Source organism: Streptomyces cyaneus (assembly GCF_004028635.1).
GTDB lineage: Bacteria > Actinomycetota > Actinomycetes > Streptomycetales > Streptomycetaceae > Streptomyces > Streptomyces cyaneus.
The window spans coordinates 343,983-801,969 of record NZ_ML138678.1; the positions used below are offsets into that span (position 1 = coordinate 343,983).

Here is a 457,987-nt window from a genome sequence, read left to right on the forward strand (position 1 = left end):
AGGGCGGTCTGCACCTCTTCCTCGCTGAAGCGGGCGATCGGCAGGATCTTCGAGGCGTGGACGATGGCCGAGTCCAGGCCCGCCTTGACACACTCGTCGAGGAAGACGGAGTTGAGCAGGATGCGGGCGGCCGGGTTGAGGCCGAAGGAGATGTTGGACAGGCCCAGGGTGGTCTGCACATCCGGGTGGCGGCGCTTGAGTTCGCGGATCGCCTCGATGGTGGCGATGCCGTCTCCCCGGGACTCCTCCTGGCCGGTGCAGATGGTGAAGGTCAGGGTGTCGATGAGGATGTCCGACTCGAGGATGCCCCAGTTCGTCGTGAGGTCCTCGATGAGCCGCTCGGCGATCTCGACCTTCTTCTCCGGGGTGCGGGCCTGGCCCTCCTCGTCGATGGTCAGCGCGATCAGGGCGGCGCCGTGCTCCTGGGCCAGCTTGGTGACCTTGGCGAAGCGGGACTCGGGGCCGTCGCCGTCCTCGTAGTTGACGGAGTTGATGACCGCACGGCCGCCGAGCTTCTCCAGGCCGGCCTGGATGACGTCGACCTCGGTGGAGTCCAGCACGATCGGCAGCGTGGAGGCGGTGGCGAAGCGGCCGGCCAGCTCCTCCATGTCGGCGACGCCGTCGCGGCCGACGTAGTCCACGCAGAGGTCCAGCATGTGGGCGCCCTCGCGGATCTGCTCGCGGGCCATCTCCACGCAGTCGTCCCAGCGGGCCGCCAGCATGGCCTCGCGGAACTTCTTCGAGCCGTTGGCGTTGGTGCGCTCGCCGATGGCCAGGTAGGAGGTGTCCTGGCGGAACGGCACCGTCTGGTAGAGGGAGGCGGCGCCGGGCTCGGGCTGCGGCCGGCGCTCCACGGGCGTGGCTTCCCGGACTCGCTCGACGAGCTGGCGCAGGTGCTCGGGGGTGGTGCCGCAGCAGCCGCCGATGAGGTTCAACCCGTAGTCCCGTACGAAGGTCTCCTGGGCGTCGGCCAGGCCCTCGGGGTCGAGCGGGAAGTGGGCGCCGTCCTTGGTGAGGATCGGCAGTCCGGCGTTGGGCATGCACAGCAGCGGGGTGCGCGAGTGCCGGGCCAGGTAGCGCAGGTGCTCGCTCATCTCGGCGGGGCCGGTCGAGCAGTTCAGGCCGATCATGTCGATGCCGAGCGGCTCCAGCGCGGTCAGCGCGGCGCCGATCTCGGAGCCCAGCAGCATGGTGCCGGTCGTCTCGAAGGCCATCGAGACCAGCAGCGGCACATCGGTGCCGGTCGCCTCCATGGCGCGCCGGGCGCCCAGGATCGACGACTTCGTCTGCAGCAGGTCCTGTGTGGTCTCCACGATCAGGGCGTCCGCGCCGCCGGCGAGCAGGCCCTCGGCGTTCGCCTGGAAGCCGTCGCGCAGCGTGCCGTAGCCGATGTGGCCGAGGGTCGGCAGCTTCGTACCGGGACCGATGGAGCCGAGCACCCACCGCTGGCGGCCGTCGCGGGCGCCGAACGCGTCGGCGGTCTCTCGGGCGATACGGGCGCCCGATTCGGACAGCTCGTAGACCCGGTCGGCGATGTCGTACTCGGCCATGGCCGAGTGGTTGGCGCCGAAGGTGTTGGTCTCGACGCAGTCCACGCCCGCTTCGAAGTACTCCTCGTGGACGGAGCGGACGATGTCGGGCCGGGTGAGGTTGAGGATCTCGTTGCAGCCCTCGAGGTTCTCGAAGTCGTCGAGGGTGGGTTCCTGGGCCTGCAACATGGTGCCCATCGCTCCGTCGGCGACCACCACACGGGTGGCGAGCGCCTCTCGGAGAGCGGACACACGGGTCCGGCTGTCGGCGGAAGGGGTCGGTGGCAACGAGGCCATGAAGGGGCTCCCTGGAGTGCGACGGCTGTCGGCTTTGCGCCCTTGTGGAACCGTCCCGCACAGGGCGCACGCCGCCAGGGTAGCCGGGACCGCCACCAAATGGTCAGGGCGTCCACGGGGCGGGACGAGGATGACGGCGGGGCCGATTCCCGGATACGGGTGACGCAACAGAAGGGGACGGATGCCGACCGACCATTAGCGGGAGGTCGGCATGGACTAGTAGTGTTCGACATTGCCGAACAGCGGCAGCGACGTCGCATGGTCGACGCTCGAAGGGGACGGAGGCAGTACGGCGATGGCACGGAACATCCAGTCGCTCGAACGGGCGGCCGCGATGCTGCGGCTCCTCGCAGGTGGTGAGCGGCGGCTCGGCCTGTCGGACATCGCCTCGTCACTGGGCCTCGCCAAGGGCACCGCCCATGGGATTCTGCGCACCCTCCAGCAGGAGGGCTTCGTCGAGCAGGACGACGCCTCCGGGCGCTACCAGTTGGGCGCCGAGCTGCTGCGCCTGGGCACCACCTATCTGGACGTGCACGAGCTGCGCGCGCGTGCCCTGGTGTGGACGGACGACCTGGCCCGCTCCAGCGGGGAAAGCGTCTACCTGGGCGTTCTGCACCAACAGGGCGTGCTGATCGTCCACCACGTCTTCCGGCCCGACGACAGCAGGCAAGTGCTGGAGATCGGGGCCATGCAGCCACTGCACTCCACGGCTTTGGGCAAGGTCCTGTCGGCGTACGACCCGGTCGCGCACAGCGAGGTGATCGAGGCCGACCGCAAGGCCTTCACGGACAAGACCGTGTCCGACCTGGACGCCTTCGAGCACATCCTCGACATGACACGCGCGCGTGGCTACGCGGCCGACGTCGAGGAGACCTGGGAGGGCGTCGCCTCCGTTGCCGCCGCCATCCACGACCGGCGCCGCATGCCCGTCGGGTCGGTCGGCATCACGGGCGCCGTGGAGCGGCTGTGCCGGGACGGCGAGCTGCGTCCGGAGCTCATCGCGGCGGTGCGGGACTGCGCCCGCGCGGTGTCGCGGGATCTGGGCGCCGGGCGGTTCTGAGCACCGCGCCGGACAAGAGCTGACAAACGGGACGCCATAGGGCATTCCGTTCTTCGGCGTATCCGGATACAGCAGACTAAATCACCCGGAAGGAACGCCACGTGTCCCCTACGTGGCAGTACGCATCCGACCCGGCAGTGTCGATAAATCAACACAACCGATAACGATCGAGCATTCGATAACAGGGCTCTTGACGCACGCCTTACGCCGGGACAAGACTCCCGTCCATCGGTCGGCATTGTCGAACACCTACCGGCAATACGCGCTAGAGTGTGACAACGCCAAGGGCCGGCATCGCTCTCACCCCCGAGGGCAGCTCGAACTCCCGGAGGGACCCGGGGTTCGGTCCCCTGGACGAAGGACAAAGGAGTCGCGGGTGTCCAGCTCCGACATCTTCATCGGCGAGACCATCGGTACCGCCATACTCATCCTGCTCGGCGGCGGCGTCTGCGCCGCTGTCACGCTGAAGGCCTCCAAGGCTCGTAACGCCGGCTGGCTCGCCATCACCTTCGGGTGGGGCTTCGCGGTGCTCACGGCGGTCTACACCTCGGCGCCGCTGTCCGGCGCCCACCTGAACCCGGCCGTGACGGTCGCGCTCGCGATCAAGGACAACGCCTGGAGCGACGTTCCGACGTACCTCGCCGGACAGTTCCTCGGCGCCGCGATCGGTGCGGCCCTGGTCTGGGTCGCCTACTACGGCCAGTTCCACGCCCACCTCACCGACAAGGAGATCGTCGGCGGTCCGGGCGCGCAGGCCACGGCGGCCAAGGCCGTCGAGGCCCAGGAGAAGGGCGCCGGCCCGGTCCTGGGCGTCTTCTCCACCGGTCCCGAGATCCGGAACGTGGTGCAGAACCTGCTCACGGAGATCATCGGCACCGTCGTGCTGGTGCTCGCCATCCTCACGCAGGGCCTCAACAACAACGGCGACGGCCTCGGCCCGCTGGGCGCTCTGATCGTCGCGCTCGTCGTCGTCTCGATCGGTCTGTCCCTCGGCGGCCCGACCGGCTATGCGATCAACCCGGCCCGTGACCTCGGTCCGCGTATCGTGCACGCCCTTCTGCCCCTGCCCAACAAGGGCGGCTCCGACTGGGGCTACGCCTGGATCCCGGTGGTCGGTCCGCTGATCGGCGCGGCGATCGCTGCAGGCATCTACAACGTCGCATTTGCTTAGGAGTACCGAGCTTCACCCGTTCGAGTGAGAAGCACCGAAACTCTCAGCACGCGCCGTACGTAAAGCCCCATAACCACGGAACTTCCAGGAGCTAACAGTGACCGACGCGCACACCGCCGGCCCCTTCATCGCAGCCATCGACCAGGGCACGACCTCTTCCCGCTGCATCGTCTTCGACCGCGACGGCCGTATCGTCTCCGTCGACCAGAAGGAGCACGAGCAGATCTTCCCGAAGCCGGGCTGGGTCGAGCACAACGCCAACGAGATCTGGACCAACGTCCAGGAAGTCGTCGCCGGAGCCGTCCAGAAGGCCGGCATCACCCGCGACGACATCAAGGCCATCGGCATCACCAACCAGCGCGAGACCACCGTGCTGTGGGACAAGAACACCGGTGAGCCCGTCCACAACGCCATCGTCTGGCAGGACACCCGCACCGACGCGCTCTGCAAGGAGCTCGGCCGCAATGTCGGCCAGGACCGTTTCCGCCGCGAGACCGGCCTGCCCCTGGCCTCCTACTTCGCCGGTCCCAAGGCCCGCTGGCTGCTGGACAACGTCGAGGGCCTCAAGGAGCGCGCCGAGGCCGGCGACATCCTCTTCGGCACCATGGACACCTGGGTCATCTGGAACCTGACCGGCGGTGTCAACGGCGGCAAGCACGTCACCGACGTCACCAACGCGTCCCGCACCATGCTGATGAACCTGCACACCATGGAGTGGGACGACAAGATCGCCGAGTCGATCGGCGTGCCGCTGCAGATCCTGCCCGAGATCCGCTCCTCCGCGGAGGTCTACGGCGAGGTCACCGGCGGCAAGCTGGGCGACCTGCTCGGCGGCATCCCGGTCGCCTCCGCGCTCGGCGACCAGCAGGCGGCCCTGTTCGGCCAGACCTGTTTCTCCGAGGGCGAGGTCAAGTCGACGTACGGCACCGGCACCTTCATGGTGATGAACACCGGTGAAAAGATCATCAACTCCTACGCGGGCCTGCTGACCACGGTCGGCTACAAGATCGGCGAGGAGCCGACGGTCTACGCCCTCGAGGGCTCGATCGCCGTCACCGGTTCCCTGGTGCAGTGGATGCGCGACCAGATGGGCCTGATCTCCACCGCCGCCGAGATCGAGACGCTCGCGCTCTCGGTCGAGGACAACGGCGGGGCCTACTTCGTGCCGGCCTTCTCCGGCCTGTTCGCCCCGCACTGGCGCTCCGACGCCCGCGGTGTGATCGCCGGCCTGACCCGGTACGTCACCAAGGCGCACCTCGCGCGTGCCGTCCTGGAGGCCACCGCCTGGCAGACCCGGGAGATCGCCGACGCCATGGTCAAGGACTCCGGCGACGAGCTGGTGGCCCTCAAGGTCGACGGTGGCATGACCGCCAACAACCTGCTGATGCAGACGCTCTCCGACGTCCTGGACGCCCCCGTGGTGCGCCCGATGGTCGCCGAGACCACCTGCCTCGGCGCCGCCTACGCCGCCGGTCTCGCCGTCGGCTTCTGGAACAGCACCGACGACCTGCGCGCCAACTGGCGCCGGGCCGCCGAGTGGACCCCCCGCATGGACGCGGAGACCCGCGACCGTGAGTACAAGAACTGGCTCAAGGCCGTCGAGCGGACCATGGGCTGGCTCGAGGACGACGACGAGAGCTGACGAGAGCCGACGAAGGCTCTGACGCGAGCTCTGATGAGGAGTAAGAACCCGAAATGACCAGTCAGTCCACCCTGCAGTCCGTGCCTGCCCTCGGTACGCGCCCGGCCTCCGGCTCCAACCCGAGCCGCGCCGAGACCCGGGAGCAGCTCGCCAAGGCGTCGTACGACCTTCTCGTGATCGGCGGCGGCATCCTGGGCATCTCCACCGCCTGGCACGCCGCGCAGTCCGGCCTCAGGGTGGCTCTGGTCGACGCCGGCGACTTCGCCGGCGCCACCTCGTCCGCCTCCTCCAAGCTGCTCCACGGCGGTCTGCGCTACCTGCAGACCGGCGCGGTGAAGCTGGTGGCGGAGAACCACTTCGAGCGCCGTGCGGTCTCCCGCCAGGTGGCACCTCACCTGGCGAACCCGCTCACGTTCTACCTCCCCGTGTACAAGGGCGGGCCGCACGGCGCTGCGAAGCTCGGAGCGGGCGTCTTCGCCTACTCCGCACTGTCCGCGTTCGGTGACGGCGTCGGACACCTGCTGTCGCCGGCCAAGGCCGCGCAGGACGTGCCCGAGCTGCGCACCGACAACCTCAAGGCCGTGGCCGTGTACGGCGACGACCAGATGAACGACGCGCGCATGGCGCTGATGACGGTCCGCGCGGCCGTCGAGGCGGGTGCCATGGTGCTCAACCACGCCGAGGTCACCGGCCTGCGCTTCACCCAGGGCCGGGTGACCGGCGCGGAGCTGCGCGACCGTCTCTCCGGCGACGAGTTCGGTGTGAGCGCCCGCCTGGTGCTCAACGCGACCGGCCCGTGGGTCGACCACCTGCGCAAGATGGAGGACCCGAATGCAGCGCCGTCGATCCGCCTGTCGAAGGGCGCGCATCTGGTCCTGAAGCGGACGTCGCCGTGGAAGGCGGCCCTCGCGACCCCGATCGACAAGTACCGCATCACCTTCGCCCTGCCCTGGGAGGACATGCTCCTGCTCGGCACCACGGACGAGGAGTTCGAGGGCGACCCGGCGGACGTCGCGGTCAACGACAAGGACATAGCCCAGATCCTGGACGAGGCCGCGTTCTCCATCCGGGACCAGCAGCTGGACCGCGACCTCATCACGTACGCCTTCGCGGGTCTGCGCGTGCTGCCGGGCGGCCCCGGTGACACGGCGAAGGCCAAGCGCGAGACGGTCGTGACCGAGGGCAAGGGCGGCATGCTGTCCGTCGCGGGCGGCAAGTGGACGACCTTCCGGCACATCGGCCGTACGGTCATGCAGAAGCTTCAGGCGCTGCCGGGCCACCCGCTGGGCGACGACTTCGAGCCGATCGCCTCGCTGCCGAAGAAGCTGCCGCTGCCGGGTATCGCCAACCCGCGCGCGGTCGCCCACCGTCTGCTGACCGACCGCCCGGCGCCCGGCCCGCGCATGGCGGCCGACACCGCCAAGCACCTGGCCACGCACTACGGTTCGCTGGCCTTCGACATCGCCCGCATCGCGAATGAGAACCCGGAGCTGGGCGAGCGCGTCCACCCGGACGCCCCGGAGATCTGGGCCCAGGTCGTCTACGCCCGCGACAACGAGTGGGCCGAGACGCAGGACGACGTGCTGCGCCGCCGTACGACGCTGACGATCCGGGGTCTGGCCACGGACGACGTCCGGGCGAAGGTCCAGGACCTGCTCGACAAGAAGTGAGCCTCGCAGGCGCCGTGGGAGATTCCCGCCGGATGAGGCTCCCACGGCGCCGGGTTCGGCCACTCCCCTGACCGGGCCGGACCGCACGAGGGCGGCCCCATCCGCACCGGGGCCGGCCAACATCGGAAGGGGCGGCTCCATGCCGACGGAGCCGCCCCTTTCGCATGCCCTGCCGGGGGCGTACCTGACGTGCGCTCAGGTCAGCGACTCCACGACCGCCCGTACGGCGTCGACGTCCGACAGCTCTTCGCGGCGCACGATCAGTTCACGCCCCAGCAGCAGGGCCCGCCGGGACGCCGGTACCGGGTCCGGCAGGGTCGTCAGGTCCGTCAGATGGGCGAAGCCGATGATGCGACGGACGATCTCCGTGCCGGCGTAGCCGAGGGACTCGGTCCACACGCGGCGCAGGAAGCGGTCCACGTACGCGTCGTCGAAGAAGGCGTCGAGGCGGGTCGGCCACAGCCGACGGAACTCCGCTTCGAAGGCCTCCCAGGAGAGGCGGAGTTGGTCCGCGTGGTCGGACAGCGTGCCGAGCGCCCGCGCCCGCTCCTGCGAGACCAGCGCGTTCGCCCAGTACAGGCCCAGGTCGTAGCCGACGGGGCCCACGAAGGAGAACTCGGGGTCGAAGACCCGTACCACGTGCGCGCTTTCGCGCTCGCCGACCATGATGCTGCCGGTGTGCAGGTCGCCGTGGAGGAGGGCCTGGGCGCTGGTCATGAAGGTGTGGCGGAGGTCGGCGACCTCGGTGCGCAGCCGGGTGTCGGCGCGGAACTCCGCCGCCAGGTCGTCCAGTCCCTCGTGCCAGTGGTTGTGCTCGTGCTCGATGTACGGCTCGGACAGGACCACGTCCTCGGTGATCTTGCAGAGCTCGGGGCTGACCGAGGCGGCGATCAGGGCCTTGCGTTCGGCGGACGGCATGCCGAAGTCGCTGGTCGCGAAGGAGAGCTGGGCGACGAACTCGCCGCTGCGGGCGGAGGTGTGCGGGCCGTACGGTTCGCCCTCGTTCAGGCGGGTGCGCAGGACCTCGAGGTCCGACATGTCCTCCATGACGAGGGCGTAGTTCTCGGGGTCGTAGCCGTGGATCGCCGGGATCTTGTCGGGGGCGACCTTCGCCACCTGGTCGTAGGCGCGGGCCTCGGCGTCGGCGCGCTCGGGGCTCATCGGCCAGGAGGGGCCCGCGACCCGGACCCAGGGCAGGGCCTGCTTGACGGCGAGGCTGCGGGTGCCGTCGCCGGACGAGGCGAGGAACACGCGGTTCATGTTGCCGTCCGACACCTCGCGCACACGGATGTCGGTCCCGTCGCCCCAGTGGCCGCGCTCGCGCAGGTAGCCGGGGATGTCGTCGGTCTCCAGGATGCGATAGCCCATCGTACGAACTCCTCGAACTTCCTTATGTGCTGCGGCGCTTGGACAGGGTGAAGCTGAAGACCAGGGCGAGGATGAGGACCGCGCCCTCGACGACGTCCTGGGTGTAGTACGGCAGGCCCTTGATGGTCAGGCCGGTGGTGATGATGCCGATCAGGACGGCGCCGAGGGCCGTGCCCCAGACGTTGGGCCGACCGCGCCCCAGCACCGACGTGCCGACGAGGGCGACCGCGACCGCCTCCAGCAGCTGCGAGGTGCCCGCCGACACATCGCCCTGGCCGATACGGGACGCCAGGATCAGGCCGCCGATCGAGGCGAGGACGCCGGAGAGGACGTAGGCCAGGGCCCGGTACGCCCCTACACGGATACCGGCCAGCCTGGACGCCTCGGGGTTGGCGCCGATGGCGTACAGGACGCGGCCCCAGCGGGTGCGGGCGAGGAAGACCCAGGCGCCGATCGTCAGCGCGCCGAAGATCAGGACCGAGATCGGGACACCGAGGATCGTGCCGCGGTCGATGCGCAGGAAGCCGTCGGTGAACTTGCCGGGGGCCGTGGTGCCGTCGTCCAGTGTCATGCCGGGGGTGATGGACTGGCCGTCGACCAGGATGAGCTTGCTGCCCTGGATCACGAACATGGTGCCGAGGGTGGCGAGCATGTCCGGGATCTTCAGTACGACGATCAGAAGCGCGTTGAGCAGGCCCGCGAGCGCGCCCGCCGCCAGGACCGCGACGATCGCGACCGCGCCGATCTGGTTGTGGACGACCATCGTCTGGGCGGCGACCGAGACCCCGAGGCCCGCGACCGCGCCGACGGACATGTCCATTCCGCCGACGGCCATGGTGAGGGTGACCCCGAGGCCGAGGATCGCGGCGACGGAGACGTAGCGGAGGGTGTCGAGGAGGGTCGCCGACTCGCGGAAGGAGCCCTCGCTCAGCGCGAAGTACAGGAACAGCGCGACGGTGACGAAGATGAAGCCGTACTTGATGACGGCGTTCTGGACGCGTACGGCGGTGGAGGTCGCGGGCGGGATCGCCGCCTGCGTGGGGACTTCCGTGCTCTGGGTGGTGGTCATGGCGTAGTTCCTCAGGGAGCCGGGGTCACACGGACGCCGAGATGGTCTGGATGACGCGGTCGCGTTCCGCGTCCTCGCCGTAGGCGTCGAGGTGGATCTCACCGGCGGCCAGCACGACGACCCGGTCGGCGACCTCCAGCACCTCGTCGACGTCGGCGGACAGGACGAGTACGGCGGCCCCCTCGGCGGCCAGCGCCCGGGCGCGGCGGCCGATGTCACGGCGGGCGCCGATGTCCACACCCCGGAAGGGTTCGTCCAGGATGAGGACGCGTGGGGTGCGGGCGAGCCAGCGGCCGACGACGACCTTCTGCTGGTTGCCGCCGGACAGCTCCTCGACGGTGCTGTGCTCGTCGCGGGCGACGACGCCGAGGGCCTCGATGGTGTCGCGGCCGAGGGCGTCCTCCTTGGGGGTGTTCACCAAGCCGAGCCGGGACAGCGACTTCAGGAACGGAAGCGAGATGTTCTGGGCCAGCGACCAGCCGGGGACGAGCGCGTCGGCGTGCCGGTCCTCGGGGACCAGGTGGACGCCGGCCCGGATGGCGTCGGAGGGGCGGCGGGGCTCGTACCGCTTGCCGTCGAGTTCGACCGTGCCGGTCGTGAAGGGCTCGGCGCCGAACAGGCCGCGGGCCAGCTCGGTCTTGCCGGCGCCCAACAGGCCCACCACGCCGGTGACTTCACCGGCGCGGAGGTCGAGGTCCAGGGGCGTGCGGCCCTCGAAGAGCCGTACGCCGCGCAACGACAACACCACATCCCCGGACGCCCCTTCCCGGATCGGGCGGGCCGTCGTCGCCTCCTGTGCCTGGGCCAGCATCGCGCGCAGGGCGCTGTCCCAGTCGAAGGGCTTGGCCTGGTCCTCGGTGAGACGGCCGTCCCGCAGGACGACCAGGCGGTCGGCGAGTGCGTCGATCTCGCCGAGGCGGTGGGAGACGTAGAGGACCGCGATGCCGTCGTCGCGCATCTTCTCGACGAGCGTGAAGAGGCGTTCGGCCTCGGCGGCGGAGAGGGCCGAGGTCGGTTCGTCGAGGATCAGCAGGCGGGGGCGGGTGGCCAGGGCGCGGGCGAGGATCAGCAACTGGCGGTCGGAGATGCCGAGTTCGGTGACGTCCCGGCGGAGCAGGGAGTCGCTCCAGTCCAGGCCCAGGCCCGCCTGGATCTCGCGGGCGCGGGCCAGCAGTCGGCCGCCGTTCAGGAACGGGTTGCCGCGCGCCTGCGCCAGTTCCTCGAAGACCAGGTTCTCCGCGACGGAGAGGCCGGGCACGATGCCCTCGCCGATGCGCTGGTGCACGGTCTGGATGCCCAACTGGCGGGCGGCCAGCGGGGAGTGGAGGGTGGCGGGTTCTCCTGCGACCCGCACCTCTCCCCCGTGGTCGGTGTGCACGCCGGACAGGATCTTGATGAGCGTGGACTTGCCGGCACCGTTCGCGCCGAGCAGCGCGACCACGCTGCCCGGGGCGATGTCGAGGGTGACGGAGGCGAGCACCGTCTTGCCGCCGAAGGCCATGCTGACGTCGGTCAGAGCGACGGCAGGAACCTCAGTGGGCGACATTGGAGATCCAGTCGGCGGTCGAGACCTGCGACAGGTTCAGCGCGGGCAGCGCCTCCCGCAGCTGGTCCATGTTCTCGATCTTCTTCTCGCGCAGGAAGTCCTGGGTGATGGCGACGGCCGGGAACTCCACCGAGGGCTTGTTCAGCTGTCCGGCCAACTCAAGGGCGGTCGTACGGACGACGGCGGCACCGACGGCGGACGGGTCGGTGCCCGCCGTGGCGACCCACGGGCTGCCGTCGGCGGTCATGTTCTGGATGTCGGCGTTGGACACGTCCGCGCCGAAGACCTTCACCTTGTCCTGGAGCTTCTTGTTCTGGACGGCGAGGACGGTGCCCTTGGCGAGTTCGTCGTACGGGGCGAAGACGCCGGTGACGTCGGAGTGCTGGGTGAGCGCGGCGGAGACGAGGGGCACGTTGTCCGTCGCCGTGGAGTCGGTCACCTTGCCGACCTTGAACTGCTGCTTCCAGCCCTGCGCGGCGACCTCCTTCGCCCAGACGGTGTTCCGCTTGTCGAGGGCGGCATATCCGGCCACGTTGACATAGCCGACCTTGGCGCCCTTGCCGACCTCCTTGGCCATCACGTCGAGGACGGCTTGGGCCATGCTCGCGTCGTTCTGCTTGGTGCTGACCACGCCCTTGGTGGAGGTCTCGACGTCGTAGACGACGACCTTGATGCCCTTCTTCACGGCCTTGTCGATCTCCGGCTGGATGGTGGCCGGAAATCCATGGTCGACGATGATGGCCTGCGCGCCGGAGTTGATGGCCGAGGACAGGTCGGTGGCCTGTTTGGCGTTGTCGGCCTGGGCGTCGTACACGGTCAGGTCGATGCCGAGGGCCTTGGCCTGCGCCTTGGCGCCGTTGCCCCACTGCTCGAAGTAGTCGCCGGCGCCGCTCTGCCGGACCAGGGCGACCTTGACGGTGCCCTCGCTGAAGGGGGCGGGCTTCGCACCGGTGGCGGCCGCGACCGAGGCGGCGGTGTTGCCGGAGGTCTTGGAGGCGTCCGTGGACTGCGAGCAGCCCGCGAGGAGCAGAGCCGAGACGGAGGCGAGGGAGAGCGCGGCGAGGGGCAGACGGACACGGGACATGACGGAGCTCCAAGTGCAGGGAAAGGGCGGGGAGTTGCGCGACCCGGAGCCGGGGGGACGATCGCGCCTGAGGCCATTGCACGGCTACCACCGACCGTTGCACGGCTGGGCGAGTGCGGCAGCCCGCGGAACGCGGGCGCGCGGGAGCTCCGGGTGAGGTCAGCGACAGCTGGCTGTGGTCGACCGGAGCAAGTCCACGTACAGCCGCCGCACGAGCAGCAGCGTCTTCATACGGAGATCATGGGAACGATTTCAGCCATGCGTCAAAGCGATGGAAGCGGTTTCTCATCACGTGAGACAACGACTACGTCACACCCGGTTGACGTCTCGCCGGAGTCCTGCCGGAGTTACGATCACCGAACCGGCACCCGAACCGGCACAGTGAGGCCCTGATGACGACACCCCGCGCGACAGCGATGTGCATGCCCTGCATGCGGTGCTGTCCTGGCGCGATGTGTCGCGGCTGACCGGCACCGACCGGCTTTCCCGCCCGCTGCGCCCTTCCTCACCTCCCCCTCCGGGTGCTTGTCTCGGTACCCGGACTTCCCTTCCAGTTCCAGGAGTTGCCCCATGACCCTGCTGACGACCTGGCCCGAGTCCGGACCGGAGACCCTGATCCGCCGCACCTCGGACCCCGCCGAAATCGCCGAGGCGCTGAAGCCGCTGGGCGTGCGCTACGAACAGTGGCCGATCCGCGAGGACGTCCCGTTCGACGCCGACAGCGACACCGTGTTCGCCGCGTACGGCCCCGAGATCGACCGGCTCAACGCCGAGGAGGGCTTCACCACCGTCGACGTCCTGGGCCTGCACCCCAGCGACGACCCGGAGTTCCCGGTGAAGGCGAAGGCGGCGCGCGAGAAGTTCCTCCAGGAGCACACGCACGACGACGATGACGAGGTGCGCTTCTTCGTCTCCGGCTCCGGCATCTTCTACCTCCATGTGAACGGCGAGGTGCACGCCGTCTTCTGCGAGAAGGGCGACCTGCTGGGCGTGCCGCGTGGCACGACGCACTGGTTCGACATGGGCACGAAGCCGTCCTTCACCGCGATCCGCTTCTTCCACGAGGAGGACGGCTGGATCGGCAACTTCACCGGTTCCACCATCGCCGCCCGCTTCCCGGACTACGACACGATCGCGGCCGGTTACGAGGCCGACAGGGCCGCCGCGTGAGCGTGCGGGACCTGCGGTTCGACGTGGACGCCGTGGTGCTCGACATCGAGGGCACCACGAGCGCCACCGGGTTCGTCGTCGACGTGCTGTATCCGTACTCGCGCTCGCGGTTCGGCGCGCTGCTCGCCGAGCGCGGCGACGACCCGGAGGTGGCGCGGGCGCTCGCGCAGGTGCGGGAGCTGACCGGCGATCCGCAGGCCGACGCCACCGCCGTCGAGAAGAGCCTCAACGCCTGGCTGGACGAGGACCGCAAGGCGACCCCGCTGAAGACCCTCCAGGGCATCATCTGGGCCGAGGGATTCGCGCGCGGTGACCTCGTGTCGCACTTCTACGACGACGTCGTACCGCGGCTGCGCGCATGGCACGCGGCGGGCGTACGGCTGTACGTCTACTCGTCGGGGTCGGTGGCGGCCCAGCGGGCGTGGTTCACGAACAGCCCGGAGGGCGACCTGACCTCGCTCGTCTCCGGTCTGTACGACACCGAGAACGCGGGCCCCAAGCAGGAGCCGCAGTCGTACCGCCGGATCGCCGGGTCGACCGGCATCGCGCCGGACCGTCTCCTCTTCCTCTCCGACCGCCCCGGCGAGCTGGACGCGGCCCGCGCGGCCGGCTGGCACGCGGTCGGCATCCGGCGGCCCGGGGAGCCGTACTACGAGCAGGGCGTCGGCGACCACGCGCAGGCGGGGACGTTCGACGAGATCACCATCACCACTTCCGGGAGCAGCACGTGACCACCGAGATCAGCCAACTCGACCTGGAGGAGGCGGGCGCGGTCCTGGCCGCCGAGTCCGCCCGGTTCGCGTCCTTCGGCTGGATGCGGGGCACCTCCGGCAACCTGTCCGTGGTGCTGTCCCGTGACCCGCTGCGGCTCGCGGTCACGGCCAGCGGCCACGACAAGGGTGAACTGACGCCCGCGGACGTGGTGCTGGTCGACGGGCAGGGCGCTGCGGTCAACGGCGGCAAGCCGTCCGCCGAGGCCGAACTGCACGCGCGCGTGGCCGCGCTGACCGGGGCCGGGGCCGTGGTCCACGTCCACACGGTCGCGTCCGTGGCGATGGGCCGCCGCGAGCCCGGCGGCATCGTCTTCAAGGACCTGGAGATGCTCAAGGGCGTCGGCCAGAGCGCCCACGACGTCGAGGTGACCCTGCCGGTCATCGCCAACAGCCAGGACATGAAGGTCCTCGGCGACCGCCTGGAGGCGGCACGCGACTCCCGTATGCCCGCGGTGGTCGTGGCCGGACACGGGCTGTACGTCTGGGGCGACAACCCGCGCCAGGCCCGGCACCACACCGAAGTGGTGGAGTGGCTGCTGGAGCTGGAGCTCGCCCAGCGGTGACCCGTACGGCGGTCAGGGCGCCGTCGGGGGCAGCAGCGCCTCGCCGAGTCGCCGCCAGTGCGGCATCGCGGTGCCGCCCGGTTCGGTGCCGATCACTTGCACGGCGACGTGGTCGGCACCCGCTGTGACGTGGGCGCGGAGCTTGTCCACCACCGTGTCCACGTCGCCCCAGAACACGAGGTCGTCCACGATGCGGTCGCTGCCGCCGTGCCCGATCTCCTCGTCCGAGTAGCCGAGGCGGCGGAACTTGGCGACGTTGTAAGGGGTGTTGAGGTACGGCTGCAGGTGCTCGCGCGCCGTCGCGCGGGCCTTGTCGGGGTCCGGCTCCAGGAGCACGGCGTGCTCGACGCCCAGGAACGCGTCGGGGCCGAGGATCTCCCGGGCCTGGGCGGTGTGGGCCGTGTTGACGTGGTAAGTGTGGGCGCCGGCGGAGCGGTCCCGGGCCAGGGCGATCATCTTGGGGCCGTACGCGGCCAGGATCCGGCGTACCGGGGTCTGTGGTGCGGGGTTGGGTGACTCCTTCGCGAGCGCGTCCAGTTCGTCGAGGTACTCGGCCATCGCCGCAAGCGGCTTGACGCCCGGCCGTGCGCCGCCGAATCCCAGGCCGAGCACATGCCGCCCGGGGTAGGCGTCGGCCAGCAGGGCACTCGCGGCGTGTGTCGCCGCCGCCTCGCGCGACCAGATCCGTGCGATGCCGTTGACGACGTGCAGCCGCTCGGTGCAGGAGAGCAGATAGCCGGCCTGGGTGAGCGCCTCACGCCCGCCCACCTCGGGGAACCACACCGTCCGCCACCCTTGCTGTGCCAACTCCTGTACCGAGTCGCGTAACTGCGCGGCCGGCTGGTGCTCGAAGTCGAAGGTGTAGATGCCGAAGGTTCCGAGGTTCATCATGCATCGAAATATCGCAGATTCTCGATATGAAATGCAACAGGCGGGCTCGGAGGGCAAGTTCTCGCTGCTAGAGAGTCCGGCCGAGCCGGGCGACCAACTCGGCGATGCGCCCCTCGTCCCGTTTGTAGTGGGTCCACTTGCCCACCCGCGTCGCCCGCACCAGGCCGGCCCGCTGCAGTTCGGCCATGTACGCCGACACCGTCGACTGGGCCAGCCCGGCCTTGGCCTGGATGTGGCTGACACAGACCCCCACCTCGGCGGGGTCCGCGATCGCCTCGTACTGCGAGAAGTGCCGCTCGGGCTCGCGCAGCCACACCAGCAGCTGCAGCCGCACCGGGTTGGCCAGCGCCTTCAGCGCGCCGACCAGATCCGCATCCGGCGAGGTCGCAGTGTCGGTCATGGGTTCGGAGTATAGGTCGGCGCCGCGGCCCGGGGACGTCAGCGCAGCCGCTCCCCCGGCAGCTCCCCCGCCGACACCTCCAGCACGCCACGCTCGGTGACCAGTCCCGTCACCAGGCGCCCCGGGGTGACGTCGAACGCCGGGTTGTGGCCGCGCGACCCGGCCGGAGCCGTGCGTACGCCGCCCCACTCCAGCACCTCGTCCTCGCCCCGGAGTTCGATGTGGATGTCGTCGCCGGTCTTCGTGGCCAGGTCGACGGTCGTCGTGGGCGCCGCCACCAGGAACGGGATCCCGGCGTCCGCGCAGGCCAGGGCGACACCCACGGTGCCGACCTTGTTCGCGGTGTCGCCGTTCGCGGCGATGCGGTCGGCGCCGACGATCGCCGCGTCGACCTCGCCGCGCAGGATGGTGCCGGCGGCGGCGCCGTCGGCCTGGACGTAGTGCGGGATGCCCTCCTGGACCAACTCCCAGGCGGTCAGGCGGGATCCCTGGAGCAGCGGGCGCGTCTCATCGGCGTACACGACCTCCAGCCGCCCGCGCGCGTGCAGTTCACGGATGACGCCGAGTGCCGTGCCCCATCCGGCCGTGGCGAGCGCGCCGGTGTTGCAGTGGGTGAGGATGCGCAACGGCCGGTCCGCGCCGACGCGTTCGAGCAGCCAGTCGGCGCCGTGCGCACCCATGGCACGGTTCGCCTCGACGTCCTCGCGCTGTACGGCGGCGGCCTCCTCCAGCACCGCGTCGAGGCCCTCGGGCAGCCGGGCCGTGACCCGGTCGACGCAGACCATGAGGTTGACCGCGGTGGGCCGGGCCTCACGGATGCGGGCGACGGCCGTGAGGATCTCACCGTCCGTCCAGCCCTCCCGCTCACCCTGGAGCAGCGCGAGCGCGACGCCGTAGGCTCCCGCGGCGCCGATCGCAGGCGCGCCGCGCACGACGAGGCGCCGGATCGCGTCGACGAGGGTGTCCACGTCACGCACGTCCATCGTCTCGGTGCGGTGCGGGAGCACGGTCTGGTCGATCAGCGCAAGGCTGGTTCCGGTCCAGTGGACGGCACGCAATTCCTCGGACATGGGCCGCACTTCCTGGGACATAAGTGGACACTCCTACTGCTCCTGTGGGTGTCCGTCACCGTACATGACCTTGAGGAACCACAGTTCGAGACAGCCGAGCACATGTCCGAACATCAGGTGTACAGTCCAGCCACCCGCGCAGCCCGCAGGCCGAGACGAGGAGGACGAGTGCTGCTCACCAAGCGCCGCTTCCTGGACTTCGGCCGCTGTGCCGGCGACTGCTGTCCCCGCTGAGCCGCCCCCACCTCAGCCCCTATCGCGTCGCCCCCTCTTCACCTCACGCGTTCACCGCCGAGCGCGAACCTTGCCGTCCCCCGGAAGGCTTCCCCGGAAGGTCCCTCATGCCCCGCAGACTCCGCCGTTCCCTGCAACTCGCCGCCACCACCGCACTCGTGGTCACGACGGCCACCGCCTGCAACGCCGCCGCGAAGAAGGACGCCTCCGACAGTGCGAGCGGCGGCAGCGGAAAGTCCTTCACGCTCGTCACCCCCGACGCCGTCGGGCAGAACGAGTTCCTGAAGCTCGCCGTCAGCGGCATCAAGGACGCGGCGAAGCAGCACGACGGGTCGCAGAAGGTCTACGAGTCCACGGACACCGCCTCCCAGCAGCAGAACGTCCAGGCCGCCGTCGACGCCGAGCCGGATGTCATCGTGCTGGTCGGCTTCGAGTTCGCCGACATCGTCGCCCAGCAGGCCGAGAAGAACCCCGAGCAGCAGTTCCTTATCGTCGACGCCTGCACGACGAAGACGTACAAGAACGTCAGCTGCGCGGTCTTCCGCGAGCACGAGGGTGTCTTCCTCGCGGGTGCCGAGGCCGGTCTGCTCAGCAAGTCGGGCAAGGTCGGCGCGGTCGACGTCCTCGACACACCCCAGTTCCGGCGCTACAGCGACCCGTTCGCGGCCGGTGCCAAGAAGGTCGCCGCCAAGACGGAGACGTCCACGCGTTTCGTCGGCGGACAGTCCCCGTTCGACGACTCGGCCCGCGCCAAGGAGCAGGCGAACACCCTGCTCTCCAAGGGCTACGACCAGATCATGGCGGCCGCCGCGGCCGGCAACTACGGCGTCTTCGAGGCGGCGAAGGCCAAGGGCGCGTACGCGTACGGCGTCGACGTCAACCAGTGCCTCTCGGCGCCCGGCACGGTCGTCGACAACGTGATCAAGCGCACGGACGTCGCCGTGGAGAAGGGCATCGAGGCGGTCCTCACCGGCAAGACGGGCACGACCGTCTCGTACGGTCTGAAGGAGGGCGGCATCAGCCTGACCGGCCTGGAGGACGGCGTGGACTCGTCGAAGTGCGTGATCGCCGAGCACAAGGACGTCCTGAAGCAGGTGGAGGCGCTGCGCGACCAGATCGTGGCCGGGAAGCTGACGGTCGATGACCCCGCCGCAAGCTGACGTCGACGGGGGCGCCGGTCCGGCCGACGTCGCCGTCGAGCTCCGGGGCATCACCAAGCGGTTCCCCGGCACGCTCGCCAACGACGCCGTCGACCTGACCGTCCGCCGAGGCGAGATCCACGCGCTCATGGGCGAGAACGGCGCGGGCAAGTCGACGCTCATGTCGGTGCTTTACGGCATGGAGCGCGCCGACGCCGGAACGGTCCGGATCGACGGACGGGACACGGACTTCGCCAGCCCCGCCGACGCCATGGCCGCCGGGCTCGGCATGGTGCACCAGAGCTTCAAGCTGTTCGACTCGCTGACCGTCGCCGAGAACGTCGTGTACGCCGCCGAGCCGCGCCGCTTCGGCCTGGTGGACCGCGCCGCCGCCCGCCGCCGAGTGCGTGAACTCGCCGAGCAGCACGGCCTGTTCGTCGACCCGGACGCCCGGGTCGGGGACCTGCCGGTCGGCCTGCGACAGCGCGTGGAGATCCTCAAGCTGCTGCACCGGGGTGCCCGTACGCTCATCCTCGACGAGCCGACCGCCGTGCTGACGCCGGCCGAGGCGGACGCGCTGTTCGCGGTGCTCAAGTCGCTGGCCGCCGAGGGCCGTACGGTGATCCTTGTCACGCACAAGCTGCGCGAGGTGCTGGAGGGCAGCGACCACGTGACCGTCCTGCGGGACGGGCGGGTCGTGGCCCGGCTGGTCACCGCGAAGACCTCCGCCGACGCGATCGCCGCCGCGATGACCGGGCGTGCGGTCCAGCTGGACCGTATCCACGCCCCCGGCACCCCGGGCGAGGTTGTCCTCGACACGACGGGTCTGTCCACCGACGCCGTGCACGACATCACGCTCTCGGTCCGCGCGGGCGAGATCGTCGGCATCGCCGGTGTCGCCGGCAACGGTCAGAGCGAGCTGATCGAGGCGCTGGCCGGACTGCGGCCGGTCACCGCCGGGCGAGTGACACTCAAGGACGACGACATCACCCACGCCTCGGCCACCGAACGCCGTCTCAAGGGCCTGGCGTACGTCCCCGAGGACCGGCACGCGGTCGGTACGGCCCCGGCGGCGTCCGTGGCGGACAACCTCGCGATGGGACACCACCGTACGTCCCTGTCGCACCGCGGCCTGCTGCCGCCGACGTCCGTCCGGGCGCACGCACGGCGGCTGATCGAGCGCTTCGGCATCAAGGCGTCCACGCCCGACGTGCCGGCCTCCGCCCTGTCCGGCGGCAACCTCCAAAAGCTGCTGATCGGCCGCGAACTCGCCCATGACGCCCCGCTGTTGCTCGTCGAGCAGCCCACGCGCGGCGTCGACATCGGCGCGATCCAGAACATCCACGACCAGCTGATCGCCTACCGCGACGCCGGTCACGCCGTACTCCTCGTCTCGGCCGAGCTGAGCGAGATCCGGGGGCTCGCGGACCGGGTGCTGGTGATGTACGAGGGCCGGATCACGGCGACGTACGACAAGACCGAGGCGGACGAACGGACGCTGGGGCTCGCGATGGCGGGCGGGACGAGCGCACGAGTGGAAGCCGCCGACTGACATGAATCCAGCACGCATCACCGGAGCCCTGCGCTCCCCCGTCACCTTCTCCGTGCTCGCGGGCGTCGTCATCGGCGCGCTCTTCCTCGTCGGCACCGGAGCGGACCCGATCACAGCCTACGAGGCGGTCCTGACCGGCGCGCTCGGCGCCGACGGCATCGGCTCGACCCTGACCACGACCACCAGCGTGCTCGGCATGGGCCTCGCCCTGGCGATCCCGCTGCGCGCCCGGCTGATCAACCTGGGCGGCGACGGACAGATGGTGCTCGGCGGCATCACCGCGGCCGTGACCGGCCTGTACGCGCCGCTGCCGGCGCCCCTGACCGTCGTCCTCGCCCTGGTCGCGGGCATGGTGGCCGGCGCCGCCTACGCGGCCCTCGCCGCCCTGTGCGAGAACCACCTCGGCGTCCCGCTGCTGGTCAGCAGCCTGCTGCTGAGCTACCCGGCGGTGTCGCTGGCCTCCTACCTGGCCCGCTACCCGCTCAAGGAGCCCGGCTCCAGCCTCCCCCAGACCCGGGCGATACCCGACGGCGTGGCACTGCCCGCGTTCGGCGACTCGACCGTGACCGTCGGGCTGGTGCTCGTCGCCCTCGCGGCGGCCGCGTACTGGTTCACGGATCGGCGCACCGCCATCGGGTACGAGATACGCATGACCGGCCTCAACGCGCGCTTCTCGGCCTACGCCGGTGTCGAACGCCGGGGCCTGACCCTGAAGTTGATGTCCGTCTCGGGCGCGCTCGCCGGACTGGTCGGCGCAATCGGGGTGCTGAGCTTCCCGTACCGCTTCGTCGACGGCTCGCTCACCGCTCCGGGCTACACCTGGACGGGCCTCACGGCCGCGCTGCTGGCGATGGCGGCCCCGGTCGGCACGGTGATCTCCTCCTTCTTCTTCGCGGTCCTCCAAGTCGGCGGGCTCGCGATGGAGCGGACGACCGAGGTGCCGCGCGAGCTGACGCAGGTGCTCCAGGCGATCGTGATCGTGTTCCTGGCGGCCCGGCTGCGCTTCCCCGGCCGCCGGCTCAACCGCCGTAAGGAGGCGGTGTGATGTTCCTCGACTCCGATCTGCTGCTGTCGGCGCTGCGCGCGCTCACCCCGATCCTGCTGGCGGCTCTCGGCGGAGCGATCTGTGAGCGGGCGGGCGTGTTCAACATCGGCCTCGAAGGCATGATGCTGATGGGCTGCTTCACGGCGGTGGCCACCAGCTGGTTCACCGGCAGCGCCTGGCTCGGCGTGCTGGCGGCGGCGCTCGCGGCAGGCGCGTACTCGCTGATCCTGGCCGTGGGCGCGGTGACGCTGCGCGGGGACGCGGTCGTTCTGGGCGTGGCCATGAACCTCCTGGCCGTCGGCCTGACCGGCTTCCTGCTGCGTACGGTCTTCGGCGTACAGGGGACTTTCGACGACCCGTCACTCGCCGGGCTCCCGCTGGTCGGTGGCTTCACCCCGCTCACGTATCTGTCGTGGGCGGCGGTCGCGGTGGCCGCGGTGCTGCTGTCCCGGCACGTGTGGGGGCTCAGGCTCCGCGGGGTCGGCGAGGCTCCGGACGCGGCGGCGACGCTCGGGGTGAGCCCGGTCAAGTACAAGTACGGGGCGATCCTGACCTCCGGTGTCCTGTGCGGGCTGGCAGGCGCCCAACTCGCCCTCGGCAACGTCACCTTGTTCACCGAGAACATGACCGCCGGCCGCGGCTGGATCGCCGTCGTCGCCGTCATGCTCGGCCGCGCGGCCCCGGTCGGCGTCCTGCTCGCCGCCCTGCTGTTCGGCCTCGCCGAGGCGGCGGGCTTCCGCCTCCAGGGCCTCGGCCTGCCCCAGCAGGCGACCGACGCCGCGCCGTACGTCGTCACGCTCGGCGCCCTGTTCCTCACGACGGCCCGCCGCCGTCGCCGTATCCGCCCCTCCGGAGCCGCTTCATGACCCAGGACCAGCCTCAGGATCTCCTTCCCGTCACCCGCATACCCCGCACCGGGCTCCCGGCCCACGCGGTCGTCGTCGGCGACCCGGCCCGTGCGACCGCCGTCGCCGCCCTGCTCGACGGTGCCGAGGAGGTGTCGTACCACCGCGAATACCGTGTGTTCAGCGGGAGTTGGAAGGGCGTGCCGGTCACGGTCGCCTCGCACGGAGTGGGCGGTCCCGGTGCGATCCTGCTGTTCCAGGAGCTGGCGGACGCGGGGGTCCGCACGATCCTGCGGTTCGGTACGGCGGGTGCGATGAAGCCCGGTATCGGCGACGGCGATCTCGTCATCGCCGAGGCGGCCGTACGGGACGACGGGGTGACCCAGCAGCTGCTGCCGCCCGAGTACCCGGCGGTCTCGGCGCCCGAGGCGGTCCTCGCGCTCCAGCGCGCGGCCCGCGAGACCGGCGCGCCGCACCACCGGGGCATCGTCTGGACCCGGGCGGCCTTCCAGCCCGGGCTCATCCCCCTCTTCTCGTACGACGGTGCCGGGCTCGCGGCGATCGAGATGGAGCTGTCGGCGCTGCTGGTCACCGCCTCGCTGCGGGGGATCGTCGCGGGCGGCCTGCTCGTGGTCGACGGGGCGAACGCGGACGAGCTGGTGGACGAGGAGGGAACCAGCGTCTACGACCCGCACCGGGACGTCGTCGCGGCCGGTGTGGAGCGGGGCGCGGTGGTCTCTCTGGAGGCGCTGCGGCTGCTCGCCGAAGAGAGCCCGGAGGGGGCTGCGGCGTGAGTGTGATCGATCTGCTGGTCCACGGCGGTGACGTCCTGACCGTCGACGACGCCGGAACCGTCGTACGGGACGGGGCGGTTGCCGTCCACGAGGGTGAGATCGTCGCCGTCGGCCCCGCCGAGGAGCTGGGTACGCGGTTCACGGCGGCGGAGTGCCTTGACGCCGCGGGCTGTCTCGTCCTCCCCGGCCTGATCAACACCCACACCCACCTCGCGATGACCCTGCTGCGCGGTCGCGCCGACGACGTCACCCTCCAGGGCTTCCTGGAGCGGGTGCTGCGGTGGGAGGCCGAGCTGCTGACGCCGAAGAACGTGGCGGCGGCGGTGCGGGTGGCGGTGGCCGAGAGCGTACGGGCCGGGGTGACGTCGGCGCTGGACATGTACTGGTTCCACGAGGCGGCCGAGCGGGCGGCCCGCGAGTCGGGCTGGCGGCTGCTGACCGGGCCCACCTTCATGGACGTACCGGAGCCACCGGACCGGCTCGCGTACGAGGACCGGATGGACTGGGCCCGCCGGGATCTGGAGGCACGCGGTCCGGCGCGGGGCGGCCGCCGTCCCGTCGTCTTCGCGCACTCCACCTACACCCTCTCCCCCGACCAGCTCACCGAAATAGCCGCCCTGGCAAGGGAGTTCGGGGCGCTACTGCACATCCACGCCGCCGAGAACGCGACCGAGGTCGCCACCGTCGAGGTGCGCTACGGCAAGCGGCCGGTGGAACTGCTCGACTCCCTCGGGCTGCTCGGACCCGACCTGCTGCTCGCCCACGCCGTGGAGCTCACCGGGCCGGAGATCGCGGCGCTGGCCCGCACGGGCACGTCCGTCGCCCACTGTCCGGTGTCGAACCTGAAGCTGGGCTGCGGCATCGCGCCGGTGCCCCGGCTGCTGAGCGCAGGGGTGACCGTCGGGCTGGGCACGGACGGGGCCGTCAGTTCCAACACCCTGGACGTGCTGGGCGCGGTGCGGCAGGCGGCGCTGGTGCACAAGGCGGGCGGCGACCCCACGGCGGTAGGCGCCGAGCGGGCCGTACGCATGGCGACGATCGAGGGGGCGCGGGCACTGGGGCTCGGGGAACAGCTGGGCTCGCTGGAGAGGGGCAAGCGGGCCGACCTGATCGTGCTCGACCTGAGCGCGCCACACCTGCGTCCGCTGCACGATCCGTGGTCCACGCTGGCGTACGCGGCGCACTCGGCGGACGTGCGGGACACGGTCGTCGACGGGCGCGTGCTGATGCGGGACCGGGTGCTGACGACGCTGGACGAAGAGACGGTGATCGCCGACCTGGAGGCGCTCGTCTGAACAGGCCCCATAATGTGACCTGAGACATCGGATGTCTTGCATGACATTCTGCGCGACGTCCTGAACGACAGGGAGGCCGGCCATGGCAGTCACCGACGAGGCGATCGAGAAGATCAAGGGCATGATCGTCTCCGGCGCGCTGCGCCCCGGCGACCGACTCCCCAAGGAGAGCGAACTGGCCGCCGGCCTCGGACTCTCCCGCAACTCCCTGCGGGAGGCCGTGCGGGCCCTGTCGCTGATCCGGATCCTGGACGTACGGCAGGGCGACGGTACGTACGTCACGAGCCTGGACCCGCAACTCCTGCTGGAGGCGCTGAGCTTCGTCGTCGACTTCCACCGCGACGACACCGTGCTGGAGTTCCTCGCCGTGCGCCGCATCCTGGAGCCGGCCGCCACGGCGATGGCCGCGTCGCGGATCAGCGAGCAGCAACTGGACGCGCTGGCCAACCAGTTGGACAAGCTCGGCAACGCTCCGTCGGTGGAGGAGCTCGTCGCCAGTGACCTGGAGTTCCACCGGGGCATCGTGCAGAGCTCGGGGAACTCGGTGCTGTGCTCGCTCCTCGACGGTCTGTCGGGACCGACGACCCGGGCGCGGATCTGGCGGGGGCTGACGCAGGAGGACGCGGTGAGCCGGACCCTGCACGAGCACCGGGCGATCCTGGCGGCGCTGCGGGACCGCGACGCGGAGGCGGCTCGGTCGTGGGCGACGGTGCATATCGCGAGCGTGGAGCAGTGGTTGCGGTCGACGCTGTGACCTAGGGCCCTAGCGGTCGGCTCCGGCGAGATGGTGCTGCAGTTCGATGTGGCGGAACTGGTACACGGCGCCGGTGCGGCGCAGGACGCCTCGGTCGTGGGCGTCGGCGAGGAAGGCCATGAGGTCGTACGGGAGTTTCGCGCGCAGGGCGAGGTAGCAGCGGGCGACGGCGTACTGGCTCCAGGCGGCCTGGCGGATGCCGATGGCCAGGGCGGTGAGCACGGCGGGTACCAGGCCGACGATGTAGAGCCACACGAACTCGCCGGTGGCGGACCCGCCCCACACCCGCGTCGAGCCCCAGAGTCTGACGCACCAGCCTTGAGTGCCGATCACCGCAGTGCCGAGCAGCGCCGCGGTGAGGACGCAGGTGCCCAGGGTGCGACGGTCGTTGGTCAGGAGTGTCTGGCCGTCGGTCGACGTTTGGAGGTCGATCGGCACCGCTCGCAGACCGTGCACGAGCAGACAGGCGACCGCGTACACCGCGGCCACCTGCTCGGCGGCCCACAGCGCTTCGAGCGGTTCGGCGGGGGCGATGTATTCACGGTCGGCCCCTCCGGACAGGACATCTGCCAGCAGGCCCTCGAGCAGGACACCGCTGCCGAGCACCGTCCCGGCCAGCAGCCCCCGGACGGTGCCCCGTGAGCTCCAGCGCCACCGGACCCGGGCGACGGGACCGCCGGGGCCCTCGACCACGCCGTCCGCTCCGAAGGCAGCGGCGATCCCCCCGTAGACGAGTGCGTTGACCGTGCCGCAGGCGTTGTGGAACGCCAGCACATAGAGGGCCGCGGCCACGACTCCCGTCAGGATCGCCTGCCGGTTCCAGTCCGCCGGCCGACGCAGATGCGGCCGGACGCCGTAGGCGAAGCCTGCGAGCATGACGCCCGCCAACGCCAGCACACCACCGTCGGCGAGGCGATTCGCCACGAAGGCGACAGCGAGATCGTCCGTGACCGCCGAGCACAACAGCGTGATCGTCACGCCCGCCGCGAGGCCGCACACCAGCCCTGCGCACATCCCCGCCGCCACTACCCCGAGGCCGCCCCGCTCCTCCCAGTAGGGGATGAACAGCGGGTTGGGCGCGAAGTGTTGCCCCAGCTCCATGGCGACACCCTCGACGAGCCACGCCAGGGATCCCAGCAGCACCCCGGCCAGCACCTGGGGCAACGCGCCCGGCACCACATGCCGCAGCTTCCACCACGCCATCTCCGCCGCCCCGTCGATCCCCCGCTCCATGTGCCGCGCCAGAAACCGCAGCGCACCCCTCGCCTGCGCCACCGTCCACCGACAGGGCCGCCGCGGATGCGGCCGGTACGCGGCGTCCACGAACGCGTCGAGCAGATGCCGCTCCACCGCCGTCCGCGTCGGACACCGCAGCAGCTCACCGGGGTCCGGGAGCCTCCCGTCCCCCTCCCCCGGCCGAGGGTTGTACACGCTGCGCGCCAGCGACACCATCAGCGGACTCGTCAGCGCCGACGCCACCGGCGCGTCCGTCCCCAGCACGGCGACCACCGGCTCCCACCGCGCCGCCTCGGGAGTTCCCGGACCGCCCGCGTCGCGCAGCAGATACTCGGCGACGACCCGGGCACCCAGCGGTTCGAGCTCGATCCCCGCCATGCCCGTCAACCGCACCGGCACCCCTGTCCGCGGCCGCAGCGCCGCCCGGTACTCCGCGGGCCGGCTCGACAGCACCAGCCCGCAGCCGTACGGCAACGCCTCACCGATCCGGTGCAGCGCCGGCGCGCTCACCGCGGCCGGCAGTTCGTCGAACCCGTCCAGCACCGGCAGCACCAGCCGCCGCTCCAGCAGCATCCCGGCGAGGGTGATCTCCCCGTACTCGCCCGGCGCTGCCGCACCGAGCTCGGCGTGGTCCTGGATCAGCTTCCGCTCCATCCAGCCCCGAAGATCCACGGCCGTCGGATCCCAGGAGGCCAGCGGGAACAGTACGGGCACCGGATCGCCCTCCGCACGGCCCTCGATCAGCGCCAGCACGAGCCGCACGAGCAGCAGTGTCTTGCCGGAACCGGGGTCTCCCAGCACCAGCAGCCGACGGTCGGGCACGCGCTGCGCGAAGACCGCGCCGATCTCTCCGTCCCGCCCGGCGAGGCCCGCCGTAACCTCGGCCAGGTCGGGATCGGCACCCCGCCAGGCGACCGGCAGCGGATACGGATCCGCCAGCCGCCGCACCTGCGCCTCCGCCTCCCATTGCCGTCGTACGGCAGCGGCGAGCCGGTCCGCGACGACGCCGGGGTCCGTCGCCCCGGACGCCGCCTCGATCCGGTCCGCCCGGTAAGCGCTCCAGGCCAGATACGTCCCTGCCCCGGTCGGCAGCAGCGCCGCGACCACGGCCGCGGGATCCTGGACGTACAGGGCGGCCACCAGCGCCCCCAGGGCTCCCGTGCCGAACAGGGCCAGGTACACGAGCCCGACCCGCCGTACCCGGGAACCGGGCGCAACTCCGCTCACCCGACGAACAGTTCCGCACCGGCAGGGCACCCGGCGGCCGATCCGCCGACCTCCACACGAGTGGGTGATACCGCCCGACCTGCCCCGCCGCTCGGCATTCGTCGGACATCGGATCTCTAGCGGGTGTTCCGGGGTGGCGAACGGGGCAGTGATCCGTTCACTCCCCCGTGCAAGGGGGCTGCGGGCGCCCCCGCCGCACGCCGTAAGGTTGGGTGGTCAAGCGAGGGCACGTCGGAAGGAGGCACTGGGTGATCGAGCTCGAGGGGGTTCCCGAGCTGATCGACCCGGTCATGGTGGCCGCGTTCGAGGGCTGGAACGATGCCGGCGACGCCGCCTCCACCGCGGTCGCGCATCTGGACAGGGAGTGGAAGGGCGAGGTGTTCGCGGCGCTGGACGCCGAGGACTACTACGACTTCCAGGTCAACCGCCCCACGGTGTGGATGGACGCCGGGGTGAGGAAGATCACTTGGCCGACGACAAGGTTGTCGGTGGTCCGCGTCGGCGGCGAGAAGCCACGTGATCTCGTACTCGTCCGAGGTATCGAACCGTCCATGCGGTGGCGCTCGTTCTGCAACGAACTGCTCGGCTTCGCGCACGAGCTGGGCGTGGAGCTGGTGGTCATCCTGGGCGCTCTGCTCGGCGACACCCCGCACACGCGTCCGGTCCCGATCAGCGGCACCACGTCCGACTCGGACCTGGCCCGCCGGATGGATCTGGAGGAGACCAAGTACGAGGGCCCGACGGGCATCGTCGGCGTCCTCCAGGAGGCCTGCACGCACGCCGGCGTCCCGGCGGTGTCGCTGTGGGCCGCCGTACCGCACTACGTCTCGCAGCCGCCCAACCCGAAGGCGACGCTGGCCCTCCTCAACCGCCTGGAGGACCTGATCGACGTACGCATCCCGCTGGGCGAACTGCCCGAGGATGCGCGCGCCTGGCAGGTCGGCGTGGACCAGTTGGCCGCCGAGGACAGCGAGGTCGCCGAGTACGTGCAGTCGTTGGAGGAGGCCCGGGACACCGCGGAGCTGCCGGAGGCGTCGGGCGAGGCGATCGCCCGCGAGTTCGAGCGGTATCTGCGCAGACGGGACGGCGGTGGCCCGTCGGCCGGCGGGCACGCCACGGCGGACGGCGGGGAGGCCGGCCCCTTCCTGAGGGACAACCCGAGCGGCCGTGCGAAGCCGCCCAAGCCGCCGAAGCCGAGCGGCACGGACGACGACGAGTCGTCGGAGGAGTGACGTCGCAGGAGTGAGGACGAGGGCGGTGCGCCGGACGCACCGCCCTCGTCCGTCCCGCGGGGACGGGGCTCGTCAGGCCGGCACGGAGATCACGTCGTACGTCGTCTCCGGTGTCGGTGTCGTGGTGAAGCGCGCGTTGGGCAGGTAGAGGCGGCCCCTGTACGCGGCCACCGTGGTCGGCACGTCGAAGAGCGGGTCGGTGATGCGGCGTTGGAAGACGCCGCTGCGGCCGTCGGCGGCCAGCTCGAACACGTCGATGGCGTTCTGCCGGTTCTGTACGACGTACAGGGTCCGGCCGATCAGCAGCAGGCCGTCGCCGTTGGTGAGCGGGGCCGCGTCGCCGAGGTCGACGAGCTCGGTGACGCCGGTCCGCGGGTTCACGCGGTGCAGGCCGCCGATCCCGGACTGCACCACCAGAAGCGCCTTGCCGTCGGGGGTGCGGGTGATGCCGTTGGCGTTGACGACCTCGCCGGGGACCTGGCTCCAGTCGCCGCTCAGGGTGATCGTCACGACGTCGTCCGCGTCCGGCAGTTCGCCGTGCCGGCCGAGCGGCAGGGCGTACAGGGCGGGCTGGAAGGAGTCGGTGAACCAGGCCGTGCGCGGGGTCAGGAACACGTCGTTGGCGAAGGTCGGGGTCGCCGTGGTGAGGACGTACGAGGCGAGGATCGCGCCGGTGCGGGCGTCCACGACGCGGGCGCCCTGGCCGCGTCCGGCGACGAACAGGCGTCCGCGGTCGTCGAGTTTGAGGCCGACCGAGGGCGTGCCCGGGCCGGTGGAGATGATGCCGCCCTCGCCGGTGCGCAGGTCGGCGCGGTAGATCGAGCCGTCGCCGAGCGAGCCGAGGTAGGCGTACGGTCCGCCGCCGGTGGTGATGCCCTCCGGGCGGAAGCCGTTCGGGAGGTGGATCACGGCGGGCCGGGTCTTTCCGGCCGCTGCCGCGGCGGTGCCGGCGGACCCGACGAGTACGGCCCCGGCGGTGGCGGCGCCGGCCGTGAGGAGTCTGCGGCGGGTGGGACGAGGTGCGAAGGAGCGGTGTTCGGAGGCCACTGTGCGTCCTTCCGCGGACGGGACCGGCCAACAGCTGGTCCAACGGTCAACTGACTCGTCCACCCCATCACACGCCGACCGCCTCCGCAGCCGTAGACAGCCTCTCGACAGCGACTGGACACATCTGGCCCGTATGTGGCGTGACATCTCTTTCAGGCCGGATTGCACAGGTTGCCCAATTCAACTTACTTAAAACTGACTTGGCGAAATAAGTCTGGACGTACCGGGTCGGGAGTGCTTGGTTGAGCTGCGAAGGCGCGCCGCACCACCCGCACTTGGTACCCCCCGCAGGAACCGAAGGGAGCGGCAGACGATGACCGACCAGGCACAGCCGGCGCAGGGCCCGGGAGCGTCCGGGCCGGGGCCCGACGGAGCGGGATTCACCTATCGAGGAGCCGAGCAGGAACTGATCGTCGTCGCCCGCCCGGAGGCCAGGCTGCGCGCCCAGGCCGAGGGCGTCCGATCGGTGGCGGGCGCCGACATGTCGGCCCTCAACATGTTCCTCAGTGACGAACAGCTCGCGCTGGAGCCGCTGTTCGGCAGCGAGGAGCGACTTCAGCAGGCCCCCGGCGCCGAGGACGTGCCCGACCTCGCGCTGTTCTACCGGGTGCGCGGCGGGGAGAGCCGCGCCGAGGAGCTGCGGGCGCGCATCGCCGCGCTGCCGGGGATCGACTCGGCGTATGTGAAACCGGGCGCGGTGCCGGCCTCCCTCGGGCGGGTCGGGCAGCTCGGGGAGGACAGCGGGCGCCTGAAGGAGGGCGCGCCGGTCACGCCCGACTACAGCGGCCGGCAGGGCTATCTGCGGCCCGCACCGGAGGGCGTCGACGCGCACTGGGCCTGGCAGCGGCCCGGCGGCACCGGTCAGGGCGTGACCGTGATCGACGTGGAGGGCTCCTGGCAACTGGGCCACGAGGACCTGGCGGCCAAGCTGGCCGGCGTCGTCGTCGGCACCCCGCTGACCGACCTCGCCTGGCGCAACCACGGCACCGCCGTGATCGGTGTGATCGGCGGTGACCGGGGCGAGTTCGGCATCACCGGCATCGTGCCGGACACGGTGACCGCGGCCGCGTCCTTCCAGGGCATCGGCACGGCGGCCGCCATCCACGCGGCGGCGGACCGGCTCGGCCCCGGCGACATCGTGCTGATCGAACTGCATCGCCCCGGCCCCCGGTTCGAGTACGCCGACCGTGACGACCAGCGCGGCTACATCGCGCTCGAGTGGTGGCCGGACGACCTCGCCGCCGTCCGCTACGCCACCGCCAAGGGCGTCCTGGTGGTGGCGGCCGCGGGCAACGGCGCCGAGTCGCTCGACGACGCGGTCTACGAGCGTCGCCCGGACGGCTTCCCGGAGACGTGGCGCAACCCGTTCAACCCGTCCAACCCGTCCTCCGGCGCCGTCCTGGTCGGCGCGGGCGCCCCGCCGCCCGGCACGCACGGCCGCGACCACGGCCCGGACCGCTCACGGCTCGCGTTCTCCAACTACGGCGCCCGCGTGGACGCCCAGGGCTGGGGGCGCGAGGTCACGACCACCGGCGGCTTCTGGGACAAGCCCGGCGATCTGCAGGGCGGGCCCGAGGAGATCGCCTGGTACACCGACACGTTCTCGGGGACGTCGTCCGCCTCCCCGGTCGTGGTCGGCGCGCTGGCCGCGCTGCAGGGAATGCTCAAGGCAGCCGGCCAGCAGCCGATGTCCCCCGAGCGTGCGCGTGCCGTGCTGCGGGCGACAGGTTCCCCGCAGCAGGACGCGCCGGGCCGGCCCGTCTCCCAGCGGATCGGCAACCGGCCCGACATCAAGGCGGCGGTGACCCATCTGGTGCCGCAGGCGGTCGGCTCGGGCAAGGCCGAGCGGTACTGGGACGAGCTGCTGCCGTATCCCCGTGAACTTCCGCCCAGGCTCCGGCTGTTCGTGGCCGGCGAGTGGCGCAACCTCAATCATCCGTCCCCGGAGATCCGCCAGGCGGTCCACACCGCCTTCGCGGGGGGACGGCCCGATGTCCGAGTGTGGTTCTCGGACGACGAGATCGTCGGCCTGGTCATCACCGGCTGACGCAGCCCATCACATCAAGGGAAGGTGACACCCGAATGAGCACCACCCCGCAGATGAGTCACATGGGACAACAGCAGGGCCAGCAGTTCCCGAGCACATCGCCGTACCAGCAGCAGCCGTTCGGGCAGCAGCAGGGTTACGGCCAGCAGCACCAGCAGCAGCCGTACGGCATGGGCACGAGCGGCTCGCTGGAGCAGCTCCAGCAGCTGGGCCAGCAGCAGCCGTTCCAGCAGCTGCTTCAGCAGCTGGGCCAGCAGCAGTTCGGCGGCCAGCAGCAGGACCAGCAGGCGCAGCAGAACGAGCAGCAGATGCAGCAGCAGTTGCAGCAGGTCGCGCTGGCGGCGGTGCAGCAGGTCGCCCAGCAGGTCCAGGCGCAGGCTCTGGCCTCCGGTGTGGCGAACGGCTTCATCGACATCGTCCACCCGCTCCAGGGGCAGCCGCATCAGATCTTCCTGCGCATCAACAACCAGTTCCGGGTCCTCAACAACCCGAACCCGCAGATCCACCAGCAGATCCAACAGGCGTTCGCGTTCGGCCACCAGGTGATCGGCATCTGGGACACCCAGTCGCCGAGCGTGCTGCGCAGCGTCCGGATCCAGCGACTCTGACGGGCACCTGAACGAACGGATCGGGGCGCTTTCTCCCGTCGGGAGGAAGCGCCCCTCTGTCGGTCTCGGATCCCTACAGGGCCACGCCCAGCAGCGCGTCCACGGCGCGCGACACGACACCGGGGGCGCCGATGTCCGTGCCGCCGCTCTCCTCCTGTGCGGTGCCCCAGCGGTCGACCGCCACGAGCGCGGCCGGGGCGTCCAGGTCGTTCGCGAGGGCCTCGCGGATCTCCTCGACGAGCGCCTCGGCGGGCGGCCCGTCGGGCCGGGACACGGCGGCACGCCAACGGTCGAGGCGGGCGAGGGCGTCCTGGAGCACCTGGTCGGTCCACTCCCAGTCGGCCCGGTAGTGGTGGGCGAGGAGGGCGAGACGGATGGCGGCGGGGTCGACGCCCTCGCGCCGCAGCTGCGACACGAAGACCAGGTTCCCCTTGGACTTGGACATCTTCTCGCCGTGCAGCGCGACCATGCCGGCGTGGACGTACGCCTTGGCCATGGGGAACTCGCCGGTCAGCACCTGGGCGTGCGAGGCGCCCATCTCGTGGTGCGGGAAGGCGAGGTCGGAGCCGCCGCCCTGGACGTCGAATCCCATGCCGAGGTGGTCGAGGGCGATGGCGACGCACTCGATGTGCCAGCCGGGCCGGCCGCGTCCGAGCGAGCCGCCGTCCCAGCTGGGCTCGCCCTCGCGGGCGGCCATCCACAGCATCGGGTCGAGCGGGTTCTTCTTGCCCGGACGCTCCGGGTCACCGCCGCGCTCGGCGGACAGCAGTCGCATCGCGGCTGCGTCGAGGCCCGACACCTTGCCGAAGTCGGGGTCGGACTCGACGGAGAAGTAGATGTCGCCCTCGAGCTCGTACGCGGCGCCGGCGTCCCTCAGGCGCTCGACGAGCGGCACGATGCCGGGTATGGCCTCCACGGCGCCGATGTAGTGCTGCGGGGGCAGCATGCGCAGGGCGGTCATGTCCTCGCGGAAGAGGGCGGTCTCCTTCTCGGCGAGGGCGACCCAGTCGATGTTGTCGCGCGCCGCCCGCTCCAGCAGCGGATCGTCGACGTCGGTGACGTTCTGGACGTAGTGAACCTGCCGCTTGGTGTCGAGCCACACGCGCTGCACGAGGTCGAACGCGTTGTAGGTCGCCGCGTGACCCAGGTGGGTCGCGTCGTACGGGGTGATGCCGCAGACGTAGATACGGGCGACGGGACCGGGGTCGAGGGTGACCAGACCGCCGGTCGCGGTGTCGTGGATCCTCAGGTCGCGGCCCTGACCAGGCAGGGCGGGGACCTCAGAAGCGGGCCAGGCATACATGTCATGAGCCTAACCGGACGGATGTTCCGCATACGAACCGGACCGGGCCGGATGGCCGGTAAGGCCTTCTTGCGCGATACCGGCCATTGTGCTGCGGGACGGGTGCCCGCTGCGGGACGGGAGTCCGCTGCTAGACGGGCGGCCAGGGGATGGCCGGCCACTCCCCGCCCGGTTCCGGATGCTTCCCGGAGGTCAGAAGCGCCTCGACACGCGCGCGCGTGGCCTCGACCTCGGCGGCGGTGATCAGCCCGGCCAGGCGCACGGCCAGGTCACCGCCCTCCTTCAGCCCCTCCTTCAGGGCGCCGAGCACCTCGACCGCCTCCCCGGTGAGCGGCTCCCCGGCCCAGCCCCACAGCAGCGTCCGCAGCTTGTTCTCGACGTTGAAGGTGACGCCGTGGTCGATGCCGTAGAGGTGACCGCCCTCCGTGGGCAGCAGGTGCCCGCCCTTGCGGTCGGCGTTGTTGATCACGGCGTCCAGCACGGCCATCCGCCGCAGCCGCTCGTCGTCGGCGTGCACCAGCAGGGCGGTCCTGCCCTCGCCGACCTGGGCGAGGCCGACCGCCTTCCAGCCGGGCTCGGGCTCCTCGCCGTCCACCAGGGCGAGCAGCTCGGCCTCGGGCGTCACCTCGATCCACAGCTGGACCATGCCCTCGCCGTACGGCCCGTCCCGCAGCACGGTGGGCGGTACCAGCCCCCAGCCCGTCGCCTCGGAGATCTCGTACGCGGCGACCTCGCGCTGCGCGAGCGTCCCGTCGGGGAAGTCCCACAGCGGCCGCTCACCGGCGACCGGCTTGTACACGCAGGACGCCTCCTGCCCCTCGTACGCGACCGTGCAGAACAGCGCCGCGTTGGACGCCTCGCGGATGCGTCCGCGCACGGTCAGCTCGCCCTCGACGAGCAGGTCCACCGGCGTCACGCTCCGCGGCGGTATCCGTTCTGGCGCGGACATACATGTCCTTCCGGGTCGAGCGGGAGGCTGCACAGCGGACACGGCGGCCGCCCGGCGTTGACGACGTCCAGGGCGCGCTTGGCGAAGGCCCTGGCCTGCGCGCCGGTGAGCCGGACCCGCAGCATCGGGGGCCCGTTCTCCTCGTCCTGCAGCAGCCGCTCCTCCGCCTCGGCGAGGTCCTCCTCGGAGTCGGCGTCGAGCTCGACGAGGGCCTGCGCCTCGACGATCATGCGCTGCTCCTCGCCGTCCCAGGCCAGCGCCATGGTGCCGACGCGGAACTCCTCCTCGATGGGGGTGTCCAGCGGGTCGGCGTCGGAAATCTCGGCGGGCGCCACGGCGGGGACGGCGGCGCTGCCGCCACTACGCCGTACGACCTCGTCGAGCAGCTCGTCCATGCGCTCGGCAAGGGCGGCGACCTGGGTCTTCTCCAGGGCCACGCTGGTCACCCGGGAGCCTGCGGTGGCCTGGAGGAAGAACGTACGGCGTCCGGGAAGCCCGACCGTACCGGCCACGAAGCGGTCCGGGGGGTCGTAGAGGAACACCTGACGGGACACGTCCTGTCTCCATTGGAATCGTGAGTACGGCGAAAATCGTGAGTACGGCGAATCGTGAGTACTGCGAAATCGTGAGTACGAGCGCTACTTCGACCGCTTCACCCTACTGCGCCGGACGATCACGGTGCGCCCGCGCCGCCCCCGACCGTCGCGTCGCCGGCCGGCGGTTCCTCGCGGGGGGCGAGGGACGCGAAATCACCGGTGTCCCCGAGGCGTACGAGGAACGGCCTCAGGCGTGTGTAACGGATCGCGGTGATGGAACACGGTTCAACGGAAATCCTCTGGAAGAGGTCGAGATGAAGACCGAGTGCGTCCGCGACGAGGGACTTGATGATGTCGCCGTGCGAGCACATCAGATACACGGCGTCGCCACCGTGATCGCGCTCCACGCGCGCGTTCCACTCGCGTACGGCCTCGGCGGCGCGGGTCTGCATCGCCCGCATCGACTCCCCGCCGGGGAACGCGGCCGCCGACGGGTGCGCCTGGACAACCTCCATCAGCGGCTCGTCCGCCAGCTCGGCGAGTTTGCGGCCGGACCAGTCGCCGTAGTGGCACTCCCCGATCCGCTCGTCGGTGTGGGCGCGCAGGCCGGGGCGGGCCTCGAGCAGCGGCGCGATCGTCTCCTGACAGCGCTGCAGGGGGCTGCTGACGACCTCGGAGATCGGCAGCTCGGCGAGCCTGCCGGGCAGGGCGGCGGCCTGCGCGGCGCCGCGCTCGTCCAGGGCGACGCCGGGCGTCCACCCGGCGAGCAGTCCCTCGGTGTTGGCGGTGGAACGTCCGTGCCGGACCAGGATCAGCGTGGGCATGCGGCCCAGCGTAGGCGTACGACGGGGTGCGTTTGCCGCCGGACGGCGGGAGAATACGCTCCGTGATCGTCGACTGCGCCATCTATCGCGACGGGCGCCGGACGCAGGGGCCGGACGACTTCTCCGACGCCCTGGATCTGTGCCGCCTGCAGGACGACGCGTTCGTCTGGATCGGCTTGTACGAGCCCACGGAGAAGGAGTTCGACAAGGTCACGGAGGAGTTCGGGCTGCACCCGCTGGCCGTGGAGGACGCCCTGAACGCCCACCAGCGGCCCAAGCTCGAGGTGTACGACGACTCGCTGTTCATGGTCCTCAAGCCGGTCGGGTACGAGGCGAAGAGCGACATCGTCTCCTCCGGCGAGGTCATGGTCTTCATCGGCGACTCGTTCGTGGTGACCGTCCGGCATGGCGAGGAGGCGCCTTTGGGGGTCGTACGGCAGCGCCTCGAACACGAGCCGGAGATGCTCCGGCACGGTCCCACGGCGGTGCTGTACACGATCGCCGACGCCGTGGTCGACCACTATGTGGAGGTGGCGGGCGAGCTGGGCACCGACCTGGAGGAGCTGGAGGCGGAGGTGTTCTCGCCGACCGGGGGCGGCTCCCGGCACACGGCGTCCCGCATCTACGCCTTCAAGCGGCAGATCCTGGAGTTCAGGAGGGCCACCGGCCCGCTGGCGCAGCCCCTGTCCCGGCTCGCGGGCACGGGCATGTTGGGCGCGCGCGTGCCCTTCGTGCACGACAAGGCGCAGCCCTTCTTCCGCGACGTGAGCGACCACCTCACGCGCGTGAACGAGTCCGTGGAGGGCCTGGACCGGCTCGTCTCCGACGTCCTGTCGGCGCATCTGGCGCAGATGAGCGTCCGGCAGAACGACGACATGCGGAAGATCTCCGCATGGGCGGCCATGGCCGCGATCCCCACGATGATCGCGGGCATCTACGGCATGAACTTCGACCACATGCCGGAGATGCGCTGGCTGTGGTCGTATCCGGCGCTGATCCTCGGCATGGCCGCCCTGGAGGTCATGCTGTACCGGCTGTTCAAGCGCCGGGGCTGGTTGTAGGCGGGTTCTTCGGGCTCAGGCGAACTCGGGGGCCGAGGTGGCGGGTCCGCCGAGCGCGTCGCGCCGCTCGGGCATCTTCAGGGACACCATCCGCCGCCAGCCCACGACCCGCTCCCAGGCGTACACGGCGTGGATGCCGGCCGCGAGCACGGTCGCCTTCGCCCTCGGCCAGCCGAGGATGCGCCCCATGTGGTCCATGACCGCGAGGCTGACGTCCCGGTAGATCCGGATCTCCGCGAGGGCGCACTCGCGCAGCGTCCGCTGGATGGCCCGGCCGTGTCCCTGGGCCGCGAAGCGCAGCAACTCCTCGTGGCAGTAGGCGAGGTGGTTGTCCTCGTCGTGGGAGATCATCCTGACCGCGCGGCCGAGGTCGGGGTGGTCGGCGAAGTGTTTGCGCAGCAACTCCATCTGCTCCGAGGCGCGCTGCTCGGTGACCCTGCTGTGCGACAGGTAGGTGACGATGTCCTGGACGGTGAGCGCTTCGTCGCTCTTGAGCTTGTCGTGGGCGAGACCGATGCCGTGGTTCTCCAGGAGCATCGTGTAGTCGGTCTCGGGCGGGACGGGCACCGGTTCCAGGCCGCGCTTCTTCATCAGGGCGTTGAAGATCCGCCCGTGCTTGTCCTCGTCCGCCCCGTGCCGGGTGATCTTGGGTGCGAGAGGGCGCTCGCTCTCCGGGACGAGCGCGGCGATGCGGGCGTTCTCCCAGCCGCCCTGCGACTCCCCGCTGGCCGCGATGGAGCAGAACAGGCGGAAGGACTCGTCGTTGTCGAGGATCTCCTGGAACAGACTCTTGGCCGAAAGCATCGTTGGACACCTCTCTGCAGGGCGCAGGACGCCGGACTCCGCAGGATTCCGCAAAGAACGAGTCAAATGCGGTGAGAGAGGCACTGCAACAGCTGTGTCGGACAACTCAGCCAAAAGAATGACCAGCCGGGCCGCGACGGGGGCGTAACCGTGCGGCCACGCGCGCGTTGTTCTGCGTGACGGCCGTGGCGGGGAAGACCCCCGAGCCCCCACCACGGCCGCAGAAAATCCCTCTCGGGTGCCCCCTCGTCAGGCCAGGCCGGCGCGCTCCAGGGCCTCGGTGCCGGCGCGGAGCGAGGCGATCCGCTCGTCGAGCGTGAAGCCCGCGGGAGCGAGGGAGAGGGTGGTGACCCCGGCCGCGGCATAGGCCTCCATCCGGTCCGCGATGCGGTCGACGGAACCCAGCAGCGTGGTCTTGTCGATCAGGTCGTGCGGTACGGCGGCCGCGGCGCCCTGCTTGTCGCCGGAGAGGTACTTGGACTGGATCTCGGCGGCTTCCTTCTCGTAGCCCATGCGCTGGGCGAGCTGGTTGTAGAAGTTCTGCTTGGGGCTGCCCATGCCGCCGACGTACAGGGCGGTGTAGGGGCGGAAGGTGTCGGCCAGCGTGGCCACGTCCTTGTCGTCGCCCACGGCGAGCGGCAGGGTCGGGCAGACGTCGAACCCGTCGAGGGTCTTGCCGGCCTTCTCACGCCCGGCGCGCAGGTACTTGATCGTGGTGTCCTCCAGGTGCTCGGCGGAGGGGAAGATCACCAGGGCGCCGTCGGCGATCTCGCCGGTCTGCTCGAGGTTCTTCGGGCCGATGGCGGCGATGTACAGCGGGATGTGCTCGCGCTGCGGGTGCACGGTCAGCTTGATCGGCTTGCCGGGGCCGCCGGGCAGCGGCAGCGTCCAGTGCTGCCCCTCGTACGACAGGCGCTCGCGCGTCATGGCCTTGCGGACGATCTCGACGTACTCACGCGTGCGTGCCAGCGGCTTGTCGAACTTGACGCCGTACCAGCCCTCGGAGACCTGCGGCCCGGAGACGCCGAGGCCGAGGCGGAAGCGGCCGCCGGACAGCGAGTCCAGGGTCGCGGCGGTCATGGCGGTCATCGCCGGCTGGCGGGCCGGGATCTGGAAGATCGCGGAGCCGACGTCGATGCGCTCGGTCTGGGCGGCGACCCAGGAGAGCACGGTGGCCGCGTCCGAGCCGTACGCCTCGGCGGCCCAGCACACGGCGTATCCCAGCCGGTCGGCCTCCTGGGCGACGGCGAGATTGTCCGCGTCCATTCCGGCACCCCAGTAGCCGAGGTTGATCCCGAGCTGCATGGCGGATTCCCCTTACCGATCAGTAACGTCCCTTGTCGGGCCGACCTTAGCGCGGCGGGCCGCTCGCGGGGAGGCCGGTGTGGCGGGCGTCGCCCGGCCGGCCGTCGGCGCCCTCGGTGACCGTCCTGGAAACTGGTCATCCACAGGCCCCCACATGGCAGGTTCTGGCCAGTAATCTCGGCGTTCATGGAGCAGAGGCATCTCGGCCGCACCGGCCTGCGCGTGTCCCGGATCGGGCTCGGCACCCTCACCTGGGGCAGGGACACCGACGAGCACGACGCCGCGGACGTCCTGAAGACGTTCTGGGAGGCGGGCGGCACCCTCGTCGACACGGCGGACGTGTACGGCGACGGAGAGGCCGAGTATCTGCTCGGACGGCTCATAGAAGGGCTGGTCCCGCGCCGGGACCTGGTCATCTCGACGAAGGCGGGCAGCGTGCCCGACCCCGACCGCCGCTTCGACGGCTCGCGCGGCCATCTGCTCTCCGCGCTGGACGCCTCGCTGACCCGGCTCGGCACGGACTACGTCGACGTCTGGCACATCCACGCCTTCGACCCGGAGACCCCGCTGGAGGAGACCCTCCAGGCCCTCGACCTGGCCGTCAGCAGCGGCCGCGCCCGCTATGCGGGTGTCTCCAACTTCTGCGGCTGGCAGCTCGCCAAGGCGGCGACCTGGCAGCTCGCGGCGCCGGGCATACGGACTCGGCTGGCGAGCACGCAGCTGGAGTACTCGCTGCTCCAGCGCGGCGTGGAACGCGAGGTGCTGCCGGCCGCGCTCGATCTCGGCATCGGCCTGCTGCCTTCCTCCCCGCTCGGCCGAGGCGTCCTGACGGCCAAGTACCGCAACTCCACTCCCCCCGACTCACGCGGCGCCTCGGAACATCTGGCGCCCTTCGTCGCGCCGTACCTCGACGACACGGCGAGCCGGATCGTGGACGCCGTGCAGACGGCGGCCGACGGGCTGGCGGTGACCCCGCTCCAGGTCGCCCTCGCCTGGGTCCGCGACCGGCCCGGCGTGACCGCGCCCGTCATAGGCGCGCGCAACGCACAGCAGCTCACGGCGGCGTTGTCAGTGGAGGCCCTTAGTCTTCCTGACGAGATCTGCCGGGCGCTCGACGACGTGTCGGCGCCCGTGCACCGCTATCCCGATCACGACTGGAGCACGCTGTGAGCACGGAGCCGCCCGAGACCACGGAGGACACGGAGCCGGGGACGCCGGGGGCCACGCCGGAGGGCGGGGGGCCGACGGCCGGGAGTGCCGGGAGCGCCGGGGAAGAGCCGGCCGGAGGGGCCGGGGCCGCCGAAGGCGACGGGGGCGAGAACGCGGCCCAGGCCGCCGCGGCCGATGACGGCGACGGCGACGGCGACGGCGACGGCGACACCAAGGCGCAGATGTCGGAGGCCGAGGCCGAGCTGGCCGCTCAGCGGGTCGAGCGGGAGCGGATCGAGCGGCGGAAGGCCGAGAAGAAGGCCGTCGAGAGCGGGGCCAAGCTCAGCGGGACGGCCGCCGATCTGCTCGCCGCCGTACGGGCCGTGGAGAGCGGTGCGAAGCCGGCGGCCACCGTGTTCAGTGAGCCGGAGCCACCGCGCCGCCCCGCCCCGGAGCCGGTACGCCGGCCGCAGCCCGTGGTGGCCGAGGCGCCCGCGGGGCCCGCTGCGCAGACCGTCGAATCCGTGCGCCGCGTACTGAACGAAGGCGGTGCGCCCGAGGCCCTCGCCCCGCAGGTCGCCGCGGCCCTCGGTGAGGGGGCGGACGACCAACTGCGGGCGGATCCCTGGCAGTTGCTGCGCGTCGGCGGCGTACGGCCGGAGCAGGCCGACGGGTTCGCGCGGGCGCTGCTCGGCGCGGAGTGCGGACCGGACGACGAGCGGCGTGGCCGGGCGGTCACCGTCTGGCTCCTTGAGCAGGCGGCCCTGGCCGGGCACACGGCCCTGGAGATGCCCACACTCACCGCCGCGCTGGCCCAGCGGGCTGTGCCGGACGCCGATACGGCCGTGCAGGACACCCTGGCCGAGGGCGAGGCCCTGGTCTTCCAGGACGCCTTGGACGAGCCCGGCGCCCCGGCCCGGCGGGACGACGAGCTGGAGGAGGGCGAGGAGAGGCCCGTCCGTGTCCTCGTCGGCCTGGAGCGGTACGCCCTCGCGGAGGAGAGCCTCGCCGACGGACTGGCCCGCCTGATCAACTCGGTGCCGAAGCAGGACGGTTCGGCCGAGGAATGGGAACGGGCCGCGGCTTCCGCGGGCTCCGCCGCCGACCTGGTCCGCGCGGTCGCCGCGCACGGCCTGGTCCTCCACACCGGCGGGGAGGCGTCCCTGACCGAACCGGCGGCACTGCTGCACACGGCGCAGGCTCTGGGACTGCGGGCCTGGGCGGCCGCACACGGCCCGGTCGGCAGGGGGCGCTTCTCGGCGCTGCTGAGCGGGTCGGGCCTGCCTGACGACCCCGCACAGGCGAAGTCCGCGCCCGGTGTCGCCACCGTGGCCGGTCTGCTCTCCGGTGCCGAGGGGCCCGGTCGGGACGCGGACGGGGCGTTCGACCTCGATCTGCTCGTCGTGCTGGACGCGCCGCAGTTGGACGTCGAGACAGCGGCCCTGCTCACGGAGTCGCTGCCGGACGGGGCCCGGCTGGTGCTGGCCGGAGATCCTGCGGTGTTGTGGTCGGCGGGCCCCGGGCGGGTGTTCGCCGATCTGCTTTCGGCGCGGATCTGCCCGCAGATCGCCTCGCGGCGACCGGATCCCGGCCCGCTGGGCGAGCTGGTGTCCGGTATCGGCATCGGCGAGCTGAACCAGGTCGAGGCGCCCGGCAAGGAGGTCGTGATCGTGCCGGTGCGGGACGCGGGCGAGGCCGTGCACCGTACCGTGCAGCTCGTCGCGGACTCGGTACCGCGCGCGATCGGCGTCCCGACCGAAAAGACCCAGGTGATCACGCCGGGTCATGGCGGGGCGGCCGGCACCCGCGCGCTCAACGCCGCGCTCAAGGAACGGCTCAACCCCGGTCCCGGCCGCTTCGGCGGCTTCGACCCCGGTGACCGCATCGCCTACTCCCCCGCGCCGGGCCGTACGGTGCCCGGCCAGGTCGTGAAGGCCGACGCCGAGGGGCTGCACCTGACCTGTGCGGGCGAGGCCGTCGTCGTACCGAAGGAACGGGTGGAGCAGTCCGTACGGCACGGCTGGGCCCTGACCGCACACCAGGCGGCCGGCACCCGCTGGCCGGCGGTGGTCGTGGTCCTCCCGGGCGACGCGGCACAAGCCCTGAGCCGCCCCTGGGTCTACACGGCCTTCAGCCGCGCCGACCGCCACCTCTCCGTGGTCCACGGCGCGGAACAGGCCCTGCCCCGAGCGGTCGCCGAAATCCCGGCCAAGCCCCGCACGACCCGCCTGCCGGCGTTGCTGGCGACGCAGCTGACAACGACCGACTGATCCCGCTCGCTGCCGACCACCAACCCCGGCCCGGGCCCTCACCCCCCGGGCCCCCGTCAAACACAGCGGCGGCGGTCACGGAAGCCCTCGCTCCCATGACCGCCGCCCTCCGACAGCCGTCGCCTGCGCTCAGCGGTCCGAGTCCAGTGGCTCCAGGTCCTCGTCCTCGTCCAGCTCCGTGTCGAGGTCGTCCTCGATGTCGTCGGCGTCCTCGTCGTCCTGGTCCGCCTCGTCGACGTCGTCCAGCTCGTCGTCGAACACCGTGCTGACGTCGAAGCGGCAGACCACCCGCTGGGGATCGACCCCCTCGAAGGGCGCCTCCAGCCATTCGCCGGGGACGGCCTGCTCGTCCGAGGCGGTGACCCAGAGCGTGGAGTCGCCCTCCTCCAGGCCGAACTCCTTGTGCCGGGAGGCGATCTCGTCCGGCTCGAACTCGCCGAACAGGATGCCCAGCGCCCCGTGCGCCGTGCCGGAGGCATCAGCGTCCGCGCCGTCGTCGTAGTCCGCCGCCTCGATCCGCTGGGCCTGGGCCAGCAGCCGCTGCGGCTCCACCACGGAGTAGTCGCGGCGGATCAGCACGCTCACCGCGTTCGGTTCCTCGGGGCCCGTGTACGGCGGCAGCGCGTCCTCCGTACCGGGGATCTCGAAGGGCGTGACCTCGTCATAGCGGTCGTAGAGCAGCTCGTCGTAGACCTCGGCGGCTGCGGCCAGCTGGTTGAACGCCTCGTAGACGGCCGGGTCGTCCTCACCCGACCGGCGTTCGACCGCTGCCAGGTGGCGGTCCAGCGCGGTCTTGACCGCCTCGGCGGCGGCGCGTACCTCGGCAGCGGTGGGCTGCACAGCATCAGACATAGTGCAGACGCTATCCGTACCGGGCCCCAGCCCGCACAATAGATGCGATGCCGGAATACGAATTTGTCGACGTGTACGTACCGCGCGGGGTCTCCCGCAAGGACGCCACACGCCTGCTGACGGACCATGCCGAGTACGGACACTGGGAGTTGGACCGCCTGAGCCTGCTGCGCGACGGCAGCCGCAGGGTGCGGCTGCGCCGCCGGATCATCCGCCAGGTGCGGGCCACGTGGTGAGCTGAGGCGACAGAAGACAGCGAGACAGGGACAGCAGGAGAAACAACGACGGATCGGGCCCCGCCGAGGCGGGGCCCGATCCGTTCGTGCCGGACGGCTACGACCTACGCCGAGGCCCGTGCCTTGCGGTACAGCACCGTGCCCGCGAGCAGCGCCCCCGCGCCGACCGGCAGGACGAGGCCCATCGGCAGATCACTGCCGGTGTGGGCGAGCTCGGCCTCACCCTGGGGCTGGGTGACGGACTGGCCGCCCGGCTGGTTCCCGTGCGAGGAGCCACCGCCCGGCGTCTCGCCGCCCGTGCTGGGCGGCGTGCTCGGGGTGCCGGGGTGGGTGGGCTCGTCCGGGTTCTCCGGGCTCCCGGGGTTTCCGGGGTTCCCCGGGTTGCCCGGCTGCTCGGGGTTACCGGGGTTGCCCGGCTGCTCGGGGTTACCGGGGTTGCCGGGGTTGCCGGGGTTGCCCGGCGGGGTGTGGCCTGAGCCACCGCCGCCGTTGGCGCAGTCGTTGCCCTCGACGGAGTTGCCGATGCCGATGACGTCGACGCTGTTGCCGCACACGTTGACCGGCACATCGATCGGCGCCTCGACGTGGTTGCCGGAGCCGATGCCGGGCGAGTCACTGGCGTGCCCACCCGTCGACGCCCCTGAGCCGCCACCGGAGTCCCCGTGGCCGGCGGAGGCGCCGCCCTGGTTGCTGCAGCTGTTGCCGCTCGCCGGGTTGAGCACCCCGACGACGTTGACCGTGTTGCCACACACGTTGACCGGCACGTGCACCGGCGCCTGCACCGTGTTGCCCGACAGCACGCCGGGCGAGTTCGAGCTGGTGCCGTTCGCACCCGAGCCGGTTGCGTGGGCGGCGCCGCCCGCGGCGGCGATGACGCCGGTCGCGGCCGCCACGGTCATCAGGCCCTTGCGGGTGACCTGTCGCATTTGCTGAATACCTGCCTTCGACCTTGTTCCGAAAGGACGACGTCGGAAATTCGACCGACGTTCCGAAAAGGCCGGTCGGCCCCGGAGCGCATGGCACGCGCTCCGGGGCCGACGGGCTCAGCCCCTGTCACTTCACGGGGCGAGGCACAACGTCACTTGTTGATGCAGGTGTTGCCGAAGGCGGGGTTCAGCAGCCCGATCACCGAGATCGTGTTGCCGCAGACGTTCACGGGGACGTGAACCGGCGCCTGAACAACATTGCCGGACAGGATGCCCGGGGAGTGCACGGCGGCACCCTGAGCACCAGCGTCGGCGACGGCGAGGCCCGCGCCCGCGAGAACCAGGCCACCAGTGGCAGCCGCAGCGGCGACGACCTTCTTGATCATTATTCCTCCTTGTTGGCAATGCGATCACAAGTAGCTGATCGCATCACCTGTAACGAGGAGGAACTAATAGGGCTACGACCTTATGAGCGCGTTCACTCCCCCCAGCCATATCCCGTACGTCTGGCCGAATACTGAAGTGTCGTTTCAGTGGCCCAATTCAGGACGCATCGATGAACCGGTCGAGCACCCGGACCCCGAACTTCAGCCCGTCCACCGGTACCCGCTCGTCGACACCGTGGAACATGCCCGCGAAGTCCAGCTCCGGCGGCAGCTTCAGCGGAGCGAAGCCGAAGCCCCGGATGCCCAGGTCGTCGAAGGACTTGGCGTCGGTGCCGCCGGAGAGCATGTAGGGGATCGCCTTCGCGGCCGGGTCCTCGGCGACCAGCGCGGACTGCATGGCGTCCACGAGCGCGCCGTCGAAGCCCGTCTCGACGGCCTTGTCGGCGTGCACGTCCTCGCGCTTGACCTTGGGCCCGAGGATCTTGTCGAGGTCGGCGAGGAACTCCTCCTCGAAGCCGGGCAGGAACCGGCCGTCGACGTGCGCGGTCGCCTCACCGGGGATGACGTTGACCTTGTAGCCCGCGCCGAGCTGTGTGGGGTTGGCCGTGTTGCTGAGGGTCGCGCCGATGAGCTTGGCGATGCCGCCGAGCTTGGCGAGGGTGCCCTCCATGTTCTCCGGGTCGAGCTCGGTGCCGAGCGCGTCACCGAGCTCGTCGAGGAAGGCCCGGGTCGTCTTGGTGACCCGCACGGGGAACTTGTGCCGGCCCAGCCGCGCAACCGCCTCCGACAGCTCCGTGATGGCGTTGTCCCGGTGGATCATCGAGCCGTGTCCGGCCGTGCCGGCCACGGTCAGCTTCATCCAGTGCATGCCCTTCTCGGCCGTCTGGATCAGATAGAGCCGCCGCTGCTCACTCACCGTGAACGAGAACCCGCCCACCTCGCTGATCGCCTCGGTCACGCCCTCGAAGAGGTCCGGGTGCTTGTCGACGAGGAACCGGGCGCCGAACTTGCCGCCGGCCTCCTCGTCGGCAAGGAACGCGAGCACGATGTCCCGCGGCGGCCGACGCCCGCTGCGCAGCCGGTCGCGGACCACCGCCAGGGTCATCGCGTCCATGTCCTTCATGTCGACGGCCCCGCGCCCCCACACGCATCCGTCCGCGACCTCACCGGAGAAGGGGTGGTGGGTCCAGTCGTCCGCGTTGGCCGGTACGACGTCGGTGTGGCCGTGGATGAGCAGCGCGGGCCTGGAGCGGTCCTCGCCCTCGATGCGGGCCACCGTGGAGGCGCGTCCGGGGTGCGACTCGAAGATCTTCGGCTCGAGGCCCACCTCGGCGAGCTTCTCGGCGACGTACTCGGCCGCCTTGCGCTCACCGGGACCCGAGTGGTCGCCGTAGTTGCTGGTGTCGATCTGGATCAGCTCGCGGCAGAGGTCCACGACCTCGTCCTCGCCGGTGACGCCCCTGGCCGTGTCCGTCTCGCTCACGCTGCTTCCTCCCGCGTTGTTACTGCTGGTGGTCCCCCTCATCCTCCCCCTCCCGCAGGCTGCGCCCAAGACCGGCCGCGACCCGTCACACGCCGTTCACGCCGCGACGGGGGGTGATCGGACCGCCCTCGAAAGCCTGGTAATGTTTCCTCTGTCGCCGCGGGGGAAACCCCGCACGACAGACACCTTGTCCGGGTGGCGGAATGGCAGACGCGCTAGCTTGAGGTGCTAGTGCCCTTTATCGGGCGTGGGGGTTCAAGTCCCCCCTCGGACACGCGAAATGGCGAGGGCCGTGACCGTGAGGTCACGGCCCTCAGCCGTGTGTGGGGGAAGTCTCGTCCGGTCGAAGATCACCAGGTCAGCGCCTGTTCCGACGGCGCCCCGCCGCCCCGAACGGCTGCTCCGAGTGGCGTATCGAAGTGCCCGAACCTAGCGTCGTACTAAAATTTCCGGCTTGTTACGGAGCTGGAGCCGGACAACCCCAGGCAGACCTGCGGGCCCGCCAGCGCCCCGGAGGCTTCCGGGATCGAGACGCGAGGACCGGATGGCAGCCATACAGGAGAGCAGTGCTCTCGGCCTGCTCGGCGAAGAGATCGGTACAGGGCTCGGCGCGGAGATCCAGCAGCGGTTCGGTGACACGGCACGTTTCTCCGGGGGGCCGGCGGCTTCCCCACGCACCCTTGTCGACGTTTTCGAGGCCTCCGTACGGTCTTTCCCGGATGAGCCGGCTCTGGACGACGGCACGACCAGCCTGACCTACCGTGGGCTGGCCGTCGAGGTGGAGCGGCTGCGGCGGGGGCTCGCGGCCGCCGGGGTCGGGCTCGGTGACCGGGTGGGGGTGCGGGTGCCGTCCGGGACCAATGACCTCTACGTCGCGATCCTCGCCGTGCTCGCGGCCGGGGCCGCATACGTCCCCGTGGACGCCGAGGACCCGGACGAGCGGGCCGAGTTGGTGTTCGGGGAGGCGGACGTACGGGCCGTCGTGGGGGCCGGGCACGAGTTGACCGTCACCGGTCGCAGCGAGGTTCCGGCCGCCCGTCCCGGTGTCGAGCACGACGCGTGGATCATCTTCACCTCCGGCTCGACCGGGAAGCCGAAGGGCGTCGCCGTCTCTCACCGCAGTGCCGCCGCGTTCGTGGACGCCGAGGCCGCGCTGTTCCTCACCGAGGAGCCGATCGGGCCCGGGGACCGGGTCATGGCGGGGCTGTCGGTCGCGTTCGACGCGTCCTGCGAGGAGATGTGGCTGGCGTGGCGGTACGGGGCCTGTCTGGTGCCGGTGCCGCGTTCGCAGGTCAGGAGCGGGGCCGATCTCGGACCGTGGCTGGTCGAGCAGGAGATCACCGTCGTGTCGACGGTGCCGACGCTGGCCGCGCTCTGGGAGCCCGAGGCCCTGGGCGACGTACGCCTGCTGATCTTCGGTGGCGAGGCCTGTCCGCCCGAGCTGGCGCAGCGGCTGGTCACCGAGGGGCGCGAGGTGTGGAACACGTACGGGCCGACCGAGGCGACCGTCGTGGCCTGTGCCTCGCTGATGAGCGGGGAGGAGCCGATCCGGATCGGGCTGCCGCTGGACGGCTGGGAACTGGCCGTCGTCGACGAGGCCGGGGAGCCTGTGCCGATGGGTGGCAGCGGGCAGTTGGTGATCGGCGGGGTCGGGCTGGCTCGGTATCTCGACGCCGAGAAGGACGCGGAGAAGTACGCCCCGCTGGACTCCCTGGGCTGGGAGCGGGCGTACCGCAGTGGTGACCTCGTCAAGGCGGAGCCCGAGGGGCTGGTCTTTCTCGGGCGGGCCGACGAGCAGATCAAGCTCGGCGGGCGGCGGATCGAGCTCGGTGAGGTGGATGCCGCCCTCCAGGCGCTGCCGGGTGTGGCGGGTGCGGCCGCCGCCGTGCGGACCGCTCGCAGTGGTAATCAGCTGCTCGTCGGCTACGCCGTCACGCAGGACGGTTGGGATCACGCCGTCGCCGTCGAGAAGCTGCGGGCCGAACTGCCCGCCGCGCTGGTGCCGCTGCTCGCGCCGGTCGACGAGCTGCCGACCCGTACCTCGGGCAAGGTGGACCGTAACGCGCTGCCCTGGCCGCTGGAGGGGCTCGAAACCGGTGGTCCGGCCGAGGAGTTGTACGGCACCGAGGCCTGGCTGGCCGAGCAGTGGAGCGAGGTGCTCGGCATCCCGGTGTCGAGCGCGCGGGTCGACTTCTTCGCGATCGGCGGCAGCAGTCTGGCCGCGGCGCAGCTGACGACACGGCTGCGTACCCGCTATCCGAGCGCGGCCGTCCTGGACATCTACCAGCAGCCGGTGCTGCGGAAGCTGGCCCGGCGGCTGGAGGAGTCCGCGCAGGACGACGGGGCGGAGCGGGTCGTCGCGCCGGTGCCGAGGCGCGCGCAGGTGGTGCAACTCCTGCTCCTCGTTCCGTTGTTCACGCTGCTCGGGCTGCGCTGGACGGTCGCTCTGGCCGCGCTCGGGAATCTGCTGCCCGCCTACCCGTGGCTGCCCACGGCGCCCTGGTGGCTCGTCGCGGTCGGGGCCCTCGTGCTGTTCAGCCCGCCGGGGCGGCTCGCGCTGGCCGCCGGAGGCGCGCGGCTGCTGCTCAGGGACGTGAAGCCCGGGCGGTACGCGCGCGGTGGCAGTGTGCATCTGCGGCTGTGGGCCGCCGAGCGGCTGGCCGAGTTCAGCGGGGCGACCTCGCTGACCGGGGCGTGGCTGGAGCGGTACGCGCGGGCGCTGGGCGCCAAGGTCGGGCCCGATGTCGACCTGCACTCGCTGCCGCCGGTCACCGGGCTGCTCAAGCTGGGGCGGGGCGCGGCTGTCGAGTCCGAGGTGGATCTGTCCGGGTACTGGCTGGACGGGGACCGGCTGGAGATCGGCGCGGTGAAGGTGGGCGCGCATGCCGTTGTCGGCACGCGCAGCATGCTCTTCCCCGGTGCCCGGGTGGGCAAGCGGGCCGAGGTGGCGCCCGGTTCGGCGGTCACGGGGCAGATTCCCACCGGTCAGCGGTGGGCGGGCGCGCCGGCGGTCAAGCTGGGCAAGGCCAAGCGCAACTGGCCCAAGGAGCGGCCGCGGCGCGGGACGTACTGGCGTGTGATGTACGGCCTCACCGGCTTCGCGCTGACCGCGCTTCCCGTGCTGGCCGGGACGGCCGCGTTCGTCGTGGCCCGGGTGTTCTTCACGCCGGACGCGCCCCTGGCGGGCGCCGCGCTGGCCCTCGTACCGGCGACGCTCGCCTTCGGGCTGGCGTACGCCGTCATGCTCCTGATCGCGGTACGGCTGCTGAGCCTCGGTCTGCGCGAGGGCACGCACCCGACGCACAGCCGGGTCGGCTGGCAGGCCTGGACGGTCACGCAGCTGATGGACCGCTCGCGCGAGACGCTGTTCCCGCTGTACGCCGGGCTGGTCACGCCGGTGTGGCTGCGGCTGCTCGGGATGCGGATCGGGCGGGGCGCCGAGGTGTCGACCGTGCTGGCGCTGCCGAGCCTGACCACGGTCGGCGAGGGCGCGTTCCTGGCCGACGACACGCTGACCGCGCCGTACGAGCTCGGTGGTGGCTGGATGCGGATCGGGCGGGCGGAGATCGGGCGGCGGGCCTTCCTCGGGAACTCGGGGATGACCGCGCCGGGGCGGACCGTGCCGGACGGCGGGCTGGTCGGTGTGCTGTCGGCGACGCCGAAGAAGGCCAAGAAGGGCACCTCGTATCTGGGGCTGCCGCCGGTGAAGCTGCCGCGTGCCGCGGCCGACGGCGATCAGAGCCTGACGTACGACCCGCCGGCCCGGCTGCTGTGGGCGCGCGGGCTGGTGGAGCTGTGCCGGATCGTGCCGGTGTTCTGCTCGGCGGGGCTGGCGGTGCTGACGATCGCCGCGCTGTGCGCGCTGGGCGTCTGGGCGCCGCTGCTGTCGGGGCTGGTGCTGCTGGGTGCCGGGGCCGTGGCAGGGCTCGTGTCCATCCTCGCGAAGTGGCTGCTGGTGGGGCGGCATCACAGCGGTGAGCATCCGCTGTGGTCCTCCTTCGTGTGGCGCAACGAGCTGGCGGACACCTTCGTCGAGGTGCTCGCCGTGCCGTGGCTGGCGGGTTCGGTGCCGGGTACGCCGGTGATGACGGCGTGGCTGCGCGGGCTCGGTGCGCGGATCGGCAAGGGCGTGTGGGTGGACAGCTACTGGCTGCCGGAGACGGATCTGGTGACGTTGGAGGACGCGGCCACCGTGAACCGGGGCTGTGTGCTGCAGACGCACCTCTTCCACGACCGGATCTTGCGGACGGATACTGTGGTCCTCCGTGAGGGCGCGACGCTGGGTCCTGGCGGGATCGTCCTGCCCGGCAGCGCGATCGGGGCCCGTACGACGCTGGGTCCCGCCTCGCTCGTCATGGCCGCGGAGTCCGTCCCCGACGACACCCGTTGGCTCGGCAATCCGATCGAGGCATGGCGTCCCTGATGCCGGCCCACTCGGAGCCGGAGAGCGGTGGGCCGGCGGGGAGTGGCAGCAGTACGGCGCAGGGAGCACAGACGGCAGTGGCAGTTCAGCAGACGGCGGGCGCGGACCCGTACTTCCCGGAGCACGGCGACCCCCGCTACCGGGTGCACCGGTACGAGCTCGCACTGGACTACCGCCCGGGCCCGAACCGGCTGTCGGGGACGGCCCGGATCAACGCCATCGCGGGACGGGCACCGCTCGCCGAGTTCGTGCTGAACCTGGGCGACTTCAAGATCGGGCGGGTCCGGGTCGACGGACGGCAGCCGCACTACACGCACCGTGGCGGGCGGCTGCGCGTGCGCCCCGCCAAGCCGGTCCGCGCCGGGGCGGCCTTCACGGTCGAGGTGCACTGGTCGGGCAACCCCAAGCCGGTGAACAGCCCCTGGGGCGGGCTCGGCTGGGAGGAGCTGGAGGACGGCGCGCTGGTGGCGAGCCAGCCGATCGGGGCGCCGTCCTGGTACCCGTGCAACGACCGGCCCGCGGACAAGGCGTCGTACCAGATCTCGATCACCACGCCGTCGGCGTACGCGGTGGTGGCGGGCGGGCGCCTGCTGACCCGTACGACGAAGGCGTCCACGACCACCTGGGTCTACGAGCAGTCGGCGCCGACGTCCAGCTATCTGGTCGGGCTGTCGATCGGCAAGTACCAGACGGTCCTGCTGGGCGACCCGGGCCTGGGCGGGGTACCGCAGCACGGGCACATTCCGGCGCATCTGCTGCCGGAGTTCTCCCGGGACTTCGCGCGCCAGCCGCAGATGATGGAGCTCTTCCAGGAGCTGTTCGGGCCCTACCCCTTCGACGAGTACGCGGTCGTCGTGACGGAGGAAGAACTCGATGTCCCGGTCGAGGCCCAGGGGTTGTCGCTGTTCGGCGCCAACCACGTGGACGGGGCCCGGGGTTCGGAGCGGCTGGTCGCGCACGAGCTGGCGCATCAGTGGTTCGGCAACAGCGTGTCCATCGCCGACTGGCGGCACATCTGGCTGAACGAGGGGTTCGCGAAGTACGCGGAGTGGCTGTGGTCGGAGCGGTCGGGTGGGCGCACGGCGCAGCAACTCGCCGCTGCCGCACACCGGTTGCTGGTGTCTCTGCCGCAGGATCTGCGGCTGGCGGATCCAGGTCGTAAGTCGATGTTCGACGACCGGTTGTACGAGCGCGGAGGCCTCGTCCTGCACGCGGTGCGCTGCGCGCTGGGCGACATCGCCTTCTTCCGCATGCTGCGCGCCTGGGGACAGCTGCACCGGGGCGGCACGGTGACGACGGCCGCCTTCGCCTCGCACGTGGCCCGCTTCGCGACCGAGCCGGTGGACGAGCTGTTCGAGGCGTGGGTGTACGGGGCGGCGCTGCCGCCGTTGCCCGGGGCCCCGACGCGGGCGGCGGGCTAGCACAATGGCGGGCATGACGACGCGTTCCTGCCCGTGCGGGCTGCCCAAGGCGTACGACGACTGCTGCGGCCGGTATCACTCCGGAACGGCTGCCGCGCCCACCGCCGAGGCGCTCATGCGGTCGCGGTACAGCGCGTTCGTGAAGGGCGACGAGGCGTATCTCCTGCGCACCTGGCACCCGCGGACCCGGCCGCCGCGGCTCGACCTCGATCCGGGGATGCGGTGGACGGGGCTGGAGATCCTCGCGGCGGGAGACGGCACGGCGTTCCACACGACCGGCACCGTGGAGTTCCGGGCGTCCTACCGGGGCGGGTCGCTGCATGAGCTGAGCCGGTTCGAGCGGGTCGATGGGGCGTGGGTGTATGTGGACGGGGAGTTCCTGAGCTAGCGCTTCTACGGCGCCAGGATGTCCAGCTCCTGGAGGGCGCCCACCGTGATCTCGCGGGTCAGGTGCTCCGCGCGCACCGCGTCGCCCGCGCGGACCGCCTCCGCGACCTGGACGTGCAGGGTGACCGCCGCGGGGTCGGGGTCCTCGAACATGACCTCGTGGTGGGTGCGGCCCGCGAGGACCTCGGCGACGACGTCGCCCAGGCGGGCGAACATCTCGTTGCCGGAGGCGTTGAGGATGACGCGGTGGAAGGCGACGTCGTGGATGAGGTAGCCCTCCAGCTGATGGCCGCGGGAGTGGGCGACCATGCCGAGGGCGCACTCGGTGAGTTCGGCGCACTGGTCGGCGGTGGCGTACTTGGCCGCCAGGCCCGCCGCGACCGGCTCGATCGCCGAGCGCAGGACGGTGAGTGAGCGCAGCTGCTGGGGGCGGTCGGCGCCGGCCAGCCGCCAGCGGATGACCTGCGGGTCGTAGACGTTCCACTCGGCCTTGGGACGGACCGTCACGCCTACGCGGCGGCGGGACTCCACCAGGTGCATGGACTCCAGCACACGGACCGCCTCCCGCATCACCGAGCGCGACACGTCGAAGCGCTGGGCCAGCTCGTCCGTGCGCAGGACACTGCCCGGCGGGTACTCGCCCGCGGCGATCGCGGGGCCGAGGGATTCCAGTACATGGCCGTGCAGCCCCCGGCCCGGTGTGCTCATGCACTCAGCGTACGGGGCAGATCACGGGATCAAAAAGTCAGACTTATTTGTCACAGACTCTTGAATTCGTCGTACCTAATGGGTTTCAGTGTGGCCGACGTCGGATGTCGACGTCGGATGTCGAGGAAGACAGCGAGGCAGTGATGCGTACCCCCCACGTCGTCGTCGTGATGGGCGTCGCCGGCACGGGCAAGACCACGATCGGTCCTCTGCTCGCCGCCCGGCTGGGCGCCCCGTACGCCGAGGGCGACGACTTCCACCCGCAGGCCAACATCGCCAAGATGTCGGCCGGCACCCCGCTCGACGACGCGGACAGGTGGCCGTGGCTGGACGCCATCGGTGCCTGGGCGCACGGACGGGCCGGGCTCGGCGGGGTGGTCAGCTGCTCGGCGCTGAAGCGGTCGTACCGTGACCGGCTCAGGGCCGCGGCGCCCGGGGTGGTGTTCGTGCACCTCACGGGCGACCGGGAGGTCATCGAGGACCGGATGGCGCACCGGCAGGGGCACTTCATGCCGACCGCGCTGCTCGACTCCCAGTTCGCCACGCTCCAGCCGCTCCAGGCCGACGAGGCCGGAGTCGCCGTGGACGTCGCCGGGAGCCCCGAGGAGATCACCGAGCGTGCCACCGAGGCGCTGAGCGAACTTCCCGGCTGACACCGGCGACACCGGTCGCACCCACCGGTGAACACCGGCGGAACCTGCCGGCGAACACCGGCGGAGCCCGCCGGCGAACACCGGGCAGCACCACCGATACACCCCCGTAGCACCCCCCACGCGTCCCCCATCCCCGTACCTGCAAGGGAACCCCCGTGACCAGACTCAGCGTCGAGATGCTGGCAGCGGACACCGTCGAGCCCATCACCTCGGCCGGCCACGCTCAGCTGGGCATCGCCGTCCTGGCGGGCATCGCCGTCATCGTCCTGCTCATCACCAAGTTCAAGCTCCACGCGTTCCTGTCGCTGACCCTCGGAACGCTCGTCCTCGGCGCGATCGCCGGCGCGCCGCTCGACAAGGCCATCGCCAGCTTCACCACCGGCCTCGGCACCACGGTCGCCGGCGTGGGCGTGCTGATCGCCCTCGGCGCAATTCTCGGCAAGATGCTCGCCGACTCCGGCGGCGCCGACCAGATCGTCGACACCATCCTCGCCAAGGCGGGCGGCCGTTCGATGCCGTGGGCGATGGTGCTGATCGCCTCCGTGATCGGTCTGCCGCTGTTCTTCGAGGTCGGCGTCGTGCTGCTGATCCCGGTCGTGCTGATGGTCGCCAAGCGCGGCAACTACTCGCTGATGCGCATCGGCATCCCGGCCCTCGCCGGTCTGTCCGTGATGCACGGCCTGGTCCCGCCGCACCCCGGCCCGCTGGTCGCGATCGACGCGGTCGGCGCCGACCTCGGTGTCACGCTGGCGCTCGGCGTCCTCGTCGCCATACCGACCGTGATCATCGCCGGTCCGCTGTTCTCGCGCTACGCCGCCCGCTGGGTGGACGTCCCGGCCCCGGACCGGATGCTCCCGCAGCGTCCCTCCGAGGAATCCGACGAACTGGGCAAGCGCAAGCTCCCCGGCTTCGGGCCCACGCTGATCACGATCCTCCTCCCGGTCGTCCTGATGCTCTCCAAGGCGCTGGTCGACATCGTGATCGACGACCCGGCCAACACCGTCCAGCGCGTCTTCGACGTCATCGGCTCCCCGATGATCGCGCTGCTCGCCGCCGTGCTCCTGGGCATCTTCACGCTGCTCGCGCCCGCCGGGTTCGGCAAGGAGCGCATCTCGCCGCTGGTCGAGAAGGGGCTCGCGCCCATCGCGGGCATCCTGCTCATCGTCGGTGCGGGCGGCGGCTTCAAGCAGACGCTGATCGACACCGGCGTGGGCCAGATGGTCCTGGACATCTCCGAGGACTGGTCGATCCCGGCACTGCTGCTGGCCTGGCTGATCGCGGTGGCCATCCGCCTCGCGACGGGTTCGGCGACGGTGGCGACGGTCTCGGCGGCCGGCCTGGTCGCCCCGCTCGCGGCCGACATGTCGACGACCCACGCGGCCCTGCTGGTCCTGGCCATCGGCGCCGGCTCGCTCTTCTTCAGCCATGTCAACGACGCCGGATTCTGGCTGGTGAAGGAGTACTTCGGCCTGAACGTCGGGCAGACCATCAAGACCTGGTCCGTCATGGAGACGATCATCTCGGTCGTCGCCGGTGGTGTGGTCCTGCTGTTGTCCTTGGTCATCTAGCGGTCATCCAGCGCCTTTTCAGTACGACTTCAGGAGTACGACGATGACGGCTCACCCCCTCTTCGACATCGGCGGCCGCACGGCCCTGGTCACCGGCTCCAGCCGGGGCATCGGCCTCGCGCTCGCCCGCGGCCTGGCTCAGGCCGGCTGCACGGTGGTCCTCAACGGACGGGACGGCGAACGCCTCACCAAGGCCGCCGCCGAACTGCCCGGCGACGTCCACACGGCCGCGTTCGACGTGACCGACGGCCCGTCGGTGGCCGCCGGGATCGCGGACGTCGAGGAGCGGGTGGGCCCGCTCGACATCCTGGTCAACAACGCGGGCATGCAACTGCGCGCGCCCTTGCTGGAGTTCACGGACTCCGACTGGCACCGGATCCTGAACACCAACCTCACCAGCGCGTTCCTGGTCGGCCGGGAGGCCGCCCGGCGGATGACGGAACGCGGCCACGGAAAGATCATCAACATCTGCTCGCTGCAGAGCGAGGTCGTCCGCCCCGGCATCGCCCCCTACGCCGCCACCAAGGGCGCGCTGAAGATGCTCACCAAGGGCATGTGCGCGGACTGGGGCCCGCACGGCGTCCAGGTCAACGGCCTGGGGCCCGGCTACATCGAGACCGAGCTCACCCAACCTCTGGTCGAGGACGATGAGTTCAGCGCCTGGGTGCGGCGACGCACCCCGGCCGGGCGCTGGGGGCGTACGGAGGACCTGGTGGGCGGGGTGCTGTTCCTCGCCTCTCCGGCCGCGGACTTCGTCAGCGGGCAGGTGCTGTACGTCGACGGCGGCATGACGAGCGTGCTGTGAAGGAGGCTTCGGGGATGCTCGGTTGTGTGATCCACGGTCAGGACGACCTCCGGGTCGAGGAGCTGCCGGTGCCGGTCCCCGGGGCGGGGCAGGCGCTGGTGGCCGTGCGGTACGGCGGGGTCTGCGGCTCCGACCTGCACTACTGGCGGCACGGCGGGGTAGGCGACTTCCGGCTCAAGGAGCCGATGGTGCTCGGGCACGAGGTGGTCGGGACGGTCGTTTCGTACGGTGACGGGGCATCGGGTCCGGCCACCGGTACGGCCGTCGCGGTCCACCCGGCCACTCCCTGCTCGGTCTGCCCCGAGTGCGCGGACCGGCGGCGCAACGTCTGCCGGGACACCCGCTACCTCGGCAGCGCGGCGCGCTTCCCGCATGTGCAGGGCGGGTTCGCGGCCCAAGTGGTCGTGCCCGCAGACCAGTTGAGGCCGCTCCCGGTTGGGCTCGACCTGCGGCGGGCGGCGCTCGCCGAGCCGCTGTCCGTCGCACTGCACGCGGTGCGGCGGGCCGGGGAGGTGGCCGGGAGGCATGTCCTCGTCGCCGGTGCCGGGCCCATCGGGTGCCTGGTGGTCGCGGCGGCGAAGGCGGCCGGGGCGGAGCGGGTCACGGTGACGGATCTGCTGCCGACGGCGCTGGAGTACGCGCGGATCGCCGGCGCCGACAGCCTCGTACGGGCCGATGATCCGGACGATGCCGGGTGGCGGCGGCTTTCCGAGGTGGATGTGGCGGTCGAGGCGTCGGGGGTCGCCGCGGGGCTGGACACGTGTCTGCGGCTGGTGCGGCGCGGGGGCGTCGTGGTGCAGCTCGGGATGCTGCCGCCGGGGCTGAGTCCGTTCGCGGGGAACCTCGTCGTGAGCCGGGAGATCGAGCTGCGGGGGGCGTTCCGCTTCGACGGGGAGTTCGACGCGGCGCTGGAACTGCTCGCCGCCGAGGGCTCGTTCGACGGTCTGGTCAGCGCGGTGGTGCCGGTGCGGGAGGCCGAGTCGGCGTTCGCGCTCGCCGCGGACCGGAGCCGGTCGTGCAAGGTGCTGCTGGACTTCGGGGGCTGAACAGCCCGGGTCGCGCAGGGGTTCCGCTTCGTGGGATCGCCATGTCCCAGTGCCTGAACTCACTCTGCCGATCAGATGAAGCGGCTTCCCCAAGGGCGCCCTCGGCCCGATGATGAGGTGACCCTTGGCGGCTGCCGCAGCCGTCGGGGGCGAGAAATCGGGGGGCGTCATGGCGGTTTCCCTCGGGATGCGTATCTCGGGGCTGCTCGTTGCGGGGGCGGTGGCGGTTGCCGCCGCGGCCTTCACGAGTGACGGGGGTGTCACTGCGGACGGCAGGGGCGGCGGGGGCACGATCGTCACCGCCGGGCCTTCCGACGGCACGCGGAAGCTGCCGACCGGTCCGCCGAGCAGCTCCCCTCCCCCGGTAAAGCAGTCGCCGGACGGCCACTTCGGCGTGCCCGCGGTCACCGGCACGCCCCGCGCTTCCAAGGGCGGAACGGTGCGCGAGAGTGCGAGCCCCTCCACCCCCAGCCCCTCCATGAGCCACAAGCTCCTCGAAATCCCCGCCTGGCTCCCGCCCGGCCCCGACTCGCCGAACGTCGACGGCACGGCGGACCCGGCGAGCGTGTACGACCTGCTCCGCTCCCCCACCGAGTGCCGGGCCGCGCTGAACGTGATCCCGCGGACGCCGGACGATGCGGAGTGGACGGTGCTACGTGGCCTGGCCACCGCCTGCCTGGCCGTGCAGGGACAGGGCGGCGACTGGAAGCAGGCCGTTCGGGACCATGCCGCTCCGGCGGGCGAGGCCGACACCTGCAAGGGCCGGGCCGCGCATGCCGTCCTGGGCTCTCTGCTCGACTTCCATCGGCGGCATCCCGGCGCCACCGTGCGGCTGAAGCCCTCGTCGAGCGGCACTCCCGCAGCCTGCGGCTACCGGATCGCCGGGGTGGACACGGGCGGTGATGCCGAGGCACGGCCGGGCGACACGATCGGGATCGAGCTGGCGGGCACCTACTTCGACCCTGCCGAACTGCTGCGGGACGCGAGCGTGGTCATCGGGGGCCGGCAGGCACCCGGGGTGCCCGTCCTGAAGTCGGCGTCGGGCGACCGGCTGGTGCTGTCCGTCGTCGTACCGGTCCTGGAGCCGGGCCCGGCCGACGTGGCCGTCCGGTACGCCGGCACCGAGGTGCGCCTGCCGGCCGCCTTCACCGTCGCCGCTGCCGACGTGGTCCCTGAGCCGAGCGTGGACACGGGTACGACGGACGGATCGGCGTCGACGCTCAGTGCGTCGGTCCCCTCGATCGGCGATTCACCCGAACCGTCGGCCGCCTCACGGACGCCACAGTGGATGCTCCCGCTCGGCCCACTCCCGGCTCACCGAGCCGGTCCGCATGCCCCGGCGGGCCTCCGGATCCCCTAGTGCCATGCCGATGTGGCCGGCGAGGACGATGCCGATGGTCAGGGCCAGCCAGTCGTGGACGAACGTCGCGCTGGTGCGCCACACCAGGGGCGTGAGGTGGGTGAACCACATCATCAGGCCGGTGCCGAGCATCACCAGCATCGCCCCGGCGATCCAGGCCGCGTAGATCTTCTGCCCGGCGTTGAACTTGCCCGCAGGACGCGACGCGGCCCGCTTGTCACGGCGGAACGCGGCGCGCAGCCACACCCGGTCGTGCGAGCCGAAGCGGTTGAGGAAGCCCAGGTCGGCGCGGAACGCACGGGAGGCGAGACCGGCCAGTACCGGCACGGGCAGGGCGAGACCGGCCCACTCGTGGATACGGACCACCAGCTCGCGGCGCCCGACGAGTTCGGCCAGCTGCGGGACGTAGAGGCAGGCCGCCGTCACCACGCACACGCCCATCAGCGCGGCCGTCGTGCGGTGCACCCAGCGGGCGGCCGGGGTGAACCGCCGGACGCGGGTGGACCGGCCGGGGGCGTCAACTCGTAGGCTCATCGTCGCGTCCGTTCGAGCGGCCGACCCAGGCGTCGACGTCGTAGCCCCGTTCCTCCCAGTAGCCCGGCCGCACGTCCTTGGTGACGGTGATGCCGGAGAGCCACTTGGCGGACTTGTAGAAGTACATGGGGGCCACATAGAGGCGGACCGGGCCGCCGTGGCTGTGGCCCAGGTCCTTGTCCTGCATGCGCAGGGCGACCAGGACGTCCGCGCGGCGGGCCTGGTCGAGGGTGAGGCTCTCCGTGTAGGTGCCGTCGAAGCAGGTGAAGCGCACCGCCCCGGCCCCCTGGCGCACCCCGGCGGCGTCGAGGAGCCGGGACAGACGCACACCTTCGAACGGGGTGTCGGGGACCCTCCAGCCGGTGACGCACTGGACGTCACGCACCATCCGGGTCTGCGGCAGGGCGCGCAGGTCGGCGAGCGTGTAGGTGCGGGGGTGGTCGACCAGGCCGTCGACCGTGAGGCGGTAGGTGGTGGCGTTCTTGTGGGGTACGGAGGAGGCGACGGAGTAGTAGCGGAAACCGCCGCCGTTGGGGAGCAGGCCCGTCAGGCCGGTGGGGTCCTTGTCGGAGGCGCTCGCGAGGAAGGACTCCAGGCCGCGCTGCAGCGTGGGCGCGGTGGCCACACCGAGGGCACCGAGGCCGAGGGTGCCGAGGAAGACGCGGCGGCCGATGGGCTTGCCCTTCTCCTCGCCCTTCTCCTCGTCCTTCGCTGGGGAGGCTTCGGGCTGTTCGGGGTTCACCTGTCCATTCGAACACCCGCGACCCGGGCGGGACCAGGAATCGCGGGTGCTCGTCAGAGTTCCGTAACCACTTCTTACGGGATCCTCAGGAGTGGCCCATTGCTACGACGGCTCCATCCGCTACGACGCCTCCGTCGCCGCCTTCTCCAGCTGGAACGCCTCGTTGCCGAGCCCGATGCGGGCGTGCTTCTCGGGGGCGCGGGAGCGCAGGAGCAGCCCCTGGGCCAGGCCGACGGCCAGGGCGAGGGCGATGACGGCGGGAAGCGCCCAGCTCAGGGACGAGCCCGGGCCCGCCCCGATCAGGACATCGAAGTCCTTGACGGTGTAGACGACGATGAAGGCCAGCGCGAGGACGGCGAGCGCGGCGGCGGCCAGCCGCCAGAACTGGGCGGCGACTGCGCCGCGGCGCACGAAGAAGACGATGACCGAGACCGAGGCGGCGGCCATCAGGGCGGCGACGCCCAGCGCGCCGAGGCTGCCCATCCAGGTGAACAGGTGCAGGACCGGGGCGGTCGGGTCGCCGGCCGGCTTGTCGTCGGTGAACGCGAAGACGGCGACGACCACGAGTGAGATCACGGTCTGCAGCAGCGAACCCGTGCCGGGGGCGCCGCTCGCGCCGCTGGTGCGGCCGAATCCGGCGGGCAGCAGGCCCTCGCGGCCCATGGCGAAGGCGTAACGGGCGACGACGTTGTGGAAGCTCAGCATCGCCGCGAACATGCCGGTCACGAACAGCACGTGCAGGGTGTCGGTGAAGCCGGCGCCGAGCAGGTCCTCGGTGAGGAAGAACAGCAGCCCGGCGCTCTGCTCCTGCGCGGTGCCGACGATCGCCGAAGGTCCGGCGGCGACGGTGTACGCCCAGCAGCTGATCGTGTAGAAGACGGCTATGCCACCGATGGCCAGGAACATCACGCGCGGCACGAGGACGTGCGGGCGGCTGGTCTCCTCGGCGTAGACGGGGGCCTGCTCGAAGCCGAGGAAGGCTGCGACGCAGAAGCACAGGGCGGTGCCGATGCCCGCGCCGGTGAGGGTGTCGGGGTTGAAGGCGTGCAGCGACAGCCCCTCCTTGCCTGGGTCGGCGATCGCGGCGACGTCGAAGATGACCACGAGGGCGACCTCGATGATCAGCAGAACGCCGAGCACGCGCGCGTTGAGGTCGATCTTCAGCCAGCCGAGGGCACCGACGAGGAGCACGGCCAGGAGCGCCGGTATCCACCAGGCGACCTCGGTGTCGAGGTAGGTGGCGAACAGCCCGGAGACCTCGAAGCCGAAGATGCCGTAGATGCCGACCTGGAGTGCGTTGTAGGCGACGAGCGCGACCATCGCGGCACCGGCGCCGGCGGTGCCGCCGAGGCCGCGGGAGATGTACGCGTAGAAGGCACCGGCATTGTGGACGTGCCTGCTCATCTCGGCGTACCCGACGCTGAAGAGGGCGAGGACGAGGCCGAGGATCACGAAGAGCAGCGGCTGTCCGAGAACGCCCATCACCCCGAAGGTCGTGGGCATGACACCCGCGACGACCATCAGGGGTGCCGTTGCGGCGAGCACGGACAGCAGCAGGCCCGTCGTGCCCAGCCGGTCGGCGCGCAGGGCTCGGTCCTGCCCCTTGAACGTACTGATGCCGCCGCCGTCCGCGGTGGCTGTGCTGGTGCTGGAACTGCCCGTGGTCATCGGGGGACCGTCCTTTGTCGGGTGGGGTGCTGGGGGTCGGGGCGGGGCGGGTCGGTGGTGTTACGTCGGGTCGGAACTGTTGCGTCGAGTCGAAGCTGTTGCGTCGGGTCGGAGCTGTTGCGTCGGGTCGATACTGAGGCGTCGCACCGGCATCGTTTCGTCCCGTCGGTCCTGTCGCGTCGCACCGGCACCGTCCCGTCGGATCGGAGCCGTTGCGTCGCGTCGGTACCGTCACGCCGATGCCGTTGCGTCGCCTCGGCGCCGCCGTCACGTCGAATCGGAGCTGTCACGTCAGGTCAGTGCTCCTACGCCGTGCCGAGCGCGTTGGCGCGGGCGGCGCGGAAGGCGGGGTACGGATCGTGGTCCGGGTACGCCCAGGGCGACGGGGTGGCGTGCTCACCGATGCGGTGGAACAGGGCGGCCGCCTCGGCGCTCCGGCCCTCGCAGACCTTGGCGTGGGCGAGAAAGTTCAGGTCGATGAGGCGGCGCGGGTGGCCTTCTTGTTCCCACTCCAGCCACCAGTCGAAGGCGGCCCGCATCACCTGCCGGGCCCGACGTCCGGTCCAGTGCCCGGAGGCGGCCGTATCGCGGGGCTCGTGTCCCGCCGCCGCGAGGACGCGGTAGCGCTCGGTGTGGGCGATGACCGGGAGGATGGCGAGCGGGGAGTCGGCGGGGGCCTGCTCGGCGGCAGCGTTGGCGAAGTCGTAGACCTCGTGGAGCGGGTCGGGGCCGGCACCGGGGTGGCGCTCGGCGAGCCGGGCGACCATCAGGTGGTGGGCGTGGTGGTGGTCGGCGTACCGGGCGCGGACCTCGGCGAAGACGCGGCGCACCTCCTCCTCGGCGCCCAAGGCGCTCTCCAGCATGAGCAGGCCGAGCCAGGGGGTGGGGTCGGCGGGCGCGAGTGCGGCGGCGGCGTGGCAGGACTCGCGGGCGCGGACCGGTTTCTCCTTGCCGCGCAGGGCGCGCCGGACCAGGGCGAGGGCGAGCAGGACGGCGGCGTCGACGGAGTCGGGTTCGGCGAGCAGCCAGTCGCGGGTCCAGGGGGCGCAGTACGGCTCCCGGGCGAGGACGGTGACGCGGTGTCCTCTGCGGTCCCAGTCGTCGCCGGTCCGGCTGAGCAGGGAGCGGACCGTCTGCCACCTGCCCTGGGCCAGTGCGGTGCGGGCCGCGGCGAGCTCGGCGTCATCGAGGGCCGCGTCGAAGGTGTGCGCTGCGCGCTTTCGGCCGCGGCCGAGGGGTGGCGGAGGTGGGGGCACCGTTTTGGGTTCTGTCGGGGGGGGAAGTGTGGACAGTCATCAACCGATCACTCACAGCAAATCCGCAGCCAACGGTTCGCGTCAAGGGCCACTGCTGCGTTACACGCGTCAAGTTCCGTTACTGGTGAGGTAGTTGTGACTAGACTTCCGCCCGTAATGCCCGATTTGTTCGAAGTATGTGGCGTACGTCATGGCGCCGCCGCCGACAGCATCGGAGGATTGCGGGACGCGCACGCCGGGCTCGGGGCCGCTACAGTCGGCCCTTACGCATCCCGTCCGCCCGGCAGGATTCGAGGTACGCAGCGTGTCGCTTCAAATTCTGATACTCGCCGTGAGCGCTGCTTGCTGTCTTGGCTTCGGCTTCGTACTGCAGCAGAACGCGGCCCAGAAGGCGCCACTGAGCGACTTCCTTTCCCCCCGGATCCTGCTCGATCTGATGAAGGTGCCGCGCTGGCTGGGCGGTATCGGGCTCATGGTGGTCGGCATGGCGCTGGGCGCGATGGCACTGGGCCAGGGCGAGATCTCCCTGGTGGAGCCCCTGCTGGCGACGAACCTGCTGTTCGCGCTCATGCTCTCCCGCCGTCAGACCAAGCAGCCACTGGGCCGCCAGGGCTGGACGGGCCTCGGCCTGCTCGCGGGTGGAGTGACCGCGTTCATCGTCGCCGGACAGCCACACGGCGGAACGGCGCCCAGCAACCCGCTCCGGCACTGGCTGATCATCGGCGTCATGGTCGGGCTGGCCCTGCTGCTCACGACGTACGCCAAGCGCTCGCGACTCAGCTCCGGTCCGGCACTGCTGGCGACGGCCGCCGGCCTGCTGTACGGCGTGCAGGACGCGCTGACGCGGGTGACCGGCCAGCGTTTCGCCGAGGGCGGCATGGCGGAGGTGCTGACCGGCTGGCAGCCGTACGCCGTGGTGGCGCTCGGCCTCACCGGGCTGATCCTGGTCCAGAGCGCGTTCGAGACGGCGTCCCTGCGCATGTCCCTGCCCGCCCTGACCGCCGCCCAGCCCCTGGCCGGCATCGCCTGCGGCGTCGGCTTCCTCGGCGACCGTCTCCGCACGGACGCGGGGGCACTGGCGTGGGAGGCGGCCGGACTCGCGGGCATCGTGGTGGGCATCATCCTCCTCGGCATGCACCCGGCGATGCCGTGCGGGACGAAGCAGCCGGAACGGACGCCGGCGCTGCAGACGGCGGGGTGACGGGGCGCCGGCGCGCGGCGCTGCGGCGCGGGCTGCGGGCTGCGGGCTGCGGGCTCGGGACGTGGGTCCATACGGGCTGATGCGGCGGGCAGGTTGCGCACATCAGGGCTGGTCAGGGCGATTGCGGGCGGTTGCCCGTCAGCGCAGGTGGGGGCAGGGTCAGCCCGGCCCCTCCTTGGACGCCCCCCTTCGGATGAGCCCTGCTTGGATGGGCCCATGAGTGCTGCTGACGAGATTCTCGACATCGTCGACGAACACGACCAGGTCATCGGACAGTCCCCACGCGGCGAGGCCTACGCCAAGGGGCTGCGCCATCGCTCCGTCTTCATCGAAGCCCGGGACGCCCAGGGCCGCCTCTTCGTGCACCGCCGTACGCCCACCAAGTTGGTGTTCCCCTCGCGGTACGACATGTTCGTCGGCGGGGTGGTCGGCGCCGGTGAGTCCTACGACGTTGCCGCCCTGCGCGAGGCCGAGGAGGAACTCGGCGTGAGCGGCCTTCCCCGACCGGCGTTCCTGTTCAAGTTCCTGTACGACGACGGCGCCGGGCAGACCTGGTGGTCGGCGGTGTACGAGGTGCGCTGCGAGCTGCCCGTGAGCCCACAGGTGGAGGAGGTCGCCTGGCACGACTTCCTGCCCGAGGCCGAGGTGGAGCGACGGCTGACGGAGTGGGCGTGGGTGCCGGACGGGCTGGCGGCCTACGAGCGGCTCAAGGCCTACCGAGCGAGCGGCGGAGCGACCGGCTGATCGACGGCCGGAGCGATCTGCAGATCCAGCCCCGAACCGTAGCGGGCGGCACTGACAACGCCCGCCGGCAGCCGCCCGGATAGGGTCGTGCATGTGATCGAGTTTGTACGAAACGCCCGGCTGTGGTTCGCGCCGCAGCAGATCCGGCGGGAGGGCGGCACCCCCGACTACCGGTTCTCGCTGGCGAACGAGCGCACCTTCCTGGCCTGGCTGCGTACCGCGCTCGCGCTCATCGGCGGCGGCTTCGCGGTGGACCAGTTCCTGCCGGACCTGCGCTGGGGCTGGCGCGTCGGGCTGGCGCTCGCACTGCTCGCGGCCGGCGTGCTGTGCTCGTTGCGCGCGGTCAACCACTGGGTGCGCTGCGAACGGGCGATGCGCCGGGGCGAGGACCTGCCGGTGTCGCGGTTCCCGGCGGTGCTGAGCATCGTGGTCGCGATCGTGGCCGTCGCGATGGTCGTCGTCGTACTCGTGGGGTGGGAAGGGTGAGCAACGGGGCGGTCGCGGAGCCGGTGCGGGATCCAGGGTTGCAGCCCGAGCGGACGCGCCTGGCGTGGCGCCGTACGACGCTGTCCGGCACCGTGGCCGCCGTACTCGCCATGAAGACCGCCCTGCACGGCCGGGTCTCGGTGGTCGGCATCGTCGTCTGCGCCCTTTGTTTCGGGCTGTGGCTGGGCTTCCTGGCCCTCGCGCACCGCCGCATCCGCGTCCTCGCCGCCTCTGCCGAACCCACGGCACTCGCCCCTCGGCATGCCACGGCGACGGTCCTGTTCACGGTGGCCCTGGCTGCGTGCGGTGCCGCCCTCGTCTTCTGAGGCGAGCTGGGGCCTTTGAGGCCGTGGGGCCTCTGGGGCTCTGGCGCTCTGGCACTCTGGCGCTACCTGATCACTCCGCCGCCTGCCACAGCCCCTCCGGCGCCACCGCCTCCTCCGTCTCCCAGTCCACCGTCACCACGATCTTGCCCCGCGTACGGCCCTCCTGGTTGAGCCGGTGGGCGTCCGCCGCCCGCTCCAGCGGGAACGTCTCCGAGACATGCACGGACACCACCCCCTCCTCCGCCAGCTCGGACAGCCGCAGCAGGTCCTCCGCGTCGGGGCGGACGAAGTAGTAGCGGCCGCCGTAGTCGAAGACGTCCGGGTCGGCGATCGACATCAGGCGGCCCTCGGGGGCCAGGAGGTTGGCCGACGCCTTCAGCGCATCGCCGCCGACCGTGTCGAAGGCCGCGTCCACGCCTTCGGGCGCCAGCCCGCGCACTCGTTCGGTCAGGCCGTCGCCGTACTCGACCGGCTCGCCACCGAGACGGCGTACGAAGTCGTGGTTGTGCCCGCTCGCCGTACCGATGACCCGGGCGCCCAGATGGCGGGCGAGCTGGACGGCGATGGAACCCACCCCACCGGCCGCGGCGTGCACGAGGACGGTCTCGCCGCGCTTGACCTGGAGCACCTTGATCAGCCCTTGATACGCCGTCAGCCCCACCAGGGGCAGGCCGGCGGCCTCCTCCCAGGTGAGGTTGCGGGGCTTGCGCGCGAGAGTGCGGAGCGGGGCCGCGACGTACTCGGCGAAGGTGCCGCGGGAGAGGAGGTCCTCGCGGACGTAGCCGATGACCTCGTCACCGACGCCGAACTCCGTGACGGACACGCCCGGTTGGACCACGACACCCGACACGTCCCATCCCGGAACCACCGGGAAGGCCGGCTCCAGCATCCGGTCCAGGTAGCCCTCGCGGCACTTCCAGTCGACCGGGTTGACCGCCGCCGCCCGCACCTTGACCAGCACCGAGTCGGGGCCGACCTTCGGGTCGCGCACCTCTCCGTATTCGAGCACCTCGGGGCCGCCGTAGCGTGTGTAGCTGATGCCCTTCATGGGTTCGACCCTCTGCGCTCACAGGACGCCACGCAAGCCCGAATGATCCGATATGCGCCGTTCGCGTGGCAGCCTGTCCGTCGTCACGACCCGCACCAGAGAAGGCGAGCACCATGACCACCCTCCATGTGGAACACCCTGCCCACACGCACACCCACGGCGCCGACTGCGGCCACACCGCGGTACCGCACGGCGACCACACCGACTATGCGCACGACGGTCACCTGCACCGCGAGCACAGCGGCCACTGGGACGAGTGCGAGTCGGACGGGCACGTCGCGCACGAGGGCCACACCCATCAGCACGGCGCCGACTGCGGGCACGAGAGCGTCCTGCACGGTGACCACGTCGACTACCTCCACGACGGCCACCGGCACGCCGCCCACGAAGGCCACTGGGACGACCACTGAACTCGGCGTACTGGCCGAGAAGACACCACAGACGGCTCCCCGGCGCACCGCGCGGGGAGCTGTCGGCCTATCGTGGCTCCGATCACGTTCAGCTCCCCCACTGGACTACATACCGACTGGTCGGCATCATGAGTCAGGTCCCGTTCATCTGCCTGTAGGAGCTACGTATGAGCCCCGACCATCCGCCCGGTCTCGATCTCGACCGGCTGCGCGGCCTGCTCGAGCGCGAGCACCCCGGTCTGGCGCAGGGTCCGCTGACCGGCCGGCTGATCGAGGGCGGACGGTCGAACCTCACCTACGCGGTCTCCGACGGAACCTCCAAGTGGGTCCTACGACGTCCCCCGCTCGGCCATGTCCTCGCCACCGCGCACGACATGAAGCGCGAGCACCGTGTCATCAGCGCGCTGCATCCGACGAACGTCCCGGTGCCGCGGCCGGTGGTGCTGTGCGAGGACGAGGAGGTGCTCGGGGCGCCGTTCTACGTCATGGAGTTCGTCGAGGGCACCCCGTACCGCACCGCCGACCAGCTGGCGCCGCTCGGCCCGGAGCGCACCCGGGGCGCGGTGCTGGCCCTGGTGGACACGCTCGTGGAGCTGCACGCGGTGGATCCGGCGGAGGTGGGGCTCGCGGACTTCGGTCGCCCCGAGGGTTTCCTGGACCGGCAACTGCGCCGCTGGGGCAAGCAGTTGGACGCCTCCCGCAACCGCGACCTGGCCGGCATCGACGAGCTGCACGCGACTCTCGGACGGCAGCTGCCCGCCTCCCCCGCCCCGGCCGTCGTCCACGGCGACTACCGGCTCGACAACGTGCTCATCGGTGAGGACGACCGGATCAAGGCGATCCTCGACTGGGAGATGTCCACGCTCGGCGATCCGCTGACCGACCTGGGCCTGCTGGTGATGTACAGCATGCCGCTGGGCATGGCGAACTCCCCGGTCTCCACGACCGCCGAGGCCCCCGGGCATCCCGCGCCCGGCGAGCTGATCGAGCGGTACGCGGCGCGCTCGGGGCGCGATGTCTCCGCGGTCTCCTGGTACACGGCGTTCGCCTGGTTCAAGCTCGCCGTGATCCTGGAGGGCATCCACTACCGCTACACCCTGGGCCAGACGGTCGGCCGCGGCTTCGACCGCATCGGCGACCTGGTCCCCGTGTTCATCGAGCACGGTCTGACCACTCTTCAAGAAGGCATCCAGGAAGGCTGACGCACATGGACTTCGCGTTCGACGCACGCACCGAGGAGCTGCGTGGCAAGCTGCTGGCCTTCATGGACGAGTACGTCTATCCGGCCGAGGCCGTGGCGGAGGAGCAGCGCGCCCAGCTGGCCTCGCCGTGGGACACCCCGGCCGTGGTCGAGGAGCTCAAGGCCGAGGCGCGCAGGCAGGGCCTGTGGAACCTCTTCCTCCCCGACGCCGAGTACGGCGCCGGGCTGACCAACCTCCAGTACGCCCCGCTCGCCGAGATCACCGGCCGCTCCCCGCAGCTCGCGCCCACCGCGCTGAACTGCGCGGCGCCGGACACCGGCAACATGGAGGTGCTCAGCCAGTTCGGGGACGAGCAGCAGAAGAAGCAGTGGCTGGAGCCACTCCTTGCCGGTGAGATCCGCTCGGCGTTCGCGATGACCGAGCCGGAGGTGGCCTCCTCGGACGCCACCAACATCACCACGTACATCGAGCGGGACGGCGACGAGTACGTCATCACCGGCCGCAAGTGGTACATCTCCGGGGCGATGAACCCGGACTGCAAGATCTTCATCGTGATGGGCAAGACGGACCCGGACGGCGACGACATCCGCCGCCAGCAGTCCATGGTCCTCGTCCCCCGCGACACCCCGGGCGTCACCATCAAGCGCGCGATGCAGGTCTTCGGCTACGGGGACCACTACCACGGCGGTCACGCCGAGGTGATCTTCGACCACGCGCGTGTGCCGGTGTCCAACCTGATCGGCGAGGAGGGCGGCGGTTTCGCCATCGCCCAGGCGCGGCTCGGTCCGGGCCGTATCCACCACTGCATGCGGCTGATCGGCATGGCGGAGCGGGCGATCGAGCTGATGTGCCGCAGGGCCGTGTCCCGTACGGCCTTCGGCAAGGCGCTGGCCCAGCAGGGCGTGGTGCACAACTGGATCGCCGACGCGCGCGTGACGGTCGAGCAGCTGCGGCTGCTGGTGCTGAAGACGGCCTGGCTGATGGACACCGTCGGCAACCGGGGCGCCCACACGGAGATCCAGTCCATCAAGATCGCCACCCCGCGTGCGGTCGTCGACATCATCGACCGGGCGATCCAGCTGCACGGCGCGGGCGGCGTCAGCCAGGACTTCCCGCTGGCCGAGCTGTACGCCGGCGCGCGGACGCTGATGATCGCCGACGGTCCGGACGAGGTGCACCAGCGGTCGTTGGCGCGGCGGGAGTTGAAGAAGTACGTGTGACTCCGCGGGGCGGCGAGGGGGTTTTCGCCCCCGCCGCCCCTACCCGTCCCGTCCTTGAAGGGGCTCCGCCCCTTCGACCCCGCCAGGGGGCTCTGCCCCCTGGACCCCCGCTCCTCAAACGCCGGAGGGGCTGAGTTTTTTCAGCCCGTCCGGCGTTTGAGGACGAGGCCCCTTCAGGGCCGAAGCGGGGGTCTGGGGGCGGCAGCCCCCAGGGACGGGAAGGGTAGGGGCGGCGGGGGCGAAAAAACCCTCTGCGGTGCTGTTACAGCTCGCGTACCGCGCGGGCCACCCTCGTCGCCGCTCTCGCCCTCGGTCCGCTGTCCGGCGTCCGTCTTCGTGGATGCACCGTATTCGCCAGCAGCACAAGAAACGTGTCCGTCGCCGGATCCAGCACCAGCGACGTCCCCGTGAACCCGGTGTGCCCGGCCGCCCCCCGCCCGGCCAGCTCCCCCATGAACCACGGCTGGTCGACCGCGAAGCCCAGCCCCGGTGGGGTCAGGAGCAGCTCCACGAAGTCCGGGCCGAGGAAGCGGGCGGGGCCGTAGGCACCACCGGAGAGCAGGGCGCGGCAGAAGACCGCGAGGTCGCGCCCCGTGGAGAACAGGCCCGCGTGGCCAGCGACACCCCCGAGCGCCCACGCGTTCTCGTCGTGGACGGCCCCCCGCAGCATCCCCCGGTCCGCCTTGCCCCACGGCCGCCGCTGGTCCTCGGTCGCCGCCGCCCCGGGGCACGGGCCGAAGTGGGTCGCCGTCATGCCGAGGGGACGGGTGATGCCGTCGTGGATCAGGACGTCGAGGGTGCGGCTGGTGATGCGTTCCAGCACATGCTGCAGCAGCAACAGGTTCAGGTCGGAGTAGCAGTATGTGCCGGGGACCCCTACGGGGACTTCCGCCCTCAGCTTCTCCAGGCGCTCGGCGTCATCGGCGCAGTCGTACAGCGGGAGTTCGGGGCGCAGCCCCGAGGTGTGGGTGAGCAGTTGACGCACCGTGACGTCGTGCCGGGCGGCCCCGCGGAAGTCCGGCAGATACGCCCCGACCCGCGCGTCGATGCCGAGCGTGCCGCGCTCGATCTGCTGCACCGCGGCGACCGCGGTGAAAAGCTTGGTGAGGGAGGCCAGGTCGAAGGGGGTGTCCGTGGTCATCGGGACCTGCGCCTCGGGCGGCAGTTCCACCCCGGCGTCCTTCTCCTCGTCGTAGGAGGCGTACCGCACCGCCCAGCCCGCCGCCTCCTCGACGGCGAGGTACGGCCCCCGCCCGACGACCAGCACGGTCCCGGCTGCCCAGGGGCGCGGGCCGGTGGTGAGGTCGCGGACCTCGTGGACGAGGTGACGGATCTCCTCGGGGTCGAGTCCGGCCCTTTCCGGCGTGTCCCCGCGCAGTCTCGGCGCGCTCAGTTCTCTGCTCCCTCCGCGACCGCACGTCCATCCGCACGTCCGTTCCAAGGACGGCACATTCCCATGAAGCAGGCCAGCGCCACCAGTGCTGCGGCCAGTTGGACGACGGCCATCGGGACGGCGGTGTCCTCCCCCGCGATGCCCACGAGGGGCGAGGCGACGGCGCCGATGAGGAAGGAGGACGTGCCGAGGAGCGCGGAGGCGGACCCGGCGGCGTTCTTGGTGCGCAGGAGGGCGAGGGCCTGGGTGTTGGGGAGGGTGACGCCCATCGCCGACATCAGCACGAAGAGTGCGGCGGCCACGGGGGTCAGTCCGACCTCGCCGAAGGCGCCGAGCGACATCAGCAGCAGCGCGGTCGCCGCCAGGATGACGATCGCCAGGCCCACGCCCAGCACCCGGTCCAGGCTGACCCGCCCGACCAGCACCTTGCCGTTGATCTGGCCGACGACCACAAGGCCGACCGAGTTCAGCCCGAACAGCAGGCTGAAGGTCTGCGGCGAGGCCCCGTAGATCTCCTGGATCACGAACGGCGACGCCGATATGTACGCGAACAGCGCCGCGAAGGCGAACCCGCCGGCCAGCGTGTACCCGGCGAACGCGCGATCGGCGAGCAGACCGCGCATGGCACGCAGGGCCTCGCCGACCCCGCCACTGTGCCGGTCCTCGGACGGCAGGGTCTCGGGGAGCTTGCGCCAGACGACGCCGGCGAGCAGCACCCCGACCGCCGTGAGCACGACGAACACGCCCCGCCAGTCCGTCACCCGCAGGATCTGGCCGCCGATGAGCGGCGCCACGATCGGGGCGACGCCCGAGATCAGCATGAGGGTGGAGAAGAAGCGGGCCATCTCCACGCCGTCGTAGAGGTCGCGTACGACCGCCCGCGCGATCACTATCGCCGCCGCGCCCGCAAGACCCTGCGCCAGCCGGAAGGCGACCAGGAACTCGACGGTGGGCGCGAGCGCGCAGAGCGCGGTGGCGACGACGTACACGGCGAGGCCCGCCAGCAGCGGGCGTCTGCGGCCCCATCGGTCGCTCATCGGGCCCACCACCAGCTGCCCGAGCGCCATGCCGGCCAGGCATGCGGTGAGCGTGAGCTGCACGGTCGCGGCCGGCGCGTGCAGGGAGCGGGTGACCTCCGGGAGCGCGGGGAGGTACATGTCCATCGCCAGCGGGGGCGTGGCGGTGAGGCCGCCGAGGACGAGGGTGACGAGGAGACCGGTGCGGCGGAGGGAGCGGCCGGGCGGTTGCGTGGTGGTCGTCGGTACGGCTGTCCGCGACACGTCCTGTGTCGGCCCTCCACGGTCGGCCATGCGCCCCTCCCTCTCCGAGTGATCCGCCCTCTATGCTCTCAGCTCGTACAGAGTGCCGAGGGTCGCATGAGCGAGGGGTGGGGCCGCGATGGCGGAGCAGAGCGTGCGGTGGGGGATCCTGGCGACCGGCGGGATCGCGGCCGCGTTCACGGCTGATCTGGTGGATCTGCCCGAGGCCGAGGTGGTGGCTGTGGCCTCGCGGTCCCAGGACTCCGCGGACGCGTTCGCCGAGCGCTTCGGGATACCTCGGGCGTACGGCGACTGGAACGCGTTCGCCGACGACGGCGACATCGATGTCGTGTACGTCGCCACCCCGCACTCGGCACACCGCGCGGCCGCCGGGCTCTGTCTGGAGGCCGGGCACAACGTGCTGTGCGAGAAGGCGTTCACACTGAACGCGCGGCAGGCCGGGGAACTGGTCGCGCTGGCGAAGGCGCGCGGCAGCTTCCTGATGGAAGCGATGTGGATGTACTGCAACCCGCTGATCCGGCGGCTCAAAGCGCTGGTGGACGACGGCGCGATCGGCGAAGTGCGCCATGTCCAGGCCGACTTCGGGCTGGCCGGTCCCTTCCCGCCCGCGCACCGGCTGCGCGACCCGGCGCAGGGCGGCGGCGCGCTGCTGGACCTCGGCGTCTACCCGGTCTCCTTCGCCCAGCTGCTGCTCGGGGAGCCGTCGGACGTCGCGGCGCGCGCGACACTGTCCGCGGAGGGCGTCGACCTGCAGACGGGCGCCCTGCTCTCCTGGGACAACGGCGCCCTCGCCTCCCTGCACTGCTCCATCGTCGGCGGCACGGCGACCGCGGCGTCGGTCACCGGCTCACAGGGCCGTATCGACGTGCCGTACGGCTTCTTCTTCCCGGACCGCTTCGTCCTGCACCGCGACGGCCGTGACCCCGAAGAGTTCACGGCCGACCCGGCGGACGGGCCGCGCAACAGCCTGCGGCACGAGGCGGCCGAGGTGATGCGGGCCCTGCGCGCCGGCGAGACCGAGTCGCCGCTGGTCCCGCTCGACGGCACGCTCGCCGTGATGCGGACGCTCGACGCCGTCCGGGACCGCATCGGCGTCCGCTACCCGGGCGAGGCCCCTGAAGAGGACCGAGCGCCCGCACTCACGCCTGCGTGAGCCCCGGCTCCCCCACCTCCGTGACGAACGACGCGGCCGTCGTGACCGGCGCCCCGGGCGTGGTCACGTACGGCACCGTCTTGAAGTCGGCCCGCGCCCGCTGCTCCCCCAGCGCGACGGTCACATAGCCGCGCCGTCCGTTGTAGAACTTCATGTGCGGGTTGGCCTTCATGTACGTGTCCCAGTTGGCGGGCTTGTCGATGCCGTCCCGGCCGCTGGCGACCGACGTGGCCACGATCTCCGTGCCGAGCGTGGCGGAGTCGGGGTCGTCGAAGTCGTCCTTGATGTCGAAGCCGTAGCCGACGTGGACGTCACCGGTGAGCACCATCAGGTTCTCGATGCCGGCGGACTTGGCCCCGTCCAGCACGCGGCGGCGGGAGGCGCGGTAGCCGTCCCAGGCGTCCATCGACACCCGTGACGGAGTGGTGAGGTCGAACTTTCGCTGGGAGAAGGTGACCTGCTGCGGCACGACGTTCCACAGCGCCGTCGACGAGCGCCACCCGTCCAGCAGCCACCGCTCCTGCGTCGCACCGGTCATCGTGCGCGCCGGGTCGTCGACCTCCGGGCCGGGGATCTGGGAGCCGTCGCCGTACGCCTGGTTGGTGCGGTACTGCCGGGTGTCCAGCACGTCGAACTGCGCGAGCCGACCCCAGTGCAGGCGCCGGTAGAGCTGCATGTCGGGGCCCGTGGGCTGCTGCGGGCTGCGCAGGGGCTGGTTCTCCCAGTAGGCGCGGTAGGCGGCGGCCCGGCGCAGCAGGAACTCCTCCGGCGGGACGCTGTTCTCTGGGGTGTCGCCGGCGTAGTTGTTCTCGGTCTCGTGGTCGTCCCAGGTGACGACGAAGGGGTGCGCGGCGTGCGCGGCCCTGAGGTCGGGGTCGGACTTGAAGAGGGCGTAGCGCAGGCGGTAGTCCTCCAGGGTCACCGTCTCGCGGTTGAAGAGCGCGGGGAGCGTGCGGTCGGTGTAGTTGCGGTAGCCGCCGACGGAGTTGACCGGGTACTCGTACAGGTAGTCGCCGAGGTGGAAGACGACGTCCACGTCGTCCTGCGCGACATGGCGGTACGGCGTGAAATAGCCGTCGGCGTACGCCTGGCAGGAGACGGCGGCGAGGGTCAGCGAGCTCGCCTGGGCGGTGGCGAGGGGGGCCGTGCGGGTGCGGCCGGTCTCGCTGATCCAGGTGCCGGTGCGGAAGCGGTAGTAGTACACGCGGTCCGCGTCGAGCCGGCTGACCTGGACGTGCACCGTGTGGTGGAACTCGGGGTGTGCGGTGGCGGTGCCGCGTCTGACGATCCGGCTGAACCGCTCGTCGTGCGCCAGCTCCCAGTGCACGGTGACCCGTTCGGCGGGCAGTCCGCCGTCGGGCTGGTACGGGGCGGGGGCCAGGCGGGTCCACAGCAGGACGGAGCCGGGCCGCGGGTCGCCGGAGGCGACGCCGAGGGTGAAGGGGTCGTCGTCGATCCGGCGTACGTCGAGCTCGGCGGCGCTCGCCGCGCCCGCGACCGGCAGGTTCACTGCGAAGGCGAGCGCGGCGGCCGCGCCGGTGACGGTCAGGAAGCTGCGGCGGCCGATGTGGCGAGCGGCGGCGCGCAGTTCGGGGGCGTGCTGGGGCGCGTGTCTGGTGATGGTCATCCGGTCCTCCCCTGCCTGATGGATGCATGAGGCATTGGAGTGGCCGGGGACGACACTCGCTTGGCGCGTACACAACACCCGGATGGCGGATGAATGAGTTCCGGATGGCGGACCCTGACGTACCCTGCGACCCCATGAACGACAGGCAAACGGAGACGAGGACGGACGCGAGGATCGCCATGGTGACCGGCGCGGGCTCCGGCATCGGCCGCGCGGTCGCGGTGGAACTGCTGCGCGCGGGCTGGTCGGTGGCGCTCGCGGGGCGGCGCGTCGAGACGCTGGAGGAGACGGCGGGGCTGGTGCCCGGCGGCGCCGCTCTCGCCGTACGGACGGACGTGTCACGGCAGGAGGACGTGGCCGCGCTGTTCGCCGCCACCGTGGAGCGGTTCGGGCGGGTGGACCTGCTGTTCAACAACGCGGGGACGTTCGGGCCGGGCGGGGTGCCGGTGGAGGAGCTGTCGTACGACGCCTGGCGGCACGTGGTGGACACCAACCTCAACGGGGCGTTCCTGTGCGCGCAGGCGGCGTACCGGCAGATGAAGGAGCAGGACCCGCAGGGCGGCCGGATCATCAACAACGGATCCATCTCGGCACACACGCCCCGCCCGCACTCCGTCGCCTACACGGCCACCAAGCACGCGCTGACCGGCCTGACCAAGTCGCTGTCGCTGGACGGGCGGCCCTACGGCATCGCCGTCGGCCAGATCGACATCGGCAACGCCGCGACCGACATGACCGCGCGCATGCAGACGGGCGCCCTGCAGGCCGACGGCTCGGTGGTGCCCGAGCCCGTGATGGACGTCGCCGACGTGGCACGGACCGTGCGGCACATGGCGGAGCTGCCACTGGAGGCGAACGTGCAGTTCGCGACGGTGCTGGCGACGGCGATGCCGTACGTGGGGCGCGGCTGAAGGTCCCCCGACCCCCTCGCCGCCTCCACAAGCTGCACAAACGGAATATGAAATTCCGACACATCGGGGCCGGTCGGCGGCATATGCTCAACTCGTTCTACATCAGAGCTTCACATATGGAACACAGAGCTTCCGCAGACCACTCCGAGGGGGGAGGCGGCAGCCGTTCCACGATCACCGGGTGGGGGTGGACCTCGCGTGGGACCGCGAGGTGCGCACCGGTGCGTGGAACGGCTGCCGCACAATTCCGGTCCCTGCAGCGGTGGCGCTCAGCGCCCGAGGATCCGGTCGACCTCGGCGACCTGCTCCGCACTGAGCGGCCCCTTCGCCAGCGCGCCCGCGTTCTGCTCGGCCTGGGCGACGGAACGGAAGCCCGGGATCGGCACGGCGTGCGGGCTGCGGGCCCACAGCCAGGCGAGGGCGCCCTGGCCGAGGGTGCGGCCGTCGCTGGTGAGGATGTCCTTCAGCGCGTCGACTCGGGCGACCCATTCCGGGTCGGCGCCGGACCCGTCCTCGAAGCCCTGCAGCCACTGCGGCGGCCGGCTGCGGATGTCCCCGGCCTCCAGGGCCTGCCCGGTCCTGCGCTTGCCGGTCAGCAGGCCCATCGCCAGCGGGCTGCGGTTGATGGCGGCCAGCTCCAGCTCCGCGCACAGCGCGAACATCTCGGGCGCGTCCTGGAGCACGTTGGCCATGTGCTGGACGGCCGCACAGTGCTCCCCTTGCGCAAAGACGGCGGCGCGGGCCGGGTCGTCGGTGCTCCAGGCGTAGGCGCGGATGAGCCCCTCGCGCACGAACTCCTCGCAGGCGTCACGGAGTTCGGCGGCGCGCTCCGGGTCGGCGTCGGAGAGGTGCAGCTGGTAGAGGTCGATGTGGTCGGTGTCCAGGCGCTTCAGCGAGGCGGTCAGCGCGCGGCGGGCGTACTGCACGCTGTCGTCGGCGCCGGTGAGGGTGCGGGTCTCCTCGTCGAAGACGTTGCCCCACTTGGTGGCGACGACGACATCGGCGCGGCGCTTGCCGAGGGCGCGGCCGAGGACGCGTTCGCTGTGGCCGGCACCGTAGGTGTCCGCGGTGTCGAAGAAGGTGACGCCCAGGTCGAGGGCGCGCCGGATCGCCCGTATCGACTCCTCGTCGTCGACCTTGCCCCAGCCGAGGGGCTGCCCGTCGACGGACTCCCACTCACCGCCGATGGCCCAGCATCCGAAGCCGAGAGCGCTTACCCCGATGCCGGTACGTCCCAAAGTCCGCTTGGTCTCCATGACGCAGGACGTTAGGAGCTGGAGTGCACACGAAGGCAAGCCCCGAGGGGTTTTCCCGCGGTCGGCGGTGCCGTGGGGCTATGCCTGCCCGGTCTCGAAACGGGAGATCCTGCCGTCGTCCTCGACCTCGAAGTGCCACCGGGTGCGCATCTCGCCCCAGGTGTCGTTGCGGTAGTGGGTGATGAGGTCGCGGCCGTGGTTGGACTCGTTGTCGACCTCCATGTGGCCGTTGGAGGAGAAGATCTCCCGGTCGATCCAGTCGGCGAGGTCGCGGTCGGTGCCGTCGTCCGCCATGGTCGCGCCGGGCGCGAGGATGTTCAGGAAGCCCTCGCGGTCGTGGGCGTTGACGGCGGTGACGAAGGCGCGGACTGCGGGGTCGCTGAGTTTGGACGTCTGAATCGTCATACCGGTCAGCCTCACATCGGCCCCGCCGACCCGCCACCCGAACGGCCGCGCGGGCAGGCCGACCGGGTGTCGTCGGTGCGACGGTGGATACGCGGGAGGGGGGGAGGGACTCCAAGGGTCCCCTTCCCGCTGTCTGTTCCTGCGGTCTGTTCCTGCTGTGTGTTCCTGCTGTCTGTTCCTGCGGTCTGTTCCTGCTGTGTGTCCCTGCTGTCTGTTCCTCTCTGTCTGTTCCTCTCTGTCTGTTCCGGGAGTCACTGTGAGTGCTTACGACCGACGTGATCTGGGCCTGCTGCTGCTCCGGCTGGGGGCCGGCGGAGTGCTGGCCGCGCACGGTACGCAGAAGCTGTTCGGCTGGTTCGGCGGGCACGGCATCGAGGGGACCGGCCAGTTCATGGAGTCGGTCGGCTACAAGCCGGGCAAGGCGAGCGCGACGGCGGCGGGCCTCGCGGAGACCGGCGGCGGCACGCTGCTGGCGCTGGGGCTCGCGACGCCCGGGGCGGGTGCGGCGGCGGCCGGTGCGATGGCGGGGGCGTCCGCGGTGCACGCCCCGAACGGCTTCTTCAACCAGGAGGGCGGCTACGAGTACGCGGCCACCCTCGCCCTGGCCGCGACCGGCCTCGCGATCGCGGGCCCCGGCCGGCTCTCCCTCGACCACGCGCTCGGCCATGTCCTCGACCGCGGCTGGATGGTTCCTACGGCACTGGCGGCGACGGCCGCGGTGACGGCGCTGGTGGTGGGGGTGCGCAACAAGAGGCTGGACAGGGCGGAGAAGGAGGAGGGGGCGGGGGCGGGACTCTTCGACGAACAGGAGGCGCTGTTCGGGGAGTAGGGTTCACCGCCGCCCGCCGAACTCCCAGTCATGGACCTCGATGTCGGCATACCGGTCCGGGGTCAGCACGGCGCGTGCCGTGTCCGGGTCCGGGGCTCGGAGCAGCACGGCCGTACCCAGCCAGGCGGCGCCGTCGTCGGACAGCAGGGGGCCGTACGCGATCAGTTCGTCCCGCTCGGTGGGCACGGCGAGGTCGGCGGGCTCTCCCGCGCCGAGGCCGAGCACCAGGTACCGGTTGCCGCCGGTCCGGCCACCGGGGAAGTCCCACATGGTGCGCCCCAGCAGATTGCGCCACCGGCGCAGCAGCACGTCCCGGTACACGCCCGCCTGGTAGTTGGGCTCGTCGAAGGCGAACGCGCGGGCGGCGGCGGGATCGGGCAGGTCGACGATGTGCACACTGCCGGTGGGCGTCTCACCGTCGTCGGCGAAGGTGGGGCCGCGGGCGATCAGCTCCTTCGTGTACCGGTCCATGTAGGACCAGTGCTCTTCCAGCAGTTCCTCGCGCGAGGTGACCGAGCCGGGCCGATCGCGGTGGTAGCAGAAGTACTCCATGCCACCAGAGCCTCCCCGACGTACGGCGGCATCTCAACGGACTTTCCCGGCCCCGGGTGGCCCTGTGCCAAGCTGCCCGCATGACTGATCAGGCCGCCCCTTCCGGCACCTCCGCCGACCTGTGGGCATCCATCGACGACCTGTGGACCTGGCTCGACACCAACCAGCCGGTCGACGGCAAGGACGGCATGCTGCTGCGCATGCTGAAGCTGTCGGAGGAGGTCGGCGAGGTCGCCGAGGCGGTGATCGGGGCGACCGGTCAGAACCCGCGCAAGGGTGTCACCCACAGCTGGGAGGACGTGCAGGGCGAGTTGTGCGACGTGGTGATCACCGCACTCGTCGCCCTGCGCACACTGACCCCCGACACCCGTGAGGTCTTCACCCGGCATCTGGCCCGGGTGAGGGAGCGCTCGCTGGGTCCGGCGTCCTGACCGGCTCCAGCCTCAGCACGGTCCCCTCCCCGTTCGCCGACAGCAGCAGCGAGCCGTCCGGTCCGGCCGCCAGGCCCGCGAACCGGCGGGCCATGCCCGGCATCCCGTTCGCGAAGAGGGCGGGCTCCGTACGCGGTACGACCCCCGGTGGCGGCCCGACCGGCAGGTCCTCGGCGTCGGTGCGGCTCTCGCCCGTCGTCAGGGACACCGCCCGCAGCCTGCGCCGCCCGGTCTCCACCGTGAACAACTCGTCGCCCAGGACCGCGAGCCCCTGCGGCGCGTAGAGCCCGTCCACCACGACCGTCGGCGGCCCGTCCGCCTCCAGCCGCAGCACCGCGCCGAGCCGCTCGTCGCTGACGTAACAGCGGCCCTCGGCGTCGAAGGCCACGTCCACGGGCCGGTCGAGGCCGTCGGCGAGCACGGTGAGGGCGTCGGCCTCGTCGACGGCCACGACCCGCCCCGCGTCCGACTCGGCGACGACGAGTGAGCCGTCCGGCGCGACCGTGATGCCGAGCGGCCGCCGCAGTCCGCCGGCCCGTTCCCGGGTGGCCCCGGACCCGGGGTCGTACGTCTGGATCTGCCCGAACTGCGAGGTGAGGTGCAGGAGTTCGCCGTCGGACACGATGCCGTGCGAGAAGTGCAGCAGGGAGTGGGTGGTGACGCCGCCCTCCGGAGAGGGTTCGGGGCGCGCGACCCGGTAGTGGTCGGCGGCGTACACCCTGCCGCCCAGGTCGATCGTCACGCCGTACGGTCCGTCGAGGCCGCGCGGGACGATCTCGCGGGTGCGTCCGTCGGGATGCATCTCGGTGACGCCGCCGCTGGAGTAGCTGGAGACGAACATGCGGTTCTCGGCGTCGAAGGCCGCGTTGTCCAGCCCGACGACGCCGCTGGTGACAAGGGTCCGCGAGCCGCTGCCGTGCAGGTCGATGCGGGTGACGATGCCCTCCGGGCCCCGGGACAGCACATGCAGCACCCCGCCCCGGTCGAACCGCACGGCGACCGGCTGATGGACATCGTCCGCGACCACCTCGGGCGCGCCCCCGTCCGGCGGGATCCGCCAGACCTGGCCGGTGAGCATGGGGTTCTCGCCGCTCATCATGTGCGGGTAGTACAGGTAGCCGTCCGGGCCGCGCTGCATCGCGTTGCCGAGGGCGAGCCCCTCGGCGAGGACCACGGGGTCACGCCCGTCCCGGTCGTCGGGGAAGAGCTCCATCAGACGGCCGTCGGGCTTCATCTCGTTCACGAACAGCCGGTCGCCGATGCAGGTGATGCCGTTGGGGTTGTCCACGTCGCCCGAGACCAGCGTGTACTTCCCCTGCGGGCTGCGCCGCCACACCCGCCCCGGCACCAGGTCGGCGATGTACATCGAGCCGTCGGCCCCGAAGGCGAGGTCGTCCGGCGACTGCACGGGGCTGTCCATCGGTACGACCACCTCGACGTCCCCGGTGGCCGGGTCGACGGCGCTGATCTGCCCGGCGAGGAACTGGGCGACGTACAGCCGCCCGTCGGGCCCGAACGCGACGCCGTTGGAACCCCACAGCCGGCTAGGCGGGTTGAGCCGCTCGATGGTCCAACGTGCGCTGGCGGCATTCCGCCTGCCGGTCACGTCGTACCTGCTCGGTTCGCTCGGTTCGCTCGGTTCGCTCGGTTTCATCGCGGCGCTCACCCCTCGTTCTCCACCAGCACCTCACGCATGCCGCCTTCGGACCGCCAGCGCCGCAGCAGCTCGTGGAAGGCGACCGGCCCGTCGCCGTACGACTCGCTGCGCTCCCTCGGGCTGCCCTCGTTGTTGTAGTAGCCGGGGGTGCACTCGGCCTGGAACTTGTAGAGGTCGGCCGCCTTCTGGCGGATCGTCGCCACCCAGGCGTCCTGCGCCTCGGCGGTCGGCTCGACGTACCGCGCCTGCCGCTTGCGGGCCTGCGCGACGACCTCGGCGACATGCGAGGCCTGTTCGTCGAGGATGTGGACGAAGTTGACGGAGGCGGCGTTCTGCATCGAGCCGAGCAGGAAGAGGTTGGGGAAGCCGCGGGTGGTGAAGCCGTGCAGGGTCTTGAGGCCCTTGGTCATCCAGGTCTCCAGCAGGCCGACGCCGCCCCGCCCGTACACCGGGAGCTTCCCGGACAGCACGCCCGACCTGCCGACGTCGAACCCGGTCGCGAAGATGATGCAGTCGACCTCGTACTCCACGCCGCCCACCACGACGGCCTTCTCGGTGATCCGCTCGACGCCGTGGGTGTCGGCGGTGTCGACGAGGGTGACGTTGGACCGGTTGAAGGTCTGCAGGTAGGTGTCGCTGAACGTGGGCCGCTTGCACATGTAGCGGTACCAGGGCTTGAGCTTCTCGGCGGTCGCCGGGTCCTCGACGATCGTCTCGACTCGGGAGCGCAGCTCGTTCATCTTCTGGAAGTCGGCGATCTCGTAGGCGAGTTCGCGCTCCTCGGCCGGAACGTCCGCGTAGGAGTTGGTCGGGATGAGCTTCTCCTGGAGTCGGGCGCTGGACGTCCAGGCGTCGTTCACCAGGTCCTCGTCCTGCCGGACGCCGGTGACGACCTTGAGGAAGTTCTCCATGCGGAGCCGCTGCCACCCGGGCTTCAGCGATTTCGCCCACTCCGGGTCGGTGGGCCGGTTGCCGCGTACGTCGACGGAGGACGGGGTGCGCTGGAAGACGTACACCTGCGCCGCGTCGGCCCCGAGGTGCGGCACGACCTGGATGGCGGTGGCGCCGGTGCCGATGAGGGCGACGCGCTTGTCGGCGAGTCCGGTCAGGCCGCCGCTCGCGTCACCGCCGGTGTAGGCGTAGTCCCAGCGGCTGGTGTGGAAGGTGTGCCCGCGAAAGGTCTCGATGCCGGGGATGCCGGGGAGTTTGGCCTGGCTGAGGGTGCCGCTGGAGACGACGACGTACCGTGCCCGCATCTCGTCGCCGCGATCGGTGCGGACGATCCACTCCGACTGCTCCTCGTCCCAGCGCAGTTCGGTTACCCGGGTCTGGAAGCAGGCGTGGTCGTAGAGGCCGAAGTGCCGGGCGATGGCCTGGGCGTGCTGCCGGATCTCCTCGCCCGGCGCGTACTTCCACCGCGGGACGTAGCCGAGCTCTTCGAGCAGCGGCAGATAGATGTACGACTCGATGTCGCAGTGGATGCCCGGGTACCGGTTCCAGTACCAGGTGCCGCCGAAGTCCCCGCCCTGCTCGATGACCCGGATCTCCTCAACACCCGCCTGCCGCAGCCGCGCCCCGGCGAGCAGCCCGCCGAAGCCACCGCCGACGACCACGGCCTCGACCCGGTCGTGCAACGGCTCCCGCGTGAACTCCGCTTCGGCGTACGGGTCCTGGTCGTCCACGCCGGACTCGCCGGTGAGATGCCGGTACTGAGCGCTGCCGTCGGGGCGGATCCGGCGCTCGCGCTCGGCGCGGTACTTGGCGCGCAGGGCTTCGGGGTCGAAGTCCAGGTCCTTCACGCCGTTGGTCAGGTCCTGCGGCTCGGGCATGGAAGCGCTCTCCTCGGTCGTGGGGGGCGGCCGCGGAGGGCCGGGACAGGGGAAGTCGAGGGCCAGTCAAGCGAACCCGTCTGACAGCTCCCAGACAGATCCCGGACACATGGTCGATGTGATCCAGGCCATAACTTGATCCAGGCCATGACTGGCTTACGGCCGTGTCGCCCGGCCCAGCCAGTAGCCGAAGCCCCGCCGGGTGTGGATCAGCGCCGCCTGCTCGCCGTTCACCTTGCGGCGCAGCCGTGAGACGAGCCGCTCGACCGCGCCGTCGGTGGGCGGGTCGTCCCAGACGTGCCGTCCGATCTGCTCCTTGGACAGCACGCGTTCGGCGTTCACCAGCAGGTGGCGCAGCAGGCGGTACTCCGCGGGCGTGAGCTCGATGGTGCGCTCACCGCGCCGCGCCCGGCGGGTGGCGTGGTCCAGCACGAGGTCGCCGTAGCGCAGCGCGCCGTCCCATCCGGCGGGCTCGGTGCTACGCACCAACTGCCTTGCCCGGGCGAGGACTTCTGCCACTCGGCCCGACGCCGCCCTGCCCCCCTGCCCGTCGGCGCCGGGGCCGCCCCCGGGGAGACTGCCCAGGAACTCTCCGCTCCCGGTGAGCAGCAGCACGGCCGGGCGGTCGGGGGCGAGGAGACGGCGACTGTGCCTGAGCGCGTCGGTGTCCGGCAGCGTGACATCGAGGATCACCAGATCGAACCGGCGCTCGGTGAGCCGGACGGTGGCCTCGGTGGCACGGTCCACCGCGACGGTCCGGTAGCCGGCGAGTTCCAGCATCGCGCAGAGCGGCTCGGAGGTGCGGGGATCACCGGCGACGAGCAGGACATCCGGTACCGCGTCGGTCGACGGCGGCTTCGGCATACGGTCACTTTACTCAGGTCTGCCTCGCATCATCCGCGCCGGTCACGTCGGCCGACCTGCTTTTCTGCCCTCGCCGCGTCACGTCCAGGGCGTGGCGACGAGCCGGATGCGTGCGTCGCGGCCGACGAGGGGTGCGGCCGTGGTCGGCAGTTCGATGTGCGCGACCCAGCGCTCGGGGGTGGGGTCCTCGTCGACCCGGGGCTCTCCGGCGACGTGGTGGTCGCGGATGGCACCTTCGATGTCCGAGTTCCAGGCGGCCCAGATGCCGGGGCCGGCCTCCGGTGTGCCCACGTCGATGACGAGGGTGTCGGCGAAGTCGGCGGTCTGCTCAAGATGGTCGCCGAGATGGAGGATGCCGTGCCGCTCGCGCAGGGAGATGAGCCGCAGTTGGAGGATGAACCGCATCGGCTCGCCCGTGGACTGCCTCAGGCCGCTGTTGAGGAAGGTCGTCGCCAGCGACACCGACGCCTCCTGCCCGTCCGGGACCGCGTCGAGCTGGATCGGGCACCAGTGGGCGGCGAGCCTCTCGTGCATCACCACGGGCAACCCGCGCACCGACAGCCGGGCCTCGGCCTGCCATACGACGTCCCCGTCCCCGTCGTCGGACAGCCGGTAGTCGACCAGCGATGCCTCGATCCTGGTGTCCCCGAAGAGAAACCGCCGCAGGTTCTGGTACCCCTCCTCGGAGTTGACCATCCCGTAGCGCCCGCTGTGGCTGCGGTGCACGAAGGCCCGGTGGGCGCCCGGCACATACGCCCGCTCGAGCTGCACGAGCCCGTCGCTGCGCGGCCCGACGGCGGCCGAGGACAGCCCGAGGGCGACGTCGTAGTCCGCCGGGTCGGTCCCCACTAGACAGAAGACCCGCTCGACGGGGAGCGTCCCCGGCCCGGTGGGCATCACGCGGGCGTCCCAGTCGCCGGGCGGGCCGTCGGGGTCCAGGCGGTCCTGCGGGGTGAGGTACTCGTACATCCGCCGGGGGCCGAAGATGTCGGCGCCCTGGATGCCGAGCTTGTCCCGGATCCGCTCCGCCCATCCGCCCCCGACGTCGAAGGTGATGCCGCCGTGCGGGGTGCCGTAGGTGAAGAACTTCGCGACGCAGTCGGCGGCGGCGCGGCCCCGCTCGGGCAGGATCTTCTGCAACAGGCACCGGCAGATGAGCCCGCCCATGGAGTGGGCCACGAGGATGACGGCGGGCGCGCCGGTCTTCTCACGCAGCCGGTCGATGAGGCCCAGCAGGTCGGCGGCGGCGTTCTCCAGCTGGTACTCCTCGGGGCTGCCGCCCCAGGTGGTCGCCGAGCGGTCGTAGAAGCGGTGGATCCAGATGGAGTGGGCGGGAACCTCCGCATGTTCGGCGAGGTAGGCCTCCTGGTCTCCCTTCACCAGCAGTTCGTAGCCCTCCTCCCGCAGCAGGCGCAGCAGCGGGCCCTCGAACTGGTGGAAGCGCGGCTCGTTGTGCGCGCCTACGCGGACGTGCACGGAGCCTTCGTTGAAGCCGTAGAAGGGGTCGTCCACGGCCTTGTCGATCCCTCGGGTCCCGCCGGCATACCCCCGGACGTAGACGATGGGCAGTCTGCGATTGTCGTCCACGCCATGCCTCCAGAACGCCGGGGTCCACCCCTCCTGAGTAGAGCAAGTCCGCAAGCCCGGCCTCCGGTAGTAGCCCGGAACGGTGACGCCACGGCTGGGCGGGCTTGTAGGGGGTCAGCCGGGGCGGCTTGTAGGGGGTCCGTCGTGGCGACCCGTCGGGGTCCGCTGCGGCGGCCTGTACGGGTCCGCGGGAACGGCCCGACCCAAGCCCGCGAGAGCCGCCAGCCCAGAACCCACCGGAGGCAGCCAGCCCACAACCCACCGCAGGTGCCCCGTGCAGAACCCGCCGCAGGCAGCCCGCCCACAACCCACCGCAGGTGCCCCGTGCAGAGCCCACCGCAGGTGACCCGCCCAAAACCCACCGCAGGCAGCCCGCCCACAACCCGCAGCAGGTGACCCGCCCAGAACCCACCGCAGGCACCCCCCGCCGAAGCCGCCGCAGGCACCCCCCGCCGAAGCCCTGCGACGGACCCACCCCTCTCCCCCGTAGAGCAGACGACGGACAGACGTCTGCAGGGAGGGGAACAGAACGTGGCAGGGCAGGGAGTCAGAGCCGGCAGAGGTACGGCGGTCGCGGTGGCGGCGATGGTCGTGCTGACCGCGTCACAGGCGCCGGGGGCGGTTCCGGCGCGGGCCTCGGCGCCGGCACCGGGGCGGGCGCCCGCTGAGCACGGCCCGAGCGTGTCCGGCGACACCCGGTACCGCACCGCGCTGCCGCCGCTGCGGACCGGGAAGCGCGCCGGCGCCGGGGCACCGGCGGAGACGGCCGCGGCGCTGCCGGCGAGCGTGTTCGCCGCCTACCGGCGGGCCGAGGAGCGGCTCGCGCGCGAGGCGCCCGGCTGCCGGCTGCGGTGGCAGTTGCTGGCGGCGATCGGGCAGGTGGAGTCCGGGCAGGCGCGGGGCGGCCGGGTGACGTCGGACGGTACGACCGTCACGCCTATCCTGGGCCCACGGCTGGACGGCGTGGCCTTCGCCCTGATCCGGGACACCGACGGCGGCGCCCACGACGGGGACACGGCGTACGACCGCGCGGTCGGGCCGATGCAGTTCATCCCGTCGACCTGGGCCCGCTGGGGCGCGGACGGCAACGGCGACGGGCGTACGGACCCGAGCAACGTCTTCGACGCGGCCCTCGCCGCCGGGCGCTACCTGTGCGCGGGCGGGCGGGATCTGTCCGTCCCGGCCGAGCTGGACCGGGCGATCCTCGGCTACAACCACTCGACGGCGTATCTGCGCACGGTCAGGGCCTGGTACGCGTACTTCCTGGAGGGGCACCGGGTGGTGCCGGACAGCTCCACCGGCTCCTCGGCCCGCCCCGAACCCTCACGGTCACCCGGGAAGCCGGACGACGACTCCTCACCGGCTCCCGCCCCCCGGCGTCCGACCACCACCCCGCCCCGCACGCCGTCGACCCCCGCCTCCCCCTCCCCCACCCCGTCCCGCCCGGCCACCGACCCCGAGGAGACGGAGGAGCCGCAACTCCCCCTCCCCACCCCGGACATCGAGCTCCCCGGCGACGACCTGCCGGCCGGCGACGGTCCGCTGACCAGTAACAGCGCGGACTCGATGACCGCCACCCCCTCCACAACCGCCGATACTCGGCGGTAATGTCGCGCACCGCCGAACGGCACGAGATCGGCGGGTGAGCGCGAAGGGGCCCTCATGGCGACGGACATGCCTGCGGAGACGGATGCGGCCGACGAGCGTTGGCAGCGCATGTGGAGCCACCGTGAGCAGCTGCTCAGGGTGGCCCGGCGCAGGTCGATGAGTGCGGAGGACGCCGAGGACGCGGTGCACGAGGCCATGCTGCGCGCCGCCGAGCGCCCCGACCTGGACGACGAGCGGCTCGCCGCATGGCTGACGACGGTGACGATGCGGCTGTGCGTCGACCGCTACCGGCAGGTGAACCGCGAGGCAGAGGTGCGCACCAGCCCGACGCTCATCGCCCCCGGCCCCGTGCCCGTCGAGGAGGCGGTGTGCGACCGGGCCGAGGCGAAGTGGCTGGCGGTGCGCAGTGGTGAGCTGCCGGCGCGGCAGGCCGAGGCGCTGTGGCTGAAGTCGGAGGACCTCGACGTCGGGCAGGTCGCCGTCAAGATGGGGCTCAGTTACCGGACCGTCGAGTCGCTGCTGGCCCGGGCCAGGCGGACGCTGCGGCAGTCGCTGGCCGCCACGCTCGGGTTCGCGTTGTTCCTGATCGGGTGGGGTCGGCCGCGCGGCGGTGGAAAGGTGCACGCCGTGGCGGTGGCTTCGACGGCGGCGACGCTGGCGGTGGCGGGGTTCGTGCTGCCGTACGCGCTCGACGGCAGCGGGGACGGGGGCGGCTCGGCGCCTCGGCCCGCCGTCGCCTCGCCGGACGGCTCGGAGGCGCTGCGGGGCGACGACAGTGGTGCGGGTGCGGACCGTACGCCTCGGGGGAACACGCCCACAGCGACATCGGGCGAACGGAGGGCCCCGGAGTCCCCGGCGGGCGAACCGTTCCTCCCGTTGTCCGTGCCGTCACTGCCGGAGGTGCCGGACGCCCCGGAGGTCCCGGTGTCCCCGCTGCCGGTGCTGTCCGCACCGGAGGTCCCGCTGTCCCCCGAGGTGCCGGACGTGCCGGAACTGCCCGAGGTCCCCGACCTTCCGGCGGTGCCCTCCGTCGATCCGACGGACACGGTGGCGGTCCCGGACGTCTCCGCCGCCCTGCCGTCCGCCTCGCTGCCCGCACCGACGGCAAGCGCACTGCCGTAGCCCCGCCAGGGCGACCGCAAACCCACCCGGCAACCCGCCCGGCAACCGACCCAAAAAGCCCGCCACCCCAGCGCACCACCGATCCGACGGACACGACGGCAACCCCGGACATCTCCGCCACCGCACCGTCGCGCACCGCGCCCTCCTCGCTCCCCTGCCGAGAGCGGACGCACTGCCGTAGCCGCGCACACGCGACCGTAAGCCACCTCGAATCACCCGCCCGAAACCCGCCCGAAAAAAATCCGCCACGAAAACGACGGACGCCCGCCCCCTCCCCGTAGAGCAGATGTCAGAGCCGCTGTAGCTGCTCCACGGGCCGAAGGGTGGACCGGATGGGTGTCGAGATCTGTGTGGAAGGGCTGACCAAGTCCTTCGGTCACCAGGTCATCTGGCAGGACGTCTCACTGACGCTGCCCGCCGGGGAGGTCTCGGTCATGCTCGGCCCCTCGGGCACGGGCAAGTCGGTGTTCCTCAAGACGCTCGTCGGACTGCTGAAGCCGGAGCGTGGCTCGATCACGATCCAGGGCCGGGACATCACGAAACTGCGCGAGCACGACCTGTACGAGGTGCGCAAGCTCTTCGGCGTGCTGTTCCAGGACGGCGCGCTGTTCGGCTCGATGAACCTGTACGACAACATCGCCTTCCCCCTGCGCGAGCACACCCGTAAGTCCGAGAGCGAGATCCGGCGCATCGTGCTGGAGAAGATGGACATGGTCGGGCTGATCGGCGCCGAGGGGAAGCTGCCCGGCGAGATCTCCGGCGGGATGCGCAAGCGGGCGGGGCTCGCCCGGGCCCTGGTGCTCGATCCGGAGATCATCCTCTTCGACGAACCCGACTCGGGCCTCGACCCGGTCCGCGTGGCCTACCTCAACCAGCTCATCGTCGACCTGAACGCCCAGATCGACGCGACCTTCCTGATCGTCACCCACGACATCGCCTCGGCCCGCCAGGTCCCGGACAACATCGGGCTGCTGTTCCGCCGCGAGCTGGTCATGTTCGGGCCCCGCGAGGAGCTGCTGACCAGCGACGAGCCCGTCGTACGGCAGTTCCTGAACGGCCGTATGCAGGGCCCGATCGGCATGGCGGAGGAGAAGGACGCCGCCCAGGTCGAGCAGGAGCTGGCCGCCCTGGGCGACGAGGGCAAGGGCACACGATCTCCCGGCAGTCAGGCTCTGACTCCCCGCCTGCTGCCGGGTCCAGGTATCCCGCGGCCACCCCGCTGGGAGGCGATCGCCCGGCGGGAGGCGGAGCTCAGGCACCGGAAGGTGGTGGCGGACGTATGAGACTGTCGCCCACCGGAGCCCTGCGGCAATCGGGGAGCCTGTTCGCGATGGCGCTGGACGTCGTCCGGACGATTCCCCGTCGGCCGTTCCAGGCGCGGGAGTTCATCCAGCAGGCGTGGTTCGTCGCGAGTGTCACCATCCTGCCGACGGCTCTCGTCTCCATCCCCTTCGGCGCGGTCATCGCGCTGCAGATCGGCAGCCTGACCCGGCAGCTCGGCGCCCAGTCCTTCTCGGGCGCGGCCTCCGTGCTCGCCGTACTGCGCGAGGCCTCGCCGATCGTCACCGCGCTGCTCATCGCGGGCGCCGGCGGCACGGCGATCTGCGCGGACCTCGGGGCGCGGAAGATCCGGGACGAGATCGACGCGATGCAGGTACTCGGCATCGACCCGATCCACCGCCTCGTCGTGCCGCGCGTGCTGGCGTCGATGGTGGTGGCGGTGCTGCTCAACGGCCTGGTGTCGGTGGTCGGCGTGGCGGGCGGCTACTTCTTCAACGTCGTCCTGCAGAACGGCACCCCCGGCGCCTACCTCGCCTCCTTCACCACCCTCGCCCAGCTCTCCGACCTGTGGGCGGCCGAGGTCAAGGCACTCGTCTTCGGTGCGATCTCCGGGATCGTCGCCTCGTACAAGGGGCTCACGGCGAAGGGCGGACCGAAGGGTGTGGGCGACGCGGTGAACCAGTCGGTGGTGATCACCTTCATGTTGCTGTTCGTGACGAACTTCGTGATGACCGCGGTGTACTTCCAGGTCGTCCCGCAGAGGGGTTAAAGGGTTCAACCGATGAGACTTCTCGATCGCCCTCTGCGCTCACTCGAGGCACTGGGCACCCAACTCTCCTTCTACGGCCGCTCGTTGGCGTGGACCGGCCGCACCCTGCGCCGCTACAAGAAGGAGATCCTGCGACTGCTCGCCGAGGTGAGCTTCGGCCGGGGCGCGCTCGCGGTGGTGGGCGGCACGGTCGGCGTGATCGCCTTCCTGTCCTTCTTCACCGGCACCGAGGTCGGCCTCCAGGGCTACGCGGCCCTCAACCAGCTCGGCACCTCCAACTTCGTGGCGTTCCTCTCGGCGTACTTCAACACCCGCGAGATCGCCCCGCTGGTGGCCGGACTCGCGCTCTCGGCGACCGTCGGCGCCGGGTTCACGGCCCAGCTGGGCGCGATGCGGATCAGCGAGGAGACCGACGCGCTGGAAGTCATGGGCGTGCCCTCGCTGCCGTTCCTGGTGACGACGAGGATGATCGCCGGGTTCGTCGCGGTGATCCCGCTGTACGTGATCGGCCTGCTGTCCTCGTACCTGGCCGCCCGCACGATCACCACCGGCTACTACGGCCAGTCGGCCGGCACCTACGACCACTACTTCCAGCAGTACCTGCCACCGGTGGACGTGCTGTGGTCCTTCGGCAAGGTGCTCGTCTTCGCCGTCCTGATCATCCTCGTCCACTGCTTCTACGGCTACTACGCGAGCGGCGGCCCGGCGGGCGTCGGCGTGGCGGTGGGCCGGGCGGTGCGGACCTCGATCGTGGCGATCAACGTCCTCGACTTCTTCCTGTCGCTCGCGATCTGGGGCGCCAACACGACCGTACGGATAGCGGGGTGAGCCGCCGGATGCGGGTCCGAATGCGGACGCGGGTACTGAGACTGCGGTTGTACGGCATCGTCTTCATCGCCGTACTCGCCCTGCTGCTGGGGCTGTCGGTCGCGGTCTATCAGCAGGCGTTCACGCCGGTCGTGCGGATCACCCTGGAGGCCGACAGCCTCGGCAACCAGCTCGATCCGCGGGCCGACGTCAAGCTGCGCGGGCTGCTGGTCGGCGAGGTGCGCGAGGTGCGGGCGGACGGGACGAAGGCGACGCTGGACATCGCGCTGAAGCCGGAGCACGTCGCGTACATCCCGTCCGACGTGCACGCACGCCTGCTGCCCAAGACACTGTTCGGCGAGAAGTACGTCGACCTGGTGCCGCCCGCCGGCGCCGGGGCCTCGTCCGCCCGCCCGATCCGCGCCGGGGACGTCATCACCCAGGACCGCACCCGGGTCGGCATCGAGGTGCAGCAGCTCATGAACGACCTGCTGCCCCTGCTGCGAACCGTGCAGCCCGGCAAGCTCAACGCCACCCTCTCCGCCTTCGCCACCGCCCTCGACGGCCGCGGCGACCGGATCGGCGACAACCTCACGCGCCTGGAGGCCTACCTGCGCCGCCTCAACCCCCATCTGCCGTCCCTCACCGAGGACATCGCCCGCTTCGCCGAGGTCGCCGAGGTGTACGGCGACGCGGCGCCCGACCTGATGGAGATCCTGCGCAACACCGTCACCACGAGCCGCACGATCGTCGACCAGAAGGACAGGCTGGCGGCCGCGTTGAAGACCACGACGACCGTCGCGGGCACCGCCGAGGACTTCCTCGACGACAACGGCGGCCGGCTGATCACCCTGGGCCGGGTCTCCCGCCCGACCCTGGAGCTGTTCGCCCGCTACTCCCCCGAGTACCCGTGCCTGCTGGCCGGTCTGGTCCGGCAGGAGAAGGCCTCGGAGGAGGCGTTCCGGGGCGGCAAGATGCACATCACGCTGGAGGTCGTACGGCCGCAGGGAGCCTACGAACCGGGCGAGGAGCCGCGCTACGGCGAGCGGTCGGGGCCGAACTGCCGTGATCTGCCGCATCCGCCGGTACCGGCGCCCGGGGCGCACCTCGACGACGGCTCCAAGTCCGGCGGTTCGGCTGCGGGCGGCCCGCTCGGGGTCTCCGCGACCCGGGCCGAGCAGCGGGCGGTCGGCTCGCTGGTGGCCCCGGTCCTGGGCGTGCCCGCCGACGAGGTGCCGCCGGTCACGACGCTGCTGTTCGGACCGCTGGCGCGCGGGACGGCGGTGAGTGTGGCATGAGTCGTACGACAGCCAAGGGCGCCCGGCAGACCGCCGCCCCACTGATCAAGTTCAGCCTCTTCGCGCTGGTGACGATCCTGGCGACGGCCCTGCTCGCGGCCACCATCGTGAACATCTCCTTCAGCCCGAAGGACACCTACCGCGCGGTCTTCAGCGACGTCACGGGCCTGGAGAAGGGCGACGACATCCGCGTCGCCGGGGTGCGGGTCGGTGAGGTCGAGGGCATCCGGATCAAGGACCGGACGCTGGCCGAGGTCACCTTCACGGTCAGCCAGGACCGGCCGCTGCTCACCGGCACGGGCGCGGTCATCCGGTACCGCAACCTGGTCGGGCAGCGATACGTCGCGCTGACCGAGGGCGCGGGCGCCGGGACCCGGTTGCGCCCCGGCGCGACGATCCCGCTCTCGCGCACCCAGCCCGCCCTGGATCTCAACGCCCTGCTGAACGGCTTCAAGCCGCTGTTCGCCGCGCTCAGCCCGAAGGACGTCAACCAGCTCGCCACCGAGATCATTCGCACGCTCCAGGGCGAGGGCGGCACCGTGAACAGCCTGCTCGTGCACACGGCGTCGCTCACCTCGACGCTGGCCGGCCGCGACAAGCTGATCGGCTCGGTGATCGACAACCTCAACACCGTGCTGGGAACGCTGGACAAGCGCGGCGCTCGCTTCTCCGGCCTCCTCAAGCAGCTGCGCCGCGTCATCTCCGGCCTCTCCGCCGACCGCAAGCCCATCGGACAGTCGCTGGTGAGCATCGGCGACCTGACGGAGGCCACCTCGGGCCTGCTGAAGGACGCACGCCCGCCGCTGAAGGACGACATCGCCGAGCTGACCGAGCTCACCGGAACGCTGAACGACAACGAGAAAACCGTGGAGGGCGTGCTGAAGCGGCTGCCGAACAAGCTCAACGAGCTGACCGGGACGGCGTCCTACGGCTCGTGGTTCAACTTCTACCTGTGCGACTTCGACGGCCGGATCGTGCTGCCGAAGACGAAGTCGACGTCACAGCAGGTACTCACGCCCGATCTGCACGTGGCGAGGGCGAGGTGCGGGGCATGAGCCGCAAGAACCGTCCGGAGCCGATGTTCAAGGTCCGTGTGGAGCCACCGAAGCTGCCGCGGATACCTCTGCCGAAGGTACGGCTCCTGCCGCGCCGCAAGCCCCGCCGCCAACCGCTGATCAGGGTGCGGGTCGAGCCGCCCCGCATACGGCTCCCCCGCATCCGCCGCCCGCACCTCTCCCCGTTCCGCGAGCGCAATCCTGTCGTCATCGGCGCGGTCGGCCTCACCGTGCTCGCGCTGCTGACGGTGGCCGCCTTCAACGCGGACCGCCTCCCGGTGATCGGCGACGGCGAGACGTACAGCGCGGCCTTCGCGGAGGCGGGCGGGCTCAAGCCCGGTGACGAGGTGCGGATCGCCGGAGTCAAGGTGGGCAAGGTGGAGGAGGTCGACCTGGACGGCGACCACGTCAAGGTCACCTTCAAGATCAAGGGCGAGCCGGGCTTCGGCACCGAGACCGGCGCGTCGATCCGCATCAAGACGATCCTCGGCGCGAAGTACCTCGCCCTGCACCCCAAGGGCAAGGGCCAGTTGGCGCCCGGCAGCGAGATACCGCTCAAGCGCACGGTCCCGGCGTACGACGTCGTCCAGGCCTTCAGCGACCTCACCACCACGACGGAGAAGGTCGACACCGACCGAGTGGCGAAGGCCATGGACACCATCTCCACCACCTTCGAGGACTCCCCCTCGGAGGTACGGGCGTCGATCAAGGGCCTGTCGCAGATCTCCCGGACGGTGGCCTCCCGCGACAAGGCGCTGCGCGAACTCCTCGACCACGCGAACGGCGTCACGGACGTACTTGCCGACCGGTCGTCGGACTTCACCACCCTGGTCAAGGACGGCGACAAGCTGTTCAAGGAGATCAGCAGGCGGCGCGAGGCGATCCACAGACTGCTGAAGAGCTCCGCCGCGCTCGGCATCCAGCTCTCCGGCCTGGTCCAGGACAACGACAAGGAGATCGGGCCCGCGCTCGAGGGCCTGAACCGTGTGGTGGAGATGCTCGAACGGAACCAATCCAGCCTGGACAGGAGCATCAAGCTCATGGCTCCTTATGTGCGGCTCTTCACCAACACCCTCGGCAACGGCCGCTGGTTCGACTCCTACGTCCAGAACCTGGTCGCCGCTCCGGTGGTGCCGCGGACGGGAGGGCCGGCACAGTGAACATCCCCGTCAAGGTGAGAAAGCGGCTGGCCCTGTTCACCGCGCTGTCCCTCCTCGCCGCGCTCACCTACGTCCTGTGGCCGCGCCCCGAGCCCGTCCGCGTCACGGCGTACTTCCCGCGCACCGTCGGCATCTACCCCGGCTCGGACGTGCGCGTCCTCGGCGTCCGGATCGGCGAGGTCAAGGAGATCACGCCGGAGGGCGGCCGAGTGCGGGTGGAGCTGGAGTACGAGGCCGACCGCAAGGTCCCCGCGGACGCGCAGGCGGCCGTCATCAACTCCTCGGTGGTCAGCGACCGTTACGTACAGCTGCTGCCGGTGTACCGGGGCGACGGTCCGGTGCTGCGGACCGGGGACGAGATCCCCGAGTCGCGCACGGCCGTACCCGTCGAACTGGACCGGGTCTTCGACAGCCTGCACACCACGGCCGAGGCGCTCGGCCCCGAGGGCGCCAACAAGGACGGCTCGCTGTCCCGGCTGCTCGGGGTGAGCGCGGAGAACCTGGACGGCCAGGGCAAGAACCTCCACCAGACGGTCGAGGACCTCTCCAAGGCGGTCACGACCCTGTCCGACGGCCGCACGGACCTGTTCGGCACGATCCGCAACCTCCAGGTCTTCACGGCGGCACTGGCGGCCGACGACAAGAGCGTGCGGTCGTTCAACAGCAGCCTCGCGCAGGTGGCCGATCAACTGGCGGGCGAGCGCAAGGACTTGGCGGCGGCGCTGAAGAACCTCGGGACGGCGCTGGGCGACGTGTCGGCCTTCGTGAAGAAGAACAAGAAGTCGCTGACCTCGAACGTGGAGGGTCTCAGCAAGGTGACCAAGGTGCTCGTCACCCAACGGGCGGCGCTGGAGGAGTTGTTGGAGGTGGCCCCGACAGGCATGTCGAACCTGAACAACGCCTACAACCCTGCCGCCGGCACCCTCGACACCCGCAACAACGCCGACCAGGCGCAGGACCCGGCGTCGCTGCTGTGCTCGGTGCTCAGGACGACCGGCGACGAGGGCGGCAAGAACCCCGACTGCGCGGAGCTGAGGGAACTGTTCGACTCGCTGCCTCAGGTGCCGGAGGCGCCGCAGGGCACCGCGGTCACGGGCACGGTGGACCGGACGCTCGGCGGAATCCTGGGGGCGAGCGCATGAGCAGGCTGCGTAAGGGCGGGGCCGGGGCGATGGCCTGGGCGGCGGTCGGTTCGCTGCTGCTGACCGGCTGCGAGTTCAACGGCTGGTACGACGTCCAGCTGCCCGGCGGAGCCGCCTCGGACGGCGACGCGTACCACGTCACCGTCGAGTTCCGGGACGTCCTCGACCTGGTGCCGCAGTCGGCGGTGAAGGTCAACAACGTCACGGTGGGGGCGGTCGAGAAGGTGGAGCTGGACGGCTGGCACGCGCGCGTGCGGCTGCGGGTCGCCGACTCGGTGAAGTTGCCGGCCAACGCGATCGCCGAGCTACGCCAGACCAGCATGCTCGGCGAGAAGTACGTGGCGCTGTCGAAGCCGCCGGGCACGGCCCCGGTCGGCCGCCTCGGCGACGGCGATGTGATCCCGCTGTCCCGCAGCGGCCGCAACCCGGAGATCGAGGAGGTGCTGTCCGCGCTGTCGGCCCTGCTCAACGGCGGCGGCGTGGCCCAGCTGAAGACGATCACCGTGGAGCTGAACAAGGCGCTGGAGGGCCGGGAGAACCGGGTCAAGTCGCTGTTGAAGGAGCTCGACACGTTCCTGGGCGGCTTGGACAAGCAGAAGCAGGACATCGTCCGGGCACTGAAGGCCGTGGACCGCCTCGCCAAGCGCCTCGGCAAGGAGAAGGAGACCATCGCGGAGGCCGTCGACACGATGCCACCGGCCCTCAAGGTCCTGGCCGACCAGCGACGCGACCTCACGAGGATGCTCACCGCGCTGTCGAAGCTGGGCAGGACGGGCACCAAGGTGGTCAACGCCTCGCACGACGACACGGTCGCCAACCTGAAGCAGCTGCGCCCGATCCTGCAACAGCTCAACAAGGCGGGCGACGACCTGCCCAACTCCCTCGAACTGCTGACGACCTACCCCTTCCCACGCAACGCGGTGGACGCGATCAAGGGGGACTACGTCAACCTCCACATCACCGCGGACCTCGATCTGGCGGGGATCTACGGCAACTTGACGGACGAGCCGGGTGACGGCCAGGGCGGCAACGAGGAGCCCCCGGGCCCCGAGCTCCCCGAGACCCCAGACCTCCCGGACGTACCGGATCTGCCGAAGGTGCCGGACGTCCCGGGCGTGCCGACGCCCACGGCGTTGCCGAACGGACCGGCCGCGCCGTCTCCTTCGGCCCCGTCCGGGGGCGGCGGAGACCTGCTGTGCCCGCCGGTGTGCAACGCCGCCTGGGCGGCTGCGGGCGACTGGCCCGAGGGGATCAACCTCGAACTCGCCGAGCTGATGCTGAAGGGGGTCCAGCCGTGATCACCCGTACGGTCAAGGTCCAACTGCTGGCCTTCGCCACCATCACCGCCGTAGGTGTGTCGTACGTAGGCGCGGAGTACACCGGCCTGGTGGACGAAGTCCTGGACCGCGGCTACACCGTCCGCGCGGACTTCCCCGACTCCGGGGGCGTGTTCCCCGGCGCCGAGGTGACGTATCGCGGGGTGCCGGTGGGCAAGGTCGGCGCGCTGCACCTGACGGGCAAGAACGGGGTCTCGATCGCCCTCGACATCGAGGACGGGGCGCCTCGCATCCCCGCGGACACGCTGGCGGTGGTGGCGAACCGCTCGGCGGTGGGCGAGCAATACGTCGACCTGCAGCCGCGCACGTCCCACGGCCCGTACTTGCTGGACGGCAGCGACATCCCGCGTCGGAACACCCGGGTACCGCTGCCGACGACCGACCTGGTCCTCAGCCTGGACCGCCTGGTCAACTCCGTCGGCAAGAAGGACCTCCGGGTGACGATCGACGAACTGGGCCAGGCCTTCTCCGGAACCGGCCCGAACCTGAGCCGCCTGGTGGACTCGGGAAACGAGCTGGTCGAGTCGGCATCGGACGCCCTGCCGGAGACGATCGCGTTGATCGAGGACTCCAGGAAGGTCCTGAAGACCCAGGCGGACCAGGGCTCGTCGATCAAGTCGTTCGCGAGCGACCTGGCAGCCCTCTCGGCCCAGTTGAAGGCGAGCGACGGTGACCTGCGCAAGCTGATCGGCAACGCGAGGCCGGCCGCACAGGAAGTGAACTCCCTCCTGAAGTCGGTCGCCCCGGAGCTGTCGGTCCTGCTGGCCAACCTGATCAGCGGCGGCCAGGTGACCCTGGCCCGCCTGCCCGGCGTGGAACAGGCCCTGGTCACCTTCCCGGTGATGGTGGCGGGCAGCTACACGGTCATCCCCGGCGACGGCACCACCCACTTCGGCATGGTCGTTAACGCCGACGACCCCCCGGCCTGCACCCAGGGCTACGGCACGACGCGCCGCGACCCCGCCGACACGAGCACACGCGAGGCGAACACGAACGCCCGCTGCACGCTGCCGCGCGGGAGCGAGTCGTCGGTACGGGGCGCGCAGAACGCCCCGGGTGCGTCGCGCTCGTACGGCGGCGCGAACCAGGCGACGTACGCCTCGCCGTACGTCACCCCCTACGACCCGGAGACCGGCACCACCACCGGCCCGGACGGCAGGAACGTCGAGATCGGCTCGACGGGCGGCCAGCGGGCCGTGTTCGGAAAGGAGTCGTGGCAATGGCTGCTAGTTGGCCCGATGGCATGAGAAGCATCGTGACCTCCAGGGCAATGACGGCGGGACTGATCGCGGCGACGATCCTCACCACAGCACTGACGATCTGGCTGACCCTGGGCTTGCTCGAACAACGCGAGGCGGATGAGCACCGCCAGGACATCCTGGCCGCAGCCCGCCAGTCAGCCCTGAACTTCACCTCGCTCGACTACCGCCACTACGACCGCGACAGCGCGAACGTCCTGGCAGCCGCGACCGGCGACTTCAAGAAGCAGTTCGCGGCACAGACGGACCAGTTGACGGACTTGGTGGCCCAGAACAAGTCGGTCTCCGAAGGCCAGGTCCTGGAGGCCGGCATCGTCCGCTCCGACGAGAACTCGGCCCGCGTCCTGGTGGTCGCCGACAGCAAGGTGACCAACACGGCGGTCCCCCAGGGAGAGGCGCGCACGTACCGCCTGCAGCTGGACCTGGTCCACCGGGACGGCCGCTGGCTGACGTCGAACGTCGAGTTCGTCGGCTGACAGGCACAGGCACGAGTAAGGAGTACGACCATGCCGAAGACGACCACAGGCCGCGCCCCTGGCCCTGGCACCCGGCGCACCATGACGGCGGCCGCCCGGGCAGCGGCCAAGCGAGCGGAACGCGGCCACCACGAACCGGCTCAGGAGTCCACCGTCGCCGTCGCCGGCCGCACCGTACTCATCGACGCCCCGAAGGACGGCTGGCAGGACCCACCCGAGCCGTCACTGGAGCCGTTCGAGGAGGACACACCAACAGAGGCCGGGAACCGCCCCCGCCGACGCCGACTGCTCACCGCGGTGCTGCTCGGCACCCTCTTGGTGGCCGCCCTGATAGCAGTCGCCGTACTGGGCCGGCAGTACCAGGACGGCCGCCAGGCGGAGAACGCCCGAGCCGAAGCACTCGCGGCCGCCCGCAAGGCGGCCCCAGCCGTCCTGTCGTACGACTACCGCCACTTGGACAAGGACTTCGCGGCGGCCCGCACCCACCTGACGGGCGACTTCAGCGCCGAGTATGTGAAGACCACGAAGACGGTGGTCGCCCCGACGGCCACGAAGTACCGGGGCGTGGTGAAGGCAACGGTCGCCGCCCCCGCCTCCGGCGAATCCCCGGCGACCTCAGTCGTCTCGGCCACCCCGGACAAGGTCGTGGTCCTGCTGTTCGTCAACCAGGTCACCGAGAGCACGCAGGTCTCGGGGGCGCGGGTGGATCTGAACCGGGTGCGGATGACGATGACGCGGACGGACGAGGGGTGGAAGGTGAGCGGGGTGGACGCGCTCTGAGGTCCTCTTCGCCAGAGGGCCGAGGGCTGGGAAGCGCGGCCTGGCGCATGACGGATCGTCAGTACTGGATCTCGATGGCGCGGCCCACCGCGTCCACCTCAGAGACCTCGGGAATCCGGGTCGCGATGCCCAGCGCGATCCGGTGTGCCGACCAGGCCGCCGCGGCGGCGTCGAGAACATCGTCCACGGGAATGCGATCCGCCTCGCCGAGCTCGTCCGGCAGCGTGAGCCCGGCTGCGGCCAGCAGGCCACGGCGCGCGTTCTGGCCACGCCAGGTCTTCTTGGCGTAGGCCAGCGGCACGCCACCGGCCAGGGCACGGAAGGACACCTCGGGGTGAACCTCATGGATCCGCTCGTCGGCAAGCCAGCACGCCCGAGCCTCGAGAAGCTTCGGAGCCAGCGCCCACGCCTGCCGGCTCAGCCTGCGACCGGTGAGTGCATGACATCGATCGCCGGCCGCCACATAGTCCGGCTCCCCCCACGCCGGCCGCGGAGCCACGAGGAAAACACTGCTGCGCCGCACTCGCAGCAGCGCCCTCGCCTCAAGATCCGCGGCCCGCCAGCCCTTCTCGACGAGGCCGAGCGGCATGTCCACCGCGATGGTCTCCACCCCGGGGGCACACTCGATCAACGCATCGAGCCGGACATCGACCAGGCTGCCCGAGTACGCGCCGTCCCTCAGCCTGATCCCCACCCACCCCTGCTTGCCACAGGCATCGATCCCCAGGACGTCCATGCCGCCTCGCCTCTCACGCAAGATCGGAGAAACTCATAGTAGGCAGAGGCAGGAGAGCGGCGAGGGCAGAGGCGTTCGGGCCCTGCGCAGGGGACATCCGGATCCTGGACTGCTGCCAGGCCAGAGCCCGGGAGGCAGACGGGTCGTGCTATACACCGGGGACATCTCCGCGGCGCTAGGACCTGTGTAAACATGCATAGTGGCGCCCTCCATGGCTATGTGACGGCACTCTGGAGCGCTACGGGTCTGATAGAGACTCGGGCCTGTACCGGGTTGCGTCCCCAACCCAGAACGGCCCGCCCGCGGTCAGGCAACGGCCGACCCCGACGATCCGGACGGCGGTCCGTCCTGCCTGAGCAGATCTGTGGCTCGGTGGGCGGTCTCGTCCGCATCGGTCGGGAGGAATCGGCTGGCCCTGCCGCTCCACGTGACGATGAGCTCGTCACGGGCGCGAGTGGCGGCAACGAACACCAAGGAACGGGCCTTTTGCTCCTCCTGCTTGTAGCGGTCGGGATTCGTGACCCTGTACTGCTCGATGCGCTGGTGCGGCACCTGCCCCTCGCCGACCGAGGTCAGGAACACTCGCTGGAATTCGAGCCCCTTGAAACGGTGCATGGTCCCGATGCGCACCGCGTCAGTGTCGGACCGCACCCCGTCCTTTCCGAGTTCCACGGCCGGCAGGTGGAACTCCTTGATGAAAACATTGGCGAACTCTCCGACTGAGTCTCTGTCGGGGACGCTGACAGCCATTGCCGAGTACGGCGTCCCGTGGCTGTCGTGGCGTTCCCTGATGAGGGTGGCCACGGCACGCATCTCGGTGAGCCGGTCGGGGGCACGCCAGAACTGGGGGGCGAGTCCGGTCAGCACGGACCGATAGCCGTCGAGGGAGTCGGTGCCGACGTCGAGGTCGTCGAAGGAGGCTCCCTCGATCAGGCGGTTGGCGCTGCTCAGGATCTGCCGGGTGGTGCGGTAGTTGAGGGTGAGGCGGCGGGAGGCGCGGCCCCGGATCTCGATGCCCTGGTGGCCGAGGACGACCCGGCTGCCGTAGATGCGCTGGTGGGCGTCCCCGACGAGGAAGATGTCGTTCGGTCCTTTGCCGACCATGGCGCGCAGCATCCGCCAGTGGGAGGCGGACAGGTCCTGTGCCTCGTCGACCACGATGTGCTGGTAGCGGGGCTTGAGCCACATGCCGCTGCCCGCCTCGCGATGAACGAGGTCGCGGCCGCCCTGTTCGTCCTTGTAGCGGGCCTGTTCCTCGATACGGGCCATGCGCTGCAGTTCGAGGTCGGCGGCTTGGTCGGCGATGAGCGCGTACGTCGTCCGACGCGGCGCCGTGGCCAGGTGGGCCTTGTATGCCTCTGCCAGCTGCCACACCTCGTGCTTCTGAGCGTTGCTGAGACGCCCCCGTCCCGATCGGCCGACGCGCCGGTAGGCCTCCCACGAGCCGCACCGGTTCGCGAGGATCACATGCTTGAACTCGCTGTCCAGGAAGTCGGCGTCGTACTCCAGACCTGTCTCGGCGCGCACGACGTGCCACAGGTTCATGGCCGCGTCGTCGTCCAGCGGCCGTCCCACGTCCAGGCGGGACTCCTGGACGATCTCGCGGGCGAGAGCGTCGACGGACTTGACGTCGACGCGGCGCAGCAGTTCGTCGCCGCCCAGCAGCCGCAGCCGCTCCTTGAGGTCCAAGGCGAGGTTGGTGTTGTAGGTGGTGAGCAGCACTGGGCGGGTATGGCCCGGTGGCAGTCGGTCGACGAGGTGGCGTACGCGGTGCAGGGCGACGACCGTCTTGCCGGTGCCGGGGCCGCCCGTCACCTTCGCCGAGCCTTTGAAGTCACCGGTGGCGAGGCGCTGTTGCTCGGGGTGGAGGAACAGTCGCCAGGCGTCGAAGCTGCGGCCCAGCGCGCCGAGGACGGCGTCGTCATCGGTCTCCGCCTGGGAGACGGGGCGCTTGGCCGCCCGCGCCCAGTCATGGGGGTTGACGTCGTCTTCGGGACGCCATTCATCGGTGATGTGCCGCTGAACGTCCGCGGGGTCGACGCGGTCACGCAGGGCCAGCAGGACATCGCGGGTGAGCTCGGGGAGGTTGTGGGCGAGGAGCTTCGCGAACTGCTCGTCCGTGGTGACCTTTCGGATGGCCGGCAGCAGGGAGTGGACCACGCCGAGGCCGAGCAGAGTCCGGTCGTCGTAGGCGGCGAAGAGCGGGGTGGCCCGATCCGGCAGGGCGACGACGTTCTCGCTGACCTCGCTCTGGTCGACGACCTCGACGGCGCCCGAGACGGGGTTGATCTCCACGGTGAGGCGGGAGAGTTCGTCGCGGGCGCGTGCTCCGTCCCGGACCGCGAGGACCCGCATCTCGTCCCCGCCATCGGTCGACAGGAGGAGCACCATGCAGTTGGTGTCGGGGTGCGCGAGATACAGGTCTCCGTTGTCGCCCGCCTTACGCAGGAAGGCCAGGCGCAGGGCTCGGTTGTTGCGGTCGGTACGGAGCCGGTGGACGAAGTCCCCCACCGCATCCGCCACAGCCCCGCCCCGGCGCTCCAGATCGCCGTATGCCTGCCGGTTCATCCGGACCCGTGTCCTGGCCCGGCCCCCCGGACGGTCCGCCCCGTAACTCATCCCGCGCCCCCCTCCTCGCCCAGCAGACTGGCGAGTTCCTCCACCCCCCAGCCCTCCGGCGCGCGCACCTGCCAACCGGCCGCCGCGCACTGGGCCATGTAATCCGTGTCCTCGGCGTCCTCGGCCAGGACAATTCCGATCTTAGGGCCGGGCCAGGCGAGTTCGACCGTGCGTGACACGCCCTCGACGTCCCAGTTCGCATTGCCCGCCGAGACGTCTCCGCGATCGGCCAGGGCCTCGGCGAGGCCGGCGACCTCCGGGTCACCCCATTTCGTCAATTCGCCGAGGACGAGTTCCCAGGCGGTGCGCTCCAACGGAGTCATGTCGTCCACCGGTTCGGAGGTCTCGGCGGGTACCGGTTCCTCCTCCTGGGGCCGGTCGTCGGGCAGGGCGAGCCCCGTCCCCGGGGCGTCGTCGCGCAGCGCCGCCAGCAGCCCGCTGACTGGTCCGGCCGTGGCGGCGAGCAGCGCGGCGTCGAAGGTGTCGAGTGTGGTGCGGGCCAGGGCGAGGCCGTCGGCCTGCCCGGTGCCCGTGGGGTCGAGGAACTGGATGATGTTGCCCCAGCACAGCCACGCCTTCCACCGCCGACGGTGGTCGTCCCGGTCCCCCTCGACCGCCTCGGGCCGGTCGTCGAGGACGGCGAGGGCGCTCCACCGCAGCCCCTTGCCGTCCGAGCGCCGGACTCCGGCGAGGACGAGTGGCAGGCCGGAGCCGTCCTGGAAGGACAGCAGCTTGAGTCCCTGCCCCGAGACGGCCGGGGTGGGCTCACTGCGCACGGCCGCCTGGATCCAGCCGACGGCGGTGACCGGGTCCGCGTCGACGAGATCCCGCCTCCGCTGTGCGGCGGGCGCGCTGACAGCGAGCGTCGCCAACTGCTGCCATTTGTTCAGCCGGGGATCGCGCAGGAATCCGAGCAGCGAGGGGATCGCTCCGGCGAACAGGAGCGCGTCGATCTCGGCGGGGTCGCGTCGTGCGTTCCGCCATTGCTCACGAACCATCGCGCCGGGGCCCGCGACCGAGGTCACGTCGTACGGCGGCCAGGCGGCATCGGCCGCGCGGCCCGCGATGACGGCGTCGAGCGGGTCGGCCGGGGCGTCCGGGTCCCGTACCGCCTCGCCCTTCAAGGTACGGTCCCAGGTAGCCACGTCGTCCCAGGTGATCTGCCAGACGAGTATCCCGTCGGCGCGCAACCGGGCCCGCTTGGCCGCATCGGCGGCGATCCGGTTGGTGCGGGACGAGGCGTGCCAGCGGTACCCGTCCAGATACACGGCGATGGGAAGCGGCGGTGCCCCATCACTGGTGGTGTCTCCGGCGACCGGCCGGAACAGCAGGTCCGGGCGGGTGCGGTAGCCGTGCAGGTCCTTCTGGGCGACGACCTCCCAGTGGACGGGGCTTCCGTCGGGCCGGGCGAGGGTGAACTGTTTGCCGTCCCGCCCGGTGGGTGTCGAGGCGTGACCCGCCTCGACCGCGTTGCCCGGGATCGCGAGCCAGCGGTCGAGGCATTCGATGAACCGACGCTCCAAGTCGCTCTCCGCCTGGTCGGCGAAGCGCAGTTCGGCGTCGGCCGCGTCCTTGCGGACGTCCCATCCGCTGCTGCCGTCGGCGCCCAGCAGGTTGTCCAGCATCCACAGGGCTTCTTGCCGGTCGAGGTCCTTGTAGTCCCGTTCTGGGGCATAGCCGAGCAGGCAGCGGTGGCAGGCCCGACGCGGGGTGTCCTTGCAGGGGCAGTCCCGCAACTCGCGCTGGGCGGCGGCGAGTACGGCTCGGAACTCCTCGCCGTCGCGGTCCACGAGGCGCTGGAGATAGCCGGTGCCACCGGGTAGTGCGTCGTAGAGGACGAGGTAGTTGCGGGTGAGGTCCGTCTCCCGGTCGGGCTCGGTGGCGGGAGCGGAGCGGATGTGGGCCGGGTCGCCGCCGTAACGCTGGGCCAGACCGAGGTGGAGGGCTGCCGAGAAAGAGGCGAGGCGCTCCGGCACGTTCAGTGTGGCGGCCGGGAGCAGGATGCGCAGGGCTTCCGTGCGGTGCTCGGTGGCGGTGATGACCTGCACGTCCTCCGGCTTGGCCTGCTTGTCGCGGCGCCGGGTGATGCACCACGGCCGGTGGTGGGCGAGTTCGGCCCGGCCGAGCAGGGACTGGCTGAGCGTGTCCTGAGCGGGTCCATGGCCCAACTCGCGGTCGGTGGCGCCGCCGCACCGCGGGCACACGGTGAACCCGGTGATGGCCACTTCGGTTCCGGCGAAGTAGGTGTCGTTGCGCCTGCCGTGGCGGCTCTTGCCGAGGTTGAAGCGGCGGATGACCGCCTCGCGGACGTGGTCCACGCCGAAGGTGGTCTTCTGGTGCCGCCAGGTCTGCTTGACGTCGGCCGGGTCGATGTCGACGGCGGTGACGGTCGTGTACTGAGTCCGCGTGCGGCTTTCGTGGTCGTCGACGATGCGTGCGTCGTCCCGTTTGTCGTGGGCGGTGACCTTGCGCGGGACCACCACGCGGAACAGGGCCGTGCGCCCGCCGATTCCGGGGCCGCCGCAGCGGGGGCAGGGTGTGGTGTCCTCCTCGGCACGGTCGCCGGTGCGCACGTGACCGCACTCCTTGCAGACCCGCCAGGTCTGGAGCCCGACGGGTGTGCCGTCGGGTGAGTCCTGGCGGACGGGGCCGAGTTCGATGCCGTCGACGACGTGCCGGTAGCCACGGACGTAGTAGGCGTTGCCCGGGGCGAGTTCGGTGAGGGCTGCCTCGGCGGGCCGGTCGTAGGTCCGCGGGTCGTTGCTCCAGCGGGACTTGGGTGTCTCGCCCGCGTCCGCCTTACCGGCCGCACGTGCCTTCCGCGCCGGCTGCTTGTAACTGAGCTGGGCTTCCAGGCGTACGCCGTCCTCGACGAGGCTGTAGTTGGGCAGCAGTCCGTGTTCGACGAGGAAGCCCTGGGCGTCCGACAGAGCCATCTGCTGGAGGATCTTGGAGACGCCGGCCGCTTCACGGTTCAGGTTGCGCTTCTCGCGGGCCTCGTCGTCCACGGCTTCCTGGAGCGAGTCGGCCGCTTCGTTGATGAGACCGCGGCGGCGGACGAGTTCGGCACGCTCCTCCTCCCAGGCTTCCCTGGCGCGGTCCAGTTCGTCGGCCAGCTTGTGCTCGGCGTAGCGGCGCAGCGTCTTGCGGGCGTCGCGGGAGACACCGGAGCCGGGGACCCCGTCGATCTCGGGGAACAGGCTCAGGAACTCGTCCGCGAGGTCCACTCGTCCCTTCGTCGCGTCGCGGAACGTCTTCAGCCACCCCTCGCGGCCGACCAGTTGGGTCACCCGGTCCGGCAGGGGGATGACCCCCTCCAGGGCGCCCCGGGCCGCCCGATCGATCAGGAACGCGGTGTACTGGCGGCACAGCAGTTCGCCCGCGGACAGGAAGCAGCCGGGGGGCAGGACGGGGCCCGCGATGAGGTGCTGCGGTTCGGCGAGGTGGTAGAGCGCGCGGGGGCTGGTGTCGGCCAGGGTGACCATGAAGGCGTTGCCGGTGGCGCGGCCCGCGCGGCCGACCCGCTGGACGTAGCCCGCGGTGGACGGTGGCAGCGAGGCGAGGATGACCGCCTCCAACTGGCCGATGTCGATGCCGAGTTCGAGGGTCGGTGTGCAGGAGAGGACGTTCGGGTCGGTGTGCTGGAGTCCCCGCCGGAAGCCCTTCTCGACTTCCTCGCGCTCCCTGCGCTTCAGGACACCGGTGTGCTCGGCCGCGACGACGCTGTAGGGCTCGGCCTCCCGGTACAGGCGCCGGTAGTAGTCGGAGCGGTAGTCACGGGCCGCGCGCCCGCCCACCTCCTCCGAAGGCCGGGCGAGGGCACCCTCGCAGCGCTTGAGCGGGCAGCGCGTGCCCTGCCAGACGGAGGCCCGCTCGGGCGGGACGGTCTGGGTCCAGCCGCACTCCGGGCAGGTGAGGGCGGCGAGCGCGGTCTGGTCGTCGTCGAGCGGGCGTACCCGGATGTGTCCGGGGGTCAGCCCGTACACGCCGTGGCCCTGCTGCTTGTCGGCCTGGTTGGTCCGCCGTCGGGCCAGGGCGCCGATGTCGTCGCGGGCCAGTTCCTGGAAGAGTTCCGCCAGGTACGCTCCCGCCGTCTCCCGGTCGAGGTCGAGGCACCGCCTGGTGAAGTCGGCGTACCAGCTGTCCCTGGTGTCGACCCGTTCGAAGTCGGTACGACCGCTGCCGGCGCCGACGAGGACGAACGCCGGGGCCTCGAACTCATGACGGAAGCCGAACGAGGGCATGCCCGGGGGGCGGCCAGTGGAGACCCAGTGCCGGTTGCGGCCCTCCTCGTCTATGAACTCGTCCAGCCAGCGGTGGTGGATGCCGCCGATCTGGCGAACGTGTTCGAGGAGGCCGCGTACGTACCCCTCGAAGTACCGCAGCCGCTGCGCACTGCCCTCGGCCGGAACGACCCCCTCGTCGCTCTGCTCCGCGCCTGCCGCCAACGGCAGTTGCCTGGCCCGCTGCCTCTCCAGGTGCACGCGGTACAGGGCTTCCGCCGCCTTGGCCGCCGCCTCTGGGTCGGGCAGGTGGACCTCGGCGGCGATCGTGCGGGTGAGCTCCAGGGTGCGGCCCAGGCGGGAGTAGAGGCCGAACTCCAGCAGGGTGTTGAAGGCGAGGCGCTCGCCGACGAGTTCCCAGGTGGCCTCCGGGATGCCCTTCTTGCCGGCGAGCAGCCGCTTGACCCGGTCCACGTCGTGCAGGTCGGGTGGCACGACGGAAGCGAGGAGCCGCTGCCCGGGAATCGCGGCTCGGCCGACCATGGAGGAGATGAGTTCGTTGAGCGGGACACCGTCGGCCGCGAACTCCGGTTCAGCCGCGGCACGTTCGGTCAGCTGCTCGTGGATGAGGGAGCGCAGGGAGAACTTCCAGGAACGGCTGGCCACGAATCCGGCCCGGTGAGCCGCGTCCTGCACGGAGTCGTTGAAGATCAGCGTCTTGCGCCGGTCACGCTTGTGCTCGTCCTCGCTCGGCAGCTCACCGCCGGTGAACAGCTGGGTGACGACGACGGAGGCGAGCGGGGCTACACCGGCACCGAGGAAGCGGATGCCCTGGGCCTGGCCGCAGGCGGGGCAGCGGTCCTGCTTGGCGTAGTCGCTCTGTTCCTGGTTGTCGAACCAGGCCCACACATAGACGCCGTTCTCCGGTGCTGGGGCGATCCGGTCCCCGTCGAGCAGGACCTCGTCCGGGTCGAGCCTGCGCAGCGCCTTGCCGTTGTCCTCCAGGACCAGCAGGGTGGCATCGTGCGCGGCGCCCCGGCGGGCGCGGCGGGCCGCCCGGCGCGCGAGGATGGCCCGGGCCTGCTCGGCCGCCTCCGCCGGGGTGGCCTCGATCATCGCCCGGACCCGCCCCTTGGCGGCCCCGCCTGCCACGCTGGCGCGGTAGATCTCGTCCGGCGCGTGCACCAGGTTCTGCGGGTTGCGGTCGGGGCAGATCGCCGACCAGCCGGAGCGCCCGCAGTGCCGGCAGTAGGCGGCGGGCAACCGCCCGGACCGCTGGACCTGCCGCCGCCGCTCGACCTGCGCGGCCACGCTCAGAGCCCGCCGCTCGGCCTCCGCGCGGCCGGACTCGGCACCGACGGCACCCTCGGTCCCACCGCCCCCGGTAAGGGCGGCCTGGTCGGCGTCCGACCAGGAGAACACCGGCCGGGGCGCGACGAACCGCAGCACGCGCGAGAGCGACCGCAGCCACAGGTGCGTCTCGACGAGCAGCAGCGGCCGGTCCTTGTCGGCGGGCGCCTTCGGGTCGCGGGCCACCGAAATGAGGGCGACGAAGCGGGCCAGGGCGGTGGCGGCGGTCTCCGGGTCCTGCTCGGCCGCCGCACGCCACGCCGAGGAGTCGGGGAACCCCTGGAGAGCCGCGACCGCCGTCAGGGGTGCGTCCTTCGAGCGCAGCAGCGCATGGGTGAGGGGGTGGGCCAGCAGCCGTCGCCCCAGCTCGCGCGGATCGGCGGTGTCGCATCCGACGGTCGCCTGGGCTACGGCGTCGAGGCCGCCAGGGGTCCGCGCCGGGTCGGGCAGAGCGGCGAGTTCCTCGGGCGACGGCAGCGGCATGGAGTGGTCGACGCCGGACAGGAACTCCTCGACGTCCCGCCGGTCCTCCCCCACCACCGCGTCGTCGGGGAAGCGCGTCCCGAACACCTGGGAGGCCACATTCAGCATGGCGCGGGGCCCGCCCGCCGCGCTCCCGGAGCCAAGGGTCGCGGAGGTCGCCACGGGGCAGATGCCCCCGAGCGGCCGCCCTTCCTCGGCCGCCCCCACCACGGCCGCGAGCCGCCGCAGCAGCATCGCGACGTCCGTGCCCTGCGCGCCGTCGTACGTGTGGAACTCGTCGATCACGACGTACGCGAGGTCGGCGTCCCGCCACAGGGAGGCGTCCTGCTGCCGCTGGAGCAGCAGGTCCAGCATCTTGTAGTTGGTGATCAGGATGTCCGGCGGGTTGCGGCGGATCTCGGCCCGGTCGACCATGACCCGCTTGTACGGCGTGCTCCCCCGCGACGATGCCTCACCGATGTACAGCCCGGCCGTGACCTCCCGCAAGCGGCCGTCCTCCAACTGGTCGCCGAGACGGTCCGCCTGGTCGCCGGCAAGCGCGTTCATCGGATACAGCAGGATCGCCTTGATGCCCGGCTTCCCGGCCTCCCTCTCCCGCCGGCAGTGATCGAGTACGGGGATGAGGAAGGACTCCGTCTTACCCGACCCGGTGCCGGTGGTGACGAGCGTGGGCTGAGGCGGGTGCCCGTCCTTGCTGCTGAGCCGGGCGAACGCCTCCGCCTGATGAGCGTACGGCGGCGGGAAGTCCGCCGGATACCAGTCCAGATGCCGCTGCCAGCCGTCCTCGGCGGGCCGGAAGGGCCGCCGGATCCGCAGATACGGCCCCCGGAAGAGCCCGTCGGCCGGGTCGGTGAGGAAGTCCTCCAGGGCCTCCTGGGTGTCGGGCTCGGCCAGCGCGAACGTCGTGGTCAGATACTCGACCGTCGTGTCGCGCAGTGTCTGCGCCGCGAGTGTGGGTCGCATGACGTGCCCCGGCCCCCTGTCTACCGATGTCGCCCCGATGATCGGAATCGATCACGTTCCACTCTACGAGGAGGGACTGACAGAGCGCCGGGAGATGCGCACCAAGATGCACACCCATTTCCGTACCGAAATCTGTACAGAATTCTGTCCCGATTCTGGGTACAGTGAGGTTATGCGTGTACCTGAGATCGTCACCGTGAGCGACGCCCGCAGCGGACTGTCGCGGATACTGGCCGAGCTGGCCGAGGCCGGCCCGGAGGCGGAGCCGGTGCTGATCGGCGCCCACCGCAAGGCGCAGGGTGTGCTCCTCTCGATCGAGGCGTACGAGACCCTGACGGGCCGCGCGGCCCGCAGGGAAGCCGTCGACTCCGCCACGGGCTCCCTCGCCGCCGAGGGCCTTCGGCCGACCGCCGCATCCGATCAGGACGCCGAGGCCTACGTGCGCGGCATACTGTCGGCCGAGGAGATGGTCGACCGCGCCCTGGCCCGGCACCACCCCAAGACTCGCCGGGAAGCGGGATGAACGACCCCTACGTCCTGCCGAACGGTGTGCTGCACAACCGCCTCGGCATCACCGATGCCGCCGCGCTCGCCGCCGCCGAGGCCGACATCACGCGCGCCCGGCTTCTCCAGGTCGACGAACACGCTCCGCCCGGGGAGTTCGACCTGGCGCACTTATGCCGTTTCCACGCAGCGATCTTCGGCGATCTCTACGACTGGGCAGGCGAACTGCGCACGGTGGACATCTCGAAGGACACGCCGTTCTGCCCGGTCCAGAACCTCGCCGCCTACGCAGCAGAGGTATTCGGTCGACTCGCAGCCGCCGACCACCTGCGCGGTCTGGCCCGCGGCGACTTCGTCCGCGCGGCCGCCGAACTCTACGGCGACATCAACGCGTTGCATCCTTTCCGCGAGGGCAACGGCCGTGCCCAGCGTGCCTTCCTTGCCGAACTGAGCAGACGGGCGGGCTGGTTGGTCAACTGGACCTCACTGTCTCCTGAGGAGAACCGGGAAGCGTCGATCAAAAGCTTCCGGGGCGACAACCAGCCGTTGGAGCGGATGCTGGACCGGCTGGTCAGTCACGAGCCAGGCTGACAAGGGCGGACGGGCCTGCGAGCGCGTACTCCGCCCAGACCGTCTTGCCCGGACCGTCGGGACGCGGGTGCCAGTCCCAGCGGGTGGCCAGGTGGGATACGAGGTGGAGGCCGTGGCCCGATTCGGCGTCCGCGCGGGCGGTGTCCGGGGCAGCAGGGTGCGGGAGGCGTTCCGTACGGGTGTCGGTGACCTCGACGCGGACGGTGCGGACGTCGGGCTTCGCGTGCAGCCGGAAGTAGAAGTCACGGCCGGGTACGTGGCCGTGCTGGACAGCGTTCGCGGTGAGCTCGGCGACGATCAGGGTGATGTCGTCATGGGACGTGCTGCCGTATGGGATGCCCCAGGCGTCGAGCCGTACCTGTGCCAGGCGGCGGGCCAGGCGGGCTCCGCGCGGGGAGGACGTGAAGCGCATCTTGAAGGTGTGGCCGGGGTGTTCGGCGGGGGTGATGTCGATGTGCCGGGTGGGCGTGGGGAGTTGGGTGGGGTCGGTGGCGCTGGTCGGGTTGTTCATCATGCCGTCAACGATTCGCCTGGTCGCGTAGCGTTACCAGAGGTGACGCACCGACGCGGGCGGGTGTACGCGCGGTGTACGTACCTGTACGAGGCGCGCGGCGTGACGACGTTCCCGATAGGAGCGTTGCCCGGGGAAGCGGTGGTCTGTGACTGGGCGGGTGGACATGGCGACGGAGGCGGAGGCCCTCACGGGCGGGGACGGCGAAGGGGTCGTCAGCCTCGGGGACGGGTGGGCGAGCGACGACGGTTCGGGTGGCCGGGCGGCGGACAAGGCCGGGCAGGGGGTGGTCACCGCGTTCGGGCAGACGATGAAGATGCTGCGGGTGCGGGCCGGTCTGGACCGCGAGCAGTTCGGGAGGCAGATCGGCTACTCGGCGGCGACGGTCGCGTCGTACGAACAGGGGAGGAGGATTCCGTCGCCACGGACGATTGATCGGGCGGATGAGGTGGTGGGGGCGGACGGGTTGTTGAGTGTGTGGAAGGAGCAGGTGGAGCGGGCTCAGTTTCCGGTGTTCTTTCAGGGGATGGCGCAGCTGGAGAAGGAGTGCATTGAGCTGCTTATGTATGCCGCGCACGTGGTCAACGGCCTGCTTCAGACCGAGGAGTACATGAGGGCCCTGCTCGCCATGCGCCGTCCGCCCTTGGATCAGGAGACCATCGAGCAGCGGGTAGCCGCACGGCTCGCTCGGCAGGACATCTTCGACCGGCGCCCCACGCCGCTGTTGAGTTTTGTGATGGATGAGGCGGTGCTGCGGCACCGGTACGGCGGTAAGGACGTACTGCGGGGGCAGTTGGAGCAACTCCTCCTGATCGGCCAGAAGCGAAACGTCGAGATCCAGGTCATGCCGCTGGAGTGCGATGACAACGCGGGTGTGAACGGGCCGTTCACGGTCGTCACGCGCAAGGATGGCAAGAAGTTCGTGTACGCCGAGAACCACGCGAGCAGCAGCCTTGATACCGACCCAGAACAGACGGTTCTCGCCGCCGCCCGCTATGGGATCATCCGATCACAGGCTCTCACTCCGCGAGAGTCGTTGGAGTTCATCGAAGGGTTGTTGGGATCGCTATGAACAACGCTGAGTCCTCGACCGTCGCATCCGGCCTCGCCTGGTTCAAGAGCAGCTACAGCGGAACCGAGGGCGGGCAGTGCGTAGAGGTAGCGGCCGGTACGGCCGCTGTGCACGTCCGGGACTCCAAGGCCGTCGTCGGACCCGTACTCACGGTGTCGCGTGAGGCGTGGGCCGGGTTCGTCGGGTCGGCCGCGTTGGAGTCGGGCGTCTGAGGCACGTACGAACGCGAGAGCCCTGCCAGTTCCTCTCGGGGGACGGCAGGGCTCTCGTGTGTACGGCGCCCGGTCAGTTCGCCTCGCGCAGGCGGCGGCTGAACTCCTCGTGCGCGGCCCGCATTTCGTCCTTGCGGTGCGCTCGGTAAAGGGGGTCCGCGTAACCGTCCGGGACGTTGGCCTCTTCCGGGAAGGCCTCGGGTGAACTCAGCTGCTTCCAGGCCTCCTTGGGCTGGCCGTACCCGTACTGCTGGTGCGCCTTCGCGATACGCCGGCCGTTCGCGTCGAACCACATGTTCTCCTCGTACTGCTGGAGTACGGGGAACCTGGCGTCGTACATCGCCACCAGTTCCTCGGCGCTGATGCCGAGCCAGACGGCGACGAGGGCGTCGATCTCGACGAGAGCCGCGCGGCGGCTGAACTCCGTCCGGAGGGGCGTGTCACGGGTCCAGGTGGGGCCGATGCCCTGGGTGAGCGGGGGTGTGCCCTTCGGCCAGCGTTTGGATGCGGCCCAGGTGTCCTGCTGCCAAGTGTCGTCGTAGAGCTCCTCCCATAGGGGGGCGTAGGCGTTGGTCTGGCAGTTGAGGCGGAGGGTGCGGAGGAGGAGGGCCGACTCCAGCGGGTGGTTGGGTGTGGGCGCGGGCATGACCCTGGCCTCGCCCTTTTGGAGGTCGCCGCGACCGGTGGCCCGCAGGAAGTAGTCCAGTGGCAAGGACGCCCAGAAGCCCGCCATCAGCACGGTCTCTCGGTCCGTCTCCAGCGCGGCGCTGTGCACCATGTGGATGTGGGTGGGCCCCGGCGGGACAAGCGCCGCGAAGAGGCTGCGCTCGGTGTTGGAGGCGATCTGCCGACGCCACGCCACCCGATAGAACTCCGAGTACGGCCGCATGCTCGCCGCACGCAGCAGCACAGCGACAGCCTTGTCCAGGTCGCCTTCCTCCAGCTCGGGATCGGCTGCCTTGACATCCACCTCCGCAGCCGCGACCGCTGCCGGATCACCACAGAGTTGAGCCAGCCGGTCGTGGTCCACCCAGCTGTCTTGCTTGTCGATGAACCGCGAACGTGAGCCTGCCGAGCGGTAGTTCGTGCGTGGCACCGCATCCACCGCCAGGTTCAAGTGGTCCCAGCCCTCGAAATCACGCATTCCTTTCGAGCCACCCTCGGGCGGCTGCTTATAAAACGGCGTCGCAACGCCGATAAACGAACTCTGAAGAATGACGTCCTGCCAGCCTTCGACTGGACCGGGATTCCAGCTGAAGTAACCCGATGTACGGTCGTTCTTCTCGTGGAACCCAGGGCTGATATCCGGAGTTTCAGCCAGCCGGTGTGGCCACTTTGCGAGCGCGGCGATGGCCGACTCCTCGGCGATGGTGACGGGGAACAGGAGCTTGGTCTCCGCCAACGGAGGTGGCTCCTCTCCGCCCGCCAACTTCTGCCATTGCGTGAGCGTGTGCTGGTCCACCGTGACGACACGGCTTCGATGCGGACGCAAGTCCCAATTTTCACGGTACTTGATGCCCGGCACCTCCCCCTCACCGTCATGACGAATGGAATGACTAAGCACCAGCGGATGGAAGAGCCAACTCATGTGCTCGAAGCTGATCTCACGTGAACTGCCGTACACGTTGACGCTGAAGTGCGTGGTGTGACCGACGGGTGGAGCGAATAGGTGCTTGGCATTCACGAAGTCTGCATGAAGCCGCAAATGCCGATAGGCAGATGCCCGGAGGAGTCCTTCCTTTGCCCCTGTGAAATGCGTGGACGGGTGAATGAGCCCCACCGTGCCTCGCTCGCCAACCGCCCGCCACCCCAGCAACATGAACGCCCGGTACAGATCCGGCTGCGTCCCCACCAGCTCCGGATGCGTATCCACGGACGCGAGGAATCCGGACATCCCCGCATGGCCCGCCAGCTCGTCCAAAAACGTCGACCGAACCTCGGGCCACCCCATCACCTCGGCCTTGCGCTCGACCCAAGCCTCGTTGCTCGGCTTCTCGGCCAGCTCGAACCACGGCTCGAACTCCGCGAGGACCCCGCTCTCCCTCCACTCCTGTTTCACCCACGGCGGATTCCCCACCATCAAGTCGAACCCGCCCTCCGCGAAAACGTGGGCGAAGTCCAACTCCCAATGGAAGAAGCCCCGTTCCTCGGCGATCCGGGTCACCGTCCCGTACCACGGGAACGTATGCCCAAGGTCCGCCGACCGGGCCCAGCCCAGTCCGTCGATCATCCGGCGGTCGAGTTCCCGCTCCTTCTCATCCAGTTCCTCCAGGCTCCGGACGCCCTCGAAGGACACGATGGAGGCCTGCTTGCCCTCCTTCACGTCCACATCGACGTTGCCGACGAGGGCCTCGGCGAACTCGATCCAGTCGTCGAGGGACTTGAGCGCGACTCGCCGGTCGTCGTGGCCCTTCCTCAAGGCGGTGAGGTCCTCGCCGTGCGGGGCGTAGTGGAACCGGTCCGAGCCGTCCAGCAGCCCGATCTCCTCCAGCGGCCAGAACCACAGCGCACACCAGGCGTTCATGAGCTGCTTCAGCCGCCAGTAGGGGGTGCCCTTCTTGTGCAGCGCGGCAAGGACCGCGTCCCGGTCCAAGGGCGCGGGGCCCTCCGGTACGTCCGGCGGAATCTCGGCGCCCCAGACGTCCACATGCCGGGCGATCTCCTGCTCGGAGAGCTTCAGCCGCATGACGACGAGGTCCCACAGGTACTCGACCCGCCGGGCGAGGTTGATCAGCCGTCCGGTCTGCGTCGGCTTGCCGGGCTCCCAGTCGGTGTCCTCGTCCTTGGCCGCCGTACTCGGCTTGTTGGCAGCGCGACCGGCGTCACCACGCGTGTCGCTCTCCGCCGAGGCGAAGTCGAACGACAGCGGCTCCCAGATCTCCAGCCCGAGATCGAGCGCGCCCTGCCCCAGCTTGGCGTCCTTCTCGGCGATCTGCTCCCGCGTCGGCGCCGGCTTGGTCTTCGGGGCGGTGTCCCGCTTGGGGCCGCCCTTCGGGTTGCGTCGCATGGCCGAGCGCCACTTGCGCATCGCGTCGACGAGTTCAGGCTCCAGCCAGTCGACGACGACTCCGTCGACGACGGCCTTCACCGTCTCCTGTGGTGTGCCCTTGTTCAGGGTCCGCAGGCCGACCTTCTCGAAGACCGAGCCCCACCCCATCGCGGGCAGCAGGAACTGGTGCACCTCCCAGGTCTTCAGCTTCTCGCCGAGCGGCACGTGCCGGGGTTTCTGCGGGTCCTTGGAGACCAGCCAGCCGCCCTTGCTGAGGCTCTTGCCCGGATACACCTTGCGGGCCGCGCCGATCAGCGAGTTGCCCCGGTGCAGGTGAAGGCCGTACCAAGGCGCCTTCATGCCCCGGTACATGGTGTTCAGCCACAGCGAGATCTCGGCGAGCTCGACGGCCGTATGGTTGAGGTCGACGCCGTACGCGTTGTGCAGGGCGATGTACGCCTTCACCTTCTGCAGTTCGCGCTGATAGTCCTCGGGGTCGATGTCGACGCCGCGCTCACGCTGGGCGAGCCGCAGATACAGCTGGGCGAGCTGGTTGACGGCCTCGTTGAGGAACGCGCCGGAGCCCAGGGCCGGTTCGCACACGCGCCAGCGCAGGACGTCCGCGGCGTCGACCCCGGCGTTCTCCGGCACCTTGGGATCGACCTCGCCCTTCTCGTCGAGGCGGAAGCGCAGGGTCTGCTCGACGGTGGCCTGGGTGAGAGATTCGGGCGTGTAGTAGGAGGCGCTGGTCTGACGGTCGCGGCCAGCGAGACGGTAGACGTACGAGCCGACCTTGTGGGGGACCGGGACACGCTGGTTGGTCTCCGGGTTCAGCTCCGTGCCGACGAACACGCTGTCGTCGGGGCCGTCCGGGTAGCGGCCCGAGGCGACCTGGCTCGCCCGGATCAGCCAGGAACCGCCGCTGGGATCGCCGCCCTTGGCGACCTCGTACAGCGGCTCGTCGGCGATGAAACCGGTGTACGACATCAGGCCCTCGTACACCGCGCCGAGGTGGTTGATACTGAGGTTGGCGTACGAGATGAAGCCGCCCCGGCCGCCCCGGCCCCGGCCCTCCACCACCGTCAGATTGCGCAGCACCTGGTGCAGGACCTTGTTGCGCAGCCGGAGGTCCAGCCGGCGGGCGGGGTCGGCGACAGTGCCGTCGGGGGCGATGTCGTCGGGGTGTGTGATCTTCTGGTCGACGAGCTTTATCGACTTCGGGTCGAAGAGCCGGGACTTCAGGGCCTCGATGCGGACGCCCTCGTAGCCGTCGTCTTCGGACAGCACGGCCTCCTCGGCGGCCGGGGTGGGCGGGGCCTCGCGGGAGGTGACCGTGTCCGCCACGGGGTGCCCGGTGAAGACCTTCTTGAACAGCAGGGCCAGGGAATCGTGGAAGTGGTGGCGGTCCCGGGAGGCGCTGGACAGCTTCTCCTGGACCACCAGCTCGCGTAGTCGGGCCACGCTGTACCCCTCGACGTACTCCTCGCTCTTCATCGGGAGGATGTCCAGCTCTGGGCGGGCCTCGGCGTAGAGGAGGAAGAGGATGCGGTAGAGGTAGCGCAGCGACTCCTTGGTGAGGACACGCGGGAGTGCGTTCGGGTCGGCGAGCGTGTCCGGGAGCCATTCGGGGAGGTCGTCGGGCTGGACGCCCTTGTCGCGGGCGAGTTCCAGGACCTCGTTGGCGATGAGCTGGACGGACTTCTTCAGGCCCTCGCGCAGGTCGTTGGTCACGCCGACGGAGTGGTCGCGGGACTCCGACACCAGGCGGGCGATGTCGTCGTCGCCGCCGTCCTCGGCCGGGCGGAGGGACGGGGCGCCGAACAGGGCGGCGATCACTTCGAGTTCGCCCGCGCTCGCGCCCTTGACGCCCTTGCGGGGCAGGGCTACCTCCAGGCTGACCGCGAGATGGCGTCCGCGCGCGTAGTTCTCACGGTCCGCGAGGACCAACACCCCGCCGAACAAGAGCAGTGCGTAACGCGGGGCGGCCGGGTCGGCGAGCAACCAGGCCGCGAGGTCCGTGATAGTGGTGAGGGTCTTGCCGGAGGCGACCCGGACGGGGGCGGGCAGGCGGTTGGCCGAGCCGTCGGCGCGGGTGCCGGCGATGTCGTCGGCGAAACCGCCGGTCAGGACGGCAACGCCCGGCTCGTGGTGGGCCACGGGCACGGCCACGGGACCGGCCGCGCCGTGCACGGTGAGGTGGCCGGGGTTCGGGGTGAAGCCGAGGGCGCGCAGGACGCGGTTGTGCCAGGCGTCCAGGCCCGCACGCCACACCTCATCCGGGCTGTCGCCGTACACGCGGGTCCCGGCCCTCGGCTGGAAGACGGGCGGCTCCTCCGCGCCGGTGTGGGCCTTGAGCGCCTCGGCCGCCGCCTGCTGGGCGACAACGGCCTCCTGGTCCGGCAGGACGTTGAACTTCTCGGCCTCGCCACCCACGGTGAGTCGTACGTCGAGGTAGGGCCCGGTGAGGTCGCGCAGCCCCTGCCGAGGCGTGGGACGGCCGTGGCGCTCCTCGGTCGCCCACTCCTTCAGACGGCCCGACTTGAGCTGCTTGGGCAGGATCTCGTCCAGGTAGAAGGACGGGAAGTACTCGCCCTCGTTGATCAGCGCGTCGAACTTCACGCTTGCCGCTCCTGCCGGATCGCTTCAGACGTAAGGGAGGTGATATGGGAGGTGATGGGGGTGACGACGGTCATGAGCTCGGCTCCAGAACCGCCAGGACCCGCACCATCGGGGCGCCGGTCGTACGCAGCCTGACCGCCGCTTTCTCCAGGTTCTCCGCGGCCCGCTCGCGAGCGGTACGTCCGCCGCTGAAGCCGGGCAGGGGCTGCTCCAGCCAGTGGCCGACCTTCTTCTCGTAGTCGCGCAGCGGACCGTTCACGTGGTCCTCCACCTCGGTCCTACGACGGCCCATCTCGCGGCGCGTGGCGAGCACGGCCTCCGGCACGTGCTGCTGGAGTGCCGTCGGGTCGCCCTGCGCGAAGTGGTCCGGCATGTTCGGCCCCAGGCCGAGGTCGGCGAGAAGCTGACGCGTCAACTCCCGTACGCGGGGCTCCTCTCCCGGCCGCCCCAGGCGGTCGACGGCCAGCCAGGCCACGACCGTCGGGCGGCCGTCCTGGTTGGACCACACGCCCTGGGTGAGGAAGACCGGCTCCGGCACGCGGGCGTGGTCCACCTGGATCACGGGTGCCTGCTGGCGTCCGAGCTGGACCAGCACCTTGTCGGTGATCCACTCCAACACCGGGTGTAGTTCGCCCACGTAGTGGGCGTCCGGCCACAGCGACGGGGAGTCGGCGTCCTCCCGGGCCCGGCGCAGGGAGTCGGCCGCGTCGTCCCGGCTGAAGGTGAGCTTCATACGTCGGGTGATGCCGTGGTCCCGGAGGTAGCCGGTGGGCAGGACGTCGAGGCGGTCGGCGAGGTCCTCCGGGGTGTCGAAGCTGAGGTCGGTGCCGCTGACGGTGGTGTCCAGGCGGAACGCCTCCAGGTCGGCGAGCTCCTCCAGGCCGGCGAGGACGTAGTCGCGGCGGTCTGTGAACAGGCGCAGCTCCTCGACGACGTGGAGGGGGGCGTGGGCGCCGGAGTCGGAGTCGGCCGCCGAAGTTCCGGCGGCGGGCGCTTCGGAGGGCTCCGGGGCATCGTCGAACTCGAACCCGGCGTCCGCCTCGAAGTCCTCGTCGAAGTCGAAGCCGGCTGCGAACTCCGAGTCGTCGTAAGGATCGCCGCCCGCGCCGAACTCGGCGTTCAGCTGCTGGGCGAGAGGGAGCCCGCCGTCGTTGAGGGAGTCCAGGGAGTCCAGAGCGTCGACTGGCACGGACTGGAGGTCATCCACGGCCTGCTCGGGCGCCTCCCCCTTGAACAGCGCCTCCATCACGCGCTTCTCCTCCAGCGCGCCGTCATTCTCCTTTGTCGCCGCCTCCACGGCACCGAGGATCGCGTGCACCTTCTCCTCGCGGGCGAGGACCTTCTCGGCGATGTCCGTGTCGTCCAGCGCGCCCTCGACGGCCGACCGGAGGATCAGCGCGCGGAACTCCGGCGGCCTGGTCTGCCCGTACCGGTCGATACGGCCGTTGCGCTGTTCCACCCGGATCAGGCTCCAGGGCAGGTCCCAGTGAATGAGGTGATGGCATTGGCGGTGCAGGTTGACGCCTTCGGAAGCGCCGTCGCCCGTCAGCAGCAGTCGTACGTCACTGCCTGCGCGGGCGAACTCGTCGACGTACTCCATCTGCATCTTGTCGGAGATGCCGGAGCCGCTGTACATGACCTTGACGGCGGCCTTGGCGTCGTCCGCGTCCTTCCAGCCGAGCAGCGGCGGGAGAACCGCGCCCAGCCAGTCGAGGGTCTCACGGCGCTCGGAGAAAACGACGGCGCGGACGGAACTGCCCGCCTTCACGCCGATCCGGGCCAGCTCCTCGACCAGGCCCGCCAGCTTGGACGTGGCGGTGAGGCCGTCGGCTCCGGCGGCGGCGCGCTCGATCGAGCGGGCCAGCTCCATGAGACGCAGGAGGGAGGCTGTCTCGGGGGTGGTCGCCTCCACGGACGGCGGCTCGTCGGTGATCTTGTGCTGCTGGGGGAGTTGGTGTCCGGTCCTCGCAAGCCGCTGCCGGACCGTGGCGAACAGGGCGCGATGCGAGGACAGGAAGGACTTGAGCAAGACGTACGGGAAGAGATGGTCTTCGGTCCCCACCTGCTGGTCGGGGTGCGCCAGCCAGTGCTCGGCGAGCTCCTGGAAGACCCGCTCCTCCAGGTCGTTGGCCTGGCAGGACACGGGGCGGGAGCCGCCTCGCGGTGCCCAGTGGTCCTTGAGCTGGGCTGCCACCTCGGCGCTGACCTTGGTCCGGCGCAGCATCAGGTGTTCCAGCTCCGCCGCCTTCGGGTTGCTCGGATCCTTGACAGCCATGGGGTCAAGGAGGCGGATCAGGCCGGTGAAGGCGGGCATGTTGCCGTTGTGCGGGGTCGCGCTGGCCAGGATCAGCGCGTCGGTGCGTTCGGCGAGCAGGTCCGCGAGGGCGCGGCGGTCGCTGCCCTGGTTGATGAGGTTGTGGGACTCGTCGATGACCACGGCGTCCCAGTGGAGGTGCTCCAGCCACGGACGGTAGCGCTTGGGATTCTTGAGCGTGTCCATGGAGATGATCACGCGCTTGTAGTACGTGAACGGGTTGCGGCCCGCCGGGATCTTCCGCTCGATACGGGCGATGCCCGCGCTGTCCAGCCGGACCAGCGGGAGCGAGAAACGGGTCCACATCTCGTGCTGGAACTGTTCGAGGACGGGCGCGGGTGTCACGACGAGGATGCGCTCGCCCCGGCCGCGCCGGATCAGTTCGCCGAGCAGGACACCGATCTCCAGCGTCTTGCCGAGACCCACGACGTCGCCGATCAGCAGCCGGGGGCGCAACGGGTTCGCCAAGGCCTTGGCGGCGGGCCTCAGCTGGTAGTCCATCCGGTCGAGGAGGAAACCGTCGGTCAGCGCCAGACGCCGTTCCCGCTGGGGCAGTGCGGTCTTGCGCAGGACCGCTTCCACGAAGAGGCGGCTACGGCGGAAGTGCGGAGAGCTGTCGGGGACGAGCCGGGTGTCCTCGGGGCGCAGGATGCGGGGCTCGTCCATCGTGGGGGCGAGGAAGCGGGCTTGCTGGCCGCGGACCAGGTCGGAGGCGCCGACGGCCTCGATCAGGTACTCGCCGGGGCGTACCTGCTTGCTGTTGCGGACCATCCATTCCTCGTCCCGCACCTCGATGACGGTGCCGGGGGGCGGGGGGCCGTCGGGTGCGGGCATGGAGGGTCCTTTCCGGTTGGGCGGGGTGGTGTTGAGGGTAGCGCCGCGGGGGTTGAGCGGTGAGGGCATCCGCAGGTCCGTTGTGGCTGGTCGCGCCCGTACGCGGCGGATCCGCATACGACGCGGCCCCGCGCCTCCGGGAGGTGACGGTACCCCTTGCCTACAGGTTCCCTCGGCGCGCGTAGCGCCTACGCAGGTCGGTCGCCACCTTCTGTGCGGCTCGCGGTGGCGCCTGTGGGGTCTCGGGCTGCGGCTCCTCCTCCGGGGCGCGCGGGGGCGGGAGGGGGTAGCTGGTGGGGGTCGGATGGGGGGCCACCAGCGTCGGTACATAGACCGCCGGCTCGGGGGCGGCGGGGTCGATCTCCTCCGCCATCGGCTCGGGGGCGGGGTCGACCTCGTCCACCGCCAGCTCGATCTCGTCCGTGTAGATGACCCCGTAGAACCCGGGGTCGACGTCCGGCAGGTCCGCGTCGACCGCTTGCCTGGCCAGCTCCCGGACCTCCGGATCGACCTGGTCGGCGAAAGCCTCGGGGGGCAGCTCCGGAGTCAGAGCCGCGGCCTCGACGAGCTCCTTGAGCTGCTGTGCCGCCAGGCCAGGGGGCAGGTCGGCGTCGGCGAGCAGGGTGAGCAGGCTGTCCTCCACCGCGTCGAGATCCGGTCGCTGCGACGGCGTGCTGACCAGGGTCTTGGCCAGCAGAGGGAGGAAGGGCACGTCGACGCCGTCCCACTTGGGCTCCGACGCCGACGGTCCGAACGGATATGGTGACCTGCCGGTCAGGGCGAAGAACAGCGTGGCTCCGAGCGCGTACACATCGGCGGGCCTGCTGGCGTGCTTGGCATCCTTGTACTGCTCGAGCGGCATGTAGGAGCGGGTGCCCATCCTGGTGCCGGTCTTCGTGAGCGCCTGGCTGGACGACCGCTCGATCAGGACTGCGAGCCCGAAGTCCAGTACGACCGGCCCGTCCGGCCCCAGGACGACGTTGTCCGGCTTCAGGTCGCGGTGGAGCAGGTTCGCGCCGTGGATCGCGCGCAGGGCGTCCACCAGAGCCAGACCGAGGGCCGCGTACGGGCCGATACCGAGAGTGCCGGACTCCTTGACCATCGTGTGCAAAGAGGGTCCCGCGATGTAGTCCATCGCGAACCATGGCCGGTCGGCGGCCGGATCCTCCTCGAACGCGATCAGTGCCGGGACCCGGTCACTGACCACGGCCCGCACCGCATCGATCTCCCTGCCGAACCGCTCGCGGTACTGCGGCTCGCCGTCCAACAGCTTCGGCTGGATCAGCTTGACCACGACGAGCCGTGGCTCCTCGACCGCGTCGCCGTCGGGCTCGATCAGGTTGTAGGCCGCGGCCAGTTCGCCCGAGAGGCCGTCCAGGGGGATTCTTCGCGCCAGGTAGGCCACGCCCATGCCTCCCTCACCGAGGCGGGCCAGCAGTTCGAACGGCCCCACCACACGCGGGTCGGTATTGGTGTCCAGCGGCTTCATCGGCGCTCTCATACCCCCGTCCTCTCGTCCCGGCCTGCATATCGGCCGCTCTGCCTGCGATCAGTTTACGAGCTGTGCTCGGGCACGGATCGGTGATCGGGACCCATCACGTGAAACAGGTCAAGTGGCCTCTTTTCTAAGGAAGTTGACCATCGCTGCTATAAGGTCACTCCCACCTGATCACGCACCGTGTGCGCACGGTGCTCGGAGTACTCACGGGGAGGCGCGGCATGCGGGCCTGGGTGGTGCGGGCAGGCGAGAAGGGGGAGCGGGAACGGGCCGCTCTGGAGGAAGGCCTTCTCCTCACCGGATGGGACAGGCTCAAAACGGGCGATCTCTCCGGAACCGCAACGCGTGACGACATCAAGGCCGCGTTGGCCGCCGCCTATCCCGACGAGGGCCCGTACACGATCGGCAACTGGACCGGCCAGCTCTACCGCTTCGCCCACGATATGCAGCGTGGCGACCTGGTGGTCCTCCCCCTGAGGTCGGGGCTGGTTGCCATCGGCCGAGTGACCGGCGACTACGAGTACCGCGCGGACGCCCCCGACGGACATCGCCACATCCGCCGCGCGGAGTGGCTCATCACCGACATAGACCGGCAGACCATCCAGTCCGACCTCCTGGACAGCATGGGTTCCCTGCTCACCGTCTTCGAACTCAGCCGATTCGGCGCGGCGGAACGCGTAGCCGCCCTGGCCGTGGGCGAGTCCGACCCCGGGCGCCCGGACGCCGACGAGGTAGCCGCCGCCCTCACCGAGCCCGCGAAGCTGTACGAGGAAGTCCGCAGCCGGAGCGCCGATCAGCCGCTGACGCTGTCCATCCGGGACTTCCTCGCCGTCTGGGGTGCTCAGCGCCGCTATCCGGCAGCGATCGAACAGATCAAGAACGACCTGGCGGCGCGAGGTTTGGTCACCGTGCCGCCCTTCACCGAGGGCACGCTGGACAGCCAGATCGCCGTGCTGGCGGGTGGCGCCGAGCCCGACGAGTCGGGCGCGAGTGCGGTGACCAAGCTCTCCAGCAGCACCGACCCGTCTGCCGCCGTCCAGATCGCCGCGCACGCCGCCGGCCTCCTGCCGGACGAGGATGCCCAGACCGACACCATCGCGTACCGGGTGAGCAACCTCGACTCGGCGAACCGCATGCCCGAATCCGTCCGCGTCGGCGACAGCCTCGGAACCGCCATGACGATCATGGTGCTGCGCGGTTACAGCCAGATCCCCGTCCTCGACCCGGACGGACGGCTGCGCGGAGTCGTCAGCTGGGAGTCGATCGGGCGTGCGCGCATGGCCGACCCGGCCGCCGATCTCCAGGCCGCGACGGTGCGAGGACAGGAGGCGGACCGCTCTGACGACCTGCTCGACTGGATCGGGGCCATCCAGCAGTCCGGATTCGTCCTCGTCCGCGATCACGACCACAAGGTGTGCGGTCTGATCACGGCCTCAGACCTGACAGTGCAGTTCGGCACACGTGTACGGCCCTTCGTTCTCGTGGAGGAGATCGAGCAGCGGCTGCGCCGCGTGGTCGACCGGCGCATTCCGCTCGACCGCATCAGGGCAGTCGTTCCTCGGGGACGCGCCTCCCGGGTGAGTTCCGCCGCCAACCTGACTTTCGGAGCGTACGGACACCTGCTCAAGATCCCCGAGAACTGGGCCGCGCTGGGGTGGGCCATCGACCAGGAGTACTTCCTGACCGCGCTCGAGGAGTGCCGGAACTTCCGCAACAGCCTGATGCATTTCAGCCCCGACCCCATCACCGACGAGCAGTTGCTTCCCGCACAGGGGCTGCTGGAACTGCTGCGCTCAGTGGATCCGCAGGTCTGACCACTCACGCGATTCCGCCGGTTCTCCGACCGCTCACTGCTCCCGGATGATTGGCCTCGCCCTGTGTTGGGCAGACTTTTGGGGCCGCAGTTCGTACGACGCCAGCATGATCGACGCTGTAAGCGCCGGCGTGCTCTCAGTTCTAGGCCGAGCGGCGTCGGCAGACGAGTCGGGCTGTACGCCGGGTTCTGTCGCCCGGTCGCCTCGCGGCGGCCGGGGAGACGGCCATCCATCTACGACCGGCGTTGCCGCCGGCCTCCTGCGGTCTACCCGCGGACTCGGGCGGGCAGCCCTCGAACGTCCGCGCAGGGCCACCTTTTACAGCGGCCCCTTTTGACCTTGCTCCGGGTGGGGTTTACCTAGCTGCCCAGGTCACCCTGGGCACTGGTGGTCTCTTACACCACCGTTTCACCCTTACCCAGTGCCGAAGCGCTGGGCGGTTTGCTTTCTGTGGCACTGTCCCGCGGGTCACCCCGGGTGGCCGTTAGCCACCACCTTGCCCTGTGGAGCCCGGACGTTCCTCGGGAAGCCCCCTGAGGGACTCCACGCGGCCGTCCGCCCGGCTCGTCTGCCGTGTCGACCATGTTACCGGGCTGCGGGGTGCGGCCGTCGCCAGTACCGATCCGGTGAGGATCAGCGCGAAGGCGGCCAGGATCTCGGGCGTCAGCGGTTCGTCCAGGAACACGGCCCCCGCCGCCACCGCCACCGCCGGATTGACGTATGTGAAGACCGTGGCCCGCGTCGGGCCCACCTCCCTGATCAGCTCCAGGAAGGCCACGAAGGCCACCGCCGTGCAGATCACGCCCAGGGCGGCCAGGGCCGTCAGGACCTCGGCCGACGGCACCGCAGCAGGCCGGGTCAGCAGCGCCGCGGGGGCGTAGACCAGGGCCGCCAGTGTCAGGCAAGCGGCCGTGAGCTGCAGGGACGGGATGTCCCGAAGCCACCGTGCCGCTATCAGCGGAGCCGTCGCGTAGCCCAGTACCGTCAGCAGGACCTCCGCCAGTGAGCGGGCGTCGCCGCCCGTCAGGTGCGGGACCGTGAGGGTCGCTACGCCGGCCAGGCCCAGGGTGAGGCCGGTCAGTCGGCGGATGCCCAGGTGCTCCGTGGCGCCGAAGAAGCGGGCCAGGGCGACGCCGACTATCGGTACGCCCGCGATCAGGAGGCCGGCCGTGGAGCTGGACAGGTGGCGTTCGGCGTCGGTCAGGGTCCACCAGGGGCCGATGATCTCTATGCACGCGAAGGCCAGCATCGGCCGCCAGTGCCGTCGTATCGTCCGGGGGAAGCCTCCTTGCCGGATCGCGAACGGCAGCAGAAGTACAGCTCCCAGCGCGCACCTCGTGAACACCACCACCGACGGCGAGACCGCCTCCACCGCCACCTTGATCATCAGATAGGGGATGCCCCAGACCACGCCCATCAGGGCGAACAGGAACCAGCCACGTGCACTCATACGGCGACTCTCGGCCGCGTTACCCCCTGCTGTCTTGAACGCTGTTGCGGTACGCCGCCGGGGTCACCCCGAGCACCCGGCGGAACCAGCGGGTGAGGTGCGCCTGGTCCGCGAAGCCCACCAGAGCGGCGACCTCGGCCGGTCGTAGGCCGGATTCCAGGAGGCCGCGTGCCCGGGTCACCCGGTACTGGGCGAGCCAGGCGTACGGCGGTACCCCCATCGCCGTACGGAAGGCTCGCAGGAGCTGGTAGCGGGACAGGTCCAGGTCGCAGGCCAGGGCCGTGAGGGAGGGTGGGGCCGTCAGTTCGTCGGCGAGGCGGTCGCGTACGGCGTGCGCGATGTGGGCGGCGCCGGGGAGCGTGTCGCTCGTCGGGCGGGCCGTGGAGTGGTGGCGGGCGAGGGCCGTCAGGAGCCACGGTATGCGGGACTCGGCCTCAAGAGGGTCGGGGCAGGCTGCGAGTTCGGTGTGCGTGATGCGTAGCGCGGTGGCCAGTTCGGGGTCGTCGAGGAGGGGCTCGCGGAAGTGCGGGACCGTGGTGCCGACGGTGCCGTCGGTCAGCAGCGGCGTCGTGGCGTACAGGGCTCGGTAGGCGTAGCCCCCGGACGCGGCCGGACCGCCTGTGTGCATCTCGCCCGGTGCCAGTACGACGATGGAGCCCGGGGCGGGTCGGATGCGGGCGCCCCGGTAGTCGATGATCTCGCTGCCGCCGACGCAGACGCCGATCGTGAACTCGTCATGGGCGTGCGGGGCGTAGACGTGCCGGTCGAATCGGGCGGTCAGTAGATCGAGCGGGGGGCCTCCTCGGCCGAGCCTCGCCCTGGTCCACAGCGCCTGCTCACCCATTGCGCACCCCCGTCGGTCCCTCTGGCAGTGCAACACAGGGAGCCTCAGAGAAAGTCCGCCGTGTCCAGCTGGAAGGAGAAGGGCTTGGGCAGAGCGAGCGGTTTGCCGAAGGCGGCGGCGCGAAGCTCTTGGTAGTCACCCGACTCCGGGTCGCTGAACAGCGTGGTCCACGAGGCCTCGCGGTCGACGAGCAGGTACAGCGGGATGCCGCCGCGGGCGTAGCAGCGGCGCTTGATCTCACGATCGACCTGTGGCCTGCGGGACGTCACCTCCAGCACCATGGAGACTCCCTCACAGGGCATCCATGGGTCGGCACCTCGGAAGAGCCGCGGCTCCTCGGGGACGAATGTGCCATCCGGAATCACGTGGTCCTGCGGGTGACCCTCCGCGCTCTTCAGCTTCAGGCCCTTGTTGCCGGAGAACTGCGTGTCAGTCGTGGATCCCCTGTACATCTGGCCCACGATCCGGCTGATGCAATGCTCGTGGTGCCCGTCCGGCACCGGGGTCACAACGAGTTCCCCCTCGATGAGCTCCGCCCGAAGCCCCTCCGGAGTGTCGAGGTCGACAAACCAGTCGAGCAGGAGCTTCTGCGTGATCGGATCCTGTGCCACCGCGGTGTTGCCCTCTCTTCTTCGTTCGCTCGCCAGGTTGAGGGATCCCTGCGTCTCCTCGCCTGCGATCGCGATCCGTTCCCCCGAAGGTGGTCGCTTGACCCTGCCGCAACGTCAGCGTTTCTACTGATCCCATGCGGATCGGAGAACTCGCCGCCGCCGTCGGCGTCACCACGCGGACCGTGCGGCACTACCACCATCAGGGGCTGCTGCCCGAGCCGGAGCGGCGCCCGAACGGGTATCGGGACTACACGCTGCGGCATGCCGTCGTGCTGGCGCGGATCCGGCGGCTGACCGAGTTGGGGCTGGGGCTCGCGGAGGTGCGGGACGTGCTCGCCGAGGATGCCGGGAAGGATCTCGTGGAGGTGCTCACCGAGCTCGATGAGGATCTTGCCCGGCAGGAGGCTGCCGTCCGGGAGCGGCGGGCTCGGCTGCGGGCCTTGCTGGAGACGGAGGGCGGACTGCCCTCCGAAGGGCCCGTGTCGCCTCAACTGGCCGCCCTGTTCCAGGACATGGCGCATGTCGTCGCCGACTCCCCCATGGCCGCCAAGGACCGCGAGATGCTCGCGTTGATCGAGACCACGGCGGGTCCCGAGGGGCGGGAGCAGCTCCTGGGTGCGTTGGAGGGCGCGCTCGCCCGGCCGGGTGGGCAGGAACGGGCCCTTGCCGCCTACGCCCTGCTCGACGAACTCGCCGACGCCGACCCCGGCGATCCGCGCGTCGACGAGGCCGCCCGTGCCCTCGCCGACTGCCTGCCCCGCGACCTGTTCCCGGAGCCGCTGGAGGTCGACCCCGACAACAGCTTCCTGCGCGCCTTCTACGCCGACTTCGCCCCGGCACAGGCGGAGGCCATCCGCCGAACCCTGCGGATGCTCGTGGAAGGGAGTGAGCCGTGATGCGGACCGGGCTCGTCCTCGCCCGGCACGAGCTGCGGCTGCTCGTCAGCCTCGCGCTGTGGGTGGCCCGGCGGCGCCATGGGACCCGCGACGGTGGCACCGCCTTCGGGTACGCGCGCGGGCAGGGGCCGGTGATGTTCGGGTTCGCGTTCGTGTGCGTCGTGGAGTCGATCACCATGGCCGTGCTGCTGCGGGACTATCCGGCCGTGCACCGGGTGGTGTTCATGCTGGACGTGTACACCATCGTGCTGGTCGTCGGGATGCACGCCGCCTCCGTCGTACGACCGCATGTGCTCGACGCCGACGCCGGCTCCGGCTCCGGCTCCCTGCGTATCCGGCGGGCCGCGCACGTCGATCTGCGCATACCGTTGGAGAAGGTCGAAAGCGTGCGGCGCGAGTTGCGCACCACCCATGAGCGGGCCGAGGGTGAGCTCGATGTCGCCATCGGGGCGCAGACCTCAGTGACGCTCCAACTCACCGAGCCCGTCGCTCACTTCACCTTCCTCGGCCGTCGCCGGGACGTCCGCCTCGTCCGCTTCCACGCCGACGACGCCGACAGCCTCGTAAAGGCAATCACACTGGCGCGAAGCGGACCTTCGGCGCTCCCGTCGCCGCTGCCGGATCAGCCTGGGTGAGGCGGGCCCTGAGCCGCTCCCCCAGCGGCAGCCGTTCCCCGTCCGCGGCCTCGATCCTGCCGATGACCGCCGGGGACTCCAACTGCACCACTCCGACGGCGGGTCGACGCTCGTCCACGTCCACCACCCAGCCGTCGAACACCTCCCCCACCCGGTCCTTCAGCAGCGCCGCCTCCACGATGTCCACGCACTCCCGCTCCACCCTGCCCGCGCGCCGGGTGCCCTCGGCCATCCGGGCGGGCAGCTCGTCGAGGGCGGCCAGCACCCAGTCGGGCACCGCCTGACCGGCGACAGCGGCCAGGCAGATCTCGGCGGCGTACCGGTCGGCGAGGCGGCGCAGCGGGGCCGTGCAGTGGGCGTAGGGGGCGGCCACCGCGGAGTGGGTGGTGATGGCGGGCAGGTTCCCGTCCCGGAAGACCGTGTATCCGGCGCCGCGCAGCAGCGTCGTGCACTCCTGGAGGAAGGCCGCGTGGGGTGGGCGGTGCGGGTCGAGGGAGCGGACCAGTTCGGCGTACGAGACGTGGTGCGGCCAGTCGATGTGCAGGGCGTGGGCGGTACGGCGGAGGCGGCCGACCGCGCCGTCGGGGGCGGCGGGGAGGGTGCGCAGGATGCCGGTGCCTGCTGCCAGCATCAGGTCGGCTGCGGCCATCCCGGTCAGCAGGGAGATCTGGGCGTTCCAGCCGTCGGCGGGGTGGGGTGCACGGTAGGCGAGCTCGTACGTCTCGTATGGCTTGGATGGCTTGGATGTCTCGGATGTGCGGTCGCGATCGCGGGTGCGCTCTACGATCTCCTGCTCGGGCACGTTGAGCGAGATCCCGCCCCGCTCCACCTCCAGCCGCTCCCGCAGCTCCCCGATCTCCTTCAGCAGCGCCAGCGGCTCCTCGGCGGTTCCACCGTCGATCTGCTTCTGTACGCCGTCGTAGTCCAGCTTGGCCCGGCTGCGGACCAGGGCACGGCGGATGTCGACGGCGGACGTACGGCCCTCCTCGTCGAGGTCGATCGTCCACAGCACGGCCGGGCGGACCTGGTCCGGGAGCAGGCTCGCCGCGCCCTCGCTGAGCAGCGTCGGGTGCAGGGGGACCTTCTCGTCGGGGAAGTAGAGGGTCGTCACCCGGCGGTGCGTCTCCCGGTCCAGGGAGCCCGACGGTACGACGAAGGCGGCGACGTCCGCGATGGCGTACCGGACGCGGTAGCCGGTGCCCTGCCGGGACAGGTGCATCGCCTGGTCGAGGTCGGTGGAGGTGGGTGGGTCGATGGTGAAGAAGGGGACGTCGGTGGCGTCGTAGAGGTCGCGGGGAGGGAGGACCGGGGTCTTCGCGGCCCGCTCGGCCTCGGCGAGCACCTCAGCGGGGAAGTTCCCGGAGACACCGAGTTCGGTACGCAGGGCGGTGAGGGCGGCCCGGAGGGGGGCCTCGGGGGCGCCGGTCACTCGGATGTGGCGGCGGGGCATGAGTCGAGCGTAGGGCGAGGGTGCCCGGGTGGCACGCCGTACGCTGTGGCGGAGTTCGAGTGAAGGAGTACGTGTGCTTGTCCTGCTGCCGCCTTCCGAAGGCAAGGCCTCGTCCGGTCGGGGTGCGCCGCTGAAGCTGGAGTCGTTGTCCTTGCCGGGGCTGAGCGAGGCGCGGGAGGCCGTGCTGAGCGAGCTGGTCGAGCTGTGCAGCGGTGACGAGGGCAAGGCGCGGGACGTACTCGGGTTGAGCGAGGGGCTGCGCGGCGAGGTCGGCAAGAACGCCGAGCTGCGCACGGCCGGGGCGCGGCCCGCCGGGGAGATCTACACCGGCGTGCTGTACGACGCCCTCGACCTGGCGTCGCTGGACACGGCGGCGAAGAAGCGGGCGACTCGGTCGCTGCTCGTCTTCTCGGGGCTGTGGGGTGCGGTGCGCGTGAACGACCGCATCCCCTCCTACCGCTGCTCGATGGGCGTGAAGCTGCCCGCCCTCGGCGCGCTCGGCGCGTACTGGCGGGCGCCGATGGCGGACGTGCTGCCCGAGGCGGCCGGGGACGGGCTGGTGCTGGATCTGCGGTCGTCGGCGTACGCGGCGGCATGGAAGCCGAAGGGCGAGGTGGCCGGGCGAACGGCGACGGTACGGGTGCTGCATGCGCCGACCCGGAAGGTCGTCAGCCACTTCAACAAGGCGACGAAGGGGCGGATCGTACGGAGCCTGCTGACGGCAGGGGCGGCTCCCGGCGGGCCTGCCGAGCTGGTCGAGGCGCTGCGGGACCTCGGGTACGAGGTGGAGGTGGAGGCGCCGGCCAAGGCCGGGAAGCCGTGGACGCTGGATGTGCTGGTGGCGGAGATCCACTGACGCACGCCCCGCCCCGCCCCACCCACCTCACTCCAGCCCTCCTGGCTATTGCAGCATGCGCAATGCTCTTTGCGCATGCTGCTTGCGGTGGGCAGGATGACGCCATGACCTCAGTCCTGGATCTCGCGCCCGTCGTCCCCGTGGTCGTGGTCGACGACCCCTTGGACGCCGTTCCTCTGGCCCGGGCGCTGGTCGCGGGCGGGCTGCCCGCGATCGAGGTGACGTTGCGGACGCCGGCCGGCCTGGCGGCGATCCGGGAGATCGCGGACGCCGTGCCGGACGCGGTGGTCGGGGCCGGCACGGTGATTACGCCGGAGCAGGTGGCGGAGGCGGTCGCGGCGGGGGCGCGTTTTCTGGTCAGCCCCGGCTGGACGGACGTACTGCTGGATGCGATGCGCGCATCCGGGGTGCCGTTCCTGCCCGGGGTGTCCACCACGTCGGAGGTCGTGGCACTCCTCGAGCGCGGGGTGCGGGAGATGAAGTTCTTCCCGGCGGAGGCGGCGGGCGGTACGGCCTATCTCAAGTCGTTGTACGGGCCGTTGCCGCAGGCCCGGTTCTGCCCCACGGGCGGGATCGGTCCGGCGTCGGCCCCCGACTATCTCGCCCTGCCCAACGTCGGGTGCGTGGGCGGGAGTTGGATGCTTCCGGCGGACGCGGTCGCGGCGCGGGACTGGGGGCGGATCGAGGCGCTGGCGCGGGAGGCGGCCGGGCTCAAGGGGCCAGCCGGGCTCAAGGGCTCAGGCGCGCAGGTGTGACGTGTCGTTGAAGAGCCGTACGCTCGCGTTGCCGTCGGCGTAGTACGCCACCGCCGAGAGGGAGGCCGCCGAGAGTTCCATGCGGAACAGGGACTCGGGCGGGGCGCCCAGGGCGAGGCGTACGAACGTCTTGATCGGGGTGACGTGCGTGACGAGGAGGACCGTGCGGCCCGCGTACGCCGCGATCAGCTTGTCGCGGGTGGCGGCGATGCGGGTGGCGGTCGCCGCGAAGCTCTCGCCGTCGCCGGTGGGGCGGGCCTCCGGGTCGGCCAGCCAGGCGGTGAGGTCGTCCGGGTAGCGCTCGCGGACCTCGCCGAAGGTGAGCCCCTCCCAGGCGCCGAAGTCGGTCTCGCGCAGGCCGTCGTCGATGCTCACGTCGAGGCCGAGGCGGGCGGCGACGATGCCGGCGGTCTCCCGGGTACGGGTGAGGGGCGAGGCGACGATGTGCTGGATGGTGCCGCGCCGGGCGAGGGCGGCGCCGACGCGCTCGGCCTGCTCCCGGCCGACGTCGGAGAGGGACGGATCGGTACCGCCGCTGCCGGAGAACCGCTTCTGGGGGGTGAGGGGGGTTTCCCCGTGCCGGAGCAGCACGAAGGTGGCGGGCGCCCCCATGTCGGCGGGAGCCCAGCCGGAGGAAGGCGCGGCGACGGTGCGGGCGGCCCGGACATCGGCCTCGGCCTTGGCGTCTTCCGGCGGGCCGGAGGGCTCAGGCTCCCCGGCAGTCGACCCCGTCACCTCAGCCACCTCAGCCACGTCAGCCACCTCAGTCACGGCACTCGCAGCCCTCGCAGCCCTCGCGTCAGCCGCCTCCAGCTCCGCCACGGAAGCCGCCGCCGACCACTGCTCCCCCCGCTTCCCGGCGTCCATCGCCTCGTTGGCCAGCCGGTCCGCGTGCTTGTTCTGCTCCCGGGGGATCCACTCGTACGTCACCTGCGTCGCCGGCAGGACCCGTGCCGCCTCGAACGCCAGCGGCTTCATGTCCGGGTGCTTGATCTTCCAGCGGCCCGACATCTGCTCGATGACCAGCTTGGAGTCCATACGGACGTGGACCGTGGCCGTCGGGTCCAGCTCGCGCGCGGCGCGCAGGCCGGCGAGCAGGCCACGGTACTCGGCGACGTTGTTCGTGGCGATGCCGATGTACTCGGCCGCCTCGGCCAGCGTCTGCCCCGTGGCCGCGTCGACGACCACGGCACCGTAGCCCGCGGGCCCCGGGTTGCCCCGTGACCCGCCGTCGGCCTCGACGATGAACTCCCGCACGACCAGAACCCCTTAACCCCTCAGACCCTCAAAGCCTCAGACCTTCAAAGCCTCAGACCCTCAGCCGAAGCCCCTCAGTGCGAGGCGCCTTACAGACCCGACTCGGCCGTACGCACCAGAATCCGGCGGCAGTTCTCGCACCGCACCACCGTGTTCGGCGCCGCCGCGCGGATCTCGCTCAGCTCGGTGATGGCGAGCTCCTGGCGGCAGCCCTGGCAGGTGCGCTGGTACAGCCTGGCCGCGCCGACGCCGCCCTGCTGCTGGCGCAGCTTGTCGTAGAGCTTCAGCAGGTCCGCGGGGACGGCGGCCGCGATGACCTCGCGCTCCTTCGTCACCGACGCCACCTCGCCGTCGATCTCCTCGAACGCGGCGTCCCGGCGGGCGGTCGCGTCGTCGACCTTCCCCTGAACGGCACCGACCCGCTCGGTCAGCTCGGCGACCCGCTCCTGCGCGGACTCGCGGCGCTCCATGACCTCCAGGACGATGTCCTCCAGGTCGCCCTGGCGCTTGGCGAGGGAGGCGATCTCGTGCTGGAGGTTCTCCAGGTCCTTCGGGGAGGTGATGGCTCCGGAGTCCAGGCGCTGCTGGTCGCGGGCGGCGCGCTGGCGCACCTGGTCCACGTCCTGCTCGGCCTTGGTCTGCTCGCGGGCGCAGTCGCTCTCCTCGGTCTGCGCGGCCACGAGCAGGTCACGCAGCTGCGTGTGGTCCTTGGTCAGCGTCTCGATCTCGGCGTGCTCCGGCAGCGACTTCCGCTTGTGCGCGAGCTGCTGGAGGCGGACGTCGAGGGCCTGGACGTCGAGGAGGCGGATCTGGTCGGCGGGCTCGGCGTTCAGTTGGGGGCTCCAGATGTGTCCGTGGTGGTGGACGCCGCGTGGGCGGTCCAGGGGTCGGTGACCGTCTTCGAGACGTGGACGCGCAGGTCCCATCCCTTGCGGTCGGAGATCTCGTCGAGCTGGGCGGCGGCCAGCTCGCACCAGGGCCATTCGGTGGCCCAGTGCGCCGCGTCGAGCAGCGCGAGAGGACTGTGGGCGAGGGCCTCGGACGCCGGGTGGTGGCGGAGGTCCGCGGTGAGGAAGGCATCGACGCCGGCGGCGCGTACCTGGTCGAAGAGGCTGTCGCCGGAACCGCCGCTGACGGCGATCGTGCGGACCGTCGCCTCCGGGTCGCCGGCCACGCGGATGCCCTGCGCGGTGGCGGGCAGCCGCTCGGCGGCGCGGGCGGCGAGATCGCGGACGGTCAGGGGGTGGTCGAGCTCGCAGACGCGGCCCAGACCCCGGCGGCCCTCGGGGTCGGTCGGGTCCGGCACCAGCGGTCGTACGACACGTAGATCCAGGGCGCCGGCCAGTGCGTCGCTGACTCCCGGGTCGGCCGTGTCCGCGTTGGTGTGCGCGACGTGCAGCGCGATGTCGTTCTTGATCAGCGTGTGGACGACCCGGCCCTTGAAGGTGGAGGCCGCCACGGTCGTCGTACCGCGAAGGTAGAGCGGGTGGTGGGTGACCAGCAGGTCGGCGCCCAGCTTCACCGCCTCGTCCACGATCTCCTGGACCGGGTCGACGGCGAACAGGACCCTGGAGACCTCCTGGTCGGGGTCGCCCACGACGGTGCCGACCGCGTCCCAGGACTCGGCCCGCTCGGCGGGCCACAGGTTCTCCAGCGCGGTGATGACTTCAGACAGACGGGGCACGAAGCAAAGGCTACCCGGCTGCACCGGTGCCGGAGCCGGTGGATCACCACTCCCCCGAACACCTCCGGCCGCATCGGGCGGTCCCCGGCCCGGCCCAGCACAGTCACCTCCGTTTCCTCAGGCGAATCGGTCTTCGGCCACCCCTTTGTGTGAAAGGGGAACCCCGCCGATCCCACGTCTGTGCGTGCGAAAACTAGCTTCGTCACTGGAGGTGACCGGACCATGACGGCCTGTGCGATCGAGCCCGCGGCGGAGCATGAGGACGACGAAGTGCCTCGGGCGGTATGCACCATCACGGCGGACGGTTCCTACGCAGCCCGCCTCGCGCTGAACGGCGACTGCTGGTTCCCGGAGCGCTGGACCCTCGACGGCCCCGAGCCCTACGCCGTGCCGCTGCCCTCCCACCAGCCGGAGGAACCCGGCACCGAGGTGCAGCCCATGGGCGACGGGCGGGTCCTCATCCGCCGCCCCACCGACGGACGGCACGTCTTCTCGCTGCTGTATCCGACCGGGCCCGGCACCGGTGAGCTGCTGCTGGGCGCGGTCCAGTGCCCGGACGAGGGGACCCGGCTGCGAATGCTGCCTCCCGCGCCGGGCGGCGACAAGGCGTACGCCCTCGCCGTGGGCCGGCGTTCCAGCGCGGTGTGGCTGGTGGCGGGGGGCGCCTTCGGGCCCGAGCACCTCGCGGAGATCCCGGGGCGCTGCTCGGGCGGGGTGTGGCTGGACCGGGGCGGGCGGATACTGGCGCTCGACCGGGAGTCCGGGGGCCGTACGAAGGCCGTCGTGGTCGATCTGGAGCGGGGCGGCGAGGTGTCGCCGCTGCTGCAGATCACGGCGGACAGCGACGACCGGTTGCTGCTCGCCGACCCGGACAGCGGGCTGTTGCTGATCCGCTCGGACGCTCCCTCGCCGGGGCAGGAACGGTTGGGCTGGGGGGTGCTGGGCAGCACGCTGCCGGTGCGCTTCCCGGAGTGCCTGCGGGTGCCCGACTGCACGGTGACGCCGTTCGCGATCCAGCCGGGGCAGGTGCTGACGCCGGAGAGCTGCGGGGTGGCGCTGCGCATCGACGGGCCGGTCGGGAGCTGGGTGGGTGTGTGGCGGCCCGCCGAGCGTCAGGTACGTCATCTCGCGGCGCCCGAGGGATGGTTGGCGGGGGCCGGGTTGTGGACGCGGGACGGGGTGCTGCAACTGCCGTACGCCACGCGGGAGGTACGGTGCGGGGTGGCTCGTACGGAGTTGCCACCACTGGAGGAAAGACCGGAAGCAGAACCGCAGTCGCCGTCTTCCATGCCGGTGGAAAAGGAGCCTCCGGGTCCTGTCGCAGCCCGCCCCGTGCCCTTGCAGCAAGCGCCGTTGGGCGGTCTTGTAACGAAGTAGTGGCGGTTGGCGTGGCCGTCTGGATTCGGCCCGTGGTCGTCCGGTTAAACTCGCCCGGCTGTAAGAAAGATCATGTTGACGGGGTGAGTTTTCCGATGAGCAACGCCAGCACGACCCAGCCGGGGCCGGCCGACGTTCACGACGTTCAGAAGGCCTCCGGCCACGGCAGGCACCGGGGCCCGGTGTCGTCCCACGACAGCGAGACGGCTCCCCGCGGCCGTCACCGCAAGCCGGCCGAGGAAACCGAAACGGCAGCCTGACAAGTCGGCGCCAGCCTGACGCCGCGCGCCGCAACGGCATACGGCCCTGTTCCTCCCTGAGGAGCAGGGCCGTTGCCGTATCTACCCGCGGGCCGGCCTCGACCCCCCGCGACCTATCCGCGTTTCAGCGCCAGGACCTCCGCCGCCCCGAAGGTCTCCTCCGCCGGCCGCTCCGCGTAGTGCGGGGTGAGCAGCGCATCGAGCTCGTCGTGCGTGAAAGCCTCCTGCTTGCTGTCGAACTTCGCGGCGACCCGCGGCCGTTCGACGATCGCCACCATGCCGCCGTGTACGACGAGCAGCTGGCCGTTGATCCGGGCGGCGGCCGGTGCGGCCAAGTAGCCGACGAGCGGGGCGACATGCTCGGGGGCCAGCGGGTCCAGGCCGTCCGCCGGCCGGCCGAGGCCTGCGAAGACGTCCTCGGTCATACGGGTCCGGGCGCGCGGGCAGATGGCGTTCGCCGTCACGCCGTACTTGGCGAGGGCGAGGGCGGTGGAGGTGGTGAGCCCGACGATTCCGCCCTTCGCGGCCGCATAGTTGGGCTGTCCGGCGGACCCCGCGAGGAACGCCTCCGACGAGGTGTTCACGACCCGCCCGTACACCGGCCCGCCCGCCGCCTTGGACCGCTCGCGCCAGTGCGCGGCGGCGAAGCGGATGGTGTTGAAGTGGCCCTTGAGGTGGACCCGGATCACCGAGTCCCACTCCTCCTCCGCCATGGAGAAGACCATGCGGTCGCGCAGGATGCCCGCGTTGTTGACCAGGATGTCCAGCTTGCCGAACTCGGCGATCGCCAACTCGACGAGTTCCTGGGCATGTTGGAAGTCGGCGACGTCACCGGTGTGGGCGAGCGCCCGGCCGCCCGCCTTCCGTATCTCGGCGGCGACCTCCTCGGCGGGCCCGGTGGAGGCCTCGCCCGAGCCGTCCCGGCCGGGCTGCCCGTAGTCGTTGACGACGACGGCGGCGCCGAGCCGGGCGAGTTCGAGCGCCTCGGCCCGGCCGAGACCTCGCCCGGCGCCGGTGACGATGGCGGACAGTCCCTCGAGTGGCAGTGACATCAACGTCCCTTCGCAGGCGGTGGGTTCAGATCTCGATGCACGTACGCAGTGCAGTGCCCGTCCGCATCTGGTCCAGGGCCTCGTTGATGTCGGAGAGCGGCACGCGGTGGGTGATCAGGCCGGCGAGGTCGATCCGGCCTGCGCGCCAGAGCGCGATCGTCCGCTCGTAGGAGCGCAGGACGTCTCCGCCGCCGTACATGGACGGCAGGATCCGCTTCTCGTCGAAGAACAGCTCGAACATGTTGAGCTGGAGGAAGTCGTCCATCGCTCCGGCGCCGACGACGACGAGCGTGCCGCCGCGCCTGGTGTTCTCGTAGGCCGTGCGGGCGGTGGCGGACTTGCCGACGACCTCGAAGACGTAGTCGAAGCCTTCGCCGGCGGTGACCTGTTGCTTGGCGTCGGCCAGCTCGTCCGGTGAAACCGCCTTCGTTGCACCGAACTTGAGCGCGGACTCGCGGCGCGAGGCGACCGGGTCGACGGCGACGATCTCGGCGGCCCCCTTGAGCCGGGCGCCCTGGATCGCGGAGATGCCGACGCCGCCGCAGCCGATGACGGCGACGGACGAACCCGCCTCCACGTCCGCGGTGTTGAGTGCGGCGCCGAGCCCCGTGGTCACCCCGCAGCCGATGAGGGCGGCGATGTCGAAGGGCACGTCGTCGGGGATCGGCACCGCGCATCCGGCGTCGACGACGACTTCCTCGGCGAAGGTGCCGGTGCCGGCGAAGCCGAAGACGTCCCCGGCGGGGCGCTTGAAGTTGGGGGTGCCGGCGTTCATGAAACCTGCCAGGCACAGCTCGGTCTGGCCGCGCTTGCAGGCGGGGCAGGCGCCGCAGGCGGGGAGCCAGCAGACGACGACCCGGTCGCCGGGCTTCAGGTTCCGCACGCCTTCCCCGACCTCGACGATCTCGCCCGCACCCTCATGACCGGGCACGAACGGGCCCGGCTGCGGAAGCACCCCCGCCATCGCGGACAGATCCGAATGACACAGCCCGGTCGCCCGCACCCGGACCCTCACCTTGCCGGGCCCGAAGCCCACCGCCTCGACGTCGTCGAGGACCTCGAGCTTGTCCTGACCGATCTCGTGCAGTACGGCTGCTCGCATGGTGCGGCTCCCCTCGTACGGCGTTCTGGACTCAGGTGTGTTCGACGATGGTGTCGGCGAGGACGGGCGCGTCGTCCCGCTCGATGGCGCTCACGGCGACCCTTGTGGACTCCGGCGTGTGCCACATGCGGATCCGCAGGGTCTCCCCCGGATACACGACCCCGGCGAACCGGGTGACGTACGACCGCACCCGGGTCACGTCCCCGCCGAGCAGCGTGTCCACGACCGCCTTGAGCGTCATGCCGTATGTGCACAGCCCGTGCAGGATGGGCCGCTCGAACCCGGCGACCTTGGCGAACTCGGGGTCGGCGTGCAGGGGGTTCCAGTCGCCGGAGAGGCGGTAGAGCAGGGCCTGGTCCTCGCGGACGGGCCGCTCGACGACCCGGTCGGGCTCACCGACGGGCGGTTCGAGGCGGGCGGACGGGCCCCGGTCTCCTCCCCAGCCTCCTTCTCCCCTTACGAAGATCTGGGCGTCGTTGGTCCACAACGGGCCGTCGGCGTCGGCGACTTCGGTGCGCATGACGAGGACGGCCGCCTTGCCCTTGTCGTAGACGGCGGCGATGCGGCCGGTGGCGGTCGCGGTGCCCTCGGCCGGGATGGGCCGGTGGATCGTCAGCGTCTGCCCGCCGTGCAGGACGCGGGCGAGGTCGACCTCGATGCCGGGCATGGACAGGCTGCTGATCACGCCGGGCGAGCCGGAGCCCGCGACGGTGGCGAAGCTCGGCAGGACGTGCAGCCGGGACTCCAGGGTGTAGCGCAGTTCGTCGGGGTCGGTCGCCGGGGTGCCGGCTCCGATACCGAGGTGGTAGAGCTGCACGTCCTTGGAGTTCCAGGTGATCTCACCCGTCCGGGGCTCTGCTGCAACGGCCTTGGCCGCGTCGATGGGCATGGGGCTCCTGAAGGCTCGCTCTTGGATCGGAGACCTCGGTACGGCCGTCCGCACCGTCGGCCGCACCGAGGTCGTCACGGGCCGTTCTAGAACGCGTTCCAGTCCGGCGCCCCCTGTATAGCCGAGCGCCCTGCACTTGTGAAGGCTCCTGACGCTCCATCAGGTCCGGTTCACCGGTTCGACGTGCCGCACCTTCCGCCCTGCCGAATCGCCGACGAGGGCCCTCGCCGCGCAGGAGGGCCGTTCCTCGACCTCACCCACTCGCGACCGGAGGCCGGCGAGTCCCGTAACGAGTTCGAGCCACATTCACCGGCCCCCTTACCGATTCGCATGCCGTTCACAGCAGTCGGCCAAGTCTTCAACCGTCGCTATCCAGTCATCATCCAGTCATCAACTCCCTTGCCAGCAGGCCTCGTTGTATGCCTCGGCGGTAGAATGGCCGGGCTCGGTCCACAAGTACCGACGAGCCAGGACGACGTGCAGGGGGATGCACATGAACACCTTGGGCCACGCCGGTTCCACCGCGTGGTTACCCCGGGTTCGCTCCCTGAGCGACTTCCCGCGGATACGGCCTCAATGCGTGAACATCGGCCGTCCGGGTGGCGCGTGCACTTACTCCCACGGGATCCGGATGCCGATGTTCTGACAGAACTCGGAAGGATCGTCGTTGTCTGCTCCGTCGCCGGTGTGCAATCACCGGGTCTTCGTCGTTGTCATCGTTGCCCTGTTGTCGGTCATCGCGGGCATCATCGTCGGAATCCTCATGAGTGCCGGGGGCGCCGGGCTGCCCACGGCACTCATCGCAGGAGGCGGCGGCTTCGTCTCCTCCGTGACCGTGAGTTTGCTCATCACGAACGCCGTCGGTCTGACGTGATCGCGACGGGTGGCGCCACTCCAAGAACCGGTTCCGCCGAAGTCGCGCCACCCTGCTCGTGACAAGCGCGTTCCACTCACGCGCGTTCCTCTTACGCTGGCCTCGTGAACGAGATGCCCCGGGACCACCGGCCTGCCAAGTCCATCAGGGTCCTGCTCGCCGAGGACCCGGGCATGACGCACGGGGCACTCGCCTTACTGCTCGGGATGGAGCCGGACATCAAGGTCGTGGCGCAGGTGTCGGCCGGGGACGCGATCGTGGACGCCGCCCTCGTCCACCGCCCGGACGTCGCCCTTCTCGACATCGAGCTGCCGGGCCTCAGCGGGCTGGACGCCGCGGCCGAGCTGCGCGACCAGGTTCCCGACTGCCGGGTGCTGATCCTGACGACCTTCGGCCGCCCCGGCCATCTGCGCCGGGCCATGGAGGCGGGAGCCGCCGGTTTCCTGGTGAAGGACGGCCCCGTGGAGGAACTGGCGGTCGCGATCCGCCGCGTCCTGACCGGCGAGACGGTGATCGACACGGCTCTCGCCGCGGCCGCCCTCAGCGCCGGCCCCAACCCGCTCACCGCCCACGAGTGCGACGTCCTCAACGCCGCGGTGGACGGCGTAACGGTCGCCGACATCGCCGGCAAGCTCCACCTCTCCGAGTCCACGGTCCGCGACCACCTCTCCTCCGCCATCGGCAAGACCGGCACCCGCAACCGGACGGAGGCGCTGCGGGAGGCACGGCAGCGGGGGTGGCTGTAGCCGCGGCCTCCCAGGTCGCCCGCCCGCTCTCTACTGGATCACCTCCGCCGCCCTGTTGGCAGCCCCCTTCGGCCCCACGCACACGAACCACTTCAGCGGAGAACCCGCGGCCGCCTTGGGCAGGTCCACGCTGCTGGTGCCGTCCGACCAGGTGCACTTGACCTGCTGAGCCGTTTTGGCGACACGGCCGACGGCGAGCCGGTTGGGGCCCAAGGTGCCTCCCTTCGTCAGTGGCAGCGCGCCGAACACGATGTCCTTGCCCGCCATGTGGTCCCACTTCTCGACCGTGTCGAAGACCAGGACCCGGGGGCGGCTGGTGCCGTAGTGGAGGCTCACGAAGTACGACGTCCTGCCGACGACCTCGGAGAGCTCCGGCTGTGCCGGGGCCTCGATGCCGTACTCCGTCATCGCGGCCAGTTGCTTGCGCGCCTCCGCCTTGTCCCGCGGTGGTCCCCACACGGAGATGACGACGCGCCAGTCCTCGCCCTCGTCGGTCCCCCGCGACAGCTCGGTCTGCTGCGGCTCGTACACATGCCGCTCCTCGCCCATCGGCGCCTGCGTCGCCACCCGCACCCCCCGCCCACCGTCCCCGCCGGGCAGCCCGGCCACCGCCAGGGAGCCCGCCGAGCCCACCAGCGCCAGGGCCGTAACGGTCGCCACCGCCCAGCGGCGGGCCTTGCGGCGGCGGCCGCCGCGGAGCACCGCGTCGTAGGGGGCTATGCCGATCTCGACCCCGTCCGCGGCGTCGGCCAGCAGGAGGGCGATGTCCGTGTGGGTCGTGTCGTGGCTGGTCATGCCGTGGTTCGTCTCCCGGTCCGCGCTCATCACTTACGCCCTCCCTGCGTCACCATCTCGGCCAGTCCCGGTATGGCGCGGAGTTTCGCGATCCCCTTGGCCGCATTGCTCTTCACCGCGCCGACGGAGCAGCCCATCGCCTCCGCCGTCTGCGTCTCGGTCAGGTCCTCCCAGTACCGCAGGACCACCGCCTCCCGCTGCCGTGGCGGCAGTTGGGCGAGCGCCGACAGCAGGGCGCTGCGGTCCTCGGCCTGGGCGATGCGGTCACCGGTGTCCGCCACCTCGCGCACCAGGCCGGAGTCGTCCTTCGGCGCGAGGAACTCCCTGAGCCTTCTGCGGTGTTTGCGTGCATGCGCGTTGATCATCACGCGCCGTACATAGGCCTCCGGGTCGTCGGCCGAGCCGACGCGACGCCAGGCCACGTAGGCCTGTTCGAGCGTCGACTGGACCAGGTCCTCCGCGGCATGCTGCTCCCCCGTGAGGAGAAATGCCGTACGCATCAGCCGCGGCCAGCGGCCGATGACAAAGCTCTGGAACTCCGAGTCCCGAGCCGCCTTGCGATCCCCCATGGGCACCTCCTAGATATTCAAAGGAGTCCATGAGCCGCCCGGACCGTTGCCTCAGGACGCGGACGTTTTTCTCGGCAGCCACACCAAGATCAGCGCCGTCCCCGCCAAGAGCACCACCGCCGACGTACGGAACACCAGCGCGTATCCCTCGGTCAGCGCCTGCGGCGTCTCAGCCAGCGCCCCCGGCGTCCCGCTCCCCGCCGACCGCGCCGCCGCGATCGCCGACATGACCGCGAGCCCCAGCGAACCGCCCATCGTGCGCGAGGTGTTGACCAGCCCCGACACCAGCCCGGCCTCACCCGGCTGCGCCCCGGACGTGGCCAGCGCCGCGAGGGGGGTAGCCCCCAGACCCGCGCCCAGCATCATCAAAATCCCCGGCACCATGATCGAGGTCACATACGCGCCGTGCACGCTCAGCATCGACTGCCAGCCGAAGCCGACGGCGGCGACGACCGTGCCCAGCGCCGCCACGTTGCGCGCGCCCACCGCCGGCATCAGCCGCGGCGCGAGCTTGGAGCCGATGAGCACGGCCAGCGAGCTCGGCACCAGTGCCAGTCCGGCCTCCAGCGGGGTGTAGCCGAGCACGTTCTGCACGTACAGCGTCATGAAGAACCACATGCAGAACATCGCCGACCCGCACAGGAACATCGCCACGTTCGCCGACGACACCGCCCGCACCCGGAACAGCCCGAGCGGCATCAGCGGAGCCGCCGTACGCGACTCCACCACGAGGAAGACGCCGATCAGCGCCAGGCCGGCCAGCAGCGGCACCACCGTGGCCGTCGCCGTCCAGCCCTCGGCCTCCGTCTGCGAAATGCCGTACGCCAGCGTCGCGAGCCCGGACGTCACCAGTACCGCCCCCGGCAGATCCAGCCGCCGCCCGCCCCGGGCCCGGCTCTCCGCGAGCCAGCGCACGGCGCCGGCCAGCACCACCGCGCCCACCGGCACGTTGATCAGCAGCACCCACCGCCACGACAGCACATCCACCAGCACCCCTCCGACGAGCCCGCCCGCCGCACCACCCCCCGCACCCACGGCGGTCCAGGTGCCGATGGCCCGCGCACGCGCCGCCCCCTCCGGCACCGCCGCCGTCACGATCGTCAGCGTCGAGGGCGCCAGCACCGCGGCGCCCAGCCCCTGCACGGCCCGCGCGAGAAGCAGCTGCCAGTCCTGCTGGGCCAGCCCGCCGGCCAGCGAGGCCAGGGTGAACAGGCCGAGCCCGACGAGGAACATCCGCTTACGGCCGTAGAGGTCCCCGGCCCGCCCGCCGAGCAGCATGAACCCCGCGAAGGCGATGGCGTACGCGTTCACCACCCACTGCAGGCCCTGGGCGCTCAGCCCCAGATCGGCCCGCATCGACGGCAGTGCCACGTTCACGACGGACACGTCGAGCACGACCAGGAACTGCCCGGCGCACGCGAGCGCCACCACCAGCCAGGTGGGCGGCGCGGTACGGCGGGACGTGGGGGTGGTGGCGTCAGCGGCTCCGAGCATGACTGTCATGCTCTCAACGACCGACGCTCCTGGCATCGGGAATTCGGACCAGGCCAGTCCGCTGTCGACCTAGGCCCGTTCCCCTAGGCCCGTTCCCTCGGCCCGTTCCCCAAGAGAAAGTCAAGAAATCGTTAGCTGGCCAAAGCATCGGAATAGTTGCCCGGGCAGACGGAGTTCGGGGTACACATGACACGAACGACGAACGAACAGCCCACCGGCAGAGCGACCACCGGCGCCTCCGGCGCCCTCGTCCCGGTCCTCGCCTTCGCGGGCATCGTTGTCGCGGTGATGCAGACCCTGCTCGTCCCGGTCATCAAGGACCTGCCGCAGCTGCTGAGCACCGCGCCCAGCAACGCCACCTGGGTCCTGACCTCCACGCTGCTCTCGGGCGCCGTCGCCACCCCGATCATGGGCCGGCTCGGTGACCTCTACGGCAAGCGGCGCATGCTGATAGCCAGCCTGTCCGTGATGGTGATCGGCGCGCTGGTCAGCGCCTTCACCAGCACCCTCCTCCCCATGATCGTCGGCCGTACCCTCCAGGGCTTCGCGATGGGCGCGATCCCCCTCGGCATCGGCCTCATGCGCGACATGCTGCCCCGCGAGCGGCTCGGCTCGGCGATGGCCCTGATGAGCTCCTCGATCGGCGTCGGCGGCGGACTCGCGCTGCCCGCCGCGGCCCTGGTCGCCCAGCACGCCGACTGGCACGCCCTCTTCTACGGCGCCGCCGGCCTCGGCGCCCTCGCCATCGCCCTCACCCTCCTCGCCGTACCGGAGTCCAAGGTCCGCGCGGAAGGCTCCTTCGACGCCCTCGGAGCCCTCGGCCTCTCCGCCGGCCTGGTCCTCTTCCTCCTCCCGATCACCAAGGGCAGCGACTGGGGCTGGACGTCGGGCAGCACGCTCGGCATGTTCGCCGCGTCGGCCGCCGTCCTCGTCCTGTGGGGCGTCTACGAGCTGCGCGCCCAGGCCCCTCTGGTCGACCTGCGCACCACGGCCCGCCCGGCCGTCCTCTTCACCAACCTCGCGTCGATCATGGTCGGCGTCTCGTTCTACGTCGTCTCGCTCGTCCTCCCCCAGCTCCTCCAGCTGCCGAAGGCGACGGGCTACGGACTCGGCCAGTCGATGGTTGTGGCGGGCCTGCTGGTGGCCCCGCTCGGCCTGACGATGATGTTCACCGCACCGGTCTACGCCCGCCTCTCGGCGAAGTACGGCCCCAAGACCACCCTGATCCTCGGCCTGCTGATCATCGCCATCGGCTACGGCGCCGGCCTCGGCCTGATGAGCGCCCCCTGGCAGAGCCTCGTCATCTCGGTGGTCCTCGGCGCCGGTATCGGCCTGGCCTACTCCTCCCTGCCCGCCCTGATCGTCGGCGCGGTCCCGGCCTCGGAGACGGGCGCGGCGAACGGCCTCAACACGCTGATGCGTTCCATCGGTACGTCCGTGTCGAGCGCCGTCATCGGCATGGTGCTGGCCAACACCGCGAACAACGTCGGCGGCGTCGAGATCCCCACCATGCACGGCTTCCGCGTCTCCTTCCTGATCGCAACGGCCGCAGTCGCCGTAGGCCTCCTGCTCGCCCTCTTCCTCCCCAAGCAGCGCCCGGCCTCCACCCACCCGCAGCTGCGCGCCAGCAGCGAGGAGGACGCCAACCTGCAGCGCGCCGAAGAGGCACTGCGCGGCTTCCGCGGCCGCGTCCTGGACGCCTCGGGCACTCCGGTGGCCCGCGCCAAGGTCACCCTGATCGACCGCCGGGGCCGCCAGGCGGGCGCCACCCTCTCGTCGGAGGACGGCAGCTACACCCTCGCCGTCCCCGCCCAGGGCGCCTACGTCCTGGCCGCCCGAGCCGACGGCCACGCCCCGCTCGCCTCGTCGGCCACGCACACGGGCGACGACAGCCCGGTCGACCTGGACCTGTCGCTGCCGGGGAAGACGGTCAGCGCCTGAGACGGCCTGCGAAGGCCTGAGATCCACACCACCCGCACCCCCTGTCGCTTCACCGGCAGGGGGTGCGGCAGCATGGGCGCCCACACCCCCGTACGACTGGAAGGACCGACCCTCATGGCCCCGGCCCCCAAGCCCGAGATCCTGGCCGCGTTCGAGGCGGCAAAGGGCTTCATGCCCATGGGCGAGGGGCTCGCGCTCTACGCGGCGGCCGTCGAGGCCGGCCGCCTCGGCCTCCCCCTGCTGGAGGTCGGCACCTACTGCGGCCGCTCCACGATCCTCCTCGCCGACGCCGCCCGCCAGGCCGGGGTGACGGCCCTCACGGTCGACCACCACCGCGGCAGCGAGGAGCAGCAGCCGGGCTGGGAGTACCACGACCCGGAGACGGTCGACCCCGAGATCGGCCTGATGGACACCCTGCCGACGTTCCGCCGCACGCTGCACAAGGCGCGCCTGGAGGAGCACGTGATCGCCCTGGTCGGCCGCTCCCCGCAGGTCGCGAAGGTCTGGGGTACCCCCCTCGGCCTGGTCTTCATCGACGGCGGCCACACCGACGAGCACGCGAACGCCGACTACGACGGCTGGGCCCCGCATGTCGCCGAGGGCGGCCTGCTCGTCATCCACGACGTCTTCCCGGACCCGGAGGACGAGTTCACCGGCCAGGCGCCCTACCGGGTCTATCTCCGGGCACTTGAGTCCGGGGCGTTCACCGAGGTGTCGGTCACGGACTCGCTGCGCGTACTGAAGCGGACGGGGTCAGGGGCCTGAACTCCGGCGCCACTCGACCGTGCCTTCCCGGCACCGGGCGTGGTCGGCCCGTATGGTGGCAGGCGTGTCGTACGTAGGTCCGGACTTCGATCCTCCACAGCCCCGCCGCAACCGCCGCCGAGCCCTGACCGTCGCGGCCGCCGCCCTCGTGCCGGGAGCCCTGCTCGGCTGGGTGATGTACGAGGCGGTGGGCGGCCCCGGCGACGGAGGCGCGTCGGGCAACGCGGCCGTACGGCCGTCCAAGGCGCCGGCGGACACGGGACCGACGATCTCCGCCACGAACGACGACAAGCCACCGGGCCCGACCCCCACTCCCACCGCCGACTCCGGCGCCCTCAAGGGCAAGGTCGTCGTCGTCGACCCGGGCCACAACCCCAACAACTTCCAGCACACGGCCGAAATCAACCGCAAGGTGAACATCGGCACGAACTGGAAGGAATGCGACACGACGGGGACATCCACCAACGACGGTTACACCGAGGCCGAGTTCACGCTCGACGTCGCCCACCGGCTGCGCACACTGCTGCAGAAGCAGGGCGCCACGGTCAAGTTCACCCAGGACGGCGACCGTTCCTGGGGCCCCTGCGTCGACGAGCGCGCCGAGATCGGCAACAAGGCGCACGCCGACGCCGTCGTCTCCATCCATGCGGACGGCGCCAGCGCCGGCCAACGGGGCTTCCACGTCATCCTCCCGGCCAAGGTGAACGCGGGCGCCGCGAACACCGGCCCCATCGTCACCTCCTCCCGCGCCCTCGGCGAGCGCATCGCGGGCTCCTTCGTCCGCGCAACGGGCAGCGCGCCCTCCAACTACGTCGGCGACGGCACCGGACTCGTCACGCGTAAGGATCTTGGCGGTCTCAATCTGTCAACGGTTCCCAAGGTGTTCATCGAGTGCGGCAACATGCGCGATACCAAGGACGCGGCGCAGCTCACCAGTGGCGCTTGGCGACAGAAGGCGGCGCGAGGGATCTCTGAGGGAATCGTGAGTTTCCTGCGCGGGTAGTCATCGGCGGGCTGATCCCGGCGGACACCCTCGTCGGTCGGACGATAAGGTCGTCTTTACGATGAGGGGCCACCCCCGCGCTTCACACCGGGGCCTTACGGCGACATGGTGACAGCGACGCCTCCAGCGATGCCGATGTTGAGACGACTGACGAAGGACCTAAGGTGAATATCCGCTCCCTCACTCGAGGCGACGGCGTGGTGATCGGAGCAGCGGTATTGCTGTTCATCGCGTCGCTTCTCGATGTTGCCAGTTGCGACGGCAGTTACTGCGAAGGTGTCGACATCCCGAACGCCTGGAGCAACCTCGGCCTCGGGCTCGGCACATACATGGCTGGCGTGATCGGCGGCGCGCTCATCGCGGTGGCTCGCCTGCTCCCCCAGCCCCGCAAGGTCGCGGGCCTCGACCTGGGAACGGTCGGCGTCGTCCTGACGATCGCGGCCGCTTGGTCCCTGCTGTGGTGGACCATTGACGCGGAGGGCGCCGGCGCCGGCATCATCCTCGGCCTGATCGCCGCCCTCGTCCTCGCCGCCGGTGCCATCGCCTCCCCCCTGGTCCCCGCCCTCCAGGCCCCCCTCCTCCCGGCCCCCCGCCCTGCCGCCCCCCAGCCCTACGGCGGTCAGCCGCAGGGTGGTTACGGCTACCCGGGTGCCCAGCAGCCGCAGCCCGGGCAGCCGTACGGTGGGCAGCCGCAGCCTGGGCAGCCCTTCGGTGGGCAGCCGCAAGCGCCCCAGGCTCCGCAGCAGCCGCAGGCACCCGCCGCGGACTTCTCGCCGTTCTGGTTCGCCGTACCCGTGGCGCGGCCCCTGTTCGCGGAGGACGGTTCGCCGACCCCGATCGCCGAGCTCGCGCCGGGCACCTGGTACCTGGCCGTCGAGCAGCGCGGTGCGGCCCTGGTCGCGCAGACGCAGGACGGGCGCCGTGGCGTGCTGCAGGACACGTCGGGCATCCAGCGCGGCTGAACCACAAAACCCGTACGACGGCCCCTCACCCTTCCCGGTGAGGGGCCGTCGTCGTACAGTCGCAAGCCTCCACACAGAGCTGACACATCGTCAGGAACCCGTCAGGAGGCAGACATGCGGCTCGGGCTCGCACTCGGCTACTGGGGTCGCGGCCCCTCCGTGGACCATGTGCCCCTCGCCCAGGAGGCCGAGCGGCTCGGCTACGACTCCGTGTGGACCGCCGAGTCCTGGGGTTCCGACGCCTTCACCCCGCTCACCTGGATCGCCGCGCAGACCTCAAGGATCAAGCTCGGTACGGCGGTTGCGCAGATGGCCGCCCGCTCCCCGACCACGACCGCCATGCACGCCCTCACCCTCGACCACCTCTCCGGCGGGCGCATGATGCTCGGGCTCGGGTTGTCGGGGCCGCAGGTGGTGGAGGGGTGGTACGGGCGGCCGTTCCCCCGCTCGCCGCTGACCGCCACGCGCGAGTACGTCGATGTCGTACGGCAGGTCTTCAAGCGCCAAGCCCCCGTCGAGCTCGACGGACGGTTCCACTCCCACCCGTACCGCGGTCCGGACGCCACCGGCATCGGCAAGGCGCTGAAGCCGATCACGCATCCTCTGCGCGCCGACCTCCCGGTTCTCCTCGGCGCCGAGGGGCCGAAGAACGTCGCGCAGACCGTCCGGATCGCCGACGGCTGGCTGCCGTTGTACTGGTCGCCGAGCAGGCCCGACGTCTACGGGGACGCGGTGCGCGACCTTCCGCCGGGCTTCCTCGTCGCCCCCATGGCCCGGGTCCAGGTCTGCGACGACGTCGCCGAAGGGCTGGTCCCGGTCAAGGTGATGCTCGGCTTCTACATCGGCGGCATGGGGCACGCGGCCCGCAACTTCCATGCCGATCTGATGGCGCGGATGGGGTACGAGGAGGAGGCGCGGCGGATTCAGGAGCTGTTCCTGAGCGGCCGGAGGCAGGAAGCCGTCCTCGCCGTCCCCGATGCCTTCGCCGACGAGATCTCCCTCGTCGGGCCGCGTGAACGCATCGCCGAGCGGCTGGAGTTGTGGCGGAAGGGGCCGGTGACCGATCTGCTGGCGCTGGCGCCGGATCCGCACAGCCTGCGGGTGCTCGCCGAGCTCAACTCATGACGCGTGACCGCCGGCTGGGAGGACACCGTCACCAGAAGATCGCCAGCGCCTCCAGCGTCGCCTCCCGCGTGTCCTCGCGCCAGCCCGTCATCTTGCCGAGGCAGCGGGCCGTGAAGGTGCCGGTGGGGATCGAGCGGCGGGCGTTGCCCGAGGCCACGACGCGTATGTAGACGGGGGGTTGCTGGTCGGCGTACTCCGCGCGTAGGACGAAGCCCTCCGTCGCGTCCGGGACCCGGGTGAACTCCGCCCGCACCGAGACGAACTCCCCTATCCGGCTCAGGTGTACCTCACGGTCGTCGCCGAGGCGGTCGGCGAGGGCACGGTTGGGGACGACCGTCAGTGTGGGCAGGTCGGCGTGGACGATGACGTCGGCGCGTTCGAAGGCGTCGATGAGCATGCCGATGACGTTGATCGGCTTGTCCTTGCGGACGAACTTGCGGAACGTCTCCTGGCTGACGTCGCGCTTCGCGCGGAACAGCCAGGCCAAGAGGCGGGTCCAGATGCCGACGCTCGTGTCGACCTTCGTCCGCAGCTCCACCGCCTCCTCCAGCGCCGACCGGTAGTTGCCGATCTCGTAGAGGTCCATCACGGACTGCTCGTCCAGGTACAGGCAGATGCTGTACGCCGACTGCCAGCGGCGCATCCGGCGGCGCCGTTCGCGGGACTGGCGTACCAGGACCACCGCGAGGACCGCCGTGCCGAGGGCCGTCGCCAGCCAGACCGTCATCCACGGCCACCACATGCTCCACCACAGTGCGTCAGTGACAGCCACGGATCTCCTTGAACGCCTTGGAAAGGGACGAGTGGGCGGCGTCCACCATCCGCCCGCCCGTCTGCGCCGCCGCGCGCCGCAGTTCGCCCGCGTCGGCCTCGCCGAAGTGGACGGGGTAGGTGGGGACGCCCGTGCGTACGGCGGCGGGCAGCGCCTTGTGGTGGCGTACGAACTCCTCGTAGGTGAGGCCCGCGTTGTTCTCGCCGTCCGTCATCAGGACGAGGGAGACGGAGCGGTCCGGCTCAGCGGCCAGTTCGCGGGCGGCGGTGCGGTAACCGTGGTCCAGGGCGGACCATACGGCGGTGGCGTCGCCGTAGCCGCCTCGGGCGACCGTGTCGGCCAGTGTCTTCAGGTCCTTCGGGCCGGTCACGGTGACCGTCTTCTCCTCCAGGACGCGGCCGCCGAAACGGAGCACCGTCAGGCGCTCACCGCGGTAGAAGCGGGTGAACTTGCCGGACGCCGTGGAGTCCGCGCCGCTCAGGTCGGCGAAGGCCTCGCGCAACCCCGTCATGCGGTCACCGCGCATCGAGCCCGAGAAGTCGAGCAGGAAGACGACCTGGTCGGCCGCGCGTCGGTTCGGGTCGCCGTAGTCCGCCAACAGGGCTTCTATGACGGTGAGTCGGTCGGGGAAGTACAGCGCGTTGCCCACCGGCTCGCGCAGCTGCTGCTCCCGGGTGACCGTCGTGCTCACCGGGCGGCGCAGGGCGCGCTGCATGATCTTCTGCTGCGTCGAGTCGCGCTGGAGCCACTCGGTGACCTCGTCGTAGGCGGCACGGCGGGAGGGGTCGAGGAGCAGCAGGGGGAAGTCCGCGAGGACCATGCCGTCCTCGGGGCGGACGACCTCCAGCGGGTCGTCGAGGCGGTCGGTGGCGTTGAGGGCGAGCAGGTCGGACTCGTAGGTGATGAGGGCGTTGGCCCGGTCCTGGTGGTCGACGTACGAGTCGACGAGGGCGGGCCCCGTTTCCGCGGTGAGGGTCTGGCCGGAGCGGAAGCCGCGCAGCCGGTCGCAGGAGACGTCTTCCGGGCGCAGCGTGCCGCCCGTGCCGGCTGCGGCGGTGGCGACGCCGACCAGGGCGGCGAGCCCGCTGGCGGAGTGCCGGGGGTCTGCCATCCCGAAGCGGACCGTGCCGGTCGCGGCGGCGTCGGCGATGTCCGCCCAGGTGAGCCGGCCGCCGGGCACCCCGGCGCGGAGCTTGCGTGCCACGTCCGGGGCGAGGCCGACGACCACCGGGGACGTCATGGTCGCGGTGCGCTGCAACCCCCGTACCGCGCTCTCGGCGGTGAGCCGCAGATAGCGGTCGGAGGACAGCCAGGCGAGGTCGTAGCGGTCGCGGTCCGGGGCCTTCGTCTCGGCGTCGGACCGGACGTCCAGTCGGAGGTCGACGCCGGTCGCCTCCTTCAACTCGCCCAGCAGGGGGGTGAGTACGGCCAGGTCGGGGCTCGCGAGGACGCGCAGCCGTACGGGCTCGTCGGTGTCGTCGCCCGAGCATGCGGTGAGTACGGCGGTCACGAGCGCCAGACAGAGAACGAGACGGAGCGCCAACCCGCTTGCTCTGCCGCTCACTTGACGTCGCCCTTGCGTTCCGGGCAGTCGCCGACCGTCTTGATCATCTGCTCCAGGAGGGGCAGCGGGGGCAGGACCGCCCGGGTGTCGTTGGCGGAGGTGGTGGGCACGGGGATGTGCCGTTCGGTGAGGAACTCGATGAGTTCGTCACCGGCGGTGTTGCCGCTCGTGCCGCTGTTGGTGTTGCGGGCGCGGAAGCCCAGTTCCATGGCGCGGTGCTGGAGTTCGGGGTCCTCGCTGACCAGTTCGCCGAGCCGGGCCCCGTCGCCGGTCAGCGCGACGAGCTGGGGTTCGGTGACGAAGCGCGTCGACGGGTAGAGCAGGACGCGCTCGTCGTCCGTGCCGCCCTTCTGGGCCTGGTGGCGGATCTGGTGGGAGAGGAACTGGTGCTCGTAGATCACCGAGATCGGGGCGATGCTCTGGCCGTCGGGGGACAGATACGTTTCCGCCCGCTCGGAGCCCGGCAGGCCCTGTTCGACGAGGAGGGGCTTGATCTCCTGGGCGACCGCCGCGGCCTCCGTCTCGTCGTTCGGGGCGTCGTTCTTGTTCTCGACGAAGGCGACCAGGCCGAGGTAGGTGCCGGCGGAGTTGGATTCGCAGATGTCGGAGGTCTGGGCGAGGATCTTGTTGGAGTTGTGGACACCTTGCCGTTCGATGCCGATGTCGTTCCAGCGTCTGCCCTCCCGGGTGAGCTTCACGAACGCGGTCATGTCGAGCGTGTAGTACATCGGTCGGCCGCCCGGGACCTGCTGCGGTTTCGCGACGCCGTGGTCGCTGAGCGCCTCGGCGTAGTTCCGGTACGTGGCCAGCACGATGGGGCTGACGAACGGGCGGTACAGGAGCGCCGGGCGGTTCGCCTCGGCGCGCTCGCGGCTGATCAGGTCGGCGGCGGGCTGGCCGGAGGGGAAGACGACGTCGTACCCCTCGAAGTCCTGGTTGGCGATCTCGCGGGAGCCCATGCTCGTGATGTGCACACGGAAGCCGTGCTTCATCAGGAGCCGCTCGACCTCGGGGTCCTGGAAGAAGTCCCGCTTCGAGGCCATCTTCGCCTCTATGGTGACCACCTGCCGCAGCGGCAACAGCAGGTTCCCGCCGGCCACGAGGAGAACCAGGCCGATGACGGGGACGGGTAGCGCCAGCGCCAGCGCTCTGCGCAGACGGCGGCGCGGGGGTCTGGAGACGGTTAAGCGGGGCTCTTCAGTGGCGGGTCGGGCGGGTCTGTTCGCGGGCACCTGCGTTCTCCCCCCGTGGCTGGGGCAGGATCGTCGGTGATCACGATGTACCCCGAACGACCGTACGGGGAACGCGGGTTGAACGTCGCAAACCGTTCGGGTTCCGGGCAGGGGGTTTCAGTCAGGCCGCCAGGGCTACCCGAGGGGCATGTCCCCTCGATATCGCAACGGTTCCAACCAGGCCGGAACGGTCATAGCGATCGTCGCCGACATCATGGCCCTCATCCTGGGCCTGTGGATCCTGATGTACCTGCTGGACGCCAACCGCGCCAACGCCTTCGTCCAGTTCATCCATGACGCGGCCCGCTGGCTGGCGGGCTGGTCCCATGACCTGTTCACGTTCGACGAGGCGTGGGCGCGGGTGGTGGCCGGGTACGGGCTCGCAGCGGTGGTCTACCTGTTCGTGGGCCACGCGATCGCCAATCGCGTACATCGCCACTGACGCCCTGAGGGGCGCGGGGAACTGCGCGATCAACCACAGACAACCCGCACCCGCCAGACGACAAAGACATCCGAGCTCTCAGGCGCAGCAGTCCGGGTCCAGCCCCGTCGGCAGGCGATCCCCGCCGAACACCGCACACGTCGCCTCATGCCCGCCCAGCGCCGCGACGGCCAGCAACAGCGACCCCGCGGTCCAAGTCGTCAGCTCCTGCGGCCAGATGGCGTCGTCGTCGAAGACGTACCCCGTCCAGTACAGGCCGCTCTCCGCATCCCGCAGGTGCTGGATGGACTGGAGGATCTCCAGCGCCCGGTCCGACTCTCCCATCGCCCACAGGGCCAGGGCGAGTTCGGCGGACTCGCCGCCCGTCACCCACGGGTTGGGCACGACGCACCGCACCCCGAGCCCGGGGACGACGAAGCGGTCCCAGCCTTCCTCCATACGGGACTTGGCCTCGGCGCCCGTCAACGCGCCGCCCAGCACCGGGTAGTACCAGTCCATCGAGTAGCGGTCCTTGTCCAGGAACCGCTCCGGGTGCCGGCGAATCGCGTGCCGCAGCGCACCCGCGGCCAACTCCCAGTCCGGCTGCGGCTCTTCCCGCTGCTCGGCGATGGCCAGCGCGCACCGCAGTGCGTGGTGGATCGAGGAGGAGCCGGTCAGCAGGGCGTCCTGCGTCGCGGTGCCGTCGTCGTCGCGTCGCCAGCCGATCTGTCCGCCCGGCTGCTGCAGCTGGAGGACGCACTCGATCGCCGCGTAGACGGACGGCCACATGCGGTCCAGGAACGTGTCGTCGCCGGTGGAGAGGTAGTGGTGCCAGACGCCTACGGCTATGTAGGCGACGAAGTTGGTCTCGCGGCCGGTGTCGGTGACGTCGTCGAAGGCGCCGTCCGCGTAGGCGGCGTACCAGGAGCCGTCCTCGTTCTGGTGGGTCGCCAGCCAGGTGTACGCCCGCTCGGCGGCCTCGTGCTCACCGGCCGTGTCCAGCGCCATTGCCGCCTCGACGTGGTCCCACGGGTCGAGGTGGTGCCCGCGGAACCACGGGATGGCTCCGTCCTCCCGCTGCACGGCGAGGATGCCTGCGACGGTCGCGGCGGCCTGCTCGGCGGTGAGGACCCCGGGCAGGACGAGGTGTTCTGTCCGGGGAGTGGTCACGAGGTGGCCACCTGAGGCAGGTGGGGCTTGGTCGCGTACGCCACGAAGCTCTTGCCGATCAGCGGGTTCAGCGCCTGTTCGGCGACCCGGGTGGCCAGCGGTTTCTTCATGATGTCCCAGACCAGCAGCTTGTGGTACGCCCGCACCGGCAGGGCCTTGTCGTTGTCGACGCCGAACGCGCACTTCAGCCACCAGTAGGGCGAGTGGAGGGCGTGGGCGTGGTGGGTGCCGTAGGGCTTGAGGCCGGCCTCGCGGATCTTCGCGAGCAGCTCGTCGGCCTTGTAGATGCGGATGTGGCCGCCCTCGACCTCGTGGTAGGCGTCGGACAGTGCCCAGCAGACCTTCTCGGGGCCGTAGCGCGGGACGGTGATGGCGATACGGCCGCCGGGCTTGAGCACCCGGACCATCTCGGCGAGTACGCCCTTGTCGTCCGGGATGTGCTCCATGACCTCGGAGATGATCACGACGTCGAAGGACTCGTCGGGGAAGGGCAGCGCCAGCGCGTTGCCCTCCATGGCCGTGGCGGTCGCGCCCTCGGGTGCCTCGCCCGCCTCCTTCATCGCCGCGAACCACTTCGCGACCTCGCGGATCTCCTCACCGTTCTGGTCCAGCGCGACGACCTGGGCGCCGCGCCGGTAACACTCGAACGCGTGCCGGCCGGCACCGCAGCCGAGGTCCAGGACGCGGTCGCCCGGGGCGAGCGGGAACCGGGAGAAGTCGACGGTCAGCACGGGGGCCTGCTTTCGCGATCGGAACGGTTGGAGGGGCGGGTGTCGGTGGTGCTGGTGGTGCTCGTGGTGCTGGTGGTGTGGACGGGGAGGGCCGTCATGGGGCGACCTCAGTGACGCGGGCGGCGTCGCCGGCCTTCGCGGCCTCGGTTACGCGTACGGCGTCGCCGTCCTCGCCCACCGCGCGCTGCCCGGTCCCCGACCCTCGCGGGGTATCGGCCACCCTCGCCGGTACGGCGTGTGCGTAGGCGGCGGAGCCGCGTGGGGCGCCGCCCGCGGAGTGGGCTATGGCCTCGCGGTACCGGGCCACCGTCCCCTCGGCGGCCTTCGCCCAGGTGAAGTTCCGCAGGACCCGCTCGCGTCCGGCCGCCCCCAGGCGGTCCCGCAGTTCCGCGTCGCCCAACAGGCGGCCCAGCCCGGCGGCCAGCGCCCCGGGGTCTCCCGGCGGTACCGCCAGGCACGTCTCGCCGTCCCGCCCGGCGACCTCCGGGATCGCCCCGCCGGTCGTGGCGACCAGCGGCGTGCCCGTGGCCATGGCCTCGGCGGCCGGCAGGGAGAAGCCCTCGTACAGCGAGGGCACACAGGCGACCTGCGCCGAGCGCACCAGGTCGACGAGTTCCGCGTCGGAGATGCCCTTGACGAACTCGACGGCGCCTTCGAGGCCGTACCGCTCGATCGCCTGCGCGACCGGCCCCTCCTCGGGCCGCTTGCCGACGACGACGAGATGGGCGTCGGGGTGCTCGGTGCGGACCTTGGCGAGCGCCTCGACGAGGAAGACCAGGCCCTTGAGGGGGACGTCGGCACTGGAGGTCGTGACGATCCGGCCGGGGATCTGCCGTACCGACGGATCCGGCGAGAAGAGGTCGGTGTCCGCGCCGATGTGGACGACGTGGATGCGGTCCTGGCGTACGCCGAGGTGGTCGACGATCTCCGCGCGGGACGTGCCCGACACGGTCAGCACGGAGGGCAGGCGGCGTGCGACGCGCTTCTGCATGCGGGTGAAGGCGTACCACCGGCGTACGGACATCCGTCGCTGCCAGCCCTGAGCCGCGTCCAGCTCCAGCTGCCGGTCCACGGTGATGGGGTGGTGGATGGTGGTGACGAGTGGGGCGCCGACCTCGCCCAGCAATCCGTATCCCAGGGTCTGGTTGTCGTGCACGACGTCGAACTCGCCGCGCCGGGCGCGCAGATGGCGGCGGGCGCGCAGCGAGAAGGTCAGCGGCTCGGGGAAGCCGCCGGTCCACATGGTCGCCACTTCCAGCGCGTCGATCCAGTCGCGGTACTCGTCGCGCTTCGGGGTGCGGAAGGGGTCGGGCTGGCGGTAGAGGTCGAGGCTGGGGAGCTCGGTGAGGGTCAGGCGGCCCGCGTAGTCAGCGCCCTCGTCGAGGACGGGGTAGGGCTGGGAGCCGATGACCTCGACGCGGTGGCCGAGGCGGGCCAGCTCGCGGGAGAGGTGCCGTACGTAGACGCCCTGGCCGCCGCAGAACGGGTTCCCTTTATAGGTGAGGAGCGCGATGTCGAGCGGTCGCTCGCCGTCGGCGGCAGGGTCCTGTGGAGACCCGGCCTCCCTGGCCTCAGCGGTCACTCTGGGCCCCCTTCTCCCTGCACTGTCCCGCGAGATTACGCCGGGACGCTAATCTAGAACAAGTTTCAGACTTGATCGTTCAAGAGGCTCTGAATCTACCGGCAGGTAGCGCCGCTGTGAGCGATGGATCAGGTGATTCACGCCACGGCCGACGCCCTGGCATGCTCTGTCCGGTCACTCACCCTCACCGACTGTCACGGAACGGGATCCATGCCTGCGGAAGCCAGTAGCGCAAGCCCTGCCTCACCGCCCCTCACCGAGCGGCAGGAGGCCCGTCGGCGGCGCATCCTGCACGCCAGCGCGCAGCTCGCCAGCCGGGGTGGTTTCGACGCCGTACAGATGCGGGAGGTCGCGGAGTCCTCGCAGGTGGCGCTCGGCACGCTGTACCGGTACTTCCCGTCCAAGGTGCATCTGCTGGTCGCCACGATGCAGGACCAGCTGGAGCACATGCACGGCACGCTGCGGAAGAAGCCGCCGCAGGGGGAGACGGCGGCGGAGCGGGTGGCGGAGACCCTGATGCGCGCGTTCCGTGCCCTGCAGCGCGAGCCGCACCTGGCCGACGCCATGGTCCGGGCCCTGACCTTCGCCGACCGCAGCGTCTCGCCCGAGGTCGACCAGGTCTCCCGGCAGACCACGGTGATCATCCTGGACGCCATGGGCCTGGAGAACCCGACGCCCGAGCAGCTCTCCGCCGTCCGTGTCATCGAGCACACCTGGCACTCGGCGCTGATCACCTGGCTGTCGGGCCGCGCCTCGATCGCCCAGGTGAAGATCGACATCGAGACGGTGTGCAGGCTGATCGACCTGACGGCGCCGCAGGCGCGGGCTTAGGCGGCGGCTGGGCGGCCGGGCACACCAAGGACCTGCCCAGGCACACGAAGAACCTGCCCAGACACACGAAGGACCTACGAGACGGGTTCCCTTCGCCGGTATTACCCGGATCAGGTGATGGGGGTCGCCTTCCGGTCTTCCGACCTCTCGGTCTTCCGACTTTCCGGCCTCTCAGCCCGGACCGTCGACGTCGGCCCCAGCGGAAGCCGTCTGCCTCCAGCCAGAGTCGGCTACTCCGGTTCGAACTCCCTCACTCGTCCCGTAGGCCAGTACCAGAATATAACCACCGAAGCAATATAGAACACCCTAAAGGGGAGATTTTTTCGCCCGGTGGTGGGCATGGCATGGCTGCTACCGCCTCCTGCGGAGACGCAAGGTGTCCAGGAGCTGGGCAAGCACCTTGAGGGCCGCCTGGCGTCGGGCCGGCTTGCGGGACCAGACCGCGGGGAGGACGACACCGACGTAGACCGCGGTGAAGACGAGCACGGTGAGCACGACGGGCAGTGGCGTCTGGGGCAGCTGGAACGGCATGGTGCGTCCTTTGGGAGCGATGGTCGACGGCTTGCGCCGTGATCGTCGCCCGCCACGGCCGCCCCACGGCCAGGTCCCGACTGCCGCCGAACTCCCGGCGGAAGACGCAGGTCACGCCGTACGCTTCGGTGGTATCCGCCGAACCGTACCGAAGGGGCTGGGAGTTGGCCGCACCACCGGCGGGTCCCGTCGCGGACTTCTGCGCCGAACTGCGCCGCCTCGTGCGCGCCTGCGATGTGCCGCAGGCCGAGATCGCGCAAGCGCTCGGGCGCGGCACCAGCTCGGTCTCGGAGCTGCTCAACGGCCGACGGCGCAAGGCCCCGGACTGGGAGGCCGTCCGACGGATCGTGGCCCTGTGCGCGCGACGGCATGCGCCACCGGCCCGGCCACCCGCGGGAGTGCGCATCGACGAGGGGTGGTGGCGCAGCCGGCACGCCGAGCTGGAGCGCACCGTGGAACGCACGCGGACGACGCCCTCGCCGGAGCCGGAGCCGGAGCCGGAGCCGGAGCCGGAGCCGGAGCCGGAGCCGGACGGTCACCGATCCCCCGCCCTGTCCCCCGTTGCTCCCGCCCCCGCCTCCTCGCCCGGGCTCGACGCGGCCGACTGCATGGGCATGGGGACGGAAAAGGCCGTGTATCTGCTGGCCGACGGTCGCCCGGAGCTGATGTACGAGTGGGACCGCCTCCTGCATCCGCTGTACGGGAACGAGCGGCCGCCCTACGTCCTGGACGCCCTGCTGGACGGCTTCCCCCAGCGGGTGCGCGCAGCGCACGGTCTCTCGCGCAGTGCCCTGCTCTGGGCGGCCCAAGTGGTGCTCGCGGCGGCGCTGATCCAGTGCGCGGATCGCCTGTCCCAGCTGGGGGCGCTGGACTTCGTCCGGCTCCTGACCCGCGGCGCGCTGCAGGCCTCCGAGCCGCCGGAAGGCCTCTCTCCGCCAGGATGTGCGCCACCGTTACCGCCCAGCAGGCCGGCCTCCGACGCACCCGCGCGACGGGCCCGGTACGACCACTGCGTGTGGCTGGTCGGCCAACTGTCCGCGTCCTGCCCCGAGTTCGCGCTGACGACCGCCCCGCTGGGAACCGTCGTGCGGGACACGGCCGACGGCCCGGGCGGGACCGGTCTGGCGGGCCTGGAAACGCTCCTGACCGAGTACGCGGGCCGGGACAAGCCCTCCGCGGCCGGCCGCGCCCGGCTGCGTGACCCGATCGCCTCGCTCGAATCGTCCGGCCCCCAGCTGCCGAGCCTGGCGCGGGGATACGTCAACCCGCGTTTCCGGGTGGCCGACCAGGAGCGGCAGGACGGCTTCGAGCACGGCGTCGCCTCGAACAAGTGGGTCGCCTCGGACAAGTGGTGGGAGCAGCAGCCCTCGTACGACACGATCGAGCACTTCTTCGCCGCGTACCTGCTGGGCCTGCCCGCCCTGCTCGCGCCCCTCGTGGTGCTCGGCCACCCCGGCGCCGGCAAGTCACTGCTGACGAAACTCCTGACGGCCCGGCTGCCGGCCGACGAGTTCCGCCCTCTGCGGGTGGAGCTGCGGTACACGCCGGCGGAGGCGGACGTGCAGACGCAGCTGGAGCACGCTCTGCGGCAGGCGACGGGGCGGTCGGTGAGCTGGCCGGACTGGTCCGAGGCGGAGCCCGGGGTGATCCCGGTCGTGCTGCTCGACGGATTCGACGAGCTGCTGCAGGCGGGCGCCCAGCGGCTGGACTCGGCACGACAGTGGGGGTACCTGCGCGAGGTCGAACGCTTCCAGGAGCGTGAGGCGGAGCTCGGCCGCCCCCTGGTCGTGATCGTGACCAGTCGCACGGTGGTCGCCGACCGTGCGGACATCCCCCGCAACAGCCAGGTGCTGCGGCTGGAGCCGTTCGGGGAGCAGGAGATCGAGCGGTGGCTGGCCATCTGGAACACCGCGAACGCGGACTACCTGGACCGCAACGGCCTACGGCCGCTGGCACCGCAGGCCGTCCTGCCGCACCGGGAACTCGCGGCCCAGCCCCTGCTGCTGCTCATGCTCGCGCTGTACGACTCGGTCGGCAACGCGCTGCACCGGCGGCACGACGAGGACATCAGCCGCACCCAGCTGTACGAACGGCTGCTCACCGAGTTCGTCCGCCGACAGATCGACAAGGACGGCCCGCTGCCTCCGGCACAGGTGGGCGCCGCCGTCGAACGTGAGCTGCACCGTCTGTCGGTGATCGCCCTCGGCATGTTCCACCGTGGCGCGCAGGCGATCAGCGCCGAGGAGGCGGATCAGGACCTGCGGGCACTCGGCGCCCCGGCGGACCGCGGCTGCGGGTTGTTGTTCGGACGGTTCTTCTTCGTGCACGAGGCCCAGGCCGTCGTCACGGAGGAACGCCTGCGCAGCTACGAGTTCCTGCACGCGACGTTCGGTGAGCATCTGGCCGCGCGGCTGATCGAACGGACGCTACGGGGCCTCGACGGCCAAGCCCCTCCGGACGACGGCGAGTTGTACGCCCTGCTGTCGTTCACTCCGCTCACCGACCGGGCGCAACTCGTGCAGAACCTGCGGGACATGCTTGCGGCGTGGCCGGATCGGCCGTCGGCCGAACTGGTGGAGCCGCTCATCGGACTGTTCCGGGCGGCCGCTTGGGGCCCTGAGGGCCGTACGAATGTGGGGTACGTCCCGGTCCGGCAGACGCGGACCTACCGGGACGCGGTGTACGAGGCCAACCTGCTGCTGATCACGGTGCTCGCCGCGGGCAAGGTGCACGCGTCCCAACTCATCGGTCCCGAAGGCGACTTGGTCGCCGGATGGCGACGGCACGCGATGGCATGGCAGGCGCAGATGTCCACGGAGTCGTGGGACCTGCTGTGCTCGACGCTGAGCCTCGACCGCTGTCTGCGCCCCGCTCCGGACGAGCCCGCCGGACAAGCCCCTGACCTGGTCATCAGCACGGACTTCGAACCGCTCGGCCAGCACGAGCTCGGCTGGCCGCGCCTGTCGATGACCTCCACGACATCCTCCGCGGGCGATGCCGCGTCCGTGATCAGGCGGGTCATGTTCACGGCGGACGGCGACGCGGAGCTGCTCCTGCACACCAGCTATCCGTTCCTGGTCCAGCTGCCCAGCGCCGTGGCCTGGAACCAGCAGGACTCCCGAACCGCGGCTCAGGCTCTCGTCGCCCTGCTCATCAGGGACATGGAGGACCCTCTGACGATTCCTGACCTGTACGTCACATGCCTGGACCAGGCGGTCTCGCTGGATCCTCTCGAGAGAATCACTCTTCTTGAGGCACTACTGCGCCAGCTGGTCCACGACGCCCCCGCGATGCCCGACGAGGCCCTGGCCCCCGTCCTGTCCACCCTGTACCTGACTCTGAGCAGGATCACGGGCCTCACCACCCCGGCGATGAATCAACTGGTTCTACGCTGCCTCCGCGACGCCCTGGAGCGCGGAAGCCCCACCCTGGCCGAGGCGCTCAACTCCTTCCGCGTGTTCTTCGTCGAGCCCGATACTTACCGCATCCCCGGGCAGACCCGGAGGTTCCCGCTCCACGACCTGCGGGACCTGGTCCGGCTGAGCCACTCCACCCACACCTGGCAATGGGCAGGCTCACTACGCGGCGACGCCGTGGCCCGTTACCTCGACAGCGCCCTCGCCGATCTCGATCTCCGGCAGGTCGCCGCAACCCACGCCTCGGTCCTCATCGACCTCCTCCGCCTCGCCACCGAACTCGACCTCCGCGACTGGCTCTCCGCCCATGCCGCCGAGATTCTCGAAGCGCTGCCCGCCGCAGCCTTCGGTCTCCTGCGCCCCTCGGACCTGCGCCCGTTGCGGGCCGCGCTGCCGAAGGGTGCGTACGAGGCCGAGTTCAAGGAGGTGGAGTGGACCTGGCGCGGCCCAGAACCGGCATCACTCTGACGACCGCCCCTACTCCTCCGGCGGGAACACCGGCTCCCCGCTCCCCAGCATCGTGATCACGATCGCCTCCACCGGGCAGCTCTCCGCCGCCGCCAGGATCTTCTCGTTCGCGTCGGTCTCCGGGTCGGCCGGATGGGACTGCCGGCCGGTGTCGAGGTGGAAGCCGTCGGGGGCGTGGTGGACGCACTGGGCCGAGCCGATGCACACCGACCGGTCGACCTCGACATGCCAGCGGTCGCCCATCTCCGGTCACGCCTCCCAGCCGGCCGGGAGGTGGATCATCTTGTGCTCCAGGTATTCGCTGTAGCCCTCGGGGCCGAACTCCCGCCCCAGGCCCGAGTTCTTGTAGCCGCCGAACGGGCCCAGCATGTCCAGGCTGAAGGTGTTCACCGAGTACGTGCCGGTACGGACCTGGCGGGCGACCTCGATGCCGTGCGCGGTGTCGGCCGTCCAGACGCTGCCGCTCAGGCCGTAGTCGGAGTCGTTCGCGATCTTCACGGCCTCGGACTCGTCGCCGTAGGGGAGGAGACAGATCACGGGGCCGAAGATCTCCTCGCGCGCGATCCGCATCGAGTTGTCGACGTCCCCGAAGAGCGTCGGCTCGACGTACCAGCCCTTCTCCAGGCCCGGCGGACGCCCGCCGCCCGTCAGGATCTTCGCGCCCTCCTCCTGACCGATGCGGATGTAGTCGAGGTTCCTGCGCTGCTGCCGCTCCGCCACCAGCGGGCCCACCTGGGTCGCCGCGTCCAGCGGGTCGCCGACCACCAGCGCGCCCGCCGCCGCGGCGAAGGCCTCGGCGAACTCGTCGTAGCGGGAGCGGGGCAGGAGGATGCGGGTCTGGGCCACGCACGCCTGGCCGTTGTTCATCCAGGCCGCCGGAACGACACCGGCGACGGTCGCCTCGACGTCCGCGTCCGGGAGGACCACGGCCGCCGACTTGCCGCCCAGCTCCAGCGTCACCCGGGTGAGGTTGCGGGCCGCGACCTCCATCACGCGCTTGCCCGCCGCCACCGAGCCGGTGAAGGAGACCTTGTCGATCCGCGGGTGCCCGACCAGGTACTCGCTCACCTCGCGGTCCGCGGGGAGGATGGACAGCACGCCCTCCGGCAGCCCGGCGTCCTTCGCGATCTCCGCGAGGAGATAGGCGTCCAGGGGCGACTCCGGCGACGGCTTGAGCACCACCGTGCAGCCGGTGAGCAGCGCTGGCGCGAGCTTGGCCGCGGCTACGAACTGCGGGACGTTCCAGGGGACGACGGCCGCCACGACTCCGACCGGCTCGCGCCGCACGAGGATCTTGCCGAGGACACCGTCACGTGTCTCCTCGTAGGTGAAGTTCCGCGCGACCGTGATCGCCGCGTCCCACACCATCATCGCGCCGAGCGCCTGGGCGAGGACGCTCCAGGAGTACGGGGAGCCGTTCTCGGAGGAGATCACTCGGGCGATCTCCTCGTGCCGCAGGGCGATTCCGTCCTTGATGCGGGTGACGATCTCGATCCGCTCGTCGAGCGACATACGCGGCCAGGGCCCCTCGTCGAACGCCTTCCGCGCCACCTCGACCGCCCGGTCGACGTCCGCCGGCGAGGCGTGCGGCACGCGCCCGATGACCTCCTCCGTGTGGGGCGAGATCACCTCGATCACGTCCTTGCCCAGGGGGTCGGTCAACTCCCCGCCGATGAACAGCTGTCCGTGTTCCACGAGCTCGGTCATGGCCGGCGCCTCCCCGGAGCCTTACTGGGATCCTGACTCTGACGGTCCATCAGATATCTCTGAAACTGATACCAGTTCCACTACGAGGAGTCCACGGATCGCACATCAATGACGCCTACGCTGATCAAGTCGACGGGGAGGGACGGCGGATGACGGCAGACCGTGAGCGCAGGCGCGCCTTGGCGGTGTTCGCGGCGGCCATGACGACGGCGGTGTGCGGCGCCGTATGGATGGTCTCGCAGTGGGACGGCGTCACGGACGGCAACGGGGTGTCCGTCCACCGGGAGACGAAGAGCCCCGAGGAGATCAGGGAGTACTGGACCCCGGAGCGGATACGGAACGCCAAGCCCGGGTGACTCAGGCTCCCATCGAAACTCGTTCTAGTTATAGTTGGCCCGGTGGCCGGAACGTGGCGCGGCGATTGGGGAGCCCATGGCGCAGGTGTACGACCACGGCGGCGGTGTCCGGTCCATCGAGGTCCCCATCCCTGACAACCCGCTCGGCCACACCCTGGTGTACGTCGTCGACACGGACCGCGGCCCGGTCCTCGTCGACACCGGCTGGGACGACCCGGCCTCCTGGGACACCCTCGCCGAGGGGCTCGCGGCCTGCGGCACCGCACCCGCCGAGATCCACGGCGTCGTCATCACCCACCACCACCCCGACCACCACGGCCTGTCGGGCAAGGTGCGCGAGGCCTCCGGCGCCTGGATCGCGATGCACGCGGCGGACGCGGCGATCGTACGGCGCACCCGCGCGACCCGCCCCGAGCGCTGGTTCTCCTACATGGCGGACAAGCTCACCGCGGCCGGCGCCCCGGAAGCCCATGTGTCCCCGCTCCGCGCCGCCCGCCGCCCCCGCTCCCTGCCCGGCTTCTCCCCCGCCGCACCCGACCGCGAGATCGTCCCCGGCGAGCTCCTCGACCTCCCCGGCCGCCGCCTGCGCGCGATCTGGACCCCGGGCCACACTCCCGGCCATGTCTGCCTGCACCTGGAGGAGGAGCACCCGGCCCGACTCCCGGGCCACGGCCGCCTGTTCTCCGGCGACCACCTGCTCCCCGGGATCACCCCGCACATCGGCCTGTACGAGGACCCCGACGACACCACCGTCACCGACCCCCTCGGCGACTACCTCGCCTCCCTCGAACGCGTCGGCCGCCTCGCCCCCGCCGAGATCCTCCCGGCCCACCAGCACGCGTTCACCGACGCGCCCGCCCGCGTACGGGAGTTGCTGACCCACCACGAGACCCGCCTCACCGACCTCCTGACCCTCCTCGCCGCGCCCCTCACCCCCTGGCAGCTCGCCGAGCGCATGGAGTGGAACCGGCCCTGGGACCAAATCCCCTACGGATCACGGAACATCGCGATCGCGGAGGCCGAGGCCCATCTGCGACGGCTGGTGAAGCTGGGGAGGGCGGAGGCGGTGGCGGGGAGCGAGCCTGTGGCGTACGTGGCGGTGTGAGAAGGCCGTGCTCCTCCCTCCTCACAAGGCAGTTCGCCTCGAACGGTTGGCCGGAGGTCGTCTTGTCATCGGCCCTGCCCCAAGAGCAGCATGAAGGTGTCGAGTTGGCGACGCCGCCGCCGGAATGCCCAGTACGGGACGCGACACAATTGCGGGTTAAAGGTGCTCCGGGGCGCATCACCCGAGGGGAACTGTCATGCACAGCGACGTAGTGAACCGCGCCGCCGCACACCCAGTGGGTGAAGCCCGTCAGGCCGCGAGCAGGGCGACCCGCCGTGGCCGCGCGCGTCTGACGACACTGAGCCTCCAAGATGAGCGGGGCGTCAGGCGGGCCTCGTCGATCGGCGACAACGCGCCCGCAGGATTTAATTCCTCCGTCTGAAACGGAGCGCGGACGACGTGCCGGTGCCCATGGCAGCACGGCCCTTCCGTCAGTTCGTGGTGAAGGTCCACAGCCGCTGCGACCTGGCCTGTGACCACTGTTATGTCTATCGGCACGCCGATCAGAGCTGGCGCCGTCGTCCCCGGGTGATGGCGCCGCGCATCGTCCGGGCCACCGCCGAGCGCATCGCCGAGCATGCGCGCTCGCACCGGCTGAATCGGGTCACCGTGGTACTGCACGGCGGTGAGCCCCTGCTCGCCGGACCCGAACGGCTGGCTGCCCTGGCCCGTGAGCTGCGCCGCTCGCTGGACGGCATCGCCGTACTCGACCTGCGTATGCAGACCAACGGGCTGCTCCTCGACGACGAGTTCTGCGCGCTGCTGGTACGTGAGCGCATCCATGCGGGCGTCTCGCTGGACGGGGACCGGGATTCCCACGACCGCCACCGGGTACGGGCCGACGGGTCGGGCAGTTACGACGACACGGTGCGAGCGGTGCGACTGCTCGGACAGCCCGCCCATCGTCCGGCGTTCGCGGGCCTGTTGTGCACCGTGGACGTGTCCAACGACCCGGACGCGGTGTATGGCGCGTTGGCCGAAGTACGGCCTCCGCGTGTGGACTTCCTCCTCCCCCACGCCACATGGGACCACCCGCCGGACCGTCCGCACGGCACCACGGACTACGCGGACTGGCTGATCACCGCGTACGAGCGGTGGAACGCGGACGACAGACCGTTCAGCATCCGCGTGTTCGAGTCGGTGGAGGCCGCGGCGATGGGCGAGCCCGGTTTCACCGAGGCGCTCGGGCTGGGCAGTCCCGATCTGCTGGTGATAGAGACCGACGGGGCGATCGAGCAGGCCGACTGGCTCAAGACGGTGGCCGAGGGCGCCCCGGAGACCGGCTATCACGTCCTGGTCAACAGCTTCGACGAGGCCGCCCGGCACCCCGGCTTCCAGGCTCGCGCCCTGGGCCTGGACGGACTGTCCGCGCAGTGCAGGGCATGCCCGGTGGTGAGCATCTGCGGCGGAGGGCTCTACGGGCACCGGTACAGATCCGGCAGCGGCTTCGTCAACCCTTCCGTGTACTGCGCCGACCTGCTCAAGCTCATCCAGCACATACAGTCGTCCGCCCACCCGGCACAGCCGCACGCTGTGCCGCTGCACGCCGACATCGGCGCGCTCACCGTCGGCGGCGCACCGGAGCACGCGGCCGTACTGCGCCTGTCGGAAGCCCAGTTGGACTTGCGCCGCTCGATGCTGGCCTATCTGCACCGCGCCGGCGTCGGCTCGCAGGACAGCTGGCAGGCTCTGCTGGAGCTGGACGGCCCCGCCCTCGACCTCGTGCTCGCGGACCCCGCGGTCCACGCCTGGGCGGTGAGGGCGTGTTCCGCCGACGCACGCGAGCAGACCGTGCCGGACCCCGAGTTCCTCGAGGTGCTCGCCCTGGCCGCGGCCTTCCGCGCAGGGCAACGCCTGGAGCTCACTCTCCCGGTGGGCACCCACGACATCCTGCGCCTGCCCTCGGTCGGTCGGCTACGGCTGCTGCCGAACGGGGGGTCCCTCCGGTCCAGGGAGGGGGTCCGGGTGGGCACCGACGGCGTACGCGTGTGGCGGGCCGACGGCGACGGGGCGGTCTGGGAACCCGTACAACGCCTTTCGCTCGGTGGCTTCGAGGCGAGCCTGGAGTCGAACACCCTCCGCCCGACGGGCGCGGGGGCGCTGCCCGACCTCGCGGCGGCATGGCGGCGGCCCCTCGAAGCAGCCTGGGGCCTCCTCTCACGCCGGCACCCGCACCAGGCCGCCGCCCTCGCGGCCGGGGTGAACACACTGGTGCTCCTCGACAGCGAGCCGGCGCAGGACGCCTCCCGCCCGCCCTTCGGCGCCCTGGCACTGGCACCGCCCGACACCGCACAGGACCTCGTCCTGACCCTGCTCCAGGAATGGCAGTACGCGAAGTTCGCGGCGCTGCGCGACCTGCACGACCTCGGTGGCACGGGCCAGGAGGCGGCACTGCGACAGGCGTACGCCCACCTGGCGCCGGCCCGCGCATGGCATGCCCGTCCGGGACCGGCTGCCCTGGACCGGGCGGCTCACTGGGGGGAGCGCGCGCTCGCCGCCCTGGACACCTTCGCCGCCGAGAGCGATGCCCCCACGCCCGTCGGCCTGCGCCTTGCGGCGGGCATCCGGGCGGCCGTCGGCTCGCTGATCGACGGCTCATGACGGCGGCGTACACCAGCCGCGCGCTCGCCGACGACCTCCGGGCCCTCGGACTGCGCTCGGGCGACGTCGTCCTGGTGCATTCCTCACTGCGCCGCATCGGCCCGACAGCGCAGGGGGCGGCGACCGTCGTCGAAGCACTGCGCGCCGCCGTCGGCGCCGAGGGCACCATCGTCGTACCGACGTTCACGGCGGCCAACTCCCTGTCGTCCCGCACCCACCGCGAACGCGTCCAGGGCATGACCGCCGAGGAGATCGACGCCTTCCGGCAGGCGATGCCGGGATTCGACGCGACCACCACACCCAGCACCGGAATGGGTGCCGTCGCCGAGCTGGTGCGCAGGACTCCGGGGGCCCGGCGCAGCACGCACCCGCAGACCTCGCTGGCCGCGGTGGGGCCGCTGGCCGAGGCCATCACCCGGGACCACCCGCTCGACTGCCTTCTCGGGGAGGCCTCCCCGCTGGGGCTGCTCTACCGGCTCGGGACGCGCGTCCTGTTGCTGGGCGTGGGCTTCGAGTCGTGCACGGCCTTCCACCTCGGCGAGTACCGCTCGCCCGACCCGCCCGTGCGTCGCTACGACTGCGTCGTCACCGACGGCCGGCAGGCCGACGGGCAACCCGGGCGGCGGTGGCTGTCGTTCGAGGACGTGGCCCTGGACGACCGGGACTTCGGGCGGCTGGGGGCCTGGCTGGAGCGTCAGCGCACGGACACGGGGCGTGGCGTGGTCCGGCGCGGCCGGGTGGGCGCAGGAATTGCCCGGCTCCTCCCTATGGCTCATTCGGTGGACTTGGCTGTGGAATGGTTCAAGGAGCACCGCACGGCTGGAGGGGGCAGCGCAGGTGACCGAATCCCATTTATCCGGCCGCCCGGCTGACTCTCAGGTTCCGTATTTCTTCCACAGCTACGGACAAGTGCACTCCCGCGCCGCCGGCCTGCGTGCGCCGGACAAACGGCAGGACGAGTTTCACGAGCTGCTGGGCCAGTTCGTCCTCCAGCTGACCACGCACGACGGAACGACTCCGGTCGGTTTCCTCGACAAGCGCATGCCCCTGGGCGTCGAGTGGGAGAAGGACCTGAAGGAGGCTTTGGCCACCTGCCGGGTCTTCGTGCCGGTGTATTCACCGCAGTACTTCAACAGCCGCTGGTGCGGAATGGAGTTCGACGGATTCGTCCGACGGCAGGCCGAGCACCACCGCTGCGAGCCCTACACCGTCAGCGCGATCGTCCCGGTGCTGTGGACCTCGCCGGACCGGTTCGTCCTGCCCGACGTCGTCCAGCCCTTCCAGTATCACGGCTCCGACCTCGACGAGGACTACAAGCGTCTGGGGCTGCGGGGCCTGATGGAGGCCGGGCAGTGGCGCAAATACCGGCGAACCGTGTGGCTGATCGCCGAGCGGATCGTCGACGTCGCCACGCTGGCCCGGCTCAGGCCCTGTGACGTCAACCTCTTCGACGACCTGAGCAATGTCTTCGCACCGTGCACTCAGGGGGACTCATGACGGACGCGACTCCGGCCTTCTTCCTCAGTTACGCCCGCACTCCGGGACCTCGACAGCCCGACCCCGACAGGCCGGTCTTCACCTTCTTCGAGGAGCTCAGGCAGCGGGTGGCCCGGCTGATCGGGGTGGACGCGGAGCAGGCCGGTCACGTGGACCTCCCGGACGCACCGTCCGACGCATGGCGCTCGGCGCTGGCGGCCTGCCGTGTCTTCGTTCCGCTGTACGCCCCGCGATACTTCACCGATCCGCTGTGCGGGCGCCAGTGGACCGCCTTCAAGCAGCGGGTCGGCCCGGACTACGGCCGGGCCGTGGTCCCCGTCCTGTGGATCCCGCCCACCGCCGGCACCACAGTGCCGCTGGCCGCCCTGGACATCCCCACCCATCTGCCGCACGGCGGCGGGGACGAGGAGCGGCACGCACCGGACCCCTACGCCGAGTCCGGTCTCTACCGGCTCATGGTGGTCGAGAAGGACGACCCGGACACGTATCACCAGGTCGTGGGGCGGCTGGCCGAGCGCATCGCGCGGGCCTGGGCGGACTCGCCGGCCCGTCCGGTCAGCGCCGAGCAGCTGACCGATCGCCGCGGCCTGGAGGACGCGTTCGCGCCCCAGCCGTCGAAACCCGCCCTGCGGATCACGGTCCTCGCGCCGAGCACCAGCAGGCTTCCGCCGGGGCGTGAGGCGGCCTCCTACGGACCGGACACCGAATCATGGCGGCCTTACCGCACCGCACCCGGATCACTGACCCAGCAGGCTTTCGCTCTCGCCCGCAATCTCGGCTTCGAGCCGGAACTGGTGCCGTTCGAGAAGGCCTACGAGAGCATCGCCCACGACGGCTCCTCGCGAGAACCCGTTCGGCCCTTCGCTCCCTGGGTGCTCGTGGTCGACGCGTGGGTGCTGGGTGACCTCAGGACCGCGGAGCAGGTGCAACGCATCAATGAGGCCAACCGGCCCTGGCTGGCGGTGATGGCGGTGCTGGCGGAGGACGACCCACAGACCCGGCGCGACGAGGAACGGCTGCTGGGACTGCTGGAGCAGCATCTGTCCCGGCACCGGCCCCACACAGCTCGCGGTACCGCCGCACGAGGTATCGCGAAAGCCGATGTCTTCGCCTGGCTGTTCGCGGAGTTGGCGAAGAGTTGCTATTTGCGGTATCTCGATTCCATCCAGGATGATTTCCCGCGCCCGTCGTCCGGCCCGGCGCGGAGTCACGGGGTTCGGAGGCCAACCAGTGACTGACGAGAACGACGCGGGCGCGAGTGCGGGCACTCGGACTGCGGATGCGCGGGATGCGGCCGGGGGGAAGATCGTCACCTTCTACTCGTACAAGGGCGGCACCGGTCGCACCATGTCCCTCGCCAACACCGCCTGGATCCTGGCCTCGGGGGGAAAGCGGGTGCTGGTCGTCGACTGGGACCTGGACGCGCCCGGCCTGGACCGCTTTCTGCATCCCTTCCTGGACCGCGACCGGTTACGGACCGCGCAAGGGGTCATCGACCTCTTCCTGCACTTCAACCAGACCGTGCTGGAGCAGCGCAGGCAGCCGGAGAGCCACGCGCAGGTGGAGTGGGAGACCGCCGAAGCGGCGTGGGTGGCCACTCAGGCCCGCTTCAACCACTGTGTGATCCCGGTCGACTGGGAGTTTCCCGGCGGCGGGCGGCTGGACTATGTCTCGCCCGGGACGCAGAACAAGCAGTACCTGTCGGCGTACTCGCAGTTCGACTGGATGCGCTTTTTGGACCACACCTGGCACGGTCCGGTCTTCGTCGAGGCGCTGAAGCGTGAACTCACCCAGAACTACGACTACGTCCTGATCGACAGCCGCACCGGCCTGAGCGATGTCTCCGACGTGTGCACCGTGCTGCTGCCGGACGCCCTGGTCGTCGCCTTCACACCCAGTAGCCAGGGGATGGACGGCGCACAGGCCGTGGCGCAGAAGATCGACAGTCTCTACGGGAATCGGGGCATCCGCATCATTCCGGTCCCCATGCGCGTGGAGGACGCGAACGGGGAGGCCGACCGCCTGGAGGCGGCACGGGAGCAGATGCGGGCGAAGTTCGCCGACATCGTGCGTCGCCACTGCGCGCTGGACGCCCAGGAGTACTGGGGCAAGGTGGAGATCCCCTACCGGCCCTTCTACGCCTACGAGGAATTGCTGGCGCCGTTCCGTGACGCCCCCGGCAGCCCCACCTCGATGCTCGCCGCGTGCGAACGGCTGACGGATGTCATCTCCGAGGGTGAGGTCACCGCACTGCCCCGCTTGGACGACGCGGAGCGCAAGCGGGTCCTCGCCCTGTACAAGCGGCCCAGACCGCTGGAGAACACCGACATCCATGTCAGCTTCGTGCCCGACGACCGCACCTGGGCCGACTGGATCGAGTTCACGCTCAAGTCCGTGGGCTTCCAGGTGCATCTGCTGCCCCATGGCACCCCCCATCCGTCCGAACGCGCTGTCCCCGAGCCGGCGATGAAGTCGGCCACCCGGACCCTCGCGGTGCTGTCCCACGCCTACCGGGATTCCGCGGAAGCACGCGCGGCGTGGGAGGCCACCGACGCCGTCGACGGCCTGGGCAAACGGCGCAGCCTGGTGACCGTCCGCGTGGACGACGTACGGATGAGCCCGCCGTTCTCCGATCGCGGCGCCGCGGATCTGGCCCGTTTCGGCTCCAACGAGGAGGCCGCCCGGCAAGCGCTGCTGAACGCCCTGGATGCCCCGACACAGCCGCTGTACAGCCCGGCCGCCGCAAGCGACGGCGGTCCCCGCTTCCCCGGGGCCGAGCCGTCGGTGTTCTCCATGCCGATCCGCAACCCGTCCTTCACCGGACGCGAGCGGCTGCTGGGGTCTCTGCGCGAGCGGCTGCGGGCGGGCAACCACACGGTGCTCCTGCGCGGCATGGGCGGGGTGGGCAAGACGATGCTGGCCCTGGAGTTCGCCCACCGTTTCAAGAGCGACTACGACGTCGTCTGGCACATCCAGGCCGATCAGCGAAACCTCGCGGTGGAGCAGTTCGCGGGGCTGGCAAGCCATCTGGACGTCGCCGAGCGCAAGAACCCGACGGCGACGGCGACCGGCGTCAAGGACGCGCTGCGTCTGGGCCGGCCCTACAGTCGCTGGTTGCTGATCCTCGACAACGTCGAACACGTGAACGATCTGTCCGACCTTCTGGTGAGCAACAAGTTCGGCCACGTCCTGATCACCAGTCAGCGCTCCGAGGGCTGGGAACGCTATGCGGAGATCGTCGATGTCAGCGTGTTCGAACGCGACGAGAGCGTGGCACACCTCAAGCGCAGGCTCACCGAGTGCAGCACCGAGGAGGCCGACGAAGTGGCCTCCGCCCTCGGCGATCTGCCGCTGGCCGTCGAACACGCGGCCGCCGTGCTCAAGGAGAGCGGCCTTCAGACCCACGAGTACGTCAAGCTCCTCGAGCGCCAGCCCGCCGCCGACACGGCCGGCCTGAGCCCTGACGACCGGCTGCTCGACGTCTCCAAGACCTGGAGCGTGGCCATCGGGCAGCTCAACAAGAACTTTCCGCCGGCGGTTCAACTGCTCAAACTGGCCGCCTGGTTCAGCCCGGAACCGATCTCCATGGATCTGCTGCAGAGCACGCAGATCGCACAGTCCCTCACCGGCCAGGACAGCCGGGGCGATCAGGAGTTCCGCCCGCGCGCCTTCGACAGCACGGAAATGATCGCACGCGCATTCCAGGAGCTGAGCCGGCTCTCACTGGCCACGGTGGACCGCAAGTCGCGCAGTCTCCGCGTGCACCGCCTGGTGCAGATGTCGGTGCGCCTGAACATGACGGAGACGGAGCAGGAGGCCACCCGGGACGTAGTGTTCCGCACCCTGGTGGCCGCCCGTCCCGAACAGGACGACCCCGAGGACCACAACACCTGGGACCGTTACCGCATCATCTGGCCGCACCTGGGAACTCCGTGGGCCCTGACGGCGCCCGACTACGGCATCCGCAAGCTGATCGTGGACCGGGTGCGCCAGTTGCGCCGCCGTGGCGAGCTGAAGCAGGCTTACGACCTGAGCACGCGTGTTCATCAGGGCTGGGTCGAACGCAGCGGGCCCGACGAGCGCTGGGTGCTCCACATGGGCTTCCAGATCGCCAACATCCTGCGCGCCCAGGGCAGGTACCAGGAGGCCCTGGACATGGGCATGGACGTACTGCACCGCCAGGAAGCGGTCCTGGACAGCCCGCACGATCTGCACATCCTCATGACGTCCGGCGGTGTGGCGGCCGACCTTCGAGGTCTGGGCCGGTACAGCGAGGCACTGGAACGCGACCGCCTCAACCACGAGCGGTTTCTCGAGCTGTTCGGCGAAGACCATCCGCGCAGCCTCATGGCGGCCAACAATTACGCCGTGTGTCTACGAGTGCTGGGCCAGTACACGGACGCCCTGCGGCTGGACCGCACGACGATGGACACGCGGAGCAAGATCCTGGGCGCGGAACACGCCTGGACGCGCGAATCAACCATCAGCTACGCCCGCGACCTGCTCGACTGCGGCGACTACGCCGGATCCGAGCTCCAGTTGCGGCGTACCTACAGCCAATGCCTGGCCAACGAGCAGTTCGGCCCGTCCTCTCCCACCACCATCAACGCAGGCAAGGCGCTGTCGGGCGCCCTGCGCCAGCTGGGCCGGGCACAGGATGCGGAGGAACTGACGCTCGCGGTGCTGTCCAGTCTGCCCGCCGACGAAGGGTCGGCCTCACCCAACCGGCTGCTGCTCCAGCTGAGCCTGGCCGGGGTACTGGGCGCTCAAGGCCGTACCGAGGAGGCCCTCGAACTGGCCCGCCGGGTCCTGGACGACTGTCGTCGGTTCTTCCACGACCAGCACCCCTATACGGCAGCCTGTTACGCGAACCTGGCCGTGCTGCTCTACACGGCCAACGAGGCGGCATCCTCCCTGGCGCACGCCGAGCAGGCGGCGAGGGTCTTCGCGCAGATCTTCGACGACGACCACCCGTTCACGCTGATGTGCCGGATGAACCTCGCCAACGCCCAGGCCGCACTGGGTCAGCGTGAACTGGCCCGCGCGACCTACGAGGAGGTACTGGACCGGCTCCGCGATGTCCTCGACGACGACCAGCACCCCGCCCCACTGGTCTGCGCGGCCAACCTCGCGGTGGTCCTGAACGAGCTGGGAGAGGCCGAGGCCGCCGAACGGCTGCGAGAGGAAGTGCTCGGCGCGCTCACCGCCCGGCTCGGGGCCGACCATCCCCGCGCTTCGGCCCTGCGCGAGTGGAGCCGTTCGGGCTGGGAGTTCGACCCTCACCCGGTCTGATCCGATCCGATCCGCGAGGCGCTCGCCGCCCACCGGCGAGCGCTCAGCGGTGCTCCGAACTCCGGCGGGCCCGGACGGGCCGCCGGAACCCCTACACGGCGGCCCCGAAGCGTTCGCGGGCACGGTCACGAAGCCAGGCGAGTATTTCCGGTACGGCCGGCAGCGCGGCGAAGTGGGCTGCCTCGGGTTTCAGCACGGGGGTCGCCGAGGGGATGCGGTCGGCCAGCCAACGGAAGTGGCCGACGGGCGAGAAGGTGTCGTGCTCACCGTGCCACAGCAGCAGTGGCACCTCGACGATCTTGCCCGGCTCGAAGCCCCAGTCCCGCCGGAAGGACAGCACGTCGTCGAGCCATCCGAAGGAGGAACGCACCACGCTGGTCTGGTAGTTGGCGAGGAGCAGACCTCGGATCCCGCCATGCCCCACCACGGCCTTGTCGGCCGTGGGCATCTCCGGGGTCAGCAAGCCCAACAGCGATTCAGGGTTGTCACGGATGGCATCCGCGTTGCTGGCCAAGTTGGCCTTGAGCCGGTCCAGGCATTCCACGGAACCCTCGTCGAGCGCCGCGGTAGCGGCCTCGTAGGCGATGACGTTGGATTCGGCCATCCCCTCGAACCAGTTCAGCCCCTCGGCATCGGGAGGCGCGATACTGACCAGCGCGGCGGCGCTCGCCACCCGATTCGCGAGCAGCGCGGCGCAGGCCAGCGCGTGCGGCCCGCCGCCGGAACGACCGACCACGGAGAAGTGGTCGATCTTCAGGTGGTCGGCGATGGCCTCCACGTCCGCGGCGGCGTGATCGACGGTGCGGCCCTTCAACCGGTGTGATTCCCCATATCCCGGGCGGTCGTAGGAGATGAGCCGGATGCCCAGTTTGTAGAGGTCGATGGTGCGTGGACGCGGTCCGACCCTGCTGCCCGGAGTGCCATGCAGCAAGAACACCGGGTGCCCCTTCGGGTCCCCCGACGTCTCGAAGGAGAGCAGCCTCCCACCATCGCCGCTCTCGACACTTCCCAACACCAGGTGTGCCTCCCGTCGCCAGCGCCGCGGCCGCCCGGAGCGGGACCCAGGAACCAGCATCCCGCCCGTCAGGGCGCCAGTCGACACACAAACCAGCCGTCTGTAGCGACGGACCAAGGGTTTTCCGTAAGACGCAATGTCATGGGGTGACGGTTGCGCGTCCCCGAGGGCCGCTCGCACCGACCAAACGGTAGAGGATTGCCGCCCTCCGCCGGACCATTCCAGCCATGTCAGGAGCCAATCGGCGCAAAGTGCACGTTTACTTTTGACAGCACAGTGATCACAACGGCCCAGGGCGGCGATCATGCGCGCCGTAGGTCGTACCCACATGATGGAGTCGCCCGACACGCCGCGCATCCTGACGTCGCCCGATACCGGTTCATCCGCAAGAGACAGACCGAGGCCGCGAGGGGAGTCACGCACACCCTCGTGGTGGAGCTCGGCAACACCGGTCGACCGCCATGGGCGAAATCCAGCCGAACCGCGGCCCTCGGTCCCGCCCGTTTAATACATACCCATGGAGCCACTTGACTGCCTTGAGCACCTGCTCGCCGAACGCGCCTGCGAGCGCATCGTCGTCGGCTTCGTCCACCGACTCGACCTCGGCGAACCGTCCTCCGTCGCCGAGCTGTTCACCGAGGACGGCACCTGGGAGTGGCCGGCGGGCAAGCGGGTCGTCCGGGGGCGGGACGCGTTGCGCGCGTACTTCGGCTCCCGTCCCGCCGACCGTCTCTCGCGCCGCCTGATGTCCAACATCCTCGTCACGGTGACGTCCCCCGACACCGCGACGGCGACCTCGTACTTCACGACGTACCGCGTCGACGGCCACGAGGGCGACCTGATCCCACCGGGCCCCCCGGTCCAGGTGGGCCACTACGAGGACACGTTCCACAGGTCGCCGGACGGCACCTGGCTGCTGTCCTCGCGGGTCCTCCATCTGGCCTTCGGCGGACCCACTCCGCGCCCGCCTAGGCCATGAAGGACCGGATCAACTCCTCCGCCTCACCGAGCACTTCCACCTCGCGCACGGTCATCGTCGGGTTGGCGGCGCGTCGGCGCCGGGCCTGCGTGAGGCCGTCCTCGGTGAGGTCGCCGGGGTCGGCGAGGAGGGTGGTGAGCATCGCGCGGGCGGGCGCGGCGAACTGCTCGTCGGCGAGGGCCGCCTGCGCGAGGATCATCGCGGACATGCCCCAGTCCAGACCCGGGTCGCCCTGCTCCGCGTTGGCCCAGTCGATGACACGGGGGCCGTCGGGAGTGAGCATCACGTTCTCCGGGTGGAGGTCCAGGTGGACCACGCGGCCGGGGACGGCGTGCAGTTGCCGCAGGAGGCGGGCCAGGATGCCCCCGCCCTCGCGCGCGTCGATCCGCCCGGCGACGAAGGCCTCCAGCATCGTCGGGCCGTACAGCCGCTCCATGACCAGCTCGGAGCGCGAGGAGTCGGCGATCCGTACGCGGGGCACCGGGTAGCCGTGGGCGCGCAGCCGCTCCATCAGAGCGGCCTCGGCGAGTCCGTCGGAGTAGCCCTCCCGGTCGTGGCGCAGCACCCACGCCTCGTCGATCTCGTACACGTCGGACGCGCGCCCCGAACCGAGCAGCCGCCGTCCCGCCCTCCCCGTGATCCCCATGCGCCCGAACCTATCCCCGCGCACAGCCTCCCCTCAGTCGTTCCCCTACGGGCCGGTAGAGTGACGGCGTCGTCATCACACCCGTACAGGGGGAAGCCGGTGCAAATCCGGCGCTGACCCGCAACCGTGAACCGGTCGTCGAAGGCCGGTGAGCCGGATCGCCCCGTACGGATTCGTGACCGGCTCACGTGCCCCGGCAGCCGGCCGGAGCACGGCACCGTCGAGGTATACGGAGCCGAGCCGCCCGGGGGTCTCCCCTGTGCTGCCCGGCTCCCCTTAGGGAAGGGCACCCGCCGATCATGTACGTCCGCCGCAGCGCCGCGGTCCTGGCAGCCGTCACCGTGATCGGCACGGCCGCGCCCGCCGTAGCCGCCGACCCGACCCCCTCCGCATCGCCGTCGCAGGCATTCCCCGCCGCGCTGTACGGCGGCACCGACCCCACGTACGACGGCGTCTGGCGCCAGTCCCTCGCGCTGCTCGCGCAGAACACGGTCGACGTGCAGCCGGCGACGAAGTCGGTGGACTGGCTGCTGGGCCAGCAGTGCGCGACTGGGGCCTTCGCGCCGTACCGCGCCGACACGAGTGCGGCCTGCGACGCGAAGACCCCGGTCGACACCAACAACACGGCCGCCGCCGTACAGGCGCTGGCCGCGCTCGGCGGGCACGACGCCGCGACCGGCAAGGCGGTTTCATGGCTGAAGTCGGTCCAGAACAAGGACGGCGGCTGGGGTTACGCGGCGGGCGGGGCGAGCGACGCGAACTCGACGTCGGTCGTGATCGGCGCGCTGGCCGCCGTGGGCGAGAAGCCGGCGGAGGTTGTGAAGGGCGGGAAGTCGCCGTACGACGCCCTGCTGAAGCTTGCGTTGCCGTGCGACGGCGACGGGGCGGGCGCCTTCGCCTTCCAGCCCGACAAGAAGGGCGCGCTGTCGGCCAACGCGGACGCGACGGCCGCGGCGGTGCTGGGCGCGCTGGGCAAGGGGATGCCGGTCGGGGCGGGCAAGCCGGCGAGCGCCGACTGCACCGACACCGGCGACCGCACCCCGGAGCGGGCCGCAGCGAACGGCGCCGCCTACCTCACGCAGGCACTGTCGAAGGACGGCCACCTCACGTCCGCGATGCCGGGTGCCAAGGACCAGCCCGACTACGGCAACACCGCCGACGCGGTCGTAGCACTCGCCGCGCAGGGCGGTGCCGCGGCCGCGCGCAAGCCCCTGCGGTGGCTGGAGCAGAACTCCGCCCAGTGGGCTGCCAAGAGCGGCCCCGCCGCCTACGCCCAGCTGATCTTCGCCGCCCACGCCACCGGGACCGACCCTCGCGACTTCGGCGGCACGGACCTGGTCGAGCAGCTCAACTCGACGGGCCCGGCGCCGCGGTCGGCGGCCGCGTCGGGGAGGGCCTCGGAGAAGCCCGCGGCGAAGCGGGTCGCCGACGGCGGCGGCGTCAGCGTCTGGTGGATCGTCGGCGTCGGCCTGGTCGCCGGTATCGGCATCGGGTTCCTGCTGAGCGGCCGCAACAAGGGCAAGCGACCGTGATCCGCCGCGCCGCCGCGACGCTCCTGGCCGCGCTGGTCCTCCTGACCGGCGCGGCCCCGGCCGCCCAGGCGACCGGCTACCGCTACTGGTCCTTCTGGGACCGCGACGGGGCCGGCTGGATCTACGCCACCCAGGGGCCCTCCCTCGCCCGCCCCTCCGACGGCGATGTCCAGGGCTTCCGCTTCGCGGTGAGTGCGGACTCCAAGGACGCGGCACAGCCGAGGGGTGCCGCCGCCTTCGACGTGATCTGCGCGAGGACGCCGGCGCAGGACGGCACGAAGCGGGTGGCCCTGGTCATCGACTTCGGTACGGCGGCCGACGCCCCGTCCGGCGAGACGCCCCCGGCCCGCCGTACGGCATGCGCCCGGGTGACCCCGGACGCGACAACCGCAGAGGCCCTGGCCGCGGTGGCCAAGCCCCTGCGGTACGACACGAACGCCCTGTTGTGCGCGATCTCGGGGTATCCGGAGACGGGCTGCGGGGAGCAGGTGTCGGGGGACAGGAAGCCGACGGCCGCAGAGAAGACGGCCGGCGCGAAGCAGGGTGGGGCGGACGGCGGCCCGTCGCTGGGTCTGGTCGCGGGGATCGCCGTAGTGGCCGTCCTGGGCGCGGCAGCGATCTGGCAGGCACGGCGGCGGCGGGCGTGATGGCAGGGGCACAGTTGCACCCCGGCGCCTGGTGGCTCTGGTCCCTCTCCCTCGGTACCGCGGCCACCCGCACCACCAACCCCCTCCTCCTCACCCTCCTCATAGCGACGTCCGCCTACGTCGTGGCGACCTGCCGCCCCGACGCCCCCTGGGCCCGCTCCTACACGGCCTTCGTCAAGCTCGGCCTGGCCGTCCTCCTCATCCGCCTCGTCTTCGCCGTGGCACTCGGCTCCCCCGTCCCCGGCACGCATGTGATCGTCACCCTCCCCGAACTGCCCCTCCCGCACTGGGCGCAGGGCATCCGCCTGGGCGGCAAGGTCACCGCCGAGACCCTTCTCTTCGCCCTCTACGACGGCCTGCGGCTGGCCACCCTCCTCATCTGCGTGGGCGCGGCGAACTCCCTCGCCAACCCCACCCGCCTCCTCAAGTCCCTCCCCGGCGCCCTCTACGAGATGGGCGTGGCGGTGGTCGTGGCCCTCACCTACGCCCCCCACCTGATCGCCGACGTCCAGCGTCTTCGTGCCGCCCGTCGCCTCCGTGGCCGCCCCGACAAGGGCATCCGCGGCCTCCTGCACGTCGGACTCCCGGTCCTGGAGGGCGCGTTGGAGCGCTCGGTCGCCCTCGCCGCCGCGATGGACGCCCGCGGTTACGGCCGCACCGCCGACGTCCCGCCCCGCGTCCGCCGTACGACGGCCGCGCTCACCCTCGGCGGCCTGCTCGGCGTCTGCGCCGGAACGTACGGACTGCTCACCGCCGAGGGCGGGACGTACGGCCTCCCGGTGCTCCTCTGCGGAGTCGTCGCCGCGCTGGCCGGGCTGCGCCTGGGCGGTCGCCGTTCCCTGCGCACCCGTTACCGCCCGGACCGCTGGGACGCCCGCGCCTGGCTGGTCGCCGGTTCCGGCGCGGCGGTCGCCGCCCTGCTGGCCCTGGCCGCCGCCCGCGACCCGGCGGCCCTGCACCCCGGCGTGGTCCCCCTCGTCGCCCCGGCCCTCCCCCTGTGGCCCGCGGCGGCCGTCCTCCTCGGCCTGCTCCCCGCCTTCATCAGCCCCGCACCCAGGAATCCCACCCCCCTGAATCCCGCCCTCAAGGAGCCGTCGTGATCCGCTTCGAGAACGTCTCCGTGACGTACGACGGTGCCGCCGAACCCACCGTCCAGGGCGTGGACTTCGAGGTCCCGGAGGGCGAACTGGTGCTGCTCGTCGGCCCGTCGGGAGTCGGCAAGTCCACCGTCCTCGGCGCGGTGAGCGGGCTCGTCCCGCACTTCACCGGCGGCACCCTGCGCGGCCGCGTCACGGTGGCCGGCCGCGACACCCGCACGCACAAGCCGCGCGAACTCGCCGACGTGGTGGGCACGGTGGGGCAGGATCCCCTCTCCCACTTCGTGACCGACACCGTCGAGGACGAACTGGCCTACGGCATGGAGTCCCTGGGCCTCGCCCCTGACGTCATGCGCCGCCGGGTGGAGGAAACCCTGGACCTCCTCGGCCTCACCGACCTGCGCAGCCGCTCCATCGCCACCCTCTCCGGCGGCCAGCAACAGCGCGTCGCGATCGGCTCGGTACTCACCCCGCACCCCAGCGTGCTGGTCCTCGACGAGCCCACCTCGGCCCTGGACCCCGCCGCGGCGGAAGAGGTCCTCGCGGTCCTCCAACGCCTGGTCCACGACCTCGGCACAACGGTCCTGATGGCCGAACACCGCCTGGAGCGCGTCGTCCAGTACGCCGACCAGGTCGTACTGCTGTCCTCTCCGGGCACGGCCCCGATCCTGGGCACCCCGGCAGAGATGATGGCCGTATCGCCGGTGTACCCGCCGGTCGTGGCCCTGGGCCGCCTGGCGGACTGGACCCCCCTGCCCCTGACGGTCCGGGACGCGCGGCGACGGGCGGCAGACTTGCGGGAACAGCTCAGGCAACGGGACTCAATCGCCCCTCAGGGGCGCGGGGAACTGCGCGACCAGCCACAACGAACCCGCACCCGCCAACAACCCACACCCCCCAAGCCATTGGGCGAAAAGCCCACCGACCGCCGATGGTTCAAGCGCAGGCGCACCCCCACGCAACCCCCGGCCTACGCGGCCGAAGTACAAGCCCTGGCCGTAACCCGCGACCGCACCCAGGCCCTACGCCACGTAGACCTCACCGTCACCCCCGGCGAAACCATCGCCCTCATGGGCCGCAACGGCGCCGGAAAATCCACCCTGCTCAACACCCTCGTCGGCCTGGTCAAGCCCTCTGCAGGAGCCGTCACCCTCGGCGGAGCCGTAGGCCTGGTCCCACAGGAACCCCGCGACCTCCTCTACGCCGACACGGTCGCCGCCGAGTGCACCGCCGCCGACGCCGACGCAAGCGCAGCGCCCGGCACCTGCCGCACCCTCGTCTCCGAGCTCCTCCCGGACATCTCCGACGACACCCACCCCCGCGACCTCTCCGAGGGCCAGCGCCTGACGCTCGCGCTGGCGGTCGTCCTGACCGCCCGCCCTTCGCTGCTCCTCCTAGACGAACCGACCCGGGGACTGGACTACGCCGCGAAGGCCCGCCTCGTCACGCTGCTGCGCGACCTCGCCGCCCAGGGGCACGCCATCGTCCTGGCCACGCACGACGTGGAGCTGGCCGCCGAGCTCGCGCACCGGGTCGTGCTGCTCGCCGAGGGCGAGGTGATCGCGGACGGCCCGGCAGCGGACGTAGTGGTCGCCTCGCCGTCCTTCGCCCCGCAGGTGGCCAAGATCCTCGCCCCGCAGAAGTGGCTCACGGTCGCCGAGGTGAGGGAGGCCCTCGCATGACCGGCGGCTCCACTCGCCAGGCCCGGGCCGTCCGCCTGGGACCCCGCTCCATCGCCACCCTCGTCCTGGTCAGCGCGGTCGGCGTCGCCGCGCTCGGCTGGCCCTTTCTCGCTCCGCCCACCGCACAGGTGAGCGCGCATGCCCAGGACGCCCCGTGGCTGTTCACCGGCCTGCTTCTGCTGCTGGTCGCCGTCGTCGCCGCGACGATCTCCGAGTCCGGGCTCGGCCCGAAGGCGGTGGCGATGCTGGGCGTGCTGGCGGCGACCGGCGCCGCCCTGCGCCCCCTCGGCGCCGGTACGGCCGGTATCGAGCCGATGTTCTTCCTGATGGTGCTCAGCGGCCGGGTCCTCGGCCCCGGCTTCGGCTTCGTTCTCGGCGCGGTGACGATGTTCGCGTCCGCTCTGCTCACCGGCGGGGTGGGGCCGTGGATGCCGTTCCAGATGCTGTCGATGGGCTGGTTCACGATGGGCGCCGGACTGCTGCCGGGCCCGGACCGCCTGCGCGGCCGCGGTGAGCTGCTCCTGCTGGCCGGCTACGGCTTCCTCGCCGCCTTCGTCTACGGCACGGTGATGAACATGCAGGGCTGGCCCTACCTCGACCCGGACGGCTCGCCGCTCGCCCCCGACCCGCAAGCCGGGCCTCTCGCCAATCTCGCCCGCTTCGTCGCGTACTGCCTGGCCACGTCGCTCGGCTGGGACCTCGGACGGGCGATCGTCACCGTCGTCCTCACCTTCACGCTCGGTCCGGCGATCCTCAAGGCGCTGCGCCGAGCCACGCGCCGGGCGGCCTTCGAGAGCCCGGTCACATTCGACGCTCCCACAGGGTGAGGGCCCGAGCGCGGACCGTCAGCAACCCGGTGAACCACCCCACATGACCCACATCACCTACGATCCGCCCTAGTGGGACAAATCGGATGCCATGTTCACGTCTATTTGGGTCCTGACCTGCGCATTGAGAGCCACGTCACACAAACGACCTTCACCCTACATACGACTACAACTAGCAAACAGGCTCATTGCGGACACCTTCCCGGCCTGCTTCTCTGGATGACGTCGCACGGCGCCGACGTGCCCTCAGGGCCGCGGCGCCGACGCATGCCCCCCGCCTCGCATCGCGTGGTTCCGGCATGCCCGCGGCGCACTGTCCCCGAAGAAAGGCTCCCCGTGTCCGTCGTTTCCACCTTCCGTCGCCTCTCCGCTCCGAAGAAGGCCCTCGCCGGTGCCGCCATGGCCGCCGCCACCGCCGGCACCCTGTTCGCCGCCGCGCCCGCGCAGGCCGCGACGACCGGGGCCGGCTCGGCGCAGCAGATCGCGCAGAAGATGATCTCGGACTCGGCCCAGTACCAGTGCTTCTCCAAGATCGTCGACCACGAGAGCGACTGGAACGTCAACGCCACGAACGCCTCCAGCGGCGCCTACGGCCTCGTGCAGGCCCTGCCCGGCAACAAGATGGCCTCCGCCGGCTCCGACTGGAAGACCAACCCGGCCACCCAGATCAAGTGGGGCCTGGACTACATGAAGGACCGCTACGGCAGCCCGTGCGGCGCCTGGAACTTCTGGCAGTCGAACGGCTGGTACTGAGCCGACACCGCCAGACAGAACCGAAGGCGGCGGCCCCCCGATCCCCGGGGCCGCCGCCTTCGCCGTACCCGCAGCCGCTCGGCTTCCCTCAGAGCCTGGTGACGCCTTCCTCTTCGAGGATCCCGCGTGTGTCCAGGAGCGGACGGCACCCCTTGACCTTGCTGTCGACGTACTCCCGGTGATGGGTGAGCAGGATGTAGAGGTCGGCCTCGGCCCCGGAGGGGTCCGCCACCCGCTCGACCGGCCGGCCGTCGACCCGCCAGTCCGACACATACGGGTCGTGGTAGGCCAGTTCGGCTCCCGCAGCGATCAGTTTGCGTGCCACCGACGCTGCCGGCGTCTCCCGCTCGTCGGCAATGTCGGGCTTGTACGTCACGCCCAGCAGCACCACACGTGCCCCGGCCAACGCCTTGCGGTCCTCGTTGAGCACCCTCATGCCCCGGTTGACCACGTACTCCGGCATCCGGTTGTTGATCTCCCCGGCCAGCTCCACGAAGCGGAAGGGATAGCCGAGGGTGCGGACCTTGTACGACAGGTAGTTGGGATCGATCGGGATGCAGTGCCCTCCGACCCCGGGGCCGGGGTAGAAGGCCTGGTAGCCGAAGGGCTTGGTCTTCGCCAGGGAGATCGCCTCCCACAGGTCGATGCCCAGGTCGTGGCAGAAGACCGCCATCTCGTTGACGAGCGCGATGTTGACGTGCCGGTAGGTGTTCTCCAGTAACTTCGCCATCTCGGCCTCCTTCGGGGAGGAGGCGCGGTGGACGGCGTCGATGAACCGACCGTAGAACGCGGCGGCGGCCTTGGTGCAGGTCGGGGTCAGTCCGCCGACGACCTTGGGGGTGTTCACGATCCCCCAGGTCTCGTTGCCCGGATCGACCCGCTCGGGGGAGAACGCCAGATGGAAGTCCCGGCCGGCAATCAGGCCGCTCTTCTCCAGCAGCGGCTGCACGACCTCCTCGGTGGTGCCCGGGTAGGTCGTCGACTCCAGCACCACCAGCACGCCGGGGCGCAGATGGTCGGCGATGGTCTCGGCCGCGGCGGACACGGCGGTCAGGTTGGGCCCCTGGGTCTCCGACAGCGGGGTGGGGACGCAGATGACGATGGTCTCCGCCGAGGCGAGGACCTCGGGGTCAGTGGTGGCCGTGAAGCCGAGGGCGAGCATCTCCCGCACCTCGGCGTCGGAGAGATCGTCGACATGGCTGCGGCCGGCGTCGAGGTCGGCGACGACCCGTTGGTTCACGTCCAGACCGACCACCGACAGGCCGCCCTTGACGGCGGCCTGGGCCAGCGGGAGGCCTACGTATCCCAATCCGATGACGGCCAGATCTGTCGAGCTTTCCGTTCCCTTGCTTTTCAATTGCCGTTCCCTTTCCTGCACGAGGCACACGGTGCACACGGTGCACCGGAAATGGCGTTCTCATTGCACATAGTGGAAAGTCAGCCGGGAGACAGCCGTCCTGGCGGCTTCCAGTACGTCGGCTTCTGGTGGTCCTGACGCGATGGCCAGGGCCGGTCGGTCGAAACTGCCTTTGATCCTGGACACGGTGGCGCCCGGCGGCTTGAGGATTTCCGTGCGGACCACGTGTTCCACGGCGTCGGCGGCGTCGCGCCCCGTCACCTCGGTCACCGTGGCGGCGTCACCTTCGGGTTCGTCGGCGGAGTACCACACGGCCGCCCGGTGCTTCCGGCTCGGCTCCAAATCGCTCGGATGCACGGGAATCAGTGCGCCGTGGCGAGCGACGAGTTCAATGTAGTCGATGCCCGTGGCCAGTTCCACCAGTATTCCGATTCTGTCACCTCCCATTCGGTTGTGACTCTCGACGAGTTTCGGTCCGGAAGGGCTGAGGATAAATTCGGAATGGCCGGGTCCGTCCGTGAGTCCGATATGGTCGAGGACCTCACACACGGAATTCTCGATCCGTTTCCGGTCGTTGTCGTCCAAACGCGCGGGAATCAGATGCCCCTGTTCCACCGGGCTCTCGGGCAGCTTGAACTTCTCGGTGACCGCGAGGACATGGTGGCGGCCCGCCACGGAGAACGTCTCCACGCTGAACTCGGGCCCACTGACCATCTCCTCGACCAGACATCGGCCCGTCCGATCGGCGTCGCGGGCGCGCTCGACCGCCTCGGCGAGCCGGTCCGCCTCGTGGACGAAGGTGACGGCCATGCTGGCTTCCGAGTCCAGTGGCTTGACGACGCACGGGAAGCCGACGCCGTCCAGCGAGTCCAGTGGCCGGCCGGGCTCGAGAACGGCGCTGTTCACGCGGCCGCACTCCAGGTCGGCGACCTTCAGCCGGGTCGCGTACTTGTCCCGCAGCACCCGCGTGACCGCGAGGTCCACGACGCATCGGGCGTCCAGCCCCGCGGCCAGCGCGGCGGCCACCTCGTAGTAGCTGTCGTGGTAACTGGCGACGACCTCGATGCCGGTCCCGAGATGGGGCGCGAGGTCGTTGTCGTCGACCGTGCCGGACTGCACGGCGTCGGACGAGAGAGGGACGACCTTCGCATACCCTTGGTCGTCGGCCGGGATCACTTTGTCGGCTTCGACGGCCAGGACCACTTCGTGGCCGGCGTCCATCAGTGTGCGATGGCAGGGGCGGTTGGTCCCCACTACAAGAATCTTCACAGTTGCTCCTGGGTCGACTTTCCACGGGCGGGACGCCCCCACCGGGCCACGCCGGCGAACATCAGCGCCACCGTCGCGGCCAGCAGCCAGAAACCCCGGTCGGCGTGGAGTCCCTGCATCCAGGCGAGCACGGTGAGGCCCGCCGACGCCCCGGCGGTCTCTCCGACGGCGGTCGCGATCGACACGACGCTGTAGCCCGCGGCCCGTTGGGTGGGGTCGATCTTCTCCAGCAGGCTCACGTCCACCGAGGGCACGAACATCGCCTCGGCCGTCGAGAAGACCACGACGAGCGCCACGAGCCCGATGAATCCCGGCAGGGCGCCGCCGATCAGGAACGCGACGCCGAAGGTCACGAAGGACAGCGCCATCAGCAGGTCGGCGTCGCCGCGCGTGATGCGTTCGAAGGCGTGCCCCAGGGGGACCTGGAGCACGATGATGAGCAGGGCGTTGGCCGTGAACAGCAGTCCGAGTTCGGCGCCCGCGTCCAGGCTCTCGGTGACGTAGAGCGGCAGGGCGTTGAAGAGCTGGGCGTAGAGAAACCATCCGAACGCGTTGGCCATCAGCAGGCGCCACAGGTGCGGAGTGCGGATCACCTCACGGTAGACGGCCCATCCCGGCCGCGCCGCCGCAGTGCTCTTCGGGCTGCGCAACGACCAGGCGGACACCGTTCCGGCAAGGGCGTACATCCCGCCGATCGCCATGAACAGCAGCTGCTTTCGCCCCTCGTCGATGATGAACAGGGCCACCGGGGCGGCCACCGCGCTCGCGATGTTGACGGCCACGTTGATCGTCGCGAAGGCCGTGGTCCGCGAACTGACGCCGTCGCTGGCCTCGGCGGCGACCTGCTTGCTGGCCAGGGCGTTGATCGAGACTCCGATCCCGGCCAGGAAGAGAACGGCCAGGACGGCCGCGAAGGAGGACGCCGTGGGCAGCAGCGCGAAGGCCGCGCCGGCCAGCCAGCAGCCGGCGAGGAGCGACATGCTCGGCCGCAGCCTGTCCATGAACACGGCGAGGGGGATCTTGGCGACCTTGGACGAGATGAGGAAGGTGCTGGAGCACAGGGCCACCTGGCCCGCGGTCAGCTTCTCGTCCCGCAGCGCGACGACGAGCACCGACAGAACGCCGAAGTAGCCCATGCCGACGATGCCGTAGTGCGCGACCACCATGGCCAGCCGCGTGGTGAAGCGCGGTTTCGCGGTGCCCTGCTCCACCTGAACACCGCTCACCGCTGCGGCGCCTGGTTGGTCCAGGCGCCGGGGTCGGCGCTCTCGCGGAACTCACGCTGGGGCCCCTCGCGCACGATGATGACGTCCTGGGGCCGCAGATCGATGTCCTCGGCCGTCACCAGACGGTCGGCGGACAGGATCAGGTTCAGATGGTTCGGGAGATGGCTCTCGTCGTATCCGGCGAACACGCCCAGCTTGCGGTCCCCGATCCAGAAGGTGTCGCCCCGGGTGAGCATCGCCGGGTCGAGGAACTCGATGAATCCGAGGTACGCCACATGGTCGATGCGCGCGCCCGCCACATCCGTGTCCTCGCGCGTGACGACCAGCTCGTGGATGTCTCCGGCACGGATGCAGGCCGATCCGGCGTGGGCGAGCAGCATGCCCCGGCGGACCGTCTCGTGGAACAGCAGGCGCACGACGCTGGTGCGGACCGGCAGCTTGCTCGGCATCCGCAGCCGGACGTGCTTGCGCCGGCCGCGTTCCAGCGCGTCGTGGACGATGCGGACCAGGGCGAGCTGATCCGGATGGGCGGTGTCGTCGGCCACGCCGGACACGAAGTCGTCGACGATGCCGACGTATTCGTGGGCGAGCGACGACTTGAACTCGGTGAAGCCCTCCAGCATGTCGGCCGACAGGACGCTGCCGTCCGTGAGGGTGACCTCGATGTCCTTGGCCTCTCCCGCCGTGAAGGCCCAGTCGAGTTCGACCCTGACCTCTTCGCCCGCCCCGCCTTCGAGGTCGAGCACGGCGTAGTGCTCCATGCCCTTGCGGACGTCGCCGAGGGTCACGTCCCGCAGGGTCAGTTCGCCGACGACGACCCGGGCCATGTCCAGCGCGTTGGGGCCGTTGTCGACGATGCAGCCGCCGCCGCACCGGTCGCGGTCCAGGTACCAGTCCTCGCCGCCCGTGTGCTCCCGGATGTCCTCGTGGTAGCGGACCTTGACGGAGCGGACGGCCGCGTCGCGGGTGGCGATGTCGTCGCGCAGGGACAACAGGTTCCGGTTGAACCGGCGGTGGAAGGCCGTACGCAGAAGCACGCCGTGCTCCTCGGCCTTGCGCACCAGTTCCGCGGCCTCGGCGGGGTCGAGGGTCAGGGGTTTCTCGCAGCACACGTGCAGTCCGGCGCCCAGCAGATCGGAGACCACGGGGCCGTGGACGTGGTTGGGAAGCGCCACGATCACCGCCTCGCAGTCCCGCGCGGAGATGAGGTCCGTGTGCGAGGTGTAGGTGGCGATCTGCTGGCCGGCGTACTCCTCCAGGCGCGCGGGAGACGCGTCGCAGACCGCAGTGAGCGTCACCCCGGGGAGCCGGTCGATCGCCGCGACGAACTCACGGCCGATGACACCGAGTCCGATGATGCCCAGCTTCATGCGCTTTCCTTTCCGTGCCTCTGGTTCTGCTCTCGTCGCTGGTCCCCGGACCGGACGTGTTCGGCGAAGGCGAGCGTCAGCCGCTCCATCCGCTCGGCGTACTCCTGAAGGTCCTGCAGCCGCACATGTTCGAGATCCGTATGGGCCCCGTTGCGCCCCAGGTCTCCGGGCCCGCACACCACGACGTACTCGGCGTGCTCGGCGGCCCAGATCGCATCGCAGGTGAAGGCCGATCCGTCGGCGGCGCCGTCGTGCCGTTCCAGCCCCGCGGCGGCGAGCACGCCCTCCAGCCGGGGATGGCGGTTCGCCAGCGCCGGGTAGCCGCGCTTGAGCCAGTTCAGGGTGACCACCTGCTCGTACCGGCTCGCGACCTGCCGCGCCGGGGCCGACCCCGCCAGGTCGGAGCGGAATTGCCCCGGGAGTTCCCGGAAGGCACGCTCCACCGCGGCTTCGAGGCGGGCCCGGGCCACGTCGTCGTAGTAGGCGATGTTGAGCTTGAGGGATCCGGTCCCGTAGACCCGGTTGTGGGAGGTGCCGGTGTGCAGGCCGGCGATGCAGAGCTTGGCGTTCACCTCCTCGGCGACCGGGGCCAGGGTGCGGGACAGATGGACCGCGGCGTGGCCCAGCACCAGGGTCGCGTTGGTTCCCTCGTAGGGGTGGTCGTCCGTGCTGTCCTGACCGGACACCGCGATCTGCGGGGTCATCACCGCGCTGGAGCAGTCGAGGAACCGGTTGCCGGTGGGCTCGGCCACCACCATGAGGGCGGCGTCGATCCCGGCCTGGCGCAGGGCGAACCGAGTGCCGTAGGTGCCGAGGGCTCCGCCTTCCTCGGCCGGCACGCTCATGACCAGCACGCGGATGTGCTCGCGCAGTTCGGGTCGGCGGGCGAACGCCCGGGCCACTCCCGTCATGGCGGCGATCCCGGGCCCCTTGTCGTCGACGGTCCCCCGGCCGCGCAGGAACTCGCCGTCGAGGCGCGGGGGCAGATGCGGTCCGACCGTGTCCAGGTGGAAGTTGATCACCATCGTGCGGTGAGCATCCGTCGCGTCCCCGATGCCGAGCACGACGGACGGCTGTGCCGCGAGGAAGTCGGGGCCGTACTCGTCGGCCGCGTCCGTGACGACGGCGGGGACGAGCGGGTCGTCGAGCAGGGCGAGGCCCGGGGCGAAGCGTGCCACCGTGGTGAACCCCCGCTGGGCCGCGCCCTTTTCGACCAGGTCCTGAGCGGCGGCGAAGCCGCGTGGGTCGCCTCCCTCCAGAGGGGAGACCGTGTCGACCGACAGGACGTCGACGAGCCAGTCGAGGTCTTCAGCTCGGTCCATGCCCGACTTCCCCCTCCACCGTGTTCGAGGCCGCGGCGGGGCGCACCACCTTCGCCAGCAGGTTCTCGGTCAGTTGCCCGTAGGCGAGGTACTCCGCCGGCATACGGGAGGCGTCGCCGCGCTTCTTCTGGTGCGGGACCAGGTGGAGATGGGGCTCGATGCTGTAGAGCCCCCGGTATCCGGACTCCTCGAGGAGTTCGACGCACTCCAGCACGCGGGAGTCCCCGGTGCCCGGTTCGACGAAGACCACCTCCCCGTCGACGGTCGTGCTGTCCTTCACATGGACGTGCTGGACGTGCTGGACGATCGGGGCGAGGAACTCCAGGGAGTCATAGCCGTACGAGACTCCGTTGCCGGTGTCGAACAGCAGGGTCAGATGGGGGCTGCCGACCTCGGCCAGCATTTCCAGCGACTTGTGCGGGTCGGTGGAGGCCCAGCCGTGGCAGTTCTCGTGCAGGAGGGTGATCCCCAGGTCGCTCGCCCGCGCGGCCAGGTGGGACATGCGCCGTAGCGCGGCGCGACGCCAGTCCCCCTCGGGGCGGCCGTCGTTGGGGTAGGACATGACGCGCATCCGCGTCGTGCCGTAGGTGCGCCCGATGGCCGCGTACCGGTCGAGCATGCGCGCGTCCTCGTCGAGGGGGCGCCCGACGTCGTAGGCCCAGCTGCCGATCGGGGTGTCCAGTACGGCCACGGTGATCCCGGACTCGCGCAGCCGGCGGGCGTGTTCCTCGTGCCGGTCGTCGGGGATGTCGTGCAGCGCGGTCCCGTCGATCGTGCGCAGTTCGAGGGCCCGCCAGCCGAGTTCCCGGTGGAGCCGAATCTGGTCTTCGAGGGCCTTCGCGCCTTCGTCCCCGATGCCCAGGAGTCGGCCTGTCCCGTTCTCGCCCATGGTCATGCGCCGCTCCCCTTCGCCGTGCCGGCCAGGTGCTCGATGCTCTCGGCCTCGGTGTCGTCCAGGTCCGCGAGCACGGGGATCAGCACTTCTCCGTGGTCGAGGGTGCGCACCGGGATCGAGTGCCGGGTCAGGACGGCCAGCGCGTCGGCCGACACCCGGGTCAGGACGACGCCGCCGCCTTCGTGGAGGTCGGGGGCCGGTCGTGCCCCGAAGTCCGTCCAGGCCTGAGTCAGCCGGGAGCGGAGTTCGGTGAGCCGTTTCCCACGGTCGGGTGCCGTGGGGAGTTGGGCCAGCAGGTAGCGGGCGTTGACCTCGTCGACACGGGAGTTCACACCGACGTACTCGTGGTGGAAGCGGCGCCCGACCGGCTGACCGTGGTTGCGCAGCGCACGCCAGTGCTCTTCCAGCGCCGTGTCCCGGGTGAACAGCACCGCCATGTCGCCGGCGGGGGGCAGTTCCTGGGAGCCGGACAGGTCCAGCATGATGGCGTCGAGCGGCCGGTCCGCGAGGGCTTCGACCGTCGACAGCTCCCTGACCACCACGCCGTGCCGACGGCTGTCGTCCGGCGAGCCCGCGGCCGGGAGCTCGGAGCGCGCGCAGTCGTACAGCGTCCAGCGCCCCCCGGGGCGAGGCGCGCCGGAGTCGAAGGTGAGGGCGCTGCTGCGGCGCCCGGCGGAGATCGCCGCGGCGGCCTGGCTCGGCAGGTGCGCGCCCTGGACGGCGTCGTCCGCGGCGTCCGCGCTCAGGGCGAGGAGGAGGACCGCGCCGAAGAGGCCGCTCACGCCGACCGCGCGCCACCCCGGCAGGTTCTCGACGAGCGCCTCCTCCAGCGCGCTCGTGGCCGTCTTGAGGATGTACATGTCCGACTCCGCCGTGTGCTTCAGGCACTCCTGGAGCAGATCGACGTCGAGGAGTCGGCGGCTTCCCTGAATGGCGTCGCCCATCAATTCGCCTTTGCTGAATAGAAGTCGGTGATCGCGGAGCAGACCTCGTCGACGTCTGCGTCGGTCATGTCGGGGTAGAGCGGCAGCCCGAGCGCGCGGGTGGCGGCGTACTCGGCGTTCGGGAACGACGCCCTGCGGTCGGCGGGGCCGGAGCCCGATCCGGAGCCGGAGAAGCACGGCTGGTCCGCGATCGTGCGCGGGTAGTACGCCTCGGTCTCGACACCGCGTTCGGCCAGGAAGGCGGCCAGCTCGTCGCGGTGTTCCAGCTCGGCCAGGTAGACGTACCAGACGCGGTTCTGGGGCTGCTGGGCCTCTTTCAGGCGGGGTGTGCGTACTCCTTGGACCGCCTTCAGGCGTTCGTCGTAGCGCTGCGCGAGTTCACGTCGTCGTTCGATCTCGCCGTCGAGTCGGCGGGCCTTGGCCAGGAGTACGGCCGCCTGCACCTCGTCGGCCTCGCTGCACCAGGGCGTTGCGGACACCCCCGCCACCACCTCGCGGGCCCGGTCGGCCAGCCCGAGGTCGTCGGTGACGATGACACCGCAGTCGCCTAGCCCTCCCCAGGTCTTGGTGGGGAAGAACGACAGGACGCCGCCGGCGCCGAAGCGGCCCGCGTGCAGGCCGCCCTGGGTCATGCCGATGGCCTCGGCGCTGTCCTCCAGCAGGAGCAGTCCCCGCTCGTCGCACAGGGTGCGCAGCGGCTCCATGTCGGCCATCTGGTGGAAGAGATGCACCACGAGTACGGCCGCGGTCCGTTCGGTGACGGCGGCGGCGACGGAGTCCGCGGTCAGGGCGTAGCTGTCCGGGTCGACGTCGACGAACACGGGCGTCGCGCCTGCGTGCACGACACACGACGCGGTGGCGAAGAAGCTGTAGACCGGGACGATCACCTCGTCACCGGGTCCGATGCCGGCGGCGAGCAGGAGGGCGACGAGCGCGTCGGTGCCCGAGTTGCACGCCACGGCGTGTGCCGCGCCCGTGCGGGAGGCGACCTCGTCCTCCAGTTGCCGCACCAGGGACCCGTTCGTCCGGGTGGGAGAGGACCTCAGGCCGTTCAACGCCTCGGTGAGGAAGTCCTCTTCCTCAGCCAGGGCTCGGTGTGTCGTGAAGAACCGTACGGGCATCATCTGCTCCTCGTATGCGGCGTGCCGCCGCGCGCACTGTCAAAATGAGATCCGCCGCGTCGATGTGGTGGTCGAAGGGGACGGTGGGGGACGTCAGACCCGCTCGTTCCTCGAAGGCGCCGTAGGCGTGGTCGAGGAAGGCGTCGATCGGCCGGTCGTCGTAGCGCAGTTGCGGCATGCCGTTGCGGCGCACCCGGGACCAGGGCCTGTCCCGGCTCAGCGGCAGTCCGACCTCGCACCACCTGGTCCCGGTCCCCGCCGTCAGCCGTATGTGGCGCCGGCGCTCGGCGGCGGCGAGGTCGGTGGACAGGTGGGAGACCGCCCCGTTGCGATGGCGCAGCCTGAGCCTGGCGCCGCCCGAGGACGGATCGTGCGCCGCCCATGGCGCGGGCCAGCACTCCGCCTCCTCCACCTCGTCCACCGGTCCGAGCAAGTGCCGTGCGAGCAGCGCCTGATGGGGCAGTTCGACGTCGAAGGCGGAGGTGGTCCCGCCGCGGTTGCGGGTGGAGTCGACCCGGCGGAACTTCTCCTGCGCCATGTGCAGGACCAGTCCGTCGCCGTCCGAGCCGGCGAGGGTCAGCCGGACGAAGTCCCGCGCGGTCTGTACGGCGGCGGAGTACGGCCAGACCGCCATGGGCAGGATCGTGAGGTCCGGGACCTCGGCGACCCAGTTGCCGAGCAGGTCGAGTTCCGCGCTGCTCGACGCGATCGGCTTCTCCAGCACGAACCTGCGCACCCCACGCTCGATCAGCTCGCCGAGGATCGGCACATGGGTCGGCGTGGGGGTGCAGATGTGCACGACGGCATCGGAGGGCCTGTTGCGCTCCGTGAACGCGTCGAAGTCCGGGACCCACGGGACGTCCTGCTGGGGCACCGGGTCGACGAACACCACCGGCTGGTCCGGGCGTACCCGCCGCAGTGAGCGGTGGTGCAGTTCCCGTCCCGCGACCCCGGCGCCCATGATCACGGTCGTCAGCATGAGCCGGTCAATCGCTCGTAGCGGGCGCGATAGGCGGCGTCCGCCTCCTTCATGGCGATGCTCAGCCGGGACTCCGCGGCCGGGTGGAGCGCCTTCGCCCATACGGAGGCGGGCTGTGGGGTCAGTCCGCGCAGCCGCTTGAATTCATGCGCGTTCTTGCCGAACCACACGCGCTCGACGCCGTTGCGCAGGGCGTTCTCCAGCGGGCGGTGGTACCCGAGGTTGGCGTAGATACGCGCGTCGACGGCCGTCTGCCGCCTCCCCCAGCGCAGGACATGACCGCTCGAGGCGCCGGACAGCATCATGACGAACCCGAGGAGAAGTCCACTCTCGTCGACCGCGACCTCGATGGTGCCGCCTCCCATACCGGCGAACTGTGCGAAGGCGGAGTCGGCGAACTCGGGCACCGGGTGTCCGTAGGCCGCCATGAACTCGGCGTGCATGGCGATCACGTCGGACTCGTCGCCGACCTCGAACTCCCGGACCGTGATGGCGGCTTGCTCGAACCGCTTGCGGTCGTTGGTGAAGTTCCGCCTGGGTACCCGGGGCAGTGAGGCGATCAGTTCCTCGACGGAGTCGTGCCGTCCGGTGTCGAAGTACCAGTCGGCGTCGTAGAACGCGCTCTGGAATCCCGCGTCGGCCAGCATGTCGCACAGGTCGGCGGAACTGTTCTCCACCCAGGGAACGACCACGCCGTCGAACCCGTCCGCGCGCGCCCCGTCGACCAGGTCGTCTACCAGGCGGGCCAGTTCGCCGGGATCCCCCAGCAGTCCCGAGCGGAAACGGACGGGCGTGCCCAACACCAGCCAGCGGCCGCCGACGACGTCCGCGTCCACGTCCACGTCGACGGCGTTGAGGTAGGACGGCAGATGGAAGGTCAGTGGGATCCGGTCGAGGTACTCATGGCCGAGGACCGCCGCCGACCACTCGTCCTCGCTGCGCGCGTAGATGTGTGTCTCGACCCTGCCGGCCAGCTGCGTGTCGGCGAACGACAGGAAGCCGGCGCTGTACAGCGGGTCGCCGGACAGCGACTGGAGCCGGTCGTCGCCGCCCTGCCGCAAGGGCACTCGTGCGCTGCTGCGGTCGGCCGCGGTCACGACGGTTCCCTTTCGATCTCGATCTGGAGGGATTCGATGTGGCCACGGGCCAGTTCGACGGCCGTGTCGGCGTCGTCGGCCGTGACGCGCACCCGGGCCAGCCGGCTGAGTGAGGATCGCAGCGGCTCGACCTTGTCGCCGATCTGGGCGAGCGGGCGGGCGTCGCGGACCGACTCGATGTCCTGGAGTTCGTCGAGGCCGCGGACGGTCGTCAACGTGCCTCCCTGATCGGAGCCCGCGTACCAGATGGCGGCCGCGCCCCGGTAGTGCAGCCCCTTGCGGGCCTCGTCCTCCGACCACTGCGGAGCCGGAACGGGGCTGCCCCCGGCCTGGAGCACCGTCGCCTCGTCGAGATGCCAGCCCGTGCAGTCGTGGACGAGTTCGATGATCTCGTCCCCGGCCTTGCGCAGATGGGTCTCGACGATCTCCGGGCCGGAGGGCGAGAGGATCACCTCGGTGTGGCCGATCCCGAACCCGACGCCGAGCGCCGTGAGAACGGCGTCGACGTAGGAGGCGATCTGTTCGTGGTCCGCCGCGGACAGCCGGGCCGGGATCACATGCCCGATCTCCACCTTGGTGTGGGGGTCCACGAACTTCTCGGTGACGGCCGCTATGTGGTGCCGGCCGTCGATGGTGAAGCTCTCGACGCTGAACTCGGGGCCGCTCACGAAGCCCTCCATCATGGGAGGGGTGACGGCCAGACAGGCCCCGTGCTCTCCGACGTCCGCTCCCCACCGCTCGGCGTACCGGTAGGCGGCCTCGACCTCCTGCGGGCCGTGGACGACGGTGACGCCCGCACTGCCACGGCCACCGCTCGGCTTGACCACCACCGGATAGCCCCAGGCGGCCGCCGCGGCGAGCGCCTCCTCGACGGACTGTGGCCGGGCCGAGGGGACTTGGGTGAGCCCGGCTTTCGCCAGCACCTGACGCATACGGTGCTTGTTGTTGACGAGCTCGACGAGTTCCGGGGCGTGGTAGGTGAACCCCTGGTCGGCCGCGATGGCCGCTGCCTTGTCCTGGTCGATCTCGGCCAGGGCGACGACCCGTTCGAAGGGCAGCGCCTCCTGAATGGACCGGGCGGCCTTGACCCACGCGGACACCGGCGCGTCGTCCGGCAGCACGCCCGCGAAGTCGTTCGCGCCCAGCTCCGGCACCAGCGCCAGACCGGAGGCCCGCAGCAGGGCGACCGTCGTCACCTCGGGGTGGAGGCGGCGCAGGTCGGACTGGAGTCCGCGCCCGCCCCCGACGAGCAATAGCCGTGACATGTGCAGTCTCCGATCAGAGCGTGAAGAACCTCGGCACATCGCCGGTCCAGGCCGGGTCGACGGCCCGCATGGGAGAGACGTCGTCGCGGGTGCGGACCCCGCAGGTGCGCCACTGTTCGTGCAGTGCGGCGACCGCGTCCTCGTCGACCTCGACACCGAGTCCGGGACCGGTCGGGACGGCCACGCTGCCGTTCTTGAAGGTCAGTTCCTCGCTGGGAACGATGATGTTCTCGGTCTGCCACGGCGTGTGCGTGTCGCAGGAGTAGGCGAGCGAGCGGGCCACCGCGCCGAAGTGCGTCATCGCGGCCAGGCTGATGCCCAGGTGCGTGTTGGAGTGCATCGAGAGCTTGAGGCCGAAGGTCGCGCAGAGCTGGTCGAGCTCGACGGACTTGCGCAGCCCTCCCCAGAAGTGGTGGTCCGAGAGGATCACCTGCGGGGCGCCCTCCCGCACCGCTTCCGGGATGTCGGGGAAGGAGGTGACGCACATGTTGGTGGCCAGGGGCATCGACACCCTGCGGGCGACCTCGGCCATGGCGCGCGTGCCGGACACCGGGTCCTCGAGGTATTCGAGTTCGCCGTCCAAGTGCTGGCCGACCGCGATGGCCACGTCGGCCGTCCATGCCGCGTTCGGGTCAATTCGCACCGGCAGGTCGGGAAACTCCGCACGCAGTGCTCGTACGGTTTCGATCTCCTGCGCCGGCGGAAGGACGCCGCCCTTCAGCTTGATGGACTGGAAGCCGTATTCCGACACCATCCTGCGGCACTCTTCGACCATGGCCTCGGGGGTGAGTACCTCACCCCAGGAGTCGGCCGGGTACGGCTTCTGCGGGTGTTCCGCCCACTTGTAGAAGAGATACGCGCTGTATTCGACGCGGTCGCGGCGCCGTCCGCCCAGGAGATCCGAGACCGGCCGCCCGAGGGACTTGCCCTGGAGGTCGAGACAGGGAACTTCGAAGGCCGAGAAGACTGCGGCCCTGGTCTTCACCGAGGCCGCGTTCGCCATGGGATAGCCGGCGCCGGCCGGGAGGTCCGTGGTGATCGAGTCCGCATTCGTGAGCAGTTCGTCGTCCACGATCGACTCGATGTGATTCAGATCGAATACGTCGACACCGTCGAGGCGCGGCGCGACTGCGCGCAACCAGTGGAGCATGACATCGTCGCCGTAGGTCTCACCCCAGCCGACCAGCCCGTTCGACGTGGTCACCTTGATGATGGACCGCAGGGCATGGGTCTGGTGAACGCCCTCCGAGTTGAGCAGCGGCGGGTCCTGGACCGCGATCGGGGTGATCTCGATGTCGGTAATGCGCATGCGTGTATTCCTTTCCGCTGAGGAAATTCCCAAGGGGAAAACAGACTTCACCGCAGACGACTACGCCCCGGACAGCCCTGGTCATGGGCTCGGAGCGTTACAGAATCGTCCGGAGTGTCCACGGACGTGAGAGGGCTGCGCCAAGAAACGGCTAAGAGACGGTCAACATCGCCAAAACAGCACCTGAAAATCCCCCTCCCCCGTCCACGAGGCATGTGCCTCACGGCAAAACACGAAGATGAACTTGAGACGACCAACGCTTAGGTAACGATGGTCAATCTCGTGCGCTCATGAGCGCAGATGATCTTACGTCTCTGCGACGATAAGTTAAGGGGGGAACGAGATTCAATAGCCGCCGGTTCCCGAAGCTGTCGACTCCGGCTTCAGGCGCGACTTTCGGCCTTTCTGCTCCGAAGAGCAATCGGCCGCATCCGGAAGTAACACGGATCTGAGCAGGGCGCGCATCGGGCACATGCCTCAAGGGCGGCTGAGGCGGAAGCGCTTGCTCCGGCCGACGGCCAGTCCTGACGGGGGCTCAGCCGCCCGTCGGGTGATCGGCCAGATCAAGACCCCCCTCCCCGCAGGCTGCTGGTATAAGGGGGCACCCCTGCGCCACGGCCGTGGCGCAAGTGAACGTGTCGTCTCGGGGGAGGCAGGAACGGGGCGTAGGGAAAAGGGGTGCTCCTGCCTCCCTCGGGACGGGTCAGCCGGTGCTGACCCGGAGTTCCTTCACACCGTTGATCCACGCGGAGCGCAGCCGGCGGGGGTCGCCGACCAGCCGTAGGTCGGGCAGGGCGTCGGCCACGGCGTTGAAGATGAGGTCGATCTCCAGGACCGCCAGGGACTTGCCGAGGCAGTAGTGCGGGCCGCCACCGCCGAAGCCGAGGTGGGGATTGGGGTCACGCGTGATGTCGAAGATGTCGGGATCGGCGAAGACCTCGGGGTCGTGGTTGGCGGAGGCGTAGAAGAGGCCAACCCGGTCGCCCTTCTTGATCTGCTTGCCGCCCAGCTCCGTGTCCTGCGTCGCCGTGCGCTGGAAGGAGGCCACCGGAGCGGCCCAGCGCACGATCTCCTCCGCCGCCGTCGCGGGACGCTCCCTCTTGTACAGCTCCCACTGCTCGGGGTGGGTGAGGAAGGCGTGCATGCCGTGGGTGATGGCGTTGCGGGTGGTCTCGTTGCCGGCCACGGCCAGCATCAGCACGAAGAACCCGAACTCGTCCGAGCGGAGATTGCCTTCGTCTTCCGCCGACACGAGCGTCGTGACGATGTCCTTCGCCGGGCACTCCTTCCGGTCGGCGGCCATGTTCATCGCGTACGCGATGAGTTCGGTGGCCGACTCCTGCCCGACCTCCTCCGTGATGGCGTACTCGGGATCGTCGTACGCGATCATCCTGTTGGACCAGTCGAAGATCTTGGCCCGGTCGTCCTGCGGGATGCCGATGAGCTCGGCGATGGCCTGGAGGGGCAGTTCGCAGGCGACCTCGGTGACGAAGTCGAAGGGGCCGGGGTGGGCGCGGGCGTTCGCGGCGATGGTCCGCGCCCGATTCCGCAGGCGCTCCTCCAGGGCGCGGATGGCGCGCGGGGTGAAGACGCGCTGGACGATCTGGCGGACCCGGGTGTGCTCGGGCGGGTCCATGTTCAGCAGGATCAGCCGCTGGGCGTCGATGGCATCGCGCTCTATGTGCTCGTTGAAGCGGATGATCGCGGTGTTGAGGGTGGACGAGAACAACTCCGGGTGCGTCGAGACGTACTTGACGTCCGCGTGCCGGGTCACCGCCCAATAGCCCTCGTCCTGGAACCCGGCCACGTTGCCGGCCTGCGGGATCCAGCGGACCGGTTCGGCGCGGCGCAGCTCGGCGAACTCCGGGAGGGGGACGCGGTGGTGCAGCACATCGGGGTCGGTGAAGTCGAACCCGTCGGGAAGCGCGGGACAGGGCATCGGAAGCTCCTGACGGTCCATCAGCTACGAGGGTCCCCGTGACGGTAGTAACGAGTTCTACAACAGGCAATAGCCATGAACCCCCCAATGTCCGCACGACCCTTGCGGGCATTGAACCTCCGTCAGCAAACTGCAACGCAGAACTAGAACGCGTACTAGTTCCGCAGAGCCCTCGGAGAGGATCCGCACCCATGGCTGCCGAACCCGTGATCGTCGAAGCCGTACGCACCCCCATCGGCAAGCGCGGCGGCGCGCTCGCCAACCTCCACCCCGCCTATCTCCTGGGCGAGACGTACCGCGAACTCCTGGGCCGCACGGGCATCCCCGCCGACGCCGTCGAGCAGATCGTCGGCGGCACGGTGACCCACGCCGGCGAACAGTCCATGAACCCCGCGCGCACGGCCTGGCTGACCATGGGCCTGCCGTACGAGACGGCGGCGACGACGGTCGACTGCCAGTGCGGGTCCTCGCAGCAGGCGTCGCACATGACGGCCAACATGATCGCGGCGGGTGTCATCGACGTCGGGATCAGCTGCGGCGTCGAGGCGATGTCACGGGTGCCGCTGGGGTCGGGGTCCAAGCACGGGCCCGGGAAGCCGTTCCCGGACGAGTGGAACGTCGACCTGCCCAACCAGTTCGAGGCGGCGGAACGGATCGCCCGCCATCGGGGACTGACGCGGGAGAACGTCGACTCACTGGGCCTGCTCTCCCAGGAACGGGCCGCCGCCGCCTGGGCCGAGGAGCGGTTCAAGCGGGAGACGTTCGCCGTCCAGGTCCCGACGACCGAGGAGGAGCAGCGCGCCGGGCAGGGCATGTGGCGACTGGTCGACAAGGACGAGGGCCTGCGCGACACGTCCATGGAGGCGCTGGCCGGCCTGAAGCCGGTCATGCCGACAGCCATTCATACGGCGGGCAACTCGTCGCAGATCAGCGACGGTGCGGCGGCGATCATGTGGGCCTCGAAGCGGATGGCTCGCGCCCTGAAGCTGCGACCCCGGGCGCGGATCGTGGCGCAGGCCTTGGTCGGCGCCGACCCGCACTTCCACCTCGACGGTCCGATCGACGCGACGCGGGCGGTGCTGGGGAAGGCCGGAATGTCGTTGAAGGACATCGACCTCGTCGAGATCAACGAGGCGTTCGCGTCCGTGGTGTTGAGCTGGGCGCAGGTCTTCGAGCAGGACCTGGAGAAGGTCAACGTCAACGGCGGTGGGATCGCGCTCGGGCACCCGGTGGGGGCCACCGGGGCCCGGCTGATCACGACCGCACTTCATGAACTGGAGCGGGCGGACAAGGAGTTCGCGCTGGTGACGATGTGTGCGGGGGGTGGGTTGGCCACCGGCACGATTATTCAGCGGCTGTAGCCGAGGTCCAGGTCACGAAGGTGGTGAACGCGGCGGGGTCGAGGGTGAGGGTCGGTCCCGCCGGGTTCTTGGAGTCGCGGATGGCGATGGTGGTGTGAGGGGTTTCGGCTATCTCGACGCAATCGCCACCCTGGTCACTGCTGTACGAAGACTTACGCCAGGCCAGGGCCCCGAGCGGCGCGCATTCGACGCACTGGCCGCCTTGGTCGCTGCTGTAGCTGGACTTACGCCACCGAGTCCCCATCGGGATCGCGTTGCTCTCCATAGCGTTCCTCCATCACGCGTCGGATCAGCTCCGCCGAATCCCTGAGGGAGAGGGAGGCGGCCTGAAGATGATCGTAACGGAGCGAGCAGTCCTTGACGGTGTCCGGGTTGGCGGTTGGATGCCCGCTCCCGTAGCCCTCCATATAGACGATGTCCGGATCGCTCTCGAAGCGGTAGAGGTTGAATGAGCCTGTCAGCCCCGCGTGCGCTCCGGCCGAGAACGGCAGCACCTGGATGTTGATCCGAGGATTGCGCTCGAACGACAACAGGTGGGCAAGTTGGCCGCGCATCGTCTCGCGACCGCCAATCTCCTGGTGCAGGGCGGCTTCGCTGAGAATCGCCCAGAGGACCGGTGACTTCCCCTTCTCGAAGATGCGCTGGCGAGCGAGTCGTACAGCGGTGCGGTCGTCGAGGTCCGTGTCGTCCAGCAGGCCGAGTACGGCACGCGCGTACTCGGGGGTCTGGAGCAAACCGTGCACCATGCCCATCTGGAAGGTGCAGATCTCTGTCGCCCGCGCCTCCAACTCCGCCACCTGCTGAAACCAGGCCGGAAGTTGACTACGCATCACCAGCTCATGCAGCCGGGACAGCGAGCCGCCCGTCCCCAGCGCGATGTCCACCCGCTCACTGAAGGGCAGCGTCGGCAGCTTTCGGGCCGTCTCGATCTGGCCGACCAGCGAGCCCGTGCAGTAGACGATGTCCCCGAGCTGCTTCTGCGTCAGACCCGCGGCCTCACGGTAGCGGCGTAGCTCGAAGCCGTAGTAGTCGAGGGGCGAGGCGCCCGGGTCAAGGGTGTTGATGTGGGTCACGCAGAACCCCTCTCACGCAACTCGGCCCACTTCGGGACCCGTTGTATCTGTTCCGTAGCCCAAAGTAGTTGCGCGAGGTCACGCTCGTACCGTGAACCGATACATTCCCCCCACTCCCCTGGCCCCCTTCCGTGCCCAGTACCGACTCCGCCTCACCGTCGGCGCACACTCGGCCCGGCACATCCGCGCCATCGCCCGCTCGCTGCTCGACGAGTGGGCGATGCATGAACTGGCCGACGCCGTGGAGCTGGGCGTGACCGAGCTGGTCGCCAATGTCGTACGGCATGTTCCGGACCGGCGCTGTGAGGTGGTGATCCTGCGGCAGGAGGGGGCGGTACGGGTGGAGGTGACCGATGGGTGCCGTCAACTCCCGGTGGTGTCCGCCGAGTTGTCGCTGGGGGCGGAGGGTGGGCGCGGGCTGCTTCTCCTGGACTCGGTGGCCGACAAGTGGGGTGTGGATCCCGTGTCGGGAGGGGGCAAGGCGGTGTGGTTCGAGTGCTGGTGCGGAAGCATCTGAGCGTGTCGATGCTGAGACCAGGGCAACTGTTCGACGACGTGGTGAAGGACGTGCTGAAGGACCCCGAATTCGGGGACGTCAGCGAGTCCGAGGCGCAAGCCGAGCGTGACGCCATTCTGGGGCGGACCCAGGAAGCGCAGACGGCATACCAGCACGCTGTCACCCGGGCTCGCCTGGAGTTTTGGCTGCGTCGGGGGTTGGTGGCGGCCGGCGCTCTCCCGCTGCTGATGCTGCTCACGGCGGCGGTGACAGCCGGCTGGAGCAATGTGCTGAAGGACGCTCTGGCCGATGGCCGTCCTGTTTCTGTCTGGTCCATCGCGGGTGAGACGCTCGCGGGCTTCTTGGCCTTCTTCGGGCTCGCCGCAGCGGTGGCCTTCGTGCTCTGGTGGGTCTACTACCTTCTGTCGCGCGACGCGCGGGCAGGCGTACCCGTGGCGAAGGGGCGTCAACTGCTCTTCAGCCTGGGGATCCCGTACTTCCTCTTGACACCGTTCTGCGCGGTCTTGATAGGCGTCTACCCGGCGCACATCGCCTGGCAGCTCCAGCACAACCGACCCTTGCCGGAGGACGCCGCACACAGCTGGGAATGGTTCATCCTGGGGGCGCTGGTGCTGGCCGCCCTTCCGCCGCTGTCACTGCGAAGACTCGCCTCGGCCGCGTCCAGGGAGTCGCTTTCCCTCTCCTACTTGATCGCCGTGCTCGATACACGGGAACGGAAGCAGGCGGAAGCGCAAGCCAAGGATGAATGGAGGGAGGCCGTAAAGCAGGCCCTGTTGAGCTTCGTACGGGAACTGATCAGTCAGCGCGCCGGGCGCTTGTTCTCCACGGTACTCGCCATCAGTGACGCCCCGGGGCTGAGGCAGCTTCGCGCCGACCGTGAGCATGTGGCGACGCGGGCGGACCGTCAACTGGCCATGATCAGCGCGGGCATGGAGAGCGGAAGCATTGCTCTGTCGGGCCCACGCGGGGTGGGCAAGACGCAGCTGCTGCGGAACTTCTGCAAGGTCGACAAGGGGAAGTTGAGCCTCGTCGAACCGGTACCGGTCCTCTTCGACCGGCGGGAGTTCATGCTCCACCTCTTCTACAAGCTGTGCGACCTCGTGATCAAGGAAGGTCTCGGCACGGCGCAGGAGGCCGAGCGGCACAAACGCTCGATTCGCTATCTGCAGACCCAGTCGGACGAGGCGGCTCTCAGTGCCGGATGGCGAAGCTGGAATCTGTCGGCGAAGAGGGCGTCGTCGCTCGCCGAGCAGCCACAGACGTATCCCGAGATCGTGGACGCCCTGAAGAAATTCCTCGGCGCGACGGCACTGGAGCTGCGCAAGGAGAAGAAGCCACGGCGTCTGGTGATCGGTATCGACGAACTCGACCGGATCGAGCCGGCTGTCTCCGCGCACACCTTCCTGAACGAGCTCAAGGCCGTGTTCGACATACCGAATTGCCTGTTCGTGCTGTCGGTTTCCGACGAGGCGCTGCGGGACGCCGAGTTGGCGCCGGTCGGCCGACGGGACGCGTTCGACAGCGCGATCGACGAGGTCGTCCGGGTCGAGCCCCTCGATCAGAAGCGCGCCGAGCGCCTGCTGGCCCGTCGGGTGACGAGGCTGCCGATTCCCTTCGCGGCACTGTTCTACTGTCTGTCCGGCGGCATGCCGCGCGACCTCCTGCGGACGGCCCGCGCGGCCATCGCCTACGTATCGCAGGACCAGCCGCGCTCGCTCACCTACCTGACCGGCAAACTGGTGGAACGCGAAGTCGACCGCATCGCCAACGCCGCCGGCGGCTCGGACGAGCATGCCCAACTCGCGCAGCTCTTTCGCCGGGATGTGGTCGCCGACGGCGGCCTCGCCGAACTGGGGGATCTGATCCACCAGCAGGCCGGAGCCGGCGGTGACCGCGCCCGGATGGGCGCCACGCTGGCCAACCGCGCCTACTACCTGGACACGGTGCAGAGAATCTTCACGGACGCTCTCACTCTGGAGCGATTCACCGACGCCTCCGACGAGAGCGACCCGGGCCCCTTCTCCGCCCTCGCCCGAGCCCAACGCGAGATCGGCACCGCCGACACCCTGGCCCGCTCCACGCTGCAACGCGTCCGGACGGCTTGGTCGTTGCCCGCCCTGCCGCCCGCCCCGCCTGTCTAAAGTGGGAAGACTTACGCGGCTCGGGGGAACGGGGCAGACGGGGCGATGGCGCGAATCGTCGGTGTGCACGGGGTGGGCAAGCAGCGGCTGGGCGGCAACACGCTCCTGAAGGACTGGGAACCGGCGCTCGCGGACGGCCTCGACCGGGCGGGTGGCATACGCCTGGGCCCGGGCGAGATGCGGATGGCCTTCTACGGCGACCTGTTCCGCCCTCCGGGCCACACCCTGGCCATCGGGGACCCGATGTTCACGGCCGACGACATCGACGACGAGGGTTTCGAAGGCTTCGAGGCCGAGCTGCTGCTGGAGTGGTGGACGGAGGCCGCCCGGACCGATCCGGCGGTACCACCGCCCGGTGCGACGGACACGCTGACGCGTTCACCGAGGGCCGTACAGACGGCACTACGGGTACTCCAGCACTCCCGCTTCTTCGCCGACATCTCCCTGCGGGCCCTCGTGTTCGACCTGAAGCAGGTGCGTCGCTATCTGACGGACGACGACTTGAGGGCTGCGGCGCGGGGTCGGGTGGAGGAGGCGATCGGGCCGGACACCCGGGTCGTCGTCGCGCACTCGCTGGGCTCGGTCGTGGCGTACGAGGCGCTGTGCGCACGGCCCGGCCACCAGGTGCGGGCGCTGGTGACGCTGGGCTCGCCGCTGGGGATGCGGATGGTGTACGACCGGCTCCGACCCGAACCGGGCGGCTGGCCCTCCACGTCGACGTGGACGAACGTCGTCGACGAGGGCGATGTGGTGGCGGCGGTGAAGGACCTGTCGCTGTTCTTCGGCACGGGAGTGACGGGGAAGGGAGTGGCGGGGATGGGAGTGGTGGGGAAGGTCGTCCACAACGGTTCGCACGCCCACGACGCCACCCTCTACCTCACCGCGAAGGAAACGGGCGATGCGGTCGCCGAGGGGCTGGGTACGCCATGAGCGGGAGCGACCCCCGGCGCTTTCTGATCGCGACCGCGGTCAGCCACTACCCGCACGCGCCGGAGTGGGACCGGCCGGGCCTCGTCGAAGCGCGCCGCGAGATCGTGGAGCTGTTCACCACCAAGCTCGGCTACGAGCACGTGTCCGACCTGGGCGCGAACCCGACCCAGCACCAACTACTGCGGGAGATCCGGGAATTCTGTCGCTCGCCGGAGCGGCGGCCGGACGACATCGTCGCCGTGTACCTCACCGCGCACGGTGAACTCCTGCGCGCCGAGGACGAGTACGTCCTGCTCACCTCGGACACCCGCCCCGAGGACCTGCACGACGCGCTGCAGCCGGACCTGCTGGTCCGCAAGATCCTCGCCGGGACGAAGGTGCGGCGGCTGCTGCTGATGCTCGACACCTGCTACTCCGGGCAGGGCGGCAACGAACTGCTCGCGGCGATGGCGAAGTTGAAGAGCAACTGGCGTGAGCAGGACGCGGGCCTGGCGGTGATCACGTCGACCCAGCCGTACGAACTCGCCCGGACCGGCGCCTTCCCCGAGCTGCTGTCGGAGGCGGTGACCAGCCTCGCCACCGCCGGATACACACCCGAGCTGCTGGCCCTGGACGCGGTGGTCAACGCCACGCGCAACAACCCCAAGCGCCCCGACCACCAGCGGATCGGCCTGGAGATCATCGGCCTGACCGGCGAGATCCCGCCGTTCCTGCCCAACGCCAAGCACAGCAGGCAGCTGTCCCACACCGACCTGGCCCTGCAACGGGCCGCCGAGTGGGACGAGCAGGACAAGCGGCGGGACGTGGAGTTCCGGACGCGGTTGCTGCGGCGGGCGATGGGGCACCGGGACGAGGACCGGGTGGGCTGGTGGTTCTCGGGTCGGCATCGGGCGCTGACGGACATCACGGGCTGGCTCGGTGAACTGCCCGACGATCGGCCCGCGTTGGTGGTCACCGGCGATCCCGGTTCCGGGAAGACGGCCGTGCTGGGGCTGTTGGCCGCCGTGAGCGATCCGGAGTACCGGCGGACGGTGCCGTTGTCGAGCCTGGGGTTGAGCGCGGAGCTGTTGCCGGCCCCGAGGGCGATCCGTACGGCGGTGTACGCCCAGAACCTCACCGACCAGCAGGTGCTGAACGCGCTGGCGGCTGCCTTGCGGCTGCCGCAGGCGGAAACCGTGGCGGATCTGCTGAACCACCTCAACGCCGGGCCTGAGTCCGATCGACCTCGGGTGGTGCTGATCGACGGCCTGGACGAGGCGGCCACGCCGAACGCGCTGTGCGGCCAGGTACTGCGACCGCTCATGGAGCTTGCGGGGGCCCGCTTGAGGTTGCTCCTGGGCACCCGACCTCATCTCCTGGCCGCGCTGGGCCTGGAGCGGGAGGACCAGGTCGACCTCGACTCGCCCCGGTACGCCGATCCGCAGGCCGTACTGGCTTACGCGGTCCGCAACTTGATCGACGCCCACCCCAAGTCGCCGTATCTGGACTGCGGGAACGGTCTGCGGTTCGCCGTCGCGCAGGCGGTGGCCGCGGCAGCCGGCCACTCCTTCCTCGTCGCCCGCATCACGGCCGGCACCCTGGCCGCGACGCCCACGCTGCCCGACCCCGGGGACGCCGGCTGGCGCAGGTCACTTCCGAGTGCCGCGGCCGACGCCGTGCACCGCGACCTGCACCAGCGGTTCGGTGCGGGCGCCGCGCGCATCCTGGACCTGCTGCGGCCGTTGGCGTACGCCGAGGGACAGGGGCTGCCGTGGGAGGACATCTGGGCGCCGGTCGCCTCGGGGTTGTCGGGGCGGCCGTACACGAACGAGGACCTGCACCAGCTGCGGCGGGATGCGGGGGCGTACGTGGTGGAGGCCGTCGAGGACGGGCGGTCGGTGTACCGGCTGTACCACGAGGCGATGGCGGAGTACCTGCGGCAGGGGCAGGATGCGGGGAGTGTGCACCGGGGGTTCACCGCGGCTCTGCGGCGGGCGGTGCCGTACCAGTTGGACGGGTCACCGGACTGGGGGCGGGCACATCCGTATGCGCTGCGGCATCTGGCGACGCATGCGGTCCACGCCGGGCTGCTGGACGATCTGGTGGCCGACCTCGACTACCTGGTCCACGCGAACTGCGACACGCTCGCCGTCCACCTGCTGAGGGCCGGGAGTGACGCCGCGCGACTCCATGCCGCGATCTACCTCGCGTCCGTCAAGGTCCACCGCGACCTGGGCCCGGAGGGCCGCCGCCGCGTCCTCGCGGTGGACGCCGCCCGGTGCAATGTGCCGTCCGTCCTGGAGGAGCTCAACGGCAAGGTGGCCGGGCGGGTGTGGAGGCCGTTCGCCGCCTCCGGATCGGAGGTCTCGGCCAACGTGCACAGCATCCTCCTCAGCGACGCGGACGGTGGGGGTGCCGTGGCCACTGCCGTGCTGGACGGCCGTCCGGTCGTCGTCGCCGGATCCGCCGACGGGACGGTGCGCGTCTGGGACCTCACCACCGGCCGGCCCCTCGGACAGCCGCTGTCCGGGCACACCGAGGCCGTGAGCGCCGTGGCCTGCGCGGAACTGGACCGCGCCCCCATCGCCGTCACCGGGGCGGAGGACGGGACGGTGCTCGTCTGGGACCTGACCGCCTGCCGGCCCCTGGGAGAACCACTGACCGGCCACACCAGTGGCGTGACCGCCGTGGCCTGCGCGGAACTGGACCACGGCCCCATCGCCGTCACCGCGTCCGGTGACAGGACGGTACGCGTGTGGGACCTCACCACCGGCCGGTTCCTGGGCAAGCTGGGAGAACACGCCCGCGGCGTGAGCTCGGTGGCATGCGCGGTCGTACGGGGGAAGCCGGTCGCCGTCACCTCCGACTCCGGCAACTCACTTCGGGTGTGGGACCTGGCGACGCTGCGCGAGCGGGGCCGGCTCCAGGGCGACGGAGAGATCTGGGTCCTGACGCTGGTGTGCACAGAGGTGGACGGCCGCCCGGTCGCCGTCGGATCCGCGTACGACGAGACGGTGCGCCTGTGGGATCTGGAGACGGGTGAGCTGCTGGCCCAGCGGCACGGCCCCGAGGACTGGGCGATGGCCGTCGCCTGTGCGGAGCTGCACGGACGACCGGTGGCGATCACCGCCTCCTATGACTCCACCTTCCGGATCTGGGACCTGAAATCCCACGAGCTCGTGGGGCCCCCGCTGGGAGGCCGGTTGGATCCCGTGCACTTGGCGCCGGCATCGGTGGGCGGACAACTCGTCGCCGTCACCGGCTGTTTCGACGACACCCTCCGGGTCTGGGACCTGTCCCCACGTCAGGCGGTCGGCCGACCGGTGCTCGGTCACACCAAGGACGTCCAGGCCATGGACCTCGCCGTACTGCGGGACAGACCGGTCGTCGTCACGGGCGCCGACGACCGCACGGTGCGCGTGTGGGACCTGGCCACGGGTCTGCCCGTGGGTGAACCGATGGGCGAACACACCAGCGAGGTGTGGTCGGTCGCCTGCACGCTGCTCGGCGACCGGCCGGTCGCCGTCACGAGTTGTCTCGACGACACGGTGCGGGTGTGGGACCTCGAAACGGGCCAGGCCGCGTGCCCGCCGCTCACCACCCCCGGGGACTTCGTGACTCAGCTGGCGTGCACCGTCCTGGACGGCCGCCCCGTCGTCGTCGGCGGCACCCTCGAAGCGGTGTGGGTGTGGGAACTCCCGTCGGGCCGGGCCGTCCACCCGCCTCTCAGACGGCACAGGGCGCCGGTGCGGGCGGTGGCATGCACCCTGCGGCACGGCCGCCCGGTCGCCGTCACCGGCGCGGAGGACTGGACGGTGCGGATGTGGGATCTGACCACCGGCCGTCCCATCGGGGAGCCCGAACGCGGCCTGTGGACCCGGGCCATCGCCTGCACGCTGCTCGACGACCTCCCGGTGGCGGTGATCTGCTCGCGTGACGGCTCGGTGCGGGTGTGGGACCTGGAAACGGGACTGCTGCCCTTGGGGCCGCCGATGACAGGCCATACCGATGCCGTGGTCGACGTCGCGTGCACCGTCCTGGACGGCCGCCCGGTCGCCGTCACCGCCTCCCGGGACAGCACGATCCGCGTCTGGGACCTCGACAGCTTCAGCACGGTGGAGGTCATCCAGGTCCCCGGCCCCTGCACCGCTCTCACCATCAACGGAACCGGCCTGCTGGCCTGCGCGTTCGGAAGTGACGTCGCCGTCTTCGCCCGCCGATGAACGCTTCCCCCCAATTCCACGTCTACGCTCACGTGGCCCAAGCCGAGCAACTCACCCGCGCCCCAGCCCCGCAGACGGCGCCCCCTGCCCAGAATCAGCCGCTGCGCACGTTCTGGGACCGCCACCGAGTCCCGCTCCAGGCCACGCTCCCCACCGTCCCCCTCTACGCGCTCTGGTGGGCGTTCCTCGCCACCGGGGGCGGCGACCTGGCAGCCCAGTACGCCTGGGCCGGCTTCGCGGAGCGGCACGGCGGTTCGGCCTACAACCTCTTCTGGTACGGCGGCACGCACACCGCCAACTACAGCCTGATATCGCCGTACTTGATGGCCGCGCTGGGCGTCCGCGCGGTCACCGTCGTCTCGGGGCTCGCCGCCACCTGGCTCGCGGCGGTCCTCATCACCCGCGCCAAGGGCGTCCGAAGACCCGTCGGCCCCGCCCTGCTCGCCGCCTTCGCCCTGTGGTGCAACGTGGCCTCCGGCCGCACCACCTTCGCCCTCGGCGTCGCCTTCGGACTCGCCGCCTGCCTGATGCTCACCCGTGAGCGGCGGATCGTCCTCGCCGCCGTCTACGCCGCCCTCGCGACCATGGCCAGCCCGGTGGCGGGCCTCTTCCTCGCCGTCGTCGGCGCCGCCTTCCTCGCCACCCGCGAACACGCCCGCGCCCTCGCCCTCCTCGTCCCGCCCGCCGTGACCGTCGGCGCGACGACCCTCCTCTTCCCCTTCAAGGGCGAGCAGTTGATGTTCGCGGGCCGAATATGGCCGCCGTTCTTCCTGGGCCTCGCCCTCACCTTCCTCGCCCCCCGCACCTGGCGCATCGCCCGCTGGAGCGGTGCCGTCTACGCGGCCGGGACGGTCCTGACGTACCTCGTCGCCTCGCCCATCGGCACGAACGTCGAGCGGTTCGCGGAGCTGTTCGCGCCGGCCGCGATCCTCGCCGCGTTGCTCGCCCTGCCCCGCGTCCACCGGCGCCACCCCGGCCTGCACAAGCTCCGCCGGAACCTCCTCGTCGTCGCCCTCGTCTTCTCCGTCGCCTGGGTCGGCAAGAAGACCGGCGACGACCTCTACGTCTCCACGCGGGTGCCCGCCTGGGCCGCCGAGACCCACGGAGTGGTCCGCGCCCTGGACCGCCTCGGCGCCGACCGCACCCGAGTCGAGGTCGTCCCGGCCCGCAACCACCGCGAGGCCAGCGGGCTCGCCCCGCACGTCAACATGGCCCGCGGCTGGAACCGGCAGCTCGACATGGAGCGGGCCCGCCTGTTCTACGACGGCTCCTTCTCGCCCGCCACCTACCGGGCGTGGCTGGACCGCTGGGCCGTCGGCTTCGTCGTGCTGCCCCTGGGCAGGCCCGACGGCTACGCCAAGGTCGAGGCGCAGCTCATCCGCGAACAACGGCCCGAGTGGCTGGAGCCGGTGTGGCAGGACGCCCACTGGCGGGTCTACCGCGTCCGCAACGCGGTCCCCCTCGTGACCGCCCCGGCGAGCATCGTCTCGACGTCCAGCGCCGACATCGTCGTACACATGCCGAACGCCGGAACGACAACCCTCCGCGTGGCCTACTCCCCCTGGCTCCACACCGACGGCGACGCCTGCCTCACCCAACAGGGCGAATTCACCCGCCTCACGACCAGGGCCCCCGGCGAGTACCGCATCAGCTCGGAGTACGCCGCCCCCGCACCGGAGCCGGAGGGCCACTGCTGACCACCTACGCGGTCACGCCCGCTCACACGGCCGCCCCGACATCGCCGCAAGAACGCGGCCGCCCGAAACAGCCCCTCGCCCACCCTTACCCGCCCCGCCACCGACCAGCTCGGAACCCGGCCCCTCCCAGAGCCGAAAAGCCGCTGCTGCCCTCCTCCGCCCGGGCCGCCCCGGGCACGCGGCCACCGACGCCCGCAAGCATCACGCCGACATCACCGCACGAATACGGCAGACCAGAACTAACCGCCTTACGCACAGCCCCCACCACGAACCCACACCCCGGCCGGCACCGATCAGCCCCGAGCACGACCCCTCACCGGAGCCGGAAAGCCACTGCCAACCTCCCCCGCCCGGACGGCACCGCCCAGGCACGCGGCCGCCACCCACCGCCTCCACCAGCACCCACCGACGACCGCAAGCATCACGCCGACATCACCGCACGAATACGGCAGACCAGAACTACCGCCTTACGCACAGCCCCCACCACGAACCCACACCCCGGCCGCCACCAATCAGCCCCGAGCACGCCCCCTCACCGGAGCCGGAAAGCCACTGCTGACCACCTCCGCATGCGCACCCCCGATCAGCTCGGCGTACGGTCCTTCACCGGAGTCGGGGAGTTGCTGTTGGGCTGGGCCGCCTCCGGCGGGGCCGTCCTGGCTCGTGGGCCCTGGAGCAGGTGTGTCATGGCGAAGCCCGCGGCTACGACCATCGCGCCGCCGGCCGCGTCCAGCACCCAGTGGTTGGCGGTGACGACGATCGCGGTGACCGTGAACAGGGGGTGGAGGAGGCCGAGGGCCTTCATCCACCACCTGGGGGCGAGGATGAGGATCACGAGGCCGCACCACAGGGACCAGCCGAAGTGCAGGGACGGCATCGCCGCGTACTGGTTGGTGAGTTCGGTCAGCGTGCCGTAGTCGGGCTGGGTGAAGTCCTGCGGGCCGTGGACGGTGTCGATGAAGCCGAGGCCGGGCATCAGGCGGGGCGGGGCCAGGGGGTAGAGCCAGAAGCCGAGCAGGGCGAAGACGGTGGCGAAGCCGATCGCCGAGCGGGCCCAGCGGTAGTCGACCGGGCGGCGCCAGTACAGGACGCCGAGTATGGCGAGCGGGACGCCGAAGTGGAACGACTCGTAGTAGAAGTCGAAGAAGTCGCGGAGCCAGTCGACCTTCACCACGGCGTGGTTGGCCCAGTACTCGATGTCGATGTGCAGGGCGCGTTCGATGGAGTGGATCTCCGCGCCGTGCTCCTCGGCGGTGACCCGGCCCGCCGAGTTGGAGCCGCCGGCCGCGGCGAGGCGGATCTGGGCGTACGCGTAGTAGGTGACCCGGATCAGCAACAGCTCGAAGAGCAGGTTCGGGCGGGTGATCACCCGGCGCAGGGACTGCACCAGCGGGATCTGCTGGAAGCGGGAGGGGACGGGGTCGGCGTACCGCGTCGGGATCGGCGTCTGCCAGTACGGCGACGTGCGCGACAGGAACGGCACGACGGCGGCCGTGGCGAGCGCGGCCAGGAGGACGAGGTCCGCACGGAGAGGATGGAAGACCACCTTGTCCGGCACCATCATCTTCGCGGGCAGCGTCATCACCAGGACGACGGCGACCGGCCATACGTACCGGTCGGAGGCCCGTTTGCCGACCTGCCCGACGATCGCGAGCAGTACCCACAGCAGCTGGTGCTGCCAGGCGGTGGGGGACATGACGATCGCCGCGCAGCCGGTGATCGCGACGGCGAGGAGGAGCTGTCCGTCGTGGGCGTAGCGCACGGCGCGGCGCAGCGCGAGGACGGCGACGGCGGCGCCGAGGAGCAGGAAGAGGACGATCTCCAGCGGGCCGGTCAGCCCCAGCCGCAGCAGGGCGCCGTGCAGGGACTGGTTGGCGAGGTCGTCGGCACGGCCACCGAGACCGACACCGCCCATGTGGTGCACCCAGTACGTGTACGAGTCGTGCGGCATCGCCACCACCGCGAGCACCGTGCTCGCGGCGAACGTGGCCCCCGTGGAGGCTGCGGCCCGGCGGCGGCCGGTGAACCACAGCAGCGGGGTGAACAGCAGCAGGGTCGGCTGGAGCGCGGCCGCGAGGCCGATGAGCACGCCGCTGGCCCGCTCGCCGCGCACGACGAAGCAGCCGACCAGGACGAGCAGCACCGGCATGATGCTGGTCTGGCCGAGGTAGAGGGTGTTGCGCACCGGCAGCGACAGCATGAGCAGGCTGATCGCGACGGGCGCGGCGAGCAGCGAGGTCCGTCTGCTCACCGGCTGCGGCAGGGCACGGGCGGCGACCAGGCCGAGCGCGGCGACGAGCAGCAGGGTGCCGAACGTCCAGCCCCAGCCGAGGGCCTGCTCGGCGGCGCGGGTGAGCGGCTTGAGGACGAGCCCGCCGAACGGCGTACCGGTGAACTGCGTCGAGTCGTACAGCGAGCCCTTCACATGCAGGACGCCGGCCGGGCCGACCCAGGTCTCCAGATCCGTCAGCCGCTCCCCGGACGGGGTGCTGAGGACGACGGCCAGCTGCCGTACGCCGAGAATCGTGGCGACCAGCCACAGGCCGAGGCGCGCCACGCGCAGGCGTGCCTGAACCGTGCCGACGGCCGTGGCTCCGACTGCCTCCGCCGGTCGCCCACCGTGATCCGCATTCGCCACGCCTCGCAGGCCTCCCGCCCCGGTCGTCCCACACGTCCCACGCGTAAGGAATCGTCACGAACCCTGAGAGGCCCGCACCACCCCCGGGAGAGACGCAGGCAACCCCGTCTTCACCTGACGTCTGCTCTCCTTTTGTCCGGATGACGATAGTCGGGGGCGAGTTCGCTCGCCTCCCGTGGGTCCCTCAAGTGGCGCGGAGTCGTTCACATCGCGGGACCGGCCCCCGGAACCGGATCATCCGCCGTACCGTCTGAAGCCCGGGCGTCGGCACGACGGAGGGACTTGCGGGGATGGAGGGGCTGCGCACGATGGCCGAGTTACTGCGGGAAGGGGTACGGAGGCGGGCCCGAAGCCGAGTCCTCACCCTCGTCCTGACGCTGCTCGCCCTCCAGCTCGGACAGCTCGTGTCGCCCGCGTGGGCGTGCGGCTGCGGGGCCATGGTGCCCGGTGACGCGCGGCGCGTGACGGTCGGCCGTGAGGAGTCCGTGGTCCGCTGGGACGGGACGCGGGAGCAGGTCGTGATGCGGCTGACCGTCCGCGGGGACGCCGAGCGGGTCGCGTGGATCATGCCGGTGCCGCGGCGGGCGACGGTCCGGCTCGGCGACCCGGTCCTCTTCGACGAACTGCACGACGTCACCGCCCCCGTGCACCGCGACCGGTACCACTTCTGGCCCCAGGACGGCGACTGGCCCCTGGTGACCGGCGACCGCACGGGCGGCGGCCCGCGCGGGCCCCGGTTCGGCGCCGGACGTGCACCTGCCGTGGACGTGGTCGGCCGACAGCGGCTCGGCCCCTTCGACGTGGCCCGGCTGACCGCCACCGACCCGGGCGCCCTCGACGGCTGGCTGGACAGCAACGGCTTCGCCCTGCCGCCCCGCCTGGCCGGCGCCCTGCGGCCGTACGTCCAAAAGCGCTGGGAGTACGTCGCCGTCAAACTGGCCCCCGCCACCACCGGCGAGCCGCTGACCGGCACCCTGGACCCGCTGCACCTCACCTTCCGGGCCGACGAACCGGTCTACCCGATGCGCCTGTCCCGCCTCGCCGAGACACCGCAGTCACTGGGCCTGTACGTCCTCGCCGCGCACCGTATGGAACCGGCGTCCCGCATCGGCGGCGAACGCCCCCGCGTCACCTACGCCGGCCGGGTGACGGCGAAGTCCGGCCCGCTGGCCGAGTTGGCGGCGGGCGCACCGTTCCTCACCTCGATCGGCCAGGAGTTCCCGTACCCCGACCGGATCTCCGACGACCACGTGCTGCGCCGGGCGGCGGCCGACGACACCTTCCAGCAGGTGATCCACGAGGACCGGCTGCGCACGGTGGCCGGCATCCCGGCGTGGCTGCTGACGGTGACGGGCGGCCCCGCCCTGGCCGCGGCGACGGCGGTGGTGCTGGCCGTACGGCGGTCCCGCCGCCCGAAGGCACCGGCGCCCCCGCCACCGCCACCACCGGCCCCGCCCCAGGCGCAGCCGCCTGCGCCAGTCGGCTGAATCCACGATCCTGGAATCCCGGACGGGGAACGGAAATGCCCGACAAGGGAAATCCCTGACAGGGAACGGGGCACGCGACTATATTCGTTAGGGCATCTAGTTAGCGATTCTACTTACTGCTTCTAACTAGCCATACGAAAGGCAAGGCGATGAGCGAGTCGCAGCTCTGGGACGACGTCGACGAGTATTTCTCCGCCCACCTCTCACCCGAGGACGACACCCTCCAGGCAGCCCTGCGTGACAGCGACGCGGCCGAGCTCCCGCAGATCAGCGTCACCCCGACCCAGGGCAAGTTCCTCCACCTCCTGGCCCAGATCCAGGGCGCCCGCAACATCCTGGAGATCGGCACGCTCGGCGGCTACAGCACCATCTGGCTGGCCCGCGCCCTGCCCGCCGACGGCCGCCTGATCTCCCTGGAGTACAGCGCCAAGAACGCCGAGGTCGCCACCCGCAACATCGCGCGGGCGGGCCTGGACAGGATCGTCGAGGTGCGGATCGGCCCGGCCCTGGAGTCGCTGCCCAAGCTGGCCGACGAGAACCCGGCCCCCTTCGACCTGGTCTTCATCGACGCCGACAAGGCCAACAACCCCCACTACGTCGACTGGGCCCTCAGGCTCACGAGCACCGGCAGCCTGATCGTCGTGGACAACGTGGTGCGCGGCGGCCGGGTCGCCGACCCGGACGCCACCGCACCGGACGTCCGGGGCACCCGCGCCGCCATCGAACTGATCGGCAGCCACCCGAGGTTGAGCGGCACCGCGATCCAGACGGTGGGCAGCAAGGGCTACGACGGCTTCGCACTGGCGCGGGTGCTGGCGTAAGCGGCGCGGCCCTGCCGCCAGGCCCTGGGGATCAAGCCTCGTGATAGAAGCCGACGTTGACGCTGCGCGGCGCCGTACGGTCCTGGATGACGATCTCACCGCTGCCGCCCCTCGGCAGCGGCACCGTCCCGCCGTAGGCGATCGGCTGCGCGTACTCCCCCACCGTCAGCCGCACTTCGGAGGACGGGTCGGGCTGCGAGCCGCGCAGCCAGCTCACCTGCCAGCCACCGTCGGGGCCGCACAGGAACTCCAGGTGGACCCGCGAGACGAACAGCCAGTCGTCGGGCGTCGAGAGCCGGCACACCGTCTTGTCCCGGCCCACCCGCAGCACGGCACCCGGCTCGCTGGGCGCGTCGGCCATGAGCATGCCGGCCGTGGCACCCTCGTCCGCCGCGGACACGGCGGCCATGGTGAGTTCGAGCACGTGCGTTCCTCCTGAAACGTCCTTGTACAGCGGCCGTTTTGGCCACCGACGCCGCATGATAAATCGCCCGGCACCACCGCGTCCGGCACAATGGACTCATGACCGAGCGAAAGCCTCCCGGTGTCCCGTTCGAGTCCTGGGTCGACAAGCAGATCCACGACGCGCAAAGGCGCGGCGACTTCGACAGACTGCCCGGAGCCGGCAAACCCCTGCCGAACGACCTGGAATCCCCGTACGACGAACTGTGGTGGGTCAAACGCAAGATGGCCCGCGAGGGCCTGTCCGTCCTGCCCCCGGGGCTCGCCCTGCGCAAGGAGGCGGAGGACGCGCTGACAGCGGCGTACGCGGCGCCGACGGAGCGGATCGTCCGGAAGATCATCACGGACGTGAACGTCAAGATCCGCGACATGCTGCTGAAGCCACCGCCCGGCCCTCCCTTGGGCCGCAAGCCGTACGACGTGGAAGAGGTCGTACGGGAGTGGCGGGAGCGTCGGGAGGGACGCCGGACGGCAGCTGATTCCGATGTGTCGAACGCTTCCGACGTGTCAGAGGCGTAGCAACCGTTCCGCCAGCTCGCGGTAGTCGCGCAGGGCGAGCCGGAGCTGCTCGGTGTCGGCGGTCTCGTCCGCACTCCCGCCTGCGGCCCCGCCCGTGGCCCCGTCCGTGGCCTGCCAGGACATCCGCAGGGTGCGCCGGCGCTGGGTCATGGCCTCGGTGAAGCGGCCGATGATCTCCTCGACGGCGTGATCGGCCTCCTCGACGGCGGTCCGGGGCTGATCGACGAAGTGGGACACGGCCTGCTGCACCTGCAGTTCGAGTTTGTCGCGCTCGTCGTGTGCGAGGAGCGGAGCAGTTTTCGTGACGTCCGCCATCTTCCTCAACTCCTCGCCGCGTGCCGCTTGTCGGGCACGTGCATCAGATCCTCGAATAGGGCGCGGCCCTCGATCATCGCCTCGCGCATCTCCTCCGTGTCGGGTCGCCCCTCGGGTGCGTGCGCGACCCGATGGACGTGCCGGTAGCCCTGCACATGGTCCGCGTGGTGCACGGAGAGGGCGGACAGCTGCTCCTCGTACTGCGCCCCGTCCGGGAACCCGCGGGCCCGCGCCAGCTCGGCGAGCAGCCGGTCCGCCTCGCCGACCGCCTCCTTGGGCGCGTCGACGAAGTGCTCCTGGGCCTCGGTCCAGCGGGCCTCGAACCGCTCGACCTCGGTCGCCTCCAGTGGCCGCTCCCGCAGCCCGCCGTGCCGCTCCACCCGCTGGGCGAGCTCACGCTCGGCTGCCTCGGCGTCCCCGTCGTGCCGGGCCAGGGCCCGCTCGTATTCGGGCCCGAAGCGCCGCTTCAGCCCCTTGGTGCCCCGCGTACCCCGAGCACGCAGGGCCAGGGCGGCCGCGCCGAGCACGACGACGACCGCAGCAATCACGATCAGAATGATCACGAATGTGGACATGTCTGCCGGGTTGCCCCGAGAACGCCCCTCAAACGGCCCCGAATTCGCCGCATCCCCCGTCGGCCCTGGTGTCATATTCGCTTGCGGGCCCACTGCTTCCCCCTCCGACAATGTCCGGCATGACCTGGACCGTCACCCCGGAACCCCACGACTCCCCCATCGCCACCGCCCTCTGGCGGGCGTACTACACGGAGGTCAGCGACCGCTACTACCTCCTGCACAAAGGCCACCGCACCGACCCGGCCGAGCTGGACCGCGAGATCGCCGCGCACGCTTGGGACGAACTCCAGCCGCCGAAAGGCACGTTGCTGGTGGCCCGCTACGCGGACGAGCCGGCCGGTTCAGCAGGCGTACGCCTCTTGGACGCGGACACCGCCGAACTGAAGCGGGTGTTCATCCACGAGCCGATGCGTGGCAAGGGAGGCGGCCAGGCCCTCGTACGGGCCGCCGAGGCCACGGCCCGATCCTTCGGCGCCACCCGCATGATCCTGGACACGCGCCACGACCTGACAGAGGCCCGCGCCCTGTACACCCGCCTCGGCTACGAGGAGACGCCCCCGCACAACAACGCCGTCTATGCCGAGCACTGGTTCAGCAAGGCCCTTTAGGCAACTCGCGCGTACCCCCACGGGCCCGCAGTCGCGTACGGCGGAAAGGGGACGTGCCGGGGGGTGTCCGCCCGCAGTGGCCGGCGTCAACACGCAGCACCTCTTGGCCTAAGGCGACCGCCGGTCCGAGGACGGACACCCCCCGGCGCGGCCCCGACCCACCCACCGAACCCTGGGCGCTACGCGCACCCCCACCGAACAGCAACGGGCCGCCGCAGGCATCCCGGCTCAACCACCGGAGGTACCCGGTTGCTCACGATCCGACCCGCACAGCTCCTCGTTCAGCTCCTTCACCAACTGGACCAGATCGGTAGGCCGATCCGGCCCCCACCAGTCACCCAGCAACTCGGCGAACGACTCCTCCCGCACCCGAGCCAACCGCTCGGCAACCTCCCGCCCCCTGTCCGTCAGCACAAGGTCAAGCCCTTCACGGACAGCCAACCGCCGCCCCTCCACCTGCCGAGCGGCGTCAAGAATCACAGGCAGCGGCACAGCGCTGCGCTCGGCGAGCACCGCCGGCTCCACCCAGCCGTACTTCTTGGTCCGCAGCAGCAGCCAACTGGCCGCGGGCAGCAGGTCGTACCCGGCCCGCTCGGTGATCTTCCGGTACACCTCACGCCGCCCCTCCCGCGTACCGAGCACGGACAACGCCCGGCACACCTCGTCGTACGACGACCGCTCGACGGGGTTGCTGGCCAGCGTCTCGGTCACATCGGGGGCGGTCACGGACCCCCGCAGTTTGTCCTCACGCAGTAGCCAGGCCAGCACGAACCCCACCAGCGCCACAGGAGCGGCGTACAGGAACACGTCGGTGATCGAGGTCGCGTACGCCTCCAGCGCGGCCGGCCGCAGCCCGGCCGGCAGTTCGGCGATGTCGCGCGGATCCGCCTCGAGCCCCTCCAGCGAAACACCAGCCGGAAGCTCAACCCCCCGAAACGCATCGATGAGCTTGTCATCGAGCCGATTGGCGAAGATCGTGCCGAAGATGGCGACGCCGAACGAGGCCCCGATGGACCGGAAGAACGTCGCCCCGGAGGTGGCGACGCCGAGATCCTCGTACGAGACGGCGTTCTGCACGATCAGCACCAGCACCTGCATGACCAGCCCGAGCCCCAGTCCGAAGACGAAGAAGTAGACACTCATCGCCCAGGTGGAGCTGTCCATGTCGAGCCGGTGCAGCAGCAACAAGCCGAGCGTGGTGACCCCGGTCCCGGCGATCGGGAACACCTTCCAGCGTCCGGTACGGCTGACGATCTGCCCGGATCCGGTGGACGACAGCAGCATGCCGACGACCATCGGCAGCATGTGCACCCCGGACATGGTCGGGCTGACCCCCTGCACGACCTGGAGGAACGTCGGCAGATAGGTCATCGCGCCGAACATGGCGAACCCGACGATGAAGCTGATGACAGCGGACAGCGTGAAGGTCCGCACGCGGAACAGCTTGAGCGGCAGCACTGGTTCCGCGGCCCGGCGCTCCACGGCGACGAAAGCGACGGCGAGCACAGCCCCGAGGACGGCGAGCCCGACGACCTGCGCCGACCCCCAGCCCCACGTCGTCCCCCCGAGGGACGCCACCAGCACCAGACAGGTGGCAACGGCGGCGATCAGAAACGTGCCGAGGTAGTCGATGACATGCCGCGTCGCCTTGTGCGGAATGCGCAGCACACCGGCGATGACGACGAGCGCGACGACCCCGACCGGCAGGTTGACGTAGAACACCCACCGCCAGCTCAGATGTTCGGTGAACACCCCACCCAGCAGCGGCCCCAGCACACTGCTCGCCCCGAACACGGCACCGAACAGCCCCTGATACCGCCCGCGTTCACGGGGCGGGACGAGGTCACCGACGATCGCCATGGACAGCACGATGAGCCCGCCGCCACCGAGCCCCTGCACGGCCCGGAAGGCGATGAGCTGAGCCATGTCCTGCGCCACGCCGCACAGCGCGGAACCGACGAGAAAGATCACGATCGCGATCTGGAAGAGCCGCTTGCGCCCGTACTGGTCACCGAGCTTGCCCCACAGCGGAGTCGCGGCGGTGGACGCCAGCAGATACGCGGTCACGACCCACGACAGGTGATCCAGGCCGCCGAGGTCGCTGACGATGGTCGGCAGCGCGGTCGACACGATGGTCTGGTCGAGGGCGGCGAGCAGCATGCCGAGAAGCAGCGCGCCGATGGAGACGAGGACGTTGCCGGGCACGTTCTCGTGCGTCTCGACTCCCCGCTTCGGGGGCTGCGCGTCACGCACATTTCCCGTCATACCGTGCGCGTCCCCGGCCATGAAGACCTCCCGAGCGAGTCGTTGCCCCTCCATACCCCTCCCATCGTGATCGCTGTGCCCCGTTATGGCCTGTCGAGTCCGTTTGGAAGGGGTCCTTCCGGGGGTTGGGGAGGCGGCGTGAGGAACGTCTGCATAATCTGGGGAGTTCGCGAGGGGAGGGGACGAACGCGTGACAGAGCCGAGGGGAACCGAGGGAGCGAAGGGTCCGAAGGACCTGGACGGCCCGGACAGCCCTGACAGCCCGATCAGGCCAGGCGGCCCGGATGGCCCGGACGGCCCTGATGGCCACCTTTGCCCGGAGTGCGGTGCGCCGAGAGCGGCCGACAACACCCCGTCGTGCGGCTGCGGGCAACGCGTCTCCGAGGCCCTGCGCGATGCCCGTACGGCGGAGGCGGCCGCGGCGGAGGACTTCGATCCGCTGCGCATACGCCCGTACGTCGAGCTGGAGGGCGACGGCGAAACGATGCCGCTACTGGCGGTACCGCCGACGGCACCGCCCCTCACCCCCCTGTCCCCGCCGGCGACGACACCGAGCGCACGGGACCTGAGCCTGTTCGAGCCGGACACGGCCGTGTACGAGGAAGACGACAGGGACGGGACGCGGCGCGCGAGGGCCGGCCACCGCCGTACGCGTACGGCCCTGCTGGGCGTGGGCGGAGCGCTCGTGGCCGTACTGGCGGCGGCAGGCTTGGCGAGCGGCCTGTTCACGTACGAGACGCCGTCACGGGACAAGGCACTGCCGGACGACGTACGGGCGAGCGTCCCGGTGCCGTCGACCAGCGAGGCCTCCGAGGAGCCCTCCCCGGCCGGGACGTCGGCACAGCCGGCACCTCCGCCCGCGCCCCCCTCGCCCGCGGAGAGCGAGTCCCCCTCACCGTCTCCGTCGAGGTCGAGCGCGTCCCCGACGCCATCGCGCTCGGCCGAACCGACGACGGCCCCCTCGACAGCCGAAGCCACGGACTCCCAGGAGGAATCCGCCGCCGCCCTGGCGCCAGAACCCCCGACCCTCAGCCGCGGCGACCGGGGCCCCGAGGTCACGGAACTGGAACTCCGCCTGACCCAACTCGGCCTCTACACGAGGAAGGCGAGCGGCAACTACAACGAGGGCGTCGAGGACGCGGTCAGCAGATACCAGTGGGCACGGGGAGTCCAGCCGCAGGAATACGGGGTGTACGACCTGGCGACGAGGGAGAAGCTGGAGTCGGAGACGACAGAACCGTGACGCTGCGCTAGCAGAGCCGGGGCCTGAGAGCTCGGGGCTTCACGTTCATCGGCGGCTGCGGGTCGCGTGTGGCCGGTCGCGCAGTTCCCCGCGCCCCTGGGTTGGCTGCAGTGCAGCGTCCCAAGGGGCGCGGGGAACTGCGCGAGCAACCGAACGCGACCCGCACCCGCGATCCGGCCGGAAGCCCCGAGCTCTCAGGCGAGCCCTAGGCGACGTACAGCCGAATCTCCCCACCCGCCGCAGCCTCGACCCGCACCTGCCGCAGGTCGGCCACGACCACATCCGGCCCATGAAGCCCGGCCCGCGGCCCGACCCCCACCACCCGCATCCCCGCGGAGCGCCCCGCCTCGATCCCGGCAGCCGAGTCCTCGAAGACGACGCAATCCGCCGGCGCGACCCCCAACTCGGCCGCCCCCTTCAAAAACCCCTCCGGGTCGGGCTTGCTCGCGCCCACCGACTCCGCGGTCACCCGCACCTCCGGCAGCTCCAGCCCGGCCGCGGCCATCCGCGCCGTGGACAGCGGGACGTCGGCCGACGTCACCAGCGCATGCGGCAGCCCCCGCAGCGAGGCCAGAAACTCCGGGGCCCCCGGGATCGGCACCACGCCCGCCACATCCGCCGTCTCCTCGGCGAGCATGCGCGCGTTGTCCGCGTGGTTCTGCTCCATCGGCCGCTCCGGCAGCAGCAGCGCCATCGAGGCGTACCCCTGCCGCCCGTGCACGACCTTCATCACCTCGTCCCCGTCCAGCCCGTGCCGCTCGGCCCAGCGACGCCAGATCCGTTCCACGACGGCGTCCGAGTTGACGAGGGTGCCGTCCATGTCGAGCAGGAGGGCACGGGCGGTGAGCACAGTGGGCGTGGTGGGCACGGTGGTGGCCGGCATCGGCAGCTCCAGGGCGAGGGGCACCGGGGGTACAGGGGTGGCCCCCGGGAGGGACAAGGTGGCCCCGCCCGCCGGTCAGGGAAAACGGGCGGGAACCACTTTGTTCCCCTACGGTACAAAACCGAGCCCCGATCCCGCTACCGCCTCCAGAAACCGTTCACCCACAGTTCAGCTCGGCCCGGACTCACCCGGCGATCGCCTCCCACAGGCTCCACACCCCGAGCCCCAGCATCAGCACCGCCGCGACCTTGGTGATGAGCACCAGCGGAATCCGCTTCATCAGGGCCTTTCCGCCGACGATGCCGAGCCCGGCGACCGCCCACAGCGCCAGCACCGCGCCGAGCCCGACCGACAGCGGATCGTCGTAGCGCGCCGCGAGGTTCGCCGTCATGATCTGCGTCAGATCCCCGAACTCGGCGACCAGGATGAGCATGAACCCGGCCCCGGACACCTTCCAGAAGGACTGGTTCTCCGGCTTGCGGATCTCGTCCTCGTCCTCGTCCTTCTTCATGAGCAGCACGGCCGCGCCGGCCAGGAAGAGCACACCGGTCAGCGCGTGCACGATCTGCTGCGGCAGCAGCGTCAGCACGCTGCCGGCCGCCACGGCCAGCGCGACATGCACCGCGAACGCGGCGGCGACGCCGGCGAAGACGTAGGAGGCGCGATAGCGCGTACCGAGGACGAGCCCGGCGAGCGCGGTCTTGTCGGGCAGTTCGGCAAGGAAGACGACGCCGAAGACGACCGCCGTCACGGTGAAGCTGATCAAGGTTCCTCAATCGGTCGGGCTGCCCCGCCGAGAGCATTGTGCGCATGATCACTGCGCTGCGACACCTCGGCACGGCAGCGCACTCGTCGCCCGTGCCGTACGACACAGGCGTGCACTGCTTGCCGAAGGTCTCGCTGGCCGACCCCATGAACGAGGTCTGCCTCCGGGCGCCGGCTCAGGCGAGCTGAGCAGTATGTCGACGGTCCGGCGAAGAGCTACTCCCCTTCTGCGCACACCATGATACGAGATCGTTTCGCCATAAACCTTGTTATGTCATGCACGCGTCACTAACTTCTTACCGGACGCACACCTCCCGGCAATACGGCGTGGCGAGCATTCGATCGCTCGCTCGCCAACACCCCCACCTCCCAAGGGAGTTCGCAATGTCGAAGTTCTACGCGCGTCGACGGGTCAGCATACTCGCGGCCCTCAGCGGCCTCATAGCCTCCGTCGCCCTTTTCAACGCCCCGGCCGCCTCCGCGGCGCTCCCCACGCCGGTCAGCGGCGCCACCGCCCGCAGCTACCTGGCCCAGCTCACCGTGGCCACCGAGGACCGCACCGGCTACGACCGCGACCTCTTCCCGCACTGGATCACCCAGTCCGGCACCTGCAACACCCGCGAGGTCGTCCTGAAGCGCGACGGCACGAACGTCGTCCAGGACTCCTCCTGCGCCGCGACCAGCGGCAGCTGGTACTCCGTCTACGAAGGCGCCACCTGGACCGCCGCCTCCGACCTCGACATCGACCACCTCGTCCCGCTGGCCGAGGCCTGGGACTCCGGTGCCGACAGTTGGACCACCTCCCAGCGCCAGGCCTTCGCCAACGACCTGACCCGCCCCCAGCTGATCGCCGTCACCGACAACGTCAACCAGGCCAAGGGCGACCAGGACCCCGCCACCTGGATGCCGTCGCGCACGGCCTACCGCTGCACCTACGTGCGCGCCTGGGTGCAGGTGAAGTACTACTACGACCTCTCGGTCGACTCGGCGGAGAAGTCCGCCCTGACGAACTACCTCGCGAGCTGCTGACGACTCAGCCAGGACGTACTGACGGAGTTCGGCAAACCGTGATCTGCGGAACCTCGCCGTTCCCCTCCGTCGTTCCGTACCGTACGGGGCGACGGAGGAGGGCGATCACGTGGCCGAACTGCGCCTGGGTCCACTGCTGAGGTACGCCGACGGCTCGTCCGCGACCGTCTGGGTCGAGGCGAGCCGTCCGTGCACCGCCGAGGTGCGCGGCGCGGAGGGCGCCCACGGCGAGTCCCGTACCTTCCAGATCGCCGGCCATCACTACGCCCTGATCGCCGTCACAGGCCTCACCCCGGGCACGGCACAGTCGTACGAGGTCCTCCTCGACGGCATGCGCGTGTGGCCGCTCCCCGAATCCCCCTTCCCGCCCTCCGTCATCCGCACCCCGGCCGACGGCGACCCCGTCCGCCTCGCCTTCGGCTCCTGCCGCTGGGCCGCGCCGCCGGCCGGCGAACCGGACCCGGTCGGACCGGACGCCCTGGACACGCTGGCCGCGCGGATCGCCGCCGAGCCGGACGGTGAGCGGCCGGACGTGCTGGTCCTGCTGGGCGACCAGGTGTACGCCGACGAGACCTCCAAGGCGACCAGGCGCTGGCTGGCCGCGCGCCGCGACCTGAGCGAGCCGCCGGGCGACGAGGTCGCCGACTACGAGGAGTACACCCGGCTGTACTACGAATCGTGGCTCGACCCCGAGGTGCGCTGGCTGCTGTCCACCGTGCCCAGCTGCATGATCTTCGACGACCACGACGTCATCGACGACTGGAACACCTCGGCCGCCTGGCTCGCCGACGTGCGGGAAACGAGCTGGTGGCGGGAGCGGCTGCTCAGCGGGCTGATGTCGTACTGGGTGCACCAGCACCTGGGGAATCTCACGCCGGACGAACTGGCCACCGACCCGCTCTACGCCGCCGTACGCGAAACCCCCGACGGCACCGACCTGTTGCGCTCCTTCGCCTGCGAGGCGGACGCCGATCCGGCCTCCGTCCGCTGGAGCTACCGGCGCGACTTCGGCCGGGTGCGGCTGCTGATGGTGGACACGCGGGCGGCCCGGGTGCTCGACGAGGACGCACGCTCCATGCTCGACCCGGGCGAGGAGCGGTGGCTGCGCGAGCAGGCGCTCGAAGGGCGGGGTTCGTACGACCACCTCCTCATCGGCACCTCCCTGCCCTGGCTGCTGCCGCACCTGGTGCACGACGCCGAGGCGTGGAACGCGGCCCTGTGCCGGGGCGGGCGCGGGGAGCGCTGGGCGCGGTTCGGGGAGGATCTGCGGCGGCGGGCGGATCTGGAGCACTGGGCGGCGTTCCCGTCGTCCTTCGACGCGCTGGCGGAGCTGATCGCGGAGGCCGGGTCGGGTGCGGGGGCGCCGGCGACGGTGTGCGTGCTGTCGGGGGACGTGCATCACGCGTACGTGGCCGAGCCGACCTGGCCGGCGGGGAAGGGGCCCGACGCCCGGGTCTTCCAGCTGACCTGCTCGCCCGTCCACAACGCCATTCACCTGGCGATCCGGCTCGGCTTCCGCTTCGGCTGGAGCGGGGCGGCCCGGGTGCTCGGCCGGTGGTTCGCGGGGCACGGGGGCTGTCCCCGGCCGCCGATCGACTGGCGCAGGACGGGCGGCCCGTGGTTCGGCAACCAGCTCATGACACTGACGCTGCGCGGGCGTTCGGCGCGGCTGCGGCTGGAGCAGGCGAGGGTGGTTCGCGGAGGCGGGGCGCGACTGAGGACGATTGCGGAGCCGGAACTCGCGCCGTGAGACCGTGCGCCTGAGAACTCGGGGCGTTCGGTGCGATGGCGGCTGCGGGTTGTGTGGGGTTGCTCGCGCAGTTCCCCGCGCCCCTTTAGGTCGGCTGTGCCGCAGCCCACCCAGGGGCGCGGGGAACTGCGCGACCAGCCACACATGACCCGCAGCCGCCGACGAACCCAAATCCCCCCGAACCCACCGCGGAGTCTGTGACGCTCGTGATGCATCCCACACTCACACACCCCAAGGCTCGGCCAGCCCCGCTCCCGACGGCATGATGAGCCGGACCGTCCGCTTCCATCCCCGCGGATCGCTCCAATGCGCCCCACACGCCCGGGAGTCACCCTTTTGTCTGCACCGCCCTCCGCACCGACCCCGGACTCCCCCACGGTCTCCGTCGCCCTGGTCGGCGCCGGCCCCCGCGGCACCAGCGCCCTGGAACGCCTCTGCGCCTCGGCTCCCGAACTCCTCCCGCCCGGGGTGCGTCTCACGGTCCATGTGATCGACGCGGCGCCGCCCGGCCCCGGGCGCGTGTGGCGGACCGCGCAGTCGCCCGAGCTGCTGATGAACACGGTGTCCTCGCAGGTCACGCTGTTCACCGACGACAGCGTGGACTGCTCGGGCCCGGTCCGGCCCGGCCCCAGCCTCCACGACTGGGCGGCCGGCTCACTGGGCCCGGACGAGTACCCGACCCGTGCGCACTACGGCCGGTACCTGGAGTGGGTGTTCGCGAAGGTCGTCCGCGAGGCGCCCCCGGCGATACACGTCGAGACCTGCGCGGCCCGTGCGGTACGGCTCGACGACGCGCCCGACGGCCGCCAGGTCCTCACCCTCGACGACGGCCGCACCCTGCCCGGCCTGTCCGCCGTGGTCCTGGCACAGGGACATCTACCGACGGCCGCCGACGCGACCCAGCGCCACCTCGCCGCGTACGCCGAGCGCCACGGCCTGCGCTACGTGCCGCCCGCGAACCCCGCCGACGTCGACCTCTCCCCCGTATCCCCCGGCGAACCGGTGCTGCTGCGCGGCCTGGGGCTCAATTTCTTCGACCACATGGCCCTGTTGACGACGGGGCGCGGCGGCCGCTTCGTCCACGATGGTGAGGGGCTGCGCTATCTGCCGTCCGGCAACGAGCCGCGGCTGTACGCCGGTTCGCGGCGCGGCATCCCGTACCAGGCGCGCGGCGACAACGCGAAGGGGCCGTACGGCCGCCATCTTCCGCTCGTACTGACGCCCGAGGTGATCGCCGGCTTCCGCAAGCGCGCGGAGTCGGGCGAGGCGCCGGACTTCCTCGCGGAGATATGGCCGTTGGTGGCGAAGGAGGTCGAGACGGTGTACTACACGGCGCTGATACCGCAGGCCCGGCGGCCGGAGTTCGCCGAGCGCTTCCTCGCCGTCCCGCACCGCGACCCCCAAGAGGCGTGCCTGCTCGACGAGTTCGGCGTTCCGGAGTGCGAGCGCTGGAGCTGGGACCGGGTCTCCCGCCCGTACACGGGGTGCGACGTCGCGGATCCCGGCCGGTGGCGTGCCTGGCTGCTGGCGTATCTGCGCGAGGACGCCGCACAGGCCGCCCGGGGCAATGTGCGGGGCCCGCTGAAGTCGGCCCTCGACGTGCTGCGCGACCTGCGCAACGAGCTGCGGCTGATCGTCGACCACGGCGGCCTCACCGGCACCTCGCGCCGGGACCACCTGGACCGCTGGTACACCCCGCTCAACGCCTTCCTGTCCATCGGACCGCCCCGGCGGCGCGTGGAGGAGCTGATGGCCCTGGTGGAGGCGGGCGTGGTGGAGGTGCTCGGGCCCCGGCTCGAGGTGCGGGAGGAGGACGGGGCCTGGGTGGCGCACTCGCCCGAGGTGCCGGGCTCGGCGGTCCGGGCGACGACCCTCGTCGAGGCCCGTCTGCCCGAACCCGATCTGCGCCGCACCGCCGACGACCTGCTGGCCCGGCTGCTGAAGACAGGGCAGTGCCGACCGCACACCGTCGACGGTTACGAAACGGGAGGGCTGGACGTAACACAGCGGCCGTACCGTCTGATCGACCGTCAGGGTCAGGCGCACCCGAGGCGGTTCGCGTTCGGTGTACCCACGGAGGGTGTGCACTGGGTGACGGCGGCGGGGGCTCGGCCGGGTGTGGATTCGGTCACGCTTTCGGACGCGGATGCGGTGGCCAGGGCGGCGCTACGTGCGGTTGTTTCCGGGGCTGGTGGGGATTCCGGGGCCAAGTCTTGGCCGAATGTTGAACTTGCAAGTATTGATTAGGGCTACCTACCGTGGGGGCTACCGATCAGTATCCGTCCCCACACCGTTCCTCATAGGGACGGTAGACATCAGACCGAGGGAGTCCCCCACATGACCGGACGCCTTAACAGCGCCCAGCCTTATGCCATCGGCCTGTTCCGCATAGTCATCGGCCTGCTCTTCGCCTGCCACGGCGCCAACTCGCTCTTCGGCACCTTCGGGGGCCAGACCCCGGACGCCGGCACCTGGCCCGCCTGGTACGCCGCCGTGATCGAACTCGTCGGCGGCAGCCTGGTCCTGCTCGGCCTCGGCACCCGCGCCGCGGCGTTCATCTCCTCCGGCGCCATGGCGTACGCGTACTTCAAGGTCCACCAGCCCCAGGCGCTGTGGCCCATCGAGAACAGCGGCGAAGGTGCCGCCATGTACTGCTGGTCCATGTTCCTGCTGATCTTCACGGGCTCCGGCGCGTTCGGCCTGGACCGGCTGTTCGCCAAGCGTTCCGGGGCGCAGAGCAGGACGGCGGCGGAGCAGACGCCGGTGACGGCCTGACGGCTCAGGCCCCGTGCCCCGTACGACGGCGCCCGTATCCGCGAGGCTCACGCGGATGCGGGCGCCGTTCGCTTTGCGCGTTCGGGGTGAACATGCTGTGCCGAACACACGAGCCCCCGATGAATCCGCTGTCACACCCCCGGCGTACGCTGTATGGCTGTCATAGGCCGCCCCTGCCGCACCCCCACGACGTCGCGGCACGGTCTGGCCACGGGGGACAACGGGGAGTTGCGGTGTTCGAGGGTCTCGGAGACGTGGGTTCGCTGACAGCGGGCCCATGGATCTATGTGGTGGTCGGACTGTCGGTGCTGTTGGACGTGTTCGTCCCGGTCCTGCCCAGCGGGGTCCTGGTGATCACGGCAGCGACGGCGGCGGCCGCGGGCTCGGGCGCCGCGACCGGTCAGGTCCCCGGCGACGTCCCGGACATTCTGGCCCTGACGCTCTGCGCCGCGACGGCGTCCGTCCTGGGCGACCTGGTCGCCTACCGTCTCGCCTGGCGCGGCGGCGCCCGACTGGACCGCGCGATCGCCCGCTCCCGCCGCCTGACATCGGCGCAGGAACGTCTCGGCGCGGCCCTCGCCCGGGGCGGCGGCGCCCTGGTGGTCCTGGCCCGCTTCGCCCCCGCCGGCCGCTCGGTGGTCTCGCTGGGCGCCGGCGCCACACACCGCAGCGCCCGCGACTTCCTCCCCTGGTCGGCCCTGGCAGGCATCACCTGGGCCACCTACAGCGTGGCCCTCGGCTACTTCGGCGCCCAGTGGCTGGGTGCGACATGGCTGGCGACGGCGGTGTCGGTGGCGGCACTGTTCGGCGCCGGGGCAGCGGCGACGTACGTGATGCGCCGGAAGCCGGCGTAGCCGTCACCTGGGCGCATCGAGTGGGCCCATTGGCTGGGCCCATTGGCTGGGCCCACTCACTGGGCGCGTTGACCGGGCGCATTGACTGGGCTCATCAACCAGCCCTGCGCGCCGTCGCGGCCCCCCGCACCTCCAACCCGTCGAGCAGATCGGCCGTGGCCTGCGCGATCACATCGACGGCACGGTCGAAGACCTCCTGGTTGTGCGCGGCCGGGGCCCGGAAGCCGGAGACCTTGCGCACGTACTGCAGGGCGGCGGCCCGGATCTCCTCCTCCGTCGCCTCTTCGGGCAACGCGGGCGGACGAAGCGTCTTGATACTGCGGCACATGTCCAACAGTCTCCCTCGGAGAGGGGTTCGTCTGCCATGATCACGTCGAGGCGGCCACCACAGCGGGGCCGACCGACGAGAGGAATCGCATGACGGCGAACGATCGACTCACCGTGGCGGTACTGGGCCCGGGCGGCATAGGCGGCCTGCTCGCCGCGCTGCTGTCCAGGGCCGGCCACCGCGTGATCTGCCTGGCCGGCGACGACACGGCCAAGACCCTGCGTACGACCGGAATCCACGTCCGCAGCGGTCTGTTCGGGGACTTCACGGCCGACGTCGAGACGGACACCGAGCTCCGGGAACCCGTCGACGCCTGCCTGATCGCGGTCAAGGCCACCGCCCTCGACGCGGCCCTGACCCGGGTCCCGCCCACCGCGCTGGGCGACGCGCTGGTCGTCCCCTTCCTGAACGGCGTGGAACACCCGGAGGCCCTGCGCACCCGCTACCGCCCCGACCGCGTCGCGCCGGCCGTCATCCGCGCCGAGTCGACTCGCGTCGCGCCGGGGCAGATCGAGCACGCCAGCCCCTTCGCCGAGATCGACCTCACCGGCGACCCGGTCCCCCGCGGCCACCTCGACGCCCTCGCGCAGGCCCTAGGCGCGGCCGGCCCCACCACCCGCGTCCTGGAGGACGAGACGGCGACGCTCTGGGCGAAGATGTCCTTCCTGGCGCCGTTCGCCTTGCTGACCACCCACCACGCCCTCCCCCTCGGTGACGTACGCACGCGCCACCGCGAGGAGTTGACGTCCCTCGTCGAGGAAACCGCAGCGGTCAGCCGCGCCTGCGGCGGCCCCGCCGACCCGGCCCAGGCCCTGGCCCGCTACGACGCCTTCCCGCCGGGCACCAAGTCGTCGATGCAGCGGGACGCCGAGGCGGGCCGCCCCCTCGAACTGGACGCCATCGGCGGAGCGTTGCTGCGCGCGGCGGAACGACACGGGGTACCCGCGCCGGTAACGGCCCGCCTGGTAGGGGAGTTGAAGGCCGCCGGCCACTAGCCGAAGCACTCCCGAGGCACTCTTCAGCGCGCAGGCTACTGGCCGGCCACGGTGTCCAGCGCGGGCTCGATCCGCTCCAGCACCCCCGGCCAGCCGCCACCCATACCGTCATACGCGGTCTTGCCGAGCGGCGAGTCGAGATCGAAGCCGGAGTGCTCGAGGAAGAGCCGCGTGCCGGTTCCTTCGGGTTCCAGGCGCCAGGTGATGGTGGTGTCCAGGGTGCCCGGGGCGAAGCTGTAGCGCAGCAGACGCTCCGGCTCCACCGCGAGCACCTCGCACTCCTGATGGCCCCACGGCCCCATGTCCAGGGTGAACCGGTGCCCGACTTCCGGGCGTACGTCTCCCGCGGCCCACCAACGCGCGTGCAACTCCGGGTCGGTGAGCGCGCGCCAGACGGCGTGGGGAGGGTGGGCGACGAACTGGTCGCAGTGGATGGTCTGGGGTTCCACGGTCATGGAGAGCCGTCCTTGCTGGTGCTGGTGCTGCCTGCGCCGGCACCAGTACTGGTATTGCTGCCGGTTCCGGCGCCGATGGTGATCTCGTCCAGTACGTCACTCAGGGCACCCATACGGGCGCGCCAGTAGTGCTCGAAGGGGTGCAGCCATGCGCCGACCTCGGCGAGCGGCTCGGGCTGCAGGTGGTAGTAGCGATGGCGCCCGCGGGGCTCCTCACGAACCAGTCCGGCCTTCTTCAGTACGGAGAGGTGCTCGGAAACGGCGGGACGACTGAGCGAGAACTCCCCGGCCAGGTCCCCGGCCGCACGCGCTCCCCCCATCAGCCCTTCGAGCAGTTTGCGCCGGACCGGGTTGGCCAGTGCGCTGTACACGTCGACTGGTGGCATGCCCACAGAATGCGTCGGAAGTCTCCGACGTGTCAACTTTTCCCGACACATCGACCGAGGGCCTCGATACATCCAGCACCCGTTCGCATGAACCACCCAAAGAAACTCGCACCCCAAAATCGAACAGGCGTAGCATTGCGCCGTGGCTACGCCCTATGACTTTCCGAGTGACCTCCTCGCCGGTCAGGAGGAGCTGCATCAGGTCCGGGCCGAGCTTTCGGCCCTGCTGAAGCGACTTCCCTGGTCGGTCGTGCCCCTGGACGGATTCAGCGACGACAACGGCTGGCGCAAGGTCGAGCGCCCCGCCTCCCCCGGCTGGACGGAGGACGAGCAGGCCGAGGTGGAGAAGCTCCGGCACCGCGAACACGAGCTCGCGGTGTTCGTCAGCGGCCACCGCTTCTGGTCGGACCTCGCCGGGCCGGACCGGATCGACGCCCGCACAAAGCTGAAGCACGCCCATGAGGCGCCGGCGGAGGAAGTGAACTGAAACGCAGAGGGCCCCGACCGCGAACGGCGGGGCCCTCTGCTGCTGTGGGCGCGGACGGTTTCGAACCGCCGACATCCTGCTTGTAAGGCAGGCGCTCTACCCCTGAGCTACGCACCCGAGAACGAGTCGACAGCCTACCTTGCCAGGGGCCATGTCCCGCAAACCCGTATCCCGGACTGTCCGGGAAAGTCCGGGCACAACCTGGGGTTATCCCCACCATGGATCCGGGAGCGGCCCGGATCCTGCGCCGGGTCCGGGCTCGGTACGGTCGAGGCACCGTCGTAATCCCGGGCCGCGAAGGCCGGTCCGGGGAAGTCTCAGGGGGAGATCGTCATGGCCCGTACCGTGCCCGCCCGCGCCGCCGCCGTCGCCGGGGTCGTTGCGGTGCTCCTTGCCGGGGTCACCGCGTGCGGGGCCTCCGCCGGGGATGACAAGGACCCCGAGCATCGGTCCTTCGCGCTGGAGGGAAGGACGCTGACCGTCGACTCCGACGACTCGGCGTTGGAGATCGTCGCCGCAGAGGGGAACAAGGCCGGCACGGTCGAGGTCACGCGGTGGTTCCAGGGGGCCGTCGCGATCGGCTCGGATCCAAAGGTGACCTGGGCGATGAAGGACGACCGGCTGGTGCTGCGGGAGAAGTGCTCCGGCATGATCACCAACTGCTCGGCCAAGCACCGGATCGAGGTGCCGCGCGGGGTCACCGTGAAGGTCGAGGACGGGGACGGGAGTGTGCGGGCAAGCGGGTTCCGGGATGCGTTGAGCATCCGTACCGGGGACGGGTCCGTGCGGGTCACCGACTCCAGCGGTCCACTGGACCTGAGGACCGGCGACGGCTCCATGCATGTCTCCGATGTCTCCTCGCGCCAGGTGAAGGCGCAGACCGGTGACGGCTCGGTGCGGCTCGAACTCGGCACCGTGCCGGACCTGGTGGAGACCCGCAGCAGCGACGGCTCGGTGACGATCGAGCTGCCGCGGGCCACGTACCGCGTGACGACGGAGACCGGCGACGGCTCGGTGGATGTGTCCGTGCCTCGGGACGAGACCAGCTCCCATGTGGTCTCCGCCCGTTCCGGCGATGGAAAAGTCACGGTGCGAACCGCGAACTAACCGGCCCGTGTGTTCGTCCTAAACCGGTGGGAGAATGAACCGGGCAGGGTGAATGACAGCACGGGAGAGGGATGTGACGGCGACACCTCCGCAGCCGAACTCGCCGTCAGTGCCGGGCGCGCAGGGACATCCTGCTCGGGACGACTCGCAGCCCGTACGTCGGGTTCCGTGCGGCTCGCGTCACGCCCTCCGCGACACCCTCACCCTCGTCTGCGCCCTCCCCCTCGTCGCCGTACTCGCCCTGCCCGCCGCCTTCGCCGGGGGCGGCACCCGGCGCTGGTTCGGTGGGCGGGCCGAGAGCCAGCGGGCCGAGGCGCAGGCCGCGAAGGACGATGCGGCGGCCGCGTTCTACGAGCTGGACACCGCCCAGCGGGATCTGCGGATCTCGATCGAGACGATCTCGGCCGTCGACGACTCCCCGGCCGCCCGCCGGGCGATCACCGACTTCGAGGCGCTCGGGCGGCGTATCGACGAGGCCAGCCACCAGTACATCCAGGCCGTCGACGCCCATGACCTCGACCGCGACGACCTGGAGGCCTCGGTCGCCGCCCGCGCCCGTACGGAGCTGACGCAGGCCAAGGACGAGCTGGGGCGCGTCAAGCAGGAACTGGACCGGTTCGAGGACGGGCTCGGGCCGCTGCTCGGCAAGGCCGAGACCCAACTGGCCCGGCTCGCCCCGGCCGTCGAGCGCGCCCGGCAGGGCCTGCTCGCCGCCTCGAACGCCCTGGATGCCGTACGGGGATCGGGGCTGAAGGCGGACGACCTCGCCGCCCGGCTCGCGGCCCTCGCCCCGGAGCTGACCAAGCTGAACCAGGGCGCCGGGCAGCATGGCGTCCCGCAGACGCTGGAGCGTGCCGAGCGGGTCGCGCGGGAGGCGGAAGCGGTCCGGGTGGAGGCCGAGCGGCTGCCGGAGAAGGCCGCCGAGATCGATCACCGGCTCGTGTCGCTGCGTACGCGCGCGCAGGCGCTCACCACCCGTGCCGGGCAGGTCGATCCGGTGCTGAGCGAGTTGCGGCGGCGGTTCACGGCGGCCTGCTGGCAGGACCTGCAGAGCGTCCCGGACCGGGCCGGGGAGAACGTACGGCAGGCCGAGCTGAAGCTGAAGGAGGCGCAGGCCGCGCGCGACGACCAGCGCTGGCCGGACGCCACCGCGCTGCTGTCGACCGTCCGGGCGCTGTTGAACTCCACCGACGAGTCGGTGTCCGCCGCCGGTGACCGGCTGCGCCGGCTGAACGCCGTGCAGAAGGACCCGCAGCAGGAGATCGACCGGACCCGCTTCGCGATCCGGGACGCCCAGCGGCTGGCCATGACGGGCCGCAACACGCCCGATCCGCGGCACGCGCGCCCACTGGACGACTCCGTCGCCCGGCTGGAGCGGGCGATCGGCACGCTGGAGGGGCGTCACCCGGACTACTGGCACTTCCTGACCGAGACGGCGGCGGTGCGGCAGGCGGTGGCCCGGGTGGTCGCGCAGATCCGCGAGGAGCGCGGCGGCGGTCACTGACCGGGCTAACCTGTGTGCATGCCTCGCTATGAGTACCGCTGCCGCAGCTGCGGCGACACGTTTGAACTGAGCCGGCCGATGGCGGAGTCGTCCGACCCGGCGGCGTGCCCTGCGGGGCATGACGACACGGTGAAGCTGCTGTCGACGGTCGCGGTGGGCGGCACCGCAAGCGCCCCGACCGCCGCGCCCAAGTCGAGCGGCGGGGGCGGTTGCTGCGGCGGAGGCTGCTGCGGCTGACGGACGGCAGGGATACGCCCTGAGGGGCGCGGGGAACTGCGCGACAAGCCACAACGAACCCGCAGCCGCACACGCTCACAAGGCCCCGAGCTCCCAGGCGCAACAGCCGGGGCACAGCGTCATTGCCCCGTTGCCTTCAAGAACTCCCGCAGAATCCGCTCCCCCGCCAGCACCCCCCGCTCCGGCAACGCACTGATCGCCGGGGCGGTGAAGTCGGTGTCGGCCAGTTCGCCGTGGCCCGGGCGCCAGCCCTTGTCGGCGGCCAGCAGCAGGTCGGCGTCCAGCAGGGAGTCACCGGCCGCCAGCGTCAGCTCCGCGCCGGCGCGGCGGGCGACCTCGTGCATGGCGGCGCTCTTGGTCAGCGGCTTCGGGACGGCGTAGATCTTGCGGCCCTGGAGCGAGACCGTCCAGCCCCGGTTCTCCGCCCACACCGCGAGCTCCTTCACCCACTCCTCGGGCAGCAGCTCGCGCTCGACGACCAGGTAGGCGAAGAGGTCCTCGGCGATCCGGTGCTTGCGCACCCACGCCGGGGACGCCGACGCCATCAGGTGGTCCTGCACCTCCGCGAGCGGCGCGCACTGTTCGGCCAGGCGGGCCTGGACCTGTGCGTGCCAGTCGGGGTCGGAGACGCCGTCGACCAGCAGGTGCCCGCCGTTGGCGCAGATCGCGTACTTCGGCGGCGGGCCCGGCAGGTTGATGCGCTGGTACTGCTTGCGGGTCCGGGTCGTCGTCGGCACGAAGACCGCCGCGTCGCCGAGGTCGGTCAGCAGGTGGGCCGCCGTCTCGGTCATGTACGACAGCGGCTTGCTCTCGTGCACCTCCACGCACAGCAGCCTCGGCGCCCGCGCGTCCGGCATGGTCAGCGCGAGGGCCGCCGCGGAGTAGATGAGCGTACGGTCGAGGTCACTGGCCACCAGCACCGGCATCAGACGTTCACCGCCTTGCCGTCGGCGCCCGTCGCGCCCCGCGTGTACTTGGGGTGGATCAACCCCACGCAGGTGTACGGCAGTTCGGCCACCTCTTCCACCGGTACTCCTCTCTGCTCGGCGAGCAGGCGTACATGGTCCAGGTCGGCGCCGGCACCGGCCCGCGCCAGGATCTTCCACGGCACCCGGCGCAGCAGCACCCGCGTGGTCTCGCCGACGCCCGGCTTGACGAGGTTCACGTCGTGGATGCCGTACTCCTCACTGATGCGCTCGACGGCCGCCCAGCCCTCCCAGGTCGGCGCGCGGTCGCCGGACAGCAGCTCCTTGGCCGTCGCGTCGACCGCGTCCACGACCTCCGGGAAGCGCGCGGACACGGCGTCCAGGAAGGCCACGGAGACGTCGGCGCCGGCGAGTTCGCGGTAGAACTTCGCACCGTGGTAGTCGTGCGGACCGACCAGGTCGGCGCGCAGCACGGTGCGCGAAATCAGACCGGAGACGGTGGAGTTGAGGCACGCGGACGGGATGAGGTAGTCGTCGCGGGTGCCGTACGTCCGCACGCACGAGCCCGGGTCGGCCAGTACGGCGATCTCCGGGTCGAAGCCGCCGATGCCGTCGGACTTCTCGAACTCCGCCAGGGCCACGGCGAGTTCGCGGGTGATGGCGCCCTTGCCGGTCCAGCCGTCGACGAAGACCACGTCACGCGGGTCGTGGTGCTCGGCCAGCCAGCGCAGCGCGTTGGCGTCGATGCCGCGGCCGCGCACGATCGAGACGGCGTAGTGCGGCAGTTCGAGGCCGTGCCGGAACTGGGCCCAGCGGCGCATGAGCACGCCGATGGGAGTGCCCGCGCGGGCGAGGGAGACGAGCACCGGGCGCGGCGAACGCTCCGCCAGCACGAGCTCGGTGACCGCGCCGGCCGCCTGTGCCAGCCGCGCCGCCGACTCCTCCAGCGCCGCGTGGAACAGCGCCTGGTACTGCTCGCTGGGCTGGTATTCCACGGGCAGCGACTCGGCGTAGTGCGCGCCCCCGCTCTGAATGGCCTCTTCCCTTTCCTCGGTCGGCGCCTCCAGCGTCACGTCCGAGAGGTCCTGCAGCAGCCAGCCGACCTCCTCGGGGGCGTACGAGGAGAAGGCGGGGCCGCGGAGGGGCTCGGGCAGCATCGGGTGCCTTTCGGGAATGGCCAGGGGGACGGGGACGTACGACGGCACGACCGCGAGCAGGACGTGCGGGGTGTGGGCGGCGAGCTGCGCCAACAGTCCCTCGGGCGCGTGCAGTTCGGGGGTGTCGGCGACCGAGTCGACGACGGCTATGACGGTGTCGAAGCCGGCGCCCGCGACGTTGTAGGCGTAGCGCTCGCCGGGGCCGTCGGCGGGGTCGTCGTGGGCCGGGAAGACGAGGCGGGTGCGTATCGCGTAGCCGGGGTCGTCGACGGCGAGGACGGGTGACCGGGTCGTGGTCGAGTACCGCACCTCCACGCCCTCGGCGACCTGCTCCAGCTCACGGGCGAGCCGCAGCGGCGCGTACATCAGCTCCTCGAAGCCGAGTACGTGTACGCGCCGGGCGTCGGCGGGGAGTGCCTCTGCGAGGCGGGCGGCCATGGCGGGGAGGGCGCCTTCGAGGCGGGTGCGGTGCGCGGGCGTGAAGCCGTGGCGACCGCCGTCGGGGAGGTTGTGGGGCCAGCACAGGTCTACGCGGGTGACGTGGGGGTGGGTGCGGTTGTCGTCCGAGTGCGGGTCGTGGGGGGCTGGTCGCGCAGTTCCCCGCGCCCCTGAGGGGGTGGTCCGACCGTCGGCTCCAAGGCCGGGGGCACCGGCATCGCCCTCAAGGGGCGCGGGGAACTGCGCGACCGGCCACGACGAACCCGCAGACGACGAACCACCCTCCGCGGCACTCTCCGCCTCGTACCGCGCCACGAGCTCCTGGCCCTTCTCCAACACCCCCTCCGGCAGCCGCACCGTCCCCGAAGCCGCCGCCACCAGATCCACCCGCGCGCCGATCTCCCGCGCGAACTCCTCCAGCCGCCCGGCATCCTCCGCCGACCGCATGTCGACCAGCGCAACCACGACGTACCGCCGCCGCGGATACCGCTCATGAAGATCGCGCACGGTGTTCAGCACCGTGTTCCCCGTGGAGAACTCGTCGTCGACCAGGACCAGCGGCCCGTCCCCGACCAGCAGCGCCGGGTCCTCCGGGAGCAGCAGATGGGAGGTCGCGTGGGAGTGGGACTCCTCGAAGCCGCCCGCGCGGGCGACCCCGGCGACCGGGCGGCGGGTGGAGTGCAGGTAGGGGGCGAGGCCGATGCCGTCGGCGACGGAGTGGCCGAGGCCGGTCGCGGTCTCCGCGTAACCGAGGACGACCGCGCGGGCGGCCTCGTCGTCGCCCAAGAGATCCCGCACCCGGCGGCCGAGGGCGAAGCCGGCGCCGTACACCACGGACGGTGACTGCGGGACGTGCTTGCCGAGCACGTTGGAGACCAGCAGATGCGCCCGCTTGGGGTTGCGGCGCAGGGCGAGCCCCAGCATCTGCGTGAGCTCGTCGTCGCCCACGAGCTGGACTCCGAGCCGCTCGGCGACCCAGCTCCCGGACCAGACCCCGTTGTTCACTGCCTTGTTCATGCGTCCCTTGGATAGAAGCCGTTCGGCCCGTGGATGGAGGCCGTCGGCCCGTGGATGGAAGCCGTCGGCCCGGTTCAGGCCGGGATTCCGGCGGCGAGCAGCTCCACGAAGCCGATGTCCTCGTTGGCCACACCGAACACCTCGGCCCGCAGCATGGTCCGCTCGGCCCAGGCGCGATGCGGCTTCACCTCATTCATCTTGTTCGTGTACTGCGACCTGAGTACACCCCCACCGCAGCGTTCGGGCTTCAGGATGTCCTTGGCGTCGCTGAACTCCTCGTGACTGACCACGGACAGGGCGTGCACGGGCAGCACGTGGGAGGGGTGGATGCAGGTCTTGCCGAGCAGGCCGTTGGCGTGGTCGAGCGTGATCTCGCGCAGCAGGCCGTCCATGGCGTGCTCGATGAGGGCCTCGCGCAGCTCCTCGGCCTGGCCCTCCAGGAAGGGGCTGCGGCGCAGCTGCGGCTTGAACATACGTTCCTGCACCCGGAAGTACTCCCACACCGGCCCGGTCACCGTGAACCCGGTGCCGTCGGCTCTGCCCAGCATGTTCACCACGTCGGCGATCACGGAGGCGACGATCTGGACGTCGTAGGCGGTCATGTCCGGGGCCCGGCGCAGCCCGTACGACGAGCAGAAGTCGGTGACCCCGAGGCGCAGCGCCAGCACCCGCTCCCGGTACTTGTCGACCGCGCGGGAGATGCCCTCCAGGGTCTCCACGCGGGACTCCCGGTAGAGCAGCTCGGGAGACTCCAGCACCGGCATGGCGAACAGCCGCCGCCCGCTCTCGGCCTCGGCGCTCGCGAGGGCCTCCAGGAAGGGCATGCCGCGCTCTTCGGTGAACTTCGGCAGCACGAATCCGGACAGCAGCCGGACGGCGGGACCGAGCCGCCGTACGAGATCGGGGATCTGCTCGGGCGTACGGACCCGGATGAAGAGCAACGGCAGATCCGCCGCGCTCTGCCGCTGCGCGAGGTCGGTGAACTGCCGGACGAGGTTCTCCTCGCCCTCTGCCACGTCCTCGTCGCCGATCGAGTCCTCCAGGCACAGCACCATCGAGACCACGCCGCGCCCGGTCTGCTTGACGATGTCGTCGGCGAGCCGCGGCCGCGTGGCGGGGCTGTAGAGCGTGGCGCCCAGGGCCGCGGAGAGCAGCCGGGCCGAGGAGTCCGCGGAGAACTCGCACGGCTCCTGGTGGAAGAGGCGCTGCCGCACCTCCGGGGCGATGTGCCCGAAATGACGCATAGAGCTCCCCCGTGGTGACTCGATGGCCCCCGTGACCTGTTCACAGGTGGCCGGTAATAGTACGTAGATACCCATGTCAGGGGTTCCCGCAGGGCATGAATTTCTGGTAACGCGGACAAACACGAGCGCACACGGCCTGTGTACCCCCGCGTTGTCGTGACCAGGACGGAGAGGGCAGGATGACCGCATGACGCACGCGATGTTGAAGGGGTCGAACGTCCCGCTCGAAGTCACGACGGTACGCGCCGTGCTGCGCTGGACGCCCGGGCAGGGGGTCCCGGATGTCGACGCCTCGGCACTCCTCCTCGGCCCCGACGGTCGTGTGCGCTCCGACGAGGACTTCGTCTTCTACAACCAGCCCCGGCACCCCTCCGGGCAGGTCTGGCGGCTCGGCAAGAAGCGAGTCGCCGAGGGCCTCACCGACACGATCCAGACAGATCTGGCTGGTGTCGAGGCCGGCGTCGGTCAGATTCTCCTGGTCGCTTCGGCGGACGGCGTCACCTTCGACCGCGTACGGGACCTGCGCATCCTGCTGTACGACGCGGCAGCCGCCGACGGCGATCCGCTGGCGTACTTCGACGTCAAGCCGGAGACGGGCGCGGAGACCGCCCTGATCTGCGGCGAGCTGTACCGCCGCGGCGAGGGCTGGAAGTTCCGCGCCCTGGGCGAGGGCTACTCGGACGGCCTCAAGGGCCTGGCCACGGACTTCGGCATCTCGGTGGACGAGTCGGAGGCGATGGCGGAGCCCGCGCCGACGCCGGAGGTCTCCCAGCCCCTGCCCCCGGAGCAGCCGACGACCGCGGTCCCACCCCAGCCGTCCTACGGCTACCCCCAGCAGCCCCCGCCGACCCAACCGGCGTACGGCTACCCCCAGCCCACCAGCCAGCCGGCCACGGCCCAGTCGGGCTACGGCTACCCGCCTCCGGTGACGGCACCGGCCCAGCCCGGGGAGTTCCGCCTGCCTCCCCAGGGCCCACAATTCATCGGGCGTTAGCTGCAGCGCCGTAAGGGGCGCGGGGAACTGCGCGACCAGCCACGACGAATCCGCACGCGCCACAAAACCCAAGGCCCCGAGCTCTCAGGCGCACCGGCCAAGACCCGGCGTCAGCGTTCCGCCTTGGTCTTGTACCCGCGCCCCCACTGCAGCCCCCACCCGAACAACCGATCCAGCTCGGCCTGGAAGCCATACACGAACTTCACCTCACGCCGAACCCAGAGCTCCCCCTTTACGTTCTCGATCATCACCACCGCACAGGACCGAGCCTGCGGATGCCGCTCATCGAGACCGATCTCGATCCGCGGTCCATTGCTCGGATACAGCGTGACGATCGCGTGCGTTCGGTCGAACGCCGGCGTCTGGTCATAGATGTACACAAAGACCAGCAGCCGCTTGATGTCCTCCCGATGATCGAGGTTGACGTACATCGTCTCCCCGGACGCCGACCCGAACCGGTCGTCCCCGCTGAGCTTCACATACGGCGGCGCGTTGACGTCCCCGAGGAACCCGCCCAGCGGCTGGACGACCCCCTTCGTCCCGTCGGCCAGCTCGTACAGGCACCCGAGGTCGAGGTCGACGTTGACCATGCTCTGGCTGTGCCCCAGCACCTCCGGCGGCTTGAGCGCCTTGAACGGATGCCGCAACAGGCTCTGCCGCTGCGAGCCCCCGATGTCCGACGTCCGCATACGCCAGGCCAGGTTGACCCGGAGATGACCGGTCGCCGCCCCCTGCTTGGTGAGCGAAACCCGGTCGTGCCGCTTCGTCAGCTCGATCGAGTTCGACGACGCGCTGCCCGAGTCGAACTCGGCCGCCCGGCCACGCCAGAGTCCGTCCAAGAAGCCCATTCCGCCCCCACGTCCCACGAAAGACCCGCGTTCACCACGAAAGAACCACGGTCATTTGGAAAAACCGGCGGGGCGGCCGGAGGCCCGGCCGCCCCGTTCAGAGCGTTCCTCACCCGCAGGGATGTCACACCCCGGACGAGACCTCAGTCTTCTCGTCCGAGGTCTCCGCTTTTCCCTCGGCTGCCGCCAGCGCGCGGTTGCGGCGCACAGAGGACCAGAAGGACCAGCCGATCAGGGCGACACCGATCAGGCCCGTGACGATCTCGGGGATCTGGTACTGGATGGTGACCATGAGGAGCACGGCCAGCGCGCCGATCGCGTAGTGCGCGCCGTGCTCCAGGTAGACGTAGTCGTCGAGGGTGCCCTGGCGCACCAGGTAGACGGTCAGCGAACGGACGTACATCGCGCCGATACCGAGACCCAGCGCCATCAGGACGATGTCGTTGGTGATGGCGAAGGCACCGATCACGCCGTCGAAGGAGAAGGAGGCGTCCAGGACCTCCAGGTAGAGGAACATGAAGAACGCGGCCTTGCCGGCCAGGGCGACCGCCGTGCGGGGCTTGCCGGCGCGCACGGCTGCTTCCTCCGCCTCGTGCTCGCGTTCCTCCTCTTCTTCGAGCTTGTCCTCGAAGTAGCCGGAGAGGCCGCCCACGATCATGTAGGTGATCAGGCCCGCGATACCGGAGAGCAGAACCGTCTCCGCCTTGTCGGCGTGCGCGCCGCCGTGCTGGTGGGCGTTGGCCGCGAAGGTCAGCGCCGAGATCAGCAGAACGACCAGCGCGATGCAGACCGACAGCATGTCGACCTTGCCGAGCTTGGCCAGCGGGCGCTCCAGCCAGCCGAGCCACTTGATGTCCCGGTCCTCGAAGATGAAGTCGAGGAAGATCATCAGCAGGAACATGCCACCGAACGCGGCGATCGCCGGGTGGGCGTCGGTGACGAGTTCCTGGTAACGGTCCTTGTCGCTGAGCGCGAGGTCGACCGCCTCGATCGGCCCGAGGCTGGCGCTGATCGCGACGATCACAACGGGGAAGACCAGTCGCATACCGAAGACGGCGATCAGGATGCCGATGGTGAGGAAGATCTTCTGCCAGAAGGCATTCATCTTCTTCAGGATTCCGGCGTTGACCACCGCGTTGTCGAACGACAGCGAGATCTCGAGGACGGAGAGGATCGCCACGATGCCGAGGGCGGTCCACCCCCCGAAGAGGACCGCTGCAACCAGGCCGAGCGCGGTGACCGCGAACGACCAGCCGAAGGTTTTCAGAACCACTGGCTACCCAATCCTGTGTGTACGGGGCTCCCGAGCGCCGCACTCGGCTTTACGAACTTTTGAACCCGAAGTCTAGTCGGCCCCACTCCCGGTCCCACGGGGCCCCGACTTTTGCTCATATCGCGTTATGAGACGTTGACCCCGAAGTCCAGCGCGATGCCACGCAGACCCGACGCGTACCCCTGTCCCACCGCCCGGAACTTCCACTCTCCCTGGTGGCGGTACACCTCGCCGAAGATCATGGCGGTCTCGGTGGAGGCGTCCTCGCTGAGGTCGTAGCGGGCGAGCTCCTGGCCGTCGGCCTGGTTCACGACGCGGATGAAGGCGTTGCTGACCTGACCGAAGGTCTGGCCGCGCTCGTCGGCCATGTGGATGGAGACCGGGAAGACGATCTTGTCGCACTGGGCCGGCACCTTCGAGAGGTCGATCAGGAGCGACTCGTCGTCGCCGTCGCCCTCGCCGGTGAGGTTGTCCCCGGTGTGCTCCACCGAGCCGTCCGGGCTCTTGAGCTGGTTGTAGAAGACGAACCACTCATCGCCCATGACCCGTCCGCCGGTGCACATCAGGGCGCTGGCGTCGAGGTCGAAGGGGGCTCCGGTGGTGGAGCGCGCGTCCCAGCCGAGCCCGATCATCACCTGAGTGAGGTTCGGTGCGGCCTTGGACAGGGAGACGTTTCCTCCCTTGGCGAGCGTGACGCCCATGTTGCTGGTCCTCCCCGCGTGATGCTTTTTGGTTGTCCTGCGCATCCGGCGCCGCACTCAAACGAATGCGGCGCCGGACTCAGGATGGTGACCTCAGACGTTCACACCGAAGTCCTGCGCGATGCCGCGCAGGCCCGAGGCGTAGCCCTGGCCGATGGCGCGGAACTTCCACTCCGCGCCGTGCCGGTACAGCTCGCCGAAGACCATCGCGGTCTCGGTGGACGCGTCCTCGCTGAGGTCGTAGCGCGCGATCTCGGCGCCGCCGGCCTGGTTGACGACGCGGATGAACGCGTTGCGCACCTGGCCGAAGGACTGCTGGCGGTTCTCGGCGTCGTAGATCGAGACCGGGAAGACGATCTTCTCGACGTCCGCCGGGACGCCGGCGAGGTTGACCTTGATCTGCTCGTCGTCGCCCTCGCCCTCACCGGTGAGGTTGTCGCCGGTGTGCTCGACGGAGCCGTCGGCGCTCTTGAGGTTGTTGAAGAAGACGAAGTTCGCGTCGCTGCCGACCTTGCCCTCCGGGTTCAGCAGCAGCGCGCTGGCGTCCAGGTCGAAGTCGGTGCCGGTCGTGGTGCGGACGTCCCACCCCAGACCGACGATGACCGCAGTGAGGCCCGGAGCCTCCTTGCTCAGTGATACGTTGCCGCCCTTGCTGAGGCTGACTCCCACGAGTCCTCCATTGGTTTCCAGGGGCGGGGAGCCCCGCCGTGCGTTTGATATGGGATCAACGACTCGATCCTAGTGACGGGTTCCCGTACCCCGCAGGCCTTGATACCGAAGAATCACAGGGTGTCGGGATCGGGGTGCCGGGATCAGCGGGGTGCCGGGATCAGAGAGTGTCGAGTGCCTTGACGTACTCGCTGAGGTCACGGGCGTCCGGCAGCGCGTTGACGACCGTCCAGCGCACGACGCCCTCCTTGTCGATGACGAAGGTGCCGCGCACCGCGCAGCCCTTGTCCTCGGCGAAGACGCCGTAGGCGCGGCTGACCTCGCCGTGCGGCCAGAAGTCGCTGAGCAGCGGGTACTCCAGGCCCTCCTGCTCGGCGAAGACGCGCAGGGTGTGGATGGAGTCGTTGGAGACGGCGAGCACCTGGGTGTCGCGGTCGGAGAACTGCGGCAGGTTGTCGCGCACCTCGCACAGCTCGCCGGTGCACACGCCGGTGAAGGCGAAGGGGTAGAAGAGCAGGACGACGTTCTTGGAACCACGGAAGTCGGAGAGCTTCACGGTGGCGCCGTGGTTGTCCTTGAGCTCGAAGTCGGGGGCCTTGTCGCCGACCTGGATCGCCATCGTCGTGGATGTCCCTTCGGTGGGGCTGTTCGGGTGGAGACCCCACCCTATGCAGCGACCACCGAGGCCCGTGCAGGAGGCCGGGCCGGGCTTTCCAGCCCGGCCCGGCACCGCCACCAGTTTCTACTTCTTGGTCTTCGCGGCCTTGGGCGTCACCAGCCGGCTGCCACTCCAGTCCTTGCCGACGCTGACGCTCTTGGACGCCGACAGACCCGCAGTCGTCGCGGCTTCAGAGATGTCGCTGGGCTCCACGTAGCCGTCACGGCCGGTCTTCGGCGTCAGCAGCAGAATCGCGCCGCCCTCTTCGATGTACGTGGTGGCGTCCACCAGCGCATCCGTCAGGTCGCCGTCCTCGTCGCGGAACCACAGCACCGCGGCATCGGCAACGTCGTCGTAGTCCTCGTCCACGAGTTCTGTGCCGGTGACTGACTCAATGGCCTCGCGGAGTTCCTGGTCTACGTCGTCGTCGTAGCCGATCTCCTGGACCACCTGCTCGGGCTGGAACCCCAGCCTCTCGGCAAGGGTCCGCTCCTCCGCGTGGTCCGCGGTCGCGCTCACGGGTTGCCTCCTGATCATGTCTTGGGAAATAACTCAGCCACGCGCGTGCGCGAAGCATTGGCCGTAGTCCACACGGGCGGGACGGATCGCGCAAGTACCCGGCCGTTCAGACCGCCGAAACGGTGACGATCCTGAACGTGTCACCGCAACTCCAGGCACACCATCATCGTCCCAAGGTGACGTACGGCACGCCAATCCGCCCCCTTTGGGCGTTTGGGAACCATCAGCGGGTACTCCGCCGTTACCAGGACCCGGTTACCCCTCAGTAGAGATGACGTTTGGCGCCCCGAGGTACACGATGGGGAGCGGTGCAGACACCCAGAAACCCCAGAAACACGGCCCTCTGACAGGTAAGGAACAGCGTGGCTTCCGGATCCGATCGAAACCCGATCATCATTGGCGGCCTTCCGAGTCAGGTTCCTGACTTCGACCCCGAGGAAACCCAGGAGTGGCTCGACTCCCTCGACGCCGCTGTGGACGAGCGCGGCCGGGAGCGGGCCCGCTATCTGATGCTGCGGCTGATCGAGCGGGCTCGCGAGAAGCGCGTGGCCGTGCCCGAGATGCGCAGCACGGACTACGTCAACACGATCGCCACCAAGGACGAGCCGTTCTTCCCGGGCAACGAGGAGATCGAGCGCAAGATCCTCAACGCGACCCGGTGGAACGCCGCGGTCATGGTGTCCAGGGCCCAGCGCCCCGGCATCGGCGTCGGCGGCCACATCGCGACGTTCGCCTCCTCCGCCTCGCTCTACGACGTGGGCTTCAACCACTTCTTCCGCGGCAAGGACGAGGGCGACGGCGGCGACCAGGTCTTCTTCCAGGGCCACGCCTCCCCGGGCATCTACGCTCGCGCGTTCCTGCTGGACCGCCTGAGCGAGCAGAACCTGGACGCGTTCCGCCAGGAGAAGTCGAAGGCGCCGTACGGCCTGTCCAGCTACCCGCACCCGCGGCTGATGCCGGGCTTCTGGGAGTTCCCGACCGTGTCGATGGGCCTCGGCCCGATCGGCGCGATCTACCAGGCGCGAATGAACCGCTACATGGAGGCGCGCGGCATCGCCGACACCTCCAAGTCGCATGTGTGGGCGTTCCTGGGCGACGGCGAGATGGACGAGCCGGAGTCGCTCGGCCAGCTGTCCATCGCCGCGCGCGAGGGCCTGGACAACCTCACCTTCGTCGTCAACTGCAACCTGCAGCGCCTCGACGGCCCGGTCCGCGGCAACGGCAAGGTCATCCAGGAGCTGGAGTCGATCTTCCGGGGCGCCGGCTGGAACGTCATCAAGCTGATCTGGGACCGCACCTGGGACCCGCTGCTCGCGCAGGACCGCGACGGCATCCTGGTCAACCGGATGAACACCACGCCGGACGGCCAGTTCCAGACGTACGCCACCGAGACCGGCGGTTACATCCGGGACCACTTCTTCGGTGACGACCAGCGGCTGCGCGCGATGGTCGAGGGCATGACCGACGACCAGATCCTGCACCTGGGCCGCGGCGGTCACGACCACAAGAAGATCTTCGCGGCGTACGCGGCGGCCCGCGCCCACAAGGGCCAGCCGACGGTGATCCTCGCCAAGACGATCAAGGGCTGGACGCTCGGCCCCAACTTCGAGGGCCGCAACGCCACGCACCAGATGAAGAAGCTGACGGTCGACGACCTCAAGCGCTTCCGCGACCGTCTGCACCTGCCGATCTCCGACCAGGACCTGGAGAGCGGGCTCCCGCCGTACTACCACCCGGGGCGGGACTCCGAGGAGATCCAGTACATGCACGACCGCCGCAAGGGGCTCGGCGGTTACGTCCCGACGCGTGTGGTGCGCTCCAAGCCGCTTGCGCTGCCGGACGACAAGACGTACGCGACCGTGAAGAAGGGCTCGGGCCAGCAGTCGATCGCCACCACCATGGCGTTCGTACGGCTGCTCAAGGACCTCATGCGGGACAAGGAGATCGGCAGGCGGTTCGTGCTGATCGCGCCGGACGAGTACCGCACGTTCGGCATGGACTCGTTCTTCCCGAGCGCGAAGATCTACAACCCGCTCGGCCAGCAGTACGAGGCGGTCGACCGCGACCTGCTGCTCGCCTACAAGGAGTCGCCGCAGGGCCAGATGCTGCACGACGGCATCTCGGAGGCGGGCTGCACGGCCTCGCTGATCGCGGCGGGTTCGGCGTACGCCACGCACGGCGAGCCGCTGATCCCGGTCTACGTCTTCTACTCGATGTTCGGTTTCCAGCGCACCGGCGACCAGTTCTGGCAGATGTCGGACCAGCTGGCGCGCGGTTTTGTGCTGGGCGCGACCGCCGGCCGTACGACGCTGACCGGTGAGGGCCTGCAGCACGCCGACGGCCACTCGCAGCTGCTCGCCTCGACCAACCCGGGCTGTGTCTCGTACGACCCGGCGTTCGGCTACGAGATCGCGCACATCGTCAAGGACGGTCTGCGGCGGATGTACGGCGGCGACGAACAGCACCCGCACGGCGAGGACGTCTTCTACTACCTCACCGTCTACAACGAGCCGATCCAGCACCCGGCCGAACCGGAGGACGTCGACGTCGAGGGCATCCTCAAGGGCGTCTACCGCTTCAGCGAGGGCACGGCGGGGTCGATCCCCGCGCAGATCATCGCGTCCGGTGTGGCCGTCCCCTGGGCGATCGAGGCGCAGAAGATCCTCGCCGAGGAGTGGAACGTCAAGGCCGACGTCTGGTCGGCGACCTCCTGGAACGAGCTGCGGCGCGAGGCCGTGGAGTGCGAGGAGCACAACCTGCTGCATCCGGAGGAGGAGCAGCGGGTGCCGTGGGTGACGCGCAAGCTCAGCGGGGCCGAGGGTCCGTTCGTGGCCGTCTCCGACTGGATGCGGTCGGTGCCGGACCAGATCGCCCGGTGGGTGCCGGGGACATACCAGTCGCTCGGTGCGGACGGGTTCGGGTTCGCGGACACCCGCGGTGCCGCCCGCCGCTTCTTCCACATCGACGCCCAGTCGGTGGTCGTCGGCGTGCTGACCGAGCTGGCGAAGGAGGGCAAGGTGGACCGGTCGGTGCTGAAGCAGGCGATCGACCGTTACCAGCTGCTCGATGTGTCGGCGGCGGATCCGGGTGCCGCGGGAGGCGACGCGTAGCGTCGACCGGCGTCAACGGCTGGAAGGGGTGGTGTGCCCGTGGGTGACCTGCGGGATACACCACCCCTTCACATTTCCTACGATGCGGCCATGAAGCAACCGCTCGCGCAAGTCCGTTGGGAACGGTGTACCCAGCGGCCGCTGTTCGCTCTGGCCCTGGTGTTCGCCGTGGCCTATGCCGTGCCGATCGTCGAGCCGGACGCGAGCCGTGAGGTGGTGTCCGCGTGTCTCGCGGTGGAGTGGGTGGTGTGGGGCGCGTTCGCGCTCGACTACGTCGTACGGCTCGCTCTCGCCGAGCGGCGGGTGCAGTTCGTACGGAGCCACTGGATGGACCTCTGTGCGGTCGTGCTGCCGCTGGTCCAGCCGCTGCGGCTGCTGCGGCTCGTGGCCACGCTGCTGCTCGTCGGGCAACGAGCCCGGATGGCCTCGCAGGTGCGGCTCACGACCTATGTCGCCGGGTCGGTGGTCGGGCTGCTGATGTTCGGGTCGCTGGCCGTGCTGTCGGTGGAGCGGGACTCGCCGGACGGGAACATCAAGACGCTGGGTGACGCGGTGTGGTGGTCCTTTACGACCATGACGACCGTGGGGTATGGGGATCACGCGCCGACCACGGGCGTGGGGCGGATGCTCGCGGTGGGGCTGATGCTGTCCGGGATCGCCCTGTTGGGTGTGGTGACCGCGAACATCGCCGCGTGGTTCATAGCTCGGTTCGAGATGGACGACGTGGAGGAGCGGCGCCAGACGGAGGCGATCCGGGTGCTCACGGAGGAGGTTCGGGCGCTGCGGGCGCAGGTCGCCGCGCTGTCGGGTGACGGGCAGCCGGCGGCGCAGCAGCCGGCCCAAGGGGCGCGGGGAACTGCGCGATCAACCACCGACAACCCGCTCCCGCCATCGAACCCCATGCCTCGAGCTCTTGGGCGCTAGAACAAACCGTTGCCCGGCGTGGTCGTCCCCGCCAGCCAGATGATCGCCAGCAGTGTGTCGATCGCGCCCAGCACCACGGCCACCAACGCGGGGAGCGGGCGGGCTCCTGACCAGGTGCGGTTCATGGCCAGCCAGCCGCAGGCGATCGCCACCGGGCCGAGGATGATGCCCAGTACGAAGAAACCGGCGATCGCGCAGATGGCTCCGATGATGCCCAGCGTCGCGCGATCCGGCCCGGTCCGTGACCACGTCCGGCCACGTGAGCGGGGGTACCTGCGCGTTCGGTGTCCGAAGCCCGCCATCGTCAACTCAACTCCCAGAACCTTCCGGTCGGTTGGGTTCGTCGGGTCGAGTACCCCGCGTGCGGGCGCTAATCCTGCGGTAGTTCCGGGCCGTCGGCGCGCTGTCCCCCTCCGGCAGCGCGCCGCCGCCCAGGCCGCCCTCCTCGCCGTACAAACTTGCCCGAGGAACATGCCGTACGGAGGGCTTGGCCCAATCTGACCTGCGGCGCGTGCCGGGTGGGAGGGATCTTTAGCGAAGTCACCCTGATAGGGGAACTCCGGTCGCGGATCCCTCCGTTCGCTTTGCGTGGCGTCAGATGTGCGCCGCGCCCGCGCCCGCCTCCGCGTTCTCACCGCGCTTGGTGAGGAAGGCGACGAAGACCGCGACGACCGCCACGCCCGCGGCGACCAGGGACGCCAGGCTCATGCCCGAGATGAACGTGTCGTGTGCCACGTCCGTGATCTTCGCGGCGACGGCGTCCGGCGTGCCCGGGGCCAGCGGCGGTACGCCGACCTGGACCGCCTCGGAGGCCTGGGCCTCCTGGGCCGCGGTGAGCGGCGGCAGGCCCGCGGACGTCCAGTTGCCGGCGAGGTCGCTGTCGACCTTGGAGGCCATGACGGCGCCCAGGACGGCCGTACCGAGGCTGCCGCCGATCTGCATCGCGGCCTGCTGGAGACCGCCGGCGACGCCGGACAGCTCCATGGGCGCGTTGCCGACGATGACCTCCGTGGCGCCGACCATGACCGGCGCGAGGCCGAAGCCGAGCAGGGCGAACCAGAGGGACATGATGGCGCTGCCGGTGTCCGTCTGAAGCGTGGACATGCCGTACATGGCGATGGCGGTGGCCGCCATACCGCCGGCCAGCGGGATGCGCGGGCCCAGCTTGGTGATCATCGCGCCCGCGAGCGGGGAGCCGACGATCATCATGCCGGTGAGGGGAAGCAGGTGCAGGCCCGCGTCGATCGGGCTCATGCCGTGGACGTTCTGCAGATAGAACGTCACGAAGAACAGGCCGCCCATGAAGGCGATGGCCATCAGGACCATCAGCACGACACCCGCGGAGAGCGGCACCGAGCGGAAGAGCGCGAGCGGGATGAGGGGTTCCTTGACCTTCGTCTCCCAGAAGGCGAAGAGCGCGAAGCCCAGCACCGACGCGGCTATGAACGTCCACGTCTTGCCGTCGCCCCAGCCCCACTCCGGGGCCTTGATCAGGGCCCAGACCAGGCAGAACATCGCGGCCGACAGCAGGGCTATGCCCAGGATGTCGAAGGAGCGCGGGGCGTTCTCGGCGCGGTGGTCGAGCAGGATCAGCACGCCGAGGACGACGGCGATGATGCCGACCGGCACGTTGATGAAGAACACCGACTGCCAGTTGACGTGCTCGACGAGGACGCCGCCGAGGATCGGGCCGCCCGCGGTGGAGGCACCGATGACCATGCCCCAGATGCCGATGGCCATGTTCAGCTTCTCGGCCGGGAAGGTCGCCCGCAGCAGGCCGAGCGCGGCCGGCATCAGCAGCGCGCCGAACAGGCCCTGCAGGACGCGGAAGGTGACGACCGCGGCGATGCTGCTGGACAGGCCGATCGCACCGGAGGCGGCGGCGAAGCCGACCACGCCGATCAGGAAGGTCTGGCGGTGCCCGAACCGGTCGCCGAGCTTGCCGGCGGTGATCAGGGAGACCGCGAGAGCGAGGAAGTATCCGTTGGTGATCCACTGGACCTGGGCGAAGGTGGCGCCGAGGTCCTTCTGGATGGCCGGGTTGGCGATGGCCACGATGGTGCCGTCGAGGGCCACCATCATGACCCCCACTGCGACGGTGATGAGAGTGAACCAAGGGTGGCCGCGCAGCCCCTTGGTCGGCGTCGCGTCCGACGGGACTGCCGGCGCCTTGCCCCCCGACCCCGTCGTGTCGATGGTGGTCTGACTAGTCATGTGTTCGAGGCTAATGACAGCCTCTGACAATTGACAAACCAATTCACAAGTCGGTAACTGACACCTATGGAAACACTGCGCGAACGCAAGAAGCAGCGCACCCGGGAAGCACTGCTGCGTACCGCGCTGGAGCTGTTCACCACCCAGGGGTACGAGGGCACCACCGTCGACGACATCGCGGAGGCCGTCGATGTGTCGCAGCGCACATTCTTCCGTTACTTCGCCGGCAAGGAGGAAGCGGCCCTCGCCCTGGAGGAGATGACGGTGGCGCACTTCTTGGAGGCGGTGCGCGAGCGCCCGCTGCACGAGGCCCCCATGGAGGCGCTGCGGCAGGCCGTACTGGAGGGCTGGGACACGCTCAACGACGTGATCGAGGCCGTCGCACCGGTCGAGCTGTATCTGCGCATGTACAAGGTGGTCGAGTCGACGCCCGCCCTGCTCGCCGCCCATCTGCGGCGCTCGGTGGAGACCGAGGAGGCGATCGCGCGCATCCTCGCCGAGCGTGAGGGGGTCGACATGGACACCGATCCGCGCCCTCGGCTGGCGGTGGCCGTCTTCGGCGGGGTGATGCGACTGACGGAGCGTCAGTGGAGCACGGGCGAGGACTTCAGCCTGGACGCCATGCGGGCATTGACCGTCTCATATCTCGAACAGGTGGGTCCGGCACTGAGTGAGAGCTGGCGAACACACTGAGGTCGTCGGCGTGTTAACACCGCCTTGATCGAAACGTGATACCCGTCACTTGGTTAACGCGAGACCCTCTCGTTCTCCTAGTGTGTCCTCCCAGTGACTTCCTTCGACACGCCCCCGCAACTGAACGTCTGGCGCGCACTGCTCGCTCTGGCCGTGGTGTTCGTGATGCTGGCGACCACCGGTTGGACCGCCGTACGCCACCACCGGAGCACCACACCGCTCCAGGCGTCGCTCAGCGCCTGGGAGCACGGCCGCATCGCCGGACACCGGCTGCCGGACGCGGATTCCTCCCCCACCCGGCTCGCCCGTTTCTTCGCCTCGCTCAGCGCCCCGCAGCGCAGCAGCCTCGCGCACCGCTATCCGCTCGCCGTCGGCAACATGAACGGCGCCCCCGTCGAGCTGCGCTACCGCGCCAACCGCATCGCGCTCGACCAGGCGCGCAAGGTCGAGCAGAAGCGCATGCACGACGTCGGGCTCACGCCGGACGGACAGCGCGAGGCAGGCCGCCGTATGCATCGCTTCGAGGACATGATGCGGGCGGACCGGCACATCCTCGCCTTCGACCCGGAGGGCTCCGGTCGGGCCGCGGAGGTGTTCGGCGACCTGACCAAGGCCGAGCGGATCTCGGTCGTCGTCCCCGGCGTCGACACCGATCTGCTGACGTTCCAGCGCACCAGCCGCAAGTACTCGGCACCGGTCGGCATGGCGCAGTCCCTGTACGCGGCCGAGCGCGCGGTCGGCCCCTCGACGCGTACGGCCGTGATCGCCTGGGCCGACTACACCACGCCGAACGGGCTCGGCATCGACTCGGCGACGGCGATGCGGGCCGCGGACGGAGCCATCCGTCTGAACGCGCTGGTGCGGGCCCTGCCCGGCGGTTCGCCCGTCTCCCTGTTCTGCCACAGCTACGGCTCGGTGCTGTGCGGCCTTGCCGCGCCCACACTGCCGGGACGGGTGGCCGACATAGCGGTGGCCGGCAGCCCCGGTATGCGGGTCGCGAAGGCCTCCCAGCTGCGCACCTCCGCCCATGTGTGGGCGATGCGGGACGCGGACGACTGGGTGCAGGACGTGCCGTATCTCGAGCTCGGCGGGCTGGGACACGGGGAGGACCCGGTGTCGGCGGTGTTCGGCGCGCGGGTGCTGTCGGCGCGGGACGCGAAGGGGCACGCCGGGTATTTCGAGCCGGGCACCGACAGCGTGCGGAACTTCGCCGAGATCGGGGTTGGCGCGTACGAGTCGGTGCGGTGTGCCGACGATGCCGAGGCCTGTCGGGCGGGTTTGTCCGACACGGCGTCGGCCGGACGCGCGTAGAGGCGCAGGAATTGCGGGTTGCGCGGGGTGGCGACGGAGGAGCACGTGCCGCATACGATGAGCCGCATGGGTGACGTACTGGCCGGATTTCATGCCGCCTGGGAGTTCGAGTCCGACTCCGTGCTCATCCGTTACGAACGAGGGATTCGAACACCTAAGCTCTTTCAGAGCCTCGGGGAACGTCGTGTTCCGCTGGCGGCGATCGCCGGGGTGACGCTGACGCCGGGCAAGCGCGGGACGGTGGCGCTGCGAGTCGAGCTGCGGCCGGGCGCCGATCCGTTGCTGGAGGCGGCGGCCGGGCAGTTGAAGGACGGGGGCGATCCGTATCGGCTGGTGCTGCCGGCCGAGCGCGAGACGCTGGCCGAGTACTACGCCGACGAGTTGCGGGCGCAGCTTACGGAGTCCGGGCCGGCGGAGGAGTTCCTCGTTGCCGCGCCTGACGTGCCCTTGCAGTTCAAGGCGTATGACGCGAAGGCGTCCTTCGACGGGAACGTCGTCCGGTTTCGGTGGTTTTGGACAGGTGCGTCCTCGGCTAAGTGGAAGGCCGGGGACCAGAGTTTCCCGGTGGGCGAGCTGAGCGGCGTCGAGTGGCGGTCGCCGGAGGTGTTCGAAGGGCATCTGCGGTTGCTGCGGCGGGACTCTGCCGACGACCAGCCCGCGCAGGCCGATCAGGATCCGGCGGCCGTTGTCTTCGGGCTCGGGTACGGGCCCGTGCATGAGTCGTTGCCGTTCGCTGCGGCCGTGTTGGCAGCGGTGCGCAAGTCCGGGCCGGTCGCCGCGGTACCGGCATCGGCACCGCGGCGCGATCCCGCCGACATCGCCGAGCGCATCCGCCACCTGGGGGAACTGCACGAGGCGGGGCTGGTGACGGATGAGGAGTTCTCGGTGAAGAAGGCCGAGTTGTTGGCGGAGCTTTAGGACGACGCGTTTGCCTGGTGCGGTTGACTGTCGCGTGCGGGTGGTCGTGGGTTGTTCGCGCAGTTCCCCGCGCCCCTAGGGCATCTACTCCCTGCCTGCAGAAGCGAACCGCATGTCCGCGTACCGGTCGCCCGCCACCTTCGCCGCGATCGGCTCCAGCAGCTCCATGTCCTGCTCGCCCAGGACGATCCGCGTCGCCGCCGCGTTCTCCTCCACCCGCGTCGGCTTGCGCGTGCCGGGGATCGGGATGACCGGGAGGCCGTGCAGTGCCGCCTGCTGCTGGACCCACGCCAGCGCGATCTGGCCCAGGGAGGCGCCGTGTGCCTCGGCCACCGTGCGGATCGGGTCCAGCAGGGCGGCGTTGGCGGCCGCGTTGTCACCCGTGAAGCGGGGCTGTTGGCGGCGGAAGTCGTCGGACGTCAGGTCCTCGGCCTTGGCGAAGGAGCCGGTCAGGAACCCTCGGCCCAGCGGGGAGTACGGGACCACGGCCACGTCCAGGTCACGGGCCGCGGGGATCACCTTCGGTTCGATGTCCCGGCTGAACAGCGACCACTCCGACTGCACGGCCGCGATGGGGTGGACGGCGTGCGCGGCGCGCAATTCCGTCGCCGTGACCTCGCTCAGGCCCAGATGCTTGACCTTGCCCTCGCGGACCAGTTCGGCCATGACACCGACGGTCTCCTCGATGGGGACGTTCACGTCGCGCCGGTGCATGTAGTAGAGGTCGATCGCGTCGACGTCCAGGCGCTTCAGGCTCGCCTCGATGCACTGGCGGATGTAGGGCGTGTCGTTGCGGATGATCCGCTTCGTCGGATCGTCCGGGTCGATCGCCAGAGCGAACTTGGTGGCGATGACGACCTCGTCACGGTGCGCCTTGAAGAAGGGGGAGAGGAATTTCTCGTTCTCGCCCGCGCCGTACGCGTCCGCCGTGTCGTACAGCGTGACGCCCAGTTCCAGCGCCCGCTCCAGGGTCGCCCTGGACTCACCCGCGTCCGAGGGGCCGTACGCGAAGCTCATGCCCATGCAGCCGAGGCCCTGGACGCCTACCTCGGGGCCCGTCGAGCCGAGTCGTGCCGTCGCGATCCTGCTGTCCGTCATCCGGCCTTCTCCACCTGTTCCGTCTTCTGCTGCTCGTACGTCTTGTCCTGCTGGTGCGTCTCGTCCTGCTCGTACAGGCGCCCCGCGTCCGCGTAGAAACTGATCTTCCGGTCGAGTACGGCCAGCGTGTCCTGGAGCTCGGCGATCCGGGCGAGCACGTCGCGGCGGGTCGTCTCCAGCAGCTCGAAGCGCTCGCCGAACGTGTGGTCGCCCTCGCGCACCAGCTCGGCGTACCGGACCATGTCGGCGACCGGCATGCCGGTCAGCCGCAGCTTGCCGACGAGGTCGAGCCAATCCAGGTCGCGGTTGCTGTAGCGGCGCTGGCCGGTGTGCGAGCGGTCGATGTGCGGCATGAGGCCGATCCGCTCGTACCAGCGCAGGGTGTGGGCCGTCAGGCCGGTGAAGGCGACGACCTCGCTGATCGTGTAGCTGTCCTGGCCCTCCGGGCGCCGGTGCGGGTGCGGTGGAGCGGCACAGCTGTCGGTCCTGGTACTCGTGGTCTCCATCACCGTCATGCGCTCCACGCTATGACCTTGGAGTGCGCTCCAAGCAAGCGGAAACGGTAAGAAAACCACGGGACATGATGTGATCGCCCTGGTTAGCGTGCGGGACATGAGTCTCGTACGCCGTGCCCTGCCCGAGGACGCCGCCGAAGTGCTGCGGCTGCGTCAGGTGATGATCGACTCGATGGCTCCGACGGCCGGTGCCACGGACTGGCATGCCGAGGCGCTGCCGACCCTGCTCGGCCGACTGACCGAGCCGGACGGCGACCTCGCGGCGTTCGTCGTCGACCATCCGGAGCGGCCGGGCGCGCTCGCGGCGCTGGTCGTGGGCACGCTGGAGTACCGCATCGGGCGGGCCGGCAATCCGCACGGGACCATCGGGTACGTGTTCAGCGTCGCCACCGACCCGGACGCGCGGCGCCGCGGGTACGCGCGCGCGTGCATGGCGGAGCTGCTGGACTGGTTCCGTGAACGGGGCGCCGGATACGTCATGCTCACCGCGTCCGCCGACGCCGAACCGCTGTACACGTCGATGGGCTTCACCCGGGACCCGGACCCCTCGATGCGGCTGCACCTGTGAGCGGCTTAGGCTCACAGGCATGTCCTTGCAGAGCCTCGCACTGATCGAGAACTGGCCGGTTCCCACCGCTGCCGCAGGTGTCGTACGAGCCGACGGCACGGTCCTCGGCACCCACGGCCCCGTCGGGCACCGTTTCCCGCTGGCCTCGGTCACCAAGCCGCTGGCCGCGTACGCGGTGCTGGTCGCCTACGAGGAGGGCGCGGTCGAGCTGGACGAGCCGGCCGGGCCGCAGGGCTCGACGGTGCGGCATCTGCTCGCGCACACCTCGGGGCTGGCCTTCGACGAGCACCGGGTGACGGCCCCGCCCGGCGAGCGGCGGCTGTACTCCAACGCCGGGTTCGAGCAGCTCGGGGACCACATCGCCAAGGCGACGGACATTCCGTTCGCGGAGTATCTGCGGCAGGCGGTGCTGGAGCCGCTGGGCATGACGGCCACCTCGCTGGAGGGCTCCCCGGCCAAGGACGGGGTCTCCACGGTCGAGGATCTGCTGCGGTTCGCGGCAGAGGTGCAGGCGCCGCGGCTGCTGGACCCGCGGACGGTCGCCGACGCGATGACCGTGCAGTACCCGGGGACGAAGGGCGTGCTGCCGGGGTACGGGCATCAGAACCCCAACGACTGGGGGCTCGGCTTCGAGATCCGTGACGGCAAGTCCCCGCACTGGACGGGCTCTTCGTCCTCGCCGCGCACCTTCGGGCACTTCGGGCAGTCGGGTACGTTCCTGTGGATCGACCCGGACGCGCGCGCGGCCTGCGTGGCGCTGACGGACCGGGCGTTCGGGCCGTGGGCGGTCGAGGCGTGGCCGGGGTTCACGGACGCGGTGCTCGCCCAGCTGTAGCCTGCCCCGCCCCGAGGGTGTCGGCCTCCCCCTCGGCGTCGATGTGCGGCATGATCCGGTCCAGCCACCGGGGCGTCCACCAGGCGTGCCGGCCCAGCAGCGTCATCACGGCGGGCACCATGAGCAGGCGCACCACCGTGGCGTCGATGAGCACGCTGACGGCGAGGCCGAGCCCCAGCATCTTCACCACGATGTTGTCGCTGACGATGAAGGCCGCGAAGACGCTGACCATGATCAGTGCGGCGCAGGTGATGACCCGCGCGGTGATCTCCAGCGCATGGGCGACCGAGGCCTTCGCGTCCCCGGTGCGCAGCCAGGCCTCGTGCACCCGGGAGAGCAGGAAGATCTCGTAGTCCATGCTCAGCCCGAAGATGATGGCGAACATCATCATCGGCACATAGCTCTCGATGGGCACCTTGCCGTTGACGCCCAGCGCGGGCCCGCCCCAGCCCCACTGGAAGACGGCGACGACGACGCCGTACGAGGCGGCGATCGACAGCACGTTGAGGACGGCCGCCTTGACGGCGACGAGCAGGCCGCGGAAGACCGCGAGGATGATCAGGAAGGCCAGCCCCACCACGACGCAGATGATCAGCGGCAGCCGGCTCGCGACGATGTCGCGGAAGTCGACCTGCGCGGCCGTCGTCCCGGTGGCATAGCCCTTGGCGTCGGTGCCGGAGACCGCCTGGGGCAGGGTGTCGTCGACGAGCCGGTTGGTGAGGTCGGTGGTGTCCGCGCTCTGCGGGGACTTCGCCGAGTAGACGGTGCCGAGCAGGACGTCCCCGTCCTGCGTCGGCGTCAGCGGCGTCACGAAGGAGGTTCCGGACTCGTCGTTCAGGGCCTGCTGGGCCTTCGAGGCGAGGTCGGAGCGCTGGGAGTCCGGTACGGAGGTCTGGTCGATGACGATGGTGAGGGGCCCGTTGGAGCCGGGGCCGAACGCGTCGGTCATCAGGTCGTAGGCGCGCCGGTCGGTGAAGGACGTGGGGTCGGCGCCGTCGCCGATGTGGCCGAGCTGGATCGAGAAGAGGGGGATGGCCAGCACCGCGACGGTGACGACGCCCGCGCTCAGATACCGCAGCGGATGGCGCTCCACGCGCTGGGCGTAGCGGTGCCAGGTGCCCTGGGACGCATCGCCCTCGGCGTCGGTCTCGGCGACGGGCTTGCGCAGGTGGTAGCGGTCGACGTTGCGGCCGATCAGCCCCAGCAGGGCCGGGACCAGGGTCAGCGCGCCCAGGACGGCCGAGACGACCGTGACGGCCGCGGCGACGCCCAGTTTGCCGATGAAACTCACGCCGGACACCCACAGGCCCATGAGGGCGACGACCACCGTCGTACCGGACACCAGCACCGCGCGTCCGCTGGTGGCGGTGGCCTGGCCGGCGGCGTGCACCGGGTCCGCGCCGTCCATGAGCTTCTGCCGGTGACGGGTGATGAGGAACAGGGCGTAGTCGATGCCGACGCCGAGGCCGATCATCGTGGCGAGGGTGGGCGACACCGTGGCGAAGGGGAACGCGATCGCGAGCAGCCCGAGGCAGGCCAGCCCGCCGACCACGCCGATCAGGGCGGTGATCAGGGGCAGGCAGGCGGCGATCACACTGCCGAAGCCGATGAGCAGGACCACGATGGCGACCGCGAACCCGATCAGCTCGCTCACCCGGTCGTCGGCCTCGGGCCGCGCCAGCTCGCCGAGCGATCCGCCGTACTCGACATCGGCACCTGCGGCCCTGAGCGGCTGCACGGCGGCGTCGACCCCGTCGAGGTAGCTGTCACCGAGGAGGGACGGCTGCTCGTCGAAGCGGATGGTGATGTAGGCGGTCTTTCCGTCCGACGACACCGGCCCGACCTTCGAGGAGGTCGCGTCCAGCGGGTTCTGCACGGCCAGGACGTGCGGCAGTTTCTGCAGGTCGGCGACGGTGGTCGACATCTGCGAGCCGAGCGAGGTCAGGGCCTTGTCGTCGTCGTGCATGACGATCTGGCTGCTGTAGCCCCCGGCCTGCGGATCGTGCTGCTTCAGCACGTCGAGGCCGTCCTCGGACTGGACGTTCGAGAGGGCGAAGTCGTCGGAGTAGGTCCCGCCGTGGATGTGGTTCAGGGCCTGCAGCGCGCCCAGGGCGACCAGCCAGGCGACGATCACGATCACGAAGTGGTGGGCACACCACTCACCCAGTCGTCGCAGAACCCCCTTCGGAGCCTTACCCCGCCCCCCCTGCACCTTCGCGTGCACCTGCGCGTCTGGCCATGGCCCCGGCTCTTCCCTGCCGAGCGAGTGTCCGACCCCTCCATTGGACGCCTCTTGAACCACTCCGGCATCTCGGACACCACGCCTAACGGGCCGGCGGGGCCATCTCCCAGACCAGCAGCTCCGCCGCGCTCACCCCCACCGCCTCCACGCCCTCGGCATCCGCGATACGCACCGCGTCCCCGGCGCTCAACTCCTCGCCACCCAGGCGCACTTCACCGCGCACGACATGCACATACACATACGCCCCGTCCGGCACCGCAGTCCGTTCCCCCACCCCCAGACGCCGTACGTGGAGCATCGCGCCCGCCTCCGGGACGGCGTACGGCGTCGAGTCCGCGATGCCGTGGACGATCTCGTACGACGGGTCGCCGCCCGGCGACAGCGGGGCCAGCCAGGTCTGGATGAAGGTCAGGGGGCTGCCCGCGTCGTTGCGCTCCACGTGCCGCACGCCGCCCGCCGAGCTCAGCCGCTGCACGTCACCGGGGCCGACCCGGGTCTCGTGGCCGGTCGAGTCCCTGTGGGTGAGTTCGCCCTCGACCACCCACGTCACGATCTCGGTATGGCTGTGGGGGTGCTCGTCGAAGCCGGCGCCGGGGGCGAGCCGCTCCTCGTTACAGGCGATCATCGCGCCGAAGCGGAGGTTGTCGGGATCGTAGTGCGGGCCGAAGGAGAAGGCGTGGCGTGACTCGATGCCCGCTGCCGGATCCCCTCCGGGATAGCGCTCCGCGGCGCGCCGTACGTCCATCACGCCCCCACGGTATCCCTGCCGGACAGCCGGACCCCGACGCCGAAGCCCTCCGGTTCATTTCCTCGCCCCCGCCGCCCCTACCCGTCCCGTCCCTTGAAGGGGCTCCGCCCCTTCCACCCCGCTGGGGCTGCCGCCCCAGACCCCGCTGTCGGCCCGAAAGGCCTCGTCCTCAAACGCCGGACGGGCTGGAGGTGCACCCCCGTCCGCCATGGCACCGGGCAAGAGCCCACCAACCTCCACGGGTCCGACGACACCGGCCGCGAGGGAGCCGGAGGGGCGCGCCGGTGTCGAGAGGGCGATCGTGCTCGACCCTTCGGGCCTCCGCGCGTTCGCCCTCTCGACACCGGCTGGAGCGCCCCGCAGGCGACCGAGCCAGAAATTCGGCACCCCAGCTGCAAAAGCCGCAAAAGGCACTGCACAGCCGACCGAGCAACGGGGCACATCACAACCCTCTGGCACGCACCCCCGTCCCGATAAGGCAGTCTTGTCCCCGTGCCCGAACCCGAATCCCGTAAGTCCGAAGCCGCCGCGCACGCCGTCCACCCGCACTCCGCGACCCTGAAGCGGCTCGAGAAGTCCTCCGGTTCTCTCGCCGCGCAGGCCATCGCGCGGATGGACGAGACGCTGCCGTGGTACCGGGCCATGCCCCCGGAGAACCGTTCCTGGATCGGTCTCGTCGCCCAGGCCGGTATCGCCGCCTTCACCGAGTGGTTCCGGCATCCCGACGCGCCCCAGGCGATCTCCACCGACGTCTTCGGGACCGCACCGCGCGAGCTGACCCGCGCCATCACCCTCCGCCAGACCGTGGAGATGGTGCGTACGACCATCGAGGTCATGGAGTCGGCCATCGACGAGGTCGCGGCGCCGGGCGACGAGAGCGTCCTCCGCGAAGCCCTGCTGGTGTACGCCCGTGAGATCGCCTTCGCCACGGCCCAGGTCTACGCCCAGGCCGCCGAGGCTCGCGGTGCCTGGGACGCCCGGCTGGAGTCGCTCGTCGTGAACGCCGTGCTCAGCGGCGAGGCCGACGAGGGGGCGGTCAGCCGTGCCGCCGCGCTCGGCTGGAACTCCCCCGAGCACGTCTGCGTCGTCCTCGGCACGGCGCCCGACGGGGACAGCGAGCTGACCGTGGAGGCCATCCGGCGGGCCGCCCGGCACGCCAAGCTGCAGGTGCTGACGGGGGTGCTCGGGGACCGGCTGGTCGTCATCGCGGGGGGCAGTGACAATCCGATCGCCGTCGCCAAGTCGCTGATCGGACCGTACGCCGCCGGGCCGGTCGTCGCGGGGCCCGTCGTACCCGATCTGCTCGCCGCCACCCGGTCCGCGCAGGCCGCGGCCGCCGGGCTGAAGGCGTGTTCCGCCTGGCAGGACGCCCCGCGGCCGGTGCTCGCGGACGATCTGCTTCCGGAGCGTGCCATAGCGGGGGATCCGAGTGCGCGCGAGCAGCTGGTGGAGGAGATCTACAGACCGCTGGAGGAGGCCGGGTCGGCTCTCCTGGAGACGCTCTCCGTCTATCTCGAACAGGCGAGCAGTCTGGAGGGCGCGGCACGGATGCTCTTCGTGCATCCCAACACCGTGCGCTACCGGCTTCGACGTGTGACTGACGTCACCGGCTGGTCGCCTTCCGATGTACGCTCCGCGTTTACTTTGCGCATCGCGCTGATCCTGGGGCGTCTGGTCGACGGCGATCTCCAGCTCTAGGCTTTTGTCGGGGGCCCACAAAACCCCCTCGTGTTCTTCGTCCTTGTCCCCACGGGCGGCGCTGGCCGTCCCCAAGAGAGAGTGTGAGAGTGCTCGTACTCGTCGCTCCCGGCCAGGGCGCCCAGACGCCCGGCTTCCTGACCCCCTGGCTCGAACTCCCCGGTGTCCGCGGTGCCATCGAGGCATGGTCCGACGCCGTGCAGCTCGACCTCGTCCGTTATGGCACCGAGGGCGACGCGGAGGAGATCCGCGACACCGCGGTGGCGCAGCCGCTGCTGGTGGCGGCCGGGCTGGCCTCCGCGGCCATGCTCTTCGACGACCCGTCGGAACTGCCCCGGAAGGTCGGCGCGATCGCCGGCCACAGCGTCGGTGAGCTGACCGCCGCCGGGCTTGCCCGGGTGCTCCCGGACGAGGAGACCGTCCGGCTGGTCCGCGCCCGTGGCCTGGCCATGGCCGAGGCCGCCGCGATCACCGAGACCGGCATGTCGGCGCTGCTCGGCGGCGACCCCGAGGTGAGCATCGCGCACCTGGAGAAGCTCGGCCTGACCCCGGCGAACATCAACGGCGCCGGCCAGATCGTGGCCGCGGGCACCATGGAGCAGCTCGCCGCGCTGAACGAGGACAAGCCCGAGGGTGTGCGCAAGGTCGTCCCGCTGAAGGTCGCCGGCGCCTTCCACACGCATCACATGGGCCCCGCCGTCGAGAAGCTGGCCGAGGCCGCCAAGGAGCTCGTCCCCGCCGACCCGCAGCTCACCTACGTCTCCAACAAGGACGGCAAGGTGGTCACCAGCGGCGCCGAGGTGCTGGAGCGCCTCGTCGGCCAGGTCGCCAACCCGGTCCGCTGGGACCTGTGCATGGAGACCTTCAAGGAGCTCGGTGTGACGGCCCTGATCGAGATCTGCCCGGGCGGCACGCTGACCGGTCTGGCCAAGCGCGCGCTGCCCGGTGTGAAGACCCTCGCGCTGAAGACCCCCGACGACCTCGACGCGGCTCGCGAGCTCATCGCAGAGCACAGTGCCTGACAAGGAGCGCTAGAGCATGGCGAAGCTGAAGCCCAGCAAGGGCGCCCCGTACGCGCGCATCCTCGGTGTCGGCGGCTACCGCCCGACCCGGGTCGTGCCCAACGAGGTGATCCTGGAGACGATCGACTCGTCCGACGAGTGGATCCGTTCGCGCTCCGGCATCGAGACGCGGCACTGGGCGAACGACGAGGAGACGGTCGCCGCGATGTCGATCGAGGCGTCCGGCAAGGCGATCGCCGACGCCGGGATCTCCGCCCAGCAGATCGGCGGCGTGATCGTCTCGACCGTCTCGCACTTCAAGCAGACCCCGGCCGTCGCCACCGAGATCGCCGACAAGCTCGGCACGAACAAGGCCGCCGCCTTCGACATCTCGGCCGGCTGCGCGGGCTTCGGCTACGCCCTCACCCTCGCCAAGGGCATGATCGTCGAGGGCTCGGCGGAGTACGTCCTCGTCATCGGCGTCGAGCGACTGTCCGACCTCACCGATCTGGAGGACCGGGCGACGGCCTTCCTGTTCGGCGACGGCGCCGGCGCGGTCATCGTGGGCCCGTCCCAGGAGCCGGCCATCGGCCCCACCGTCTGGGGCTCCGAGGGCGACAAGTCCGAGACGATCAAGCAGACGGTGCCGTGGACGGACTACCGCACCGGCGAGGTCGACAAGTTCCCTGCGATCACGCAGGAGGGCCAGGCGGTGTTCCGCTGGGCCGTGTTCGAGATGGCGAAGGTCGCCCAGCAGGCGCTGGACGCGGCCGGAATCACCCCGGACGAGCTGGACGTCTTCATTCCGCACCAGGCCAACGAGCGGATCATCGACTCGATGGTGAAGACTCTCAAGCTGCCGGAGCACGTCACGGTCGCCCGCGATGTGCGCACCACCGGCAACACCTCGGCCGCCTCGATCCCGCTCGCGATGGAGCGGCTCCTGGCGACCGGTGAGGCGAAGAGCGGCGACACCGCGCTCGTCATCGGATTCGGGGCGGGTCTCGTTTACGCCGCCACGGTCGTTACTCTCCCCTAGGCACTCCGTGCCGGATCATGCGATCCGGCACGGGAACCAGCACCACCTGCCGCTGCCGCGGCGGGCGCAAAACCCTCTGATCAACCCTGAACAACAACGAAGGAGCGCCAAGATGGCCGCCACTCAGGAAGAGATCGTCGCCGGTCTCGCCGACATCGTGAACGAGATCGCCGGCATCCCGGTTGAGGACGTCCAGCTGGACAAGTCCTTCACCGACGACCTGGACGTCGACTCGCTGTCCATGGTCGAGGTCGTCGTCGCCGCCGAAGAGCGTTTCGACGTCAAGATCCCGGACGAGGACGTCAAGAACCTCAAGACGGTCGGCGACGCGACCAACTACATCCTCAAGCACCAGGGCTGATCCACCGATCAGGCCTTTGGGCTGACTGCCCCGCCACCCGGCGGTGGCGCCGCTGAATCCCCATTCCGTTGGAGAAAGAATTCCCGTGAGCCCGACCAATCGCACCGTGGTCGTCACCGGTATCGGCGCAACCACACCGCTGGGTGGCGACGCAGCCTCTACCTGGGAGGGCCTGATCGCCGGACGTTCCGGCGTCAAGCCCCTGGAGCAGGACTGGGCCGCCGAGCAGGCGGTCCGTATCGCGGCGCCGGTCGCCGTGGAGCCGACCGAGGTCATCCCGCGGCCGCAGGCCCGCCGACTGGACCGCTCGGCGCAGTTCGCGCTGATCGCCGCCCAGGAGGCCTGGAAGGACGCCGGGTTCGAGGCGAGGGCCGGCGAGGACCCGACCGTCGACCCCGACCGCCTCGGTGCGGTCATCGCTTCCGGCATCGGTGGCGTGACGACCCTGCTCGACCAGTACGACGTGCTCAAGGAGAAGGGCGTCCGCCGCGTCTCCCCGCACACCGTCCCCATGCTGATGCCGAACAGCCCCTCCGCCAACGTGGGTCTGGCCGTGGGCGCCCGGGCGGGCGTGCACACGCCGGTCTCCGCGTGTGCGTCGGGTGCCGAGGCCATCGGCTACGCCATCGAGATGATCCGCACGGGCCGCGCCGACATCGTCGTCGCGGGTGGCACGGAGGCGGCGATCCATCCGCTGCCGATCGCCGCGTTCGGCAACATGATGGCGATGTCCAAGAACAACGACGACCCGCAGGGCGCGTCGCGTCCCTACGACGTCGCCCGCGACGGCTTCGTCCTCGGTGAGGGCGCCGGTGTCGTCGTCCTGGAGTCCGCCGAGCACGCGGCGAAGCGCGGTGCCCGCGTGTACGCCGAGGCGGTCGGACAGGGCATCTCCGCCGACGGCCACGACATCGTGCAGCCCGAGCCGGAGGGTCGGGGCATCAGCCACGCCCTGCAGAACCTGCTGGAGCGAACGGATCTGGACCCGTCGGAGATCGTGCACGTCAACGCGCACGCGACGTCGACGCCGGCCGGTGACATCGCCGAGCTCAAGGCGCTGCGGAAGGTGTTCGGTGACGATGCGGACCACATGGCTGTGTCCGCTACGAAGTCGATGACCGGGCATCTGCTGGGTGGTGCCGGTGGTGTGGAGACGGTCGCGACCGTGCTCGCGCTGTACCACCGGGTGGCTCCGCCGACCATCAACGTCGAGAACCTCGACCCCGAGGCCGAGGCGAATGCCGACGTCGTCCGTGGTGAGGCTCGGAAGCTGCCCGTCGAGGGCCGGATCGCTGCGCTGAACGACTCGTTCGGGTTCGGTGGGCACAACGTGGTGCTGGCGTTCAGGACGATCTGAGATCGGCTTTGACTGAAGATGGCCCGGACTCTGGGAAGAGTTCGGGCCATTCGCCGTTGGTGAACCTGATTTCGGCCGGGTGCGGGCCGCCTTGGGCTGGTCGCGCAGTTCCCCGCGCCCCTAAAAGACCGCCGCCCAGGTCTCTCTAGACGACCTGGTGGAGCCAGCGGACCGGGGCGCCCTCGCCTGCGTACCTGAAGGGCTCGAGTTCGTCGTCCCACGGCTTGCCGAGGAGCTTTGCGATTTCCGCCTCCAACTCGGTCTCGCCGCGCTGCGAACGCGCCAGGGCCGCCCTCAACCGGTCCTCCGGGATCAGGATGTCGCCGTGGATGCCGGTGACCGCGTGGAAGATGCCCAGGTCGGGGGTGCAGCTGTAGCGCTCGCCCTCGGCGGTGGCGCAGGGCTCGGCCGTCACCTCGAAGCGGAGCAGGTGCCAGCCGCGCAGGGCGGACGCCAGCTTGGACGCCGTGCCTGCCTCGCCCTGCCAGGAGAACTCCGAGCGCCAGGTGCCCGGCGCGGCGGGCTGCCGGATCCAGTCGAGGTTGACGCGCGTGCCTAGCACCCCGGCGACGGCCCACTCGACGTGCGGGCACAGCGCGCGCGGCGCGGAGTGCACGTACAGAACTCCACGTGTCGTCACCGGGACCTCCGGGCAGAGCGGACATCTTGCGAACTGGCGGACGGCAGTGGCCGGGCAGCCACGTTGATGGCGAGGCTACCGTGCGGCGGCGCAAGGAGTGTGACGTACCGTCGGTCCCGGTGCCGCGAAACGCCTGCCATTCACCCGCCAGGACGCTTGTACGGGTGTGAGCCGTTGCATGAGACGGGCGGGAACCCTCGTGCGTTGTTATTGGTTGGACACCATGACGGGTCAACCATGACGGGGCCGAACGAGGGGATGGACCGGGGCATGCGGAAGCGACGGCACGTTGCGCGCGCTGTCTTCGCCGCCGTGACCGCGGCTGTGCTGGGCGTGGCCGGTTGTGACGCCGTCGGGGGCAACTCCCCGGCCCCGTCCGGCACCGACACGCAGAGCGCGCGCCCGTCACCCAGGCCGACCCCGGCCTGGGATCGCAGCCCCGCCTCGATCGCGGCCGTGGGCGACTCCATCACGACCGGTTTCGACGCCTGTACGGTCCTGTCGGACTGCCCCGAGGTCTCCTGGGCGACCGGCAGCAGTGCCAAGGTCGACAGTCTCGCCGTACGGCTGCTGGGGAAGGCGAAGGCGGCCCGGCACAGCTGGAACTACGCCGTGACCGGGGCGCGGATGGCGGACGTGGCCGGGCAGATGGCCCAGGCGGTGAGGCGTGAGCCGGAGTTGGTGGCGGTGATGGCGGGGGCGAACGACGCCTGCCGCGACACGGCCGACGCGATGACCTCGGTGGCCGACTTCCGCACGCAGTTCGAGGACGCCATGGGCACGCTGCGGGACGCGCTGCCGAAGGCCCAGGTGTATGTCGCGAGCGTGCCGGATCTGATGCGGCTGTGGGAGCAGGGCCGTACGAATCCGCTGAGCAAGCAGGTGTGGGGGCTGGGTATCTGCCCCTCCATGCTGAGGGACCCCGACTCCCTCACCACGACGGCGAACCAGCGGCGCGAGACCGTGCAGGAGCGGGTCGAGGCGTACAACAAGGTGCTGGAGCAGGTGTGTGCGAAGGACCGGCGGTGCCGGTTCGACGGCGGCGCGGTGTACGAGTTCCGCTTCGGCGCCGAGCAGCTGAGCCAGTGGGACTGGTTCCACCCGAGTGTGAACGGTCAGGCGCGGCTGGCCGAGATCGCCTACCGGGCGGTCACGAACTAGTGTTTCGCGCATGAGCGAACACTTCGGCACACTTTCCGACGGCACTCCGGTGCAGCGCTGGACCCTGGAGCGCGCGGGCGTACGGGTACGCGTCCTGTCGTACGGCGGCATCGTGCAGTCGCTGGAGGTGCCGGACCGGGACGGGCGGGCGGCGAACGTGGTGCTGGGCTTCGCCGACCTGGACGGTTATCTGTCCCACCCGGGGCCCTATTTGGGCGCCCTCATCGGGCGGTACGCCAACCGGATCGCGGGCGGCCGGTTCCCGCTGGACGGCCTGACGTACGCGCTCGATCCCAACAACGCGCCCAACTCCCTGCACGGCGGCGAGCGCGGGTTCGACAAGCGCGTGTGGGAGGTGACGCCGGTCGAGCACGGTGTGCGGCTCAGCAGGGTCAGCCCGCATGGTGAGGAGGGCTTCCCGGGGCGGCTGGAGGTCTCGGCGACGTACACCCTGGAGGCCGACGGTGCGCTGCGGATCGCGTACGAGGCGGTGACGGACGCGCCGACCGTGGTGAATCCGACCAACCACAGCTACTTCAACCTCGCCGGGGCCGAGTCCGGTAACGCGGGCGGTCATGAACTGCGGCTGGCCGCATCCCGGTTCACCCCGGTCGACGCGGACCTCATTCCGACCGGCTCCCTGGACGAGGTCGCGGGCACCCGCTTCGACTTCCGCGAGCCGCGGAAGGTCGGCGCCGGGTACGACCACAACTTCGTGCTCGACAAGGGGGTGACGGCGGGCGCGGAGGAGGTCGCCGAGCTGTATGACCCGTCGACCGGGCGGGCGCTGTCGGTGGCGACCACCGAGCCCGGCCTCCAGCTCTACACCGCCGACCATCTGAGCGAGCCCTTCGCCCCGGGCGACGGCATCGCGCTGGAGACCCAGCACTTCCCCGACTCCCCGAACCGGCCGGAGTTCCCGAGCACCGTGCTGCGCCCGGGCGAGGTGTTCCGCTCGGAGACGGTGTACGGCTTCTCGGTGCGCTGAGCCACTCGCCTCGGCGGGCACCGGCCCCACCGTGACAAAACGAGCCCCGGTCCAGGTGTCAGGGTCCTGGACCGGGGCTGTTCCTGGGTACTTCTCCCGGATCAGACGTTAATGGTCGCCACCACTCGACGGTCGGAGATCGAGCGACCGGCCTGGATCTCGTACGAACCCTTCACAAAGGTCCACGCATTGGTCTTCTCGTCCCACGTCTCGAAGGCACGGCGTGGCACTTCGACCACCGCCTCGACCGTCTCCTCCGGCCCCGCCTCCACCCCCGCGAAACCGGCCAGCAGGCGCGCGGGCCGGTCGGCGCCGGGCTCGGTCGGCGCGAGGTAGACCTGCACGACCTCGCGCCCCGCACGCGCGCCGGAGTTGCGGACGCGGACCGTGACCGTGGCCCCCTCTGTCCCCTCGGCCCCCTCGTTCCCCTCGACGGTCCCCTCGACCTTGACGGACTCGTACGTCCAGTCGGTGTAGCCGAGGCCGTGCCCGAAGGGGTACGTCGGGGTCCTGCCCTCCTTCTCCCAGGCGCGGTAGCCGATGAAGACGCCCTCGGTGTAAGGGAGTTCGCCGTTGGACGGAGCGACCTGGCTGACCGGTGCGTCGGTCAGGGAGCCCCAGGTGGTGGGCAGTCGGCCGCCCGGCTCGTGCGTGCCGGTGAGGACGTCCGCCAGGGCCGCGCCGCCCTCCTGGCCGGGGAACCAGCTCAGCAGGACGGCGGCGACGTCCTCGCGCCACGGCAGCTCCACCGGGGAGCCGGAGTTGACGACCACAACGGTGTGGGGGTTGGCGGCGGCGACGGCGCGGACCAGGTCGTCCTGCCGGCCGGGCAGCGTCAGGTCCGTGCGGTCGAAGCCCTCGGACTCGACGCGCTCCGTGGTCGCGACCACGACGACGGCCGTGTCGGCGTTCCGGGCGGCCTCGACAGCCTCGGCGATCAGTTCGTCGGGGTCGCGCGGCGGGTCCTGGTGGGCGAGGGCGAAGATGACCGCCTGCATCGGGGTGTCTTCGATGTGTTCGACGAGGTAGGTGAGGGAGACCTCGACCGGTTCGCCGGCGGTCAGTTCGGCCTCGGCGCGGGGCGTGGGCTCGCCGAAGAAGGTGATGAAGGGGTCGTCCTTCGGTGGGGTCTGGACGTCGTCGAAGTACGTCGTGCCGCCGATGGTGAGCGTGAAGGTGCCGATGCCCTGGATGCCGAAGGTGTGCGAGCCGCTCTCGCGCGGGGTGAAGGTGCCGGTCAGCTGGACGGTGTGCAGCCGCTCGTGGGTGACGCCCTCGGGCAGGGCCGACGGACCCATCCACTTGAGCTGGCCGCCCGGCGCGGAGTCGGAGCCGATGACGTTGCCGTCGGGGTCCCGGCACACGGCGCGCAGTTCGAAGGCGGTGTCGAAGACGGAGAGTTCGCTGTTCGGGTCGGCGCCGACGGCGTAGGTGAGGGTGCCTTCGGGGAGGGCGGCGGTGAGGCCGTCGAGCGGGGAGACGATCCCGGCGGGGAAGACGGTGGCGGAGCCGCCGCCGAGGACGCGGGCGTCGCGGGCGGCGGCGCCGATGAGTGCGACCGTGCCGTTCGGTCGCAGGGGGAGGGCGCCGCCCTGGTTGCGGACCAGGACGAAGGAGCGGCGGGCGATCTCGCGGGCCAGTGCGCTGCCGTCGACGGTCTCGGGGAGCTCGGTGACGACCGGTTCGGCACCCTTCAGGATCCCGACGCGGGCGGCGAGCCGCAGGACGTTGCGCACGGCGTCGTCGACCTTGGCCTCGGCCACCTTCCCGTCCCGTACGGCTTGGGCGAGGGCCGGGCCGTACACCGTCTGCGGGCCGGGCATCGCGACGTCGAGGCCGCCCTCGATCGCGCCGACGGTCGACCGGGCGGCCAGCCAGTCGGAGACGTTGTAGCCGTCGAAGCCCCATTCGCCGCGCAGAACCTCGTTCACGAGGTAGTGGTGCTCGGTCATCGTCGTGCCGTTGACCGTGTTGTAGGCGGTCATGATGCCCCAGGGGTGGGCGTTCTCGACGATGATCTCGAAGGGTGCCAGGTACAGCTCGCGCAGGGCACGTTCGCTGACGGTGTTGTTCACCGTGAAGCGGTCGGTCTCGGCGTCGTTGGCGACGAAGTGCTTGACGGTGGTGCCGACGCCGCCGGACTGGACGCCGTTCACATAGCCCGCGCCGATCGTGCCCGTCAGGTACGGGTCCTCGCTGTACGCCTCGAAGTGCCGCCCGCCGAGCGGGGAACGATGGAGATTGACGGTCGGGGCGAGCAGCACATGGACGCCCTTGCGGCGGGACTCCTGGGCGAGCAGCACCCCTGCCCTGCGGGCGAGTTCGGGGTCCCAGGTGGCGGCGAGGGCGGTGGGCGAGGGCAGCGCGACGGACGGGTCGTCGGCGGTCCAGCGCACACCCCGGACGCCGATCGGGCCGTCGGACATGACGAGGGACTTCAGGCCGACCTCGGGGAGCGCGGGCAGCGTCCACATGTCCTGGCCGGAGAGCAGCCGTGCCTTCGCGTCGAGGTCGAGCCCGGCGAGGGCGGCCTCGACGACCGCCTCACGTGCTGCATCGGCCTGGGTGCGGGTTCCCGCCATCGCGGTGCCTCCTCGCTGAGTCACTTACACGTCTCAATGCTTCCTAGGTCACCGCGAAGGACTCGAAACCGCAACCATCAATTGAGGAACCCCCGGCGAGCACCCACGTCCGCGAGAGCGGCGACGACCTCCACCTCCACGAGGGCCTCCGGCCGGAAGAGCCTCGGCACCTCGAAGGTCATGCTGGTGGGCGGGGTGCCGGTGAGGAACTGCCGCCGCACGGTGCCGTATTCGTCCAGCGTGCCGATGTCGGTGAGGCAGGTGCGGATGTTGATGACGTCCGCCAGGGTCGCGCCGTGGGCCGCGAGCAGGGCCGCGATCGTCTCGAAGATGCCGCGGGTCTGCTCGGCGACGGTGGCGCCCTGCGCGATCTGCCCGGAGAGGAACAACAGGGCGCTGCCATCGGCGTGTTCGACTCGGGCGACCTGGGAGTAGTACGGGCTGAGGGGCTGGGGCGCAGAAGGCGGGTTGTCGATGGTGATCTGCATGCCGTCGACGCTAGGTCCCGTACTTGAGATGCGACAAGCGAATGTCCAGCATGGCTGCCATGCCGAAGCAGCATGAGTTCCCCGAGGTGTCCACCGTGTGGCTGAGGGCGTTCCTGGAAGTCGCCCGGCACGGCTCCTTCACCGGCGCCGCCCGCACCCTCGGGTGGACGCAGTCAGCGGTGTCCCGCCAGATCTCCACACTGGAGGGGGCGTTGGGCGGCGCCCCGCTGTTCGACCGGCTTCCGCGCGGTGTGCGTCTCACCGAGGCCGGGCGGATCCTCGTGCCGCATGCCGAGGCCGTGGCCGAGTCGCTCCACGACGCCGTGCGCGAACTCACCGCCCTGCGCGAGGTCAGCGGCGGGCGGTTGCGGTTCGGCGCCTTCGCCACGGCCGACGCCGGGCTGGTGCCGCAGGCGTTGGCCGTCTTCCGTACCCGCCACTCACGCGTCCACGTGACCCGCGAGGAAGGCCTCACCCCCGTGCTCCTGGAACGCCTGACCGCCGGCCATCTCGACCTCGCGGTCGTCTCGACCACGGGCCACGCCCCGCTGGAGGCGTACGAACTCCATCACCTCCTCGACGAGTCCCTGTACGTCGCCGTCCACACCGCCCACCCCCTCGCCCGCCACAAGGGCCCCGTACGGCTCGGTCGACTGGCCGACGCCGACTGGATCTCCGGCAGTTCCCGCCCCGAGGGCACCCTCCTCGACGCGGCCCTGCGGCAGGGCTTCCGGCCGCGGGTCGCGCACGTCGTCGGCGAGTGGACCGCCAAGCAGGGGTACGTCGCCGCAGGCCTCGGGGTTGCCCTGGTCCCGGCGTTGGCCGCCGGGTCCGTGCGTCCCGATGTGTGTCTGGTGCCGGTGCTCGACGAGGGCGGGCCGGCGCGGGCGGTGTACGCGGCGACGGCGCGGGGGCGGTCGCTGTCGCCGGCCGGGGCGGAATTCCTGGCGGTACTGCGGGAGGCGGCGGCGAAGATGCCCCACGCCATGGCGTAGACCACTCCCGTCACGCGATACTTCCGGCGTCCCGCCCGACGCATGCTCTGTCTCACCCCCCACCGTGACGGAAGGACCGGAACTCCCTTGAATTCCATACGCGTTCGCATCGGCGTCCTCGGACTGGCCCTGCTGGCAGGCCTCTCGGCTCCCACGGCCGGGGCTGCCGCCTCCGAAGCGGCGCCCGCGCCGACCGTCGAGGAACAGCGCCTCGACAGGACGGTCCCCCAGGAGATCCTGCGCCGCTCCGGATTCGACGCCCCGGCAACGGAGTTCGCCCGCGATCTCGATGCCGCGAGCTCCTACGCCCAGGCCCGCCGCATCGTCGTACGCGAGGGATCGGCGCTGTGGCGGAGGGCCGTCGAACGGGCGCAGGGGCGGGGGCCGACGGGCGGGGATCTGAGCCGGGACGACGATCGGCCGCTGTACTGGGCGCGGCTGTCGATGACGCGGGACGTGCGGACGTGGCAGCCGGAGTTCGCGCTGAGCGAGACCCAGCGGGCCGCGCTGCTGGATGCGTTGGAGCGGGGCTCGCGCGGTCAGACGGACATCGTCCCCCACTCTCGGCTTCGCTCGAGCGGGGGGACCCCCATCGCGCAGGGGAAGGGCATCCGGCGGATCCTGGTCACCGGGTTCGATCCCTTCACCCTCGACCGGGACATCCGTATCTCCAACCCGTCCGGGGCCACCGCGCTCGCACTGGACGGCACGGTGATCGAGACGGCGGACGGTCCGGCGCGGGTGGAGACCGCCGTGTTCCCGGTGCGCTGGCGGGACTTCGCCGACGGCACGGTGGAGCGGACGCTGCGGCCGTATCTGAGGCAGGTCGATCTGTTCACGACCGTGAGCCAGGGGCGCGTCGGGCGGTTCGACGTCGAGCGGACCAACGGGGCCTGGCGGGGCGGCTTCGGGGACAACGAGAACGTCTCCCGCACCGAGACCATCCCCGTCGCCGACCCGGCCTCGCAGCCGCAGTGGACGTCGACGACCCTGCCGTACGAGGAGATCGTCGCCGCGGACACCGGGCGCTTCCCCGTGTACGACAACACGAGCGTGACCGAGATCCCGGCGGGCGGCACGCAGGCCGTCGTACGCCCCGACGGGCCGACGCCCGGGTCGAGCGCGCGGGCCGGGGGCGGCGGGGACTATCTGTCCAACGAGATCGCCTACCGGGCGACGCTGCTCCGGGACCGGCTGGGGCTGCACGACGTGCTGCCGGGCGGGCATGTGCACACGCCGGTGCTGCAGTTCGGGGCGGGCAACACGGACCCGGCGACGGGGTCGGTGACCGACCCCGAGTTCGTGCGCAACCGGCTGGACATCATCGCCCAGGTGCGGACGATCCTGAAGGTGGCGGCGGGCAGCCCGGTCACCAGTTGACGGTCTCTCCGTCGGGCGCGGGCGCCGCTTCCTCCTGGGTCTCCTCGCCCAGCAGCTCCCGCGCCATGAGGGTGGCGCCCGCGACCGCGCCCGGCATCAGGAACACCGCGACGAACGGCACCAGGAAGGCAGCGGCGAGGGGCGTGCCGAAGCCCCACACGAGGGTCTTGCGGGAGCGGAGCACGGTCAGGCGGTCGCGGAGTTCGACGCGGCGGCGCTGGAGGGCGACCGCCGTGAGCTCCTCGGTGAGGAAGAAGCCGGTGATGACGACACCGATCACCGGTACGACCGTCTGGCCGACGACCGGGATGAACCCGAGGGCGAAGAGCAGCACGCCCCAGAGTGCGGCACGCAGCACGATCCGCAGACTGTCGCGGCCCGAGATCCACAGCTCGCGCCAGAGCGGCAGGCCGGACTCGGGGGCCGTGCCGTCCGGGGAGACGTCGCGGTCGACCTTCTCGGAGAGGCTCTCGTAGAAGGGCTGGCCGATCAGGAGCGTCACGGCGGTGAAGGTGACGACCGAGAGGAGCAGGCCCAGGGCGAACAGGACCGCGGTGAGGAAACCGCGGAACAGGCCCTGCCAGGGGCTCGACCAGTCGTCGGCGAACGGTGTCGACCAGGACACGAAGTCCTCGCCCCAGATCGCGAGCGCGACCAGTGCGGCCGCGTAGAGCAACAGGGCGATCAGGCCCGGGATCAGCCCGAACTCGTACTGTTTGCCGTGCCGGGCCACCCACCGCTGGCCCCTGAGGAGATACCTGAACCCGGTCCCAAGATCGCGCATGACGGGAACTCTAGTCGGGGCTTGTCACACCCGAGTCACGGTCACTTCGGCGCCGGGTCACCGCGCCCCCCGATCACCCCACCGCATCCCTCACACCGGGGTCACCGTCACCACAACCCCCCGCTCCGCCGCAGGCGACACCGCCGCCGAGACCCGTACCGCCGCCGCCCTGGCCACCTTCCCGGCCCTGGTCGCGGTCGCGAGGAGCAGGGGCTGGACCTGTTCCAGCGCGGAGACCACCAGCTCCTCCCCGGCTATGAGTACCGGCCGGGCCGCCTTCGTGGTCGCCGCCGCTGCCTCCGTGAGGTCGGCGAGGGGTGGGAGCGTCACGCGGACTGCGTTGGCGCCGGCGGCGGCCGCGCGTTCGGCGAGGGCCACCTGCAGCGGCATCAAGGGCGCCAGCGCGGCGGTCAACGCGTCGGCGATGCGGCGGAGTTCGGGGGACGACTCGCGCAGGACCTCCGCCGTGGAGCGCAGCAGCGGGGTCAGGGCGAGCAGGGCGCCCGCGGCCACGCCCGCCGTCGCCGGCAACAGGGGTGAGGTCGCCTCGACCAGCTCGCCGAGCGCCGCCGCGAACTCCTCCACCGCCGGCTCCACCGCGTCCAGCACCGGGAGCAGGCTGTCGCCGAGCACGGTCAGCAGGGCCTGTGCCGGTTCACTCACCGGGTGGACCGCGAGAGGCGCCCCGCTGGTGCCGAGCCGGGTGAGGGTCTCGACGATGCGGTAGAAGGCCTCCTGGGCCTGCGGGGAGGCGCTCGCCTCGGCCAGTTCGGCGGTGGTCTGCCGCAGTACGCGCAGGACCTCGGCGCCGGAACCGTCCCTGGGGTCGAAGGTGTTGATCGCGATGCGGGTGATGTTTCCGGCCGTGTCCAGGAGTTGGCCGGTGATGTCGGTGGTGCTGCGTGCCATGCGGAGTACGTCGTCCCTGCTGGGGAGCGAAGGGATCGTTGCCATGGGCTTTGCTCGCCTCCTGCCGCCGCTGGTCCGCTCTCAGCATGCCCCGTCCGGAGGCGCTCGCATGGGCCATCCGGGCTATCCGGGCCGTCCGTGACTCCAACTCCCTCTTGTTGCGGCTGAGTCGAACAGGTACACCTCGCCGTACCGATCTTTGAATGTTCCGGAGGAGGTACGCGTGCGCACGACGAGAACCGTTCCTGCGAGACCCGTTCTGATCACCGCCCTCACCCTCACCGCGGCGGGCTCCCTGCTCCTGACCCCGCACACCGCCGGTGCGGAACCCGGGCCCCCGGCCCGCCCCTCGCTCCACCCCCAGGTCCATCGCGAGGCCGCGCTCGACCAGCAAGCGGCGCTGACGCCCACGAGCGCCGCCCAGCGCGCCCTCGGCACCGCCGATGCGGCCTCCGCGGCGGTCGCGGACGACAGCCGCGGCTACCCCCGTCGGCAGGTCCTCACCCCCGACCCAGAGAACCCGGCCGACAAGTCCATCAAGCTCGGCCTCACCCCGTACCACGCCATCGCGCCCGAGCTGAACTCCCTGCAGGCCCTCGGCGACCGGGTGAGCGTCGAGGTCGCGGGCCGCTCGGCCGGCGGGCACCGGCTCTACCTCGTCACCGTCACCGCCCCGGAGACCGCCCGTCAGGCCCGCACACAGGCACGGATGCGCGAGCTCATCGAGAACGCACCCGCCGTCGCCGCCAAGTCCGCCGCGATCAAGCGGACCTACAAGACGCCCGTCTTCTTCAACAACAACATCCACGGCAACGAGTGGGAGGGCACCGATGCCTCCCTGAAGCTCATCGAGCGGCTCGCCACCGCCAAGGACGCCGACACGCGCGACCTGCTCTCCCACAGCCGCCTGTACTTCAACATCACCGCCAACCCGGACGGCCGTATCGCGGGCACCCGCCCCAACGCCAATGGCTTCGACATGAACCGGGACTTCGTCACCGCCTCGCAGCCCGAGGTGCGGGCGATGCGGCAGATCATGGTCGCCAAGCAGCCGGCCGTCATGCTCGACCTGCACGGCTACGTCAACGGCACCCTCATCGAGCCCACCACTCCCCCGCACGGCGAGAACTACGAGTACGACCTGTTCCTGAAGAACACCTACGCCAACGCCCTCCGCATGGAGTCCGCCGTCAACGGCCTCGGCTACACGCCCGCGAAGGACGGCGTACAGCCCGCGCAGATCCCGTTCCGGGACCAGGAGGAGGGCTGGGACGACTGGCCGCCGATCTTCACCCCGCAGTACGCGGCCTTCCACGGCACGGTCGCCGCGCACACGGTGGAGATCCCGCTGGCGGTGAACAACACCGCGTACAACACCCTGCCGGTCACCGAGCTGCGCCGCCGGTCCGCGATCAACGTCGACGTCGCCGGGGCCGCCCTGCGCGCCACCCTCGACTTCGTGCGGTCCGAGCGCACCTCGCTCGTCGCCGACCAGATCGAGGTCTTCCGGCGGGGAGCCACGGGCGCCGCGCAGGTGCCGGTGTCACCGCAGACCGTCCCCGGCGTCCCCGGTATCGGCCCCGAGGACGTCTACACGACCGCCTTCCCGCGCGCGTACGTCATCCCGGCCGGCACCCAGCGCCCGGCCACCGCCGCCGCCCGGCTCGTCGACCACCTCCGCGCCAATGACATACGGGTCACCCGCGCGTCCCAGTCCTTCCGGCTGGGCGGACGGACGTACGCCAAGGGCTCGTACGTCGTCGACATGCACCAGCCCAAGCGTGGCCTCGCGAACGTGCTGCTCGCGGACGGGCGGGACATCAGCGACAAGGTCTCGGTGATGTACGACATCTCGGGCTGGAGCCTCGGCCGGCTGTGGGGCGCGGCGGTGGAGACCCTGCCGCGTATGCCGTACGGCGGTGTCCTGCGCCCGGTCCGTACGGCGGCCTCCGTCGCGTACGTCGCCCCACGCGGCGACCTGCGGTTGGGGCTCGGCGACCCGAACGAGGTCGCGGCACTCAACTCCCTGCTGCGCAAGGGCGTCGAGGTGCGCCGCGCGGCCGACGGCAGCGCGATCGTGCCGGGCTCGGCGCGTCGGCAGGCCGCGGAGGCCGCCCTCGCGTACGACGTCGCCTTCCACGCGACGAAGCTCACCGGCACCGCCCCGCTGCACCGCACCCGCGTGGCCGCGGCCGTCACGCCGGGTGAGCTGTTCGCGTTGCGGGAGATGAACTTCGAGGTCACGCCGGTCTCGACGCGGGTGCTGAACGCCGGGTTCGACTGGTCGGCGGTGGATGTGCTGTTCGTGTCGGCGGGGCTCGACCTCGCCGACCTGGACGCCGGCGCCCGGACGGCCCTGGACGCCTTCCTCGACGGACACGGCCTGGTCGGCCGCGGTGCCACCGGGGCCGCGCTCAACTCGGCGGCCGGGCTGCTGGCCGCGAAGCCGGTCGAGGGCAACGGGGACGCCAACGGGGTCGTACGCGTGGTGAATTCGGGCGGTGTCCTGATGGCCGGCGCCCCGGAGCACGGCTTCGTGTACGCGCCCGTGTGGTTCACCGACCTCGGGCCGGGAGTGCGGGTCGAGCAGGCGTACGCGACCGGGAATCCGCTCCTCTCCGGGCACTGGCGGTCCTCGCAGGACGGATCCGGCGGCCCCGGGGACGCGGCGGGGCAGGCCTCGGTGATCAGCGGACCGCGGGCCGTGCTCTTCGGCACCGAGCCGCTCTTCCGCGATCACCCGAAGGGGGAATTCGCCCAGGTCGGACGGGCGTTGTTCGCCATGGCACAGTCAAGCGGCTCAGGTGAGGAGAGCGGATGACGCAGGAGATCCACGGGACCGTCGAGGACGGCTTCGAGGGCGTGCGCGAGGAGTTCGCCGCGTTCGTGGCGAGCGAACTGCCCGACTACGAGGGGCAGTTGTGCGCGTATGTGCGGGGCCGCAGGGTCGTCGACCTGTGGACCGGTGACGGCTGCGAGGCCGACTCCCTCTACGGCGTGTTCTCGTCCACCAAGGGCGCCGCTCACCTCGTGGTCGCGCTTCTCGTGCAGGACGGCACGCTGGAGCTGGACCGCAAAGTGACGTACTACTGGCCGGAGTTCGCAGCCGAGGGCAAGGGCGGGCTGACGCTGCGCGATCTGCTCGCGCACCGTGCGGGGCTGATCGGGCTCGACGCCGGGTTCACCGAGGACGAGCTGGCCGACGATGCCGCGATCGCCGAACGGCTCGCGGACCAGCGGCCGTTCTGGCGCCCCGGCACGGCGTTCGGCTATCACGCGCTCGTCATCGGCGCGCTCACCGGTGAGATCGTACGGCGGGCCACGGGCCGTTCGCTCCAGGAGGTGTACGAGGAGCGGGTGCGGGCGCCGTACGGCCTGGACTTCCACCTCGGGCTGCCCGAGCAGCTGGAGCCCCGGTACCGCTCGGTGCAGCCGATGGCGCCGACGCCGGAGCAACAGGCGGTGCTGGACTCGGTACCGAGGGGGCCGCACACGCTGGCCTCGATCGCCTTCAACACGCATGTGCCGAACCCGGGCGAGCTGGTGGACCACGCCAACTCCCGCACGGTGCGCGCGAAGGGGCCCGCGTCGGCGGGCGGGGTCGCGGCCGCGCGCGGGCTCGCCGGGATGTACGCGGCGGCGATCAGCGAGGTCGACGGGCGGCCGCCGCTGCTGAAGCCGGACACGATCGCCGAGGTCGGCCAGATCCACTCGACCGGGTACGACCTGGTGGCCCGGACCCACAAGTCCTTCGGGCTCGGCTTCCAGGCGGTCTCCGACACGTGGTACCCGTTCCTGGGTGCGGGGGCGTTCGGCCACAGCGGGGCGGGCGGTTCGCAGGCGTTCGCGGATCCGCGCAGCGGGCTCGCCTACGGCTACACGCGGCGGCGTTGCGCCTTCCCTGGCGGGGCGGCGCCGGAGAACGAGCGGTTGGTGAGGGCGGTGCATGGCGCGGCGCTGGCTGGCTGACTGACTAAAACTCGCCTAGTAGCTCGGGGGGTTCGGTCGTATCGCGGGTGCGGCCGTGTGGGGGCTGGTCGCGCAGTTCCCCGCGCCCCTATGGGCGTTGCCCGCCGCGGGCGAGGCCGCACCCTACGTCCAAGGGTGCGGCCTCCTCCGTACGCAACGAACCGTGTCAGACCAGCGTCACGGTGATGTTGCCGCGGGTCGCCTTCGAGTACGGGCAGACCTGGTGGGCCTTCTCGAGGAGCCCCTTCGCGGTCTGCGTGTCGACGTTCGGGATGTGCGCCGAGATCTCGACGATGATCCCGAACCCGTCGTCGTTCTTGCCGATGCCGACCTTCGCGGTGACGGTCGAGCCGGAGATGTCGGCCTTCTCCTGGCGGGCCACGACGCCGAGGGCGCCCTGGAAGCAGGCGCTGTAGCCGGCGGCGAACAGCTGCTCCGGGTTGGTGCCGGCGCCGCTGCCGCCCATCTCCTTGGGCGGGTTCACTACGACGTCGAGTTGGCCGTCGTCGGTGGCGACCCGGCCGTCGCGGCCGTTCTCGGCGGTGGCGACGGCGGTGTAGAGGACGTCGGTCTGCTGGATGGACATGCGGTGTCTTCTCCTCCTCGGTCCGCCGCGACTCGCGCCCACGATCGCGACAGAATTCGGAAAGAAGTTACCGCATGCCGGAAATCCAGCAACAGCCCTCCTGGGGCGTCAGAGCTTGACGATCATCTTCCCGGTGTTGTCGCCGCGCAGGACCCCGAGGAACGCCTCCAGGTTGTTCTCGATGCCCTCGACGACCGTCTCGCGGTACTTGAGCTGCCCCGAGGCGACCCAGGGGCCGACCTCCTGGACGAACTGCGGCTGGAAGTCGTAGTGGTCACCGACGAGGAGGCCCTCGATGCGGCCGCGGGTCGCGATGAGGCGGGCGAGGTTCTTCGGGCCGGGGGCGGGCTCGGTGTTGTTGTAGACCGAGATCATGCCGCAGATGGCGATCCGGCCGTGCGTGTTGAGCTGCCCGATGGCGGCCTCCAGGTGGTCGCCGCCTACGTTGTCGAAGTAGACGTCGATCCCGTCCGGGGCGGCCTCGCGCAGCTGCTCGCTCACCGAGCCGTTCTTGTAGTTGAAGGCGGCGTCGAAGCCGTACTCCTCGACGAGCAGCTTGACCTTGTCGTCCGAGCCGGCGGAGCCGATGACCCGGGAGGCGCCCTTGAGCTTGGCGATCTGGCCGACCTGGCTGCCGACGGCGCCGGCCGCACCGGACACGAAGACGACGTCGCCCTCCTTGAAGGAGGCGGTGCGCAGCAGGCCCGCGTAGGCGGTGAGGCCGGTCATGCCGAGGACGCCGAGGTAGGTGGACAGGGGCGCGGCGTCCGGGTCGACCTTCACGGCGCTCTTCGCGTCCACGGCCGCGAACTCGCGCCAGCCGAAGAAGTGCAGGACGTGGTCGCCGACGGCGATGCCCTCGGCGTTGGAGGCGACCACCTCGCCGACCGCACCGCCCTGCATGACCTTGCCCAGCTCGAAGGGGGCGACGTAGGACTTGGCGGCGCTCATGCGGCCGCGCATGTACGGGTCCACGGAGAGGTACTTGTTCCGGACGAGCACCTGCCCCTCGCCGGGCTTCGGCATCTCGGCCTCGACCAGGGCGAAGTCCTCGGCCTTGGGCCAGCCGACGGGGCGGGAGAGGAGGTGCCATTCGCGGTTGATCATGGGGGGCGCCTTTCCGGTTTCAGCAATTTACTTCAGTACCTGAAACAACCATGCTCCTGAATATTTCATGATGTCAAGTAACCGGGTACCCTGAGAGCATGGCCACCCCACACATGACCCGCCGCCCCGATGAGCTGACCCTCGAGGTCGTCGACCTCATCGGCGCGGTCGTGGCCCGCTACCACGAGGAGTACGACGGGGCTGCTGCCGAGCACGCCCTGACCGGCGCGCAGGCGCGGCTGCTGAGCCTGCTGTCGCTGGAACCGCTCCCGATGCGGAAGCTGGCACAGCGGCTGCGGTGCGAACCGTCGAACGTGACCGGCATCGTGGACCGCCTGGAGTCCCGGGGCCTGGTGGAGCGCCGCCCGGACCCGGCGGACCGGCGGGTGAAGCTGGCGGCGGCGACGGACGAGGGCCGGCGGGTGGCCCGCAGCCTGCGCGAGTCGCTGCGGTTCGCGCGGGAGCCGCTCGCGGGGCTCTCCGAGGAGGAGCGGCTGGCGCTGCGGGATCTGCTGCGGCGGATGCTGGGCGTGGACGCCCAGGACCACTAGGGCATCCAGGACGCCTAGGACGTCCAGGTCGCCAGTTGCGGGTGCCCTGGTCCGGGGCGAGGATCGGAACGTGATGTTGTACCGCTCGGGCATCCGCCGAGGGGTGTGAGGGGCGTGAAGGCGCGCTCCGTCGGAGGGGGCCGTGGCGATCCCGCCTTGAAGGCGGTGACTCCGGACGGTGATCCGGTGCTCGCCGCACGGCTCACGGTGCCGACGGTCCCCGGGACGTTCGTGCGCCGCGACCGGCTCGTCGAGCAGCTGACCGAGGGTGCGCACAGTCCACTGACGCTGGTCAACGGGCCCGCGGGGGCGGGCAAGACCCTGCTGGTCGCCGACTGGATCACGGCCTACGAGCCGGGGGCCGTCGCCTGGTTGACCGTGGAGCCGCAGGACAGCGCGCCCGGCGTCTTCTGGTCCTACGTACTGCATGCCTTTCGGCACCACGGGATCGCCCTGCCCGAGGACATCGGCAGCCCGGCCCGGCCCGGCGAGGTGGACCACTCGCTGCTGGCCCGGCTCGCGGCCTGGCTGAACGGACGGGACAGCCGGGTGACCCTCGTGCTGGACGAGTTCGACCGGGTGGCGGGCGCTGCCGCGGTCGCCGAGGAGCTGCAGTTCGTGCTCCGCCACGCCGGCGAGGGACTGCGCCTGGTGATCATCAGCCGCACGGAGCCGCTGCTGCCGCTGTACCGCTATCGGGCCGCCGGTGAGCTCGTCGACATCCGCGCCGACGACCTGGCCTTCCGCGCCGAGGAGACGGCGGCCCTGGTCGACCGGCACGGGCTGCCGCTGTCGGCCGAGGCCGCGCGCGTGCTGACCGAGCGCACCGAGGGCTGGGCGGCGGGGCTGCGGCTGTGCACCCTGGCCGCGCAGCGGGCCGATGACCCGGAGAGCTTCCTGAAGGACTTCGAGGCCGGGCACAGCACAGTGGCCGACTTCCTGCTGGGCGAGGTGCTGCGCGCCCACCCCGAGGAGACCCAGGACCTGCTGCTGCGCACCAGCATCCTCGAGGAGACCCACCCCGATCTGGCCAATGCCCTCACCGGGCGGGACGACGCGGAGCCGATCCTGGAGGAACTGCAACGGGCGAACGCGTTCGTCGAACCCATCGGGCACTCCTGGTACCGGCTGCACCCGCTCTTCGCCGAGATCCTGCGGGTGCATCTGCGGGTGCGCCACCCCGGCCTGGAGCCGGAGCTGCACCGTACGGCCGCCGAGTGGCTGAGCCGGGCGGGCCTGCTCGACGAGGCCCTGCCGCATGCGGCGGACGCGGGTGACTGGGAGCTTGCCGCCGCCGAGCTCGTCGACCATCTGGCGATCGGCCGGCTGCTGACCGGGCTGGCCGCCGAGCGGCTGGACGGCCTCTTCGCCAGGATGGCACCGGAGGCGTCCGGGCCGGCCCCCGACCTGGTGCGCGCGGCCCGCGAGCTGGCCCACCACGACGTCGACCGGGGTGTCACCTATCTGCGTCGTGCCGAGGAGAACCTGCCGGGCGGCGACACGGGCGACGGCGCGGCGGCGGCGCGGTTGAGCTGTGCGGTGCTTCGGGTGCTGGCCGCCCGGGTGGCGGGCTCGGCGGACCTGGCCGAGACGGCGGCGAGGGACGCCGCGGAGGCGGAGCGCGCTCTGCCTGCCGGCCGGCTGGAGCGGCATCCGGAGCTGACGGCCCGCATGCTCACCGACCTCGGATCGGCCCAGCTGTGGGCGGGCCGCTTCGATGCCGCGCGCTCGACGCTGTCCGCCGCCGTCGACGCCGCCCAGGGGCGCTCGACGGCGTTCGCGCGGCACGAGGCCCTCGGCCGACTGGCACTGATCGACTTCCTGCACGGCCGGCCCGGCCGGGCCGAGGCGCATGCACGGGGGGCGATCGACGAGGCGGAGCAGTCGGGGCTGCCGATGTCCGACCGGACCGGGATGGCCCAGCTCGTGCTGGCTGCCGTCGCCATCGACCGTGACGACCTGACGCCTGCCCAGGGCCATCTCGATCAGGCGGCCGCCACCTCCGCCGCCTCCCGCGATCCCGTCGTGGCCGTGGAGCTGGCGATCCTGCGTTCCCGGATGCTGGTCGCCAGGGGTGACCCGGGTACGGCACTCCTGGCTCTCGACGACATGGCGAAGCAGCCCCTGGTCCCCGCCGAGCCCTCCCCCTGGGTGAGCGACCGCATCACGCTGGCCACGGCCGCGGCGCATCTGGCCGACGGTGATCCGAAGGCGGCGGTGAAGGTCTTCGAGGAACAGCCGTCGCACAGCCCGGAGAGCCTGGCGGCCGAGGCCCGGGCACGGGTGGCCGCGGGCGACAGCGAACGGGCGCTGCGCATCCTCGACGAACTCCCCGACGACGAGGACCGGGGACCGGTCATCGACGTGTGGGTGCTGCTGGCCCGTGCGCAGGTTGTCGACGCGCTCGGCGACTCCGCCGCCGCTCAGAGCCTGGTCCTGCGGGCCCTGACGGCCGCCCGTCCGCATCACGTCAGGCGGCCGTTCCTGGAAGCCGGGCCGTGGCTCAGGCACCTGCTGCTCCACCGGCCCGCGCTCGCCCGCGACCATGCGTGGCTGACCGGCACCCGCTCGCCGCAGCCTGCTGACTCGCGGCAACGGGAGGAGTCCGTGGGCCCGCACCCCGAGCCGCTCAGCGCGCGGGAACGGGACGTCCTGGAACGGCTGGCCCAGCTCATGTCCACCGAGGAGATCGCCGCCGACCTGCATCTGTCGGTCAACACGGTGAAGACGCACCTGAAGAGCATCTACCGCAAGCTCGCCGCCACCCGGCGCGGCGCGGCGGTCCGCCGGGCCCGCGAACTCGGCCTGCTCTGACGTGTCACCTCGCCGGGGTGATGCCACCGGGCGCCCGGTCGCCCAGCATGAGGTCATGCGCTACGAGATCCGCGTCGACGGGGAGATGTCGGACGAGCTGACCACGGCGTTCCCCGAGTTGGACACGTTCGTCGTCCCCCACCAGACCGTGTTGTACGGCCAGGTCGACGACGAGGCGCATTTCTACGGCCTGTTGATGCGGTTTCAGTCGCTGGGGCTGCACGTGGCGGAGTTCCGCCGGCTTCCGGAGTGAGGCCCCGGTCGCGGTCGGACAGCCGTACCGCTCAGCCCTCTCAGCCCGCGAGCACCTTCGCCTTGGCCCGCTCGTACTCGGCGTCGGTGATGTCGCCGTGGTCGTGCAGCCCGGCCAGCTTGGTCAGCTCGTCCACGCGGGTCGCGCCGGGCGCGCCGGTCGCCGGGGCGCCGGCGGCCGCCTCCTGGACGTAGGAACGGAACGCTTCCTCCTGGCGCTGCATGTGGCGCATTTGGCGCTCACCCATGCCGCGGCCGCGGGCGATCAGGTAGACGAAGACGCCGAGGAACGGCAGCACGCAGACGAAGACCGTCCAGCCCGCCTTGGCCCCTCCGCCCAGGCCGTCGTCCCGGAAGATGTCCCCGATGACCCGGAAGAGCAGGGCGAACCACATGACCCACAGGAAGAACCAGAGCATGGTCAGGAACGCGTTGAGCAGCGGGTAGTCCACGGTTGCCTCCACATGCCGGCCGCCGTGATGTCGCGGCGGCGCTCCGGGCCTGACATGTTCAACGCTGCGCCTCTCGGCCGGGGACGGCATCACCCGGAGCGGGTGGGGTGCCATGGTGGGCCGAGGCCGCGGTCAGGCGAGGATCAGCAGGATGAAGATCCCGCAGACGATGATGTTGATCAGCCAGCTGTGCGTGTTCATCCAGTCGCGCACACGCGGCATGGCGGCGATCGCCCGGTGGTGGAACAGCAGCAGGAACAGCAGGGGAAGCGCGGCGATGAGCACGGTCGCCGCGATGAACGGCAGTGCCTCGGCGAAGTTCGCGTCCGCCTGCGCCAGGTTCGTGCCCACCGTCAGCATGACGACGATGTCCGACGGCATCAGCAGGATGATGAGCAGCCCGACCTTGAGGGCTTTCCCGGGATCCGCCGCCATGAGCGTGCCCAGCCATTTCGGTGGCTGAATGGTCTCGCGGCGGACCCAGTTCTTGATCGCGGCCGCCACCAGGAAACCGACCAGCACATACTGGATGATCTTGCCGCTCGAACCGGAGTCGCCGGGGTCTCCCAGGTCGAACAGTGAGGCGAGGCTCCAGGTGATCGCGGTGCCGACGGTGGTGGCGACGGCGACACCGCCGAGGAAAGCGAGCGACACCCGGACGGCCCGGGGTGTCGTGACGAAGATGATCGCCGACATGATCTGCGGGCCGGCCATCATGGTCACGGCCAGCGGCAGCACATTCAGACCGTCCACGTCGGCACCTGCCTCAAGACGTCAGGACCTTGGACTTGGCCTGCTCGTACTCGGCGTCGCTGATGGCGCCCCGGTCGTGCAGCGCGGCCAGCCTGCCCAGCTCGTCCGCCTTGGCGCCCGGCGTCTTCGGTCCTGTTGCGGCGGCCTCCTGGACGTAGGAGCGGAACGCCCGCTCCCGGTCCTGTGCCCGGCGCAGCTCGCGCTCACCCATCCCGCGCCCACGGGCGATCAGGTAGACGAAGACACCGAGGAACGGCAGCACACACACCGTCAGCGTCCAGCCGGCCTTCCCCCAGCCGCTGAGCGCGTCGTCCCGGAAGATGTCGCCGACCACGCGGAACAGCAGCATGAGCCACATGATCCACAGGAAGAACCAGAGCATGGTCAGGAACACGTTGAGCAGGGGATAGTCCATGATCGCCTCCGTCGGCCTGCTGCCGCGACGGCCGCGCGGCTCCTGAGGGCCGGACGCCTTTCACCGTGCGCCGGACCGGGCCCGTGCGGCATCACCCCGCACGGGTGGGCTGCGCGCGCTCCTCGGCCCGGCCACCGGCCGCGAGCAACGCCAGGACCGCGAGGACGGCGAGCAGTACGAGCGCGAACACCAGGATCGTGAGCGCGGTGGGACGGTTCCACACCGCGAAGACGAAGGCCAGGATCGCCAGGGCGGACAGGGCGATCGACCGGCGGTGGGCCTGTGCCCACACGCCCACCCGGCCGGCCCGGATCTCGTGCCCGTAGGCCCAGCCGGCCGCCGAGTCCGCGGTGCGGTCGCAGGCGCGGCGGATCGCCACCGGCAGTCGGCCGGGGCCGATCAGATAGGCGCCGAGCGCGACCACGACCCCGAGCACGATCGTCGTGACCAGGGCGTAGCGCAGGAAGCGCAGCAGCGTGTCGAAGACGGCCGCCGCGGCCGCGTCCGACTGCACGGCGGCCGGGAGATGATCCAGGTAGAAGCGGCGCACGACGACCAGGGCGATGACCACCACCAGGCAGGCGAAGGCGGCGCCGAGCGCGGTACGGGCCAGCGCGCGGCGCCGTCGGCGGGCCACCAGCACCCCGGCCGCGCCGATCACGACGGTGAGGACGGGCAGCCAGTAGCCGGCCTCGTCGAGCAGGTCCGCGCCCTCGCGGATCTTCTCGAGCTCCTCGGACTGGAACAGCACCAGCTGCTTGTCGACCTGAGGGATCTTCTCCGCGGGCGACAGCCCCGCGTCGACAAGCTGCTGTTTCACCTGCTCGACGACATCTCCGACGTCGAGGGTGACCGTGCCGCCCTCGACCCCCACGGCGCCCCGGCCCTCTCCGGTGAGGGCGTGCACGACGGCGTTGTGGGCCCGTTCGTTGGCCTTCTCCCACGTGGTGGCGAACGCATCGCTGTGCACGATCCGCGTGACGACCTTCGTCACCGCGCCGTCCACGGCCGAGTCGATCTGCGGCCCGAGTCCCCGTACGGCGGCGGTGGCCCGGGGTGGCAGGCCCTGGGAGCGCAGCCAGTCGGCGAGTTCCGCGGCGGCCTGGTCGCCGTCGATACGGACGTCCACGGCCTCGGAGATCCGGTCGACGGCCGCATCCTGGATGGCCGGCTCGGTGGCCAGCGGGGCGACCGTTTTCACGTACCGGTCGGTGTCGAGCGCGATGTCGTGGATCCAGACCGTGATCAGTGCGACCGGCACGAGGACGCACGTGAGGACGATCAGCACCGTGGCAGCCGTGGCCCGGGCGATCCGCCCGGGCGCGGAGGGCTTGTGCGCGGCGCTCATGCGGACTCCAGCTCGTCCAGGGGCCCCTCCCTCCCTTCCATTGCGTACGCGCTGCGCTCCGAGGGCACGCCGAACAGGCCCATACGGGTCTTACGCGCGTCCGGGTCCTAGTCCGCCATGGGATCCCGCCGCACCACGCACAGCGCCCAGATGGTGAACGCGTACAGCGCGATCAGCGTGAGAGACCAGACCGGGTAGTACGGGATGGACAGGAAGTTGGCGATGAGCAGCAGTGCCGCGATGCCAACGCCGACGACCCTCGCCCACGTCTTCGCCGTGAACAGGCCGAAGCTCACGATCACGGCTATCGCCCCGAACGCCAGGTTGATCCAGCCCCAGCTGGTCAGGTCGAACTTGAAGAGGTAGTTGGGCGTGGAGACGTAGACGTCGTCCTCGGCGATCGCCATGATCCCCCGGAAGATGTCGAGAACCCCGGAGATGAACAGCATCACTCCGGCGAACAGTGTCAGGCCGGTGGCGGCGACCTGCGTCCCCGCTCGGTGTTGGGGAGTAGCGGTGGTGCCCATGGCCGGCCTCCTTTCCTCACTGGGCTGCTGCGCGCAGCCGTACACCACCGAGCCTGATCCCAAAGGGCCGTGCCCGTCGTCACCCTCGACGGGTGAGGACGCGCCGACCGGTGCCCTGCTGCCATGGGACAAGGGGCTGGGCGCCAGGCCTGAGGAGGGCGGCGCGATGAGCGATGGTGCCTGGGCGGGGCTGGCGGTGGCGGGTGTCACCGCCGCCTATGCCCTCGGCTCGCGCCGACTGTCGGCCACGCCGGTCACGTCGGCGATCGTGTTCACGGGGAGCGGCGTCCTCATCGGACCCGCCGTACTCGACGTCGTCGACATCGAGCACTACGCCGCCCCCATCACGGCCCTGATGGAGGCCGCGCTGACCCTGGTCCTGTTCACCGACGCCATGACCGTCCGGCGACGCGACCTGGCCACGGGCGGCTTCCTGCCCGGCCGGCTGCTCGGCATCGGTCTCCCGTTGTACATCGCGGCGGGCTGGCTGCTGGCCTGGCCGCTGCTGCCCGAGCTGACCGTGTGGGAGCTGGCCCTGGTGGGTGCGATCCTCGCGCCGACCGACGCCGCCGTGGGCAAGACCGCCATGACGGAGCCCTCCGTGCCGCCGGTCGTCCGCCACGGCCTCAACGCGGAGTGCGGTCTGAACGACGGCCTGGTGCTGCCGTTCTTCGTCGTCTTCGCCGCCGGCGTCCCCGGCACGTCCTACGCGCAGGAGGGCGTCGCGGGCACCTTCTGGCGATCCCTGCTGCTCAGCAGCGTCCTGGGCCTGCTGGCCGGCGACCTCGGCGGGCGGCTGCTGCGGGCGGCCCGGGCCCGCGGCTGGGTCGCCCCGGCCTGGGGGCAGATCTACGTGCTCGGCGTCGCCGTCGCCGCATACGAACTGGCCGTCCTCACCCACGGCAGCGGCTTCATCGCGGCCTGGGTCGCCGGGTTCGCGTTCGGACACGCGGTGCGCCGCCACCGGACCGTCGGCGGCAGGCCGCAAGGCCCGGACCGCACACCCGAGTTCGCCGAGCACCTCGGCGCGCTGCTGGCGTCGATCAGCCTGATGGTGTTCGGGGCGGTGCTGCTCGGCCCTGCGCTGGAGCACCTGACCTGGGAGATCGTCCTGTACGCCGTGCTCAGCCTGACGGTCGTGCGGATGGTCCCCGTCGCCATCGCCCTGCTCGGCAGCGGGCTGCGGTTGCCGACGGTCGCGTACATCGGGTGGTTCGGGCCGCGCGGCCTCGCCTCCGTCGTCCTGGCGCTGCTGGTGGTCGAGGAGCAGGTGCCGGGGACGCAGACGCTGGGTCGGGTGGTCGCCGTGACCGTGGCCCTCAGCATCCTGCTCCAGGGTGTCTCGGCCGGGGCACTCGCCAAGCGGTACGGCCGCTGGTACGCACGCACCGCTGCCACCGCCGGCGAGCGCGGCCTGCGGGAGAGCACGTCCGTGACGGAGGCGTCCCTGCCGAAGGCGTCCGTGCGCGAGGGGAGCCGGGTCACCCCGTCAGATCGGTCCGGGCAGTGACGCGTCCCTCGGTCACGGCGTCGGCCAGGGCCCGGTGGTCGCGTTCGTTCTGGTCGGCGTAGGCCCCGGCGAACTCCACCAGGGCACGGTCGAAGCTGTCGCCGCGGCCGAGATAGGCGGCGATGGCGATCGGGTCGCCCGAGCGGGCGTGGGCGCGGGCCAGTGCGGCGCCGCACAGGCGGGCGAACAACCCGAGGGTCCGGGCGTCCATGGTCTCGGGGCGGGCGATGCCCTTCCAGTCCCGCAACTGCCGTACGTAGAAGTCGCGTTCGCGGCCGTCGAAGCCCGTGACGTGCTTCCAGCCGAGGAAGATGTCGCTGGCGGCCTGCATGAGCCGCTGCCCGGCCACCACCCGCTCGCCCTGGTTCTCGTACGGGCTCGCGCCGCAGTGGGGGGCGAGGACCGACTCGCCCGCCTCCTTGGCCTGCAGCAGGAGCGGGTCCTCGTCGTCGCGGCCGAGCAGCAGGATGATCCAGCAACGGGTGCCGACACTGCCGACCCCGACGACCTTGCGCGCCATGTCGACCACATGGAACCGGCTCAGCAGGTGCCGCCGCTCCGATGACAGGGTGTCCGCGTAGCCGGCCACCAGTTCCCGCAGGGTCCGTCCCAGTTCCTCCCCTTCCGTGCCGGGCAGCAGCTCCGTCAGGGGTGTGATCAAGGGGGGATCCGAGATGATCCGGTGTTCGCCGTCCACCACCCGGGTCAGCTTCGCTGCCGCCTGCAGACTCGTCCGGGTACGGGCCTTCGCCGCGGCCCGGGAGGCCCGCTGCTCCTCCTGCTTGCCGGGCGGCTTGGGCAGGAGCGCCGCGATCTGGTCGAAGTCGTCCCGCGCGTACCAGACGTCGAGGGTGGGCAGGGAGGCGAACTCCCGCATGCGCTCGCGGTAGGCCTCCACTCCGGCGCGGACGACGGTGTCGGACTCCTTCGCGGGGAACCCGTTGGCCCGCCCGGCGATCACCAGACTCGCGGCGAGCCGCTTGACGTCCCACTCGAACGGGCCCGGCAGGGTCTCGTCGAAGTCGTTGATGTCGAACACGAGATGGCGTTCCGGGGAGGCCAGGAGCCGGAAGTTCAGCAGGTGCGCGTCGCCGCACAGCTGGGCGTACAGCCCGGTGTGCACACTCGCGCCGAGATCGGACGCCATGATCGCCGCGGCTCCTCGGTAGAAGCGGAACGGCGATTCGAGCATCCGGCCGTAGCGGACGGGGACCAGCTCGGGAACGCGGGCGCCGGACTGCCGGTCGATGATGTCGACGGGGTCCGGGCGTTTCTCGTCGGGCTCGTAGGCGGCATGGTCGGAGCGCGGCACGCGCGCGCGTGCCTCCTTGCCCCGTGCCGCGCGCTCCGCCGGGGAGAGCGGACCGTTGTTCGCCAGGGAGAGCGGACCGTCGTGCGTCGTCGCCATGAGCGGACCTCCTTGCCCGCATGGTCACAGCCCGGCACCCCCGGTGGGATCACCCGGAGCAGGTGATGTGGAGCCGGGGCGCGGGCGGTGGGCCGGCGAGCCCTGGGCCGACATACATGGGAAAAGCGAACGGTGTGCGCGCCGCCACGAGGACGGCTTACGTGCACCACCAGAGGAACCGGTTGCACGTCTCCGACGGCGACGGGTCCGGGGTCGGGTCCGATGCGGTCGGCTCCTCCGTCGGCGCCTGGGTCTCCGGCTCGGACGTGGGGGCGGGGCCCGAGGTGGACGTGCCCGAGCCGCCGCTGCCCGTCGTCGCCGACTGGGCGCTCTTGTCGGGGGTCTTGTCCTCGTCCTTCTTCTTGTCCTCGTCCTTCGGCGACTTCGAGGCCGAGGGGGAGGTCGAGGGACTGGGTGACGGTGAGTCCTCCCCGCCCGTCCCCGTCGCGCCGTCCGTCGCGTCCGGGGACGCGGACACCTCTTCCGATGCCGCGCCCTCCGCCGACTCGTCCCCGGCGGCCGCCGGCTTCGGGCTGCTGCCCGGGGCGTCCAGGCCGAGTTCCGCGAGGCTCAGACCTCCGGCAGCCAGGACGAACCCCGCGGCGACCAGCAGGGCCCGGCGACGGCGGCGCCGGTGCGCGGCGGCCTTGCGATCGCGACGGCTGGCACCGGCCTCCCCGGACTCCTCGTCCAGGTCGCCCTCGTCTTCCTCGTCGTACTCGTCGTACTCGTCCTGCTCGGCGTACCCGGCGTCTTCGTCGCGCTCGTCGTGACCGCGCCTGCGCCCACGCCGCTGCGCCGCCCGCCGTGCGGCCCGTCCACCGACCGGCGCGACCGACGCCGCCTCGACGACCTCACCGGCCTCACCGGAGTCCGGGGACTCGACCTCGGCCGCAGTCTCCTCGGAGTGCGCGTCGACATACCGGTCGCCGTACTCACCACCGCCGTACTGCCCGGCACCGTCGTACTGCCCCGCACCGCCGTATTGGGCCGCATCGCCGTATTGGCCCGCATCGCCGCCGTGTGCCCCGGGGCCGGCCCCGTACTGCCCTGCACCACTCCAGTACTGCCCCTCGTACGCCGCCGCGTACGGGCCCTGGCTCCCCACGGCCCCCACAGCCCCCGCGGGCGCCTGTACGGGCCTCTCGGCCATCTGCGGGTACACCTCGCCGCGCGCGCCCGCGTACCCGCTCAGCTCTTCGATCACGGTGCCGCACCCCGGGCAGGCGAGGGCGCCGTTGAGGTGCCTGCGGCACGGGTGGCAGTAGTCCATGACGCGGGAAGACTAAGGAACCGACCCGCGCCTTTCCTAGCGGCTGCTGTGAAGGTTGTGTGCGGAACTGGCCTTTCCAGTTTGGTCGGTGGGGGTCAAGCCCGACCATTCGGCGCGATCCTCCGCGCCGGTTCCGTACGGCAACGTCGCGTGGCCCGTCGCACGTACACCGTGCGACGGGCCACGTCGACCCAAGTGCTCAGGTGCGGCCTATGTTTGCTTGCGCGTCGTCATCGCCCGCTGGATCAGGATGAACGCGCACAGCAGCACACCCGTGGCGATCTTCGTCCACCAGGAGCTGAGCGTGCCCTCGAACTGGATGATGCTCTTGATCAGGCCCAGCACGAGGACGCCGAACAGGGTGCCCAGGACGTAACCGGAGCCACCCGTCAGCAGCGTGCCGCCGATGACGACCGCGGCGATCGCGTCGAGTTCCATGCCGACGGCGTGCAGCGGGTCACCGGACTGGATGTACAGCATGAACAGCAGGCCGGCCAGCGCCGAGCAGAAGCCGCTCACCGTGTACACGGCGATCTTCGTGCCGCCCAGCGGAAGCCCCATCAGCAGCGCCGACTGCTCGTTGCCGCCGATGGCGTACACACGGCGGCCGAAGCGCGTGTAGTGGAGTATGTAGAAGGCGGCGGCGAGGACGACCAGGGCGACGATGGCGCCGATCGACAGCTCCCCCAGTCCGAGCGACACCCGGGTCTGGGCCATGCTGCTCACCGTGGAGTCGCTGATGGAGATGGACTCCTTGCTGATGACCAGGCACAGGCCCCGGAAGAGGAAGAGGCCGGCGAGGGTCACGATGAACGGCTGGATCTCGAAGTTGTGGATCACATAGCCCATGAGGAAGCCGCCGAACGCCCCCACGCCCAGGGCGAGCGGGATGACCAGCAGCAGCGGCAGGCCCTGACGCTCCACCAGCCACGCCGTGAACATGGTGGTGAAGCCGATCAGCGAACCGACGGACAGGTCGATGCCGCCGGACATGATGACGAAGGTGGCGCCGACGGCGGCGACCAGCAGATAGCTGTTGTCGATGAACAGGTTGAGGAAGACCTGCGGTTCACCGAAACCGTAGTTCTGGTAGCGGCTGAGACCGCCGATGTACATCGCGAGGAACAGGCCGGCCGTGACCAGGACGGGCAGCCGCCGGTCGCCGAGCAGACGCGCGGCCGCGGACGCCGGTGCCGGCTTGGACGCCGTACGGCCTTCCGCTGCCGTACGGGTCTTGGTGGTCGCGCTCATCGCGACACCTCCATCTTCGGGGCGGCGTCGGCCGGGGTGGCGGGCTCCGCCGGGGCGGTGGTCCGGGCGCCCTTCGCGCCGAAGACCTTGGCCCGGAACTTCGGGGACTGCAGCAGGCAGACGACGATGACGACGGCGGCCTTGAAGACCAGGTTGGTCTGGGTGGGCACGCCGATGGTGTAGATCGTGGTGGTCAGGGTCTGGATCACGAGGGCGCCGATCACCGTGCCGCCGATCGAGAACCGGCCGCCGAGCAGCGAGGTGCCGCCGATGACCACCGCGAGGATCGCGTCCAGCTCGATCCACAGGCCGGCGTTGTTGCCGTCCGCGGCCGAGGTGTTGGAGCTGATCATCAGGCCGGCGATGCCCGCGCACAGGGCGCAGAACATGTACACCATGATCTTGATGCGCCGGGAGCGGATGCCGACCAGGCGGCTGGCCTCGGCGTTGCCGCCGACCGACTCGACGAGCAGGCCGAGCGCCGTGCGGCGGGTCAGGGCGACGGTGACGGCCACGACGGCGGCCACCACGAAGATGGAGAAGGGCAGGGTCAGCCAGTAGCCGCCGCCGATGAGCTTGTACGGCTCGCTGTTGATGGTGATGATCTGGCCGTCGGTGATCAGCTGGGCGACACCGCGTCCGGCGACCATGATGATGAGGGTCGCGATGATGGGCTGGATGCCCATCCGGGCGACCAGGAAGCCGTTCCACAGGCCGCAGACGACCGCCGCCACCAGGCCGATGCCCATGGCGAGGAAGACCCCCGCCAGCGCGTTCTGGTCAGCCTGGTCGCTGATGTACGAACAGGTCAGGGCGCCGGTGATGGCGACCACGGCGCCGACGGAGAGGTCGATGCCGCCGGTGGCGATGACCAGGGTCATGCCGACCGCCACCAGGATCAGCGGCGAGCCGAACAGCACGATCGAGACGAGGCTGCCGTAGAGGTGGCCGTCCGCCATCCGGATCGCGAAGAAGTCGGGTGTGAAGGGGACGTTGACGAGCAGCAGGGCGATCAGGACCGCGACCGGCCAGAACAGGTGATGGCGCGTCAGTGCTCGCCAGCGGGAGGGTGTGGTCACTGCCGGGGTACTCACTGGTGCTCTCCGCTCGCGATGGTCTCCAGGATCTTGCTGGTGGTGATCTCCGGCCCGTTGGTCAGCTGTGCCACGAGCTTGCGGTCGCGCAGCACTCCGATGGTGTGGCTGAGCCGGAGCACCTCCTCCAGTTCGGCCGCGATGTACAGCACGGACATGCCGTCCTCGGAGAGGGAGACCACGAGCTTCTGGATCTCGGCCTTGGCGCCGACGTCGATGCCGCGCGTGGGCTCGTCGAGGATCAGCAGCTTCGGCTGGGTGATCAGCCAGCGGGCGAGCAGCACCTTCTGCTGGTTGCCGCCGCTCAACTGGCCGACGCGGGCCTCGGGGTTGGCGGGGCGGATGTCGAGGGCCTTGATGTACTTGGCGACGAGTTCGTCGCGCTGGGAGGCCGGGATGGGCCGGGTCCAGCCGCGGGACGCCTGGAGGGCGAGGATGATGTTCTCGCGCACCGTGAGGTCGGGGACGAGGCCCTCGGTCTTGCGGTTCTCCGAGCAGAACGCGACACCGGCGCCGATGGCGTCGTTGGGGGCGCTCATCGAGACCTGCTTGCCGGCGACGGTCACCTTGCCGCTGTCGGGCTGGTCGGCGCCGAACAGCAGCCGGGCCAGTTCGGTGCGGCCCGAGCCGAGCAGTCCGGCGAGGCCGAGCACCTCGCCCTTCTTGATCTCCAGGTCGAAGGGGGCGATACCGCCGGTGCGGCCGAGGCCCTCCGCCTTGACGAGCGTCTCGCCGACGTCGGAGCGCAGCTGGTGCTCGTGCAACTCCTCCAGCTGGTCCAGGGCCTTGCCGATCATCAGCTCGATCAGCCCGACCTGGTCGAGGTCGGCCACCATGTGCTCGCCGACCAGGGTGCCGTTGCGCAGCACGGTCATGCGGTCGCAGATCTCGTAGATCTGGTCGAGGAAGTGCGAGACGAAGAGGATCGCGACGCCCTCGTCCCGCAGCCGCCGCATCAGGCGGAACAGTTCGAGGACCTCGTCGCGGTCGAGGCTGGAGGTGGGCTCGTCCAGGACGAGCACCTTGGTGCCGGAGCCCTCGCCGTCGCTGTCGCCGTGGCCCACCGACCGTACGATCGCGACCAGTTGCTGCACGGCCAGCGGGTACGAGGACAGCGGCGCCGTCACGTCGATGTCGAGGCCGAGGCGGTCGACCATCTCCGCGGCTTCCTTGCGTATCTGCTTCCACTGGATGCGGCCGGCGCGGGTGGGTTCACGGCCGATGAAGATGTTCTCCGCCACCGAGAGGTTGGGGCAGAGGTTGACCTCCTGGTAGACCGTGCTGATGCCGGCGTGCTGCGCCTGCAGCGGGCTGCCGATCCGTACGGCCTTGCCGTCGAGGGTGATCGTGCCGCCGTCCAGGGTGTGGACCCCGGTCAGCACCTTGATGAGGGTGGACTTCCCGGCCCCGTTCTCGCCCATGAGGGCGTGGATCTCGCCGGGGAAGAGCCGGAAGTCGACGCCCGACAGAGCCCGTACCCCCGGAAACTCTTTGACAATGCCCGTCATCTCCAGGACGGGCCGCGGCTCTGCCATGGCAGCGCTCCTCTTGAAATGGGTTCAGGCCCGCAGGGAGCCTCCCGGGACCGGATGGTCGCCGGTCGGCCGGAGGCTCCCTGCCGGTGGGTGCGGTCGGTCAGTACTTACGGGTGGGGAGCGCGTCCTTGGCCTGGTCCTGCATGAAGTCGCTCTCCTTGGTCTTGATCCAGCGCTCGACCTTGCCGCCCTCGTGGACCGTCTTCACGACCTCCATCAACTGGGGGCCGAGCAGCGGGTTGCACTCGACGATCGCGTTGATCTTGCCTTCGGACATGGCGATGAAGCCGTCCTTCACACCGTCGACCGTGACGATGAGGATGTCCTTGCCGGGCTTCTTGCCGGCCGCCTCGATGGCCTGGATGGCGCCGAGGCCCATGTCGTCGTTGTGCGCGAACAGCACGTCGATGTCCGGGTTGGACTGCAGGAAGGCCGCCATGACCTGCTTGCCGCCGGCGCGGGTGAAGTCACCGGTCTGGCTGACGACGATCTCCCAGTCGTCCTTGTGCTCGGCGTCCATGACCTCCTTGAAGCCCTTGGCGCGCTCGATCGCGGGGGCGGCACCGGTGGTGCCCTCCAGCTGGGCGATCTTCACCTTGCCCTTGTGGCCGGCCTTCTGAAGGACCTTCTCCAGGATCTTGGCGGCGCGGCGGCCCTCGTCGGTGAAGTCGGAGCCGACCAGGGCGACGAACAGGGACTCGTCGCTCTCCACGGACCGGTCGGTCAGGACGACCGGGATCTTCGCCGACTGGGCCTCCTTGAGCACGGCGTCCCAGCCGGTGACGACCACCGGCGAGAAGGCGATGACGTCCACCTTCTGCGCGATGAAGCTGCGGATCGCGGAGATCTGGTTCTCCTGCTTCTGCTGCGCGTCGGAGAACTGCAGCTTGTAGCCGGCCTCCTTGGCGGCCGACTTCACCGAGTCGGTGTTGGCGGTGCGCCAGCCGCTCTCGGAGCCGACCTGGGAGAAGCCGAGGGTGATCGTCTTGCTGCCGCCGGAGGAGGTGTTGGAGGAGGAGCCGTCCTCCTTGGCGCAGGCCGCCAGACCGGCCGTGGCCGCCACGCCGACCGCCGCGGTGAGGAAGTTCCTTCTGTTGAGCATGTCTTCTCCTTTGAAGAGCCGGCCCGGGAATGGACCGCTGGTACTCGGTTGGTACTCGTGTGGACCGGCTGCATTGCGTCCAGCCTGTCGATCATCGTTCGAAATATCGGCCACGCTTGCCCGAAAGGCGAAAGGCGACCGGGTGGTGCGATGTCAGCCGGGAGCGGCTCCCGGTTGAGGAAGGTACGGGAACGTGCTTGCGCGGACGACGAGTTGGGGCTCTATGGAGACCTGGGACGTCCCGGCGGGGGTACGGCCCTCGATCAGGTCCAGCAGCAGGGCGATGCTCCGTTTGCCCACCGTCGCGAAGTCCTGCCGGACGGTGGTGAGCGGCGGGGCGAAGAACTCCGACTCCGGAATGTCGTCGAAGCCGGCCACCGCGACGTCCTGGGGCGTACGCACGCCCGCCTCACGCAGCGCCCGCAACACCCCCAGTGCCATCTGGTCGTTGGCCACGAACACGGCGGTCAGGCCGCGCCCCACCCAGCCCGCCAGCTCCTGGCCGGCCCGGTAGCCCGACAGCGGGCTCCAGTCCCCCCGCAACAGCATCGGCGGTTCCACGTCCGCCTCTTCGAGGGTCGCCCGCCAGCCGGCGACCCGGTCCACCGCCTCCTGCCAGTCCTCGGGCCCGGCGAGATGCCAGACCCTGCGGTGGCCTGCGGCGAGCAGATGGCCGGTGGCCAGCCGTGCGCCCAGACTCTGATCCACGTTGACGCTGGGGACCCCGGCGCCCGAGCCGGTGCCCACGGCCACCACCGGGAACGGGTGGCGGAGTTCGGCGAGGGCCTCGACCGCCGACCGCTGCGGGGCGATGGCGACGACCCCCTCCACCCCGCCCTCGCTGAGGCGGTCCAGGGCCTCGGACAGCGTCTCCACCGTCAGCCTGCGCAGACTGACCGTCGAGACCAGATAGCCCTCGGCACGCGCCGCCTCCTCCAGCGCGAACAACGTACTGGCCGGACCGTAGAGCGTGGTGTTGGAGGCGACCACACCCAGGGTCCGGGTGCGCCGGGTCGCCAGGGCCCGGGCGGAGAAGTTGCGGCGGTAGCCCATCTCCTCGATCGCGCGCAGCACCTTGGCCCGTGTCTCGTCCCGCACATTGGGGTGGTCCCCCAGCACGCGGGACACGGTCTGGTGGGACACACCGGCCTGGCGTGCCACGTCGGCCATGGTGGGCGGCCGAAGCTGCGAGTGGGGCACAGCCGCACCTCCTTGGCGGTCGTCTGCCGATAAGACCTGCACCGAGGGCCGATCGTTCGGCGCCGGCGGCGTCATGCCGGTGTTCCGGAAGGACCAACGGCACGGGGCGGGAAGGCGAGTTGAAGCACTGCTGACACGACGCTCATACCTCCTTGCATGCCGTCGGGGCCGACTGGTGAATGCGGACGTATTGTGAGCGCTAACAATTCATGCCGGTCAAGAGGGCTGCGTCAGAGAAGTCGTCACGGTTGAATAACGCGACGAGCGGCGGAGGTTGCTGGGCCGAGGGTGTTTTACCTGTTCAGGAGCCATCCGAGTACCCACCCAGGGAGGCGTGCACGCACCCTCGAAGGGCCAGGCGACCTTCGTGGCACACCCCGTCGCAGCGGCCTCGCCGACCGTCTCCGCCGCCGCATCGAAACCGTTGTTTGTAGACCCATTGACACTCGCATGTGGTCGTCCCTACTGTCGCGACCAGCATTTCGAACGAGTGACGAGATTTCGAACAGACCGAAGAGGACAGGGAGTACCGTGCGCATCACGGGAATCAGCACACACGTGGTCGGAACGCCGTGGCGGAACCTGACCTACGTCCAAGTGCACACCGACGAGGGACTCACCGGCGTCGGCGAGACCCGCATGCTGGGCCACACCGACGCGCTGCTCGGCTATCTGCACGAGGCGAAGACCAATCACATTCTCGGCTCCGACCCGTTCGCTGTCGAGGATCTCGTCAAGCGGATGAAGTACGGCGACTACGGCCGGGCCGGCGAGATCGTGATGTCCGGCATCGCCGTGATCGAGATGGCCTGCTGGGACATCAAGGGCAAGGCGCTCGGCGTGCCGGTCTGGCAGCTGCTCGGCGGCAAGGTCACCGACAAGGTCAAGGCGTACGCCAACGGCTGGTACACCACCGAGCGGACGCCCGAGGCGTACCACAAGGCGGCCCAGGGGGTCATGGAGCGCGGCTACCGGGCGCTCAAGATCGACCCGTTCGGGACCGGCCACTTCGAGCTCGACCACGAGCAGAGCCTCTACGCGGTCTCCCTGATCGAGGCCGTGCGCGACGCCATCGGGCCGGACGCCGAGCTGATGCTGGAGATGCACGGCCGGTTCTCCCCCGCCACGGCCGTGCGCCTGGCCAAGGAGCTGGCGCCCTTCAAGCCCGCGTGGCTGGAGGAGCCGGTGCCGCCGGAGAACCTGAAGGCGCTGGAGAAGGTCGCCGCCAAGGTCGACATGCCGGTCGCCACGGGTGAGCGCATCCACGACCGCATCGAGTTCCGCGAGCTCTTCGAGAGCCAGGCCGTGGACATCATCCAGCCGGACGTCGGCCACATCGGCGGCATCTGGGAGACCCGTAAGCTGGCCGCCACCGCCGAGACGCACTACATGCTGGTCGCGCCGCACAACGTGGGCGGGCCCGTGCTGACCGCCGCCTCCCTCCAGGTCGGCTTCACCGCCCCCAACTTCAAGATCCTTGAGCACTTCAACGACTTCGCGGACGCGGAGATCAAGAAGGTCATCAAGGGCGCCCCCCAGGTGAACCCCGAGGACGGCTGCTTCCACCTCTCCCACGAGCCCGGTCTCGGTGTGGAGCTGGACGTCGACGCCGCCGCGGAGTTCCCGCAGCAGCAGGCCCGGTTCGACCTGTGGGCCGACGGCTGGGAGCAGCGCAAGCCCAAGGGCACCGTGTGAGCGCCCACACCCGCCGGCCCGGCATCGGGGCCTGGATCGGAAGTGGCGCCTGCCGGGCGACGCCTGGCACGCTCCCCCACTGCCTCAAGGGCGTGGGAGGTGCCCCCACTCACCGCACCGGGCGAAACCCCAAGTACATCCGGTCCATCGACGGGGCCTCCCGCCCGGCACGCCGAGAGCACGCACCAACGCGGACATCAGCCGCTGCCGCGGCGGGCGCCCGGCCCGCCCTCCGGGCGGACGACGCCACTTCCGACCCAGGCCCCGGGAGGACCCAGTGAGCACCGCCGTCGTGATCGAGGCTCCGGGCGAGCACCGGCTCGTCCCGCACGAGCCCCGGCAGCCGGAAGCGGGCGAGGCCCTGGTCCGGGTGCACGCCTCGGGGATCTGCGGCAGTGACCGCGAGGTCTTCCAGGGCAACCGGCCGGAAGGGTACGTCCGCTATCCGCTCACGCCGGGCCACGAGTGGTCCGGGACGGTGGAGGCGGTCGGTGACGGCGTCCCTTCGAGCCTGGTGGGCCGCAAGGTCGTGGGCGAGGGCTTCCGGAACTGCCAGGTCTGCGACCGCTGCCACGCGGGCGAGACCACCCTGTGCACGGCGGGCTACGAGGAGACCGGCTTCACCCAGCCGGGCGCCATGGCCCCCACACTCACGCTTCCGGCCCGGCTGCTGCACGTGCTGCCGGACGACGCTGATCTGACGGCGGCGGCGCTGCTGGAGCCGGCCGCGTGCATCGCGGCCGCCGCGCTCAAGGCGAACGCGGTGCCGGGCGAGCGGGTTGCCGTGGTGGGCACGGGGACGCTCGGGATGTTCGCCGTTCAGTTCCTGAAGGCGGGCTCGCCGGCCGAGCTGCTCGTCGTGGGGACGCGTCCGGACCGGGCCGAGCTGTCGAAGCGGTTCGGCGCCACGGACTTCCGCACCAAGGACGAGGAACTCCCCGGCGACTTCGACGTCGTCATCGAGACCGCCGGGTCCGCGGACGCGGCGCGCACCGCCGCCGCCCTGCTGCGCCGAGGTGGACGGCTGATCCTGACGGGCATCCCGGCGCCGGGCGCGGACGGGCTCGACCCGACCGATCTCGTCGTACGGCAGCTGGAGGTGCAGACCGTGTTCGGCGCGGCGCCGGAGGCCTGGGCGCACACCGTGCGGGTCTTCGGGGCGGGGCTCCTCGACCCGCTGCCGCTGGTCACGCACGAGCTGCCGCTGGAGGAGTTCCCGCAGGCCATCGAGTTGGTGGGGTCCGGCGACCCGAAGGTCGGAAAGGTCCTGCTGCGGCCATGACACACCCCTGAGCCGTACGCCGGTACGGAGTACCTGACGACTCCGTACCGGCGTACACCCAAAGCCCCGCACGACCAGAGCCGCAACCCTCGTCCGAAATATCGAACATAAGGACAGCTTGTGACCGACACCACCGCTCCGACGCCGCGCCGCCCCGGCGAGCAGGCGCTCGCCGCACTCGGACTGGCGGCGCCCGCCCTCGACCCCTCCGACGCCTCTCCGCACACCTTCCCCGGCGGCGGCCGCTGGCGCACCGAAGTTCCCTCCGTGGAGGGCCCCGAGGCGCTCGCCGTGGTCCTCAAGGAGTCCTCGCGGCTCGATGTACCGGTCCACCGGATCAGCCAGGGCAGCGGTATTTGGATGCTCACCGACGCCGAGATCACCGAGATGGTGGAGGCGACCGCCGAGCGCGCCATCGAGCTCTGCCTGTTCACCGGCCCGCGCGGCACCTGGGACATCGGCGGCTCCACCCGTACCGACTCCAAGGGCGCCGGACTGCGCGCCCGGGGCCACGACGCGGTCGCCGGGTGCGTCGAGGACGCCGTACGCGCCACGGAACTGGGCGTGAAGTGCCTCCTCGTCGCCGACGAGGGCGTGCTGTGGGCGCTGCACCGGGCGCGGGCCGCCGGGATCATCCCGGCGGACACGACGCTCAAGGTGAGCGCGCTGATCGGCCCCGTCAACCCGGCCGCCTACGCGGTCTACGAGAACCTGGGCGGCGACTCGATCAACGTGCCCAGCGATCTGACGCTGGATCATCTCACCGAGATACGGCGGGTCTCCGCCGCCCCCATGGACATGTACATCGAGGCCCCGGACGATCTCGGCGGCTACATCCGGATGTACGAGGTCGCCGAGCTGATCCGGCGCGGCGCACCGCTCTACCTGAAGTTCGGGCTCTCCAAGGCCCCCGGGATCTACCCCTACGGGCACCACATGCGGGACCTGACACTGGCCACCGCCAAGGAACGCGTACGGCGTGGACGCCTGGCGTTGGACCTCCTCGCACGGCACGGGGCTGACGGCGACATGGCGCCTCTCGGTTCACGGCTGCCCGGGACGCTGAAGCGGTTCGAAATTCCCGCATAACGTTCCGGACAATCCCCCTTCACAAAAGAAGACGCAGTCGAACACAATCCGACACACCTCATCTCGGTCTTTCCCGCACCGCCCGCAAGCGTCTTCGCGCCGCCGACCGAGCACTGCCAGACACACATCAAGGATGATGATCATGCGTAACCGCCGAGCCGCACTCGCCGCCATAGCCGGAGCCGCCTCCCTCGCCCTGACCCTGTCCGCCTGTGGCCAGAGCGGCGAGGGCGGCAGCAAGGACGAGGGCGGTGACACCAAGGGTGGGACCATCGGCATCGCGATGCCGACCAAGTCCTCCGAGCGCTGGATCGCCGACGGCAAGAACGTCGTCGCGGACCTGGAGTCGAAGGGCTACAAGACCCAGCTGGTCTACGGCGAGGACGACCCGGACCAGCAGGTCTCGCAGATCGAGAACCTGATCACGCAGGGCGTCAAGGCGCTGATCGTCGCGGCCATCGACAACAAGTCGATGAACAACGTGCTCCAGCAGGCCGCCGACGCCAACATCCCGGTGATCTCCTACGACCGCCTCATCCTCGGCACCAAGAACGTCGACTACTACGCGTCGTTCGACAACGAGAAGGTCGGCGAGCTCCAGGGCAACTACATCGTCGAGAAGCTCGGCCTGAAGGACGGCTCCAAGAAGGGCCCGTTCAACATCGAGCTGTTCGCCGGCTCCAACGACGACAACAACACCCGCTACTTCTTCCAGGGCGCCATGAACGTCCTGCAGCCGTACATCGACAAGAAGCAGCTCGTCGTCCGCTCCAAGCAGACCGCCCTGAACCAGGTCACCACCCTGCGCTGGGACGGCGGCACCGCCCAGAAGCGCATGGACGACATCCTGACGTCGGCCTACAAGAGCGAGCGCGTCGACGCGGTCCTCTCGCCGTACGACGGCATCTCCATCGGCATCCTCTCGGCCCTGCGGTCGGACGACTACGGCTCCAAGAGCAAGCCGTGGCCGATCGTCACCGGCCAGGACGCCGAGGTCGCCTCGGTGAAGTCGATCATCGCCGACGAGCAGTCGATGACCGTCTACAAGGACACCCGCGAGCTCGCCAAGGTCGCCTCGAACATGGTCGACGCGGCACTCAACGGCAAGAAGCCCGAGGTCAACGACACCAAGACCTACGACAACGGCGCCAAGGTCGTCCCGGCCTACCTGCTCACGCCGGTCAGTGTGGACAAGGCCAACTACAAGGCGACGGTGGTCGACTCCGGCTACATCAAGGAAAGCGACCTCAACTAACCACCCGCCCACTCTGATTGGAAGGCACGACCATGGCGGGACCCGTCCTGGAAATGCGCTCGATCGTCAAGACCTTTCCCGGCGTCAAGGCGCTGTCGGACGTCACACTGACCGTCCAACAGGGCGAGGTCCACGCCATCTGCGGGGAGAACGGCGCCGGCAAGTCGACCCTGATGAAGGTCCTCTCCGGCGTCCACCCGCACGGCACCTACGAAGGGGACATCCTCTTCGAGGGGGAAGTCTGCGAGTTCAAGGACATCAGGGCCAGCGAGCAGCGCGGCATCGTCATCATCCACCAGGAGCTGGCGCTGTCGCCGTTCCTCTCCCTCGCGGAGAACATCTTCCTCGGCAACGAGCACGCCAAGGGCGGGTTCATCGACTGGAGGGAGACTCTGCGGCACGGCACCGAGCTGCTGCGCCGGGTCGGGCTCAGCGACCACCCGGACACCCGCGTCGCCGACATCGGCGTGGGCAAGCAGCAGCTCGTGGAGATCGCGAAGGCGCTGTCGAAGAAGGTGAAGCTGCTCATCCTGGATGAGCCGACCGCGGCCCTGAACGACGAGGACAGCGGCAAACTCCTGGATCTCATCCTGGAGTTGAAGAAGCAGGGCATCACCTCGATCATCATCTCGCACAAGCTCAACGAGATCCGCAAGGTCGCCGACTCGGTGACGATCCTCCGCGACGGCCAGACCATCGAGACCCTCGATGTGAAGGCGCCGGAGACCACCGAGGACCGGATCATCAGCGGGATGGTCGGCCGCGACCTGGAGAACCGGTTCCCCGACCGCACCCCGCACGAGCCGGAGGCGGGCTCCGCCCCCGCGCTGGAGATCCGCAACTGGACCGTGCACCACCCGATCGACCAGCAGCGCAAGGTGGTCGACGATGTGTCCCTGTCCGTGCGGCGCGGCGAGATCGTCGGCATCGCGGGCCTGATGGGCGCCGGCCGCACGGAACTCGCGATGAGCGTCTTCGGCCGCACCTACGGCCGTTACGCCGACGGCAAGGTCCTCAAGGACGGCAAGGAGATCCGTACGAAGTCCGTCCCCGAGGCGGTCAAGCACGGCATCGCGTACGTCACGGAGGACCGCAAGCACTACGGCCTCAACCTCATCGACACCATCAACCGCAACATCTCGCTCAGCGCGCTGGGCAAGGTCGCCAAGCGGGGCGTGGTCGACGAGCACGGGGAGCGGCAGGTCGCCGAGGGCTTCCGCAAGTCCATGAACATCAAGGCGCCGACCGTCTTCGAGCCGGTGGGCAAGCTGTCCGGCGGCAACCAGCAGAAGGTCGTCCTCAGCAAGTGGATCTTCACGGGTCCGGATGTGCTGATCCTGGACGAGCCGACGCGTGGCATCGACGTCGGTGCCAAGTACGAGATCTACACGGTCATCGACCAGCTGGCCGCCCAGGGCAAGGCGGTCGTCTTCATCTCCTCCGAGCTGCCGGAACTGCTCGGCATGTGTGACCGCATCTACACGATGGCCGCGGGGCGGCTGACCGGCGAGTTCTCGCGGGCCGAGGCCTCGCAGGAATCGCTGATGCGTCAGATGACAAAGGACAAAGAGGTATCCCGATGAGCACGGATGTGACCGCCAAGACCCCGGCCCCCGCGCCGCCGGGCAAGAGCGGAGGGGCCGCGGCCGACGGCCTGCTCCAGCTGGTGCTGGACGGCATGCGCCGCAACATGCGGCAGTACGGCATGCTGATCGCCCTCGGCCTGATCGTGGCGCTGTTCGCCGTGTGGACCGACGGCGACCTGCTGCTCCCGCGCAACGTCTCCAACCTGGTGCTGCAGAACAGCTACATCCTGATCCTCGCGATCGGCATGATGCTGGTCATCATCGCGGGCCACATCGACCTGTCAGTGGGATCACTGACAGCGTTCATCGGATCCATGGCCGCGGTGTTCATGGTCAAGAACGACCTGCCATGGCCGGTCGCCGTCATCCTCTGTCTGGCCATGGGCGCCGTCGCGGGTGCCGCACAAGGGTTCTTCATCGCGTACGGCGGCATACCATCCTTCATCGTGACCCTCGCGGGCATGCTGATCTTCCGCGGTCTGACGGAGATCTTCCTCGAGGGCCAGACCCTCGGCCCGTTCCCGGAGGGTCTGCAGAAGGTCGCCAACGGCTTCCTGCCCGAGGTCGGCCCGAACACCAACTATCACAACCTCACACTTCTGCTCGGCTTCGGAATGATCGCGTTCGTGGTCTTCCAGGAGTTCCGCGACCGCCGCCGGCAGCAGGAGTTCAACCTGGACGTCCCGCCCTTCAACCTCTTCCTGCTGAAGCTGGTCGCGCTCGGCGCCGCCATCCTCACGCTGACGATGCTGCTGGCCAGCTACAAGGGCGCCCCGATCGTGCTGCTCATCCTGGGCGTGCTGCTCGTCGGCTTCGGCTACGTGATGCGCAACGCGATCATCGGCCGCCACATCTACGCGATCGGCGGCAACCTGCCCGCGGCCAAGCTGTCGGGTGTGAAGGACAAGAAGGTCACCTTCCTGATCTTCGTCAACATGGGCATGCTCGCGGCCCTGGCGGGTCTGGTCTTCGCCGCCCGCTTCAACGCGGCCTCGCCCAAGGCCGGCCTCAACTTCGAGCTGGAGGCGATCGCGGCCTCGTTCATCGGCGGCGCGTCGATGAGCGGCGGCGTCGGCACCGTCCTCGGCGCGATCATCGGTGGCCTGGTCCTGGGCGTGCTGAACAACGGCATGAACCTCGTCGGCATCGGCACCGACTGGCAGCAGGTCATCAAGGGCCTGGTGCTGCTGGCGGCGGTCGGGTTCGACGTATGGAACAAGCGCAAGGTCGGTTCGTAAGTGCAGCAGGAGGGCCCCGCCGGAAGGCGGGGCCCTGTTCTTTTCAGCGACGGAGGCAACACGCCGGTGAAGTCCCTCTTCGGCACCCTCGCCGACGGCACGGAGATCCACAGCTGGGCGCTGGCCAACGGCGGCACCCGGATGAAGGTCCTCTCCTACGGCGGCATCGTGCAGTCCCTGGAGGTCCCGGACCGCCACGGCCGGTACGCCAACGTCTCCCTGGGCTTCGACACCATCGAGGACTACGTCGCGGGGAGCCCGTACTTCGGCGCCCTGATCGGCCGCTACGGCAACCGCATCGGCAAGGGCCGGTTCACCCTCGACGGCAAGGCCTACCAGGTCGACGTCAACGACGGCGCGAACAGCCTGCACGGCGGCGCGAAGGGCTTCGACCAGCGCGTGTGGGACGTCGAGCCGTTCACCAAGGGCTCGGACGTCGGCCTGCACCTGTACTGCACGTCCGTCGACGGCGAGATGGGCTACCCGGGCACGCTCAAGATGAAGGTGACGTACACCCTCACCAAGCACGGCGACTGGCGCATCGACTACGAGGCCACCACCGACAAGGCCACCGTCGTCAACCTCACCAGCCACGTCTACTGGAACCTCGCCGGCGAGGGCAGCGGCACGATCGAGAACCACGAGCTGAAGATCGCCGCGTCCCACTACACCCCCGTCGATTCCGGCCTCATCCCCACGGGTGAGCCGGCCCCCGTCGCGGGCACCCCCTTCGACTTCAGCCGCGCCAAGCGAATAGGCGAGGACCTCCACGAGGCGCACCAGCAGCTGCTGTACGCCAAGGGCTTCGACCACAACTGGGTGCTCGACAAGGGCATCTCACCGCGCCCCGAGTGGATCGCGACGCTGAAGGACCCCTCCTCCGGCCGCACCCTGCGCATGGCGACCACCGAGCCGGGCCTGCAGTTCTACTCCGGCAACTTCCTCGACGGCACCCTGGTCGGCCCGGGCGGCCGCACCTACCGGCAGGGCGAGGCGCTGTGCCTGGAGACGCAGCACTTCCCGGACTCGCCGAACAAGCCGTCGTTCCCGTCGACGGTGCTGCGCCCCGGGCAGACGTACCGGTCGACGACGATCCACTCGTTCAGCCGCTGACGCTCCTTCACAGGTGGCACACAAGTTCTTACCGATTTCTCAGTGGTTGAACAGCGCCACCCCAGCCTCCGTATGTAAGGGCGGCCCGTGCTCCCCCGCGCGGGCCACCCAAACACGGAGGTTCCATGGCCGACAACGTCACCTCGCTGTTCCGCAGCACCGCGGCACACAGCCCGTCGATGGCGGCGCTGACGCGTGAGGGCGGCGACGGAGCCGGTCCGGTCGACTTCTGCATTCCCTGCAACCCGTACTTCCCGACGCCGGAGATGTTCCAGGACATGGGGGCGCGGCTGCGGGACATCATCACCTACTACCCGAGCAGCGCCGACACGATCACGGCCGAACTGTGCAGCCTGCTCCAACTCCCGCCGCAGTGCGTGGCGATGGGCAACGGCTCCACGGAGCTGATCACCTGGATCGACCATCTGATGGTCCGTGAGTCCCTCGCCATCCCCGTCCCCACGTTCGGCCGCTGGACCGACCAGCCCATGGAGACCGGCAAGCGGGTCGACATGTTCCCGTTGCAGGAATCGAGCGGCTTCGCCCTGGACCTGGCCCAGTACGCCGAGTTCATCCGCGCCCGGGGGACGCGGGTCGCGGTGATCTGCAACCCGAACAACCCCGACGGCGGCTACCTCCACAAGCACGCGCTCGTGCAGTTCATGGACGCGATGGCCGACCTGGACCTGGTCATCATCGACGAGTCGTTCCTGGAGTTCGCCGACGCCGAGCAGGAGCCGTCGGTGGTCCAGGAGGCGATGATCCGGCCGAACGTCATCGTCCTGCGCTCCCTCGGCAAGAACTTCGGCCTGCACGGCATCCGCTTCGGCTACCTCGTCGCCAACCCGGCGCTCGCGGGCATGGTCCGTTCGATGCTGCCGAAGTGGAACCTCAACGCCTTCGCCGAGCACGTGGTGTTCATGCTCAAGAACCACGGCGCCGAGTACGCGCAGAGCCTCCATCAGGTGCGCAAGGACCGCCTCGACATGGCCAGCCAGCTCGCCTCGCTGCCCGGCCTCACGGTCTACCCCTCGCAGGGCAACTTCCTCTTCGTGCGCCTCCCCGTCGGCGCGGAAGGCACCGTGGTCCGGGACCGGCTGCTCACCGAGCACCGGATCCTGGTCCGCGAGTGCGGCAACAAGATCGGTTCGTCCAGCCGCTTCCTGCGGCTCGTGGTGCGCCCCCAGGTGGACGTGCGTCGCCTGGTGTCCGGCCTGGAGCAGGTGCTCTACGGGTCCAGGAGGGGAGCCGCCGTACCCGAGCTGGGTACAGGGACCAACTACAGCTCGGGTACGGCGGCCGTGGACCGGTTGGTCAGCTCCACCAACGGGACGGGGATGCAGGGGCTTGCGGCGCAGGCCATGGGCATGGGGGCGGGGATGCCTGCGGCGGCTCAACCGCAGCCGCAGCCGGCCGCCGCCGGTATGCCGATGCCGGCTCCGGTTCCGGTGACTCCGGCACCCGCCCCGGCCCCGGCCCCGGTGCAGGTGCCCGCCCCGGCTCCCATGCCCGCCCCCGCCCCGCCCGCTCCGGCGCCGTTCCCGTCGCCCTTGGCGCCGGCTGCGGCGGCGATGCCTGGGCCCACCCCGCCGGGGGTGCCGGCTCGGGGTGGGCTTACGGCCGCGCAGGTGCGGGGTACTACGGGGCCGGGGCTGACCCCTGCGCCGGCGACCGGGTGGCCGAACAGTCAGAGTTGGCCGAATGCGGCGGGGATGGGGCAGACCGGGTAGCGCCTTCTCGCCGTAGGGGTGCGGGTGCATTGCGACTGCCGGTTCGCTGTGGCTGGTCGCGCAGTTCCCCGCGCCCCTGGAGGTCGGCTGCACTAAGCCGGAGTCAACCTCCACTGTTGGCAGGTGTTGCCCAACCAGCTCCACTGGCGTACGTCCGCCCCGTCCGCCGTTCCGCAGTTCGCCACGTCGGCCACCTTGCCCGTGGCCTGGTTGGCGATCTGGACGTAGCCGTTGTCCGTGGCGATGAAGCGGAAGCGCTGGCAGGTGTTGTTCAGCCAGGACCACTGGCGCAGGTCGGCACCGTCGGCGGAGGAGCAGTTCTCGGTGTCGAGGACCTTGCCGCTGGCGACGTTGACCAACCGGTGGGTGTCATCGCCGAGGTCCTCCAGGCGCCACTTCTGGTTGTTGCCGCCGCTGCACGTCCACTGTTGGACGTTGGCGCCATCGGCCGTCGAACTCCCGGCCACCTCAAGGCACTTGCCGCTGTTGCGGTTGACGACCGTGTAGGTGGTGGAGACGCTGGACGGCTCCCCGGAGGGGCCGGTGAGGGAGGCGCCGAGGCGGACGGGGGTGCCGAAGTTCGGGGTGCCGTCGGAGTTCCAGGTGAACTTCTGGGCGCGGGTCGTACGGCCGTTGTCGCAGCCGTCGCTCGCGCTGTCGTTGGCGTGGTAGACGATCCAGTTCTCGGTGCCGTCGGGGGACGTGAAGAAGCCGTTGTGACCGGGGCCGTACACGCCGTTCGCGTCACTGCGCTGGAAGACCGGTGTGGACTTCTTGGTCCAGGAGGACGCCGACAGGGGGTCGGAGCCGGTGAGAGTCAGCTGGCCGAGCTTGTAGTCAGGGGTCCAGCAGCCGCTTCCCGAGTAGATGAGGAAGGTCTTGCCGCCGCGCTGGAGGATCTCCGGCCCCTCGTTGACCGTGCCGTTGCGCTCCCAGTCGTAGGTCGGCGTGGAAACGGTGGAGAAGCCGGTGGCGAGGGTGTACGGGTTCGACATCCGGGCCGCGACGATGTTCTGCGTGCCGCCGCCGGTCGCGCTGCCGAAGAGGTACAGCTGGTTGTTGATGGTCGCCACGGTCGCGTCCAGCATCCAGACGGAGTTGAGCTGGTTCTTGTAGGTGTACGGCCCCATGGGGTCGGACCCGGCGCTCTCCAGCACATGGGTGCGCTGGGTCGGGTTGTAGTCGGCGATGTTCTGCCCGGCGACGTAGTAGAGGTACCAGCGGCCGTTGAGGAAGTGGATCTCGGGCGCCCAGATGTTGCAGCAGCGGCTGGCCGCGTCACCCTTCCACACCTGCACGCTGGGTGCGGTGGCGAGGCCGGCCAGGGTGGTGGACTTGCGCATGGTGATGACGTCGGTCCAACTCGTCGTCACCATGTAGTAGTTGCCGTTGTAGTACGAGATCCAGGGGTCGGCGCCCTTCTGGGTCTTGATCGGGTTGGTGAAGGAAGCGGCGCTCGCGGACGGCTGCCCGATCGAGAAGGCCAGCAGCAGCGCTGCCAGCAGGGTCAGTATGCGACGGGCCATCCGGTGCTCCAGTTCAATAGGTTGATGCCCAGCTTGGGCGTGCCGTTGTCGTTGCCGTCGTAGTAGTGGTAGACGATCAGGTCGCCGTCGGAGTCGTTCATGATCGACTGGCCGCCGGGGCCGATGACGCTGCCGTGCGACTCGAGGACGGGCGTCCCGCCGTTGTTCATCATCGAGACGCCGTTCTTGTCGACGTACGGGCCGGTGACGCTGGTGGCGCGGCCGACCTTGACCTTGTAGGTGCTGCTGGTGCCGGCGCAGCAGGTGTCGTAGGAGGCGAAGAGGTAGTAGTAGCTGCCCCGCTTGACGATGTAGGGGGCCTCGACGGCCTTGGTGCCGGTCGGGCGGGAGGCGAGCGAGTACCGGGTGGTGTTGCTCGACAGCTGCTTCCCGGTGGACGGGTTGATCTGGATCATCTTGATGCCGGTCCACCAACTGCCGAAGGACAGCCACCACTTGCCGTCGCCGTCGACGAAGAGGTTGGGGTCGATGGCGTTGTAGTCGCTGGAGGAGCTGGACGTGTAGACGACGCCGTAGTCGGTCCAGCTGCCCGGCCGGCCGGTCGTGGAGCCGGCGAGGCCGATGGCGGAGGTGTTCGAGCCGAACTTCGAGACGGAGTAGTACATCAGGTACTTGCCGCCCTGGTACGAGATGTCCGGCGCCCAGGCCTCCGGCACGGAGGAGTACGTCGACCACCAGCTCGGGCGGCTGCCGAAGGCGTCGGCGCCCGCGCTGAAGGCGGTGCGGTCGGACGACGCCTTGCTGGCGATGCCGCCGCCGGTGGCGTAGAGCAGGTACTGGCCCGACGAGGTGCGGATCATCGTCGGGTCGTGGGTGACGACGGAGCCGGTGACCCGGCCGGGGTTGGGATAGGCCGACGCCGAGGACGGGACGAGGGCGAGGAGGGCGGCGACGGGCAGGGCGAGGAGGGTCGTGCGCTTGCGGCTCATACGAACACTCCCGTTCTGTATCTCGAACAACGATCGTCACATCGGACACACTTCGGACGGGAACGTAGAATCGAATCACTTGCGCGTCAATGGCCCGCGCAGCCACAACGGCAATCACGGCGGCAGCCAGAACGGCAGTCACAGCGGCGGTCACAGCCACGTTTCCCGCACCGTCTATTCACTGCACACTCGGCACGTCACTCCTTATCCTGAAGTGATGGTTCGTCAACTCTCCTAGTACGCAAAGCTGAACGCCTCGGGGGACGGAACAGTGACGCAGCAGATCCTGGTGCCGCAGCAAGGCACCGCCGTGGGGCGCACGCCCCCGCACGCCAGCGAGGCGACGCGCCTGCTCTGCTCCGGGGCGTACCTCGACGAGACGTTCCGCCACACGGTGATCGAGGAGCTCTACGTCCACGACGAGCGCATCGTCGCCCCGTCGTTCGGCTTCGACGCGGCCCGCGTCCTGGCGCACGCCCTGCGCGCACAGCGCCTGCAACTGGGCTGGGCAGCGGCGATCCTGGCGCTGTGGATCGTCAGCGTGCCGCTGACCAGCTGGCTCAGCCTGATGTTCCTGATGCCGGTGGCGCTGATGTACCTGGCCACCCGGATGCGCGGACCGGCCCCACGGCCCGCCTGGTACCGCCGCTACCCGGCCTGGATCCTGCGGCTGTACGCCCGCCTCGCCGTGGTCTACACCGTGCTGACGCTGTTCGCGAAGGGCACCGACGACTTCGACCTTCTGGAGAAGGTCTACGAGTTCTGGGACTTCCTGCTGGTCCCCGGCCTGGCCTTCGAGAGCCTGGTCTACGACACCTCCCGCCTCCAGGCCTGGGTCGCGCTGGCGCTGCCGCTGGTGGTGGCGCTGGGCGTCGGCGTCGAACGCCACCAGGTCTGCCGCGCGCTGGCCGGCGAACTGTCCCGGCCGAGGTTCCCCGACGCGGCCGCCGACCCCGCCGAGCGGACCACGGAGGGCAGCCGCCTGCACCGACTGCGGGACCGTATCCGGACCGAACAGCGCACGGGGCTGGTCATGTACCGGGCGGACCGGCCGTTCTGCGGCGCGGGCACCCCGTACGACACCTGGTCCCTGTCCGTCGAACTGCGCCCGCGCGAGGACCTGGCGAAGCCCGCGCTCCCCCTGGACAACCAGACCGTCCTCGACGGAATCACGCCCCTGCTGGAAGACCTGCGCAAGCCCGCCACCGCCCGCACCCCGAAGGCCGCGGCGGCGATCCGGGACCGACTGCGCCATCTGGAGATCGGCGAGTGCGTCTTCCTCCCGGTGGACGGACTGCCCGGCCGGCAGTACGCCCCTTACGGCCCCGGGGAGTTCGAGCGGCATCGGGCCGACGCCGTCGAGGAGGGCGGCGAGACCCGGCGTCACTTCCTGCGGGTGCAGGTGGGCGGCTGGGAGGAGGAGCTGGTCACCACCGTCTTCGTCCGGGTGCACACCCAGGGCGGCATGCTGATGCTGGAGGTCGCGCCGCACGTGCTGCGCCCGCTACGGCCGCGGTTCCGGGAGGCCGACCGGCTGGCCCACGACTTCCTCCACGCCAACCTGCTCGGCAAGGCGGCCTGGGCGCTGTCCCGGGTCCCGCACACCGCCGGCCAGTCCGTGGTCACCGTGTGGCGGACCCTCACCCTGCTGGGCCGGCTGGCCGCCCACGGCTCCGGCCGGGCGATGCCGGACGGGCCGGCCCTCTCGATACGGGAGCTGGCCTCGGACGACGAGGCGTCGCTCTTCCAGGAGATGGACCACCAGCGCTACTTGAAGACGATCCAGGACCGGGTGGCCAACGGTGTGCGCCGCGCACTGCGCGAGGCGGGCTACCGGACCGAGGAGTTCGAACAGAAGATCATCAACGTCAGCAACGGCGGCGTGCTGATCGAGCAGGCCAGCGGCGCGTTCGCCTTCGGCGAGCACGGCGTGGCCAACAACCAGGAAGCCGCCGGTGCCTCGGAAAGGACGAACAGTGGCAGCGGATGAGCAGACGCCGGGCGGCGACGGCCGTGGTGGCGTTCAGAACATCCACATCGGCACGGCGAAGGGCGCGTTCGCGTTCGGCGCGCACGGCGTGGCGAACAACTACGAGGCCGCGCGCCCGGCCCTCGCCGCCGAGCAGGAGGAACTGCTCCAGGTGGTGAGGCAGTTGCGCGAGGAGCTCCGGTCCTTCGCCAGGAGCCCCGAGACCGACGAACTGACGCGGCAGCTCGACGACACGCAGGGCGAGATCCAGAACACCGGTGAGGCGAGCCCGGGCCGGCTGACCCGCCTGCGCCAGGCCCTCCAGGACGCGGCCACGGCGGTGGGCCTGGCGGCCTCGGGCGCGGCGGTCACACAGGCGGTAGCGGCACTGCTGGGAGGGTGACGGCGGGATGAGCGGCATACCGGGGGACGGCGGCATCCGCTGGAACGACGAGACACAGCGCTGGGAGGCGGCGGGCGAGTCGGGGGCGGTGGTACTGCCGACGCCACCACCACCGCCGCTGCCGGCGTACGCCCCGCAGGGCCCGGTGGAACCGGCCGGACCGGGTGGACCAGGTGGACCAGGTGATGACACCACGTACATGGTGACACCGCCGCCCGCCCCGCTGTCGAGGTCACGCCGTACGACGGCCCTCGTCGCGGGCGTGACGGTCGCCGTGGTCGCGGGCGGCGTGGCTTTCGGGGTGGTGGCGCTGCGGGACGACGGCCCGGGCGACGGGACCGGGACCGGTGCGGCCTCCGTGATCAGCCCCTCACCGGCGACGACCTCCGACACCGCCCAGGGCGGCGGGCCCACCGACACCGCGGTACCCACGGACACGCCGTCACCGACCGAGGTGCCATCGGGATACGCGCTCCAGCAGGACACGGCGGGCTTCACGGTCGCCGTACCGGAGGGCTGGGAGCGGCAGGAGGAGTCCAACAGCGTCTTCTACAACTCCCCCGACGGCCGGAGTCTGGTGCAGATCTACACCGCCGGGGCAGACAGCCCGCCCCCGTACGAGTCACTGCGCCAGACGTCACGGACACTGCGCGCGAACAAGAACTACCGCGAGCTCAGCCTCCAGAACGTCCCGGACGGCCCAGGCGAGCAGGCGGCCGAGCTGGTCTACGCGTACGACCGCACGGACGGTACGCGTCGCAAGGTCGTCGACCGCGCCTTTGTCGCCGAGAACGGCACGCAGTACGCGGTGCTGGTGGCGGGACCGGAGGGGAGCTGGCCACAGCAGAAGGAGATCCTCCAGGTGGCACTGGCCTACTTCGCGCCGTGACCCCGCCCGGAAAAGTCATCGGTCATGTCATCGGTCATGTCCGTCCGCGCCTGCTCAGCAGGGCCAGGGCCACCAGCAGAACGCACGCCGCGCCTTCGACGGCGAGCGTCGGCTTGACCAGCTTTGCGTCGAGGGCCTCCTGGAACCCGAAGAGACCGGAGGTGAGGCTCACGATCAGGGCCGCCAGTGTGCCGGCCGTGAAGAGCGTCCCCAGCGTCGCGAGGACGGGCAGGAGGCGGGTGGGTGTGATCAGCAGCGACAGCGCGAGCAGCCCGGCCCCGATCGCGTTGAGCAGGAACAGCGGGCCGATCGTGTCCAGATGCCGGTAGCCGTCGTACCAGAGGTGGAGGTGGATCGCGCCCATGGCTGCGGCCGTCCCCGCCGAGGCCAGCCGCAGCGCGATGAGCGCGACGGTGCGCTCAGTAGCCATTGCCGTCGGTCGTGTCGGTGCCGCCGTCCTGTGAGCCGCTGCCACCGACGGTGAGCTCGGTCTTCATGCCCAGGTCCTTGTGTCCGTCGACCGGACAGTAGACCTCGTACGTGCCGTCCTTCAGCGTGATGGTGAGTTTCGCCGACTCTCCGGGTTCCAGCGTCCGCGTCTCCTCTTCCGTCCCGGAGCCCTCGATCTCCAGGGCGTGGTCGTGGTCTCCGTCGTTCGTGGCGACGAAGGTGTACTCACCCGCATTCAGCGTCGTCCGGGACAGCTCCATCTTGAAGTCGGTCATCTTGACGTCCACCTGGGTGGTTCCCGGCTCGCCGCTCTGTTCCGGGGTCGACGGTGTCGAGCCGCCACCGTTGTCGTCTCCGCCTCCGCACGCCACGAGGAGACCCGCCAGTGCTCCGGCGGCCAGCCCGGGCCCGACGCTCCTGCGCACGAACGTCATGAGCGTTGTCGCCATGTCTCGGCCCTCCGTGAGAAGTCGTTCCTGACCAGAGGTACGGACGGACCGCGTCAGGGGATTTCGGCGGGCCGGAGCAAGCGGGAGAATGGGACCGTGATCCCGCGTGGCACCGGGGGAATCCGTTCGGCGAGGTTCGCCGTATCCACTGGTATGCGGAGATTGGGCCTACCACTCGGGCGGCTCTCGGACGAGGCGTTGCTGGCGGGACTGGCGACCGGCGCCCCGGAGGTCGCCCTCGCGTTCGTCCGCCGGTTCCAGCGCATGGTCTTCGGTATCGCCGTCGCCGTGGTGGACGACCCTCAGCTCGCCGAGGACATCGCCCAGCAGACCTTCGAGAGGGCTTGGCGTCATGCGCAGGTCTACGACTCCCGGCGCGGTTCGGTGAAGACCTGGCTGGCGACCATCGCGCACAACCTGGCGATCGACGCCGTCCGCGCCCGCAACGCGACCCCGGTCTCCCCCGAGGACCTCGACGCCCTGCTCGGCGTGGTGACCCGGACGCCCGAACAGTGGGCATTGGCCGACGACGCGGCGTCCCGGATACGGGCCGCGGTGGCCGGCCTGCCGCCCCAGCAGGCGCGTGCCGTGGTCATGGCCGGGATCTACGGGATGACGGCACGGCAGATCTCCGAGTTCGAAGGGATCCCCCTGGGCACGGCGAAGACACGGATCAGGACGGCGATGGGGAAACTACGGACGGTTCTGGGACCCGAGCGAGCCGATCATGACTGACAGGGACTGCGAGCGGCTGAGGGCGGTCGCCGACGAGCTGGCGCTGGGCATCCTCCCCGGTCAGGAGCGCGCCGAGGCCATCGCCCATCTGGACCGCTGCCCCGCCTGCCGAGAGCACGTCGAGCAGCTGACACTCGTCGCGGACGGACTGCTCTCCCTCCTGCCGGACAGCGAGCCGCCCGCCGGCTTCGAGACCCGGGTGACGGACGGACTGCGCCTGAACCGGCCGGCGCGACGGCGGCGCCCCCGGGCCGGCGTGGCGGTCGCGGCCGCCACCGCGATCGCCCTCGGCTTCGGCTTCGGCGGCTGGGCCGTGGGTACGGCCATCGAGGGGACGTCGGCCCCCTCCTCACCCCGCTCGGAGCCCTCCGGCTCGGAGCACGAGCTGCTCGAGGCGTCCCTGCTGACCGTCGACCATCGCCCGGTAGGCCGGATCTTCGCCTACACCGGATCTCCGGGCTGGGTGTACATGTCGGTCGACCTCGGCCCCGGCTGGTCCGGCTCCGACTCCCGGCCCGCAGACGAGTCCGGGTCCGAGGACGAGACCGCGGGCTCGCGCGAGGCCTACCCGGAGGCCGGAGAGATCAGCTGCCGACTGGAACGTACGGACGGCACCTCGGTCCACATCGGGGAGTTCCCCCTCGACGACGCCGGCCGGGGCCACTGGGGCGCCCCCACACGGGTCGCCCCGGACACGGTGTCCGGCGCGAGGCTGCTGGCGGCGGACGGCTCCGTCCTGGCCACGGCCCACTTCGCCGCGCAGCAGAACCGGTGACCGCGGTTCACCTGTCATGCCCGCTCCGATGCGGCCAGGAGCGACAACCACCCCGGCAGATCGACCTCGACCCGGACGGTCTTCCCGGGCGCCGGCTCGCGCTCCACGACCTCCCACCGGTCGGACAGTGCCTCGACGAGGACGAGTCCGCGGCCGTGTTCGTCGAGGGGGCGTGGGGGCCGTAAGTCGCCGGGTTTCGGGGGGCGGGGTCCTTCGGAACGGGTGTCGCTGACCTCGACGCGGATGCTGCCGGTGGGGAGCGACAGGCGCAGTTCGAAGTCCCGGCCGGGGACACGGCCGTGGGTGACGGCGTTGGCGGCCAGTTCGGCGACGATCACCGCGACGGCATCGGAGACGTCACTGCCGTGCGGGATGCCCCAAGTGTGGAGCTGCGACAGGGCCAGGTGCCGGGCCAGTCGGGCGCCCCGGGTTGTCGCGCTGAGACGTTGGGTGAGCGTACGTACGGTGAGCGGGGATTGGGGGGTGAGGGGTGCGGGCATGGGCCCAATCTGGCCGCTGCGGTGGGTGGTTCACCAGGTGGTGGGCGCGTACGGTGCGGGAGCGTACGCGGTTACGGGCTGGACAGTACTCGTGACTGGCCGTGACCATAGCCGCGGGAGGTGACCAACGGTGGTCGATGGTGCGGTGGGTACGGGTGGGGAGCCTGAGGCGTCGGACAGCCTGCGGACGTTCGGGGCGGTCGTGCAGGCGTTGCGGGAGCATGCGGGGCTGAGCCGGGAGGAGTTCGGGGACCGGGTTGGGCTGTCCAAACACACCGTGGCCTCGGTGGAGTTGGGGCGGCGGATGCCGGATCCGACGTTCGCGGAGCGGTCGGAGGAAGTGCTGGGGAATACGGGGGCCGTGCGGAACGCAGCCAAGCATTTGGCTCGGCAGCCGGGGTTGGCGGCTTGGTTTCGGCAGTGGGCGCGGCTGGAGACGACCGCAATCACGCTGTGCACGTACGAATCTCGGATGGTTCCCGGTCTGCTCCAGACGAAGGACTACGTGCAGGCATTGGCCGCCGACCAGTTGCCGCCGCTGGACGACTCGCAGATCGAGGAACGGTGGGCCGCACGGGCGGAGCGACAGCAACTGCTGCGGGAACGGCCGAACACGGCGTTCAGCTTCATCCTCGAAGAGCACCTGTTCCTACGACGCACAGGCGGGGTGGACGTGACGCGCGAGCTCATCGATCACGTGCTGGAGATCGCCAAGCTACGGAACGTCGAGATCCAGATCATGCCCCTCGTGCAGGAGTCACACGCCGGACTTCAGGGCCCTATGCGGCTTCTGGAAACCCCGGACAACAAGTGGTTCGCCTACTGCGAGGGGCAGGAGAGCGGGCAGTTGGTCTCCGACCGGAAACTGGTCAGCGTGCTCCAAAGCCGGTATGCCAGGATGCGTTCACAGGCTCTCACCATGAAGGACTCCATGAGCCTGTTGCAGCGGATGCGAGGAGACCTATGAACACCCCCGAACTGACGTGGTTCAAGAGCAGCTACAGCAGCGCATCCGGCGATGACTGTGTCGAGGTCGCCCTCACCCCCACCGCCATCCACGTCCGCGACTCCAAGGCGCCGAAGGAGTGTCAGCTGGAGCTTTCGCCCGAGAACTGGCGGACGTTCCTCTCATTCATGTCCACCACCCACAGCTGATTCGTCTTGCGGGCGCCGAACGCTTCGGCACTCAGGGCCGCGAGGTCGGACGGTGCCACTGCGTCTCCCGCGAGCACCAGCGTCAGTTCGTCCAGGTTCGGGAACACGCGGCGCACCTGCGTCATGTGAGCCCAGTCCCGCACCCCGCGGAACTGCAGTCGCCGTACAGCGGGCAGCGGCGCAAAGGTGGTCAGCAGGTCGAGCGATCCCATCGGCAGCTCGAGGTCCAGTGCACGCAACTGCTTCCGGGTCCGCAGGAAGTCAAGGTGGGTGATCTTCCGGTTGTTCCACAAGTTGATCACTTCGACGTTCCGCGTCGGCAGATGAGCGTCGAGCTCTTCCGCGGTGTACGACCCGGTCACGCTGATCTCGGGGATCGAGTCCAGGTACGGCAGCTGGGCCAACTGCGAACTGTTCTGAACGAACAGGTTTTGGATGCGGGCGCCGGCCAATACCTCGCGGGCGTATTCCTCCGCAGGTTGGTGGAGCCAACCGGAGACGATCAAGGGCTCGACCCGAATCCCGCATCGCAACGCGAACTGCTTCAGCCTCTGCCGTGCGTCCGCCGTGCGGATCCTCGTGAGGGCCTCGATGGCGAACTTGTCGGCGTCGCCTCCCCCCTCCGGCCCGGGCAACAGATCCACGGCCCACGCACCCAGGCTCGCGATGTCATCCGCCTCCGAAGGACTCCGCAGCGGCATCAGGGTCCGTACACGCCCCCTGACGATCTCCATCAGCGCGGCGTCCAGTGACAGCAGGCTGGTGGCACATTGGGCGGCCAGCACGTGGAGATACCACTTCTCGTCACGCCCCTCCACGACATCTCCGAACTGGACCAGCCTCTCGATGAGCAGCTGCGCATCCGTCCGCGTCGCGTGGCCGACGGCCAGCACGATCACGTCCCGCCAGGTTTCGTCGCCCGCGTGATTCAGGAGTTCTAGGACATACCCGCTCTCGTGGAACTCCTTCGCCGCGAGGAAGTCCTGGAAGGTCCGGTGGATGAACTGGATCGCGTCGTCCGTCCGCTCCTGGAGCAGACCGCTGCGTTCGAGGAGGAAGCGCAACACCTGGAGGGGCGACGCCTGGGCGCGGATCTGCGGCATGTCCCGCATCGCGAGTTCGAGTTGGTGCGTCGCCAACTTGGATGTCATCTGCTGCTGCTCGGTGCGTACGAGCCAGATGGCGAGCCGTTGGAGAAGAGCGTGCTGTTCGTCCGAGCCAAGGCTGATGTCGTCGGGACGGGTGACGCCGCGCCCGGCGTCACGGCCGCCGAGGAGCATGGCGAGGGCCGCTCGGTACAGGGACCAGCGCGTCGTGGGGAGGAGTCCGCGGCGACGACGGTGCAGAGCGCAGATCACGGCGCACAGGAGCGGGGTGCGGGCGAGGTCGCGGAGCGCCGGGTTCTGCCCCAACTGGTAGGCGAGATCCTGCTCCAGGGAGGTGAGGAGTTCGTGTTGGTCGCCGTACCGCCCCGCGTCGTAGACGTGCTCCGACTCCAGGCGTGCGGCGTTGTGCCAGGCGGTGACGAAGGCCTGGATGTCCTCGTCGCTCATGGGCAGGAGTGTCAGCTCGCTGAAGCCCTCCGTCTGAAGCAAGTCCTTTTCGACGGCGTCAGGGCGGACGGTGGCCAGGCATCGGGTTTCCGGATACCGCGTGAGGAAGGTGGAGAGCCACCGCCGGGCCTTCTCCCTTTCCTGCGGCGGGACTTCGTCCAAGCCGTCCACCAGGAGCAGCCCGCGACCGGCCTCCAGGACTCGACCGGCCCAGCCGTCCGGCGCGTCGTCCGAGATGACCCTGCCGGCCGCGAGCAGTTCCGACACCGCCGGAAACCGTCCGCCTCGCGCATACACCTCGCGCATGGGGACGACGAAGGGTACGAGGCCGTTCAGCTCGGTGAGGTTCTTGTTGAGGGTGCCGTTCGCAGCATGGGCCGCGAGCCACCAGACGAGGGTGGTCTTGCCGGCACCCGCCTGGCCCCGCAGCAGCGTACGGAAATGCCCGTTCAGCAGAGTGTCGATGCGCTGCGCGGAGGATCTGACCTCCTTGCGATCGCCCGAAGCGGACTCGGCTTCCAGGCTCAGGTACGCCGTATCGAGGTCCCAGCGGGACTCCGTGCGACCGAGATCCTCGATACCGAAGATCTCGGTCTTGCGGTACTGCGCGGCCAGGTCCTTCGCGTACCGAGTCTCGAACAGCTCGTCCCTGGGGTGGACGTCGGTGATCTGCTCGACATCGCCGACCCAACGGATCCGGCTCGGCGACGCTGCCATCTTGGTCATCACGGCTTCGCAGGAGGCGGCTTCGATCCTGCTGTGGGAGCGACCGCGGGGCACCTCAGTGACGACCCCGAGGAGCACCGCCCCCGCAAAGACCGGAGCTCCCGACAGCCCTGCCAACGGTGACCTTCCATCGCCTGACTCGTCCGCGGCAGGCACGCCGAGTTCGCAGACGAGGACGTCCCTCATACGTCCGGCCATGGGCAACACGGTCGCGCGGTACTGGTCGTACTCCAAGTCCTCGCCCAGGTCCCCATAACGCTGGATTCGAGGGAATCCCACGATCTGGCAGTGGGAGAGCGGAGAGCCGGTGGCGACGCTGCCCACTCGGAGCTCCCCCAAAGGAGCGGCACGTTCAGCGCTGATCACCATCGACTTGGCACGCAGCAGCGCGGCGTCAAGCGCCTCGTCGGTCCATGCGACTTCACACTCCACCAGCCTGCTGCCCGACGGGTGAATCACCTCGACGACATCGCTGCCGCCCACCAGATGCTGTGCTGTGAGCACCGTCCGGGTCCCGAACAGCACACCACTGCCCTGGCCCTCCCCAAAAACCGCGACAACCCGGTCCGCGACCCTTCCCGCGATCACTGGTCGTCGCCACCCCCACCGAACCGAGCCACACTCCCCCGACTCTCGTTCCGCACCTTCCACGGCTGCCCGGTCCGGGAGTCGACCGCCCTCAGCGTGACCGCCACCCGATGACTCCGGGTCGTACCCCCACCCCCGTCAACCCCGGCCTCCGCCACCCACGCCTTCACCTTGACGCCACCCTTGGCCTCCCTCCACAGCTCAACACTGAACTCCAGCTGGATGTCGCCCACTTCGAAGACCACGTCCTGCCCGGACGAGCGGCCCGCCGCAGTGATCAGTTCATCCCGTACCGCCTGCACGGCGTCGGCCAGTTCGATCCGGTTTTCGGTCATGTGCCCAACGCTAGAGAGGCGTTGGCGCTCGCCGCCATCGGTTCACACCAAACGCCGTGACCCCGGGGTCGAGCCACTTGACCGGTACTTGACCGGTAGGGAACTTGACGAGCCGTCACTTTACTTAACTGACAGCCCATCAACAGCATCCCTCCCTACGGTGCCGTGTCCATGACAGACGCTTCGAAGGCAACCCCTACCCCCATCGGACGCCGCACCGTACTGATCGCCACCGGAGCCACGGCCGCCACCCTCGCCGTCGCCGCCGCCGCGCCCGAAGCCCCCACAGCCGAGGCGGCCGACACGGCCCCCGTCGCCGCCGCGGCCGTCTGCACGCTCACCAAGGAGATGACCGAAGGCCCCTACTACCTCGACGGACAGTACGTCCGCTCCGACATCACCGAGGGCAAGACCGGCTTCCCGCTCAAGCTGGCCCTCACCGTCGTCGACGACGACACCTGCGCGGTGATCCCCAACGCCCTCGTGGAGATCTGGCACGCGGACGTCCTCGGCGAGTACTCCGGCTTCGTCGGCAACAACGGCCACAACGAACCCGACAGCGGCACCTTCCTGCGCGGCGGCGTCCTCACCAACTCCAGCGGCGTCGCCAACATCACCACGGTCTACCCCGGTTGGTACCGCGGCCGCTGTGTGCACATCCACGTCAAGGTGCACACGAACGTCACCCTGACCTCCGACGGCTCCTTCACCGGCGGCCAGGAACTCCACACCGGCCAGCTGTTCTTCAACGAGACGATCACCGCACGAGTCGGCGCGCTGTCGCCGTACTCCGCCAACACCGTCACCCGCACCACCCTCGCCCAGGACTCCATCTACGACGACGGAGGCGCCGCATCGGGCCTGCTGACCCTCACGGCGCTCGGCAGTTCGCCGTCGGCCGGGTACGCGGGGACGCTGACCCTGGGGGTCGAGAACTGACCTGGCCCCACGAGCGACAGGCCGCGCCCGGCATGCACGAGCGGGCGCGGCCTGACGTACGGGCTACTTGCCAGGGCACTCCTTCCACGCCAGGTGGTACACCGTGCTGATGTCCCCGTCCGTCGAGTCCATCGTCATGAAGCTGACCTTGTCCGGCGAGGACGTGCCGGCGTTGACCCTCAGCTCGGTGTTGATGTTGAAGTTGCGCTGAACTCCACAGGGCGCCCAGACCAGTTGGGCCCAGTCGGTGCTGTCGGTGGCCTGCCAGTTGTCGCCCAGCGGGCCGCTGAAGGAGTGGTTGCGGAACTGCGTGTTCGGTGAGCCCTGGAAGTAGTACGAGGCTCTCTGGATGGCGCTCGCGCCGGACTGGAGGGAGGCGAAGCCGCGGTAGTCGGCGCTGGCGACGGCGTACGTGAAGCCCTGCGGGACGTGCACGACCAGGTTCAGCTGGCAGTTCTTGCGGAAGTCCGTAGGGTCGGAGTTGCCGCCGACCTTGGCGAGGTAGTCGCTGTAGGTGACGGTGAAGGCGGTGTTGTCCTCGGAGACCGCCACGGCCGTGGTGCCCTGGGGGCAGCCGGAGCCGTTCACCGTGGCGACCTTGATGACGATCTTGTCCGGCGGCGGGTCTTCGAACGCGGGGGTCGCCTGCGCGGGCAACGCCATGGTGAGCAGGGCGGCCAGCGCGCCTCCGCTCAGCAGGTATCGCAGGAGTCCACGTGCCATGGAGCTCTCCTTGGGGTTGGGGGGTGGCTGCGCCCCGGCCCGTTCCATCTTCTTCGCTCAATCTCCCTCGTTGAGCCTTTGAAGATTGAGTGAGGTTTCTGTGAAGGCCGGAGGCGTTGGAATCGTAGGGAGCCCCTTGTGAACCAGCCAGGTCGAACTCCGGCCATTTACAAGCGAGTTGAGCGATGTATCCCCAGGTCATTCACAGCCGCACATGAAGCCGTGATCGCCCGTGGCGGCGTCGCCGCGGTTGGTGGAAGGCGCCCCTGTGCGGGTGCACACGGGCGTGACGCTCACCGACGACTCGTACACAGGCGGCGAGGCCATTCACACCGGGCAGCTCTTCTTCGACCCGGACATCGACACGGCGATCCAGGCGACCTCGCCGTATTCGGAAAACACCACGCGCGAGTCCTGCGGTCCGCTGACCCTGACCGCGCTCGGCGAGAGCGTGCCGGACGGCTACAAGGCGACCTTGACAGTCGGCGTCAGCACTGCCTGACACCCGTTGGTCGGATTCGGTCAGACGCCGACGGGCTGCCGCTCCTCGGCGGACTCGGCCCCGACCGCCTCCCTCTCCTTCAAGTGGGCGCGGATCGAGTACGCCAGGGCAGCGGCCCACAGCCCGTACAGGGCGACGTACACCGCCACGGCCGTCGCACCGGACACCGCGAGCCAGTCGCTGTTCAGCAGCGTGCGGACGTTGGTGACGAGGATGACGCCGCCCACCGCCGAGCCCAGCACCCGCGGCGGCAGGATGCGCACCAGCCAGGCGGCGATCGGCGCGGCGACCAGGCCGCCGAGGAGGAAGGCGGCGACCCACACGAAGTCGATGCCCTGCGAGCTCAGCGAGAGCAGGAAGCCGAGGCTCGCGGCGACCGCGACCAGGAACTCGCTGGTGTCGATCGAGCCGATGACCTTGCGCGGTTCCATGCGGCCGGAGGCGAGGAGGGCGGGCGTCCCGACCGGGCCCCAGCCTCCGCCACCCGTCGCGTCCAGGAACCCGGCGACCAGACCGAGAGGGGTGAGGAAGCGGCGGCGCAGGGGCAGGCCGACCCGGTCCTTGGGCAGGCCGCGGAAGGTGAAGCGGGACATGACGTACACGCCGAGGCCCAGCAGGATCAGGGACATCAGCGGTGCGGCGACCTCGGTCGACAGCTTCGACAGGACCGTCGCGCCGAGGAACGAACCGACCGCGCCCGGCACGCCGATCTTCCCCACGACCTTCCAGTCGACGTTCCCGAAGCGCCAGTGCGAGGCGCCGGACATCAACGTCGTACCGATCTCGGCGAGGTGGACCGTGGCCGAGGCGGCGGCCGGGTTGGTGCCCATGGCCAGCAGCAAGGTGGTCGACGTCACGCCGTAGGCCATGCCGAGGCTGCCGTCCACGAGCTGGGCTCCGAGGCCCGCGAGGGCGAGCAGTATCAGCGTGCGCATGCGGCCGGTCCCGTCTTCCGAGTTTCCCGAGGTTTCCTACCGGGTTGATAGGGATGGACGGGACCAGACCATAGGGCATCAAACTGAGGGCGAGCTGAGAGCGTCCAAAATATGGACGAGTGTCCGAGGCGTGGACATCAGCTCCGCCGGGTCACGTCAACCGGCTCACGCCAGCCGGCTCACGCCAGCCGGATCACGTTCCAGGACAGCGGCTCCAGTACGGCGGTGAGGCGGCCGTCCTTCAGCGCCGTGCCCTCGACCGGGTGCGGGGTGACCCGCTCGGGGTCGTCCTGGGTGTTGCGGGCGTCCGGGTCGGCGTCCGCGAGGGCGCTGTGCTCGACGACCTGGGTCAGGTCGAGGCCGTTCAGGGCGACTTCGAGCGGGAGGGCGTCGGTGCGGCTGCGGTTGACCGCGAAGACGGTGACCGTGCCGTCCTCGGCGCGCACGGCGGTGGCGTGCAGCAGGTCGGCCTCGCCGTACTTCTTCGTCTCGTACGTCGGTGAGTCCACGCGGACGTCCAGGACCTGGCCGCGGCCGTACCGGGAGGCCTGCGCGAACGGGAAGAACGTCGTCTGCCGCCAGGCCGGGCCGCCGGGTTCGGTCATGATCGGGGCGATGACGTTGACCAGCTGGGCGAGGCAGGCGACGGTGACGCGGTCGGCGTGCCGCAGCAGCGCGATGAGCAGCGAGCCGAAGACGACGGCGTCGGTGACGCTGTAGTTGTCCTCCAGGAGGCGGGGGGCCTCGGGCCAGTCGTCCTGCTCGAACTCCTTCGCGCGCGCCTCCCACTCGGGCAGGTACCAGACGTTCCACTCGTCGAAGGAGAGGTTGATCCGCTTCTTCGACTTGAGCCGCGCGCCCACGTGGTCGGCGGTCGCGACGACGTTGTCGATGAAGGACTCCATGTCGACGGCGGAGGCGAGGAAGGAGTCGAGGTCGCCGTTCTCGGGCCAGTAGTAGGCGTGCAGCGAGATGTAGTCGACGAGGTCGTACGTCTCCTTCAGGACCGTCGCCTCCCACTCGGCGAAGGTCGGCATGGACTGGCTGGAGGAACCGCAGGCGACGAGTTCGACGTGGGGGTCCATCTGGCGCATGGCCCGGGCCGTCTCCGCCGCGACGCGGCCGTACTCCTCCGCGGTCTTGTGGCCGGTCTGCCAGGGGCCGTCCATCTCGTTGCCGAGGCACCACAGCTTGATGCCGAACGGGTCCTTGTCGCCGTGGGAGGCGCGCAGCTCGGACAGGGCGGTGCCCTCGGCGTGGTTGGCGTACTCCTGGAGCTCCAGGGCTTCGGCGACGCCTCGGGTGCCGAGGTTGACGGCCATCATCGGCTCGGCCTGGGGGCCGACCTTGCGGAGGAAGTCGATGTACTCGGAGAGGCCGAAGCGGTTGGTCTCGGTGGAGTGCCAGGCCAGGTCGAGGCGGCGGGGGCGGTCCTCGGCGGGACCGACCGAGTCCTCCCACTTGTAGCCGGAGACGAAGTTGCCGCCGGGGTAGCGGATGGCGGTGACGCCGAGTTCGCGGACCAGGTCCAGGACGTCCTGGCGCAGGCCCTTGTCGTCGGCGGTCGGGTGGTCCGGTTCGAAGATGCCGGTGTAGACGCAGCGGCCGAGGTGTTCGACGAAGGATCCGAAGAGACGGGGGTTGACCTCGCCGACGGTGAAGGCGGGGTCGAGGGTGAAACGGGCGGTGGTCTTGCTCATGGGAGCCTTTCGGGAACGGAGTTACTTGAGGACCGGCCAGCCACGGACCCAGCCGAGCCTGTTCAGGCCCAGCTTCGGGGTGCCGTTGTCGTCCGCGTCGTAGTAGTGGTACGCCAGCCAGTCCTGGCCTCGGTCTCGGAAGACCGACTCACCGCCGGTGCCGACGTACCTGCCGTGGCCGGCGAGGAGCAGGTCGCCGCCGCCCTCCAGCATGGGCTTGCCCGTGCTGTCGACGTACGGGCCGGTGACGCTTGCGGACCTGCCGACCTTGATCTTGTAGGTGGAGTTCACTCCCGCGCAACAGGCGTCGTAGCTCGCGAACAGGTAGAAGTAGCGGCCGTGCTTCACGATGTACGGGCCCTCGACCGCGTACGGGGCGTCCGGGCGGGTGGCCAGGTGGTGGACGTCGGCGCCGGGGAGGGCCTTGCCCGTCTTCGGGTTCAGTTCGACCATGCGGATGCCCGTCCAGTACGAGCCGAACGACATCCACAGCCTGCCGTCCGCCCGGATGATCGCGGGGTCGATGGCGTTCCAGGTGTCGGTCGTCTCGGACGAGAACACCTTGCCGTGGTCCGTCCAGGTGCCGGGCAGGCCGGAGCGGGACGTCGCGACGCCGATCGCCGAGTGGTTGGTGCCCCAGGACGAGACGGCGTAGTAGAGCCAGTACTTGCCGTCCCGGTACGAGATGTCCGGCGCCCACGGGTCGCCCGTGTCGTTGTACTCGTACCACCAACTCGGCGGCGCGGAGAAGGCGTTGCCCTCGTCGGTCCAGTGCACGCGGTCCTTGGAGAGGCGGGCGCCGATGACGCCACCGGTCGAGTACGCCACGTACCGGCCGGACTTCAGCTTGATGACGGTCGGGTCGTGGATGATCTCCTGCCCGCCGATGGGCTGCGGATCGGGGTAACTCACCGCCGCCTGCGCCGAGTTGGGGAGGAAGGCCAGGAGGACCGCCGCCAGTACGGCGGTCAGCGCTCTGTGTGCTCTCACTGTCCCGCCAATCCCGTGTGGGCGACGCCCGCCACGATCTGCCTCTGGAAGAAGACGAAGACGACGATCAGCGGCAGGCCCGCCATCAGGCCGCCCGCCATGAGCTGGGCCCACTGGATGCCGTAGGAGTTCATGACGGTCGCGATGCCGTTCGGCATGGTCATCAGGTCGGGGTTGTTGGTCACCATGTAGGGCCACAGGAAGTTGTTCCACGAGGCGATGAAGGTGAAGATGCCGACCGCCGCGAGGGAGGGGCGGGCCAGCGGGACCACGATCGTGAAGAAGACCCGCCAGCGGCCCGCGCCGTCGATGAACGCGGCCTCCTCCAGCTCGCGCGGGATGCCCTGGAAGAACTTGTAGAGGATGTAGACCATCGCGGCCGGCGCGCACTGGGGAAGGATCATGCCCCAGTAGGTGTCGACCATCCCCATCTGCTGGACCGTCGTGAACAGGGGTACGCCGAGGACGGCCGGGGAGATCATCAGGCCCGACATGACGATGCCCATGAGCACGCTCTTGCCGCGGAACTCCGTGCGGGCGAAGCCGTATCCGGCGAGGGCGCTGACCGCCAGCACGACGGAGGTGACGCAGACCGACACCACCAGGGAGTTGACGAACCAGTTGGTGACGTTGCCGGTCTCCCACAGCGCCTTCCACGCCTGGACCGTCCAGACCTCCGGAAGCCAGTGCGGCGGGATCTCGGCCGCCTCCGCCTCGGACTTGAACGAGGTGAACAGGGCCGCGGCGATCGGCGCCACGAAGACGGCGGACACCGCGACGCCGATCACCGTGAGGACGATCTGGCCGGTCGTCCAGGGCTTGCGGGACTTGCTGCGTACGGTGCTTGCGGTGCGTGCGGTATGTGCGGTCGTCTCGGCGGTGGTCATCGGCCGCCCTCCTCACGGTTGCGCAGCAGCCACATCCGCGCCAGGGCGACGACTGCGATGATCACGAAGAAGATGATGGACATCGCCGAGGCGTAGCCCACGCGGTAGCTGGTGAAGCCCTGTTCGAGGGTGTACTGCACGAAGGAGCGGGTGCTGAGCTCAGGCCCCGGCGAGAAGTCCATCATCACGACGGCCTGGTCGAAGAGCTGGAGCGAGGCGAGGATCTGGAGCGCGATCACCAGGCCGGTGATGTTGCGCAGCATCGGCAGCGTGATGTGGACCGTGCGGTGCCAGGCGTTCGCGCCGTCCAGTTTCGCGGCCTCGTACAGGTGGTCCGGGATGCCCTGGAGGGCGGCGAGGTAGAGCAGGAAGCTGAAGCCGACCGTCCACCACAGGGTCTCGATGACGATGGCGAGCATCGCGTACGACTTGTCGGTCAGCCAGGGTGTGTCGAGACCGAAGGTCTCGTTGATCAGGCCGATGCCCTGGGTGAACAGCCACTGGAACATATTGGCCGCGACCGTCGAGGGCAGCAGGAACGGCACGAAGAAACACAGCCGCCACAGCCATTTGCCGCGCTCGATGTTGTGGGCGAGCATCGCGAGCAGGAAGGCGAGGACCGTGATGCACGGAACGACCAGCAGCGTGAAGTAGGCGCTGTGGCCGAGCGCTTCCCACATCGCCGAGTCGTTCAGGGCCTCGCGGTAGTTGTCGAGGCCGACGAAGCTCGCGCCCTCGCCGGAGATGTTGGCGTCCGTGAAGCTGAGCCAGACGCCGCGCAGCAGCGGCCAGATCACGAACAGCACGAAGAGCGCCAGGAACGGGGCGACGAACCAGCCGCCGTGCTGGAAGCCCTGCTTGCGGCGGAGGGTCGCGGTGGCGGTCGCCGTCCTGGCGCGTGCCGGTGCGACGACGGTCTGAGCGCTGGTCGTCATGTGAGCGCTGGTCGTCATACGACCGCACCTCCCTGCGCGGCGGTTCTGCCGTCCATCGGGTTCTTCGAGGCGAGGAGCTTGGTGAGGCGCTTCTTCATCGTCCGGGCGACCGCGGCCGGCTTGGCGGAGCCCATGGTCGAGGAGACGACGACCGGGCCGAGGTCCTGGGCGAGGACGCCGGTGGAGCCCGCGAACCACACCTTCGGCTCGGTGGCCTGGTGGTCCATGGCGCTCACGTACTCGTTCTGCGGGGTCAGCTTCTTGTACGCGGCCGTGGCGAGCGTCGGCGTGTACGCGGGGATGTGGCCGCCGGCCGCCCACTGGAGGGCGTGCTTGACGACGTACGCGGCGAGTTCGTGCGCGCCCTCGTTGGTGGCGCCGCCGCGGCCCGACTGGTGCGGCAGGACGAAGGCGTGCGACTCGGCGTGGGTGGCCTGCTTGCCGAAGACGGGCGGCAGCGGGGTCGCGCCGTAGTCCAGCTCGGCGCCGGAGAAGACCGGCACGGACCAGTTGCCCTCCCAGGTGAAGGGGGCACCGTTGATGAACTGCTCACCGGTGGGGGCGCCGGGGATGACGTACCCGTCGGTGACGTGCCTGCGGAGGAACTCCAGTACCCGGGTGGCCTTGTCGGCGTCGAAGAGGACCTCGGTGTTGGCGTCGTTGAACCACTGGCCGCCGAGCTGGGTGTAGAAGGCGACGAAGAACCACCACTGGAAGTTCTGGTCGTTGGTCCACAGGCCGATCGTCTGGAGCCCCTTTTTCTGGGCGGCCTTGGCCTTCTTCAGGACGTCGAACCACTCGTCGGTGGAGGTGACCGGGATCATCCTGCCGTCGTCGCCCAGCAGCCCCGCCTTCTTCAGCACGTCCTTGCGGTAGAAGCAGAGCTGGACGTGGATGTCGAGCGGGAGGGCGTAGAGCTTGCCGTCGATGACGCCGCGCTTCCACAGCGCCGGGTTGTAGTCCTGCTCCCGTACGCCGTACTTGGCGAGCAGGTCCACGTCCCAGGGGTCCAGAAGACGGCCCGGCGAGAAGCCGGTGACGCGGCCCATGTGCATGACGCCGAGGTCGGGTGCGCGGTTGCCCGCGGCCGCCATGGCGAGCTTGGTGTAGAAGGGGTTGCCCCACTGGAGGGTCGAGTCCTTCACGTCGATGCCGGGGTTCGCCTTGCGGAAGGCGTCCAGCATCGCGATCATGTTGGCGCCGTCGCCGCCGCTGAAGAGGTTCCAGTAGCGCACCCGTGTGTCCGCGCCCGAGGCGAGCGCGTCTGCGCCGGTGCCGAGCGCGGCGAAGCCGAAGCTGCCGGCCACCGTCAAGCCGCCTGCGGTGGCCAGAAGTTGCCTGCGGTTCAGGCCAGGTCGTCCCATTCCCTGCCCTTACTGTTCGAGATATCGAATTGTGCACGTAACTTCGAACGGGACCGTAGGCTGCAAGCGCTTTCTAGTCAATGCCTTGTGCACGAATTCCGGGCGACGCCCGAGCCCTGAGCGCCCCTTGGGGCGCGGGCTGTGTCGATATGCGGCTCCGCCGCGTGGGCGCGACCAGCCCCAACGGCCCCGCAGACGACCGACGACCCGATCCCGGCCCCACCCGCGGAGCGCTTCGTTCCCGGTTGAACAACGGTCGCCGGATCACATGACGCGGACACTTCGGGTCGCATAGGCTCGAACGGCCCGCCGAGCGGCGGGGGAACAGGGGATGCGATGGACATCGCGGGCGCGCGCCAGAGGGCGGCCCGGGTCGCTTCGGTGCTACGGCTGCGGCGGTCGCACGCCGGCTCCGCGATGCGCGACCTGACCTCCGATCTGAGCGCCGCCCTGCGTGCCAGACCCCACCCCCCGGCCGATGTCCGCGAGTTGTGCCACGCCCTGTGCGCCGAGATGAGCGCGCGGCGCGGCGGGCGGCCCGTCGAGCTGCGCTTCGAGCAGTTCCCGGACGAGATCGAAGTGACCGGACTGTGGGTGGAGTTCCAGGACTTCGACCTGGTCATCGTCGAGGAGCGGGCCGAGGCGATGCAGCAACTGGTCATCCTCGGCCATGAGCTGTGGCACCTGCACGCCGGGCACGGCCACGACCACACGGCCGGTACGGCGGCCGCGCACGCGCTCGCCGAGCGGCCCGGGTGGCAGGACATCGCCCTCGCGGTGGCCGCCCGCGACGGCTCCCGGCAGCGGGACGAGGCCGAGGCCGACGACTTCGGGCACCGACTGGCCGCCGCCTTCCGGCCGCTGCTGTCGGGGCAGGGGGCGGACGCGCCGCTCGGACCCGTGCAGCGTTCGCTGGGCTATCGCGGGAGCGGGAGGACGGCGCGGTGACCGGGCTGGGGGGTGCGGTGACCGATCTGGCGGGCGCGGTGATCGGTCCGGCGGGCGCGATGGCCGGTCCTGCGGGCTCGGTGACCGGGCTGGCAGGCGCGATGGCCGATCCGGCGGGCCCGGTGACCGGGCTGGCGCTGGACCCCGCCGGGCTTCTCGGTCAGGTGTACATCTCGTTCTGGATCCCGACCGTCGTGCTGACCGCCGCCCTGGCGATCAAGCTGCCCACCATCATCCGGCTCTGGCGGGACCCGCTGCTGCGCGCGGTCGGCGGTCTGCTGCTGCTCGCCTGTGCCGTGTTCGTCTTCGCGGCGCCGGCGACGATCGCCTGGGTCAACCGCGTCACGGGCGTACCGAACTTCGCGGCACCCCTGGTGTACTCCCTGCTCACCGCGTTCTGCGGCTCCTGTCTGCTGCTGATCATCGCCTGGCGCAACGGCCTGTCCGACCGCAACGCCGAGACCCGCCGCGCCATGCGCCTGGTCATCTGCGCGTACTCAGGCGTGATCGTCGCGCTGTGGGTGCTGTTCGCCCTCGCGGACGCGCCGGTGGAGCGGGTGCAGGACCTGGACACGTACTACGCCAACACGCCGTTCATGCGCGAGGAGACGCTGCTCTATCTGCTCGCCCACTGCACGGCCGTCCTCATCACGTCCCGGCTGATCTGGAACTGGGTGCGCACCGAGGGCCTCGACGCCTGGCTGCGCTGGGGACTGGTGTTCCTGGGCGTCGGCTACGGCCTCAACCTCATCTTCGACGCCGCCAAGCTGACCGCGGTCGCCGCCCGCTGGACGGGCCACGACCTGGACTGGCTCAGCACCGACCTCGCGCCGCCCGTCGCCGCCCTGTCCGCCATCCTGATCGCGGTCGGCTTCATCCTCCCGCACGCCGGCCAGTACCTGCACGACCGCTGGCAACTGCGCCTCGCCCACCACCGACTGCGGCCCCTGTACCTGCTGATGAAGGCCGTCAACGGCTCCGGCGTGCGGTTCGTCCTGCACGCCACCCCGGAACTGCGGCTGATCCGCCGGGAGACCTTCATCCGCGACGTCCTGCTGCCGCTGGCCCGGCACATCGACGAGGACCTGCGCAGGCGGTCGTACGACACCGCGCTCGCCCTCGGCTTCCCGCCCGGCCGGGCGAAGGCGCTCGCCGCCGCCGTGACCATCCAGGACGCCGTGCACCGCAGGAGCCGGGCCCCGGCCGACGGCAACGGCACGGGCGGCCCCGACACCACGGACCTCCTCCAGGAGATCGGGGCCGTCTCCCGAGCCCTCCGCCACCCCGCCGACCTCGAGGCGGTCCGTGCCCGCACGGCCGCCCCAGCACAGAACGTGCCCGTACATGACTGAACGCACCACCCACGCCGTCGTCCTCGGCGGCTCCCTCGCCGGCCTGCTCGCGGCCCGCGCGCTGGCCGACGTCGCCGACCGTGTCACCGTCGTGGAACGCGACGTGCTGCCGGCCGGCCCCGAGCCGCGCAAGGGCCTGCCGCAGGCCCGGCACGTCCACCAGCTGTGGTCGGGCGGCGCCCATGCCATGGAGGAGCTGCTGCCGGGCATCGTCGGACGGCTGCGGGAGGCGGGGGCGCACCGGCTGCCGGTGACCACGGACATGGTGGCGCTGTCGCCGTACGGCTGGTACCGGCGGTGGGCCGAGTCGCACCACATGCTGCTGTGCAGCCGGGACCTGCTGGACGCGACCGTGCGGGCGGCCGTCCTCGCCGACGAGCGCATCGAGGTGGTGCAGGGCACCGAGGTGCTCGGGCCGGTCGGTACGGCCGCGGCCGTGACGGGCGTACGGATCCGGACGCACGACTCCCCCGAACGGACCCTGTCGGCCGACCTGGTCGTCGACTGCACGGGGCGCGCCTCGCGTACGGCCGGCTGGCTGACGGACCTCGGCCTGCCGGCGGTCGAGCGACGCGAGGTCAACTCCGGGGTGGCGTACGCGAGTCGGGTGTTCCGGGCGCCCGAGGCGGCGCGGGAGGCGTTCCCGGTCGTCAACGTCCAGCCGGACCCGCGCGCCGGAAAGCCCGGCTGCGGGGGCGTGCTGCTGCCCATCGAGGACGGACGGTGGATCGTCACCCTCTTCGGGTCCCGGGGCGGTGAACCGCCCACCGAGGCAGAGGACTTCGTACGGTACGCGCGTGAGGAGCTACGGCATCCCGTCATCGCCGAACTGCTCGCACACGCCGAGCCGTTGACCGACGTGGCGTACACCCGGACGACCGCCAACCGGCGCCACCACTACGAGCGGATGCCGGCCTGGCCCGAGAACTTCGCCGTCCTCGGGGACGCCCTGTGCGCGCTCAACCCGATCTACGGGCACGGGATGTCGGTCGCCGCCCAAAGCGCCGTCGCCCTACGGGATGTGATACGGCGTCAGGGCTGGGGTGCGGCCGGCCTGTCCCGGCGGATCCAGCGGGCGGTGGCGCGGCCGGCGTCGGCGGCGTGGGACCTGGCCCTGGGGATGGACGTGTTCTATCCCGGGGCGACGGAGAACGGCCCCACCCTGCGCGACCGGTTGCTGGCGGCGTATGTGGGCCGGCTGCTGTACACGGCCACCGGGAACGGGCGGATCGCTCGGCGGGTCACGGATGTGACGTCGCTGGAGCGGGGCGCCGAGGTACTGCTCGCCCCGTCCGTGCTGCTGGCCGCACTGTTCGGCCCCCTCAAGCCGCCGCTGAGCGGGCCGCCGTTGACGGCTGAGGAGCGGAAGGCGGCGGGGCTGCGGTGAGCGGGCTCGCCGGGAGGCCCGGTGGGCCGACGCGGGCGGGGTGACCCGCCCGCGGCTGCCGTTTCTCAGCTCGGTGCGTCAGCCGGCGAACGCCGGTTGCGCCAGCCCCTTGCCCGCCCCCGGCACCACGAACACCGACCCCGCCAGCGGTGGCGGTGACGCCAGTCCGACGCGGGCCGTCGTGATGTACAGGTCGGTCAGGTCGGGCCCTGCGAACGCGCACGCCGTCACCCGGGGCACCGGAAGCGCGATCACCCGGTCCAGCTCACCGTCCGGCGTGTAGCGACGTACGGCCGCGCCCTCCCACAGGGCCACCCACACACACCCCTCGGCGTCGACGGTGAGCCCGTCGGGGAACCCGGCGCCGTCCTCGATCTCGACCAGCGGACGCCGGTTCCCGGCCCGACCGTCGGCGAAGTCGAACACATCGACACGACGGGTCGGCGAGTCGATGTAGTACATGAGGCTGCCGTCCGGGCTCCAGCCGGTGCCGTTGCTCACGGCCACGTCGTCGAGGACCACCTCGACCGAGCCGTCACCGGCGACCCGGGACAGGGTGCCGCCGCCGGGCGCCTCGTCGTAGCGCATGGTGCCCGCCCACAGGGAGCCGTCGGGGGCGACGGCCGCGTCGTTGGCCCGGCGGCCGGGGACGGGCTCGTGGTGCAGCCAGCGGAAGGTGTCGTCCGGGTCCAGCAGCCCCACGCCGTCCCGGAGGTTGAGGACGAGGCCGCCGCCGACGCGCGGCTTGACGGCGCCGATGTGCTGCGGGGTCGTACGGACCGAGCGGCGCCCGGAGACGGGGTCGTAGGTGTGGATCCGGGACCCGAGGATGTCGATCCAGATGAGCCGACCGCTGTCCGGATCCCAGGTCGGCCCCTCACCGAGCTCCGCCTCCGCCTGGACGGCGACCTCGTACGCCGCCGTGGCACGCTCCGTCATGCCACGCTCCGGTGTCCGAGGCGCTCCGACAGTTCGGCGGCACCCTTGGCGGCGAGCTGCTCCAGCTCGCCGCGCCGCTCGTCGCTCCAGCGGATCATGGGGACGGAGATGGACAGGGCGGCGACGACCTGCCCGGTACGGTCCCGCACCGGGGCGGCCACGCACGACACGTCCGGGTTGGACTCCCGCCTTTCGACGGCGATCCCCCGCTCCCGAATCTCCGCAAGGGCCTCGCGCAGGGCGCCCGGGTCGGTGATGCTGTTCGGTGTCATACCGACGAGCTCGGCCGAGTCGGGGACCCGGGCGGTGAGCTCGGGCTCGGGAAGGGAGGCCAGCAGCATCTTGCCGACCGACGTGCAGTGCGCGGGCAGCCGGCGCCCGGCGGCGGACACCATGCGCACCGCGTGCGTCGAGTCCACCTTGGCGATGTAGATGACGTCGGTGCCCTCGAGGATCGCCACGTGCACGGTCTCGTCACAGGTCTCGGCGACGGACCGGGCGACCTGCTGCCCCTCGGCCGCGAGGTCGAGCTGCTCGGCGTACCGGCTGCCGAGCTGGTACGGCCGCACCCCGAGGCGGTACCGTCCCGGCTGGCCCGGCACCTGGACGATGTACGACCTGGCTGCGAGCGTGGTGACAAGCTCGTGCACGGTGGTGCGCGGCAGCTGGAGCTTGCGCACGATGTCGGGCGCGGAGAGCGTGCCGTCCCCGTCGAGGAAGAGCTCGAGAATGTCGAGAGCCCTGGTCACGGCTGGTACGAGGCGTCCCACCTTCGGCCCCCTCCCTTGGGTGTCAGTAGTGAGGCTGCGTTCGAAATTTCAACAGCCGATCGGAATAACGAACACAGGCTACTCAAAATGCGTTTGCCCGGGCAATGGGCAGGCGGGGACCAGCTCGAAAGCTCCGCGGAGGCGATCCACGGCCAGTACCGTTGCCCGTGTGCGGCACGTCACAATCTGTCGCACGGGGAGGCACCGGGGGCCGTCGTATGCGCATGCCCTCAGGTGAGTGATGTGGGGGGTTCTGTGCGCGAAATGATCAAGGGCTCGAACGTGGCGCTGGCCGCCCTGAGCGAGGACGTCGGCTCGGCGATCGTCAGCCTGGGCTGGGGCAGCCCGACCGGTGAGGGCGACGCCGACGTGTCCGTCCTGCTGCTGGACACGAACGGAAAGGTCCGCAGCGACGCCGATTTCTACTTCTACAACAACCCGGTGGCGGCCGACGGCAGCGTGCAGCTCCTGGGCAAGACGCCGACCGAGGACGGCAACGAGGACCGGATCAGCTTCGATCTGACAGCGGTCCCGCCGGATGTCGAGCGGATCGTCGTGGCCGCGAGCCGGTACGGCGAAGCCCGCTTCGGAGATCTGGAGAACCTGCAGGTGAGGCTGGCCGACGCGGCCGGTGAGAGCCTCCTCAGGTTCGCCATCGACGACGCCGCCGAGGTGAGCGCGATCATCTTCGGCGAGCTGTACCGGCGCGGCGAGGAGTGGAAGTTCCGTGCCGTCGGGCAGGGGTACGCCTCCGGGCTGGCGGGGCTGGCGACGGACTTCGGGGTGGACATCGACGACGATGCGGCCGAGGAGGAAGCGCAGTCGGGGACGGAAGCGCTGACCGACGAGGCCCAGGCTCCCGACGAGGCAGAAGCACGGTCCACGGCGCAGGCGCCGGGCGCGGCCGACAGCAGCGCTCAGCCGGATCCGACCGCACCGGCCACCGCGACGGAGGCGGCGACGCTGGAGGCGGTCCCGGCCCCCCGACGGCCCGTCGAGGAACCCGGGCCGCGCAAACCGGCCGCCCGGCCCCGCACGGCGAAGAAAAAGGCGCCTGCGCACAGCACGCCGCCGAAGTCCCTGGCGGAGAACGACTCCTGGAAGCCGGCCAGGCTCTTTCCCGTCTCGGCGCTCAAGAGCGACCGGGACCGGGAGATGCGCGCCACCTCGGTGCTGTTGTCGGTCATGGCCCAGGTGCCCCGGTTCGGCAGGCGGCTCACCGCCGCGTTCGGGGCGCCGTCCGGCCGTATGGAGACGTTCACCGAGGTGTCCCTGCCGCACGGCGACACTCCCCGACGCCCCGACGGAGTGATCCGCATCGAGCGGGCCGGCAAGCTGTGGACGGCACTCGTCGAGACCAAGACCAACGGCAACGCCCTCAAGGCCGACCAGGTGCAGGCCTACATGGACATCGCCGCCCGGCGCGGCTACGAAGCCGTGATCACGGTGTCGAACGACGTCGCGCTGGAGGGCAGCCCACTGGTCGATGTCAAGATCGACGGGCGGCGTAAGCACAAGGTGGCGCTCTGGCACCTGTCCTGGGCCGAAGTGGCCCATCAGGCGCAGCTGCTGATCCGGCACGAGGGAGTCGGCAACGCGGCGCGCACCTGGCTCCTCCAGGAACTGCTGCACTACCTCCAGCACGAGAACTCCGGCTGCCACGGCTTCCAGAACATGGGCGCGGCATGGGTGCCGGTACGCAACGGCATCAGCGACGAGACCCTGTGCCAGGGCGACCCGCGCGCCCTTGAGGTGGTCGAGAACTGGGAGCGCCTCGTCCGCCAGGTGTGCCTCAGGCTCGGCGGCGAACTCGGGCAGAAGGTGCTCCCTGTTCAACGCGCCAGGCGTGGCACCGACCCCGGCGCCCGCCGGGTTCAGCTGGCCGACCAGCTGTGCCGGGAAGGCAGGCTCCAGGCGGAGCTCCGGGTCGAGAACGCCCCGGGCCTGCTCACGATCGGCGCCGACCTGCGCACCGGCAAGCTGCGCACGTCTGTCGAGATCCCCGCACCCGAGCAGGGCTATCCCCTGACCTGGGCCAAGCGGCTGGTCCGCCGCCTCGCCGAGGCACCGGCGGACCTGCATGTCGAAACCCTGGTGGAGGGAGAGACGGGTGGCCCCCGGGGCACGCTGGAGCGGCTGCGCCCCGAACCGGCGGACATGCTGCCGAAGGGCGGCGCCACCCGGATCACCGGCTTCCGCCTGTCCCTCTTCAAGGGCATGGGAAGCACCCGAGGCAACACCGAGTCCGGCTTCATCCGCAGCGTGGACGAAGCGGTGCAGCGCTTCTACACGACCGTGGTGGTCCACCTGGACCGGCCCGCACCGCGACGCACCGCGCCGAAGGAGGCCGCCGCCGTCACGTAGGAGCTGAGGGGGGTCTTAGGGTCTCAGGGGTCTCAGGCCCCCTCAGCTCTGAAGCTCTGAGCCCCTCAGCCCTGAGGCTTCGCCGTGCGCGCCGTGCGGACGAACGTGACGTCGAAGCCCGTCGTCCACTGTTCGCCGTCCGGTGACTGCTCCCAGCGGCCCTCCATCGTGTCGCCGTCGGCGCCGAGGGTGGCGGTGAGGCGTGGTGGAAGCCGGGAGCGGCGCGGGGCCGTCTCGGGGCCCACGTCGGCGCCCTGGACGAGGAAGGCGCCGCCTTCCAGCCACGCGAACTCCGTCCGGATCGGCCCGACGCTCCGCCCGAGGGCCCACAGGTCCCACTCACCCCATCGCCGCCCCTTTCCTCCCCACCGAGCAGCCGAAGGGCCGCCGAATACGCCGAGACAAGTACGCGGGGTTAGTCCCGCCGTCAGACGCCTTGACCGCCCCCGCCCGGCACGGTGGTGCTCATGAAACTGAGCCGTCCCGCCCGCCGGGCCTCCCTCGTCGTCCATGTCGTCGCCGCCGCGAGCTGGCTCGGGCTCACGCTCGGGCTGCTCGCGCTCGGGATCACCGCGGCCACCACCGGGTCCGCGGTGACCGTGGAGGCGTCCGTGCGGGCCATGAAGCTGTTCTCCGACTGGCTCCTGCTGCCGGTCGCGTTCCTCACGCTGGTCAGCGGGCTGGTGCTGGCGCTGGGTACGCAGTGGGGACTGGCGCGGCACCGGTGGGTCTGCACCAAGTTCTGGGTGACCCTCGCCACGACCACCGCCACCGTCTTCGCGCTGCGCCCCGGCGTGAACTCCGCAGTCGCCGCCGTCGCCGCGGGCGGGCCGCTGCCCGACGCCGGTGAGGTTCTGTTCGGGCCGATCGTGTCGCTGTCCGCGTACGTCTTCATGACGGTGATCTCGATCCTCAAGCCCTGGGGGCTCACCCGACGGGGCCGACGCCTGCGCGCCACGTCCGCCCGCACACCCGCCGGCACCACCGGCCCGGCCCGCCAAACCGCGTGACCCGGTCCTCGGCAGCCTGGCAGGATGCGCGCATGGGGAACACATGTGCGTGGCCCGTGCTGCGGACCACGGACCTGGATGAGGCGTTGGACCTCGCGGAGCGGCTGCTGGCGGTCGCCACTTGGTACGAGCCGTCCTGGTGCCATCTGGATGCCTGGGCACACAGTGAGAGCGAACTGCGACAGCTGACCGACGCCTTTCCCGGTGCCGGAGTCACGTCGTACGGGGCGGATGGCGCCCTGCTGCCCGCCAACGTGGCCGTCGGGATCGAGACCGTCGTCGAGGCCCGCGAGACACTCGCAACCGGCATGGCCATCACGCGGTGCCACATCCTCTGGCACAACCTGAAGTGGCCCCCGGTCCCGGAGCTCGGGCTGGACGAGGAGTACAAGTACGCGGAGCTGGAGGTCGCGTGCCACAGCCACGACATCCACTGCGAGAAGTGGGCACCCGAGCACACGGTCTTCATCCACGCTCGTCCCGGCCACGACGAGCGGGCCGCCTGGCTGGCGGCCCAGGTCGACGCACGGGTCGTCGGGCCCTCCGAACACGGCTGGTGACGGGGGCGTCTTGGGCGTGAGAGTCGGCTACGGCACCCAGCCGGAAGTGATCGCCGCCCTGGTGCACGCCGTCGGCGAGGCGGCGGGCCTCTCGTACGACGAGGATCGGACGGTCGCCGCGCTGGGCCTCGATCGCTTCGGCACTGTTGGGTCGACCCGTCTGGACCGGCAGGGAGCCAAGGCCCTGGAGCGCTCCGCCGGGTGAGACGGCGGTCCTGTTCCGGGGGAAACTCGCCGTGCCCTCGGTCGCGCTGGACGCCGGACTGTTGGCGGCTCACGCGTCAGAGGTACTGCCCGTCATCCGCCCCCTTCCCCGACTCCGGCCACACCTTCACCGCCACCACATGGGCGAAGTTGACCAGCGCGAAGCCGTTCGCGGGGTCGTCCGGGGCGGTGAGTTCGAAGCGTAGGGTGCGGCCCTCGTCGAAGGCCTCGTTCAGGGCCACGACCGCCGACTCCAGGGTCGCGAAGTCGCTGGTCCGCACGGTCAGGGGTTCCCCCTTGACGGGCTGGAGCCAGATGTGTAACTCCGGTTTGTCGGACATACGGCCACCATGCGCGACGCGACCGACGCGCACAAGTACCGCACGGCGGGCAACCTCCACGGCCCCGGCGGCGACAGGCAGGTGAAGTCCCGAAGTCCGTTCCTCACCAAGGGAGTTCACCATGCGCACCCGCCTTGCCCGGCTCGGCGCCGTACTCGCCGCGATCATCGCGTTGGTCGCCGGGCCCGCCGTCACCGCGTCCCCCGCCCAGGCCGCCGACCAGTGGAATCCGCCGGCCACCCTCGTCCAGCCCCTGGGCGAGGTCTGGAACCACGTCGAGTCGACCTACCCGAACCTCTACGGCTTCCGCAACTACGGCTGGGACCAGGTCATGGCCAACCGCGGCAGCGTCAACTACTGCGTCCGCTGGGAGTCCGACGCCCCCGTCAGCGCCGCCCTGCGCGACCAGATCCACGCCGCGCTGAAGAAGCAGTTCGGGAAGTGGATGGCCGCCATGGTCGAGAGCAACGGCACCGGGCACAATGCCTGGCCGTACACGAACGTGCCGGTCAACATCGTCGGTTGGGCCGTGAAGAACCGCTCCACCCTCCAGTGGAGCGACAACTCGGTCGACATCTACGCCGGCATGCTGGACAGCGGCGGCGCCCCGCAGTGCGCCCCCGACTGCGGCCGGTTCTTCCACCAGGACGGCAACTACTCCAAGTGCCCGGGCGGAGCCGCCCGCCACTACGACCAGTCGCTGTGGCTGACCAAGGGGTTCCAGGGCGGTGCCGGCGGTGACTGGGGGCAGCGCGTCGGGCAGGAGTACTTCACCTCGGCGCTCGGCCAGGAGAACATCCATATCTATCTGCATGAAGTCGGCCACACCTTCGGGCTCGACGACTTCTACGACTGGACCCCGACCGGTCAGTGCTGCTTCCTCATGAAGGCCGGATCCGCCGCGCAGATCACCGAGTTCGACAAGTGGATGTTCCGGGACTTCTGGCGCCACCTGAAGAGCCGCTACGGCTTCTGAGTCGCAGAGCAACAGAGCAGCCCGAGCAACAGAGCAACCCGAGCGGCGGCTATCGGCGCGTCTCCCCCAGCACGCCCTTCAACCGCTGCGCACGCAACACCAGCTCCAACTCGAACCGCCGGTCCGGGTCGTCCATCTCGTCGCCCCACAACTCCCGGATCTGCCGCAGGCGATAGCGGACCGTCTGGGGATGCACCCCCAGGCGGGCCGCCACCTCCGGCGCCCCGCCCCTGGTCTCCAGCCACGCCAGTAACGTCTCCGCCAGCCGTCGGCCGTGCGTGGGCCCGCAGTGCTCCAGCGGGGCCAGGCACCGCAGCGCCAGGTCGTCGATCAGTTCCTCCGGCTGCAGGAGCACCAACGCCTCGGTGTGCTCGGTGCAGTACAGGACGTCGCCGGCCGGCAGCAGCCGCCGTTCCATGAGGCCTACGGCGGCCTCGGCCCAGCGCAGCGACTTCGCCGCGTCGGCAAGGGGGACCGGGGGGCCGATCGCGCCCGCCCAGCCGGTCAGTGCCCGGTGCAGCAGTTCGGGGCGGCCGGCGGCGTCCGGTTCGGGGACGACCATGCGGGGCTGCTCGTACTCCATGTCGAGCAGGACGCCCTGCCCCACCGCCGGGGCCACCGCCTCCCGCGCCGGGCGCAGCAGCACGCCCACGGCGACCTTCTCCGGCAGCGGCCAGCCGATCCGGGCCGCCCGCTCCGTCAGGGCGTCCGCCGGATCGCCGCGGTGGTGTTCGACCAGCAGGAGTTCCATCAGGCGGCGTTGGAGGCGTAACCGCTCGCCGGCCTGGCGTGCCGCCGCCTCCGCGTAACCGCGCACCGACTGGTCGACGAGGCCGTCCAGATACTCGTAGCCCGCGTCCACCAGTTCGTACATCGCGGGCGGCGGAATGTCGACGCGCTGGCCGATCTCGGCGAAACGACGCCAGGCCAGGCGTACGCCCATCCGGTAGATCGCCTGGAGCGAGTCCAGGGAGCGGCCGTGCAGGCCCTCGCCGCGGCCGAACTCCTGGAAGACGCCCGGCGGGACGGTCGGGCGGCCCTCGGACGTCTCCAGGTGCTGGACGAAGACCTCGATCGCGCGCCGGATGCCGACCATGGCCATCGGCTCGCCCGACTCGTCCAGGACGACCGGCAGATGCGGGTACTCGCGGCGGATCTCGCGCAGGATCTCCTCGGCGAGGGCCGGGGCCTCGGCCATGGCCAGCTCCGCGAAGCGGCGGACCTGGAAGCGGGGCACTTCACGCCAGGCCGAGCGGGGGGCGACGGCCGCGGCGGCCACGGAGGCCGGCGAGGTGGCTGCCACGGTCAACTCCCCTGGCCTGCTTGCTCGTATGTGATCAATGGTGTGTTCGGCTGGTCGGGCGTCGCTTCCAGCAGCGCGACGACGCCGAGCGCGGCACCCACCGCGAGTACGGCGGCGAGCGCGACGGTCACCGTGGCGGCGAGCAGTCTGGACATCGCAGGGTCAGCCTCTCTGCATCCGGAGGTCGTCCCCACCCCGGTGGTGCCAGCCTGTTCCCGACCCCTGCCTGTCGGGTTCAGTCTCGACAAGCCGGGTCAGCCCGTCAAGACATTGACACTCCGTCAAGGGACGCCTACGGTTCCCGGCCCAAGAACGGCCAGGCAACGACCGTGCACCGACCGTGCATCGACCATGCGTCAATTTCCCAGGAGTGCCGGATGCGCCGTACAGCCTCACCTCTCTCGTTGATCCTGCTGGGCATCGGCACGTTTCTGCTGGTACTGGCGCCCTTGCTCGCCTGGTACGTGACCCCGCGTGCCGCTGTGAACCCCATCGACATCGACACCACCGCCGTGTACAAGGGCACCGGCAGCGTCTTCGACACCGACAAGATCGAGACCGTGCCGGACCAGAAGATCACCGTCACTCAGCGGGTGCGCGGCAATGTGGCGGAAAGTGAGCGCAGCGGCAACGCCGTGTGGGACGTGATCACCACCGTCGACACCGACAAGTCGCTGCCGGCCGCCGACCCGCACGACGCGCTGGACTTCACCCCGCACCGCTGGGTGATGGACCGCAGGACGACGAAACCGGTGCACTGCTGCAAGGAGACCCCGTACATCGAGGGCGAGGCCTATCTGAAGTTCCCGTTCGACGTCGAGAAGCGCTCCTACCAGTGGTGGGACAACACCGGCGGCACCACGATCACCCTGCGGTACGACGGCACCGAGAAGGTCCAGGGGTACACGGGATACCGGTTCACCGGCACGGTCGCGCCCCGCAAGGTCGGCACCCGGCTCGTCCCCGGCAGCCTCGTCGACCAGCCGAAGCGGCCGCAGGTGCTGGCCGAGGAGTGGTACTCCAACCACGGGTTCAGGCTGGTCGTGGACCAGCGCACCGGCCGGGTGATCTACGCGCAGACCGGCCCGCGCCGCACCCTGCGGGCGCCGGGCGGCGACAAGGACGCGGTGGTGCTGCTGGACAGCGAGAAGATCGCGTTCACCACGGCCACGCAGAAGGAGGCCGTGCGGCAGGCGAAGCGGGACAGCGGTCTGCTGCGCATGGTGGGCGAGACGCTGCCGATCGGGGCCGCTGGGGCGGGATGCGTGCTTGCGGTGGTGGGTGGCGTTTTGGTGGCACGAGGGCGTAGGCGCCCCGAATCGCCGGGTACGGTCGAGATGCCGCAGCCCTCGCTCACAATGTGACGTGACGTCAGCTCTAATAAAGCCCGAAATTGTCACGCCGGTGAGTAGCCGTGGCGAACGGCTGGGCGAAAACTGTCCAACCCCACCCGGACACAGCCTGTCCACACCCCACGCACAACGCCCGTAAATGACCAAGAAGCTCTGAATCCCCCCCACGGGACCCAAACCCCTCATCTTCCCCCACGCTGAGTTCCGCACCCTGAGACGAGTTGGAGCACCCATGCCCCAGCACGTGCCGTCCTCGCTGCGCGCCACCCTCCCCTGGGCGTCGCAGCAGCACCCTCCGGCGCTCCCCCCACATCCGCGCCGAATCGTTTTTCTCGCCCACCGTGACCTGGGCAACGAGGCCGCCGGCGGCTCCGAGCTGCTGGTCGACCGCCTCGCTGACGGGCTCACCCAGCTCGGCCACCAGGTCACCCTGCTGTGCGGGGGCCCGGCGGCGTACCGGGACTACCGGGTCGTGTCAGCCGGTGGTTCCTACGGCCACTACCTGCGCGCCAGATCCGCCTTCGCCCGTCAGGTGGGCGACTGCGATCTGCTGGTCGAGGTCTGCAACGGGATGCCGTACTTCGCTCCGCTCTGGCATAGCGGGCCGACGTTGTGCCTGGTCAACCATGTGCACACCGATCTGTGGAAGATGCGGTTCGGCGGGGCGCTGGCGCCTGCGGCGCGGCTCGGTCGAAGACTGGAGCACTGGGCGCTGACCGGGGCGCAGCGGCGGAGTCTGATGGTTGCCGTGTCGCCGTCGACCGCGCAGGCGCTCCGCGGGATCGGCGTCGAGCGGGAGCGTATCCGTGTGGTGCACAACGGGGTCGAGGAGCCGGGCCCGCTGAGTGACCGCTCGCCGGAGCCGCTGTTCGTGGCCGTCGGGCGGCTCGTCGAGTACAAGCGGATCGATCTGCTGCTGCGGCTGTGGGAGCGGGTGCGGCCGGTCACCGGCGGGCGGCTCGTCATCGTCGGGGACGGGCCCGAGCGGTCGTCTCTCGAGCAACTCGCCGGGCCCGGCGTCGAGTTCGTCGGCCATGTGTCGGAGGCGGAGAAGCATCGGCTGCTGTGTGCGGCGTGGCTGTTGCTGCATCCGTCCGCCGTGGAGGGGTGGGGGCTGGTCGTCACCGAGGCCGCGACTCGTGAGACGCCGACCATTGCCTTTGATGTGCCTGGGCTGCGGGATTCCGTCGTGGACGGGGAGACCGGGGTGCTTGCGGGCGGGGAGTCTTCCTTCGCGGCCGCGTGGTGCACGCTGGCGTTGTCCGGGCATCGGCGGGAGTTGATGGGGAAGGCCGCGCGGGATCGGGCGGCGCGGTATCGGTGGGATCGGACGGTACGGCAGTTTCGGGCGGTTGCGGCGGAAGCGGTGCGACGTGGCGCCTGAACGCCGAGGTGGTTCGGTCGTCTCGCGACTGCGGGTGCGTCGTGGCTGGTCGCGCAGTTCCCCGCGCCCCTTTAGGCATACTGCACGGCCCGGCGATGTGAAGGACCCCTCGTTTCGGCGGTCCCTTGCCCTCTTCCGGGCCTTCCTCCATGAGCAGGACGACCCCGAGGCCTGCTACTCGCTTCTCGCCCGTGATGCCGCCGACCAAGTCGAGGCCTACGACGGCCCGGTCGCCGGGCGTACGGTCGTGGACGTAGGCGGGGGCAGCGGGTACTTCACCGAGGAGTTCCGGCGGCGGGGGGCGCACGCGTACCTCTTCGAGCCGGACCTCGGCGAGCTCGGTGAGAAGCCTCCCGACGGAGCCGTCGTCGCCGACGGGTATCTCTTACCCCTGCGGGACGGCGTCGCCGATGTCACCTTCTCCTCCAATGTGCTGGAGCATGTGGCCGATCCGCAGACGTTTCTCAGTGAGCTGGCGCGGGTGACTCGGCCCGGTGGGCTGATCTATGTGTCGTTCACCAACTGGCTGTCCCCTTGGGGCGGCCATGAGTGGGCGCCCTGGCACTACCTCGGCGCCGAGCGGGCCCGCGCCCGCTACCAGCGGCGTACCGGGCGGCCCGCCAAGCACACCCTCGGCGAGAACCTCTTCGCCGTGCACATCGGCACCACCTTGCGGCAGGTCCGCGTCCGCGACGACGTCGAGGTCGTGTCGGCGCGCTCCCGCTACTGGCCGTTCCTCGCGGAAACCGTCGTGAAAGCGCCCGGCATACGCGAGTTCGCCACCTGGAACCTCCTCCTCATCCTCAGGCGGTGTCCACCATGACGACGACCACGGTCCAGGCTCCTCCCCCGGCAGCCGTGCCCACCTCCGCGCCCGCCTCGGGCCCGCCGGAGGGGCCGCGGTCGCGGCGCTGGCTGCTGGGGTTCTGGGCCGTGGTGTTCGTGCTGCTGCTGGCGGTGCAGCCGGGGCGGCAGACGTTCGACACCAAGCTGGGTGTCACCGTCGATCCCGGCCGGTTCCTGTCCGACCTCGGGCAATTGTGGTCCGACCAGGGCAGCTTCGGCGGGATCCAGAACCAGTACTCGGGCTATCTGTGGCCGATGCTGCCGTTCTACTGGCTGGCCGATGCCGTACAGCTGCCCGTATGGCTGGCGGAGCGGCTGTGGCTGTCGCTGATCGTGTCGGTGGCCTTCTGGGGTGCGCTGCGGCTGGCCGAGCGGCTGCGGGTGGGGAGCGAGGGGTCGCGGCTGGTGGCGGCCGTCGCGTATGCGCTGTGGCCCGTCTTCACCATCGTGGTCGGGTCCACGTCGGCTGCCGCACTGCCCGGTGCGTTTCTGCCTTGGGTGCTGCTGCCGTTGACCGATGAGCGGTACGCCGCGCGGGTCGCCGCCCTGCGGTCGGCCCTGATCATCCCGTTCATGGGCGGCGTCAATGCCGCCTCCACCCTGGCCTCGCTGCTGCCCGTCGGGCTGTATCTGCTCTCCCGTCCACCCGGGCCACGGCAGCGGAAGCTGATCGCCTGGTGGGTGCCGGGGGTCGTCCTGGCGACCGCATGGTGGGTGATCCCGCTGCTGCTGCTCGGCACGTACGGCGAGAACTTCCTTCCCTACGTGGAGAGTTCGCAGACCACCACCGAGACCATGTCGGCGACGGAGGCGCTGCGCGGCGCCGGGAACTGGGTCGCCTATCTGCACTTCGGTCAGGCCTGGCTGCCGGCCGGCTGGACCGTGGCCTCGTCCGTCGTGGTGATCGTCGGCTCGGCGCTCGCGGCCGGGCTGGGGCTCGCGGGGCTGGCGCGGCGGGACATGCCGGAGCGGCGATGGCTGGTGTTGACCGTGGTGACGGTGGCGCTGGTCCTGCTCGCGGGATACGGCGGGGCGTTCGGGGCCCCCTTCCACGGCGTCGTGCAGGACTGGCTGGACGGCGGTCTCGTCCCCTTCCGGAACATCTACAAGTTCCAGCCGGGGCTGGCCCTCGCGCTGGTGCTGGGGCTCGCCCATCTGGCGGGCGTGGCCGCCGAGGCGCGCGGGGCGCGGCCGGTGCGGGGGCGGCGGTTCGCGCCGCTGATCGCCGCCGTCCTGGTACTGCCGGGTCTGATGTGGCCGTACCTCAACGGCTCCATCCTCAACCCCGGTTCCTTCAAGGAGATCCCCAAGTACTGGCAGACCACGGCCGACTGGATGGAGAAGTACTCCCCCGACGCACGCGCCCTCGTCGTCCCGGCCACCGCGCACGGCATCTACACCTGGGGCTCCACCATCGACCAGCCCCTGGACGTCGTCGCCGATTCGCGCTGGGCACAGAGGGATTACGTCCCGTTCGGCACTCCCGGCAACCGGCGCGCCATGGACGCCGTCGAGCAGGCGCTGGTGAGCGGCGGCGAAGTGCCGGGGCTGGCCGACTACTTGAGCCGGGCCGGCGTCTACTACGTCGTCGTCCGCAACGACCTCGATCCCGACCAGATCGGGCAGGTGCCGACCACGACGGTGAAGCGGACCCTGGAACAGTCGGGGTACGAGCGGGTGACGGGCTTCGGGCCGGTCATGACCGGCGGGACGATCGCCCCGGGCACCCCGCTCCAGGTGGAGGGGCTGTATCCGCGGCAGCGGGCGGTGGAGATCTACAAGCCGGTGAGCGCGGACGTGCCGCGCCCGCACCAGGCCGGGCTTCAGCCGGTGGCCGACACGGCCGTGGTGTCCGGCGGCCCGGAGGCGCTGCTCCCGCTGGCGTCCCAACTGCGCGGCCGGGCCAGCGTGTTGACCGGCGACAACCATCCCGGGCTCGGCTCACCGCAGCTGCAGGTGGTCGGCGACGGGCTGCGGCGCGCGGACACGCGGTTCGGGCTGATCAACGCCAATACGTCGTACACGTACACGCGCAATGAGCGCAACGCGCCCGACGCCGCCCAGGACGCGGGCGAGAAACCGCACCAGATCCTGCCGACGACCGGCCTCGACCACCAGACGGTGGCCGAGCTGCGCGGCGCACGCTCGGTGACCGCGTCCTCGTACGGCAGCTGGCTCTTCCATCTCCCGCAGTTCGACCCGGTGAACGCCTTCGACGGCAACCCGGACACGGCCTGGACGGAGGGCTCGGAGGGGTCGCCGGACGGGGAGTGGCTGCGGATCGCCTTCGCGGGCGGGTCGGCTGGCGGGTCGGCGGGCGGCTCGTACGACATGCCGTCGTCGTTCAAGGTGACGCCGCTGCCGCAGGAGGGCGTGCGGGAGGCGCCGACGCGGGTGCGGGTGGAGACGGAGAAGGGGTCGGTGAGCTCCTTCCTGCGGCCGGACGGCTCGACGCAGTCGGTCAAGGCGCCTGCGGGCGCGACGAGTTGGATGAAGCTGACGATCACGGACTCGGTGTCCCGGCGGGCCGGACTGACCGGGGCCGGCTTCTCCGAGATCGCCCTTCCGGACGTACAGGTGACCCGGCTGCTGCGGCTGCCCACCGACGCCGAGGACTCCGGGGCGGCCGCCGAGATCGTCTCCCTGTCCCGTACGGCCGACCCCACCGGGCTGTCGCCGACGGGCACGGAGGCCGGCCTGCACCGGAGCTTCACCACGGGCACCGCGGGGACGTACGAGATGCGGGCGAGCGCGGTGCCGGTGCCGGGCGAGGAGCTGGACCGACTGCTGTACGAGGTGGCGCCGGAGCAGCAGAACCGGATCGTCGCGACCGCCGACTCCACGGCCCGGCTGGGGGCGGGCCTGTCGCCGCGCAACCTCACCGACGGCGATCTGACCACGGCGTGGATCGCGGGCGACCGGCCCACGATCCATCTGCGCTGGCCCGGAAAGCAGGCGGTGGGAGAGATCGTGCTGGCACCGGCAGGCGGCCTCACCACGCGTCCGACCGAGGTGAACATCAGCTCCCCGGACGGTGCGGTGATCGCCGGGGTCGACGAGAACGGCTGGGTCCGCTTCCCTCCCATCACCACCGACCGCCTGGACATCACGATCACCCGGACCGCGCCGCTGACCCTCTACAACCCGATGGTGGGCGAGGACCTGCAGCTGCCGGCGGGCCTGACGGAGGCCTACATCCCGGCCCTCGACCAGTACCGGACCCCTAAGCCGCGAGACTCCCGGCCGTTCTCGCTGCCATGTGGCAAGGGGCCGGTGGTGTCGGTGGACGGGAAGCTGCACGAGACGAGCGCGCGAGGGACCGTACGGGATCTGATGGAGCGACGCCAGATCGAGGTGACGCTCTGTCAACGCGGGCGGGACGAGGCCGAGTTGTCCCTGTCGGCCGGTGACCATCGGGTCGAGGCCGGCGACGGCGGGCCCCTCACCCTCACCGATGTCACGCTGACCCGCGGCACGGTCGCCGAGGCCGCGACGACGGGGCGTGACCTGGAGATACGGGACTGGCTCGGCGACCGGCGCGCGGTGACGGTCGGGTCGGGGGCGGCGAGCTACCTGACCATGTACGAGAACTTCAACGACGGCTGGCGGGCCACGCTGAACGGCAAGGAACTGTCGCCGGTACGGCTGGACGGCTGGCAGCAGGGCTGGCGGATCCCGGCGGGCGCCGGCGGCACGGTCGAGCTGTCGTACGAGCCGGCGGTGATGTACGAGGGCGGGCTGATCGGCAGTGCGGTGGCGCTCGCGCTGCTGGCCGGGTTGGCGCTGTGGCGCCGCCGGGCGCCGAACCCCGATGAGCCGCAGGTCGCTCCGCCGCTGCCCGGGCTGTGGCTGGGCACGGTGGCCGTGACGGTGGTGGCCGTGTTCATCGCCGGGTGGTTCGCGCTGCTGGTGCCCGCGCTGGCGGTGGTGGCGTGGCGCAGGCATGCGCTGCTGGTGCCGATCGCGGTGGTAGCGCTCGCCGGGGCGGGGATCGCCGCGGCGCTCGGGGCCGGGCAGCCGGTGGGGGCGGAAGAGGGCGCCTTCGGTCCGGCGGCTCAACTGCTGGCGTTGATCGGGTTGTTCGCCGGGGTTGTGGGTGTGCGGGAGCGGGAGGGGACGGTCGCAGGAACGGGCGGGCCCGGTTCCACGGCCCTGCTGCCGCCGGTCGCCGCAGGCGGTGTTCCGGCGGGTGACCCGCAAGCGCCGACGCGGCCGTTGCCGCATCGGGAGCGGGGGCGCAGTCCGCTGGGTACCGAGCCCAACGGTCCTACGCAGCCACCCCGGCCCGAGTCGGGGCCGACCGTCTCCGCACGCGGCCCGGGCGGGCCGGACCCTGATCCGCCGACGGCGCGCATCGCGCCCCGCAAGCCACGATTCCGGGCGACCGATCCCGGGACCGCGCCGGAGTCCGACGACACCGGGAAGGGCGAAGCCACATGACCGCACTGCAGCAGCCCGCACGCGCCGACGGTCCGATCCGGCCGGCGGTACGCGTCCCGTTCCCGGTCGTGGACGAGGTCGCCCGGCACTGTCTCCAGGAGGAGGAGCCGGAGACGGTGCACATCGAGGTCCACCTTCCGGGGCGGCTGGACGCGGGGCGCCTGCGTACGGCCTTCGCCGAGGCGCTGCGCCGGCATCCCCGCATCCTCATGCGGGAGGTGTCGGGGCGTTGGTATCGGCGCCGGTACGAGTGGGAGCTGACGGCGGAGCCGGACGTGGAGGTGGTGAGCTTTCCGGCGCCGGGGCGGGACGCGTTGCGCGATGCGCGGACTCGGGCGCTGACGCAGGCGCCGCCGCTGTCCCTTTCGCCGCCGATACGGCTGGAGGTGGTGGAGGGGCCGGGGCCGGTCGAGGGCAGCGAGGCCACTGATGCCGTAGGTGTACAGCCGCGCGGAGCCGACGGTCCGCAGCCACGCACCGCACAGGGAACCGTCCTCTTCCTCACCATCAACCACACCGCCCTCGACGGCCCCGCCTGCCTCCGCGTCCTCGCCACCGCCGCAGAGCTGTACGGCGGCCGGGACAACTCACCCGCAGCCCCACCCACCCGTACGACGCAAGCCCCACCGCACTCCGAGGAGACCCCGTCCAACTGGGCACCCCCCGCCCGCGTAGCCCCCGGAACCCCCGAACCCTCCCCCGGCAACGGCATGCTGGTCACCGAACTTCCCCTCCCCCACCGCCCCAAGGGCTCCCCCTACACGGTCAACGACCAGCTGATGGTCACCACGGCCCTGACCATCGCCCACTGGAACAGAGAACACGGCGCCCGCCCCCGCCCCCTGCGCATCACCATGCCCGTGGACGACCGCCCCCGCGACGCCACCATGCCCATCGGCAACGGCACCCGGCTCGTCGAAGTCCCCTTCGCACCCGAGGAGTTGGCGGCGATCGACCCGGCGCACATGCCCACCCTGCTGCACCGCACGGCCACCCGGACCCGCGCCCTCAAGTCCCTCCCCCGCCCCCAACTCGGCCACGGGGCAGCCCTGCTCACCGCCCCCATCACCCCCGTCTCCTGGCGAGCCGCCCTCACCCGAGGCCTGCGCAGAGCCGCCGCGCCCTGGACCTCCACCACCCTGCTCAGCAACATCGGCCGTATCCCCTACCCCCTGGACTTCGGCGAGGAAGCCGGCCGCGCGCACGCCGTGTGGTTCTCGGCGCCCGCCCGGATGCCCCGCGGCCTGACCGTCACCACCGCGTCCACCGCGGGCCGCCTCCATCTCGCCCTGCGCTGGTCCCGCGCCCTGCTCAGCCATGGCGACGGCGCCCACCTGCGCGACCTCTTCGAGCACTACCTGCACACCACGGAGGCGACCCCGTGACGACCACTCCTGTGAAACCCCCCGAACTGCGCGACTTCTACGAGAACCCCGCCGTCCCCGTCGCCTCCGGCACCCCCCGCAGCCGCCGCCAGGCCCGCATGCTCGCCGACGCCCTGGGCCCGGCGGCAGCGGGCGGCACCCGCACGATCCTCGACATCGGCTGCGGCGACGGCACCGCCGCGGCCACCGCCGCCCCCTTCCTCCCCGTCCCCGGTCACCGCATCGTCGGCATCGACTGGTCCCAGGACGCCCTGCGCCGGGCCCGCACCCGGATCCCGTACGCCGTCCGCGGTGAACTCACCGGCGGCGGGCTGCCGTTCAGGGCCGGAGCCGCCGACGCCGTGCTGTTCAGCGAGGTGATCGAGCACCTCGTCGACCCGGACGCCGCCCTGGACGAGATCCGCCGCGTGCTGCGCCCCGGCGGCCACCTCATGCTCTCCACCCCGAACCTGGCCGCCTGGTACAACCGCGCCCTGCTGCTGGCGGGCGTACAGCCGGTGTTCTCGGAGGTCAGCCTGCGGGGCATCCACGGCCGGCCGGGACGGGAGGTCGTAGGACATCTGCGGCTCTACACCGCCCGTGCGCTACGGGAGTTCGTGGCGGCGTCCGGTTTCGAGGTCGTACGAGTCGCGGGCGCGCCCTTCCACGGCGTACCGCGCGCCCTGCGCCCCCTCGACAGGCTGGCCTGCGCCAGACCATCACTGGCTTCGATCCTGCTACTGCACGCACGAAGGACGTAGGGGGGCGGGGACCATGTGGTGGGGAGTGGCCGCGGCCCTGATGGCGAACACCCTGTACAGCCTCGGTTTCGTCCTGGAGAAACGGGCGCTCACCGCACTCCCGCAGGTGAGCATCCGGCAACCCGCCCGGCTGCTGCGGCTGGTGCTCGGCAGCCCGCTGTGGATCGGCGGCTCGCTCGCTCTCGCCGCCGGTTTCGGAGCACAGCTCGTCGTCTACCGCACCCTGCCGATCGCCGCCGCGCAGGGCATCTTCGTCTCCGGCCTCGTGCTGCTCGTGCTGCTCTCGGCGCGCCTGCTGGGCGAGGAGACCAGCGGGCGGGAGCGGTACGCGATCGGCGTGATCCTCGCCGCGCTGCTGATGGTCGTGCTGTCGCTGCGGGACGGACCCGACGGCGGGGAGAGCGTCGGGCGGGCCGCCCCGTATCCGCTGATCCTGCTGGTGTGCGTGCCGTCGCTGGCGGCGGGCGTGTGGCTGTACAACTCCGCCGAGCGCAGGGCCCGGCACCGGCACCGGCTGCCGACGACCGGCGTCGAGTACGGCGTGGCGGTGGGGCTGCTGTACGGGGTCAGTTCGCTGGCCATCAAGGGGGTGTCGAGCTACCTGACGGCCAGCGGAATCGGCGGGGCGCTCCTTGCCCTGCTGCGCTCCCCGTACCCGTACCTCCTCCTCTTCACCGGCGCCTTCGGACTGGTCATGTCGCAGGCGGCACTGCAACGCTGCCGGGCCTCGCTGATCGTGCCGGTGTGCACGACGGTGACATGCCTGTACACGGCAGTGCTGGGCACGCTGTCGTTCGGCGAGGCGCTGCCGGAGGACCCGCTGCGGCTGGCGCTGCGGGTCGCGGGTACGGCGCTCGCCCTCGCCGTACTGCTGTCGATGCCGAGGCACGACCGCCCCCCACCAACGCCCTCGCCTCCTCAACCCCCCATCGGTGCCAAGGAGTTGACGCCACCATGAAACCGGACGACCCCCTGCTCCAGATCCTGGCGTGTCCCCTCGACAAGGGGCAGCTGCACCTCGTCGTACCTGCTCAAGAGGCGGAAGAGCGCTCCGAGGCGCTGTACAACCCACGCCTGCGCCGCCGCTACCCGATCATCGACGGCATCCCACAGCTGCTGCCGGCCTCCGGGGAACAGGTCTCCGACGACGAACACGAGGAACTCCTCAAACGGATGGTCCCATGACCCTGGCTGCGCGTATCGCCCCTCTGTTGCCCACCCGCCTGGTCGCCGCCGTGGCCCGGGCCGTGTACCCGCGCTTCGAGCCGGAGCTGGCGCGGCTGGCGGAACTGTGCCCCGCCGGGTGCGGGACGGCCGTGGACGTCGGCGGCTGGTACGGCCCGTGGACGCGGCGGCTGTCGAGACGGGCACGCCGGGTGGTGACCGTGGAACCGGTCCCTCACCTGGCGCGACTCCTCGCGGCGACGGCCCCGCCCAACGTCCGGGTCGTGCAGGCCGCTGCCGCCGAGCGCCCCGGCACGGCCCGGCTCTGGCTGCCGCCGCACGACGCGGGCGACCGCGGGGTGTCCTCCCTGGTCCGGCGGAACATCCACGCCACGGCGCTGCCGGTCGGCTGTGTCACCCTCGACGAACTCGGCCTCAAGGACGTCGGGTTCGTCAAGGTCGACGTCGACGGCAGCGAGCTCGCGGTGCTGCGCGGCGCGACCGGCATCCTGGCACGCGACCGGCCCGCCCTGTTCATCGAGCTGGAGTCCCGCATCCAGCCGATCGGCCCGGTGGTGACGTATCTGTCGCTGCTCGGCTACGACGGCTGGGTCCTGCCCGGCCGCGACTGGGTGCCCCTGAGCCGCTTCCCGCTGGAGAGCCACCAGGAAGAGACCTCGTACGTGGTCACCCAGGGCCTGCTGCGCCGGGTCCTGCCCTTCCGAGGCCCGCGGTACGTCAATTCGGTCCTCTTCCTCCCCGACGGCCGCCGCCCGATCGGCGACCATGGAGCGCATGCCCTCCGGAAAGCACCCCGCTAGCGGCGGCCCGAACCCCGCCGGACCCTTCACCCCGCTCCACTTCCAGCTGGTGCTGCTGCGCCGCATGGCCGACCACAACCCGGACCTGGTGGAGGACGCCCGCCGTGAACTGGGCGTCTCCCTCGCCGACATGCGCGAGGCGAACAAGCGCTGGCAGGCGATGGTCCGCTCCCCCCGCTCCCGGGCCGCCGCCTCCCGGTACCGCTCGGTGTTCGGCAAGCCCGAGTCGGTGATCTCCCGCAAGGTCGGCGACCTCGAGTGCGAGGCCTGGCTGTGGCCGGTGCCGCTCTGGCCCGACCTGCGTTTCGAGGTGCTGCTCGCCCCGAACGGCGCGGTGTGGAACGAGTGGCTGGTGCGCGCCCCGGACGCCGAGAGCCCGCCCCTGCGCACCCTCGCCGACCTCACCCCCTGGTCCTGCACGGTCGACGAGGCGGCCCGCGCCTTCGCCCCCGCCCGCCCCTTGGAGGGCACGGCCCCGACGCGCTGGGGCCTGGCCTTCACCGCGCCGGACGGGGAGGGGGTGCGGCGGGGGGTGGTGGCCGAGTTCACGTGGGGGTTGCTGCAGCGGGTGGCGGTCGACGATTAGGGCCTGCCCGGCGGACCTTGCCGGACAGGCCCCTGGTCCCGCGGAGGGCTCAGCGCTTGAGCGTGAAGGTGAAGTCGCCGGAGAGCTTGCCGCTCAGCCGGACCGCCGAAACGAGCTTGCCCTCCGTGATCAGCCTCTCGACCTCGGCCCGCGAAAGACCGCAACCTTCAGCGATCAGCCGCACCGGCCGGACGGGGATCCGCGCCGCGAAGCGGACCGACACATCGATCGCATCGCCCACCTCACGGTCCAGGTGATCCGACCCGCCGGTGTCGAGGCGCCAGGCGCCCGCCCAGTCGAGGGCTATGCGATTACGGCACCGCACGGCCGGATCCTGAAGCAACTCGGCTGCCAGGCCGGGGTCGTTGTCGTGCATCCGGTCCAGCAGCTCAGGTCGTACGGAGCGCACATTCATCCGCTCCAGGACCGTGAGCTTTGCCGTGTCCCCGCAAGCGGTACAGAGCACGAGGACCCAGGCGTCGAGGAGCTTGTGGTTGGCGTTGACGCGAAACTTGCCGTTTGCCCGGAACCGCTCGGACGCGCACGTGTGGCAACGGCGGAGAACGGTCGGCAGGCAAGTGGGCATGACAACCCAGTTGTTGAGCACAGAAGTACACCGGTTTCAGTGAGAAGTCCGCAGCAAAAAGCAGCGCGGCGCACATGCGCGACGCGCGACACATCAGCTCTCGGGAGGTCTCACACGGTGTACAACGGCACGTCCTTGCCTGGGCGACTCGGTTCGGCAGCACGGTAACGGCGCACGGCGGCGCCGCTCCACTGGTTTTCGAGCGCCTCGGCGACCAGCGACCAACGGTTGGTGACTAACGGTTGGCGGCCGCCGCCAGGATCGCCTCGACCACCCGCGGCACCGACCCGGGGTGCAGTGAGAGGAAGAGGCTCGGCTCGACGAGTTCCAGCTCCATCACCCGGGGCTGCCCGTCCTCCCCGTCGACGAGGTCCACGCGCGCGTACAGCAGCTCGGGCGCGTTCGGTACGGCGGCCAGGGCGCGCTCGGCGACGGTGAGTTCGGCCGGGGTCGGGGTCCAGGGCTCGAGGCCGGGGTGGGCGATCTTGCGCTCGTCGTAGGGCGTGCCGGGAGTGAGGATGGCGCCCTTGCGGCTGGCGTGCAGCAGCCGGCCGCCGTAGAACTGCAGCGCCCGTTCCCCGCTGACGTCGATGCCCCGCACATACGGCTGCACCATCGCGGTGAACCCCTCCGCGTGCATCCGCGCGACCTGCCGTACGGCCGTGTCGTGCTCGTCGGGCCGGTACCGGGCGGCGAAGCGCGCGCCCGCGCCCGAGGTGGGCTTGATGACGTACTCGTGGTCGACGGGGAGGCCGTCGACGTCGTCACCGGGGGCGAGGTAGCGGGTGGGCACGACCGGCACCCCGGCGTCGGCGAGATCGCCGAGGTACCGCTTGTCGGCGTTCCACCGCACCACGTCGGCCGGATTCGCGAGCCGGGTCGCCTTGCCGCACCGCTCCGCCCACGCCAGGAACTCCGCCGCCCGCCAGCTGTAGTCCCAGGTGGAGCGGATCACGGCGAGGTCGTACCCGCCCCAGTCGGCCTGCTCGTCGTCCCAGGCCACGGAGTCCGCCTCGGCCCCGGCGTCCCGCAGCGCGCGCACCAGCACGGGGAGGTCGCGGTCGACGGCGACCTCGGGGCCGGGGCGGCAGGTGACGAGGGCTATGCGGGGCACGGTGGGCTCCTTCGGACGAAACGGTCGGGCGGATCGCAGGCTAACAACCACGTCCGCAACCGAAACAGCTCGCTTGACCTTCACCTTCGGTGAAGCCACAGCATCGGAGCGAGGAGCCGGCAGGGATCGAGAACGGCAACGGGAACGGCTCAGGGATCGGGACGGGATCAGGACGGGATCGGGATGCGCAAGGACATGCTGACGATCGGCGCCTTCGCCAAGGCCTGCCGGCTGTCACCGAAGGCACTGCGGCTCTACGACGAGCTGGAGTTGCTGAAGCCCCACCGGGTCGACCCGGACACCGGGTACCGCTACTACGCCGTCGAGCAGCTGGAGCAGGCCCGGCTGGTGGCGTGGCTGCGACGGCTGGGCATGCCGCTGGCCCTGATCCGTCAGGTGTGCGCACTGCGACCGGCCGACGCCGCCCGCGAGATCCGCGCCTACTGGGCGCAGGTCGAGGCGGAGACGGCGGCGCGTCGGGATCTGGCCGCGTTCCTCGCAGAACAACTGCTCGCGACATCGAGGAAGGACACCACCATGCTGGAGCTTCACTACTCCGCCCACTCCGACCGCGGCCGGGTCCGCCCCGCCAACCAGGACACGGCCTACGCGGGCACCCGGCTGCTCGCGGTGGCCGACGGCTGCGGCCCGGCGGGCGCGCCCGCGAGCAGCGCCGCGGTGGAGGCGCTGCGTTTCCTGGACTCGGCGGAACTCCCGGCCGGGAACGTGCTCAACCTGCTGGAGGAGGCGGTACAGGGCGCGACGGAGGCGGTCCGGGACGCGACGAACGGCACGGAGGAGTCGGGTACGACCCTCACCGCCCTGCTGTGGACGGGCTCACGCCTCGCCCTGGTCCACATCGGGGACTCCCGTGCGTATCTGCTGCGCGACGGCGCCCTGTTCCGCATCACCCACGATCACACGGTGGTCCAGTCGATGATCGACGAGGGCCGCCTGACCGCGGAGGAGGCGACGTCCCACCCCCAGCGCATGCTGCTCCTCAAGGCCCTGTCCTCCACCGCCCCCGCGGTCCCCGACCTCCGCCTCCAGGACACCGAACCCGGCGACCGCTATCTCCTCTGCTCCGACGGCCTGTCCCGCGTCGTCCCCGACGCCCGCATCCGGCACCTCCTCACCTCCGCCCCGGCCCCGGACACCGCCGTCCACGCCCTGATCGACGCGGCGAACGAGGCGGGCGGGCCGGACAACGTCAGCTGTGTGGTGGCGGACGTAGTGGAACGGGTGGCCTGAGGAATGAGGGTGAGACAAGGGCCGTGGTATCCCTGAGCCTTGCCGGAGCCTTCTAGGAGTCGGCGGCTGCCCTGCCGGCGGCACCGGATCCCGCCCCGGGGGACCTGCCGCCCAGCCCCGGGACCAGCACCGCCGCCACCGCCAGGTGCATCACAGCGAGGGAGACCCGGGTGCCGCCGTCCATGCCGTCGCCGATGAACGGCAGGAAGGACACGGCCAGTACGGCGCCGGCCACCCCGGTCCAGATGGCGCGGGCGCGCCGCGCCCCGAATCGCTCCAGGGCGGCCAGCAGTCCCCAGCCGGAGAGCGACGCGAGCAGTGCGACGACCGCCACGGGCACGGCGCCGATGTCGAGCGTCTGCTCGCCGTCGGCGATCCGCAGCCGGTGCCCCAGCAGTGGGTCCGCGACCAGCCACACCAGGACGGGGGCCAGGACGGCCAGGGCCGTGACCCCCAGACGCCTTCTCCGCGCGCTCACTTGGCGTCCCCCGAGAGCGCCCCGTGCAGGAAGACCTCCACCAGCTCCTGCGGGGTCAGATCGGGCTCGTCCTCCGTACGCGGCTGGGTGAAGAGCAGTCCGAAGAAGAGGGCCGCGATCTGCTCCGGCGGTCGGCGCAGGGAGGCCTTTTCGGGCTCCAGCAGCTCCGCGAGGGCCGCGCGGATACGGGTCGTCGACTCGTCGCGGCCCGCGCCCCGCACCGTGCCGGGGTGCTTGCCGCCGCGATGCCCCAGCGAGCCGAGGATCGCGCCCATCCTGGACATGTGCGCCTGCAGCGCCTCGGCCGCCTCAGCGAGCCGGTCGGGCAGCGGCTGGGACACGTCGATCGCGTCGAGCTCGCGGACCGCGTGCTCGGGGGAGAGCGCCTCGGCCACGCAGGCCTGCAGCAGCTCGTCCTTGTCGGCGAAGACCCGGAAGATCGTGCCCTCGCCGATGCCCGCGGCGCGGGCGATCTTCGCGGTCGTCACCGCGGCGCCGTACTCAGCGATCAGCGGGATCGCGGTCTGGATGATCATCGCGCGCCGCTGCTCCGGCGACATGCCGGGGGCGCGGCGGCGGGTGGTCTGGCTCTCCTTAGGCGCTGTCATGACCACGAGAGTACGGAGTGAGTACTCACTCCGTCAATGAGTGAGTACTCACTCCGCTCACTTTTGCCGTGCCCCGGGGACGAAACTGATCACCGCACCGCAGGCTCCGGCTTCGGCTTCAGCTCCTGACGCGGCTCCGGCACCGGCACCGGCTCCGCATAGAACTCCCGCGGTCGTCCCCTCTTGTCCCGCAACGCCGCCAGCAAGCTCCCCGGATACTCCACCGCCCAGTAGCTCACCGTCGCGACCAGCACCCCCGCCGCGACCACGAACAGCACCGCCAGCGGAAAGCCCGCCTGGGAGCGGGGCAGGGCGCCGGCCTCGTACAGGGCCAGCATCAGCGGCTCGTGCCAGATGTACAGGCTGTAGCTGACCAGGCCCACGCCCGTCAGCCATCGTGAGCGCAGCAGGGCGTGCCAGCCGGGGCGGGCCGGGGTGCGGATGTGGAGCGTGGCGTAGAGCAGGGCGAACCAGAGGAGCGCGGCGAGGGGGTGGTAGTAGGTGTGCCAGGTGTTCTCCGGGTCGGAGTAGTACGACAGGGCGTACAGGCCTGCTGCCGCGGTCACCGCCGACACAGTCGCCGGGCGTGCGCCGATACGGCCCCGCTCGCCCAGCGCCACCAGCAGCACCGCCAGCAACATCCCCGCCGCGAAGCCGCCCAGGCGGGCCTGCGGGCCGAAGTACACGGGCCAGTTGGTGTGCGGGATGCCGAGGGCGTGGTGGGCGACGGCGATCCAGGCCACCGGTGCCAGGTAGAGCGCCGCGCAGCCCGACGCGCACAGCAGCACGCGGGCGCGGCGGGTGCGCAGGCGGCGGCAGGCGCGGATCGCCGGGGGACCGACGGCGACCAGGGTGAGGTAGAACGCGATCTCCAGGGAGAGCGACCAGGTCGGGCCCAGGGTGTAGAAGATGCGCTGCTGGTCGAAGACGTGCGTGAACGTGAGGTGTTCCAGCAGGTCGCGCCAGTCGCCGGGGAGGGACGGGTTGCGCAGGGACCAGACGAGGAGCACCGCGAGGAAGTAGAGCGGGAGGATGCGCGTTGCCCGGCGGAAGAGGAAGTCCCTCGCCGGGCGGGTCCTGTCCTCGCCGTCGATCGCGGCACGGGCGTAGGAGAGCGTGAGCAGGTACGCCGACATGACGAAGAACAGGTCGATGACCTCCAGGGAGATCAGCGCCCCGAGGTAGGGGTTGTCGACCGGCGGGTGGGCGCCCTGTGCGTCGTAGACGTAGTACTGCTGCCAGACGTGGAAGACGACCGTGCTGAGGGCGGCCAGGCCTCGGAAGCCCTGGAGTTCGGGGCTGCGTGTGGTGCTCATTTGGCGTGTGGTGCTCACTCCTGCCCCACCGCCTTCGCCGCCGCGCGGGGTGTGACCCGCCAGCGGCGGTCCCCCAGTAGTTCCTTGAGGTGCGACTGCCGGGCGACGATGTTCTTGAAGTGGGTATAGAAGACCGTCGAGATCAGTGCGTGGCGCCAGAACCAGCCGCGCCTGCTGCGCAGTTCGGGCAGGGCGAGCCGGCCCGCGAACGCCGTCTGGACGAATCCGGCCGAGAGGGTGAAGGCGAAGGCGAGCAGGCATGCCGGGGTGGCCCAGTCGATGCGGTCCGCGCCGCCCGCGCGGACCGCCGAGTGGAGCAGGATCGGCAGGATCTGCAGCGACAGCCACGGCTGCACCTCGCGCCAGCCCAACAGCACTACCAGTCCCGTCTTCTGACGGCGTGTGAAGGACGGCGAACGCAGCGCCTGCCCCAGGTGCCGCATCGACACCTGCAGCCAGCCCTGTGCCCAGCGCGAGCGCTGGTTCCACAGGGGTTTGAGACGGGTGGGCGCCAACTCCCGCGAGATCAGCGTCCGGTCGCTGGCGATCCGCGCACCCTCGCTCAACGCGCGTAGCGTCGAGTCGATGTCCTCCGTCAGCATCGAGCCGTGCATCCGGATACGGGCCAGCAGGTCGGTGCGCCAGAAGCCGTTGGAGCCGCCGAAGATGCCGAAGCCGTACAGGCGGGTCCGGCCGGGGTGGCTGACGGCGTAGATCGCCTCGAACTCGGCAGCCACCTGCCGGGCCACCCAGGAGCTGTCGCCGTTGCGGATCACGCAGTGGCCCTGGACGACGTCGTAGCCGTGGGACAGCCAGTCCCAGGCGTGGCGGAAGGCGTCCGGCGCGGGATGGTGGTCGGCGTCGAAGATGCCGACGAACTCGCCGCGCACTCGGCTGACGGCAGCGTTGACGTTCTGCGCCTTGGAGGTGCTGCCGGCCACCGGAAGCAGCACCAACCGCCGGTCGCGGCGGGCGATCTCCCGCAGGGTGTCCTCGACCGGCAACGCGTGGGGCGTGTTGTACGCGAGGACGATCTCCAGGTCGTTCGGGTAGTCGAGGCGCAGGAAGGACTCCACGGTGTCGACGATCGTCGCGGCCTCGTTCGGCAGGTACGCGGCGATCACCGCGCTCGCGGGCGGGTACGGCTGCGCGGGCGCCGCGGGCCGGGTGGGCGCGTCGAGCGAGAAGAGGCATTCGAGGAGGATCAGCGCGGCGGAGAGGACGAGTCCGGCGACCACGACCCAGTAGACCGTCGAGGCCACGTCCCAGCCCAGCACCGTGTACGCCTGCTCGTACAGCGCGAACGGCACGCCCACGCCGACCAGGAGCGCGAGCAGCGGGGAGAGGGCGAGCAGCAGCGGTCGTACGACCTTCTTGGCGCGGCGGCGTGGGGCGGCGGCCCGCATCCACGGCTCGTAGCGGACGGGCCGCAGATCGCGGTGGCGCAGCGCCTCGGCGACGGCGTCGGCGGCCTGTTCGACGGCCCGTTCGGCGATCCGTTCGGCGGGCCGGCCGTCGGCGTCCGCGAGGGGCAGCCAGCCGACGGCAGGGGTCAGCCGTACGTTCTCGTCGGCGACCACGAAGCGGGTGCCGGCCACGGCGGAGGCGAACTCCGTCAGTGCGCGCCGGGCCGTCTCCTCGTCCACGCCGGGCATGAGGACGAGCAGCCGCCCCTCCTCGTCCCAGCCGAGCCGGTCGCTACCGTTGCCGAGGCGCTCGGCGACCCCGGCGAGGCGTTCGGCGACCTCGCGGCGCACCCGTGCTCCGAACCGTTCCTCCAGCGCGTCCGCCTCGGCCACGCCGACCACCGCGAGGACGCCGTCGCGACGTCCGGGACGGCTTTGGGGGCGGCGCAGTTCGCGGTCGAGTTCGGCGTGGAAGTGGGGTGCGGAGTGCAGGCCGGTGCGCGGGTCGAGGGCCAGCCGGTCGACGGGGACCGGGACGCGGTGCAGCTTGGCCGCGATCCGGGCCGACAGCTCGACGGGGTCGGCGGCCTCCGGCAGGCAGTCGTCGGCGCCGCTGCGCAACAGCCGTGCCACACCGGCGGGTTCACGGTCGTTGGTGACCATGACGAGGGGCAGGACCTGGCCTTGGGGTGCGGTGCGTATCTCCCGTACGACGGCCACCGCCTGTTCGACGCCGCCATGACCCTCGAGGGCGACGATCGCGTCGGGCGGGGCCTGCTGGACGCTGCGGCCGACGTCTCCGGGGACGGCGTGGGTGACCGCGTAGCCGGTGGATTCGAGGGTGCGGGTGAGCCTTTCGCGCCGGGGGCCGGGGGTACCGACCGCGAGGACGTGGCTGTGCTGGGGTGTTTCGAACTCGTCCGGTTTGTCGTCCGGTTCGTCGAACTCCTCGGTCGGAGGGCAGGCGAGAGTGTTCCGGGGCGCGGGTGAGCGCCTCAGTTCGGTGTGCATGTATGTGGGTCCAATCCTGTTCGGATGTGGGGGGAGGACCTTTTGTCGGTGCGTACGTGTTGTCGGTACGTGCCAGTAGCCTCACCGAGCGCTGTGACACCACACCTGCGCCGGCGTAAAACGTTGATTGCCTTTACGTGCCCACGCCAAGGAGATGTGTGAGGACATCTCGCAGCGTGGAACCGGCGGCTAGTTTTCCCCGTCCGGCTCCCAGTCCAGCAACCGCACCTTCGCGACCGTACGGACGTGGCGGCGCATGGCGGCGGCGGCCTGTGCGGGGCGGCCTTCCGCGATCGCGTCGAGGATCGCCTGGTGCTGGGCGAGGGAGCGGGCGGGGCGGTGGGGCTGGCGGAGGGACTCGGTGCGGCTCTCGGCGATCTGGTCGGCGATGGAGCGCATGAACTCGGCGAGGATGCTGCTGTGCGCGGCGGCGGTGACCGCGGCGTGGAAGAGGCGGTCGCCCTCCACTCCGTGGCCGTGGCCCTCGATCTCCTCGGCCATGTGCGCGAGGGCCGCCCGCATCGCCGCGAGGTCCTCCTCCGTGCGGCGCTCGGCGGCCAGTTCGGCGAGTTTCGTCTCCAGCGCCTCGCGGGCCTCCAGGACGTCCGGGAGGCGCCGGCGGCGCTCGACCATCCGCTCCACCGGCTCCACGTCGAGGCTGTCCCGCACGAGGTAGGTGCCGCCCCCGTGCCGCACCTCCACCAGGCCCTGGACCTCCAGGACCACGATCGCCTGCTTCACGGAGGCCCGGCTGACCCCCAGCCGCTGGGCCAGGTCGCGCTCGGTCGGCAGCCGGTCCCCGGCACCGAGGCCGCCCTCGGCGACGTAGGCGCGCAGCCGGTCGAGCACCTGCTCGTAGAGGCGCTGCTTGGTCATGGGGCGCAGGGCGTCGTCGGTCACGGGGTCCCCCTCTCGCCGGGAGCGTAGCACCGGGGCGGATGAGTGGCCGGGCGACCGAGTGGTCGAGTGGCTGAGCCAATTCTGCGCTACCTCTTGACGTCCCGTCGCCGCGCGCCCACGCTATCCAGCCATCACCCCGAATTGGCTCAGCCACTTGGCCACTGCCACTACGCGGTGTGGAACCCGCAACCGCTCCGGGACCCAACGACGGGAGCCCGTATGTCCCCCGAACTCATCTCGATCCTCGTCCTCGCCGTGGTGTTCGTCATCGCCACGACCCGCTCGATCAACATGGGCGCGCTCGCCTTCGCCGCCGCCTTCGCAGTCGGCACCCTCGTCGCCGACCTCGACGCGGACGGCATCTTCGCCGGCTTCCCCGGCGACCTGTTCGTCGTCCTCGTCGGTGTCACGTACCTCTTCGCCATCGCCCGCTCCAACGGCACCACCGACTGGCTGGTGCACGCCTCCGTCCGGCTCGTACGGGGCCGGGTGGCGCTCATCCCGTGGGTGATGTTCGCCCTCACCGGCGCACTCACCGCGATCGGAGCGGTGAGTCCGGCCGCCGTCGCGATCGTCGCGCCCATCGCGCTGAGCTTCGCCGCCCGCTACGGGATCAGTCCGCTGCTGATGGGCGCGATGGTCGTGCACGGCGCGCAGGGCGGCGGCTTCTCGCCGATCAGCATCTACGGCTCGATCGTCAACGGCATCGTCGAGCGGGAGAAGCTACCCGGTAACGAGGTCACGCTGTTCCTGGCCTCCCTGATCGTCAACATCGTCATCGCAGGTGTGGTGTTCGTCGTATGCGGGGGTCTGCGGCTATGGCGGCAGGACTCACTAACCAAGGGCGCGGGAGACGCCCCTCAGGGGCGCGGGGAACTGCGCGACCAGCCACAACGGAGCGGCACAGGGACGACGACAGATCCCGGCACCCGCCCCTCCCCCACAACCACCACGACCGCCACCCCCGAAACGGCCCCCGCCCCCACCCTCTCGCTCACACCCCCTCGCACCGCCACCCTCCTCTCCCTGGTCGCCCTCGTCGTCGCCGTCCTCGCCTTCGATCTGGACGCCGGTCTGACCGCGATCACGCTCGCCGTCCTCCTGAGCACCGCCTGGCCGGAGGACAGCCGTAAGGCGGTCGGCGAGATCGCGTGGCCGACGGTGCTGCTGATCTGCGGTGTGCTGACGTACGTCGGTGTACTGGACGAGATGGGCACGATCACCTGGGCCGGTGAGGGCGTCAGCGGCATCGGCGTACCGCTGCTGGCCGCCGTACTGCTCTGCTACATCGGCGCGATCGTGTCGGCGTTCGCCTCGTCCGTCGGCATCATGGGCGCGCTGATCCCGCTGGCCGTGCCGTTCCTGGCGCAGGGCGAGATCGGGGCGGTCGGGATGGTGGCGGCGCTCGCGGTGTCGGCGACGGTCGTGGACGTGAGCCCCTTCTCGACGAACGGCGCGCTCGTGCTGGCCGCGGCACCGGATGTCGACCGTGAGCGTTTCTTCCGGCAGCTGATGGTGTACGGAGGGATCGTGGTGGCGGTGGTGCCCGCGGTGGTGTGGCTGGTGATGGTCGTGCCGGGTTTCGGGTAGGCGCGTGCCCCCGCGCACGTCGGCAGCGACAGACAACGGCAGACAGCGACAGCTAAGGAGTACGACGCGTGTCCTCTCTCTTCCCGGCACTCACGTCCGGTCCGGCGGGGCGAGCAGCCCTGAGGTTCGGTGACCGGGCCCTGACGTACCCGGAGCTCGCCGCCGCGACCGGTGCCCTCGCGGACCGGATCGCGGGCAAGGGCCGGGTCGCCGTCTGGGCGACGCCGACGCTGGAGACCGCCGTCGCCGTGGTGGCGGCACTGGAGGCCGGGATCGCCGCCGTACCGCTCAACCCGAAGTCGGGCGAGAAGGAGCTGGGGCACATCCTGTCCGACAGCGCGCCGAGCCTCGTACTCGCCGCACCGGGCGAGGAACTCCCCTCCCCCCTGCGCGACTTGGAGCGCGTCGACGTCGACGTGCGGGCCGTCGGCTCCTGCCCGGACGAGCAGGCCACCGAGGCCGACCCCGCCCTGATCGTCTACACCTCCGGCACCACCGGCCCGCCCAAGGGTGCCGTGATCCCGCGCCGCGCCGTCGCGCACACCCTGGACGCGCTCGCCGACGCCTGGCAGTGGACCGGCGACGACGTACTCGTCCACGGCCTGCCCCTGTTCCACGTCCACGGCCTCGTCCTCGGCATCCTCGGCCCCCTGCGCCGCGGCGGCTGTGTACGGCACCTCGGCAGGTTCAGCACGGAAGGAGTCGCGCGCGAGCTGAACGACGGCGCGACCATGGTGTTCGGCGTGCCGACGATGTACCACCGCATCGCCCAGGCGCTCCCCGAGGACCCTGGCCTGGCGCAGGCGCTGGGCAAGGCCCGCCTTCTCGTCTCGGGCTCGGCCGCGCTGCCCGTGCACGACCACGAGCGGATCACGGCCGCGACCGGGCAGCGCGTGATCGAGCGCTACGGCATGACGGAGACGCTGATGAACACCAGCGTCCGCGCGGACGGCGAGCCGCGGGCCGGGACGGTCGGCGTGCCGCTGCCCGGCGTGGAGCTGCGGCTCGTGGAGGAGGACGGGACGCCGATCACGTCGTACGACGGCGAGACCGTGGGTGAGATCCAGGTGCGCGGCCCGAACCTGTTCACCGAGTACCTGAACCGCCCCGACGCGACGACCGCAGCCTTCACCGAGGACGGCTGGTTCCGTACCGGCGACATGGCGGTACGCGACGCCGACGGATACGTCCGTATCGTCGGCCGTAAGGCCACCGACCTGATCAAGAGCGGGGGTTACAAGATCGGCGCGGGTGAGATCGAGAACGCGCTCCTCGAACACGCGGGTGTGCGGGAGGCCGCGGTCACCGGCGAACCGGACGCCGATCTGGGCGAGCGGATCGTGGCGTGGATCGTCCCGGCGGATCCCGACTCGCCACCTCCCGCGGAGGAGTTGGCGGACCACGTCGCCGCCCGACTGGCCCCGCACAAGCGTCCCCGCAAGGTCCACTACCTCGACGCCCTCCCCCGCAACGACATGGGGAAGATCATGAAGCGGGCCCTGACCCATGACTGAGCGGCGCCTGTCGGCACGCGAGGTCGTCGCGCGACTCGCCGACGACTCCACGTTCACCGAACTCCCCCACCCGCAACGGCAGTCCGGCCCGGACGGCCCGCTCTCCTGGCAGGGCTACGGCGCCTCACGCGCGCGTGCCGCCGAGCGCACCGGCGAGGAGGAGTCGGTCGTCTGCGGCACCGCGAGCGTGGCGGGCACCCGGGCCGTGCTGTTGGCGTTCGAGTTCGGCTTCCTGGGCGGCTCGCTCGGCGAACGCACCGGGGACCGGCTGGAGGCGGCGTACGCCTACGCCCGCGCCCACCGCCTCCCGGTCGTCCCGCTGGTCGCCACGGGCGGCAGCCGCATGCAGGAGGGCATGGTGGCGCTGACCCAACTCCAGCGTGTGGCCCGCCAGTCGGCGCTCACGCGGGAGGCAGGCCTGCCTCAGATCGCGGTCCTGCGCGACCCCACGACGGGCGGCGGCTGGGCCACGCTCGGCGCGGGGGCCGACGTCGTCCTCGCCCTGCCCGGCGCCCAGGTCGGCTTCGCGGGCTCCCGGGTCCGCCCACCCGACGCGGATCCGGCGGCGTACACGGCTCAGGCGCAGGTGGCGGCGGGGGCGGCGGACGCCGTCGTACAGCCGGCGGAACTGCGGGAGGTGCTGGGGCGCTGGCTGCGGTTGCTGGCGGGACCGCCCGCGCCGGAGGCCCCGGTGCCCCGCGCCCTGGGCGCGCACGACCTGCCCGCCACGGGCTGGGACGCGGTCCGAAGGGCCCGGGCACGGCAACGCCCCCGCGCCGAGGCCTACTTGGACGCCTTCACCCACCGCGCCCCGATCAGCGGCGACCGCTGCGGCGGCGTCGACACCGAAGGCATGCTGTGCGGCTTCGGCGCGCACGAGGGCCGTACGGTCGCCTACGCCGCCCAGACGGGGAAGGCCACCCGACCCGCCGGTTACCGCACCGCCGCCCGCCTGATCCGCTTCGCGGACCGACTCGGCGTCCCCGTTCTGACGCTGGTGGACACACCGGGCGCCGCCAATGACGCGGCGGCGGAACGGCAGGGGGTGGGCGCCGCGATCGCCGACCTGTTCGGCGCGGTGGCCGCGGCCCGCGTCCCGATCACGACGCTGGTCATCGGCGAGGGCGGCTCGGGCGGGGCGCTGGCGTTGGCGGCGCCGGGCAACACCTGGGCCACGCCGGACAGTTACTTCTCGGTCATCGCGCCCGAGTTGGCGGCGGCGATCCTGAAGCGGGGGCCGGGGGAGGTGGAGGCGACGGCGGATCAGCTGCGGATCCGGCCGCAGGACCTGGTGGAGTTGGGCGTGATCCGGGGGGTCGTCGAGGGGTAGGGCGGGGGCGGGAACCGGGTCGGAAACCGGGACAACCTCAACGCCCGTCCGGAACAATGGTCCTGCTCGACGGACGACGGGGCGACAGGGTGACGGGGGCGTCATGACAGGCCTGAAGGGTGCCGAGTGGCACGCCCGGATCTCGTGCGGGGGCAGGGTGTCCGGCGCGGGCTTCCTGGTGGCCCCGGACAAGGTGCTCACCTGTGCGCACGTCGTCGAGAACAGCGGCTTCGACCCGGTGACCGTGACCTTCCCGCAGCGCCCCGGGGACGCTCCGGCGGCCGCGCGGGTCGTGGCGCACGGCGGCTGGGACGGCCGCGTCAACGAACTGGGCGATCTGGCCGTGCTGGAACTCGACCGCGAGATGGCGATCGCCCCGGCGTCGCTCGCCCCGGCCGACGCGGCACACGGCGACCGCAAGCTCGTGGCCTACGGGTTCCCGGCCGGGTACGACGAGGACGGCACGATCGCCGAGTTCCGTACCGTCGCGGCGCAACTGTTGATCAGCGGCGAGTGGGTCCAGCTGGAGGCCTGGAGCGGGCACGGCCAGCCACTGGCCGTCGGGTTCAGCGGCGCCGCGGTCGCCCTGGTCGACACCGGCCAGGTCATCGGCATGGTCACGGCAGCGGCCCGCCCCCACGGCGTACGCACCGGCCGGATGATGCCCACGCACGTCCTGGCTCGCTACTGGCCCGACCTCAGCGCCCTCGTGCCGATACCGGGTTCCGCGCACCTGCGGGGCACGCCGAGCCCAGGGCACGCGTACGTCGACGGTGCGCCCGGGCGGGACCTCGCGCCCCCGCACGGCGTGCCGACACCGCGTCCCGCGCACTGGGCGCCCCCGGGACCCGCGCACTGGACGCCCCCGGGACCCGCGCACGCGCCTGGGATGCCCGCTCCGCATGCCGTGCCCGACCTGGACGTACCCCCTCCGTGCCCAGCACCCCACCACCACACCCCTACCCCGAGCCCCGGCCACCCCGACGGTCCCCGGCTGCGCGCGCTCGTCGAGAAGGCCGCCCGTGCCGGTCTCGACTGTGACCCCGTCCGGCTCTACGCCGCCGCCGCGGGCCCGTTCGATCCGTTGCCGCCCGTCGAGGGCTTCGGGTCGTTGTGGTCGGCGGCGTGGTTCGTGCTGTGCGAGGTGGACGACCCGGGCACCGTGACCCGGTTCGCCGAGCGGCTCGACGCCCTGCTCACCGCCCCGCCCCCGGCCGAGACCGGCGCCATCCTCGTCGAGCTGGGCCACAGCGGCGCCGGCGACGACCTGGTGCGGGTCGAGGTGTCGGCGTACAGCGCGGGGCGCCGGCATCCGGTCCCGGCGGAGACGGTTCCGAGGTCCCGGCTGCGCGCGTACGTCCAGGAGCGGATCGAGGACGCCTTCTGTCATCTGACGCCCGGCGCCGACGAGTTGATCGCCTTCGCGCTGCCCCGCGACTGGCTGGACTGGCCGGTCGACCGCTGGGAGAAGGGCCCCGACGACGACACACCGCTCGGCTGCGTCCACCCGGTGGTGGTCACCGACCACGCCCGGCGCAGAACGAGCACCCGGCACATCCTCACCAGCGCCTGGCAGCGCCTGGACTCCCGCACCGGCGCCCGTGTGCACCGCGTCGCGTGCGGGGGCGCCGAGGACCCCAGGAAGCTGCGGCTGGCGCTGGTGCAGTCCGAGGTGTGCCTGGCGGGGTTCGGCGCGACACCCCGTTCGGCCCGCACCCGCCCGCACTTCGAGACGTCGCTCACCGCACCGGCCCCGGTGATCGTGTGGTCGCGGCAGGGCTGCGACCCGGACCAGGCCGACTGCGCGGGCTCCGCCGACTGCCCCGGTACGGCGTTCCTGGAGGCCCTCGACGGACTCGCCACCCGCGTGCCGCCTGCCCAACTCCCTCGCCAGGTCCTCGGTCTGCGCCAGCGGGCCGACGCGGAGGACGACCACTGGGCGCGCGACATCCAGCTCCTGTGGGACGACCCCCGCCGCTTCACCGACCCGCACGCCACGGCCGTACACACAAGGTCACCCGTCGCCTGACCCGTCGCCTGACCGGCGCCGGAAACCGTCAACGGAGAGCAACCGGAGAGAGCGCCCCATGCCGCACTGGTCCGTCTACACCGGCACCAACGAGCCGCACGACGGCATCGCCGAGCTGCCCCCGCCGCCGCCCTGGCGGGCGTTCGACGGCGGCCCTGCGCTGCCGCCGCCCGGCGAGACCGACGACGAGGCGGCGGTCTCCCCGGACCGTGTGCACCGGGCGAGGACCTACGTGCCGACCCCCGAGAGCGTCCAGCTGGTCAACGCAGCGCTCTGCCTGCGCCGCCCGCTGCTGGTCACCGGCCCGCCCGGCACGGGCAAGTCGTCCCTCGCCTACGCGGTCGCCCGCGAGCTGTGCCTGGGCCCCGTCCTGCGCTGGAACATCACCAGCCGCAGCACCCTCGCCGACGGTCTCTACCAGTACGACCCGCTCTCCCGCCTGTACGCGGCGCGCAGGGACGACGGCCACGGCCCCGCCGCCGACGGCGTCGAGGACCATCTGCGCCTCGGCTCCCTGGGCACCGCCCTCCTCCCCTACGACCGCCCGCGCGCCCTCCTCGTCGACGAGATCGACAAGAGCGACCTCGACCTCCCGAACGACCTGCTGAACATCCTGGAGGAGGGCCAGTACGAGATCCCGGAACTGGTCCGCGCGGCCCGCCACTCCCCCGACGGCACGGCCCATGTCCTCGCCGACGGCACGGACACCCCGGTGACGATCTCCCGCGGCCGGGTCCGCTGCCGCGCCTTCCCGTTCGTCGTCCTGACCAGCAACGGCGAACGCGAGTTCCCGCCCGCCTTCCTGCGCCGCTGCGTCCGACTGCGGCTGCGCCGCCCCGACCGCGACCAGCTCACCGACATCGTCCGCGCACACCTGGGCGAGCCCGACACACGGGCGGAGGCCCTGATCACCGAGTTCCTGACCCGCGCCGGCACCGGCGCACTGGCCACGGACCAGCTCCTCAACGCCATCTACCTCACCGGCATCGCCGGCCTCGAAGCCGACTCCCGGGAGAAGCTGGCCGAGCAGCTCATGCCTTATCTGAGCGCGGCGGCTGACGGCGATGGATTCTGAGGGGCGGGGGCGGGCGGTCTCCCGGCCGGAGGCTCCTGTGCAGAGCGCTCCTGCGCAGAGCGAGGGTTCCGCCGTCGCTCGGCTGGCGGCCGTTCTGACCGCCGTGACGGGTGGGGACGCCTCCGCGGAAGCCGGGCCCACGTCTCGCGAGCTTGCCGAACTGCTGTGGTTCGCCGGGCAGTTGGGCGGCACAGAAGGGAATCGGGCCGAACGGGAGTCACCCGCCGGGCACCTGCGGGAGAGTGCCGTCGACACACCCCCCGCCCCCACCGCCGTACCACCGCCCCCAGCCCCCCGCAGCACGCCCCACCAGTCCCCCACCCCACCCCCCGACGACCGCATCCCCCTCCACCTCCCGGAGCCCCCGCGCCCCGACAGCCCGCCCTCGCGCGGCACCACCCCGCTCCTCGCCCCGGCGCCCCCGATGCTCCCCCACCCCCTCGCTCTGCAACGCGCCCTGCGTCCCCTCAAACGCAAGGTCCCCTCGCCCCGCGCCCGGCTCCTCGACGAGTACGCCACCGCCGACCGGATCGCCCGGCTCGGCGGACGTCCCGACGTCTGGCTCCCGGTGCTGCGCCCGGCGCCGGACCGCTGGCTGCGCCTGAACCTGGTGTACGACGCGGGCCCGACGATGCCCGTGTGGCGCCCCCTGGTACGCGAACTGCACACCGCGCTCGCCCAGTCGGGCATCTTCCGCACGGTCACCGTGCACCGGGCCACCCCGGACGGCCGCGCCCACCACGTCCCCGCGCTCGCCGACGGCCGCACGGTCACCCTGGTCGTCAGCGACTGCATGGGCCCGCAGTGGCGCCCCGGCCCGGCGGGCGACCGCTGGTACCGCACCCTGCGCCGCTGGGCGACCCGCATGCCCCTGGCCGTCGTACAGCCACTGCCCGAACACCTCTGGCACACCACGGCCCTGCCCGCCGCCCCCGGCCTGCTCACGGCTCCGACGGCGGCGGCGCCGTCGGCCGCGTTGACCTTCGCGCCGTACGACGCGACACCCCACTCGCACGACCTGTCCGTCCCCCTCCCCGTCCTGGAACCGGCCCCGGCCTGGCTCGCCAACTGGGCCGCCCTGATCGCAGCACCGGGCGGCGGCCACGCACCCGGCGCCCTGGCCTGGCTGCCACCCGCGCCCCTCCCGCCCGCCGAACCGGCCCCCGACATCGCCGCGTTGCCGTCGCAGGACCTGGTGCTGCGGTTCCGGGCGACCGCGTCCCCGGAGGCGTTCCGCATCGCCGGCCATCTCGCCCTGGCCGACCCTTCCCTGCCGGTGATGCGCCTCGTCCAACGCGCCCTGGACCGCAGCCCGCGCCCCCAGCACCTCGCCGAGATCATCCTCAGCGGCCTGCTGACGGCGATCCCGGGACCGCCGGGGTCGTACGAGTTCCGGCCGGGCGTACGGGAGTTGCTGCTGCGGTCGTTACCGCGTACGGCGCGGGCGCGGACCCGTGAATTCCTCGCCCGGGTCGGCGGGTTGATCGACGAAGAGGCGGCGATCAGGCCGGGCGAGTTCCGGGCGGAGGCGCGAGCGGGCGACGGCTCGGAGGGCGGGGGTGCCGCCTTCGCGACGGTCAGGGAGGAGACGGTACGGCGGCTCGGTGGAGGAGGTGGGGGCAAGGACCTCTTCGCCGGGCGGTATCGGCTGCTGGGGCGGCGGGGGCCGAGTCAGCGCATGTGGGCGGCGGTCGACGTGTGGACCGACCTGCCGGTGGTCGTCCACCGCTATCCGGTTCAGCAGGCTCCGCAGGAGCGGTTCCTGCGGGAGGCGCAGGCCCTGACGGAGCTGCGGCACCCGAACGTGGTGCGCGTGCTGGACCACGGCGTGGAAGGTGAACACCCGTACCTGGTCGCCGAGTTCGTGGACGGCGTCACCCTGGCCGAACTGCAGCTGGGCAGCGGGCCGGGGGTCTCCTTCCGGGTCTTCGCCCAGCTGGTCGCGGACGTCGTGCCCGCGCTGGAGGCCCTGCACGAGCGCGGCCTGGTGCGCGGGCAGGAAGGCTGGGACGGTCTGCTGCTGCGGCCGGACGGGTCGGTGATGATCAGCAGGTTCGCGCTGGGGGAGCAGTCGGAGGGACACGATGAGCGGTCGGACTTCCTCATGTTCGGGTCGCTGCTGAGGGACTTGGCCTCGAACAGTCCAGCCAGCCTGCGATTCCAGCGGATGCTGGCGGAACTGGCCCGGGGCGAGAACCCGGTCGACGCCGTACGGCGACTGCCGCGCTCGACAGCCTTCGACTGGTCACTGAGCGGGCTGGAGGCCGACCGACTGCGCATCACCCTGCTCGGCCCGATGAACATCAGGCGCTCAGGACGGTTCCTCACCCTCCCGCCCCCGGATGCCCAGGCCGTGCTGTGCATGCTCCTTTTCCAACAGGGCCGCCGCGTCAGTCTCGACACACTGGCCAAGGGCCTGTGGGAGCGGCCTCCGTGGGGATTGGAGGCGGTGAGCCGCCTTCGCGAGGTGGCCACAGAGCTGCGGCAATGCCTCGGCCCCGGCACCCTCGCCGAACTCCCCGACGGCTACGCCCTCCATCTGCCCGGCAACCGCCGGAGCGACTACCTCGACGTACACCACTGCGAGGAAATCGTCGACAGCCGCACCGACGTTCTGACTCCAGAAACCCAACGCTCCATCGTCCAGGACGCCTTGAGCCTCTTCTACGGCGACCCACTGGACGGCGTCCCCGGCCCGGCCGCGCACGCCACCCGCGCCCGCCTGCGCGCCCTGCGCCTCAGCCTGTACGCCACCCGCGCCGAACTCGACCTGAAGATGGGCGACTTCGCGCAGGCGGCGACCGACCTCACCGCTCTCGTCCAGGAGCACCCGGACCGCGAGGACTTCCGTCGGCTGCACATCCTGGCGCTGAAGGGTGTGGGGCGGACAGCGGAGGCAATCGAGGCGTACGAGTCCTACGAGGAGTACCGACAGCAGTACGGCACCCCCGTCGATCCGGCTCTGCAGGAGCTGTACCACGAGTTGCGCCCCACGCCACGCCCGACGATCGTCCTCGAAGCCCCGGGGCTGAGCGAGCACCCGGAGGCCCACCGCGCCCTCCGTCGCGCCGCGGACCGATTGCTCTCGGCGGCACAGCTGGTCGTGGAACAGTACGAATTGCTGGCCCGCGAGGACGGCTACGTCGTCCTCATCGAGCCCGACGCCGCCGTCCTGCCGGTGGTGAGCGCGGCGCTGCTCCACCTTCCGGTCGCGCTCGCCGAGTTGGAGGACCCACCGAAGTTCCGGGTCACGTTCTGGCACAGCCCTTGGATCGCGGGCGTGGACGAGCCCGCCGTCGCGCCCGACGTACGGACAGCCCTGGAGCCGCTCGCCGCGGACATCACGGTCGTCGTCTCGCCGGAGCTGCACGCGGAGCTCTCCAGCACTTCGGCATTCCTGCCGCTGCACCGCGGCACACCCGGATCTGAGCCCATCGCCTGGTACTGCCCCTTGTCCCTGCGGGCGTCCGAACCGGAGCCCGCTCCCCGCGACCTGGTACGCGGCCCCTTCACCAAACCTGACATCCTGGGCCTGCGCGCCTCGGACCCGAGCCGTACGGCCATCGTCCACACCCGGCCCGACGGCGCCCTCACCCTCCTCAACCCGGACCAGCCCTGGGGCAAACGCCGCCCCCTCGACGTCACGTACTACGAGGTCGACCTCACCATCCACAGCTCAGCGCATCAGGTCGCCCTCCCGAGTTCCGGCGGTGGCACCTTCGCGGCCACCTTCGAGCTCTCCTGGCATGTGTCCGACCCGGTCGCCTTCGTCCTCGGCGAGACCGCGCAGGTCGCGAACGTCCTGATCGAGCACTTCCACAACGAGGCGTTCCGCATCACCCGCCGGCATCCGCTGCGCCGGGCCGGTGCCGCCCAGCAGGCCGTGGAGAACGGGCTGCGCAGGTGGCCCGTGCCGGGGTTGTCGGTGACGTGCTCGGTCCAGTTGACGTCGGAGGTGCAGCCCGCCCCGGCTCCCCAGACCCCGGCTCCCCAGAAACCGCCCGCCGGGGCCCCGCTGACCCCGGCGGACCTCCTGGGCGCCGCCGACATCGTGCTGCTCGGCTTCGAAGGCCCCCTGACCAGGCCGTTCTCCACGAAGGGCGCCCGCAGTGCCGCCCTGGAGCTGCTCTCCGTGGTCGTCGATCACCGCGACCCCGAGGACGCGCTGGCGGGCCGTCCGCTCACCGCCGAGGGCAATGGCCCGATCCCGCTCCAGGAAGAGATGGTGCACCCCCTGGACGTACTGCGCGCGTTCGCCGACAGCAGCGTCGCCCCCCTCCTCCGGGACCGCCTCGACGAGCTCGAACTGCGGGCCGTGGCCCAGGCCCGCCCCACCCCGGGCGCCGCCGACCTCGTCCGCGTCCTGCGCATCTCCGGTCGCGCCGTGGCTGTCGTCACGAACTTCTCCGAGCGGGCTGTCCACCGCCATCTGGACTACCCAGGACTCCCCCTGACAGCGATCTTCGGCCGGGGCCGGCTGCTGATGCCCGATCCGGAATGCCTCCGCCTCGCCCTGAACCACTTCGGCCGACCCGCCGTCAGCCTCCTGGTCACCTCCACGGCCGCCGAGGTCACCGCCGCCCGGCAGCTGGACCTGCCCGTCATCGGCTACGCCGACTCCCCCGCCACCGAACGGCGCCTGCGCAAGGCCGGCTGCGACCTGATCGTCGACTCCCTCCAGCCCATACTCGAAGCCACCCGCTCCCTGTGACCCGACACGCCGCCTGACTCCCCATCAGATGCAAAACCCCCCATTCAGCGGCACCCCACCCGGCCCCCTCCAAAAGGCGCCCCCCTCCCGGCCGCCCGCACGATGCGAGGGAGGCCGCCACACATGCCGGCCCCGCACACAACGACCCACACACCCCACGCGAGGCCCGCCACCCACCCGGCGGACCCATGGTCTGCGCTCTCGGGAGGACCCCCCATGACCGCCACAATGGAGCAGCTGCGCCGCTGCCACTTCGCCGTCGACCTGGGGGCGGCCAGGACCCGCGTCTATGTGAAGGGCTCCGGGCTCGTCGTCGACCAGCCCTCCGCCGCCGCCGTCAACACCCGCACCGGCGCCCTCATCGCGGTCGGTGAGTTCGCGGAGAGGATGACCGGCCGTACCCCGGACTACATCCGTGTCGTACGGCCCGTCTCCGGCGGCACCGTCGTCGACATCGAGATGGCGCAACGCATGCTGCGGCAGCTCATCGGCGACAAAGTCCGCCGCACGCTGCGCCGCAAGCCCTTCCTGCGCGCCGCGGTCTGCACTCCGCACAACCCCGACCCGCTCGCCCAGCGCGCTGCCATCGAGACGCTCGTCGGGCTCGGCGCGCGGCGTGTGGAGCTCGTGGACACGCTCATCGCCGCCGCCGTGGGGTGCGGGCTGCCCGTGGAGCAGCCCGAGGCCAGCATGATCATGGTGTGCGGGGCGGCCGCGACCGAGGTCGCCGTGCTCTCGCTGGGCAATATCGTCACCGCCGAACGCGTCCTGGTCGGCGGCGAGGCCGTCGACCACGCCATCGTGCAGCACCTGCGCCACGAGCACGAACTGATGCTGCCCAGCCAGAGCGTACGGCCCCTGCAGCTCGCGCTCTCCGGCAACGGGCTCACGCCGCACGGCCCCGCCTCCACCGAGATCCACGGCCGCGACGTCTGCACCGGTCTCGCCCGCAGCGTCCAGGTCGACACCGCCGCCGTACGACACGCCATCCAGACGCCGCTCACCGGCGTCCTCGACAGCATCGGCAAGGTGCTGCGCGACTGCCCGCCCGATCTGGTCGCCGACCTCGCCGACCGGGGGATCATGATGGTCGGCGGGAGTGCGCTGCTGCCCGGGTTCGACCAGATGCTGCGGCAGGCCACGCGCATGCCCGTGCACATCGCCGAGCGGCCCGACATCTGCGCCGTGCAGGGTCTGGGCACCATGCTGGAGGGCAAGATCGAGCCGTTGGAGCTGGACCCGGCCACCTGAACGCCGGGCGCGCGCCCGGCCGGGTCACCGCGGCCGGGGTCGGCCCGTCAGCGCGTCATTGCATCAGCCCTTCAGCGCGGCGATCTCCTCCGCCAGACTCGGCGCCAGCTGCCCGGCCGCCGTCACGTCCTTGCGGTCGGCGGCCTCGCGGGCCTCGCGCAGGTCGGCCGTGACCGCGGCCGCCTCGGCCCGGGGCGCTTCGTCCTTCAGCCGCTCCCAGACGAGTTCGAGGCTGGTGACGTCACCAGCGACGGCTCCCTCGTCCCCGGCCCCGGCGTCGATCCCCAACTGCCGTGCCCACAGGGCGAACCGGTCCAGGTCCACCGTCCGCACCGGCTCGTGACGCAGCCGCAGATCCGAGGTGTTCTGCGCCACCCGCAGCGCGGCACCGAGCGCCTCCTCGTCGTCCTTCGCGGCGACGGCCTCGTCGAGCGTGTCGAGGTCGCGTGACATCTGCCGGTCCAGCAGTTTCGGTACGGCGTCGGAGTCGCGGTACGCCGACCACGCGCCCTGCACCGCGCCCAGGTCGGCGTCGGTGACCTCGCCGTCCTGCGCGGCCTGCGCCGCCCGCTCCAGTGCGGCCAACTCCCGTGGCAGCGGCCCCTGTTGGGAGTCGGTCGGCACCGCGAGCGACACCGCCTCCAGGTCTCCGCCCGCGTTGCCGGTGGAGAACTCGCCGTAGCCCGGCGCGAAGGTCTTGTCCTCGGTGGAGCCGTCCATGTGCAGTTCGCGCACCGTCATCGCGCCCTCGACCTTCCCGTACGGCCCGTCGACGGTCTGGTCGACCTCCCTCACGGTGACCTCCTCGAAGACGACGCCGGGGAGGTTCTCCGGCCGGTAGACGTCACCCTTCTCCGGATGCGCAGGCATGATCATCGCGGCGGGCGCCCCGTCCCGGCCCGCCTGCCAGGTGCCCTCCGTGTCCGCGACCACGCCGTCGTCGTAGTTGAAGACGTTCTCGCCGAGGTACCAGACGGAACCGTCGTCGGCCTGGGCGTACCAGTCGAGGGCGACCTCGTGGATACGGCCGTCGGCGAAAGCGACGTACTGCTGGATCAGGGCCTGGACGGTCCTGTCGTCGAAGGTGATCGTCTTGCTGCCGGGCAGTGTGCTGACCTCGGTGCGGAACACCTCGCCGTCCGCCTGGCCGCCCATGACGACCTGGTCGACCTCGCTGGTGGGGTGCAGCGGGTTGGTGATCGGCGTCGGGTGCGTGAACGTCGGCTCGGTCAGGTCGACGCGGTCGTTCTCGGGGGCGAGCGGCAGACAGTCCTTGCCCGTCTCGCCGGTCTCCTCGTCGACGACGCGCACACAGTCGTCGGTGCCCGTCCGCTCCGATCCGCCGGCGTTCCCGGAACAGGCGCCGGCCATCAGCACAACGGCGCCCACGACGGCCCCTGGCCACAGGATCCTGTGCTGAGTGTTCATGGCGGCCTCCTCGATGCCGGTCCGATGGTCCGAGCATCGCCCGCCCGCACTGAACGCAGCCTGAACGCCCCTGAACGCCCTGTCAGAAAGCGGGGTGAGACCATTGCCACCAGCAAAAAACCACCAGTAGTGCCGGGGGAATGCGTGGCCCAGGGGCAAGTGACCTACAACGTTTCGTACAGCGTGTCTCCCCCGAGCATCCGCAACACGGCCGACCCTGGTGCCGTATGGCTCCACCGCGACACGACCGCCGCTCCCGCGCTGGTGCTGTCCGGGTCCGACCGCGCCTTCCACGTCGTCGGCCATGGCAGCAGCGGCAGCCACTCCCTCGCCAGGGTGGTGACCGAGCAGTCCCCGTCCCGGGTGAGCGGGCGGCCCGGCGTCTACCGCGTGGTGGACCCGCAAGGCGCACCGCTGGGGCGGATGACGCTGCGTCGGGGCCTGCTGCTCGGGTTCGGCCGGACGCGGTGGACGGTGGAGCCGGTCGCGGGCCCGGCGCTGCGGGGGTTCCGGGGCCGCATGGGGTGGTGGGTGCTGTGGTGGCCGTTCGGGTTTCCCCTCAGCCTGGTGGTGGCGATCTGGTCGGTCTTCTCCGATTGGGGCGACGGCGGCTTCCGCGCGCCTCGCCGGGTGATCTGGCGGGACGATTCGGGCCGTGCCCACGTCGTCTTCCGCGGCATGGCGGAGGACTACCAGGTCCTCACGGTCGGCTGGGATCCACGCCTGATCGCCGCGCTCATCGGCCTCCACCAGTCGTTCGACCCGAACGAGGGGGCGAAGACGGGGGGCTGGTACAAGAGCTGAGCCAAGAGCTGAGCCCCTCCCCCGGCGACCACCGTCACTCCTCGGCCGACGGCAGCAGCACCGTGAACCGCGCCCCGTCCAGCCCTTCGCTCACCCCTGCCTCCACCCGCCCCCGGTGCGCCGCCGCCACCTCCGCGACGATCGCGAGGCCCAGTCCCGCGCCGCCCGCCCCGCGCGCACGGGACTCGTCCAGCCGTACGAAACGGTCGAAGACCCGCGCCCGTTCGGTGGCCGGGATGCCGGGACCGTCGTCCTCCACCACCAGCCGCACCCACCCGTCCCCGGCGTCCGCCAGCGCGAACGCCACCCGCTCGCGGGCATGCCGGGCCGCGTTCTCGCCCAGGTTGCGCACCAGGCGCCCGAGCGCCTCCGCGTCGCCGGTCACGCGGGCCGCGCCCACCGCCGTGCTGTCGACCCGCAGGCCCGGCGAGGCCGAGCGCAGCCGGCGTACCTCCGCCAGGACCAGGTCGTCCAGGTCGACGGGCCGTCGGCCACCGCGCAGCAGGGCGTTCTCGTCGGCGCGGGCGAGCAGCAGCAGGTCGTCGACGAGGCGCTGCATGCGTACGGCCTCGTCCAGGACCGTGCCGGCCAGGGAGCCGGTGTCGGACCGCTCGGGGTGGGCGAGGGCGACCTCGGCGTGCTGGCGGACGGTGGCGACGGGTGAGCGCAGTTCGTGCGAGGCGTCGGAGACGAACCGGCGCTGGGCGGCCTCGGCCCGGGCCACTCGGCGCAGCGCCCGGCCGACGGCGATCCAGGTGGCGGTGGCCGCGAGGGCGAGCAGGACGGGCAGGCCGATGAGCAGCAGCCAGGTCACCGTGTCCGTGGCCTCGGCGACCCCGGAGGCGTCCCGCCCGTCGAGGACGACCAGTTCGCGGGCGCCGTCCCGGGCGCCGACCGCGACCACCAGGAAGGGGTCGTCGTCCAGCGGGGTGTCGACGGAGGCGCTCCCGCCGGGGTCCAGCCGGGCCAGCGCGGGCTGTCCCTCGACGTTCTCGCTGGCCGCGACGACCGTGCCGTCCGCGGCGACGACCTGGAGGAACTCCTCGTCGGGAGCGGCCACGGTCGGCGCGGGCACCCCGCGGCCCGCCTCGATGACCCGGGCCACGTCCGAGGCGCGGGCCCGGGCGGCGTTCCGTACGTCGTCGCTGAGCTCGGTGCGCAGCCCGACGACGAGCCCGACCCCGGCGGCGACCAGGGCGAGGGCGACGGCGAGCACGACGACGACCGTGGCCCGGACCCTTACCGCCCGCAGCCTGCGCTCGTATCGCTCACCCGTCATGTGCTTGTGGGCCTCACCCGTCATCGGGCACGAGCCGATACCCGTGCCCGCGCAGAGTCAGTAGCGACTGCCGCCCGAACGGCCGGTCGACCTTGTTGCGCAGCCGCCGTACGTACACCTCGACGATGTTCGGATCGCCCTCGAAGTCGTCGCCCCACACGTGGTCGAGGATGGTCCGCTTGGACACCACGTCCCCGGCCCGCCGCAGCAGGAACTCCAGCACCGCGAACTCCCGCGCGGTGACCTCGACGGCGCGCCCGGCCCGGCTGACCGTGCGGGCCGCCGGGTCGAGCCGCAGATCACCCGCGGCGAGCACGACGGGCCGCTCCCGCGCCTCGCGCCGCAGCAGCGCCCGGAGCCGGGCGAGGAGTACGGCGTAGGAGACGGGCTTGGTCAGATAGTCGTCGGCGCCGGTGTCGAGGCCCTCGATCTCGTCCCACTCGCCCTCTTTGGCGGTGAGCATGAGGATCGGCGTCCAGTCGCGCTCGGCGCGCAGCGACCGGCAGACGCGGTAGCCGTTGAGCCCCGGCAGCATGACGTCGAGCACGATGGCGTCGTATCTGTTCTCGCGGGCCAGCCACAGCCCGTCCACCCCGTCGAGCGCGATGTCGACGGCGAAGCCCTCGGCCTCCAGGCCGTCCCTGAGCCCCGCCGCGAACCGCTCCTCGTCCTCGACGACCAGCACCCGCATGCCCTCACGCTACGTCGGTGAGGACGCCCCGGCCCGGTGTCAGTACGCGGCCCGGTGTCAGTACGGCAGGATCCGCCCCGAGGGGGTGCGTCGGTCGATCTCGCCCCTGGTGTCGCGGGGAGCGGCGGGCCTGCGGGTGACACGAACACGGACGTGGGCCTGGCGGTTCATGGCGCCCTCCTCGTTCTCTGGCTCGGGCCGGTGCGACCAGCCTTCTCTCCGCAACCTTTCGGCACATCGTGCCCACGGAGGCTCTTGTCATGCCTCCGCGGTCGGAATCAGCTCGGGGTACGACGGCGTGCGCCGTTTGTCCTCCTTGCGGTTCCTGCCGAGCTCGAACCGTCGGCTCGCGCTGGCCCCGGCCCGGGAACAGGCGCACGCTCATCAGTAGGGTTCCCGACCCCGTACGGAAGTGATCTCGATGGAAGACAAGAACTGGACCGTCCGGATCCACATCACCGAGGACGGCGACGACACCCGCGCCGAGGCCGTGCTGACCACTCAGAACGCATCGCAGGACACACCGGCCGTCACCGGCCGGGGCGTCGCCCACCGCAATCCCATCGACCGGCCCATCCCCGAGATCGGCGACGAACTCGCCGCCAGCCGCGCCCTGGAGGACCTGGCCATCAGGCTGCACGACATCGCGTCCGACGACATCGTGGAGTTGGCCGGCCCCGTCGACCAGGAACGCAGCCGGGCGTGGGAGACGCCCTAGCCGTCCCGCCAGCTGTACCGCCGCTCCGGCCGCCCCGCGTGCCCGTACCGCAGCGACACCTCCGCCTGCCCGGTGACGCTGAAGTGCTCCAGGTACCGCCGGGCGCTGACCCGTGACACCCCGAGCCGGGCCGCGCACTCGGCGGCGGAAAGGCTGCCGGCGGTCGCGCGCAGCTCCCGTTCGATCAGCTCGGCGGTCTCCACGCTCATGCCCTTGGGCAGGGTGGCCGCCGTGGCGACCGGCGCCGCGCCCCGCGCCAGCGCCCGGTCGACATCGGACTGCCCGCTGACGACCGCCGCGTAGAGGTTGCTCCGCCGCGCCGCGTACTGCTCGAGCCGCGCCCTCAGATCCCCGGCGTCGAAGGGCTTGAGCAGATAGTCGACGACGCCTTGGCGTACGGCGCCGCGGACCGCGTCCGACTCGCGTGCGGCACTGATCACCATGACGTCGCAGTCGTGGCCGGCGGTCCGCAGCCGGGGAATGATCTCCAGGCCGAACATGTCGGGCAGATAGAGGTCGAGCAGCACCAGGTCGGGTTGCAGCTCGGCGACGGCGGTGAGCGCCTGCTCCCCGCAGTTCGCCGTGCCGATCACCCGGAACCCGTCGACGTCGTTGACGAATCCGCGGTGGATCCGCGCCACCATGAAGTCGTCCTCCACGATCAGTACGTCGATCACCGGACTCCCTCCGTCGCCAGGTCGGCCGGACGGCCGACGGACATCCGGGCGGTGAACATGGCACCCGCCCGCGTGTTGGTCACCGAAACCTCGCCGCCCCGGCGTTTGCACACCAGCCGGGTGAGCGCCAGGCCGATCCCCCGGTCGCCGCCTTGCGCGGCCTTCGTGGTGAACCCGTGCGAGAACACCTCCTGCGCGAGCTCGGGCGCAACCCCCGGCCCGGAGTCCCGTACGACGATCTCCACGCTGGAGGCGTCCTGGCGCAGCTCGACCTCGACCCACGCGCCCTGCTCGTCGTCGCCTGCCGCCGGCGATACGGATCCGGCCCCGCTCGCCGCCGCGTCGACCGCGTTGTCCACGAGGTTGCCGAGTACCGTCGCCACGTCCGCCGAGTCGGTCGGCTCCAGCCGCTCCAGGGCGGTGCGCTCGGAGATCTTCAGCCGCACCTTGCGTTCCGCGGCGAGCGACGACTTGGCCATGAGCAGCGCGGCGACGGCCCGGTCGCGGACCCGGCTGGTGAGGTTCAGATCGAGCGACTCGCGGTGTTTGCGCAGGGCGCGGACGTACCGTACGACCTCGTCGTGCTCGCCGATCTGGATGAGCCCGGAGATGGTGTGCAGCTGGTTGGAGAACTCGTGGGCCTGGGCGCGCAGCAGCTCGGTGGTGCTGCGGAAGGAGCCCAACTCGCGCTCCAGCTGGGCGAGTTCGGTGCGGTCCCGCAGGGTCGTCACCGAGCCGAGGCGGCGGCCGTCCTTGGTGACGTCCATCCGGTTCATCACCAGGACGCGGCCCCGGCGTACGACGACCTCGTCCCGCCTGGCGTGTTCGTCGGGCTCTCCCTCGGGCGCGGTCCCGGCCAGGACGTCGTACAGCCGTCCCTCGATGCCGAGGTCGGTCAGGCTCATGCCGACGCAGTTCTCGGGCAGGTCGAGCAGCCCCCGGCCGACGGCGTTGACGAGGGTGAGCCGCTGCTGCGGGTCGAGGGCCACCACGCCCTCGGCGATCCCGAACAGCATCGCCTCCCGGTGTTCGGCGAGCCCGGCGATCTCGCGCGGCTCCATGCCGAAGGTCTGCCGTTTGATCCGCCGGGCCAGCAGCCAGGAGCCGGCCACCCCGAGGACGCTGGCGACGCCGAGGTAGACGAGCAGATAGGACGAGGCGCCCACCAGGCGCTGCCCGACCGACGGCGAGGCCCGCCCGATCATCACGGTGCCGAGGTGGTCCCCGGCCTTGAGGCGGCGGGCCGTGTCGTCCTCCGCATTGAGCACCGGCGCCTGCGCCACCAGCTCGATGACGCCGTTCACCGGCAGCTCGCCGGACCAGCCGCGGCCGTCGGCGACCTGCGGACCGTCGGACGGCATCCGCGTGCCGACGAGGGTGGGGTTGGTCGAGGCGACGATCTTGCCGCCGGCGTCGGCGACGGTGGCCGAGGTGACGCCGGACCTGGTCAGCGTGGACTGGAGCAGCGGGGCGAGCATCTCGGCCGGCGCGGGCCGGACCAGCTGGGTGCGCACGAGCGGGTTGCCGGCCATCTCCTCGGCGAGCGCGGTCACCCGGCGTCCCTCGACCCGGTCGAAGGTCGCCTTCGACTGGGCCAGCGAGACCGCGGCGACGGCGGCCAGCACGATCACGACAATGGCGAGCTGCCATCTCAGCAGCTCACCGGCGAGCGTGTGGCGCCGTTGGCGCCGTTGGCGCCGCTGGCTCCGTTGGCTCCGTTGTCGTCGTGCCGTTATGACCACTATGAACTCAACCTTCAATGGTCACAGAACCAAGACGGGGTGTCTCAGGAATCGCACAATCATGGCGCCGGATCGGCCCAAGCGAAAGAGATGAGCCATGAGAACTCGACGAGCCGCACTTGTCGGAGCTCTTGCCGCCGCGTCCATGCTCGCGGTCAGCGCATGTGGTGCCACCGCCGACAAGGACGAGTCCGGGAGCGGAGGCGGGGACGGGAAGCCCGTGACGGGCCTGCGCCTCATGGTCCCCAACACCCCGGGCAGCGGTTACGACCTCACCGCCCGCACCGTCACCCAGGTCATGCAGGACACCAAGGTCGCCTCCGGCGTCCAGGTCTTCAACCTGCCCGGCGCCAGCGGCACCGTGGGCCTGCAGCGCCTGGTGAACGAGAAGGGCAACGGCAAGCTGGCCATGCAGATGGGCCTGGGTGTCGTCGGAGCCTCGTACACCTCCAAGTCCGAGGCGACCCTGACCGACACCACGCCGATCGCCAAGCTGATCGAGGAGGCCGGCGCGATCGTCGTGCCGAAGGACTCGCCCTACAAGACGATGGACGACCTGGTCACCGCCTGGAAGAAGGACCCCAAGAAGCTCGCCGTGGGCGGCGGCTCCTCGCCGGGCGGCCCCGACCACCTCCTGCCGATGCAGCTGGCGAAGGCCGTCGGTATCAAGCCGAAGGACGTCAACTACGTCTCGTACGACGGCGGCGGCGAGCTGCTGCCGGCCATCCTCGGCAGCAAGATCGCCTTCGGCGCGAGCGGTTTCGGCGAGTTCCTCGACCAGATCGAGGCCGGTCAGGTGCGTGTCCTCGCGGTGACGAGCGAGAAGCCGATCGACGCGCTGAAGGAAGCCCCGACCCTCAAGGACTCCGGCATCGACCTGGTCTTCACCAACTGGCGCGGCATCGTGGCCCCTCCCGGCATCACCGACGACCAGAAGCAGACCTGGATCGACTCGCTGACCAAGATGCACGCCTCGGACGAGTGGAAGGCGCAGCTGGAGAAGAACGGCTGGGTCGACGCCTTCGCCACCGGTGACGAGTTCGGCAGCTACCTGACCGAGCAGGACAAGGCGGTCGCCGACCTGCTGGCCGAGCTCGGGCTGGCATGAGCTCCGAAGCGAACGAAGAAGTGAAGGACGAACGGACCGTGGAGGACTCCCGTCCGCCCCGGGAGGGCGGGGACCGCGCGCAGTACGGCGTGTGCGTGTTCCTCGCCCTGCTGGGCACCGCGGTGATCGTGGACGCCCTCGGCATCCCGCACATCACCAGCGGCACCGACCCGGTCGGCCCGCGCGCGGTCCCGCTGATCCTGGGCGCGCTCCTGGTGCTGCTCGCCGTGCTGTACGCCGTCGACGTGGCCCGGGGCGGCCGCGGTGAGCCGGAGGCCGGCGAGGACGTCGACCTGTCGAGCGGCAGCGACTGGCGCACCGTACTGCTGCTGATCGCGGTGTTCCTGGCGAACGCCCTGCTCATCGAGCGGCTCGGCTGGGTGATCAGCGGCTCCCTGCTCTTCTGGGGCACGGCGTTCGCCCTCGGCAACCGCCACTACTTCCGCAACCTCCTGATCGCGGTGACGCTCTCCCTGACGACGTTCTACGCGTTCGCGATCGGCCTCGGCGTGAACCTCCCCGCCGGTGTCCTGCAAGGAATCCTGTGAGGCCTGGCCCGTGATGGACAACCTGAACAACCTGATGCAGGGCTTCGCGGACGTCATGGCCCCGCTGAACCTGCTGCTCGCCCTGGTCGGCGTCGTCATCGGCACCGCGGTGGGCGTCCTGCCGGGCATCGGCCCGGCGATGACGGTGGCCCTGCTGCTGCCGGTGACGTACGGCATGGAGCCGGTGCAGGCGTTCATCATGTTCGCCGGCATCTTCTACGGCGGCATGTACGGCGGCTCGACGACCTCGATCCTCCTGAACACCCCGGGCGAGTCCTCGTCCGTCGTCACGGCCATCGAGGGCAACAAGATGGCGAAGGCGGGCCGGGCGGCGCAGGCCCTGGCCACGGCGGCGATCGGCTCCTTCGTGGCGGGCACCATCGGCACCCTGCTGCTGGTCCTGATCACCCCGTTCGTGGTCGACTTCGCGGTCAGCCTGGGCGCCCCCGACTACTTCGCGCTGATGCTGCTGGCGTTCATAGCCGTGACGTCGGTGCTGGGCTCGTCCCGCATCCGGGGCTTCATATCCCTGCTCCTCGGCCTGACGATCGGCCTGGTCGGCATCGACTCGGTGTCGGGCCAGCAGCGACTGACCCTGGGCATACCGCAGTTGGCCGACGGGATCGACGTCGTCGTGGTCGCGGTCGGCATCTTCGCGGTCGGCGAGGCGCTGTGGGTGGCCGCACATCTGCGGCGCAAACCGGCCGAGGTGATCCCGGTCGGCCGCCCGTGGATGGGCAAGAAGGACTGGAAGCGGTCCTGGAAGCCCTGGCTGCGCGGCACGGCGTTCGGCTTCCCGTTCGGCGCGCTGCCGGCCGGCGGCGCGGAGATCCCGACCTTCCTGTCGTACGCCACGGAGAAGCGGCTCACCAAGCACCCCGAGGACTTCGGCAAGGGCGCGATCGAGGGCGTGGCGGGCCCGGAGGCCGCGAACAACGCGTCGGCGGCGGGCACCCTCGTCCCGATGCTGGCGATCGGCCTCCCGACCAACGCCACCGCGGCGGTGATGCTGGCGGCCTTCCAGTCGTACGGCATCCAGCCCGGCCCCCTGCTCTTCGAGCGCGAGGCGAGCCTGGTCTGGGTCCTGATCGCGAGCCTCTTCATCGGCAACCTGCTGCTGTTGCTCCTGAACCTCCCCCTGGCCCCGGCGTGGGCGAAGCTGCTGCAGATCCCGCGCCCGTACCTCTACGCGGGCATCCTGTTCTTCGCCTCGATGGGCGCCTACGCCGTCAACGCCCAGCCGCTGGACCTGTTCATCCTCCTCACCCTGGGCCTTCTCGGCTTCGCCATGCGACGCTTCGGACTGCCGGTCCTGCCGCTGATCGTCGGTGTGATCCTGGGCCCGCGCGCGGAGTTGCAGGGCCGACGCTCCCTCCAGCTCTCCGGCGGCGAGCTGTCGGGCCTGGTGGGCGGCCCGGTGTCGTACACGGTCTACGCGGTGATCGTGCTGGTCCTGGTGTGGCCGCTGATCGGCCGGTTCGTCGTACGTCCCCTGCGCGCGCGAAGCGCCGCCTGAGAGATCTGGAGATCGAGATGACCATCCTGGTCGGCTACGTCCCCTCCCCCGAGGGCGAGGCGGCCCTGCGCGCGGGCATCGACGAGGCCCGTCGCCGCGGCGAGAAGCTGCTGGTGGTGAACACCACCCGGGGCGACGCCTATGTCGACCCCCACTTCGCCCAGGAGCCCGACCTGAGCCACGTACGCGAGGACCTCGCGGCACTGGGCATCGACTTCGACCTCCGCCAGGTCCTCGGCGCCCGCGACGCCGCCGAGGAGATCATCGACCTGGCGGAGAAGACGGAGGTGTCCCTGGTGGTGATCGGCCTGCGCCGGCGCAGCGCGGTCGGCAAGCTGATCATGGGCTCGGCGGCGCAGCAGATCCTGCTGGGCGTGGGCTGCCCGGTACTGGCGGTGAAGGCGCCGGGCGCGTGATCTGAAATGGCCGGGCGCGTGATGTGAAACATACGTGGGCTGCGACATTTACGTTTTCGCCCGATTATGGCTAGCTGGATGTGCTTGCCTCGCGCACAGCGACGCGTCATCGGACGCACCGTCCCAGCCGACCATCCGCCCGGGAGACCCATGCGCCTGCGCGTCCCCTCCGTCCCGCGACCCCCCTCAGCTCCCCGCATCGCCTCCCTTCCGCCCCTCGCCCTGGCCGGCGGCGCGCTGACCGTCGGCATCGGCGGCCTGTACGTCGCCGGGCTGCTGCTCGCGGGCGGGGACATAGACGCCGGTACGACGGTGCGCGGGGTCGACATCGGGGGCCTGAGCCGGGCGGAGGCCGTCCGCAAGCTGGAGGACCGGCTGGGCCCGGCCGGATCGCGGGAGCTGACCGTGACGGTCGGTGACCGCAAGGGCACGGTCGATCCGCGGCAGGTGGGCATCACCTTCGACTACGAGGAGACGGTGGACCGCGCGGCCCGCGCCGACGATGCCAACCCGTTCACCGTGATCGGCGGCCTCTTCCGCTCGGGCGGCACCGTCGAGCCGGTCGTAGGCGTCGACGAGGACAAGGCCCACGCCGCCCTCGGAAAGCTGGCGAAGTCGCTCGACCAGAAGGTCCGCGACGGCGCCGTCACCTTCGCGGACGGCGAGGTCCGGCAGGTCGCCCCGCACAACGGCTACGCGCTGGACACGGACGCCTCGGTCGACCCCCTGCGTACCGCCTTCCTCAGCGGCAAGGCCGACTCCGTCACCGCCCTGCCCGCCCGTGAGACGAAACCCGAGGTCACGGCGGCGGAGGTGCGACGGGCGGTGCGCGAGTTCGCGCAGCCTGCCATGTCGGCGCCGGTCAGGCTCGCCGCGGCCGGCGAGCGGTTCACGATCGACCCGGACGTCCTCGGCGAGTACCTGACGATGCGGCCGGACGACGCCGGCAAGCTGACCCCGCAGTTGGACGCCAAGGGCCTGCGCGCCGCCCCCGAGGTGGCCGGGCCCCTGTCCGACCTGCCCGCCGAGCCCCACAACGCCACGCTGGGCCTCGACGGCGACGAGGTCGTGGCGTCCGACGACGCCAGGCCCGGAGTACAGGTCACCGACAAGGCGCTGGGCAAGGCCGTGCTGCCGCTGCTCACCAAGTCGGGCATCACCGCCCGCACCGGCGAGGTGGCCGCGCGCGTGACCCAGCCGCAGGTGACCGCCGAGAACGCCGAGCGGCTCGGCCTGACGGAGAAGATGTCCTCCTTCACGGTCAACTTCGAACCGGCGCCGTACCGCACGAAGAACATCGGCCGGGCCGCGGAACTGATCAACGGCTCCGTCGTCATGCCGAACCAGACCTGGAGCTTCAACAAGACCGTCGGCGAGCGCACCGAGGCCAACGGTTTCGTCGAGGGCATCATGATCCTCAACGACGAGTTCACGAAGGCACCCGGCGGCGGTGTCTCGGCCGTGGCCACGACCATGTTCAACGCGATCTTCTTCGCCGGGGTCAAGCCCGTCGAGCACGGCGCCCACTCGTTCTACATCGAGCGCTACCCGGAGGGCCGCGAGGCGACGGTCGCCTGGGGCAGCCTGGACCTGCGGTTCAACAACGACTCCGGCAACGCCATCTACATCCAGGCCGAGGCCACCGACACCTCGGTGACCATCACCTTCCTCGGCACCCGGAAGTACGACGAGATCGAGTCGGTCACAGGACCGCGCGAGAACGTGAAGGAGCCGGAGAAGAAGGTGAGCACCGACAAGAAGTGCGTGCCGCAGACCCCGCTCGAGGGCTTCGACGTCATCGTGGAGCGGGTCTTCCACTCCGACGGCCGCGAAGTGAAGCGCGAGCCGTTCCGCACCCACTACACGCCGCGGGACGAGATCGTCTGCGAGTGACGTACGGGCCGCCCGTCCGTGTCCGTCAGACGGCCGGGCGCATCTCCCGCGCCCGCAGCCGGTGCGCGAGCCGGCCGAGCAGTACGGCGTTGAACAGCCCGGCCAGGGCCGCGACGGCGGAGAACAGCAGCGGGCTCAGCCAGGCGAGCGAGGAGACCCACTCGGCGGGTCCCGCCACCAGCACGGCGAAGAAGCTGAACGGCGCCGTCGCCATGAGCGGCCAGATCCCGGCGAACCCCGGGTCCGGCGACAGGTAAGCAGCCCACAGGAAGAACCCCAGCGACGCCGCGACCACGGCGAGGTACCCGCGCGCGAGCCAGTTGTCCACCGCGGGCGCCAGCAGATCCCGCACCCCCCGCGGGCGGGGCCGCGCGGCACCCGCCCCCTCCGTTGCGGCGGACGCGGACCTCGTGACGAGGGCACCGACCACGGCGGCGTTCACGAGAGCGCACACGAGCAGCCATACGGCCCAGAAGCCGACGGCGAACACCTCGACCGCCCCACCGCCCTCGGTACCGGGCCCGAAGGGGAAGACCACCGGCGCGAAGGAGAGGGGCGCCGTGAGCATCATCGGGCTCTGGGCGAAGCCGCTGTCCGGGGAGACGACCATGACCAGGACACCGACGGCGACGACAGCCAGATAGCCCCGGGCGAGCCAGTTGTCCGTGGCGAGCGCAAGGAGCCGGCGCAGCCGCGGGAGGCGGTGCGGGCGGGAGGCATTCGGCATCGGAGGTCCCTCGGATCGGTCCGGATCGGTTGTTCACCAAGGTGGACCGGAGGGCTCGCTCAGGCATGAGTACAGGTACTCATCGGCAGGGCGGCGCGGGACCTACTTCAGCCGCCGAGTACGGGCAGGGCGAGACTGCAGCGGACGGGCTGTGCGTGAGCGGGGTCGAGGGCGTTGCTCACCAGCTGGGCGGCGTTGGTGTCGTACGCGAGCGACAGGTGGTCGGAGAAGTCCTGCGGGCAGATCTCCTGGATCAGGATGTTCCGGACGGTCGCGCCCGGCCCGGCGGTCAGGAAGTTGTTCTGGTACGGGGTGGCGAACTCGTCGTACCGGGTGGCGATGACGGTGTAGTCGACCCCGGGCTGTGTGTCCCCGTCCCGGTCCAGCTTCCTGTTCATCTCGGAGCCGACCATCTGGTCCGACCATGCCTGTCCGACCAGGGCGGACATGGTCGGGTTGAGACCCAGCTTGGTGGTCAGGGTGCCGATCCCGGAGATGTTCCCGCCGTGGTTGGACGGAGCCAGGGCGATGAGACTGTGCACCTTGTTGCGCCGCGGATGCGCGGGATCCGTGCCGCCCTCGAACCGCAGATACCAGCGGGGCGCCGGACCGCCTCCCTGGGAGTGCCCGACGAGGTCGACCTGGCGGGCGCCGGTGGCCTTCCGTACGCGGTCGACGTAACCGGCGATCTGCCGGGCGGATTCCGCGATGGGCCCGGTGGCCTGGAACGGACTGCCCGGCTTGCCGCCGTAGTTGGGGGCGAAGACGCAGTACCCCTGCTGCTTCAGCCACGGGGACAGCATGCTCCAGTTGTTGTAGGCGTTGGCTGCGGAACCGTGCAGCAGTACGACCGGGCGCGGGTGCTTGCGCGTGGGCCGGCAACTCCAGTCGTTGGCCCCGGCGGGCGGCGTGTCCGGGTGGAGGAGCCCCCCGGCCAACGCGGCCGGGATGTCGAGGGCCCGCCCCTGCGGCCGCGGAGGCAAGGGTGGGCCGGATGCGGCGGCCACGCCCTGAAGCCCCACGGTGATCGACAGGCCGAGCCCCGCACAGACCGCGGCCCACCTGCCGCGCCGCCGGTTCGACCGTCCCCGGGAAACATTCCGGTCCGCCATCGGGCCACTCCTCGCCTCAAAGCCGCTCGGCTGCCGGCCGAGCGCCGACGCGAAGATCATCGAGGAGCGGATCCCCCCGGTGCTCAACAGCCGCTCGCGGCAACCCTGATGGAGCAGACCGTTTTCATCCGTCCAGACCACGCGGTACCAGGGCTCGGGGTTGTGCGGCCGATCGAGGCCCGGTACGGACCTGGCCTGGACGACGAACCGCGCCCCCCTCTCCAACGCCGTTGCTTCAGCTGGCAGTTGAGACACATCGAGACCTCGGCACGATCGGCACGCACCAGCGAATCGTGCTGAAGTCGATGGGGCGGGGCCCGAGTTCCCGGGCCAGGCGTTGGCGGCCGCCACGGCCCGGCAGCAGCCACTCGAGGCGCACCCGGTCGGCGTAGCGGGCGGCCGGCGAGGGGCTCCAGCGCGGTGTGTCGACCATCATCGCGGTGCCGTCGGGGCAGCGGGCCAGAGAGGAGCCTCTGGCCTCACCGATCAGGCCGGGGGCGGCGACGATCACGGTGATCGGACCGGCCAGGAAGCCGAGCAACCCGGCCGGCCCCACACGGCCCCACCGCGGGCTCGCGTCCCATCCCGGCCCGGGGCTCCCAGGCGAGCAGGAAGCCGCCCCACGCCGGAGTCAGCTCCCCGCGGACGGCCATCGCGTGGTCGGCGACCGCCAAGATCAGCACACCGGCCCCAGTCGCCCATGCCCCAGTGATACGCATCACAACAGCTCGCTTCCCTGTGATGTTCGTCGACCAAGGCGCGCTGGAAACGTTGGGCCACCGCTGTGACTGGTGTGCCTCTTGTGACCATTTTTTCTGTGGCCTTCTACGGCCTTCTAACTGGGGTGGGTTCGACGTGAGTCGTCGTGGGACGCGCGCGTACAGACCGTTGAGTCTGAAGCGGCGGGCGTGGTTGACGCTGGGTGCGGTGGTCCTGGGGGGCGGGGGCGTGGTGACCTACGCCGTGGCCAGTCCGTCCGCCGATTCGGGCACGGGGGCCCGGGCCAAGCGGCCGGTGAAGGTCTACGACCTCGCGCTGAAGGGCACCCGCAGCGATCGGCGGGAGCTGCCGCGCACGGGCACCGAGCAGTTCTCGATGCTCGGCGTCTCGTGGACGGGCGCCACCAAGCCGCTCGACGGCACGGTGCAGGTGCGCACCCGCGGCCGCGAGACCGGCGAGTGGAGTGCCTGGCAGGACCTGGAAGTGAACGTCGACCCGCTGGAGAAGCCCGAGCCTGGCGTGCGCGGCGCGTCCGAGCCGCTGTGGGTCGGTCCCTCCGACGGCATTCAGGTCCAGGTCGTCCGCGAGGACGGCAGCACCGGTGCACTGCCCAACGGGCTCGAGGTCAATCTGGTCGACCCGGGCGTGGTGACCGACGCCGAGACCAGGACCGAGGGCGCCGAGGCGGAGCCGGCCGCCTTCGTCGCCGAGGAGACCCCCGGAGCCACGACCAGCGCTCCCACCGACGTGCCCACCGACGCAGCGACACCGACAGACGTCACCACCGCCACACCGACGGACGCTCAGACCTCCGCCACGCCGACGCCGAGCGACTCGGCTTCCGCGTCCCCCTCCTCGACCCCCTCGACTTCGCCCAGCGCGTCCGCGAGCCCGTCGGCCACCACGCCCTCCGCGCCGCCGTCCACGGTGCCGCAGCCGCCGGTCACCTCGCGCGCCGACTGGGGTGCGGACGAGTCGCTCAGCCCGGATCCGTCGGAGTACAACGCCGACGTGAAGGCCGTGTTCGTCCACCACACCACCGGCAGCAACGACTACTCCTGCGCCGACTCGGCATCGGTCGTGCGGGGCATCTACGCGTACCACACCCAGGTCAACGGCTGGAACGACGTCGGCTACAACTTCCTGGTCGACAAGTGCGGCACCGTCTTCGAGGGCCGCAAGGGCGGCATCGACCTGCCGGTGCTCGGCGCCCACACCTACGGCTGGAACCGCGAGTCCGCAGGCATCGCGGTGCTCGGTGACTACACGTCCACCAGCGCCTCCAACGCCGCGCTGACCTCGGTCGCCCGCGTAGCCGCCTGGAAGCTCGGACAGTACGGCGCCGACCCGGCCGGGACCGTGCAACTCACCGCGGGCGCGACCCAGAAGAACTACTCCGGCACCAGCTACACCGCGGGCACCAAGTACACCTTCAACCGGATCTCCGGCCACCGCGACGGCTACAACACCGAGTGCCCCGGCAACTCCCTCTACGCCCAACTGCCGACCATCCGCACCTTGGCGGCCGGCCCGGTGCAGGGCCTGAAGGTCACCTCGCTCGCCGGCGCAGGCCTTTCGAGCTCGACGTACTACACCAAGGGCGCCATCACCGTGCGCTGGACGGCCACCACACCGGCCTCGCTCATCAAGAACTTCCAACTGCTGGTCGACGGCAACACGGTGGCCACCACGTCCGGCTCCGCCACCTCCGCGAACACCACTCTGGCCCTGGGCAGCCACACCGTCGCGGTGCGGGCCGTGCACCAGTCCGGCAAGACGGTGACGACCGCCGCAGTGAAGGTTGTCGCGGAGACGACCGCGCCGACCTTCACCACCGCCCCGAAGCTCTCCCTGCGCACCGGCACCGTCGACACCACCGCCGTCCCGGTCACCCTCGGCTGGCAGGCCGCCGACAACGCCGCACTGAGCTCCGTGAAGCTGCTCGCCCCCACCACGGCCACCTACGGCCCGACCACCACCAGCGCCGCCAAGACCGCGAAGTCCGGTACTGCGACCACCTGGTCGATGCGGGCGTACGACTACGCCGGCAACTACCTCACGTCCTCCCCCTCCTACACGCCGGTGATCCTCCAGGAGAGCTCCGCGGTCAAGACCGGCAGCTGGACGGCCCGTTCGTCCACCAGCTACCTCGGCGGCAAGTCGTACTCCAGCGGCTCCAAGGGCGCCAGTCTCACCTGGACCTTCACCGGCCGCTCCGCCGCCTGGGTGGTCTCCCGCGCCTCCAGCTCCGGCCAGGCATACGTCTACGTCGACGGCGTCAAGGTGTCGACCGTCGACCTGAAGTCGTCCACCACGCTGTACCGGCAGGCGATCTGGACCAAGACGTGGTCGAGCAGCGCCAAGCACACCGTCAAGATCGTCGTGGTGGGCACCACCGGCCGACCCACCATCACCACCGACGGCCTCGTCCACCTCAAGTAACGCCCCACCCCGCAAGGGCGGCACCGCGCCGGTCACAGCGACGGCGCGGTGCCTGCGGGCGGGTCAGGTCGGCTCCTCGCCGACTTCCGCGGCGGCCATCAGCGCGGTCTCGTACATGTCGACGACCTGCTCCACGGTCTGGTCGCTGTACTTCGCAAGGTCGGCGACCGCCGCGACGGCCCAGTTCGCCAACGACAGCGCGAAGGCCATCAGCTCGTCCTCACCACGACCACGCTTGACCCCGAGCAGGTAGGCCAAGTTGAGATAGGGCACGAGGTCGGGTTCCGAGACCTGTCCCCCGCTCTTCCTCACCAGCTCGATCGTGGTCCGCGTCGCCTCTTCGCGCAGCGGCAGCAACCGCTCCCGTTCGGCCTGAACTTCGGCGATCACCCACTGGCGCTCCTGCTTGTCCACGCTGTTCCTCCCGGACGTCGTCCCAGCCAATGTGGCCGAACGGAGGCGCCCTCACAGCCCGTTCGCGTCCAACCGCACAACGTGTTGGGCGGCTAGCCGTTCGTCGGCGAGGTGTGCCCCAACCGCAAGTTCCACCGTCCCGCCCGGCCCGTGCACTCGAACTTGGCCAGCGGAGGGACATCGACGCGCCAGAAGGACTCAGCAGGCGCTGCCAGAACAGAAAGCACCGCGGCACGGGCCACCGCCTGATCGACCACAGCCAGCACGCGCCCGGCATCGTCCGGCAACGCGTCCATCCAGGCGGCCACCCGACGGCACAGCTCACCCACCGACTCACCGCCGTGCGGAGCCGCCTCCGGGTCCGTCATCCAAGCTGTCAGAGCGGCGGGGTCCTCACCCGCCACCTCTTCGAGAGTCCGCCCCTGCCAACGGCCCATCTCCAGGTCCCGCAGCGCCGGTTCGACGGCGACTTCGTCCCACCCCAGGGCCTGCGCGGTCTGCCGGCACCGCTGCGAGGGCGCGGCGTACGGCGTGCCCGTCGTCGTCTCCAGGGATCCGGCGGCGGCACGCGCCCGCCGCAGCGCCCGCTCGTCGAGCGCCACGTCTCCGAAGCGCACCTCGCGCCCCACGGCAGCGGCGGCGCACACCAGCGTGAGCCGGACGGTCATGCGAGCCCCTTCGCTGATTCTCACCACGGTCGGCTCATCGTAGGTGGCACACGCCATGTTGGCCGATCCTTATCTTGCCCCTACCATCTCGAACGACAAGGACGACGGCGAGACGGAAGTCCGGTGCAAATCCGGCACGGTCGCGCCACTGTGTGCCACCCCTCCACCAGGAGGCGGTGGTGAGTCAGACCCAACGCCGTCGTCGAGTGCTCCACACGATCGCGGGACGCGTTGTTCCCGAGGAGGTCTCGCCATGGCGCAGTCCACTGCCGCCCCTGCCCCCACCACCCAGCCTGCCGTCGCACCCCTGCCGCTGAAGGCGCTCGCCCCCTGGGCAGTGTTCTTCGGTGTCCTGATGCTGGTCCTGCTGTACTTCGTCGGCGCCGAGCAGGGCGCCACCTCCGTACTCTCCGGCGAGGGCGTGCACGAGTGGGTGCACGACGCACGCCACCTGCTCGGCTTCCCCTGCCACTGAGGCGGGCGGGACACCGATGAATTCCGCCATAGTGCGCACCCTGCTCGTGCGTGGCATGCTCGCCGGGCTGATCGCAGCCGTCCCGGCTCTGCTCTTCGCCTACCTCGTCGGCGAAGGGCCGGTCGACGCGGCGATCGCTTTCGAGTCGGCCAACTCCCACGAACACGGTGAGGAATTGGTCAGCCGGTCCGTACAGTCGACCGCCGGTCTGGCCACCGGCATGCTGATCTTCGGCATCGCGGTCGGCGGGATCGCCGCGCTCGCCTTCTGCTTCGCTCTGGGGCGAGTCGGCCGGTTCTCACCCAGGGCCACCGCGGCGCTGACCGCGCTGGCCGCGTTCCTCCTCATGTATCTGGTGCCGATGCTGAAGTACCCGGCGAGCCCGCCCGCGGTGGGCAACCCGGACACCATCGGTCAGCGCACCGCGCTGTTCTTCCTGATGATCGTGCTCAGTGTGCTGCTGGGCATCGCGGCGACCATGCTCGGCCGCCGCCTGGCACCCCGCTGGGGCAACTGGAACGCCTCCGTCACCGCCGCCCTCGCCTTCGCGGCAGCAGTGACTGTGGCCGTGGTGTTCCTGCCCTCCGGGGACAACATCCCCAAGGGGTTCCCGGCCTCGGACCTGTGGGAGTTCCGGCTCGCGTCGATCGGCATCCAAGCGGTGCTGTGGGTCGGCTTCGGGCTGCTCTTCGGATACCTCGCCGAGCGCGTCCTCGCCCCCAGCCCGGTGCCCCATCGGGCGCCGGCGCCGGTGGCCTGATCCGCCACACACTGCGACAGGACCCGCCGGGGGCGCGCCCGGCGGGTCCTGCCGTTTCCCTGCCCGCGATGCCGACGTGCAGCGCCGTCATTCCTGTGGGGGCGATCAGGCGAGCCCGCTCTGTATCCCCATTACGAGGAGCGGCCCGCCGGCCCCACCAGCCGGCAACAGGGCTCCACCCGCGCCCGCCCGGGTGGGGTGCAGTCGGCCGCAGAGGCCGACCCCTGTCCGTAGACCTTGGAAAGTTCGGTCCCAGCCGCGTTTCCGCGGGTAAGAACGTTTCTGCATAGATGACCACTGGTGGGGCGGGTGGGACTCGAACCCACAGCCGACGGATTATGAGTCCGCTGCTCTAACCGGCTGAGCTACCGCCCCATAGCGGCGTGTCGCGTACATGTGTGCGCGCCGTCTGCCGCAGCATAGCCGCTCATACGATCTCCTGCTTCGTATGGTCGACTTCGCATGCCCTGAAGGACTCCGCCTCGACCTGCACGGTTCCCAGGAATCGAGGGCGGACGTGAAAAAGGACCCCAACGGGGTCCTCGTTCAACATGCTCCCCCGACTGGACTCGAACCAGTAACCTGCCGGTTAACAGCCGGCTGCTCTGCCAATTGAGCTACGGAGGACCGAGCTCCCCCGACTGGACTCGAACCAGTAACCTGCCGGTTAACAGCCGGCTGCTCTGCCAATTGAGCTACGGAGGAATGCCTCGTTGCATCGAACGTACCTACCTGGGTATTCGCCAGGGGGCGTGCGCTCGCTGCGACACATACATTAGCGCAAGCAGGGGGGTGCTCCGCCAATCGGTTCCCCCCGGCGCCGACGCCGCACCAGGGACCTAGGTAAGGGAAGGGTGGCCGCCATGCGCTACCGGCTCACGTTCGTGATCGGAGTCGCCGTAGGTTACGTGCTCGGCACACGCGCCGGACGCGAGCGCTACGAGCAGCTGAAGAAGTCCGCGCGCCAGGTCGCGCAGAACCCCGCCGTCCGCAACACCGCGGAGTCGGCAGCACAGCAGGGCCGCCACTTCGCGGGCGTGGCCTACCACACGGTCAGCGAGAAGGTGGGCGACCGAGTCCCCGAGTCGGTGGCCCAACGAGTCCGCTCCCTGCGAGAGCGCAGCGCCCACAACGGCGGCGCCGAGGACGACTGGGGCACCAGCAACACTTGACGCAGGTGGTCTGCAACGCCGCCAAGGGGCGCGGGGCTGTACCGACATGCGGCTCCGCCGCGTGGGCGCGACCGGCCCCACACAACCCGCACCCGAAAAACCGCACGCACCCCTACGGCGCCCACGGCCCAAGCAAGCGCAGCGCTACGGCACAATTTGGGCCATGGGGATAGTCGCCGGGTTGGACAGTTCGCCCGATTTCACTCGCATCGTCGTCTGCGACACGGACACGGGCGCCGTGCTCAGGCAGGGGTACGCCCCGCATCCGGTGGACTCGCCGGACGGCGGTGGCGCGCGCCCCTCCGACGTCGATCCGCAGGCATGGCTGCTGTCCCTCGGTGAGGCGGCCGGCGGTGGGCTCCTCGAAGGTGTGCAGGCCATCGGCGTGTCGGCGCAGCAGAACGCGGTGGTCCCGCTCGATGCCCAGGGCAACACCGTGCGCCCCGCGATGGTCGGCGGCGACAAGCGGGCGCAGGTCGCGGCGGCCGATCTGATCGAGGCGCTGGGCGGACGCGAGGCGTGGGCGCAGGCGGTGGGGTGTGTGCCGCAGGCCGCGCAGCCGGTGACCAAGTTGCGCTGGCTCGCCAAGACCGAGCCCGAGCACGCCGTACGCGCCGCTGTCCTGATGCAGGCGCACGACTGGCTGGTGTGGCAGCTGCTCGGGCGGCCCGTGAGAAGAACCACAGACCGGGGCGGGGCCTCCGGCACCGGCTACTGGTCCGCGGCCACCGGCGCCTACCGTTCCGATCTCGTCGAGCTGGCGCTCGGCCACCAGGCGATGCTGCCCGAGGTGATCGGGCCGGCGGACGCGGCGGGTACGACCCCCGAGGGGCTCCTCATCTCCGCGGGGACCGGCGAGACCATGGCCGCCGCGTTCGGGCTCGGCATCGGGCTGGGGGACGCCGTCGTCTCGCTCGGTGCCTCCGGGTCCGTGATGGCCGTCCACCCCGAGGCGCTCGTCGACAGCTCCGGGATGATCACCTCCCTGGCCGACGCGACCGGCATGCACCTCCCGGTCGTCACCACCCTGAACGCCGTACGCACCCTGCGCGGCGCCGCCGAACTCCTGGGCATGCCCGATCTGGAGAGCCTGTCCGACCTGGCGATGAAGTCGACGCCGGGGGCGCACGGGCTCGTGCTGCTGCCCTATCTGGAGGGGGAGCGGACGCCGAGCCTGCCGCACACCGCGGGCACGCTGGCCGGGCTGCGGCGGGAGTCGATGAAGCCGGAGCATCTGGCGCGGGCCGCGTTCGAGGGCATGCTGTGCGGGCTCGCCGACGCGCTGGACGTGCTGCGCGGCCGGGGTGTCGAGGTGCGGCGGATCTTCCTGCTCGGGGCGGCCGCCGAGCTGTCCGCCGTGCAGGCGGCGGCGCCCGCGCTGTTCGGGGCGCAGGTCGTCGTACCGCAGCCCGCGGACTACGCGGCGATCGGCGCCGCCCGGCAGGCCGCCTGGGCACTCGGGGTGTCGCAGGGCACGCTCGACCCGCGCACCCCGCCGGTCTGGCAGGGCGCGGCCGCGCAGGTCCTGGAGCCGGGTGAGGAGCTGGCGGTGGGGCAGGCGGTGCGGCAGCAGTTCGTGTCGGTGCGGGAGCAGACCCATCCCGGGGCGTTCCGGTCATAGGGAGGGCGTAGCGGAACGTAAGAGACCGGTAGGAGTCGTCCCCGTAAGGCCGTACGGAGTCGCGCTGACGGCTTAATCGGTTGAGGTAACACGGGTGGAGTGTTCGACGATAGGGGCCAAGGGCAACCAATCGCCCCCATCGCCGATCCGCCCACTCCGAGAGAAGCAGCGTGCTCATACGACTTCTGCGGACCTACCTCAGGCCCTACCGAAAACCCATCGCCTGGCTGGTGCTGCTGCAGTTCCTGCAGACCTGCGCCACCCTCTACCTGCCCACGCTGAACGCGGACATCATCGACACGGGCGTCGTCAACGGCGACACCGGCTACATCCTGTCCTACGGCGCCCTGATGATCGGCATCTCGCTGGCGCAGGTCGTGTGCAACATCGGTGCCGTGTACTACGGCGCCCGGACCGCGGCCGCGCTCGGGCGGGACGTGCGGGCGGCGGTCTTCGACCGGGTGCAGTCGTTCTCGGCGCGTGAGGTCGGCCACTTCGGTGCGCCCTCGCTGATCACCCGTACGACCAATGACGTCCAGCAGGTGCAGATGCTGGCGCTGATGACGTTCACGCTGATGGTGTCGGCGCCGATCATGTGCGTGGGCGGCATCGTGCTGGCGCTCGGCCTGGATGTGCCGCTGTCGGCCGTGCTGGTCGCCGTGGTGCCCGTGCTCGGCATCAGTGTGACCTTGATCGTGCGGCGGCTGCGGCCGCTGTTCCGGACCATGCAGGAGCGGCTCGACACGGTGAACCGGGTGCTGCGCGAGCAGATCACCGGCAACCGGGTGATCCGTGCCTTCGTGCGCGACGAGTACGAGCAGCAGCGCTTCAAGAAGGCCAACGTCGAGCTCACCGAGATGGCGATGGGCACCGGCAGACTGCTCGCGCTGATGTTCCCGATCGTCATGACGGTGGTGAACCTGTCGTCCATCGCGGTGGTCTGGTTCGGGGCCCATCGCATCGACAGCGGCGGGATGCAGATCGGTGATCTGACGGCGTTCCTCGCCTATCTCATGCAGATCGTGATGTCCGTGATGATGGCCACCTTCATGTTCATGATGGTGCCGCGCGCGGAGGTGTGCGCCGAGCGCATCCAGGAGGTCCTGGACACGTCGTCGAGCGTGGTGCCGCCGACCTCGCCCGTGCGGGAGCTGCGTCGGCACGGTCATCTGGAGATCCGGGGCGCCGGGTTCCGCTACCCGGGTGCCGAGGAGCCGGTGCTGAAGGCGATCGACCTGGTCGCGCTGCCGGGTGAGACGACGGCCGTGATCGGGTCGACCGGCAGTGGGAAGTCGACCCTGCTGGGCCTCGTCCCGCGGCTGTTCGACGCGACCGACGGACGGGTGCTTGTGGACGGGGAGGACGTGGCGGCCGTCGATCCGCAGCTGCTGGCGAAGACCGTGAGCCTCGTACCGCAGCGGCCGTATCTGTTCGCCGGGACGGTGGCGACCAACCTCCGCTACGGCAATCCGGACGCGACGGACGAGGAGCTGTGGCACGCGCTGGAGGTGGCGCAGGCCAAGGAGTTCGTGGAGCGGCTGGAGGGCGGGCTCGACGCGCCGATCGCGCAGGGCGGCACGAACGTGTCGGGCGGTCAGCGGCAGCGCCTCGCCATCGCGCGGACGCTCGTCCAGCGGCCGGAGATCTACCTCTTCGACGACTCCTTCTCCGCCCTCGACTACGCCACGGACGCCGCTCTGCGGGCGGCGCTCGCGCGTGAGACCGCCGAGGCGACCGTCGTCATCGTCGCCCAGCGCGTGGCGACCATCCGGGACGCGGACCGGATCGTCGTGCTCGACGAGGGGCGGGTCGTCGGCACGGGCCGGCACCACGAGCTGATGGCGGACAACGAGACGTACCGGGAGATCGTGCTCTCCCAGCTGACGGAAGCGGAGGCTGCCTGATGGCCGGGCCGATGGGGCGGATGATGGCCGGCGGCGGCCCCGATCAGCACTCGCTGGACTTCAAGGTGTCGGGCAGGCGGCTGATCGCCCAGTTCAAGCCCGAGCGGCTCACCATCTACGCGCTGCTGTTCTGCGTGGTCGTGAGCGTGGGCCTGTCGGTCGCCGGGCCGAAGATCCTCGGTGAGGCCACCGACCTGGTCTTCGCGGGCATCGTCGGGCGGCAGTTCGAGCCCGGGATGGCCAAGGAGCAGGTCCTCTCGGCGATGCGGGAGCGCGGCGACGGCCAGATCGCCGACATGCTCCGCAGCACCGACTTCACCCCGGGCGAGGGCATCGACTTCGGTGCCGTCGGCAGCGTGCTGCTGTTCGCGCTCGCCGTGTTCGTCGTCGCCGGTCTGCTGATGGCGGTGGCGACGCGGCTGGTGAACCGGGCCGTGAACCGCACGATGTTCCGGATGCGCGAGGACGTCCAGACGAAGCTGTCGCGGCTGCCGCTGTCGTACTTCGACAAGAGCCGGCGCGGCGAGGTGCTGTCCCGCGCCACGAACGACATCGACAACATCGGGCAGACGCTGCAGCAGTCGATGGGCCAGCTCATCAACTCGGTGCTCACCATCATCGGCGTCCTGGCGATGATGTTCTGGGTGTCGTGGCTGCTGGCGCTGGTCGCGCTGGTGACCGTGCCGCTGTCGTTCGTGGTCGCCACGCGCGTCGGCAAGCGGTCGCAGCCGCACTTCGTGCAGCAGTGGCGCTCGACCGGCAAGCTCAACGCGCACGTCGAGGAGATGTACACCGGGCACACCCTGGTGAAGGTGTTCGGGCGGCAGGAGGAGTCGGCCGAGCAGTTCGCCGAGCAGAACGAGGCACTGTACGAGGCCGGGTTCAAGGCGCAGTTCAACAGCGGGATCATGCAGCCGCTGATGCTGTTCGTGTCGAACATCAACTACGTGCTCGTGGCGGTGGTCGGCGGTCTGCGGGTCGCGTCGGGCTCGTTGTCGATCGGTGACGTGCAGGCCTTCATCCAGTACTCGCGGCAGTTCTCCATGCCGCTGACGCAGGTCGCGTCGATGGCGAACCTCGTGCAGTCGGGTGTCGCGTCCGCCGAGCGGATCTTCGAGCTCCTGGACGCGGACGAGCAGGAGGCGGACCCCGTGCCCGGGGTGCGGCCGGAGGAGCTGCGGGGACGGGTGGCGCTGGAGGGGGTGTCCTTCCGGTACGACCCCGAGAAGCCGCTGATCGAGGACCTGTCGCTGACGGTGGAGCCCGGGCACACGGTCGCGATCGTCGGCCCGACGGGCGCCGGCAAGACGACTCTCGTGAACCTGCTGATGCGGTTCTACGACGTCTCGTCCGGGCGCATCACCCTCGACGGGGTCGACATCGCCCGCATGTCCCGGGACGAACTGCGGGCCGGCATCGGGATGGTGCTGCAGGACACCTGGCTGTTCGGCGGCACGATCGCGGAGAACATCGCGTACGGGGCCTCGCGGGAGGTGACCCGGGGCGAGATCGAGGAGGCGGCGCGGGCGGCTCATGCGGACCGGTTCATCCGTACGCTGCCCGACGGGTACGACACGGTGATCGACGACGAGGGGTCGGGGGTCAGCGCGGGTGAGAAGCAGCTGATCACCATCGCTCGGGCGTTCCTGTCCGACCCGGTGATCCTGGTGCTGGACGAGGCGACGTCGTCGGTCGACACTCGTACCGAGGTGTTGATCCAGAAGGCGATGGCGAAACTGGCGCACGGGCGTACGTCGTTCGTCATCGCGCACCGGTTGTCGACCATCCGGGACGCGGACACGATCCTCGTCATGGAGAACGGTTCGATCGTCGAACAGGGCGCGCACGGCGAGCTGTTGGCGGCCGACGGGGCTTATGCGCGGTTGTACAAGGCGCAGTTCGCGCAGGCGGTGGCGGAGGTGGACTGAGTCGCGTTCGGGGGTGCCGCGTGGTGTCGTGGGGCGGCTGCGGGTCCGTTGTGGCTGGTCGCGCCCCGCGGCGGAGCCGCTTATTGACACAGCCCCGCGCCCCTTAGGTGCGTGCAGCTGACGCCCCTTTAGGGGCGCGGGGAACTGCGCGACCAGCCCCCACCGGCCCGCAGACGGCGTCAGTCCAGATAGCCCCTCAGCTGGTCCGCAAACGCATGGTCCCGCAGCTTGTTCAGCGTCTTCGACTCGATCTGCCTGATCCGTTCCCGCGTCACGCCGAAGATGCGGCCTATCTCCTCCAGCGTGCGGGGGCGGCCGTCCGCGAGGCCGTACCTCAGCTGTACGACCTTCCGCTCACGCTCCCCCAGAGTCGACAGCACCGCTTCCAGGTGCTCACGCAAGAGCAGGAACGCCGCCGACTCCACCGGGCTCGTCGCGTCGCCGTCCTCAATGAGGTCGCCCAGCGCCACGTCGTCCTCCTCGCCCACCGGGGCGTGCAGCGACACCGGTTCCTGGGCCAGGCGCAGGACCTCGCTGACGCGCTCGGGCAGGAGGTCGAGGTGGGCGGCCACCTCTTCCGGCGTCGGTTCGTAGCCGCGTTCCTGCAGCATGCGGCGCTGGACGCGGACGACCCGGTTGATCAACTCGACGACGTGGACCGGCACTCGGATGGTGCGGGCCTGGTCGGCGAGGGCGCGGGACATGGCCTGCCGGATCCACCAGGTGGCGTACGTCGAGAACTTGTAGCCGCGGGCGTAGTCGAACTTCTCCACGGCCCGGATGAGGCCGAGGTTTCCCTCCTGGACGAGGTCGAGCATGGTCAGCCCGCGCCCGACGTAGCGCTTGGCGACCGAGACCACGAGCCGCAGGTTCGCCTCGATCAGGCGCCGCTTGGCCATCCGGCCCATGACGACCAGGCGGTCCAGGTCGAGGGCGAGCCGGCTCTCCAGATCGGGGGTGCTGCTCAGCTTCTCCTCGGCGAACAGGCCGGCCTCGACGCGGCGGGCGAGTTCGACCTCCTCGGCCGCGGTGAGGAGGGGGATACGGCCGATCTCGCGCAGGTACTGGCGGAACAGGTCGGAGGAGGGGCCGCTGTTGTCGGTGCGGGCGCGGGCCGGCAGCGGCGCCTCGACCGGCTCGGCGGCGTCCGCGCCGTCCAGGGCCTCTGCGGGCGGTTCCGCGGGCTCGGGCGAGGCCTCCGGCTCCGTCTCGGGGTGGTGCGCGACACGGCTCTGCGGCGGCACCGCGACGAGAACGTCGGCCTCCGCGTCCGGCTCAGTGCTGTCAGCGCCGGTGGCGGAACTGACGTCGGTCTGGATGAGGGTCTGGGTCTGCACGGGGGCGACCTCCAGGATGATCGCTGCCGAGGCATACGGCAGCGCTGCTTCGAGGGCGGAGTCGGCGGCCTCGCCGCTGTCCGTCCCGTACGCGATGAGCGGAACCGCGGGGGTGTGGGACCCGTGGGGAACGGATCGGCCGCGCTCCGAGGACTCAGGCACCGGAACCCAGTGTGGAGTACGACACATCGCCGCCACGAGGGGCGTGCGGTGACTTTTTGAGTCCGGTGCGTGACCGGGCGGTTACCCAGTCGTACGCGAATCCCCGCGTATCTCTCAGAGCGCCGCCGCGCCCTGCCCCCGCAATGCCTGGTCGTACTGCTGCAACACCCACAGCTCGTTCTGTACGGCGGCCAGTTGGGCCGGGTCGCCGCCCGCACCCAGGCGGGCCAACTGGCTCTGGATGTCGCGGACGCGGCGTTCCACGGCGCGGCGGCGGACCGTCACGAGTTGTTCGCCGGCGTAGTTCTCGTCGACCGTCCTGCGCATGATCGCCTCGACCGCCAGCTCGGTGACCATCGCACGGACCTGGTCGTCGGGGGCCGCCTCGCGGACGCGGACCAGGTACTCCTGGGCGTCCTGGATGCCGTACTCCGCGCCGCCCGCGTCCATGATCGCCTGGCGTACGGCGGCGTAGGGCGCGGCGGTGAACTCGTCGACGCCGTATGCGTCGAACGCCGGGGAGACCAACTCGGGGCGCTGCAGGGCGAGTTTGAGGAGCTCGCGTTCAGTGGCGTAGACGGGGTTGCGCAGGGTCAGGGCCGGGCCGGAGGTGCGCAGGCCAGGAGCGGCGTCGTACTGCTGCTGCGGGTTGCGGGATCCCGGGCCGGACGTCGGCGCCTGTCCTCTGCCGCCCCGGTCCCGCGCCCAACGCGCCAGCTGCGCCACGCGCTTGACCACGAACTGCGTGTCGAGGATGCCGAGCATGCCCGCGAGCTGGACGGCCACCTCGTGCTGGGCGCCGCTGTTCTTGATGCGGGCGACGATCGGGGCCGCCTCGTCCAGCGCGGCCGCACGGCCCGCCGGGGTGTCGAGGTCGTAGCGCAGGACGATCTGGCGCAGCGCGAACTCGAAGAGCGGAGTGCGGGGTTCGGCCAGGTCGGCGACCGCCTCGTCGCCCTTCGCCAGGCGCAGTTCACAGGGGTCCATGCCGTCCGGGGCGATCGCGATGTACGTCTCCGCCGCGAACTTCTGGTCGTCCTCGAAGGCGCGCAGGGCCGCCTTCTGGCCGGCCGCGTCGCCGTCGAAGGTGAAGATGACGCGGGCCGAGCCGTTGTCCATCAGCAGCCGGCGGAGGATCTTGATGTGGTCGCCGCCGAAGGCCGTACCGCAGGTGGCGATGGCCGTGGTCACCCCGGCGAGGTGGCAGGCCATGACGTCGGTGTAGCCCTCGACGACGACCGCGCGGCTGACCTTCGCGATGTCCTTCTTGGCGAGGTCGATGCCGTAGAGGACCTGGGACTTCTTGTAGATGGCCGTGTCGGGGGTGTTGAGGTACTTCGGCCCGTTGTCGGCCTCGTAGAGCTTGCGCGCACCGAAGCCGACGACCTCCCCGCCGATGTCCCGGATCGGCCACATGAGGCGGCCCCGGAACCGGTCGATGGGACCACGCCGGCCCTCCTGTGCGAGCCCGGACAGGAGGATCTCCTTGTCTGTGAAGCCCTTGCCGCGGAGGTAGCGGGTGAGGTGGTCCCAGCCCTGGGGGCTGTAGCCGACGCCGAAGTGGACGGCGGCGGACTGGTCGAAGCCGCGCTCGGCGAGGAAGATCCGTCCGGTGTCGGCCTCGGGGCTGGTCGCCAGCTGTTCGGCGTACCACTCGGCGGCGATCTTGTGGGCCTCGACCAGGCGGATGCGTTCGCCGCGCTGGTGGGAGGGGTTGTACCCGCCCTCCTCGTAGCGCAGGGTGATGCCGGCCTGGCCGGCGAGGCGCTCGACCGCCTCGGAGAAGGAGAGGTGGTCGACCTTCATCACGAACGTGATGGTGTCGCCGCCCTCCTGGCAGCCGAAGCAGTGGAAGAGCCCCTTGCTCGGACTGACCTGGAAGGACGGCGACTTCTCGTCATGGAAGGGGCACAGCCCCTTGAGGTTCCCGCCGCCCGCGTTACGCAGCTGGAGGTACTCGGACACCACGGCGTCGATCGGGACCGCGTCCCGTACCGCCTTCACGTCCTCGTCGTTGATCCGTCCTGCCACGCGTGAATTCTACGGGGGTGGACTGACACCTACGGGACGAGGTTTTCGAGCGAAATGTGGGGATCCGCCAGGGTCTCGGTGTTCACCTGTGCCTTCGAGCGGATCAGCTGCTGAATGGGGTCTGTGACATCCCACACGTTCACATTCATCCCGGCCAGGACCCGGCCGTCCTTCACCCAGAACGCGATGAACTCCCGCTTGCCCGCGTCGCCCCGGATCACCACCTCGTCGTACGTCCCCGGGGGCGCCCAGCCGGAGTACTCCATGCCCAGGTCGTACTGGTCGGAGAAGAAGTAGGGCACCCGGTCGTAGGTGATGTCCTGCCCGAGCATCGCCCGCGCCGCCGCCGGGCCGCCGTTGAGCGCGTTGGCCCAGTGCTCGACGCGCAGCCGGGTGTCGAACAGGGCGTGCGGGAAGGAGGCCACGTCGCCGGCCGCGTAGATGTCGGGGTCGGAGGTGCGCAGCCGCTCGTCGACGACGACGCCGCGGCCATGGGCGCGGTCGGCGATCTCCAGGCCCGCCGCTTCCGCGAGGCCGATGCGTGGGGCCGCGCCGATCGCCGCCAGGACGTCGTGCGCGGGGTGCTCCTCGCCGTCGTCGGTGCGGGCGGCCAGCACCATGCCGTCCTGGCCGACGATCTCCGTCAGCCGCCGCCCGAAGTGGAAGCGCACCCCGTGCTCGCGATGCAGCTCGGCGAAGACGGCGCCCAGCTCGGGGCCGAGGACGCCGTGCAGCGGGGTGGGGTTGTGCTCGACGACGGTGACCTCGGCGCCGTACTCCCGGGCCGCCGCCGCGACCTCCAGGCCGATCCAGCCGGCGCCGGCGATCACGATGTGCCCGTTGTCCCGGCCGAGCGAGGCGAGGACGCCCTTGAGGCGCTCGGCGTGCGCGAGGCGGCGCAGGTGGTGGACGCCGGCCAGATCCGTGCCGGGGATGTCCAGGCGGCGCGGCTCGGCGCCGGTGGCCAGCAGGAGCTTGTCGTAGTGGACGACGGTGCCGTCCTCGCCGAACCGCACCGTCTTCGCCGTACGGTCGATCGCGTCGACGGTCTGGCCCAGGTGCAGCTCGATGTCGTTGCGCGCGTACCAGGCGGGCTCGTGCACGAAGACGCTGTCGCGTTCCTCCTTGCCGAGGAGGTAGCCCTTGGACAGGGGTGGCCGCTCGTACGGGTGGTCGCGCTCGTCGCAGATCAGTATCACCCGCCCGCTGAAGCCCTCCGCCCGGAGCGTCTCGGCCGCCTTGGCGCCGGCGAGTCCGCCTCCGACGATGACGAATGTCTGATCCGCGTCGACCACTTGATGCCTCCTCGTAAGGGTGCCGCCACACGAGCGTCCCGCACGCAGCGTGATGCGGGAAGAGGGGGTGACCCGATCAGGCCACGCAGGGTCACCTTCGAGTGCCCGTTCGCCTCTTGGGCCTCACCCGTCGCGTGTGGGTGAGCGCGGCTGCGTGCGGGTGCGCGCGGCGGGTCTACGCCCTGTTTGTGAGCCGCGCGTGCAGGGAGCGGGCCGAGGCGTCCGTCAGGGAGGCGATCTGGTCGACGATCACGCGTTTGCGGGCGCGGTCGTCGGTGGCCGTGTCGAACAGGGCCCGGAACTGCGGGTCCAGTCCGTCGGGCGCGCGGGCGGTGAGCGCCTCGGCCAGTTCGGCGACCACGATCCGCTGGTCGGCGCGGAGCCGCTCCTGCTCGGCACGCTGCATGACGTACCGGTCGGCGACGGCCTTGAGCACCGCGCACTCCAGGCGGGTCCCGTGCGGTACGACGAGTTCGGCGCCGTAGCGGGTGAGCCGGCCGTTGCCGTACGCCGCGCGTGTGGCGCTCTCGGCGGCCAGGCAGAACCGGCCGATGAGCTGGCTCGTGGCGTCCTTGAGGCGGGCCTGGGCGACGGCCGAACCGTCGTAGCCGTGCGGCCACCATTCCTGGTCCTGGAGGCGGTCGAGGGCGGCGGACAGGTCGGCCGGGTCGGTGTCCTCGGGGACGTACCGTCCGATGGCGACCGCGAAGACCGCCTGGCGTTCCGGCTCGGCGTGCAGGCAGTTGGGGTCGATGTGGCCGGCGTGCAGGCCGTCCTCGACGTCGTGCACGGAGTACGCCACGTCGTCGGACCAGTCCATGACCTGGGCCTCGAAGGTGGTGCGGGCACCGGGGGCGTCCTTGCGGACCCAGTCGAAGACGGGGCGGTCGTCCTCGTAGACGCCGAACTTCGGGGACTCCGGGGCGGTGGGGTGGGCGCCGCGGGGCCACGGGTACTTGGTGGCGGCGTCGAGGGTGGCCCGGGTGAGGTTGAGGCCGACGGAGCCCTCCGGGGTGAAGCGTTTGGGCTCGATGCGGGTGAGGAGTCTCAGGGACTGGGCGTTGCCCTCGAAGCCGCCGCAGTCCTCGGCGAATTCGTTCAGCGCGACTTCGCCGTTGTGGCCGAAGGGGGGGTGGCCGAGGTCGTGGGAGAGGCAGGCGGCTTCCACCAGGTCGGGGTCGCAGCCGAGGGCTGCGCCGAGTTCGCGGCCGACTTGGGCGCACTCCAGGGAGTGGGTGAGGCGGGTGCGGGGGCTCGGGTCCCAGGCGTTGCTGTGGGTTCCTGGGGTGACCACCTGGGTCTTGCCGGCGAGCCTTCTGAGGGCAGCGGAGTGCAGTACGCGGGCGCGATCACGTTGGAAGGCCGTGCGGCCTGGGCGTTTGTCGGGTTCGGGGGCCCAGCGTTCTACTGCCGACTCGTCGTAGTACATGCACCGACAGTACGGGCAGACACTGACAAACGGAGGGCTGTGTTGCGCCTACTCGTCGGCCGGGAGTCGTTCGTACGCGGGTGCGGGTTGTCTGTGGCCGATCGCGCAGTTCCCCGCGCCCCTGGGTGGGCTGCCTCGCCCGGCGTTCTAAGCCGACGCCAGTTCCGGTGCTGTCGTGACCGGCGTCGCCACCATCTGGTCGTAGCGGTGGAGAAGCAGCTTCGCCATCGCGGGGTGGGTGCCCAGCGGGGCCGAGGCGATCCATGGGGCCGCCTGTGCGCACTCCGTTGCGAAGCGGCCGGGGGCTGTGAAGTAGGAGGCGATCGCCACCCTTGTGCGGCCGCGGGCGGCCAGGGCGCGGATGGCGTCCGGGACTGTCGGGGCGGCCGTTGTCGCGTAGGCCGGGACCACCGGGACACCCAGGCGGTCGGCCAGGAGCTGAGCCGTGCGGTTGGTGTCGACCTTGGACTCGGGGTCGCGGGAGCCTGCCGCCGCCAGGACCACCGCGCTCCTGCGGCGCACGGCGTCGTCCGTGCGGGTGCGCCAGCCGGCCTCGACCAGGCGGGCGTACAAGGCCTCCACCAGCAGCGGGTGCGGGCCGAGAGCGCCGGCCACGCGTGCGCGTACCTCCGACTCGGCGGCCATCTCGGGGATGTCCCGCTTGATGTGGTAGCCGCGACTGAGGAGGAGCGGGACCAAGATCGCCTCTCGGTCGCCGAGGGAGGCGAGGGTGTCCGGGAGCAGGGGCTCGTTCAGCTCGATGTGGCCGAGGTGGACCGGCAGGCCGGGGCGCAGCTCGCGGACCTTGTCGAGGAGCGCGCGTACGGTGCTCAGGGCGCGCGGGTCGCGGCTGCCGTGCGCCACGACGACGAGCGCGGGCGGGTGGGGGCGCCGGCTGCCGTCGAGCGAGACGAGGCTGAGCTGGCTGGCGAGCTGGCTGCTGATCCGGTTCATGATGTGCGCCGTACTGTCGAGGTGGGCCCCCGGGCCGGGGAGGGTCGTGGACTCGTCGTGAAGCGGGTTCGACGCCGTCATGAACCGATGGTGGCGGCGGGACGTTGCCTTCCCGTTGCGCCTGAATAACGGGTTTTTACACCGGGTTCACGGTGGGGTGCCAGGCCTGTGTGAGGCGGCGTGACCTGCGCATTCGTGGAGCGAAGTGAACCTGGTCACGTCGGCGGGGGTGAACCGCGGAGGCTGACAGGACGTCCCTGACTGTCGAGAAGAGGCGGTCGGCCGACCGGGGAGGGACCCACCAGATGCGCAGACCGAAGCTGTCCCGACCACGACTGCCGCGCACCCGTGCGGGGCAGCGGCGGCTGGTGCAGGCCGTGATGGCGGGGTGCGTGCTGGCGCTGCTTCCGGCCACCTGGATGTACGTCGTGACCGGGGACCGGCTGCGGACCACGGCCGACGTGCCGCGCACCGACGTCGCCGTCGTCTTCGGTGCGGGTCTGTGGGCGGGCGAGCCGTCGCCGTACCTCGCGCACCGGCTCGACGCGGCGGCCGAGCTGTACCGCGAGGGCCGTATCGAGGTCGTCCTCGTCACCGGCGACAACAGCCGCGAGGACTACGACGAGCCCGACGCCATGCGCGCCTATCTGACCAGGCACGGCGTACCCGACTCCCGCATCGTCAGCGACTACGCCGGCTTCGACACCTGGGACTCCTGCGTCCGCGCCAAGAAGATCTTCGGCGTCGACGAGGCGGTACTGATCAGCCAGGGCTTCCACATCCGGCGGGCGGTCGCGCTGTGCCAGGAAGCGGGGGTGGTGTCGTACGGCGTCGGGGTCGACGCCAAGCACGACGTGACCTGGTACTACGGCGGCACCCGGGAGATCTTCGCGGCGAGCAAGGCGGCCCTGGACGCCGTCTTCGAGCCGGACCCCCGGTTCCTCGGACGGAAGGAACCCGGGGTGTCGCAGGCACTCGCCACGCAGCGGTAGGGCCCTCAGCTGTTTCGGGGGTGGACGGTCATCTGCAGGGCGCGCGGCCGTACGGTGAGCCGGGCGACCTGGCGGATGACCTGGCCCTCGGCGAGTTCCAGCCGTACCGAACGCAGCATCGTCGCGAGCGCCGTGACCATCTCGGTGAGCGCGAGACGGTCCCCCATGCACTTGTGCTTGCCGTCCCCGAAAGGCAGGAACGCGCCCGGCGGAGGCTCCTGCGCGGGGTCGGTCCACCGGTCCGGGTCGAAGGTGTGCGGGTCGGGGAAGCGCTGGGGGTCGCGGTGCAGGGCGTGCTGGCAGTAGGCCAGTTCGGTACCGGCGGGCAGCGTCCACTCGCCGAGCCGAGTCTCCTCGGTGGTGCGGCGGGTGACCAGCCAGCCGGGGTGGTGCAGCCGCAGGGTCTCGGTGATCACCCGGTTCAGGTACGGCAGCCGGGTCACGTCGTCGAAGGCGACCGGCCGCTCGCCGACGACCTCGTCCAGCTCGGCGAGGATGCGGGCCTCGATCTCCGGGTGACGGGCGAGTTCGTACAAGGTCCAGGACAGCACCGACGCGGTGGTCTCGGTGCCCGCCACGGCCAGGGTGAGGATCTCGGAGCAGATCTGATGCCCGGTCAGCGGCTTGCCGGTCTCCTCGTCGACGGCGCGCAGCAGCATGGAGAGCATGTCCCCGGTGTCGTGCCCGGAGGCCTGCAGTTCGTCGACGGCGGTGTTGATGGTGGCGCGTACGCCGGCCCGGGCCCGGTCGAAGCGGCGGTTGAAGGGCAGCGGCAGGCGCTCGGCCCAGTCGGGCAGCATGATGCGTACACCGACGTCGTTCAACACCACCGACAGGTCGCTGCGCAGCCGGCGGAAGACGGCGTCGTCGAGGCTGCCGGCGAACACCGTCTTGGCCAGCATGTCGAGGCTGAGCCCGACCATCGCCTCACGTACGTCGAGGGGCCGCCCGGGCTCCCAGCCGGCGACCGTGGCGGCCACCTCGGCGCGCATGATGTCGACGTACCGGCTGATCTCGGCGTGGGCGAACGCCGGTTGGACCTGGCGGCGTTTGCGTACGTGGGTCCGGCCGGTGGCGGTGACGACACTGTCGCCCAGCAGCTGGCCCAGCTTGTCGTAGAGCCGGCCCTTGTCGAGGGTGGGCGCCAGGGCCTTGAGCATCTGGTGGATCAGGGCCGGGTCCTGGACCACGATGGTGCGCGTCCCGGGTTGCAGGACGATCTCGACGAGTGGTTCCCGTGTGTCGCGCAGCGAGTCGATGAAGCCGAGGTTGTCACGCATTTTCAGAGCGTGGCCGATGAACGGGAGCGATCCTGCGGCTCGGGGTATGGGGGGAGGCGCAGTGGACGGCACGGGTCATCCCTTCAGGGCGGTTATGGGCGCCCTATGCCTTCCCTGACCTTTCCCCAACGCAATCCTGTCATGAACGTGTCCTGCGCCACGTGGCACGGGAAGGGCTGCGGCTGTGGCCGACGGAGCCGTACGCACCGCCGGCCACACCGCATGGCGGGACCCTCAGCGCCCCTTGAAGACGGGCGGCCGTTTCTCCAGGAACGCGGTCATGCCCTCCTTCTGGTCATCGGTCGCGAACAGGGCGTGAAAGACGCGGCGTTCGAAGAGGAGGCCGTCGCGCAGGCCGGTTTCGAGGGCCTGGTCGACGCACTCGCGGGCCGCCGTGACGGCCGCGCGGCCGTACGAGGCGATCGTCGCCGCGGCCTGCAGGGCCTCCGGCAGGACCCGGTCGTCCGGGACGACCCGGGAGACGAGACCGCAGCTTCCGGCCTCCCGTGCGTCCATCGTGCGGCCGGTGAGGATCAGGTCCATCGCCTTCGCCCGGCCGACGAGGCGGGTCAGGCGCTGGGTGCCGCCGATGCCGGGGATCACGCCCAGCTTGATCTCCGGCTGGCCGAAGACCGCCGACTCCCCCGCGATGACCAGATCGCACATCATCGCCAGCTCGCAACCGCCGCCCAGCGCATAGCCGTTGACGGCGGCGATCTTCGGGGTGCGCAGGGCCGTGAAGCCCTCCCAGGCCGCGAAGTAGTCCTCGGCCGCCATCTGAGCGGCCGTCCTGCCCGCCATCTCCTTGATGTCGGCTCCGGCCGCGAACACCTTCTCCGAACCGGTGACGACGAAGCAGCCCACCTGGGGGTCGGTGTCCAACGGGCGCAGGGCGTCGAGCAGTTCGGCCAGCAGGTCGCCGCTGAGGGCGTTGAGCACGTGTGGGCGGTGCAGGCGTACGGTCACCACGGCGCCGTCGCGTTCGATCTTGAGGTTGTTCATCTTCAGCTCCCCTGCACAGAGTTCGGAGTTACGAGTCCCAGATCGCGCCGTACGCCGGAATCCCCCGCCGCTCCAGGCCGTGCACCACCTGCCAGGTGAGCTTCTTGTTGGAGATGCAGATGACGGCCTCGGCCCCGAAGTCGCGGTACGCCTCGTAGGCGAGCCGCACCATGTCGGGCTTGCCGTGCCGGGAGGTGTCCCAGACCAGGGCGTGCGGCTGGACGGCGAGGATCTCGTCGATCAGGGCGTCGCCGTAGGTGGTGCGGGGGTCGCGGGTCGCCCAGACCAGGCGGGAGGGGACCTCGGCGGCGAGGAGGTGCGGGAGGCAGGGGCCGATGCCGCTGCCGGTGGCGACGTAGACCACCTTCTTGAACAGGGTCTCTATGTTGGCGACTCCGGCCGTGGTGATGCCCTTGACCCAGACCCGGGCGGGCAGGTCGTCGATGAAGGCGCCCGTCCAGTCACCGGCGCGCGAGATGGTGAGCCGGAAGCCGGGCTCGCCGGGTGCGGGGACGTTGGCGAAGGAGTGCCACTCCTTCAGCGGGCTGCGGCTGATCGCCGTCGAGGAGCCCGCGAAGGGGGTCTCGCCGTGGTCGAAGCGAGCCAGTACGACGTGCGGGGAGGGCCGTTCCAGGCGTACGTCCACCTTGCTCAGCCGTAACCAGGGCAGGGCCACGCTGAAGGTGACGAGCGCGAGCACCATGAGTGGAACGGGGCCGGACGACGACAGCAGGGTGTGCGCCCAGAACAGGATCAGGGCCGTCCAGCCGCCGAAGCGGTGGATCTTCTCGAAGTGGTCGTGGTGGCGGGAGCGGAAGGGCGGGAGCGCGGTGGCGACGATCAGCGCGAGGAGGGCCAGCAGGGTCCAACTCACCACCATGAGGGGGCGGTTGGTCGTGCAGAGCGCCAGCGCCAGGAACCATGCCGTCCCCGCCAGGGCCCCGCCCACGTGCAGCCCGCCGAAGTGGTACACCTTGCCCAGCGTCCAGCGGACCTTCAGCGGCCAGGTCGTCGGCGCCCAAGTGGCCAGCTTGAAGAAGAGGTTGATCACGTACTGCTGGCGCACGAGGACGGCGAGGGCGAGGTTGGCGAGGGCCGCGTGGCCCAGGGTCGGCGTCGACAGGGGCCAACCGGCCCACAGGAACGCCAGGTTGGCGGTGAGCACGAGGGCCGCGAGGCGGTTGTAGTGCATCAGACGGGGGTGCTTGAGCAGGCGGCGCGGGGCCGGGATCAGCGGCGGCAGATCGACGGCCCGGCGGTTGAGCGAGGTCGTCATCGGGTCACCCCCTGAAGCGTCCGCTCCTCCGCCATCCTGAGCAGCGCCTGTTTGTCGATCTTGCCGCGGTCGGTCTCCGGCAGGAATGGCAGGGGCATGACACTCTCGGGCACGCAGTAGTACGGCAGCGCCTCCGCCACCGCGCGGCGGGCCCCGTCCGGGTCGACGTCCGCGGGGCAGACGAAGGACACGAGGGTCCGCGCGTCCCGCTTCAAGGTCACCGCGCGCAGACAGCCCTCGACCGACTCCAGCACCGAGGAGACGGAGTCGAGCTCGACCCGGAAGCCGCGCACCTTGACCTGGTCGTCGGTGCGGCCGAGGTGTTCGAGCTCGCCGTCGGGGGTCCAGCGGCCGAGGTCACGGGTGCGGAACATGCGGTGGCCGGCGCCGAGGAAGGGGTCCGGGGCGTAGCGCTCGGCGTTCAGGGCGTCGTTGTCCAGATAGCCGGCCGACACGCAGTCGCCGCCCGCCCACATCTCCCCCACCTCGCCGATGGGCAGGGGGCGGCGGTCGGCGTCGAGGACGTAGACCGTGTTGTTGGGGGTCGGGCGGCCGATGGTGAGCAGCGGGTCGGTCGGGTGATGGCGGTGCATCGTGTTGACGATGGTCGTCTCGGTCGGGCCGCAGCAGTTGTGGAAGGCGGCGTGCCGGGCCCACCGGTCGGCGAGCGGGCGCGGGCAGGGCTCTCCGGCGACGGCGACGGTGTGGACGCGCGGGCAGGTCGCCGGGTCGATGCCGGACAGCACGGTCGGGGTGGCGATCAGCACGTCGGCCGTACGGGCGGTCGCCGCGACGTCCTTGCCTCGGACGACGAGGGTGCCGCCGTGGGTGAGGCAGCCGAGGATCTCCCAGGCGGCCATGTCGAAGGCGACGTTGAGGAGCTGGGCCACGCGGTCGCCGGGGCGGATGCCGAGGCCGCCGGGTTCGGTGAGCAGGATGTTGGCGACATTGCGGTGGGTGACCTTCACGCCGTTGGGCCGGCCGGTGGTGCCGGAGGTGAACAGGACGTAGCAGCCGTCGTCGGGCCGTGCCGGGGTGCGGGGTTTCGGGGCGTACGGCTGTGGCTCGTCGAGTGTGATCAACAGGTGGCCGTCGGGCAGCGGCACCCGGTGGGCGTGCTCGGCGGCCGTGAGGACGACGCGGGTGCGGGCGGTGCGCATGACGTGGGCGAGCTGGTGCGGGGGCGCGAGGCCGATGTCCTGCGGGACGTAGGCGGCGCCCGCCTTCAGGATGCCGAGCAGGCCGACGAGCATCGGGATCGAGCGGCGCACGAACAGGCCGACGTGGTCGCCGGGGCGTACGCCCTCTCGGGCGAGCCGGGCGGCGAGGGCGTCGGCGCGGCGGTCGAGCTCGCCGTAGGTGATGCGGTCGCCGAGGTGCTCGGCGGCGACGGCCTGCGGTGCGGCAGCGGCCTGCCGTTCGACGGCACGGTGGACCAGCGGGTCGGGGACGGGGACGGCGGGACCGCGGCCGTACTGCCAGAAGAGGCGCTGATCGCGGGGGGTGAGGTGGCCCAGGGGGCCGGGAGGGCGCAGGGGCATGGTCGGGGGACCTCCTGGCGGGCTGTTTCGAGATGACGGTTGCCGTGCGGGCATGCCCGGTATGTCGAACGCCGTGCGGAGTGCATGCGGTCAGACGTGCTGCGCTAGCGCCTTGCCTGGGGCTCGACTGTAGCCCTGGCTTTTCAACTCTCAACAAGGCGTGATCGGCCAACTACGGTACGGAATGAGACACGTGACGCGATTTGCGAAACAGCGGCAACTTCCGCACCGTCCGGCGGCGACGAAGAGCGGGGCGCCTGTGCGCCTCACGGCGGCCGGGCGGCGACGGGGAGGTCACCGTCCCGGCCGCGTAACAGGGAGCCGTCCCGTACGTAACACGCCCGACTCACGCTGGACGGTATGCCGAACTCCGCGACGCCCACGCACTGCCCGTACTGCGCCCTGCAGTGCGGAATGAACCTCACGCCCTTGCAGGACGGGGGTGTCGCGGTGGTCGAGCGCCCGGACTTCCCGGTGAACAAGGGGGCGCTGTGCGGCAAGGGCCGTACGGCGCCCGCGGTGCTGGCGTCGAGCGTCCGCCTGACCTCGCCGCTGGTGCGGTCGGGCGGCACGCTCGTGCCCGCCACCTGGGACGAGGCGCTGGACCGCATCGCCGAGGGCCTCAACCGCACGCGTACGGAACATGGCCCGGACGCGTGCGGGGTCTTCGGCGGAGGCGGTCTGACGAACGAGAAGGCGTACAGCCTCGGCAAGTTCGCGAGGATCGTGCTCGGCACCTCGCAGATCGACTACAACGGCCGCTTCTGCATGTCGTCGGCGGCCGCGGCCGGGATGAAGGCGTTCGGGCTCGACCGGGGGCTGCCGTTCCCGCTGGAGGACATACCGAAGACGGGCTGCGTGATCCTCGTCGGCTCCAACCTGGCGGAGACGATGCCGCCGTCGCTGCGCTTCTTCAATGAGCTGAAGGAGAACGGCGGCACGCTCATCGTCGTCGACCCGCGCCGCACCAAGACCGCCGAGCAGGCCGACCTGCACCTGATGCCCCGGCCGGGCACCGACCTCGCGCTGGCCCTCGGCCTGCTGCACCTGGTCGTCGCCGAGGGGCGGGTGGACGAGGAGTACGTCCAGGAGCGCACGGTCGGCTGGGAGGACGCGCGGGCCGCCGCGATGGCGCACTGGCCGGAGCACGTGGAGCGGATCACGGGGGTGTCCGTTCCTCAGCTCCGGGAAGCCGTACGGATGTTCTGCGCGCCGGAGAACGCGATGGTGCTGACCGCGCGCGGGCCCGAGCAGCAGTCCAAGGGCACGGACACCGTGGGCGCGTGGATCAACCTGTGCCTGGCGACGGGGCGGGCGGGCCGGCCACTGTCGGGGTACGGCTGCCTCACCGGACAGGGCAACGGGCAGGGTGGGCGCGAGCACGGCCAGAAGGCCGACCAGCTGCCCGGCTACCGCAAGCTGGACGACCCGGCCGCGCGGCGGCATGTCGCCGAGGTGTGGGGCGTGGACCCGGACAGCCTGCCCGGGCCGGGGCGCAGTGCGTACGAGTTGCTGGACGCGCTGGGCTCGGACATCAAGTCGCTGCTGCTGATGGGCTCCAACCCGGTGGTGTCGGCGCCGCGTGCCGCGCACATCGAGGAGCGCATCAAGTCCCTTGATTTCCTTGCGGTGTGCGACGTGGTGCTGTCGGAGACGGCGGCCCTCGCGGATGTCGTCCTTCCGGTGACGCAGTGGGCCGAGGAGACGGGCACGACGACCAACCTGGAGGGCCGGGTGCTGCTGCGGCGGCGCGCGATCACCGCTCCGGAGGGCGTCCGCAGCGACCTGGAGGTCATGCACGAGCTCGCGGCGCGGCTGGGCGGCGAGAAGGGCCTGGAGAAGGGGTTCCCGACCGACCCCGAGGAGGTCTTCGAGGAGCTGCGCCGAGCGAGCGCGGGCGGAGCGGCGGACTACTCGGGGATCACGTACCGCAGGCTGGCGGAGGAGAACGGGGTGTTCTGGCCCTGCCCGGCGCCGACGGTCATGGACGGCGCTCCGGCGGACTCCGACGACTGCGAGGACGCCTCGCTGGACGCCCCTCTGGACGCCTCAGCCGGGCCCGACGACCCGGCGCAGGACGACGAGAGCACGGGCGAGGAGAGCACGGGTGACGCGACCACGGGCGGCTCGGTGCACCCCGGCACGCCCCGTCTCTTCCTCGACCGGTTCGCCACGCCGGACGGACGGGCGAGGTTCGCCCCCGTCTCGCACCGGGCGCTCGCCGAGGAACCCGACGACGAGTACCCGGTGCTGCTGACGACCGGGCGGGTCGTGGCGCAGTACCAGTCCGGCGCCCAGACCCGCCGCGTCGACGAGCTGAACGCCGCCGCGCCGGGCCCGTTCGTGGAGTTGCACCCCCGGCTGGCGGCGCGGCTCGGGGCCGCCGAGGGCGATCCGGTGGCCGTGGTCTCGCGCCGGGGCCGGGCGGTGGCCCCCGCTCGCATCACGACCGGCATCCGCCCCGACACGGTCTTCATGCCGTTCCACTGGCCGGGCGAGGGCCGCGCCAACACCCTGACCAACCCGGCGCTGGACCCGACGTCACGGATGCCGGAGTTCAAGGCGTGCGCGGTGCGGCTGGAGGCCGTGAAGTCATAGCCGGACCGGGCCTGCTGGGCCTCGCGTCCGCCTGACTCAGCCGGACGGCCCGCTCGCCCCCGCCCGCATCACAACCGGCATCCGCCCCGACACCGCGCCGTGAAGGCGTGAGGGAGGGCGGTCGCTCGGCCGCGGATCCTCTGGGTGAGCGCGATGGCCGACGGCGGTTGGGGCTCTCGCCGTGCGGCGCGACGGGGCCGGCCGTCCCGCGCTCGACGACGACTTGGATCCGGCCGTGGGATGACGCCCCGGCCGGCCGGGTCAGGACGGGCGGTCCGGAGCCGTGGAGGGTCCAACTCGCCGTCGGTGGTGTGAGGTTGCCGGGGTACGGGGTGCCGCAGGCGCCGGGGATGGTGCCGGTGGCAGTCGGGCTGGCGCGGACGTGATGCTCAGCTGGGTCGGGTTGCCCAGTCGCCGCTCTCGATGAGCTTGCCGTGCGTGCGCAGGCGGGCGGCGACGGGCGGGGCGGCGACATACACCCACGCCTGTACGGCCGTTGCGTCGGAGTCTCGGATCACCTGGCGGGCGATGCGCTCGTAGAGGTTGCGCGGGTCGTCCGGGGCGTACTCCTCCAGGCGGTCGAGGGCCGCCAGGAGCGTCGGGTACTCCTCGGGGCGGGGGGTGACGAGGTCGCCGTGGACCGTGCCACTGCCGTCCCGTTCCTCGACGGCGTACGGGTAGCCCGGACCGTCGTACAGCGCCGCCCCGACGAGTCGTGCCGGTTCCTCGGTGTGGGTGCGGCCGCGCAGGAAATGGTCGTGATTGGGCTCTCCGGGACGCAGGGTGCCGTAGACGAAGAACGGGAGTCGAGGAGAGAGGGTCACGGAAACGATTCTCTCCCCTCACACACCTCCACGTATTCGCTCTGGTCATGGCATGTGCACGACCCCTTGAATCTTGGGCATCCTCTGCGCCGCCCAGTTCAAGGAGACCGATGAGCCGAATACGGCCGCACATCCGGGGTTCCCGTCTTGCCGCAGCGGGCATCGCCGCCGTCGGCGCCACCCTGCTGGCCACCGCCCTCTCCCCCACCGCCGGCGCGGACGACAGTCCGACCAGGGCCACCGCGCTCGACAACGCGGCGTCGGTCCTCGCGGACCACGCGGCGAGCCTGGGGCTGACCGCCGCGCAGGACACCACCGTGCGGGACGTGATCGTGGACGCGGACGGCACCCAGCATGTCCGCTACGACCGCACCTACCGCCAACTCCCCGTCCTGGGCGGCGACTTCGTCGTCCACCTGGCGAAGGACGGTACGTACCGCAGCGCCTCCCGCGCCACGAAGCGCCCGATCTCCCTGGCCGGCGTGACACCCAGGATCTCGGCACCGAAGGCGGCCGACCTCGCGGCGAAGCTGCTGCGGGCCGCGAACCTCGGCGAGACGCTGAAGCGGCTGACGGCCAAGCCCGAGCTGGTCGTCGACGCCCTGCACGGCACCCCGAAGCTGGCCTGGCGGACCGACGCGGTCGCCCAGGACTCCGTCGGCAACCCGGTCGCCCGCACGGTGCTGACCGACGCCCTGACCGGCACCCGGATCGACGCGTGGGACAGCATCGAGACGGCGTCCGGCGACGGGAAGTCGCTGTACGGCGGCACGGTGCCGTTGGAGACGACGCAGTCGGGATCGACATACCAGCTGAAGGACGCGACGCGCGGCGGCACTTACACGGGTGACGCCGCGAACAAGACGGACCTGTGCCTCCTGACCGTCTGCCTCAACCGCGCCCCGTCGACCGTGTTCACGGACGCCGACAACCACTGGGGTACGGGCACCACGGCCGACCGCTCGACCGCGGCGGTGGACGCGCAGTACGGCACGGACGTGACGTGGGACTACTACAAGAACGTCCACGGCCGCAACGGCATCGCCGGTGACGGCAAGGGTTCGTTCAACCGCGTGCACTACGGCAGCGGCTACAACAACGCCTTCTGGGACGACAGCTGCTTCTGCATGACGTACGGCGACGGTGACGGCACCCAGCTCGGCCCGCTGGTGTCGCTGGACGTGGCCGGTCACGAGATGACGCACGGCGTGACGTCGAAGACCGCGGCGCTGACGTACTCGGGCGAGTCCGGCGGCCTGAACGAGGCGACGTCCGACATCTTCGGCACGCTGGTGGAGTTCCACGCGGCCAATTCCTCCGACCCGGGCGACTATCTGATCGGCGAGAAGATCGTCCGGTCGGGCTTCAGCCGGGACGCCCTGCGCTACATGGACAAGCCGTCCAAGGACGGCGCCTCGGTCGACTGCTGGACCACGACGACCGGGCAGCTCGACGTCCACTACTCGTCCGGCATCGGCAACCACTTCGCCTACCTGCTCGCCGAGGGCAGCGGCGCGAAGACGATCAACGGCGTCAGCTACAACTCGCCGACCTGCAACGGCTCTTCGGTGAACGGGATCGGCCGGGACAAGCTGGGCAAGATCTGGTACCGGGCACTGACGGTCTACATGACGTCCTCGACGAACTACGCGGGCGCCCGTACGGCGACGCTGAGCGCGGCGAAGGACCTGTACGGGGCCGGCAGCACGGAGTACAACGCGGTGGCGGCGGCCTGGAGCGCGGTGCGCGTCGGCTGAAGCCAGGGCCTGAGGTGAAAGGGAGGCGGCGTGGGTGCCGCCTCCCTTTCTCGGTGCCCGGTCACCCGTTCACACGCGCACCCCGTGCCGTTCTGGTTCTTTTCCGCCGTGCCCCTGCCGCACCTCGATGACCTGCTGAAACGCTGGCTCCAGAGGTCCTGGCGAGTTCGTCCTTGACACCCGTTCACCCCATTTTCGGCGTTCCCTCAGGAAGCGCTCCCGCCCCACTGCCCCTTACCTCGGAAGGGCAGGGGCGCGACCGACGCAGCGGCACATGGGGGTGTCGCGGGCCGTGGCCCCGCTGAGTGCGGAGGAACATCGATGCGACGTACCGCCCGTCTGCTGACCGGGACCGCGCTGGCCGCCGGCGCCGTGGGGCTCGTCGTCACGCCCGCGTACGGCGGCGACGGTGGTGGCCTGGAGGTGTCCCCGGCCTCGGTCGTGCCGGGCGGGGAGGTCACGGTGGACACGGCCGACTGCGGGGGCGGCGCCACGGCGGAGGGCGACGCCAGTGCGGTCGGCGCGGGGTCCTTCACGCTGGCCCCGGACGAGCAGGACGCGACCGGACGGTTCCGGGTGCCGCCGAGCGCGCAGCCGGGGACGTACGAGATCGTCGCGACCTGCGCGGAGGACGGCCGGCGGGTGACGGGGGACCTGGAGGTCACGCTGACCTCCCCGCGTGACGAACAGGTGTATCCGAGAGGAAGTGTGAAGACGGGGGTCGGCGGCGCTCTTGGCGGCGGTGACCCCGTGCAGACCGCGGCCGGCGTGGCGGCTCTCGCCGTCGCCGCCGCGGGCGGTACCTGGCTCCTGCATCGCCGGGCGAGAGGCGACGGGATCTGACGGACACCCTCCGCTGTCCGTCCGCCGGTACCGCACGTCCCCTCCCCCTCCGGGTCCGACGCCCCTCGCGGCCCGGAGGGGGATGAGGGCGGCCCGAGGGGAGTCCCAGGAGGCTCGCGTGCGCAGTCACCGCCGTCCCCGCAGTCGCCGCAGCGTCGCCAACGCCGCCATATCCGCCGTCACCGTACTGGCCCTGTGCTCCGGCGCCTGGCTGCTGAGCAGCGGCGCCGAGACGCATGTGCCGCCACAGCCGTCGGCGGCACAGGCCCGGGGGGCCGGGGAGACCGCGGGGGCCGAGGAGACCGGGGAAGCCGGGCTGGCCGGGGAGTCGAGCGGCTCGCACGCCGACCAGCGCTCCGCAGACCCCCGCTCCGCAGACCCGCACTCCGCCGCCCCCGACCCCGCCCTACCCCCCTCCCCTCCCGACCGCATCCGCATCCCCTCGATACGGGTCGACGCTCCCCTCATGGGCCTGGGTCTGACGAGGACGGGCAGCCTCGACGTCCCGCCCGCCGAGCGGACGAACCTCGCCGGTTGGTACGAGGCCGGCACCACGCCCGGTGAGACGGGCACCGCGATCGTCGCCGGCCACGTCGACAACGCCGACGGGCCCGCCGTCTTCTACCGGCTCGGCGCCCTGAAGAAGGGCAGCACGATCGAGGTGGACCGCCGGGACGGCGGCACGGCGCTCTTCTCCGTCGACGCCGTCGAGGTGTACGACGCGAAGGCCTTCCCCGACAAGAAGGTGTACGGCCCGGCGCCACGCCCCGAACTGCGGGTGATCACCTGCGGCGGCGGTTACTCACGGACGACCGGCTATCAGGGCAACGTCGTCGTCTTCGCACACCTCACCGGCAGCCGCTGACCGCTCCCTGGGGAGAGCATTCGACGAGGGAGCGCGACCCGCTAAGCCACCCACTGCTCGTACGCCAGCTTCGCCACCAGCGCGAACACCACCGTCAGCAGCACGACCCGCACGAATCCGCTGCCCTTCTTCAGCGCCGTACGAGCCCCCAGCATGCCGCCCGCCAGGTTGAACACGGCCATCAGCGCGGCCAGTTGCCACAGGACCGTGCCCTGCCAGGCGAAGGTGGCCAGCGCGCCGGCGTTGGTGCAGCAGTTGACGATCTTGGCGGTGGCGGAGGCGGTGACCAGGTCGAGGTGGAGTACGGCGGTGAGGGCGAGGACCAGGAAGGTGCCGGTGCCGGGGCCGATCAGACCGTCGTAGAAGCCGATGCCCAGGCCGGCCAGGCCGATCGCGGCGAGGACCTGGCGGCGGGTGGCCGGGCCCGTCGCCGGGGCCGTGCCGAAGGCGGGGCGCAGGATCACGAAGGCGGCGACGGCGAGCAGCACCACCATGATCACGGGCTTCAGCACCTCGGTGCTCATGCCGGCCGCGAAGAAGGCACCACCGGAGGAGCCCGCGAGCGCCGCCAGCCCGATGCGTACGGCGAGGCCCACGTCCACGGGTGCCTTGCGGACGTATGTCACCGCGGCGCCGGACGTGCCGACGATCGCGACCGCCTTGTTGGTGCCGAGCGCGTACGCGGCCGGGGTGTTCGCGGGGAGGCCGAGCAGCAGCGTCGGCAGCAGGAGCAGGCCCCCGCCGCCGACCACGGCGTCGATCCAGCCGGCCACGAGGGCTGCGAGGCACAGGGCGGCGACCATGGCCAGCGATATGTCGGGCATGATCGCGACCTTAGGCGGGCGGTACGTGTGAGGTCCACGTAAATGAGGAGCATCTGAGGTTGGCGATCATTCGTAGACGATGGTGGCTGCACGGATACCGGGCGTTCGGTCACCCCCGCCCCACCCGCCCCACCTCTTCCCCGTCCGACCTCACAGCCCACCCCCGTCGCGCCCGCCGAACCCTCACACCCACCCTCCGCCCCCGCTGAGGGCAGCGTTCCCCGTGGGAAACAGATGTGATGCGGTCGGGTAACACCGGCACCGCACGCTCAAGTGCATGACCTCGAATACGCGTGTGGTGGTGATCGGCGCCGGCCTCGCGGGCGTACGACTCGCCCGGCGGCTGGGCGAGCTCGGTACGCCCGTCACGCTCGTCGGCGACGAGGAGCACCGCCCGTACAACCGAGTGCTCCTCGCCGAGGTGCTGGCCGGACGGTACAGCCCCGACGTGATCGCGCTTCCCGCGCCCGCGGAGCTCACCCGCGCCCGGGTCACCGGCATCGACCGCGAGGCGCGGACCGTCGAGTGCGCGGACGGTTCGAAGATCGCATACGACCGGCTGGTCCTGGCCACCGGCTCGAACCCGGTGCTGCCGCCCCTGCGCGGCCTGTTCACCCCCGACCACGTCCTGCCGGAGGGCGTCCACGCCTTCCGCACCATGGACGACTGCCTGGGCCTGTCCAAGGCGGTCCGGCCGGGGGCGAAGGCGGTCGTCATCGGCGGCGGGCTCCTCGGGGTCTCCGCGGCCCGTGCGCTCGCCCAGCGCGGCGCCCAGGTCGTCCTCGCCCAGCAGGGCGAGCGGCTCATGGAGCGCCAGCTCGACCCGAGCGCGTCGAAGCTGGTGCAGCGGCACCTGAAGGACCTCGGCGTCGAGATCCACACCGAGTGCCGGGTGCGCGACGTGCGCTGCGTCGGCGGCGCGGTCCGCTCGGTCGAGATGGCCGACGGATACGCCCTCGACGCCGACCTCGTCGTCCTGGCCTGCGGCGTCCACCCCCGCGTGGGCCTCGCCCAGGTCGCGGGACTGGACGTCCGCAAGGGCATCGTCGTCGACGACGAGCTGCGCACCTCCGACCCGCACATCCACGCCATCGGCGACTGCGTTCAGCACGCCGGCACGGTGTACGGGCTCGCCACCCCGGCGCTCGAACAGGCCGACGCGCTCGCCGAGTTGCTGGCCGGTGACCTCACCGCCCGCTACACCGGCACCCGCTCTCTGACGCGGCTCACCCTCACGGGCCACGACAGCCCCTTCGACCTCGCCGCGTTCGGCGAGACGGAGGCGCTCCCCGGCGACGACGTCGTCCAGCTCGCCGACGCCACCCGCGGCACCTACCGCAAGGTCGTCGTCCGCGACGACCGCCTGGTCGGCGGGGTTCTCGTCGGCGAACTCGGCACCGTAGGCGCGCTCGCCCGCGCCTGGGAGGGAGCAGAGCCGCTCCCGTCCGACGGCGGCCCTCTGCTCCACCTGCTCACCAACGATGGAGGCTCCTGATGTCCACCGGCACCCCCACGATCGTGCTCGTCGGCCACGGCATGGTCGGCCAGCGCTTCCTCGAAGCGCTCGCCGAGCGCGGCCTGACCGCCACGCACCGCGTGGTCGTGCTGTGCGAGGAGCCGCGTCCGGCGTACGACCGCGTCGCCCTCACCTCGTACTTCTCGGGCAAGACGCCCGAGGACCTGTCCATGACGGACATGGAGTTCATCGACACGCACGGCATCGAGCTGTACGTCGGCGACCCGGCGCAGACGATCGACCGTGAGGCGAAGAAGGTCACGGCCAAGTCGGGCCAGGTCTTCGAGTACGACACCCTCGTGCTGGCCACCGGCTCCTACCCCTTCGTGCCGCCGGTCCCGAACAAGGACGCCGAGGGCTGTTTCGTCTACCGCACGATCGAGGACCTCCTCGCGATCGAGGAGTACGCCAAGACGGCGACGACCGGTGCCGTGGTCGGCGGCGGTCTGCTGGGACTCGAGGCGGCCGGTGCGCTGAAGGGCCTCGGACTCACCTCCCACATCGTGGAGTTCGCACCGCGCCTGATGCCGGTGCAGGTCGACGAGGGCGGCGGCGCGGCCCTGCTGCGCACCATCGAGGAGATGGGCCTGAGCGTCCACACGGGTGTGGGCACGCAGGAGATCGTCGTCGACGAGTCCGGCGCGGTCACCGGCATGAAGCTGTCCGACGGTTCCGAACTCGCCACCGACCTGGTGGTGTTCTCCGCCGGTGTCCGCCCCCGTGACCAGCTGGCCCGCGACTGCGGCCTGACGGTCGGCGAGCGCGGCGGCATCACGGTCGACGAGCAGTGCCGTACGGTCGCCGACCCGCACGTGTTCGCGATCGGCGAGTGCGCGCTGGCCTCCGACGGCCGGGTGTACGGCCTGGTGGCCCCGGGTTACGAGCAGGCCGAGACGGCCGCCGCGACGATCGCCGCCGACGAGAGCGAGCAGCTGACGTTCACCGGCGCCGACCTCTCCACCAAGCTGAAGCTGCTCGGCGTGGACGTGGCGTCCTTCGGTGACGCGCACGGCACCGCCGAGGACTGCCTGGACGTCGTGTACTCCGATTCCCGCGCGGGCCTGTACAAGAAGCTGGTCATCGGCCGCGACGGCACGCTGCTCGGCGGCATCCTGGTCGGCGACGCGGAGGCGTACGGCACGCTGAAGGCGTTCACCGGCTCCGTCCCGCCGGTCTCGCCGGAGTCGCTGGTGCTGCCGGCCGGTGCCGGGGCGCCCGCCCAGCTCGGCCCGTCCGCGCTGCCGGACGAGGCGATCATCTGCTCCTGCAACAACGTCACCAAGGGCACGATCCGCGGCGCGGTCACCGACCACCAGTGCACGACCGTGCCCGAGGTGAAGAAGTGCACCAAGGCCGGTACGACCTGCGGCAGTTGCGTCAAGGTCCTCGGCCAGCTGATCAACGCCGAGCTGGAGGCGTCCGGCGTCGAGGTCGACAAGGGCCTGTGCGGCTGCTTCTCGCAGACCCGCGAGGAGCTGTACGAGATCGTCCTCGCCCTGCGCATCAACACCTACCAGGACCTGCTGGACCGCTACGGCCGCGACGGCGCCAAGGGCGGCGACGGCTGCGAGATCTGCAAGCCCGCGGTCGGCTCGATCATCGCCTCCCTCGCCCCGACGATCGGCGCGAGCGGCTACGTCCTGGACGGCGAGCAGGCCTCCCTCCAGGACAGCAACGACCACTTCCTGGCCAACCTGCAGAAGAACGGCTCGTACTCGGTCGTGCCGCGCATCCCCGGCGGTGAGATCACCCCCGAGGGCCTCATCGTGATCGGCGAGATCGCCCGCGACTTCGGCCTCTACACGAAGATCACCGGCGGCCAGCGGATCGACATGTTCGGCGCCCGCGTCGAGCAACTCCCCCTGATCTGGGCCCGGTTGGTGGACGCGGGCTTCGAGTCCGGCCACGCGTACGGCAAGGCGCTGCGCACGGTGAAGTCCTGCGTCGGCCAGACCTGGTGCCGCTACGGCGTCCAGGACTCGGTCCGCATGGCGATCGACCTGGAGCTGCGCTACCGGGGCCTGCGCTCCCCGCACAAGCTGAAGTCGGCGGTCTCCGGCTGCCAGCGCGAGTGCGCGGAGGCCCAGTCGAAGGACTTCGGCGTGATCGCCACCGCCAACGGCTGGAACCTCTACGTCGGCGGCAACGGCGGCGCCACCCCGCGCCACGCGGACCTGCTGGCCCAGGACCTGTCCGACGCCGAGCTGATCAAGCTGATCGACCGCTTCCTGATGTTCTACATCCGCACCGCGGACCGGCTCGAGCGCACCTCGACCTGGCTGGAGCGGATCCCCGGCGGCCTGGACCACGTCCGGGACGTGGTCGTGGAGGACTCCCTCGGCATCTGCGAGGAGCTGGAGTCGCTGATGGCGGACCACGTGGCGCACTACGCCGACGAGTGGGCGACGACCATCAACGACCCCGAGAAGCTCTCCCGCTTCGTCTCCTTCGTGAACGCCCCCGACACCCCCGACCCGGTCGTCGGCTTCATCCCCGAGCGCGACCAGATCAAGCCCGACCTGCCGCTGCTGTCCATCGGCATGCGCCCCGCTGAAGACGTCCTGGAAGGAAGCGCCCAGCGATGACCCTGGCACCCGAGACGACCGACCTGAAGGTCCAGCTCAAGCTGGCGGACGACTGGTTCACGGTCTGCGACCTGGCCCAGCTGCTCCCCGGCCGGGGCGTGGCGGCCCTCCTCCCCGACGGCCGCCAGGTGGCCCTGTTCCGCGACCGCACCGGCGCCCTGTACGCCATCGACAACCGCGACCCCTTCGGCGGCGCGGCGGTCCTCTCCCGCGGCCTGACCGGCACCCACCAGGGCCGCCCGTTCGTGGCCTCGCCCCTGCTGAAGCAGCGCTTCGACCTGAAGACGGGGCAGTGCCTGGACGACGAGGCGGTGCGGATCGCGGCGTACGAGGTGCGGGCGGCGTAAGGCCATCCGCAGTTCGATCCCGAAGCCGCGCTGCAGGCAGCCCTTGAGCTGTTCTGGCAGCGCGGCTTCGATCGTGCGCGAGCCGACTGCGCCTGAACGGCTGCCCGGCGCTCACCCCTTCAGAGCGTCGTACGTCACCCCGGTCATCCGCTCCGACTCCTCCCAGAGCCGTTCACCCGCACGGTCGTTGACGGTCCAGGGCGCCCGCCAGGACGGGGCGGGTGAGCCGCGCCAGTTGGCGAAGGACGGGCCGGTGAAGGAGTCGGGGCGGACGGCGGGGGCGGTGGCCGCGTACAGGACGGGGAGCGCGCCGGCCTCGGCGGGCTGGGCGAGGACGCGGTTGCCGATCCGCACGAACCACTCGCTGAACCGGCGCCCCTCCATACGCGGCCCCTCGGTCTGCAAATTGGTGTCCGCGTACCCCGGATGGGCGGCGGCCGCCACCACGTCCGCCCCCCGCACCGCCAGCCTGCGCGCCAGCTCGTGCGTGAAGAGCAGGTTGGCGGTCTTGGAACGGCCGTAGGCGACCCAACGCCGATAGCGACGCTCGCTGTTGAGGTCGTCGATGTCGATGTTGGACAGCGCGTGCAAGGAACTGGCCACGGTCACCACCCGCGCGCCCGGCGTGCCGAGCAGCGCGGGCAGCAGCAGACCGGTCAGCGCGAAGTGCCCGAGGTGGTTGACCCCGAACTGCGTCTCGAAGCCGTCCGCCGTCGTGCCGTACGGCAACGCCATCACCCCGGCGTTGTTCACGAGCAGGTCGAGCCGGTCGTAGGGAAATGCCGCGGTGAACTCCCGCACGGAGCCGAGATCCCCGAGATCAATCCGCCTCAACTCAACCTGTGCGCCCGGCACTTCACCGACTAGCCGGACCCCGGCCGCCGTCCCGCGCGCCTCGCTCCGGCAGGCGAGCACCACCCGGGCACCCTTGCGCGCCAGCTCGCGCGCCGTGGCGTACCCGAGTCCGCTGTTGGCCCCGGTGACGACGGCGACGCGGCCGCTCTGGTCGGGGATGTCGTGCGCGGTCCAGCCGGACATGACGGAGCTCCTTCCGCGGGCAGGTCCGGGCCCAGGTACCTCATCAGAGTGCGCCGAAACGGCTGCCGGGGCCAGTTCGGGAGCCTTTGGGGTGCGCGCGGTGTGAGGGCCTCGCGGACATGACAGGGAACAGGGCACAGGCGTTCTTCGAACGGCGCTAGCATCGCTCCCCCGAAGTCTGTGACGGCATACGCGATGCGGGGGATGCACGGCGTGTCTGTGGTGGAGCTGCCGGTCGGTGTCGGCGAGGCGGACGTATGACCGCGCCGGGAGAGGCAGTCGGGCCCAGGGCGCTCGACGGTGCCGTGCTGCGGGTCCGGGACGAGCTGGGGTTACCCGTCGGGGCGGGCTTCCTGGTCACCGGTGACCTGGCCTTCACCTGTGCTCATGTGGTCACCGCCGCCCTCGGCGCCCCGGAGGGCCGGCCCCCGAAGAGGGCGCGGATCCAGGTCGACCTGCCGTTGAGCGGCACGTCGGCGTCGGTGACGGCGCGGGTCGAGGAGTGGTCCGACGACCAGGACATCGCGGTGCTGCGGTTGGACGAGCAGCTGCCCGGCGCCCGGCCCGTGCGTCTCGTCCGGGCGGACGAGGTGTGGCACCACCCCATCGCCGCCTTCGGCTTCCCGGCCGGGCGGGACAACGGGGTGTGGCACTCGGGACGCCTCCTCGGCCGGCAGGGCGACGGTTGGATCCAGACCGAGATGACGTCCCTCAACGGCTACCGGATCGCACCCGGGTTCAGCGGCGGCCCCGTCTGGGACGAGCAGCTGGTCGGCGTGGTCGGCATGGTGGTGGTGGCCGAGGCCAAGGATCCGGCCGCCGCCTATCTCGTCCCGTCCGACCAACTACTGAATCCCTGGCCGGAGTTGGCGCGCCTCGCCGTACCGGAGTCGCCGTTCCACCCCTTGGCCGCCTTCGGCGAGACCGACGCGAGGTTCTTCTTCGGCCGGGAGCGGGAGGCATCCGAGGTGGCCGACCTGGTGCGCGGGCACAAGGCGGTCACCCTGGTCGGCCCGTCCGGCTCCGGCAAGTCCTCGCTGGCCGGGGCGGGCGTCATCCCCCGGCTGCGTCAGGAGGGTTACGAAGCCGTCGTCCTGCGCCCGACCTCCTCCTACGGCACCCCGCTGACCGCCCTCGCCGCCGCTCTGCTGCCGCTGCTCGAACCGGACCTGCCCGAGGTGACCCGCCTGGAGAGGATCCGGCAGCTGGCCGGCCTCCTCGGGTCCGACGGGGCACCCGGCCTGCACGGGGTCGTGACCCGCGTCCTGGAGCGGACGGACAGCCGACGCCTGCTGCTCGTGATCGACCAGTGCGAGGAGGCGCTCACCGCCGCGTCGGCCGACGTCGCGGCACTGACGGACGTCCTCTCCGTCGACAGCCTGCCCGAGTCATTACGCATCCTGATCACGCTGCGCGCCGACTTCCTGGAACCCGCCCTGGCCGCCCCCTGGCTCGGCCCGCTCGTCGGCCACCGCATCCACGCGCTGCGCCCCATGAACCGCGACCAGCTGCGTGAGGTGATCACCGCGCCGATCGCCGCCACCCCGAACGTGACGTACGACGAGGGGCTGGACGACCGGATCCTGAAGGACACCGGTGACGCGCCTGGAGCCCTGCCGCTGCTCGTCATGGCCCTGGACCTGCTGTGGCGCGAGCAGACCGTGCACGGGCGGCTGACGTACGAGGCGTACGAGCGGATCGAAGGGGTGACCGGCGCCCTCAGCCGCGAGGCGGAGAGAGCCTGGGCGAACACCGTGACGGAGGCGGACGAGCCGAACGCCCGGCGCCTGTTCACCCGCCTGGTTCAGATCCCGGTGGCGGGGTCCGGCGCGGTCGCCCGCAGACCCGCCGCCCGATCCGAACTCGCCCCCGCCGAATGGAAGATCGCCCAGCGTCTCGCCGCCACCCGGCTGCTGGTCACCGGTCGGGGGGACACCGTCGAGCTCGCCCACGAAGCGCTGATCACCGGCTGGCCGAAGCTGGCCGCATGGGTGGCCGAGGACCACGAGTTCCTCGCCTGGCGCGAGACCGTGCGACTCGACCTGGACCGCTGGCGCGACGCCGGCGAACCGGCCGAACTCCTGCCCAGCGCCGTGGTCCTGGCCACCGCACAACGCTGGCTCACCGAACGCGCCGACGACATCGGCGACGCCGAGCGGGACTTCCTGGAACGGGGCCACCGCCGACGCAGGTCGGCCGTCCGGCGCCGGCGGGGGCTGTTCTCGGCGATCGGGCTCATCACGGCCGTGGCCCTCGTCCTGGGGGCACTGTTCTTCTACCAGCGCGCGGTCAGCGAGGAACAGGAAGCCGCGGCCAACTCCCGGGCGCTGGCGAGCATCTCGACCGACCAGCGGCTCCAGGACCCGGCCTTGGCGATCCAGCTGGCGCTCGCCGCCTACCGCACCTCGCCGACGGACGAGGCGAAGAACACGCTGCTGCGGTACTACGCCCAGTACCGGTCGGCCTCGCGCATCCTGTCCGGCACGCTGGGCGCCGTGGAGGACTTCCGGGCGAGCGAGGACGGCGACGTGATGCTGGCCCGCACCGACACGGGCAGGGCGACGCTCTTCGTCCACGCGATGGGCGGAACGGTACGCACAGAGCAGCTGAACGGGCCGCCGTACGTCGCGTATCCGCTGGTCTCGGGTGACGGCGGCCGGGTCGGCTACATGGCGGGCCGCTCGCTCGTCTGGTACGACGTGCGCCCGGAGGGACGCTCCCTGGCGGGCGACCACCACCAGTTGCCCGTCGAGGGGCCGGAGTTCGAAGCCGGCACGACCGACACGGAGTTCGCCCAACTGTCTGCGGACGGGCGGCTGTTGGCGGCGGCCGGCGGGACGAGCGTGGCCTGGTGGGATGTGGACCGGCGCGCCTTCGGCGGCAGGATTCCCGTGCCCCAGGCACGGGGCGGTCAGTTGAAGCGCCTGTGGTTCGGGCCGGACGACGACACGCTCATCGCGCTCGCCGTGATGGCCGACGCCAAGCAACGGCTGCTGGCCATCGATCGCCGTACCGGCAGCGTCCGGGTCCTCGCCGACTCGTTCGAGGAGGCCGTGGTCTCGGGGGACGGCAGCTCCGCGGTGACCTGCCGTTCCGAGCAAGGCGGCGACCGTACCGCCGTCTATACGGGGGTGCGGACATCCGACGGGCGCAGGCTGGGGCAGTTCGTGAATGTGGACAGCTCCCTGTGTACGCCGATCGCCCTCGGTCCGGGTGGCCGCTATCTCGCGCTTGGTTCCGGCACCAGGAAACTCGTCGATCTACGGCTGTCCATGGTCACCTCGACGTTCCGCGAACCGGACGAGAGCGGGGCGAAACTGCTTTCGTACGCGAGGCTCGTGGGCGAAGGCTCGAAGCTACTGCTCGTCACCGGGAACAGCACGGGGATCTTCTGCGCCGAGGTGGCCACCTCGCCGGCGCAGGACATGCACCGGGTCGACCTGACGCCCGACGGCCGGAGGGTGGTCGCCCTGCCCAGCGGCGGGGAGTCGATACAGCTCCGGACTGTGGGCACCAGCAGCGAAGTGATCGCCCAGGCGCCACGGATCAAGCCCTACTGGGAGGGCGAGGACCTGACCGTCTTCACCAAGGACGGCACCCTGCTCGCCGAGCGCGAAGGCGTGAACAAGGTGGCGGTGCGCGACGCGAAGTCGCTCCGGCAGGTGTCCGTGGTCACGACCGTCATGCCGCCCGAGCCCGTGAGCGACGGACACCAGCCGTTGCTCGACTACTTCTTCGACCACACCGGCCGCCTCGTCACGGCCACCGGGACGATGATCCAGCGATGGGACAGCCGAACGGGCCGCGCCGTCGACGACTATGACCTGAAGGCCCTGGGGCGCGTGGTGACGGAACAGGACGTCACCCGTCAAAACATCAAGGTCTCCTCCTACCCAGCCGCGGACCGGGTGTCCGTCGTCGTCACCGGCGACCCGTATCTGCGGGTCATCGATCTGCCCAGCGGGCGCCAGACGGTCCGGTACGACACGAACCACAACGACAACATCGCCGCGACCTTCGACCCGAGCGGCGAGCACTTCGCCCTGCTGCGCCGCAGCCGGAACATCGAATTGTGGGACACCGACCCGCTGGGCAGGAAGATCGGCCCCCTGCCGAGCTTCGACCTCCCCGGCGCCGCCGGCTTCGTGACCGGCGAGGGACGCTACATGCTGGCCGCCAACAACAAGATCCGGACCTACCGGCTCGGCGAGCGGAGCTACGAGGCATCACTCGATCTCGGGCCGTACAGCGAAAGAAACGTCGAGACGCCGAAGTACTACTTCCTGGACGCCACCCCCGACGGCGAGACCCTGCTCTACTACCGTGCCGGCGTCTCCAGCGTCATCTACCCGTTGTCGCTACGGCCCGACAGCTGGGCCGACGCGCTCTGCCGGGTGCTCGGCGGCCGTGACCTCACCCGGGCGGAACGCGACAGCCAACCCGTCCCCGTCCCCTCCGAGCCCGTCTGCCCCTGACCGGCGGGCTCGGAGGGTGGCCGCGGCACTCACCCCACCAGCGGCGGCCGCTGCGCATAGTCGTCGTACCCTCGCCCGTACTCGTCGGACAGCGGCCGTGTGTCCAGGTAGAACCACTCGGCGCCGGGCCCCGGCAGCGGGGCCGACTCGGCGGTGGCCGTGGGTTCGGGCGCGGTGGCGGCAGGTACCTCCGTCACTTCCCTCGCCTCCGTCACCTCCGTCTTCGCCGGCCCCGGCATCAGCAGTTCCACGCGCAGCCCCAGCCCCCGCTGTTGCGCGGTGAACTCCTCGACCTGGTTGCGGCAGGCGTGGTCCAGGTGGGTCACGCCGGTCAGGTCCAGGCGGATGCGGGGCTTGCCCGACGCCGCCGCGGACTCCAGGGCCTCGATGACCTGCGGGAGCCGTAGGAAGGTCGCGTTGCCGGCCATGACGACCTTGGCGGTGTCGTCGTCGATGTGCTGTCGGATCACCGTCTGCGACATGCGCAGGGCGGCCAGCACGATCCCGGCGGCCAGCCCGATGAGGACACCCTCCAGCAGTGCCGTCGCCACGATGACCAGCGTCGTCACCGTCATCACCACGAACTCGCCCCGGTCCTGCCGCCACATCTTCGGGAACTCCTCCGGCGCGAACAGCTTCCAGCCGCTGTGCACGAGGACGCCCGCGAGTACCGAGATCGGGATCAGGGCGAGCACCTGCGGCAGCAGCAGCGCGAAGGCCAGCAGCCACAGGCCGTGCAGGGTGCGGGAGATGCGGGTCTTCGCGCCGGCCTGGACGTTCGCCGAGCTGCGGGCGACGACCGCGGTGATCGGGAGGGCCCCGAGGACGCCCGCGACCGTGTTGCCCGCGCCCTGGGCGATGAGTTCGGTGTTGTAGCGGGTGCGCGGGCCGCTGTGCATACGGTCCACGGCGGCCGCGGTGAACAGGCTCTCCGCGGAGGCGATGACCGTGAAGGTGAGGATGGAGGTGATGATCGCGGTGTCCGCGAGGCCGGCGAACTGCTCGGCCCCCGGCACCCGCACCGACGCCAGCAGATTGCCGACCTGGAGCGTCTTGACGTCCACGCCGGGCAGCGCGGCGACCGCGATGCCGATGCCGACCGCGACCAGCGCGGCCGGGACCCTCTTCGCCGGGCCCGGCACCTTCTTCCACAGGAAGCTCAAGCCGATCGTGGCGATGCCCAGCAGTGTGGCGATCATCGCCTGCCGGTCGGTCAGGATGTCGGCGAGCAGGTCCGGGATGCCGGCCATGTTCTCGATCGGCGTGCCGGGCGCCTTGGCGTCGGCCATGGGGTAGGCCTGGCTGAACATCAGCGGCAGCCCGATACCGGCCAGCATCCCCTGGACCACGGCGATGGAGATCGCCTGGAACAGCCGGCCGAGGCGTACGACCCCGAGGACGATCTGCAGGATGCCCGAGAACAGCACGATCACGCCGAGCATCGCCACGCCGTGCTCCAGCACCGTCTCCGCGACCAGCGCCGCGAGCCCGGCAGCCGGCCCGCTGACCTGCAGCGTGCTGCCCCGAACCACGCCCACGACCAGGCCGCCGATCACCCCGGAGATGATCCCGAGCTCGGCGGGGACACCGGAGGCGACGGCCACGCCGATGCACAGGGGCAGGGCGACGAGGAAGACGACGAGGGAGGCGGTGATCTCGCCCGCGAGGTCGAGCTTGGCGCCCCCGGCCTTCGGCGGCTTGCCGCCCCCGGCCCGGACTTGCGGTGACTTCGCGCCCCCGCCCTGCGGTGCGCCCCCCTTGGCTGCGCCATCCTTGGCTGCGCTGCCCTTCGTACGCGTACGCCCGCGCGCATGCGCCCCGCTCATCCGCTATGCACCCGGAACCGACCGTCACCCTCCAGCTCGTGCACCTGCCCGGTGTCGACCTCGTAGTACCAGCCGTGCAGCCGCAGCCGCCCCGCGTCGAGCCGCTGCCGCACGACCGGGTAAGTCCGCAGTACGGCGAGCTGGTTGACGACGTTGCCCTGTGCCACGTCGGGCAGCGACGGGTCGTCGGAGGCGGTCGTGAGGACCGGCGCCAGTTCGGGGCGGGCCAGCTGCAGCCAGGCGTCCACGCCCGGCAGCGCGGACAGGTCGTCGCCGGACTTCAGCGCGCCCATCGCGCCGCAGTGTGAGTGACCGCACACGACGATGTCCTGAACCCCGAGCACCTCCAGTGCGTACTCGATGGTGGCGGCCTCCCCGGACGCACCGGGGCTTCCGTACGGCGCCACGATATTGCCCGCGTTTCGCAGCTCGAATATCTCTCCGGGCCGCGCGCCGGTAATCAGGGCGGGTATGACCCGTGAGTCCGAGCAGGTAATGAACAGCGCCTCGGGATATTGCCCCTCAGCCAGTTTCCGGTATTCACCGCTCTCGAAATCGACCCGACGCTTGAACGAACGGGCACGGTGCAGCAGCGCCTTCAACGATGCCTCCTCAGCTGGGAGTTCGACCAGTTGAACAGAACCGTAGGGGAGCACACACCAGAGGAAGGTTAAGCAAAGGCCAGAGCGCGTCCAGCAATTGGACATTCTTTGCCGCAACGCCCCGCAAGCGCTTGTCTCTTGTAGCGTGTTGACGTCAGGGCAGAGAATGCAAATTCACGGAGAGACAGGACGTATGGGCATACGAGTGCTGCTCATCGAGGACGACGAGACGATCGCCGAGCCTCTCGCCGAGGGTCTGGGGCACTTCGGGCTGGAAGTGGATCACGTGACCACCGGGGCCGAGGGGTTGAGAAGGCCGTACGGCGATGTCGTCCTGCTCGACCTCGGGTTGCCGGACATGGACGGCATCGACGTGTGCCGGGGCATCCGCCAGGTCTCGGACGTGCCGGTGATCATCCTGAGTGCGCGGGGTGAGGAGGCCGACCGGGTACTGGGTCTGGAGCTGGGGGCGGACGACTATCTGGCGAAGCCGTTCAGCGTACGGGAGTTGGTGGCACGGATACGGGCGGTGACCCGGCGGACCCAGCGCACGGAGGTGGCGGGCGCGGAGGCGCCGGTCACGGCCGCGTACGAACCGACGCCCCCGCTGTCGTACGAGGCCCCGCCGCCCCCGGCGTACGAGGACACCGCGCCGCAGCCCTCGTACGCGCCCGGCCCGCTCGTCGTGGACCGCCGCACCCGGCAGGTCTGGGTCGGTGAGGTCCCCGTCACGCTCACCCCGAAGGAGTTCGAGCTGCTGGCGCTGCTGACCGAGGATCCGGGTGCGGTCTACTCCCGGCAGCAGATCCTGGACCGGGTGTGGGATCCGCACTACGAGGGCCCGACCAAGACGCTGGACGTCCATGTCGCCTCACTGCGGCGGAAGTTGGGCGATCCGGCGTGGATCCAGACGCTGCGCGGGGTCGGCTTCCGGCTGGCGGTGCAGGCCGAGCCGGGCGGGCAGCAGGTGCCCTCGCCGTGACCCGCCGGCTGCTGCTCAGCTACCTCTCCCTCGCCGCCCTCGTCCTGCTGTGCCTGGAGATCCCGCTGGGCTTCGTCTACTCGCGCAGCGAGCGGGAGCGGGTGGTGAGCGCGGCGAAGGACGAGGCCGAGTCGGTCTCCGCGTACGCCTCGCTGTCCCTCAGCGCGGGCCGTGCCGAGCGGGACCTGCCGCGCCGGGTGGTGCACTGCGCCGAGCGCATCGGCGGGAAGGTGGTGGTCGTGGACGCCGCGGGCGCCCTGCTCGCCACCTCGCATCCGCTGGCCGCCGTCATGTCCTCCAACCTCGCCTCCCGCCCCGGTATCGCGGCCGCCCTGCACGGCACCTCCACGGTGGACGTCCGCACGTCGACGATCGGCGGGGTCGAGTACCTCTCGGTCGCCGCGCCGATCCGGCACACCTCGGGTCTGCAGGGCGCCGTATGGCTCACGCTGCCGACCCGGACGGTGCACGAACGCGTCCATCACGTCTGGCTGTTGCTCGGCCTCGGCGGGCTCGGAGTGCTGACGGCGGTCGCGGTGGTCGGGTTCGCCATCGCCCGCTGGACCGGTCGGCCCATCCGTGAACTGGAGCGAGCCACCGACGAGTTGGCGGACGGCGGCCTGGCCGCGCCGGTGACGATCACGAAGGGGCCGCCCGAAGTGCGCCGCCTGGCCGCCGCGTTCAACCGTACGGCGGCCCGGCTCGCCCATCTCCTCGACGCCCAGCACGCGTTCGCGGGCGAGGCCTCCCATCAGCTCAAGACGCCGCTCGCGGCGCTGCGGCTGAGGCTGGAGAACCTGGAGCCGAGCGTCTCCGACCGCGGCCTCGGCAGCCTCACCGCCGCGGTGACCGAGACGGACCGGCTCTCCCGGATGGTCGAGGGCCTGCTGGCGATGGCCCGCCTGGAGGAGGACGCCGCGACGCCGGGCCCGGTCGACGTGGGCGGGGTCTGCGCGGAACGGCACCGCACCTGGCAGCCGCTGTTCGCGAAACAGCGGGTTGCCCTGGTCCTGTTCGCGGGCAGTGTGGGCCCGGTCCTCGCGGTGCCGGGCGGGGTCGAGCAGATCGTGGACAACCTGCTGTCCAACGCCCTGCGCGCCTCGCCGCCGGGCTCCACCGTGACCATGGAGCTCCGGCTGCACGTACCGGCCCGCCGCGCCCTGCGCGACGCCCGCCCCGCCTGGGTCGACCTGCACATCACCGACGAGGGCCCCGGCATGACCCCGGAACAGCGCGCCCGCGCCTTCGACCGCTTCTGGCGCGCGCCGGGCGCCCCCAAGGGCGGCACGGGACTCGGCCTCTCACTGGTCCAACGGCTCGCGCACGCGAGCGGCGGCGAGGCGAGCCTGCACGCCTCGGCCGCGGGCGGGCTGGACGCGGTGATCCGCCTGCCGTCGGCGGAACCACCGCGCGAGGTGCACGGCCCGGGCCCCGACCGGCCGGGGCAGCGGAAGCGCGGGGTGCCGGCATTGCGTGCGTGAGGCGGATGAGCTGCACTCAGGGGAGCGCACACGGGTGGGCAGCACGCTGGGGAGCGCACGCGGGTGGCACTCACATGAGCAATCATGGAGCGGCGCACAGGCAGCACCCAGGTACGCCGTCCGACGGCCATGCGTTGGCCACGGTCCGTCCACCCTCCGCCCCTAGGTTCCATGCCGCCCCCCACGCACGACCCCGTCGTCGACCGACGGCGGGGCGGTACGGCACCTCTTGGAGTGAGAGTGGAACGTCGTAACCTCCTGCGTGCGGCCGTCCTCGGCGGCTCTGCCGCCGTGTTCGGCGGAACCCTGTGGCGCGGCGCCGCGTACGCGGCCCCGGCCCAGCCCGGCACCGGCCCCTACGGGGCGCTGGGCTCCCCCGATGCCAATGGCATCAGACTCCCCAGCGGCTTCAGCAGCCGCGTCATAGCCCGCTCCGGCCAGACGGTCTCCGGCACGTCCTACACCTGGCACAACGCCCCTGACGGCGGCGCCTGTTACGCCGACGGCAGTGGCTGGATCTACGTCTCCAACTCCGAGATCAACCCCTCCGGCGGCGCGAGCGCGGTTAAGTTCTCCTCGACCGGCGCGATCACCGGCGCGTACCGCATCCTCTCCTCCACCCGCCAGAACTGCGCGGGCGGCAAGACCCCGTGGAACACCTGGCTGTCCTGCGAGGAGGTGTCCCTCGGCTACGTCTACGAGACCGACCCGTGGGGCGTGAACACGGCGACCCGCCGGGACGCGATGGGCCGCTTCAAGCACGAGGCGGCGGCCGCCGACCCGGTGCGCCAGGTGATCTACCTGACCGAGGACGAGACGAACGGCCGCTTCTACCGCTTCGTCCCGAACACCTGGGGCAACCTCTCCTCCGGCACCCTCCAGGTCATGGTCGCGGGCAGCGGCACCTCGGGCTCCTTCAGCTGGGCGAACGTCCCCGACCCGGACGGCTCCCCGACGGCCACCCGCTCCCAGGTCGCCGGCTCCAAGTCCTTCAACGGCGGCGAGGGCTGCCACTACGCCGACAACACGGTGTGGTTCACGACCAAGGGCGACAACCGCGTCTGGCAGCTCAACCTGACGTCGAACACCTACGAGTTGGCGTACGACGACTCCCTCGTCAACGGCACGGCCCCGCTCACCGGCGTCGACAACATCACCGGCTCCTCCTCCGGCGACCTCTTCGTCGCCGAGGACGGCGGCAACATGGAGATCTGCCTGATCACCCCGGACGACATCGTCGCCACGTTCCTGCGGATCGACGGCCAGTCGAGCTCGGAAATCACGGGCCCGGCGTTCTCCCCGGACGGAACACGGCTGTACTTCTCCAGCCAGCGCGGCACGAGCGGCAGTTCGTCGGGCGGGATCACGTATGAGGTGACGGGGCCGTTCCGGCCGTAGCCGGCGCGAACCTACAACATTCGAGGTACCCGGGCGCCGGTCTCCTTGGGAGGCTGGCGCCGCCGCATCACAGGACGCGGCGGAAACGGGGAGAACATGAACGCGATCCTGCGCAGGACCTGTACGGCGCTCAGCGCCACCGGCCTCGCCATGGCCTTGACCCTGGCGGGCGGCGGCAGTGCCCAGGCGGATGAAGGAGTGTGGCACAACTTCACGCTCGAGGTGCCGGGGAAGGCCAAGTTCACCGGCAAGTACAAGTTCAACCCGTCGGGCACCGGCAACGGCGGTTACGTCGTGTCCGGATCCGTCTGCGACCTCAAGGCGGACGGCGACGGCGTGTACGGCCAGGGCAAGGTGGAGGGCTACGACTGGTCGTCCAAGCGCGGCGACGCCAACGGGAGCAAGGAGGGCTGCGGTACCGAGGACCGGGAGTTCTACGACTACCAGGCCATCTATGTCGACAGGGGCAAGTACCAGCTCTGTGTGGACGACCTGGGCTCCGACACCTGCGACACCCAGTCGTGGAAGTACCGGTAAGGCAGGGACGCAGAGCGAAAGGGCGGCACCCCCGCACAGGGTGTATGGCTGGCTTCCTGACCTGGGAAGCCAGCCATTTTTCATGCCCTCAGGGCACTCTCAGGGCACATCGCTCAGGACCGCTTCCATCATGTCGGCGGTCCGATCCGCCTCCGCCTCCCACAAGTGGGTGTAGACGTTCAGCGTGATCGATGGCTTAGCGTGACCGAGGCGCATCTGAACCTGCTTCGGCGTCGCCCCGTTCTTGATCAGCACGGAGGCGTAGAAGTGGCGCAGGTCGTGGAGCGTCGTGCCCTCGGGTACGCGTACCTTGCTGCCGGACTTGGCCAGGTAGGCGTTCGCCCGCTTGATGTTGCGGGCCCACAGCTTCGCCCAGCTTCCGCGCCGGATCGCCCCGCCCGTCTCGCTCGTGTACAGCAGCCGAGCATGGCGCCACACGGGCTTCCGCGGGTTCGTCCGGTCCTCGATGTACACGACCTTGGGCGGGAACTCCTTGCGGTGCCGCTCGATCTCGTCGACAACGGACTGCCCTTGGGGAACCGCCCTGTAGCTCTGCTTAGTCTTCGGCTCCCCCAGGTACGGCACGCCCTTGTCGGGGCCGATCAGTTGCTGCTTGACCGTGACGGTAGCGGCCGGCTCTTCGTCTTCCAGGCCGAACAGCTCGCCCTGGCGGAGTCCGGTGGAGGCCGCCTGCCGCACCAAGGCCCGGTATCGCGGGGACGCTGTGACGATCAGCGCCTTCACAGCCTCCGGGTCGAGCGGGTGAATCTCCGGATAGAACACCTCGGGCGGCTTGAGGCCCTCCCATGGGTACTTCGGGATGATTCCCTCTTGATGGGCCGTCTTCAGGATGCTGGTGCAGACGTTCCACGGCGTCGCGAACGTCGACGGGGCGATGACCGCAGACCGCTCTTTGATCCACTTCTGGCCGTCTGCCCGCTGGATGCTGCCGATCTGACGGTTGCCGAACGTCGGGTAGATGTGCAGCCGTAGGGCCCGCTCGACATTGGTCTCGGTCCGCTCACGGTGTACGGCCGTCTCCTGCCAGCGTTCGGCGATGACCTTGAACTTCTGCTTGCCGAGTTCCCGGTTCACGAAGGTGCCGTCGTCCAGTTCGGCGGTCACCTTGGCGGCCCGGGACTCCGCGGCGGTCTTCTTCGCGAAGTTCTCCTTGCACTGCTTGCCGGACAGATCCCGGTAACGCACCTGCCAGCGCTTCCCGACTCCGTGCTCTGCGCCCGGGTACACGGTCGCCGTCTTGGTGCTGTGCGCTGCGCAGGGCTCTGCATCGGCCGGCGGTCGCGACAGGTGCCAGCGGTCATACACGTCAGCCATCAGTTCCCCTCCCCCCAGAGCAAGCCGAGTCGACAGCGAAGTGGGGTTCCTTCTGGTGAGGTTGGTGGCCGTCTCGGGTCATGCTGCGCATCGGCCTCCGATCTCTTCAGCGTCGTACTTGTCGAGCGCTTGGGCGTCGTACAGGACATGTCGACCACGCCTGATGAAGCACTGCGGGCCGGTTCCGGCGTAGCGCCAGTAGCGGACAGTCGCGGGCGACGTGCGGTAGCGCTCGGCGACTTCCGCAGTCGTCAGGTACCTCTTCATGACGTCCTTCCTGAAAAATCAGGGGCGGCGGCGGGCAGGGTGCCCGCGTGTGTCCGAAGTTCGGATTTCTGCGTCATTGCGTCATCCACGTCATGTAGGCCTCTGACCTGCGGTTTTATGTGACGCAGCGGCTACGGAGTGCGTCATTGGCGCGTCATGGACTGCGTCATCGCATGACGCAGATGACGCAGGATGACGCAGAGGTCGCCGTCTGCGTCACGCCTGTAGCCGCAGGTCAGGGGCTGTTTTTCAGCCCGCATGACGCAGATGACGCAGCGTCTTCCCTCTTAGGACAAAAGAGGGGGTGTCTGTTGTAGTTCGGTGGCGCCTCAAAGCGTGAAGAAGGAGCCGCTTCGCGGCACGACCTTGGGCGGCGGCTATGCCGCCGGAACAAGCAAGAAGAGCACCAGGCGCGATGCGTGCTCCTCTTGCTGTTCGGCGGAACGCCGCCCAGAGGACGCGCCGTGAAGCGGCCCCTTACTGCCTGTCCGGGACGCGAGCCCGGGTTAGTACATCCGCTGCTGCTGGTGTGGGGGCGGGGTGGCCAGGCGGGTCATTTCGAGGTAACGGCCCTCGCTGGTGCGGCCCGTGTCGATGAGCACACCGCGAGCGGCCAGCGTCGGCTGGAGGCGCTTGAGCCGATCGGAGAGAACCTTTCCTGTGGTCGGCCACCCCTTAGGCAGGGCACGCAGTTCCTCGCCGCTGTAGAGGCGACTGAGGCAGTGAAGCCACTCGGTGGACGTCATCCGCTGCGCTCCGCCCGGCTCGATGGTGTCGGCATGCCTGAGGACGGTCTGAGCGAGGAGATCGCCCTCGATCACGTCGTCGTTCAGGTCGTCCAGACTGGCCCGGTACGCGGTGAGTGCCCCCAGGCCGGTGGCCGCATCGAGCTGCGCGCACAGTCGGGCGAAGTCCGCCATCCGCAGGTCGGTGGGGGTCTCCGCCTCTACCGAGCGGACCTTGACCGTGAGGTCCAGGAGCGAGCCGAGAACGACGGGGAGAACCTCCGCGTACTCCGCCCACAGTTCGGCCTCGGTGCGCCTAACGCGGGGCCGCTCCAGACGCAGCGGTAGGAGCCGTTCCGCGAGGTCGGGGCGGATGACGCCGACGTCGATGCCGGTCAGGAGCAGGGGGCGGCGGTATCCGACGCGGAAGACGTCTCCGTCTGTGAACAGGGCGCGCTTGACGTTCTCGATGCCGGTGACGATGCAGCACATGGCGTCGGACAGGTCCGGCGTCATGTGGGAGAGGTTGTCCAGGGCCGTGACCCATCCGGCCGCCACGGCTGCGATGAGGTTCTCTTCGTCCTTCGGCGCGCGGCGCAGGTCGCCGCTCATGCCCTCGATGATGCGCACGAGCATCCGCCCGCCGGTGGACTTGCCCGCGCCCTGCGGCCCGGTGAGGAACGGCGCAGGGACGGGCACGGACGGCCCGAGGCAGCCGATCAGCCAGGCGATGGCCAGGCACTCGGTTTCCGCGTTGGCGAAGTTGCACAACCTCATGAGGAGGTCGATGCCCTTGCCGTCGGTGTCCTTGGCCGGCAGGGGCAGTTCGCCGGTGAGCTGGGTGCGCCGCCAGCACACCTCGCGTGGGTCCGGGATGGCGATGTCCCATCCGGTGGGGTGGATGCGGACGGACTTTCCGTCATCGCGGCCCAGGTCCAGCCACGTCGCCCCGTCGAATCCCGGAGCGACGCGGATGTGCACTGACTGTACGTCCTCGCTCATCGCCAGGGCCTCGATGAGGTCCAACGCCTCCTTGAGCGCGGTCCCGTTGAACACGCCAACCCCGTCCTTGAACAGACCGACCATGAGTTCCTGGCGGTGGCTGCCGGAGGTGCCCTGGGAGCGGATCGGACGGGCCACGGGGTGTCCGTTCCTCTGCGCGTACACCGTGCCGTCGGCGGTGCGGAAGTACCGGAAGTGCGCCTGCGCGTAGTCGGCGATGACCTCGCGGGCCGGGGTCTTGTCGTCGTCGGACATGGCTACAGTCCCAACCTGGTACGGGCGTTGGTCCACGCGTCGGTGCAGTGCCGGGGCGATTCGCCCTTGGCCTGAGCGGCGGTGAACAGCCGCGCGATATGGGCGTCGGTGAGGCAGCCGCACCGGCCGTGGGTGGACAGCACGGCGAGGAACGTGCGGTAGACGGTGGTGTGGACGGCACTGCGGGCTTCGGTGATGCGTTGCTCTGCCATGGCGATGCCACGGTCCAGGTAGGCGGGCGTGCGGTGCCGGCACGCCCCGTCCCCGGCCAGCACGGGCACGGCGATGGGCTCCGGCGCCGGCCGGGCCGTGGAGGGTTCCTTCACGGCCAGCGCGCACACCACCTCCGGTAGCGCCGTGATGGCGCCGGTGCCGGGGCCGAGCCACCGGGCGTAGGCCATCGTGGACTTGATGTCCACGCTGTCTCGGACGGCGTTCATGGACTGCATGGCGCCCCGGTAGATCCAGTGCTCGCCGCGCGTGGTGGCCACGGTCTGCGTGGGCGGCAGTGTCCGGACCGCCCAGGCGACGGCGGCCGGGTTGTCGAGGTCGACGACGGTGAGGCTGGCGCCGCCGGGGTGGTAGGCCACCGCCGCCGCCTCGCGCCAGGCCCGCGCCCACTCTCGGGAGCGGAGGACAGTGGGGTCGGTGGTGGCGGCGGCCCAGCCGTGGCAGGGGGCCGGGCAGGTGCAAGGGCCGGGGGTTTTCATGTTCGGCCGGCCGCCGCACGCGTTCTTGGCGCATGCCGGGCAGTTCCCGAACGGCCCCTTCCCCCGGCGCAGCGGCAGGGCGGGCAAGCCGTTGACCGCGAGGTTGAGGGCCGTGTGCAGATGCCCGCTCACGCTGCCACCCCCAGGGCTGGTTCGGCCTGTGAGGTGCCGAGCAGGAGGCCGTAGGCGTGGTGGGCTTGGCGGGGTACGACGCCGTTGCCGAGGATCTTCAGCTGTTCCTTGCGGGGGATGCCGGGCACGGCGGTGACCCACCCTTCGGGCAGGCCCATCATCCACTCGGTGAACAGCGGTGACAGGCGCCGGTTACCTCGCGTCCCCGGTTCGGTCGGGCGCGGCGCCAGCCGGCCGGTGATGTGCTCCCAACGGCGAATCGCGGGACCGTAGTCGGTGCCGTCCAAGGCCACCCATCGTTCGTCGAGCGGGACCGGCCCGGACAGCGTGGTGTCCACGCCGGCGAGCAGATTGACGGCGACCTCGTTGAGCGGGCGGGCGTTGCGCTCCAGCAGGTTGGAGGCACCCGACTTCCAGTCCCGTGCGGCCAGTGTGGGCAGCAGGCTCAAGGCAGCGGGGGCGCCGGCAGCTTCGTGACGGCGGTGCGCAGGTTCATCCCGCCCTTGCGCTTCGGCGAGGTTCCGGGGCCGCCAGTGCCGTCCGAGCTGGTGGGGGTCGGCATCAGCGGGATGGGCAACTGCGAACCAGCGGTCGCGTTCGTGCGGGGCCCCGATTTCGGGGTCACCAGCGCGTACGCATGTCCAGCGCGCGTCATACCCGAGCGCGGCCAGGTCCGCGGCGACGACGTCCAGCCCCCGCGAGCGGAGCGCCGCCACGTTTTCCAGGAAGACGAGGCGCGGTCGAACGACGCCCACAGCCTCAGCGACGTTCTTCCAGACCCGCGACCACTGGCCATTGATCCCGTCCCTTCGTCCAGCGTTGGAGGTGTTGCGGCAGGGGAAACCGGCCCCGATCACGTCCGGCCGGTACCGGTCGCGGACCTGGTCCCAGTCCACGTTCCTGATGTCCCCGAGGTTGGGCACCCCGGGATGGCGCGCGGCGAACACGGCCGCCGCGTAGGGGTCGTTCTCAGCACAGGCGGCGACCAGGCCGCCGATACGGGCACGGATCGCGGCTTCCAGCCCGCCGTAGCCGGCGCACAGGGCGACGATCGTCGGCGGCGCGCCAGGCACGCTCCGAATGTCAGTGGGTTGGGCCATGCTGTAGGTCTCCAGTTCTGCGTGAAGGATCTGGACTTGGGGCAGCCGCGGTCTTTGGCGAGAGGGCGGCTGCCCCGGCATGTGTGCTTGGGGGAGGAGCGTTGTGACGACTGCTTGGCTGATGCTGGCCGTGGGCGATAACCGGCGGCAGCACGAAGGAAATGACGGCTATGACGACAACCCGCGCTACCACTACATCTGGGACAGCACCGTTCCCAACCACGCTCGCGTAGCAGTAGGTGACGTGATCGCGCTGTGGGACAGCAAAAAGCTGATCGGCGTCTCAGTCATCCACGACATCGACACCGGAGCCGAAGAGAAGACGATCTACTTCTGTCCCGAGTGCAAGCGGGCTGGCTTCAAGCGCCGTCGTCGTCTGGCACCGGCATACCGGTGCTATCAATGCGAGGCTCTGTTCGATACGCCGGGGCAGAAGACGAAGCCCGTGACGACCTACCGGTCACACCACGGCAGGAGCTGGGTCAACGGCCAAGGGCTGCTCACTGGTGACGAACTGCGCAGTCTGTGTGACTCGCCCTCTTCCCAGCTGAGCATGCGACCCCTTCGATGGGAGAGGCTGCGTGACGCGCTCCTCGAACTCGCTGGTGAGGAACTGCCGCTGGAGATGGAAAGCGATGAGCGAACTGCTATCCAGGGCGGCCACAAGGTATCCAAGGTTCGGGTACGTGTGGGACAGAGCGCCTTCCGCAGCCGTCTCCTGAATGAGCAGGGAGAACAGTGCGCTATCACTGGTGCGGCTCCCGCAGCTGTGCTTGAGGCTGCTCACCTCTACAGCTATGCAGAATCCGGCGAGCACCACGACTACGGTGGTCTGCTGCTCCGACGCGACATACACAGACTCTTCGACCTCGGCCAGATCGCCGTAGAGCCGGGAACCGGGCTGATCGATGTAGCCCCGAGCCTTCGCTGCTATCCCCTCTACGCGCAGCTGCATGGTCAGCCATTGGCCGTACAGCTGCGCTCTGAGCATCGTGTCTGGCTGGAAGCCCACTGGCTCAGCAAGCGTGCTTCTGCCTGACGGCTCAGCCGTGGAAGTGGTTGCGCTTGATGACGGCTTTGCGGATGTTGACCGTGGTTCCGCCCTGGTGGCCGCTCGCGCTGAAGACCTGCACGGCGATCCATCCGCCGAAGATCACGGCGGCGAGGGTGATGAGCTGGGTGATGAGCGCGGTCAGGGCGGTGATGAACGTGGTGAGCAGGAGCAGCCCGCCGCACACGGCGAGGAAGCCGACCCCTCCGAGAGCGATGTTCACGGCCGCGCGGGAGACAGGCGGCTTGACCGCGACGGGTTCGGGCTTGGCAGGCTCGATGGCGTAGCCGGTGACGACGCGGCCGTCCGGCAGGACGACGCTCGCCACGGCCGGGACATGCCCCGGTTGGACGGGCACGAGCAGCGCGGCGGGCGGGTGCACGGTGACGGGTTTGGGGTGGTGGATTTCGACGGCCGTGGATCGCTCGGGGTGGATCACCAGGGCTCCCTTGGGTGAGCCGCGCGGGCTCGCGCCATGGGTGTGACGCGAGCCCGCGCGCGGGTGTCAGGCAGGTGTGAGGGGGTGTTACGCGTCGGGCGTTAGGACGCGTAACACTGCGTCTGCCTAGAGGTTTGGGTGTTAGGCGGCGTAACACCGTTAGGGGTGTTACGCGACGGCGAGGGCGGGGACGATGCGCCACCGGCCGGTGGTGTTCGTCGCCTCCAAGCGGCCCTCCAGGGCGGCGTCCTTCAGTCGCAGGGACACCCAGGAGCGGGAGAGGTGGTGGCGGTCGCACCAGTCGGTGAAATCCTTCGGGCCGACGATCATCTGACCGTCGTTCTCGAACTCCTCCAGCGCGCGGGCGAACAGCTGGCGCGCCTCTTCCGGGGAGGGCTTGTGTCCGGTCTCCTGGCCGAACAGGGGTACGTCGTCGCCGTCCTCGGGCTCCGGGAGTTCGGCCTCGGGGTCGATGTGCGCGTCCTCCGGGTCGACCAGCAGCCCGCCATGCTCCATGTCCTCCTCTCCGTTCACGAGGGTGAGCTGAGGCGCGGCCGTGTCGCCCGCGCTGGTCCGGCCGGTGTAGGCGCGTCCAGCGATGCCGGAGACCGCACCTGCCGTGACGGGGTCTGCGTGCGCGCCGTTCCTCTGCGCCCACGCGGCGAGGGCATCCATGACCTTCACCGCGTGCTGGGTGAAGCGGCGGGTGCGTGCCGGGGAGGGGTAGCGGTCCTCGGGGATGCCAGGGCTGACGACGTAGCAGTAGCCAGGGCGCCGGTTGCCCCACGCGCCCGGGTGGGCGCCAGCGGCCAGCACCTCATCCGGCAGGGAGAACCCCTCATCGCGCGCGTCGCAGCCGAGCGCGATCACGGACGGGAGAGAAGCGCGGGTGCTGGTAGACATCTGGTCGTACGAGGGCCGCTGAAGCGAGACGATCAGGGAGATCCCGGCGGAGCGGGCTTCCTGAGCGATCCCGGTGAACGCGTCGTCACCCAAAGCACGCAGGGTGTTGGCGGCTTCCTCGAACCAGGCCACCATGAACGGCATGCCCTCACAACCGCACGCACGGCCGTCCGCACGGCAGGTGTGCTCGGGGTCGTTCTGCTGCTGCGCTGCTGCCGGGGTCCACTGGCGGTAGCCGTGCGCCCCGAGCCAGCGCGTGCGCGCGGGGATGGCGGCGTTGACGGCCTCCACCATGACCTCGGTGTCCGTGCCGCCCTCGACACCCCAGTCCAGGCCGGGACGAAGCGGCGCGAAGTCCTGGAACGCCTTCGGGTCGGAGAACATCACGATGACGTCCCGGCGGGAGAGGATCTCCGTCAGGAGGTTCAGCGCGGTGTCGCCCTTGCCGGAACCGGTCCCGCCCGCGATCAGCAGGTGCGTGGAGTTGCGGCCAGCATCCGGGTCACCCGGAAGCCAGATCAGCAGCGGCGCCCCGTCGTCGTAACGGCCCAGATCAAGCGGGTCGGCGATCGAGCCGCCCAGGTTCGAGGGCCCTTCCCACTCCACGACCTCGGACAGCATGTCCTCGGGCACGATCACCAGCTCACCGCGCCGCGCCGACCCGGCGTCCGGGGTGTAGCGCACGGCGGACGTCGGCAGGTCCAGCGCGGACGCGATCCGCGCCAGCGCCTTGGTGACGTCCTCGTTGGTCTGCTCACCCGCCTCCAGCGCGACCGGTGCGGTGACCCGGTTCGGCTCCACCTTCGCCATACCGATCTGCGCCCGCGCCAGCCCGACCTTGGCCAACAGGCCCTTGTCGCTGTTCTCGCCGGACGCGTCCGAGGTGCGCAGCATCATGCGGACGTTCCACGACAGGGCGACGGTCGCGCCGCCCATCAGGTACAGGTCGGGGAGCGGCCCGGACAGCGGTCCGGCGAGTGATGCGGCGGTGAACCAGGCTGAGCCGGCCGCCACGGTGATGGCGGAGTGCAGGCGCCGCTGTGCGCTCGTGGACCGGCCCGCCCACCAGGTCACGGCCGTCAAGGCGACGGACGACAGGGTGAGCCCCACGGCCGCCCCCGCCGAGCCTGCCCACATGAGGCTGGCGCCCCCGCCGGCCAGGCCGAGCCCGCCGACGGCGAGCCACGGCGGCAGGTGAGGCTTGGCACGGTTCAGCAGGTACGCCCGCACCGTGCCCCCGCTGGATTGAGCTTCATGTGGTGCGTCGACCCGAAGGGGGTAGGTCCGGCCGTCCTGGTCGGTCCACTTGTGCGCCATGGTCGTACCTCCTTACTACTGCTGGGCCCAGTCGATGACCGGCTGCTGCGGCTTGCGGGCACGGTGACGGACGCGGTTGATCTCTTCCTCGAACTCCTGCTGGAACACCGAGTAGCAGGCAGCGGCCTTCTTCGCCGCGTCCCGCAAGTCGTTGGCGGCGCCCTGCATCTTGCGGGCCACCTTCGCGGCGCGGATACGGGAGCCGAACGCGCGGCCGTCGGGGTCCGGCACGGCCGCCAGTACGCCCTTGAGGATCTCGGCAGCCATGGCCACCTCGATCGACAGCGTCACACCGGCCGCACGCAGGGTGTTGCAGTAGTTCCGCACCTGCGCCGGGGAGGTGAATTCCGGGGAGGGCAGCAGGGATTGGGCGTGCGATCCGACCCCGCTCGCGCGGGCGGTGTTCTTGTTGTTGTTCACGGTGACGTTGATCGGCGGGACGATCGAGCCGCCCAGCGCGCCGACGAACCCGCCGGCGGCGGCCCCGGCGTTGGCGAACTTGCCGGTCTTGGGGTCGTTCACGGGCCCGCGCGCACGCTGGCCGTTGGTGTTCTGTGCCATTTGTTCTCCTCAGGTCAGCGGGACGGGCGGACGATGAACCAGGTGGTCTGCGCGGTGATGAGGATGAGCAGCCACAGCAGTACGAGCGGGCCGGTGTGCGGGCCGAACCCGGCAGCCAGCGCCAGCCAGACGGCGGAGAGCGTGGCGAGCACGGCCAGCCCGATACGCCAGCCGAGCGCCGCGCCGCTCGCGGGGCGGCGGCGCTGCATGACCAGCAGCCACACCAGCGGCACGGCCGCCACCGGCGCGATGACGAGAGCGGACCACCAGGCGATCACGTGCAGCAGCGCGGCCACCACGAACGCGAGCACGGAAAGGCCGCTCGGGGCGAGCGCGGAGCGGAAGCGCCACAGCGTGCGGCCGAGGAAGCCGAGCGCTTCGCGGGCCAGGGAAGGACGTTCCGGGACGACGATCAGGAACGGGTCGGAGCGGCGCCCGCGCTGGCGGGGGATGCGGACGGTGTGGACACCCGCGCCGGTCTTCACGGCGCGGGTACGGGTACGGCTGGACACAGCGAAACTCCCAGGTCGGAGGGGTTTAGGCGGCGCGCTGTTCGTCGTCGGGGTACGCGCACGGCACACACACCCCTAGCTCGGCGGGGATGACGTATCCGGCGTCCCTACGGCACTTCGGGCAGGTGCGGCGGGCGGCGTTGGCCTTGCCGAGAGCCGCCCACTTGGCCGGCGTCATGGGCCGCACGGGCTTCGCGTCGTCGACGCGGTAGAGGTAGGCGACCAGCGGCGGACGACGACGGCGGGGGCGTTCGATCTGCGCCACAACGTCCTGACCACCGGGCCGCAACCCCTTCACACGGAGCTGACGGCGGGTGGCCAACCCGTCCGGCGCCAGACGTAGACCGGTATCGCGGCCATCAGCGGCCCGCGATCGCCAGCTCAGCGCCGCCCGTGCCGGGGGTGCGGTGCTCGGCATAGCGGGCGGAGACCCACCCGACCGACCAGCCGCACAGGTCCGCCGCGCGCCGCACGGACACGCCCTCAGCGACTGCGGCGGCGACGATCCGCCGGGCGTGCTCCTCGGGCAGCTTGGTGTTCACGGGCGGACCGTCCAGCAGCGCGGCGTGTTCACGGCGGGCGGCTTCCTCGCGCTCGGCCTGTTCACGGCGTTCACGCTCGGCCAGCTCGGCACGCTCACGCTCGCGCTGCTCGGCCGCCTCGCGTTCACGGCGTTCACGCTCCTGGCGCTGCTGTTCACGCTCGCGTTCAACGCGTTCACGAGCCTCGCGCTCGGCAGCCTCGCGGGCCGTGGCCTCCTCGCGTTCCTCGCGGCGGGCCCGCTCTTCCCGCTCGGCCTGTTCACGGGCCAACCGGGCCTCATGGTCGCGCTGTTCACGGGCCAGCATCGCGGCGTGCTCACGTTCCTCACGGGCCCGCCGCACAGCGGCCTCGCGCCGTTCGTCAGCAGCCCGCTCACGTGCCTCCCGCTCCGTGCGCTGCTTGTCTTCCAGCTCCGCGACGGCGGCGGTGATGGCACGCCGGTAGGCGAGCCCGGTTTCCGCCGTGACGATCAGCAGCAGCGGCGCGACCGCGTGCACGGCCACGCCCACCAGGTCGTTCTTCAATGCGGAGTCGGCGACGTTCAGGGCGAGGGTCATGCAGCCGGTCATCCAGCGCAGAACCACCGGCCACTTGCCGCCGTGCCCTCCGAGACGGGCCAGCACCGCATCCAGCCGCACGACGATGACGACGGCGGCGTCCACCACGAGCGGCAGGATCGGTGCCGTCCAGTCCCACTTATCGGGGGTGTGCACGGCGGCGAGGGGCGTGACGGTGAGGATCGAGTACAGCATCGCGCCCGCCACGATCAGCCACGTACCGACCGACAGAGCCCGCTCGGCTGAACGGATCTGAACGGCGTTCACGCGCCCATCCCCGTCCATGAACGCACCCGGACGCCCGCGATCAGAACGACCGGCGAGGCAGGATCACCGTGGGTCTCGCTGTCCTCCGTCCACCGCCACTCAGCGCCCGGCACCGGCTCGAAGCCGAGCACGCTGAGCGCTTCCACGCGCTCCGTGAACGTCGGCACTGGCGCGGCCCGCTCGAAGCTGAACTCAGGCCACGGATCGGTGGTGTTCAGCAGGACCACGTACACGCGCCACCGGCCCTTGAACACGGACATCTGCGCCGTGAACTCCCGCGCCATCACGCGCCCACGCCCGCGACGGTGACGGCGTGGTTGGTCAGGTCCACACGCGCGGCCAGCGCCCGGCGGCGGGCCCGGCGCAGTCGCCGCTCGTCCAACTCGCTCGGAGTG

Annotated in this window: 391 protein-coding genes, 5 tRNA genes, 1 other RNA gene, 2 pseudogenes and 1 riboswitch (2 of these 400 only partly in view); of the genes and pseudogenes, 204 read left to right on the plus strand and 195 right to left on the minus strand. The window is 70.7% G+C overall.

All coding sequences use genetic code 11. The features are described 5' to 3' along the window. Positions 1-1,826 carry the 5' portion of a methionine synthase gene (gene metH, locus EHO50_RS01585; protein ID WP_128427965.1) on the minus strand. 1,693 nt of this gene lie to the left of the window's left edge, so only the first 1,826 of its 3,519 coding nucleotides appear in the window; the start codon lies at positions 1,824-1,826; its stop codon lies off the left edge, out of view. A 295-nt stretch (positions 1,827-2,121) separates the two neighbouring features. On the opposite strand from metH, the gene EHO50_RS01590 reads away from it, so the two are divergent. From EHO50_RS01590 to EHO50_RS01605, 4 genes are all read left to right on the plus strand, one after another. Further along, complete coding sequence (locus EHO50_RS01590) at positions 2,122-2,886, plus strand: IclR family transcriptional regulator (protein ID WP_128427966.1); 765 nt, start codon at positions 2,122-2,124, stop codon at positions 2,884-2,886. A 376-nt stretch (positions 2,887-3,262) separates the two neighbouring features. Then, positions 3,263-4,057, plus strand: a complete 795-nt coding sequence (locus EHO50_RS01595) for an MIP/aquaporin family protein (protein WP_128427967.1) — start codon at positions 3,263-3,265, stop codon at positions 4,055-4,057. Positions 4,058-4,154: 97 nt separating this feature from the next. Continuing rightward, positions 4,155-5,699 (plus strand): glycerol kinase GlpK, encoded by a 1,545-nt coding sequence (gene glpK / locus EHO50_RS01600; protein ID WP_128427968.1) that lies wholly within the window; start codon positions 4,155-4,157, stop codon positions 5,697-5,699. Between the two features lie 53 nt (positions 5,700-5,752). Next, entirely contained in the window at positions 5,753-7,369 is a 1,617-nt protein-coding gene (locus tag EHO50_RS01605; protein ID WP_128427969.1) for a glycerol-3-phosphate dehydrogenase/oxidase, read from the plus strand. 195 nt (positions 7,370-7,564) lie between these two features. Here EHO50_RS01605 and mtnK read toward each other — a convergent pair whose 3' ends face one another. Genes mtnK through EHO50_RS01625 form a run of 4 tightly spaced genes read right to left on the minus strand, consistent with a single transcriptional unit; the run spans position 7,565 to position 12,436 of the window. After that, positions 7,565-8,737, minus strand: coding sequence for an S-methyl-5-thioribose kinase (gene mtnK, locus EHO50_RS01610; protein ID WP_128427970.1), 1,173 nt, complete (start codon positions 8,735-8,737; stop codon positions 7,565-7,567). Positions 8,738-8,759: 22 nt separating this feature from the next. Next, positions 8,760-9,806 carry an ABC transporter permease gene (locus tag EHO50_RS01615; RefSeq protein ID WP_128427971.1) on the minus strand — a complete coding sequence of 349 codons (1,047 nt, stop codon included), beginning with the start codon at positions 9,804-9,806 and terminating at the stop codon, positions 8,760-8,762. Positions 9,807-9,831: 25 nt separating this feature from the next. Continuing rightward, complete coding sequence (locus tag EHO50_RS01620; RefSeq protein ID WP_128427972.1) at positions 9,832-11,352, minus strand: sugar ABC transporter ATP-binding protein; 1,521 nt, start codon at positions 11,350-11,352, stop codon at positions 9,832-9,834. Beyond that, positions 11,339-12,436: a substrate-binding domain-containing protein gene (locus tag EHO50_RS01625; RefSeq protein WP_128427973.1), complete on the minus strand. Its 1,098-nt coding sequence runs from the start codon at positions 12,434-12,436 to the stop codon at positions 11,339-11,341. Before EHO50_RS01625 ends, EHO50_RS01620 begins: the two co-directional genes overlap by 14 nt. A gap of 570 nt (positions 12,437-13,006) precedes the next feature. Here EHO50_RS01625 and EHO50_RS01630 point away from each other — a divergent pair. From EHO50_RS01630 to mtnB, 3 genes are read left to right on the plus strand one after another with little or no spacing between them, the layout of a single operon-like run. Beyond that, on the plus strand, positions 13,007-13,606 hold the full coding sequence (locus EHO50_RS01630; RefSeq protein ID WP_128427974.1) for a 1,2-dihydroxy-3-keto-5-methylthiopentene dioxygenase: 600 nt from the start codon (positions 13,007-13,009) through the stop codon (positions 13,604-13,606). Next, positions 13,603-14,337 carry an acireductone synthase gene (gene mtnC / locus EHO50_RS01635; RefSeq protein WP_128427975.1) on the plus strand — a complete coding sequence of 245 codons (735 nt, stop codon included), beginning with the start codon at positions 13,603-13,605 and terminating at the stop codon, positions 14,335-14,337. Before EHO50_RS01630 ends, mtnC begins: the two co-directional genes overlap by 4 nt. Continuing rightward, a complete protein-coding gene (mtnB, locus tag EHO50_RS01640) occupies positions 14,334-14,942 on the plus strand; it encodes a methylthioribulose 1-phosphate dehydratase (protein ID WP_128427976.1) in 609 nt (202 codons plus the stop codon). Before mtnC ends, mtnB begins: the two co-directional genes overlap by 4 nt. Before the next feature lie 12 nt (positions 14,943-14,954). On the opposite strand, the gene EHO50_RS01645 is transcribed toward mtnB, so the two are convergent. The 3 genes from EHO50_RS01645 to mtnA form a co-directional block, all read right to left on the minus strand. Next, positions 14,955-15,833, minus strand: coding sequence for a TIGR03620 family F420-dependent LLM class oxidoreductase (locus EHO50_RS01645; protein WP_220096410.1), 879 nt, complete (start codon positions 15,831-15,833; stop codon positions 14,955-14,957). 67 nt (positions 15,834-15,900) lie between these two features. Next, complete coding sequence (locus EHO50_RS01650) at positions 15,901-16,233, minus strand: ArsR/SmtB family transcription factor (RefSeq protein ID WP_128427977.1); 333 nt, start codon at positions 16,231-16,233, stop codon at positions 15,901-15,903. Between the two features lie 38 nt (positions 16,234-16,271). Next, positions 16,272-17,303 (minus strand): S-methyl-5-thioribose-1-phosphate isomerase, encoded by a 1,032-nt coding sequence (gene mtnA / locus EHO50_RS01655; protein ID WP_128427978.1) that lies wholly within the window; start codon positions 17,301-17,303, stop codon positions 16,272-16,274. Between the two features lie 341 nt (positions 17,304-17,644). Here mtnA and EHO50_RS01660 point away from each other — a divergent pair, with 341 nt between their 5' ends. From EHO50_RS01660 to EHO50_RS01690, 7 genes are all read left to right on the plus strand, one after another. Then, positions 17,645-18,697 (plus strand): BMP family ABC transporter substrate-binding protein, encoded by a 1,053-nt coding sequence (locus EHO50_RS01660; protein WP_128427979.1) that lies wholly within the window; start codon positions 17,645-17,647, stop codon positions 18,695-18,697. Then, the gene (locus EHO50_RS01665; protein ID WP_128427980.1) at positions 18,678-20,228 is read left to right on the plus strand and encodes an ABC transporter ATP-binding protein; all 1,551 of its coding nucleotides are present in this window, start codon (positions 18,678-18,680) and stop codon (positions 20,226-20,228) included. Before EHO50_RS01660 ends, EHO50_RS01665 begins: the two co-directional genes overlap by 20 nt. A gap of 1 nt (position 20,229) precedes the next feature. Beyond that, positions 20,230-21,273: an ABC transporter permease gene (locus EHO50_RS01670; protein ID WP_128427981.1), complete on the plus strand. Its 1,044-nt coding sequence runs from the start codon at positions 20,230-20,232 to the stop codon at positions 21,271-21,273. Next, positions 21,273-22,139, plus strand: coding sequence for an ABC transporter permease (locus EHO50_RS01675; protein WP_128427982.1), 867 nt, complete (start codon positions 21,273-21,275; stop codon positions 22,137-22,139). Before EHO50_RS01670 ends, EHO50_RS01675 begins: the two co-directional genes overlap by 1 nt. After that, on the plus strand, positions 22,136-22,912 hold the full coding sequence (locus EHO50_RS01680; RefSeq protein WP_128427983.1) for a nucleoside phosphorylase: 777 nt from the start codon (positions 22,136-22,138) through the stop codon (positions 22,910-22,912). Before EHO50_RS01675 ends, EHO50_RS01680 begins: the two co-directional genes overlap by 4 nt. After that, positions 22,909-24,207, plus strand: a complete 1,299-nt coding sequence (locus EHO50_RS01685; protein ID WP_128427984.1) for an amidohydrolase — start codon at positions 22,909-22,911, stop codon at positions 24,205-24,207. Before EHO50_RS01680 ends, EHO50_RS01685 begins: the two co-directional genes overlap by 4 nt. An 82-nt stretch (positions 24,208-24,289) precedes the next feature. Then, positions 24,290-24,961, plus strand: coding sequence for a FadR/GntR family transcriptional regulator (locus tag EHO50_RS01690; protein WP_128427985.1), 672 nt, complete (start codon positions 24,290-24,292; stop codon positions 24,959-24,961). Positions 24,962-24,970: 9 nt separating this feature from the next. Here EHO50_RS01690 and EHO50_RS01695 read toward each other — a convergent pair whose 3' ends face one another. Then, complete coding sequence (locus tag EHO50_RS01695) at positions 24,971-27,424, minus strand: NACHT domain-containing protein (RefSeq protein ID WP_128427986.1); 2,454 nt, start codon at positions 27,422-27,424, stop codon at positions 24,971-24,973. Between the two features lie 248 nt (positions 27,425-27,672). Between EHO50_RS01695 and EHO50_RS01700 the strand changes: the two genes are divergently transcribed. After that, on the plus strand, positions 27,673-28,656 hold the full coding sequence (locus EHO50_RS01700) for a PAC2 family protein (RefSeq protein WP_128427987.1): 984 nt from the start codon (positions 27,673-27,675) through the stop codon (positions 28,654-28,656). A gap of 72 nt (positions 28,657-28,728) precedes the next feature. On the opposite strand, the gene EHO50_RS01705 is transcribed toward EHO50_RS01700, so the two are convergent. Continuing rightward, entirely contained in the window at positions 28,729-29,703 is a 975-nt protein-coding gene (locus tag EHO50_RS01705) for an SMP-30/gluconolactonase/LRE family protein (RefSeq protein WP_128427988.1), read from the minus strand. Between the two features lie 313 nt (positions 29,704-30,016). Here EHO50_RS01705 and EHO50_RS01710 point away from each other — a divergent pair, with 313 nt between their 5' ends. After that, a complete protein-coding gene (locus EHO50_RS01710) occupies positions 30,017-31,750 on the plus strand; it encodes a S8 family peptidase (protein WP_128427989.1) in 1,734 nt (577 codons plus the stop codon). 35 nt (positions 31,751-31,785) lie between these two features. Beyond that, positions 31,786-32,358 (plus strand): hypothetical protein, encoded by a 573-nt coding sequence (locus EHO50_RS01715; protein WP_128427990.1) that lies wholly within the window; start codon positions 31,786-31,788, stop codon positions 32,356-32,358. Positions 32,359-32,431: 73 nt separating this feature from the next. On the opposite strand, the gene mshC is transcribed toward EHO50_RS01715, so the two are convergent. The 4 genes from mshC to EHO50_RS01735 all read right to left on the minus strand — a co-directional run bounded on the left by mshC (position 32,432) and on the right by EHO50_RS01735 (position 35,970). Beyond that, positions 32,432-33,661 (minus strand): cysteine--1-D-myo-inosityl 2-amino-2-deoxy-alpha-D-glucopyranoside ligase, encoded by a 1,230-nt coding sequence (mshC, locus tag EHO50_RS01720; RefSeq protein WP_128427991.1) that lies wholly within the window; start codon positions 33,659-33,661, stop codon positions 32,432-32,434. Between the two features lie 130 nt (positions 33,662-33,791). Then, the gene (locus tag EHO50_RS01725) at positions 33,792-34,610 is read right to left on the minus strand and encodes an SCO1664 family protein (protein ID WP_128427992.1); all 819 of its coding nucleotides are present in this window, start codon (positions 34,608-34,610) and stop codon (positions 33,792-33,794) included. Beyond that, entirely contained in the window at positions 34,574-35,164 is a 591-nt protein-coding gene (locus tag EHO50_RS01730) for a DUF3090 domain-containing protein (RefSeq protein WP_128427993.1), read from the minus strand. The genes EHO50_RS01725 and EHO50_RS01730 overlap by 37 nt, the downstream gene beginning before the upstream one ends. A 119-nt stretch (positions 35,165-35,283) precedes the next feature. After that, positions 35,284-35,970 carry a histidine phosphatase family protein gene (locus tag EHO50_RS01735; protein ID WP_128427994.1) on the minus strand — a complete coding sequence of 229 codons (687 nt, stop codon included), beginning with the start codon at positions 35,968-35,970 and terminating at the stop codon, positions 35,284-35,286. A gap of 62 nt (positions 35,971-36,032) precedes the next feature. Here EHO50_RS01735 and corA point away from each other — a divergent pair, with 62 nt between their 5' ends. Then, positions 36,033-37,031 (plus strand): magnesium/cobalt transporter CorA, encoded by a 999-nt coding sequence (gene corA, locus EHO50_RS01740; RefSeq protein WP_128427995.1) that lies wholly within the window; start codon positions 36,033-36,035, stop codon positions 37,029-37,031. A 15-nt stretch (positions 37,032-37,046) separates the two neighbouring features. Here corA and EHO50_RS01745 read toward each other — a convergent pair whose 3' ends face one another. Together EHO50_RS01745 and EHO50_RS01750 are read right to left on the minus strand one after the other, a co-directional pair. Continuing rightward, positions 37,047-37,835: a ferritin-like domain-containing protein gene (locus EHO50_RS01745; RefSeq protein ID WP_128427996.1), complete on the minus strand. Its 789-nt coding sequence runs from the start codon at positions 37,833-37,835 to the stop codon at positions 37,047-37,049. A gap of 249 nt (positions 37,836-38,084) precedes the next feature. Further along, positions 38,085-39,140, minus strand: a complete 1,056-nt coding sequence (locus EHO50_RS01750) for an LLM class F420-dependent oxidoreductase (protein ID WP_128427997.1) — start codon at positions 39,138-39,140, stop codon at positions 38,085-38,087. A gap of 186 nt (positions 39,141-39,326) precedes the next feature. Here EHO50_RS01750 and EHO50_RS01755 point away from each other — a divergent pair, with 186 nt between their 5' ends. Both EHO50_RS01755 and EHO50_RS01760 read left to right on the plus strand, forming a co-directional pair. Continuing rightward, positions 39,327-40,310 carry an aldo/keto reductase gene (locus tag EHO50_RS01755; protein WP_128427998.1) on the plus strand — a complete coding sequence of 328 codons (984 nt, stop codon included), beginning with the start codon at positions 39,327-39,329 and terminating at the stop codon, positions 40,308-40,310. Further along, positions 40,307-42,559, plus strand: a complete 2,253-nt coding sequence (locus EHO50_RS01760; protein WP_128427999.1) for an ATP-dependent DNA helicase — start codon at positions 40,307-40,309, stop codon at positions 42,557-42,559. Before EHO50_RS01755 ends, EHO50_RS01760 begins: the two co-directional genes overlap by 4 nt. Positions 42,560-42,688: 129 nt before the next feature. Here EHO50_RS01760 and EHO50_RS01765 read toward each other — a convergent pair whose 3' ends face one another. Further along, positions 42,689-43,411 (minus strand): hypothetical protein, encoded by a 723-nt coding sequence (locus EHO50_RS01765; RefSeq protein ID WP_128428000.1) that lies wholly within the window; start codon positions 43,409-43,411, stop codon positions 42,689-42,691. Between the two features lie 47 nt (positions 43,412-43,458). Between EHO50_RS01765 and EHO50_RS01770 the strand changes: the two genes are divergently transcribed. Beyond that, on the plus strand, positions 43,459-43,647 hold the full coding sequence (locus EHO50_RS01770) for a DUF5703 family protein (protein WP_005485166.1): 189 nt from the start codon (positions 43,459-43,461) through the stop codon (positions 43,645-43,647). A gap of 104 nt (positions 43,648-43,751) precedes the next feature. Here the strand turns inward: EHO50_RS01770 and EHO50_RS01775 are convergent, their stop codons facing one another. From EHO50_RS01775 to EHO50_RS01785, 3 genes are all read right to left on the minus strand, one after another. After that, on the minus strand, positions 43,752-44,573 hold the full coding sequence (locus EHO50_RS01775; RefSeq protein ID WP_128428001.1) for a chaplin: 822 nt from the start codon (positions 44,571-44,573) through the stop codon (positions 43,752-43,754). 152 nt (positions 44,574-44,725) lie between these two features. After that, a complete protein-coding gene (chpH, locus tag EHO50_RS01780; RefSeq protein WP_128428002.1) occupies positions 44,726-44,959 on the minus strand; it encodes a chaplin ChpH in 234 nt (77 codons plus the stop codon). A gap of 157 nt (positions 44,960-45,116) precedes the next feature. Beyond that, positions 45,117-46,442, minus strand: coding sequence for a M20/M25/M40 family metallo-hydrolase (locus EHO50_RS01785; protein WP_128428003.1), 1,326 nt, complete (start codon positions 46,440-46,442; stop codon positions 45,117-45,119). Positions 46,443-46,631: 189 nt separating this feature from the next. On the opposite strand from EHO50_RS01785, the gene EHO50_RS01790 reads away from it, so the two are divergent. From EHO50_RS01790 to EHO50_RS01805, 4 genes are all read left to right on the plus strand, one after another. Next, a tRNA-Leu gene (locus EHO50_RS01790) sits at positions 46,632-46,716 on the plus strand. A gap of 270 nt (positions 46,717-46,986) precedes the next feature. After that, the gene (locus tag EHO50_RS01795; RefSeq protein WP_128428004.1) at positions 46,987-50,865 is read left to right on the plus strand and encodes a Pls/PosA family non-ribosomal peptide synthetase; all 3,879 of its coding nucleotides are present in this window, start codon (positions 46,987-46,989) and stop codon (positions 50,863-50,865) included. A 77-nt stretch (positions 50,866-50,942) separates the two neighbouring features. Continuing rightward, entirely contained in the window at positions 50,943-52,286 is a 1,344-nt protein-coding gene (locus tag EHO50_RS01800; protein ID WP_128428005.1) for a M1 family metallopeptidase, read from the plus strand. Positions 52,287-52,299: 13 nt separating this feature from the next. Further along, on the plus strand, positions 52,300-52,674 hold the full coding sequence (locus EHO50_RS01805) for a YchJ family protein (RefSeq protein WP_128428006.1): 375 nt from the start codon (positions 52,300-52,302) through the stop codon (positions 52,672-52,674). A gap of 5 nt (positions 52,675-52,679) precedes the next feature. Here the strand turns inward: EHO50_RS01805 and EHO50_RS01810 are convergent, their stop codons facing one another. Continuing rightward, complete coding sequence (locus EHO50_RS01810) at positions 52,680-53,381, minus strand: FadR/GntR family transcriptional regulator (protein ID WP_128428007.1); 702 nt, start codon at positions 53,379-53,381, stop codon at positions 52,680-52,682. A 143-nt stretch (positions 53,382-53,524) separates the two neighbouring features. Here EHO50_RS01810 and EHO50_RS01815 point away from each other — a divergent pair, with 143 nt between their 5' ends. The 5 genes from EHO50_RS01815 to EHO50_RS01835 all read left to right on the plus strand — a co-directional run bounded on the left by EHO50_RS01815 (position 53,525) and on the right by EHO50_RS01835 (position 58,813). Continuing rightward, positions 53,525-54,034: a gluconokinase gene (locus tag EHO50_RS01815; RefSeq protein WP_220096411.1), complete on the plus strand. Its 510-nt coding sequence runs from the start codon at positions 53,525-53,527 to the stop codon at positions 54,032-54,034. A 155-nt stretch (positions 54,035-54,189) separates the two neighbouring features. Beyond that, positions 54,190-55,602 (plus strand): GntP family permease, encoded by a 1,413-nt coding sequence (locus EHO50_RS01820; RefSeq protein WP_128428009.1) that lies wholly within the window; start codon positions 54,190-54,192, stop codon positions 55,600-55,602. Between the two features lie 43 nt (positions 55,603-55,645). Continuing rightward, positions 55,646-56,407, plus strand: a complete 762-nt coding sequence (locus EHO50_RS01825) for an SDR family oxidoreductase (RefSeq protein ID WP_128428010.1) — start codon at positions 55,646-55,648, stop codon at positions 56,405-56,407. Between the two features lie 14 nt (positions 56,408-56,421). Beyond that, positions 56,422-57,453 carry an L-idonate 5-dehydrogenase gene (locus EHO50_RS01830; RefSeq protein WP_128428011.1) on the plus strand — a complete coding sequence of 344 codons (1,032 nt, stop codon included), beginning with the start codon at positions 56,422-56,424 and terminating at the stop codon, positions 57,451-57,453. Between the two features lie 169 nt (positions 57,454-57,622). Continuing rightward, entirely contained in the window at positions 57,623-58,813 is a 1,191-nt protein-coding gene (locus EHO50_RS01835) for a hypothetical protein (protein WP_128428012.1), read from the plus strand. On the opposite strand, the gene EHO50_RS01840 is transcribed toward EHO50_RS01835, so the two are convergent. From EHO50_RS01840 to EHO50_RS01855, 4 genes are all read right to left on the minus strand, one after another. Further along, a complete protein-coding gene (locus tag EHO50_RS01840) occupies positions 58,724-59,347 on the minus strand; it encodes a cytochrome b/b6 domain-containing protein (RefSeq protein ID WP_128428013.1) in 624 nt (207 codons plus the stop codon). The two genes, EHO50_RS01835 and EHO50_RS01840, sit on opposite strands and share 90 nt — an antisense overlap. Continuing rightward, on the minus strand, positions 59,331-60,089 hold the full coding sequence (locus EHO50_RS01845) for a molybdopterin-dependent oxidoreductase (RefSeq protein WP_128428014.1): 759 nt from the start codon (positions 60,087-60,089) through the stop codon (positions 59,331-59,333). The genes EHO50_RS01840 and EHO50_RS01845 overlap by 17 nt, the downstream gene beginning before the upstream one ends. Positions 60,090-60,209: 120 nt before the next feature. Further along, the gene (locus EHO50_RS01850) at positions 60,210-61,757 is read right to left on the minus strand and encodes an APC family permease (RefSeq protein WP_128428015.1); all 1,548 of its coding nucleotides are present in this window, start codon (positions 61,755-61,757) and stop codon (positions 60,210-60,212) included. 305 nt (positions 61,758-62,062) lie between these two features. Beyond that, a complete protein-coding gene (locus tag EHO50_RS01855) occupies positions 62,063-63,013 on the minus strand; it encodes a hypothetical protein (protein ID WP_128428016.1) in 951 nt (316 codons plus the stop codon). A gap of 304 nt (positions 63,014-63,317) precedes the next feature. Between EHO50_RS01855 and EHO50_RS01860 the strand changes: the two genes are divergently transcribed. The 4 genes from EHO50_RS01860 to EHO50_RS01875 all read left to right on the plus strand — a co-directional run bounded on the left by EHO50_RS01860 (position 63,318) and on the right by EHO50_RS01875 (position 65,770). Further along, positions 63,318-64,214, plus strand: a complete 897-nt coding sequence (locus EHO50_RS01860; protein ID WP_128428017.1) for a DMT family transporter — start codon at positions 63,318-63,320, stop codon at positions 64,212-64,214. 216 nt (positions 64,215-64,430) lie between these two features. After that, complete coding sequence (locus EHO50_RS01865; protein ID WP_128428018.1) at positions 64,431-64,958, plus strand: NUDIX hydrolase; 528 nt, start codon at positions 64,431-64,433, stop codon at positions 64,956-64,958. A gap of 93 nt (positions 64,959-65,051) precedes the next feature. Further along, on the plus strand, positions 65,052-65,444 hold the full coding sequence (locus EHO50_RS01870) for a YidH family protein (protein WP_128428019.1): 393 nt from the start codon (positions 65,052-65,054) through the stop codon (positions 65,442-65,444). Beyond that, positions 65,441-65,770, plus strand: a complete 330-nt coding sequence (locus EHO50_RS01875; RefSeq protein ID WP_128428020.1) for a DUF202 domain-containing protein — start codon at positions 65,441-65,443, stop codon at positions 65,768-65,770. The genes EHO50_RS01870 and EHO50_RS01875 overlap by 4 nt, the downstream gene beginning before the upstream one ends. Positions 65,771-65,840: 70 nt before the next feature. Here the strand turns inward: EHO50_RS01875 and EHO50_RS01880 are convergent, their stop codons facing one another. Continuing rightward, the gene (locus EHO50_RS01880; protein WP_128428021.1) at positions 65,841-66,818 is read right to left on the minus strand and encodes an NADP-dependent oxidoreductase; all 978 of its coding nucleotides are present in this window, start codon (positions 66,816-66,818) and stop codon (positions 65,841-65,843) included. A 113-nt stretch (positions 66,819-66,931) separates the two neighbouring features. Here EHO50_RS01880 and EHO50_RS01885 point away from each other — a divergent pair, with 113 nt between their 5' ends. The 3 genes from EHO50_RS01885 to EHO50_RS01895 all read left to right on the plus strand — a co-directional run bounded on the left by EHO50_RS01885 (position 66,932) and on the right by EHO50_RS01895 (position 69,650). Further along, complete coding sequence (locus EHO50_RS01885) at positions 66,932-67,228, plus strand: hypothetical protein (RefSeq protein ID WP_128428022.1); 297 nt, start codon at positions 66,932-66,934, stop codon at positions 67,226-67,228. Between the two features lie 167 nt (positions 67,229-67,395). Then, positions 67,396-68,430 (plus strand): phosphotransferase family protein, encoded by a 1,035-nt coding sequence (locus tag EHO50_RS01890; protein ID WP_128428023.1) that lies wholly within the window; start codon positions 67,396-67,398, stop codon positions 68,428-68,430. A gap of 5 nt (positions 68,431-68,435) precedes the next feature. Continuing rightward, the gene (locus tag EHO50_RS01895; RefSeq protein WP_128428024.1) at positions 68,436-69,650 is read left to right on the plus strand and encodes an acyl-CoA dehydrogenase; all 1,215 of its coding nucleotides are present in this window, start codon (positions 68,436-68,438) and stop codon (positions 69,648-69,650) included. Positions 69,651-69,912: 262 nt separating this feature from the next. Here the strand turns inward: EHO50_RS01895 and EHO50_RS01905 are convergent, their stop codons facing one another. Next, positions 69,913-71,100, minus strand: a complete 1,188-nt coding sequence (locus tag EHO50_RS01905) for a serine hydrolase domain-containing protein (protein ID WP_128428025.1) — start codon at positions 71,098-71,100, stop codon at positions 69,913-69,915. Next, complete coding sequence (locus EHO50_RS01910) at positions 71,040-72,353, minus strand: multidrug effflux MFS transporter (RefSeq protein WP_128428026.1); 1,314 nt, start codon at positions 72,351-72,353, stop codon at positions 71,040-71,042. Before EHO50_RS01910 ends, EHO50_RS01905 begins: the two co-directional genes overlap by 61 nt. An 88-nt stretch (positions 72,354-72,441) precedes the next feature. Here EHO50_RS01910 and EHO50_RS01915 point away from each other — a divergent pair, with 88 nt between their 5' ends. Then, the gene (locus tag EHO50_RS01915) at positions 72,442-73,476 is read left to right on the plus strand and encodes a Gfo/Idh/MocA family protein (protein ID WP_128428027.1); all 1,035 of its coding nucleotides are present in this window, start codon (positions 72,442-72,444) and stop codon (positions 73,474-73,476) included. Here the strand turns inward: EHO50_RS01915 and EHO50_RS01920 are convergent. Continuing rightward, positions 73,463-75,103 (minus strand): alkaline phosphatase D family protein, encoded by a 1,641-nt coding sequence (locus tag EHO50_RS01920; protein WP_128428028.1) that lies wholly within the window; start codon positions 75,101-75,103, stop codon positions 73,463-73,465. The two genes, EHO50_RS01915 and EHO50_RS01920, sit on opposite strands and share 14 nt — an antisense overlap. Before the next feature lie 134 nt (positions 75,104-75,237). Between EHO50_RS01920 and EHO50_RS01925 the strand changes: the two genes are divergently transcribed. Next, positions 75,238-76,014, plus strand: coding sequence for an SDR family oxidoreductase (locus tag EHO50_RS01925; RefSeq protein WP_128428029.1), 777 nt, complete (start codon positions 75,238-75,240; stop codon positions 76,012-76,014). A gap of 269 nt (positions 76,015-76,283) precedes the next feature. Here EHO50_RS01925 and EHO50_RS01930 read toward each other — a convergent pair whose 3' ends face one another. Further along, positions 76,284-77,270: an aldo/keto reductase gene (locus tag EHO50_RS01930; protein ID WP_128428030.1), complete on the minus strand. Its 987-nt coding sequence runs from the start codon at positions 77,268-77,270 to the stop codon at positions 76,284-76,286. A gap of 78 nt (positions 77,271-77,348) precedes the next feature. Next, on the minus strand, positions 77,349-77,675 hold the full coding sequence (locus EHO50_RS01935) for a nuclear transport factor 2 family protein (RefSeq protein WP_128428031.1): 327 nt from the start codon (positions 77,673-77,675) through the stop codon (positions 77,349-77,351). Positions 77,676-77,931: 256 nt separating this feature from the next. On the opposite strand from EHO50_RS01935, the gene EHO50_RS01940 reads away from it, so the two are divergent. Continuing rightward, entirely contained in the window at positions 77,932-78,504 is a 573-nt protein-coding gene (locus tag EHO50_RS01940) for a DoxX family membrane protein (RefSeq protein ID WP_128428032.1), read from the plus strand. A 3-nt stretch (positions 78,505-78,507) separates the two neighbouring features. Here EHO50_RS01940 and EHO50_RS01945 read toward each other — a convergent pair whose 3' ends face one another. Continuing rightward, positions 78,508-79,056 (minus strand): YciI family protein, encoded by a 549-nt coding sequence (locus EHO50_RS01945; protein WP_128428033.1) that lies wholly within the window; start codon positions 79,054-79,056, stop codon positions 78,508-78,510. Between the two features lie 80 nt (positions 79,057-79,136). Here EHO50_RS01945 and EHO50_RS01950 point away from each other — a divergent pair, with 80 nt between their 5' ends. Next, the gene (locus EHO50_RS01950) at positions 79,137-79,487 is read left to right on the plus strand and encodes a MazG-like family protein (RefSeq protein WP_128428034.1); all 351 of its coding nucleotides are present in this window, start codon (positions 79,137-79,139) and stop codon (positions 79,485-79,487) included. Here EHO50_RS01950 and EHO50_RS01955 read toward each other — a convergent pair. The 4 genes from EHO50_RS01955 to EHO50_RS01970 all read right to left on the minus strand — a co-directional run bounded on the left by EHO50_RS01955 (position 79,435) and on the right by EHO50_RS01970 (position 85,424). Beyond that, the gene (locus EHO50_RS01955) at positions 79,435-81,141 is read right to left on the minus strand and encodes an SMP-30/gluconolactonase/LRE family protein (protein WP_128428035.1); all 1,707 of its coding nucleotides are present in this window, start codon (positions 81,139-81,141) and stop codon (positions 79,435-79,437) included. The two genes, EHO50_RS01950 and EHO50_RS01955, sit on opposite strands and share 53 nt — an antisense overlap. A gap of 8 nt (positions 81,142-81,149) precedes the next feature. Then, on the minus strand, positions 81,150-82,973 hold the full coding sequence (locus tag EHO50_RS01960; RefSeq protein ID WP_128428036.1) for a flavin-containing monooxygenase: 1,824 nt from the start codon (positions 82,971-82,973) through the stop codon (positions 81,150-81,152). Between the two features lie 156 nt (positions 82,974-83,129). Then, positions 83,130-83,837 carry a response regulator transcription factor gene (locus EHO50_RS01965; protein WP_128428037.1) on the minus strand — a complete coding sequence of 236 codons (708 nt, stop codon included), beginning with the start codon at positions 83,835-83,837 and terminating at the stop codon, positions 83,130-83,132. Between the two features lie 78 nt (positions 83,838-83,915). After that, positions 83,916-85,424, minus strand: a complete 1,509-nt coding sequence (locus EHO50_RS01970) for an esterase/lipase family protein (RefSeq protein ID WP_128428038.1) — start codon at positions 85,422-85,424, stop codon at positions 83,916-83,918. A gap of 585 nt (positions 85,425-86,009) precedes the next feature. On the opposite strand from EHO50_RS01970, the gene EHO50_RS01975 reads away from it, so the two are divergent. The 13 genes from EHO50_RS01975 (at position 86,010) to EHO50_RS02035 (ending at position 99,518) form a co-directional block, all read left to right on the plus strand. Then, positions 86,010-87,032 (plus strand): lytic transglycosylase domain-containing protein, encoded by a 1,023-nt coding sequence (locus tag EHO50_RS01975; RefSeq protein WP_128428921.1) that lies wholly within the window; start codon positions 86,010-86,012, stop codon positions 87,030-87,032. 54 nt (positions 87,033-87,086) lie between these two features. Further along, positions 87,087-88,154 carry a sigma-70 family RNA polymerase sigma factor gene (locus EHO50_RS01980; RefSeq protein ID WP_128428039.1) on the plus strand — a complete coding sequence of 356 codons (1,068 nt, stop codon included), beginning with the start codon at positions 87,087-87,089 and terminating at the stop codon, positions 88,152-88,154. Positions 88,155-88,486: 332 nt separating this feature from the next. Beyond that, on the plus strand, positions 88,487-89,437 hold the full coding sequence (locus EHO50_RS01985; protein ID WP_128428040.1) for an ABC transporter ATP-binding protein: 951 nt from the start codon (positions 88,487-88,489) through the stop codon (positions 89,435-89,437). Then, entirely contained in the window at positions 89,434-90,204 is a 771-nt protein-coding gene (locus EHO50_RS01990) for an MlaE family ABC transporter permease (protein WP_128428041.1), read from the plus strand. The genes EHO50_RS01985 and EHO50_RS01990 overlap by 4 nt, the downstream gene beginning before the upstream one ends. A 12-nt stretch (positions 90,205-90,216) precedes the next feature. Further along, the gene (locus EHO50_RS01995) at positions 90,217-91,032 is read left to right on the plus strand and encodes an MlaE family ABC transporter permease (protein WP_048584423.1); all 816 of its coding nucleotides are present in this window, start codon (positions 90,217-90,219) and stop codon (positions 91,030-91,032) included. Positions 91,033-91,040: 8 nt separating this feature from the next. After that, entirely contained in the window at positions 91,041-92,309 is a 1,269-nt protein-coding gene (locus EHO50_RS02000; protein WP_246100984.1) for an MCE family protein, read from the plus strand. Continuing rightward, positions 92,306-93,364, plus strand: a complete 1,059-nt coding sequence (locus EHO50_RS02005; protein ID WP_128428042.1) for an MCE family protein — start codon at positions 92,306-92,308, stop codon at positions 93,362-93,364. Before EHO50_RS02000 ends, EHO50_RS02005 begins: the two co-directional genes overlap by 4 nt. Further along, positions 93,361-94,524 carry an MCE family protein gene (locus EHO50_RS02010; protein ID WP_246100985.1) on the plus strand — a complete coding sequence of 388 codons (1,164 nt, stop codon included), beginning with the start codon at positions 93,361-93,363 and terminating at the stop codon, positions 94,522-94,524. Before EHO50_RS02005 ends, EHO50_RS02010 begins: the two co-directional genes overlap by 4 nt. 26 nt (positions 94,525-94,550) lie before the next feature. Beyond that, complete coding sequence (locus tag EHO50_RS02015) at positions 94,551-95,666, plus strand: MCE family protein (protein ID WP_128428924.1); 1,116 nt, start codon at positions 94,551-94,553, stop codon at positions 95,664-95,666. Then, positions 95,663-96,964: an MCE family protein gene (locus tag EHO50_RS02020; protein WP_128428043.1), complete on the plus strand. Its 1,302-nt coding sequence runs from the start codon at positions 95,663-95,665 to the stop codon at positions 96,962-96,964. The genes EHO50_RS02015 and EHO50_RS02020 overlap by 4 nt, the downstream gene beginning before the upstream one ends. Further along, complete coding sequence (locus EHO50_RS02025) at positions 96,961-98,250, plus strand: MCE family protein (protein WP_128428044.1); 1,290 nt, start codon at positions 96,961-96,963, stop codon at positions 98,248-98,250. Before EHO50_RS02020 ends, EHO50_RS02025 begins: the two co-directional genes overlap by 4 nt. A 23-nt stretch (positions 98,251-98,273) precedes the next feature. Then, the gene (locus EHO50_RS02030) at positions 98,274-98,738 is read left to right on the plus strand and encodes a hypothetical protein (protein WP_128428925.1); all 465 of its coding nucleotides are present in this window, start codon (positions 98,274-98,276) and stop codon (positions 98,736-98,738) included. 30 nt (positions 98,739-98,768) lie between these two features. Beyond that, on the plus strand, positions 98,769-99,518 hold the full coding sequence (locus EHO50_RS02035; RefSeq protein WP_128428045.1) for a hypothetical protein: 750 nt from the start codon (positions 98,769-98,771) through the stop codon (positions 99,516-99,518). Between the two features lie 58 nt (positions 99,519-99,576). Here the strand turns inward: EHO50_RS02035 and EHO50_RS02040 are convergent, their stop codons facing one another. From EHO50_RS02040 to EHO50_RS02050, 3 genes are all read right to left on the minus strand, one after another. Then, positions 99,577-100,254 carry a DUF429 domain-containing protein gene (locus EHO50_RS02040; protein ID WP_128428046.1) on the minus strand — a complete coding sequence of 226 codons (678 nt, stop codon included), beginning with the start codon at positions 100,252-100,254 and terminating at the stop codon, positions 99,577-99,579. Positions 100,255-100,560: 306 nt separating this feature from the next. After that, positions 100,561-102,822: a UvrD-helicase domain-containing protein gene (locus EHO50_RS02045; protein WP_164904726.1), complete on the minus strand. Its 2,262-nt coding sequence runs from the start codon at positions 102,820-102,822 to the stop codon at positions 100,561-100,563. 47 nt (positions 102,823-102,869) lie between these two features. After that, positions 102,870-109,892 (minus strand): DEAD/DEAH box helicase, encoded by a 7,023-nt coding sequence (locus tag EHO50_RS02050; protein ID WP_128428048.1) that lies wholly within the window; start codon positions 109,890-109,892, stop codon positions 102,870-102,872. Positions 109,893-110,064: 172 nt separating this feature from the next. Between EHO50_RS02050 and EHO50_RS02055 the strand changes: the two genes are divergently transcribed. Next, positions 110,065-110,415, plus strand: a complete 351-nt coding sequence (locus EHO50_RS02055) for an antitoxin VbhA family protein (RefSeq protein WP_128428049.1) — start codon at positions 110,065-110,067, stop codon at positions 110,413-110,415. Then, positions 110,412-110,987, plus strand: coding sequence for a Fic/DOC family protein (locus tag EHO50_RS02060; protein WP_128428050.1), 576 nt, complete (start codon positions 110,412-110,414; stop codon positions 110,985-110,987). Before EHO50_RS02055 ends, EHO50_RS02060 begins: the two co-directional genes overlap by 4 nt. On the opposite strand, the gene EHO50_RS02065 is transcribed toward EHO50_RS02060, so the two are convergent. Continuing rightward, positions 110,968-111,501 carry an ATP-binding protein gene (locus EHO50_RS02065; protein ID WP_128428051.1) on the minus strand — a complete coding sequence of 178 codons (534 nt, stop codon included), beginning with the start codon at positions 111,499-111,501 and terminating at the stop codon, positions 110,968-110,970. The genes EHO50_RS02060 and EHO50_RS02065 overlap by 20 nt on opposite strands. A 163-nt stretch (positions 111,502-111,664) precedes the next feature. Between EHO50_RS02065 and EHO50_RS02070 the strand changes: the two genes are divergently transcribed. Both EHO50_RS02070 and EHO50_RS02075 read left to right on the plus strand, forming a co-directional pair. After that, positions 111,665-112,570: a helix-turn-helix domain-containing protein gene (locus EHO50_RS02070; protein WP_128428052.1), complete on the plus strand. Its 906-nt coding sequence runs from the start codon at positions 111,665-111,667 to the stop codon at positions 112,568-112,570. Next, positions 112,567-112,782, plus strand: coding sequence for a DUF397 domain-containing protein (locus tag EHO50_RS02075; RefSeq protein ID WP_128428053.1), 216 nt, complete (start codon positions 112,567-112,569; stop codon positions 112,780-112,782). The genes EHO50_RS02070 and EHO50_RS02075 overlap by 4 nt, the downstream gene beginning before the upstream one ends. A 73-nt stretch (positions 112,783-112,855) precedes the next feature. Here EHO50_RS02075 and EHO50_RS02080 read toward each other — a convergent pair whose 3' ends face one another. The 3 genes from EHO50_RS02080 to EHO50_RS02090 form a co-directional block, all read right to left on the minus strand. After that, entirely contained in the window at positions 112,856-118,390 is a 5,535-nt protein-coding gene (locus EHO50_RS02080; RefSeq protein ID WP_128428054.1) for an Eco57I restriction-modification methylase domain-containing protein, read from the minus strand. Between the two features lie 70 nt (positions 118,391-118,460). After that, a complete protein-coding gene (locus tag EHO50_RS02085; protein WP_128428055.1) occupies positions 118,461-121,538 on the minus strand; it encodes a DEAD/DEAH box helicase in 3,078 nt (1,025 codons plus the stop codon). A gap of 160 nt (positions 121,539-121,698) precedes the next feature. Beyond that, positions 121,699-123,039 carry a serine/threonine-protein kinase gene (locus EHO50_RS02090; RefSeq protein WP_128428056.1) on the minus strand — a complete coding sequence of 447 codons (1,341 nt, stop codon included), beginning with the start codon at positions 123,037-123,039 and terminating at the stop codon, positions 121,699-121,701. 218 nt (positions 123,040-123,257) lie between these two features. On the opposite strand from EHO50_RS02090, the gene EHO50_RS02095 reads away from it, so the two are divergent. Then, positions 123,258-124,850 carry a CBS domain-containing anti-phage protein gene (locus EHO50_RS02095; protein WP_128428057.1) on the plus strand — a complete coding sequence of 531 codons (1,593 nt, stop codon included), beginning with the start codon at positions 123,258-123,260 and terminating at the stop codon, positions 124,848-124,850. Positions 124,851-125,011: 161 nt separating this feature from the next. Here EHO50_RS02095 and rnpB read toward each other — a convergent pair. The 4 genes and pseudogenes from rnpB to EHO50_RS02115 all read right to left on the minus strand — a co-directional run bounded on the left by rnpB (position 125,012) and on the right by EHO50_RS02115 (position 127,755). Beyond that, positions 125,012-125,417: RNase P RNA component class A (gene rnpB / locus EHO50_RS02100), an RNA gene on the minus strand. A gap of 103 nt (positions 125,418-125,520) precedes the next feature. Continuing rightward, a pseudogene (locus tag EHO50_RS45950) lies at positions 125,521-126,300 on the minus strand (DMT family transporter); the annotation flags it as partial. A gap of 19 nt (positions 126,301-126,319) precedes the next feature. Then, complete coding sequence (locus EHO50_RS02110) at positions 126,320-127,144, minus strand: helix-turn-helix domain-containing protein (protein WP_128428058.1); 825 nt, start codon at positions 127,142-127,144, stop codon at positions 126,320-126,322. Between the two features lie 44 nt (positions 127,145-127,188). Further along, positions 127,189-127,755 (minus strand): Uma2 family endonuclease, encoded by a 567-nt coding sequence (locus tag EHO50_RS02115; RefSeq protein ID WP_128428059.1) that lies wholly within the window; start codon positions 127,753-127,755, stop codon positions 127,189-127,191. A gap of 134 nt (positions 127,756-127,889) precedes the next feature. Between EHO50_RS02115 and EHO50_RS02120 the strand changes: the two genes are divergently transcribed. Continuing rightward, entirely contained in the window at positions 127,890-128,651 is a 762-nt protein-coding gene (locus EHO50_RS02120; protein ID WP_128428060.1) for a MerR family transcriptional regulator, read from the plus strand. Further along, the gene (locus tag EHO50_RS02125) at positions 128,651-129,286 is read left to right on the plus strand and encodes a hypothetical protein (RefSeq protein ID WP_128428061.1); all 636 of its coding nucleotides are present in this window, start codon (positions 128,651-128,653) and stop codon (positions 129,284-129,286) included. The genes EHO50_RS02120 and EHO50_RS02125 overlap by 1 nt, the downstream gene beginning before the upstream one ends. Here the strand turns inward: EHO50_RS02125 and EHO50_RS02130 are convergent. After that, complete coding sequence (locus tag EHO50_RS02130; protein WP_128428062.1) at positions 129,225-130,736, minus strand: RNB domain-containing ribonuclease; 1,512 nt, start codon at positions 130,734-130,736, stop codon at positions 129,225-129,227. The genes EHO50_RS02125 and EHO50_RS02130 overlap by 62 nt on opposite strands. Positions 130,737-130,809: 73 nt before the next feature. Between EHO50_RS02130 and yaaA the strand changes: the two genes are divergently transcribed. Beyond that, on the plus strand, positions 130,810-131,592 hold the full coding sequence (yaaA, locus tag EHO50_RS02135; RefSeq protein ID WP_128428063.1) for a peroxide stress protein YaaA: 783 nt from the start codon (positions 130,810-130,812) through the stop codon (positions 131,590-131,592). Positions 131,593-131,696: 104 nt separating this feature from the next. After that, entirely contained in the window at positions 131,697-132,347 is a 651-nt protein-coding gene (gene eda / locus EHO50_RS02140) for a bifunctional 4-hydroxy-2-oxoglutarate aldolase/2-dehydro-3-deoxy-phosphogluconate aldolase (protein ID WP_128428064.1), read from the plus strand. Here eda and EHO50_RS02145 read toward each other — a convergent pair. The 3 genes from EHO50_RS02145 to EHO50_RS02155 all read right to left on the minus strand — a co-directional run bounded on the left by EHO50_RS02145 (position 132,330) and on the right by EHO50_RS02155 (position 135,288). Then, on the minus strand, positions 132,330-133,604 hold the full coding sequence (locus tag EHO50_RS02145) for a bifunctional RNase H/acid phosphatase (RefSeq protein WP_128428065.1): 1,275 nt from the start codon (positions 133,602-133,604) through the stop codon (positions 132,330-132,332). The genes eda and EHO50_RS02145 overlap by 18 nt on opposite strands. 89 nt (positions 133,605-133,693) lie before the next feature. Further along, on the minus strand, positions 133,694-134,437 hold the full coding sequence (locus tag EHO50_RS02150) for a zinc ribbon domain-containing protein (RefSeq protein ID WP_128428926.1): 744 nt from the start codon (positions 134,435-134,437) through the stop codon (positions 133,694-133,696). Beyond that, positions 134,434-135,288 (minus strand): Nif3-like dinuclear metal center hexameric protein, encoded by an 855-nt coding sequence (locus EHO50_RS02155; protein WP_128428066.1) that lies wholly within the window; start codon positions 135,286-135,288, stop codon positions 134,434-134,436. The genes EHO50_RS02150 and EHO50_RS02155 overlap by 4 nt, the downstream gene beginning before the upstream one ends. A gap of 222 nt (positions 135,289-135,510) precedes the next feature. On the opposite strand from EHO50_RS02155, the gene EHO50_RS02160 reads away from it, so the two are divergent. Then, complete coding sequence (locus EHO50_RS02160; protein ID WP_128428067.1) at positions 135,511-136,665, plus strand: hypothetical protein; 1,155 nt, start codon at positions 135,511-135,513, stop codon at positions 136,663-136,665. Between the two features lie 373 nt (positions 136,666-137,038). On the opposite strand, the gene EHO50_RS02165 is transcribed toward EHO50_RS02160, so the two are convergent. Genes EHO50_RS02165 through EHO50_RS02175 form a run of 3 tightly spaced genes read right to left on the minus strand, consistent with a single transcriptional unit; the run spans position 137,039 to position 139,968 of the window. Further along, positions 137,039-137,977, minus strand: coding sequence for a 3-oxoacyl-ACP reductase (locus EHO50_RS02165; protein ID WP_128428068.1), 939 nt, complete (start codon positions 137,975-137,977; stop codon positions 137,039-137,041). Positions 137,978-138,002: 25 nt separating this feature from the next. Next, positions 138,003-139,079, minus strand: a complete 1,077-nt coding sequence (locus tag EHO50_RS02170; protein WP_128428069.1) for a Zn-dependent alcohol dehydrogenase — start codon at positions 139,077-139,079, stop codon at positions 138,003-138,005. A gap of 31 nt (positions 139,080-139,110) precedes the next feature. Beyond that, positions 139,111-139,968: a MaoC/PaaZ C-terminal domain-containing protein gene (locus EHO50_RS02175; protein WP_128428070.1), complete on the minus strand. Its 858-nt coding sequence runs from the start codon at positions 139,966-139,968 to the stop codon at positions 139,111-139,113. A gap of 667 nt (positions 139,969-140,635) precedes the next feature. Between EHO50_RS02175 and EHO50_RS02180 the strand changes: the two genes are divergently transcribed. Beyond that, on the plus strand, positions 140,636-140,842 hold the full coding sequence (locus EHO50_RS02180; protein WP_128428071.1) for a hypothetical protein: 207 nt from the start codon (positions 140,636-140,638) through the stop codon (positions 140,840-140,842). Positions 140,843-140,955: 113 nt separating this feature from the next. Beyond that, positions 140,956-141,588, plus strand: a complete 633-nt coding sequence (locus tag EHO50_RS02185) for a response regulator transcription factor (protein WP_128428927.1) — start codon at positions 140,956-140,958, stop codon at positions 141,586-141,588. Between the two features lie 30 nt (positions 141,589-141,618). Here the strand turns inward: EHO50_RS02185 and EHO50_RS02190 are convergent, their stop codons facing one another. From EHO50_RS02190 to EHO50_RS02200, 3 genes are read right to left on the minus strand one after another with little or no spacing between them, the layout of a single operon-like run. Continuing rightward, complete coding sequence (locus EHO50_RS02190; protein WP_181449535.1) at positions 141,619-142,413, minus strand: hypothetical protein; 795 nt, start codon at positions 142,411-142,413, stop codon at positions 141,619-141,621. Next, entirely contained in the window at positions 142,413-142,952 is a 540-nt protein-coding gene (locus EHO50_RS02195) for a SigE family RNA polymerase sigma factor (RefSeq protein WP_128428073.1), read from the minus strand. The genes EHO50_RS02190 and EHO50_RS02195 overlap by 1 nt, the downstream gene beginning before the upstream one ends. 51 nt (positions 142,953-143,003) lie before the next feature. Continuing rightward, entirely contained in the window at positions 143,004-144,446 is a 1,443-nt protein-coding gene (locus tag EHO50_RS02200; RefSeq protein WP_128428074.1) for an MFS transporter, read from the minus strand. Positions 144,447-144,632: 186 nt separating this feature from the next. On the opposite strand from EHO50_RS02200, the gene EHO50_RS02205 reads away from it, so the two are divergent. From EHO50_RS02205 to EHO50_RS02225, 5 genes are all read left to right on the plus strand, one after another. After that, a complete protein-coding gene (locus tag EHO50_RS02205) occupies positions 144,633-146,387 on the plus strand; it encodes an MFS transporter (RefSeq protein WP_128428075.1) in 1,755 nt (584 codons plus the stop codon). A 114-nt stretch (positions 146,388-146,501) separates the two neighbouring features. Next, a complete protein-coding gene (locus EHO50_RS02210) occupies positions 146,502-147,152 on the plus strand; it encodes a class I SAM-dependent methyltransferase (RefSeq protein WP_128428928.1) in 651 nt (216 codons plus the stop codon). A gap of 64 nt (positions 147,153-147,216) precedes the next feature. After that, positions 147,217-148,155, plus strand: coding sequence for an N-acetylmuramoyl-L-alanine amidase (locus tag EHO50_RS02215; protein ID WP_128428076.1), 939 nt, complete (start codon positions 147,217-147,219; stop codon positions 148,153-148,155). A 164-nt stretch (positions 148,156-148,319) separates the two neighbouring features. Then, complete coding sequence (locus tag EHO50_RS02220; RefSeq protein WP_128428077.1) at positions 148,320-149,117, plus strand: DUF5336 domain-containing protein; 798 nt, start codon at positions 148,320-148,322, stop codon at positions 149,115-149,117. 114 nt (positions 149,118-149,231) lie between these two features. Next, a complete protein-coding gene (locus tag EHO50_RS02225) occupies positions 149,232-150,242 on the plus strand; it encodes an LLM class F420-dependent oxidoreductase (RefSeq protein ID WP_128428078.1) in 1,011 nt (336 codons plus the stop codon). Positions 150,243-150,270: 28 nt separating this feature from the next. Here EHO50_RS02225 and EHO50_RS02230 read toward each other — a convergent pair whose 3' ends face one another. The 3 genes from EHO50_RS02230 to EHO50_RS02240 are packed head-to-tail and all read right to left on the minus strand — an operon-like array spanning position 150,271 to position 153,678. Next, positions 150,271-151,014 (minus strand): hypothetical protein, encoded by a 744-nt coding sequence (locus tag EHO50_RS02230; RefSeq protein WP_128428079.1) that lies wholly within the window; start codon positions 151,012-151,014, stop codon positions 150,271-150,273. Continuing rightward, the gene (locus EHO50_RS02235; RefSeq protein ID WP_128428080.1) at positions 151,001-152,578 is read right to left on the minus strand and encodes a vWA domain-containing protein; all 1,578 of its coding nucleotides are present in this window, start codon (positions 152,576-152,578) and stop codon (positions 151,001-151,003) included. Before EHO50_RS02235 ends, EHO50_RS02230 begins: the two co-directional genes overlap by 14 nt. After that, positions 152,575-153,678 (minus strand): hypothetical protein, encoded by a 1,104-nt coding sequence (locus EHO50_RS02240; RefSeq protein WP_246100987.1) that lies wholly within the window; start codon positions 153,676-153,678, stop codon positions 152,575-152,577. Before EHO50_RS02240 ends, EHO50_RS02235 begins: the two co-directional genes overlap by 4 nt. 280 nt (positions 153,679-153,958) lie before the next feature. Between EHO50_RS02240 and EHO50_RS02245 the strand changes: the two genes are divergently transcribed. Continuing rightward, complete coding sequence (locus EHO50_RS02245) at positions 153,959-154,252, plus strand: hypothetical protein (protein WP_128428081.1); 294 nt, start codon at positions 153,959-153,961, stop codon at positions 154,250-154,252. Between the two features lie 78 nt (positions 154,253-154,330). Here the strand turns inward: EHO50_RS02245 and EHO50_RS02250 are convergent, their stop codons facing one another. From EHO50_RS02250 to EHO50_RS02260, 3 genes are all read right to left on the minus strand, one after another. After that, positions 154,331-155,401: a prenyltransferase/squalene oxidase repeat-containing protein gene (locus EHO50_RS02250; RefSeq protein ID WP_128428082.1), complete on the minus strand. Its 1,071-nt coding sequence runs from the start codon at positions 155,399-155,401 to the stop codon at positions 154,331-154,333. Then, positions 155,398-156,132, minus strand: a complete 735-nt coding sequence (locus EHO50_RS02255) for a class I SAM-dependent methyltransferase (protein WP_128428083.1) — start codon at positions 156,130-156,132, stop codon at positions 155,398-155,400. Before EHO50_RS02255 ends, EHO50_RS02250 begins: the two co-directional genes overlap by 4 nt. Positions 156,133-156,226: 94 nt before the next feature. After that, positions 156,227-157,714, minus strand: a complete 1,488-nt coding sequence (locus tag EHO50_RS02260; protein ID WP_128428084.1) for a glycosyltransferase family 4 protein — start codon at positions 157,712-157,714, stop codon at positions 156,227-156,229. Positions 157,715-157,924: 210 nt separating this feature from the next. Here EHO50_RS02260 and EHO50_RS02265 point away from each other — a divergent pair, with 210 nt between their 5' ends. Further along, positions 157,925-158,545: a TetR family transcriptional regulator gene (locus tag EHO50_RS02265; RefSeq protein ID WP_128428085.1), complete on the plus strand. Its 621-nt coding sequence runs from the start codon at positions 157,925-157,927 to the stop codon at positions 158,543-158,545. A gap of 351 nt (positions 158,546-158,896) precedes the next feature. Here EHO50_RS02265 and EHO50_RS02270 read toward each other — a convergent pair whose 3' ends face one another. After that, on the minus strand, positions 158,897-159,076 hold the full coding sequence (locus EHO50_RS02270; RefSeq protein WP_128428086.1) for a hypothetical protein: 180 nt from the start codon (positions 159,074-159,076) through the stop codon (positions 158,897-158,899). A gap of 164 nt (positions 159,077-159,240) precedes the next feature. Here EHO50_RS02270 and EHO50_RS02275 point away from each other — a divergent pair, with 164 nt between their 5' ends. After that, a complete protein-coding gene (locus EHO50_RS02275; RefSeq protein ID WP_128428087.1) occupies positions 159,241-162,960 on the plus strand; it encodes a helix-turn-helix domain-containing protein in 3,720 nt (1,239 codons plus the stop codon). 9 nt (positions 162,961-162,969) lie between these two features. Here the strand turns inward: EHO50_RS02275 and EHO50_RS02280 are convergent, their stop codons facing one another. Both EHO50_RS02280 and EHO50_RS02285 read right to left on the minus strand, forming a co-directional pair. Next, positions 162,970-163,203, minus strand: a complete 234-nt coding sequence (locus tag EHO50_RS02280) for a ferredoxin (RefSeq protein WP_128428088.1) — start codon at positions 163,201-163,203, stop codon at positions 162,970-162,972. A 6-nt stretch (positions 163,204-163,209) separates the two neighbouring features. Further along, positions 163,210-164,667, minus strand: coding sequence for an aldehyde dehydrogenase (locus EHO50_RS02285; protein WP_128428089.1), 1,458 nt, complete (start codon positions 164,665-164,667; stop codon positions 163,210-163,212). A gap of 149 nt (positions 164,668-164,816) precedes the next feature. Between EHO50_RS02285 and EHO50_RS02290 the strand changes: the two genes are divergently transcribed. From EHO50_RS02290 to fxsT, 7 genes are all read left to right on the plus strand, one after another. Then, positions 164,817-165,023, plus strand: coding sequence for a hypothetical protein (locus EHO50_RS02290; RefSeq protein WP_128428090.1), 207 nt, complete (start codon positions 164,817-164,819; stop codon positions 165,021-165,023). A 76-nt stretch (positions 165,024-165,099) separates the two neighbouring features. Further along, positions 165,100-166,128, plus strand: a complete 1,029-nt coding sequence (locus EHO50_RS02295) for a Strvi_7410 family MBL fold metallo-hydrolase (RefSeq protein ID WP_128428091.1) — start codon at positions 165,100-165,102, stop codon at positions 166,126-166,128. Between the two features lie 411 nt (positions 166,129-166,539). Next, the gene (locus tag EHO50_RS02300) at positions 166,540-168,729 is read left to right on the plus strand and encodes an FxsB family cyclophane-forming radical SAM/SPASM peptide maturase (RefSeq protein WP_246100988.1); all 2,190 of its coding nucleotides are present in this window, start codon (positions 166,540-166,542) and stop codon (positions 168,727-168,729) included. Continuing rightward, on the plus strand, positions 168,726-169,601 hold the full coding sequence (locus tag EHO50_RS02305) for an AAC(3) family N-acetyltransferase (RefSeq protein ID WP_128428092.1): 876 nt from the start codon (positions 168,726-168,728) through the stop codon (positions 169,599-169,601). Before EHO50_RS02300 ends, EHO50_RS02305 begins: the two co-directional genes overlap by 4 nt. Beyond that, positions 169,567-170,226 carry a TIR-like protein FxsC gene (locus EHO50_RS02310; RefSeq protein WP_164904728.1) on the plus strand — a complete coding sequence of 220 codons (660 nt, stop codon included), beginning with the start codon at positions 169,567-169,569 and terminating at the stop codon, positions 170,224-170,226. Before EHO50_RS02305 ends, EHO50_RS02310 begins: the two co-directional genes overlap by 35 nt. Further along, positions 170,223-171,464, plus strand: a complete 1,242-nt coding sequence (locus tag EHO50_RS02315; protein WP_128428093.1) for a TIR-like protein FxsC — start codon at positions 170,223-170,225, stop codon at positions 171,462-171,464. The genes EHO50_RS02310 and EHO50_RS02315 overlap by 4 nt, the downstream gene beginning before the upstream one ends. Next, the gene (gene fxsT, locus EHO50_RS02320; protein ID WP_246100990.1) at positions 171,457-175,518 is read left to right on the plus strand and encodes an FxSxx-COOH system tetratricopeptide repeat protein; all 4,062 of its coding nucleotides are present in this window, start codon (positions 171,457-171,459) and stop codon (positions 175,516-175,518) included. Before EHO50_RS02315 ends, fxsT begins: the two co-directional genes overlap by 8 nt. Before the next feature lie 91 nt (positions 175,519-175,609). On the opposite strand, the gene EHO50_RS02325 is transcribed toward fxsT, so the two are convergent. Further along, positions 175,610-176,455, minus strand: a complete 846-nt coding sequence (locus EHO50_RS02325; protein WP_342786892.1) for an alpha/beta fold hydrolase — start codon at positions 176,453-176,455, stop codon at positions 175,610-175,612. A gap of 595 nt (positions 176,456-177,050) precedes the next feature. On the opposite strand from EHO50_RS02325, the gene EHO50_RS02330 reads away from it, so the two are divergent. Continuing rightward, entirely contained in the window at positions 177,051-177,512 is a 462-nt protein-coding gene (locus tag EHO50_RS02330) for a nuclear transport factor 2 family protein (protein WP_128428095.1), read from the plus strand. On the opposite strand, the gene EHO50_RS02335 is transcribed toward EHO50_RS02330, so the two are convergent. Then, complete coding sequence (locus EHO50_RS02335; RefSeq protein ID WP_128428096.1) at positions 177,502-178,158, minus strand: phosphotransferase; 657 nt, start codon at positions 178,156-178,158, stop codon at positions 177,502-177,504. The two genes, EHO50_RS02330 and EHO50_RS02335, sit on opposite strands and share 11 nt — an antisense overlap. 31 nt (positions 178,159-178,189) lie before the next feature. After that, positions 178,190-178,340, plus strand: a riboswitch (cobalamin riboswitch). 117 nt (positions 178,341-178,457) lie between these two features. On the opposite strand from EHO50_RS02335, the gene EHO50_RS02340 reads away from it, so the two are divergent. From EHO50_RS02340 to EHO50_RS02365, 6 genes are all read left to right on the plus strand, one after another. Next, a complete protein-coding gene (locus tag EHO50_RS02340) occupies positions 178,458-179,690 on the plus strand; it encodes an SCO2321 family membrane protein (RefSeq protein ID WP_128428097.1) in 1,233 nt (410 codons plus the stop codon). Continuing rightward, a complete protein-coding gene (locus EHO50_RS02345; protein ID WP_128428098.1) occupies positions 179,687-180,337 on the plus strand; it encodes an SCO2322 family protein in 651 nt (216 codons plus the stop codon). The genes EHO50_RS02340 and EHO50_RS02345 overlap by 4 nt, the downstream gene beginning before the upstream one ends. Further along, entirely contained in the window at positions 180,337-181,437 is a 1,101-nt protein-coding gene (locus tag EHO50_RS02350; RefSeq protein WP_128428099.1) for an energy-coupling factor transporter transmembrane component T, read from the plus strand. The genes EHO50_RS02345 and EHO50_RS02350 overlap by 1 nt, the downstream gene beginning before the upstream one ends. Beyond that, positions 181,434-183,116, plus strand: a complete 1,683-nt coding sequence (locus tag EHO50_RS02355; RefSeq protein WP_128428100.1) for an ABC transporter ATP-binding protein — start codon at positions 181,434-181,436, stop codon at positions 183,114-183,116. Before EHO50_RS02350 ends, EHO50_RS02355 begins: the two co-directional genes overlap by 4 nt. Next, positions 183,113-183,943 (plus strand): ECF transporter S component, encoded by an 831-nt coding sequence (locus tag EHO50_RS02360; RefSeq protein ID WP_128428101.1) that lies wholly within the window; start codon positions 183,113-183,115, stop codon positions 183,941-183,943. Before EHO50_RS02355 ends, EHO50_RS02360 begins: the two co-directional genes overlap by 4 nt. 336 nt (positions 183,944-184,279) lie before the next feature. Further along, the gene (locus EHO50_RS02365; RefSeq protein WP_164904729.1) at positions 184,280-184,696 is read left to right on the plus strand and encodes an aggregation-promoting factor C-terminal-like domain-containing protein; all 417 of its coding nucleotides are present in this window, start codon (positions 184,280-184,282) and stop codon (positions 184,694-184,696) included. Positions 184,697-184,784: 88 nt separating this feature from the next. Here EHO50_RS02365 and EHO50_RS02370 read toward each other — a convergent pair whose 3' ends face one another. The 13 genes from EHO50_RS02370 to EHO50_RS02430 all read right to left on the minus strand — a co-directional run bounded on the left by EHO50_RS02370 (position 184,785) and on the right by EHO50_RS02430 (position 200,789). After that, complete coding sequence (locus tag EHO50_RS02370; RefSeq protein WP_128428103.1) at positions 184,785-186,053, minus strand: nucleotide sugar dehydrogenase; 1,269 nt, start codon at positions 186,051-186,053, stop codon at positions 184,785-184,787. A 60-nt stretch (positions 186,054-186,113) separates the two neighbouring features. Next, entirely contained in the window at positions 186,114-187,364 is a 1,251-nt protein-coding gene (locus EHO50_RS02375) for an ATP-grasp domain-containing protein (protein WP_164904730.1), read from the minus strand. Next, entirely contained in the window at positions 187,319-188,548 is a 1,230-nt protein-coding gene (locus EHO50_RS02380) for an MFS transporter (protein ID WP_128428105.1), read from the minus strand. The genes EHO50_RS02375 and EHO50_RS02380 overlap by 46 nt, the downstream gene beginning before the upstream one ends. Further along, positions 188,545-189,918, minus strand: a complete 1,374-nt coding sequence (locus EHO50_RS02385; protein WP_128428106.1) for a Gfo/Idh/MocA family protein — start codon at positions 189,916-189,918, stop codon at positions 188,545-188,547. Before EHO50_RS02385 ends, EHO50_RS02380 begins: the two co-directional genes overlap by 4 nt. After that, positions 189,915-191,240, minus strand: coding sequence for a M20/M25/M40 family metallo-hydrolase (locus tag EHO50_RS02390; RefSeq protein ID WP_128428107.1), 1,326 nt, complete (start codon positions 191,238-191,240; stop codon positions 189,915-189,917). The genes EHO50_RS02385 and EHO50_RS02390 overlap by 4 nt, the downstream gene beginning before the upstream one ends. Further along, entirely contained in the window at positions 191,227-192,135 is a 909-nt protein-coding gene (locus EHO50_RS02395) for a sugar phosphate isomerase/epimerase family protein (RefSeq protein WP_128428108.1), read from the minus strand. The genes EHO50_RS02390 and EHO50_RS02395 overlap by 14 nt, the downstream gene beginning before the upstream one ends. Next, positions 192,132-193,079: a DegT/DnrJ/EryC1/StrS family aminotransferase gene (locus EHO50_RS02400; protein ID WP_128428109.1), complete on the minus strand. Its 948-nt coding sequence runs from the start codon at positions 193,077-193,079 to the stop codon at positions 192,132-192,134. The genes EHO50_RS02395 and EHO50_RS02400 overlap by 4 nt, the downstream gene beginning before the upstream one ends. Then, a complete protein-coding gene (locus EHO50_RS02405) occupies positions 193,079-194,203 on the minus strand; it encodes a DegT/DnrJ/EryC1/StrS family aminotransferase (protein ID WP_246100992.1) in 1,125 nt (374 codons plus the stop codon). The genes EHO50_RS02400 and EHO50_RS02405 overlap by 1 nt, the downstream gene beginning before the upstream one ends. Next, entirely contained in the window at positions 194,160-195,179 is a 1,020-nt protein-coding gene (locus EHO50_RS02410) for a Gfo/Idh/MocA family oxidoreductase (RefSeq protein ID WP_164904731.1), read from the minus strand. The genes EHO50_RS02405 and EHO50_RS02410 overlap by 44 nt, the downstream gene beginning before the upstream one ends. Beyond that, positions 195,173-196,276, minus strand: a complete 1,104-nt coding sequence (locus tag EHO50_RS02415) for a GNAT family protein (RefSeq protein ID WP_164904732.1) — start codon at positions 196,274-196,276, stop codon at positions 195,173-195,175. Before EHO50_RS02415 ends, EHO50_RS02410 begins: the two co-directional genes overlap by 7 nt. Continuing rightward, the gene (locus EHO50_RS02420) at positions 196,273-197,541 is read right to left on the minus strand and encodes an ATP-grasp domain-containing protein (RefSeq protein ID WP_128428111.1); all 1,269 of its coding nucleotides are present in this window, start codon (positions 197,539-197,541) and stop codon (positions 196,273-196,275) included. The genes EHO50_RS02415 and EHO50_RS02420 overlap by 4 nt, the downstream gene beginning before the upstream one ends. A gap of 13 nt (positions 197,542-197,554) precedes the next feature. Continuing rightward, complete coding sequence (locus EHO50_RS02425; protein WP_128428112.1) at positions 197,555-198,850, minus strand: glucarate dehydratase family protein; 1,296 nt, start codon at positions 198,848-198,850, stop codon at positions 197,555-197,557. Between the two features lie 703 nt (positions 198,851-199,553). Continuing rightward, positions 199,554-200,789 carry a cytochrome P450 gene (locus tag EHO50_RS02430; protein WP_128428113.1) on the minus strand — a complete coding sequence of 412 codons (1,236 nt, stop codon included), beginning with the start codon at positions 200,787-200,789 and terminating at the stop codon, positions 199,554-199,556. 191 nt (positions 200,790-200,980) lie between these two features. Here EHO50_RS02430 and EHO50_RS02435 point away from each other — a divergent pair, with 191 nt between their 5' ends. Beyond that, positions 200,981-202,150 (plus strand): steroid 3-ketoacyl-CoA thiolase, encoded by a 1,170-nt coding sequence (locus tag EHO50_RS02435; protein ID WP_128428114.1) that lies wholly within the window; start codon positions 200,981-200,983, stop codon positions 202,148-202,150. Here EHO50_RS02435 and EHO50_RS02440 read toward each other — a convergent pair. Both EHO50_RS02440 and EHO50_RS02445 read right to left on the minus strand, forming a co-directional pair. Continuing rightward, complete coding sequence (locus tag EHO50_RS02440) at positions 202,134-202,415, minus strand: DUF397 domain-containing protein (protein ID WP_128428115.1); 282 nt, start codon at positions 202,413-202,415, stop codon at positions 202,134-202,136. The genes EHO50_RS02435 and EHO50_RS02440 overlap by 17 nt on opposite strands. After that, a complete protein-coding gene (locus tag EHO50_RS02445) occupies positions 202,375-203,223 on the minus strand; it encodes a helix-turn-helix domain-containing protein (protein ID WP_128428116.1) in 849 nt (282 codons plus the stop codon). Before EHO50_RS02445 ends, EHO50_RS02440 begins: the two co-directional genes overlap by 41 nt. A gap of 91 nt (positions 203,224-203,314) precedes the next feature. Between EHO50_RS02445 and EHO50_RS02450 the strand changes: the two genes are divergently transcribed. Genes EHO50_RS02450 through EHO50_RS02470 form a run of 5 tightly spaced genes read left to right on the plus strand, consistent with a single transcriptional unit; the run spans position 203,315 to position 212,710 of the window. Beyond that, positions 203,315-203,740 (plus strand): ATP-binding protein, encoded by a 426-nt coding sequence (locus EHO50_RS02450; RefSeq protein ID WP_128428117.1) that lies wholly within the window; start codon positions 203,315-203,317, stop codon positions 203,738-203,740. A gap of 8 nt (positions 203,741-203,748) precedes the next feature. Continuing rightward, a complete protein-coding gene (locus EHO50_RS02455; RefSeq protein ID WP_246101045.1) occupies positions 203,749-205,881 on the plus strand; it encodes a P-loop NTPase fold protein in 2,133 nt (710 codons plus the stop codon). 45 nt (positions 205,882-205,926) lie between these two features. Then, positions 205,927-206,811, plus strand: a complete 885-nt coding sequence (locus tag EHO50_RS02460) for a hypothetical protein (protein WP_181449536.1) — start codon at positions 205,927-205,929, stop codon at positions 206,809-206,811. Beyond that, positions 206,808-211,013 carry an AAA family ATPase gene (locus EHO50_RS02465; RefSeq protein ID WP_128428119.1) on the plus strand — a complete coding sequence of 1,402 codons (4,206 nt, stop codon included), beginning with the start codon at positions 206,808-206,810 and terminating at the stop codon, positions 211,011-211,013. Before EHO50_RS02460 ends, EHO50_RS02465 begins: the two co-directional genes overlap by 4 nt. 32 nt (positions 211,014-211,045) lie before the next feature. Then, complete coding sequence (locus EHO50_RS02470) at positions 211,046-212,710, plus strand: hypothetical protein (protein WP_425472113.1); 1,665 nt, start codon at positions 211,046-211,048, stop codon at positions 212,708-212,710. Positions 212,711-213,293: 583 nt separating this feature from the next. Here EHO50_RS02470 and EHO50_RS02475 read toward each other — a convergent pair. Then, a complete protein-coding gene (locus tag EHO50_RS02475; protein ID WP_128428121.1) occupies positions 213,294-215,348 on the minus strand; it encodes a bifunctional glycosyltransferase 87/phosphatase PAP2 family protein in 2,055 nt (684 codons plus the stop codon). A gap of 308 nt (positions 215,349-215,656) precedes the next feature. Here EHO50_RS02475 and EHO50_RS02480 point away from each other — a divergent pair, with 308 nt between their 5' ends. Together EHO50_RS02480 and EHO50_RS02485 are read left to right on the plus strand one after the other, a co-directional pair. Then, positions 215,657-216,835: a DUF2330 domain-containing protein gene (locus EHO50_RS02480; RefSeq protein ID WP_128428122.1), complete on the plus strand. Its 1,179-nt coding sequence runs from the start codon at positions 215,657-215,659 to the stop codon at positions 216,833-216,835. 149 nt (positions 216,836-216,984) lie between these two features. Further along, positions 216,985-217,656, plus strand: coding sequence for an O-methyltransferase (locus EHO50_RS02485; RefSeq protein WP_128428123.1), 672 nt, complete (start codon positions 216,985-216,987; stop codon positions 217,654-217,656). Between the two features lie 31 nt (positions 217,657-217,687). Here EHO50_RS02485 and EHO50_RS02490 read toward each other — a convergent pair whose 3' ends face one another. Continuing rightward, a complete protein-coding gene (locus EHO50_RS02490; RefSeq protein ID WP_128428124.1) occupies positions 217,688-218,080 on the minus strand; it encodes an FHA domain-containing protein in 393 nt (130 codons plus the stop codon). A 98-nt stretch (positions 218,081-218,178) separates the two neighbouring features. Here EHO50_RS02490 and EHO50_RS02495 point away from each other — a divergent pair, with 98 nt between their 5' ends. Then, on the plus strand, positions 218,179-218,637 hold the full coding sequence (locus EHO50_RS02495) for a DnaJ family domain-containing protein (protein ID WP_128428125.1): 459 nt from the start codon (positions 218,179-218,181) through the stop codon (positions 218,635-218,637). Here the strand turns inward: EHO50_RS02495 and EHO50_RS02500 are convergent. Next, a complete protein-coding gene (locus EHO50_RS02500) occupies positions 218,626-218,952 on the minus strand; it encodes a hypothetical protein (protein WP_128428126.1) in 327 nt (108 codons plus the stop codon). The genes EHO50_RS02495 and EHO50_RS02500 overlap by 12 nt on opposite strands. A 5-nt stretch (positions 218,953-218,957) precedes the next feature. Next, a complete protein-coding gene (locus tag EHO50_RS02505) occupies positions 218,958-219,527 on the minus strand; it encodes a hypothetical protein (RefSeq protein WP_128428127.1) in 570 nt (189 codons plus the stop codon). A gap of 119 nt (positions 219,528-219,646) precedes the next feature. On the opposite strand from EHO50_RS02505, the gene EHO50_RS02510 reads away from it, so the two are divergent. Next, positions 219,647-220,135 carry a GNAT family N-acetyltransferase gene (locus EHO50_RS02510; RefSeq protein ID WP_128428128.1) on the plus strand — a complete coding sequence of 163 codons (489 nt, stop codon included), beginning with the start codon at positions 219,647-219,649 and terminating at the stop codon, positions 220,133-220,135. A gap of 228 nt (positions 220,136-220,363) precedes the next feature. On the opposite strand, the gene EHO50_RS02515 is transcribed toward EHO50_RS02510, so the two are convergent. Beyond that, positions 220,364-222,421: an MDR family MFS transporter gene (locus EHO50_RS02515; RefSeq protein ID WP_128428936.1), complete on the minus strand. Its 2,058-nt coding sequence runs from the start codon at positions 222,419-222,421 to the stop codon at positions 220,364-220,366. Positions 222,422-222,665: 244 nt separating this feature from the next. Here EHO50_RS02515 and EHO50_RS02520 point away from each other — a divergent pair, with 244 nt between their 5' ends. Beyond that, positions 222,666-223,643 carry a peptidoglycan-binding domain-containing protein gene (locus tag EHO50_RS02520; protein WP_246101046.1) on the plus strand — a complete coding sequence of 326 codons (978 nt, stop codon included), beginning with the start codon at positions 222,666-222,668 and terminating at the stop codon, positions 223,641-223,643. A 205-nt stretch (positions 223,644-223,848) separates the two neighbouring features. On the opposite strand, the gene EHO50_RS02525 is transcribed toward EHO50_RS02520, so the two are convergent. Both EHO50_RS02525 and EHO50_RS02530 read right to left on the minus strand, forming a co-directional pair. Further along, positions 223,849-224,526, minus strand: coding sequence for an HAD family hydrolase (locus tag EHO50_RS02525; RefSeq protein WP_128428129.1), 678 nt, complete (start codon positions 224,524-224,526; stop codon positions 223,849-223,851). A 184-nt stretch (positions 224,527-224,710) separates the two neighbouring features. After that, positions 224,711-225,292 carry a TMEM165/GDT1 family protein gene (locus tag EHO50_RS02530; protein WP_128428130.1) on the minus strand — a complete coding sequence of 194 codons (582 nt, stop codon included), beginning with the start codon at positions 225,290-225,292 and terminating at the stop codon, positions 224,711-224,713. Positions 225,293-225,336: 44 nt separating this feature from the next. Between EHO50_RS02530 and EHO50_RS43855 the strand changes: the two genes are divergently transcribed. From EHO50_RS43855 to EHO50_RS02555, 6 genes are all read left to right on the plus strand, one after another. After that, positions 225,337-225,480, plus strand: coding sequence for a hypothetical protein (locus EHO50_RS43855; protein ID WP_164904733.1), 144 nt, complete (start codon positions 225,337-225,339; stop codon positions 225,478-225,480). Between the two features lie 195 nt (positions 225,481-225,675). Next, positions 225,676-226,320: an HNH endonuclease family protein gene (locus EHO50_RS02535; RefSeq protein WP_128428131.1), complete on the plus strand. Its 645-nt coding sequence runs from the start codon at positions 225,676-225,678 to the stop codon at positions 226,318-226,320. Between the two features lie 109 nt (positions 226,321-226,429). Beyond that, entirely contained in the window at positions 226,430-228,070 is a 1,641-nt protein-coding gene (locus EHO50_RS02540) for an alkaline phosphatase D family protein (protein ID WP_128428132.1), read from the plus strand. 306 nt (positions 228,071-228,376) lie between these two features. After that, positions 228,377-230,317 carry an FAD/NAD(P)-binding protein gene (locus EHO50_RS02545; RefSeq protein ID WP_246100994.1) on the plus strand — a complete coding sequence of 647 codons (1,941 nt, stop codon included), beginning with the start codon at positions 228,377-228,379 and terminating at the stop codon, positions 230,315-230,317. Between the two features lie 90 nt (positions 230,318-230,407). Next, complete coding sequence (locus tag EHO50_RS02550) at positions 230,408-230,845, plus strand: DoxX family protein (RefSeq protein ID WP_128428134.1); 438 nt, start codon at positions 230,408-230,410, stop codon at positions 230,843-230,845. A 233-nt stretch (positions 230,846-231,078) separates the two neighbouring features. Next, positions 231,079-231,699, plus strand: a complete 621-nt coding sequence (locus EHO50_RS02555; protein WP_128428135.1) for a DedA family protein — start codon at positions 231,079-231,081, stop codon at positions 231,697-231,699. A 94-nt stretch (positions 231,700-231,793) separates the two neighbouring features. Here the strand turns inward: EHO50_RS02555 and EHO50_RS02560 are convergent, their stop codons facing one another. Then, a complete protein-coding gene (locus EHO50_RS02560; protein ID WP_128428136.1) occupies positions 231,794-232,027 on the minus strand; it encodes a DUF2277 domain-containing protein in 234 nt (77 codons plus the stop codon). Positions 232,028-232,116: 89 nt separating this feature from the next. On the opposite strand from EHO50_RS02560, the gene EHO50_RS02565 reads away from it, so the two are divergent. Then, entirely contained in the window at positions 232,117-233,022 is a 906-nt protein-coding gene (locus EHO50_RS02565; RefSeq protein ID WP_128428137.1) for a ketopantoate reductase family protein, read from the plus strand. A 35-nt stretch (positions 233,023-233,057) separates the two neighbouring features. Here EHO50_RS02565 and EHO50_RS02570 read toward each other — a convergent pair whose 3' ends face one another. Both EHO50_RS02570 and EHO50_RS02575 read right to left on the minus strand, forming a co-directional pair. Then, entirely contained in the window at positions 233,058-233,477 is a 420-nt protein-coding gene (locus EHO50_RS02570) for an SRPBCC family protein (protein ID WP_128428138.1), read from the minus strand. Next, positions 233,474-233,863, minus strand: coding sequence for an ArsR/SmtB family transcription factor (locus EHO50_RS02575; protein ID WP_128428139.1), 390 nt, complete (start codon positions 233,861-233,863; stop codon positions 233,474-233,476). The genes EHO50_RS02570 and EHO50_RS02575 overlap by 4 nt, the downstream gene beginning before the upstream one ends. 142 nt (positions 233,864-234,005) lie before the next feature. Here EHO50_RS02575 and EHO50_RS02580 point away from each other — a divergent pair, with 142 nt between their 5' ends. Further along, the gene (locus EHO50_RS02580; protein WP_128428140.1) at positions 234,006-234,350 is read left to right on the plus strand and encodes a hypothetical protein; all 345 of its coding nucleotides are present in this window, start codon (positions 234,006-234,008) and stop codon (positions 234,348-234,350) included. Positions 234,351-234,395: 45 nt separating this feature from the next. Here the strand turns inward: EHO50_RS02580 and EHO50_RS02585 are convergent. Continuing rightward, positions 234,396-234,467, minus strand: a tRNA-Val gene (locus tag EHO50_RS02585). A gap of 216 nt (positions 234,468-234,683) precedes the next feature. On the opposite strand from EHO50_RS02585, the gene EHO50_RS02590 reads away from it, so the two are divergent. The 3 genes from EHO50_RS02590 to EHO50_RS02600 all read left to right on the plus strand — a co-directional run bounded on the left by EHO50_RS02590 (position 234,684) and on the right by EHO50_RS02600 (position 237,198). Continuing rightward, positions 234,684-235,457, plus strand: coding sequence for a DUF4097 family beta strand repeat-containing protein (locus EHO50_RS02590; protein WP_128428141.1), 774 nt, complete (start codon positions 234,684-234,686; stop codon positions 235,455-235,457). 73 nt (positions 235,458-235,530) lie between these two features. Continuing rightward, positions 235,531-236,961, plus strand: coding sequence for a hypothetical protein (locus EHO50_RS02595; RefSeq protein WP_128428142.1), 1,431 nt, complete (start codon positions 235,531-235,533; stop codon positions 236,959-236,961). Positions 236,962-236,979: 18 nt separating this feature from the next. Next, the gene (locus tag EHO50_RS02600) at positions 236,980-237,198 is read left to right on the plus strand and encodes an FmdB family zinc ribbon protein (protein ID WP_128428143.1); all 219 of its coding nucleotides are present in this window, start codon (positions 236,980-236,982) and stop codon (positions 237,196-237,198) included. 119 nt (positions 237,199-237,317) lie between these two features. Here EHO50_RS02600 and EHO50_RS02605 read toward each other — a convergent pair whose 3' ends face one another. The 3 genes from EHO50_RS02605 to EHO50_RS02615 form a co-directional block, all read right to left on the minus strand. After that, positions 237,318-238,124 carry an HAD family hydrolase gene (locus EHO50_RS02605; protein ID WP_128428144.1) on the minus strand — a complete coding sequence of 269 codons (807 nt, stop codon included), beginning with the start codon at positions 238,122-238,124 and terminating at the stop codon, positions 237,318-237,320. Beyond that, positions 238,124-240,736 carry a phosphoribosyltransferase gene (locus EHO50_RS02610; RefSeq protein WP_128428145.1) on the minus strand — a complete coding sequence of 871 codons (2,613 nt, stop codon included), beginning with the start codon at positions 240,734-240,736 and terminating at the stop codon, positions 238,124-238,126. The genes EHO50_RS02605 and EHO50_RS02610 overlap by 1 nt, the downstream gene beginning before the upstream one ends. Positions 240,737-240,810: 74 nt before the next feature. Further along, positions 240,811-241,980 carry an HpcH/HpaI aldolase/citrate lyase family protein gene (locus EHO50_RS02615; RefSeq protein ID WP_128428146.1) on the minus strand — a complete coding sequence of 390 codons (1,170 nt, stop codon included), beginning with the start codon at positions 241,978-241,980 and terminating at the stop codon, positions 240,811-240,813. A 187-nt stretch (positions 241,981-242,167) separates the two neighbouring features. Here EHO50_RS02615 and EHO50_RS02620 point away from each other — a divergent pair, with 187 nt between their 5' ends. Continuing rightward, on the plus strand, positions 242,168-242,974 hold the full coding sequence (locus EHO50_RS02620; RefSeq protein WP_128428147.1) for a TerD family protein: 807 nt from the start codon (positions 242,168-242,170) through the stop codon (positions 242,972-242,974). Between the two features lie 110 nt (positions 242,975-243,084). Here the strand turns inward: EHO50_RS02620 and EHO50_RS02625 are convergent, their stop codons facing one another. The 6 genes from EHO50_RS02625 to EHO50_RS02650 form a co-directional block, all read right to left on the minus strand. Further along, entirely contained in the window at positions 243,085-243,822 is a 738-nt protein-coding gene (locus tag EHO50_RS02625) for a TerD family protein (protein WP_128428148.1), read from the minus strand. A gap of 124 nt (positions 243,823-243,946) precedes the next feature. Beyond that, positions 243,947-245,095 (minus strand): DUF475 domain-containing protein, encoded by a 1,149-nt coding sequence (locus EHO50_RS02630; RefSeq protein ID WP_128428149.1) that lies wholly within the window; start codon positions 245,093-245,095, stop codon positions 243,947-243,949. Between the two features lie 125 nt (positions 245,096-245,220). After that, positions 245,221-245,796 (minus strand): TerD family protein, encoded by a 576-nt coding sequence (locus EHO50_RS02635; protein WP_128428150.1) that lies wholly within the window; start codon positions 245,794-245,796, stop codon positions 245,221-245,223. Positions 245,797-245,889: 93 nt separating this feature from the next. Further along, positions 245,890-246,465: a TerD family protein gene (locus EHO50_RS02640; protein ID WP_031476289.1), complete on the minus strand. Its 576-nt coding sequence runs from the start codon at positions 246,463-246,465 to the stop codon at positions 245,890-245,892. Positions 246,466-246,625: 160 nt separating this feature from the next. Beyond that, positions 246,626-247,084: a peroxiredoxin gene (locus EHO50_RS02645; RefSeq protein WP_062698231.1), complete on the minus strand. Its 459-nt coding sequence runs from the start codon at positions 247,082-247,084 to the stop codon at positions 246,626-246,628. Positions 247,085-247,207: 123 nt separating this feature from the next. Continuing rightward, positions 247,208-247,642 (minus strand): DUF3052 domain-containing protein, encoded by a 435-nt coding sequence (locus EHO50_RS02650; protein ID WP_030054586.1) that lies wholly within the window; start codon positions 247,640-247,642, stop codon positions 247,208-247,210. Positions 247,643-248,004: 362 nt separating this feature from the next. On the opposite strand from EHO50_RS02650, the gene aceE reads away from it, so the two are divergent. Continuing rightward, complete coding sequence (gene aceE / locus EHO50_RS02655) at positions 248,005-250,752, plus strand: pyruvate dehydrogenase (acetyl-transferring), homodimeric type (RefSeq protein ID WP_128428151.1); 2,748 nt, start codon at positions 248,005-248,007, stop codon at positions 250,750-250,752. 90 nt (positions 250,753-250,842) lie between these two features. Then, a complete protein-coding gene (locus EHO50_RS02660) occupies positions 250,843-251,676 on the plus strand; it encodes a potassium channel family protein (protein ID WP_128428152.1) in 834 nt (277 codons plus the stop codon). Here EHO50_RS02660 and EHO50_RS02665 read toward each other — a convergent pair. Together EHO50_RS02665 and EHO50_RS02670 are read right to left on the minus strand one after the other, a co-directional pair. Then, positions 251,673-251,978 (minus strand): small hydrophobic protein, encoded by a 306-nt coding sequence (locus EHO50_RS02665; RefSeq protein WP_128428153.1) that lies wholly within the window; start codon positions 251,976-251,978, stop codon positions 251,673-251,675. The two genes, EHO50_RS02660 and EHO50_RS02665, sit on opposite strands and share 4 nt — an antisense overlap. Before the next feature lie 292 nt (positions 251,979-252,270). Then, on the minus strand, positions 252,271-253,890 hold the full coding sequence (locus EHO50_RS02670) for an MFS transporter (RefSeq protein ID WP_128428154.1): 1,620 nt from the start codon (positions 253,888-253,890) through the stop codon (positions 252,271-252,273). 66 nt (positions 253,891-253,956) lie between these two features. On the opposite strand from EHO50_RS02670, the gene EHO50_RS02675 reads away from it, so the two are divergent. From EHO50_RS02675 to EHO50_RS02685, 3 genes are all read left to right on the plus strand, one after another. Next, a complete protein-coding gene (locus EHO50_RS02675; protein ID WP_128428155.1) occupies positions 253,957-254,583 on the plus strand; it encodes a TetR family transcriptional regulator in 627 nt (208 codons plus the stop codon). A 93-nt stretch (positions 254,584-254,676) separates the two neighbouring features. After that, a complete protein-coding gene (locus tag EHO50_RS02680; protein WP_128428156.1) occupies positions 254,677-255,894 on the plus strand; it encodes an alpha/beta hydrolase in 1,218 nt (405 codons plus the stop codon). A 57-nt stretch (positions 255,895-255,951) separates the two neighbouring features. Further along, the gene (locus EHO50_RS02685) at positions 255,952-256,812 is read left to right on the plus strand and encodes a DUF4429 domain-containing protein (RefSeq protein WP_128428938.1); all 861 of its coding nucleotides are present in this window, start codon (positions 255,952-255,954) and stop codon (positions 256,810-256,812) included. A gap of 84 nt (positions 256,813-256,896) precedes the next feature. Here the strand turns inward: EHO50_RS02685 and EHO50_RS02690 are convergent, their stop codons facing one another. Further along, a complete protein-coding gene (locus tag EHO50_RS02690; RefSeq protein WP_128428157.1) occupies positions 256,897-257,910 on the minus strand; it encodes an aldo/keto reductase in 1,014 nt (337 codons plus the stop codon). After that, the gene (locus EHO50_RS02695; protein WP_128428158.1) at positions 257,907-258,425 is read right to left on the minus strand and encodes a MerR family transcriptional regulator; all 519 of its coding nucleotides are present in this window, start codon (positions 258,423-258,425) and stop codon (positions 257,907-257,909) included. The genes EHO50_RS02690 and EHO50_RS02695 overlap by 4 nt, the downstream gene beginning before the upstream one ends. 97 nt (positions 258,426-258,522) lie before the next feature. Between EHO50_RS02695 and EHO50_RS02700 the strand changes: the two genes are divergently transcribed. Then, the gene (locus EHO50_RS02700; protein ID WP_128428159.1) at positions 258,523-258,993 is read left to right on the plus strand and encodes a GNAT family N-acetyltransferase; all 471 of its coding nucleotides are present in this window, start codon (positions 258,523-258,525) and stop codon (positions 258,991-258,993) included. A 19-nt stretch (positions 258,994-259,012) separates the two neighbouring features. Next, complete coding sequence (locus EHO50_RS02705) at positions 259,013-259,828, plus strand: serine hydrolase domain-containing protein (RefSeq protein ID WP_128428160.1); 816 nt, start codon at positions 259,013-259,015, stop codon at positions 259,826-259,828. On the opposite strand, the gene EHO50_RS02710 is transcribed toward EHO50_RS02705, so the two are convergent. Together EHO50_RS02710 and EHO50_RS02715 are read right to left on the minus strand one after the other, a co-directional pair. After that, complete coding sequence (locus EHO50_RS02710; protein WP_425472114.1) at positions 259,800-261,968, minus strand: MMPL family transporter; 2,169 nt, start codon at positions 261,966-261,968, stop codon at positions 259,800-259,802. The genes EHO50_RS02705 and EHO50_RS02710 overlap by 29 nt on opposite strands. A gap of 184 nt (positions 261,969-262,152) precedes the next feature. Then, positions 262,153-262,815 carry a pirin family protein gene (locus tag EHO50_RS02715; RefSeq protein WP_128428939.1) on the minus strand — a complete coding sequence of 221 codons (663 nt, stop codon included), beginning with the start codon at positions 262,813-262,815 and terminating at the stop codon, positions 262,153-262,155. A gap of 495 nt (positions 262,816-263,310) precedes the next feature. Between EHO50_RS02715 and fasR the strand changes: the two genes are divergently transcribed. From fasR to fabF, 5 genes are all read left to right on the plus strand, one after another. Beyond that, positions 263,311-264,516, plus strand: a complete 1,206-nt coding sequence (gene fasR / locus EHO50_RS02720; protein WP_128428162.1) for a fatty acid biosynthesis transcriptional regulator FasR — start codon at positions 263,311-263,313, stop codon at positions 264,514-264,516. Positions 264,517-264,605: 89 nt separating this feature from the next. Further along, complete coding sequence (locus EHO50_RS02725) at positions 264,606-265,538, plus strand: ACP S-malonyltransferase (RefSeq protein ID WP_128428163.1); 933 nt, start codon at positions 264,606-264,608, stop codon at positions 265,536-265,538. A gap of 16 nt (positions 265,539-265,554) precedes the next feature. Then, positions 265,555-266,556, plus strand: coding sequence for a ketoacyl-ACP synthase III (locus EHO50_RS02730; RefSeq protein ID WP_128428164.1), 1,002 nt, complete (start codon positions 265,555-265,557; stop codon positions 266,554-266,556). 112 nt (positions 266,557-266,668) lie between these two features. Continuing rightward, positions 266,669-266,917 (plus strand): acyl carrier protein, encoded by a 249-nt coding sequence (locus EHO50_RS02735; protein WP_128428165.1) that lies wholly within the window; start codon positions 266,669-266,671, stop codon positions 266,915-266,917. Between the two features lie 85 nt (positions 266,918-267,002). Then, complete coding sequence (gene fabF, locus EHO50_RS02740; RefSeq protein WP_128428166.1) at positions 267,003-268,274, plus strand: beta-ketoacyl-ACP synthase II; 1,272 nt, start codon at positions 267,003-267,005, stop codon at positions 268,272-268,274. 145 nt (positions 268,275-268,419) lie between these two features. Here fabF and EHO50_RS02745 read toward each other — a convergent pair whose 3' ends face one another. Next, positions 268,420-268,914: a DUF3145 domain-containing protein gene (locus EHO50_RS02745; protein WP_128428167.1), complete on the minus strand. Its 495-nt coding sequence runs from the start codon at positions 268,912-268,914 to the stop codon at positions 268,420-268,422. Between the two features lie 270 nt (positions 268,915-269,184). Here EHO50_RS02745 and EHO50_RS02750 point away from each other — a divergent pair, with 270 nt between their 5' ends. Together EHO50_RS02750 and EHO50_RS02755 are read left to right on the plus strand one after the other, a co-directional pair. Further along, positions 269,185-270,075 (plus strand): SGNH/GDSL hydrolase family protein, encoded by an 891-nt coding sequence (locus EHO50_RS02750; protein ID WP_128428168.1) that lies wholly within the window; start codon positions 269,185-269,187, stop codon positions 270,073-270,075. Positions 270,076-270,085: 10 nt separating this feature from the next. Further along, positions 270,086-271,063 carry an aldose epimerase family protein gene (locus EHO50_RS02755; protein ID WP_128428169.1) on the plus strand — a complete coding sequence of 326 codons (978 nt, stop codon included), beginning with the start codon at positions 270,086-270,088 and terminating at the stop codon, positions 271,061-271,063. 101 nt (positions 271,064-271,164) lie between these two features. Here the strand turns inward: EHO50_RS02755 and EHO50_RS02760 are convergent, their stop codons facing one another. Together EHO50_RS02760 and EHO50_RS02765 are read right to left on the minus strand one after the other, a co-directional pair. Beyond that, positions 271,165-273,645, minus strand: a complete 2,481-nt coding sequence (locus EHO50_RS02760) for a glycoside hydrolase family 3 protein (RefSeq protein WP_128428170.1) — start codon at positions 273,643-273,645, stop codon at positions 271,165-271,167. A 77-nt stretch (positions 273,646-273,722) separates the two neighbouring features. After that, complete coding sequence (locus tag EHO50_RS02765) at positions 273,723-274,133, minus strand: RidA family protein (RefSeq protein ID WP_128428171.1); 411 nt, start codon at positions 274,131-274,133, stop codon at positions 273,723-273,725. A gap of 50 nt (positions 274,134-274,183) precedes the next feature. Here EHO50_RS02765 and EHO50_RS02770 point away from each other — a divergent pair, with 50 nt between their 5' ends. Continuing rightward, positions 274,184-275,128 carry a LysR family transcriptional regulator gene (locus EHO50_RS02770; protein ID WP_425472115.1) on the plus strand — a complete coding sequence of 315 codons (945 nt, stop codon included), beginning with the start codon at positions 274,184-274,186 and terminating at the stop codon, positions 275,126-275,128. A gap of 87 nt (positions 275,129-275,215) precedes the next feature. Next, positions 275,216-276,508 carry a pyroglutamyl-peptidase I gene (locus tag EHO50_RS02775; protein ID WP_128428173.1) on the plus strand — a complete coding sequence of 431 codons (1,293 nt, stop codon included), beginning with the start codon at positions 275,216-275,218 and terminating at the stop codon, positions 276,506-276,508. Here the strand turns inward: EHO50_RS02775 and EHO50_RS02780 are convergent. Together EHO50_RS02780 and EHO50_RS02785 are read right to left on the minus strand one after the other, a co-directional pair. Further along, the gene (locus EHO50_RS02780) at positions 276,498-277,292 is read right to left on the minus strand and encodes an EI24 domain-containing protein (RefSeq protein ID WP_128428174.1); all 795 of its coding nucleotides are present in this window, start codon (positions 277,290-277,292) and stop codon (positions 276,498-276,500) included. The genes EHO50_RS02775 and EHO50_RS02780 overlap by 11 nt on opposite strands. Positions 277,293-277,382: 90 nt before the next feature. Continuing rightward, positions 277,383-278,246, minus strand: coding sequence for a hypothetical protein (locus EHO50_RS02785; protein WP_128428175.1), 864 nt, complete (start codon positions 278,244-278,246; stop codon positions 277,383-277,385). 178 nt (positions 278,247-278,424) lie between these two features. Between EHO50_RS02785 and EHO50_RS02790 the strand changes: the two genes are divergently transcribed. After that, a complete protein-coding gene (locus EHO50_RS02790) occupies positions 278,425-281,022 on the plus strand; it encodes a M14 family zinc carboxypeptidase (protein ID WP_128428176.1) in 2,598 nt (865 codons plus the stop codon). Continuing rightward, positions 281,019-282,170, plus strand: coding sequence for a serine hydrolase domain-containing protein (locus EHO50_RS02795; protein ID WP_128428177.1), 1,152 nt, complete (start codon positions 281,019-281,021; stop codon positions 282,168-282,170). Before EHO50_RS02790 ends, EHO50_RS02795 begins: the two co-directional genes overlap by 4 nt. A gap of 166 nt (positions 282,171-282,336) precedes the next feature. On the opposite strand, the gene EHO50_RS02800 is transcribed toward EHO50_RS02795, so the two are convergent. Both EHO50_RS02800 and EHO50_RS02805 read right to left on the minus strand, forming a co-directional pair. Continuing rightward, positions 282,337-282,756 carry an organic hydroperoxide resistance protein gene (locus tag EHO50_RS02800; protein WP_128428178.1) on the minus strand — a complete coding sequence of 140 codons (420 nt, stop codon included), beginning with the start codon at positions 282,754-282,756 and terminating at the stop codon, positions 282,337-282,339. A gap of 108 nt (positions 282,757-282,864) precedes the next feature. After that, positions 282,865-283,863: an NADP-dependent oxidoreductase gene (locus EHO50_RS02805; protein WP_128428179.1), complete on the minus strand. Its 999-nt coding sequence runs from the start codon at positions 283,861-283,863 to the stop codon at positions 282,865-282,867. 98 nt (positions 283,864-283,961) lie between these two features. Here EHO50_RS02805 and EHO50_RS02810 point away from each other — a divergent pair, with 98 nt between their 5' ends. The 3 genes from EHO50_RS02810 (at position 283,962) to EHO50_RS02820 (ending at position 287,481) form a co-directional block, all read left to right on the plus strand. Then, positions 283,962-284,414 (plus strand): MarR family winged helix-turn-helix transcriptional regulator, encoded by a 453-nt coding sequence (locus tag EHO50_RS02810; RefSeq protein WP_128428180.1) that lies wholly within the window; start codon positions 283,962-283,964, stop codon positions 284,412-284,414. 165 nt (positions 284,415-284,579) lie between these two features. Then, positions 284,580-287,228, plus strand: coding sequence for a winged helix-turn-helix domain-containing protein (locus EHO50_RS44785; protein ID WP_342786900.1), 2,649 nt, complete (start codon positions 284,580-284,582; stop codon positions 287,226-287,228). Positions 287,229-287,283: 55 nt separating this feature from the next. Continuing rightward, positions 287,284-287,481 carry a hypothetical protein gene (locus EHO50_RS02820; RefSeq protein WP_128428181.1) on the plus strand — a complete coding sequence of 66 codons (198 nt, stop codon included), beginning with the start codon at positions 287,284-287,286 and terminating at the stop codon, positions 287,479-287,481. Positions 287,482-287,521: 40 nt separating this feature from the next. Here EHO50_RS02820 and EHO50_RS02825 read toward each other — a convergent pair whose 3' ends face one another. The 5 genes from EHO50_RS02825 to EHO50_RS02845 all read right to left on the minus strand — a co-directional run bounded on the left by EHO50_RS02825 (position 287,522) and on the right by EHO50_RS02845 (position 290,975). Beyond that, entirely contained in the window at positions 287,522-287,899 is a 378-nt protein-coding gene (locus EHO50_RS02825) for an SHOCT domain-containing protein (protein ID WP_246101047.1), read from the minus strand. A 165-nt stretch (positions 287,900-288,064) separates the two neighbouring features. Continuing rightward, positions 288,065-288,685 (minus strand): GAP family protein, encoded by a 621-nt coding sequence (locus EHO50_RS02830; protein ID WP_128428183.1) that lies wholly within the window; start codon positions 288,683-288,685, stop codon positions 288,065-288,067. Between the two features lie 13 nt (positions 288,686-288,698). Continuing rightward, complete coding sequence (locus tag EHO50_RS02835; RefSeq protein ID WP_181449537.1) at positions 288,699-289,100, minus strand: SHOCT domain-containing protein; 402 nt, start codon at positions 289,098-289,100, stop codon at positions 288,699-288,701. 91 nt (positions 289,101-289,191) lie between these two features. After that, positions 289,192-290,448 carry a hypothetical protein gene (locus tag EHO50_RS02840; protein ID WP_128428185.1) on the minus strand — a complete coding sequence of 419 codons (1,257 nt, stop codon included), beginning with the start codon at positions 290,446-290,448 and terminating at the stop codon, positions 289,192-289,194. A gap of 107 nt (positions 290,449-290,555) precedes the next feature. Then, the gene (locus tag EHO50_RS02845) at positions 290,556-290,975 is read right to left on the minus strand and encodes a DUF7144 family membrane protein (RefSeq protein WP_128428186.1); all 420 of its coding nucleotides are present in this window, start codon (positions 290,973-290,975) and stop codon (positions 290,556-290,558) included. A 166-nt stretch (positions 290,976-291,141) separates the two neighbouring features. Here EHO50_RS02845 and EHO50_RS02850 point away from each other — a divergent pair, with 166 nt between their 5' ends. Next, the gene (locus EHO50_RS02850; RefSeq protein WP_128428187.1) at positions 291,142-292,485 is read left to right on the plus strand and encodes a cation:proton antiporter; all 1,344 of its coding nucleotides are present in this window, start codon (positions 291,142-291,144) and stop codon (positions 292,483-292,485) included. On the opposite strand, the gene EHO50_RS02855 is transcribed toward EHO50_RS02850, so the two are convergent. From EHO50_RS02855 to EHO50_RS02885, 7 genes are all read right to left on the minus strand, one after another. After that, positions 292,457-293,893: a DUF2252 domain-containing protein gene (locus EHO50_RS02855; protein WP_128428188.1), complete on the minus strand. Its 1,437-nt coding sequence runs from the start codon at positions 293,891-293,893 to the stop codon at positions 292,457-292,459. The genes EHO50_RS02850 and EHO50_RS02855 overlap by 29 nt on opposite strands. 157 nt (positions 293,894-294,050) lie before the next feature. Continuing rightward, entirely contained in the window at positions 294,051-295,166 is a 1,116-nt protein-coding gene (locus tag EHO50_RS44480) for an SCO2400 family protein (RefSeq protein ID WP_181449538.1), read from the minus strand. A gap of 210 nt (positions 295,167-295,376) precedes the next feature. Continuing rightward, complete coding sequence (gene yjfF, locus EHO50_RS02865; protein WP_128428189.1) at positions 295,377-296,417, minus strand: galactofuranose ABC transporter, permease protein YjfF; 1,041 nt, start codon at positions 296,415-296,417, stop codon at positions 295,377-295,379. After that, a complete protein-coding gene (locus EHO50_RS02870; RefSeq protein ID WP_181449539.1) occupies positions 296,414-297,496 on the minus strand; it encodes an ABC transporter permease in 1,083 nt (360 codons plus the stop codon). The genes yjfF and EHO50_RS02870 overlap by 4 nt, the downstream gene beginning before the upstream one ends. Positions 297,497-297,507: 11 nt before the next feature. Beyond that, positions 297,508-299,046 (minus strand): sugar ABC transporter ATP-binding protein, encoded by a 1,539-nt coding sequence (locus EHO50_RS02875; protein ID WP_128428191.1) that lies wholly within the window; start codon positions 299,044-299,046, stop codon positions 297,508-297,510. A 100-nt stretch (positions 299,047-299,146) separates the two neighbouring features. Continuing rightward, positions 299,147-300,148, minus strand: a complete 1,002-nt coding sequence (locus EHO50_RS02880; RefSeq protein WP_128428192.1) for an ABC transporter substrate-binding protein — start codon at positions 300,146-300,148, stop codon at positions 299,147-299,149. Positions 300,149-300,301: 153 nt separating this feature from the next. After that, positions 300,302-301,348: a LacI family DNA-binding transcriptional regulator gene (locus EHO50_RS02885; protein WP_128428193.1), complete on the minus strand. Its 1,047-nt coding sequence runs from the start codon at positions 301,346-301,348 to the stop codon at positions 300,302-300,304. Between the two features lie 531 nt (positions 301,349-301,879). Between EHO50_RS02885 and EHO50_RS02890 the strand changes: the two genes are divergently transcribed. The 8 genes and pseudogenes from EHO50_RS02890 (at position 301,880) to EHO50_RS02925 (ending at position 312,336) form a co-directional block, all read left to right on the plus strand. Next, positions 301,880-303,043 carry a mandelate racemase/muconate lactonizing enzyme family protein gene (locus EHO50_RS02890; RefSeq protein WP_062724272.1) on the plus strand — a complete coding sequence of 388 codons (1,164 nt, stop codon included), beginning with the start codon at positions 301,880-301,882 and terminating at the stop codon, positions 303,041-303,043. A gap of 277 nt (positions 303,044-303,320) precedes the next feature. Then, positions 303,321-304,325 (plus strand): zinc-dependent alcohol dehydrogenase, encoded by a 1,005-nt coding sequence (locus tag EHO50_RS02895; RefSeq protein WP_128428194.1) that lies wholly within the window; start codon positions 303,321-303,323, stop codon positions 304,323-304,325. Between the two features lie 120 nt (positions 304,326-304,445). Next, entirely contained in the window at positions 304,446-305,414 is a 969-nt protein-coding gene (locus EHO50_RS02900) for a glycosyltransferase family protein (protein WP_128428195.1), read from the plus strand. A gap of 142 nt (positions 305,415-305,556) precedes the next feature. After that, positions 305,557-306,669 carry a multiple monosaccharide ABC transporter substrate-binding protein gene (gene chvE / locus EHO50_RS02905; RefSeq protein WP_425472117.1) on the plus strand — a complete coding sequence of 371 codons (1,113 nt, stop codon included), beginning with the start codon at positions 305,557-305,559 and terminating at the stop codon, positions 306,667-306,669. A gap of 32 nt (positions 306,670-306,701) precedes the next feature. Next, a complete protein-coding gene (mmsA, locus tag EHO50_RS02910; RefSeq protein ID WP_128428197.1) occupies positions 306,702-308,252 on the plus strand; it encodes a multiple monosaccharide ABC transporter ATP-binding protein in 1,551 nt (516 codons plus the stop codon). Beyond that, positions 308,249-309,493 (plus strand): multiple monosaccharide ABC transporter permease, encoded by a 1,245-nt coding sequence (gene mmsB / locus EHO50_RS02915; RefSeq protein WP_128428198.1) that lies wholly within the window; start codon positions 308,249-308,251, stop codon positions 309,491-309,493. Before mmsA ends, mmsB begins: the two co-directional genes overlap by 4 nt. Before the next feature lie 51 nt (positions 309,494-309,544). Next, positions 309,545-310,606 (plus strand): annotated as a pseudogene (locus tag EHO50_RS02920) (aldose epimerase family protein); the annotation flags it as partial. 125 nt (positions 310,607-310,731) lie between these two features. Continuing rightward, entirely contained in the window at positions 310,732-312,336 is a 1,605-nt protein-coding gene (locus tag EHO50_RS02925) for a pyridoxal phosphate-dependent aminotransferase (RefSeq protein ID WP_128428200.1), read from the plus strand. A gap of 92 nt (positions 312,337-312,428) precedes the next feature. On the opposite strand, the gene EHO50_RS02930 is transcribed toward EHO50_RS02925, so the two are convergent. Both EHO50_RS02930 and EHO50_RS02935 read right to left on the minus strand, forming a co-directional pair. Continuing rightward, positions 312,429-313,862 carry a family 43 glycosylhydrolase gene (locus EHO50_RS02930; protein ID WP_128428201.1) on the minus strand — a complete coding sequence of 478 codons (1,434 nt, stop codon included), beginning with the start codon at positions 313,860-313,862 and terminating at the stop codon, positions 312,429-312,431. Continuing rightward, positions 313,844-314,812, minus strand: a complete 969-nt coding sequence (locus EHO50_RS02935) for an arabinan endo-1,5-alpha-L-arabinosidase (protein ID WP_128428202.1) — start codon at positions 314,810-314,812, stop codon at positions 313,844-313,846. Before EHO50_RS02935 ends, EHO50_RS02930 begins: the two co-directional genes overlap by 19 nt. Before the next feature lie 271 nt (positions 314,813-315,083). Between EHO50_RS02935 and EHO50_RS02940 the strand changes: the two genes are divergently transcribed. The 3 genes from EHO50_RS02940 to EHO50_RS02950 are packed head-to-tail and all read left to right on the plus strand — an operon-like array spanning position 315,084 to position 318,073. Then, the gene (locus tag EHO50_RS02940; RefSeq protein ID WP_128428203.1) at positions 315,084-316,802 is read left to right on the plus strand and encodes a hypothetical protein; all 1,719 of its coding nucleotides are present in this window, start codon (positions 315,084-315,086) and stop codon (positions 316,800-316,802) included. Further along, positions 316,789-317,184, plus strand: a complete 396-nt coding sequence (locus EHO50_RS02945) for a hypothetical protein (protein ID WP_246100997.1) — start codon at positions 316,789-316,791, stop codon at positions 317,182-317,184. The genes EHO50_RS02940 and EHO50_RS02945 overlap by 14 nt, the downstream gene beginning before the upstream one ends. Before the next feature lie 7 nt (positions 317,185-317,191). After that, positions 317,192-318,073 carry a serine/arginine repetitive matrix protein 2 gene (locus tag EHO50_RS02950; RefSeq protein WP_128428204.1) on the plus strand — a complete coding sequence of 294 codons (882 nt, stop codon included), beginning with the start codon at positions 317,192-317,194 and terminating at the stop codon, positions 318,071-318,073. 34 nt (positions 318,074-318,107) lie between these two features. Here EHO50_RS02950 and EHO50_RS02955 read toward each other — a convergent pair whose 3' ends face one another. After that, positions 318,108-318,503 carry a hypothetical protein gene (locus EHO50_RS02955; protein WP_128428205.1) on the minus strand — a complete coding sequence of 132 codons (396 nt, stop codon included), beginning with the start codon at positions 318,501-318,503 and terminating at the stop codon, positions 318,108-318,110. Continuing rightward, positions 318,493-318,972 (minus strand): cupredoxin domain-containing protein, encoded by a 480-nt coding sequence (locus EHO50_RS02960; RefSeq protein ID WP_128428206.1) that lies wholly within the window; start codon positions 318,970-318,972, stop codon positions 318,493-318,495. The genes EHO50_RS02955 and EHO50_RS02960 overlap by 11 nt, the downstream gene beginning before the upstream one ends. 153 nt (positions 318,973-319,125) lie before the next feature. On the opposite strand from EHO50_RS02960, the gene EHO50_RS02965 reads away from it, so the two are divergent. Both EHO50_RS02965 and EHO50_RS02970 read left to right on the plus strand, forming a co-directional pair. Further along, entirely contained in the window at positions 319,126-319,707 is a 582-nt protein-coding gene (locus EHO50_RS02965) for an RNA polymerase sigma factor (RefSeq protein WP_128428207.1), read from the plus strand. After that, positions 319,700-320,482: a hypothetical protein gene (locus tag EHO50_RS02970; RefSeq protein ID WP_181449541.1), complete on the plus strand. Its 783-nt coding sequence runs from the start codon at positions 319,700-319,702 to the stop codon at positions 320,480-320,482. The genes EHO50_RS02965 and EHO50_RS02970 overlap by 8 nt, the downstream gene beginning before the upstream one ends. 14 nt (positions 320,483-320,496) lie before the next feature. On the opposite strand, the gene EHO50_RS02975 is transcribed toward EHO50_RS02970, so the two are convergent. Next, a complete protein-coding gene (locus EHO50_RS02975; protein ID WP_128428209.1) occupies positions 320,497-320,982 on the minus strand; it encodes an ATP-binding protein in 486 nt (161 codons plus the stop codon). A gap of 130 nt (positions 320,983-321,112) precedes the next feature. Here EHO50_RS02975 and EHO50_RS02980 point away from each other — a divergent pair, with 130 nt between their 5' ends. Together EHO50_RS02980 and EHO50_RS02985 are read left to right on the plus strand one after the other, a co-directional pair. Beyond that, positions 321,113-321,949: a helix-turn-helix domain-containing protein gene (locus EHO50_RS02980; protein ID WP_128428210.1), complete on the plus strand. Its 837-nt coding sequence runs from the start codon at positions 321,113-321,115 to the stop codon at positions 321,947-321,949. Beyond that, positions 321,946-322,137 carry a DUF397 domain-containing protein gene (locus EHO50_RS02985; protein WP_128428211.1) on the plus strand — a complete coding sequence of 64 codons (192 nt, stop codon included), beginning with the start codon at positions 321,946-321,948 and terminating at the stop codon, positions 322,135-322,137. Before EHO50_RS02980 ends, EHO50_RS02985 begins: the two co-directional genes overlap by 4 nt. Here EHO50_RS02985 and EHO50_RS02990 read toward each other — a convergent pair. Next, on the minus strand, positions 322,071-325,067 hold the full coding sequence (locus EHO50_RS02990; protein ID WP_128428212.1) for an NACHT domain-containing protein: 2,997 nt from the start codon (positions 325,065-325,067) through the stop codon (positions 322,071-322,073). The genes EHO50_RS02985 and EHO50_RS02990 overlap by 67 nt on opposite strands. After that, positions 325,001-325,339: a trypco2 family protein gene (locus tag EHO50_RS02995; RefSeq protein WP_128428213.1), complete on the minus strand. Its 339-nt coding sequence runs from the start codon at positions 325,337-325,339 to the stop codon at positions 325,001-325,003. Before EHO50_RS02995 ends, EHO50_RS02990 begins: the two co-directional genes overlap by 67 nt. Positions 325,340-325,510: 171 nt before the next feature. Here EHO50_RS02995 and EHO50_RS03000 point away from each other — a divergent pair, with 171 nt between their 5' ends. Then, the gene (locus EHO50_RS03000) at positions 325,511-326,278 is read left to right on the plus strand and encodes an intradiol ring-cleavage dioxygenase (RefSeq protein WP_128428214.1); all 768 of its coding nucleotides are present in this window, start codon (positions 325,511-325,513) and stop codon (positions 326,276-326,278) included. Positions 326,279-326,341: 63 nt separating this feature from the next. Here the strand turns inward: EHO50_RS03000 and EHO50_RS03005 are convergent, their stop codons facing one another. Further along, positions 326,342-327,001 carry a DUF4360 domain-containing protein gene (locus EHO50_RS03005; RefSeq protein ID WP_128428215.1) on the minus strand — a complete coding sequence of 220 codons (660 nt, stop codon included), beginning with the start codon at positions 326,999-327,001 and terminating at the stop codon, positions 326,342-326,344. A 286-nt stretch (positions 327,002-327,287) separates the two neighbouring features. Here EHO50_RS03005 and EHO50_RS03010 point away from each other — a divergent pair, with 286 nt between their 5' ends. Next, the gene (locus EHO50_RS03010; RefSeq protein WP_425472118.1) at positions 327,288-327,503 is read left to right on the plus strand and encodes a peptidase associated/transthyretin-like domain-containing protein; all 216 of its coding nucleotides are present in this window, start codon (positions 327,288-327,290) and stop codon (positions 327,501-327,503) included. Between the two features lie 20 nt (positions 327,504-327,523). On the opposite strand, the gene EHO50_RS03015 is transcribed toward EHO50_RS03010, so the two are convergent. The 6 genes from EHO50_RS03015 to EHO50_RS03040 form a co-directional block, all read right to left on the minus strand. After that, a complete protein-coding gene (locus EHO50_RS03015; RefSeq protein ID WP_128428216.1) occupies positions 327,524-328,438 on the minus strand; it encodes a sulfite exporter TauE/SafE family protein in 915 nt (304 codons plus the stop codon). A gap of 179 nt (positions 328,439-328,617) precedes the next feature. Further along, positions 328,618-330,138 carry an arabinosylfuranosidase ArfA gene (gene arfA / locus EHO50_RS03020; protein ID WP_128428217.1) on the minus strand — a complete coding sequence of 507 codons (1,521 nt, stop codon included), beginning with the start codon at positions 330,136-330,138 and terminating at the stop codon, positions 328,618-328,620. Between the two features lie 21 nt (positions 330,139-330,159). Then, positions 330,160-331,128 (minus strand): arabinan endo-1,5-alpha-L-arabinosidase, encoded by a 969-nt coding sequence (locus EHO50_RS03025; protein WP_128428218.1) that lies wholly within the window; start codon positions 331,126-331,128, stop codon positions 330,160-330,162. After that, on the minus strand, positions 331,125-332,015 hold the full coding sequence (locus EHO50_RS03030; RefSeq protein ID WP_128428219.1) for a carbohydrate ABC transporter permease: 891 nt from the start codon (positions 332,013-332,015) through the stop codon (positions 331,125-331,127). The genes EHO50_RS03025 and EHO50_RS03030 overlap by 4 nt, the downstream gene beginning before the upstream one ends. Beyond that, entirely contained in the window at positions 332,012-332,950 is a 939-nt protein-coding gene (locus EHO50_RS03035; RefSeq protein WP_128428942.1) for a carbohydrate ABC transporter permease, read from the minus strand. The genes EHO50_RS03030 and EHO50_RS03035 overlap by 4 nt, the downstream gene beginning before the upstream one ends. A gap of 14 nt (positions 332,951-332,964) precedes the next feature. After that, the gene (locus EHO50_RS03040) at positions 332,965-334,314 is read right to left on the minus strand and encodes an extracellular solute-binding protein (protein ID WP_128428220.1); all 1,350 of its coding nucleotides are present in this window, start codon (positions 334,312-334,314) and stop codon (positions 332,965-332,967) included. 336 nt (positions 334,315-334,650) lie between these two features. Here EHO50_RS03040 and EHO50_RS03045 point away from each other — a divergent pair, with 336 nt between their 5' ends. The 3 genes from EHO50_RS03045 (at position 334,651) to EHO50_RS03055 (ending at position 338,001) form a co-directional block, all read left to right on the plus strand. Continuing rightward, entirely contained in the window at positions 334,651-335,262 is a 612-nt protein-coding gene (locus EHO50_RS03045; protein WP_181449542.1) for a toxin-antitoxin system, toxin component family protein, read from the plus strand. Positions 335,263-335,384: 122 nt separating this feature from the next. Continuing rightward, the gene (locus EHO50_RS03050; RefSeq protein WP_128428944.1) at positions 335,385-336,614 is read left to right on the plus strand and encodes an MAB_1171c family putative transporter; all 1,230 of its coding nucleotides are present in this window, start codon (positions 335,385-335,387) and stop codon (positions 336,612-336,614) included. After that, positions 336,607-338,001, plus strand: a complete 1,395-nt coding sequence (locus EHO50_RS03055) for an NAD(P)/FAD-dependent oxidoreductase (protein ID WP_128428221.1) — start codon at positions 336,607-336,609, stop codon at positions 337,999-338,001. The genes EHO50_RS03050 and EHO50_RS03055 overlap by 8 nt, the downstream gene beginning before the upstream one ends. A 78-nt stretch (positions 338,002-338,079) precedes the next feature. Here EHO50_RS03055 and EHO50_RS03060 read toward each other — a convergent pair whose 3' ends face one another. Together EHO50_RS03060 and EHO50_RS03065 are read right to left on the minus strand one after the other, a co-directional pair. Beyond that, positions 338,080-338,940, minus strand: a complete 861-nt coding sequence (locus EHO50_RS03060; protein ID WP_128428222.1) for an SMP-30/gluconolactonase/LRE family protein — start codon at positions 338,938-338,940, stop codon at positions 338,080-338,082. Further along, the gene (locus EHO50_RS03065) at positions 338,937-339,710 is read right to left on the minus strand and encodes an IclR family transcriptional regulator (RefSeq protein ID WP_128428223.1); all 774 of its coding nucleotides are present in this window, start codon (positions 339,708-339,710) and stop codon (positions 338,937-338,939) included. Before EHO50_RS03065 ends, EHO50_RS03060 begins: the two co-directional genes overlap by 4 nt. Before the next feature lie 264 nt (positions 339,711-339,974). On the opposite strand from EHO50_RS03065, the gene EHO50_RS03070 reads away from it, so the two are divergent. Continuing rightward, positions 339,975-342,074 (plus strand): TerD family protein, encoded by a 2,100-nt coding sequence (locus EHO50_RS03070; RefSeq protein ID WP_181449565.1) that lies wholly within the window; start codon positions 339,975-339,977, stop codon positions 342,072-342,074. A 65-nt stretch (positions 342,075-342,139) separates the two neighbouring features. On the opposite strand, the gene EHO50_RS03075 is transcribed toward EHO50_RS03070, so the two are convergent. Beyond that, complete coding sequence (locus EHO50_RS03075; RefSeq protein WP_128428225.1) at positions 342,140-342,319, minus strand: hypothetical protein; 180 nt, start codon at positions 342,317-342,319, stop codon at positions 342,140-342,142. A gap of 222 nt (positions 342,320-342,541) precedes the next feature. Between EHO50_RS03075 and EHO50_RS03080 the strand changes: the two genes are divergently transcribed. Genes EHO50_RS03080 through EHO50_RS03090 form a run of 3 tightly spaced genes read left to right on the plus strand, consistent with a single transcriptional unit; the run spans position 342,542 to position 343,849 of the window. Then, positions 342,542-343,084, plus strand: a complete 543-nt coding sequence (locus EHO50_RS03080) for a DUF2269 family protein (RefSeq protein WP_128428226.1) — start codon at positions 342,542-342,544, stop codon at positions 343,082-343,084. 32 nt (positions 343,085-343,116) lie between these two features. Beyond that, positions 343,117-343,644, plus strand: coding sequence for a hypothetical protein (locus tag EHO50_RS03085; RefSeq protein ID WP_128428227.1), 528 nt, complete (start codon positions 343,117-343,119; stop codon positions 343,642-343,644). A gap of 10 nt (positions 343,645-343,654) precedes the next feature. Continuing rightward, complete coding sequence (locus EHO50_RS03090) at positions 343,655-343,849, plus strand: hypothetical protein (RefSeq protein ID WP_128428228.1); 195 nt, start codon at positions 343,655-343,657, stop codon at positions 343,847-343,849. A gap of 76 nt (positions 343,850-343,925) precedes the next feature. Here the strand turns inward: EHO50_RS03090 and EHO50_RS03095 are convergent, their stop codons facing one another. Then, a complete protein-coding gene (locus tag EHO50_RS03095) occupies positions 343,926-344,189 on the minus strand; it encodes a hypothetical protein (protein ID WP_128428229.1) in 264 nt (87 codons plus the stop codon). 121 nt (positions 344,190-344,310) lie between these two features. On the opposite strand from EHO50_RS03095, the gene EHO50_RS03100 reads away from it, so the two are divergent. Beyond that, a complete protein-coding gene (locus EHO50_RS03100; RefSeq protein WP_128428230.1) occupies positions 344,311-345,165 on the plus strand; it encodes a hypothetical protein in 855 nt (284 codons plus the stop codon). 49 nt (positions 345,166-345,214) lie between these two features. On the opposite strand, the gene EHO50_RS03105 is transcribed toward EHO50_RS03100, so the two are convergent. Both EHO50_RS03105 and EHO50_RS43865 read right to left on the minus strand, forming a co-directional pair. Beyond that, positions 345,215-346,468, minus strand: a complete 1,254-nt coding sequence (locus tag EHO50_RS03105) for a PucR-like N-terminal domain-containing protein (protein WP_246100998.1) — start codon at positions 346,466-346,468, stop codon at positions 345,215-345,217. Positions 346,469-346,470: 2 nt separating this feature from the next. Continuing rightward, complete coding sequence (locus EHO50_RS43865) at positions 346,471-346,623, minus strand: hypothetical protein (RefSeq protein ID WP_164904735.1); 153 nt, start codon at positions 346,621-346,623, stop codon at positions 346,471-346,473. 222 nt (positions 346,624-346,845) lie between these two features. Here EHO50_RS43865 and pgfA point away from each other — a divergent pair, with 222 nt between their 5' ends. The 10 genes from pgfA (at position 346,846) to EHO50_RS03155 (ending at position 359,186) form a co-directional block, all read left to right on the plus strand. Continuing rightward, a complete protein-coding gene (pgfA, locus tag EHO50_RS03110) occupies positions 346,846-347,832 on the plus strand; it encodes a cell envelope lipid trafficking protein PgfA (protein WP_128428231.1) in 987 nt (328 codons plus the stop codon). A gap of 220 nt (positions 347,833-348,052) precedes the next feature. Next, positions 348,053-349,204, plus strand: a complete 1,152-nt coding sequence (locus tag EHO50_RS03115) for a glycosyltransferase family 4 protein (RefSeq protein WP_128428232.1) — start codon at positions 348,053-348,055, stop codon at positions 349,202-349,204. Between the two features lie 97 nt (positions 349,205-349,301). Then, the gene (locus tag EHO50_RS03120; RefSeq protein WP_128428233.1) at positions 349,302-350,027 is read left to right on the plus strand and encodes a class I SAM-dependent methyltransferase; all 726 of its coding nucleotides are present in this window, start codon (positions 349,302-349,304) and stop codon (positions 350,025-350,027) included. After that, positions 350,024-354,490, plus strand: coding sequence for a DUF3367 domain-containing protein (locus tag EHO50_RS03125; protein ID WP_128428234.1), 4,467 nt, complete (start codon positions 350,024-350,026; stop codon positions 354,488-354,490). Before EHO50_RS03120 ends, EHO50_RS03125 begins: the two co-directional genes overlap by 4 nt. After that, positions 354,487-355,875 (plus strand): condensation protein, encoded by a 1,389-nt coding sequence (locus EHO50_RS03130; protein WP_128428235.1) that lies wholly within the window; start codon positions 354,487-354,489, stop codon positions 355,873-355,875. The genes EHO50_RS03125 and EHO50_RS03130 overlap by 4 nt, the downstream gene beginning before the upstream one ends. Continuing rightward, complete coding sequence (locus EHO50_RS03135) at positions 355,872-356,615, plus strand: class I SAM-dependent methyltransferase (RefSeq protein WP_128428236.1); 744 nt, start codon at positions 355,872-355,874, stop codon at positions 356,613-356,615. The genes EHO50_RS03130 and EHO50_RS03135 overlap by 4 nt, the downstream gene beginning before the upstream one ends. A 25-nt stretch (positions 356,616-356,640) precedes the next feature. Then, entirely contained in the window at positions 356,641-357,573 is a 933-nt protein-coding gene (locus EHO50_RS03140) for a hypothetical protein (protein ID WP_128428946.1), read from the plus strand. Next, a complete protein-coding gene (locus EHO50_RS03145; protein WP_128428237.1) occupies positions 357,570-357,800 on the plus strand; it encodes a Trm112 family protein in 231 nt (76 codons plus the stop codon). Before EHO50_RS03140 ends, EHO50_RS03145 begins: the two co-directional genes overlap by 4 nt. After that, positions 357,797-358,600, plus strand: a complete 804-nt coding sequence (locus EHO50_RS03150; protein ID WP_128428238.1) for an FkbM family methyltransferase — start codon at positions 357,797-357,799, stop codon at positions 358,598-358,600. Before EHO50_RS03145 ends, EHO50_RS03150 begins: the two co-directional genes overlap by 4 nt. Beyond that, positions 358,566-359,186: a hypothetical protein gene (locus EHO50_RS03155; RefSeq protein WP_128428239.1), complete on the plus strand. Its 621-nt coding sequence runs from the start codon at positions 358,566-358,568 to the stop codon at positions 359,184-359,186. The genes EHO50_RS03150 and EHO50_RS03155 overlap by 35 nt, the downstream gene beginning before the upstream one ends. Before the next feature lie 49 nt (positions 359,187-359,235). Here the strand turns inward: EHO50_RS03155 and EHO50_RS03160 are convergent, their stop codons facing one another. Together EHO50_RS03160 and EHO50_RS03165 are read right to left on the minus strand one after the other, a co-directional pair. Beyond that, complete coding sequence (locus EHO50_RS03160; RefSeq protein ID WP_128428240.1) at positions 359,236-359,793, minus strand: DUF1062 domain-containing protein; 558 nt, start codon at positions 359,791-359,793, stop codon at positions 359,236-359,238. A 214-nt stretch (positions 359,794-360,007) separates the two neighbouring features. After that, positions 360,008-360,886, minus strand: a complete 879-nt coding sequence (locus tag EHO50_RS03165; protein ID WP_128428241.1) for an ATP-grasp domain-containing protein — start codon at positions 360,884-360,886, stop codon at positions 360,008-360,010. 183 nt (positions 360,887-361,069) lie between these two features. Between EHO50_RS03165 and EHO50_RS03170 the strand changes: the two genes are divergently transcribed. Beyond that, positions 361,070-362,137 (plus strand): MerR family transcriptional regulator, encoded by a 1,068-nt coding sequence (locus EHO50_RS03170; RefSeq protein ID WP_128428242.1) that lies wholly within the window; start codon positions 361,070-361,072, stop codon positions 362,135-362,137. A 52-nt stretch (positions 362,138-362,189) separates the two neighbouring features. Here EHO50_RS03170 and EHO50_RS03175 read toward each other — a convergent pair whose 3' ends face one another. The 5 genes from EHO50_RS03175 to EHO50_RS03195 form a co-directional block, all read right to left on the minus strand. Then, positions 362,190-362,615 carry a DUF6069 family protein gene (locus EHO50_RS03175; RefSeq protein WP_220096412.1) on the minus strand — a complete coding sequence of 142 codons (426 nt, stop codon included), beginning with the start codon at positions 362,613-362,615 and terminating at the stop codon, positions 362,190-362,192. Continuing rightward, positions 362,612-363,223, minus strand: a complete 612-nt coding sequence (locus EHO50_RS03180) for a TetR/AcrR family transcriptional regulator (RefSeq protein ID WP_128428243.1) — start codon at positions 363,221-363,223, stop codon at positions 362,612-362,614. Before EHO50_RS03180 ends, EHO50_RS03175 begins: the two co-directional genes overlap by 4 nt. Before the next feature lie 89 nt (positions 363,224-363,312). Further along, the gene (locus EHO50_RS03185) at positions 363,313-364,539 is read right to left on the minus strand and encodes an acyltransferase family protein (RefSeq protein ID WP_128428244.1); all 1,227 of its coding nucleotides are present in this window, start codon (positions 364,537-364,539) and stop codon (positions 363,313-363,315) included. Positions 364,540-364,553: 14 nt separating this feature from the next. Then, a complete protein-coding gene (locus EHO50_RS03190; RefSeq protein WP_128428245.1) occupies positions 364,554-366,956 on the minus strand; it encodes a glycosyltransferase in 2,403 nt (800 codons plus the stop codon). 189 nt (positions 366,957-367,145) lie between these two features. Next, the gene (locus EHO50_RS03195) at positions 367,146-367,832 is read right to left on the minus strand and encodes a FadR/GntR family transcriptional regulator (RefSeq protein WP_128428948.1); all 687 of its coding nucleotides are present in this window, start codon (positions 367,830-367,832) and stop codon (positions 367,146-367,148) included. Positions 367,833-368,075: 243 nt separating this feature from the next. Here EHO50_RS03195 and EHO50_RS03200 point away from each other — a divergent pair, with 243 nt between their 5' ends. The 7 genes from EHO50_RS03200 to EHO50_RS03230 all read left to right on the plus strand — a co-directional run bounded on the left by EHO50_RS03200 (position 368,076) and on the right by EHO50_RS03230 (position 381,356). Continuing rightward, positions 368,076-369,446 (plus strand): SLC13 family permease, encoded by a 1,371-nt coding sequence (locus tag EHO50_RS03200; protein ID WP_128428246.1) that lies wholly within the window; start codon positions 368,076-368,078, stop codon positions 369,444-369,446. A gap of 68 nt (positions 369,447-369,514) precedes the next feature. Further along, positions 369,515-370,960: an acyl-CoA synthetase gene (locus EHO50_RS03205; RefSeq protein WP_128428247.1), complete on the plus strand. Its 1,446-nt coding sequence runs from the start codon at positions 369,515-369,517 to the stop codon at positions 370,958-370,960. Then, a complete protein-coding gene (locus EHO50_RS03210) occupies positions 370,953-372,290 on the plus strand; it encodes a carboxyl transferase domain-containing protein (RefSeq protein WP_128428248.1) in 1,338 nt (445 codons plus the stop codon). The genes EHO50_RS03205 and EHO50_RS03210 overlap by 8 nt, the downstream gene beginning before the upstream one ends. Before the next feature lie 103 nt (positions 372,291-372,393). After that, positions 372,394-374,319 (plus strand): VMAP-C domain-containing protein, encoded by a 1,926-nt coding sequence (locus EHO50_RS03215; RefSeq protein ID WP_128428249.1) that lies wholly within the window; start codon positions 372,394-372,396, stop codon positions 374,317-374,319. Between the two features lie 58 nt (positions 374,320-374,377). Continuing rightward, the gene (locus EHO50_RS03220; protein WP_128428250.1) at positions 374,378-375,394 is read left to right on the plus strand and encodes an AAA family ATPase; all 1,017 of its coding nucleotides are present in this window, start codon (positions 374,378-374,380) and stop codon (positions 375,392-375,394) included. Between the two features lie 37 nt (positions 375,395-375,431). After that, positions 375,432-380,105 (plus strand): SAV_2336 N-terminal domain-related protein, encoded by a 4,674-nt coding sequence (locus tag EHO50_RS03225; RefSeq protein WP_246100999.1) that lies wholly within the window; start codon positions 375,432-375,434, stop codon positions 380,103-380,105. A gap of 216 nt (positions 380,106-380,321) precedes the next feature. Continuing rightward, a complete protein-coding gene (locus EHO50_RS03230) occupies positions 380,322-381,356 on the plus strand; it encodes a rod shape-determining protein (protein ID WP_128428252.1) in 1,035 nt (344 codons plus the stop codon). Between the two features lie 63 nt (positions 381,357-381,419). On the opposite strand, the gene EHO50_RS03235 is transcribed toward EHO50_RS03230, so the two are convergent. Then, complete coding sequence (locus EHO50_RS03235; RefSeq protein ID WP_128428253.1) at positions 381,420-382,784, minus strand: hypothetical protein; 1,365 nt, start codon at positions 382,782-382,784, stop codon at positions 381,420-381,422. 159 nt (positions 382,785-382,943) lie between these two features. Here EHO50_RS03235 and EHO50_RS03240 point away from each other — a divergent pair, with 159 nt between their 5' ends. Continuing rightward, the gene (locus EHO50_RS03240; protein WP_128428254.1) at positions 382,944-383,588 is read left to right on the plus strand and encodes a hypothetical protein; all 645 of its coding nucleotides are present in this window, start codon (positions 382,944-382,946) and stop codon (positions 383,586-383,588) included. A gap of 34 nt (positions 383,589-383,622) precedes the next feature. Here EHO50_RS03240 and EHO50_RS03245 read toward each other — a convergent pair whose 3' ends face one another. Both EHO50_RS03245 and EHO50_RS03250 read right to left on the minus strand, forming a co-directional pair. Then, positions 383,623-384,891, minus strand: coding sequence for a sensor histidine kinase (locus EHO50_RS03245; RefSeq protein ID WP_220096413.1), 1,269 nt, complete (start codon positions 384,889-384,891; stop codon positions 383,623-383,625). Then, on the minus strand, positions 384,881-385,558 hold the full coding sequence (locus EHO50_RS03250; RefSeq protein WP_128428255.1) for a response regulator transcription factor: 678 nt from the start codon (positions 385,556-385,558) through the stop codon (positions 384,881-384,883). The genes EHO50_RS03245 and EHO50_RS03250 overlap by 11 nt, the downstream gene beginning before the upstream one ends. 421 nt (positions 385,559-385,979) lie before the next feature. Here EHO50_RS03250 and EHO50_RS03255 point away from each other — a divergent pair, with 421 nt between their 5' ends. Continuing rightward, positions 385,980-386,276 carry a DUF1876 domain-containing protein gene (locus EHO50_RS03255; protein ID WP_128428256.1) on the plus strand — a complete coding sequence of 99 codons (297 nt, stop codon included), beginning with the start codon at positions 385,980-385,982 and terminating at the stop codon, positions 386,274-386,276. Here the strand turns inward: EHO50_RS03255 and EHO50_RS03260 are convergent. Both EHO50_RS03260 and EHO50_RS03265 read right to left on the minus strand, forming a co-directional pair. Continuing rightward, positions 386,273-386,953 (minus strand): response regulator, encoded by a 681-nt coding sequence (locus EHO50_RS03260; RefSeq protein ID WP_128428257.1) that lies wholly within the window; start codon positions 386,951-386,953, stop codon positions 386,273-386,275. The genes EHO50_RS03255 and EHO50_RS03260 overlap by 4 nt on opposite strands. Next, positions 386,950-388,584 carry a sensor histidine kinase gene (locus EHO50_RS03265; protein WP_425472119.1) on the minus strand — a complete coding sequence of 545 codons (1,635 nt, stop codon included), beginning with the start codon at positions 388,582-388,584 and terminating at the stop codon, positions 386,950-386,952. Before EHO50_RS03265 ends, EHO50_RS03260 begins: the two co-directional genes overlap by 4 nt. A gap of 256 nt (positions 388,585-388,840) precedes the next feature. On the opposite strand from EHO50_RS03265, the gene EHO50_RS03270 reads away from it, so the two are divergent. The 5 genes from EHO50_RS03270 to EHO50_RS03290 all read left to right on the plus strand — a co-directional run bounded on the left by EHO50_RS03270 (position 388,841) and on the right by EHO50_RS03290 (position 394,176). After that, positions 388,841-389,803, plus strand: a complete 963-nt coding sequence (locus tag EHO50_RS03270) for a Bug family tripartite tricarboxylate transporter substrate binding protein (protein WP_220096419.1) — start codon at positions 388,841-388,843, stop codon at positions 389,801-389,803. Then, positions 389,800-390,351, plus strand: coding sequence for a tripartite tricarboxylate transporter TctB family protein (locus EHO50_RS03275; protein WP_128428259.1), 552 nt, complete (start codon positions 389,800-389,802; stop codon positions 390,349-390,351). The genes EHO50_RS03270 and EHO50_RS03275 overlap by 4 nt, the downstream gene beginning before the upstream one ends. Before the next feature lie 13 nt (positions 390,352-390,364). Then, a complete protein-coding gene (locus tag EHO50_RS03280) occupies positions 390,365-391,867 on the plus strand; it encodes a tripartite tricarboxylate transporter permease (RefSeq protein WP_128428951.1) in 1,503 nt (500 codons plus the stop codon). Between the two features lie 17 nt (positions 391,868-391,884). Further along, complete coding sequence (locus EHO50_RS03285; protein WP_128428260.1) at positions 391,885-392,283, plus strand: universal stress protein; 399 nt, start codon at positions 391,885-391,887, stop codon at positions 392,281-392,283. A 150-nt stretch (positions 392,284-392,433) separates the two neighbouring features. Further along, positions 392,434-394,176, plus strand: coding sequence for a VanW family protein (locus EHO50_RS03290; RefSeq protein WP_128428261.1), 1,743 nt, complete (start codon positions 392,434-392,436; stop codon positions 394,174-394,176). Positions 394,177-394,201: 25 nt separating this feature from the next. On the opposite strand, the gene EHO50_RS03295 is transcribed toward EHO50_RS03290, so the two are convergent. The 3 genes from EHO50_RS03295 to EHO50_RS03305 form a co-directional block, all read right to left on the minus strand. Then, a complete protein-coding gene (locus tag EHO50_RS03295) occupies positions 394,202-394,903 on the minus strand; it encodes an SCO4225 family membrane protein (RefSeq protein ID WP_128428262.1) in 702 nt (233 codons plus the stop codon). Positions 394,904-395,010: 107 nt separating this feature from the next. Continuing rightward, the gene (locus EHO50_RS03300; RefSeq protein ID WP_128428263.1) at positions 395,011-396,015 is read right to left on the minus strand and encodes an esterase/lipase family protein; all 1,005 of its coding nucleotides are present in this window, start codon (positions 396,013-396,015) and stop codon (positions 395,011-395,013) included. Between the two features lie 235 nt (positions 396,016-396,250). Then, positions 396,251-396,571 (minus strand): hypothetical protein, encoded by a 321-nt coding sequence (locus tag EHO50_RS03305; RefSeq protein ID WP_128428264.1) that lies wholly within the window; start codon positions 396,569-396,571, stop codon positions 396,251-396,253. A gap of 338 nt (positions 396,572-396,909) precedes the next feature. Between EHO50_RS03305 and EHO50_RS03310 the strand changes: the two genes are divergently transcribed. Then, positions 396,910-399,177: a peptidoglycan recognition protein family protein gene (locus EHO50_RS03310; protein ID WP_181449566.1), complete on the plus strand. Its 2,268-nt coding sequence runs from the start codon at positions 396,910-396,912 to the stop codon at positions 399,175-399,177. Between the two features lie 63 nt (positions 399,178-399,240). Here EHO50_RS03310 and EHO50_RS03315 read toward each other — a convergent pair whose 3' ends face one another. Continuing rightward, a complete protein-coding gene (locus tag EHO50_RS03315) occupies positions 399,241-399,591 on the minus strand; it encodes a hypothetical protein (protein ID WP_128428266.1) in 351 nt (116 codons plus the stop codon). Positions 399,592-399,683: 92 nt separating this feature from the next. Continuing rightward, positions 399,684-400,259, minus strand: coding sequence for a histidine phosphatase family protein (locus tag EHO50_RS03320; RefSeq protein WP_128428267.1), 576 nt, complete (start codon positions 400,257-400,259; stop codon positions 399,684-399,686). Between the two features lie 253 nt (positions 400,260-400,512). On the opposite strand from EHO50_RS03320, the gene EHO50_RS03325 reads away from it, so the two are divergent. Next, positions 400,513-400,734, plus strand: coding sequence for a CbtB domain-containing protein (locus EHO50_RS03325; protein ID WP_128428268.1), 222 nt, complete (start codon positions 400,513-400,515; stop codon positions 400,732-400,734). A gap of 16 nt (positions 400,735-400,750) precedes the next feature. Beyond that, the gene (locus EHO50_RS03330) at positions 400,751-401,494 is read left to right on the plus strand and encodes a CbtA family protein (protein ID WP_128428269.1); all 744 of its coding nucleotides are present in this window, start codon (positions 400,751-400,753) and stop codon (positions 401,492-401,494) included. 298 nt (positions 401,495-401,792) lie between these two features. On the opposite strand, the gene EHO50_RS03335 is transcribed toward EHO50_RS03330, so the two are convergent. From EHO50_RS03335 to EHO50_RS03345, 3 genes are all read right to left on the minus strand, one after another. After that, positions 401,793-401,869, minus strand: a tRNA-Ile gene (locus EHO50_RS03335). A 179-nt stretch (positions 401,870-402,048) separates the two neighbouring features. Continuing rightward, positions 402,049-402,121: transfer RNA gene (locus tag EHO50_RS03340), tRNA-Asn, on the minus strand. 5 nt (positions 402,122-402,126) lie between these two features. Next, positions 402,127-402,199, minus strand: a tRNA-Asn gene (locus EHO50_RS03345). Between the two features lie 158 nt (positions 402,200-402,357). On the opposite strand from EHO50_RS03345, the gene EHO50_RS03350 reads away from it, so the two are divergent. From EHO50_RS03350 to EHO50_RS03365, 4 genes are all read left to right on the plus strand, one after another. Further along, the gene (locus EHO50_RS03350) at positions 402,358-402,666 is read left to right on the plus strand and encodes a YtxH domain-containing protein (RefSeq protein WP_128428270.1); all 309 of its coding nucleotides are present in this window, start codon (positions 402,358-402,360) and stop codon (positions 402,664-402,666) included. Between the two features lie 163 nt (positions 402,667-402,829). Then, positions 402,830-404,287: a xylulokinase gene (locus tag EHO50_RS03355; protein ID WP_128428271.1), complete on the plus strand. Its 1,458-nt coding sequence runs from the start codon at positions 402,830-402,832 to the stop codon at positions 404,285-404,287. 170 nt (positions 404,288-404,457) lie between these two features. Then, entirely contained in the window at positions 404,458-406,191 is a 1,734-nt protein-coding gene (locus EHO50_RS03360) for an ABC transporter ATP-binding protein (RefSeq protein ID WP_128428272.1), read from the plus strand. After that, positions 406,191-408,119, plus strand: coding sequence for an ABC transporter ATP-binding protein (locus tag EHO50_RS03365; RefSeq protein ID WP_128428273.1), 1,929 nt, complete (start codon positions 406,191-406,193; stop codon positions 408,117-408,119). Before EHO50_RS03360 ends, EHO50_RS03365 begins: the two co-directional genes overlap by 1 nt. Before the next feature lie 179 nt (positions 408,120-408,298). Here the strand turns inward: EHO50_RS03365 and EHO50_RS03370 are convergent, their stop codons facing one another. The 5 genes from EHO50_RS03370 to EHO50_RS03390 all read right to left on the minus strand — a co-directional run bounded on the left by EHO50_RS03370 (position 408,299) and on the right by EHO50_RS03390 (position 415,408). Continuing rightward, complete coding sequence (locus tag EHO50_RS03370) at positions 408,299-409,618, minus strand: RNA polymerase sigma factor (protein ID WP_128428274.1); 1,320 nt, start codon at positions 409,616-409,618, stop codon at positions 408,299-408,301. A 114-nt stretch (positions 409,619-409,732) separates the two neighbouring features. Further along, complete coding sequence (gene dnaG / locus EHO50_RS03375) at positions 409,733-411,649, minus strand: DNA primase (RefSeq protein WP_128428275.1); 1,917 nt, start codon at positions 411,647-411,649, stop codon at positions 409,733-409,735. Between the two features lie 29 nt (positions 411,650-411,678). Then, on the minus strand, positions 411,679-412,944 hold the full coding sequence (locus EHO50_RS03380) for an NAD(P)/FAD-dependent oxidoreductase (RefSeq protein ID WP_128428276.1): 1,266 nt from the start codon (positions 412,942-412,944) through the stop codon (positions 411,679-411,681). Between the two features lie 175 nt (positions 412,945-413,119). Further along, a complete protein-coding gene (locus tag EHO50_RS03385) occupies positions 413,120-414,373 on the minus strand; it encodes a deoxyguanosinetriphosphate triphosphohydrolase (protein WP_128428277.1) in 1,254 nt (417 codons plus the stop codon). A gap of 147 nt (positions 414,374-414,520) precedes the next feature. Then, a complete protein-coding gene (locus tag EHO50_RS03390) occupies positions 414,521-415,408 on the minus strand; it encodes a sirohydrochlorin chelatase (RefSeq protein WP_128428278.1) in 888 nt (295 codons plus the stop codon). A 224-nt stretch (positions 415,409-415,632) separates the two neighbouring features. Between EHO50_RS03390 and EHO50_RS03395 the strand changes: the two genes are divergently transcribed. Next, the gene (locus EHO50_RS03395; protein WP_128428279.1) at positions 415,633-416,319 is read left to right on the plus strand and encodes a SanA/YdcF family protein; all 687 of its coding nucleotides are present in this window, start codon (positions 415,633-415,635) and stop codon (positions 416,317-416,319) included. A 5-nt stretch (positions 416,320-416,324) separates the two neighbouring features. Here EHO50_RS03395 and EHO50_RS03400 read toward each other — a convergent pair whose 3' ends face one another. From EHO50_RS03400 to EHO50_RS03415, 4 genes are all read right to left on the minus strand, one after another. Further along, positions 416,325-417,671: a cytochrome P450 gene (locus EHO50_RS03400; RefSeq protein ID WP_425472120.1), complete on the minus strand. Its 1,347-nt coding sequence runs from the start codon at positions 417,669-417,671 to the stop codon at positions 416,325-416,327. A 162-nt stretch (positions 417,672-417,833) separates the two neighbouring features. Continuing rightward, positions 417,834-418,601, minus strand: a complete 768-nt coding sequence (locus tag EHO50_RS03405; protein ID WP_128428281.1) for an enoyl-CoA hydratase-related protein — start codon at positions 418,599-418,601, stop codon at positions 417,834-417,836. Positions 418,602-418,629: 28 nt separating this feature from the next. Continuing rightward, a complete protein-coding gene (locus tag EHO50_RS03410) occupies positions 418,630-419,877 on the minus strand; it encodes a ferredoxin reductase domain-containing protein (RefSeq protein WP_128428282.1) in 1,248 nt (415 codons plus the stop codon). Continuing rightward, complete coding sequence (locus tag EHO50_RS03415) at positions 419,874-421,418, minus strand: amino acid adenylation domain-containing protein (RefSeq protein WP_128428283.1); 1,545 nt, start codon at positions 421,416-421,418, stop codon at positions 419,874-419,876. The genes EHO50_RS03410 and EHO50_RS03415 overlap by 4 nt, the downstream gene beginning before the upstream one ends. 360 nt (positions 421,419-421,778) lie before the next feature. On the opposite strand from EHO50_RS03415, the gene EHO50_RS03420 reads away from it, so the two are divergent. Then, positions 421,779-424,016, plus strand: coding sequence for a molybdopterin oxidoreductase family protein (locus tag EHO50_RS03420; RefSeq protein ID WP_128428284.1), 2,238 nt, complete (start codon positions 421,779-421,781; stop codon positions 424,014-424,016). 389 nt (positions 424,017-424,405) lie between these two features. Here the strand turns inward: EHO50_RS03420 and EHO50_RS03425 are convergent, their stop codons facing one another. Further along, positions 424,406-424,840, minus strand: a complete 435-nt coding sequence (locus EHO50_RS03425) for a gamma-glutamylcyclotransferase family protein (RefSeq protein WP_128428285.1) — start codon at positions 424,838-424,840, stop codon at positions 424,406-424,408. A 110-nt stretch (positions 424,841-424,950) separates the two neighbouring features. Here EHO50_RS03425 and EHO50_RS03430 point away from each other — a divergent pair, with 110 nt between their 5' ends. The 3 genes from EHO50_RS03430 to EHO50_RS03440 all read left to right on the plus strand — a co-directional run bounded on the left by EHO50_RS03430 (position 424,951) and on the right by EHO50_RS03440 (position 428,305). After that, entirely contained in the window at positions 424,951-426,597 is a 1,647-nt protein-coding gene (locus tag EHO50_RS03430; protein WP_128428286.1) for a M4 family metallopeptidase, read from the plus strand. 321 nt (positions 426,598-426,918) lie between these two features. Continuing rightward, on the plus strand, positions 426,919-427,440 hold the full coding sequence (locus tag EHO50_RS03435) for a hypothetical protein (protein WP_128428287.1): 522 nt from the start codon (positions 426,919-426,921) through the stop codon (positions 427,438-427,440). Between the two features lie 82 nt (positions 427,441-427,522). Further along, positions 427,523-428,305 (plus strand): class F sortase, encoded by a 783-nt coding sequence (locus EHO50_RS03440; protein WP_128428288.1) that lies wholly within the window; start codon positions 427,523-427,525, stop codon positions 428,303-428,305. 41 nt (positions 428,306-428,346) lie between these two features. Here EHO50_RS03440 and EHO50_RS03445 read toward each other — a convergent pair whose 3' ends face one another. Then, positions 428,347-429,129 carry a sulfite exporter TauE/SafE family protein gene (locus EHO50_RS03445; protein WP_128428289.1) on the minus strand — a complete coding sequence of 261 codons (783 nt, stop codon included), beginning with the start codon at positions 429,127-429,129 and terminating at the stop codon, positions 428,347-428,349. Positions 429,130-429,406: 277 nt separating this feature from the next. Between EHO50_RS03445 and EHO50_RS03450 the strand changes: the two genes are divergently transcribed. Genes EHO50_RS03450 through nirD form a run of 3 tightly spaced genes read left to right on the plus strand, consistent with a single transcriptional unit; the run spans position 429,407 to position 433,577 of the window. After that, positions 429,407-430,624, plus strand: a complete 1,218-nt coding sequence (locus EHO50_RS03450; protein WP_128428290.1) for an NAD(P)/FAD-dependent oxidoreductase — start codon at positions 429,407-429,409, stop codon at positions 430,622-430,624. Next, on the plus strand, positions 430,624-433,230 hold the full coding sequence (gene nirB, locus EHO50_RS03455) for a nitrite reductase large subunit NirB (protein ID WP_128428291.1): 2,607 nt from the start codon (positions 430,624-430,626) through the stop codon (positions 433,228-433,230). The genes EHO50_RS03450 and nirB overlap by 1 nt, the downstream gene beginning before the upstream one ends. Beyond that, a complete protein-coding gene (nirD, locus tag EHO50_RS03460) occupies positions 433,227-433,577 on the plus strand; it encodes a nitrite reductase small subunit NirD (protein ID WP_128428292.1) in 351 nt (116 codons plus the stop codon). Before nirB ends, nirD begins: the two co-directional genes overlap by 4 nt. Positions 433,578-433,688: 111 nt before the next feature. Here the strand turns inward: nirD and EHO50_RS03465 are convergent, their stop codons facing one another. Continuing rightward, positions 433,689-434,615: an oxidoreductase gene (locus EHO50_RS03465; RefSeq protein WP_128428293.1), complete on the minus strand. Its 927-nt coding sequence runs from the start codon at positions 434,613-434,615 to the stop codon at positions 433,689-433,691. A 257-nt stretch (positions 434,616-434,872) separates the two neighbouring features. On the opposite strand from EHO50_RS03465, the gene EHO50_RS03470 reads away from it, so the two are divergent. Next, the gene (locus EHO50_RS03470) at positions 434,873-439,090 is read left to right on the plus strand and encodes an nSTAND1 domain-containing NTPase (protein WP_128428294.1); all 4,218 of its coding nucleotides are present in this window, start codon (positions 434,873-434,875) and stop codon (positions 439,088-439,090) included. A gap of 29 nt (positions 439,091-439,119) precedes the next feature. Here EHO50_RS03470 and EHO50_RS03475 read toward each other — a convergent pair whose 3' ends face one another. Together EHO50_RS03475 and EHO50_RS03480 are read right to left on the minus strand one after the other, a co-directional pair. Beyond that, positions 439,120-440,916, minus strand: a complete 1,797-nt coding sequence (locus tag EHO50_RS03475; protein ID WP_128428295.1) for a SulP family inorganic anion transporter — start codon at positions 440,914-440,916, stop codon at positions 439,120-439,122. After that, the gene (locus tag EHO50_RS03480) at positions 440,913-441,518 is read right to left on the minus strand and encodes a carbonic anhydrase (RefSeq protein ID WP_128428296.1); all 606 of its coding nucleotides are present in this window, start codon (positions 441,516-441,518) and stop codon (positions 440,913-440,915) included. Before EHO50_RS03480 ends, EHO50_RS03475 begins: the two co-directional genes overlap by 4 nt. 193 nt (positions 441,519-441,711) lie before the next feature. Between EHO50_RS03480 and EHO50_RS03485 the strand changes: the two genes are divergently transcribed. The 4 genes from EHO50_RS03485 to EHO50_RS03500 all read left to right on the plus strand — a co-directional run bounded on the left by EHO50_RS03485 (position 441,712) and on the right by EHO50_RS03500 (position 445,916). Next, complete coding sequence (locus tag EHO50_RS03485; protein ID WP_181449543.1) at positions 441,712-442,500, plus strand: response regulator transcription factor; 789 nt, start codon at positions 441,712-441,714, stop codon at positions 442,498-442,500. After that, a complete protein-coding gene (locus EHO50_RS03490) occupies positions 442,497-443,981 on the plus strand; it encodes a sensor histidine kinase (RefSeq protein ID WP_128428297.1) in 1,485 nt (494 codons plus the stop codon). The genes EHO50_RS03485 and EHO50_RS03490 overlap by 4 nt, the downstream gene beginning before the upstream one ends. A 240-nt stretch (positions 443,982-444,221) precedes the next feature. Further along, positions 444,222-445,379, plus strand: coding sequence for an alkaline phosphatase PhoX (locus EHO50_RS03495; protein ID WP_128428298.1), 1,158 nt, complete (start codon positions 444,222-444,224; stop codon positions 445,377-445,379). Between the two features lie 96 nt (positions 445,380-445,475). After that, a complete protein-coding gene (locus tag EHO50_RS03500) occupies positions 445,476-445,916 on the plus strand; it encodes a hypothetical protein (RefSeq protein ID WP_128428299.1) in 441 nt (146 codons plus the stop codon). Positions 445,917-446,015: 99 nt separating this feature from the next. Here EHO50_RS03500 and EHO50_RS03505 read toward each other — a convergent pair whose 3' ends face one another. From EHO50_RS03505 to EHO50_RS03525, 5 genes are all read right to left on the minus strand, one after another. Then, complete coding sequence (locus EHO50_RS03505; RefSeq protein ID WP_128428300.1) at positions 446,016-447,251, minus strand: tyrosine-type recombinase/integrase; 1,236 nt, start codon at positions 447,249-447,251, stop codon at positions 446,016-446,018. A 78-nt stretch (positions 447,252-447,329) separates the two neighbouring features. Then, positions 447,330-447,518, minus strand: a complete 189-nt coding sequence (locus EHO50_RS03510) for a helix-turn-helix domain-containing protein (RefSeq protein ID WP_128428301.1) — start codon at positions 447,516-447,518, stop codon at positions 447,330-447,332. 506 nt (positions 447,519-448,024) lie between these two features. Beyond that, the gene (locus EHO50_RS03515) at positions 448,025-449,500 is read right to left on the minus strand and encodes an ATP-binding protein (RefSeq protein ID WP_128428302.1); all 1,476 of its coding nucleotides are present in this window, start codon (positions 449,498-449,500) and stop codon (positions 448,025-448,027) included. A 2-nt stretch (positions 449,501-449,502) separates the two neighbouring features. Further along, positions 449,503-450,342, minus strand: a complete 840-nt coding sequence (locus tag EHO50_RS03520; RefSeq protein ID WP_128428303.1) for a bifunctional DNA primase/polymerase — start codon at positions 450,340-450,342, stop codon at positions 449,503-449,505. After that, positions 450,339-451,415: a DNA cytosine methyltransferase gene (locus tag EHO50_RS03525; RefSeq protein ID WP_246101000.1), complete on the minus strand. Its 1,077-nt coding sequence runs from the start codon at positions 451,413-451,415 to the stop codon at positions 450,339-450,341. The genes EHO50_RS03520 and EHO50_RS03525 overlap by 4 nt, the downstream gene beginning before the upstream one ends. A gap of 130 nt (positions 451,416-451,545) precedes the next feature. Here EHO50_RS03525 and EHO50_RS03530 point away from each other — a divergent pair, with 130 nt between their 5' ends. Continuing rightward, the gene (locus EHO50_RS03530; protein WP_246101001.1) at positions 451,546-452,481 is read left to right on the plus strand and encodes an HNH endonuclease signature motif containing protein; all 936 of its coding nucleotides are present in this window, start codon (positions 451,546-451,548) and stop codon (positions 452,479-452,481) included. A gap of 4 nt (positions 452,482-452,485) precedes the next feature. Here EHO50_RS03530 and EHO50_RS03535 read toward each other — a convergent pair whose 3' ends face one another. The 8 genes from EHO50_RS03535 to EHO50_RS03570 form a co-directional block, all read right to left on the minus strand. After that, positions 452,486-452,932 carry a hypothetical protein gene (locus tag EHO50_RS03535; protein WP_425472122.1) on the minus strand — a complete coding sequence of 149 codons (447 nt, stop codon included), beginning with the start codon at positions 452,930-452,932 and terminating at the stop codon, positions 452,486-452,488. A 168-nt stretch (positions 452,933-453,100) separates the two neighbouring features. Further along, entirely contained in the window at positions 453,101-455,152 is a 2,052-nt protein-coding gene (traB, locus tag EHO50_RS03540) for a plasmid transfer protein TraB (protein ID WP_128428305.1), read from the minus strand. Between the two features lie 15 nt (positions 455,153-455,167). Beyond that, complete coding sequence (gene traA, locus EHO50_RS03545) at positions 455,168-455,713, minus strand: plasmid transfer protein TraA (protein WP_128428306.1); 546 nt, start codon at positions 455,711-455,713, stop codon at positions 455,168-455,170. 14 nt (positions 455,714-455,727) lie between these two features. After that, positions 455,728-456,225 (minus strand): hypothetical protein, encoded by a 498-nt coding sequence (locus EHO50_RS03550; RefSeq protein WP_128428307.1) that lies wholly within the window; start codon positions 456,223-456,225, stop codon positions 455,728-455,730. Between the two features lie 25 nt (positions 456,226-456,250). Continuing rightward, entirely contained in the window at positions 456,251-456,610 is a 360-nt protein-coding gene (locus tag EHO50_RS03555) for an RRQRL motif-containing zinc-binding protein (RefSeq protein ID WP_128428955.1), read from the minus strand. Beyond that, a complete protein-coding gene (locus EHO50_RS03560) occupies positions 456,585-457,592 on the minus strand; it encodes a DUF2637 domain-containing protein (protein ID WP_128428308.1) in 1,008 nt (335 codons plus the stop codon). Before EHO50_RS03560 ends, EHO50_RS03555 begins: the two co-directional genes overlap by 26 nt. Then, positions 457,589-457,876 carry a DUF6303 family protein gene (locus tag EHO50_RS03565; RefSeq protein WP_128428309.1) on the minus strand — a complete coding sequence of 96 codons (288 nt, stop codon included), beginning with the start codon at positions 457,874-457,876 and terminating at the stop codon, positions 457,589-457,591. The genes EHO50_RS03560 and EHO50_RS03565 overlap by 4 nt, the downstream gene beginning before the upstream one ends. Beyond that, positions 457,876-457,987, minus strand: the 3' end of a protein-coding gene (locus EHO50_RS03570) for a DUF6284 family protein (RefSeq protein WP_128428310.1). It continues 152 nt past the right edge of the window; only the last 112 of its 264 coding nucleotides appear in the window; the start codon falls outside the window, past its right edge; the stop codon is at positions 457,876-457,878. Before EHO50_RS03570 ends, EHO50_RS03565 begins: the two co-directional genes overlap by 1 nt.

Bases quoted from the DNA above. Each gene is read 5' to 3' on its own strand.
- EHO50_RS01650 (WP_128427977.1), bottom strand. From the start codon at position 16,233: ATGACCGACACTGCGACCTCGCCGGATGCGGATCTGGTCGGCGCGCTG.
- EHO50_RS02340 (WP_128428097.1), top strand. From the start codon at position 178,458: ATGTACGTCCGCCGCAGCGCCGCGGTCCTGGCAGCCGTCACCGTGATC.
- EHO50_RS01930 (WP_128428030.1), bottom strand. From the start codon at position 77,270: ATGGAGACCAAGCGGACTTTGGGACGTACCGGCATCGGGGTAAGCGCT.
- EHO50_RS02715 (WP_128428939.1), bottom strand. From the start codon at position 262,815: ATGGACGTACGGCGCGCCGCGGAGCGCTATCCCGGAGGGGATCCGGCA.
- EHO50_RS02510 (WP_128428128.1), top strand. From the start codon at position 219,647: ATGACCTGGACCGTCACCCCGGAACCCCACGACTCCCCCATCGCCACC.
- EHO50_RS02615 (WP_128428146.1), bottom strand. From the start codon at position 241,980: ATGCGTCATTTCGGGCACATCGCCCCGGAGGTGCGGCAGCGCCTCTTC.
- EHO50_RS02485 (WP_128428123.1), top strand. From the start codon at position 216,985: ATGAGCGAGTCGCAGCTCTGGGACGACGTCGACGAGTATTTCTCCGCC.
- EHO50_RS02050 (WP_128428048.1), bottom strand. From the start codon at position 109,892: ATGCGACCCACACTCGCGGCGCAGACACTGCGCGACACGACGGTCGAG.
- EHO50_RS02795 (WP_128428177.1), top strand. From the start codon at position 281,019: ATGACGCAGGAGATCCACGGGACCGTCGAGGACGGCTTCGAGGGCGTG.
- EHO50_RS01965 (WP_128428037.1), bottom strand. From the start codon at position 83,837: ATGCCGAAGCCGCCGTCGACCGACGCGGTACCGGATGTCCTGCTCGTC.
- EHO50_RS03405 (WP_128428281.1), bottom strand. From the start codon at position 418,601: ATGAACAACCTCAAGATCGAACGCGACGGCGCCGTGGTGACCGTACGC.
- EHO50_RS02010 (WP_246100985.1), top strand. From the start codon at position 93,361: ATGAGCCGCAAGAACCGTCCGGAGCCGATGTTCAAGGTCCGTGTGGAG.
- EHO50_RS03420 (WP_128428284.1), top strand. From the start codon at position 421,779: ATGCCGAACTCCGCGACGCCCACGCACTGCCCGTACTGCGCCCTGCAG.
- EHO50_RS01765 (WP_128428000.1), bottom strand. From the start codon at position 43,411: ATGTCTGATGCTGTGCAGCCCACCGCTGCCGAGGTACGCGCCGCCGCC.
- EHO50_RS02785 (WP_128428175.1), bottom strand. From the start codon at position 278,246: ATGGCAACGATCCCTTCGCTCCCCAGCAGGGACGACGTACTCCGCATG.
- EHO50_RS03150 (WP_128428238.1), top strand. From the start codon at position 357,797: ATGACCCTGGCTGCGCGTATCGCCCCTCTGTTGCCCACCCGCCTGGTC.
- EHO50_RS02805 (WP_128428179.1), bottom strand. From the start codon at position 283,863: ATGATCAACCGCGAATGGCACCTCCTCTCCCGCCCCGTCGGCTGGCCC.
- EHO50_RS02780 (WP_128428174.1), bottom strand. From the start codon at position 277,292: ATGCGCGATCTTGGGACCGGGTTCAGGTATCTCCTCAGGGGCCAGCGG.
- EHO50_RS01620 (WP_128427972.1), bottom strand. From the start codon at position 11,352: ATGTCGCCCACTGAGGTTCCTGCCGTCGCTCTGACCGACGTCAGCATG.
- EHO50_RS03055 (WP_128428221.1), top strand. From the start codon at position 336,607: ATGACTGAACGCACCACCCACGCCGTCGTCCTCGGCGGCTCCCTCGCC.
- EHO50_RS43865 (WP_164904735.1), bottom strand. From the start codon at position 346,623: ATGTCCAGACTGCTCGCCGCCACGGTGACCGTCGCGCTCGCCGCCGTA.
- EHO50_RS03350 (WP_128428270.1), top strand. From the start codon at position 402,358: ATGCGCTACCGGCTCACGTTCGTGATCGGAGTCGCCGTAGGTTACGTG.
- EHO50_RS03170 (WP_128428242.1), top strand. From the start codon at position 361,070: ATGCGCAAGGACATGCTGACGATCGGCGCCTTCGCCAAGGCCTGCCGG.
- EHO50_RS03085 (WP_128428227.1), top strand. From the start codon at position 343,117: ATGGGGAACACATGTGCGTGGCCCGTGCTGCGGACCACGGACCTGGAT.
- EHO50_RS02735 (WP_128428165.1), top strand. From the start codon at position 266,669: ATGGCCGCCACTCAGGAAGAGATCGTCGCCGGTCTCGCCGACATCGTG.
- EHO50_RS02605 (WP_128428144.1), bottom strand. From the start codon at position 238,124: ATGCCGGTGCTGGTGGCCAGTGACCTCGACCGTACGCTCATCTACTCC.
- EHO50_RS03030 (WP_128428219.1), bottom strand. From the start codon at position 332,015: ATGACCACCGCCGAGACGACCGCACATACCGCACGCACCGCAAGCACC.
- EHO50_RS02425 (WP_128428112.1), bottom strand. From the start codon at position 198,850: ATGCGCATTACCGACATCGAGATCACCCCGATCGCGGTCCAGGACCCG.
- EHO50_RS02610 (WP_128428145.1), bottom strand. From the start codon at position 240,736: ATGAACAAGGCAGTGAACAACGGGGTCTGGTCCGGGAGCTGGGTCGCC.
- EHO50_RS03005 (WP_128428215.1), bottom strand. From the start codon at position 327,001: ATGGCACGTGGACTCCTGCGATACCTGCTGAGCGGAGGCGCGCTGGCC.
- EHO50_RS01735 (WP_128427994.1), bottom strand. From the start codon at position 35,970: ATGCCCACGCTGATCCTGGTCCGGCACGGACGTTCCACCGCCAACACC.
- EHO50_RS02820 (WP_128428181.1), top strand. From the start codon at position 287,284: ATGCGCTACGAGATCCGCGTCGACGGGGAGATGTCGGACGAGCTGACC.
- EHO50_RS01920 (WP_128428028.1), bottom strand. From the start codon at position 75,103: ATGACCATCACCAGACACGCGCCCCAGCACGCCCCCGAACTGCGCGCC.
- EHO50_RS02590 (WP_128428141.1), top strand. From the start codon at position 234,684: ATGGCCCGTACCGTGCCCGCCCGCGCCGCCGCCGTCGCCGGGGTCGTT.
- EHO50_RS02390 (WP_128428107.1), bottom strand. From the start codon at position 191,240: ATGGACCGAGCTGAAGACCTCGACTGGCTCGTCGACGTCCTGTCGGTC.
- EHO50_RS02185 (WP_128428927.1), top strand. From the start codon at position 140,956: ATGCCCCGGGACCACCGGCCTGCCAAGTCCATCAGGGTCCTGCTCGCC.
- EHO50_RS03330 (WP_128428269.1), top strand. From the start codon at position 400,751: ATGAATTCCGCCATAGTGCGCACCCTGCTCGTGCGTGGCATGCTCGCC.
- nirD (WP_128428292.1), top strand. From the start codon at position 433,227: ATGACCCTGGCACCCGAGACGACCGACCTGAAGGTCCAGCTCAAGCTG.
- EHO50_RS03250 (WP_128428255.1), bottom strand. From the start codon at position 385,558: ATGCGGGTGCTGGTCGTCGAGGACGAGGAGCGGTTCGCGGCGGGGCTC.
- EHO50_RS02385 (WP_128428106.1), bottom strand. From the start codon at position 189,918: ATGAAGCTGGGCATCATCGGACTCGGTGTCATCGGCCGTGAGTTCGTC.
- EHO50_RS03230 (WP_128428252.1), top strand. From the start codon at position 380,322: ATGACCGCCACAATGGAGCAGCTGCGCCGCTGCCACTTCGCCGTCGAC.
- EHO50_RS02020 (WP_128428043.1), top strand. From the start codon at position 95,663: ATGAGCAGGCTGCGTAAGGGCGGGGCCGGGGCGATGGCCTGGGCGGCG.
- EHO50_RS01795 (WP_128428004.1), top strand. From the start codon at position 46,987: ATGGCAGCCATACAGGAGAGCAGTGCTCTCGGCCTGCTCGGCGAAGAG.
- EHO50_RS03185 (WP_128428244.1), bottom strand. From the start codon at position 364,539: ATGAGCACCACACGCAGCCCCGAACTCCAGGGCTTCCGAGGCCTGGCC.
- EHO50_RS01630 (WP_128427974.1), top strand. From the start codon at position 13,007: ATGACCCTGCTGACGACCTGGCCCGAGTCCGGACCGGAGACCCTGATC.
- EHO50_RS02360 (WP_128428101.1), top strand. From the start codon at position 183,113: ATGACCGGCGGCTCCACTCGCCAGGCCCGGGCCGTCCGCCTGGGACCC.
- EHO50_RS02700 (WP_128428159.1), top strand. From the start codon at position 258,523: ATGAGTCTCGTACGCCGTGCCCTGCCCGAGGACGCCGCCGAAGTGCTG.
- EHO50_RS03040 (WP_128428220.1), bottom strand. From the start codon at position 334,314: ATGGGACGACCTGGCCTGAACCGCAGGCAACTTCTGGCCACCGCAGGC.
- EHO50_RS03470 (WP_128428294.1), top strand. From the start codon at position 434,873: ATGACCGCGCCGGGAGAGGCAGTCGGGCCCAGGGCGCTCGACGGTGCC.
- EHO50_RS01850 (WP_128428015.1), bottom strand. From the start codon at position 61,757: ATGACCACGGGCAGTTCCAGCACCAGCACAGCCACCGCGGACGGCGGC.
- EHO50_RS02570 (WP_128428138.1), bottom strand. From the start codon at position 233,477: ATGACCGTGGAACCCCAGACCATCCACTGCGACCAGTTCGTCGCCCAC.
- EHO50_RS02305 (WP_128428092.1), top strand. From the start codon at position 168,726: ATGACGGCGGCGTACACCAGCCGCGCGCTCGCCGACGACCTCCGGGCC.
- EHO50_RS02075 (WP_128428053.1), top strand. From the start codon at position 112,567: ATGAACAACGCTGAGTCCTCGACCGTCGCATCCGGCCTCGCCTGGTTC.
- EHO50_RS03485 (WP_181449543.1), top strand. From the start codon at position 441,712: ATGGGCATACGAGTGCTGCTCATCGAGGACGACGAGACGATCGCCGAG.
- EHO50_RS03015 (WP_128428216.1), bottom strand. From the start codon at position 328,438: ATGCGCACGCTGATACTGCTCGCCCTCGCGGGCCTCGGAGCCCAGCTC.
- EHO50_RS02040 (WP_128428046.1), bottom strand. From the start codon at position 100,254: ATGGACGTCCTGGGGATCGATGCCTGTGGCAAGCAGGGGTGGGTGGGG.
- EHO50_RS01975 (WP_128428921.1), top strand. From the start codon at position 86,010: ATGGTCGTGCTGACCGCGTCACAGGCGCCGGGGGCGGTTCCGGCGCGG.
- EHO50_RS01865 (WP_128428018.1), top strand. From the start codon at position 64,431: ATGAGTGCTGCTGACGAGATTCTCGACATCGTCGACGAACACGACCAG.
- EHO50_RS01885 (WP_128428022.1), top strand. From the start codon at position 66,932: ATGACCACCCTCCATGTGGAACACCCTGCCCACACGCACACCCACGGC.
- EHO50_RS02265 (WP_128428085.1), top strand. From the start codon at position 157,925: ATGCCTGCGGAAGCCAGTAGCGCAAGCCCTGCCTCACCGCCCCTCACC.
- EHO50_RS02315 (WP_128428093.1), top strand. From the start codon at position 170,223: ATGACGGACGCGACTCCGGCCTTCTTCCTCAGTTACGCCCGCACTCCG.
- pgfA (WP_128428231.1), top strand. From the start codon at position 346,846: ATGCGCCGTACAGCCTCACCTCTCTCGTTGATCCTGCTGGGCATCGGC.
- EHO50_RS02750 (WP_128428168.1), top strand. From the start codon at position 269,185: ATGCGGAAGCGACGGCACGTTGCGCGCGCTGTCTTCGCCGCCGTGACC.
- EHO50_RS02070 (WP_128428052.1), top strand. From the start codon at position 111,665: ATGGCGACGGAGGCGGAGGCCCTCACGGGCGGGGACGGCGAAGGGGTC.
- EHO50_RS03295 (WP_128428262.1), bottom strand. From the start codon at position 394,903: ATGCCGAATGCCTCCCGCCCGCACCGCCTCCCGCGGCTGCGCCGGCTC.
- EHO50_RS02495 (WP_128428125.1), top strand. From the start codon at position 218,179: ATGACCGAGCGAAAGCCTCCCGGTGTCCCGTTCGAGTCCTGGGTCGAC.
- EHO50_RS02195 (WP_128428073.1), bottom strand. From the start codon at position 142,952: ATGGGGGATCGCAAGGCGGCTCGGGACTCGGAGTTCCAGAGCTTTGTC.
- EHO50_RS02705 (WP_128428160.1), top strand. From the start codon at position 259,013: ATGTCCTTGCAGAGCCTCGCACTGATCGAGAACTGGCCGGTTCCCACC.
- EHO50_RS02855 (WP_128428188.1), bottom strand. From the start codon at position 293,893: ATGGCGACGACGCACGACGGTCCGCTCTCCCTGGCGAACAACGGTCCG.
- EHO50_RS02420 (WP_128428111.1), bottom strand. From the start codon at position 197,541: ATGTCACGGCTATTGCTCGTCGGGGGCGGGCGCGGACTCCAGTCCGAC.
- EHO50_RS01935 (WP_128428031.1), bottom strand. From the start codon at position 77,675: ATGACGATTCAGACGTCCAAACTCAGCGACCCCGCAGTCCGCGCCTTC.
- EHO50_RS03235 (WP_128428253.1), bottom strand. From the start codon at position 382,784: ATGAACACTCAGCACAGGATCCTGTGGCCAGGGGCCGTCGTGGGCGCC.
- EHO50_RS03415 (WP_128428283.1), bottom strand. From the start codon at position 421,418: ATGCCCCTGCGCCCTCCCGGCCCCCTGGGCCACCTCACCCCCCGCGAT.
- EHO50_RS03445 (WP_128428289.1), bottom strand. From the start codon at position 429,129: ATGCCCGACATATCGCTGGCCATGGTCGCCGCCCTGTGCCTCGCAGCC.
- EHO50_RS03440 (WP_128428288.1), top strand. From the start codon at position 427,523: ATGAGGGCGGCCCGAGGGGAGTCCCAGGAGGCTCGCGTGCGCAGTCAC.
- EHO50_RS02975 (WP_128428209.1), bottom strand. From the start codon at position 320,982: ATGCCCGCACCCCTCACCCCCCAATCCCCGCTCACCGTACGTACGCTC.
- EHO50_RS02525 (WP_128428129.1), bottom strand. From the start codon at position 224,526: ATGCCGGCCACCACCGTGCCCACCACGCCCACTGTGCTCACCGCCCGT.
- EHO50_RS01945 (WP_128428033.1), bottom strand. From the start codon at position 79,056: ATGGAGTACTTCTGCTACCACCGCGATCGGCCCGGCTCGGTCACCTCG.
- EHO50_RS03195 (WP_128428948.1), bottom strand. From the start codon at position 367,832: ATGACCAAGCAGCGCCTCTACGAGCAGGTGCTCGACCGGCTGCGCGCC.
- EHO50_RS02770 (WP_425472115.1), top strand. From the start codon at position 274,184: ATGGCTGCCATGCCGAAGCAGCATGAGTTCCCCGAGGTGTCCACCGTG.
- EHO50_RS03320 (WP_128428267.1), bottom strand. From the start codon at position 400,259: ATGACCGTCCGGCTCACGCTGGTGTGCGCCGCCGCTGCCGTGGGGCGC.
- EHO50_RS03080 (WP_128428226.1), top strand. From the start codon at position 342,542: ATGAAACTGAGCCGTCCCGCCCGCCGGGCCTCCCTCGTCGTCCATGTC.
- EHO50_RS02290 (WP_128428090.1), top strand. From the start codon at position 164,817: ATGACGGCAGACCGTGAGCGCAGGCGCGCCTTGGCGGTGTTCGCGGCG.
- EHO50_RS03465 (WP_128428293.1), bottom strand. From the start codon at position 434,615: ATGTCCGGCTGGACCGCGCACGACATCCCCGACCAGAGCGGCCGCGTC.
- EHO50_RS01880 (WP_128428021.1), bottom strand. From the start codon at position 66,818: ATGAAGGGCATCAGCTACACACGCTACGGCGGCCCCGAGGTGCTCGAA.
- EHO50_RS01825 (WP_128428010.1), top strand. From the start codon at position 55,646: ATGACGGCTCACCCCCTCTTCGACATCGGCGGCCGCACGGCCCTGGTC.
- EHO50_RS01955 (WP_128428035.1), bottom strand. From the start codon at position 81,141: ATGAAACCGAGCGAACCGAGCGAACCGAGCGAACCGAGCAGGTACGAC.
- nirB (WP_128428291.1), top strand. From the start codon at position 430,624: ATGTCCACCGGCACCCCCACGATCGTGCTCGTCGGCCACGGCATGGTC.
- EHO50_RS02170 (WP_128428069.1), bottom strand. From the start codon at position 139,079: ATGCGAGCAGCCGTACTGCACGAGATCGGTCAGGACAAGCTCGAGGTC.
- mshC (WP_128427991.1), bottom strand. From the start codon at position 33,661: ATGTATGCCTGGCCCGCTTCTGAGGTCCCCGCCCTGCCTGGTCAGGGC.
- EHO50_RS03180 (WP_128428243.1), bottom strand. From the start codon at position 363,223: ATGACAGCGCCTAAGGAGAGCCAGACCACCCGCCGCCGCGCCCCCGGC.
- EHO50_RS01995 (WP_048584423.1), top strand. From the start codon at position 90,217: ATGAGACTTCTCGATCGCCCTCTGCGCTCACTCGAGGCACTGGGCACC.
- EHO50_RS01775 (WP_128428001.1), bottom strand. From the start codon at position 44,573: ATGCGACAGGTCACCCGCAAGGGCCTGATGACCGTGGCGGCCGCGACC.
- EHO50_RS03000 (WP_128428214.1), top strand. From the start codon at position 325,511: ATGACAGACGCTTCGAAGGCAACCCCTACCCCCATCGGACGCCGCACC.
- EHO50_RS02550 (WP_128428134.1), top strand. From the start codon at position 230,408: ATGACCGGACGCCTTAACAGCGCCCAGCCTTATGCCATCGGCCTGTTC.
- EHO50_RS03510 (WP_128428301.1), bottom strand. From the start codon at position 447,518: ATGAAGAGGTACCTGACGACTGCGGAAGTCGCCGAGCGCTACCGCACG.
- mtnA (WP_128427978.1), bottom strand. From the start codon at position 17,303: ATGTCCGAGGAATTGCGTGCCGTCCACTGGACCGGAACCAGCCTTGCG.
- EHO50_RS01980 (WP_128428039.1), top strand. From the start codon at position 87,087: ATGGCGACGGACATGCCTGCGGAGACGGATGCGGCCGACGAGCGTTGG.
- EHO50_RS01810 (WP_128428007.1), bottom strand. From the start codon at position 53,381: ATGAGCACACCGGGCCGGGGGCTGCACGGCCATGTACTGGAATCCCTC.
- mmsB (WP_128428198.1), top strand. From the start codon at position 308,249: ATGAGCACGGATGTGACCGCCAAGACCCCGGCCCCCGCGCCGCCGGGC.
- EHO50_RS01665 (WP_128427980.1), top strand. From the start codon at position 18,678: ATGACCCCGCCGCAAGCTGACGTCGACGGGGGCGCCGGTCCGGCCGAC.
- EHO50_RS02280 (WP_128428088.1), bottom strand. From the start codon at position 163,203: ATGGGCGACCGCTGGCATGTCGAGGTCGACCGGTCGGTGTGCATCGGC.
- EHO50_RS02845 (WP_128428186.1), bottom strand. From the start codon at position 290,975: ATGGGCACCACCGCTACTCCCCAACACCGAGCGGGGACGCAGGTCGCC.
- EHO50_RS03500 (WP_128428299.1), top strand. From the start codon at position 445,476: ATGAACGCGATCCTGCGCAGGACCTGTACGGCGCTCAGCGCCACCGGC.
- EHO50_RS02930 (WP_128428201.1), bottom strand. From the start codon at position 313,862: ATGGCCCGTCGCATACTGACCCTGCTGGCAGCGCTGCTGCTGGCCTTC.
- EHO50_RS02825 (WP_246101047.1), bottom strand. From the start codon at position 287,899: ATGCTCTGGTTCTTCCTGTGGGTCATGTGGTTCGCCCTGCTCTTCCGG.
- EHO50_RS02200 (WP_128428074.1), bottom strand. From the start codon at position 144,446: ATGCTCGGAGCCGCTGACGCCACCACCCCCACGTCCCGCCGTACCGCG.
- EHO50_RS02645 (WP_062698231.1), bottom strand. From the start codon at position 247,084: ATGGCGATCCAGGTCGGCGACAAGGCCCCCGACTTCGAGCTCAAGGAC.
- EHO50_RS02000 (WP_246100984.1), top strand. From the start codon at position 91,041: ATGCGGGTCCGAATGCGGACGCGGGTACTGAGACTGCGGTTGTACGGC.
- EHO50_RS02055 (WP_128428049.1), top strand. From the start codon at position 110,065: ATGCGTGTACCTGAGATCGTCACCGTGAGCGACGCCCGCAGCGGACTG.
- EHO50_RS01625 (WP_128427973.1), bottom strand. From the start codon at position 12,436: ATGTCCCGTGTCCGTCTGCCCCTCGCCGCGCTCTCCCTCGCCTCCGTC.
- EHO50_RS03145 (WP_128428237.1), top strand. From the start codon at position 357,570: ATGAAACCGGACGACCCCCTGCTCCAGATCCTGGCGTGTCCCCTCGAC.
- EHO50_RS01670 (WP_128427981.1), top strand. From the start codon at position 20,230: ATGAATCCAGCACGCATCACCGGAGCCCTGCGCTCCCCCGTCACCTTC.
- EHO50_RS01960 (WP_128428036.1), bottom strand. From the start codon at position 82,973: ATGCCCGAGCCGCAGGACCTGACCAACGGCGTGAAGGACCTGGACTTC.
- arfA (WP_128428217.1), bottom strand. From the start codon at position 330,138: ATGAGCAAGACCACCGCCCGTTTCACCCTCGACCCCGCCTTCACCGTC.
- EHO50_RS03395 (WP_128428279.1), top strand. From the start codon at position 415,633: ATGCGCAGACCGAAGCTGTCCCGACCACGACTGCCGCGCACCCGTGCG.
- EHO50_RS02160 (WP_128428067.1), top strand. From the start codon at position 135,511: ATGACGGCCTGTGCGATCGAGCCCGCGGCGGAGCATGAGGACGACGAA.
- EHO50_RS02350 (WP_128428099.1), top strand. From the start codon at position 180,337: ATGGCAGGGGCACAGTTGCACCCCGGCGCCTGGTGGCTCTGGTCCCTC.
- EHO50_RS03290 (WP_128428261.1), top strand. From the start codon at position 392,434: ATGCGCCTGCGCGTCCCCTCCGTCCCGCGACCCCCCTCAGCTCCCCGC.
- EHO50_RS01725 (WP_128427992.1), bottom strand. From the start codon at position 34,610: ATGTCCGCGCCAGAACGGATACCGCCGCGGAGCGTGACGCCGGTGGAC.
- EHO50_RS03125 (WP_128428234.1), top strand. From the start codon at position 350,024: ATGACGACGACCACGGTCCAGGCTCCTCCCCCGGCAGCCGTGCCCACC.
- traB (WP_128428305.1), bottom strand. From the start codon at position 455,152: ATGGCGCACAAGTGGACCGACCAGGACGGCCGGACCTACCCCCTTCGG.
- EHO50_RS02670 (WP_128428154.1), bottom strand. From the start codon at position 253,890: ATGACTAGTCAGACCACCATCGACACGACGGGGTCGGGGGGCAAGGCG.
- EHO50_RS03450 (WP_128428290.1), top strand. From the start codon at position 429,407: ATGACCTCGAATACGCGTGTGGTGGTGATCGGCGCCGGCCTCGCGGGC.
- EHO50_RS01745 (WP_128427996.1), bottom strand. From the start codon at position 37,835: ATGCTTTCGGCCAAGAGTCTGTTCCAGGAGATCCTCGACAACGACGAG.
- EHO50_RS03385 (WP_128428277.1), bottom strand. From the start codon at position 414,373: ATGTACTACGACGAGTCGGCAGTAGAACGCTGGGCCCCCGAACCCGAC.
- chpH (WP_128428002.1), bottom strand. From the start codon at position 44,959: ATGATCAAGAAGGTCGTCGCCGCTGCGGCTGCCACTGGTGGCCTGGTT.
- EHO50_RS02840 (WP_128428185.1), bottom strand. From the start codon at position 290,448: ATGAGCGCCGCGCACAAGCCCTCCGCGCCCGGGCGGATCGCCCGGGCC.
- mmsA (WP_128428197.1), top strand. From the start codon at position 306,702: ATGGCGGGACCCGTCCTGGAAATGCGCTCGATCGTCAAGACCTTTCCC.
- EHO50_RS02850 (WP_128428187.1), top strand. From the start codon at position 291,142: ATGAGCGATGGTGCCTGGGCGGGGCTGGCGGTGGCGGGTGTCACCGCC.
- EHO50_RS03045 (WP_181449542.1), top strand. From the start codon at position 334,651: ATGGACATCGCGGGCGCGCGCCAGAGGGCGGCCCGGGTCGCTTCGGTG.
- EHO50_RS03280 (WP_128428951.1), top strand. From the start codon at position 390,365: ATGGACAACCTGAACAACCTGATGCAGGGCTTCGCGGACGTCATGGCC.
- EHO50_RS03430 (WP_128428286.1), top strand. From the start codon at position 424,951: ATGAGCCGAATACGGCCGCACATCCGGGGTTCCCGTCTTGCCGCAGCG.
- EHO50_RS02765 (WP_128428171.1), bottom strand. From the start codon at position 274,133: ATGCAGATCACCATCGACAACCCGCCTTCTGCGCCCCAGCCCCTCAGC.
- EHO50_RS01755 (WP_128427998.1), top strand. From the start codon at position 39,327: ATGGAGCAGAGGCATCTCGGCCGCACCGGCCTGCGCGTGTCCCGGATC.
- EHO50_RS03475 (WP_128428295.1), bottom strand. From the start codon at position 440,916: ATGAGCGGGGCGCATGCGCGCGGGCGTACGCGTACGAAGGGCAGCGCA.
- EHO50_RS03200 (WP_128428246.1), top strand. From the start codon at position 368,076: ATGTCCCCCGAACTCATCTCGATCCTCGTCCTCGCCGTGGTGTTCGTC.
- EHO50_RS02400 (WP_128428109.1), bottom strand. From the start codon at position 193,079: ATGGGCGACGCCATTCAGGGAAGCCGCCGACTCCTCGACGTCGATCTG.
- EHO50_RS03300 (WP_128428263.1), bottom strand. From the start codon at position 396,015: ATGGCGGACCGGAATGTTTCCCGGGGACGGTCGAACCGGCGGCGCGGC.
- EHO50_RS02985 (WP_128428211.1), top strand. From the start codon at position 321,946: ATGAACACCCCCGAACTGACGTGGTTCAAGAGCAGCTACAGCAGCGCA.
- EHO50_RS01910 (WP_128428026.1), bottom strand. From the start codon at position 72,353: ATGGCCGACCGTGGAGGGCCGACACAGGACGTGTCGCGGACAGCCGTA.
- EHO50_RS01890 (WP_128428023.1), top strand. From the start codon at position 67,396: ATGAGCCCCGACCATCCGCCCGGTCTCGATCTCGACCGGCTGCGCGGC.
- EHO50_RS02045 (WP_164904726.1), bottom strand. From the start codon at position 102,822: ATGAACCGGCAGGCATACGGCGATCTGGAGCGCCGGGGCGGGGCTGTG.
- EHO50_RS02880 (WP_128428192.1), bottom strand. From the start codon at position 300,148: ATGCTCAACAGAAGGAACTTCCTCACCGCGGCGGTCGGCGTGGCGGCC.
- EHO50_RS02035 (WP_128428045.1), top strand. From the start codon at position 98,769: ATGCCGAAGACGACCACAGGCCGCGCCCCTGGCCCTGGCACCCGGCGC.
- EHO50_RS02730 (WP_128428164.1), top strand. From the start codon at position 265,555: ATGGCGAAGCTGAAGCCCAGCAAGGGCGCCCCGTACGCGCGCATCCTC.
- EHO50_RS02600 (WP_128428143.1), top strand. From the start codon at position 236,980: ATGCCTCGCTATGAGTACCGCTGCCGCAGCTGCGGCGACACGTTTGAA.
- EHO50_RS02500 (WP_128428126.1), bottom strand. From the start codon at position 218,952: ATGGCGGACGTCACGAAAACTGCTCCGCTCCTCGCACACGACGAGCGC.
- EHO50_RS02175 (WP_128428070.1), bottom strand. From the start codon at position 139,968: ATGCCCATCGACGCGGCCAAGGCCGTTGCAGCAGAGCCCCGGACGGGT.
- EHO50_RS01675 (WP_128427982.1), top strand. From the start codon at position 21,273: ATGTTCCTCGACTCCGATCTGCTGCTGTCGGCGCTGCGCGCGCTCACC.
- EHO50_RS03210 (WP_128428248.1), top strand. From the start codon at position 370,953: ATGACTGAGCGGCGCCTGTCGGCACGCGAGGTCGTCGCGCGACTCGCC.
- EHO50_RS01605 (WP_128427969.1), top strand. From the start codon at position 5,753: ATGACCAGTCAGTCCACCCTGCAGTCCGTGCCTGCCCTCGGTACGCGC.
- EHO50_RS03515 (WP_128428302.1), bottom strand. From the start codon at position 449,500: ATGTCCGACGACGACAAGACCCCGGCCCGCGAGGTCATCGCCGACTAC.
- EHO50_RS02560 (WP_128428136.1), bottom strand. From the start codon at position 232,027: ATGTGCCGCAGTATCAAGACGCTTCGTCCGCCCGCGTTGCCCGAAGAG.
- EHO50_RS01990 (WP_128428041.1), top strand. From the start codon at position 89,434: ATGAGACTGTCGCCCACCGGAGCCCTGCGGCAATCGGGGAGCCTGTTC.
- EHO50_RS03390 (WP_128428278.1), bottom strand. From the start codon at position 415,408: ATGACGGCGTCGAACCCGCTTCACGACGAGTCCACGACCCTCCCCGGC.
- EHO50_RS01680 (WP_128427983.1), top strand. From the start codon at position 22,136: ATGACCCAGGACCAGCCTCAGGATCTCCTTCCCGTCACCCGCATACCC.
- EHO50_RS02665 (WP_128428153.1), bottom strand. From the start codon at position 251,978: ATGGCGGGCTTCGGACACCGAACGCGCAGGTACCCCCGCTCACGTGGC.
- EHO50_RS03100 (WP_128428230.1), top strand. From the start codon at position 344,311: ATGCGCACCCGCCTTGCCCGGCTCGGCGCCGTACTCGCCGCGATCATC.
- mtnK (WP_128427970.1), bottom strand. From the start codon at position 8,737: ATGGGCTATCGCATCCTGGAGACCGACGACATCCCCGGCTACCTGCGC.
- EHO50_RS02095 (WP_128428057.1), top strand. From the start codon at position 123,258: ATGCGGGCCTGGGTGGTGCGGGCAGGCGAGAAGGGGGAGCGGGAACGG.
- EHO50_RS03270 (WP_220096419.1), top strand. From the start codon at position 388,841: ATGCTCGCGGTCAGCGCATGTGGTGCCACCGCCGACAAGGACGAGTCC.
- EHO50_RS02635 (WP_128428150.1), bottom strand. From the start codon at position 245,796: ATGGGCGTCACGCTCGCCAAGGGAGGAAACGTCTCCCTGTCCAAGGCC.
- EHO50_RS02060 (WP_128428050.1), top strand. From the start codon at position 110,412: ATGAACGACCCCTACGTCCTGCCGAACGGTGTGCTGCACAACCGCCTC.
- EHO50_RS02695 (WP_128428158.1), bottom strand. From the start codon at position 258,425: ATGACGGTGATGGAGACCACGAGTACCAGGACCGACAGCTGTGCCGCT.
- chvE (WP_425472117.1), top strand. From the start codon at position 305,557: ATGCGTAACCGCCGAGCCGCACTCGCCGCCATAGCCGGAGCCGCCTCC.
- EHO50_RS02960 (WP_128428206.1), bottom strand. From the start codon at position 318,972: ATGGCGACAACGCTCATGACGTTCGTGCGCAGGAGCGTCGGGCCCGGG.
- EHO50_RS03505 (WP_128428300.1), bottom strand. From the start codon at position 447,251: ATGGCTGACGTGTATGACCGCTGGCACCTGTCGCGACCGCCGGCCGAT.
- EHO50_RS02515 (WP_128428936.1), bottom strand. From the start codon at position 222,421: ATGGCCGGGGACGCGCACGGTATGACGGGAAATGTGCGTGACGCGCAG.
- EHO50_RS01830 (WP_128428011.1), top strand. From the start codon at position 56,422: ATGCTCGGTTGTGTGATCCACGGTCAGGACGACCTCCGGGTCGAGGAG.
- EHO50_RS02405 (WP_246100992.1), bottom strand. From the start codon at position 194,203: ATGATGCCCGTACGGTTCTTCACGACACACCGAGCCCTGGCTGAGGAA.
- EHO50_RS01815 (WP_220096411.1), top strand. From the start codon at position 53,525: ATGCGTACCCCCCACGTCGTCGTCGTGATGGGCGTCGCCGGCACGGGC.
- EHO50_RS03115 (WP_128428232.1), top strand. From the start codon at position 348,053: ATGCCCCAGCACGTGCCGTCCTCGCTGCGCGCCACCCTCCCCTGGGCG.
- EHO50_RS02505 (WP_128428127.1), bottom strand. From the start codon at position 219,527: ATGTCCACATTCGTGATCATTCTGATCGTGATTGCTGCGGTCGTCGTC.
- EHO50_RS02440 (WP_128428115.1), bottom strand. From the start codon at position 202,415: ATGGAGAGCAACGCGATCCCGATGGGGACTCGGTGGCGTAAGTCCAGC.
- EHO50_RS02465 (WP_128428119.1), top strand. From the start codon at position 206,808: ATGAGCGGGAGCGACCCCCGGCGCTTTCTGATCGCGACCGCGGTCAGC.
- EHO50_RS01985 (WP_128428040.1), top strand. From the start codon at position 88,487: ATGGGTGTCGAGATCTGTGTGGAAGGGCTGACCAAGTCCTTCGGTCAC.
- EHO50_RS02120 (WP_128428060.1), top strand. From the start codon at position 127,890: ATGCGGATCGGAGAACTCGCCGCCGCCGTCGGCGTCACCACGCGGACC.
- EHO50_RS02205 (WP_128428075.1), top strand. From the start codon at position 144,633: ATGACACGAACGACGAACGAACAGCCCACCGGCAGAGCGACCACCGGC.
- EHO50_RS02245 (WP_128428081.1), top strand. From the start codon at position 153,959: ATGTCCCCTCGATATCGCAACGGTTCCAACCAGGCCGGAACGGTCATA.
- EHO50_RS03275 (WP_128428259.1), top strand. From the start codon at position 389,800: ATGAGCTCCGAAGCGAACGAAGAAGTGAAGGACGAACGGACCGTGGAG.
- EHO50_RS02065 (WP_128428051.1), bottom strand. From the start codon at position 111,501: ATGATGAACAACCCGACCAGCGCCACCGACCCCACCCAACTCCCCACG.
- EHO50_RS01660 (WP_128427979.1), top strand. From the start codon at position 17,645: ATGCCCCGCAGACTCCGCCGTTCCCTGCAACTCGCCGCCACCACCGCA.
- EHO50_RS03095 (WP_128428229.1), bottom strand. From the start codon at position 344,189: ATGTCCGACAAACCGGAGTTACACATCTGGCTCCAGCCCGTCAAGGGG.
- EHO50_RS02460 (WP_181449536.1), top strand. From the start codon at position 205,927: ATGGCGCGAATCGTCGGTGTGCACGGGGTGGGCAAGCAGCGGCTGGGC.
- EHO50_RS03190 (WP_128428245.1), bottom strand. From the start codon at position 366,956: ATGCACACCGAACTGAGGCGCTCACCCGCGCCCCGGAACACTCTCGCC.
- EHO50_RS02410 (WP_164904731.1), bottom strand. From the start codon at position 195,179: ATGCTGACGACCGTGATCATGGGCGCCGGGGTCGCGGGACGGGAACTG.
- EHO50_RS03220 (WP_128428250.1), top strand. From the start codon at position 374,378: ATGCCGCACTGGTCCGTCTACACCGGCACCAACGAGCCGCACGACGGC.
- EHO50_RS01895 (WP_128428024.1), top strand. From the start codon at position 68,436: ATGGACTTCGCGTTCGACGCACGCACCGAGGAGCTGCGTGGCAAGCTG.
- EHO50_RS43855 (WP_164904733.1), top strand. From the start codon at position 225,337: ATGATCACTGCGCTGCGACACCTCGGCACGGCAGCGCACTCGTCGCCC.
- EHO50_RS02800 (WP_128428178.1), bottom strand. From the start codon at position 282,756: ATGTCCATCCAGCAGACCGACGTCCTCTACACCGCCGTCGCCACCGCC.
- EHO50_RS03285 (WP_128428260.1), top strand. From the start codon at position 391,885: ATGACCATCCTGGTCGGCTACGTCCCCTCCCCCGAGGGCGAGGCGGCC.
- EHO50_RS02810 (WP_128428180.1), top strand. From the start codon at position 283,962: ATGGCCACCCCACACATGACCCGCCGCCCCGATGAGCTGACCCTCGAG.
- EHO50_RS01950 (WP_128428034.1), top strand. From the start codon at position 79,137: ATGACTGATCAGGCCGCCCCTTCCGGCACCTCCGCCGACCTGTGGGCA.
- EHO50_RS02210 (WP_128428928.1), top strand. From the start codon at position 146,502: ATGGCCCCGGCCCCCAAGCCCGAGATCCTGGCCGCGTTCGAGGCGGCA.
- EHO50_RS02675 (WP_128428155.1), top strand. From the start codon at position 253,957: ATGGAAACACTGCGCGAACGCAAGAAGCAGCGCACCCGGGAAGCACTG.
- EHO50_RS02760 (WP_128428170.1), bottom strand. From the start codon at position 273,645: ATGGCGGGAACCCGCACCCAGGCCGATGCAGCACGTGAGGCGGTCGTC.
- EHO50_RS01840 (WP_128428013.1), bottom strand. From the start codon at position 59,347: ATGAGCCTACGAGTTGACGCCCCCGGCCGGTCCACCCGCGTCCGGCGG.
- EHO50_RS01645 (WP_220096410.1), bottom strand. From the start codon at position 15,833: ATGATGAACCTCGGAACCTTCGGCATCTACACCTTCGACTTCGAGCAC.
- EHO50_RS02090 (WP_128428056.1), bottom strand. From the start codon at position 123,039: ATGAGAGCGCCGATGAAGCCGCTGGACACCAATACCGACCCGCGTGTG.
- EHO50_RS44480 (WP_181449538.1), bottom strand. From the start codon at position 295,166: ATGGACTACTGCCACCCGTGCCGCAGGCACCTCAACGGCGCCCTCGCC.
- EHO50_RS02110 (WP_128428058.1), bottom strand. From the start codon at position 127,144: ATGGGTGAGCAGGCGCTGTGGACCAGGGCGAGGCTCGGCCGAGGAGGC.
- EHO50_RS02545 (WP_246100994.1), top strand. From the start codon at position 228,377: ATGCGCCCCACACGCCCGGGAGTCACCCTTTTGTCTGCACCGCCCTCC.
- EHO50_RS02690 (WP_128428157.1), bottom strand. From the start codon at position 257,910: ATGACGGACAGCAGGATCGCGACGGCACGACTCGGCTCGACGGGCCCC.
- EHO50_RS01590 (WP_128427966.1), top strand. From the start codon at position 2,122: ATGGCACGGAACATCCAGTCGCTCGAACGGGCGGCCGCGATGCTGCGG.
- EHO50_RS01915 (WP_128428027.1), top strand. From the start codon at position 72,442: ATGGCGGAGCAGAGCGTGCGGTGGGGGATCCTGGCGACCGGCGGGATC.
- EHO50_RS03215 (WP_128428249.1), top strand. From the start codon at position 372,394: ATGACAGGCCTGAAGGGTGCCGAGTGGCACGCCCGGATCTCGTGCGGG.
- EHO50_RS02270 (WP_128428086.1), bottom strand. From the start codon at position 159,076: ATGCCGTTCCAGCTGCCCCAGACGCCACTGCCCGTCGTGCTCACCGTG.
- EHO50_RS02030 (WP_128428925.1), top strand. From the start codon at position 98,274: ATGACGGCGGGACTGATCGCGGCGACGATCCTCACCACAGCACTGACG.
- EHO50_RS02565 (WP_128428137.1), top strand. From the start codon at position 232,117: ATGACGGCGAACGATCGACTCACCGTGGCGGTACTGGGCCCGGGCGGC.
- EHO50_RS02330 (WP_128428095.1), top strand. From the start codon at position 177,051: ATGGAGCCACTTGACTGCCTTGAGCACCTGCTCGCCGAACGCGCCTGC.
- EHO50_RS03035 (WP_128428942.1), bottom strand. From the start codon at position 332,950: ATGACGACCAGCGCTCAGACCGTCGTCGCACCGGCACGCGCCAGGACG.
- EHO50_RS02575 (WP_128428139.1), bottom strand. From the start codon at position 233,863: ATGCCACCAGTCGACGTGTACAGCGCACTGGCCAACCCGGTCCGGCGC.
- EHO50_RS02295 (WP_128428091.1), top strand. From the start codon at position 165,100: ATGGCGCAGGTGTACGACCACGGCGGCGGTGTCCGGTCCATCGAGGTC.
- EHO50_RS02925 (WP_128428200.1), top strand. From the start codon at position 310,732: ATGGCCGACAACGTCACCTCGCTGTTCCGCAGCACCGCGGCACACAGC.
- EHO50_RS02190 (WP_181449535.1), bottom strand. From the start codon at position 142,413: ATGAGCGCGGACCGGGAGACGAACCACGGCATGACCAGCCACGACACG.
- EHO50_RS02430 (WP_128428113.1), bottom strand. From the start codon at position 200,789: ATGCCCTGTCCCGCGCTTCCCGACGGGTTCGACTTCACCGACCCCGAT.
- EHO50_RS02535 (WP_128428131.1), top strand. From the start codon at position 225,676: ATGTCGAAGTTCTACGCGCGTCGACGGGTCAGCATACTCGCGGCCCTC.
- EHO50_RS01750 (WP_128427997.1), bottom strand. From the start codon at position 39,140: ATGCAGCTCGGGATCAACCTCGGCTACTGGGGTGCCGGAATGGACGCG.
- EHO50_RS03565 (WP_128428309.1), bottom strand. From the start codon at position 457,876: ATGGCGCGGGAGTTCACGGCGCAGATGTCCGTGTTCAAGGGCCGGTGG.
- EHO50_RS02965 (WP_128428207.1), top strand. From the start codon at position 319,126: ATGCGGAGATTGGGCCTACCACTCGGGCGGCTCTCGGACGAGGCGTTG.
- EHO50_RS01835 (WP_128428012.1), top strand. From the start codon at position 57,623: ATGGCGGTTTCCCTCGGGATGCGTATCTCGGGGCTGCTCGTTGCGGGG.
- EHO50_RS01690 (WP_128427985.1), top strand. From the start codon at position 24,290: ATGGCAGTCACCGACGAGGCGATCGAGAAGATCAAGGGCATGATCGTC.
- EHO50_RS02335 (WP_128428096.1), bottom strand. From the start codon at position 178,158: ATGGGGATCACGGGGAGGGCGGGACGGCGGCTGCTCGGTTCGGGGCGC.
- eda (WP_128428064.1), top strand. From the start codon at position 131,697: ATGACCTCAGTCCTGGATCTCGCGCCCGTCGTCCCCGTGGTCGTGGTC.
- traA (WP_128428306.1), bottom strand. From the start codon at position 455,713: ATGGCACAGAACACCAACGGCCAGCGTGCGCGCGGGCCCGTGAACGAC.
- EHO50_RS02435 (WP_128428114.1), top strand. From the start codon at position 200,981: ATGGCTGCCGAACCCGTGATCGTCGAAGCCGTACGCACCCCCATCGGC.
- EHO50_RS03435 (WP_128428287.1), top strand. From the start codon at position 426,919: ATGCGACGTACCGCCCGTCTGCTGACCGGGACCGCGCTGGCCGCCGGC.
- EHO50_RS03255 (WP_128428256.1), top strand. From the start codon at position 385,980: ATGGAAGACAAGAACTGGACCGTCCGGATCCACATCACCGAGGACGGC.
- EHO50_RS02970 (WP_181449541.1), top strand. From the start codon at position 319,700: ATGACTGACAGGGACTGCGAGCGGCTGAGGGCGGTCGCCGACGAGCTG.
- EHO50_RS02995 (WP_128428213.1), bottom strand. From the start codon at position 325,339: ATGACCGAAAACCGGATCGAACTGGCCGACGCCGTGCAGGCGGTACGG.
- EHO50_RS02165 (WP_128428068.1), bottom strand. From the start codon at position 137,977: ATGTCACTGCCACTCGAGGGACTGTCCGCCATCGTCACCGGCGCCGGG.
- EHO50_RS03245 (WP_220096413.1), bottom strand. From the start codon at position 384,891: ATGACGGGTGAGGCCCACAAGCACATGACGGGTGAGCGATACGAGCGC.
- EHO50_RS02755 (WP_128428169.1), top strand. From the start codon at position 270,086: ATGAGCGAACACTTCGGCACACTTTCCGACGGCACTCCGGTGCAGCGC.
- EHO50_RS03365 (WP_128428273.1), top strand. From the start codon at position 406,191: ATGGCCGGGCCGATGGGGCGGATGATGGCCGGCGGCGGCCCCGATCAG.
- EHO50_RS02455 (WP_246101045.1), top strand. From the start codon at position 203,749: ATGCTGAGACCAGGGCAACTGTTCGACGACGTGGTGAAGGACGTGCTG.
- EHO50_RS02955 (WP_128428205.1), bottom strand. From the start codon at position 318,503: ATGGCTACTGAGCGCACCGTCGCGCTCATCGCGCTGCGGCTGGCCTCG.
- EHO50_RS02625 (WP_128428148.1), bottom strand. From the start codon at position 243,822: ATGGGCTTCTTGGACGGACTCTGGCGTGGCCGGGCGGCCGAGTTCGAC.
- EHO50_RS01715 (WP_128427990.1), top strand. From the start codon at position 31,786: ATGAGCACCACCCCGCAGATGAGTCACATGGGACAACAGCAGGGCCAG.
- EHO50_RS02125 (WP_128428061.1), top strand. From the start codon at position 128,651: ATGCGGACCGGGCTCGTCCTCGCCCGGCACGAGCTGCGGCTGCTCGTC.
- EHO50_RS02480 (WP_128428122.1), top strand. From the start codon at position 215,657: ATGGCCGAGTTACTGCGGGAAGGGGTACGGAGGCGGGCCCGAAGCCGA.
- EHO50_RS02225 (WP_128428078.1), top strand. From the start codon at position 149,232: ATGCGGCTCGGGCTCGCACTCGGCTACTGGGGTCGCGGCCCCTCCGTG.
- EHO50_RS03410 (WP_128428282.1), bottom strand. From the start codon at position 419,877: ATGACGACCTCGCTCAACCGCCGGGCCGTCGATCTGCCGCCGCTGATC.
- EHO50_RS02395 (WP_128428108.1), bottom strand. From the start codon at position 192,135: ATGACCATGGGCGAGAACGGGACAGGCCGACTCCTGGGCATCGGGGAC.
- EHO50_RS01925 (WP_128428029.1), top strand. From the start codon at position 75,238: ATGAACGACAGGCAAACGGAGACGAGGACGGACGCGAGGATCGCCATG.
- EHO50_RS03355 (WP_128428271.1), top strand. From the start codon at position 402,830: ATGGGGATAGTCGCCGGGTTGGACAGTTCGCCCGATTTCACTCGCATC.
- EHO50_RS02285 (WP_128428089.1), bottom strand. From the start codon at position 164,667: ATGACCGAGCTCGTGGAACACGGACAGCTGTTCATCGGCGGGGAGTTG.
- EHO50_RS02005 (WP_128428042.1), top strand. From the start codon at position 92,306: ATGAGTCGTACGACAGCCAAGGGCGCCCGGCAGACCGCCGCCCCACTG.
- yjfF (WP_128428189.1), bottom strand. From the start codon at position 296,417: ATGAGCGCGACCACCAAGACCCGTACGGCAGCGGAAGGCCGTACGGCG.
- EHO50_RS01770 (WP_005485166.1), top strand. From the start codon at position 43,459: ATGCCGGAATACGAATTTGTCGACGTGTACGTACCGCGCGGGGTCTCC.
- EHO50_RS02685 (WP_128428938.1), top strand. From the start codon at position 255,952: ATGAGCCGCATGGGTGACGTACTGGCCGGATTTCATGCCGCCTGGGAG.
- EHO50_RS02935 (WP_128428202.1), bottom strand. From the start codon at position 314,812: ATGAGCCGCAAGCGCACGACCCTCCTCGCCCTGCCCGTCGCCGCCCTC.
- EHO50_RS03155 (WP_128428239.1), top strand. From the start codon at position 358,566: ATGGAGCGCATGCCCTCCGGAAAGCACCCCGCTAGCGGCGGCCCGAAC.
- EHO50_RS02085 (WP_128428055.1), bottom strand. From the start codon at position 121,538: ATGCCCGCACCCGACGGCCCCCCGCCCCCCGGCACCGTCATCGAGGTG.
- EHO50_RS01615 (WP_128427971.1), bottom strand. From the start codon at position 9,806: ATGACCACCACCCAGAGCACGGAAGTCCCCACGCAGGCGGCGATCCCG.
- EHO50_RS01805 (WP_128428006.1), top strand. From the start codon at position 52,300: ATGACGACGCGTTCCTGCCCGTGCGGGCTGCCCAAGGCGTACGACGAC.
- EHO50_RS02835 (WP_181449537.1), bottom strand. From the start codon at position 289,100: ATGGACTATCCCCTGCTCAACGTGTTCCTGACCATGCTCTGGTTCTTC.
- EHO50_RS03325 (WP_128428268.1), top strand. From the start codon at position 400,513: ATGGCGCAGTCCACTGCCGCCCCTGCCCCCACCACCCAGCCTGCCGTC.
- EHO50_RS02875 (WP_128428191.1), bottom strand. From the start codon at position 299,046: ATGGCAGAGCCGCGGCCCGTCCTGGAGATGACGGGCATTGTCAAAGAG.
- EHO50_RS02660 (WP_128428152.1), top strand. From the start codon at position 250,843: ATGAAGCAACCGCTCGCGCAAGTCCGTTGGGAACGGTGTACCCAGCGG.
- EHO50_RS03130 (WP_128428235.1), top strand. From the start codon at position 354,487: ATGACCGCACTGCAGCAGCCCGCACGCGCCGACGGTCCGATCCGGCCG.
- EHO50_RS02950 (WP_128428204.1), top strand. From the start codon at position 317,192: ATGAGCGGCATACCGGGGGACGGCGGCATCCGCTGGAACGACGAGACA.
- EHO50_RS02130 (WP_128428062.1), bottom strand. From the start codon at position 130,736: ATGCCCCGCCGCCACATCCGAGTGACCGGCGCCCCCGAGGCCCCCCTC.
- EHO50_RS03060 (WP_128428222.1), bottom strand. From the start codon at position 338,940: ATGACGGAGCGTGCCACGGCGGCGTACGAGGTCGCCGTCCAGGCGGAG.
- EHO50_RS02620 (WP_128428147.1), top strand. From the start codon at position 242,168: ATGACGCACGCGATGTTGAAGGGGTCGAACGTCCCGCTCGAAGTCACG.
- EHO50_RS03070 (WP_181449565.1), top strand. From the start codon at position 339,975: ATGATCAAGGGCTCGAACGTGGCGCTGGCCGCCCTGAGCGAGGACGTC.
- EHO50_RS02300 (WP_246100988.1), top strand. From the start codon at position 166,540: ATGGCAGCACGGCCCTTCCGTCAGTTCGTGGTGAAGGTCCACAGCCGC.
- EHO50_RS01710 (WP_128427989.1), top strand. From the start codon at position 30,017: ATGACCGACCAGGCACAGCCGGCGCAGGGCCCGGGAGCGTCCGGGCCG.